Origin of the sequence: Methylacidiphilum kamchatkense Kam1 (assembly GCF_007475525.1) — a bacterium.
Lineage (GTDB): Bacteria > Verrucomicrobiota > Verrucomicrobiia > Methylacidiphilales > Methylacidiphilaceae > Methylacidiphilum > Methylacidiphilum kamchatkense.
The window spans coordinates 57,672-519,044 of record NZ_CP037899.1 but is presented as its reverse complement, the minus strand read 5'-3'; the positions used below and the strand labels follow the sequence as shown (position 1 = coordinate 519,044).

Annotated in this window: 427 protein-coding genes, 9 tRNA genes, 16 pseudogenes and 3 riboswitches (2 of these 455 running past the window's edge); of the genes and pseudogenes, 161 read left to right on the top strand and 291 right to left on the bottom strand. The window is 41.9% G+C overall.

The genetic code is table 11. The features are described 5' to 3' along the window. On the bottom strand, nt 1-959 hold the 5' portion of the coding sequence (locus tag kam1_RS02435) for a mannose-1-phosphate guanylyltransferase (RefSeq protein ID WP_039721261.1). 94 nt of this gene lie to the left of the window's left edge; 959 of the gene's 1,053 nt are visible here — the first part of the coding sequence; the start codon lies at nt 957-959; the stop codon falls past the left edge of the window. Nucleotides 960-1,256: 297 nt separating this feature from the next. Then, nucleotides 1,257-3,638: a glycosyl hydrolase family 28-related protein gene (locus kam1_RS02430; protein WP_244946133.1), complete on the bottom strand. Its 2,382-nt coding sequence runs from the start codon at nt 3,636-3,638 to the stop codon at nt 1,257-1,259. Nucleotides 3,639-3,787: 149 nt separating this feature from the next. Here kam1_RS02430 and kam1_RS10985 point away from each other — a divergent pair, with 149 nt between their 5' ends. Beyond that, nucleotides 3,788-4,174, top strand: coding sequence for an FAD-dependent oxidoreductase (locus kam1_RS10985; protein WP_276507645.1), 387 nt, complete (start codon nt 3,788-3,790; stop codon nt 4,172-4,174). Next, entirely contained in the window at nt 4,084-4,932 is an 849-nt protein-coding gene (locus kam1_RS02425) for an NAD(P)/FAD-dependent oxidoreductase (protein ID WP_276507644.1), read from the top strand. The genes kam1_RS10985 and kam1_RS02425 overlap by 91 nt, the downstream gene beginning before the upstream one ends. 3 nt (nt 4,933-4,935) lie before the next feature. Here kam1_RS02425 and kam1_RS02420 read toward each other — a convergent pair whose 3' ends face one another. From kam1_RS02420 to kam1_RS02390, 7 genes are all read right to left on the bottom strand, one after another. Continuing rightward, nucleotides 4,936-5,496 (bottom strand): DJ-1/PfpI family protein, encoded by a 561-nt coding sequence (locus kam1_RS02420; protein WP_143958216.1) that lies wholly within the window; start codon nt 5,494-5,496, stop codon nt 4,936-4,938. A gap of 26 nt (nt 5,497-5,522) precedes the next feature. Beyond that, nucleotides 5,523-6,083, bottom strand: coding sequence for a ribosome recycling factor (gene frr / locus kam1_RS02415; RefSeq protein WP_039721383.1), 561 nt, complete (start codon nt 6,081-6,083; stop codon nt 5,523-5,525). 73 nt (nt 6,084-6,156) lie between these two features. Then, complete coding sequence (pyrH, locus tag kam1_RS02410) at nt 6,157-6,906, bottom strand: UMP kinase (protein ID WP_039721265.1); 750 nt, start codon at nt 6,904-6,906, stop codon at nt 6,157-6,159. Nucleotides 6,907-6,990: 84 nt separating this feature from the next. Next, on the bottom strand, nt 6,991-9,066 hold the full coding sequence (uvrB, locus tag kam1_RS02405) for an excinuclease ABC subunit UvrB (RefSeq protein ID WP_039721266.1): 2,076 nt from the start codon (nt 9,064-9,066) through the stop codon (nt 6,991-6,993). 25 nt (nt 9,067-9,091) lie between these two features. Next, nucleotides 9,092-9,775 carry a phosphoribosyltransferase gene (locus tag kam1_RS02400; RefSeq protein ID WP_039721267.1) on the bottom strand — a complete coding sequence of 228 codons (684 nt, stop codon included), beginning with the start codon at nt 9,773-9,775 and terminating at the stop codon, nt 9,092-9,094. 122 nt (nt 9,776-9,897) lie between these two features. Further along, nucleotides 9,898-10,632 (bottom strand): DUF72 domain-containing protein, encoded by a 735-nt coding sequence (locus kam1_RS02395; protein ID WP_052250462.1) that lies wholly within the window; start codon nt 10,630-10,632, stop codon nt 9,898-9,900. 131 nt (nt 10,633-10,763) lie between these two features. After that, nucleotides 10,764-11,732 carry a type I phosphomannose isomerase catalytic subunit gene (locus kam1_RS02390; RefSeq protein ID WP_143958215.1) on the bottom strand — a complete coding sequence of 323 codons (969 nt, stop codon included), beginning with the start codon at nt 11,730-11,732 and terminating at the stop codon, nt 10,764-10,766. Nucleotides 11,733-11,800: 68 nt separating this feature from the next. On the opposite strand from kam1_RS02390, the gene kam1_RS02385 reads away from it, so the two are divergent. Next, on the top strand, nt 11,801-12,973 hold the full coding sequence (locus tag kam1_RS02385; RefSeq protein ID WP_039721268.1) for a diflavin oxidoreductase: 1,173 nt from the start codon (nt 11,801-11,803) through the stop codon (nt 12,971-12,973). A gap of 32 nt (nt 12,974-13,005) precedes the next feature. Here the strand turns inward: kam1_RS02385 and kam1_RS10435 are convergent, their stop codons facing one another. Together kam1_RS10435 and kam1_RS10430 are read right to left on the bottom strand one after the other, a co-directional pair. Next, a complete protein-coding gene (locus kam1_RS10435; RefSeq protein WP_244946184.1) occupies nt 13,006-13,905 on the bottom strand; it encodes an NAD(P)H-hydrate dehydratase in 900 nt (299 codons plus the stop codon). A gap of 159 nt (nt 13,906-14,064) precedes the next feature. Then, nucleotides 14,065-14,471: pseudogene (locus tag kam1_RS10430) on the bottom strand (NAD(P)H-hydrate epimerase); the annotation flags it as partial. A 305-nt stretch (nt 14,472-14,776) separates the two neighbouring features. Between kam1_RS10430 and kam1_RS02375 the strand changes: the two are divergent. After that, nucleotides 14,777-14,849 (top strand) — tRNA-His (locus kam1_RS02375). A gap of 18 nt (nt 14,850-14,867) precedes the next feature. Here the strand turns inward: kam1_RS02375 and kam1_RS02370 are convergent. Continuing rightward, entirely contained in the window at nt 14,868-15,863 is a 996-nt protein-coding gene (locus tag kam1_RS02370; protein WP_039721270.1) for an NAD(P)H-quinone oxidoreductase, read from the bottom strand. A 44-nt stretch (nt 15,864-15,907) separates the two neighbouring features. Beyond that, entirely contained in the window at nt 15,908-16,357 is a 450-nt protein-coding gene (locus kam1_RS02365; protein WP_039721271.1) for an acyl-CoA thioesterase, read from the bottom strand. Nucleotides 16,358-16,424: 67 nt separating this feature from the next. On the opposite strand from kam1_RS02365, the gene kam1_RS02360 reads away from it, so the two are divergent. Next, complete coding sequence (locus tag kam1_RS02360; RefSeq protein WP_039721272.1) at nt 16,425-17,336, top strand: YpsA SLOG family protein; 912 nt, start codon at nt 16,425-16,427, stop codon at nt 17,334-17,336. Nucleotides 17,337-17,346: 10 nt separating this feature from the next. Here kam1_RS02360 and kam1_RS02355 read toward each other — a convergent pair whose 3' ends face one another. Together kam1_RS02355 and kam1_RS02350 are read right to left on the bottom strand one after the other, a co-directional pair. After that, a complete protein-coding gene (locus tag kam1_RS02355) occupies nt 17,347-17,877 on the bottom strand; it encodes a hypothetical protein (RefSeq protein ID WP_039721273.1) in 531 nt (176 codons plus the stop codon). An 85-nt stretch (nt 17,878-17,962) separates the two neighbouring features. Further along, a complete protein-coding gene (locus tag kam1_RS02350; protein WP_039721274.1) occupies nt 17,963-19,324 on the bottom strand; it encodes an FAD-binding oxidoreductase in 1,362 nt (453 codons plus the stop codon). 422 nt (nt 19,325-19,746) lie between these two features. Here kam1_RS02350 and kam1_RS02345 point away from each other — a divergent pair, with 422 nt between their 5' ends. From kam1_RS02345 to kam1_RS10415, 4 genes and pseudogenes are all read left to right on the top strand, one after another. Next, complete coding sequence (locus tag kam1_RS02345; protein WP_244946132.1) at nt 19,747-20,196, top strand: peroxiredoxin; 450 nt, start codon at nt 19,747-19,749, stop codon at nt 20,194-20,196. Further along, entirely contained in the window at nt 20,193-20,507 is a 315-nt protein-coding gene (locus tag kam1_RS10425) for a hypothetical protein (RefSeq protein WP_244946131.1), read from the top strand. Before kam1_RS02345 ends, kam1_RS10425 begins: the two co-directional genes overlap by 4 nt. Nucleotides 20,508-20,560: 53 nt before the next feature. Beyond that, nucleotides 20,561-21,000, top strand: a pseudogene (locus kam1_RS11210) (lipase maturation factor family protein); the annotation flags it as partial. 93 nt (nt 21,001-21,093) lie between these two features. After that, a complete protein-coding gene (locus kam1_RS10415) occupies nt 21,094-21,660 on the top strand; it encodes a lipase maturation factor family protein (protein WP_391524875.1) in 567 nt (188 codons plus the stop codon). A gap of 89 nt (nt 21,661-21,749) precedes the next feature. On the opposite strand, the gene kam1_RS10980 is transcribed toward kam1_RS10415, so the two are convergent. The 5 genes from kam1_RS10980 to kam1_RS02315 all read right to left on the bottom strand — a co-directional run bounded on the left by kam1_RS10980 (nt 21,750) and on the right by kam1_RS02315 (nt 24,402). After that, nucleotides 21,750-21,884, bottom strand: coding sequence for a hypothetical protein (locus tag kam1_RS10980; protein ID WP_143958213.1), 135 nt, complete (start codon nt 21,882-21,884; stop codon nt 21,750-21,752). After that, nucleotides 21,881-22,372: an FMN-dependent NADH-azoreductase gene (locus kam1_RS02330; protein ID WP_143958212.1), complete on the bottom strand. Its 492-nt coding sequence runs from the start codon at nt 22,370-22,372 to the stop codon at nt 21,881-21,883. The genes kam1_RS10980 and kam1_RS02330 overlap by 4 nt, the downstream gene beginning before the upstream one ends. A gap of 26 nt (nt 22,373-22,398) precedes the next feature. Beyond that, entirely contained in the window at nt 22,399-22,719 is a 321-nt protein-coding gene (locus tag kam1_RS02325; protein ID WP_039721277.1) for a hypothetical protein, read from the bottom strand. 6 nt (nt 22,720-22,725) lie between these two features. Beyond that, the gene (locus kam1_RS02320; protein ID WP_235277110.1) at nt 22,726-23,709 is read right to left on the bottom strand and encodes an outer membrane protein; all 984 of its coding nucleotides are present in this window, start codon (nt 23,707-23,709) and stop codon (nt 22,726-22,728) included. A gap of 204 nt (nt 23,710-23,913) precedes the next feature. Continuing rightward, the gene (locus kam1_RS02315; protein ID WP_039721279.1) at nt 23,914-24,402 is read right to left on the bottom strand and encodes an Hsp20/alpha crystallin family protein; all 489 of its coding nucleotides are present in this window, start codon (nt 24,400-24,402) and stop codon (nt 23,914-23,916) included. 140 nt (nt 24,403-24,542) lie between these two features. Here kam1_RS02315 and kam1_RS02310 point away from each other — a divergent pair, with 140 nt between their 5' ends. From kam1_RS02310 to kam1_RS02295, 4 genes are all read left to right on the top strand, one after another. Next, nucleotides 24,543-25,265, top strand: coding sequence for a VTT domain-containing protein (locus tag kam1_RS02310; RefSeq protein ID WP_235277117.1), 723 nt, complete (start codon nt 24,543-24,545; stop codon nt 25,263-25,265). Nucleotides 25,266-25,314: 49 nt separating this feature from the next. Then, a complete protein-coding gene (locus kam1_RS02305) occupies nt 25,315-26,379 on the top strand; it encodes a M20/M25/M40 family metallo-hydrolase (protein ID WP_039721281.1) in 1,065 nt (354 codons plus the stop codon). 295 nt (nt 26,380-26,674) lie between these two features. Beyond that, complete coding sequence (locus kam1_RS02300; RefSeq protein ID WP_039721282.1) at nt 26,675-27,058, top strand: VOC family protein; 384 nt, start codon at nt 26,675-26,677, stop codon at nt 27,056-27,058. A 21-nt stretch (nt 27,059-27,079) separates the two neighbouring features. Further along, on the top strand, nt 27,080-27,757 hold the full coding sequence (locus kam1_RS02295; RefSeq protein WP_039721283.1) for a ribulose-phosphate 3-epimerase: 678 nt from the start codon (nt 27,080-27,082) through the stop codon (nt 27,755-27,757). A gap of 87 nt (nt 27,758-27,844) precedes the next feature. Here kam1_RS02295 and kam1_RS02290 read toward each other — a convergent pair whose 3' ends face one another. Continuing rightward, complete coding sequence (locus tag kam1_RS02290; protein ID WP_039721385.1) at nt 27,845-29,365, bottom strand: aldehyde dehydrogenase family protein; 1,521 nt, start codon at nt 29,363-29,365, stop codon at nt 27,845-27,847. Between the two features lie 99 nt (nt 29,366-29,464). Here kam1_RS02290 and kam1_RS02285 point away from each other — a divergent pair, with 99 nt between their 5' ends. Together kam1_RS02285 and kam1_RS02280 are read left to right on the top strand one after the other, a co-directional pair. Continuing rightward, nucleotides 29,465-30,514, top strand: coding sequence for an alpha/beta hydrolase (locus kam1_RS02285; RefSeq protein ID WP_244946128.1), 1,050 nt, complete (start codon nt 29,465-29,467; stop codon nt 30,512-30,514). Between the two features lie 42 nt (nt 30,515-30,556). After that, nucleotides 30,557-31,735, top strand: coding sequence for an FIST signal transduction protein (locus kam1_RS02280; RefSeq protein WP_039721285.1), 1,179 nt, complete (start codon nt 30,557-30,559; stop codon nt 31,733-31,735). A 180-nt stretch (nt 31,736-31,915) separates the two neighbouring features. Here kam1_RS02280 and kam1_RS02275 read toward each other — a convergent pair whose 3' ends face one another. From kam1_RS02275 to kam1_RS02265, 3 genes are all read right to left on the bottom strand, one after another. Continuing rightward, nucleotides 31,916-33,478: an AAA family ATPase gene (locus tag kam1_RS02275; protein WP_039721286.1), complete on the bottom strand. Its 1,563-nt coding sequence runs from the start codon at nt 33,476-33,478 to the stop codon at nt 31,916-31,918. 69 nt (nt 33,479-33,547) lie between these two features. Beyond that, nucleotides 33,548-34,477, bottom strand: a complete 930-nt coding sequence (gene rfaD, locus kam1_RS02270) for an ADP-glyceromanno-heptose 6-epimerase (protein WP_039721287.1) — start codon at nt 34,475-34,477, stop codon at nt 33,548-33,550. A gap of 51 nt (nt 34,478-34,528) precedes the next feature. Beyond that, complete coding sequence (locus kam1_RS02265; protein ID WP_039721288.1) at nt 34,529-35,257, bottom strand: RsmE family RNA methyltransferase; 729 nt, start codon at nt 35,255-35,257, stop codon at nt 34,529-34,531. Nucleotides 35,258-35,371: 114 nt separating this feature from the next. Between kam1_RS02265 and kam1_RS02260 the strand changes: the two genes are divergently transcribed. Both kam1_RS02260 and deoC read left to right on the top strand, forming a co-directional pair. Continuing rightward, nucleotides 35,372-36,412: a hypothetical protein gene (locus tag kam1_RS02260; protein ID WP_039721289.1), complete on the top strand. Its 1,041-nt coding sequence runs from the start codon at nt 35,372-35,374 to the stop codon at nt 36,410-36,412. 9 nt (nt 36,413-36,421) lie between these two features. Further along, nucleotides 36,422-37,066, top strand: coding sequence for a deoxyribose-phosphate aldolase (gene deoC, locus kam1_RS02255; protein ID WP_039721290.1), 645 nt, complete (start codon nt 36,422-36,424; stop codon nt 37,064-37,066). Between the two features lie 229 nt (nt 37,067-37,295). Here the strand turns inward: deoC and kam1_RS02250 are convergent, their stop codons facing one another. The 9 genes from kam1_RS02250 to ruvC all read right to left on the bottom strand — a co-directional run bounded on the left by kam1_RS02250 (nt 37,296) and on the right by ruvC (nt 42,637). Beyond that, entirely contained in the window at nt 37,296-37,748 is a 453-nt protein-coding gene (locus kam1_RS02250) for a host attachment protein (protein WP_039721292.1), read from the bottom strand. Between the two features lie 186 nt (nt 37,749-37,934). Then, nucleotides 37,935-39,185, bottom strand: coding sequence for a class I SAM-dependent methyltransferase (locus kam1_RS02245; protein ID WP_039721293.1), 1,251 nt, complete (start codon nt 39,183-39,185; stop codon nt 37,935-37,937). Between the two features lie 82 nt (nt 39,186-39,267). After that, nucleotides 39,268-39,341: transfer RNA gene (locus kam1_RS02240), tRNA-Lys, on the bottom strand. Nucleotides 39,342-39,410: 69 nt separating this feature from the next. Further along, nucleotides 39,411-39,806 (bottom strand): rhodanese-like domain-containing protein, encoded by a 396-nt coding sequence (locus tag kam1_RS02235; RefSeq protein WP_244946127.1) that lies wholly within the window; start codon nt 39,804-39,806, stop codon nt 39,411-39,413. Further along, nucleotides 39,737-39,973, bottom strand: a complete 237-nt coding sequence (locus kam1_RS10410; protein WP_244946126.1) for a hypothetical protein — start codon at nt 39,971-39,973, stop codon at nt 39,737-39,739. Before kam1_RS10410 ends, kam1_RS02235 begins: the two co-directional genes overlap by 70 nt. Nucleotides 39,974-39,982: 9 nt before the next feature. Next, nucleotides 39,983-40,399: a secondary thiamine-phosphate synthase enzyme YjbQ gene (locus tag kam1_RS02230; RefSeq protein WP_039721294.1), complete on the bottom strand. Its 417-nt coding sequence runs from the start codon at nt 40,397-40,399 to the stop codon at nt 39,983-39,985. Between the two features lie 97 nt (nt 40,400-40,496). After that, a complete protein-coding gene (ruvB, locus tag kam1_RS02225; protein ID WP_052250464.1) occupies nt 40,497-41,513 on the bottom strand; it encodes a Holliday junction branch migration DNA helicase RuvB in 1,017 nt (338 codons plus the stop codon). 31 nt (nt 41,514-41,544) lie between these two features. Continuing rightward, on the bottom strand, nt 41,545-42,147 hold the full coding sequence (gene ruvA, locus kam1_RS02220) for a Holliday junction branch migration protein RuvA (protein ID WP_039721295.1): 603 nt from the start codon (nt 42,145-42,147) through the stop codon (nt 41,545-41,547). Further along, entirely contained in the window at nt 42,131-42,637 is a 507-nt protein-coding gene (gene ruvC / locus kam1_RS02215) for a crossover junction endodeoxyribonuclease RuvC (RefSeq protein WP_039721296.1), read from the bottom strand. The genes ruvA and ruvC overlap by 17 nt, the downstream gene beginning before the upstream one ends. 156 nt (nt 42,638-42,793) lie before the next feature. Here ruvC and kam1_RS02210 point away from each other — a divergent pair, with 156 nt between their 5' ends. Then, nucleotides 42,794-43,426: a hypothetical protein gene (locus tag kam1_RS02210; RefSeq protein WP_039721297.1), complete on the top strand. Its 633-nt coding sequence runs from the start codon at nt 42,794-42,796 to the stop codon at nt 43,424-43,426. A 34-nt stretch (nt 43,427-43,460) separates the two neighbouring features. On the opposite strand, the gene kam1_RS02205 is transcribed toward kam1_RS02210, so the two are convergent. The 3 genes from kam1_RS02205 to kam1_RS02195 form a co-directional block, all read right to left on the bottom strand. Next, the gene (locus kam1_RS02205; protein WP_052250465.1) at nt 43,461-44,714 is read right to left on the bottom strand and encodes an MFS transporter; all 1,254 of its coding nucleotides are present in this window, start codon (nt 44,712-44,714) and stop codon (nt 43,461-43,463) included. Nucleotides 44,715-44,759: 45 nt separating this feature from the next. After that, nucleotides 44,760-45,122, bottom strand: a complete 363-nt coding sequence (locus tag kam1_RS02200) for a HesB/IscA family protein (RefSeq protein ID WP_039721298.1) — start codon at nt 45,120-45,122, stop codon at nt 44,760-44,762. A gap of 73 nt (nt 45,123-45,195) precedes the next feature. Continuing rightward, a complete protein-coding gene (locus kam1_RS02195) occupies nt 45,196-46,098 on the bottom strand; it encodes a 5'-3' exonuclease (RefSeq protein ID WP_039721299.1) in 903 nt (300 codons plus the stop codon). A gap of 182 nt (nt 46,099-46,280) precedes the next feature. On the opposite strand from kam1_RS02195, the gene kam1_RS02190 reads away from it, so the two are divergent. Then, the gene (locus kam1_RS02190) at nt 46,281-48,389 is read left to right on the top strand and encodes a quinol:electron acceptor oxidoreductase subunit ActD (RefSeq protein ID WP_039721300.1); all 2,109 of its coding nucleotides are present in this window, start codon (nt 46,281-46,283) and stop codon (nt 48,387-48,389) included. A 52-nt stretch (nt 48,390-48,441) separates the two neighbouring features. Here the strand turns inward: kam1_RS02190 and kam1_RS02185 are convergent, their stop codons facing one another. The 6 genes and pseudogenes from kam1_RS02185 to kam1_RS02160 all read right to left on the bottom strand — a co-directional run bounded on the left by kam1_RS02185 (nt 48,442) and on the right by kam1_RS02160 (nt 52,787). Then, entirely contained in the window at nt 48,442-48,912 is a 471-nt protein-coding gene (locus kam1_RS02185) for a DUF6941 family protein (protein ID WP_235277119.1), read from the bottom strand. 70 nt (nt 48,913-48,982) lie between these two features. Continuing rightward, complete coding sequence (locus kam1_RS02180) at nt 48,983-49,501, bottom strand: hypothetical protein (protein WP_039721302.1); 519 nt, start codon at nt 49,499-49,501, stop codon at nt 48,983-48,985. Continuing rightward, complete coding sequence (locus kam1_RS02175; RefSeq protein ID WP_039721303.1) at nt 49,474-49,836, bottom strand: hypothetical protein; 363 nt, start codon at nt 49,834-49,836, stop codon at nt 49,474-49,476. Before kam1_RS02175 ends, kam1_RS02180 begins: the two co-directional genes overlap by 28 nt. Before the next feature lie 129 nt (nt 49,837-49,965). Then, nucleotides 49,966-50,205 (bottom strand): hypothetical protein, encoded by a 240-nt coding sequence (locus kam1_RS02170; RefSeq protein WP_143958211.1) that lies wholly within the window; start codon nt 50,203-50,205, stop codon nt 49,966-49,968. Nucleotides 50,206-50,290: 85 nt separating this feature from the next. Further along, nucleotides 50,291-51,303 (bottom strand): annotated as a pseudogene (locus kam1_RS02165) (NAD-dependent epimerase/dehydratase family protein). Beyond that, nucleotides 51,300-52,787: a menaquinone biosynthesis decarboxylase gene (locus tag kam1_RS02160; protein ID WP_039721305.1), complete on the bottom strand. Its 1,488-nt coding sequence runs from the start codon at nt 52,785-52,787 to the stop codon at nt 51,300-51,302. Before kam1_RS02160 ends, kam1_RS02165 begins: the two are co-directional and overlap by 4 nt. A gap of 194 nt (nt 52,788-52,981) precedes the next feature. Between kam1_RS02160 and kam1_RS02155 the strand changes: the two genes are divergently transcribed. Then, the gene (locus kam1_RS02155) at nt 52,982-53,677 is read left to right on the top strand and encodes a lipid-binding SYLF domain-containing protein (protein ID WP_039721306.1); all 696 of its coding nucleotides are present in this window, start codon (nt 52,982-52,984) and stop codon (nt 53,675-53,677) included. A gap of 336 nt (nt 53,678-54,013) precedes the next feature. On the opposite strand, the gene kam1_RS02150 is transcribed toward kam1_RS02155, so the two are convergent. From kam1_RS02150 to erpA, 11 genes and pseudogenes are all read right to left on the bottom strand, one after another. Further along, nucleotides 54,014-54,298, bottom strand: a complete 285-nt coding sequence (locus kam1_RS02150) for a ferredoxin family protein (RefSeq protein WP_039721307.1) — start codon at nt 54,296-54,298, stop codon at nt 54,014-54,016. Continuing rightward, a pseudogene (locus tag kam1_RS11205) lies at nt 54,295-55,592 on the bottom strand (FAD-dependent oxidoreductase). Before kam1_RS11205 ends, kam1_RS02150 begins: the two are co-directional and overlap by 4 nt. 14 nt (nt 55,593-55,606) lie before the next feature. Beyond that, nucleotides 55,607-56,713: an electron transfer flavoprotein subunit alpha/FixB family protein gene (locus kam1_RS02140; protein ID WP_039721309.1), complete on the bottom strand. Its 1,107-nt coding sequence runs from the start codon at nt 56,711-56,713 to the stop codon at nt 55,607-55,609. Nucleotides 56,714-56,810: 97 nt separating this feature from the next. Next, complete coding sequence (locus kam1_RS02135; protein ID WP_039721310.1) at nt 56,811-57,650, bottom strand: electron transfer flavoprotein subunit beta/FixA family protein; 840 nt, start codon at nt 57,648-57,650, stop codon at nt 56,811-56,813. A 12-nt stretch (nt 57,651-57,662) separates the two neighbouring features. After that, nucleotides 57,663-58,028: a nitrogenase-stabilizing/protective protein NifW gene (gene nifW, locus kam1_RS02130; RefSeq protein ID WP_039721311.1), complete on the bottom strand. Its 366-nt coding sequence runs from the start codon at nt 58,026-58,028 to the stop codon at nt 57,663-57,665. Nucleotides 58,029-58,180: 152 nt separating this feature from the next. Continuing rightward, nucleotides 58,181-59,053 (bottom strand): SIR2 family NAD-dependent protein deacylase, encoded by an 873-nt coding sequence (locus kam1_RS02125; protein WP_039721312.1) that lies wholly within the window; start codon nt 59,051-59,053, stop codon nt 58,181-58,183. Continuing rightward, on the bottom strand, nt 59,043-59,267 hold the full coding sequence (locus tag kam1_RS02120) for a hypothetical protein (RefSeq protein WP_039721313.1): 225 nt from the start codon (nt 59,265-59,267) through the stop codon (nt 59,043-59,045). The genes kam1_RS02125 and kam1_RS02120 overlap by 11 nt, the downstream gene beginning before the upstream one ends. A gap of 13 nt (nt 59,268-59,280) precedes the next feature. Next, nucleotides 59,281-60,429 (bottom strand): DegT/DnrJ/EryC1/StrS family aminotransferase, encoded by a 1,149-nt coding sequence (locus tag kam1_RS02115; RefSeq protein ID WP_039721314.1) that lies wholly within the window; start codon nt 60,427-60,429, stop codon nt 59,281-59,283. A gap of 33 nt (nt 60,430-60,462) precedes the next feature. Next, on the bottom strand, nt 60,463-60,672 hold the full coding sequence (gene nifT, locus kam1_RS02110; RefSeq protein WP_039721315.1) for a putative nitrogen fixation protein NifT: 210 nt from the start codon (nt 60,670-60,672) through the stop codon (nt 60,463-60,465). Between the two features lie 188 nt (nt 60,673-60,860). Then, complete coding sequence (locus tag kam1_RS02105; protein ID WP_039721316.1) at nt 60,861-61,190, bottom strand: HesB/IscA family protein; 330 nt, start codon at nt 61,188-61,190, stop codon at nt 60,861-60,863. 29 nt (nt 61,191-61,219) lie between these two features. Next, the gene (erpA, locus tag kam1_RS02100) at nt 61,220-61,621 is read right to left on the bottom strand and encodes an iron-sulfur cluster insertion protein ErpA (protein ID WP_052250466.1); all 402 of its coding nucleotides are present in this window, start codon (nt 61,619-61,621) and stop codon (nt 61,220-61,222) included. Between the two features lie 165 nt (nt 61,622-61,786). Between erpA and nifA the strand changes: the two genes are divergently transcribed. Continuing rightward, nucleotides 61,787-63,376, top strand: a complete 1,590-nt coding sequence (nifA, locus tag kam1_RS02095) for a nif-specific transcriptional activator NifA (protein WP_039721317.1) — start codon at nt 61,787-61,789, stop codon at nt 63,374-63,376. 175 nt (nt 63,377-63,551) lie between these two features. On the opposite strand, the gene kam1_RS02090 is transcribed toward nifA, so the two are convergent. From kam1_RS02090 to nifB, 9 genes are all read right to left on the bottom strand, one after another. Next, nucleotides 63,552-64,409, bottom strand: a complete 858-nt coding sequence (locus kam1_RS02090) for a sulfurtransferase (protein WP_039721318.1) — start codon at nt 64,407-64,409, stop codon at nt 63,552-63,554. Further along, entirely contained in the window at nt 64,406-65,011 is a 606-nt protein-coding gene (locus kam1_RS11330; RefSeq protein WP_455429710.1) for a nitrogen fixation protein NifQ, read from the bottom strand. Before kam1_RS11330 ends, kam1_RS02090 begins: the two co-directional genes overlap by 4 nt. Nucleotides 65,012-65,076: 65 nt before the next feature. Further along, nucleotides 65,077-66,243, bottom strand: a complete 1,167-nt coding sequence (locus kam1_RS02080) for a cysteine desulfurase family protein (protein ID WP_039721319.1) — start codon at nt 66,241-66,243, stop codon at nt 65,077-65,079. After that, complete coding sequence (locus tag kam1_RS02075; protein ID WP_009060119.1) at nt 66,218-66,499, bottom strand: nitrogen fixation protein NifZ; 282 nt, start codon at nt 66,497-66,499, stop codon at nt 66,218-66,220. Before kam1_RS02075 ends, kam1_RS02080 begins: the two co-directional genes overlap by 26 nt. Then, the gene (locus kam1_RS02070) at nt 66,477-67,298 is read right to left on the bottom strand and encodes a 4Fe4S-binding leucine-rich repeat protein (RefSeq protein WP_039721320.1); all 822 of its coding nucleotides are present in this window, start codon (nt 67,296-67,298) and stop codon (nt 66,477-66,479) included. Before kam1_RS02070 ends, kam1_RS02075 begins: the two co-directional genes overlap by 23 nt. Next, complete coding sequence (locus kam1_RS02065) at nt 67,295-67,810, bottom strand: hypothetical protein (RefSeq protein ID WP_039721321.1); 516 nt, start codon at nt 67,808-67,810, stop codon at nt 67,295-67,297. The genes kam1_RS02070 and kam1_RS02065 overlap by 4 nt, the downstream gene beginning before the upstream one ends. Nucleotides 67,811-67,898: 88 nt before the next feature. Then, nucleotides 67,899-68,228: a HesB/IscA family protein gene (locus kam1_RS02060; RefSeq protein WP_039721322.1), complete on the bottom strand. Its 330-nt coding sequence runs from the start codon at nt 68,226-68,228 to the stop codon at nt 67,899-67,901. Between the two features lie 2 nt (nt 68,229-68,230). Continuing rightward, entirely contained in the window at nt 68,231-68,455 is a 225-nt protein-coding gene (locus kam1_RS02055; RefSeq protein ID WP_009060123.1) for a YfhL family 4Fe-4S dicluster ferredoxin, read from the bottom strand. A 27-nt stretch (nt 68,456-68,482) separates the two neighbouring features. Beyond that, nucleotides 68,483-70,051: a nitrogenase cofactor biosynthesis protein NifB gene (nifB, locus tag kam1_RS02050; RefSeq protein WP_039721323.1), complete on the bottom strand. Its 1,569-nt coding sequence runs from the start codon at nt 70,049-70,051 to the stop codon at nt 68,483-68,485. Nucleotides 70,052-70,434: 383 nt separating this feature from the next. On the opposite strand from nifB, the gene merA reads away from it, so the two are divergent. Next, nucleotides 70,435-72,054, top strand: a complete 1,620-nt coding sequence (merA, locus tag kam1_RS02045) for a mercury(II) reductase (RefSeq protein ID WP_235277125.1) — start codon at nt 70,435-70,437, stop codon at nt 72,052-72,054. A gap of 380 nt (nt 72,055-72,434) precedes the next feature. Here merA and kam1_RS02040 read toward each other — a convergent pair whose 3' ends face one another. The 9 genes from kam1_RS02040 to nifH form a co-directional block, all read right to left on the bottom strand. Beyond that, the gene (locus tag kam1_RS02040; protein WP_244946122.1) at nt 72,435-72,740 is read right to left on the bottom strand and encodes a MerR family transcriptional regulator; all 306 of its coding nucleotides are present in this window, start codon (nt 72,738-72,740) and stop codon (nt 72,435-72,437) included. 191 nt (nt 72,741-72,931) lie between these two features. After that, nucleotides 72,932-73,510 carry an inorganic diphosphatase gene (locus kam1_RS02035; RefSeq protein ID WP_039721326.1) on the bottom strand — a complete coding sequence of 193 codons (579 nt, stop codon included), beginning with the start codon at nt 73,508-73,510 and terminating at the stop codon, nt 72,932-72,934. A gap of 457 nt (nt 73,511-73,967) precedes the next feature. Continuing rightward, a complete protein-coding gene (locus kam1_RS02030) occupies nt 73,968-74,438 on the bottom strand; it encodes a NifX-associated nitrogen fixation protein (protein WP_039721328.1) in 471 nt (156 codons plus the stop codon). A gap of 2 nt (nt 74,439-74,440) precedes the next feature. Next, complete coding sequence (nifX, locus tag kam1_RS02025; RefSeq protein ID WP_039721329.1) at nt 74,441-74,839, bottom strand: nitrogen fixation protein NifX; 399 nt, start codon at nt 74,837-74,839, stop codon at nt 74,441-74,443. A gap of 3 nt (nt 74,840-74,842) precedes the next feature. Further along, entirely contained in the window at nt 74,843-76,186 is a 1,344-nt protein-coding gene (gene nifN / locus kam1_RS02020; protein WP_039721330.1) for a nitrogenase iron-molybdenum cofactor biosynthesis protein NifN, read from the bottom strand. 15 nt (nt 76,187-76,201) lie between these two features. Continuing rightward, nucleotides 76,202-77,581 (bottom strand): nitrogenase iron-molybdenum cofactor biosynthesis protein NifE, encoded by a 1,380-nt coding sequence (nifE, locus tag kam1_RS02015; RefSeq protein WP_039721331.1) that lies wholly within the window; start codon nt 77,579-77,581, stop codon nt 76,202-76,204. Nucleotides 77,582-77,623: 42 nt separating this feature from the next. Continuing rightward, complete coding sequence (nifK, locus tag kam1_RS02010; RefSeq protein ID WP_143958210.1) at nt 77,624-79,204, bottom strand: nitrogenase molybdenum-iron protein subunit beta; 1,581 nt, start codon at nt 79,202-79,204, stop codon at nt 77,624-77,626. Nucleotides 79,205-79,247: 43 nt separating this feature from the next. Then, on the bottom strand, nt 79,248-80,723 hold the full coding sequence (gene nifD / locus kam1_RS02005; RefSeq protein ID WP_039721332.1) for a nitrogenase molybdenum-iron protein alpha chain: 1,476 nt from the start codon (nt 80,721-80,723) through the stop codon (nt 79,248-79,250). A 112-nt stretch (nt 80,724-80,835) separates the two neighbouring features. Further along, on the bottom strand, nt 80,836-81,729 hold the full coding sequence (nifH, locus tag kam1_RS02000; protein WP_039721391.1) for a nitrogenase iron protein: 894 nt from the start codon (nt 81,727-81,729) through the stop codon (nt 80,836-80,838). Between the two features lie 162 nt (nt 81,730-81,891). On the opposite strand from nifH, the gene kam1_RS01995 reads away from it, so the two are divergent. Beyond that, on the top strand, nt 81,892-82,089 hold the full coding sequence (locus kam1_RS01995) for a hypothetical protein (protein ID WP_039721333.1): 198 nt from the start codon (nt 81,892-81,894) through the stop codon (nt 82,087-82,089). Further along, nucleotides 82,083-83,222, top strand: coding sequence for a homocitrate synthase (nifV, locus tag kam1_RS01990; RefSeq protein WP_235277153.1), 1,140 nt, complete (start codon nt 82,083-82,085; stop codon nt 83,220-83,222). The genes kam1_RS01995 and nifV overlap by 7 nt, the downstream gene beginning before the upstream one ends. 16 nt (nt 83,223-83,238) lie before the next feature. Here the strand turns inward: nifV and kam1_RS01985 are convergent, their stop codons facing one another. Beyond that, nucleotides 83,239-83,967 (bottom strand): phosphoadenylyl-sulfate reductase, encoded by a 729-nt coding sequence (locus tag kam1_RS01985; RefSeq protein ID WP_039721335.1) that lies wholly within the window; start codon nt 83,965-83,967, stop codon nt 83,239-83,241. A gap of 69 nt (nt 83,968-84,036) precedes the next feature. Between kam1_RS01985 and cysD the strand changes: the two genes are divergently transcribed. Further along, nucleotides 84,037-84,840, top strand: coding sequence for a sulfate adenylyltransferase subunit CysD (gene cysD, locus kam1_RS01980; RefSeq protein WP_039721336.1), 804 nt, complete (start codon nt 84,037-84,039; stop codon nt 84,838-84,840). 45 nt (nt 84,841-84,885) lie between these two features. Next, on the top strand, nt 84,886-86,802 hold the full coding sequence (gene cysC / locus kam1_RS01975; RefSeq protein ID WP_052250467.1) for an adenylyl-sulfate kinase: 1,917 nt from the start codon (nt 84,886-84,888) through the stop codon (nt 86,800-86,802). A 134-nt stretch (nt 86,803-86,936) separates the two neighbouring features. Here the strand turns inward: cysC and kam1_RS01970 are convergent, their stop codons facing one another. From kam1_RS01970 to kam1_RS01945, 6 genes are read right to left on the bottom strand one after another with little or no spacing between them, the layout of a single operon-like run. Next, nucleotides 86,937-87,344 carry a molybdenum cofactor biosynthesis protein MoaE gene (locus kam1_RS01970; RefSeq protein ID WP_039721393.1) on the bottom strand — a complete coding sequence of 136 codons (408 nt, stop codon included), beginning with the start codon at nt 87,342-87,344 and terminating at the stop codon, nt 86,937-86,939. Nucleotides 87,345-87,348: 4 nt separating this feature from the next. Then, the gene (locus kam1_RS01965) at nt 87,349-87,627 is read right to left on the bottom strand and encodes a MoaD/ThiS family protein (RefSeq protein ID WP_052250473.1); all 279 of its coding nucleotides are present in this window, start codon (nt 87,625-87,627) and stop codon (nt 87,349-87,351) included. An 11-nt stretch (nt 87,628-87,638) separates the two neighbouring features. Then, on the bottom strand, nt 87,639-88,634 hold the full coding sequence (gene moaA / locus kam1_RS01960) for a GTP 3',8-cyclase MoaA (RefSeq protein WP_235277155.1): 996 nt from the start codon (nt 88,632-88,634) through the stop codon (nt 87,639-87,641). A 30-nt stretch (nt 88,635-88,664) separates the two neighbouring features. Continuing rightward, the gene (locus kam1_RS01955) at nt 88,665-89,045 is read right to left on the bottom strand and encodes a DUF1844 domain-containing protein (protein ID WP_039721338.1); all 381 of its coding nucleotides are present in this window, start codon (nt 89,043-89,045) and stop codon (nt 88,665-88,667) included. 37 nt (nt 89,046-89,082) lie between these two features. After that, entirely contained in the window at nt 89,083-91,620 is a 2,538-nt protein-coding gene (locus tag kam1_RS01950) for a M16 family metallopeptidase (RefSeq protein ID WP_039721339.1), read from the bottom strand. A gap of 38 nt (nt 91,621-91,658) precedes the next feature. Continuing rightward, complete coding sequence (locus kam1_RS01945; protein WP_039721340.1) at nt 91,659-92,150, bottom strand: Minf_1886 family protein; 492 nt, start codon at nt 92,148-92,150, stop codon at nt 91,659-91,661. A 405-nt stretch (nt 92,151-92,555) separates the two neighbouring features. Here kam1_RS01945 and kam1_RS01940 point away from each other — a divergent pair, with 405 nt between their 5' ends. The 6 genes from kam1_RS01940 (at nt 92,556) to kam1_RS01915 (ending at nt 98,946) form a co-directional block, all read left to right on the top strand. Continuing rightward, entirely contained in the window at nt 92,556-93,437 is an 882-nt protein-coding gene (locus kam1_RS01940; protein ID WP_143958209.1) for a type 2 periplasmic-binding domain-containing protein, read from the top strand. Between the two features lie 109 nt (nt 93,438-93,546). Further along, entirely contained in the window at nt 93,547-94,809 is a 1,263-nt protein-coding gene (lpxK, locus tag kam1_RS01935; protein ID WP_039721341.1) for a tetraacyldisaccharide 4'-kinase, read from the top strand. Continuing rightward, on the top strand, nt 94,784-95,809 hold the full coding sequence (waaF, locus tag kam1_RS01930) for a lipopolysaccharide heptosyltransferase II (RefSeq protein WP_143958208.1): 1,026 nt from the start codon (nt 94,784-94,786) through the stop codon (nt 95,807-95,809). The genes lpxK and waaF overlap by 26 nt, the downstream gene beginning before the upstream one ends. 19 nt (nt 95,810-95,828) lie before the next feature. Continuing rightward, nucleotides 95,829-97,448: a murein biosynthesis integral membrane protein MurJ gene (murJ, locus tag kam1_RS01925; RefSeq protein ID WP_039721396.1), complete on the top strand. Its 1,620-nt coding sequence runs from the start codon at nt 95,829-95,831 to the stop codon at nt 97,446-97,448. A gap of 3 nt (nt 97,449-97,451) precedes the next feature. Continuing rightward, nucleotides 97,452-98,444 (top strand): hypothetical protein, encoded by a 993-nt coding sequence (locus kam1_RS01920; protein ID WP_143958207.1) that lies wholly within the window; start codon nt 97,452-97,454, stop codon nt 98,442-98,444. Further along, complete coding sequence (locus kam1_RS01915; RefSeq protein ID WP_235277159.1) at nt 98,428-98,946, top strand: hypothetical protein; 519 nt, start codon at nt 98,428-98,430, stop codon at nt 98,944-98,946. Before kam1_RS01920 ends, kam1_RS01915 begins: the two co-directional genes overlap by 17 nt. An 82-nt stretch (nt 98,947-99,028) precedes the next feature. Here the strand turns inward: kam1_RS01915 and kam1_RS11200 are convergent, their stop codons facing one another. Beyond that, on the bottom strand, nt 99,029-99,343 hold the full coding sequence (locus kam1_RS11200; RefSeq protein WP_161792030.1) for a zinc ribbon domain-containing protein: 315 nt from the start codon (nt 99,341-99,343) through the stop codon (nt 99,029-99,031). Nucleotides 99,344-99,759: 416 nt separating this feature from the next. Here kam1_RS11200 and pyrE point away from each other — a divergent pair, with 416 nt between their 5' ends. Then, nucleotides 99,760-100,338 carry an orotate phosphoribosyltransferase gene (gene pyrE / locus kam1_RS01905; protein WP_039721887.1) on the top strand — a complete coding sequence of 193 codons (579 nt, stop codon included), beginning with the start codon at nt 99,760-99,762 and terminating at the stop codon, nt 100,336-100,338. A 79-nt stretch (nt 100,339-100,417) separates the two neighbouring features. Here the strand turns inward: pyrE and kam1_RS01900 are convergent, their stop codons facing one another. From kam1_RS01900 to kam1_RS10380, 6 genes are all read right to left on the bottom strand, one after another. Next, nucleotides 100,418-101,074, bottom strand: coding sequence for an outer membrane lipoprotein-sorting protein (locus tag kam1_RS01900; protein WP_235277535.1), 657 nt, complete (start codon nt 101,072-101,074; stop codon nt 100,418-100,420). A gap of 252 nt (nt 101,075-101,326) precedes the next feature. Continuing rightward, the gene (glmM, locus tag kam1_RS01895) at nt 101,327-102,700 is read right to left on the bottom strand and encodes a phosphoglucosamine mutase (protein WP_039721889.1); all 1,374 of its coding nucleotides are present in this window, start codon (nt 102,698-102,700) and stop codon (nt 101,327-101,329) included. 384 nt (nt 102,701-103,084) lie between these two features. Then, nucleotides 103,085-103,828, bottom strand: coding sequence for a diadenylate cyclase CdaA (gene cdaA, locus kam1_RS01890; protein WP_039721890.1), 744 nt, complete (start codon nt 103,826-103,828; stop codon nt 103,085-103,087). Then, a complete protein-coding gene (gene folP / locus kam1_RS01885; RefSeq protein WP_235277537.1) occupies nt 103,825-104,673 on the bottom strand; it encodes a dihydropteroate synthase in 849 nt (282 codons plus the stop codon). The genes cdaA and folP overlap by 4 nt, the downstream gene beginning before the upstream one ends. Nucleotides 104,674-105,257: 584 nt before the next feature. Then, nucleotides 105,258-106,427 (bottom strand): DNA polymerase/3'-5' exonuclease PolX, encoded by a 1,170-nt coding sequence (locus kam1_RS10385; protein WP_244946120.1) that lies wholly within the window; start codon nt 106,425-106,427, stop codon nt 105,258-105,260. A 77-nt stretch (nt 106,428-106,504) separates the two neighbouring features. Then, nucleotides 106,505-107,053, bottom strand: a complete 549-nt coding sequence (locus kam1_RS10380) for a helix-hairpin-helix domain-containing protein (protein ID WP_244946119.1) — start codon at nt 107,051-107,053, stop codon at nt 106,505-106,507. A gap of 254 nt (nt 107,054-107,307) precedes the next feature. On the opposite strand from kam1_RS10380, the gene hemL reads away from it, so the two are divergent. From hemL to kam1_RS01860, 4 genes are all read left to right on the top strand, one after another. After that, the gene (hemL, locus tag kam1_RS01875) at nt 107,308-108,594 is read left to right on the top strand and encodes a glutamate-1-semialdehyde 2,1-aminomutase (protein WP_039721892.1); all 1,287 of its coding nucleotides are present in this window, start codon (nt 107,308-107,310) and stop codon (nt 108,592-108,594) included. Further along, entirely contained in the window at nt 108,591-110,393 is a 1,803-nt protein-coding gene (locus kam1_RS01870; RefSeq protein WP_039721893.1) for a SpoIVB peptidase S55 domain-containing protein, read from the top strand. The genes hemL and kam1_RS01870 overlap by 4 nt, the downstream gene beginning before the upstream one ends. 151 nt (nt 110,394-110,544) lie before the next feature. Continuing rightward, a complete protein-coding gene (locus kam1_RS01865; RefSeq protein WP_039721894.1) occupies nt 110,545-111,576 on the top strand; it encodes a cytochrome-c peroxidase in 1,032 nt (343 codons plus the stop codon). Nucleotides 111,577-111,729: 153 nt separating this feature from the next. Beyond that, a complete protein-coding gene (locus tag kam1_RS01860) occupies nt 111,730-113,883 on the top strand; it encodes a ligand-binding sensor domain-containing protein (protein WP_039721895.1) in 2,154 nt (717 codons plus the stop codon). A 287-nt stretch (nt 113,884-114,170) separates the two neighbouring features. Here the strand turns inward: kam1_RS01860 and ftsH are convergent. The 4 genes and pseudogenes from ftsH to kam1_RS01840 form a co-directional block, all read right to left on the bottom strand. Beyond that, a pseudogene (gene ftsH, locus kam1_RS01855) lies at nt 114,171-116,233 on the bottom strand (ATP-dependent zinc metalloprotease FtsH). 64 nt (nt 116,234-116,297) lie between these two features. Beyond that, nucleotides 116,298-117,509: an aminofutalosine synthase MqnE gene (gene mqnE, locus kam1_RS01850; RefSeq protein WP_039721897.1), complete on the bottom strand. Its 1,212-nt coding sequence runs from the start codon at nt 117,507-117,509 to the stop codon at nt 116,298-116,300. Continuing rightward, nucleotides 117,496-118,368, bottom strand: coding sequence for a UbiA-like polyprenyltransferase (locus kam1_RS01845; protein WP_039721898.1), 873 nt, complete (start codon nt 118,366-118,368; stop codon nt 117,496-117,498). The genes mqnE and kam1_RS01845 overlap by 14 nt, the downstream gene beginning before the upstream one ends. 18 nt (nt 118,369-118,386) lie before the next feature. Further along, a complete protein-coding gene (locus kam1_RS01840) occupies nt 118,387-118,941 on the bottom strand; it encodes a UbiX family flavin prenyltransferase (protein ID WP_039721899.1) in 555 nt (184 codons plus the stop codon). 390 nt (nt 118,942-119,331) lie between these two features. Between kam1_RS01840 and kam1_RS01835 the strand changes: the two genes are divergently transcribed. Both kam1_RS01835 and kam1_RS01830 read left to right on the top strand, forming a co-directional pair. Beyond that, nucleotides 119,332-120,018, top strand: a complete 687-nt coding sequence (locus tag kam1_RS01835; protein WP_039721900.1) for a response regulator — start codon at nt 119,332-119,334, stop codon at nt 120,016-120,018. Nucleotides 120,019-120,044: 26 nt separating this feature from the next. Continuing rightward, the gene (locus kam1_RS01830) at nt 120,045-120,752 is read left to right on the top strand and encodes a class I SAM-dependent methyltransferase (RefSeq protein WP_039721901.1); all 708 of its coding nucleotides are present in this window, start codon (nt 120,045-120,047) and stop codon (nt 120,750-120,752) included. Nucleotides 120,753-120,767: 15 nt separating this feature from the next. On the opposite strand, the gene dapB is transcribed toward kam1_RS01830, so the two are convergent. Genes dapB through dapF form a run of 3 tightly spaced genes read right to left on the bottom strand, consistent with a single transcriptional unit; the run spans nt 120,768 to nt 123,270 of the window. Beyond that, nucleotides 120,768-121,523, bottom strand: a complete 756-nt coding sequence (gene dapB, locus kam1_RS01825) for a 4-hydroxy-tetrahydrodipicolinate reductase (RefSeq protein WP_052250525.1) — start codon at nt 121,521-121,523, stop codon at nt 120,768-120,770. Nucleotides 121,524-121,530: 7 nt separating this feature from the next. Then, nucleotides 121,531-122,436: a 4-hydroxy-tetrahydrodipicolinate synthase gene (dapA, locus tag kam1_RS01820; protein ID WP_039721902.1), complete on the bottom strand. Its 906-nt coding sequence runs from the start codon at nt 122,434-122,436 to the stop codon at nt 121,531-121,533. Between the two features lie 12 nt (nt 122,437-122,448). Next, nucleotides 122,449-123,270, bottom strand: coding sequence for a diaminopimelate epimerase (gene dapF / locus kam1_RS01815; protein ID WP_143958206.1), 822 nt, complete (start codon nt 123,268-123,270; stop codon nt 122,449-122,451). A 58-nt stretch (nt 123,271-123,328) separates the two neighbouring features. Here dapF and hisH point away from each other — a divergent pair, with 58 nt between their 5' ends. The 3 genes from hisH to kam1_RS01800 all read left to right on the top strand — a co-directional run bounded on the left by hisH (nt 123,329) and on the right by kam1_RS01800 (nt 127,367). Next, nucleotides 123,329-124,000: an imidazole glycerol phosphate synthase subunit HisH gene (gene hisH / locus kam1_RS01810; RefSeq protein WP_052250526.1), complete on the top strand. Its 672-nt coding sequence runs from the start codon at nt 123,329-123,331 to the stop codon at nt 123,998-124,000. A gap of 7 nt (nt 124,001-124,007) precedes the next feature. Then, the gene (gene hisA, locus kam1_RS01805) at nt 124,008-124,742 is read left to right on the top strand and encodes a 1-(5-phosphoribosyl)-5-[(5-phosphoribosylamino)methylideneamino]imidazole-4-carboxamide isomerase (protein WP_143958205.1); all 735 of its coding nucleotides are present in this window, start codon (nt 124,008-124,010) and stop codon (nt 124,740-124,742) included. 123 nt (nt 124,743-124,865) lie between these two features. Beyond that, the gene (locus kam1_RS01800) at nt 124,866-127,367 is read left to right on the top strand and encodes a TonB-dependent receptor (RefSeq protein WP_244946117.1); all 2,502 of its coding nucleotides are present in this window, start codon (nt 124,866-124,868) and stop codon (nt 127,365-127,367) included. Nucleotides 127,368-127,385: 18 nt separating this feature from the next. Here kam1_RS01800 and kam1_RS01795 read toward each other — a convergent pair whose 3' ends face one another. From kam1_RS01795 to tgt, 9 genes and pseudogenes are all read right to left on the bottom strand, one after another. Beyond that, nucleotides 127,386-128,438 carry a metallophosphoesterase gene (locus kam1_RS01795; protein WP_235277549.1) on the bottom strand — a complete coding sequence of 351 codons (1,053 nt, stop codon included), beginning with the start codon at nt 128,436-128,438 and terminating at the stop codon, nt 127,386-127,388. A 96-nt stretch (nt 128,439-128,534) separates the two neighbouring features. Continuing rightward, nucleotides 128,535-129,004 (bottom strand): annotated as a pseudogene (locus kam1_RS01790) (DoxX family protein). Between the two features lie 9 nt (nt 129,005-129,013). Beyond that, nucleotides 129,014-132,246 (bottom strand): annotated as a pseudogene (carB, locus tag kam1_RS01785) (carbamoyl-phosphate synthase large subunit). A gap of 107 nt (nt 132,247-132,353) precedes the next feature. Further along, complete coding sequence (gene mqnC / locus kam1_RS01780) at nt 132,354-133,463, bottom strand: cyclic dehypoxanthinyl futalosine synthase (protein ID WP_039721909.1); 1,110 nt, start codon at nt 133,461-133,463, stop codon at nt 132,354-132,356. Continuing rightward, the gene (locus tag kam1_RS01775; protein WP_039721910.1) at nt 133,460-134,191 is read right to left on the bottom strand and encodes a menaquinone biosynthesis protein; all 732 of its coding nucleotides are present in this window, start codon (nt 134,189-134,191) and stop codon (nt 133,460-133,462) included. Before kam1_RS01775 ends, mqnC begins: the two co-directional genes overlap by 4 nt. 104 nt (nt 134,192-134,295) lie before the next feature. Further along, entirely contained in the window at nt 134,296-135,978 is a 1,683-nt protein-coding gene (gene secD, locus kam1_RS01770; protein ID WP_244946116.1) for a protein translocase subunit SecD, read from the bottom strand. Next, nucleotides 135,903-136,310 (bottom strand): preprotein translocase subunit SecD family protein, encoded by a 408-nt coding sequence (locus kam1_RS10375; protein ID WP_244946115.1) that lies wholly within the window; start codon nt 136,308-136,310, stop codon nt 135,903-135,905. The genes secD and kam1_RS10375 overlap by 76 nt, the downstream gene beginning before the upstream one ends. A gap of 327 nt (nt 136,311-136,637) precedes the next feature. Beyond that, a complete protein-coding gene (gene yajC / locus kam1_RS01765; RefSeq protein WP_143958204.1) occupies nt 136,638-137,051 on the bottom strand; it encodes a preprotein translocase subunit YajC in 414 nt (137 codons plus the stop codon). Nucleotides 137,052-137,091: 40 nt separating this feature from the next. Further along, a complete protein-coding gene (gene tgt, locus kam1_RS01760; protein ID WP_052250527.1) occupies nt 137,092-138,228 on the bottom strand; it encodes a tRNA guanosine(34) transglycosylase Tgt in 1,137 nt (378 codons plus the stop codon). 229 nt (nt 138,229-138,457) lie between these two features. On the opposite strand from tgt, the gene kam1_RS01755 reads away from it, so the two are divergent. From kam1_RS01755 to kam1_RS01730, 6 genes are all read left to right on the top strand, one after another. Further along, nucleotides 138,458-139,486, top strand: coding sequence for a galactose-1-phosphate uridylyltransferase (locus tag kam1_RS01755; protein ID WP_039721913.1), 1,029 nt, complete (start codon nt 138,458-138,460; stop codon nt 139,484-139,486). A 43-nt stretch (nt 139,487-139,529) separates the two neighbouring features. Further along, nucleotides 139,530-141,686 carry a glycoside hydrolase family 57 protein gene (locus tag kam1_RS01750; RefSeq protein ID WP_039721914.1) on the top strand — a complete coding sequence of 719 codons (2,157 nt, stop codon included), beginning with the start codon at nt 139,530-139,532 and terminating at the stop codon, nt 141,684-141,686. Next, complete coding sequence (locus kam1_RS01745) at nt 141,674-143,716, top strand: alpha-amylase/4-alpha-glucanotransferase domain-containing protein (RefSeq protein WP_039721915.1); 2,043 nt, start codon at nt 141,674-141,676, stop codon at nt 143,714-143,716. Before kam1_RS01750 ends, kam1_RS01745 begins: the two co-directional genes overlap by 13 nt. 40 nt (nt 143,717-143,756) lie before the next feature. Beyond that, nucleotides 143,757-144,176, top strand: coding sequence for a hypothetical protein (locus kam1_RS01740; protein WP_039721993.1), 420 nt, complete (start codon nt 143,757-143,759; stop codon nt 144,174-144,176). A 745-nt stretch (nt 144,177-144,921) separates the two neighbouring features. Continuing rightward, the gene (locus tag kam1_RS01735) at nt 144,922-146,046 is read left to right on the top strand and encodes an AAA family ATPase (RefSeq protein WP_039721916.1); all 1,125 of its coding nucleotides are present in this window, start codon (nt 144,922-144,924) and stop codon (nt 146,044-146,046) included. After that, a complete protein-coding gene (locus kam1_RS01730; RefSeq protein ID WP_143958203.1) occupies nt 146,043-146,774 on the top strand; it encodes a DUF3226 domain-containing protein in 732 nt (243 codons plus the stop codon). The genes kam1_RS01735 and kam1_RS01730 overlap by 4 nt, the downstream gene beginning before the upstream one ends. Nucleotides 146,775-146,868: 94 nt before the next feature. Here the strand turns inward: kam1_RS01730 and kam1_RS01725 are convergent, their stop codons facing one another. The 20 genes from kam1_RS01725 to kam1_RS11190 form a co-directional block, all read right to left on the bottom strand. After that, nucleotides 146,869-147,318: a DUF5069 domain-containing protein gene (locus tag kam1_RS01725; protein ID WP_039721919.1), complete on the bottom strand. Its 450-nt coding sequence runs from the start codon at nt 147,316-147,318 to the stop codon at nt 146,869-146,871. Nucleotides 147,319-147,398: 80 nt separating this feature from the next. Further along, entirely contained in the window at nt 147,399-148,193 is a 795-nt protein-coding gene (locus kam1_RS01720; protein ID WP_039721920.1) for a cytochrome c oxidase subunit II, read from the bottom strand. 9 nt (nt 148,194-148,202) lie between these two features. Continuing rightward, on the bottom strand, nt 148,203-148,487 hold the full coding sequence (locus kam1_RS01715) for a hypothetical protein (RefSeq protein ID WP_039721921.1): 285 nt from the start codon (nt 148,485-148,487) through the stop codon (nt 148,203-148,205). Nucleotides 148,488-148,553: 66 nt separating this feature from the next. Beyond that, nucleotides 148,554-148,751 carry a hypothetical protein gene (locus kam1_RS01710; RefSeq protein ID WP_143958202.1) on the bottom strand — a complete coding sequence of 66 codons (198 nt, stop codon included), beginning with the start codon at nt 148,749-148,751 and terminating at the stop codon, nt 148,554-148,556. 352 nt (nt 148,752-149,103) lie between these two features. Next, nucleotides 149,104-149,400, bottom strand: a complete 297-nt coding sequence (locus kam1_RS01700; protein WP_039721923.1) for a cytochrome C oxidase subunit IV family protein — start codon at nt 149,398-149,400, stop codon at nt 149,104-149,106. A gap of 36 nt (nt 149,401-149,436) precedes the next feature. Continuing rightward, entirely contained in the window at nt 149,437-150,228 is a 792-nt protein-coding gene (locus kam1_RS01695) for a cytochrome c oxidase subunit 3 (protein ID WP_039721924.1), read from the bottom strand. Nucleotides 150,229-150,277: 49 nt separating this feature from the next. Continuing rightward, nucleotides 150,278-152,125, bottom strand: a complete 1,848-nt coding sequence (locus tag kam1_RS01690; protein WP_039721925.1) for a cytochrome c oxidase subunit I — start codon at nt 152,123-152,125, stop codon at nt 150,278-150,280. Nucleotides 152,126-152,259: 134 nt separating this feature from the next. Next, nucleotides 152,260-152,898, bottom strand: coding sequence for a c-type cytochrome (locus kam1_RS01685; RefSeq protein ID WP_039721926.1), 639 nt, complete (start codon nt 152,896-152,898; stop codon nt 152,260-152,262). Next, entirely contained in the window at nt 152,895-153,353 is a 459-nt protein-coding gene (locus tag kam1_RS01680; protein WP_244946114.1) for a cbb3-type cytochrome c oxidase subunit II, read from the bottom strand. The genes kam1_RS01685 and kam1_RS01680 overlap by 4 nt, the downstream gene beginning before the upstream one ends. Before the next feature lie 163 nt (nt 153,354-153,516). Continuing rightward, nucleotides 153,517-154,962: a cbb3-type cytochrome c oxidase subunit I gene (locus kam1_RS01675; RefSeq protein WP_039721928.1), complete on the bottom strand. Its 1,446-nt coding sequence runs from the start codon at nt 154,960-154,962 to the stop codon at nt 153,517-153,519. A 14-nt stretch (nt 154,963-154,976) separates the two neighbouring features. Further along, entirely contained in the window at nt 154,977-155,348 is a 372-nt protein-coding gene (locus kam1_RS01670) for a hypothetical protein (protein ID WP_039721929.1), read from the bottom strand. A 21-nt stretch (nt 155,349-155,369) separates the two neighbouring features. Beyond that, nucleotides 155,370-156,572, bottom strand: coding sequence for a hypothetical protein (locus tag kam1_RS01665; RefSeq protein WP_039721930.1), 1,203 nt, complete (start codon nt 156,570-156,572; stop codon nt 155,370-155,372). Then, a complete protein-coding gene (locus kam1_RS01660; RefSeq protein ID WP_039721931.1) occupies nt 156,565-157,185 on the bottom strand; it encodes a c-type cytochrome in 621 nt (206 codons plus the stop codon). Before kam1_RS01660 ends, kam1_RS01665 begins: the two co-directional genes overlap by 8 nt. A gap of 4 nt (nt 157,186-157,189) precedes the next feature. Next, nucleotides 157,190-157,786 carry a DUF3341 domain-containing protein gene (locus kam1_RS10200; RefSeq protein ID WP_039721932.1) on the bottom strand — a complete coding sequence of 199 codons (597 nt, stop codon included), beginning with the start codon at nt 157,784-157,786 and terminating at the stop codon, nt 157,190-157,192. Further along, complete coding sequence (locus kam1_RS10370; RefSeq protein ID WP_244946113.1) at nt 157,776-158,090, bottom strand: hypothetical protein; 315 nt, start codon at nt 158,088-158,090, stop codon at nt 157,776-157,778. Before kam1_RS10370 ends, kam1_RS10200 begins: the two co-directional genes overlap by 11 nt. Beyond that, a complete protein-coding gene (locus kam1_RS01655) occupies nt 158,078-159,217 on the bottom strand; it encodes a polysulfide reductase NrfD family protein (RefSeq protein ID WP_244946112.1) in 1,140 nt (379 codons plus the stop codon). Before kam1_RS01655 ends, kam1_RS10370 begins: the two co-directional genes overlap by 13 nt. Before the next feature lie 6 nt (nt 159,218-159,223). Then, nucleotides 159,224-162,361, bottom strand: a complete 3,138-nt coding sequence (locus kam1_RS01650; RefSeq protein WP_039721934.1) for a 4Fe-4S dicluster domain-containing protein — start codon at nt 162,359-162,361, stop codon at nt 159,224-159,226. A 76-nt stretch (nt 162,362-162,437) separates the two neighbouring features. Further along, nucleotides 162,438-163,094 (bottom strand): cytochrome c3 family protein, encoded by a 657-nt coding sequence (locus kam1_RS01645; protein ID WP_039721935.1) that lies wholly within the window; start codon nt 163,092-163,094, stop codon nt 162,438-162,440. 137 nt (nt 163,095-163,231) lie between these two features. Then, a tRNA-Met gene (locus kam1_RS01640) sits at nt 163,232-163,303 on the bottom strand. 800 nt (nt 163,304-164,103) lie between these two features. After that, nucleotides 164,104-164,304 carry a helix-turn-helix domain-containing protein gene (locus kam1_RS11190; RefSeq protein ID WP_200885787.1) on the bottom strand — a complete coding sequence of 67 codons (201 nt, stop codon included), beginning with the start codon at nt 164,302-164,304 and terminating at the stop codon, nt 164,104-164,106. 72 nt (nt 164,305-164,376) lie between these two features. Here kam1_RS11190 and kam1_RS01630 point away from each other — a divergent pair. Both kam1_RS01630 and kam1_RS01625 read left to right on the top strand, forming a co-directional pair. Further along, a tRNA-Pro gene (locus kam1_RS01630) sits at nt 164,377-164,450 on the top strand. 21 nt (nt 164,451-164,471) lie between these two features. Then, entirely contained in the window at nt 164,472-165,113 is a 642-nt protein-coding gene (locus kam1_RS01625) for a polyphenol oxidase family protein (RefSeq protein ID WP_039721936.1), read from the top strand. 56 nt (nt 165,114-165,169) lie between these two features. On the opposite strand, the gene kam1_RS01620 is transcribed toward kam1_RS01625, so the two are convergent. From kam1_RS01620 to lgt, 11 genes and pseudogenes are all read right to left on the bottom strand, one after another. Next, on the bottom strand, nt 165,170-165,544 hold the full coding sequence (locus kam1_RS01620) for a hypothetical protein (protein ID WP_039721937.1): 375 nt from the start codon (nt 165,542-165,544) through the stop codon (nt 165,170-165,172). A gap of 16 nt (nt 165,545-165,560) precedes the next feature. Next, nucleotides 165,561-166,568, bottom strand: a complete 1,008-nt coding sequence (hpnH, locus tag kam1_RS01615; RefSeq protein WP_039721938.1) for an adenosyl-hopene transferase HpnH — start codon at nt 166,566-166,568, stop codon at nt 165,561-165,563. A 198-nt stretch (nt 166,569-166,766) separates the two neighbouring features. Next, entirely contained in the window at nt 166,767-167,042 is a 276-nt protein-coding gene (locus tag kam1_RS10965; RefSeq protein WP_079254285.1) for a Sec-independent protein translocase subunit TatA/TatB, read from the bottom strand. A gap of 57 nt (nt 167,043-167,099) precedes the next feature. Continuing rightward, nucleotides 167,100-168,853, bottom strand: a pseudogene (ispG, locus tag kam1_RS01605) ((E)-4-hydroxy-3-methylbut-2-enyl-diphosphate synthase). 19 nt (nt 168,854-168,872) lie between these two features. Beyond that, a complete protein-coding gene (rseP, locus tag kam1_RS01600) occupies nt 168,873-170,309 on the bottom strand; it encodes an RIP metalloprotease RseP (protein WP_039721941.1) in 1,437 nt (478 codons plus the stop codon). Nucleotides 170,310-170,344: 35 nt separating this feature from the next. Continuing rightward, a complete protein-coding gene (locus kam1_RS01595; protein WP_039721942.1) occupies nt 170,345-171,505 on the bottom strand; it encodes a 1-deoxy-D-xylulose-5-phosphate reductoisomerase in 1,161 nt (386 codons plus the stop codon). A gap of 35 nt (nt 171,506-171,540) precedes the next feature. Then, nucleotides 171,541-171,903: a 50S ribosomal protein L20 gene (gene rplT, locus kam1_RS01590; RefSeq protein WP_039721943.1), complete on the bottom strand. Its 363-nt coding sequence runs from the start codon at nt 171,901-171,903 to the stop codon at nt 171,541-171,543. Between the two features lie 35 nt (nt 171,904-171,938). Then, nucleotides 171,939-172,154: a 50S ribosomal protein L35 gene (gene rpmI / locus kam1_RS01585; RefSeq protein WP_039721944.1), complete on the bottom strand. Its 216-nt coding sequence runs from the start codon at nt 172,152-172,154 to the stop codon at nt 171,939-171,941. Nucleotides 172,155-172,182: 28 nt separating this feature from the next. Continuing rightward, on the bottom strand, nt 172,183-172,809 hold the full coding sequence (gene infC, locus kam1_RS01580; RefSeq protein WP_039721945.1) for a translation initiation factor IF-3: 627 nt from the start codon (nt 172,807-172,809) through the stop codon (nt 172,183-172,185). 17 nt (nt 172,810-172,826) lie between these two features. Next, entirely contained in the window at nt 172,827-174,662 is a 1,836-nt protein-coding gene (gene thrS / locus kam1_RS01575) for a threonine--tRNA ligase (RefSeq protein ID WP_039721946.1), read from the bottom strand. 108 nt (nt 174,663-174,770) lie between these two features. Continuing rightward, on the bottom strand, nt 174,771-175,610 hold the full coding sequence (lgt, locus tag kam1_RS01570; protein ID WP_039721947.1) for a prolipoprotein diacylglyceryl transferase: 840 nt from the start codon (nt 175,608-175,610) through the stop codon (nt 174,771-174,773). 201 nt (nt 175,611-175,811) lie between these two features. Here lgt and kam1_RS10110 point away from each other — a divergent pair, with 201 nt between their 5' ends. Continuing rightward, the gene (locus kam1_RS10110; protein ID WP_009060413.1) at nt 175,812-175,988 is read left to right on the top strand and encodes a hypothetical protein; all 177 of its coding nucleotides are present in this window, start codon (nt 175,812-175,814) and stop codon (nt 175,986-175,988) included. Nucleotides 175,989-176,148: 160 nt separating this feature from the next. Here kam1_RS10110 and cimA read toward each other — a convergent pair whose 3' ends face one another. Further along, on the bottom strand, nt 176,149-177,738 hold the full coding sequence (gene cimA, locus kam1_RS01565; RefSeq protein ID WP_039721948.1) for a citramalate synthase: 1,590 nt from the start codon (nt 177,736-177,738) through the stop codon (nt 176,149-176,151). A gap of 98 nt (nt 177,739-177,836) precedes the next feature. Here cimA and hpf point away from each other — a divergent pair, with 98 nt between their 5' ends. Continuing rightward, the gene (gene hpf, locus kam1_RS01560; RefSeq protein WP_079254286.1) at nt 177,837-178,175 is read left to right on the top strand and encodes a ribosome hibernation-promoting factor, HPF/YfiA family; all 339 of its coding nucleotides are present in this window, start codon (nt 177,837-177,839) and stop codon (nt 178,173-178,175) included. A 138-nt stretch (nt 178,176-178,313) separates the two neighbouring features. Here the strand turns inward: hpf and kam1_RS01555 are convergent, their stop codons facing one another. The 6 genes from kam1_RS01555 to kam1_RS01535 all read right to left on the bottom strand — a co-directional run bounded on the left by kam1_RS01555 (nt 178,314) and on the right by kam1_RS01535 (nt 185,172). After that, the gene (locus tag kam1_RS01555; RefSeq protein WP_143958201.1) at nt 178,314-180,044 is read right to left on the bottom strand and encodes a M3 family oligoendopeptidase; all 1,731 of its coding nucleotides are present in this window, start codon (nt 180,042-180,044) and stop codon (nt 178,314-178,316) included. A 12-nt stretch (nt 180,045-180,056) separates the two neighbouring features. Next, the gene (locus tag kam1_RS10355; protein ID WP_244946109.1) at nt 180,057-181,460 is read right to left on the bottom strand and encodes a glycosyltransferase family 4 protein; all 1,404 of its coding nucleotides are present in this window, start codon (nt 181,458-181,460) and stop codon (nt 180,057-180,059) included. A 269-nt stretch (nt 181,461-181,729) separates the two neighbouring features. Next, nucleotides 181,730-182,470: a PHP domain-containing protein gene (locus tag kam1_RS10350; RefSeq protein WP_244946108.1), complete on the bottom strand. Its 741-nt coding sequence runs from the start codon at nt 182,468-182,470 to the stop codon at nt 181,730-181,732. After that, nucleotides 182,448-183,197, bottom strand: coding sequence for a DUF2334 domain-containing protein (locus tag kam1_RS01545; RefSeq protein WP_143958200.1), 750 nt, complete (start codon nt 183,195-183,197; stop codon nt 182,448-182,450). Before kam1_RS01545 ends, kam1_RS10350 begins: the two co-directional genes overlap by 23 nt. 33 nt (nt 183,198-183,230) lie before the next feature. Beyond that, complete coding sequence (locus kam1_RS01540) at nt 183,231-183,956, bottom strand: hypothetical protein (RefSeq protein ID WP_039721951.1); 726 nt, start codon at nt 183,954-183,956, stop codon at nt 183,231-183,233. Then, nucleotides 183,940-185,172, bottom strand: a complete 1,233-nt coding sequence (locus kam1_RS01535; RefSeq protein ID WP_039721952.1) for a glycosyltransferase — start codon at nt 185,170-185,172, stop codon at nt 183,940-183,942. The genes kam1_RS01540 and kam1_RS01535 overlap by 17 nt, the downstream gene beginning before the upstream one ends. A gap of 553 nt (nt 185,173-185,725) precedes the next feature. Between kam1_RS01535 and kam1_RS01530 the strand changes: the two genes are divergently transcribed. Together kam1_RS01530 and kam1_RS01525 are read left to right on the top strand one after the other, a co-directional pair. Then, the gene (locus kam1_RS01530) at nt 185,726-187,081 is read left to right on the top strand and encodes an outer membrane beta-barrel protein (RefSeq protein WP_235277566.1); all 1,356 of its coding nucleotides are present in this window, start codon (nt 185,726-185,728) and stop codon (nt 187,079-187,081) included. Nucleotides 187,082-187,135: 54 nt separating this feature from the next. Beyond that, on the top strand, nt 187,136-188,128 hold the full coding sequence (locus kam1_RS01525) for an NADP-dependent oxidoreductase (RefSeq protein WP_052250530.1): 993 nt from the start codon (nt 187,136-187,138) through the stop codon (nt 188,126-188,128). A 76-nt stretch (nt 188,129-188,204) separates the two neighbouring features. Here the strand turns inward: kam1_RS01525 and kam1_RS01520 are convergent, their stop codons facing one another. The 3 genes from kam1_RS01520 to kam1_RS01510 all read right to left on the bottom strand — a co-directional run bounded on the left by kam1_RS01520 (nt 188,205) and on the right by kam1_RS01510 (nt 192,388). Continuing rightward, nucleotides 188,205-189,737, bottom strand: coding sequence for a maltokinase N-terminal cap-like domain-containing protein (locus kam1_RS01520; protein ID WP_039721954.1), 1,533 nt, complete (start codon nt 189,735-189,737; stop codon nt 188,205-188,207). A gap of 40 nt (nt 189,738-189,777) precedes the next feature. Next, nucleotides 189,778-191,772, bottom strand: coding sequence for an alpha-1,4-glucan--maltose-1-phosphate maltosyltransferase (locus tag kam1_RS01515; RefSeq protein ID WP_039721955.1), 1,995 nt, complete (start codon nt 191,770-191,772; stop codon nt 189,778-189,780). Nucleotides 191,773-191,953: 181 nt separating this feature from the next. Further along, nucleotides 191,954-192,388, bottom strand: coding sequence for a hypothetical protein (locus kam1_RS01510; RefSeq protein WP_039721995.1), 435 nt, complete (start codon nt 192,386-192,388; stop codon nt 191,954-191,956). Between the two features lie 136 nt (nt 192,389-192,524). On the opposite strand from kam1_RS01510, the gene kam1_RS01505 reads away from it, so the two are divergent. Next, nucleotides 192,525-192,908: an enzyme of heme biosynthesis gene (locus kam1_RS01505; protein ID WP_079254284.1), complete on the top strand. Its 384-nt coding sequence runs from the start codon at nt 192,525-192,527 to the stop codon at nt 192,906-192,908. Between the two features lie 48 nt (nt 192,909-192,956). On the opposite strand, the gene kam1_RS01500 is transcribed toward kam1_RS01505, so the two are convergent. Beyond that, nucleotides 192,957-193,346 (bottom strand): hypothetical protein, encoded by a 390-nt coding sequence (locus kam1_RS01500; RefSeq protein WP_143958199.1) that lies wholly within the window; start codon nt 193,344-193,346, stop codon nt 192,957-192,959. Between the two features lie 501 nt (nt 193,347-193,847). Here kam1_RS01500 and kam1_RS01490 point away from each other — a divergent pair. The 9 genes and pseudogenes from kam1_RS01490 (at nt 193,848) to kam1_RS10345 (ending at nt 198,299) form a co-directional block, all read left to right on the top strand. Then, entirely contained in the window at nt 193,848-194,945 is a 1,098-nt protein-coding gene (locus tag kam1_RS01490; RefSeq protein WP_235277569.1) for an amine dehydrogenase large subunit, read from the top strand. Nucleotides 194,946-194,950: 5 nt separating this feature from the next. Continuing rightward, nucleotides 194,951-195,493, top strand: a complete 543-nt coding sequence (locus kam1_RS01485; protein ID WP_052250531.1) for a MauE/DoxX family redox-associated membrane protein — start codon at nt 194,951-194,953, stop codon at nt 195,491-195,493. After that, nucleotides 195,486-196,142: a thioredoxin-like domain-containing protein gene (locus kam1_RS01480; protein WP_039721957.1), complete on the top strand. Its 657-nt coding sequence runs from the start codon at nt 195,486-195,488 to the stop codon at nt 196,140-196,142. Before kam1_RS01485 ends, kam1_RS01480 begins: the two co-directional genes overlap by 8 nt. Then, nucleotides 196,139-196,681 carry a methylamine dehydrogenase light chain gene (locus tag kam1_RS01475; RefSeq protein ID WP_039721958.1) on the top strand — a complete coding sequence of 181 codons (543 nt, stop codon included), beginning with the start codon at nt 196,139-196,141 and terminating at the stop codon, nt 196,679-196,681. Before kam1_RS01480 ends, kam1_RS01475 begins: the two co-directional genes overlap by 4 nt. A 71-nt stretch (nt 196,682-196,752) precedes the next feature. Further along, a complete protein-coding gene (locus kam1_RS01470) occupies nt 196,753-197,232 on the top strand; it encodes a c-type cytochrome (protein ID WP_172616750.1) in 480 nt (159 codons plus the stop codon). A gap of 128 nt (nt 197,233-197,360) precedes the next feature. After that, nucleotides 197,361-197,446, top strand: a tRNA-Leu gene (locus tag kam1_RS01465). A gap of 138 nt (nt 197,447-197,584) precedes the next feature. After that, on the top strand, nt 197,585-197,941 hold the full coding sequence (locus kam1_RS01460) for a class I SAM-dependent methyltransferase (protein ID WP_039721959.1): 357 nt from the start codon (nt 197,585-197,587) through the stop codon (nt 197,939-197,941). Further along, nucleotides 197,883-198,023 (top strand): annotated as a pseudogene (locus kam1_RS11185) (methyltransferase domain-containing protein); the annotation flags it as partial. The gene kam1_RS01460 and the pseudogene kam1_RS11185, both read left to right, overlap by 59 nt. 96 nt (nt 198,024-198,119) lie before the next feature. Further along, a complete protein-coding gene (locus tag kam1_RS10345; protein ID WP_235277571.1) occupies nt 198,120-198,299 on the top strand; it encodes a hypothetical protein in 180 nt (59 codons plus the stop codon). Between the two features lie 255 nt (nt 198,300-198,554). On the opposite strand, the gene glk is transcribed toward kam1_RS10345, so the two are convergent. The 4 genes from glk to kam1_RS01435 all read right to left on the bottom strand — a co-directional run bounded on the left by glk (nt 198,555) and on the right by kam1_RS01435 (nt 201,783). After that, the gene (glk, locus tag kam1_RS01450) at nt 198,555-199,547 is read right to left on the bottom strand and encodes a glucokinase (protein ID WP_052250533.1); all 993 of its coding nucleotides are present in this window, start codon (nt 199,545-199,547) and stop codon (nt 198,555-198,557) included. Between the two features lie 3 nt (nt 199,548-199,550). Further along, nucleotides 199,551-200,564: a class I SAM-dependent methyltransferase gene (locus kam1_RS01445; RefSeq protein WP_039721961.1), complete on the bottom strand. Its 1,014-nt coding sequence runs from the start codon at nt 200,562-200,564 to the stop codon at nt 199,551-199,553. A 53-nt stretch (nt 200,565-200,617) separates the two neighbouring features. Beyond that, complete coding sequence (locus tag kam1_RS01440; protein WP_039721962.1) at nt 200,618-201,310, bottom strand: energy transducer TonB; 693 nt, start codon at nt 201,308-201,310, stop codon at nt 200,618-200,620. A gap of 86 nt (nt 201,311-201,396) precedes the next feature. Continuing rightward, nucleotides 201,397-201,783, bottom strand: a complete 387-nt coding sequence (locus kam1_RS01435; RefSeq protein WP_039721963.1) for a hypothetical protein — start codon at nt 201,781-201,783, stop codon at nt 201,397-201,399. Nucleotides 201,784-202,001: 218 nt separating this feature from the next. Between kam1_RS01435 and kam1_RS01430 the strand changes: the two genes are divergently transcribed. After that, nucleotides 202,002-202,556: a Slp family lipoprotein gene (locus tag kam1_RS01430; protein ID WP_039721964.1), complete on the top strand. Its 555-nt coding sequence runs from the start codon at nt 202,002-202,004 to the stop codon at nt 202,554-202,556. 20 nt (nt 202,557-202,576) lie between these two features. Here kam1_RS01430 and kam1_RS01425 read toward each other — a convergent pair whose 3' ends face one another. From kam1_RS01425 to kam1_RS01415, 3 genes are all read right to left on the bottom strand, one after another. Next, a complete protein-coding gene (locus tag kam1_RS01425; protein ID WP_039721965.1) occupies nt 202,577-203,641 on the bottom strand; it encodes a PA0069 family radical SAM protein in 1,065 nt (354 codons plus the stop codon). A gap of 17 nt (nt 203,642-203,658) precedes the next feature. Next, nucleotides 203,659-204,675, bottom strand: coding sequence for a LysR family transcriptional regulator (locus tag kam1_RS01420; RefSeq protein WP_039721966.1), 1,017 nt, complete (start codon nt 204,673-204,675; stop codon nt 203,659-203,661). 574 nt (nt 204,676-205,249) lie between these two features. Beyond that, complete coding sequence (locus tag kam1_RS01415; RefSeq protein WP_039722001.1) at nt 205,250-205,660, bottom strand: hypothetical protein; 411 nt, start codon at nt 205,658-205,660, stop codon at nt 205,250-205,252. 101 nt (nt 205,661-205,761) lie between these two features. Between kam1_RS01415 and kam1_RS01410 the strand changes: the two genes are divergently transcribed. The 5 genes from kam1_RS01410 (at nt 205,762) to thiS (ending at nt 213,300) form a co-directional block, all read left to right on the top strand. After that, complete coding sequence (locus kam1_RS01410) at nt 205,762-208,209, top strand: Lon protease family protein (protein ID WP_039721967.1); 2,448 nt, start codon at nt 205,762-205,764, stop codon at nt 208,207-208,209. Continuing rightward, nucleotides 208,199-209,002 carry a universal stress protein gene (locus kam1_RS01405; RefSeq protein WP_039721968.1) on the top strand — a complete coding sequence of 268 codons (804 nt, stop codon included), beginning with the start codon at nt 208,199-208,201 and terminating at the stop codon, nt 209,000-209,002. Before kam1_RS01410 ends, kam1_RS01405 begins: the two co-directional genes overlap by 11 nt. Before the next feature lie 108 nt (nt 209,003-209,110). Continuing rightward, nucleotides 209,111-211,576 (top strand): class I SAM-dependent methyltransferase, encoded by a 2,466-nt coding sequence (locus kam1_RS01400; RefSeq protein ID WP_039721969.1) that lies wholly within the window; start codon nt 209,111-209,113, stop codon nt 211,574-211,576. A 399-nt stretch (nt 211,577-211,975) separates the two neighbouring features. Beyond that, entirely contained in the window at nt 211,976-213,115 is a 1,140-nt protein-coding gene (thiH, locus tag kam1_RS01395) for a 2-iminoacetate synthase ThiH (protein WP_039721970.1), read from the top strand. Next, nucleotides 213,088-213,300: a sulfur carrier protein ThiS gene (gene thiS, locus kam1_RS01390; RefSeq protein ID WP_235277585.1), complete on the top strand. Its 213-nt coding sequence runs from the start codon at nt 213,088-213,090 to the stop codon at nt 213,298-213,300. Before thiH ends, thiS begins: the two co-directional genes overlap by 28 nt. 31 nt (nt 213,301-213,331) lie before the next feature. Here the strand turns inward: thiS and kam1_RS01385 are convergent, their stop codons facing one another. The 7 genes from kam1_RS01385 to trpC all read right to left on the bottom strand — a co-directional run bounded on the left by kam1_RS01385 (nt 213,332) and on the right by trpC (nt 219,443). Next, entirely contained in the window at nt 213,332-214,480 is a 1,149-nt protein-coding gene (locus kam1_RS01385; protein ID WP_039721971.1) for a 5-(carboxyamino)imidazole ribonucleotide synthase, read from the bottom strand. 6 nt (nt 214,481-214,486) lie between these two features. After that, nucleotides 214,487-214,990: a 5-(carboxyamino)imidazole ribonucleotide mutase gene (gene purE / locus kam1_RS01380; protein ID WP_039721972.1), complete on the bottom strand. Its 504-nt coding sequence runs from the start codon at nt 214,988-214,990 to the stop codon at nt 214,487-214,489. A gap of 127 nt (nt 214,991-215,117) precedes the next feature. After that, nucleotides 215,118-215,561: a flavoprotein gene (locus tag kam1_RS01375; RefSeq protein ID WP_244946107.1), complete on the bottom strand. Its 444-nt coding sequence runs from the start codon at nt 215,559-215,561 to the stop codon at nt 215,118-215,120. A 243-nt stretch (nt 215,562-215,804) separates the two neighbouring features. Then, entirely contained in the window at nt 215,805-216,428 is a 624-nt protein-coding gene (gmk, locus tag kam1_RS01370; protein WP_039721974.1) for a guanylate kinase, read from the bottom strand. 322 nt (nt 216,429-216,750) lie between these two features. Further along, nucleotides 216,751-217,971 carry a tryptophan synthase subunit beta gene (trpB, locus tag kam1_RS01365; protein WP_039721975.1) on the bottom strand — a complete coding sequence of 407 codons (1,221 nt, stop codon included), beginning with the start codon at nt 217,969-217,971 and terminating at the stop codon, nt 216,751-216,753. Next, a complete protein-coding gene (locus kam1_RS01360) occupies nt 217,944-218,597 on the bottom strand; it encodes a phosphoribosylanthranilate isomerase (protein WP_039721976.1) in 654 nt (217 codons plus the stop codon). The genes trpB and kam1_RS01360 overlap by 28 nt, the downstream gene beginning before the upstream one ends. An 18-nt stretch (nt 218,598-218,615) precedes the next feature. Further along, nucleotides 218,616-219,443 carry an indole-3-glycerol phosphate synthase TrpC gene (gene trpC, locus kam1_RS01355; RefSeq protein WP_052250534.1) on the bottom strand — a complete coding sequence of 276 codons (828 nt, stop codon included), beginning with the start codon at nt 219,441-219,443 and terminating at the stop codon, nt 218,616-218,618. A gap of 192 nt (nt 219,444-219,635) precedes the next feature. Between trpC and kam1_RS01350 the strand changes: the two genes are divergently transcribed. The 4 genes from kam1_RS01350 (at nt 219,636) to kam1_RS01335 (ending at nt 224,865) form a co-directional block, all read left to right on the top strand. Next, nucleotides 219,636-221,552, top strand: coding sequence for a tetratricopeptide repeat protein (locus tag kam1_RS01350; protein ID WP_235277594.1), 1,917 nt, complete (start codon nt 219,636-219,638; stop codon nt 221,550-221,552). Between the two features lie 129 nt (nt 221,553-221,681). Further along, on the top strand, nt 221,682-221,903 hold the full coding sequence (locus kam1_RS01345) for a hypothetical protein (RefSeq protein WP_143958197.1): 222 nt from the start codon (nt 221,682-221,684) through the stop codon (nt 221,901-221,903). Between the two features lie 233 nt (nt 221,904-222,136). Continuing rightward, on the top strand, nt 222,137-223,450 hold the full coding sequence (locus tag kam1_RS01340) for an MFS transporter (RefSeq protein WP_039721978.1): 1,314 nt from the start codon (nt 222,137-222,139) through the stop codon (nt 223,448-223,450). 113 nt (nt 223,451-223,563) lie between these two features. Continuing rightward, the gene (locus tag kam1_RS01335) at nt 223,564-224,865 is read left to right on the top strand and encodes an MFS transporter (protein ID WP_039721979.1); all 1,302 of its coding nucleotides are present in this window, start codon (nt 223,564-223,566) and stop codon (nt 224,863-224,865) included. A gap of 179 nt (nt 224,866-225,044) precedes the next feature. Here the strand turns inward: kam1_RS01335 and kam1_RS01330 are convergent, their stop codons facing one another. Continuing rightward, entirely contained in the window at nt 225,045-228,233 is a 3,189-nt protein-coding gene (locus kam1_RS01330; protein WP_052250535.1) for an efflux RND transporter permease subunit, read from the bottom strand. A 301-nt stretch (nt 228,234-228,534) separates the two neighbouring features. Here kam1_RS01330 and kam1_RS01325 point away from each other — a divergent pair, with 301 nt between their 5' ends. Both kam1_RS01325 and kam1_RS01320 read left to right on the top strand, forming a co-directional pair. Then, the gene (locus kam1_RS01325) at nt 228,535-229,956 is read left to right on the top strand and encodes a hypothetical protein (protein WP_039721980.1); all 1,422 of its coding nucleotides are present in this window, start codon (nt 228,535-228,537) and stop codon (nt 229,954-229,956) included. Nucleotides 229,957-229,974: 18 nt separating this feature from the next. Further along, on the top strand, nt 229,975-230,556 hold the full coding sequence (locus tag kam1_RS01320; protein WP_039721981.1) for a hypothetical protein: 582 nt from the start codon (nt 229,975-229,977) through the stop codon (nt 230,554-230,556). 163 nt (nt 230,557-230,719) lie between these two features. Here the strand turns inward: kam1_RS01320 and kam1_RS01315 are convergent. From kam1_RS01315 to kam1_RS01305, 3 genes are all read right to left on the bottom strand, one after another. Next, nucleotides 230,720-230,808: transfer RNA gene (locus tag kam1_RS01315), tRNA-Ser, on the bottom strand. Nucleotides 230,809-231,068: 260 nt separating this feature from the next. Beyond that, nucleotides 231,069-231,524: a PTS sugar transporter subunit IIA gene (locus tag kam1_RS01310; protein ID WP_039721982.1), complete on the bottom strand. Its 456-nt coding sequence runs from the start codon at nt 231,522-231,524 to the stop codon at nt 231,069-231,071. A 49-nt stretch (nt 231,525-231,573) separates the two neighbouring features. Next, nucleotides 231,574-232,449, bottom strand: a complete 876-nt coding sequence (locus tag kam1_RS01305; RefSeq protein ID WP_039721983.1) for an NAD(+)/NADH kinase — start codon at nt 232,447-232,449, stop codon at nt 231,574-231,576. Between the two features lie 177 nt (nt 232,450-232,626). Here kam1_RS01305 and kam1_RS01300 point away from each other — a divergent pair, with 177 nt between their 5' ends. The 3 genes from kam1_RS01300 (at nt 232,627) to kam1_RS01290 (ending at nt 235,300) form a co-directional block, all read left to right on the top strand. Continuing rightward, complete coding sequence (locus tag kam1_RS01300) at nt 232,627-233,547, top strand: carbohydrate kinase family protein (protein WP_039721984.1); 921 nt, start codon at nt 232,627-232,629, stop codon at nt 233,545-233,547. Between the two features lie 52 nt (nt 233,548-233,599). After that, nucleotides 233,600-234,640 carry a hypothetical protein gene (locus kam1_RS01295; RefSeq protein ID WP_039721985.1) on the top strand — a complete coding sequence of 347 codons (1,041 nt, stop codon included), beginning with the start codon at nt 233,600-233,602 and terminating at the stop codon, nt 234,638-234,640. 246 nt (nt 234,641-234,886) lie between these two features. Further along, the gene (locus kam1_RS01290; protein ID WP_052250536.1) at nt 234,887-235,300 is read left to right on the top strand and encodes a septal ring lytic transglycosylase RlpA family protein; all 414 of its coding nucleotides are present in this window, start codon (nt 234,887-234,889) and stop codon (nt 235,298-235,300) included. A gap of 137 nt (nt 235,301-235,437) precedes the next feature. Here the strand turns inward: kam1_RS01290 and kam1_RS01285 are convergent, their stop codons facing one another. Further along, nucleotides 235,438-237,927 carry a TonB-dependent receptor gene (locus kam1_RS01285; RefSeq protein WP_039721986.1) on the bottom strand — a complete coding sequence of 830 codons (2,490 nt, stop codon included), beginning with the start codon at nt 237,925-237,927 and terminating at the stop codon, nt 235,438-235,440. A gap of 243 nt (nt 237,928-238,170) precedes the next feature. Here kam1_RS01285 and kam1_RS01280 point away from each other — a divergent pair, with 243 nt between their 5' ends. Further along, nucleotides 238,171-239,127, top strand: a complete 957-nt coding sequence (locus kam1_RS01280; protein ID WP_039721987.1) for a class I SAM-dependent methyltransferase — start codon at nt 238,171-238,173, stop codon at nt 239,125-239,127. Nucleotides 239,128-239,167: 40 nt separating this feature from the next. Here the strand turns inward: kam1_RS01280 and kam1_RS01275 are convergent, their stop codons facing one another. The 21 genes from kam1_RS01275 to kam1_RS01175 form a co-directional block, all read right to left on the bottom strand. After that, nucleotides 239,168-241,270 (bottom strand): glycosyltransferase family 2 protein, encoded by a 2,103-nt coding sequence (locus tag kam1_RS01275; RefSeq protein WP_052250537.1) that lies wholly within the window; start codon nt 241,268-241,270, stop codon nt 239,168-239,170. A 23-nt stretch (nt 241,271-241,293) separates the two neighbouring features. Continuing rightward, a complete protein-coding gene (locus kam1_RS01270; protein ID WP_143958196.1) occupies nt 241,294-242,496 on the bottom strand; it encodes a glycosyltransferase family 2 protein in 1,203 nt (400 codons plus the stop codon). A gap of 5 nt (nt 242,497-242,501) precedes the next feature. Next, complete coding sequence (locus tag kam1_RS01265) at nt 242,502-243,752, bottom strand: glycosyltransferase family protein (RefSeq protein ID WP_143958195.1); 1,251 nt, start codon at nt 243,750-243,752, stop codon at nt 242,502-242,504. A gap of 315 nt (nt 243,753-244,067) precedes the next feature. After that, nucleotides 244,068-244,652 carry a glycosyltransferase family 2 protein gene (locus tag kam1_RS01260; protein ID WP_172616749.1) on the bottom strand — a complete coding sequence of 195 codons (585 nt, stop codon included), beginning with the start codon at nt 244,650-244,652 and terminating at the stop codon, nt 244,068-244,070. A gap of 25 nt (nt 244,653-244,677) precedes the next feature. Then, nucleotides 244,678-246,522 carry a glycosyltransferase family protein gene (locus kam1_RS01255; RefSeq protein ID WP_143958193.1) on the bottom strand — a complete coding sequence of 615 codons (1,845 nt, stop codon included), beginning with the start codon at nt 246,520-246,522 and terminating at the stop codon, nt 244,678-244,680. Between the two features lie 169 nt (nt 246,523-246,691). Then, nucleotides 246,692-247,888, bottom strand: coding sequence for a class I SAM-dependent methyltransferase (locus tag kam1_RS01250; RefSeq protein ID WP_143958192.1), 1,197 nt, complete (start codon nt 247,886-247,888; stop codon nt 246,692-246,694). Nucleotides 247,889-247,957: 69 nt separating this feature from the next. Continuing rightward, complete coding sequence (locus kam1_RS01245; protein ID WP_143958191.1) at nt 247,958-249,430, bottom strand: class I SAM-dependent methyltransferase; 1,473 nt, start codon at nt 249,428-249,430, stop codon at nt 247,958-247,960. A 64-nt stretch (nt 249,431-249,494) separates the two neighbouring features. Continuing rightward, the gene (locus kam1_RS01240; RefSeq protein WP_143958190.1) at nt 249,495-251,120 is read right to left on the bottom strand and encodes a glycosyltransferase family 2 protein; all 1,626 of its coding nucleotides are present in this window, start codon (nt 251,118-251,120) and stop codon (nt 249,495-249,497) included. Nucleotides 251,121-251,138: 18 nt separating this feature from the next. After that, complete coding sequence (locus kam1_RS01235) at nt 251,139-252,014, bottom strand: hypothetical protein (RefSeq protein ID WP_143958189.1); 876 nt, start codon at nt 252,012-252,014, stop codon at nt 251,139-251,141. A 99-nt stretch (nt 252,015-252,113) separates the two neighbouring features. Beyond that, nucleotides 252,114-255,497 (bottom strand): glycosyltransferase, encoded by a 3,384-nt coding sequence (locus tag kam1_RS01230; protein WP_143958188.1) that lies wholly within the window; start codon nt 255,495-255,497, stop codon nt 252,114-252,116. A gap of 8 nt (nt 255,498-255,505) precedes the next feature. After that, complete coding sequence (locus kam1_RS01225) at nt 255,506-257,722, bottom strand: methyltransferase (RefSeq protein ID WP_143958187.1); 2,217 nt, start codon at nt 257,720-257,722, stop codon at nt 255,506-255,508. A 311-nt stretch (nt 257,723-258,033) separates the two neighbouring features. Then, on the bottom strand, nt 258,034-259,086 hold the full coding sequence (locus tag kam1_RS01220) for an autotransporter outer membrane beta-barrel domain-containing protein (protein WP_143958186.1): 1,053 nt from the start codon (nt 259,084-259,086) through the stop codon (nt 258,034-258,036). A 29-nt stretch (nt 259,087-259,115) separates the two neighbouring features. Beyond that, complete coding sequence (locus kam1_RS01215; protein ID WP_143958185.1) at nt 259,116-260,168, bottom strand: hypothetical protein; 1,053 nt, start codon at nt 260,166-260,168, stop codon at nt 259,116-259,118. Between the two features lie 253 nt (nt 260,169-260,421). Further along, the gene (locus kam1_RS01210) at nt 260,422-262,764 is read right to left on the bottom strand and encodes a hypothetical protein (RefSeq protein ID WP_039722325.1); all 2,343 of its coding nucleotides are present in this window, start codon (nt 262,762-262,764) and stop codon (nt 260,422-260,424) included. Nucleotides 262,765-262,895: 131 nt separating this feature from the next. After that, entirely contained in the window at nt 262,896-263,114 is a 219-nt protein-coding gene (locus kam1_RS01205) for a hypothetical protein (RefSeq protein WP_039722326.1), read from the bottom strand. Nucleotides 263,115-263,526: 412 nt separating this feature from the next. Beyond that, nucleotides 263,527-264,255 (bottom strand): hypothetical protein, encoded by a 729-nt coding sequence (locus kam1_RS01200; RefSeq protein ID WP_143958184.1) that lies wholly within the window; start codon nt 264,253-264,255, stop codon nt 263,527-263,529. 17 nt (nt 264,256-264,272) lie between these two features. Then, complete coding sequence (locus tag kam1_RS01195) at nt 264,273-265,682, bottom strand: beta strand repeat-containing protein (protein ID WP_143958183.1); 1,410 nt, start codon at nt 265,680-265,682, stop codon at nt 264,273-264,275. A 494-nt stretch (nt 265,683-266,176) separates the two neighbouring features. Beyond that, nucleotides 266,177-267,181, bottom strand: coding sequence for a hypothetical protein (locus kam1_RS01190; protein ID WP_143958182.1), 1,005 nt, complete (start codon nt 267,179-267,181; stop codon nt 266,177-266,179). Continuing rightward, the gene (locus kam1_RS01185; RefSeq protein ID WP_143958181.1) at nt 267,130-268,320 is read right to left on the bottom strand and encodes a filamentous hemagglutinin N-terminal domain-containing protein; all 1,191 of its coding nucleotides are present in this window, start codon (nt 268,318-268,320) and stop codon (nt 267,130-267,132) included. Before kam1_RS01185 ends, kam1_RS01190 begins: the two co-directional genes overlap by 52 nt. Nucleotides 268,321-268,495: 175 nt before the next feature. Further along, a complete protein-coding gene (locus kam1_RS01180) occupies nt 268,496-268,705 on the bottom strand; it encodes a hypothetical protein (protein WP_143958180.1) in 210 nt (69 codons plus the stop codon). A gap of 20 nt (nt 268,706-268,725) precedes the next feature. Then, nucleotides 268,726-270,327, bottom strand: coding sequence for a ShlB/FhaC/HecB family protein (locus kam1_RS01175; protein WP_143958179.1), 1,602 nt, complete (start codon nt 270,325-270,327; stop codon nt 268,726-268,728). A 125-nt stretch (nt 270,328-270,452) separates the two neighbouring features. Between kam1_RS01175 and kam1_RS01170 the strand changes: the two genes are divergently transcribed. From kam1_RS01170 to kam1_RS01160, 3 genes are all read left to right on the top strand, one after another. Further along, nucleotides 270,453-271,184 carry a tetratricopeptide repeat protein gene (locus kam1_RS01170; RefSeq protein ID WP_039722320.1) on the top strand — a complete coding sequence of 244 codons (732 nt, stop codon included), beginning with the start codon at nt 270,453-270,455 and terminating at the stop codon, nt 271,182-271,184. A 61-nt stretch (nt 271,185-271,245) separates the two neighbouring features. After that, entirely contained in the window at nt 271,246-272,079 is an 834-nt protein-coding gene (locus kam1_RS01165; RefSeq protein WP_039722321.1) for a peptidylprolyl isomerase, read from the top strand. A gap of 15 nt (nt 272,080-272,094) precedes the next feature. Next, nucleotides 272,095-272,490 (top strand): hypothetical protein, encoded by a 396-nt coding sequence (locus tag kam1_RS01160; RefSeq protein WP_039722322.1) that lies wholly within the window; start codon nt 272,095-272,097, stop codon nt 272,488-272,490. 36 nt (nt 272,491-272,526) lie between these two features. Here the strand turns inward: kam1_RS01160 and kam1_RS01155 are convergent, their stop codons facing one another. Then, complete coding sequence (locus kam1_RS01155; protein WP_143958178.1) at nt 272,527-273,558, bottom strand: sulfotransferase family protein; 1,032 nt, start codon at nt 273,556-273,558, stop codon at nt 272,527-272,529. Between the two features lie 847 nt (nt 273,559-274,405). Then, on the bottom strand, nt 274,406-275,080 hold the full coding sequence (locus kam1_RS01150; protein WP_143958177.1) for an SOS response-associated peptidase: 675 nt from the start codon (nt 275,078-275,080) through the stop codon (nt 274,406-274,408). A 472-nt stretch (nt 275,081-275,552) separates the two neighbouring features. Between kam1_RS01150 and kam1_RS10105 the strand changes: the two genes are divergently transcribed. From kam1_RS10105 to kam1_RS01140, 3 genes are all read left to right on the top strand, one after another. Further along, nucleotides 275,553-275,729 (top strand): hypothetical protein, encoded by a 177-nt coding sequence (locus tag kam1_RS10105; RefSeq protein ID WP_161792045.1) that lies wholly within the window; start codon nt 275,553-275,555, stop codon nt 275,727-275,729. Nucleotides 275,730-276,546: 817 nt separating this feature from the next. Beyond that, the gene (locus kam1_RS01145) at nt 276,547-276,861 is read left to right on the top strand and encodes a hypothetical protein (protein ID WP_039722242.1); all 315 of its coding nucleotides are present in this window, start codon (nt 276,547-276,549) and stop codon (nt 276,859-276,861) included. A 92-nt stretch (nt 276,862-276,953) separates the two neighbouring features. Then, nucleotides 276,954-277,214, top strand: coding sequence for a hypothetical protein (locus kam1_RS01140; protein ID WP_161792046.1), 261 nt, complete (start codon nt 276,954-276,956; stop codon nt 277,212-277,214). A gap of 52 nt (nt 277,215-277,266) precedes the next feature. Here the strand turns inward: kam1_RS01140 and kam1_RS01135 are convergent, their stop codons facing one another. Continuing rightward, nucleotides 277,267-277,872: an alpha/beta hydrolase gene (locus tag kam1_RS01135; protein WP_143958175.1), complete on the bottom strand. Its 606-nt coding sequence runs from the start codon at nt 277,870-277,872 to the stop codon at nt 277,267-277,269. A 402-nt stretch (nt 277,873-278,274) separates the two neighbouring features. After that, nucleotides 278,275-278,625 (bottom strand): hypothetical protein, encoded by a 351-nt coding sequence (locus kam1_RS01130; protein WP_143958174.1) that lies wholly within the window; start codon nt 278,623-278,625, stop codon nt 278,275-278,277. 52 nt (nt 278,626-278,677) lie between these two features. Between kam1_RS01130 and kam1_RS01125 the strand changes: the two genes are divergently transcribed. The 3 genes and pseudogenes from kam1_RS01125 (at nt 278,678) to kam1_RS01120 (ending at nt 280,081) form a co-directional block, all read left to right on the top strand. Further along, nucleotides 278,678-278,863: a hypothetical protein gene (locus kam1_RS01125; protein ID WP_161792047.1), complete on the top strand. Its 186-nt coding sequence runs from the start codon at nt 278,678-278,680 to the stop codon at nt 278,861-278,863. A 159-nt stretch (nt 278,864-279,022) separates the two neighbouring features. Further along, nucleotides 279,023-279,295, top strand: a pseudogene (locus tag kam1_RS11180) (SIR2 family protein); the annotation flags it as partial. A 45-nt stretch (nt 279,296-279,340) separates the two neighbouring features. Further along, nucleotides 279,341-280,081 carry a hypothetical protein gene (locus kam1_RS01120; RefSeq protein ID WP_235277773.1) on the top strand — a complete coding sequence of 247 codons (741 nt, stop codon included), beginning with the start codon at nt 279,341-279,343 and terminating at the stop codon, nt 280,079-280,081. 68 nt (nt 280,082-280,149) lie between these two features. Here the strand turns inward: kam1_RS01120 and kam1_RS10100 are convergent, their stop codons facing one another. Further along, the gene (locus kam1_RS10100; RefSeq protein WP_161792048.1) at nt 280,150-280,326 is read right to left on the bottom strand and encodes a hypothetical protein; all 177 of its coding nucleotides are present in this window, start codon (nt 280,324-280,326) and stop codon (nt 280,150-280,152) included. A 114-nt stretch (nt 280,327-280,440) separates the two neighbouring features. On the opposite strand from kam1_RS10100, the gene kam1_RS01115 reads away from it, so the two are divergent. Together kam1_RS01115 and kam1_RS01110 are read left to right on the top strand one after the other, a co-directional pair. Next, nucleotides 280,441-280,731 (top strand): hypothetical protein, encoded by a 291-nt coding sequence (locus tag kam1_RS01115; RefSeq protein WP_143958173.1) that lies wholly within the window; start codon nt 280,441-280,443, stop codon nt 280,729-280,731. A gap of 160 nt (nt 280,732-280,891) precedes the next feature. Then, a complete protein-coding gene (locus kam1_RS01110; protein WP_039722245.1) occupies nt 280,892-282,019 on the top strand; it encodes a hypothetical protein in 1,128 nt (375 codons plus the stop codon). A gap of 1,975 nt (nt 282,020-283,994) precedes the next feature. On the opposite strand, the gene kam1_RS01100 is transcribed toward kam1_RS01110, so the two are convergent. Both kam1_RS01100 and kam1_RS01095 read right to left on the bottom strand, forming a co-directional pair. Continuing rightward, on the bottom strand, nt 283,995-284,453 hold the full coding sequence (locus tag kam1_RS01100; RefSeq protein WP_143958171.1) for a hypothetical protein: 459 nt from the start codon (nt 284,451-284,453) through the stop codon (nt 283,995-283,997). Between the two features lie 56 nt (nt 284,454-284,509). Further along, nucleotides 284,510-284,866 carry an AlbA family DNA-binding domain-containing protein gene (locus tag kam1_RS01095; protein WP_143958170.1) on the bottom strand — a complete coding sequence of 119 codons (357 nt, stop codon included), beginning with the start codon at nt 284,864-284,866 and terminating at the stop codon, nt 284,510-284,512. A 943-nt stretch (nt 284,867-285,809) separates the two neighbouring features. On the opposite strand from kam1_RS01095, the gene kam1_RS01090 reads away from it, so the two are divergent. Further along, nucleotides 285,810-286,748, top strand: coding sequence for a hypothetical protein (locus tag kam1_RS01090; protein ID WP_143958169.1), 939 nt, complete (start codon nt 285,810-285,812; stop codon nt 286,746-286,748). Nucleotides 286,749-286,762: 14 nt separating this feature from the next. Here the strand turns inward: kam1_RS01090 and kam1_RS01085 are convergent, their stop codons facing one another. The 9 genes and pseudogenes from kam1_RS01085 to kam1_RS01040 all read right to left on the bottom strand — a co-directional run bounded on the left by kam1_RS01085 (nt 286,763) and on the right by kam1_RS01040 (nt 295,518). Then, nucleotides 286,763-287,035, bottom strand: a complete 273-nt coding sequence (locus kam1_RS01085; RefSeq protein WP_039722250.1) for a hypothetical protein — start codon at nt 287,033-287,035, stop codon at nt 286,763-286,765. Next, nucleotides 287,019-287,216 (bottom strand): hypothetical protein, encoded by a 198-nt coding sequence (locus kam1_RS01080; RefSeq protein WP_143958168.1) that lies wholly within the window; start codon nt 287,214-287,216, stop codon nt 287,019-287,021. Before kam1_RS01080 ends, kam1_RS01085 begins: the two co-directional genes overlap by 17 nt. Then, nucleotides 287,171-287,752, bottom strand: coding sequence for a hypothetical protein (locus kam1_RS01075; RefSeq protein ID WP_039722251.1), 582 nt, complete (start codon nt 287,750-287,752; stop codon nt 287,171-287,173). The genes kam1_RS01080 and kam1_RS01075 overlap by 46 nt, the downstream gene beginning before the upstream one ends. A gap of 5 nt (nt 287,753-287,757) precedes the next feature. Then, nucleotides 287,758-288,213: a hypothetical protein gene (locus kam1_RS01070; RefSeq protein WP_143958167.1), complete on the bottom strand. Its 456-nt coding sequence runs from the start codon at nt 288,211-288,213 to the stop codon at nt 287,758-287,760. A 175-nt stretch (nt 288,214-288,388) separates the two neighbouring features. Further along, nucleotides 288,389-291,205, bottom strand: a pseudogene (locus kam1_RS11175) (BPTD_3080 family restriction endonuclease). A gap of 5 nt (nt 291,206-291,210) precedes the next feature. Further along, nucleotides 291,211-291,915: an Ntn hydrolase family protein gene (locus tag kam1_RS01060; protein ID WP_039722253.1), complete on the bottom strand. Its 705-nt coding sequence runs from the start codon at nt 291,913-291,915 to the stop codon at nt 291,211-291,213. Next, on the bottom strand, nt 291,912-292,346 hold the full coding sequence (locus tag kam1_RS01055) for a hypothetical protein (RefSeq protein ID WP_039722254.1): 435 nt from the start codon (nt 292,344-292,346) through the stop codon (nt 291,912-291,914). Before kam1_RS01055 ends, kam1_RS01060 begins: the two co-directional genes overlap by 4 nt. 15 nt (nt 292,347-292,361) lie before the next feature. Continuing rightward, nucleotides 292,362-295,199: a site-specific DNA-methyltransferase gene (locus kam1_RS01050; protein ID WP_172616748.1), complete on the bottom strand. Its 2,838-nt coding sequence runs from the start codon at nt 295,197-295,199 to the stop codon at nt 292,362-292,364. A 247-nt stretch (nt 295,200-295,446) separates the two neighbouring features. Further along, nucleotides 295,447-295,518 (bottom strand) — tRNA-Thr (locus kam1_RS01040). 112 nt (nt 295,519-295,630) lie between these two features. Here kam1_RS01040 and kam1_RS01035 point away from each other — a divergent pair. Beyond that, nucleotides 295,631-296,224: a tetratricopeptide repeat protein gene (locus kam1_RS01035; RefSeq protein WP_143958164.1), complete on the top strand. Its 594-nt coding sequence runs from the start codon at nt 295,631-295,633 to the stop codon at nt 296,222-296,224. A 9-nt stretch (nt 296,225-296,233) separates the two neighbouring features. Here the strand turns inward: kam1_RS01035 and kam1_RS01030 are convergent, their stop codons facing one another. From kam1_RS01030 to panC, 8 genes are all read right to left on the bottom strand, one after another. Then, a complete protein-coding gene (locus kam1_RS01030; RefSeq protein ID WP_039722257.1) occupies nt 296,234-297,454 on the bottom strand; it encodes an aspartate kinase in 1,221 nt (406 codons plus the stop codon). Nucleotides 297,455-297,910: 456 nt separating this feature from the next. Continuing rightward, nucleotides 297,911-299,551 (bottom strand): outer membrane beta-barrel protein, encoded by a 1,641-nt coding sequence (locus tag kam1_RS01025; protein ID WP_039722260.1) that lies wholly within the window; start codon nt 299,549-299,551, stop codon nt 297,911-297,913. 43 nt (nt 299,552-299,594) lie between these two features. After that, entirely contained in the window at nt 299,595-301,181 is a 1,587-nt protein-coding gene (locus kam1_RS01020; protein WP_143958163.1) for an outer membrane beta-barrel protein, read from the bottom strand. A 227-nt stretch (nt 301,182-301,408) separates the two neighbouring features. Continuing rightward, the gene (locus kam1_RS01015) at nt 301,409-302,785 is read right to left on the bottom strand and encodes an outer membrane beta-barrel protein (protein WP_244946105.1); all 1,377 of its coding nucleotides are present in this window, start codon (nt 302,783-302,785) and stop codon (nt 301,409-301,411) included. Nucleotides 302,786-303,237: 452 nt separating this feature from the next. Then, nucleotides 303,238-304,623: a sigma-54-dependent transcriptional regulator gene (locus kam1_RS01010; protein WP_039722228.1), complete on the bottom strand. Its 1,386-nt coding sequence runs from the start codon at nt 304,621-304,623 to the stop codon at nt 303,238-303,240. 14 nt (nt 304,624-304,637) lie between these two features. Next, the gene (locus kam1_RS01005; RefSeq protein WP_235277768.1) at nt 304,638-305,825 is read right to left on the bottom strand and encodes a two-component system sensor histidine kinase NtrB; all 1,188 of its coding nucleotides are present in this window, start codon (nt 305,823-305,825) and stop codon (nt 304,638-304,640) included. A gap of 83 nt (nt 305,826-305,908) precedes the next feature. Beyond that, nucleotides 305,909-306,940 carry an N-acetylmuramoyl-L-alanine amidase family protein gene (locus kam1_RS01000; protein WP_039722226.1) on the bottom strand — a complete coding sequence of 344 codons (1,032 nt, stop codon included), beginning with the start codon at nt 306,938-306,940 and terminating at the stop codon, nt 305,909-305,911. Next, a complete protein-coding gene (panC, locus tag kam1_RS00995; protein ID WP_039722225.1) occupies nt 306,928-307,704 on the bottom strand; it encodes a pantoate--beta-alanine ligase in 777 nt (258 codons plus the stop codon). The genes kam1_RS01000 and panC overlap by 13 nt, the downstream gene beginning before the upstream one ends. Before the next feature lie 390 nt (nt 307,705-308,094). Between panC and kam1_RS00990 the strand changes: the two genes are divergently transcribed. Beyond that, a complete protein-coding gene (locus kam1_RS00990; protein WP_039722238.1) occupies nt 308,095-309,000 on the top strand; it encodes a TerC family protein in 906 nt (301 codons plus the stop codon). 139 nt (nt 309,001-309,139) lie between these two features. On the opposite strand, the gene kam1_RS00985 is transcribed toward kam1_RS00990, so the two are convergent. Further along, entirely contained in the window at nt 309,140-309,640 is a 501-nt protein-coding gene (locus kam1_RS00985) for a bifunctional nuclease family protein (protein WP_039722224.1), read from the bottom strand. A gap of 116 nt (nt 309,641-309,756) precedes the next feature. Here kam1_RS00985 and speA point away from each other — a divergent pair, with 116 nt between their 5' ends. Continuing rightward, a complete protein-coding gene (speA, locus tag kam1_RS00980; RefSeq protein ID WP_039722223.1) occupies nt 309,757-311,721 on the top strand; it encodes a biosynthetic arginine decarboxylase in 1,965 nt (654 codons plus the stop codon). Nucleotides 311,722-311,857: 136 nt separating this feature from the next. Here the strand turns inward: speA and kam1_RS00975 are convergent, their stop codons facing one another. Beyond that, entirely contained in the window at nt 311,858-312,790 is a 933-nt protein-coding gene (locus kam1_RS00975; protein WP_039722222.1) for a LysR family transcriptional regulator, read from the bottom strand. A gap of 40 nt (nt 312,791-312,830) precedes the next feature. Here kam1_RS00975 and kam1_RS00970 point away from each other — a divergent pair, with 40 nt between their 5' ends. The 3 genes from kam1_RS00970 (at nt 312,831) to kam1_RS00960 (ending at nt 314,951) form a co-directional block, all read left to right on the top strand. Next, a complete protein-coding gene (locus tag kam1_RS00970; RefSeq protein ID WP_039722221.1) occupies nt 312,831-313,571 on the top strand; it encodes a YggS family pyridoxal phosphate-dependent enzyme in 741 nt (246 codons plus the stop codon). 18 nt (nt 313,572-313,589) lie between these two features. Then, a complete protein-coding gene (locus tag kam1_RS00965) occupies nt 313,590-314,423 on the top strand; it encodes a hypothetical protein (protein ID WP_039722220.1) in 834 nt (277 codons plus the stop codon). A 63-nt stretch (nt 314,424-314,486) separates the two neighbouring features. Further along, on the top strand, nt 314,487-314,951 hold the full coding sequence (locus kam1_RS00960; protein WP_039722219.1) for an RrF2 family transcriptional regulator: 465 nt from the start codon (nt 314,487-314,489) through the stop codon (nt 314,949-314,951). A gap of 106 nt (nt 314,952-315,057) precedes the next feature. Here the strand turns inward: kam1_RS00960 and kam1_RS00955 are convergent, their stop codons facing one another. From kam1_RS00955 to kam1_RS00905, 11 genes are all read right to left on the bottom strand, one after another. Further along, nucleotides 315,058-315,774, bottom strand: coding sequence for a hypothetical protein (locus tag kam1_RS00955; protein ID WP_039722218.1), 717 nt, complete (start codon nt 315,772-315,774; stop codon nt 315,058-315,060). Next, nucleotides 315,771-316,595, bottom strand: coding sequence for a P-loop NTPase family protein (locus kam1_RS00950; protein WP_039722217.1), 825 nt, complete (start codon nt 316,593-316,595; stop codon nt 315,771-315,773). Before kam1_RS00950 ends, kam1_RS00955 begins: the two co-directional genes overlap by 4 nt. Nucleotides 316,596-316,821: 226 nt before the next feature. Continuing rightward, on the bottom strand, nt 316,822-318,180 hold the full coding sequence (locus tag kam1_RS00945) for a hypothetical protein (RefSeq protein WP_039722216.1): 1,359 nt from the start codon (nt 318,178-318,180) through the stop codon (nt 316,822-316,824). A gap of 12 nt (nt 318,181-318,192) precedes the next feature. Beyond that, a complete protein-coding gene (locus kam1_RS00940) occupies nt 318,193-319,632 on the bottom strand; it encodes a leucyl aminopeptidase (RefSeq protein ID WP_039722215.1) in 1,440 nt (479 codons plus the stop codon). 42 nt (nt 319,633-319,674) lie between these two features. Further along, nucleotides 319,675-320,910, bottom strand: a complete 1,236-nt coding sequence (locus kam1_RS00935; RefSeq protein ID WP_039722237.1) for a 4-hydroxy-3-methylbut-2-enyl diphosphate reductase — start codon at nt 320,908-320,910, stop codon at nt 319,675-319,677. A gap of 61 nt (nt 320,911-320,971) precedes the next feature. Next, nucleotides 320,972-321,520: a hypothetical protein gene (locus tag kam1_RS00930; RefSeq protein ID WP_039722214.1), complete on the bottom strand. Its 549-nt coding sequence runs from the start codon at nt 321,518-321,520 to the stop codon at nt 320,972-320,974. 355 nt (nt 321,521-321,875) lie between these two features. Further along, entirely contained in the window at nt 321,876-322,967 is a 1,092-nt protein-coding gene (locus kam1_RS00925) for a 6-phosphofructokinase (RefSeq protein WP_143958162.1), read from the bottom strand. 85 nt (nt 322,968-323,052) lie between these two features. Next, nucleotides 323,053-323,538, bottom strand: a complete 486-nt coding sequence (locus kam1_RS00920) for a redoxin domain-containing protein (RefSeq protein ID WP_039722213.1) — start codon at nt 323,536-323,538, stop codon at nt 323,053-323,055. 44 nt (nt 323,539-323,582) lie between these two features. After that, the gene (locus kam1_RS00915) at nt 323,583-325,712 is read right to left on the bottom strand and encodes a polyribonucleotide nucleotidyltransferase (protein ID WP_039722212.1); all 2,130 of its coding nucleotides are present in this window, start codon (nt 325,710-325,712) and stop codon (nt 323,583-323,585) included. Between the two features lie 53 nt (nt 325,713-325,765). After that, nucleotides 325,766-326,032, bottom strand: a complete 267-nt coding sequence (rpsO, locus tag kam1_RS00910) for a 30S ribosomal protein S15 (protein ID WP_052250568.1) — start codon at nt 326,030-326,032, stop codon at nt 325,766-325,768. 357 nt (nt 326,033-326,389) lie between these two features. Further along, nucleotides 326,390-327,754: a translocation/assembly module TamB domain-containing protein gene (locus kam1_RS00905; RefSeq protein ID WP_039722210.1), complete on the bottom strand. Its 1,365-nt coding sequence runs from the start codon at nt 327,752-327,754 to the stop codon at nt 326,390-326,392. Between the two features lie 131 nt (nt 327,755-327,885). Between kam1_RS00905 and kam1_RS00900 the strand changes: the two genes are divergently transcribed. The 5 genes from kam1_RS00900 to kam1_RS00880 all read left to right on the top strand — a co-directional run bounded on the left by kam1_RS00900 (nt 327,886) and on the right by kam1_RS00880 (nt 332,545). Then, nucleotides 327,886-328,854, top strand: coding sequence for an ABC transporter permease (locus kam1_RS00900; protein ID WP_039722209.1), 969 nt, complete (start codon nt 327,886-327,888; stop codon nt 328,852-328,854). Further along, the gene (locus kam1_RS00895) at nt 328,847-329,914 is read left to right on the top strand and encodes an ABC transporter permease (protein ID WP_039722208.1); all 1,068 of its coding nucleotides are present in this window, start codon (nt 328,847-328,849) and stop codon (nt 329,912-329,914) included. The genes kam1_RS00900 and kam1_RS00895 overlap by 8 nt, the downstream gene beginning before the upstream one ends. A 61-nt stretch (nt 329,915-329,975) precedes the next feature. Continuing rightward, the gene (locus kam1_RS00890; protein WP_052250567.1) at nt 329,976-330,818 is read left to right on the top strand and encodes an ABC transporter ATP-binding protein; all 843 of its coding nucleotides are present in this window, start codon (nt 329,976-329,978) and stop codon (nt 330,816-330,818) included. Then, nucleotides 330,815-331,621 carry an ABC transporter ATP-binding protein gene (locus tag kam1_RS00885; protein ID WP_052250566.1) on the top strand — a complete coding sequence of 269 codons (807 nt, stop codon included), beginning with the start codon at nt 330,815-330,817 and terminating at the stop codon, nt 331,619-331,621. Before kam1_RS00890 ends, kam1_RS00885 begins: the two co-directional genes overlap by 4 nt. 9 nt (nt 331,622-331,630) lie before the next feature. Further along, nucleotides 331,631-332,545, top strand: coding sequence for a class I SAM-dependent methyltransferase (locus kam1_RS00880; protein ID WP_039722207.1), 915 nt, complete (start codon nt 331,631-331,633; stop codon nt 332,543-332,545). Between the two features lie 27 nt (nt 332,546-332,572). Here kam1_RS00880 and kam1_RS00875 read toward each other — a convergent pair whose 3' ends face one another. Together kam1_RS00875 and kam1_RS00870 are read right to left on the bottom strand one after the other, a co-directional pair. Continuing rightward, on the bottom strand, nt 332,573-333,121 hold the full coding sequence (locus kam1_RS00875) for a methylated-DNA--[protein]-cysteine S-methyltransferase (RefSeq protein WP_235277752.1): 549 nt from the start codon (nt 333,119-333,121) through the stop codon (nt 332,573-332,575). Further along, nucleotides 333,109-334,761 carry an ABC transporter substrate-binding protein gene (locus kam1_RS00870; protein WP_079254300.1) on the bottom strand — a complete coding sequence of 551 codons (1,653 nt, stop codon included), beginning with the start codon at nt 334,759-334,761 and terminating at the stop codon, nt 333,109-333,111. Before kam1_RS00870 ends, kam1_RS00875 begins: the two co-directional genes overlap by 13 nt. A 338-nt stretch (nt 334,762-335,099) precedes the next feature. On the opposite strand from kam1_RS00870, the gene lpxC reads away from it, so the two are divergent. The 4 genes from lpxC to kam1_RS00855 all read left to right on the top strand — a co-directional run bounded on the left by lpxC (nt 335,100) and on the right by kam1_RS00855 (nt 338,242). Beyond that, nucleotides 335,100-335,966 carry a UDP-3-O-acyl-N-acetylglucosamine deacetylase gene (lpxC, locus tag kam1_RS00865; RefSeq protein ID WP_244946104.1) on the top strand — a complete coding sequence of 289 codons (867 nt, stop codon included), beginning with the start codon at nt 335,100-335,102 and terminating at the stop codon, nt 335,964-335,966. A 29-nt stretch (nt 335,967-335,995) separates the two neighbouring features. Beyond that, the gene (gene fabZ / locus kam1_RS10325; RefSeq protein ID WP_244946103.1) at nt 335,996-336,403 is read left to right on the top strand and encodes a 3-hydroxyacyl-ACP dehydratase FabZ; all 408 of its coding nucleotides are present in this window, start codon (nt 335,996-335,998) and stop codon (nt 336,401-336,403) included. Between the two features lie 53 nt (nt 336,404-336,456). After that, nucleotides 336,457-337,233, top strand: coding sequence for an acyl-ACP--UDP-N-acetylglucosamine O-acyltransferase (gene lpxA, locus kam1_RS00860; protein WP_039722203.1), 777 nt, complete (start codon nt 336,457-336,459; stop codon nt 337,231-337,233). Nucleotides 337,234-337,324: 91 nt separating this feature from the next. Next, a complete protein-coding gene (locus kam1_RS00855; protein WP_039722234.1) occupies nt 337,325-338,242 on the top strand; it encodes a beta/alpha barrel domain-containing protein in 918 nt (305 codons plus the stop codon). 491 nt (nt 338,243-338,733) lie between these two features. Here the strand turns inward: kam1_RS00855 and kam1_RS10320 are convergent, their stop codons facing one another. From kam1_RS10320 to kam1_RS00845, 4 genes are all read right to left on the bottom strand, one after another. Beyond that, entirely contained in the window at nt 338,734-339,786 is a 1,053-nt protein-coding gene (locus kam1_RS10320; RefSeq protein WP_244946183.1) for a sodium:solute symporter family transporter, read from the bottom strand. A gap of 14 nt (nt 339,787-339,800) precedes the next feature. Next, entirely contained in the window at nt 339,801-340,001 is a 201-nt protein-coding gene (locus tag kam1_RS10315) for a hypothetical protein (protein ID WP_244946102.1), read from the bottom strand. A gap of 77 nt (nt 340,002-340,078) precedes the next feature. Next, nucleotides 340,079-340,390: a hypothetical protein gene (locus kam1_RS10310; RefSeq protein ID WP_244946101.1), complete on the bottom strand. Its 312-nt coding sequence runs from the start codon at nt 340,388-340,390 to the stop codon at nt 340,079-340,081. Nucleotides 340,391-340,484: 94 nt separating this feature from the next. After that, complete coding sequence (locus tag kam1_RS00845; RefSeq protein WP_039722202.1) at nt 340,485-342,413, bottom strand: phospho-sugar mutase; 1,929 nt, start codon at nt 342,411-342,413, stop codon at nt 340,485-340,487. Nucleotides 342,414-342,797: 384 nt separating this feature from the next. Between kam1_RS00845 and kam1_RS00840 the strand changes: the two genes are divergently transcribed. Continuing rightward, the gene (locus tag kam1_RS00840; RefSeq protein ID WP_039722201.1) at nt 342,798-343,007 is read left to right on the top strand and encodes a hypothetical protein; all 210 of its coding nucleotides are present in this window, start codon (nt 342,798-342,800) and stop codon (nt 343,005-343,007) included. 40 nt (nt 343,008-343,047) lie between these two features. On the opposite strand, the gene kam1_RS10095 is transcribed toward kam1_RS00840, so the two are convergent. Beyond that, nucleotides 343,048-343,206, bottom strand: a complete 159-nt coding sequence (locus kam1_RS10095) for a hypothetical protein (protein WP_172616747.1) — start codon at nt 343,204-343,206, stop codon at nt 343,048-343,050. Between the two features lie 251 nt (nt 343,207-343,457). Between kam1_RS10095 and kam1_RS00835 the strand changes: the two genes are divergently transcribed. The 11 genes from kam1_RS00835 to kam1_RS00780 all read left to right on the top strand — a co-directional run bounded on the left by kam1_RS00835 (nt 343,458) and on the right by kam1_RS00780 (nt 354,637). Further along, nucleotides 343,458-344,441 (top strand): DHH family phosphoesterase, encoded by a 984-nt coding sequence (locus kam1_RS00835; RefSeq protein WP_039722200.1) that lies wholly within the window; start codon nt 343,458-343,460, stop codon nt 344,439-344,441. A 35-nt stretch (nt 344,442-344,476) separates the two neighbouring features. Beyond that, nucleotides 344,477-345,190 (top strand): tRNA pseudouridine(55) synthase TruB, encoded by a 714-nt coding sequence (truB, locus tag kam1_RS00830; RefSeq protein WP_143958160.1) that lies wholly within the window; start codon nt 344,477-344,479, stop codon nt 345,188-345,190. Between the two features lie 93 nt (nt 345,191-345,283). Next, nucleotides 345,284-346,144, top strand: coding sequence for a bifunctional riboflavin kinase/FAD synthetase (locus kam1_RS00825; RefSeq protein WP_244946100.1), 861 nt, complete (start codon nt 345,284-345,286; stop codon nt 346,142-346,144). A 111-nt stretch (nt 346,145-346,255) separates the two neighbouring features. Next, a complete protein-coding gene (locus tag kam1_RS00820) occupies nt 346,256-346,786 on the top strand; it encodes a DUF2165 family protein (protein WP_052250564.1) in 531 nt (176 codons plus the stop codon). Between the two features lie 140 nt (nt 346,787-346,926). Then, nucleotides 346,927-347,023: riboswitch (Fluoride riboswitch) on the top strand. 136 nt (nt 347,024-347,159) lie between these two features. After that, nucleotides 347,160-348,818 (top strand): efflux transporter outer membrane subunit, encoded by a 1,659-nt coding sequence (locus tag kam1_RS00815; RefSeq protein WP_235277748.1) that lies wholly within the window; start codon nt 347,160-347,162, stop codon nt 348,816-348,818. Between the two features lie 40 nt (nt 348,819-348,858). Then, nucleotides 348,859-348,932, top strand: a riboswitch (Fluoride riboswitch). 148 nt (nt 348,933-349,080) lie between these two features. After that, nucleotides 349,081-350,595 (top strand): MFS transporter, encoded by a 1,515-nt coding sequence (locus tag kam1_RS00810; RefSeq protein WP_143958158.1) that lies wholly within the window; start codon nt 349,081-349,083, stop codon nt 350,593-350,595. Between the two features lie 26 nt (nt 350,596-350,621). Further along, complete coding sequence (locus kam1_RS00805; protein ID WP_039722195.1) at nt 350,622-351,956, top strand: efflux RND transporter periplasmic adaptor subunit; 1,335 nt, start codon at nt 350,622-350,624, stop codon at nt 351,954-351,956. A 340-nt stretch (nt 351,957-352,296) separates the two neighbouring features. Further along, nucleotides 352,297-352,704 carry a universal stress protein gene (locus kam1_RS00795; RefSeq protein WP_039722194.1) on the top strand — a complete coding sequence of 136 codons (408 nt, stop codon included), beginning with the start codon at nt 352,297-352,299 and terminating at the stop codon, nt 352,702-352,704. Between the two features lie 87 nt (nt 352,705-352,791). Continuing rightward, nucleotides 352,792-353,205 carry a DsrE/DsrF/DrsH-like family protein gene (locus kam1_RS00790; protein WP_039722193.1) on the top strand — a complete coding sequence of 138 codons (414 nt, stop codon included), beginning with the start codon at nt 352,792-352,794 and terminating at the stop codon, nt 353,203-353,205. Nucleotides 353,206-353,225: 20 nt separating this feature from the next. Beyond that, a complete protein-coding gene (locus kam1_RS00785) occupies nt 353,226-353,468 on the top strand; it encodes a sulfurtransferase TusA family protein (RefSeq protein ID WP_039722192.1) in 243 nt (80 codons plus the stop codon). A 23-nt stretch (nt 353,469-353,491) separates the two neighbouring features. Beyond that, the gene (locus tag kam1_RS00780; protein WP_039722232.1) at nt 353,492-354,637 is read left to right on the top strand and encodes an NAD(P)/FAD-dependent oxidoreductase; all 1,146 of its coding nucleotides are present in this window, start codon (nt 353,492-353,494) and stop codon (nt 354,635-354,637) included. A 444-nt stretch (nt 354,638-355,081) separates the two neighbouring features. On the opposite strand, the gene kam1_RS00775 is transcribed toward kam1_RS00780, so the two are convergent. The 3 genes from kam1_RS00775 to kam1_RS00765 all read right to left on the bottom strand — a co-directional run bounded on the left by kam1_RS00775 (nt 355,082) and on the right by kam1_RS00765 (nt 356,789). Next, entirely contained in the window at nt 355,082-355,696 is a 615-nt protein-coding gene (locus tag kam1_RS00775) for a class I SAM-dependent methyltransferase (RefSeq protein ID WP_200885789.1), read from the bottom strand. Then, a complete protein-coding gene (locus tag kam1_RS00770; protein ID WP_039722190.1) occupies nt 355,683-356,081 on the bottom strand; it encodes a hypothetical protein in 399 nt (132 codons plus the stop codon). Before kam1_RS00770 ends, kam1_RS00775 begins: the two co-directional genes overlap by 14 nt. 156 nt (nt 356,082-356,237) lie before the next feature. Then, entirely contained in the window at nt 356,238-356,789 is a 552-nt protein-coding gene (locus tag kam1_RS00765; RefSeq protein WP_039722189.1) for a GNAT family N-acetyltransferase, read from the bottom strand. 167 nt (nt 356,790-356,956) lie between these two features. Between kam1_RS00765 and phoU the strand changes: the two genes are divergently transcribed. Continuing rightward, entirely contained in the window at nt 356,957-357,634 is a 678-nt protein-coding gene (gene phoU / locus kam1_RS00760) for a phosphate signaling complex protein PhoU (protein ID WP_039722188.1), read from the top strand. 347 nt (nt 357,635-357,981) lie between these two features. Here phoU and kam1_RS00755 read toward each other — a convergent pair whose 3' ends face one another. Beyond that, on the bottom strand, nt 357,982-358,548 hold the full coding sequence (locus kam1_RS00755; RefSeq protein WP_235277741.1) for a hypothetical protein: 567 nt from the start codon (nt 358,546-358,548) through the stop codon (nt 357,982-357,984). Between the two features lie 266 nt (nt 358,549-358,814). On the opposite strand from kam1_RS00755, the gene gcvT reads away from it, so the two are divergent. The 10 genes from gcvT (at nt 358,815) to kam1_RS00700 (ending at nt 369,755) form a co-directional block, all read left to right on the top strand. Beyond that, nucleotides 358,815-359,936 (top strand): glycine cleavage system aminomethyltransferase GcvT, encoded by a 1,122-nt coding sequence (gene gcvT, locus kam1_RS00750; protein WP_039722187.1) that lies wholly within the window; start codon nt 358,815-358,817, stop codon nt 359,934-359,936. A gap of 23 nt (nt 359,937-359,959) precedes the next feature. Further along, nucleotides 359,960-360,349: a glycine cleavage system protein GcvH gene (gene gcvH / locus kam1_RS00745; protein WP_039722186.1), complete on the top strand. Its 390-nt coding sequence runs from the start codon at nt 359,960-359,962 to the stop codon at nt 360,347-360,349. Between the two features lie 63 nt (nt 360,350-360,412). Beyond that, complete coding sequence (gene gcvP / locus kam1_RS00740) at nt 360,413-363,238, top strand: aminomethyl-transferring glycine dehydrogenase (RefSeq protein ID WP_235277737.1); 2,826 nt, start codon at nt 360,413-360,415, stop codon at nt 363,236-363,238. 92 nt (nt 363,239-363,330) lie between these two features. After that, a complete protein-coding gene (locus tag kam1_RS00735) occupies nt 363,331-364,338 on the top strand; it encodes a lysylphosphatidylglycerol synthase transmembrane domain-containing protein (protein WP_039722184.1) in 1,008 nt (335 codons plus the stop codon). Continuing rightward, nucleotides 364,335-365,669 (top strand): CCA tRNA nucleotidyltransferase, encoded by a 1,335-nt coding sequence (locus tag kam1_RS00730; protein WP_143958156.1) that lies wholly within the window; start codon nt 364,335-364,337, stop codon nt 365,667-365,669. Before kam1_RS00735 ends, kam1_RS00730 begins: the two co-directional genes overlap by 4 nt. An 89-nt stretch (nt 365,670-365,758) precedes the next feature. Next, nucleotides 365,759-366,064: an HU family DNA-binding protein gene (locus kam1_RS00725; RefSeq protein WP_039722165.1), complete on the top strand. Its 306-nt coding sequence runs from the start codon at nt 365,759-365,761 to the stop codon at nt 366,062-366,064. Nucleotides 366,065-367,200: 1,136 nt separating this feature from the next. Beyond that, nucleotides 367,201-368,052, top strand: coding sequence for a class I SAM-dependent methyltransferase (locus kam1_RS00715; RefSeq protein WP_235277728.1), 852 nt, complete (start codon nt 367,201-367,203; stop codon nt 368,050-368,052). A gap of 378 nt (nt 368,053-368,430) precedes the next feature. Continuing rightward, nucleotides 368,431-368,667: a hypothetical protein gene (locus kam1_RS00710; protein ID WP_039722164.1), complete on the top strand. Its 237-nt coding sequence runs from the start codon at nt 368,431-368,433 to the stop codon at nt 368,665-368,667. A gap of 52 nt (nt 368,668-368,719) precedes the next feature. Continuing rightward, nucleotides 368,720-369,295, top strand: coding sequence for an O-acetyl-ADP-ribose deacetylase (locus kam1_RS00705; RefSeq protein ID WP_039722163.1), 576 nt, complete (start codon nt 368,720-368,722; stop codon nt 369,293-369,295). A gap of 49 nt (nt 369,296-369,344) precedes the next feature. Continuing rightward, nucleotides 369,345-369,755 carry a hypothetical protein gene (locus kam1_RS00700; protein WP_039722162.1) on the top strand — a complete coding sequence of 137 codons (411 nt, stop codon included), beginning with the start codon at nt 369,345-369,347 and terminating at the stop codon, nt 369,753-369,755. Nucleotides 369,756-370,089: 334 nt separating this feature from the next. Here kam1_RS00700 and kam1_RS00695 read toward each other — a convergent pair whose 3' ends face one another. The 3 genes from kam1_RS00695 to kam1_RS00685 form a co-directional block, all read right to left on the bottom strand. Beyond that, nucleotides 370,090-370,701, bottom strand: coding sequence for a mercuric transporter MerT family protein (locus kam1_RS00695; RefSeq protein ID WP_039722161.1), 612 nt, complete (start codon nt 370,699-370,701; stop codon nt 370,090-370,092). Nucleotides 370,702-371,051: 350 nt separating this feature from the next. Then, nucleotides 371,052-372,146, bottom strand: a complete 1,095-nt coding sequence (locus kam1_RS00690) for a class I SAM-dependent RNA methyltransferase (protein ID WP_039722160.1) — start codon at nt 372,144-372,146, stop codon at nt 371,052-371,054. Nucleotides 372,147-372,189: 43 nt separating this feature from the next. Further along, the gene (locus kam1_RS00685; RefSeq protein ID WP_039722159.1) at nt 372,190-374,637 is read right to left on the bottom strand and encodes a TonB-dependent receptor; all 2,448 of its coding nucleotides are present in this window, start codon (nt 374,635-374,637) and stop codon (nt 372,190-372,192) included. Between the two features lie 301 nt (nt 374,638-374,938). Here kam1_RS00685 and kam1_RS00680 point away from each other — a divergent pair, with 301 nt between their 5' ends. After that, nucleotides 374,939-375,619 (top strand): metal-dependent hydrolase, encoded by a 681-nt coding sequence (locus kam1_RS00680; protein ID WP_039722158.1) that lies wholly within the window; start codon nt 374,939-374,941, stop codon nt 375,617-375,619. A gap of 35 nt (nt 375,620-375,654) precedes the next feature. Here kam1_RS00680 and kam1_RS10960 read toward each other — a convergent pair whose 3' ends face one another. From kam1_RS10960 to mnmE, 3 genes are read right to left on the bottom strand one after another with little or no spacing between them, the layout of a single operon-like run. Then, nucleotides 375,655-375,774, bottom strand: coding sequence for a hypothetical protein (locus tag kam1_RS10960; protein WP_276507667.1), 120 nt, complete (start codon nt 375,772-375,774; stop codon nt 375,655-375,657). 35 nt (nt 375,775-375,809) lie between these two features. Further along, entirely contained in the window at nt 375,810-376,682 is an 873-nt protein-coding gene (locus tag kam1_RS00675) for a quinone-dependent dihydroorotate dehydrogenase (RefSeq protein ID WP_276507630.1), read from the bottom strand. A 3-nt stretch (nt 376,683-376,685) separates the two neighbouring features. Then, entirely contained in the window at nt 376,686-378,011 is a 1,326-nt protein-coding gene (mnmE, locus tag kam1_RS00670; protein ID WP_143958154.1) for a tRNA uridine-5-carboxymethylaminomethyl(34) synthesis GTPase MnmE, read from the bottom strand. A gap of 513 nt (nt 378,012-378,524) precedes the next feature. On the opposite strand from mnmE, the gene kam1_RS00665 reads away from it, so the two are divergent. Further along, complete coding sequence (locus kam1_RS00665; RefSeq protein WP_039722157.1) at nt 378,525-378,944, top strand: hypothetical protein; 420 nt, start codon at nt 378,525-378,527, stop codon at nt 378,942-378,944. Between the two features lie 226 nt (nt 378,945-379,170). Here the strand turns inward: kam1_RS00665 and kam1_RS00660 are convergent, their stop codons facing one another. The 4 genes from kam1_RS00660 to kam1_RS10950 form a co-directional block, all read right to left on the bottom strand. Then, nucleotides 379,171-381,648 carry a TonB-dependent receptor gene (locus tag kam1_RS00660; protein WP_244946099.1) on the bottom strand — a complete coding sequence of 826 codons (2,478 nt, stop codon included), beginning with the start codon at nt 381,646-381,648 and terminating at the stop codon, nt 379,171-379,173. Between the two features lie 328 nt (nt 381,649-381,976). Continuing rightward, nucleotides 381,977-382,396 carry a hypothetical protein gene (locus kam1_RS00655; RefSeq protein ID WP_039722181.1) on the bottom strand — a complete coding sequence of 140 codons (420 nt, stop codon included), beginning with the start codon at nt 382,394-382,396 and terminating at the stop codon, nt 381,977-381,979. A 313-nt stretch (nt 382,397-382,709) separates the two neighbouring features. Further along, on the bottom strand, nt 382,710-383,135 hold the full coding sequence (locus tag kam1_RS10955) for a YihY/virulence factor BrkB family protein (RefSeq protein WP_276507629.1): 426 nt from the start codon (nt 383,133-383,135) through the stop codon (nt 382,710-382,712). Beyond that, nucleotides 383,117-383,599 carry a YhjD/YihY/BrkB family envelope integrity protein gene (locus kam1_RS10950; RefSeq protein WP_276507628.1) on the bottom strand — a complete coding sequence of 161 codons (483 nt, stop codon included), beginning with the start codon at nt 383,597-383,599 and terminating at the stop codon, nt 383,117-383,119. Before kam1_RS10950 ends, kam1_RS10955 begins: the two co-directional genes overlap by 19 nt. 151 nt (nt 383,600-383,750) lie before the next feature. On the opposite strand from kam1_RS10950, the gene kam1_RS00645 reads away from it, so the two are divergent. The 6 genes from kam1_RS00645 to kam1_RS10945 all read left to right on the top strand — a co-directional run bounded on the left by kam1_RS00645 (nt 383,751) and on the right by kam1_RS10945 (nt 385,821). After that, nucleotides 383,751-384,428 (top strand): lytic transglycosylase domain-containing protein, encoded by a 678-nt coding sequence (locus kam1_RS00645; protein WP_079254297.1) that lies wholly within the window; start codon nt 383,751-383,753, stop codon nt 384,426-384,428. Next, nucleotides 384,419-384,492 (top strand) — tRNA-Arg (locus kam1_RS00640). Before kam1_RS00645 ends, kam1_RS00640 begins: the two co-directional genes overlap by 10 nt. Nucleotides 384,493-384,745: 253 nt before the next feature. Continuing rightward, nucleotides 384,746-384,819 (top strand) — tRNA-Gly (locus tag kam1_RS00635). A gap of 110 nt (nt 384,820-384,929) precedes the next feature. Next, nucleotides 384,930-385,214 carry a hypothetical protein gene (locus tag kam1_RS10305; RefSeq protein ID WP_244946098.1) on the top strand — a complete coding sequence of 95 codons (285 nt, stop codon included), beginning with the start codon at nt 384,930-384,932 and terminating at the stop codon, nt 385,212-385,214. 149 nt (nt 385,215-385,363) lie between these two features. After that, nucleotides 385,364-385,681: a L,D-transpeptidase family protein gene (locus kam1_RS10300; protein ID WP_276507627.1), complete on the top strand. Its 318-nt coding sequence runs from the start codon at nt 385,364-385,366 to the stop codon at nt 385,679-385,681. Beyond that, nucleotides 385,660-385,821, top strand: coding sequence for a L,D-transpeptidase family protein (locus tag kam1_RS10945; RefSeq protein ID WP_276507626.1), 162 nt, complete (start codon nt 385,660-385,662; stop codon nt 385,819-385,821). The genes kam1_RS10300 and kam1_RS10945 overlap by 22 nt, the downstream gene beginning before the upstream one ends. Before the next feature lie 32 nt (nt 385,822-385,853). On the opposite strand, the gene kam1_RS00625 is transcribed toward kam1_RS10945, so the two are convergent. From kam1_RS00625 to mutS, 7 genes and pseudogenes are all read right to left on the bottom strand, one after another. Further along, on the bottom strand, nt 385,854-387,530 hold the full coding sequence (locus tag kam1_RS00625) for a nitroreductase family protein (RefSeq protein ID WP_039722179.1): 1,677 nt from the start codon (nt 387,528-387,530) through the stop codon (nt 385,854-385,856). Nucleotides 387,531-387,577: 47 nt separating this feature from the next. Further along, nucleotides 387,578-388,966: a glutamate decarboxylase gene (locus kam1_RS00620; RefSeq protein WP_039722154.1), complete on the bottom strand. Its 1,389-nt coding sequence runs from the start codon at nt 388,964-388,966 to the stop codon at nt 387,578-387,580. A 98-nt stretch (nt 388,967-389,064) separates the two neighbouring features. Continuing rightward, nucleotides 389,065-390,078, bottom strand: a complete 1,014-nt coding sequence (locus kam1_RS00615; protein ID WP_143958152.1) for a Ppx/GppA phosphatase family protein — start codon at nt 390,076-390,078, stop codon at nt 389,065-389,067. 9 nt (nt 390,079-390,087) lie between these two features. Continuing rightward, on the bottom strand, nt 390,088-390,465 hold the full coding sequence (locus tag kam1_RS00610; protein WP_039722153.1) for a hypothetical protein: 378 nt from the start codon (nt 390,463-390,465) through the stop codon (nt 390,088-390,090). Then, nucleotides 390,462-393,069, bottom strand: a pseudogene (gene clpB / locus kam1_RS11170) (ATP-dependent chaperone ClpB). Before clpB ends, kam1_RS00610 begins: the two are co-directional and overlap by 4 nt. 161 nt (nt 393,070-393,230) lie before the next feature. Beyond that, nucleotides 393,231-393,371 (bottom strand): DUF423 domain-containing protein, encoded by a 141-nt coding sequence (locus tag kam1_RS10280; RefSeq protein WP_244946096.1) that lies wholly within the window; start codon nt 393,369-393,371, stop codon nt 393,231-393,233. 291 nt (nt 393,372-393,662) lie between these two features. Beyond that, complete coding sequence (gene mutS, locus kam1_RS00595) at nt 393,663-396,167, bottom strand: DNA mismatch repair protein MutS (protein ID WP_143958151.1); 2,505 nt, start codon at nt 396,165-396,167, stop codon at nt 393,663-393,665. Between the two features lie 40 nt (nt 396,168-396,207). On the opposite strand from mutS, the gene kam1_RS00590 reads away from it, so the two are divergent. After that, on the top strand, nt 396,208-397,002 hold the full coding sequence (locus tag kam1_RS00590) for a thymidylate synthase (protein WP_039722176.1): 795 nt from the start codon (nt 396,208-396,210) through the stop codon (nt 397,000-397,002). A gap of 360 nt (nt 397,003-397,362) precedes the next feature. On the opposite strand, the gene kam1_RS00585 is transcribed toward kam1_RS00590, so the two are convergent. Continuing rightward, entirely contained in the window at nt 397,363-398,403 is a 1,041-nt protein-coding gene (locus tag kam1_RS00585) for a fatty acid desaturase family protein (RefSeq protein WP_039722151.1), read from the bottom strand. A 321-nt stretch (nt 398,404-398,724) separates the two neighbouring features. Then, nucleotides 398,725-399,345 (bottom strand): hypothetical protein, encoded by a 621-nt coding sequence (locus tag kam1_RS00580; RefSeq protein ID WP_039722150.1) that lies wholly within the window; start codon nt 399,343-399,345, stop codon nt 398,725-398,727. A gap of 178 nt (nt 399,346-399,523) precedes the next feature. Here kam1_RS00580 and kam1_RS00575 point away from each other — a divergent pair, with 178 nt between their 5' ends. Further along, nucleotides 399,524-401,188, top strand: coding sequence for a glycogen synthase (locus kam1_RS00575; RefSeq protein WP_143958150.1), 1,665 nt, complete (start codon nt 399,524-399,526; stop codon nt 401,186-401,188). Here the strand turns inward: kam1_RS00575 and kam1_RS00570 are convergent. Continuing rightward, a complete protein-coding gene (locus kam1_RS00570; protein WP_039722175.1) occupies nt 401,136-401,612 on the bottom strand; it encodes a c-type cytochrome in 477 nt (158 codons plus the stop codon). The genes kam1_RS00575 and kam1_RS00570 overlap by 53 nt on opposite strands. A gap of 168 nt (nt 401,613-401,780) precedes the next feature. On the opposite strand from kam1_RS00570, the gene kam1_RS00565 reads away from it, so the two are divergent. Further along, nucleotides 401,781-402,497 (top strand): cyclase family protein, encoded by a 717-nt coding sequence (locus kam1_RS00565; protein ID WP_039722148.1) that lies wholly within the window; start codon nt 401,781-401,783, stop codon nt 402,495-402,497. A gap of 11 nt (nt 402,498-402,508) precedes the next feature. Here the strand turns inward: kam1_RS00565 and kam1_RS00560 are convergent, their stop codons facing one another. Next, the gene (locus tag kam1_RS00560) at nt 402,509-403,774 is read right to left on the bottom strand and encodes an NAD(P)/FAD-dependent oxidoreductase (RefSeq protein ID WP_039722147.1); all 1,266 of its coding nucleotides are present in this window, start codon (nt 403,772-403,774) and stop codon (nt 402,509-402,511) included. 829 nt (nt 403,775-404,603) lie between these two features. Continuing rightward, nucleotides 404,604-404,732, bottom strand: a complete 129-nt coding sequence (locus kam1_RS10940) for a hypothetical protein (RefSeq protein WP_268747092.1) — start codon at nt 404,730-404,732, stop codon at nt 404,604-404,606. Between the two features lie 188 nt (nt 404,733-404,920). Here kam1_RS10940 and kam1_RS00555 point away from each other — a divergent pair, with 188 nt between their 5' ends. After that, a complete protein-coding gene (locus tag kam1_RS00555; protein WP_143958149.1) occupies nt 404,921-405,337 on the top strand; it encodes a hypothetical protein in 417 nt (138 codons plus the stop codon). A 36-nt stretch (nt 405,338-405,373) separates the two neighbouring features. Here kam1_RS00555 and kam1_RS00550 read toward each other — a convergent pair whose 3' ends face one another. From kam1_RS00550 to kam1_RS00510, 11 genes are all read right to left on the bottom strand, one after another. Then, a complete protein-coding gene (locus kam1_RS00550) occupies nt 405,374-405,709 on the bottom strand; it encodes a hypothetical protein (protein WP_039722146.1) in 336 nt (111 codons plus the stop codon). A gap of 77 nt (nt 405,710-405,786) precedes the next feature. Then, nucleotides 405,787-406,704, bottom strand: coding sequence for an ornithine carbamoyltransferase (argF, locus tag kam1_RS00545; protein WP_143958148.1), 918 nt, complete (start codon nt 406,702-406,704; stop codon nt 405,787-405,789). Between the two features lie 80 nt (nt 406,705-406,784). Next, nucleotides 406,785-407,366, bottom strand: coding sequence for an aminotransferase class III-fold pyridoxal phosphate-dependent enzyme (locus kam1_RS10935; protein ID WP_276507623.1), 582 nt, complete (start codon nt 407,364-407,366; stop codon nt 406,785-406,787). Then, nucleotides 407,267-408,007 carry an aspartate aminotransferase family protein gene (locus kam1_RS10930; RefSeq protein WP_276507622.1) on the bottom strand — a complete coding sequence of 247 codons (741 nt, stop codon included), beginning with the start codon at nt 408,005-408,007 and terminating at the stop codon, nt 407,267-407,269. The genes kam1_RS10935 and kam1_RS10930 overlap by 100 nt, the downstream gene beginning before the upstream one ends. A 112-nt stretch (nt 408,008-408,119) precedes the next feature. Then, a complete protein-coding gene (locus tag kam1_RS10275) occupies nt 408,120-408,260 on the bottom strand; it encodes a hypothetical protein (protein WP_235277708.1) in 141 nt (46 codons plus the stop codon). Then, nucleotides 408,257-409,009, bottom strand: coding sequence for an acetylglutamate kinase (argB, locus tag kam1_RS00535; protein ID WP_244946095.1), 753 nt, complete (start codon nt 409,007-409,009; stop codon nt 408,257-408,259). Before argB ends, kam1_RS10275 begins: the two co-directional genes overlap by 4 nt. An 11-nt stretch (nt 409,010-409,020) precedes the next feature. Continuing rightward, nucleotides 409,021-410,235 (bottom strand): bifunctional glutamate N-acetyltransferase/amino-acid acetyltransferase ArgJ, encoded by a 1,215-nt coding sequence (gene argJ / locus kam1_RS00530; protein ID WP_039722144.1) that lies wholly within the window; start codon nt 410,233-410,235, stop codon nt 409,021-409,023. Next, the gene (gene argC / locus kam1_RS00525; protein ID WP_039722143.1) at nt 410,232-411,269 is read right to left on the bottom strand and encodes an N-acetyl-gamma-glutamyl-phosphate reductase; all 1,038 of its coding nucleotides are present in this window, start codon (nt 411,267-411,269) and stop codon (nt 410,232-410,234) included. Before argC ends, argJ begins: the two co-directional genes overlap by 4 nt. 75 nt (nt 411,270-411,344) lie before the next feature. Next, nucleotides 411,345-411,749, bottom strand: coding sequence for a 30S ribosomal protein S9 (rpsI, locus tag kam1_RS00520; RefSeq protein ID WP_052250555.1), 405 nt, complete (start codon nt 411,747-411,749; stop codon nt 411,345-411,347). A gap of 7 nt (nt 411,750-411,756) precedes the next feature. Continuing rightward, on the bottom strand, nt 411,757-412,188 hold the full coding sequence (rplM, locus tag kam1_RS00515; RefSeq protein WP_039722171.1) for a 50S ribosomal protein L13: 432 nt from the start codon (nt 412,186-412,188) through the stop codon (nt 411,757-411,759). Nucleotides 412,189-412,279: 91 nt separating this feature from the next. After that, a complete protein-coding gene (locus kam1_RS00510) occupies nt 412,280-412,627 on the bottom strand; it encodes a phenylpyruvate tautomerase MIF-related protein (RefSeq protein WP_143958147.1) in 348 nt (115 codons plus the stop codon). A gap of 149 nt (nt 412,628-412,776) precedes the next feature. Here kam1_RS00510 and ilvB point away from each other — a divergent pair, with 149 nt between their 5' ends. Beyond that, complete coding sequence (ilvB, locus tag kam1_RS00505; protein ID WP_039722141.1) at nt 412,777-414,546, top strand: biosynthetic-type acetolactate synthase large subunit; 1,770 nt, start codon at nt 412,777-412,779, stop codon at nt 414,544-414,546. A gap of 577 nt (nt 414,547-415,123) precedes the next feature. On the opposite strand, the gene kam1_RS00500 is transcribed toward ilvB, so the two are convergent. Continuing rightward, the gene (locus tag kam1_RS00500) at nt 415,124-415,537 is read right to left on the bottom strand and encodes an NADH-quinone oxidoreductase subunit A (protein ID WP_052250561.1); all 414 of its coding nucleotides are present in this window, start codon (nt 415,535-415,537) and stop codon (nt 415,124-415,126) included. A gap of 597 nt (nt 415,538-416,134) precedes the next feature. Here kam1_RS00500 and thpR point away from each other — a divergent pair. The 8 genes from thpR to kam1_RS00460 all read left to right on the top strand — a co-directional run bounded on the left by thpR (nt 416,135) and on the right by kam1_RS00460 (nt 423,038). After that, on the top strand, nt 416,135-416,737 hold the full coding sequence (gene thpR / locus kam1_RS00495) for an RNA 2',3'-cyclic phosphodiesterase (protein ID WP_143958146.1): 603 nt from the start codon (nt 416,135-416,137) through the stop codon (nt 416,735-416,737). Between the two features lie 308 nt (nt 416,738-417,045). Continuing rightward, nucleotides 417,046-418,377 carry an adenylosuccinate lyase gene (gene purB / locus kam1_RS00490; RefSeq protein ID WP_039722169.1) on the top strand — a complete coding sequence of 444 codons (1,332 nt, stop codon included), beginning with the start codon at nt 417,046-417,048 and terminating at the stop codon, nt 418,375-418,377. Continuing rightward, complete coding sequence (purS, locus tag kam1_RS00485) at nt 418,370-418,624, top strand: phosphoribosylformylglycinamidine synthase subunit PurS (protein WP_039722139.1); 255 nt, start codon at nt 418,370-418,372, stop codon at nt 418,622-418,624. The genes purB and purS overlap by 8 nt, the downstream gene beginning before the upstream one ends. Beyond that, nucleotides 418,603-419,340: a phosphoribosylformylglycinamidine synthase subunit PurQ gene (gene purQ / locus kam1_RS00480; RefSeq protein WP_244946094.1), complete on the top strand. Its 738-nt coding sequence runs from the start codon at nt 418,603-418,605 to the stop codon at nt 419,338-419,340. The genes purS and purQ overlap by 22 nt, the downstream gene beginning before the upstream one ends. Nucleotides 419,341-419,372: 32 nt before the next feature. Then, on the top strand, nt 419,373-419,987 hold the full coding sequence (locus kam1_RS00475) for a methyltransferase domain-containing protein (protein ID WP_039722168.1): 615 nt from the start codon (nt 419,373-419,375) through the stop codon (nt 419,985-419,987). Between the two features lie 26 nt (nt 419,988-420,013). Further along, on the top strand, nt 420,014-421,534 hold the full coding sequence (locus tag kam1_RS00470) for an ArnT family glycosyltransferase (protein WP_143958145.1): 1,521 nt from the start codon (nt 420,014-420,016) through the stop codon (nt 421,532-421,534). A 113-nt stretch (nt 421,535-421,647) separates the two neighbouring features. After that, nucleotides 421,648-422,406, top strand: a complete 759-nt coding sequence (locus tag kam1_RS00465) for an inositol monophosphatase family protein (RefSeq protein ID WP_039722137.1) — start codon at nt 421,648-421,650, stop codon at nt 422,404-422,406. 11 nt (nt 422,407-422,417) lie between these two features. Continuing rightward, a complete protein-coding gene (locus tag kam1_RS00460; protein WP_039722136.1) occupies nt 422,418-423,038 on the top strand; it encodes a hypothetical protein in 621 nt (206 codons plus the stop codon). 143 nt (nt 423,039-423,181) lie between these two features. Here the strand turns inward: kam1_RS00460 and mscL are convergent, their stop codons facing one another. The 3 genes from mscL to kam1_RS00445 all read right to left on the bottom strand — a co-directional run bounded on the left by mscL (nt 423,182) and on the right by kam1_RS00445 (nt 424,738). Continuing rightward, a complete protein-coding gene (gene mscL / locus kam1_RS00455) occupies nt 423,182-423,538 on the bottom strand; it encodes a large conductance mechanosensitive channel protein MscL (protein WP_052250554.1) in 357 nt (118 codons plus the stop codon). Between the two features lie 37 nt (nt 423,539-423,575). Further along, entirely contained in the window at nt 423,576-424,154 is a 579-nt protein-coding gene (locus kam1_RS00450) for an NUDIX domain-containing protein (protein ID WP_079254296.1), read from the bottom strand. Between the two features lie 218 nt (nt 424,155-424,372). After that, nucleotides 424,373-424,738: a DNA polymerase ligase N-terminal domain-containing protein gene (locus tag kam1_RS00445; RefSeq protein WP_039722135.1), complete on the bottom strand. Its 366-nt coding sequence runs from the start codon at nt 424,736-424,738 to the stop codon at nt 424,373-424,375. A gap of 99 nt (nt 424,739-424,837) precedes the next feature. Here kam1_RS00445 and kam1_RS00440 point away from each other — a divergent pair, with 99 nt between their 5' ends. Continuing rightward, nucleotides 424,838-425,023, top strand: coding sequence for a hypothetical protein (locus kam1_RS00440; protein ID WP_143958144.1), 186 nt, complete (start codon nt 424,838-424,840; stop codon nt 425,021-425,023). Nucleotides 425,024-425,398: 375 nt separating this feature from the next. On the opposite strand, the gene kam1_RS00435 is transcribed toward kam1_RS00440, so the two are convergent. The 10 genes and pseudogenes from kam1_RS00435 to kam1_RS00390 form a co-directional block, all read right to left on the bottom strand. Then, nucleotides 425,399-425,818: an ExbD/TolR family protein gene (locus kam1_RS00435; protein WP_143958143.1), complete on the bottom strand. Its 420-nt coding sequence runs from the start codon at nt 425,816-425,818 to the stop codon at nt 425,399-425,401. Nucleotides 425,819-425,854: 36 nt separating this feature from the next. Next, nucleotides 425,855-426,523, bottom strand: a complete 669-nt coding sequence (locus tag kam1_RS00430) for a MotA/TolQ/ExbB proton channel family protein (RefSeq protein ID WP_235277683.1) — start codon at nt 426,521-426,523, stop codon at nt 425,855-425,857. A 274-nt stretch (nt 426,524-426,797) separates the two neighbouring features. Further along, nucleotides 426,798-427,106, bottom strand: coding sequence for a DUF883 family protein (locus kam1_RS00425; RefSeq protein WP_039722131.1), 309 nt, complete (start codon nt 427,104-427,106; stop codon nt 426,798-426,800). A 340-nt stretch (nt 427,107-427,446) separates the two neighbouring features. Then, nucleotides 427,447-430,655 (bottom strand): annotated as a pseudogene (locus kam1_RS00420) (efflux RND transporter permease subunit). 6 nt (nt 430,656-430,661) lie between these two features. Further along, nucleotides 430,662-432,035 (bottom strand): efflux RND transporter periplasmic adaptor subunit, encoded by a 1,374-nt coding sequence (locus kam1_RS00415; protein WP_143958142.1) that lies wholly within the window; start codon nt 432,033-432,035, stop codon nt 430,662-430,664. A gap of 72 nt (nt 432,036-432,107) precedes the next feature. Then, entirely contained in the window at nt 432,108-432,596 is a 489-nt protein-coding gene (locus kam1_RS00410; RefSeq protein ID WP_039722129.1) for a hypothetical protein, read from the bottom strand. A gap of 20 nt (nt 432,597-432,616) precedes the next feature. Next, nucleotides 432,617-433,624, bottom strand: coding sequence for a flotillin-like protein FloA (gene floA, locus kam1_RS00405; protein ID WP_039722128.1), 1,008 nt, complete (start codon nt 433,622-433,624; stop codon nt 432,617-432,619). A 76-nt stretch (nt 433,625-433,700) separates the two neighbouring features. Beyond that, entirely contained in the window at nt 433,701-434,171 is a 471-nt protein-coding gene (locus kam1_RS00400) for an NfeD family protein (protein ID WP_039722127.1), read from the bottom strand. Between the two features lie 18 nt (nt 434,172-434,189). Continuing rightward, nucleotides 434,190-434,810: an NfeD family protein gene (locus tag kam1_RS00395; RefSeq protein ID WP_172616746.1), complete on the bottom strand. Its 621-nt coding sequence runs from the start codon at nt 434,808-434,810 to the stop codon at nt 434,190-434,192. Continuing rightward, entirely contained in the window at nt 434,807-435,484 is a 678-nt protein-coding gene (locus kam1_RS00390; protein ID WP_143958140.1) for an ATP-dependent Clp protease proteolytic subunit, read from the bottom strand. Before kam1_RS00390 ends, kam1_RS00395 begins: the two co-directional genes overlap by 4 nt. A gap of 288 nt (nt 435,485-435,772) precedes the next feature. On the opposite strand from kam1_RS00390, the gene kam1_RS00385 reads away from it, so the two are divergent. Both kam1_RS00385 and kam1_RS00380 read left to right on the top strand, forming a co-directional pair. Next, complete coding sequence (locus kam1_RS00385; RefSeq protein ID WP_244946093.1) at nt 435,773-437,413, top strand: outer membrane beta-barrel protein; 1,641 nt, start codon at nt 435,773-435,775, stop codon at nt 437,411-437,413. A 36-nt stretch (nt 437,414-437,449) separates the two neighbouring features. Next, nucleotides 437,450-437,794, top strand: a complete 345-nt coding sequence (locus kam1_RS00380) for a DUF3088 family protein (protein ID WP_039721566.1) — start codon at nt 437,450-437,452, stop codon at nt 437,792-437,794. Between the two features lie 32 nt (nt 437,795-437,826). Here the strand turns inward: kam1_RS00380 and rlmN are convergent, their stop codons facing one another. The 8 genes and pseudogenes from rlmN to kam1_RS00340 form a co-directional block, all read right to left on the bottom strand. After that, entirely contained in the window at nt 437,827-438,915 is a 1,089-nt protein-coding gene (gene rlmN / locus kam1_RS00375) for a 23S rRNA (adenine(2503)-C(2))-methyltransferase RlmN (protein WP_039721565.1), read from the bottom strand. Nucleotides 438,916-438,950: 35 nt separating this feature from the next. After that, a complete protein-coding gene (dcd, locus tag kam1_RS00370) occupies nt 438,951-439,520 on the bottom strand; it encodes a dCTP deaminase (RefSeq protein ID WP_039721603.1) in 570 nt (189 codons plus the stop codon). A 173-nt stretch (nt 439,521-439,693) separates the two neighbouring features. Beyond that, nucleotides 439,694-440,437: an alpha/beta hydrolase gene (locus kam1_RS00365; protein ID WP_039721564.1), complete on the bottom strand. Its 744-nt coding sequence runs from the start codon at nt 440,435-440,437 to the stop codon at nt 439,694-439,696. Nucleotides 440,438-440,537: 100 nt separating this feature from the next. Further along, on the bottom strand, nt 440,538-441,389 hold the full coding sequence (locus kam1_RS00360) for an SDR family NAD(P)-dependent oxidoreductase (protein WP_039721563.1): 852 nt from the start codon (nt 441,387-441,389) through the stop codon (nt 440,538-440,540). Between the two features lie 17 nt (nt 441,390-441,406). After that, nucleotides 441,407-442,837, bottom strand: a complete 1,431-nt coding sequence (gene pyk / locus kam1_RS00355; protein WP_039721562.1) for a pyruvate kinase — start codon at nt 442,835-442,837, stop codon at nt 441,407-441,409. Nucleotides 442,838-442,880: 43 nt separating this feature from the next. Next, nucleotides 442,881-444,703: pseudogene (gene aspS / locus kam1_RS00350) on the bottom strand (aspartate--tRNA ligase). A gap of 175 nt (nt 444,704-444,878) precedes the next feature. After that, on the bottom strand, nt 444,879-446,096 hold the full coding sequence (gene hisS, locus kam1_RS00345; RefSeq protein WP_039721560.1) for a histidine--tRNA ligase: 1,218 nt from the start codon (nt 446,094-446,096) through the stop codon (nt 444,879-444,881). A gap of 74 nt (nt 446,097-446,170) precedes the next feature. Continuing rightward, nucleotides 446,171-446,488, bottom strand: a complete 318-nt coding sequence (locus kam1_RS00340; RefSeq protein ID WP_244946092.1) for an HU family DNA-binding protein — start codon at nt 446,486-446,488, stop codon at nt 446,171-446,173. A gap of 190 nt (nt 446,489-446,678) precedes the next feature. Between kam1_RS00340 and kam1_RS00335 the strand changes: the two are divergent. The 7 genes and pseudogenes from kam1_RS00335 to alr all read left to right on the top strand — a co-directional run bounded on the left by kam1_RS00335 (nt 446,679) and on the right by alr (nt 453,421). Next, a pseudogene (locus tag kam1_RS00335) lies at nt 446,679-448,192 on the top strand (class I tRNA ligase family protein). Between the two features lie 85 nt (nt 448,193-448,277). Next, the gene (sppA, locus tag kam1_RS00330) at nt 448,278-449,270 is read left to right on the top strand and encodes a signal peptide peptidase SppA (RefSeq protein WP_039721558.1); all 993 of its coding nucleotides are present in this window, start codon (nt 448,278-448,280) and stop codon (nt 449,268-449,270) included. A 164-nt stretch (nt 449,271-449,434) separates the two neighbouring features. Further along, nucleotides 449,435-450,214, top strand: a complete 780-nt coding sequence (locus tag kam1_RS00325) for a CPBP family intramembrane glutamic endopeptidase (RefSeq protein WP_039721557.1) — start codon at nt 449,435-449,437, stop codon at nt 450,212-450,214. 84 nt (nt 450,215-450,298) lie between these two features. Further along, a complete protein-coding gene (locus tag kam1_RS00320) occupies nt 450,299-451,246 on the top strand; it encodes a thiamine-phosphate kinase (RefSeq protein ID WP_039721556.1) in 948 nt (315 codons plus the stop codon). Next, entirely contained in the window at nt 451,197-451,622 is a 426-nt protein-coding gene (tsaE, locus tag kam1_RS00315) for a tRNA (adenosine(37)-N6)-threonylcarbamoyltransferase complex ATPase subunit type 1 TsaE (protein WP_039721555.1), read from the top strand. Before kam1_RS00320 ends, tsaE begins: the two co-directional genes overlap by 50 nt. Before the next feature lie 46 nt (nt 451,623-451,668). Further along, nucleotides 451,669-452,244, top strand: a complete 576-nt coding sequence (gene tsaB / locus kam1_RS00310) for a tRNA (adenosine(37)-N6)-threonylcarbamoyltransferase complex dimerization subunit type 1 TsaB (protein WP_039721554.1) — start codon at nt 451,669-451,671, stop codon at nt 452,242-452,244. Nucleotides 452,245-452,251: 7 nt separating this feature from the next. Further along, on the top strand, nt 452,252-453,421 hold the full coding sequence (gene alr, locus kam1_RS00305) for an alanine racemase (protein WP_039721553.1): 1,170 nt from the start codon (nt 452,252-452,254) through the stop codon (nt 453,419-453,421). On the opposite strand, the gene lpdA is transcribed toward alr, so the two are convergent. From lpdA to folE2, 5 genes and pseudogenes are all read right to left on the bottom strand, one after another. Next, nucleotides 453,412-454,812, bottom strand: a complete 1,401-nt coding sequence (gene lpdA, locus kam1_RS00300) for a dihydrolipoyl dehydrogenase (protein ID WP_039721552.1) — start codon at nt 454,810-454,812, stop codon at nt 453,412-453,414. The genes alr and lpdA overlap by 10 nt on opposite strands. Before the next feature lie 32 nt (nt 454,813-454,844). Then, nucleotides 454,845-456,035 carry a 2-oxoglutarate dehydrogenase complex dihydrolipoyllysine-residue succinyltransferase gene (gene odhB, locus kam1_RS00295; RefSeq protein WP_039721551.1) on the bottom strand — a complete coding sequence of 397 codons (1,191 nt, stop codon included), beginning with the start codon at nt 456,033-456,035 and terminating at the stop codon, nt 454,845-454,847. 40 nt (nt 456,036-456,075) lie between these two features. Continuing rightward, nucleotides 456,076-458,844, bottom strand: a complete 2,769-nt coding sequence (locus tag kam1_RS00290) for a 2-oxoglutarate dehydrogenase E1 component (RefSeq protein ID WP_172616745.1) — start codon at nt 458,842-458,844, stop codon at nt 456,076-456,078. 92 nt (nt 458,845-458,936) lie between these two features. Further along, nucleotides 458,937-460,857 (bottom strand): annotated as a pseudogene (thiC, locus tag kam1_RS11165) (phosphomethylpyrimidine synthase ThiC). A 48-nt stretch (nt 460,858-460,905) separates the two neighbouring features. Continuing rightward, a riboswitch (TPP riboswitch) is annotated at nt 460,906-461,020 on the bottom strand. Between the two features lie 89 nt (nt 461,021-461,109). Continuing rightward, nucleotides 461,110-461,373, bottom strand: the 3' end of a protein-coding gene (gene folE2, locus kam1_RS00280; protein WP_039721549.1) for a GTP cyclohydrolase FolE2. Its footprint extends 537 nt past the window's final position; 264 of the gene's 801 nt are visible here — the last part of the coding sequence; its start codon lies beyond the right edge, outside the window; it ends in the stop codon at nt 461,110-461,112.

Here is a 461,373-nt window from a genome sequence, read left to right as displayed (position 1 = left end):
ACAATAAGGTCATTGACACCACACAAAGCAACGAGTTTCGAATCTGATACAACAATATTTTCTTTCGCGTCATAGGCACACATTTTCCCTTTGACCCTGTTCCCTTTCTCATCTTTATCTAAATATTCCGCGACCGAAATCCAATTTCCAAGATCATTCCAATCAAATCTTGCCTCTAGTGCAAATATCTTGTCAGTTTTTTCCATCAACGCATAATCGATAGATATCTTAGGCAAACTGATAAAAGCACTTTCCCATTCTAAAGGCTTTTCAAGATACTCCAAAATAAAGTGATAAAAAGGAAAGGCCCACCGTTGGGTCTCTTCTATAAATACTTTCACCGTCCATAGAAACATCCCCGAATTCCAGCCGCAATCTCCTTCTTCGATATAACGTCGAGCTGCATCAACTGACGGTTTTTCCACAAAACGAATAACAGGAAAAAACTTTTCGCCGTTTTTTACAAAACAATTGGTTTTACCTAATTTCAAATACCCAAATCCTGTCGCTGGATAAGTGGGAGGAATAGAAAAAGCGACAATGCTTTTCGTTTCTTGAGCAAACAAGACAGCAGAGAGCAATTGGTCACGGAATATCTCTCTGTCATTGATTTTACAGTCGGCAGGCAATAAAACGACAGTTGCCTCTTCAGAATGCCTTGCCGCTATGGCTGTAGCCAGTGCAGAAGCAGCGGCGGTATCTCTTTTTTCTGGTTCAAAAAGAATTTTTTCTAATGGAAACGATGGCAATTTTTTCGCAATAGAGGAAAGTTGGTCTTTATTTGACAAAATATAGAGATTTTCTTCTGGAACTAAACCTTTGATCCTATGAATTGTCTCTTCCAGAAGCGTTTTATTAGAAAAAAAGGAAATTAAGTGTTTTGGTGTACTTCTCCTGCTTACTGGCCAAAAGCGTTCTCCACTTCCTCCAGCCAGTATGAAAACAAAAACATTGTCCACAACAATTTAAAGAAGCCTATTATAAGATATGGATTAAGAATGTCTTATTATCGAAAAGGAGAAGAAGTCAATCTTTTACTATGATTTCCTTTTTTTCTTTTATTTTTAATGGTTCTGTTACATCGAAAAAAATATTACGCATTAGAAGAGCTTGCCGTATTCCTTTATCCAGCTCAACACCTAAAGGACCGTGTTCAAACCAATTATGATCGATAAGCAGGTCTTTAGCTAAAAGAGCCTGGGCAGGAAATTCTCCTTCCTCACTACCTAATCCTACAATAATGTGGTGTCCAAAGGCTAAACGGTTCGATCGCAGAACCCCCCTCGAATCATTTCGAAAGGAACATTCGAAAGATTTGTCATATTTGGATCAATTAGAAAGCCTAAAACTCCAAAATTTAAGCTACGAATTTCTTGGTCTAAAGGATCCTTATTCTCAACCACTGGATAGGAAACAGCAACATCTAGGACATTATTAAGCCATTGTATAAAAAAACCACTGGAAGCAATCATACCTTGCGTTCTTTTTACCTGATTTCCATCAAAAATGACATCATAAGCTAAACCGCTTAAAGGAAAAAGGAATCTACAATCCTGGCTTTGATTTTCAAAAAAAATGGCTTTACCTTCCCACTGATAGAAAAGCAAAAGGCTTGAAAAATCTGGAACTATATCCCATGGCTTATCAAGGCTCACAGTGTTTGCATTTAATGCCGTTACTTTCCTAAGCTGGCCAGCTCCTTTCCCTGAAATAATAAGAGCGTCCATGCCAACAAGCCCAGGAAAAATGTTTTTCTCATTGATAGTTGTCTTTATTCCTTCAGAAGAGCCAACCGTAGAAATCAACGGTCTATCCCATGGCAGAAAATAAATAGTGACTTCTTGATTTACTGGTAAAGAAGTTCCTCTATCGATTGTTATTTTTTGTTCGCTATTCGCAATGACTTTCCTTACGAAAAATTCCCGTTTGCTCGAATGCCCCATTACTACAATTTCTTGGCCCACCAAAGAATCTTTCGTCAAAATATTTTCTTTGAAAGTCACTTCGTTACCAGAGAGGCTGGCAGTCAAAGAGGAAGATTTCAGAGCAGCTTCCCTCTTTTTTCCCATCGGAAAATTAAGATTAAAAGACAAAGCCTCCTTGTTGCCTCTACCAAATTCAGAAAATTGATTATGGGCAACATACAAATACCTCAATGGGAGAAGGCGTCTATAAAAAGAAGACTCATCGGCAAACCAGTTATCTTCAACAAAAAGTCTTTCGCCTCCTATTTCTGTGATGCAAAAGGCACCCATTGGGTTATAGAAACTATTTTGGGTAATTCGACCATTTTTTAAATGCACAGCTCTCTGTCTTGAGCCAATGATCTCACAGCCTGAAATTTCGACATTGCTAAGACTTCCTAGAGCAATAGAATAGCCCAACCCATCCACTCGATCTAATCCCCATTTTAGGATTTTCCACAAGAGACTACTTTCAATATTTTCCTTTGGATATCCATAAAAAGGAAAAAACTGTATTCGAACATTGCGAATAAAAACATCAGAAGAAGATTCTTTCAGTGGAGCTACTTTCCCTTTAAAAAGTGCTGATAGATCTTCCCAATCTCTAGAATTTCCAATAAACTCCTCATCTTTGAGGGCGGAACTATCCACAAGAACCCGTTTTGCATTTCTGATACTTATCGATAACTCTTCTAAGGAGAATTGCCCAGAGGTAAGGAAAGCGGCGCTAATAAAGTCCGCTTCTTCAAGAGGTGCATTATCCGGCCACTTGAGCCAAGAAAAATCCATTCCATCCCCTTCCAGCAAAGTTTTTGGCGGAATAAAAAAACTGCCTCTCACTTTGTAGGTTCCGGCCGGAATATATACTATGCCTCCTCCATTGGCCTCGGCTGCCTGTAAGGCTTTCCGTAAAGCTTGAGAATCATCAGCGAGCCCATTTCCTTTAGCTCCATAATCCCTGACATTAAAAATTTTATTGGGCCAAGGAGTCGCAGGAACAACCTTTAGAAAATAAGCATCACTCCATCCAGCAGGACCTCCATGACCGTTATGAACAAGTAGATCAAATTCACCAGGAGTTAGATTATCTGGAATTTTAACTCGACAACAATATTTTTCAGCTTCAATCACTTCTAGGATTATGGGCTGTCCATCTTTTTGTCCATCTTTTTTCGGGACCAAAATAACCTTCAACCGTTGTGCATCTTCTGGAGCCAATAGGATATTTTTCCCAATAATACACAATTCGGAACCTGGATAAGTTTCATCTTGCTTTAACCCTGGAAGAAGCCGAGCAGGTTGGCACCATTCTATGTGAGGTCTATTGATCAAAAATCTATTTTCAGAGATTTCTACTCCAAATATTCCTGGAGGGAAAACTGCTGGAATCTGAAATTTTATAGATTGATCAGATACCTGGATTGGAGAAACCGAAACTCGCTTTTCTTTAGCAAAAGAAAAGGGGATATAATTGGTTTTAGGATCGTCGTCAGGTACAGCCCAAAGAAATATTTCCTCTTTGGGATCAAACCCACCTCCATAGAGAACTACACCGTCAGCAGGATCAACAGGCTCTGAACTCCAAAAAACAGTCGACCGACCCAAGAGGCTCTCAACAAAAAGAAAAAGACAAATGGAAAAGATAAAGGAAATGTAAATTTTTTTTCTAACCAACTTTTCTATCCTTTTTCTTTGTCTATCAGTATTTATGATAATTTATTTATAAACAAGCTCATACTTTTTACAAGGTAACGGTGCTGCGTACATTTTCTATCTATCTTATCCTTTCCAATTAAGCTATTTTTCCTATAGCATTCAATGTTATGGAAAGAGCAGATTGCCTTGTTATCGGTGCTGGTATCGCAGGAGCTTCTGTAGGATTTCATCTGGCGATCAAAGGACTTTCTGTGATTATATTGGAAAAAGAATCTTCTCCTGGATATCATTCGACTGGAAGGTCCGCTGTGTTTTTTAGAGGAAGTCATGGCCTTCCTGCCGTAAGACTTCTCACTCAAGCCAGCAAACAGTTTTTTGAATCCCCCCTGCACCTTTTTTTTCTATTCCACTCGCTACTCCCAGAAATGCATTATTCATTGCAAGAAAGGAAAAAAAGGATTTTTTGGAAAGGTGGTTTAAGGAAAATCAATCTGCCAATCTTTCCTTACGGAAGATCACCCCTGAAGAAGCTCTTCAAATGGTCCCAATATTAAAAAAAGAATCAGTAGAAGGCGGTTGTATCCTTGAGAGCACCGGAAAAGACATTAATCAACCAAAACTCTTGCAAGGATATCTTGAAGGAGTCATCCAAAGCGGTGGGAAAATCCATTATAAGGCTTTTGTCCAAAGGATTGAAAAGCAGCGGACGGAATGGGTAGTAGAGGCTAGTGAAAAACTTTTTCAAGCTCCACTTCTCATTAACGCAGCTGGAGCTTGGGCTGATGAAGTAGCTTGCCTTGCCTCAATCAAACCCTTAGGGATCGTTCCAAAACGAAGAACGGTTATTACTTTTGATCCACAGCCAAATTATTCCGTTCAGAATTGGCCAATGGTTCTTGAAATCAGTGAAGAATTTTATTTCAAGCCTTATTTTCAAGAAATCTTAGCTTCTCCAGCAGATCGAACCCCATCGATTCCTTGCGATGCAAAACCAGAGGAATCAGATTGTATCCTCGCCATCAAACGGCTAGAACAAGCCACTACCATTAAGATCGATAAAATTAACAGAAAATGGGCAGGTCTTCGTTCGTTTGTAGATGATGAGCTCCCTGTCATCGGTTTTGATCCTGGAGAAAGAGGCTTTTTCTGGGTTGCTGCTCTTGGTGGCTCTGGAATTGAAACTTCCCCAGCCGTTGGTGAAATGGCCGCCTGTTTAGCGACAAACTATAAACTGCCAGAGTATTTCTCTTCTTATAACATAGATCCGGAAAGGTATTCCCCCGCCCGGATAAAATCTAAAAGAGGCATTTAAAATTTAGCAACTAACTTTTGTGCCTAAAAGTGACAGAAACAGGGATAGCCACTTTGGATGAGCTGGCCAACCGGGAGCAGTGACCAGATTCCTATCCACAATGGCTTCTTCAAATCCGGTTGGGACAAAGCTTGCTCCACTGAGCTCGACTTCTGGCCCAACAGCGGGATAAGCTGTCAAGCGATAGCCTGAAAGAACTTTTGCTGCCGTTAAAAGTTGTATGCCATGACAAATGGCTGCCACCGGTTTTTGCTCGTCAAAAAAATGACGCACACATTCGATCACTTTTGGATAAAGTCTGAGATACTCTGGAGCACGACCTCCTGGAAGCACTAGAGCGTCATAGTCCATTGGTACAACTTTTTCAAAATCAGCATTCAGCTCAAAAAAATGCCCCTTTTTTTCAGAATACGTTTGCTCGCCTTCAAAATCATGAATCGCTGTTTGTACCTTTTGTCCTTTGCTCTTTCCTGGACACACAGCAAAGACTTGGTGGCCTATTCCCAAAAGAAACTGAAAGGGAACCATGACTTCATAATCTTCAGCATAATCTCCAACAATCATCAGAATTTTTTTTGAGCCATATGCTTTTATACCTTCAGAAGATCCTTTTCTTTTACTTCAAGCAGCTTATCAACCTTTTCTATATAGAGATCGGTTAATTTTTGGATTTCCTTTTCTGCTCGTTCTACTTCATCCTCACTGATATGTGCTTCTTTGCCTAATTTCTTTAATTCCTCCAGACTATGCCGGCGAATGGCCCTAATTCCAACTCTGCCTTCCTCAGATATTTTTCTAGCCACTTTGATAAGTTCCATTCTTCTTTCCTCTGAAAGCGGTGGAATAGGGATTCTAATTATTTTAGCATCCACCACTGGATTAAAGCCAAGCTTCGATTCCTCGATTGCTTTACGTATAGCTTCTACCAGGGTCAAATCCCAAGGCTGAACGACTAGCAAATTAACATCTGGAGCCGTAATGGCTGCCAGATCTTTCAGTTTCATATGCGTCTCATAGGCTTCAACCGAGATATTCGATATCATTTCAGGATTAGCCTTCCCAGAACGTAACGAAGCAAGCTCCATCCGTGTTTTCTCTACAGATTTTTCCATTTTATCTTCCGCTTCCAACAGCACATCGTCGATACTCATAAAGACCCTCAATAATCGCGTATCCAAAATAATAACAAAAAATAAAGAAAAAAACCAAGCTCTATCATCATATTTAGCTTTTCCCCTTATCTGAGACCAATGTTCCAACAGGAGCGCCACAAACTACCGCTTTAAGATTTCCAGGTTTAAACATATCGAAAACTATAATTGGAATACGATTATCCATGCATAAAGAAAAGGCTGTGGAATCCATAATGGTCAGTCGATTCTGTATGGCATCCAGATAAGTTAATTGTTCGTACCTTTTAGCCTGTGGATTGATTTTTGGATCACTATCATAAACTCCTTCAACCTTCGTCGCTTTGAGAATAACTTGCGCTTCTATTTCACTTGCACGCAGAGCAGCGGCCGTGTCCGTGGAAAAAAAGGGATTCCCTGTGCCCGCTACAAATATAACGATCCTTTTCTTTTCCAAATGTCTAATCGCTCTTCTTCGAATAAAAGGTTCAGCAACGTTTTTCACTTCGATAGCCGTTTGCACCCGTGTGGGAATCCCTAAATGTTCTAGGGCTCCCTGCAATGCCAGCCCATTAATAATGGTCGCAAGCATTCCCATGTAGTCAGCAGTGGATCTATCGAGGAACTCCGAATGAGAGGCCATCGAGCCCCTCCAAATATTGCCTCCGCCAATAACAATTGCGATATCAACACCTAAACTATAAATCTCAGCAATTTGATACGCAATTTTACGGGCAACCTCAAGATCTAAATGTTCAGTCTCTCCAGATAATACTTCTCCACTCAATTTTAAAAGAATCCGTTTATAAACCGGCGATTGTCTCACTCCGTCAAAAAATTCCATATATTTTTCTACCTTTCTCAAATTATGTCATATTTCTAAAGATGAAAAGAACGTGGTTGAAAATGTGGTCAATACCCTTTGCATTTAGGTTTTCTTAAGGGATCCTTTTGCAGTCTTCTTTTTTTGTTTCTTTAAAGAAGGAACAACAGGAAAGTTAGCCGTATCTTCTTTACCGTTTTGCAACCTCCTTTTCAGTTCTTCAATTTGATCCCGATAAAGAGCAGCTTTTTCAAATTCAAGCCTTGCAGAAGCTTCCACCATTGCTGCACTCAATTCTTTTATCATTTCCATATAATCCGCACTCTGCTCGATCTCTTTCAAATGGGGTTCTTTGGCTTCTGACCGAATCAGTCCATGCAGACTGACAAGCTCTTTAGCCTTTACACTTCTTGGGGTAATTCCATGTTCCTGGTTGTATAAAAGCTGCTTGTTTCTACGGTATTGGGTTACAGAAATGAGTTTTTGAATCGATTGGGTCATGACATCAGCATAAAGAATAACTTTACCATTTTCGTGTCGGGCGGCTCTTCCAGCAATCTGAATTAAGGATTTCTCTGACCTTAAATACCCTTCCTTATCCGCATCTAGAATGCACACAAGAGAGACTTCCGGCAAATCGAGCCCTTCTCTTAAGAGATTTATTCCAACCAACACATCGAAATCTCCAGCTCTTAGACCACGTAATATTTCAACTCGTTCTATGGCATCAAGTTCAGAATGAAGGTAACGAACTTTAAAGCCAAGATCCCTTAGATAGTCGGCTAAATCCTCCGCTGTTTGCTTAGTTAATGTTAATACAAGAACCCTTTGTCCATCCTTTATTCGATTATAACTTTCTTTGATAACGTCATCTATTTGCCCCTCAAGGGGACGAACTTCCACTTCGGGATCTAACAATCCAGTAGGTCTGATGATCTGTTCAACGACTTTGCCTTTGGTTTTTCTTAATTCATACTCCCCAGGAGTAGCTGAAACATAAATCACTTGACCTATTTTTTGCTCAAATTCTGTGAAAGATAGCGGTCTGTTGTCTAAAGCAGAAGGCAATCTAAAGCCGTGTTCAACAAGCGTTCTCTTCCTTGACATATCCCCTTCATACATCCCCTGAATTTGAGGGATTGTGGCATGACTTTCGTCTATGACAGTCAAAAAGTCCTTAGGGAAAAAATCGAGTAAAGTGTATGGAGCAGAACCTGGAGCTCGCCCGCTTAAATGTCTACTGTAATTTTCTATGCCGCTACAAAAACCAAGTTCTTCAAGCATTTCTAGATCGTTTTCCGTTCTTAGTCTCAGTCGCTGCGCTTCAAGCAATTTCCCTCTAGACTCCAACTCCGCGATGCGCTCATCGAGTTCCTGTCGGATCGATTGGATCGCTTTTCTTAATTTCTCAGAGGTCGTCACAAAGTGACTTGCTGGAAAGATTAACTCCTTTTGGAGCCGGCATACACTTCGACCTGTAAGCAATTCGAATTCGGTAATACGATCGATTCGATCTGCAAAAAATTCGATTCTCAGTCCCTTATCTGGAGAGACATGGCAGATTTCGACAACATCACCTCTGACACGAAACTTCCCTCGGGTTAACTCTACATCGTTTCTTTCGTAGAGCATCTCGACAAGCATCGCTAGAAACTGGTTTCTTGAGAGATTCTGGCCAACTTCAACCTGGCAACATAAGCTTTCGTAGTCTTCTGGAGAACCCAAACCATAAATGCAGGAAACACTGGCAACAACAATGACGTCACGACGAGTCAGCAGAGAATTGGTCGCAGAAAGCCGAAGTCTTTCGATTTCTACATTCACACTCGAGTCTTTTTCTATGTAGGTATCAGTGCTCGGAATATATGCTTCTGGTTGATAATAATCAAAGTAGGAAACAAAATATTCAACCGCAGCCTCAGGAAAAAACTGTTTGTATTCGCTGTACAACTGCGCAGCTAATGTTTTATTATGACAGATGATTAGGGTAGGTCTTTGGACTTTTTCAATACACTTAGCTATTGTAAAAGTTTTGCCTGAGCCCGTTACACCTAAGAGCACCTGATGTTTTTTCCCGGCCTCAATTCCAGCCGCCAACTCTTCAATAGCTCTTCCTTGATCGCCACAGGGTTCAAATGGTGAGACCACGCGGAACTTTTTGTTTAGAGCTTCTGCCAACATAACTAAAATGGGGGAAAAAAAATCATCAATTAGTCAAAACTTCATGCCCCTTTCCAGGAGTTTCCTTGCGCGACTCCCTAAGCATTGCGCAAACTTCCCAATCAGATAATTGATTAAAATTTTCATACCATTGGCCCACCCCATAAAATTCTTCTGGAGTCATTAACACAACGACCCTATCGGCTATTTTCTTCATTTCTTCATATACATAAGGAGGAGCCACTGGTACGGCTACTATCAATTCTTTAGGCGCTAACTTTCTTATTGCTGCAACAGCGGCTCTCATCGTCGAACCGGTGGCAATACCATCATCCACTAAAATGATAGTCTTATTAGTCAAAGAAAGTGCAGGGAGATCCTTCCGATAAAGATTTTCTCGTCTATGCAATTCTAGCAGTTCCCGAGCGGTGACTTCTCTAATCGTTTCTTCATCTATGTTCAAAGAATTTATTACGGATTGATTTAAAACCTGTATCCCACCAGAAGCAATTGCTCCCATTGCCAGTTCCTCTTGCCATGGAACTCCTATTTTTCTGACAACAAAGATATCCAATGGAAGCTTCAAGATGTTTGACATAGCAAACCCTACTTCTACTCCTCCTCGCGGTAAAGCTAGAATAACCACATCCGATTTGCCACCATACTCGAGAAGTTCTTCGGCCAAAAGCCTACCAGCTTCTTTTCTATCTTGAAAAATTCTATAAGGCATTTTTTTTAATGTAGAACAAAGAATTTTTCTTTGCTACTCTTTTGGTTGGTTTTTTCTTTATTGCTTACTCCCTCCATACAACGCATAATGGAGTGAGATATAGAAAATTATTAATGAGCCATTTAAAGTTCTCCTAGGGCTTTTTTAACAGCAAGAGCATTGTCTGCCGCCCAACCCATGGTCGAATTGTTAAAAAAGATATAGACTTCTTTGGCTCCTTTGTTGACGAGCTTTTTAGCTATCCTCACTATTTCTTGGATTTCTTCATGGTTATAGAGATAGGAAAACCATTGTTTGCGCCCATGTAATCGCAAGTAGCCGATCGATGAAGTTAGTTCGGGCTGCATTTTCAAAAGAGGAGAATCGGCAACACAATAGACCGCTTGTTTTGCCTTCAAAATTGCTACAAGAGATGCAATGTCTGCTTTGGTTCTAAATTCTACAGCCACTTTCTTTGGATCAGGAAATGCCTCTATGGCAATCCGAAGCCGTTCTGGTTCAATAGGAAACTTAGGAGAAAGTTGAAGCAAATACAAACCGATTTTTTCCTCTAATACTCCAGAATCATTGCAAAACCGCAAAATCAGATCATTGACATTATTAAGAAGCCGGACATGACTAATAAGCCTAGGAACCTTCAAAACAAAACGGAAATTGGTTGGAGCCCTTTTTGCCCAATTTTCATAGGTAGATTTTGGAAAAAATCTATAGAAAGTGGCATTGACTTCAACGGCATCAAACCGAGAACAATAATATTCAAACCATTTTGATTGTGGCAAATCCTCAGGATAAAAAGATCCTTTCCAATCCAAATAGTTCCATCCGGAAGTCCCCACCCAATATTTTATTTTTTCCATCGATTTTAGCTCATATCCATTGAAAAAAAATACTCACCCATGTTACCGCATGTTTATTTCCTTAGGGGGTTCTCATAAAAAAAAATACGACATCACAGAGTTAAAACCAACCAGATTAAAAATTAAAAGGATCAAACAAAAGGATTTTGTCTTTCCTCCGGTGGAAAGGAAACGGAAATAAATTCATTTTTTGTATCTACCCCAACCACCTGCAGTTTCCCATGGTTGGCGGAAACGAAGATACCTTGACCTTTCTCATAAAGGATATCACCGACAATAACTCTACCACCACAAAAAAAAAGATATAAAAAAGAGGCTCCATCCATGTGGTAAGCGTAGAACTGGCCAGCCTCAAGTTCAATTCTTTTGATAGCAAAGTAATTTTGCTCAACAGAAATTTCTTCTGGGCTAAGAAGTTTTGGGTTATTGGGTTCAAGTGAGACAGAAAGGACAGATTCCCAATAATGGAGTTGCCTCAAAGAGCCATTCTCATTTGGTCTTTCCCAGTCGTAAATCCGAAAAGTTGTATCTGAATTATCCTGGATTTCTAAAATAAGGTTTCCTTCTCCAACCGCATGGATCTGACCAGAGAGTACTAATATTCCATGAGAATTAAAGGTGGGAATACGATTTAAGTACTGAATAATAGCTTTTTTCCCGATAAGTTCTTTTAGTAGATTTGGTGAGATGGCCTGTTTGAACCCAAGATATATGGAAGAGCCAGGAAGCGTAGTTAGGAAAAACCAAAATTCAGTTTTTTTCTCCCACCCATATTTAGTGGCTATTTTTTCCCCAGGATGTACTTGAATGCTTGTTGGCAATCGACAATCCAATATCTTAACGATCAAAGGAAAACGTGTCGTGGGTGGAGCATTCCTTCCAAAAATCTCTTCTTTTTGGTTCACCCACAAATCATGAAGATTACGCATTGAGTAATAAGGGCTTTTGAGAACACTAATTTCTTCATCCCTATCAACTAACTGCCAACTTTCGCCAATAAGTTGGAAGGACTCCAAGTCCCTTCCAGCTACAAATTTGTTGAGCAATCCTCCTCCCCATATTTTTTTTTTGTATATAGGGTGAAATTGAAAAATACCCATGAGAATAAACAATGGTTGAATTAGATTAAAAAAATAAATAGATTGATCTTCTTAATTCCCTTTTATTTATGACGGACACAAAAACAGAACAAGGAAAAAGTAATATTATTAGTAGAAATAACCCTTATTTAGCTTCGATTAGAGAAAATATTTTACTGACGAAAGAAGGCTCTGAAAAAGAGACCAGACATATCGTCATCGATATTAAAGGTAGTGGGATAACTTATCAAGTGGGAGATTCTCTTGGAATTTTCCCATCCAATCCTCCTTATATTGTCGAGAAGATTCTCCAGCTTCAGTCTCTTGATCCTGAAGAACCAGTGAACTACCAAAATACCAAGATTACGCTTAGAGAGTTTCTTTCCAAGCAGGTTGTGCTGACTCGGGTTACAAAAAAATTCCTCCAGCTACTGAGCCAAAAGATATCTTCTGCTTCCCAAAGAAAAAGATTAGAAGAAATTTTGGAGCAGGAAAAGGAACTAGAAGCCTATCTCTGGGGAAAAGATTACCTAGACTTCTTTGAAGAATATCCAGAAGTTTCTTTTAGCTCTAATGAACTAGTTGCTTCTTTGGGCCGAATGGTCCCTCGACTCTATTCGATAGCTTCCTCTCCTCTAATGTTTCCAGATGAAGTGCACCTGACTGTTGCTGTTATCCGCTTCAAACTTGCAGGAAGGATGAGATATGGAAATGCTACCGGATTTTTGAGTAGATTTGCAAAAATAGGGATAAAAGAAATTCCTGTGTATAATCAACCGGCAAAGCATTTTCATCTTCCCGAAGATCCTTCAGCTGACATCATTATGATTGGGCCAGGTACAGGTATTGCTCCCTTTCGAGCGTTTCTCCAACACCGAATGATGGCAGGACATCGGGGAAAAAATTGGCTATTCTTTGGAGAGCAACATCAAAGCACTGATTTTCTCTATAAAGAGGAACTTCTCGACTGGTTGAAAAAAGGAGTATTAACAAAGTTAGATACGGCTTTTTCTAGAGATCAATCTTATAAAATTTACGTCCAGCATAGAATGAAGGAATCCGCCGCTGAACTTTGGAACTGGATACAGAATGGAGCCTACCTATATGTTTGCGGTGATGCAAAGCATATGGCAAAAGATGTGCATCAAAGTCTCATTGATATAGCTAGAGATACAGGAGGGATGTCACAGGAAGCCGCACAACATTATGTCAATGTAGTTCTTTCAAAGGAACAAAAAAGGTATCGCAAGGATGTTTATTGAGAGAGTTTTTTCCCACTGACTTTTAGTCAAAATTAACGGGGATACAGAGAATAGGCAGTTTGAATTTCTTGCCACTGGCTTTTTTGGTCTAGAACTAACCGTAAATGCATCCGCATTTGTTCTAAAGCCGCCCCTATATTCTCTACCACATCTAAAGGAAGTAATCCCTCTTTTGTTCTTCTTTTTTCCGCTGCTATGTCAGCAGCCTTTCCATGAATCCATACTCCACTACAAGCAGCATCAAAGGGTTCCAAGCCTTGAGCAATCAGTCCAGCAATAATCCCTAGTAAGCTATCTCCAGATCCGCCCGTAGAAAGTCCAGGATTTCCAGTTGTATTGAAAAATACATCTTTTCCTTCTTGAGCTACTACGGTTCTGACTCCTTTCAAAACTAAAGTTATCTTTTTATCTTTCACAAAATTGCTTGCTACTTGAATTCTTTCTTCAGGAGAAAATTCCATTCTTAGAAGTCGTTTCATTTCTCCTGGATGAGGGGTGAGCACAGCCCATTTTCTAATGAGCTGAAAGAAGTCTGGATTGCGTGCAAGCAAAGTCAAACAATCTGCATCAATGACTAAGGGCAGATCCAATGACATAAGCGTTTTGAAAAATATTTCTGATTTTCTTTCCAAACCAAATCCAGGGCCCATGGCAACAACCGTTGCTTTAGAAACTACCGTCTCAAATAACTTAGGATCATCGTAAGGAAATACCATGGATTCAGAAGGGGCCTTTGCAGCCACAAGCGGATAAACTTCCTGAGGAACTCCCACATTGACCAGTCCTGAGCCTATACGATGCGCCGCCTGCGCTGCCATCACTGGAGCCCCCGTAAAGCCAACAGAACCACCAAGAATAAGCACTCGTCCATAACGGCCTTTATGCGTATTAGAATTTCTAAATGGGAATAATAAGGCTAGCTCCCATCCCACTAAAGATTCCAATCCTGAACTGGGAGGTAGGGTATCAAAAATGGGGACAATTTCCACTCGTCCTGTAAAATCTGAAAGCTCTTCTCTAAAAAGGAAATCTTTACCGTAGCCAATACTTAGTGTTAAATCGGCAATAACGGCTAAAGAACTAGCTGTCGAATGCTCCCACAATCCTGAAGGACAATCAACGGCTATTGTTTGGAAAAAACAACGATTACGCTGTTCATTCAGTTCTTTGACAAGCTGAGCTACTTCACCCTGCAATTCTCCTTTCACACCGATTCCAAGTAGACAATCCAGCACATAATCCGCTTTCGTCCAGGGCACAGGATCTGGATAGGTGTACAAGGATAACTGAGGAAATGCCTGCAATAATTCCTCCAGCTTTTTTTTACATAAGCTTCCTAGTTTTCCTCTCTCTGCAGAGAGATAAACCGATACAGGCCATCCCCTTTTCAATAACTCTCTGGCAATCACAAGCCCATCCCCCCATTATTGCCTTTACCAACCAATACAAGAATCGAACCCATGCGAGGATAATGCTGGAGAAAAAAACACGCAGCCATCCTGCCGGCTCTTTCCATTAGAACTTCAGCGGAAATGCCATTGGCTATCGCTTCCTCTTCAAGTCTCCTAATATTTGGAACATCTGTAATGATCATTTCTAATAGCCGAATGTTAAAAACTCAAATTTTGTGGTTGTTTAAAATCTCACACTTGCTTTATTTTCAGTGCTTCCTCTCCACCAAAGAGTGGATAAGCTTTAGGACAATTACAACTTCAATTTTTTTTCATGGTATACAATTATTCGTGAAAAGTGTTTAAAAAAGGTAAAAATATTATATAAGCTAAGTATACTCAAAGAGACATGGCGGCCGTAGCTCAATTGGCAGAGCACCAGATTGTGGCTCTGGGTGTTGCGGGTTCAAGTCCCGTCGGTCGCCCAAAATAAGCCTGTTCTTTTATTTCTCTTCTTTAACCTTAAGTAAGATTTTTCCAAAATGTCTATTTTCTTCCAAATACTGCAAAGCTTCCTTCAATTGATCCCACAGAAAAATGCGATCGATAATAGGCTTAAGCCGACCTTCTATAAAAAAAGGAAGTATCTTTTTTCGAAACTCTTGGGTTAAAAACATTTTTTCTTCCATTGGCCTTGCTCGAAGGGTCGAGCCAACAAGCGTTAATCTTTTTCGAAGGAGATGAATTAGAGAAATCTCTGTTTTTGATCCTGCCAACAGACCAAGACTAAGAATTCTTCCTTTTTCTGCTGCAATTTGAAGATATTGACTAAAACGTTCACCACCTACTAAATCGAAAATAATATCCATTCCCTTTCCCCCTGTTCTAGTCAAAGACCAATCAATTAGATCTGTTTGCCCTTCCGTAAACACATCAACGGCTCCAACTTTGAGAAGCTTTTCTTTCTTAGCTGGCGATCTAACCATCCCAAAGACTTTAAGGTTTTTTAGATTAGCCAGAGCTAATGCAGAAAGACCAACGCCACTCCCAGCAGCAGAAATCAAAAGAGTTTCGTTCTCCTTAGCCTGTGCCCGATATTCTAACCCATCCCAAGCTGTAAAAAAAGTTTCGGGTATAGCTGCCGCTTCCACAAAAGAAAGTCTTCCATAAATCGGTAATAAGAACCTTTCATGAACAACAACCTCTGTTGAAAAAGCACCGCCAATAAGCAAACCAAACACTGGATCTCCTTCTTTCCAACCTTCTACTCCTTCCCCAATCTGACAAATCCTTCCAGAAAATTCTAATCCTGGAATCTCAAAAGACGTAGGGGGTCCAGGTTGAGGATAGAGCCCATAAAGTTGAAGAAGATCGGCCCTATTGATGCCTGCATAATAAACATCCACTTTTAATTCGGCTCTTCCAGGTTTAAGTGAAGGCAGTTCACGCATCTGCAACGTTCTTTTCCCATTTTCTTTTTCAATAACCCAAGCAATCATTTTATCTGTAGCCCTCCAGTTTGAAATTCAAAGTAGCCACTAAATTAGCTGTTTTCCGTCTTTTTCCCAACTAACCAAGGATAAGATTGGGCCCAGTTTAATGGAATTGGCGAGGGTTTTCTTTCTGGAAGTTTGATACAAGCAAGGATTTGTCGGCATTCAGCAAGTAAACTACCCGTAGGACTTTCCTTTCTTAATTCGAAGTCAATCTGAAATCTCACTCTTTCTATTCGACTAAGCCTTGAAATGATACTGATGATATCCCCAAGTCTGGCAGGGGATTTATAAACAATTTCGGTTTTGACGACTACAGGAACCAAGCCTGTCTTTTCCATCTCTTTCAATGGCCAACCAAGCCGTTCAGCTAGTTCGGAACGGGCGATCTCCACAAAACGCAAATAAGCAATGTTGTGGACAAGTCCGCAGGAGTCAGTGTCAAAAAAAAAGGTCTTGATTTTCGATTCGCATTCAGGCAGCTCAGGTAGTACAGGCATTGGTGGATAGAAATTACAATGTTTTTTACTTCATTTTAGTGCATTTTTCACTCAAAAACTAAAAACAATGATCAGAAAAATTGTCTCAGGCGGGCAAACAGGAGCGGATAGGGCTGCCTTGGATTGGGCGATTGCCAATGGGATACCGCATGGAGGATGGTGTCCCAAAGGGAGATTATCGGAAGCGGGTGTCATTCCTGATAAATACCAGCTTTCGGAAACTCCCACTCCAAGCTATACAGTAAGAACAGCATGGAATGTTTGGGATTCAGATGGTACCTTGATTGTCACATTAAAACCGTCTCTTACTGAAGGATCTTTAGCGACTCAACAATTTGCAGTAAATTTTGGAAAACCTTGGCTCCACATTCACGAAACGACTCCAGAGATAGAAGCCACCCTCAAAAAATTTTTGTCCTACCATTCCATCGAAATACTTAATGTGGCAGGCTCCAGAGAAAGCAAAGAAAAGGGGATCTATGATTTTTGCTACAGAGTGCTTGATCGGGGTATTGATATTGAAAGAAAACCTGAATCTTTTTTTCAGCCTCCCTATTATGGATTGTGTCCACAATCAACTTTTCAACACACAAGCAAAATCGACCTTTTCTCCATTTCTCAAGATATCATTAGGTTAGAGAAAATCCAAGTTGATGCATGGATCGGGGTACCAGAAGAAGAAAGAAGGAATAAACAAAAACTCCTTATTTCTGTTGATCTCTATATAGATCCAGGGGTTACTCGTAAAGCTCATGATACAGATGAATTATCCACCACGCTCGATTACGCTACTGTCAAAGAAATCATAGAAAATATAGCTAGTAGCAAACCTAGAAAACTCATCGAATCCCTTGCCGAAGAGATCGCTACACAATTACTCCTCCATCCTTTGGTTTCAGGGCTGAGAGTAAAAGTCTCAAAGTTTCCCTTTCCTAACGTAGCCGAAGTTTCTTTTATCTTAAAAAGAAAGAAAAATTAACTGAAAATGCTTAAATAAAGCCTTCTTGTCGAAAATCGTGAATGTTTTTTGTAACAGACACACGCACCCAATCAATTAGAAATTTAAGTAAAGACACTTCCCAAAGTTCCTCTTCCCCTTTCAGAAGGAGAGAGAGAGGATCCCCTTCTTTAATCATCTTTTCTTTGAGCTTAGCACACACTTCTTCTGAAGAGCCTTTTACCTCGCTAAAACACACATCATCCTTTTTAAAGAAGAATCCATAACGCAAAAAAGCAATACTACTTTGCGGAGCATTTTGCAATAGCCATTCTGCGTATTCTTGAGCCTCTTTTCCAAAACCTTCCAATGTCAATTTAGCAAACTGTGGAGAAGTAATTATTTTTGGCCTTTCGGCTTCCAATTTTCCTTCCCTAACAAAACAGACATCAACCCTATCCAAATCTTCTGTGACGAGTTGATAATTTATAAGAGTTGTTCCAAAAGTAGAAACAACTCGCCTTGGTGGCAAAATAATCTTCGTATTTTCTAGAGCGTATAGAAAAGCATCTTGAAAATTCATAATTCAACCAATTTTATCTACCAAAACACCACAACCTATAAAGAACATAAGATATTGCTTTGCAAAAGGAAACTCTAGCCATAATTTAAACAAATTTTCCAGGGTTTAAAATACCTTTAGGATCCAACGCCTTTTTAATCTTTTCATGAAGCAATCGGGTCTGTTGACTGACCGCCTTATTCCACCACGGCAATTTAGCAATTCCAATACCATGTTCTCCTGTAATAGAACCATTCCACAATATTACCGAATCAAACAGAACATTCAAGGCCTCTTGAGCCTTCTCACGATTCTCTTTTTTTGACCAATCAACCATCAGATTGACATGGATATTTCCATCTCCTGCATGACCAAAACAAGCGACAATCAATCCATAGTGGCTTTGAAGATATTCCCCTAGGCTTATTAAATCAGCGAGCCGACTCCGCGGAACAGTAACATCTTCGTTGAGTTTAGTGAGTCCACTGGCTTTAAGGGACATTGAGAAGAGACGGCGCGACTGCCATAATTTTTCACACGCATCTTCTCCCACGGCTCTTGTCAGTTCCTTTGGTTGAAATTCCCTTATTATTTTCTCAAAAAACTCGATATCAGAATGGACTGCCCCAATGCTTCCATCGGTTTCCAATAAAATATGGGCATCGAAAGGCGGAATTTCTCCTTTAGTAAATTCTCTTGCGCATTGAAGGGTAAACCTATCAGCAATTTCCAGAGCAGCGGGAAGAACACCAGAAGATAAAATTTTATTCACACACAAAATAGCCTGATCCATCCGTTCAAAATAAGCGGATAGACAGGCTTTCAGTGGAGGAAAAGAAAGCAGCTTAAGAGTAATTTCAGTGACTAGCCCCAGCATCCCTTCGGAACCAACAAAGAGGCTTGTTAAATCAAAGCCGGTTTTATTCTTAATCGTCCTCCCCCCCACTTTGGCTACCGATCCATCGGAAAGCACAACCTCAAGGCCTAAGATGTAATTTCGGGTCACTCCATATTTAAGACAGCGAGGCCCACCTGCGTTCGTCGCGACATTTCCGCCAATAGTACATTCCATCACACTGGCAGGATCAGGGGGATAAAAAAGACCCATCGCTTTTACTTTTTCCTGTAGTACTCCCGTGATAACCCCAGGCTCAACCACAGCTACTCCATCTATTGGATGTATTTCTTTGATCCGGTTCATTTTTTCAAAAGAAACAACCACTCCCCCTTTTACTGGAACAGCTCCTCCTACATAGCCTCTCCCTCCACCTCTAGCAGTCACATAAATACCTCGAGAGAAAGCAAATTGCATCAAGGCCACAACATCTTCTTTTGATTCAGGGAAAAAAACGCCATCTGGTGCTCTCGATACAAGCCAAGCATCTGTAGCATACTTGCTTAGTTGTTCCTCACTGGTTGAAAACTTCTCTGGGAAAAGCCGATGTAGTTCCTCAGTCCATAATTCCATTAAAAACTCCTCTTTTCTTTAATTTTCTAAACTAACTACCACCTACTCTCCTCATTCGGTCTGTTGCATTGGCCACTCTCCTTTAAAAAAGATAGGAGGTCATAAGAAGCTAACCGTTGTTTTTTTCCTTTGATTGCGTTGAGGGGGTTTTTTCCTTCTGCTTCCTATTTCTGCTTCCTATATATCATCTCCTTTTATAACAATATATATACTAACAATAACAGAGGAGGGCTAAAGTTTTCTCCTCTCTGCATATGCTGTGAGTGCGCCATAATGTTCTTTGAGTGGTATAGCATCTATTTTTCAATTCCTCTAGGTTTAAAAATCGTGGCTTTCTTGAAATTTTTCTGTAAATAAAAAAACTATGTCGCTATGACCATGTTTTCCTTAATAATGAAAAAAACAATAGCATAGGACTTGAAGTGGGCTCGCCCATTCCCGATGTTTGGGCATTGGATCCCGTAGGCAATCCAGTCTCCGTAAGAGAGCTTTGTTCGAAAGGATTGGTTTTGCTATATTTTTTCCCAAAAGCTAACACTCCTGGTTGCACTGTCCAAGCCTGTAATCTCCGGGATCATTTAGCTGAGCTACAGAAAGCTAATGTTCAGGTTATTGGAATAAGCAGAGACAAGCCCACTGTACAAAAAAAATTCATTCAAAACAATCGGCTCAATTTTATGCTGCTTTGTGACCCAAGCGGAGAGGTTTGTAAGGAATTTGCTATCCCCCTTTTCTTTGGAATGCCCAAACGCCTTTCATTTTTGATTAAAGATGGCAAAGTGTTATGGCGTGATTGTCACCCCAATATTTGGAATACAGCTGCAGAAGTTCTAGAAGCCCTTGAAGCAAGCAATTTCTGGCCAAAAGATTGAAAATCTTGTCTTTTAACTTCAAAAAACTACTATCCACTCCAAATCCCTTAGCCCTATGGCTATTCTTTCGTGCTCTTTCCTTTATCTATTTCATTGCCTTTTTTTCCCTTTCTTTTCAAATTCTTGGATTAATAGGAGAAGGAGGGATTCTCCCTGCTTCTCCATTCCTGCATTATGTTCAAGATCAAATAGGCTGGCGAAGATTTTTTTTAGTTCCTACCCTGTTCTGGATCATACCTCCAACCGATCCCATGCTTTATGCTGGAACTTTTCTTGGAATGTTCTTAGCTATTCTTCTTTTTTCAATATAGCTCCAGCTCTTGTATCTTTATTTCTTTGGTCTCTTTATCTCTCTTATGTATCAGTGGGACAGACCTTTTTTAATTTCCAATGGGATGGTCTCCTTTTAGAATGTGGGCTACTTTCCATTTTATCATCGCCATGGAAACTTCATCCTGGCTTTATGGAATTAACTTTTCCACCCGCTTGGGCAACTTTTATCTTCCGTTGGCTGCTCTTCCGACTGATGCTTCTTTCTGGGATCGTTAAATTGGAAAGCCATGATCCAACATGGCGAGCTTTGACTGCTTTAAAATATCATTATGAAACAGAACCATTGCCTACCCCCTAGCTTGGTACTTTTATCACTTTCCCATGTGGTTTCATGAAACTACAACCTTTATTGTCCTATTCATCGAACTGGTGGTTCCCTTCGCTATTTTTTTGGGCCGACTAGGCAGAACAGTGAGTTTCATTCTTTTTTCTCTCTTGCAATTACTTATTATTCTCACTGGTAATCATGCTTTTTTTAACTGGATTACTTTAGCCTTAGGACTTGTCTTGTTAGATGATAGTTTTTTAAAAAAGATTCTCCCTTTCTTCCCCAAATCCCCTCCAATGCCTTGTCCAAAACTTCAGAAGAAATTCTCATTTTTTCTTATTCTTCCTGTTTTTTTGATCAGTGTTCTGCTTTTTTTAGAATCCTTTTCTTTTGCCTATCCACAATGGACTGTAAAACTTCTCAACTCCCTTTCAGCTATACGATCGATAAACAATTATGGAGCCTTTGCCATCATGACAACAAGAAGGCCGGAAATAATTATAGAAGGGAGCTCCGACGGCATCGAATGGAAAGAATTCCCATTTTGTTGGAAACCTGACGACCCTCATAAAGCTCCTGCATTTATCTCTCCATTCCATCCAAGATTAGACTGGCAAATGTGGTTTGCCGCTTTAAGTACACCAAAAGAAAATCCTTGGTTTGCCTCACTTCTCTCTTGCTTGCTTCACGGCAAGAAAGAGGTCATCAAACTTTTCAAAGCCAATCCCTTCCCTACTTCTCCTCCGAAATATGTCCGAGCCCTTATCTATGTCTATGAATATAGCTCTTGGTCAGAAAAAAAGAGAAAGGACTCTGGTGGAACAGAACTCTTTATGGGTTGTATTTTCCTCCTGCTTCTTTAATGGTTAACCCGCAAAACCAAGAAGCCAGGGATACCCCTCCTGCTGCGAAATGGCAAGTAAGCATTTTTGAGCATCAATAAAAAATGCTCCTAAAAAGTTGCAGCAGCATTCCTTGCCTCAATCATTGCCTTGTCCAAAAGCACTTCTCTCTTTTCAAAAAGAGTTCCATCAATAATTATTTGATGAACATCTGTAATTCCAATAAATCCCAGGATTAATTTCATATAAGGAAGCTGAAAATCATATTTTTGAAATTCAGTTCCTTCTGGATAACTCCCCCTCTAGAACATATCAAGCATGCCTTTTTCCCAACTACCAATCCTTTGTAGCCCTCTTGTGGAGTATAAGAAAAAGTATAAGTGGGCTGCACAAGAATATCTATATAATGCTTAAGTCTGTAGGGAATAGCAAAATTCCACATAGGAAAAGAAAACACATATTTGTCGAAGCTAATAAAGTGGGCAATAATTGCTTCGACTTCACTCCATGCCTTTTTTTGTTCAGGGGTATGCTCTAAGCCATGAAAAATGGCATACTTGCTTTGAAGAATATAGCCATCAAAAGAAGGAAGGGATTTGGACCAAAGATCCAACGTTGTTATGGAGTCTGTTGAGTGATTTGCCTTGTAAGCCTCAAGAAATACTTTTGCCGTCGCTATAGAAAAAGATCTATCTTTTCGAGGTGAAGCCTCAATATAAAGGATCTTAGCCATTTTGCATCTTTCCTTTCTACTTTTTGTTATCGAGTGGTATTAGGTATTGTTTTATTTCTATTTGGTGAAGGCCGAGAAAGGTTTTTGGAAGATCGTTTTAGGTTCTTTACTGAAGTGTTTTTTTCAGGGGTAGGCAAAAATACGCGAACATAAGGCTTGTGAGGAGTGTAATATAGATTGGTTGCCACCACACAATAGGAATACCCATAAGGATCTGTAGGACCATAGGGGAAAGTGGGATATTTCGCATCGAAATGCTTACCCATCAAAGGCAAGGCAATAAGTTTATCGACTAAACAGAGTGGAAGGAGTAGTCCAGCGACGAAGAGAAGAAAGAGTTTTTTCATAAAAACTTAAAATTTATATCTTAAGCCTCCAAGCACCAAATTGGCTTCGAATTGATCAAAATGTGTATTGATCGAAGTACCAGAACCGAACACAGTAGGATTCCCAGCGTAGGAAAAGTTTGACCCTCCTATCCAAACGAACCGATATTCCACAATAAAACTCAACCTATCAGTAATCCATCTTTCAACCCCAGCAATACCCTGGACTGCCGCGGCCCCTGATGAAGTGTCTATGCCTCTTCCAAAAAGATTTTTCCCTGCAAAACTCCCTCTGGATCCTATCCCTGCAATAGAGGACTCCCACATATAAGCTCCCCCAATGCCTACTCCAAAATTGATAATGAGAATCGGCGTATAGACTTTGAGAATGCCATCGATAAAAAATAGTCCAGAGTTAAAATTGTCTTTGAAGGCAATATTGCCAGCCACTGTGTTCAACTGGGAAGCCGCAGCAGTCACACCCATATAATAGCCGTCAAACTGAACAGATGGGCTCCAATAGAAACTACCACTCGTTCCCATAGCTTCCTTAGGAAATTCATAACCGACCTCAATCCCTCCAACCCCATTGACTATTCCTCCACGTGGATTAAAGGTAGCCAGGCCAACAGGAGAGGGATACAATGAATATCCATAATTTCCTGGCGCAGAAAAAGCTCCACCTCCAAAAACTCCAGCATATAAGCCAGTCTTCAAAGAAAAAGGGGCTTGTTGTTGAATGGCCTTTTGATCTTTCAGATTTTTTTCCAAATTATTTTTCTCTTTCGGGAGGGTATTTTCGCTGATTGGATCAGTTGCAGCAATGGAACTATCCCCCTCGATAGATTGATTATTAGGATAGTTTGTAGGGCCAGCGGTCAAATCTGGTTTTTCTTCCGTATATTCATCTCCGCTTTCCGCTTTCAGAGGCGAAGCCCAAATTACTAATCCCACTAGCAGAATCCACAAGTTAGTTTGAAGGCATAAAGCCTTCCAGCGTAAGTGTGTCATTGGCATCCAACGTTAAACAATTAATGGCTCTGAATTTTTTGCTAGCATCATTGAATAGAAGCTGTCAATGGTTTTCTAAAATTATTTGTCCTTTTCTCTATACTCCTCCTAAACTAGAAAGAATCGAAAAACCACCAAAAGAAATACATAAAAAAAAACCGGCAAACATTATTTTGCCGGTTTCTAGAATACCAAACAAACTTTTTAACTCACCTTCACTTCAACAGTCTTGGGCTGTGCTTTCTCACCTTTGGGCATATGGAGATAAAGCACCCCATCTTTGAACTCCGCAGATATTTTGTCTTCTTCAACACCCTCAGGCAACTCGAAACTCCTACTAAAAGCTCCATAAGCCCTTTCTACTCTAATGTATCTTTTCTTTTTATCCTTTTCTTCTCTTTCTATCTTTCTTTCTCCCGATACAGTTAAAATATTGTTTTGAATCGATACCTTAACTTCTTCTTTTTTGACCCCTGGCAGGTCCATTTTTACCAAGAACTCCTTATCATCTTCCGTAATATCTGTATAAGGACGCCATTCGCTCAATTCAAACGGTTCGATTTCTTCTGAAGATAGTAATTCAAGAGGTCGTTCAAAAAGAGAGGCCATCTTCCGTCTCATTTCTTCTAATTCTTTAAACGGATCCCAAATCGAAGGTTGAAACAAACTTCTTTTGGTGAGTAGATCAGCCATAGCACCTCCTTTTTTAAATTTATTTTTAATTTGGAGAACGATCCTATATAATCATTATTGATTTTTAATTTTTTGTCAAGCCATTCACAATGAAGGATTAATTAAAATATTTTATAGATTATGCTTGATAAAATTCTTAAGTGGAGGAAAACTTATTCCCATTCTTTTTAATGACTGTGCTATTGGATTTTCTTTTCCATTGGGATCATTATTTACAAGTAATAGTTTTAACCCATAAAGACTGGATCTATCCCTTGCTCTTTCTCCTTATTTTTTGTGAAACGGGCTTAGTGTTAACTCCCTTTTTACCAGGAGACTCCTTAGTTTTTACTCTTGGAATTTTTGCTGCCAAAGGCTGGCTCAATCTCTACACTTTGTTTTTTTTGTTGACACTAGCAGCTATTGGGGGAGACAGTCTTAATTATCTTTTTGGAAACAAATTTGGAAAATTTTTTTATGCTTCCTCAGCATCCTTTTTTATAAAAAAGGAACACATTCAAAAAACCGAAGATTTTTTCAATCAATATGGATCCAAAGCGATTTTTTTGTCTCGGTTCATCCCTATCGTTCGAACTTTTACTCCATTTATTGCTGGAATAGGATCTATGGCTTACAGCCGCTTTCTTTTTTTTAATGTTTTTGGTGGTCTCTGCTGGATTGGGCTTTTCCTTGGAACCGGTTATTTCCTAGGCAATCAACCTCTCATAAAAAATCATTTTAAAACCTTTATCTACCTCATTATCTTTTTTTCCCTTTTCCCCTTAGTCATCGAGTGGATAAAATCGAAGCTTTATACCAAAACCAATCTGGCAGTTGAAAATTTCAGTAAGAAAAGAAAAGCTGATCATATGAAAACGGAATGACAAAGAAAAGAGCAAGCAGTCTTTCAACTTTATAACCAAAGAAAAGCTTATGAAAAAAGAATCCTTTGATTTTCTCTGTGCCCTTTTAAAAAGTCCCAGTCCATCCGGTTGGGAAAGCCCGGCTCAACAAATATGGATTGACTATGTAAAGGGTTTTGCCCATCGACTAGATAAAGATGCCTATGGGAATGCTGTGGCCTATTTAAATCCAGAAGGCAACCCCAAGATTTTAGTGAATGGACACATTGATGAAATTGCCTTTCAGATCCAATATATCGATGACTCTGGGTTTCTCTACTTTTCTCCAGTTGGAGGGCCAGATCCAAAACTCGCCAAAGGTAGGAAAGTCAACATCTACCATGAGGGCAACCTTATTCCTGGGGTAATTGGAACGCTTGCCATTCATTTGCAAGAAAAAGAAACGCAAGAAAAACCTCCCAAATGGAGTGAACTTTTTATTGATATTGGAGCATCCAGCAAAGAAGAAGCGCTGCAGCATGTACAGATTGGAGATTGGGCCCTTTACGATAGCAGTTTTTTCCCTATCCTCAACGATATTTGGATAGCTAGAGGATGTGACGACAAAGTCGGGGCTTTTGCTGCCGCAGAAGTCTTGAGGATCTGTTCCGAAGAAAGCGTCTCTGGCCCTTGTATTATAGCAGCTTCGACAATTCAAGAAGAAAATGGACTCTATGGGGCAAGTATGATCGGTTATTCAGTCCATCCCGATATTGCCATTGTCTTCGATGTCGGACATGCCACTGATATTCCGATTGTCGACAAAAAGAAATTCGGAGATATTCGACTCGGAAAAGGTCCCATATTAAGCCATGGAAGCATCAATCATCCAGGAGTAGTTAAGACTTTAGATAAACTGGCCCATCAATTAGGGATAGCTCATCAGCATAGCATTGATCCAAGACGCTCAGGAACGGATGCGGACGCTTTATTTATTCAAAAAGGAGGCATTCCTAGCTGTGTTATCGGAATTCCAAATAGATATATGCATAGCCCAATAGAAGCTTTTCATTTAAAGGATTTGGAAATGGCTGCTTTTTGGGTTTCTTGTTTCTGCAAAGAAATTAAAAGCAAGGATGATATCCTATATACTTAAATTTAAATCTATAGGAAAACTTCTTTTAATGGATTGTTTTAAAAAATTTAAGACAAAAAAAATCTTTTTCCCAAAATTTTTTGTCTTTATCTCTTAGAAAAATAGAGAATATTTATTAAAAAAAAGGCTGTATTGTTTCAATTATAAAATCCAGCTAGCAAAGGAAACAATCACAGCTGAATTTGGATTGATTAGAGAGAGACTTTAAGTTGTCTCTTCAAACTATTGAGTGGGTAAATATTGTACCTCTCTTTAACTACAATTGAAAACATTGTAGTTCTTTGGCCCAATAGTTATGAAAGCATCTAAACTTCTCCATACTCGCTTGAGAGTGAACAATATCGAAGAGTCTATTAAGTTTTTTACTAATGTACTGGGAATGGAAGTAGTCAGAAAGACGCAATCTCCTAGAGGATCTATTTTAGCCTTTTTAAAACTTCCTGGAAGTGAAGAAGAGATCGAACTTTGCTATTATCCTGAAAGTGGGAAAGTCCATGTCCCCCCAGATTTGATGCATCTAGCATTTGAGGTTGAAAATCTAGAACAATTTAGGGAACATTGTTCCAAATTAGGATACCAGTTTTCCGATGGTCCAACGGTTACCTCCAATGGTACAAAATTTGCGTTTATTGACCATCCAGATGGTTATGAAATAGAGCTGATTGAACGAAACCAATAACAAAACCCAAGTAAAAAAATTATGCTGCAACCAATTCGTCTCTCAATCAATATCGGAATAAATCCTTTCCAACTACCCAAAGAGATACAAAAAGCCGAAATCATGAGATGTGATTCGATTCATGTGGATGTAATGGATGGTCATTTTGTCCCTAATCTTTCCATTGGTCCAGATTTTATTGCTGCTTTGCGGTCAATGACAGATTTACCAATAGAAGTTCATCTCCTTATTCAACAACCGGATCGTTTTGCAAGAGATTTTATTGAAGCTGGTGCTGATCTCCTTATTGTCCACCTAGAGTCTCATCATGATATACAAAAAACGATTAATTTAATTCGAGGTCTTGGTTGTCGTTGTGGTCTAGCACTCAATCCACTGACTCTTTTTGAAAAGAGCATCAAGTATCTCCCTCAGCTCCAAACCATTCTCTTTCTTATAAGTAATTTTCCTCCTAAAATACACCCCTTTCAGCCAGAGAAGCTTTCTAAAATAAGAAAAGCCAAGGAATTTCGTGAAAAGAACAATCTCAATTTTGAAATACAAGTTGAAGGCGGATTATCCGCTCAAACTATTCCTTCAACCGTGATTGCAGGAGCCAATACACTTATCTTAGAAAGCTCTTTTTTTACCGAAGAGCTTTCAGTCCAAACCCTCTCTGAGATTCTCAAAGGCATTGACGAAGCTTCCGCCGGCGGATGATATTAAAAAAACTACTGTATCTTTTTAAAAAGTTTTTCTCATGCGGAATGGGCAAATATTCCCATTCCGCATGTGCAATGGGTAGATTCAAATCTGAATACAAACTGACTTCGTCTCTAAATAATTTTCAAGCACCGCATGACCCATCTCTCTTCCCCATCCAGATTGTTTATACCCACCAAAAGGCAATGCGGCATCAAACACATTATAACAGTTGATCCACACCGTACCTGCCTTCAGTTTGGAGGCAAGCCGATGGGCTTTTGAAATATCTTTTGTCCATATGCCAGCAGCCAAGCCATAAATTGTCTGATTAGCGACTGGCGCTATTTCATCGACACCTTCAAAGGGCATAGCACAGACCACAGGTCCGAATATCTCCTCGTTAACAATTTTCATATTAGAATGAACGCCACTAAATATCGTCGGTTGAATAAAATATCCCCGCTCCCCATATCGATTACCTCCAGTGACCACTTTCCCTCCTTCACTAATCCCGGATCTAATATAAGAGGAAACTCTATCAAATTGCTCTTGCGAGACAAGCGGCCCCATCTGAGTTGTTGGGTCCAATCCAGGACCTAGTCGGATTTTCTTAGCCTCCTCGCTCACTCCTTCAACTACCTTGTCAAACACTTTTTTCTCTATATAAAGTCTACTTCCCGCGCAACAGCACTGACCATGGTTGAAAAAGATAGAGAATGCTGCTCCAGGGATAGCGGTAGATAAATCCGCATCAGAAAAAACAATATTGGGGGATTTCCCACCTAGCTCCAAGCTCACCTTTTTTAAATTTGAAGCGGCTGCCTTCACAATGATTTTACCTACTTCTGTTGAACCAGTAAAAGCAACTTTGTCGATATCCATATGACTAGCTATAGCCGCTCCAGCCGTTTCTCCATACCCAGGCAAAATATTGACGACACCATCAGGGAAACCTGCCTGTTGAATCAGTTCTCCTAACCACAAAGCAGATAAAGGAGTCTGTTCAGCTGGTTTAAGGACGATTGTACATCCAGTTGCAAGTGCTGGTCCCAATTTCCAGGCAGCCATTAATAAGGGAAAGTTCCATGGAATAATCTGGCCAACTACCCCAATAGGCTCTCTTACTGTATAAGAAACAAATGTTTCGGGCTTTGCCAACGAAAAGGGTATGGTGTTACCTTCTATCTTTGTAGCCCATCCAGCCATATATCGGAATAGATCTATAGATAATGGGAGATCTGCAGCTTTGGCAACAGCCATCGGTTTTCCGTTGTCAAGTGACTCAATTTGGGCTAATTCTTCAAGATTTTCCTCGATCAAATCTGCTAGCTTCCATATCAATTTGCCTCGGTCCGAAGGAGTCATCTTAGCCCACGGTCCCTTTTCAAAAGCCTCTCTAGCAGCCTTCACTGCCTTGTCCACATCTTCCTTATCAGCTTCGGCCACTTGTGCCAAGATTTCTCCGGTTGCCGGATCGTATGTCGGAAAGGTTTTGCCCGAAACCGCATCCACCCATTTACCCCCAATAAAAAGCTTTTTGGGCATCTTCAAAAAATTCTGAACCTTTGGTAAAAGGGTATATAAAGTCGATTGTGATTTTTCAGAAAAAGTCTCAGTTAACATGAATACCTCCTTAGGGTAGATTTGAGCATTATTTTTTTCATTCGTAAAATAAAAAAATTTTATCGTTAAAATCATTGAGCTAATCAAAATTTTCTGGTATTGGCTACAAGTTTTATTTCCACATTAACAATAACCCAAGAATTGAAAAGTTTTCTTTCACATTTTGTTGATGGAATTTCCATCTTCTTTTTTAATTTACTGCAGAAACCCTGTAGTCTTCCTCCTGATTTTCCATCTCAACTTAGCTCTTACATTGATAGTTGGAGAAAAGCTTCTTTTAAAGAATACTACTATCCTGACTCTCGATACGAAAATAAAATCACTACTTATATCGCTAGCGCCATTTATCGACAGGATCAATTGACTTTTCCAAGCTTTGTCCGAAGCCCTCACTCTTGCTCCAATTATGCTACTTTCGAACTTTTCCCTTCCAAAAAAGGATGGCATCAGGCCCCTACAATGATCTTGCTCCATGGCCTCTTGTCTTTTTCTTTAAAGGGCTATATAAAATGGGTCCGCTGGCTCAATAACAAAGGATGGAATGGGGTCATCATGCATCTGCCCTATCACTTTCAGAGAAAACCCGCCTCCTTCAGTTTGTTTAGTCCTTCCTGCGTTCAGCCAAATATTGTTCATACCATGGAGACCTTAAGACAATCAGTTATAGATCTCTACATCTTTACAAAAAGCCTTCGCTTGATAGGATCTCCCCTGATTGGGGCTTGGGGAATCAGTTATGGGGGATGGACAATTACCCAAGTCGCTTGTCTTGAAAAAACATTTCATAAACTGATATTGGTTGAACCCCTGCTTAATATTCAGCATGTCATATGGGGCTCGCCAATTGGGAAAGAGATCCGAAAAAAATTAAAACGTCTTGGAATTTCGCAATCAGAAACCGAACCACATCTCCGGCTTGCTTGTCCAAGTTTTTCTATGCCTAAAGTCAGAGGAGATAATATCCTCCTTGTAGGCGGTCAATTTGATCCAATCAGTCCTCCTTGGATACTTAAAAAGATTCAGGAAAAATGGGAAGCAAAACATCTTTATATTTTACCTGTAGGCCATCTCAACTATACCTTAACTCCAGAAAGTTTTAAGCTTGCATCAAAATGTTGGAAAGATGATTTTTCCATTGACGATCATTGACAAGAGACTAGAAAAGCTAATGATACATTAGAGAGAGTGCCAATGCATGCAGTAAGTAGTCTATATAATGGGCCCCTTGAAGAAAAGAGAATCATTCAACTGGTCTCTCATCTTCGATCAGAATTAGCAGTAGAACCATCTCTTGGGATCTCTTTCGCCTGGGCAGGCTATACAAATTCTGATCAGAATTGCTTTGAAGAACTTTCAGATATATTGACTATTTATGGTCATCTAAAAGAACTCATTCTTATTGCCAGCTCTGGCATTGTGGGCCAAGGAATAGAAAACGAAGGGCAGGCTTCTTTTTCACTGATGCTTCTTCATCACGAAGCTTTAAAAGTTCAAGGAATTCCAATCGATACCCAATTGATTGATTCTCTCGAGATTGTTGACAACTGGAAAGCTATCGTTTCTTTTGACCCCTCTGAAATCAAAGGCTTTGCTGTCTTCAGCGAACCCAACTTCCCAATTGAAAGATTTCTTAAATATTTAAATCAAGCTTACCCCAATATTCCAGCTTGGGGTGGAATTCCCACCGGAAAGGAAAACGAGCCTTGTATCTACTACAACCGAAAGCCTATTTCTGGTTGTCTCCTTGTTCCGTTTGCTGGTGATATCCAACTTGATGTAATCGTTTCTCAAGCCTGTCGGCCTATTGGCGAGCCTTATATGATCACCAACGCCGAACAAAATATTCTCTACACTCTTGGTCGAAAAACTGCTTATCAGGCTTTGGCGAAGGCTTTTGATTCATTATCAGAAAAGGAAAGGCTTGCTGTTCAAGGGCATTTGTTTATCGGGCTGGCTGTTTCAGAATACCTTGAGGAATTCAAGCAAGGTGATTTCATCATTCGTAACATTTTGGGCGCGGATCCTTCTACTGGGGCCATAGCCATTGGGGCACTAGCTAGAATTGGCCAGACTGTTCAATATCAATTGAGGGACCCTGCCTCCGCTACCCTTTCCCTGCAAAAAATGCTCGAAGAAGAAAAACTAAAAGCAGCTTCTAGGAAAGTTGCTCCTTATGCTGTTTTACAAGCGATTTGTACTGGGAGGGGTAAAAACCTCTTTGGCCCATCTGCAAATGTGGACGCTAAAAGTGTACAAGACTATTTTCCAGGTATTCCTCAAGCAGGATTTTTTGCCAATGGCGAGATAGGGCCTTCCTGGGGAATGAATTTTCTTCACGGCTATTCAACTTCAATCGCTTTTCTAACTTAAGAAAGGCTTCTAAAAGAAAGCCTTTTCCTATATTCAGAGTGCCAGTTAAGAACATTGGACTAAAGAATCTACTCTAGCAAACCTGTGTAAAATTTAAAAAAAATTCAGACCTTCACCCAGTAATCTGTTTCTAATTATGGACTGATCCCCTATAATATTGCTACTCAAACAAAAAAAATGTCAGTTATTGGATTGGGAAGAGGAATTACTTTCAGTGGATTGGAGAAGATCAGATTTGTAGGAGGCCGCTATCCAATTATTCAAAGTCTCGTCTGGATGGAGAAGATCTTCCTTAGAGATAGTAAACACACTCAGTCCATTATTTTTTTTAACCAATTTTAGACCAAGGGCATAATTTTTAAATTTTTCTTTGCACAGATCCAAAACAGATATTCCTCTTTCCTGTGCTTCTTGTTTCAAAGCTTCGACAGCCTCATTTTGAAAAATAATACGGATCTCATTTGTCTTATAAAATTCATGTAGGAATTGTTCAATTTCCTCCTTCTCCTTGTTTTTCTTAGTTTCCTCTAATTCTTTTAAAATCTTTAAAACCTTGCCTTCAGGATCCATAACCGTTGGAGGATCTATTTCAACCTCCTTGATTCCAGTTCCTGGAAGCTCAAATCGGAAAGGCCGCAAAATTTTTTCACAGATAGTCATAAGGCCTCTGGCTCCTGTCCCCTCTTCAATCGCTTTCTCGGCAATCAACCGTAAGGCTTCTTCTGTAAATTTCAACTCTATGCCATAAGCTGCAAACGAGCTCTTATACTGCTTAAGGATAGATCCTTCAGAATCTCGCAAAACATGGAAGAGATCTTCAGCATCCAAGGATTGACAGAAGACTCGTACGGGCAGTCTCCCTATGAACTCAGGTTCAAGACCATATTCGACAAAATCAGCAGTTGTGGCTTCACTAATAAGATCGGCAACCACCTTTTCTGGTCCATGAGGCTGAAATCCTAGATGCGATCTTCGAATTCTTCTTTGAACTATTTCAGAGAGCTTTTCAAAAGCTCCACTTAAAATAAAAAGGATATAGCGGGTATTAATCGTCTTCCGTAAGGACCGAAGCCCTCTTTGAAAATCGAAAATGGACTGCATTTGCCCCAAAACATCATAGGCAGCTTTCACTGGTACATCCGTTTCTTCTAGCAACTTCAACAAGTTAGATTGCACCCCTCTACCGCTGACATCCCTGCCAATCATATTGGAAGAAGCCAGTTTGTCTACTTCATCAAGGTAAACGATCCCATATTGAGCAATTTCGGTATCACCTTCGGCTTGCTGAATAAGCTCTCTAACAAGATCTTCCACATCTGCTCCAACATAACCAGTCTCAGAAAACTTTGTCGCATCTGCCTTCACCATAGGAACACCAATACAATCTGCAAGGCAACGTACCAGATAGGTTTTACCAACTCCACTAGGGCCAACAAGAAGAATGTTTTGCTTAACATAATGGACCGGCCCTCTCCCCATTAACGCTTCTTTTACTTGATTATAATGATCGCATACAGCAACCGATAAAACCTTTTTAGCTTCCTCCTGTTTAATCACAAAACGATCAAGATAAGATTTGATCTCCTTGGGAGTAAACTGAAACTGCAATATCTTCTCTTTGAACTTTTCTTTTCGATCCTCTTTATCCGTTTCGGAAGGCATTGGATTAGGATTCCCAAAAGATTTAACGAAATCTTGAAGCCGCTTTTGCATTTCTTGAGGATCTGGAAAAACGAATGACATACTACTTCAAATTGTAAAAGAACGGACCTAAAATCAAGAGAGATCCCTAAAAAATCATCAACAAGGGATTCAAAAGAGCCATCCTGACTTGAAATATGCTTCTATTCCCCGCTCAAGTGAATATTCGGGAATATATCCGAGGTGGTATTGGGTCAATTCTAGATCTGCTTCCGTATGTACTTGATAGAAAGGATAAGGACATGGGAAATATTCAGCTTTGGCTTCCGTTTTCAAGATTTGATTTAAGATTTGAATGACATCATTAAATGATTTGGCACATCCACTCCCTACATTCAATACAGCTACAGGACAATCTTTTATAGCAGTTAGAATAGTTGCTTTGACAACATCAGCCACATAAACAAAATCTCTTTTCTGCTCGCCAAAGGAGAAAAGTCTTGGAGCTTTCCCTTCCTTAATCTGCTTTGCAATTTGTAATATCATGCTTGAGGATTTCCCCTTGTGTGCCTCCCTTGGACCATACACATTAAAATATCGAAGACCGGTGATTCGGGCTTGGGGATTCTCCTTGGAATAAGCTGCCGCTAAGTGTTCCATCTGCAACTTTGAAAAGCCATAAGGATTTGCAGGATGAGGTTGATCCTGAATCCTATTTCTGCCTGAAGCTTTTCCATAGACGGCTGCTGAAGAAGCATAAATGATTCGGGTGGGGGTCCCAGAAAAAAAGCGCAGAAGCTTGCGAAAGGCTTCTACATTATTTTGCATCTGCCTGCGTTCGTCTACCACTGTTGTATCAGTAAGAGAGGCTAAATGAAATACAAGTGGAATTTCATTTTTAGAAAAATAATATTCCCACTGAAAGCTATAAAGATCTTCAGCTATAACATCGCAATGGCTAGCGAGCATGTTTTTGAAAGAACCACTTGAAAAGTCATCAATAACGATAAGATCGCATTCTGGAAACATCCGCTGTATTTCATGAACAAGATTTGAGCCAATAAATCCGGCTCCTCCAGTAACGAGAATTTTCTTCCACATGATCCAATATTGTTAGAACGATTTTACAAACCAAAACAATCTTTTTCTCTCTTAGAATCTAAGCTCATAATTTAGAATAGATAATAGAAAGAGGGCAGCTGTTTCAGAACGGAGAATCTGATTTCCAAGATTAATGGGAACAAACCCATGGCTTAAAGCAGCTGCTTTTTCTTTTTCTGTAAAATCTCCTTCCGGCCCAACAAGAATAATCACAGAAGATAATTTTTTTTGTGCATGACTATTCAGTATTTCTTTTAATGGTTTGGCCTCGGGACCGAGGTAAGCCATTAGCTTTAATGAGAAAGGAAACTCCCTTTTCAAAATGTCAGTAAAAGTAGCCATTTCAGATAGTTCAGGGAACTTCTTCTGATGGCTTTGTTTAACAGCTGCCAGGAGGATCTCTTTCCATTTTCTTTCCTTGGCTTGCTTTTTTTCTTCTTTAGAAAACTGGGTTCGCTCCGATACAATCGGAATAATTTGATCAACCCCCACTTCCGTTACCTTCTGAAGGAGAAACTGCATGGCTTTATTTTTAAGAATCGATTGGATCAAAATCAATCGTGGTCCTTTGGCAACAAAAAGTGGAGGATGTTCCCTTAACAAAGTTAAAAAAACTTTCTTGTTTTCAATTTTTTTAATTTGTGCCTCCCAGCTGCCACCAGTGCCGTCAAAGACTTCGATTATATCTCCAATTTTATGACGCTTTACATGAATACAATGATGCGATTCGGCTACATCCAGATATCCTTGGGCATAGTCCTGACAGAAATAAAGGTCCATTGTTCAAAACCCTCGGAAGACTTTTCAAAGCAAAATATTTTGATATCTTTTCTTTCTAAATAAGCTTAGGTGCATAGGTTATTGGCTTTATAAATTAGCAAGGATGGTGGCAAGTTGAAAGTATTAGTAAGCGGAATGATTGCTGGCATGAATGATCGTGCCTTTATTCAAAAAGTCGTTAAGCTTGCTAAGCTTAATGGAAAAGAAATCCAGGTTTATAACGCCATTCACGAATTTACCAAAGGAGGGAAAAAACCACTGGAACGGCTCTTAGGTACTACCGATTATGTCTTTGAACTGACTCGAGAAAGAGAGTATGAAAAAATCGGATTCGACATTCAGAAAAATAACTATAAAGATGTCATTATCCGATTGCCTGCCACCATTGAATGGAATAGGATCAATCGAAAGTTCAAAGATCAAAGAATTTTAAGAGATTTTATTGCTCCAGATGTCATTGTAACATTGATCGAAGCTGAATGGGTGATCAAAAAGGAGCTTGAATCTATCGATTCTCCAGATCCATTTCTCAAAGCGCTCAAAGCAAGACAGCACACTATTTATGAAATTCTATCTTGGATGAATGAAGAGGTTTCTCTTTCTGAAGATTGGGCAAGATACATGAATATTCCTCATTATGTGATCTCTGTGAATGAATCTCCAGATAGCCTTTATAAACTGGTCGTCTACCCTAAGCCCTGGGTGGTATATGCTAGCTATTCTATGACGCATGCCACGGAAGAAATGAGAAAAATTGTAAATGAAATTATTCGTAAACTTCGGTCCTATGCTGTTGTCATTGATCCACAAACAGTGGAAATATCACAAGAATTTGATTCTCCTCTCGATAGAGAGGTAATTTATGCCTATACCGTCCACCGAGATCTACATTGGTACGTCGGTAAAGTCGATGCGGTTATTGCCATTCATCCTTATCCGGAAAGGCCTCCGCTTTCTGCTGGAATGATGGATGAACTAGGACATGCTAGAGATTATATGAAAACCCGTTACATGATTTTTCCCAAAGGCTTTTCCCCTTTTACTACTGATTCGTATATCGAAAAGGGCCACCTATTTGAAACTCCAGAAGAATTCTTCGATTATTTAGAAAATGTGGAAAAGAGACAAAAATACACAGACATTCTTGAACTCTAAACTTCTTTTATGAAGGAGATTTCCAATTTTATCGATTCCACATTACTTCGCCCTGATGCTTTAGATCAGGAAATCATCAAGTTATGTACAGACGCCAAAAAATATGGATTCCAAGCAGTTTGTGTTCAACCTTGCTGGGTTTCATTGGCAGCAGAACAGTTACAAGGAAGTTCCATAAAGACGGCAACCGTTATAGGCTTTCCATTTGGAGCAAATAAGCTAGCTGTTAAATGCATTGAAGCCTCTGAAGCTCTAAGGGATGGTGCCAATGAACTAGATCTCGTTATTCCCCTTTGGGCTGTCCATCTCAAACGATGGCATATCATCGAAAATGAAGTAAAAGCCGTATGCAACATAGCTGGAGAAAAACTCGTAAAAGCTATCATTGAAGTAGGCTGCTTTCATAGATCCGAAATTGAGCAGGCTGCTCTTGCCGCTATTGAAGGAGGCGCCAAATTTATTAAAACTTCTACAGGATATGGACCTAGGGGGGTAGAAATTGAAGACATTCGCTTTCTAAAGTCCTTTTTACCAAGTTCAATCGGAATAAAAGCTTCTGGAGGAATCCGTTCAAAACGCTTTGCCATCGAATTAATAGAAGCAGGAGCTACAAGGATTGGTAGCTCGTATGCCATTTCTTTCTTTCAAGAATAATTTTCTTGGTTTGCTAGAAAAAGCATCCTGTGTCTATGGTCTAAATTTCTATGACTCTCCAATCGAAAGCTCAAATCAAGTCTTAGCTAATAACCCTTTCAAATACTGGTTCCTTCTCTGTTATTTTAGCTCCATATGCAAAGTTAAAATCAAAAAACCTTAGGAAAGCAAATAGAAGCGCCGTTTTCCCATCCCATAGTCTATTTTCCATCCCCCTTCTAAAAATCAATTATTTTACGCCAAATCGTTCTAATATTTCTGTTTTATCGATTTTAGTAAGATCAGCAGGAATCGTCTTAACAAGATTTTTTTTGGCAGTTTGATCGATCCTTTCCAGGATTCTTGGAAGAATATCTGAACTTGCTGATAAAGCCCAAACCGTAGGATTGTATTTTTTTATGAGTTGATTGATAATCTTTGCTATCTCACAAATCAATTTCCTCCGAATTTCCAGTTTTTCGTTATGCCGTTCTCCAACGGATCGCTCGTGTGTTAATGGATAACTAACAACAGCAAATTCACCCTGTTTGTCGGTATCTATATCTTTCAGCCGTTTCCTGCCCATCTCCAAAATCTGATCATCAATCACCTGAGCATGGCAGTTGCCTGTTAATTCATCCCTAATAACTTTATAAGCCTTGATTATACCAAGGTCTGCCGTAATTAACATATCCAGTCGCATAATTGCCTTTTGTGATTTGTTCCTTCGTTTTTAGAATTTCAAAAAAGTAATTTTTTGATAAAATCTTGTAAAGAGCAATATCAATTTGCTTTTTGATCTATTGTCTGATTTCTTGTCTAGTGAATTAATAATCCACATTACCGTACATGGATTTTACAGCCTTCCAAGGAGATAAAAGAAAATTCCTTAAAGAGGAGGCAAAAAATTCAGAAGTGAGCTAAAATAAAACCGAGCGAGGGCTGGGAAAAGTTCTCCAGGTTTTACTTCCACTCCAATATCTGCAACAATTTGAGACACCGAGCGACTGCCATCGGATCGCCTTAAAAATTCGATCAAATAGGAAGAAAGTTTTAAAGGAAGCTGTCTATATAATCCAGGAATATCAAAAGTTACTTCTAAGATTTGATTATAAGGGGGATGAACGGCTTGAATTTTTGTTCTATCCCATAAATCTACTAAAGGGCGCCAATGTAAAAATTCATTTCTGTCGGCAGGCGCAAAAGGGGGCATTTTCCTTGGCTTCGAAGCAACAATCATATGGAAAAAAGAAGGATTACAATGATCGATCAATGAATGAAGGGTAGGCAGGTCAAGTTCAGTAAGGATATCAAAAAAGCGGTTATCCTGGAGCTGAAGAAAGCTCATGGATGTATACAAAGAATTGATATATTGAAGACCGGAATTATGAATGATTTCAATCCATGTATGTAATGGGAAACAGTCATGGTGCACTCCAAAGACATGTGTTTTTAAGTAACTTTCGGGCTGTGCACCTATTCCCTTGTCCATAGGAATACCCATCAGGTTATCGCAAGCAGAAAGGACCTCTCTTGTTCTTTTGAGCTGTTCGGAGTTATTTAGATTAAGGGAAAAAAGAGAAATAGCCGGAGCTAGTCTAACAGTTGGATGAAAAGTGCCTTTGACGCCAATATAAATGCATCCATCGGGAGAAAGACAGCTAGCAAGATGATGAAGGGCTGCTTGGGGATCGTAAACAAATGAAAGCACCTCATGACAACTAATCCAATCGAAATCAGACCCAAGGGAATGGGCCAAATTGGGGTTCATTAAGTCTTCCTGAAAAAAATGGACATTTTGAATTCCCGAAGCCTTTTGCCATTTGATAGCCGTTTCGATAGCCCGCTGGCTAATATCAAAAGCCACGACTGTCAAGTTTGGGAATGCTCTAGCAATATTGAAAGCTTCGTTACCAGTTCCACATCCAGCAACCAAAAATTTTCCTCTGTCATAAAATGGCTTTCCGGGTCTACCAATAGCATTGAGCCAGTTAGGAGGGATAATTTTCCAAGTCTGGTCGGAAAGCACTTTTTCGTCTTCAAAAGGGAAGGGCGTCGACTCAAACTGATTTAGAACGGCCCTTGAAAAGGAAGCAAAATCAAAATGACTTTCAGTATCCGAGTTGCTGATAGTATTCATAAAGAAGGCTGTCTATTATCTCTTCTTTTTCATAGAAAAGAAAGAGAAAAACTTAAAATCTTCAGTTTTTATTTTTAGATAGTGCCCCGGGAGGGATTCGAACCCCCGACCCAGTGATTAAGAGTCACCTGCTCTGACCAGCTGAGCTACCGAGGCCTATTTACTATTACAAATGAACTATGAATAATCTTAAGAAATAATCAATGTTTGAATTATTTTGAATTGTTAATAAACAGGCTCGCCGAGGTCCACCAAAGAAAGGGCTCTATGTTCAGGATTCAACAGCTTTCCCCAGTAGGAATCACAGGGATGCACCATCGTAACTCTTTTCTCTCCTTTATAAAGAGCTCTTCCTTCGTTAGCCCATTTGAAAATAGAGCCTTCTAGATAACAGACCTGCCAGAACCCAGCTTGCTGGAGTCTTCTGGCAAAAGAAGCCGCTCTAAACCCAACCGAATCATAGACTACAATAGGCTGTTCTCTTTTCAATCCCCTATAACCTAATCGTATTTTTTCATTGGGAGACACTCTCCAGGCATGATAGAGATGACTCACTTCATATTCATCGACCGTTCGCACATCCAAAAGCACGGGTGCGTAATCCCCCCTACGGTGATCCATCGTTCTAGTTTTTCTGTTGAAACAGAGGCTACATCGGGGAACTTTTCTCTAATAGCATAGAGCACCTTTTCCCATGTTAACTCTGGAGGAAGAGAATTGGCGCAACCAGTAATGAGTAAAAGAGCAAAGACAGAGAGAGATCTCACTAGAAAAGGTTTTTCACTCATAGCCTACAATCATTCTCCAATAATTTTTACCAAAACCCGTTTTCTTCTCTTCCCGTCAAATTCTCCATAGAAAACCTGCTCCCATGGACCCAGATCTAGTTTTCCTCCTGTAATTGCAATGACAACTTCTCTGCCCATAATTGTCCTTTTGAGATGCGCATCGGCATTGTCTTCCCCAACGTTATGCTTGTATTGAGAGTAAGGCTTTTCTGGAGCTAGTTTTTCGAGCCACCTCTCGAAATCCTCGTGCAACCCAGGCTCATTATCGTTTATAAATACGCTAGCAGTAATATGCATCGCATTACAAAGCAACAGGCCTTCCTGTATACCACTCTTTTTCACGCATTCTTCGAGTTTTGGAGTCAGCAGAACAAATGCTCGACGCGAGGGAATATTGAACCATATTTCTTCTCTAAAGCTTTTCATTATTGTTGAAAAAAGATTATCAAAGCTCGTCGAAGATATTAAACAGATTTGAAGTTTAATGGAACACAAGTTATCACAATAAGTCAAAAAGAAAAGATTAAAATAACTCGACTTGAGCGGAAGGTGGGGCTACTTTTAGCTTTTCGTATGCCCGAGTCGTCACCACTCTCCCCTGGGGAGTCCTTTTTATATAGCCTTCCATGATCAGATAGGGTTCATGAACTTCTTCTAAGGTTCCAGGGTCTTCACCAACAGCGACGGCTAAGGATTGTAGTCCCACAGGACCCCCTTCGAATTTATAAACAATGGTTTCCAATATCTTCTTGTCCATTTCATCCAATCCATCTTCATCGATTTCTATCATTGCTAAGGCATCATTAACGACATTCAGAGATATTTTTTGATGCCCTTTGGCATAGGCATAATCACGAATCCACTTCAAAAGGTGATTGACCGTTCTGGGCGTTCCTCTACAGCGTTTGGCTACCTCCCTTGCGGCCACTTCGTTTATTTCCATTTCCAATATCCGTGAGGAACGTTGAACAATTTTAACAAGCTCTTCAAGCTTGTAATATTCCAAACGATTGATCAAACCAAACCGACTTCTCAAAGGTTCGGTCAGAAGACCTACACGGGTGGTCGCACCAACTAAGGTAAATTTTGGGAGATTGAGCCGAATGCTTCTGGCATTAGGCCCTTGATCGATCAAAATATCCATTCGGAAATCTTCCATCGCTGGGTAAAGATACTCTTCTACAGGACGACTAAGTCGATGGATTTCATCGATAAAAAGAAAATCAAAAGATTCCAATGTGGTTAATATGCCTGCTAAATTGGCCGCCTTATCCAGTGCAGGACCAGAAGTTATTTTAAGGGAAGCATTCATTTCTTTAGAAAGAATATGTGCCAAGGTTGTCTTTCCCAGTCCCGGAGGGCCGCTAAAAAGAAGATGCGGGAGCGGTTCCTTTTTGATCTTTGCTGCCTGAACAAGAATATAAAGCCGTTCTTTGATTTTTTCTTGTCCTAAAAAATCGTCGAGCTTTTGAGGCCTCAAATTTTCTTCAAATAAACTATCGGTCGGCTGAGCCAATACATCCTTTATTTTTGGATTCATTTTTCCTCATTCCTTAGATCAATGAGTTAGGTTACCTTTCCATACAGGTCAGCTTCAAACATTCCCTTATAACCCCTTCAAGATCTTTCTCCGGCTCTTTTTCTCTTACTTTTCGAACTAACTTCACTGCTTCTGTCTCTTTGAATCCTAATGCAACCAAGGCTTTTAGAGAATCTTCAAAAATTTGATCTTTGGTCTCCTTTGAAAAAGGACCAATACCAGAACGGCCCACATCCAGCTTATCTTTTAGTTCTACCACCAGCCTATGCGCAGTCTTTTCTCCAATCCCCTTGATTTTTGAAAGAACCCTATAGTCTTCCCTATATATAGCTTCTTTAAATTCTTTTGGAGGAAGAACATTAAGAATTGTAATCGCTGTTTTTGGCCCCACTCCATGCACTTTTTCAACAAGAATTCTGAAGGTAAGCTGTTCTTCAAGGTCATGAAATCCGAAAAGCTCAAAGCGGTTTTCAGAGACATTCAAATGGGTATATAGAGAAACCTCCGAATGGAGAGGAGGAAGGCTTTGATAAAGGGAAAGAGAAGAGAAGATTTCAAAGCCTATCCCATGGGATTCAACGATAATCGTTGGAAAAGAGCAATAAATGAGAATTCCTTTAAGATATGAAATCATAACCTTTTCGAACATTCCATAAATTGTGGACATGCGTGAGAGCCACCGCCAGAGCATCAGCAGCATCCGCTGGGGGAGAAGAATTCAGTGATAACACTGCTCGGACCATAAAAGATACCTGCTCTTTTCGAGCCGAACCACGGCCAGTTGCAGCAATTTTAACCGTTCTAGGACTATATTCAAAAACCGGCAGATCCTTCAAAGAAAACAACAGTAAGGCAACCCCACGAGCCGCACCCATATCGATGGCTGTTTTCCTATTTTGTACAAAAATGACTGATTCCATAGCCACCTGTTCGGGAGCGAATTTTTGCACAATTTCAAACAGTCCATCATAAAGTTGTCTAAGTCTTCGAGCTTGATCATTTCCGTTTCCATCGATTACCCCACAGCTTATCAATTGGACACTGTCCCCATTGGATTCAACGATCCCATAGCCCATTTTCCGAATAGCTGGGTCAATCCCTAGAATTCTTATCGGTTTATTCATTAAAGACTTTTAAAAAGAATCGCTTCCTTTGCATCGTCAGGATTTATTAAAAGATAGATTTTTAGCCATTGGCAAGACTAAAATGCCCTTCTCTATTTAAGGCAAGTTGTATTTTTAGTAGGAATTGATTATAATTAAAGAAAGCTTGTAAAAATTATGAAAATTCTCTGTCCTGTTGATCAGATCTCCTGTTTAAAAGCAGGTATCGATTGTAAAGAAGATCGGATCGTGCTGGATATCGATCCCCAAGCCCTATCAGCTGAAGAACGACAATGGCTCGCTTCAGTCCTTCAAAAACAAGACTCTGAAGGCCATTCTATTCTCTATTTTCCTTATGCTTTAAACAATCCTTCCTTTGAGGGATTCAAAGAAAAGATCCGAGAAGAAATGGCATCTAACAAAGAAAAAACTTCCGAAGAAATGCTTCATTGGGAAAGTCCTTCTTCTAATCCCAAAGAAAGGTCTACAAATCAAAAACCTGAGCAACGTCCACAAAATACTTCTGAGTTGAAAGATGCTGCCAAAGCGGCGGGATTTATGGGTTTAGGAGCCCTCGGATTAGCAGCCCTTGAAAATCTCTTTGGATTTGGGCGTCCCAGAGAAAATATAAACATTATCCTTCCTCCAGAAACAGCCCTCCCCAAAGAAGCACCCTCAACAGATCTGGCCGATGAACAAGAAATAACTGATAACCAAACTGACAATAGCGAAGATCTGTCTGTGGACACTACCATCCCAGGGGATGATTTTGAAGACGATGGGTTTTCAGATGACTCCTGGACGGTTTAAACACCTCAGCTGCTTGCTACCCTAGAATCTTCTTTTATACAGACTTTTTCTGTTCTTTAATTTTCTTCTGGCTCCTTTCTAATAATGGAAGAGAAAGAATTTGTAAAATAAAAGAGCTAAGCGCTACATAGGCTAGAGACTTATCGTAAAGAAAACCCATGGCACAGCTTCCTAAGAACCAAGACAAACCGAAGACAAGATAAAAAATACCAAAAGCCGTTCCTCTTATGTCTATAGGAACAAGAGAGGCAATAGCTGCTCTGACCGCAGATTCTTGGACACCTAAGCCGATCCCCCAAAAAATTGTTCCAATGATGGCCACCGTTCGAATTGGAAAGAGGAATATTAAAGGAGAAGACAGAGAACCAAGGATGATTGGCCAGCTCATTGAGCCGATACCACTTTTATCAAACAGTCTGCCTGCTACCAATGCCACGATGGCGTCTACACCCATTGCTAGCATGTAAAGCAAAGGAATCTCATATTCTTTAAAAATACTTTTTTGTCCAAAATGATAAGCAATCAAGGGAAAATCAACATATCCAGCAGCCAAAAACTCAAGAGCGGTGATATACCACCAGAAACTTTCAGTTAATCCTTGTCGCTTGCTGCCAGCTTTGTCATTTTGTTCTTTTGGCTGACAGTCATCCAGAAAAGCACTGAGCTTTTGATATCTTTTATGAGTCACAAAAAGAATCAACAAAGCCAAAAAAGCTGGAATGATTAACAAGCCTAAAGCAGTCCGATAACTTTTCCAATGCATTATGGCTAAAGCAATCAAAAAAGGGCCTGTCATCGCTCCAACTTGATCTAAGGCTTCATGAATGCCAAAACCAAATCCTCTCCCGACCCCTTCTGTGGCATGGGACAATAATACATCGCGAGAGGGAGTTCGTATGCCTTTGCCAAATCTTTCCAGAACGATCAGAAGGCCGACTTGAGGCCAATTTTTGGCGATAGCTAATAAAGGCACCGCAATTTGATTTATAAAATACCCTGCGAATACAAAAACCCAGTGACTTTTTGTTTTATCTCCCAAGCTTCCCGCTACAAGTCGAACCACATAACCAGTCAGTTCCCCTATGCCAGCTATGAAACCAATCGCACTACCTGTTGCTCCGACAACACCCAGAAAAGGGCCTAAAATAGATCTTGCTCCTTCATAAGTGACATCCGCAGCCAGACTTACACAGCCAAAAAGAATTACCAGCTGTAAAGAAGCCGAATAGGACGCCGAATTTTTAAGTTTCGAAAAAAACCCTCCTTTATTCGAATGTTCGGGGTCCAAGAATCCTCCTTATCATCGATCGTTTTAACTCTCCTTTGAGATAATTCAGATAGCGAAACTTTTTCCACAAGAACAATGAGAAACCGCATTGGGATTCTTCACAACAAAGCCTTGATTTAGCAAATCTTCCGAATAATCCAGAATAGAACCACTTAAAAAAAGCGCACTTTTCGGATCTACTATGAGTTTGACCCCTTTGGAATCGATCAAAATATCCTTTGCTTCTGGGCCATCCACAATGTCCATCTCATACTGCAGCCCCGCACATCCTCCTCCAACAACAGAAATACGAAGCGCTCCACTCTGCCTGCCACTCTGTTCTAGAATTTCCTTTAATCTTAAAGCCGCCTTCTCAGTAATCTGGCATAGTTTTTCAGACCCCCTGGTAAAAGAGACCTCTTTGTTCATATAGTAAGATTATATTGTTTAAACCGTATCTGGAAAAAGAAAAAACTATCCTTCTCAACCAGTACTCAGTTATTTATCCAAATAATATGTCTGTATTTTCTGAAGATTTTTCTGAAGATTTTTTTTCTGGATGTTCTTTTAGGGCTTCGGCTAACTTTTTAAATTCAAACCGTTTGAAAAGCCTCTCCTGTTCAGCATAGTTAGGCTTTATCCGAAGCTCTTCAATCGGTATAGGCAAGGGAATATCATTTTTTAACTCAAGCATCTTATAATTGGTCATAATTAGTTCTTTATTTTCTTCAATAAGTTGGGCAAACCGTTTGTCTGGAATATCACTGGCATTAAGTAAAGCAGAGAGAGAACCGTATCGACTAATCCATTTTGCTGCCGTTTTTTTACCAATGCCAGGAACACCAGGGATATTATCGACGCTGTCTCCAGTTAAGGCAAGCAGATCAGGTAGCTGCCATGGATGGACTAACCATTTTTCTTCAATGTCTTTTTCTGTAATCAGCCTAAACTTTTTCTTTTCTACAGTATATGCACTTACATGCGGTCCGATCAGACTCAAAAGATCCTTATCATTGGTTGCCAAAACCACATCAATATTTTTTTCAATCGCCTTTTTCGTGTAGGTAGCAATGACATCATCTGCCTCTTGTCCTTCAACCTCTATCGGAGTAAGGCCAAGGGCTTTTAACAGTTCTTTAAGCCAGGGAATTTGGACTTTTAAAGCGTTAGGAATTTCAGGCCTATTCGCCTTATAATCTGACCTTAAGGCTATCCGATCAGCAGGTAATCCACCATCAAATACCACAGCTCCAAAGTCGGGTTGTAGATCCGCAAGCATCCTTCGAATAACAATAGTCAGTCCGTAAATCGCATTAGTTGGCTCTCCCGATCTTGTAGAAAGAGAAGGCATAGCATAAAAGGAGCGAAACGCATAGTAATACCCATCAACCAAAAGAAAACGCATTTCTAAAAAATCACTAGAAAAGAGTCTTTTGTCCAGCTTCTTTTACAAAAGACACAAGAAGCCTCTAAGGTAAACCTTGAAGAAAGATCCAATAGATTCACGAATTGAGGGATTAGAAATATATCTTGTTTTTCTTTTCGTATTTTTCTTTAATTATTAATAATTGTAATGGACAAATAAAAATGAATGGAAATCCTCCGCGTGAGTTTCCATTGGTTGGCTTGCAGGAGAGAACAATCGGAGGAATGAGTTTAGAAAGGCCTCCTTTACTTCCCTCACATGCAACTCTTGCCTCTATTAGCGAGGTTGTCTATTCGATCCTATCCACTCCCATGGGCAATTGGTGGAGATGGACAATTAGCCTCAGTACCTCCATAGCGATTCTTGCTTTTTTATCGATTGTCTATGTCATTTCAACAGGGATAGGAGTATGGGGTAATCAATCTCCAGTCGTATGGGGTTGGCCTATTGTTGATTTTGTTTTCTGGATAGGTATTGGCCATGCTGGCACACTCATTTCAGCCATTTTGCTTTTATCCCGTCAAAAATGGAGAAACTCGGTGAACAGAGCAGCAGAAGCTTCGGCCATATTTGCCGTTGCTAGTGGTGCCATTTTCCCAGCCATTCACATTGGAAGGCAATGGATGGGATGGTATCTCTTTCCGGTGCCTTGGTCGGCTGGCATTTGGCAAAACTTGAGAGCCGCACTCATGTGGGATGTATTTGCTGTTCTTACCTATTTAACGGTCTCGTTGCTTTATTGGTATCTTGGAATGATTCCTGATTTTGCGACTCTACGAGAAAAAGAAACAAAACCGTTCAAAAAGAAACTTTGGGCTATTCTTTCCTTAGGCTGGCTTGGGTCTGCTAGCCAATGGACCCATTATGAATTGGGATATCTTTGCCTGGCCGGTATTCTCACTCCTCTGGTCCTATCGGTCCACTCGTTTGTTTCTTGTGATTTTGCTTCCACGATATTGCCTGGATGGCATGCAACTATATTCCCTCCCTATTTTGGTGTCGGCGCCATATTTGGCGGATTTGCCATGATTCTGGTTCTAATCATTCCCAGTCGGGCCCTTATTCCAAAACTCAAGGAATTAATTCTGCCGGAACATATCAATCAGATGGGGAAATGGCTTTTGGCTACCGGTTCGATGGTTGGATACGTCTATCTTATAGAACTTTTCACCGCATGGTATAGCGCCAATCCATACGAACGCTATGCTTTTTTAAATCGAATTAAAGGGCCTTATTTTTGGGCGTTTTGGTCTATGCTTTTTTGTAACAGTATTGCCCCTCAATTTTTGTGGATAAAAAAGATCCGTTTTAACCCCCTTTCTCTCTTCGTCATAGCGCTTTTAGCTAACGTCGGCATGTGGCTTGAACGTTTTGTGATCATTATTATCTCTCTCCACAGGGACTTTTTACCTTCTTCTTGGAGGATTTTTGTTCCTACAGCCATCGACGTGCTCCTTTATGTTGGCTCTATCGGCCTCTTTGTGACTTTGTTTCTTCTTTTTCTACGCTTTCTTCCTTCTGTTGCCATGTTCGAAGTCAAAACACTGGTACATCCTTTTATTCACAAAAAAGACAGCCACTTTTTTTCAATGGAAGAAAGTTTCAAGTCTTCTTTCCAAGGTGACGCTGAAAAGCAAAAAGATCTTGTCCTTTCAGCTTCTAGTGGAGAGAAAGAAAAGGATTTAAAAGAAAACAAAAATTTGTATGCCTTAGGGGCAGAATTCTCTTCTCCAGAGCTTCTCTGTAAAGCAGCAAAAAAATTAAAACTTTTAGGCTTTAGCCACTTTGAACTTTATAGTCCTTATCCTTTTCATGAACTATCCGAAGCTGGCCCCATTCAAAAATCCTGGGTCTCTAGAATCGTCTTAATAGGGGGTACTGTTGGCTTTCTTTTAGCCTTGCTCCTTGTCAGTGCCATCTCATTACCTAAGCCTGACTTTTTGAAGCATCTGCTGAGCAGCTCCTTACTGAATCTTTTTTATCCTCTAGTCGTTCAAGGAAAACCATATTTTAGCCTACCCACTTTTGTTCCCATTTTCTTTGAACTAACAGCTCTCTTCGCTTCCTTTGGAGCTTTTTTTGGGATATTATTCTGTGGTCAACTCTTTAAGTTCTATCATCCTTTGTTCTCATGGAAAAGGTACAACGAAAGAGGCATGGATAATGGCTTTTTTCTTGTTATTAAAAAAACAGACCCTCTTTTTTCTTCAAATCTCCCCACCATTCTCTCTCGACTAGGAGCCATTGGAGTAGATGCAATTCTAGAATAAGGGATTTTCCCACCATAAACTAAAGAGTCCGAAGCTTCTTTTTCTGATCTACTTATTGTAGAGGGGCAGGCGGAGGTTTGAGCACAGAATGAACACCAAAGCTTGGGGGCAAGAGTAAGACAGGTAAAATCCTTTCTCCAATTTTTTCATTGTTAACAAGAATGACCACACTGTAAATGCCTTGCTGCGAAACCAAAAATGGAGTCACAGGCAGAGTCAGATCAAGAATCGTTGTTTCTTCAATAGAAGGACCGTCAACTGGAAATCCAATCTTTCCAGAGCAGCTAGCCAACACATGGCCTGAGTGCGGATCTTCAACCCTTGCAGTAATATCAAGTGAAACGATTTTACCTCGGAGATGCGTCAAGAAAATCGAAAGGAAAAAAGGAGGAGTTAAACATGGAAAATGAGGGAAATAAAGTTTGTTAAAAGAATTAATAATCGAAAGCCTATCAGTTCCTTTTTCCCTAATAACATAGTCAGAAAACAATATAGCCTGACAAAGAGCGGGTTCTTGTTCCACAGACAATTTTTAGATAAACTTCTTAGCGAAGGCAACAGAAGAGTTTATAAAAAAGACTTAATCCTCTAGATCAATGACTTTTGTTATGGGCTTCCAGTTCCATTACGGATTTTGTCGATAGGTTAGAAAATTCCTTCTGAAGGGCATCTTCCAATTCTTTAGCCAGCTCTTTTCTTCTATTTTCAGTTTCTTCGATAAACTTTTTTTCTATTTCCAATCTCTTGTGCCAATAACTTTTTTCGAATGCATTAAGCTGCTCTTCGTTGAGACTTAATCCAAGTTGCCTTGCCTTCGATCTGGCTAATTGCCTAACCTTTTGACGCATAATCGCAATACGCTGAAGGAACCACCCTTTTTCTTCCAGATCCATTTGATTGAACTTGGGCCATTTGAAAAGCTCTTTTATTAACTCTTCATCGGGTAGATAAAGCACCTCGAAAATTTTTTCTCGAATCTCCACATCTTGAGACAATAAAGGCACTAAAGGTTCTTTGCGGCTTAGTACTTGAGCTATTGCAGAACTCATAGTGCCTTCTAGTATTCCGAAAACCACTACCACTGTTAAAAGGAAAATATATCTTCTGTCCATAGCTCTTCAGATGCATTACTAACTATCATATCTGGTTTTTCCAAGGAAAGCAGATTCAAATCTCCTACCATGGATTCGACCGTTACTTCCAAAGAATTGAAAACTTGGTTTCTTATCCAGGATTGCATGCAAATTTTTCCAACCGCTAATAGGCTTGCAGAAAGAATAAGAACGAAGCAGAAACTGGCAAGGAACGTAATTAATTGCCTTCTTTTCTCGTTTTGTATTTTTTCTGAACGCAGCCTTGCTTTAAACCTTTCTAAAAAATAAGGATCAGGTTTGTCAAATGGACTCTCCTTCCTTATCCTTTCCCAAATATCTTCTGAATTATCCATACAGTTGCCCCTTCAAAGATAAAGCAATTTGAAAAGAAAAGTATCGAATAACTTTCTAAAATCCATCAATCGTTCTTTTTTGTTTATCTGCTATCATGCCTTAACTATTTGTAACATATAAAACCTTATTTACAAATAATTATGCTTAAGAATAAAAAAATTATCTTCTTTTTCTATTGCTAAAGCGTCACTAAGCGAACAAAAGGTCTGTAGAGGTCGATCAAGACAAGCTGTCAGTTCAGAGAGAGAGTGGTAATGGTCTTGATCACTATGAAAAACTCCAAGGCGTAGGTTTGACGGATCAACCGTTCTGATATCTGGACTACTCCAGTGTTCTTCAGCTGAGAGGCTTCTACCCTGTCTTGCCAAAACTTTTATTTAAGTCGATCTAATCTATGCTCTTGAACCTCCCCAGCGATTTTTCCATCGATGCCTGTTTCATGCTGGAACTGTTTTAAAAAAGATAGCCTTCTTTCAAAAACCATTCAACAAAACGACAAATGCCTTCCTCAAGAGAAGTTGTAGGAGCATATCCGATCTCCTTTTCAAGAGTGCTTGTATCCGCGTATGTCAACTCAACGTCTCCTGGAGGAATTGGCAAGTAGTGGATAGTTGCCTTCTTCCCCATGTATTTCTCAATAAGCTTAACAAGATCTATCACTTCAGCTGGATGTCGATTGCCAATATTATGAATTCGAAACGGAGCAGTGCTTACTGAAGGATCCATTCCACCTATCTGAGATTCCCTTTGCCCTTGGGGCACTCGATCCATCAATCGAATGATAGCCTCTACTACATCATCGACATAGGTATAATCCCTTTTGAGTTTGCCTTCTCCATAAACATCGATTGATTGATTGAGAAAAATGGATTGAGCAAACTTATAATAAGCCATATCTGGCCTTCCCCATGGGCCATAAACAGTGAAAAAGCGCATACAACTAATGGGAATAGAAAAAAGATGGCTGTAGGCATGGGCAATCAGCTCAGCTGCCTTTTTCGTGGCTGCATAAATACTTACAGGATGATCGGCAGGATCACTTACTTTAAAGGGAATTTGCCGATTCATTCCATAAACGGAACTAGAGCTTGCTAAAAGAAAATGATTAACTCCATACTTCCGACAAGATTCTAGAATAGGAACCATTCCTGAAACATTCGATTCAACATAAGAATAAGGATTCGTCAGACTATATCTTACGCCCGCTTGCGCAGCAAAATGAATGACATATTCTGGTTTGAACCAACCAAAGATTTCCTCAATTTTTTTTTCTCCATTAAATCCACTCTTTCAAATTGGCAAGCACTGTATTGCTTGAGGATAGCGAGTCGAGCTTCCTTAAGTTTGACCGAATAGTATGGATTGAGATTATCAATGGCAACAACCTGATGACCAGATTCAAGCAAGCGTTTGGCTGTAGAAAAACCCAAAAAGCCTGCCGCTCCTGTGATAAATATTTTCTTCATGGAGATCTTCTTTCAAATATTCTTGGAAATTTTTCCTCGACCTTTTTAATAAACTCTTGAGGCATTGTTATTTTTTCTGGCCAGGCTCTTTTATAGCCTTCAGCGGGAAGCTTTTTTGTCGCATCTATTCCGACATGCGATCCAATATTGGCTACAGACTGAGCATGATCTAGACTGTCGCATGGACCACGGGTAAACAAAAAATCCCTTTCTGGATCAACATTCGCACACAGATGGAAAAGCACTTCAGAAGTATTGTCAACGTCAACATCTTCATCCACAACAATAATGATTTTGGAAAACATCATCTGTCCCATGCCCCATAATCCATGCATCACTTTATAAGCCTGATAAGGATATTGTTTTTTGATAGATACAAACAACAAATTGTGAAACACCCCTTCCGGTGGCAGAGCAATATTGACAATTTCAGGAAAATTCATCTTTAATAGTGGCAAAAACATCTTCAGACTAGTGGTCCCCAGATAATAATCTTCCATTGGCGGCTTTCCAACTATCGTTGCAGGAAAGACCGCTTTTTTTCGAAACGTTATGGCTCTGGCATGAAAAACAGGATATAAGTCTACTGGGGTATAAAAGCCTGTATGATCTCCAAAAGGTCCTTCAGGCCTTAAGTCCAGAGGATCAACTATCCCTTCAATAACGATATCCGATTCTGCAGGCACCTCCAGTTCGATCGTTTTACATTTGACCATTGGGATGCCTTCCTTTCTTAAAAATCCTGCAAATATCACCTCATCCAAACCATCGGGGAGTGGTGCTGTGGCAGCAAAAGTCATGAGCGGATCCCCTCCTAAACAAATGGCAACGGGCATTTGTATTCCTTCTTTGGCATATTCCTGGCCATGGCGTGCCCCAACTTTATGGATTTGCCAATGCATGGCGGCTGTCTTTTGATCAAATATTTGAATCCTATACATGCCGACATTTCTTTTTCCGGTATAGGGATCTACAGAAAAGACTTGTGGAAGGGTTATATAGGCTCCTCCATCTTTAGGCCAACATTTTAAAGCTGGGAGATCCAATAACCCCATGGGAGGATTCTCATCTTCTAGCAGTACCACTTCTTCTTGACACGGAGCTAATCCGACCAGTCTCGGCTGGGATTTAAAAAAATCGATCCCTTTACGGATCATTTTCCAGCCCTCAAAGATGCTTTTAGGTCCTTCAGGTTTCAGAAGACTTTCGATCTCCTCCACCAACTCAGTGAGCTTTCGTCCTAAGACAATTTCCATTCTTCTCCAGGATCCAAAAGCATTGATTAAAAGAGGAAATCGGGAAATTTTACCTTTTAACAAAATAGGTTTTTCGATAAGAAGAGCATAACCTCCCCCAGGACTTTTCATCTCTCGATCAGCAAGCACAGTTATTTCCAGTTCAGTGTGCACCGGCTCGCTTATCCGAATAAGTTCTCCAGCTTCTTCAAGTTTTTGAACGAATTGATCAAAATTATGAATAGGCATAAGGAAGTTAAAAAATTCGAATGGTTTTTTCAGTCATTCTATTTTATCAACAAGAAAAATATCCTTGAACGATAGGCCTTTTTTAAAGTTTTTCCTTGATCTCAAAGACCTTATTATTTAAAAAAAACCAAGTTAATCTAATCATTATACTATTAAAAAAATTAAAAAAAAGGAATTATCGAGGAGGAATTTATATGAAACTTTTTTCAATAGGCAATAGAGGAGTTATCCATGCTAGCCTGTTTTTGTTACTAAGCTTATTTTTTTCGACAGTACCAGCTTGGGCATCATGGGATTTTCAACGGACCATCGACCATTCTACTGCTGTCATTAAAGAATTCAAAAGAGACCCCAAAAATGGGATTCCTCAATCTGTTTTCAACAATGCAAAGGGTATTGCAATACTAAGGGTTTCGGAAGCCGGTTTTATTTTTAGCGGAGAAAGTGGCCATGGGTTAGTTGTCGCGAAGAAAGGAAATAGCTGGAGCGCTCCTTCGGCCATTTCAGCCTCTGGTATGGGCTTTGGACTGCAAGCTGGAGGCGAAACAACCCATTACGTTATTATTATGAACACCAAAAAGGCTGTGGACACCTTTGCTAAGGGTGGAAAATTTAAACTAAAAGGAGAAATGGAAGGAGTTGCTGGACCAACCACCGAATCGGAGCACAAACCCAAATCTCACATATATGTTTATAAAAGGAGTAAAGGATTCTTTGGAGGACTTGCCTTAAGTGGTCTTGATATTGCAGAATCCAAAGACACTAACAAAAGATATTATCACAGAGATATCAGTGCCTCAGAAATTTTGAGTGGAAAGGTTGCAGTACCACAAGGAGCCAAAAAACTTATCGAAGCTCTCAATGCCCCTTACTCTCATAAAAAAGGATAAGTTATTACTTTGAGGAGTTCTCCTATAATAAGGAAAATCTTATCAAGAAAATTAAATAATTGTTAATTTGATACGATTTTCTACAATTTAGAACCAACGACTCAGTGCGCAACCACACCATGGAACGGGCGCGCAGCTATAACTTTAAGGGGAAGTAGGACGGCGACTTTGGGCGGGGATTCTACCAAGCAGTGGAAGCGACCGTCCTCGCCGTCTTTCTCGATCAGTTACGCTTCTAAGTTGGTGCAGACTTTGGCAAGATTGCATGCAGCCGTGGGAGAGCACCACCATCGAACCTGCTAGGACGATACTTTGTCACAAAGTCTCTGGCAGAGTTCATCCAAACTTATAGAGGATCCCAAAGCCACCTCTAGGATATTCCCATAGGATATTTTTATGCTCCACGCAGATGATCTGACAAGTTCCACACTCCAGACAGCCGTCAGTAATCAATGTCACTTCCTCGGTCTCATTCTTCCTATAGCAGCCGGCTGGACAAAGCACAGTACAACTTTTGTCATAACAGAGTGTGCAGGTTTCTCGATTCTTTATCTTAATATGAGGCCTGCCTTCATCCACTCGATAGCGATTCTGGTAGAGTTTTTCCTCAATCTGAATCATCTTGTCGCCCTCCATAGCTGAATTGCGTCTTGAAGAATACCTGAAACCGATCTTCTCTTTAGGATATTCTTGATCGTCTCTTTTTCCTTCGTTCTCTTATCTACTCCATCCACTTTAAGAAGAGAGAACAGAGAAACATTCATAATTTCTGGATAAGTGGTCAAAAAATGTCGATTTTTCCCAATCACAGCATGAAAATTCTTGTATTTCCTGAGGTCCTTCAGAACAAAACTCTTTTCGAGTTTTTCTTTATAGAGAGCCAAATTCTCCTTATTAAATCTTTCTTTTTTCTTTTTAATTTCAATAACCGTTTCGGCAGCCAACCTCCCTGATTCCATAGCCAGATTCGACCCTTCTCTATGAATAGAATTAACAAACATGGCTGCATCACCAACGATCATCCAGCCTTCCCCATAAATTTGTGGCATTGCATGATATCCTCCCTCTGGAATCAAATGAGCCGAATATTCTTTCACCTCTCCGCCAACGATCAATGGTTTGACTGCCGGATGGTTTTTCAAAGACTCTAGCAGTTCAAACGGTGGATTTTCTCTTTCTTTAAATCGGCCAATAAACAACCAATCCCAATGGATATAGATTCTTTATTAGTATAAAGAAAAGCTGTACCAAGCATTCCTCGAGTAATGGCTCCAAGCATTTCAATAGCAACCCCTTGATTATCTACCAGGCCAAACCGGTTTTCTAAAATTTCTTGGGGAATAAAAATGGTTTCCTTTACCCCAAGAGCAACTTCTTTAGCCACTATCTCTTTTCTGAATCCCGCTTTCCTTGCGAGCATCGAATTAACCCCATCCGCCAGTATAACCACTTCCCCATATAGCTCTCCATCTTCTCTGTCTGTTCTTACTCCGACCACCCGCTCCTTTTCTTTAATTAGATCAATCACTGTCGTCTCACAAATCAAAAGCACTCCTGCTTCTTGTGCCTTTTTCGAAAATCATCTGTCAAATGGCGCACGCAAAATGGTATACCTATCTGCATTGTCCCAATTCAATGCAGCTGTCCGGTGAGTAGTCCCAACATAGGCATCTTTGTCAATAATCCACACCCGTTGTTCGGCAAGAAAACGCTCCAGTGGAGCATCCATTCGAAAATCTGGAATAATTTTTTCCAGAGAATTGGCATATAACACTGCTCCTTGCACATTCTTTGAACCGGGATATTCCCCACGCTCCAACTGGATCACATTGAGTCCATTGCTAGCTAATGTATAGGCGGCAGCCGTTCCCCCTGGTCCCGCACCAACAACGATACAATCGTATTTTTCTTTCATAGCTCTTCAGCCTTTCAAACCCCTTGTTTCTTTAGGCAGTCGTACTTTGAGGAAATTTTATTTTTCAGAACCCGAATCATAGCAGGAATGATTTCAAGGAAATCTCCAACAATGCCAATATCTGCATAGTCAAAAATTGGAGCGTTCGGATCATTATTAATAGCAACAATCGTTCCTGCTTTTTCTATTCCTACTCGGTGCTGTACGGCACCAGAAATTCCTACGGCTATATAGACTTTGGGCCTTATGGTCCTACCCGTTTGCCCTATTTGCCTTTCGGCTTCCAACCAACCAGCTTGAACCACTGGTCTTGTGCCTCCCACTTCCCCACCTAATAGCATAGCAAGTTCTCTTAAAAGAGAAAAATGGCTCGCCTGTTTTAATCCCCTTCCTCCTCCAATTACAACATCAGCTCGTGACAGCTTCTCAGAAGCCTTGTAGGGATCAGGAATAAAGCCTAAGACTTTCGTAACAAAGTTGGCTTCGTTAAACTGTATCTGCTCCCTTATAATCATTCCCTTCCTGTCGGTGTTAGGCAAAGGGATAGGGAAGACTCCAGGTCTTACCGTTGCCATTTGCGGTCTGTAATTAAGGGTTAAAATTGTGCAAAGGAGGCTACCTCCAAAAGTCGGTCTTGTTGCTTCTAAACTTCGATTTTCTAGGTCTATAGTCAGCTCTGTGCAGTCCGCAGTCAGCCCCGTTTCAAGGAACGTAGCCACACTGCTAGCTAAATCTCTGCTCAGAGCGGTAGCCCCAAGCAGAAGAATTTCGGGTTTATATTTTTTGACCAATTGCACCAAGCACTCTGTAAACGGATCGCTGCGGTAATCAGAAAGAGAAGGATCAACAACTTGATAGACGATATCCGCACCATAAGCAATAGCATCATTACTAATTGTATCGACCACTGCCTGGTTACCACCAAAGACAACAGCGCCTACTTCGACCCCTAAAGATTTAGCTAAAACGCGAGCTTTCCCTAATAGTTCCCAACCCACAGGATGCACCTTTGCCTCTTCCTGTTCGATAAAGACCCAGATGCCTCTGTATTCAGAAAGTCTTGGATCTAGACTAACCTTCTTTCTTTTCTGATTTTTTGGTTTCTCCTCAATCTCACTCATAACCTCATCTTCCTTGCACTGTTTACTTCTTTTAAAGCCCTAGTATGCCTTCCCACCCTCTTCTTTCGTCTCTTCCCTCCTCTTTCATTTTCTTTGGCTAGTGGATTTGTTGTAGGACTTCTTTTCCCAGTTCTGGATATTTTTCAATAAGCTTTTCTAATAGAATAGAACACAGCGCCTCTGGCTCATCCCCTTCAATCCTTTCCGCTGGACCTCTCGCACTTTGAGGAGCAAATACTTTGCCTACCACTGTCGGGGATCCCTTAAGACCTATCTTTGAGATATCTTCAATCCCTGCATCCATCCTATTCCATATTTTTATAGGTGCTTTAGCAGCACGAATCATATTGGGTAAGGAGGCATAACGGATAGAGCTTTTGCCATCAAGAATCGTCATCAAACAGGGTAATTGTGATGAGACAACCTGAATGCCCTTTTCACTTTTTCGGTGTACCAAAACCTTCCTTTTTTCATAATCGATATGCTTGATTTCTTGGACATAGGTCAACAGTTGCAATCCAAGTCGTCTAGCCACTCCTGGTCCAACCTGGCCTGTATCCCCATCAATTGTTTGCTTGCCAGCAAAAACGATGTCGATTTTCCGGTAGGAATCGATTTTTTTTAACGCCGCTGCCAACGCATAAGAAGTGGCTAGTGTATCGGATCCCGCAAAGGCTCTATCCGACAAAAGGATCGCCTCATCGGCTCCATAAGAAAGGGCTTTTCTCAACGCTGCCTCTGCCTGTAAAGGCCCCATGGAAAGAACCGTCAAAAAGCTGCCATAGGCATCCTTCAATTCCAAAGCTTTCTCTAGAGCAAACAGATCATATGGATTTAGGATTGCCGGTACGCCTTGGCGCATAATCGTTCCTGTTTGAGGATGGACTCTAATCTGGCTTGAATCTGGAACTTGTTTTACAAGAATGACTACATGCATAAAAACATTTCTTTATTGTGTTTTCCTTTTGAGTTTCTCCTTCCCAACCAATGTATCAATGGATACGAATTGAATGGCTTTCTGTGGCAGATGCTTCCCCTGCTCTTTAAATACTTTAAAAACCTTTTCATTCTGAGCATTAGAATGGACAAAATCTTCGTAGGCCCTAGCAAGGAGTTCAGCATAAGACTGCTTAATCTCCTCATCCGTTTTCGAAGAGATATCTAAAGAGGCCGCAGCGATATAATCATGAAATCTTTGAAGGATATGGAGCCTATAGACCCTAAGCACTCTTAGATCATAGGGGACTTCAAACAATTTAAAGAAATCTTCGGCTGCCTCGAGTTTTTCCATCTGTTTCAAAATAGCTTCAGCCATTGCACTTCCTGTTCTTTCTGAGTTTTCTAGCAGTTATCATGCCAAGAGTTTCTTTCTGAATGTCTCTCTGGGAGAAAATTGGCATGCGAAACAAGACCTTTCATTTCTGTTAATTTTCTTACATTTTAGCCTAGGCCTGGATCTATACCCCATTACGACAAAGGCAAAGCTAAAGAGGGGTAAGCAAAAAGTTTACGAGCAAAAACATCCAATGGCAGATCTAGCTGTTTTATGTTTTGTTCGATAAGAAACCGCGTTTCGTTTTTTGTTAGGGGACTAGTAAGAACCGCCCAGTGGACAGCAGAAGATCTTTTAATGATCTGCCTGGCCCATGTCCTTTCGATTTGGCTTTGGAAGCGGCAACCTAAAAAAAGAAAATGCCTGTCTTTTCTTAATTCCTTTATCAGATCGGGAATAGGAGTCTGGATGTCTATTTCTGTCAAGACTTCAACATAGTCTGAATCAGATATTATGAAATTTTTTTGAGGTTTTACTGAGCCTAGTGGTTTATAGAGGACGGTTTGCCATGCTAAGGCTGCATCCATTCCAACCTCCCTATCTTTCCAATCGTAGGCTTTTACCCAGTTCCCAGGGTATTCTGCCTGACTTACTCCTTGAATCTGTCCCCAAGATTGTTTTTCTTCTTTCAAAGCAACGCTAAAAGAAGCATCATACCAAACATCCACCACCAGGGGAAGTTGGGGGATTCGAGCCAACCACCGTTGCAGATCGTTTGGTTCCAAATCAACATCAAATATCTGGCTTAAAAGAGCTTTTAATGTTTTTCTATGCCTATAATTTTCAATGTACTGGCTGGCACTCCAAAGGTTTTTTCTTATTCTGGAAGGGACCGCAACCAATCCAGCTAGTCTGTCAGCTAGCATTTCAGGACTCTGAGGGACAGATTCTGCGTTTTTGCTAAATCCTAAAATACCCGGGCCAAGGAAGGGAATGACTTTTCCCAATGCAATAAACGCTACAATCTCTTCCAGATCCCTTTCAATTTTGTTCGTTTCATTTTCCATCGGTTTCTTTTTCTTTTTTCAGCTCTTCTAAATATTCCTTCGAAAGCCTAAAAATACCTCTCCCACCGGACAAAGCTTGGAATTTATCCCCAGCTTTTCCCCAAAGAAAGTAAAACCAGTCTTGTGCAGATACATTGAATGGTCTTTCAGAAATCTCCCTTACTCCACCATCAGGCCCAAATCGCACATGAACTATAATAGGTCGTTCATCCATAGTAGCTCTCTTTTCAATAAATAGCCGCTCCTGCCCCTACATTCAGGGACGCATCCTTAAGGGTCTTGACGATACAAGCAACTTGTTCAAAATCTAGCAGTCCATGGAAAGGCAAAGCGATGGTTCTATCGGCTACTCGTTCGGTCATCGGCAACATCCCCTTATGTACTCCACTTTCCATTGCCCAACTAGAGATATGTAAAGGATAACAATAGGGAAAAGCCTCTATATTCTCCCGTTTTAGATCCTCAATAATAGCATCTCTGCTTGATCGGGAAAACCTTGTACCCAAATGCACAACATAAGAAAACCAATGGACCTCCGTAGCTTCTGGTGAAACATAGGGATCTTTTATTCCCTCAAAGCCACAGAGGAGCTGTGTGTAAAATGCTTCTACATCCTTTCTTTTTTGTAAAATACTATCGATTCTTTTCAATTGAGCTAATCCCAAAGCTGCCTCTAGATTACTCATCGAACAACCTAAAGAAGGTAGTCTTGATTTGACAACTGATTTTCTTTCCTCCGCCGTTCTCTCTCTCATCATTCTAAGGTGAAAAGCTAGCTCCTCTGAATCTGTCACCACCATGGCTCCCCTGCCTGTCACAAGAGCTGAAGGTTGTGAAAAATCGAAAATCGATAGTATCCCAAAGGAACCAACAACTTTCCCTTGATAAGCCGATCCAATCGATTCAGTCGCATCCTCTATCAGATAGAGAGAATTTTCTTTTGCTATTTTTTCTAGTTCAGGCCAATTGGCAGGATGGCCGTTAGGGTTCAACCCAACGAGTGCTTTGGTCTTTGGGCTCAGAGCTTTTACTATTTTTGCTGGATCAATTGCCATTGACCAATAATCGATGTCCACATACTTCGGGGTAAGCTCTGCCCAAAGCAGGACCTGACCAAGGTCCCGCCATGAAGCAGCTGAAAGAATAACTTCACTCCCTTTCTTTAAGCCAAGAGCCTTCAAACAAAGGAAAAAAGCAACTTTAGAACTGCAAAAACTGACCCCGAATTTTCTTCTAACATACTGGGCAAAACTTCTTTCAAATGATTCTATTTCGGATCCTTCGCTAAGCTCATTTGAGCTAAGGATTCGATACAACACCTCCAGCTCTTGATTGGTCATATCAGGATCGGAAAACTTTATCGATTTTGCCCTCATTATTTTTTTCTCAAGAAATAGAAAGCCCAATTTTTAGCCTTCAATTTTGCGCGCTTCCAGTGTTATAGGCAATTTTGTATCTGGAGGCATTTCAGGCAGCAGAAATTTCATCCCATTGGCAAGAGTAACAATGCCTCCAAACAATTCTTTTTTGTCAGAGCTGATGATCGGTTCCTCCAAATCTTTTTTTGCGATATAAATTGTTATTTCCCCAGCTTCCTTCTTTCTAAGCATTATTTTCATCGATAGTAGATTTCTCTTAGTTATTTGATAGCAAGGAAGATGCCAACTTAAGCTAAAGAGAAAAACTTTTCCCTTTCTCCATTAAGAAACAACCCCCTATACTCAAACCACATCCTTAAGCTTGACTCAGTCTCTTTTAGTTATGAAAGTGCGATTGTCGAAAAACAAACAATTTTGTTTTCCCCATCTCACTTCGCCACACTAAAACTTTCTCCACAGCCACAACTTCCTGTCGCCTTCGGATTATTAAAAACGAACCTTTCTTTAAAAGGATCCTTAATATAATCAAGCACAAGACCATCGAGCAGTTGGAAAGATTCCTTATCCACCACTAGTTTTCCCCCAGGAAAATCCCACACGGTATCGTCAGATTCAACCTGTCGAACATAATCCATTTGATAGGAAAAACCAGCACAGCCCGAACGCACCACTGCCAGTCTTAAGGCGACAATATCTTTTTTCCCTAACAACGCCTTCGCAAGCTTCTCCTGGGCTCTTTGGGTTATGGAAATAGCCATGTCAATCACCTCCCTTTTTTTGTTTGAACTTATGGAGTACAATTTGCTGAAAATGAAGATCCGCAGCTGCAGGTAGATCCCGCATTTGGATTATGTATGACAAAACGGGCTCCCTCGAGATTTTCCTCATAATCAATTTGTGCCCCTCTCAAGTAAAGGTGACTCTGTGGATCGATGACAAGAGAAACCCCTCCCATTTCATAAAGGATGTCTCCTTCTTCGATCTCTCGATCAAAGGCAAAATTATATTGATAGCCTGAGCAGCCACCTCCAGTAATAAAAATTCTTAGCTTGAGTTCTTTGTCCTGCTCTTCCTCAATTAAGGATTTTATTTTTTGTACGGCTGCTTCTGTCAGTTCAATTTTCTGACTTTGGTTTTCAGATGCATTGTCCAAAAGGTCCTGGGCACTTTTTTCCGAAGTTCCTTTCATATGTTCTCCTTTTTCTTTTTTTGAGCATGAACCATGCCAAAGGTGCCCATTCGAATGAACTTGCGTTTCTAAAAATTGAGTATCCTTGGTTGAGTAATTATGACAATTTATATGGCACAGCCTTTGCTTTAAAAAAAGAAAGCTCCCTAATCGAATTCAAGAATCATGAAAAAAAATGGTGAATTGGTTGCCATCTATGAAGTCAGCAAAATACTAGCTTCTTCACATTTTCAATTAATAAAGTTATTAAGAGAATCTTTAAAAATTTTAAGTTTACATCTAAAATTGCTAAGAACGGTCATATTTATCAAAGAAGGTCAAAATCCTAAGCTTTTAGCCTCTTACGGAATATTCGATCCCCAGGAGCATATTTCTTTTTACCAATCCTTTATTGAACAGATCTTTAAAAATGGGTTTCCTGTCGTCATTCCTGATCTCTATGCAGAGCTTTACTCCAACGAGGAAATCAAGCCCAATGAGTGCTCAGAAAACCCTCTTTCTCTTTTTTGCATCCCAATCCGATCCGAAAGAGAATGTTTAGGCGTTTTGGTTTGTGAAAGAAAAAGGGAATCAGCGCTTGACTCCCTATCAGAAACTACTCAAGTTCTTAGTTTAGCTGCTAATCTTTTTGGTCAAAAAATAAAACTCTGCATGGGCGGCTCTTTGTCTCAAGAGACTCAAGAGAAGTCAGAAGCTAGTTTTTATCGTTATAAACCCGACTCATTGAAGACAAGAAATGCCAATGGAGTGATAGGACAGAGCAAGCAGATGCAAGCCGTGCTAGATCTTGTCTATCATGTAGCTCCCTCTCGTTCTACTGTTTTACTTCGTGGAGAAAGCGGCACAGGAAAAGAGGTGATTGCCCGAACAATTCATTATCTCAGTCCTAGAAAAGAGGGGCCTTTCATTAAAGTAAACTGTTCTGCTCTGCCAGAAACCCTGCTTGAATCAGAACTTTTCGGTCATGAAAAAGGAGCTTTTACCGGCGCCCTTTTCGAAAGAAAAGGTCGGTTCGAACTGGCCCATGGTGGCACCTTATTCCTGGACGAAATAGGGGATATATCACCGGCAGTTCAAGTGAAGCTGCTACGGGTTCTCCAAGAAAGAGAATTTGAAAGAGTAGGAGGAAACAAAACGATTCGAGTGGATGTTAGGGTCATCACGGCCACGAACAAAAATCTTGAAGATGCTGTGCTTAAAGGAGAATTTCGAGCCGATCTTTATTTTCGGATAAATGTCGTTTCTATCTTTCTGCCGCCTTTACGAGAACGAAAAGAAGACATCCCCCTGTTGGCCGAGCACATTTTGAACAAAATTGGGAGGGAGTTGAATAGAAAATTAAAAATTACTCCTGAAGCCCTTAATCTTTTAATCAATTGTCATTGGCCAGGGAATGTAAGGGAATTAGAAAATTGTCTAGAAAGAGCCGCAACCAATTCAAAGAATAACTGGATTGAAGAAGTGGACGTTGCCTGCCGTAGAAACCAATGTTCTTCGCCCATTTTATGGAAAAAAGATTTACATGTGATCTCCACCCCCATCGTCTCTTCTACCGAAGAGACTTTTCACAAAGAAGAAACCCATAGACCTTCTTTTTACAGTCCATTGGTATCTGATGATCCTAAGGAAAAAATCATCCAAGCAATGGAAAAATGTGGTTGGGTACAAGCTAAAGCAGCACGCCTGCTAAACATTACCCCCAGGCAACTTGGTTATGCTCTGAAAAAATACGGGATAGCAATCAAAAAATTCTAAATAGAGAAAGGTCCGGTGGCTTGCAGAGAAGGTGCCTGCTAAAAATGACATGACAATTCTACTGCCTGCAAAAAGATGTCTGCCTTCCTCACCAACTGGCAAATCATCGCCTTGAGGTAGTTCAAGCATCAAAACTCACGGTATGGAAAAAGAGAAATGTGAACTAATTCTTTACTCAGCGCTCTATTGGAGCACCCACTTTGTTCCCCCATTCCGTCCAAGAACCGTCATAATTTTTTACATTTTTATGACCCAATAAATACTTCAATACAAACCAGGTATGGCTAGAACGTTCGCCAATGCGACAATACACGACTGTTTCTTTTTCAGGATCTAATCCAGCTTGTTTTTCATAAATCTCACGCAGCTCAGCAACGGATTTAAATGTGCCGTCTTCTTTCACAGCCGTTTTCCAAGGAACACTTTTGGCTCCTGGAATGTGACCTCCCCGTAGCACCCCTTCTTGTGGATATTCAGGCATGTGAAGAAGCTCTCCAGAGTATTCTCCTGGGCTGCGTACATCAATCAGCGGACCCTTCGCCTTTAAAAAATCGAGCACACCATTATAAAAGATCCGAATGTCTTCATCCATTCTTTTAGAGGGGACTGGATAATGAGTCTTTTCAAAAAAAGGTTTTTCTTTTGTTAGTGGAAGACCAAGCTTAATCCATTTGTCCCGGCCCCCATTAAGGATTTTCGATTTTTTATGTCCAAACAATTCAAAGGCCCACAGCGCATAACAAGCCCACCAGTTAGATTTGTCCCCATAAAATATACAGATCGTATTCGGAGTTATGCCATTACGGGAACAAAGTTCAGCAAACTTTTCCGCAGAAATATAATCGCGAATAATTGGGTCTTGCAAATCCTTGCGCCAATCAATATGTACGGCACCAGGAATATGTCCCGTATCATAAAGCAACACGTCTTCGTTGCTTTCAATAATCCGAATATCCGGAGCAAGAGAATTTAAATTTTGTGCAAGCCATTCTACTTCTACTATCTTATCCTCAAACACATAACCAGTACTCATAAGCTATTCCTTTCTATATGATTGCATTGTTTTTCATTCTGGACCATAACAAAGCGGTCTATCTGAACAGTCTTTACAATTTGGAGCCTTACATACGAAGATTCCCTCTTCTTCGCATAATTTTCTATAAAAAATTTCTTCCAGCGCATATCTTCCCTATTGGAGCTGAAAAGAGGAAGAAAAAAAGCTTCTAAGATTGCCCCAAGCTCCTTTCTACTCTCTAAGCCAAGATCCTGCCAAAGATGATTGTCTCCTAGTGAGGCTGTTGCAAGAAGGTGGGCTATCCACAGGGATACCTCCCCAAAATAATTGCGATAACGAAGAAACAATTGAACAAGCATTTTGTGTTCTTCGTACAGCTCTAGATAGGTCCCTAAGTTGCCATCCTTGGAACCAATCAGACTCATTTCAAAAAAAACTGCCATTTTTGACAGTTCTTCTTTTGGCAAACCAAGACCAGGAATGAATGGATCACTATTTGCAGAACCAAATTTCGATAGAACATAACCAACGCTCTTCTTCAAGAGTTGTAGAAGATTGTAAGGAATATTACAGTCTTTCTTTTTTAAAAGTTGATTTTGTAGACATATATCCATCATCATAAACTTCTTTCAAATACTGAGCATCTATTATGCCATTTATAGGGGCATTGAAGGCTGCTCTTTTTTCACTTCGCTGCGTTACTGAAAGCTTCTACACTAAAAAAAGAGAAAAGGGCTTGAAGAAAAATTTCAATTTCTTCTTGAGTCGTTTCAAAACCCAGAGAAATTCTTAAAGCCGAAGAGGCTTCTTTTCGATCAAATCCCATAGCTAAAAGCACATGCGAAGGTTCTTGGCTGCCGCTCATACAAGCTGAGCCTGTAGAAACAGCAATCCCCTTCTGGTCAAGATAATTCAATAGCTCTTCAGAGTCGGTTCCTGAAAAAATGATGTTAGATGTATTCCAAATTCGATTATTATTTTTTGCCACTATCACAATCCCAGGTAATTCCTGTTCAATTTTTTGTTCCATCCAGTCACGTAATTTTTGAATCCGACCACTCTCCCGCATTATCTTTGATTCTGCAAGTTCACAGGCTTTCGCCATTCCCACAATACCAGCAACATTTTCCGTTCCGCCTCTTCTATTTCTTTCCTGATGTCCAGGAATCAAAGGGGTAAGAGAAACTCCCTTTCTTACATAAAGCACTCCAACGCCCTTCGGCCCATAGCATTTATGGGCAGAAAATGAAAACAAATCTATACCAAGCTCTGCTAGACGGATCTTTATTTTACCCACGACCTGAGCACCATCCACATGAAAAAGTATCCCTTTGGCTTTGGCCATTCGGCTGATCTGTTCAATAGGAAAAAGAACCCCTGTTTCATTATTAGCCCATAGAAGGCTAAGAATCCCAACAGAGCCATCCAGAGATTTTTCCAGTTGTTCAAGATTAAGCGAACCATCTCTTTCAACAGGCAGGATAGAAAACTGGACACTTTCTTTTTCTAAGAGCTTCACAAGACTGAAAACGGCCGGATGTTCAACAGCGGAAATGACAATTTTATTTTTGTGCGCTGAACCCAACAAAACACCCCTTAAAGCCAATCCAATGCTTTCTGTACAACCGCTTGTGAAAATGATTTCTTCCGTCCTTGTTCCAAGAAACTCTGCAATTTTCTTTCGGCAATGAAACAGGGTCTCTTTGGCTTCCTTGCCTTCTCGATGACTGCTTGAAGGATTACCAAATTTGTCTTTTAGCCAGGGAAGCATCGCCTCATATACTTCCTCTAAAAGCGGGGTAGTGGCATTGTAATCTAAATAGACCCTATCCCTCTTTGTTACCGTCTTCATCGACTCTTTCTAATTCTTCAGCCTTCATTCCGACCAGATAGCCTCTTTCGATAAAATCAACCCCATAAATATAGTATTTTTGAAGAAAGGTCCCAATACTGCTGACATAACCAATTTCCCCTTTTTTAACCAGAATTTCTCCTATCTCTTTTCCAGGAAATGTTCCATCATTGCGAATATTTTTTCTACTCCTAACCTTTTGGCCAAACTCAAATACAGGCGGGCCATCAAGCTCATTGATGTCCTTCTCTTTCATCGTCTTTCTTCTTTCCCCATCCTTTTTTCAACTGATTGTTTTGTGTTTGGCCATAGAGCTCTTCCATTCGAAGCTTAGCAAATTCTCTCACAAAGGAATCCTGGTCTTGACAAAAAATCTGTAAAGAAGCAGGATGAATTCTCCGCACTACTTCAAATCTTACTTTCCAGCTAGGATCATTGATAAATCGGCTCAATTCATTCGAGTCTAGTCTAGAGACAACCGTCAGCCTGACTTCTTCGTTCAAATCATTGGCAAGGATGTTCAATCCTTCTTCCCCTATTCTCTTGGCAACCTCAATCCGTACGGCAGCTTCAGGATCTGAAACCATAAAAATCAACCATTCGACCGGAATTTTTCTAGCAACTATCTGTCTAACATAATAATCGGGATCAATCAGCATCGGGACAAGATCCAACCCCTCCAATAATCCAGCAGCCCTAATACGCACATCCCGGCTCTTATCAAAACGCAATCGGAGGAGAAACTTTTTGGGTACATAGTAAGCAGCACTCATTCTCACCGTATCGTCGGGATCCATCGACATCCGAATTTGATGATGCCCATCGACATGCCTCAGAGCAATTGCCCGAATTTCAAAATAGGGATGCATCAAATAACTAGTAGCCAAGGTTGGATTTCTTTCGAAAAAGCGTTCAATTCTTTTCGCATACCTATCCTGAATACATGCTTCCCCTTTCCTACATTTGCCCCTAGATTTTAATTCCTTATGAGGGCATTGGGTGCAGTCAACTGGCTTCCCTTCCCAATCTAAACATTCTTTCGAAAGATCTTTCACTGATTGTCCTCTCCTTTAAGAATATTCGCTAGCCTACTAGCACCTATTTGACTCGTTACATCAATTTTGGTTAATAATTGGAGCATTTTTAAGGCTTCCTCTTTATTGCCCGCTCGCCCAAGCAGATAGGCCACAGCATGAAAAGCTCTTAAGTAGAGATCAACCAGAGGATTGTCAGCGCATTTTAACATTTCTATCTGATCTTCAGTCAAATCCATCCAGTTTTCATTTATCCTCAATTTTTTTGCTGTTTCCTCCATACACAATCTTCCCCAATATATAGACTGCAACAGATCACTCTGATAAAAGTAAAACCGGTAGAAGCCAATCAGAACGGTAATATGCTTACCAGCCTTTTCAAAGGCCTTATATAAATGAAAGAGTACTTTTTCTTTGTTGGGATATGCTTTGGCAGCCTCTTTCAGCTCCCTAGCAGCTTCCTCCACCAGCTCTCCCCAATAATCTTCTGGAATACCATAAGCATCCACATCATTTGAGCAGCAGCTTCGCATACGATTTCCTTGCTTTTGGCCTGTGCCTCTTTCCTTTGATGTCCTTCACTCAGATAAAACTCATCCATATGGGGTTTTATCCATTGGACTAATCTGGAGGGAGAGAGGAACAGCTACAGCTATTATTATTTTTCCTTCCTGATAGCACAATCAGTCTAGTCTCAGTGGGAGTCTCAACAAAATGGACGATGGCTTCTTCAAAGTAAGGAAGGCATTCTTTTGGAATAAAGAGCCTAACACCATCCTCCCATGTGGTATCGGATTGCTGTGGCTCCTCGACAACGCTAAAGTCCGTAGTAAACCCTGAGCAGCCTCCTTCTCCAACAATCAATCGCATGCCCGCACTTTTTGTCCCTCCACACATCCGGATCATCCGACTAATAAATTGTTTTGCCTTGGGTGTAATCGATATTTTCATAGCTATTTTTTGGCTTTGTATCGTGGGCGGCTTTTATCAATCACACAAGTATTGTCTACCGGACAGACAGATACGCATTGCGGTTCATCAAAAAACCCTATACATTCTGTGCATTTTTCAGGATCTATGGCGAAAATGCCTTCTTTTTCATAAATAGCACCATTTGGGCACTCCGGTTCACAAGCAGAACATCCTGTACATTGGGATGCAACGATCTTATATGCCATACTTTTTCTCCTTTTTGTTCATCAGTTTTAATTCAAAGTCACTAATGCCCCCTGTCGAATAAGAGCATCTTCTTTTTTGGTTGGATGAATCAATCCAGCATTGACCTTTCTAAGATACTCTTTGAAATAACTCAGAGCGGCCTTTTCGATATATTCATAAGCAAAACCGTCAACGGTCTCTATGCCAGCCTTCTCTAAAGCTTCTTTCGGGCAAGATCCTATTTTTGCTACAAACACAGCAACACAATCCCTTATAGCCCGAATAACGGTTTCAAGCGCATCTTCTTCTCCATAACCACCCTGGCAATAGAGATCGACTCTACGATGACCGATGAATTTCGAGCCTTTCGTACTAAGCTCATAAATTTGGAATTCCTTAGCATGCCCAAAATGCTCGTTGATTTTTCCCCCACCTTTCGTGGCGACCGCAACCAAAATCTTCAGTTCACTATTTTCTTTAGCTATTTCTTTTAATTCCTTCTCTCTTTCCGCCACTCTCATTTGCCTTTCCTGCTCGACTTGCATTTTGTAAGCTTTTCTCGTTTCCATATCGTAATTCACCTCAATGGAGGCGATCTTCTCTTTGGTAAATTCACTACTCCTATCTTCCCCAAGCAATCCTACCGCATCAGCACGGCATTGCCTGCAATGCCTCATCATGTTCATCTGTCCTTCACATTTGTCCTGCAGAGCTTTCAATTCCTGTGCTGTCGGCCCTCTCTGTCCTGTCAATCCAAAGTATGTTCCATGCTCAGGTGCCGAAATAAGGGGCATGATATTATGAAGAAACGCTCCACGTGATTTCACAGCTTTGTTAACCTCTATTAGGTGTTCGTCGTTAATCCCAGGGATCATCACGGAGTTGATCTTGCAAAGGATCTTTTCAGCCGTAAGCATCTCTAATCCTTCTAACTGCCTTTCCGAAAGAATCTTCGCTGCCTCTTTGCCTTTATACCTTTTATGTTTATAAAACACCCAGGGATAAATTTTCTCCCCCACCTCTGGATCTATCATATTGATCGTAATGGTTACATGATCCACATTGAAATCCTTGATTCGTTTTACATACTCTGGTAATGCTAGTCCGTTGGTTGAGAGACAAAGCTTTATGTCTGGAGCTTTCTTTGCTACAAGTTCAAAAGTTTTAAATGTCTTATCCGGATTGGCTAAAGGATCTCCTGGACCTGCTATCCCAAGAACAGTCATCTGAGGAATGAGTGAGGCAACAGCCAAAACCTTCTTAGCTGCTTCTTCTGGGGTAAGCCTTTCGCTTACCACCCCTGGTCGGCTTTCATTCGCACAGTCATACTTTCTGTTGCAATAATTGCATTGAATATTACATGCTGGCGCCACAGCCACATGCATTCGCGCATAATAATGGTGTGCTTCTTCGCTATAACAGGGATGATTTTTTACTTTTTCCCAAATTTCCTCTGGAAGATCTCCTGCTCCCGCTCCAGAGCCACAACTCGATTTTCCGCTGCCTCCCTTCGAACCGCATCCTTGATGCTGAATAGTGGAAGTAACGGAAAGTCCCAAGGCTTTCAAACGCTGAAAATTCTTTGCTTTTGGAGTTTGAGTCAAAGCAGCAGTCATCGAGTACCTCCTTTATTTTTTTAAGCATTCTAGCAAAAGCTGTGCCAATTCTTCTCCCTTGAATGACGCAACTTTTCTTTGTCTTCTCTTTTATTGGTGTTGCTTGCCAACCCATTACATCGATTCTGGAGATTCGTTGATTTCGCTCTTATAAAAGAAGCTTCGTGTAAGAATTGGTACAAAAGCTGGTAGCAATGTTGTGATAAAACACACACTCTGTCGGCTTAATTGTAGGGTTTGGCATGATAAATTTATTTTTATTGCCTCCTTACAAATTCCGTTGACTCTGGACTATAGTCCAACCTTTAAATTCTCTAAAAAGAGCAATATGCTGAAGGAGGCTAACTACAGTGAAATCTAATGTTCTTCTCCAGATTGAAGGGATGAAATGCGAAGATTGTGCAACGCATCTTATAAGAGCTCTTCAAAAACTCCAGGGGATTGAAAAAGTTCTGATAACGGATTGGCGCTCCAAAAGAGCAAGCCTTGTTACTACCCAGCAATGGAACGAGCAGGAAGTTCTACAAACAATCAAAGCATTAGGTTACCAGGGCACTATCATCAAACGGATGCCAATAGGAATGGAGAGCGAAGAGAAGGGCAAAGATTATGATCTTTTGATTGTGGGGGGAGGTTCTGCTGCCTTCGCTGCTGCGATAAAAGCAAGTGAACTAGGAGCAAAAGTTGGGATTGTTGAATCTGGAGTCATTGGAGGCACCTGTGTCAATGTAGGCTGCGTTCCATCCAAATTCCTTATTCGAGCCGCTGAAGTTTACACAATGGCAAGAAACCCTCGGTTCGCCGGTTTAGGATCTTGTAATATGCCTTTAGACTGGGCACAATTGATCGATCAAAAAGAAAAACTGGTCAGCATGTTGCGGATGCAAAAATACATCCATCTTCTGGATGTCTACCCAAATATTTCTCTTATCGAGGGAAAGGCTAGGTTGATGGCTGGCAATCAACTAATCGTTAATAATAAAACCTATACTTCAAGAAAAATTCTGTTAGCTACTGGCTCCTCTCCATCTATTCCTCCAATTCCTGGGTTAAAAGAAACAGGCTTTCTCGATAGCACCACTGCTTTAAGTTTAAAAACTCTACCCTCTTCTCTTGCCATAATTGGTGGAGGAGCTATAGGACTCGAACTTGGACAGATGTTCGCCAGATTTGGTGTGAAGGTGAATATCATTGAAGCCCTCCCCTCAATTGCCATGAGCGAAGAACCTGAAATAAGAGAGCAACTTAGCCTATATTTAAAAGAAGAAAGGATTGAACTCTTTACAAACACCCAAGTTCGCTATGTTGAAAAAACGGGAGAAAATGGCTGTTTTATTTCTATTCAAAACGGGGAAAAAGAAACTGGATTAAGGGTGGAGAAAATTCTAGTCACAACAGGTCGTAGCCCTAACACGGCAGAGTTAGGACTCGAAGAGGTAGGAGTCAAAAAGGGGAATCGAGGAGAAATTCTTGTTGATCCATTTCTACGTACTACCAATCCTGACATTTATGCTGCTGGAGATTGTGCAGGGTTTCCACAGTTTGTTTATGTATCCGCTTTTACAGGAGGAGTCGCTGCAGAAAATGCTATTACTGGAGCTAAACGATCGATTGATTTTTCATCCCTACCACGAGTGACTTTCACCGATCCACAGATCGCAAGTGTAGGCTTAACTGAGGCTCAAGCAAAAAAAGAAGGATTGAATGTCATTACTACGATTTTTCCAGTCAAAGAGGTTCCAAAGGCAATTATTTCCTCGGATACTAGAGGATTAATTAAGCTTGTAAGCGAAGCCAACACAGGAAAACTTCTGGGGGCTCACTTGCTTGCTGCAGCAGCTGGAGATTTTATTCAGGAGGCCGTTCTTGCTATCCGACATGGATTAACCATACAAGACATAGTGGATGCCTTCCATCCCTATCTAACAATGAGTGAAGCCATCAAACTGGCTGCACTCTCATTTAAAAAAGATGTCGGGCATCTGTCCTGTTGTGCCAGTTAACACGGAGCTGATCCTTTTGCTAGCCTATGTTTTGTTGCTCCTTGATGAGCTCTCTATCCACTTCTCTGGCCGTAGCTGATGAGTCAGGCATAGGAGAATCGTCCAGCGTTTTGCAAGATTGACGCATGAAACAAGATTGGAGGCAATTTCATCAAATAGTAGCGTCGATGTCCGCGAGCATTGGTTCGGCTCTCTCTTCTTTCCAACAGTTTAGTAATTACCAAGAGAGATTGTTTCACAATTAAGGAAGAGCTCGTTTCGTGGTGTTCATGTTTCACGATCTTCCAAAGCCGAAAGAATTGGACAAGGCTCTTTGTTTCGATTTTTTTGACAACTATTTGCTAAGTTCTCAAGGCCCTCTTTTATTCTTCGTAGATCTTTTATTTTTTTTCAAGATCTTCTATTTTCATCATCACCTTCTGCAAAACTCTTTGACAGCTCCCTTCTTTAGGTAAAAAAAGAAGTTCTTTGATTTCATTTAAAGATAAACCTAGTTCCTTAGCTCGTTTAATAAAGCTTATCGTTTTTAAAGCATTTTGATCGAACAGACGGTACCCCGAAAGAGAACGTGCCGGCTTCGGTAGTAAGCCTTTCCGTTCATAAAATCGGATCGTTTCCACGCCAACCCCAGCCAAATTTGCCACCTTACCGATGGTCAAAGGCCTATTGATTATTTTCTGACTCATACGACAATATAAAGCTAAAAGTATACTTTAGGGTCAAAAGAAAACGTATGAAACAATCTTTTGAACAAACTTTTGGATCAGAAAAAAAATTTTACTAGAGATTGCTTAGCTAGCATTCATTTCATCTAAACAGATTCATCTCTAGCCTAGGCACCCCCCGTTCGGAACAAAAGAGGCAATTTGTAGTAGAATTAACTCCTTTTGTTCATTTTCCAATTTCTATACCGTTCCAAAGACTCTTCAATAATTGGGAAGGCTTCCTTAGATGGGAGAAAGTCTTCTACTACTACCTTTTTATGTTCCAATGCCTTGTAATCCTCAAAGAATCGTCGAATAACTCGTAACTTATGGATGGGAAGCTCATGAATATCGTTCAAATGACTGTATTCTGGATCGCTTGTAAGCACACAAACTACTTTATGATCCAGTTGTCCCTGGTCTTCCATCACCATTAGCCCTATTGTCCGCGCATGAACTAAAGTCATAGGTAAGACAGGCTCATCCCCAAGAACTAAAACATCCAACGGGTCCTTATCTTCTGCCAGTGTTTGAGGAATAAATCCATAGTTAGCCGGATAATAAACGGCTGAATAAAGTACCCTGTCTAAGCGTAAAAGCCCAGTTTCTTTATCCAACTCATATTTATTGGAACTACCTTTTGAGACTTCAATCACTGCATTGAATTGAGAAGGCAACCCATTTATTCCAGGAGAAATGTCATGCCATGGATGAGAAACACCCTGTCTGTGATATGTAAAAGGTGATGTCATAAAAAAAGGATTTAAAAAGACTTTGACAGCACATCTGAAGAATTCAAGAAAAAGGCTACAAGAATTTTGTTATTGTTACTCTTTTGTGATCATAGGATGATCTAGTGTGCTTAATCAAGGATAGCTTGAATTGAGATAAAAATTTTTTTCAACTTTATCTATATAGAGAATGGTCAAAACGATCAAAGCCTTTTCTATGCGCTAAAACGACTACTAGGCTAGAAATGCCAGCTATTCTTTTTATCCTCTTTAAGAAAGGTAAGTAGAGGAAAAACAAATTCTACTAGATAAAACCTTTTGGCACTTCGTCCGGATGCCGCTGCGGGTCGATTACTAGTTTTTCTGATGATCCAGCTAGAAGATGATTTGCTGATACCAAAGATCTGTTTTCTTTCAATTTTCCCTCCTCCAGCCACCAGGAAAACACTCCAAAGCTTTATACTAAAACAAGGCAATATTATCCTTCGAATCTTGCAGCCTCGGGGAAACGTGAAATCATTTCAATACCAAGGGTGGCGTATTTTGCCCCTGCTTCTCCCAGTTTTTCTAAAGAGGGATAACCGAATCGATGTACATCCCGCAATGTTTTATTGATAACAACCAGTCTTCCTCCAAAAAGAACCACTCTTCCAAAGCCTTCATGATGCATACTCATCATCGGCACCACAAGAACACCCGTCTTTTTTTCTATTGTTAAGGCGACGGCATTAAAAAATAGTTCTATTCGCCATAGAATGTCAGGATCAGGATCTCCAATAATGGGAATTTCCTTTCTTTTCTGAGCGTCAATAATATAATCTTTTAGTAGTTCCTCATTTTTTTTCCCCTCCCAATTTCCATACGTATCCTGAGCACGTAATTGGTTGACAAGTTCAGTGATAAATTCTTTGATAAGCTCCGAGTCTATTTTTTCTTCCTTAAGTTTCATCATTATTCCTCCTCGAAATTCATAATTTTCTCTCTTCCCTTGTTCATCGCTTTTCTAAGCCAAGGAGGTGGTGTCCCATTAAGAATCTGCTGGAGTTTGACAAGAATATCTTTAATTGGTTCGCAGTTGTTAGACTTTATAGGATGGATTCCTTTGGCTACTACTCTAGCAGCTCCTGATCCACCAATGGCTGCAACATAGAGGATGGAACAATCTTTTATGACTTCCAACTTGGGTTCTAATTTGTCCTCATTCCCATCCTCTTTAAGTTCTCCATCAAAGCTAACCGTTTGTAAATGTTGATATCCATCTTGGGAGACTTCATAGATAACAATATTTTTTGCCCACCCAAAATGGGCATCCACTCGATTCAAATCCTGTGTAGCAAATGCAACTTTCATAATTCATCCAGAAAGGGAGGTATAAAAATGGGTTCGTTCTTTCTCTTCTTCTTTTTTTTCTTCCTGTTCAATAAGCAAGTTGGTGATTTCAAAAAGGATGTTGCGGCTACCTCGGTACCCAACGCTCAAGCGGTGGGCTGCTCCCACTCTATCGAACATGGGAAGTCCTATTCGGTAGAGAGGAATTCCCAGTCTTCGGGAGGCACCTCGCCCGTGGGAATGGGTAAGCATGAGATCTGCATCTTTCGCCATGGTTTCTAAGTCTTCTAGATCACCTATGGTGACAGTTTCACAGGGCATATTGGGAAGAAGGACCGATTCTGTGGTGGTTATCGCTACGGTAATTTTTGCTCCCATTTCGACAAGGAAATTCCCAATGGCCCACAACAGGTCAGGCTCAGCACCGAGGGCAATGGTAAGACCCCCAAAATAAAATTGGCAATCGAGCATGGCATCGACAAGCTGGGACCTTTGGCGACGGTATTTGTTGGGAACAGGTTTTTGAGCAATGATGGAAAGCCTTTCTATAAAAAGATCGACTGAAGCTAGTCCAGTCAGTCTTTCGAAAATATAAAAAGGAACTCCTGTTTTGATTTCAAGTGCCATCGCAGCAGCGCGCATCTGTTCACCTATGGCAATAGTAACCTCCGATTTACCCATTTCTTTAAGCTTTTCTAACGGTGTCCCTCCAATCGTTGTAGGGGTAAAATCCTCGGGAACATGCCCATCAAGCGATCCTGAAATATCGGGCAAAATGATAGCTCTAAGCCCAAAGTCTTCTACCATTTCCTTAATTTCTTCGATATCTGCAGCTGACAAATGACTGCCGGCTAATATATTAATTTGGCCTTTAACAGTTTCAGAAGATTCTTCAACTAATACTTCGATCATTTTCGAAACGGCTTTGCCCCAACCATCTTGAAATGCTCCAACGAAGTCCGGAGTGGAGACATAAACTAGCGGACAGTCCTCAACCTCCGGATGCCTTTGGCGAACTATTTTCAGATAACTTTCCACATCATCCCCTTTGGTTTCAGTCAGTCCAGTCGAGCAGATTCCTATCAGAGCAGGATGGGCTCGCTTGTAAATATTCACGATTGCTTGTTCTATATTCTCCAATCCTCCCATGATTGTCGTGACTTCATTCATTGCCGTAGTTTGCAAAGGAATCATCTCACGAAAGTGTCGAACAAAAAGCACGAGACCAAAGGCAGTACAACCTTGGGATCCATGGAGCACAGGCATCGATCTATTAATTCCCATAAAGGCAAGCGCACCCCCAATAGGCTGACTCATCTTCAATGGGCTCACCGAACAAGCTTTTTTGCTATGAATAATCGTTGCCATCTTAATTTTTATCGGTTAGTCCCATGGAGCAGGAGTTCTTACCTCATTCCACATAGGATTATTTAAAGTCCTATCAATCTGATCTACCAAATTGACCATTCCTTCATACCCAGCATAGGCATGATGTCTTTCCTGATTAATATCTAGCCAAGGAACCTTCGCCTTTAATGCAACAAACTGAGAGCGGCCTCCGGATAACAAAATGTCAGCCTGAGCATCCTTAAGCATCTTATACATCTCCTTAGGCGTCATCTCTTCGATCATGTGAGCTTCTTCTCCCATGATTTTTTTAATCCTTTGTTTATCTTCTTCCGTTGACTTTTTAACACTAGTCCCTACCACCACCATCCCTACTTCTTGCAAAGCCGAAACAACAGACCAAGATTTCACTCCTCCAGTGATCAATAAAACCCTTTTGCCAGATAACCTTTTTTTGTATGTTTCCAACTTTTTCCAAGCTTTCTGTTCCTCGTGTCTGATCAGAATTTCTGTTTTCGCCAATAGTTCTTCCTCTGCTCCCCTTTGGACAAGAAGCATAGCAATGTTTCTTAAAGCCTCACTCATATCGGAGATTCCATAAAAAGATCCTTCAAAAAAAGGTATCCCATAGCGCTCTTCCATTTTTCTGGCGATATTGATCATCGCCTTCGAGCAGACAAGCATCGCTGCTCTGGCCCTATGACAACTGGCTATTTCTTTGTATCGACTATCTCCTGATATACAGGCAGCAATCCGTATACCAAGCCGGTCGAAAAGCGGTTTTACCTGCCACAATTCCCCCGCTAAATTATATTCGCCAATGATGTTGATATCATACGGCGTAGTCACTTCTGGTTCTTCTGTGCCAATAACGTAGTCCAACAACGCTTCGCCGGCTAACTTGTTACCAAGGTTTTTACTACCAGCAAATCCAGGAGATTGAATCGGAACAACAGGGATCCCAAATTTCTCTTTGGCTGCCTTGCATACGGCTTCTAAATCATCGCCAATCAAGGCAGGAATACAGGTGTTATAAACGAAAACGGCTGGAGGTCTGTACTTTTCCACCACTTCCTTTATGGCTTTGAAAAGCCTCTTTTCTCCGCCATAAATAACATCCATTTCGTTTATATCTGTCGTAAAACCCAAACGGTAAAGCTTGGAGCCGGAGGACTTGGACCCTCGGTTATCCCAAGAGTTTCCTTCGCAGGCTATTGGTCCATGCACAAGATGAACGACATCGGTTATAGGCTGCAAGGCGATTTTGGCTCCATCAAAGGCACAGCCTCCTGCTGCAGCACCAGGCTGTAAGATCTTGGTACAGCCTTTTTTCCGTTCCTTATCTGATTTGGAACGGTTTTTCTGGCAGGCTGGCTCTTGAAACACCTCCTGGATTTTTGCCGATAGCGTCGTCATTGTACTAGCCTCCTTGGCAGCCTTTCCTTTTATTCGAAATCCTTATCGTATTATGTCATAGCTATAATCTGATTTTGCAGGAACGATTGTGTTTTTATCCATCTCATCAAAGATCTTATCCAAGATCCACACCAGAACATTCAATCCACCCTGATAGCCCCATATCGGATAGCGATGATGATGATGCCTATCAAAAATAGGAAATCCAATACGAATCAAGGGGGTGCCCGTATCCCTTTCGAGATATTTAGCATACGTGTTACCGATTAAAAAATCCACAGGCTCTGTAAAGAGCAGTGAACGCATATGCCACAGGTCTTTGCCAGCATAAACATTGCAGTTTTTGCCAAAAGGAGAAGCCTCTAGAAGAGCTTTAGCTTTTTCTTCCCATTCTTTCCCCCCATTGGTACATAAGACATGAATTGGTTCGGCTCCTAGTTCCAAAAGAAAACCAGTAAGACCAAGGGTCATATCCGGATCTCCAAACAGAGCAAAGCGCTTCCCATGAATATGGGCATTGGAATCTGCGATGGCATCGACAAGCCTTCCCCGTTCTTTTTCAAGTTCTTCAGGGATAGGCTTTCCGGTCAACTTACTGATTTCCATAAGGAATGCATCGGTCGCCCGCACTCCTATTGGGCAATGGAAGACAACAGTTTGTTGGCCCTTCTCGTTTATGTAAGAGATGGTTTTTTCTGTGCAAAATCCTTGGATGGAAACCGTAGCTTTTGAATGAATCGCATCAGAAATCTCAGCGAGTTTCGTTCCACCATCATACATTCGGAATGTCCCATCGGTTGGGGTATCCCAAACATCGCTATTATCAGAAAGAATCAAATAGTTAACCCCCATCAAACTAAGTAGTCTTTTTAATTCCCTCATATTGCCTACCGTATAAGGGTCAAAACCTCCAATAATATTGATTCGATCCACAGGCTTTCTTTCTAGTGGTGGCACCGTTCCCGCTTTACCATCCCAAAAATAGCTCAGTATCCCTTTCATCATATTGTCGTAGCCTGTAATATGGCTTCCAACAAAGGATGGAGTATGGGCGAAAGGAACGTCAAAGTCTTGAGGAATGCTGCCTTTATCCCTTGCATTTTTTATAAAGGCATTGAGATCATCGCCAATCACTTCAGCCATGCAAGTAGTGGAGACAGCGATCATTTTTGGTTTGTATAAAGAAAAAGAATTCGCTAGCCCATCAATCATGTTGTTAAGTCCACCAAAGACTGCCGCATCTTCAGTCATAGAAGAGGAAACACAGCTGGAGGGTTCTTTAAAATGCCGGCTAAAATGGCTTCGAAAATAAGCCACACAGCCCTGGGAGCCATGAACAAAGGGCAGGGTTCCTTCAAATCCTACTGCCGCAAAGATAGCTCCCAGGGGTTGGCAGGCTTTGGAAGGATTTATGGATATGGCTTCTCGAGCGAAATTTTTTTCTCTGTACTCCCAGCTTTTTGTCCATTCCCTGATTTTTTCAACCTCTTCAGCAGGTACGGGATTTTCAAACTCACACTTTTTCTTTTCGAACATCTGTAAGTACTGGGGTTGTCTAAACAGATTAAAATGATCGAGCACATTGTCGGCATTTTGGCTTTTTGTCTTTTCTGTCGTTTCCATAATCCTCTCCTTTATTGTTAAGCTTTAGACTGAATCGGAAGCTTCATTTCGTTGTTTTCCAAGGCGCAGCAGTCATTTTCCACACCGGACTATTGATTGCCATGTCCATGTCCCTAGCAAATATCGCAAAGCCATCATACCCATGATACGGCCCAGAATAATCCCACGAATGCATCTGGCGAAAAGGAAAGCCCATCTTTTGGAAAACATATTTTTCTTTGATTCCCGAACCCACTAGATCAGGCTGTAGGGCTTCAACAAACTTTTCAAATTCGAAGCCTGTCACATCATCATAAATAAGGGTGCCATCCTTCACATAATGTGTCGTCCGCTGATAATCATCGTTATGGCCAAACTCATAGCCAGTTCCAATGACTTCCATTCCCAAATCTTCGTAAGCTCCAATGACATGCCTGGGCCTTAAGCCTCCCACAAAGAGCATTACTTTTTTACCTTCTAACCTAGGTCTGTATTTAGCAATGACCGCATCGACCATTGGTTGATACTTAGCAATGACCTTTTCGGCCCCTTCTTTAATTTTATCGTCAAAAAAGCTCGCAATCTTCCGCAGCGATTCGGCTATCTTTGTTGGTCCAAAGAAGTTGTATTCTACCCATGGAATCCCAAATTTCTCTTCCATGTACCGACTGATGTAATTCATTGAGCGATAACAGTGTAAGATATTGAGTTTGACTTTAGGGGTTCTCTCAAGCTCTTTTAAGCTACCATCTCCTGACCATTGAGCCACAACGCGTAAGCCCATTTCTTCAAGAAGGATGCGTGAGGTCCAAGCATCCCCACCAATGTTATAATCACCGATAATAGCAACATCATAAGGAGTAGAAACAAACTCTTCTTTTTTGCCGGCCATTTTTTCTAGCACCCAATCCCTGATGCTATCATTGGCTATATGGTGACCCAAAGATTGCGAAACCCCTCTAAAACCTTCACACCGTACTGGTACAATTGTCTTGCCACCGAAATCTTTACTTTTAGCTTTGGCCACAGCCTCAATATCATCTCCAATCAGTCCAATAGGACATTCCGACTGAATGGTAATACCTTTGTTTAAAGGAAAGAGTTCCTGCAGTTCTTCCAGAGCCTTTGCTAACTTCTTATCTCCTCCAAAGACAATGTCCCTTTCTTGGAAATCTGTCGTAAACTGCATGGTCACAAAGGTATCTATGCCTGTTGTGCCGATATAATAATTCCGACGTGAAGCCCATGAATATTGCCCACAACCCACCGGTCCATGGCTAATATGGATCATATCTTTTATTGGTCCCCAGACCACCCCTTTGGATCCAGCATAAGCACATCCTCTGATGGTCATTACCCCAGGTAGCGATTTAATATTGGATTTTACGCCACAATCGGTCTTCCCAGCTTCATAAAGATTTAAGTGCTTTTCTCTTTTTTTTGCCGCCTTCTCTGGGTAGACTTGCAACACCTCTTTGATAAGCGCTTTGTTCCTTTCCTTAACATTCACTGGTTGTGCGTTTTCTATTGTCAAACTCATAGATCTACTCCTTTTGGTCTGTTTTTAGCTCTCTCTAATGAGCTGTTCTATATAAGGTCCATCGAACCCCTCACATTCTAGAAAGGAGGGGTTCGACTTTCCATAGTCGCAATCAAACACAAACGGCAGCTTCCTCTTCCACTTTGGCTTTTCCAATCAAGCTTTCGTCCTCTTTTTTCATAATCCCAAACTCCATTAGCAGATCCTCCAGTTCATCCATCGTCACCGGCTTGGGGATTACTCCTTTCCCTGCGTTTTCATGGATTTTTTTAGCTAAAGCCCGATATTCGTCTGCTTGCTTACAATCAGGAGCATATTCGATTACGGTCATCCTTCGTAACTCCGCATGCTGGACGACATTATCTCTAGGAACAAAGTGGATCAGCTTTGAGCCAAGTCTTTTTGCTAATGCATCAGCCAAGTCATATTCCCTATCGGTCTTCCTTTCGTTACAAATCAATCCACCCAGTCTTACCCCACCTGAATTGGCGTATTTTAATATTCCTTTGCAGATATTGTTTGCCGCATACATCGCCATCATTTCTCCAGACATAACAATATAAATTTCCTGAGCTTTGTTTTCTCTAATAGGCATGGCAAATCCCCCACAGACGACATCCCCAAGAACATCATACGACACATAATCGATATCCTCATAAGCCCCATTTTCTTCTAGGAAATTAATCGAGGTGATGACACCTCGACCCGCACATCCCACTCCGGGCTCAGGACCGCCAGATTCGACGCATCGTATGTTCCGGTAACCAATTTTCATTACATCTTCTATTTCCAAGTCTTCCACACTTCCAGCTTGAGCCGCCAAATGGAGAATGGTATCCTGAGCTTTGGAATGTAGAATCAATCTCGTAGAGTCTGCTTTTGGATCGCATCCGACAATCAGGATCCGCTGCCCCATCTCGGCTAACGCCGCTAGTGTATTCTGAGAAGTCGTTGATTTTCCGATACCTCCCTTACCATAAAAAGCAATCTGCCTTAATCCACTCACTTGTACCTCCTTTTTTTTTTGTTTTTTTGGCAGGCAACCGCCGTTTTCCTACTACGAGCAGCATCTATGCCAACATGTAGAACCGATATAAAAGCATCCTTTGCCCATCTCTATGGTTCTCTAGTCAACAAGCAAAAATTTTAGGCTCTATTCTTCTCATTCATGGGAAAAGATAAGGAAGTAGTCCCTCCTACCGAGCGTTCGACACACATCGGATTGGCTGTTGAAAAAAAGACAAAAGAAAAATATTTTGTCGAATTCTTTACATTATTGGATGTCTTAATAATCAAACTGGAGAAATCCAATGGCATACTTTCTGCTTCTAGCTATCCGTGGGGACAAGCAAAAAGATTTTGTTAGCTGACACAACCTTACGAGACGGAGAGCAAACTCCAGGAGTTGCCTTCAGTCCCAATCAAAAGGCTCTGATTGCTAAACGGTTAGCGCAATGTGGCCTCAGAGAAATTGAAGCAGGCACCCCATCGATCGGAAAAGTAGAAATGGAAGCCTTCGATAAAATTCTTTCCCTTGGACTTTCTGCTCGGATCCTTGCATGGGGAAGAATGACGGAGGAAGATTTAAAAGCAGTCAAGCACTCTGGAACAACTACTGTCAACCTCTCCATACCCCTTTCTGACATTCAGATTGCAACAAAACTCAAGACGACCCGATCCTCTGTGCTAGAAAAAATAAAAAAATATGTATCGAAAGCCAAGGATATGGGCCTTGAAGTGGCCGTGGGAGGAGAAGATGCTTCCCGAGCTGATGAACATTTTTTAATGGAGGCCATTGAAGTTGCTCAACAAAGCGGGGCCTTTCGATTTCGCTATGCTGATACTGTTGGTATTCTCGATCCTATTCTAACATACAAAATCATTTCCAAGTTAAAAAAAATCACTCCCATGCTTTTGGAATTCCATGGACATGATGATTTTGGCATGGCTACAGCCAATTCGATAGCTGCCTGGCATGCTGGTGTCGATTCTCTTAGCCTTACCGTTTGCGGTCTTGGAGAAAGAGCAGGGAATGGATCGCTTGAAGAAGTCGCCTTTTTCCTTTCTATTCGTGAAAATGTAGATAGCGGCATAGATCTAAAGGCACTTTTTTCCTTGTGTTTCTTAGTTGCTCGGTTCAGTGGAAGGAAAATTCCTCGTTGGAAGAGTATCCTAGGGAAAGACATTTTTCTGCATGAATCAGGCATTCATGTCGATGGAATTCTCAAAAACCCAAGGAATTATGAACCCTTCAATCCGACTATTGTAGGCCGCAAGCATCGGTTTATTCTTGGGAAACATTCAGGAAGAAAATCCGTTCTTTGGACCTACGAAAAACTGGGAATTCTTTTATCAGAAGAACAGGCCCGGAGAATATTGGATCAGATTAGGGATTTTGCAATCAACAACAAAAGAACTCCTTCAAAAGAAGAACTAATAGGATTTGTCGATACTCCAACGGCCTTACCTGCATCTGGCACCATTAAAAAAAGCTGTTAACCTCCTCACCAATTATCTAGCGCCCTTGGAAAGTTTCCTTTGCCTCATGGAGGCCGCATTCTCTTTTGATGCCAAAAAATCGGGTTTGCTCTGGAATCATCCCTTCTTCAAGTTTGCTTGTCGTATGAATATCCCCTATGGAAACATACCCCTCGAAAGCCAGCGGATGCATCGGCAGTTTATTCTTATAGATAAACTCGTTGACTTTCTCCGTTGTCCAATCGGCAATGGGATGCAGCTTTGCCCGATCCCAATGCCAGGTTAAAATAGGGATGTTTTTTCTGGTCGAAGATTGTTCCCTGCGCAAACCAGAAATCCAACAATCGGCATCAAGTTCTTCCAAAGAACGGATCATAGGCTCAACTTTCATTATCTGATTATACTTTTCTATGCCCTCTTTGCCTTGCTCCCAGAGTTTTCCGTAGCGTGCTTCAAACCAAGCAGGAGAAAGAGCGGGCCTATATACTTTTAGATTGATTTTCAATTCTTCCACTAGCCTATCAATGTAGCGGTAAGTTTCTGGGAAAAGATAGCCCGTATCGATCACTACAACAGGAATTTCTGGCCAGACAGAAAGAACCAGCTTGAGTGTCACAACCGATTGAGCTCCAAAACTCGAGCTTAAGATCACTTTTCTTTTGAAAAAATCGAGCGCCCAACTAATCCGCTCCAAGGCATCTTTTTTTTCCAAAAGCCGGTTATAGTCCTGTAAGGAATCGAACAATTCTTTTTTCATTGCTTTCATTTCGGTTGTTGAAAAAAAATAGTTGTAAAAACAAAAGATTCAAATAAAACTATATTCACTCTATAGAATATGCAGAATTTAGACAACTTAGAATCTCAAAGTATTTTTATTTTTCGAGAAGCTCGATATGCTTTTAAAAATCTAGCTATGCTCTGGTCAATGGGGAAGGATTCAAACGTGCTCCTTTGGCTAGCCAAGAAAGCCTTTTGCGGGCATATTCCTTTCCCGGTTATTCATATTGATACGACTTACGAATTTCCTCAAATGCTCGAATTTCGTTCTTGGGCAAAAGAATATTATGGCTTTGAATTGATTGTTAAAATTAACCAAGAAGCCATTGAGCGAGGCATTAGCTATAAGACGCATGATCCTGTTACAGTCACCCACGAGCTGAAAACGGTGGCTCTCAAGCAGGCTTTGGAAGAATACAAGTGGGATGGTTTAATTACGGGCATACGAAGAGACGAAGACGGCGTTCGGGCTAAAGAAAGATACTTTTCCCCTAGAAACCAATCTATGGAATGGGAATACAAAAACCAACCGCCCGAATTTTGGAATCTGTTTTTGGCTACTCTTCCTAATAATGGCCACGTCAGAATACAGCCCCTCCTTGATTGGACAGAACTCGATATCTGGCTTTATATTAAACGGGAAAACATCCCTATTCCCTCCCTCTATTTTTCAAAAAATGGGAAACGGTATCGTTCCTTAGGTTGTTGGCCCATCACGCATCCAGTACCAAGCAATGCCTCAACCATTGATGAAATCATAGAAGAACTTTATCATACAAAGACTTCGGAAAGAGCAGGCAGGGCCCAAGATCATGCTGAGCCCAATGCGATGCAAAAACTCCGAGCCAAAGGATTTCTTTAATTCTTAAAAGCGATTCGATTCTCAACTGAGCTACGAGACAAAACAATGAATAACCATTTACCTTTAGGGACTAAAACCTTTAACATTGTTTTTGCTGGTCATGTCGATCATGGCAAATCGACATTGATCGGTAGAATTCTGTGGGATACTGATAGCGTTCCTAAAGAAAAAAAAGAAGCAGCCATTGCATATTGCCAAAAGAACAGAATCGAGTTCGAATATGCCTTTCTTTTGGATTCTCTATTAGAAGAAAGAACCCAAAACATTACCATCGATGTCACCGAAGTAAACTTCTTTTATGGGCAGCGAAGATTTAGAATTATTGATGCTCCTGGGCATTTGGAATTTCTAAAAAATATGATTAGTGGAGCAACAAAAGCTGATGCTGCCGTTCTCGTCATCGATTCTTCTGTTGGCATTGGAGAACAGACAAAAAGGCACGCCATGCTCCTTGCGCTTCTCGGAATAAAACAGATAGTGGTGGCACTCAATAAATTCGATCTTGTTCATTACAGCCCTCAAGCATACAAAATTCTCCACAACGAATGTACTCAACTTCTTGAGAAGTTAGAATTACCTTGCAACTTTGTCATTCCACTTTCGGCAAAATCTGGAGAAAACATAATCGAACGTTCGATGCACTTATCTTGGTATGAAGGCAAACCCCTACTCGAAACCTTACTAGGATTAGATATTTCGGCTTCTCCAGAGAATTCGCCTCTTCGCTTTCCTATCCAGGATGTTTTCAGATTTGATGAACGCAGGCTTTTAGCTGGCAGAATCGAATCAGGAAAGTTGCAGTGCGGAGAGTTAATTACATTTTATCCTTCTGGGAAAAAGAGCAAAGTCAAGGCAATACACCATTGGCCTCCCGAGAGTTCCCCTCAGGTAGTCTTAGCTGGCAAATCCACAGCTATTCAACTGGAGGAAGAAATTTTCGTAGAAAGAGGTGAAATCATCGCTCATGAAAACACCCCTCCCATAGTCGCTACTGATTTTTTTGCAAGAATATTCTGGCTAGGAGATCAGCCTCTTGTCCTTGGTGCACCGTATACTTTCCGACTTGCCACTCAACAAGGTATAGCCAGAGTATTGCAAATCCAGCGGGTTATTGATGCTATGACCTTAGAGGACCTACAACCCGTACCCATGGAAGTTAAGAAAAATGAGACCGCCGAGGTGATTTTTCGCACCTCAGCCCCCATCGCCTGTGATTTGTTTGAAAATGTCCAGACGACTGGTCGGTTTGTATTCGCTGACCAAAATAGAATTGCTGGTGGTGGCATCATCCTCAAGGCTTTGCCAAGCAAACCTGTGCATGAAATCAAAGGAAGATCACGAATTAGTGCCGCACAAAGGGCTAAATTTTTGGGACATCGTAGCGGGGTTTTTTGGATGACCGGTCTTTCGGGTTCAGGCAAAACGACCCTTTCCAACCGGCTTGAACAGATACTGTTCCACAGAGGTATTCTTGCTTATGTTATCGATGGAGACGAGCTTCGAGGGGGTCTTAGCAAGGATTTAGGTTTCGATGCACAAGATCGCAAAGAAAATATTCGTCGAGCTGCTGAGACAGCAAAAACCCTTGCTAAATCTGGCCTTGTTGTCATTGTCGCACTAATTTCTCCTTTTGAGGAAGACAGGAAAAACGCCCGATCGATCTGTGAAAAAGATGGCATCCTTTTCAAAGAGATCTATGTCGATGCACCAATTGAAATTTGTAAATCACGGGATCCTAAATTTCTTTATCTCAAAGCAAGCAAAGGAGAAATTCCCAAGATGACGGGGCTTGATTCTCCTTATGAACCTCCTAGCAACTGTGATCTGCATCTTTTGACCGCACAGGAATCGATTGAAACCTGTCTTGAGAAATTGCTGGATTTTATCGTGCCTCTCGTTCGTATATCTCCAGATAAAGAAAGGGAACTGGGCCTGTTGGAGGACCCTGCTGCAGAAATTTAAATGCTTTATAACAAAAGCAGAAGACAGCGCTCTCCTCTTCGAATTTGGCAAGATGAAAGAGCTAAAGAAGGCTACAAGGCTCCATTCTATATTCGTGGAAAAGTAAGAAAAACACAGAGCAGCCAAGCCTTATCCTATTTAGAAGGCTTTTCTTTTTCAGCTAACAGGGGGCGTTTCCAAATGGGTACATCCGATTTTAATCTGTTCATGAATTCTTGCGCTAGTTGAAAGGCCTCCGAGCGATGCATGCTATAGATCCTTAAAAAAACTGAAGGCTCTCCAACAGCAACAGGTCCGATCCTATGACAAACTTCAAGTCGTTGGCAGGGGTATTTTTTCAAAAGTTCTTGAGCGATTTCATAAAGAAGGCGTTTTGCCATTGTTATGTAAGCTTCATAATGAAGAGCAGCTATCTTTTGGCCTCCTTCCATACTTCTGACCAATCCCCAAAACTCTACAACAGCTCCGCTTTCTCCACTCAAAGGCAAGCGCAGTGGAGCTATATTAAGTGGTTCATCGGTCATTTCAATCTCAATTTTCATATGGTTACCCACCGCTTACAGGAGGAATAATAGCCATTTCTTCTGCCTCTTCTATCGGCTGATCCCATGATGCATAACGTTGATCAATGGCTACGCGAGCCCCATGGATTTTTTCAAAAAAAGTCGGTTCTATCCCTATGATAATTTCCCTGGGGGTTTTCGACCTATCCACAAAAAGCATTTTTTCTGTAAATCCAAGCAGCTCTTTAGCCTGAGCAAAAGCCAATATTCTTATGGCTTCCGTTCCAATAGGTTCTTTGGCTACTCTAGTCTCTTTTTCCATAGACCGAACTTTCAACCTCCAATCGACGTCATAACTCTTCCAGGATTATAGTTATCTCTAAAGGAATGTTCGGGAGGCTTCCTCTGCAAAGCCAATTCGAAAGCTTTATATATTTTGAAAGGATCAATAGAGGGCCTTAAAAAAGGCTTTATGTCTATCTCAAGGTGATTTCCCAGACAAGGCCTTATAAAGCCATCGCTTGTCAGACGCATCTTATTACAGTTATCACAAAAATGAAAATCAGAGATCGCTCCAATAAAACCTACAATGGCATTACGGTTTTTCATCCGGAAGTATTTTGCCGGCCCTTGTCCTAGTTTATATTCTAATGGCTCTAAGTCGTCTAGTTTCTCTAAACGTTTTTTTAATTCCGCTACGGAGAGAAAATTTTCTTTAGAAATCTTACCCGTATAACTTATAGGCATTAATTCAATAAACCGAATAACTAGTTTTTTTTCCGAAGCCCATTCGATCAAAGGCAAAATCTCTCCTTCGTTGATACCTCGAAGAAGGACCGTATTGATCTTGACTGATTCAATACCCACCTTTTGGCATTCATCGATGCCTTCCAATACAGGGGTAATATCTCCACCAGTGATCTTTTTGTACAGAGAAGGATTAAGACAGTCCAAACTAACGTTCACACCTGCTATATTTGCTTCTTTCAGCTTTCGGGCATAGAGACCAAGCAAGGTTCCATTCGTAGAAAGCCGAACAGAACGAACTTTAGAGATTTTGGTCAATTGCTCAATAAAAGATACCGTTCCTTTTCTAACCAGTGGCTCTCCTCCAGTAATTCTGAAATCTTTAAACCCATGCCTTAAAGCGCCATAAAAAATCGTCCAATAAATTTCCTCAAAGGAAAGAATATTTTCTTTTTTGGATAAAAACCCTAGATCTTGTGGGAAACAGTAAACACACCGCTCGTTACACCGATCAGTAACAGAAATTCGCAAGTAATGAACCTTTGCCGATCCCTGAAGATCTTGAAAAAAATTTGACTCCACATTTTCCCTAAGCATAATTAAGAAATTTCCTTATCCGTAGCTTTTAAAAAACCTCCTCTTTTCTGGATCTGTTTCAAGTGGTTTTTCTATTTTCTTTTCAGTTTCAGGCTCTTCTTTTTTCTTTTCCCAGTCTTTAGCTATTTTTAGATAAGAGAGTCTTAGTTCAGTCAGTAGTCCATCTAAAGTCTGGCGCTCTTCCAAAGAGAGGTTCCCTTGAGTCTTTATTTTTAAGGCTTCGAGTTGATCGATCACTTCAGCCGCTTCTTCTAATTTTGGTGATTGGAGCTCATGGCCGGGAGCTTTTATAAGCCCAAGCAAAAAAAGAGCTTCATGATATTTCATCATAACAAGAGCTAAAAAATGCCGCGTTATCTCTTCAGGAGTATATCCAGAATATCCGCTATTAGCCATTGTCATCCTCCATGTTCAGCTAACAAATAAGCAAAAATTAAGGATACACAATACCGATTACATAACCGGTTAGAGAAAATATCCTCCGAGCAGTCTCATTTATCTCTTCTAGAGAGATTTGTTCAATTTTTTTGATCTTCTTCTCTTCGTAGTCCCAACCAAGTCCAAGAAGAGCATCAATGGTAGAACGGGCAATATAAGAGGAAGGATATTGAGAAGCGATTTTTTCTTCACTTAAAAGTTTTGCCTTGGCTCTCTGAAGTTCTTCCTCTAAAAACCCATGCTGACAAATGTCTTCAAGCACATTAAAAATAATTTTTTCAACTTCCTCCTTAAACTTAGGATCGGTGCCGGCGATGATAGAAAAGGCCCCTCCCTTCCATCCAAGAAAACGCGTTGGAAATACAAAATACGCAAGTCCTTTTTCTTCCCTTACCTTTATAAAGAGCCTTGATCCCAAATCTGAGAGGATTTCCGATATAACTTCCAGAGGAATTTGGTCAGGATCCGCTATAGGCTTGGTTCTAAAAGAAATCCCTACAACCGCCTGTTCTTTTCCAGGAATTCTTTGTTCAACCCTTAGGGGCTTTTCTAATGGAAAGACAGGAAATTCCAAGCTCGAGGGGAGGCTTTTAGCAGGGAAAGAAACAAAGGAAGATTCGATTCGATTTAGCCATTGTTCAGGGGCAACAGGCCCTCCAATACCCAAAACCATTCTTCCTGTTTGAAAAACAGACAGAATAAAATTTCGGAGGTCGTCTACTGTTATCTCCCTAATCGAAGCTTCCGTTCCTAACGGGTCACGTTCATAAGGATGGCCTTGCCAAAGTGTCTTTCGGAGAAGAGATTGAAGAATATGAACAGGATCATCCATCTGAAGGCGAATTTGATGAATCTGTTTTCTCTTTTCAATTTCTAATTCTGCTTCAAGACATGCCGGCTCATGTATTATTTCAGAAAAAAGATCGAAAGAACTTTCCCATGCCTCACTCATGCTTTCAAGATACACTCCAGCAGTGTTGTTTCCCGAATCAGCTCCATAAGTTCCTCCAAGAAACTCGATCCCTTTGGCTAGGTCTTCAGCTGATCTTTTGCGTGTTCCTTTAAGAAGGATAGCTGCCGCAAGCTTTGAAATGCCTGATTTTTCCGGAGGTTCCCACAAGGGTCCCCCATCAAAAGTGGCGCGAAAATATTGGAGGGGCAGTTCATTGGAACGATAAATAAGCTGGATACCATTTGAGAGCTCAAAATGGTTTACAGTTGGTTTGTTAGAAATAGGGGAAAAAACATGCGGTTTTTCCTTTTTAGGTATGAGTTGGACATGGCTCAGGTTTTCCTCACGAAAATAGCGAGGAATTAACTCTAGAATTTTCTCTTTTTCAAGGGCTTGAAGCCTTCGTAAAAAATTCTCTTTAAAGAAAGGATCTCTGAACAGTAACCATCCGCTTCCCACGGTTTCAGCTCTGGCATTTGCAGAACGCAGCTCCCGAATCGAATGAGAAAATTGCTGCCTTAAAGACAAAGTAAATTCCTCTTCTGAAATGCCTCTTTTAGGAAAAGAACGAAGTTCTTCTAAAATCCTTTCACTGAGTTTTTCAACATTTTCAGGGATGCATTTTGCCTCAATCCCAAAGACTCCCATAGTAGATCCTGTAAGAAAAAAGGCATCAATTTCTTGTGCAATTCCTTCCTTTTCCACCAGTTTTTGATGTAAAAGCGAACTGCGAGTTTGCGCTAAGAAGGTTGAAAAGAGCTGTAAGGCTGGGGCATCATCATGATGCAATCCAGGGACATGAAACAGCAAACAGATTCTGCCTATTTCTGTTGCGATCTCTTTGGATGCAAACCTCTTAGAAAGCTGAGGGGGTTCATCTGCTACCTCGATGAACGGGCAAAATTTCATCGGTTCTTTCGAAAGAATTTCTGTTGCTTTACTATAAACCTCTTCTGGATTCACCGCACCAGAGACCACAAGGAACACATTCTGAGGAACGTACCTGCTCTGATAGTAATCGAGCACAGCTTGCCTATCGACCAGATCAAATAATCCCGGCAAACCAATAATCGGATACTTCAGAGGATGGTAACTAAAAGCTGTTTCAAAAGCCAGTTGGAAAAGGCAGCTATCAGGGTCATCTTCAACCATAGCAATCTCACGGCGTATCACCTCTTTTTCTTCCTCAAAACTATCAGGAGGAATGGCTGCATGAAAAACGAGATCGGAAAGGATCTCCAAAGCCTCTTTCCAACAAGAAGATGGAAGATCCACATGATAAACCGTTCTGTCGTAGGAGGTATAGGCGTTAAGATGCCCACCGAGCGCCTGCATATCCCAAACAATTCTTTTCCCATCCCTTTGGGCTGTTCCTTTGAAAAGAAGGTGCTCCAGGAAATGAGATATCCCTGAACCAATATATTTTCCTTCATGAATACTGCCTGTAGCACACCAAAACTGTAAGGAAACCACCTCCGCTTGATAATTCGAATCCACAAGAACTGTCAGCCCATTGGGCAGATTTTCTTTGAAAATCTTTGGGAAAAGTGAAAAAGAAGATAGCAATCCTTTAGAATGCATAAGTTAGGCTAACGCTAAAAAGAAAAAGATAACCCGTCCTATTCTTTCGAATGATTATGAGTTTTACCAGAGTCGTCTACTTTCTTTTTACGTTTAGAAGAAGACTGGTTATCTTTTCTTCCTTTTCCTTTTTTGGCTACCGTCGATCTGGTCGGGAGAAACGGTTTTACAAAAGCTGTAGTAAAGCTGTAGCCCTTTTGAAAATCTTTCAGGTCTGCCATTTCTGTTTTCCCCAACAATCCATATAGATCCATGTTTTTGATCATCTGCCCAAAATCCTTACAACTTTTCACTCCCCACTCATTGAGAACCAATTTGCTCATCGGACCAAATTCTTTTAAAGCATAATCTTTCAAGCCCTCAAGGATCTGCTTACCGCTTAGCTGCTCAATCTTTTGGTGCTTCTGCTTTCCAATTGTCTTCAATGTATGCTCCAGCCCTTCTCGGACAAAATAATAGCTTTCTTTTAAGTACCTGGAGTCTTTTTCAACAATTTCCTCAACTATGGATGTAAAATCACGTTTGCGCATAGACTTCACCTCTTATGGTTACTGGTTAAATCGATTGCACGTACTGAAGAAGCCACAACATAAAAACGGTACAGTCTTCTTCCAATGTCCGATAGGATTATAAGAATCATCACACAGAGAACCAACGCTTGTTCTTTTCTGGTAAGCCATGAATTAAACCAGTTCAATTTATAATGTGTATTTTAAACCGTATTTTATAACGGATATTTTTTTTAAAAAAATAATTTTATTCAAAATAGAAAAAAAAACATTGCTTCTATTTTTTAAAATAACAGAGAAAAAAAGATTTTAAATAGGTTCTCTTTTTTTTATTCTTCTATTCTTCATTGCCACCAAAACAAAATAATAAGTTGGTTTGTAATAATCCTATAAATCCCAGCATGTAATTTTTTTAGCCTTTAACCGATGAACTTACAACTTCTTGTTCCAGAAGGGCATCTTCTTGAGTCCTCACTTTTGGATTATCAAAAAGCCTTTGGAAGTCAATTGACTCCAAGTTTTTATACAGATGAGAAAAGTGCTTTTGAAGAAATCCAAAAAGAAAATTTTGATCTTGTAGCTATCACGGATCGCTTGGTCTATGCCCTCCAAAGACAAAAGCTACTAGCCCCTTTACCCATCGATAAAAAGCTTTTGCCACGAGTCGATCACAAGTTTTTATACCATTATTACGACCCGTCAAATCATTTTTGTTGGCCATACGGATGGACTCTTCTTGGCATAGGCTTCTCAAAAGAAACTGGCTCTAAAATGTATCCAACTCATTGGTCAGAATTACGCAGTCCTCTCTATACAATAAATTATCCTCAAGATAGCTTACTAAAAGGGCTAATTATCCAATCCATTGATAAAACATCCTTAGGGAAAACTTCCAGTAGTCTAAGTGAGAAGCAGGTGACTCAGAATAAGCCAGCTCCTCCCCTTCATCTTCGTATCGACACTATTTCAGAGCTCCTTAAAACTAATGAAAAAGAAAAAATATTGACCATCTACCTACCCAAGGAATATTCATGGATCACTATTTTTCACTGGGCGATTCCTCGTAGTACGGCTAACCTTGAAAGGATCAAAGAAAGCCTTCTTTTTTTGTGCTCTCCCCAAGAGCAAGCAGCCATTGTTGCTACCAATTGGCTGGGAGCTGTTTCACCGGATACTTATACAATGACTCCTGAATATCAACGGCAATCCCCTCTCCTCTATCCTCCTGAGGCTTATCTCAACCAGTGTCGATTCTTTAGGATGGACGATGCATACACAGACAAAAAGATAAGACAACCAACCGGTTGATTCCAAACAAGATACCTAAAGAAAGCATTTCATGAAAAGAATCGTCTTGCATTCTTTTGCACCGCCCGTTGTAATGGATGGAATTCCAAGGGGCTAAAGGTCTTTTCTTATGGCACGTTGGTTGGATAATTTAGAACAATTTGCAGTTGACGTCATCCTGGAACGCCGTTATGGGAAAAGAGCCACCGTGTTTCGGTGGTTTCTTTCTTTTCTATCCTGGCTTTACAACCCTATTGTTAGGCTTCGAGTTTGGCTTTATAAGAAAAGACTTTTTCAATCCCATGAATTGGGCTGTCTGGTAATCAGTGTGGGAAATCTAACAGTGGGAGGTACGGGAAAAACTCCTGTCGTTGAAAAACTGGCTAAGGATCTAGCATCAGCTGGTAGAAAAGTTGCCATCTTAAGCAGAGGCTACAAAAGCATTCCTCCGCCGTTATGGCAAAGGATCATTTCAGCATTCAAAGGAGACAAAGAGTTTGTTCCAAGAATAGTTTCAGATGGACAAAAAATTTATCTCGATCCGAAGCATTCAGGGGATGAGCCATATATGCTAGCCAAAAATCTAAAAGGGGTTGCTGTTATTACAGGAAAAAATCGTGTAAAAAGTGGTTTATGGGCCATCAGAAATATGCAGGTGGATATTCTTATTCTGGATGATGGATTCCAATATCTCCCCTTGAAGGAAAGACTCGATATCGTTTTAATCGATAGAGAGGCCCCTTTTGGAAATCGGCATCTTCTGCCCCGAGGCATGCTGAGAGAACCAAAAGATCACTTGAAAAGAGCTGACCTCATCTTCATTACCAAATGTGACGGGTCGGACCTTTCATCCCTCAAAACGGAAGTCCGAAAATTCAATGGGCATGCGCCCATCATTGAATGCGTCCATCAACCCAAGTATCTTTTCCAAATTATAACCCGAAAAAAAGAGCCGCTTGAGTTCCTCAAAGGCTTAAAAGTTTCTGCCATTTCGGGGATAGCTCAGCCTGAAAGTTTTGAAAAAGGACTTAAAAAATTGGGAGCTGAAATCGTTTATTCAAAGTACTTTGCAGACCATCATTGGTTTACTGAACAAGAAATTATCCGTTTTATGGAAAGGAGCAAAGCACGGAATGCCAAAGCAGTTATCACAACAGAAAAAGATGCCGTTCGGATTCCCACCTGCCATCCCTTTATTCTTCCTTTCTTTTTCCTAAGAGTAGAAATTGAAATGCTTAATGGCAAGGAAGCTTTTCAATCGACCCTATTCGATTTCATTTCTCCTGGACGCAAATTTCGAATATCTTATTCTAAAAAGCAGCTTGCCGAAAATTTTCAACTCAGCAGTCCTTCTCTTGCTGGAAGATGTGAAAAAACTTCTCAAGGATTTTGATACCTTGGACGGTTCTCTGTTAATTCGCTCTCCAAACTGGCTTGGAGATGCAGTGATGAGTCTGCCGGCAATCAAGGGCTTCAAAGATCTCATTGGATCCGCTTCCTTGCTTATTGCAACTCCTCAGAAGCTTTCCTTCTTATGGACACTTTGTCCTTTCGTCGATGAGATCTTAGAAATGACCAATTCTAAAAACATTTTTGAAAACATAAGAAAGTTGAGAAACAAGAAAGATATCCAGATGGCTGTGCTTTTTACCCGTTCCATCAGAACGGCCCTAGAATGCAAGCTGGCTGGGATCCCATTGGTTATAGGATATGGAAGAACCGACCAGTCTATTTTTTTAGATAAAAGGATCGTCATTCCAAAAAGCAAAGAGCCCTGGCACCAGGCACAAACCTATCTGTTTTTTTCTCAAGCCCTAGGGGCAAAAGCCGAACTCTCCCTGCCTCCTCTGCAGTTACCTAATCACTGGCGGAAAACTTCCAGTCCCCTTATCGTCAGTGTATGTCCTGGAGCTGAGTATGGCCCAGCAAAAAGATGGTTTTCTTCGCATTTTGCTTGGGTATGCCGTCAACTGAAGGATAAGTACGGCTGTCATATTCAAATTCTTGGGGGAGAAAAGGACAGGCCCCCTTGCGAACAACTTAAAAAAGAGCTCCCAGAAGCCGAAAATCTTTCAGGAAAAACAACCTTAGCAGAATTTTTTGAGAGAATTTTCAGCTCTCATCTGTTACTGTGCAACGACAGTGGAGCAATGCACGTAGGCTCTCTCCTTCAAACACCGACTGTCGCCATATTTGGTTCGACCGATCCACAAAAAACCGCGCCCATCGGTGGGCCTTGTCGTATTATCTACGAAAAAGTCGATTGTAGCCCCTGTTTTCTTAGAAAGTGTCCAATAGACTTTAAGTGCATGCAGGCTGTTGAGCCCAGAAAAGTTTTTGAAGCCTGCGATCAGCTTTTGTCTAGTCAAAGAAAGTCTTTTACTTCTGAATAATCGCATGGATGTCCAACCAATGACAGAACCGAAAAGGTCAAGCAAAGCCTTTGGACTGGTCAGTGTTGCTGTGGCTATTTCAAGGATTTTGGGACTTGCCAGAGAACTTATTTTCGCTTCCCTTTTTGGTGCAGGCGCCCTTTTAGATGCCTTTTTAGCAGCTTTTCAGATTCCCAATCTTTTACGCGACCTCTTTGCCGAGGGCGCTCTATCCACAGCCTTTACAACAGTATTTTCTAAAACCGTAGAACTCGAAGGCAATAAAAGGGCATTTTTGTTGGCTAATAGACTTTTTAGCCTTTTTTTTATTTTCCTTCTTTTTCTTAGCTTTCTAGGTATTCTGCTAGCTCCTATACTTGTAGAAATCACCAACTTTGGTTTTCATAAGATCCCTGGCAAATTCGAACTCACCGTGCAACTTACTCGAATCATGTTTCCTTTTATTCTTTTTGTATCCCTTGCAGCCCTTGTGATGGGACTTCTCAACGCTTATCATATTTTTGGTCTACCAGCTTCAGCTTCAAGCGCCTTTAATCTGGCATCGATTTTCTTTGGTATCCTTTTCGCCTTCCTATTTGATCCTCAAAAAGATCCCCTTCATCCCCATTTTGGTCCTCCCTCACTGTATGGCATATCCTTGGGGGTGCTCATGGGAGGTCTAGTACAGCTTTGTATCCAATTTCTTGCTTTCCCCAAAATAGGGTTTAAATATTCTTGGGAACTCAATGCAAAGGACCCAAAGCTTTTAGAAATCTGGAATCTCCTATGGCCTACAATGATTGCAGGAGCAGCGATTCAGGTTAACGTCCTGATCAATGGTATGTTCGCTTCGGAAATTAATGGAGCTAGATCCTGGCTCAACTGCGCCTTTAGATTGATGCAACTGCCTATTGGTATCTTTGGAGTAGCCATAGCCACGGTTACCCTTCCTTCTGTCTCAAGGCAGGATGCTCGCAACGATCGGAAAGCCTTTGGACAAACTCTTGAATCTTCCCTGAGGCTTGCCTTTTTTTTAACTCTTCCTGCGGCCATAGGACTTATTTTTCTTTCTGATCAAATCATTGCTCTCATCTATCAGCATGGCCGATTTCTTCACTCCGACACGATTCAGACAGCTTACGCCTTAAAGGCTTATGCCATAGGCCTTACTGGTTATGCTGGGATAAAGGTTATCAACCCATGTTTTTCTGCTTTAAATAAACCCCAGATCCCCCTTCGCGTTACCCTTATCGGCATTGGCATCAACCTTGTATCAAACTTTATCCTTGTAAAGCTCTTTTCTTTTGGACATGTGGGTCTAGCCCTAACAACCTCACTGGTTAGTCTACTTAATTTTCTACAGCTCTTCTATTTAATTGGAAAATATATAGAATTTGGGCGACTCAAAAAGTGGTTACTTTTTCTTTTTAAGATTGGTCTTTGCGCTCTATGTTGTGGTGGCTCTGCTCTTTTTGTAGCCCTCCAATTGCAACATAAATTAGGGCAGTCCTTTCTTTCTCTTTTAATTTCTACCCTTGTATCCATTGGATTTGCCATCCTCATCTACTTCTTCTCGACTGTGGGCATGGGAATAGAGGAAGGAAAAACTTTCCTCCGATTTTTATTTCAAAAAATATCCCGATCGTATAAAAAGGCATAAAGGATGGGGGGGATCATCTCCCTTGCTTTAAAAAATCATCTTTCTATGGCTGAGCCTGAAGAAAAACCAAATCTTTCCCGGAAAAGAGCTAGACCTAAAAAACAAGTTTCTAAAAGAACGAAACAAAAGGATCAGTCCCAATCATTTCTCTTGGAAAGTACTTCTCCGCTAACAGATCTTAACTTCTTGGAAAGCAAGCTCGAAAACCTAAAGGAACCAACATCACCATTGGAAAGCCAAGCGCCCCAAACGTCAGATTTAGAAAAAGAAAAGAAAACCGTACAACGACCTTCAGGTTCCAATGGAATCGAGGAAAATCCATCAAAACAAAAAGAAGCTCCCCTTTCCACATCCCCTGCTTCCTCTTCTTCTGAGAATAAAGAGGAGAGAAAAAACACAACTGATTCTACTTCTCCCAAACAAAAGACGCCTATGAATAATCCTGTGTCCTCTTCCCCAGTAAATCACTTAAAAAAAACAATCGAAAAACAAAGCAAGGAACAAAAATCTATACAAAAAATACTCACTGTTTTCCTTGTAGGATTTATTTTCTTCTTTTCCATCGTCGTTCTTCTTGCTGTCTATGGAGGCATGGTCATTTTTAAAAAAATACACGATCAGGATAGCTTGATCACAGATGTGGATAGGAAAATAACCAACCGAATAGAACGAATGGCTAGTGAAGTAAGCAAGCAAGAAAAAGATATTGAGGAACTGGAAACAAGTCTTAATCAGATTCATTCCTACATTACCGATACTGAAAAAGAACTTTCTAAAACAAAGAATCAAATAGAAACCCTAGAATCAAAGCTCACCAACCAGACACAAAGTCTGCAACAAATAGCTTCTGACTTAAAACAAGAAAAACAGAATCGGATCAACAAAGAAGAAGCTCTTTTAAAAAGAGTTTCTCTGCTTGAAGAAACACAGAAACAAAACAGTAATTATTCTAAAAAAACTAAATCTTCGCTCCATAGCAATGAGTCTGTTCACTGAACTGCGTCGGATTTCCCAAGATTGGTCCATGCGCATTTATAGGGCAAAAAACATACTTTTTCCTCAAAGCTGGGGAGAAGAAAAATGGCTTGAATTTTGCAAAGCCCTCTGTCTTTTCATTCAAGAAAAAGGCACTAACTGGAGCCAAGATGATAAACTGTATTGGGATTTACGGTGCCAATTACATGACGGGGGAACTCTTGTCTGCCAAGTGGAGCAAGATGGCCATGAGAAAATCTCTCTAGCTGTTGTCCAAACGGGAGGTTTTGTTGAATCAGGCCAAAACTATATTTGGCTTCTTGCAGAATTAGGCAAGGATGGGAAATTTCTCAAAGACCCTTACTTTGTTGATGGCATTTGGAAGGAAGCTTTTCTGATTTTTCTTTTGCCTCGACACAAGCAGGCTGCCTTTTTTCTATCTGCTTTTAAAGATACAACTTCTCCACTCTCCGTTGAATCTCGTTCAGAGGCGAATAACCATAGCAGTTATCTTATTGATTGATCTCCGAGTCTGATTGCAAGTTCTTCGTAACACTCCCAATCCTCTAAATAAAGGGGATGGGCTTCTAGCCACGTCTCACAAGCTATAGGCAGTTCCCGGAGGGAACCCGCACCGTTTCCGGCGTGGTGCTTGACGCTTGCGATTCGGCTAAACAACTTCGGCCCGTGTCTAGGCTACTACTACGCCGGATAGCTCCCAGACATAGATACGTGATGCGTTTTGGAAACAACACCACCTGACCATAGGCAATTGCATGCATATTCACTGCGCCCACGATATCCCTGTGGCCTTTTAATCCACACGCTTTCCATCGCCAGTTGCGTCCTTTCGGTTTATGGCGATGGCCGCATACAGGACATCGGCTGGACGTACCACGCTCCTCCCCGATGAAGCACACGATGCGGTCTTTCTTGCACCGTACTCCCACTGGCTCATGCGCTGGTTATGATGACGACCAGCTCGGTTTTTTCTCACCCCATCTGGGTTGCCTACGAAAAGCGACTGTATTTCGTGCTCTTTGCAGAAGTCGATGGCTTGACGTGTCCCCTTGTGACGGAGATCACACGCACAGGGCGTTTGCAACGCAACGTGAGCTTCGCGCCTCTCCGCCCAAGCTTGCGCCAACGCCGCGAACCCTTTGCACAGCGCAAACGCTTTTTCTGGATTTCGCCAAGCTGTTTGCTGTGCAATCGCTTCAGAGAACGAATCCCGCGTCGCGCCACTATAAAATCAGCCTTAGGAGGGAAGAAAATTTTTAAAAAGCTGGCGTACATTTTGTGTGACTTAGTTGTCCTAAATTAATAAGTTTTTATCATGATTGTCATCGACAATACTGATCCACAAGCCCAGAATCTTTTAGAAGATCTCATCAAAAGTGGTGCTTTGCTTGAAGGACATTTTTTACTTAGAAGTGGTTTGCACTCTAGACAATTTCTGCAATGCGCTTTACTGCTTCAAAATCCTTCTTTGTGCGCCAGATATGCATCCTGTCTTGCAAAACGGATACACACCTTCAATCCACAAACTATTGTATCAGCAGCAATAGGTGGCATATTGATTGGCCATGAAATTGCCAAAGAACTAGGGCTCAGACATATTTATGCTGAGAAATCTACTAATGGAATGACTTTACGCAGATTCAAGCTCAAACCATTGGAACGGGTGGTGGTTGTGGAAGATGTGATAACCACGGGTGGCACTGTCAAAGACATCCTTACTCTCGTTAGGGAACAGCAAGGGGTGGTATGCGCCGTAAGCTCCTTGGTAGACCGCAGCACAGAAAGTCTCGATTTTGGTGTTCCTTATTATGCATTGCTTAAACTGCATATTGATACCTTTCCTCCCGAAAAGCTACCGGAAGATTTAAAAAATACACAAGCTATCCGTCCTTGAGACCCAGAGTATTTTTTAGGAGTATTCTATTAGGGGTTAAATCGTTCAGGTTCCAACAGGTTCAAAAGAGAGCCTATGGCTACTTTTTTTCGATTGATTCCATCCCCGTAGCGACCCCCGCTTGGGAATATTTTTCGTAGTTATCAGAATCAAGATTTTCAGTGTCTTTAGGTGAGACCGGCTTGCCTTCTTCGATTTGGATATAAGTTTTTGAAGAGGAAAGGGTTTTTCCAGGGGCAATCGTGGCAATTTGCATTTCTTTAATTACGTAGGCATCTCCAATTCGTTGTACGCTGTTGATATCTAATCTTTTGATGAGTTGATTTGCACTGTTAAAAGCTTCAGCCCGTATCAAAGCATAATACTCTTCGGCGATCCAGTATCTTACTTTGGAATAGGCTGTAGGGGCATTTCCTGGGTATGCATCAAAAGCCCAACAACTGAGAGTCTTTATCGAATCAGTACCAAGCGGCTTTATCTTATCCCATCGAATAAAATCCAAACACAGATCTTCGTAACTTATGTCTGTATTGAGTATATGTTTGGTTCGGTTCATACCTGTAATAGGCTGCCATGGCTCATTAGATCGGTTTCTATAAGCTACAACACTAGCTTCAGGATTTATCTCCACATAAATCATCAAAGGCAAACCTTTAAAACGATATTCCATGGAACGGTCGTGGAGAATGAGGGTAATTGGATAGGTATCCTTGGCGGCTTGTATTGAACCTTTCAAAATATAGTCTTTAAGTCTGAAATTTCTCCAAAATCGACCTTGAATGAATTCGAGAGGAGGTAAAGGCTTCTCCGGATTAGGCTTGGCCCACAGAGATAGAGAAGAAAAGCTAATAGAAAATAAGAAAAAAAATAGCAGCAACCGCCTGCCTATTATAGGTTTATTTCGAAAAAAAAACATAGCTTTTAGAGCCAATTCCATCATCTATAAGAACAAAAATTGGAATATCACTTCAGAAATTTCCTGATAGTATCAACTAAGTGATTCTCGAAGGAAAGTCAAAAGTTTTTGCCCAATCTTGTTCACCTGATCTTCATCTTTGGCTTCAACCAAAAGTCTAATTTTCGATTCCGTTCCGGAATACCTAAGAAGAATCCGCCCTTTACCATTGAAGGAAGCCTGAGCCTCATCCATAAGTTTTTTCAGTCCAGGAATTTCATCAAGAGGCTTTTTCTGGTTAACCTCAAGATTCCATAATCTTTGTGGATAACGTTTTAGCTTCTTTTTCAACCTGCCAAGACTGGTTCCAGTCGAAGACATTATTTCGAGGATGATTAAGGCCGTAAGTAGTCCATCAGCTGTTTTCGAATAAACAAAAGGAATGATATGACCCGATTGTTCTCCTCCAAGAGAAAGCCCTTCTTTTTTTAGCACTTCAGCCACATTTCGATCGCCGACGGCAGTCCGTATCACTCTGATACCTTCTTCATGCAGGGTTTCATCCAGACCTAAATTACTCATCACGGTCACAACTACGGTGTTTTTCGATAAGGTCTTTTTCTTTAGAAAATCCAAAGCCAGAATTGCCAAAATGTCATCCCCATCACATAGCTCGCCCTTTTCATCACATAGGACTAACCGATCCCCATCCCCATCAAGGGCTATTCCCAAATCAGCACCGGTCATCAGAACAGCCTGTTGGATGTTCTGAGGAAACATGCTCCCACAATTAAAATTTATATTAATCCCATTGGGTTCTTTGCTGAAAGGAAACACAGAAGCCCCATAAGATTCCAATAAAGAGGGAGCTGCCTCAAAGGAGGCCCCATTGGCCGTATCAATAGCAATCCTCATCCCTTTCAAACTCATCTCTGAAGGGAAAAAGCTCTTCAGAAGGTTTTGATAATTTCTCGTTGCATCCTCTAACAAAAGGATATTTCCCAATTGAGATCCTGTTGGCCCCTCAGTCCCTAGCCAATCAAATTGCTTTATCTCCTTTTCGATTTCTTTTTCGAGCTCACTGTCAAGTTTACTTCCATCAAAGCTAAAGAATTTAAGTCCGTTATCATAAAAGGGATTGTGAGAGGCACTGACCATAACCCCGCCAATGGCCTCATACACTTTTGTAAAACTACCTAGAGCTGGAGAAGGCAATACACCCAGTTCATACACATCGACACCTTGAGATACTACTCCAGAAATAAAAGCATATTCGAGCATCCTACTGGAAAGACGAGTATCCCTGCCAACAACAATCCTATGCCTATTTTTCGATTGACCATGACTGGTCAGGACTTTGGCGGCAGCAACCCCTGCTGCCAAAGCAATCTGTGGAGTCATGGGATAAAGATTAGCTTTTCCACGTATCCCATCGGTTCCAAAAAGAGAATCCACTGACGGATGCATGAGAATCGTTTTACTTTAAAAACTTAAGAGTAGTTAAAAGCTGATCTAAGGAGCCTGGCTCTATCGATTCTTTTAGAATAATCCATATAGCAACTGCAAGAACCAATGAAAAGAGTTTTTGTTTCCAATGAGAAAAGATATTCATTTGCTCTTTGCCAACTTTCTGAGGTCTTTTCTCAATATTCCCCGATCAAGTTTTATTCCTCCGCATTCACGGATTGAAAATTTTTCAATTTACAAATCAATAACATGCAACAAAAAGAAAATTCAAGTGGAATGTACAAGGAAACGGTCAGCTGGTTCTTTGAATAGCATCACAGAGTGATCGGCTGGGGTAAAAGGCTTCGCTTTCATCTGAATTGGTGCCTATGGTTCGAGAAAGGGTTATATCAGTATTTGAGTCAGTTTCGCTCGCAAACCATCAGGGTCAAAATGCCTTTCCATTTTGCCTTTATAGGCTATTGAAATAACGCTGGTAACTTCAGAAATGACTACAACAACTGCGTCTGTTTGCTCACTCAATCCAAGAGCAGCCCTGTGTCTTAATCCTAGAAGCCGTTCCATCTGTTCAACTTGACTCAATGGGAAAATAGCCGCAGCAACCACAATCTGATCTCCTCGAATAATTACCCCTCCGTCATGTAGAGGCGTCCTAGGATAGAAAATAGTCACAAGAAGATCCGCACTGACTTGAGCATTAAGAATAGTCCCCGTATCCCTTGCAGGAAGATACACATCGTCCTGTTCGATAGCTATTAAGGCTCCGATATGTTCTCTCTGCAGGATCTCAGCTGCATTGACAATATGTTCAATAACCTCAGATTTTTGTTGTCTTCCAATATGGACGACACTTCTACGTCCCACTTCTGCAAAAACCTGACGTAGCTCCGGCTGGAAGAGGACAACCAGGGCTACAAAAAAAGAGGGAGAAAAAAGTCTCAATAGCTCTGTCAATACCCTCAAATGGAAAACAGAAGAAAACAGAGTCAATCCTACCAGCACAACAATAAGGCCGGTCAATACCTGAAAACCTCTAGTACCTTGTAACAATTTCCAAATCTGATAAATAGCTGTCGCTATAATCAAAATCTCTAACAAACCGGAAAGTGGAAATCCAAAGAGTTTCATAGGCTGCAATCTGCCTTCCAAATTTTTTCAAGCAAATCCCTTGCTGCCACGGCCGTTGCTACATCGTGCACTCTCCAGATTTCGACACCCTGCCAGAATGCAACTGTTTGGGCAATAATATTCATCATTTCGACATCCACCCCATGCCGCTTTGCAAAAGCTTGCAAAAAACTCTTCCTCGATACCCCAATCATAAGCGGTCTGCCTAAATCATGGAAACGACTCAGTCGTCTCAACAGGATGAGATTCTGAGTCTTATCTTTGGCAAATCCAAAGCCCACATCGCAAATTATTCTTTCTTTGTCTATTCCTGCTTGCAAGCATCGATCGAGTTTTACCGAAAGTTCATTGAATACTTCCTCAACAATGTCATGATACTGTGCCTCCTTTTGCATAGTCTTTGGCATACCGCGGGAATGAACGAGGATATAACCCACAGAACTCCTTGCAACAACTGGCAAAATTTCGGGATCCCATCCTCCCCCAGATACATCATTAATAATATCCGCTCCATGATCTATTGCCATTTGGCAAACCTTTGACTTATATGTGTCAATGGAAAGGGGAATCGTTAGCTTGGCCCTGCATCTTTGTAGGACTGGGAGAAGTCTTGTCATTTCTTCTTTTTCGCTGACTGGCTCTGCACCAGGGCGGGTGGATTCGGCTCCTAAATCTATAAGGTCAACCCCACTGTCCTGCATCCAGAATGCTCTGTCGGCTGCCACCTGCGGATTTAAATACCGACCACCATCAGAAAAAGAATCCGGAGTAATATTAATTATGCCCATAATTAAAGGACGCCCCATAGGAAAAACGATCTTTTTTTTACCTATATTCCATTGCATTTCTTTTTTTAACATGTCTGAAAATAAGGCGAAAAAAATATTTTTCTTAAGTTATAACCTGCCAAAACACATTCTAATTATTTGTTTTTCTTAGCCTTTTAAATTTTTACTTCTCCATCCTATTCGTAACCCAGATATTTTATCCAAACACCAGTCAAAACCGCTACCCTTGTAAAAATGTAGTTGTTATACCTCCCACTTCAGTCTGTATAAGGACTCATTCCGTTCACAAAACTATCGGAGCTGCTTTCTTTTTCAAATATTATTAACAAGAGCTGCTTTGAAAATTCAATGAAGGCCAGGCATCCAAGGCCTTGCCTTTCCCTTTTTCCTATCAAATGTGGCCAAAGCATAGAAAAATATTGCGCGTGTTCTACAAATCAACGTCTTAATACAGTTAGCCGAAAAATGTACACAGGCAGTAAAAGCAGCATAAGGAGGATAGTGTATAGGGCTTTTATCTATTACTAATTTTTACCGAACCTAACTTTGCAACTTAAAGGCTGCATCGCCTTTCGCCATTGTGGTCCTGCTTAAAGCTAGTTTACAAAGCGGAATAACTAAAAGAGACTCTGCCAAAAATTTCAATTCCCTTTTTTTCTTCCCTTTGTCTGCAAAGCAGCTGTAATTTCCGCTAATGGCAGGCAATTGACAACATCTTCTTTCCGCAACCAACCTTTACGGGCAATATTAATCCCTATTTTAACGTAGCCAATCTCTTTTTGGTGATGAGCATCAGGGTTTATGACGCACTTTACTCCTTTTTCTTTAGCAACCTTCCAAAGCCTCCAATCCATGTCAAGCCTCATCGGCTGGGCATTTAGTTCAATCCAAGTGCCTGTCTGAGCTGCACAATCGATCACCTTTTCCATATTGACGGGGTAAGGTTTTCTCACCAAAAGAAGTCTCCCTGTCGGATGGCCCAACATCGTAACATAGGGATTTTCCATTGCTTTGATCAATCTTTGGGTATTATCCACTTCATCATTTGAAAATCCAGCATGCAAAGAAGCTACGACATAATCGAGTTCTTTAAGTAAATCATCATGAAAATCAAGTTTCCCTTCTTTCAAGATATCGCACTCAATGCCACTAAAAATATATAAACCTTTTGTTTGTGCGTTTAACTTTTTTATTCTTTCTAGCTGTGCAATCACTCTTTCCTCACTAAGGCCATTAGCCTGAAAAGAAGACTTAGAATGATCAGCAATGCCAAGGTATTCAAACCCAAATTCCATTGCCGCTTTCACCATTTCTTCTAAACTGCTTCTCCCATCGCTCTCTGTTGTATGGCAATGAAAAGTCCCACGGAGGTCTTTCAGTTCAATTAGTTTGGGAATCTCATTTTTTTCGGCGGCCTCAATCTCTCCCATATTCTCTCTAAGTTCTGGGGGTATGTAACAAAGGCCTAAGGATTCATAAATATCTTTTTCAGTCCGACAAATAATCTTTGATTCCAGCGGTTGGGTAACTTTTGGCATATCCTCAGATTCATCTTCTAGTCCCTTTTCTGTCTGAGTATGTACTCGAAAAAGCCCCCATTCCGATAGTTTTTTGCCTTGCGCAATCGCTCTTTGTCTTAAGGCTACATTATGCTCTTTGCTGCCAGTAAAATGAAGGAGCGCATAGGCATAATCCTCATCTGGAACGACACGTAAATCGCAAGGGATCCCCTTTTCCAGGATTACAGACGATTTGGTTTCACCATGATTGACAATTCGACTGACCTTTGGATAGTGGACAAAATAATCCATCACTGCGATTGGATCATTGGAAGTACAAAGAAAATCTAAATCTTTGACGATTTCTTTACCTCTACGGAAACTACCAGCTATATTGAGATGAACAATGGAAGGATTTTTTTCAAATAATCAAGCAATGCTTCTACTGTTTCGATTACATCTCCATATCTATGGTATGCAGAAAAAGAGCGGTATTGATTGATGCCTAAAAGGATATTTTCCTCAGATTTTGGTCCAAACCCAGGTAAGCCTGCAATACGATGTTCTTTGCAAGCTTTTTCAAGAGCCTCGATATCCGTTATTCCTAGTTCTTCGTAAAGAAATTTTGCCCTTTTAGGTCCTAAGCCTGGAACATTGAGCAATTCCAATAGGGTGGGAGGAAACTCCTTTTTTAATTCTTCGTAATACGGTAAATGGCCAGTAGTTATTAGGGTGACGATTTTTTCCTTTATACTCTCACCTATGCCTTTTATCTCGCTTAACCTTCCTTGAGCAATGAGATCGCTTAGTTCCTCAGTCAAAGAATCCACTGCTCTGGCAGCTGTCCTGTAAGCTCTAGATTTAAAGGGATTTTCGCCTTTTAGCTCAAGCAACGTAGCAATGCTTTCTAGAACGGCAACAACAGTCGATTTATCCACCTTTTTTTCTGGTAAAGAACTTCCTTGCTGGACTGAACCAGAAGGAGGTGTTAGAGGCCCAGCGCTTTCTTCTTTTTTTTCTTTGGCATAGCTCTTTTAATTTTATTGGTTTTTTTCCCATAAGAAAGCAGAGAAAGTACTGTTTTACAAAATGCCTATCAGAGAAAAAAGCCATTCAATATTTTACTAGTCCTCTCCCATTAGATTTATTTTTTGCCCTAGTAAAGAGGGTCGACTATCTTATAGAACAAAATATGGTCTTTTCTCTTTCTGAAAAACTATGGAATCAGGCTCAAGAGTTATTTCCCGGAGGGGTAAACTCTCCAGTCCGTTCCTTTCAATCAGTAGGCAGACATCCTTTTTATGTAAGCAGGGCCAAAGGTTCCAAACTGTTTGACATCGATGCCAACTGTTATACAGATTACGTTTGCTCATGGGGCGCATTAATTCATGGGCATTGTTATTCTCCAGTAGTTCGAGCTATCAATGAAGCATTACAAAATGGAACAAGCTTTGGAGCAAATTGCCCTCTAGAAATTAGACTCGCACAGCTCATTCGCTCCGCCATGCCTTCGATCGAAAAAATTCGATTTTTGAACAGCGGCACAGAAGCCTGTATGACCGCTATTAGATTAGCACGAGGATTCAGTCGAAGGGAAAAGATTATGAAATTTGAGGGATGCTATCATGGGCATGTCGACAGTTTGTTAGTAAAGGCTGGATCTGGAGCTCTTACCACAGGAATTCCTGATAGCGAGGGCATCCCTGCTTCTCTTTCTGCTCTGACCATTATTCTTCCTTGGAATGATGAAGAAAAGCTGATTGCGGCATTTAAAAAATATGGTCGCGAAACCGCTGCGATTATTCTAGAACCGGTACCAGCCAACTGTGGATTAATTCCTCCCAAGGAAGGGTTTTTGGAATCTATTGAAACTCAGGCTAGAGCCTATGGTACCCTTATTATTTTTGATGAGGTAATCACAGGCTTTAGGTTATCTTATGGGGGAGCCCAGGCACTTTTTGGAATCAAACCTGATCTTACCGTACTAGGAAAAATTATTGGGGGAGGATTACCCGTGGGTGCTATTGGTGGCAAAAAAGAAATCATGGATAGCTTGTCCCCTTTGGGGAAGGTTTATCAAGCTGGGACATTGAGTGGCAATCCTCTAGCTATGGCTTCTGGCATAGCACAACTCGAAGAACTGCAAAAAGGCCATGCTTATCAGTATTTGGAAAACCTAGGACAACAACTTGAAGCTGGAATGCTCGAGATTCAAAAAAAGCTTTCTTATCCTTTACAATTCCATCGTTTTGGCTCCCTTTTCAGCTTTTTCTTTACTTCAAAAAAAGTGACCTCGGCGGCTGATGCCTACCAAGTAGACAAAAAGAAATTTTCTTCTTTCTTTACTGCTCTGCTTTCCTCACGAATATTTATTCCCCCCTCTCCCTTTGAAACTGCATTTTTGAGTACAGCCCATACGGAAAGCGACATTGATGAGCTGCTCAAGATAGTTTATGATACTTTAAAACAGATGCTATGACTGTACTGCTACGTTTGGCTTTGCTCTTTTTGATTCCTTTAGTTCCATTTACTGCAGCGACTTCCAATTGCCCTGCTTCTGCTGCTAATCTCAGTCCTACTGAATATTATCCTAAAGACAAACTCAAACCTGGGATGAGAGGGATTACTTATACCGTTCTTCAGGGAGAGAAGATTGAGCCTTTGGAGACAGAAATTCTTGGGATTGCAAAAAATTACATTGGTCCGGGACTAGATTTAATCATTGCGAAACTGGTGGATCCCAAAACCGCAGTGATTGGAGCTGTCCATGGAATGAGTGGTAGCCCTCTTTATGTTGATGGGAAGCTTGTGGGCGCTTTATCGCGAAGGATTGCCTCTTTCGAAAAAGATGGCCACTGCGGCTTTACTCCTATAGAAGATATGTTTCAGGTAGAACAATTAGAACACCAAAATCAGCTCTCTCCTTCCCAATACCTCTCTGTGGATCAACGATCGAACTGGAATCTCTTAGGGCTTCAACGATTTGGTGGAAGGCTAAAAGAGAAAACCGATTGGTTGGCTGTGCCTCTGACAGTTAGTGGAATAAGTCAAAATCTTTTCGAACAATATCTCAAGCGGTTTGGTTGGGGACAATTTCCTTTTTTGATTGTTTCGGGAGGTGCTAGTAGTAGTGCTTCTTCGGTGCAACCTGAATCTTTACAGCCTGGCGCTCCGGTCTCAGCCGTCATGATGACAGGGGATATTTCCATCGGTGGGACAGGAACCTTAACTTGGAGAAATGGGACGAATGTATTGGCTTTTGGTCATCCAATGTTCGGTTTTGGGAAAAGTAACCTGCCCATGGCGATGGCTGAAGTCATTACAACCATACCCAGCTATGAAACCCCTTATAAGTTGGCTAATATTGGGAATGTTATTGGGACAATCTTGGAAGACAGGCTTTCAGCCATTGGAGGGAAAATAGGCCCAATTCCCACAATGGCTTCTTACAGTGTCAACAGAATCCATAACGACAAAGCGATGAAGCCACTAGAAGGCCGATTTATATCCCATCCGTCACTTTCACCGATGCTCGTTAATCTGGCCCTTGCTGAGGCTTTATCTTCTACGGATAATTCCTCTCGTACTTTTGCAGTGAAAGTCGAAGGAAAAGTCCAATTCGAAAATCTTCCCCCTCTTGCCTTAGGAGGGTTTTACTCTGGGCATGATACCGACCTTATCGATGCGACCGTGGAGATCACCAAGCCCCTTAGCCTCCTTTTTGAGCAACCTTGGATCGAGCCTAAAATTAAGTCTTTAGACCTGTCGGTCGTCTCTTCCGAAAAGGAAAAAGTGTGGATGGTCGAAAAGATCTATTCCGACTACCAGAAATATCAACCTGCTGCACAAATTCATCTACAATTGGAACTCAAAGAAAAATATGGAGAAAGACTCTTTCGAAGCATCACCTTGCCTATCCCACCCACGGTCGGTGCTTCTACTCCTTTAAATATCCGTGTTATTTCTGGAAATATTTTGGATAAGTTGCTACTGGATAAAAAGATGCAGGCTGTAACTGACGTACACCAACTCATCGATGCTTTAAACCAAAGGCACAAGACCAACTGCCTCTATATTCAATTGTTTATTGAAAGTCCAGGAGAAATTCGTGGGGCCCATGAATTACCTTCCTTACCTCCTTCTTTGTTACTCCTCTCCAATACCGCTAATATTTCACGAAAAACCATTCAGGACAATGAGCTCCTTTTGACTGAAACTGAAATAGAACTCCCAGGAATGGCTTTAGCCGATCAGACCATTAAGGTCGAAGTCCAATGAAGAATATTTCTCTTTAAAATCTTTTCATTTTGATTGCTTGACAGTTCGCTCAAAAGATAATAAAGCCTTGAATAGTTTGCATTTAAGCAGTTTCCTTTGGGTTTTTGGTTGAAGCGTTTTTTTCGAAAATGGATTAAAAAAGAGGTCAGCGATGCAAAAGTATAAAATAGTTTTCTCCTCAATAGCGTGTTTTTCTTTGCTAACCACCTTCTCAGGTTTTTCTCAGGATATCTCTCCAGACAAAGTGAAACCTATTTTTGGGATTCTGCCAAAAGTAGCTGATAACCCTGCCAATCCAGTAACTCCTGAAAAAGTCAATTTAGGCCGCTATCTCTTTTTCGATCCACGCCTTTCGAAAAGCGGTAAAATCAGTTGCAACTCTTGTCACAGTTTGGCCAATAGTGGAGTGGACGGTCTTCCGACATCCATTGGTCATAAATGGCAGATCGGTCCTCGCAATGCTCCAACCGTTTTAAATGCAGCCCTAGAATTTACTCAATTTTGGGATGGAAGAGCTAAAGATGTAGAAGAGCAAGCTATGGGACCAATGCTTAACCCCAAAGAGATGGCTTCAACCAAAGAACTAGTCGTACAAAGACTCAAGAGCATTCCACAGTATGAAGAGATGTTTCATAAGGCTTTTCCTGAAGACACTGATCCAATCTCTTTTGAAAATGTTGCAAAAGCAATCGCTGCTTTTGAAAGAACCCTTTTAACTCCCTCGCGCTTCGATCGGTATATGGATGGCGATCTTTCTGCATTGAGTCCTGAGGAAAAAGAAGGACTGAAGACATTCATCCAAACTGGGTGCATTACTTGTCATAATGGAACAGATATTGGCGGAGGAATGTTTCAAAAATTTGGACTGGTCCACAAGGTGGAATGGCTACAGGATTTAGGGAGGTTTGAAGTCACCAAAAACCCTGCTGATAAATATGTTTTTAAAGTTCCCTCTTTACGGAACATTACGAAAACAGCTCCGTATTTCAATAATGGGCGTGTCTGGTCTTTAGAAGAGGCTGTAAAGACCATGGGGTATGTGCAGCTTGGAAAAAATCTAAGTGAGGATGAAGTGAAGAAAATTGTTAGTTTTTTAGGGAGCCTTGCTGCAGAACCTCCATTGCAAATCACCTTACCTAATTTGCCGCCCTCCACTGCGAAGACTCCTAAGCCAATGCCTTAACAAAAAAACTCGACTGAAATATAATAAAACTTTGGTCGCTTGCCGTTCTATTTTTTGTGTGTAGCTGAAAAAGCGACTCGTTCTTCTTGCAGTTTGCCCGAATAAAGAGCAAAGGATTGGGAAGGAAAAAGATGTAAAAAAGTGTCTTTTTAAATGAATTTTTTCTCTAAGCACTCACCAACACTTGTCATTTTGGTTTTTTTTACCATTATAAGCACATTACGAGCAATTCATCCTCAAAGGATTGTTTTAGATAGCTATAATGATTTTGCTCAAGGCATTTCAGAAAGTGTGGAGATAAAAGCTGAAGGCTCTCTTGTTCCTTCACCTTATATCGAAAAGATTGCCAGCCTTCCTGCTGAACAAGCCTGGTCAATTTTAGCTGATGGTATGGATGCCTGTCTAGTCGGGACATCTCCTGAAGGAAAACTATTCCGAATACAAAAAAATAGCTCCTATCAATTGGTTGCCAAATTCCCTGAAGGCAACATTTCGGCTTTAGCCATGAACAACAAAGGAGAAATTTTTGTTGGGACTTCCCCTGACGGTAAAATCTATAAAATCAAGCAGAACGGTCAGTTCGAAGTTTTTTTCGATCCAAAAGAAAAATACATCTGGAGTATTATTTTCGATGACAAATCTAACATGTATGTCGGGACAGGGACTGGAGGAAGAATTTATAAATTGACTCCAGATGGAAAAGGAGAAGTGTATGCAACTCTAAATGAGACGCATGCTCGCTGTTTGCTTTTTTATTCGGAAGGAACGCTACTTGCAGGGACAGCAAACAGAGGGGCTATTTATAAGATCTTTCCAGGAGGCAAATCGGTTCTGTTTGTGGATCCTGAAAAGGAGGAAATTAACAGTCTTGTAGCAGCAGATAACGGCACAGTTTATTTTTCTGCAGTTGGGAAGAAAAAACCATCTAGGATACAAAATCCATTGCCTCAGGAGAACCCTCAGTTTTTTCCAGAAGGCAGTTGGATGGAAGGTGGCGGAGAAATGGAGGAGGCTAAAGAATATCCCAGCTCAAAGACATTGCCCCTTGTCTCCATCAAACCAACAATTCCCCCGAGACTTTCAGAAATCTGGAAAATAGAAAAGACTGGCGTTCCCTATCCAATTTGGAGTAGTAAGGATTTCGTCTTCAACATTCTTTGGTTTCAAAATAGGCTTCTTATCGGTTCGGATTCCGGTGGTTATATCTACTCCATTGATTCCAACGGGAAAATGGATAAACTGCTAAAAACAGGTTCTAATCAAAATAATGCCTTTGCTTTATCTGGTAGGCAGCTATTTATTGCTTCGAGCAATCCTGTTCATATTTATTTGATGGAAGAAACGCAACGGGAAAGGGAAGCAGTCTATCGTTCATGGCCAATTGACGCTGGTTCAATGGCTAAATGGGGTTCTATCAAAGTGGAAAAAGAAGGGAATGTAGAGGTGCTTACCAGAACCGGTAATACACATAGAACGGAAGCTGGTTGGTATGACTGGCAACCGCTTGTTGCTGATCATTGTGTAAGTCCCAGTGGGAGATTTTTGCAGTTTGAATTAAGACTTGGGAAAAATGCGAAAGTCAGCCGCGTGGAGATTGCTTGCCTTCCTGACAATATTCCCCCTAAAATTGAACTGCTAAAAATCCTTCCCTCGGGCATTTCTTACACCGGTTTGACCATGCCTCCCCCACCGCCTCCAACTAAAACTCTTGATCAGCTCCTCTCTCACGATGAGAAGCTTTCTGATTTTGAAAGCCAAGGCATGCCAGCTCGTTTTCAACTTAAGGAAAGTCGAGGGTTGCGTACAGTCGTTTGGAAAGCTATTGACCCTGATGGTGATAACCTGAAATACAGCATTTATTTTAGACCTCAGTCCTCTAGCCAATGGACATTGCTAGTTAAAGATTTGGAAGAAAGCCTTTTCAGTTGGGATACGACTGGATGGCCTGATGGATTCTACGTCTTAAAAATTGAAGCTTCTGACGAAAAGGATAATCCTTTAGGCATGGGTTTGACATCAACTCTAGAAAGTAGACCATTTTTTGTCGATAACACACCGCCAAAGATTCGGATCCTAAATAAATCGACAAGTGGAGTGAACATTGCTGTATCAGATGAAGGAAGCGGATTAAAAACAGTGGAAATCTCCGAAGATGGGAAAAATTTTACCTCCCTCTATCCTAAAGAAGGCATTCTAGATTTTCAAAAGGAAGAGTTTTTCATTCCCTTGTCTGCTGAAAAGAAAATCCTCTTCATCCGTGCCGAAGATGAAAGTGGCAACATTTCTAATGCTTTGATTAGCAATTAATAGTTCACAAATCCAGGGTTGAGAATGACCGTCTTTTTTCTCGATAGAAGGCATGAAGCGCTTTAAGACTGAAGCTCCATGAAGATACAACCAAGGGCTTAGTAGGCAGCCTCATCCGTACAAGGCATAAAACTCTCCGTTTTTTGAAAATCCTTTCTCAAAGAAAGGATTTATCAGACGATGAATAAAGAAAAGAGATTGTTCCCTCCCCTATAAGGAGTGGCCAGGACGCTCCTATAGTGCGCTGTCCTGATATCAGTTCAGCTACCATCCTTCCCTAACAACAATCAAGCGGGAGCTCCTTCAAGACCGGGTAAAAGCCCATCATTTTTTCTTGCTTCTTCTTGTCGCGTAGGATTCTGCGTCGACTCAGCCACATTGTTAGAGGGCAAAGAGGGTGTATTCTTTGGTGGCGGATTGGTCATCTTCCCGGTTTTAACAATCTCAATCACCTGCTCGGCATTGAGTGTCTCATATTCGAGAAGGGCTTGAGCTAATGCTTCTACTTTGTCTTTATGCTCAAGAATGATCCTTTTAGCCTTTTCGTAAGCTGTCTGAATAAAATGTTGGACTTCATGGTCAATAGCACGTGCAGTCGCTTCACTATACCCCTAGCAGTTCCCAGCTCTCTCCCAAGAAAAACCATTGAAGAATCATCGGAATAATGAACCATCCCCAGTTTTTCACTCATTCCCCATTCACAAACCATCTTGCGAGCATACCATGTGGCTTGGCGAATGTCCCCACTGGCCCCACTGGAAATATCTCCAAGAAACACCTCTTCAGCCACTCTTCCTCCCATTGCCACACAAAGATCATCAAGGACCTCTTTCTTTCGGGCATTGTATTTATCAGAAGCCGGAAGCATCATTGTCACACCAAGAGCCGGGCCTCTGGGAATGATGGTAACTTTATGGATAGGATCGGTATTTTCCAACAGGACATTAAGTACGGCATGACCGGCCTCATGATAAGCGGTCGTCTTACGCTCTTCTTCACTCATCGCAAGACTCCTCCGCTCCTTTCCCCATCTAACTTTATCTCTGGCTTCTTCTAAATCAGGCTGGTCCACGCTCTCTTTGCCTTTCTTAGCTGCAATAAGAGCCGCCTCATTGATTAAGTTAGCCAGTTCGGCTCCTGAAAATCCTGGAGTTCCTCTTGCCAGAGCGGTCAGATCTGCACTCTTAGAAAGCTTAATTTTCTGTGCATGCACTCTAAGAATCTGTTCCCGTCCACGAATGTCAGGAAGATTGACGCGCACTTCCCTATCGAATCTTCCAGGCCGCAACAACGCAGGATCTAGAACATCCTTTCTATTCGTTGCCGCAATGACAATGACTCCTTCTTGCGATTCGATACCATCCATCTCCACAAGAAGGGCATTTAATGTTTGTTCCCTTTCATCATGCCCACCTCCAAGTCCAGTGCCACGGGCTCGACCTACGGCATCAATTTCATCAATGAACACAATACAAGGTGCATGACGCCTGGCTTGCTCGAACATATCACGAACTCGCGAAGCTCCAACCCCCACAAACATTTCAACGAAGTCAGAACCACTGATACTGAAAAAAGGAACATCCGCTTCCCCTGCAATAGCTTTTGCTAAGAGGGTCTTGCCTGTTCCTGGAGGGCCTACCATTAGAACCCCTTTAGGAATTCTTCCCCCAAGTTTTTGAAACTTCTTGGGGTCCTTAAGAAATTCTACTAATTCCTGGACCTCCTCTTTTGCCTCTTCGACTCCAGCCACATCTTTAAAAGTGACCTTTGTTTTACCACCACTTAAAAGTCTGGCTCGACTCTTTCCAAAACTAAAAGCACCTCTTCCAGCCATCCGGATCTGTTGGCGAAAAAGAAAATAGAGAGCCAATATAAAGAGCAAAAAAGGCAGCACACTTAAAAAAGCCTGTCCCCAAAAATTATGAACGACTTTGACATCAATCTCAGGAAAGCCCTTAGAGGCAAGAAATTGTTTTAAGTCTCTGTTAAACTCTAAATCAACAACAGTTCTAAAAGGGACAATGATTTCAGCGTTTTCTGTTGGCCCTGCAGGTCGTGTATACCTTCCCTCCAGAAAAGTCTGACCGGTAGAGGTATCTCGTACAAACACTAAGGACTTTACCCTTCCTTGGTCCAAAAGTCGTGTTAATTGAGGAAGGGATTTCTGTTCTATCCCTGGCCCCTGATTGACACTAACATAATACGCAAGGACCACAAAGAGAATGGATACTAGAAAAAAAAGAAACCCTTTCCAATTGGATTCTCCACCGGGTTCGTTTTTCGATGGATCATTCCTTCTTGAGGACGTATTTTTTTTCATTTTTGGAAATGGCATCGATGATTTTGGCATAAGAAGATATACAATTTTTTTTTATTACAAAATACCATTACAAGCAAATTCTTGCAAACAAAAGCTAAGGGATTTTCCGGAGTATTTCCTGATTATTCTTGACTTTGTCTTTAGATGGATTGAATGAACCGTTTTCAGAGTTTCGCAAAGAAATCGGTTCGATGATACGGTAATAGGTATCCCGACGCACGGGGATTTTGCCTGCGTTTTCAATGGCCTTTTTTAGGGCGTCAACCGTTTGTCCTGGCGGTGTATTGGCTCCGGCCATGTGGAATATTTTTTCTTTTTCGATTGTGCCATGCAAATCATCCGCTCCAAAATTTAAAGCGAGTTCTCCTATCGCCATGCCAGAACTAATCCAGTAGGCAGTAATATGGTCAAAGTTATCCAAACAAAGCCTACTGAGCGCAATCGTCTTCAAAAAATCTACACCGGACGTCTTTCGAATATGACTCAGTTTCGTATTGGCTGGTTCGAAGGCAAAAGGAATGAAGGCACAGAATCCGCCCGTTTCTTCTTGTAGATCCCTAAGCCTAAACAAATGATCGATACGTTGGGGGAATGTTTCCACATGACCAAAAAGCATCGTCGCCGTACTTTTTTTCCCTAGATTATGCCAAAGGCGATGAACTTCCATCCATTCCTCAGCCGATTCCTTCCCTAAACAGATTTGACGGCGTACCTCTGCATCAAATATCTCAGCCCCGCCTCCTGTCAAAGCATCCAGGCCTGCTGATGCTAGATCATGAAGGACTTCCACAATAGGCTTTTTGGCAATTCTTTTTGCTAAATGCCGTATTTCGACAGCCGTGAAAGCTTTCATCATCATTTGAGGAACTCTTTGTTTAATGGCACGGACCAACTCAAGGTAATAGGAATAGGGAAGTTTTGGATGCAGCCCACCGACACAATGCACTTCTGTTGCACCCTTGACTGCTGCTTCTTCTGCTTCATTAACAAGTTGCTCTATTGATTCAGTAAAGGATCCAGGTTGGTTTTCCCGCCTATAAAAGGCACAGAATTGGCAGCTTAAAATGCAGATGTTTGAATAGTTCAAGTAACGGTTCAGAATATAACTGACCCGCTCTCCATTCTTTTTTCTTGCAACACGATCAGCAACTGCTCCTAAAAAATTGAGATCTTCGCATTGGTAAAGACGGAGGGCATCTTTAAAATTTAGTCTCTGTCCCTCATTAACCTTCTCTAGGAGATCTGTTAACCCAAGGCGAATCGACCGATCAAACAATCTTCTATAGTCTCTCTCATTGTTTTCCATATCCTTGTATTCCAATACTAAGAAGGATTCCTATAAAAATAAACACGCTAACCCAGGCATTGAGTTCAAAAAATATTTTTTCTATTTTAGCTTGCTCTCTTTTTCTACTCATCACATGTTCAGACCCAAGAATACAAGCAACCACCCCAAGGGCTATCCAATAAGGCCATCGCAGTCCTCCGATGAATCCAAAAAAAGCCCATCCTATCCATGCCAGAAAATGTAAAAGAGCCGCTATTTTCAATGATAAATCTTCTCCAAATTGAGCCGGCAACGAATATAAACCAAAGCGCCTATCAAATTCCACATCCTGCAAAGCATAAATGATATCAAAACCAAAAGTCCAGAAAAAGACAGCTAAAGAAAGCAAAAACGGAAGCATGCTGGCAAAGGAGCCTTTGACGGCAGCCCATGCTCCAAGAGGGGCAAGACTAAGGCAGACTCCAAGTACGGCATGAGAATAAGGACTAAACCGCTTTGTAAAAGAATAGAATACAATCAAAAAAGCAGCCACAGGCGATAAGGCAAAACAAAGGAAATTCAGCGAGGCTGCACTGATTTCAAAAATTACTAGCGAAATGATTCCTAAGATAAGGATTTGTCTTTTGGTCGCCAATTTTGATCTATTCTGGGTTCTGGGATTTTGTTTATCATACTCCCAATCGAGATAACGATTGAAGGCCATAGCCATTGTCCTAGCGGCTATCATACAGAAGAGAATACCAATTAAAATCCTTAAGGAAGGCAACCCCCAGGCTGCGACTATCATGGAACTCAAGGCAAAAGGCAGGGCAAAAAGGGTGTGAGAAAACTTTACAAGCTCAAGAAGATTTTTCAGCTTGACCCAGTAGCTTTTCAAAGGCCCCTCTCCTTATTTCTAGAAATGCTCTCTCCAGCGGACTGACAAAGAATTTTCTATACCAAGATGATCTAAAACCCTGGCGTTGACCGAATCAACAAGCTCCTCGATGCTGGATGGAAGACCATAAAAAGAGGGACAGGCTGGTAAGATTAAGGCGCCGGCCTCAGTTAAAGCAGCAAGATTGCGAAGATGGATCAAATGGAGTGGGGTTTCTCGAATAACCAAGATGAGCTTTCTTCTTTCTTTTAAGAACACGTCTGCACTGCGTGTAATCGTTGAATTAGAAATTCCATGAGCAATACGACCAACCGTACCCATTGAGCAGGGAATAATAACCATCGCATCGAATCTGGATGAACCACTGACAAAGGGAGCATCCATTGTGTTATCACTGTATAAGCCAAATTTTTTAGGAATTTCAAGATTTCTGCCTAATTCTAGACCGATCACCTGTTTGCCACGATTGCTTATGATAACATGGACTTCATGTTCGGTTGATGCTAGGAAATGGAGTAATCTTTGAGCATAGATAGCCCCACTAGCCCCTGTGATTCCAATAACAATTCTCATCTAAATCCTTAAGTTTATCACAATCCGAATCAAAAATGGCTGTTATTTTTTATTCAGCGTTCCCTTTTTCTTATACTCCAATATAAAAAACCGCAGAAAAAAGTCGTTAGGCAGAAACTCCCGTATAAGAGAATTAGTGTATGGGTTTTTAAGATCAAAGAAAAGAACTTTGCATCACATTTTCCTGTAATAACATAGTTGCATTTATACTACTTTAAATACTTAATAGTATGTCTAGTTTCATGAAAACAAAAACAAACAACGTTGCAACCTTCTTTGGTTAAAAAGGATAGAAGAATTTTTTGATCAATCTTTCATGGTCAAAGAAGGGAGAGCATCAAAAAAAAAAATAGCTGAATTTGAAAATAACTTCTATTGTCTGAGGAGATAATGGAAATCAAGAATAAGACACGAACAGAGAAAATTAAAGTATTCATTGTTGATGATCATCCAATAGTTCGGGAAGGAATTGCTCAATTGCTAAGTAAAGAGAAGAACATCATAGTTTGCGGAGAAGCTAGCAATGCTTACGATGGATTTGAAAAGATAGGCAAGACACTACCCGATGTAGCCATCATAAACCTCTCGATGCCTGGTAAAAATGGTTTAGAATTGATCCGAGATATTCGATTTGCTTATCCCAATGTTTCCAATCTTGTTTTTTCGATGCATGATGAAATGATTTATGCAGAAAGGGCTTTGAAAGCAGGGGCAAGAGGATATGTAATGAAAACTGAAGGAGTTGAAAAACTGATCGAGGCCATTTACAAAGTGTCCCGGGGAGAAATAGCGGTCAGTCCAAGGGTTTCTAACGAAATTATTTCTAATATCTCTTCTAAGAACCAAAAAACAATAAATAACCCCACTCAGCTTCTAAGCAACAGGGAATTTGAAATTTTCCAACTGATAGGCAAAGGTCTTGGCATCAGACAGATTGCCGAACAGCTTCATATTAGTATTAAAACTGTCGAATCCTACAGGAGTTCAATCAAGGAAAAATTGAAAATTAAATCGACCGAAGAGCTTGTCCATTATGCAGTCAGTTGGTGTCAAGCCGAGTTTTTTGGGATCAAATAAGAGGATATATAATCCATAGACTTTCTATGAACTCTCTTTTTTTACGATCTTCTTGTGTGCTACTTTGCTTTTTATTTTTTGGTTTCCTCAAATCTGGCTACGCCACCACTTCGAATAGGGAACAAGAAGAATATAGGTTCAAAGAGCCTGCCTTATGGGCAGAACAATTTGATGCCCCTTCTAGGGACAAATGGCAAAAACCACAAACTGTTATCCAGGCACTCCAATTAAAACCTGGACAAACTGTTGTGGATATTGGAGCTGGCACTGGATATTTTGCTGTAAAATTTGCCCGCGTTGTTGGTCCTCAAGGCAAAGTCATAGCTTTGGATAGAGAATTATCGATGGTGAGATTTTTAAAGAAACGGGCAAAAAAGGAAGGATTAAACAATCTTATAGTCCGAAAATCGCCCACAAACAATCCTGGGCTTGAAAAGCAGCGTGCGGATTTGATTTTTTTCTGTAATAGCTATCATCATATTCACAATCCCAGCTATCTCAAAGCCTTAGCTACGGCACTCAAAAAAAATGGAAAGATAGTAGTCATAGACATCAAGCCTAATGCTCCACGTCTTTTCCCAGCCACTGCAAGATTCAAAAGACATATAAAACTATCAGCTCAAGCGGTCATTAAAGACTTCCAGGATGCAGGCTTTCGTCTTGACAAAGAGTTCCGTTTTTTACCCTATCAATATTTTCTTGAATTCAAGCCCATATCGGTCCCTTCTCGCTAGTAATCTAAGATTTGACTACTGTAATGGACCCAATCCCAGCACATCTCTCATAGAATAAATGGCAGGAGGTTTACCGACTATCCACTTAGCCGCCTTGAGTGAACCGTGCGCAAAAGGGAAACGGTTTTCTGCTCTATGGGTTAATTCCACGACCTCTCCAGGACCACAATACAAAACGGTATGGACTCCCACCACCGTCCCAGCCCGTATGGAATGGATTTGAGGTAGTTTTGGTGGTAACTTTTCTTTCGAGGCTAAATTTTTAGAAGGTTCTTCGTTCATTTTTTCTGCGGCCATCAAGACATCAAAAAGCCTTTTTGCTGTTCCGCTGGGAGCATCGAGCTTGGTATTGTGATGAATATCAATAATGGCTTTATCATAGCTTTTACCCAACACAACAGTAGCGGTGTGCACCATCAATTCCAGAAGATTCACTCCCAACGAAAAATTAGGAGACATAACAATAGGGATTTTTTGAGCAGCTTCTTTTATTCTTTCGAGCTCCTCAGGAGTATGGCCAGTCGTACCAATAACCAAGGGAAGAGAATGGCTAAGAGCGGCTCCCACTAGTTCCCGGCTAAAATGATGTACCGAAAAATCAATGATACAATCAGCAGCTGTCATCAAAGCTTCTTCTAGCCGGTCTTCCTTATCGATCAATCCTACTATTTTTACTTCTGGATCTAACGCGGCAGCTTGAACTACGGTCTGTCCCATTTTCCCATGTGCCCCTGTCAAAAGAATCTTTGTTATCCTTCCTTGTTGGTTCATCTTCTCCTCAGGCCCATAAATGTTCTACTTTTGCTAGTTTTTCTTTTGTGCGCAATAAAGTTGTTTTTAATTTCTCAAGATTTTGAGGTTGAAGGGGAGCCAGTGGAAGCCTGAATTCCAGATCCGTTAGGCCTTCCATTGCCAGGGCTGTTTTTACAGGCACAGGATTGGTTTCAATCATCAAATCCCTAAATAACGGATAGAGAGTCTGATGGAGTTGACGGGCTTCAAATGGTTTTCCTTCTAAAAACAATCGAACGAGTGCAGCCACCGGCTTAGGAAAAAGATTAGAAGCCACGCTAATTACTCCAACTGCCCCAACACTCAGGAACGGTAAAGTCAGAGCATCATCTCCACTAAGAATAGAAAAATCCCCAGCAAGTTCTTGTACCAACTGACTTACCCTATCTACATTCCCTCCAGCTTCTTTTATGCCCACAATATTCTTATTTTTTTCTACCAACCGCTTGACTGTATCTACCGCAATATCCACACCGCATCTTGAAGGAATATTGTAAAGGAGAATTGGCAAGGAAGTTGAAGTAGCAATTGCCGAAAAATGGCGGAAGAGACCTTCCTGAGAAGGACGGTTATAATAGGGAGAAACTAAGAGAACGCCATCAACCCCTATTTTTTCAGCTTCTTTGGTAAGATGAATGGCTTCAGCGGTACTATTTGAGCCAGTACCAGCGAAAATCTTTAGACGTTTCTCCACAATTTCCGCAGACAATCGAATCATCTCGATATGCTCTTCATAGGAAAGCGTTGGTGATTCTCCCGTTGTTCCGACAGGAACGATCCCATCGATACGATTCTCGATTTGATATTCTAGCAGTCGCTCTAAAGCTTTTCTATCAATCTGACCATTCTGAAATGGCGTAATAATAGCCGTATAGGTTCCTTGTATTTTCATAGTTCTCTTTTTTTAAGGCAATTCTATTTGCCCAACAAAGACTTTTTTAGCAGGGCCTTCAAGAAAGACCTCCTCAAAGCCCTTTTCGGTTCTTCTAAAATGCACCTGCAACCTCTCTCCGCTACGAACGAAAACTTCGATTGGCGAATCCATACCCAGGATCACACTAGAAATAAGCGCTGAAGCTGTAACTCCAGATCCGCAAGCGAGTGTTTCTCCTTCCACTCCCCGTTCATAAGTCCTTACTTTTATCGTTCTCTCTCCTGCCTTCCAGACAAAATTCACATTCGTTCCTTCCGGCTGAAAGACATTATGCCATCTAATTTCAGAGCCCAAATCCTGAAGAGCAGCTTCTGGCCATTTTTCATAATCTCCAAAAAGTACAACATGGGGGACACCAGTATCGATTATATGGCCGTTCAGTGTGCGGTCGTTAAGGCTGATTGGCAAATCTATCTTGAGGTTTTTCGCAGAAGGCATTGTTATTTTAACTCTTTCTCCGTCAACCCAAGCCTCGACTTTTCCACAATCCGTCAAAAAAGAAAGTCTTCCGCAAGCTACATTTTGCTGTTCAGTTTCCAATGCAAACCTAGCAAAACATCTAGCTCCATTTCCACAGAAGCTTGCGCGACTGCCATCTGCATTAAAATAAACCATTCGGAGCCCTTCTTGGTCTGCCCATTCAACGAGCAAAATGCCATCAGCTCCAATCCCTCTATGACGATCACAGAGATAAGCTATAGAAGAAGCATCCAAACTCAGGAATCCTTGGCGGTTGTCAAGCAGAATAAAATCATTACCCGCCCCATTCATTTTGGTAAAAAAAAGGGTCATAAAAAAATTTGTTTTTCATTTACTATTATACAGAATTGATAGAAAAAAACGTAAAGAATTGCAAAATAGATTCGAACAGAAAAGTCAACCGGAGCTTCCCATTGGAATAATCGATTATGGCATGGGCAACCTTCAAAGTGTCGAAAAAGCCTTTGAAGCTTTATCTTGCAAAGTAGAAAGGCTCTGTTATCCTCCAAACCACTATAATTTTCTTGCTATCGTCCTACCTGGAGTGGGGGCTTTTGGAGACGGAATTAGAGGACTAGAAGCTAGAGGGTTCCTTCCCTTCCTGAAGAGTTGGATATCCAAGGATTTGCCCTTTTTGGGTATTTGTCTTGGGTATCAACTTCTCTTTGAAGAAAGTTTGGAATCGAAGGGTGCTAAAGGAATCGGTATTTTTAAAGGAAAAGTTGTCCGATTCCCTGAAAGCAAAGAAAAAGTCCCTCATATCGGTTGGAATTCGGTAGAAGTGTTGAAAAAATCAGAGTATTTAGAAGGGATCTCATCTGGTGATTACTTTTATTTTGTGCATAGTTATTATCCTGAAGTCGTTCAAAAAGAGATCATTCTTTTGCAAACAACCTACATGGTACCATTTACCAGTGCCATCGCTCGAGGAAATCTTCTAGCTACTCAATTCCATCCTGAAAAAAGTCACAAGAAAGGGATCCAACTTCTAAAAAATTTTTTGATCCACTCAACAATCCACAGACCTTTACAATCTATCTAAGCGTCCAATGAAAATCTATGCTGCCATTGACCTCTATAAAGGACAAGTCGTCCGGTTAAGACAAGGAAAATTGGAGGCTCTGACAGTCTATTCGTCGGATCCTCTCCAAACTGCACAGTTATGGCAAGCACAAGGAGCCGACGGACTACATATTGTTGATTTAGAAGGGGCATTTGAAGGTAAACCAAAACAACTTTTGATCTTAGAAAAAATAGCAAAATGCACTCACTTACCAATCCAATACGGGGGTGGATTGAGAACAGAAAAGGATGTCTTTAAAGCAATAGAGAGTGGCGCTCAAAGAGTGGTCATCGGTAGCCGGCTTCTTTCTGATCCAAGTTTTCTAGAAAAAATCTCTGGAGCAGTAGGCAGCGAAAGAATTGTTGCAGCTATCGATGCAAAAGATGGTCAAATCTTAGTGGAAGGTTGGACGAAAGAAAGCGGCTACCGGATTGAAACTTTTGTAAAAATATTGGAAAAATCTGGTGCGGGTTTCGTATTGTATACGAACGTGATGACGGATGGAACACTAGAAGGACCCGATATCGAGGGCACTCAAAAACTAGTACAAAATAGTTCTTTGCCTGTTTTTGCTTCCGGTGGAATAGGTTGCCTTAGGGATGTGGAGGAACTTCAAAAGATAAAAGGCCTCTATGGAGCCGTTCTTGGAAAGAGTTTATACGAAAAAAAAATTTCCATCCAAACAATCAAAAACATGTCTGGATTGGGATCTTCTTTTTAGCTATTACTGTTGTTTCTGCATAAGATAACAATTTGTATTTTGAATTTTGATCCTTAAAAAAATATATTTGTCTTTTCTTCTATATAAGATTGAGTCCTTGCTGACTTTTGGTGAAAAAAAAGCGTGGGGGCAAATAAGTTATCAAAAAAAAGAGGCTTTTTAAAAATATCTACTTGCTCTTATTTTTATCTTTCTTTCTACTTTTTTGCCATTTTCAGTTCTTTCAGCTGCTTGCTGCAAGCTCAATCCAGTGAAAATAATGACAAGTTAAGTCCCTTGGCTTCTACCATTCCCGAAGAAATAGCACCTGAATATCCCTTGCAGCCATCAAGAGGCCGATCGAAAAAACCCAAAGAAAACCAATCTATCGACGCCACCAGTGATCAAACAGAGATCGAAGAAACAACACGAACTGCTCAGATCGTTTCCAGAAGGAGTTTACAAACCATTAATTTCCAGAATGTCAATGAACTTTCCGCCTACCAAGTAGGCATCAATCAAACTCAGATGACCGGTAGTCCGCAAGCTGAACCTATTTTAAGGGGACTGCCAGCAACGAGGTATAGAAATGGCATGCTTGTTGGATTCAGTAGAGATGCTCAATTTGGGCCTCTAATGAATCCGAATATGGATGAAAATCTGGATATGGTAACAGGTCCTTCCAATATCATCTTTGGACCTCAAGAATTAGCTGGAGGATATCTTAATGAGATAACCAAATCTCCACACTTTGATCGGTTTCAAGGAGAGGCTTCCTATACGGCAGGAATGTATGGGACGAATTTCTGGAATTTAGACTTTGGAGGACCAATTAAGAATAATCTGGCTTATCGGCTTGACTATTTTGGTCAGGATGGCTCTTCCTATTACAACTACTACTACGGCTCCTATCTAAGAAGAGAGTCTGGATACATCGCACTGAGTTATAAACCTTATGAAAAATTGACAATCGATTTTAATGGAGAAATCGATTCCAACAGCTTAAACCCTCCGGCAGGTCTCAATCGGCCTACCCAGGAACTAATTAATAATAGGCTCTATCTAACTGGACCTTTTGCGGGTTGGTTTGACCAAAACGGTGTATTTCACAAAGGGATAGGCACTTCTCCTCCTGGGCAAGGCTACGCGGTCAACTGGGGAGCCGCTGTCCCCATCGATCCAAGAACCAACATTCTGAATAATCCTATAGATAGCACTGAACAGTTTTATGCCGTTTCTCAGCTCATAGAAACTCTGGAAGTTTCAGACAACTTTAAAATCATCAACAATTCCCTCTTTGAGTACTATAGTACATTCATCGATCAAATGATTCCTGTCGATTTTTGGGCTGTTCTTCCTGCAGGTTATAATTTTGATGATAGAATAGAAAATCAATGGAATTTCTCCACTCCAATCGGCAATCTGTTAACACACAATAGTATCGATTGCGGCCTTGAATTTCGTTATTTTAGCGACAACGAATATTCTGGAGTATGGCATTCTCCTGTCAATACCTGGGATCTAACAAAACCTCTGTTGGACAATTTTTTTTCTCCAATAGTTTCCTACAATCAAGCCTTGCTCTTTGGCAATCCTTACCTAACTGACATTCCTGTTCCTAGCTATCCAGGTTTTTATTTTAATTCTCATAATTTTGTATCAACCGCTTCGACTTTCTATAAACTTTCTCCATTTTATCAACATAAGATTGATCTGAGCGAAAAATGCAGCCTTATTTTTGGAGGACGAGCCGATTTTTATTCCGTACACGCCTCTAGTCCTCCAGGCACTCCTCTGCCATTGTTTTTACAAAATAACATGACCGCTATTCTGCCTCAACTTTCCATGAGCCTCACTTACGATCCGTTCTCTTGGATGAATTCCCATTTTACCTATTTTTTCGGCCAAAATCCTTTTCCTAGTGCCTTTGGAAGCTTCGCTCCAGACTTTTCTTCCACCTATTACCATCTAACCAATCAATACTTCGAAATTGGCACGAAATTTAACATCTATAAAGACAAAGTGTCGATCGATCTTTCAGGATTTTATCAAGACGGATTTATTCCCGCCTATGTGCTGCCACAAGGATCGGTAGCCACCACGCAAGCCTATCTCAAAGGCAGCCAACTACAAGCTATCTGGACACCCCTGCACAATCTTTCTATCAATGTTGGCTATGCATTCATTGATGCTCATGAAGATTGGATTGGCTCTCCTATTGGTCCTTTGACTACTCAGCCTTATCCTTCCAACATAGCTGATCAATTCGGTTTACGCGTTGATCCATACGTTTTTCTCGCTCCTCTCAATTATCCGTTTATTGGATTCCCAAGAAACTACGCCAACACGGTCATTACTTATCAATCTGAAAAAGGCCTAGGATTTTCACTCTGGACTATTGTTCAAAGTGGGCAATTCTTAAACTATGACTATACCGTTAGAATCCCCTCATGGTATACGCTCAATGCAAGGATCTTCTATACCACGTCAAAATGGGAAATAAGCCTTTATTTTTACAATTTTACAGACGAAAAATACTGGGCTCCAGGAGCTCCCGGCTTTATCAGCGCAAGATCTTTCAATTATGATTTTATAACCCCACAACTTCCTTTCTGGGTGCAAGGAACCCTTCGGATATTCTTCTGATCGTACCAAAAGACTGGTTCATTTTTCTATAAAATGAATCTCCAGCAGTACCACTTCCGATCGCTGTCCCACCCTTACAGGAGGTCCCCAAGTTCCCGCCCCTCTGGTGACAATCACATGTGTCGACCCTATTTTTTGGTATCCGTAGCTAAAAGAAAAAATTCTCTTCACAATAAGATTGATTGGCCAAAATTGTCCTTGATGCGTATGTCCACAAACAAGCAGATCGACTTGGCTCTCAACGGCTTCATCTATAGCCGTCGGCCTATGATCCATCACAAAAATAGCTTTGGATCTATCTATTCCTTGAAGAATGACCTTCAGTGGTTTTCTTTTTTCTTTACCTTCAAGGACTTCCACCGCTCTGTCATTTCTACCCACAATGTATAAAAACTGATCGACTCTTTTTATTTCATCCTTGAGAACAGTAATACCGCATTTTTCAAGGAAAGAGGCAAGGCTATCGGAACCATAAAAACACTCATGATTTCCAATACAGCCATAGACTCCATACGGAGCAGAAAGGCTCATAAAAATCTTATCTAGCCCTTCCTTTTCGAGAACTGTTCTACTGCCATCAAGCAAATCTCCTGGAAGAAGAATTAGATCAGGCTGAAGGGACTGAATTTTTTTAAATATGCCTGAAAGCCTTCTTTTACCAATTGTTCCTCCTGCATGTATGTCCGAAGCCACCACTACTCTTAAAAAGGGATGTGAACATTGTTTCTTAATAACAAGCTCCAATTTTTTCAGCTCAATATTTAAAGTATTCACATAGCCCTTGATCAAAATCAGACTGACGGCTCCCACAATCCCAAGCCCAATCATCCATTCTCTACCAACAAAATAAGCGCGGACTGGTGCAGGGAACCATGGTCGACTAATGTCCACCAGGCATATTCCTATAAATAAATAGATGACTGCAGGCATCCAAAGACTGGATATGGACATGATCCAGTTCACACCTGGAAGATAGTAGTGGGATTTCAAATAAGAACCTATAGAATAACCGAAGACAACAAGGGCTCCAATGGTCAGATAAATGAGCTGAATAATGAAATGGGGGGGCAATAGAAGAAAACCACGGAAAATGACATATCCACTAGTTCCATAGAAAAGGACAAAAAAAAACTGCGTCTCATGCTTCGTTTTGTTTAGAACTTTTAACTATTCAGCCCCACCAATCCTGCGCGAGATTTTTTGATCCAGGGAAAAAAAGCCACCACCTCCAACTACTAAAGACAAAGACCCCGCCCAAAGACTCAATGCATATTCCATACCTCCATCATGCACAAAAAAAGCATGCCTATGCACGACAAGAATAGCAACGCTCATAATTACGACCAAATTGAAAGCGGCAAGACGCGTAGCCAGCCCCAGGAATAGAAGGATTGCTCCAAGAAATTCTCCTCCACCAGCCAATGATGCCCAAAGGATACCTGGAATCAAATGAAATTTTTCAGCAAAACTCAACGCCGTTGCCTCTAGACCTTTGCCACCAAACCATCCAAAGAGCTTTTGAGATCCATGAACAAAAAAATAAGGCCAAGGGCCATTCTCAAAGGCAAAAAGGCAAAAGAAGGGGTGGTTTTAAAAATATGATACACGATAAAAGCTACCTTACGATTTCCCTTCATAGGCAAAATTCATCTAGTGGTGGACAAGCCATAATGATACTCTTGCAGAGCTTTCACATGGATTTCTCTGGACTGGAGCGATCGGATTGCTTCGACTGTTGCACGAGCGGCGGCTATAGTTGTCATAACGGGAATCTTACTATAAAGAGAGGTAGTTCTTATTCGAATTTCGTCTTTTCTTGCCGTTGGACCAGAAGGGGTATTGATAACAAGTGCTATCTCCCCGTTTTTGATCATATCCAATACGTTCGGTCTGCCTTCGGATAACTTATAGAGTTTCATGCATGCCACACCGGCTTCGTTAAGCGCACGGGCTGTCCCTTCTGTAGCTACAATTTCAAAACCAAGCTTGTTAAGTGCACGGGCAATCTCAATCCCATCTTTTTTATCTTGATCGCGGACACTTATAAAAACTTTTCCTCGCAGCGGCAAGGGCGCATTCAAAGCAATCTGGGTTTTAGCATAAGCAATCCCAAAATCATCATCTATTCCCATGACTTCCCCAGTGGATTTCATTTCTGGCCCTAGCAGGATATCCACCCCAGCAAACCGATCAAATGGGAAAACCGCTTCTTTGACACAGAAATAAGAAGGGGTAATCTCAGAGCCAACATATCCAAGCTCTTTTAGCTTTTTCCCCATAATCACTTGAGTCGCCAACTTAGCCAGAGGGATTCCGATTGCCTTGCTTATGAATGGAACGGTCCGAGAGGCCCTAGGATTAACCTCTAGCACGTAAAGATTGTTTTTTTGCACAGCAAACTGTACGTTCATCAGCCCTAAGACCTTTAATTCTCGAGCTAACAAATAAACTGTCTGTCGAATTTCTTCTTTAATGGATTCTGAAAGACTGAAAGGTGGAATCACACAGGCACTGTCTCCTGAATGGACACCAGCCAATTCCACATGCTCCAAAATTGCCCCAATAAAGACATCTTCGCCGTCACTGACACAATCGATGTCCACTTCTATGGCGTCTTCTAAAAAATGATCAAGTAAGACTGGCTTGTCTGGAGCAGCATCGATAGCCTCTTCCACAAATCTCACAAGATCATTCTCCGTATAAACGATATGCATCGCCCTTCCACCTAATACATAAGAAGGACGCAAAAGCACTGGATAGCCTATTTCTTTTGCAGCTTCAATGGATTCTTGCACATTTGAAATAATCCGGCTTTGGGGTTGGCGCAGTCCAAGTTTTGCAATGAGCCTAGAAAAAAGCCTCCTATCTTCAGCCGTCTCAATGGATTCAACCGATGTACCAAGAATCTTTACGCCAGCTTTTTTTAATGACAAGGAAAGGTTCAATGGGGTTTGTCCCCCAAACTGTATGATCACCCCAGCTGCATTCGTTCGTTCGTAAACTTGAAGAACGTCTTCGGTTGTGAGTGGTTCAAAAAACAGTTCATCCGAGCTATCATAATCGGTAGAAACCGTTTCAGGATTTGAATTGATCATGATGGTCCTATAGCCAAGCTCTCGCAAAGCCATCAAAGCATGAACACAGCAGTAATCAAATTCGATTCCCTGCCCAATCCTATTCGGTCCAGCTCCTAATATGATGATTTTCTCTTTACCTTCGGTCTTTATTAGTTCACTCTGCCCCGGCTCGTAACTGGAATAATAGTAAGGGGTATAAGCTTCAAATTCAGCCGCACAACTGTCAACTAATCGATACGAAGGCAGACAATTACGACTTTTTCTTAAAGCTCTGACCTCTTCTTCGGAAAGGTTCCAGAGATGCGCAAGTTGTTTGTCAGAAAAACCATCCATCTTTGCTTCAAGCAACAAAGAGGGGTCATAATTAGCCCTCAATTTTTGTTCTTCTCTGACAAGTTCTTCCACTTGACTAAGAAACCATGGATCAATCCCACTCAAAGAAGCTACGGTTTTTATATCCATTCCGCTGCGAAAAGCATGACGAATATAAAAAATCCGTTCCGCTCGAGGAGTGAGCAGAAAATATCGAATTTGTTCTTCAGAAAGCAACTGATCATGTCCATGGATGCCTCCAGTTATCCCAAAGGCACCAATTTCTAAGGATCTTAAAGCTTTCTGCAGCGACTCCTTGAAGGTCCTTCCAATAGCCATCACCTCTCCAACACTTTTCATGGAGGAGCTAAGAGTCGGATCGGCTTCTGGAAACTTTTCAAAAGTAAACCTAGGGATTTTGACGACTACATAATCGATGGCGGGTTCAAAGCAGGCCAAGGTTTTTTTTGTAATATCATTGGGCAATTCATCGAGGGTATAGCCAATGGCAAGTTTAGCCGCAATTTTGGCTATCGGAAAACCCGTTGCTTTAGAGGCCAACGCAGAAGAACGGGATACCCTAGGGTTCATCTCGATGACAACCATTCTTCCGGTTTTCGGATCAACGGCAAACTGGATGTTAGATCCTCCAGTCTCCACCCCAATTTGTCTAATGACGGCAAAAGACCAATCCCGCATCTTTTGAAACTCTTCATCGCTCAGAGTCTGAGCAGGTGCCACTGTAATACTATCCCCGGTATGAACTCCCATTGGATCAAGATTTTCTATCGAACATATCAGTACACAGCTATCCTTTCTGTCTCTCATCACCTCCATTTCAAATTCCTTCCATCCAACCAGGCCTTCTTCAATCAGAATTTCACCGATAGGTGAAACACTCAACCCCGAGCAGCTATTGCTTCGAATTCTTCCCGGTTATATGCGATCCCTCCGCCCTGACCACCTAGAGTAAAAGCTGGCCTAATAATCAAAGGATACCGGTTGATTTGTGCAGCCACAGCTTTTGCTTCTTCTAGGTTTCTGGCAATACCCGATTGGGGGACGTCCAGACCGATCCGAAGCATTTCCTCCTTAAAAAGCTGCCTGTCTTCGGCCTTCTTTATGGCTTGAACATTCGCTCCAAGCATTTCTATGCCAAGCTCTTCTAAGATTCCTCTTTGAGCAAGCTCCACGCCTACATTCAAAGCGGTTTGTCCTCCTAAAGTCGGCAAAATGGCATCTGGTTTTTCCAGCCTGATGATCTTCTCAAGAAAATCGGCAGTGATAGGTTCAATATAAGTTTTGTCAGAAAACTCAGGGTCGGTCATGATGGTCGCTGGATTGCTGTTGATAAGGATTACCCTGAAGCCTTCCTCTTTCAACGCCTTACAAGCTTGAACCCCAGAATAATCAAATTCGGCAGCCTGCCCAATAACGATAGGCCCACTGCCGATCACCAAAATCGACTCTATGTCCGTTCTTTTACCCATTGTATTTTTTGATAAAGATTCTGATAAAGAAGCAGCCCAAAGGCCTCCCCTTGAATATTTTTATCCTCCATTGCAAGGTAAATCGCAAGCAGAGACCTTTCCAAAGATTAATTCAAAAGCTGATACCAATTGTTTCTTCTTTTAGGTTTAAATCCACTGCTAGTAATGGCTTCTTCGATTTCTTTTACCGTTGTCCTATAGGTGGTTCCCGCCGAAGAAACGACATTTTCTTCCATCATCACACTGCCAAAATCATTGGCCCCATAATAAAGGGCAATTTGTCCGACTTCTACTCCTTGGGTTACCCAAGAAGATTGGATGTTTTCAATATTATCCAGAAAAATTCTAGCCAGTGCCTGCATTCGCAAATATTCGGATGGGCCTTTTTTTGTCGCTTTGAGTTTTGTGTTTTCTGGCTGAAATGTCCAACAAATAAAAGCTGTAAACCCTCTTGTTTCATCTTGTAGCTTTCTGATTTTCTCAAGATGCTCCAACCGATCCTCCAGTTGTTCTACATGCCCAAACATCATCGTCGCACTAGATTTTAACCCGAGTCGGTGCGCCGTTCTCATGACTCCCAACCATTCTTCTGAAGAGCATTTTAAAGGAGCAATTCTTTTTCTGACAGAATCAACAAGAATTTCTCCACCACCACCAGGTATGGAGCCAAGCCCGGCTTCCATAAACCGCTTTATGACCTCCTCGACAGGAAGACGAAAAATGTTAGAAAAATGAAGAAACTCAGGAGGCGAAAACCCATGAATATTAATGTGGGGAAACTTGTTGCGGATAGAAAAAAGCAAATCCAGATAATAATCGATGCCTAGCCCTGGATGATGGCCTCCCTGTAAAAGGATCTGAACCCCTCCAATAGCCTCCAATTCCTTTATTTTCTCTTCAATTTGCTCTATAGAAAGCACATAATGATCAGGATCTTTGAGCGTTCGATAAAAGGCACAAAATTTGCAATAGGTCGTGCATACATTGGTATAATTAATGTTCCTATCGATAATATAGGTTACAATTTCGGCTCCCTTGCCTCCATATGCTGAAGATTTGATCTGCCTTCTCCTTAAATCAGCCAACATCCCAAGCTCAGCTAGGGGAAGGGAATAAAGCGCTCTAGCCTCTTCAAGGTTTATTCTTTCAAAATTCTCTATTTTTCTTCTAGCCTTGTCTATCAACTGTTCAGCTGTACCATATTCCATCGTATTCATACCCAATGAAAGGGGTTAACCTGTTTTATTAACCTTAATTGTATCAATTTTTTAGAAAACTCTTCAATGCCCATTTTTTCTTTTCCCTTAACTTCATAACGAATGAAATGGGTCAAGTAGGTAATCTCTTGTGGGGATTGAGCGATTTTGTCAATGGAAGCTAAGCCTCTTTCTTTGGCTTGGGTTAAAAGTTCTTTTATCTTTTGTTTCTCCTCATAGTCCGCTCTGATCGTCCACAGAGCAAAAACAAAAGGCAGACCTGTCAATTTTTTCCAAAGGCCACCCAGATCAATCACAGTTCTTTCTGGATGTTCTTTACGATACTTTAAAGCCTTGTCTCCAATCAAAAGAAAACCATCGGCTTTTTCATGTACAGAAACTATTCGGAGTTGTCTACCGAAGAAACATTCAAAAATAACACGTAGCAGCAGCATCGAACTCCGGCTTTCAAAATCGCCTCTAACCGTTTGCAAGGCATCTAAAGGTTTATCGTTGACTAGGATGACACTATAGACATCTCCATCGGCTACAATGCCCATGCCATCGACAAAATAGCTCCATCCCTCAATTAGCGATGCTCCAACCGGACAGAGAGCCACATCAAGTTTCCCCTCTTTGAGCATCAGGGAAAGTTCAGCAGGAGTTGCAAAAACAACGTGGTCATTAAGTCCGTAGATTAAAGGCTTGGCATTGAGATAGGGAACAGAACCTATTGTTGGGCAGAGCATTTTTCTCTTAAAACTGAAGGGTTGTTAAACGGCTTGCGACTGAATAGGAATCTTTTTTCCTCTCTTCTCAGTTAGTCGATGGAACCAGTACAACAAAGCTGGACTTATAAAATGAGAAGAAAACATTCCCCAAGGACCCCAATCAAAATGGCTAAGGAAAAAACAGAAATCACTGGGCCTCCAAGGATGAGCATCGATACGGTCGCTAACACTACCGTGCCTCCAGTCATAATCGTCCGAGCAAGGGTTTTGTTAATACCTTCATTAATAATTTCTTTGAACGTTAAACTGCTTTTATACTTCAATGTTTCCCGAATTCTATCAGAAATAACGATCTTCTCGTTAATCGAATAGCCAAGAATCGTTAAAAAAGCACCAATTAAGTACATGTCAAATTCTTTCCCCAATATGGCCATAAGACCTATAGCTAGTAGCACATCGTGGAGCTGTCCAATGCCGGCAGCCAAAGCAAAAGACCATTCATAACGCAAAGATACATAAAGGAGAATGGCTAAGAGACCTAGGGAAAGGGCTAAAGCCGCTCGATTTTTAAGTTCCTCGCCCACCACTGGACCCACGCTATCCATTCTTGATAAACTAAAGCCAGCTTGTGGAAATTTTTCTTTAAGGACACTGACACTTTTTTCCCCTTCCCCATAACGAACTTGATAGATAAGCTGCTTGGACTCTTTAGCATACTGCAGTAAGCTTGGATGGATTTTTGCTTCTTCTAAAACCTGTCTGACTCTAGCTACTGGAATCATTTCCTTATAGGCAACCGTTAGAGAATCGCCACCGGCAAAATCAACTCCAAGAAGCTCCCCACTTCTCAAAAAGAACGTAGACATTCCTACTATCAGTAGAACAGCAGCTGCTGGAACCGTGAGCCAACTGAACTTTATAAAATCAAAATTTGGTTTATGTAGGAATTTCATCATGGAAAGTTTCTTTATCATCCCCCAAGCCAAAAGCCATTCAAACACATTACGACTAAAGACAAGAGCAGCAAAAAGATTGGCCACGATACCGAGAACTAGAGTTACAGCAAATCCCTGTAATGGGCCACTTCCAAGTTCCATGAGAATGACCGATGGGATAATCAAGCTAACGTTAGAATCAAAAATGGCACTAAAAGCCTTATTGAATCCAATAAAAATGGCTTGCCTGACAGGAACCCCCACCTCAAGCTCATCTCTTATCCGTTCATAAATAAGCACGTTCGCATCGACCGCCATACCTATTGTCAAAATAATGCCTGCAATCCCCGGCAGAGTAAGAGTAAAATGAAACTGGGCCAGTAAGCCCAGAAGCAAGAGGAGATTGACTAATAAGGCAATGATGGAAACCAGCCCTGCAAGCCTATAATAAAAGACCATAAAAAGGACAACAGAGGCAAAGGCAGCTAGGGCGGCGTTGATGCCGCTGACTATGGAATCTCTCCCAAGAGAGGGATCCACTCCCCTTTCTTCTAAAATCTTCACGGGAGTCTCAAGCGGATTTTCAAGAACACTAGCAAGATCTTCAGCTTCTTTGGGACTCATATTCCCACCAGAAATGACGGCGCTTTTAAAAATAGCCGTTTGGATGACAGGAGCACTTTTCACTTCTCCATCTAGAACAATGGCTAACCTTTTCCCTATATTATTTGAGGTGATCTCACCAAATCTCTTTGCCCCAGCCTCATTGAATTCAATCACCACAGTAGGCCGTCCTACTTCGTCGAATCCTCTAAAAGCCCGTTTGACATACTTCCCCCCATCTCTTCCCTTTTCTTTACAAGGATCCATGCTTCCGTTTTATTCCCTTTTGATACGTCCGGAGAAAAGGGAAGGATTTCATAGCCAGGAGGAACTTTTTCTTGCCCAGATTGGATTGCAGCTAACATCTTATCCGAGTCAGGATGCACGAGTCTAAATTCCAGTTTAGCGACTTTGGAAAGCTGTTCTTTAGCTGCAGCCTTCTCCGATTCCGATAGGCCAGGAATTTGCACACTGATTCGCCGTTTGCCTACCGGTTGAATAATTGGCTCAGAAAGGCCAAACTTGTCAACCCGCTTGCGAATGACCCCGATGGCCTGATCGAGCGCCCCGGGGGTAGGTTCACCTTGTAATTCTAGCAAAAAAGCTGTTCCTCCTTTTAGATCCAGCCCAAGCCTTATCTTTTTTCTAGCGGGAAAAGGGAAAATATTGCGTTAAAGAGAATCGAGAGAGTAGAAGCCAATCCTACCCATCTTTTGATTCTGTCCTCGACGGCAGTAAAGTACCAGATGAGGGTAATAAGGAAAAAAAGGGCCGTAGCAAATGAAAAAAACAGCATTTTACCAATACCCCTTATCAAATTTCAAAATAAGCTCCCCTCGATCAATTATATATAAACAGTCCTAATGTTTGGGAGCTTTTGCAAATCTCTTTTTTTAATAAGCAAACTTTAATAAGCAAACAATCACTCATCCAGTTTTACCTTTGGCATCCTTCGATTCTTTTGTTTCTTTGGGTTCTTCTTTTACAGTTTTCGTTACGGTCGTCAGAGCACTTTTCAATACTTCAATTTTGACATTTTCAGCGACCCTAATGACAACGGTTTTTTCCTTGACATTAGTCACTACTCCTAAAATGCCTCCAGAAGTAATCACTCTGTCCCCAGTTTCAAGACTGGCAATGAGCTTTTCTTGCTCTTTTTTTTGTTTCTGCTGAGGCCGAATAAGCAGAAAATAGAAGATTCCAAATATGAGAATCGTCGTTACAAAAAAGGTCATTGGGGGAGGGCCTTCCGGAACTTGCTGGCTGGCCCCTGGGCGACCATGGGGTTGAGGGGGAGGAGGTGGCGCCATACTAAACCAGAATTCAACATTACTTTTCATAGAATTTCTCTTCGTTTTAAATTTACTTTGTTATCTAACTTTACTTTGTTATCTTTTTATTTCTCCATCTAGTCAAAAAATCAATCCATTGTCCATTGCCAATGGATAGTCTCATTTCCTTCATCAATCTGTTGTAAAATGAGAGATTATGCATAGACAAGAGCATTATACCAAGAATTTCTTGAGATTTTAACAGATGATGGATATAGGCTCTACTAAATTTTCGACAAGCATAACAGGAACATTTTTCATCTATAGGCAATCCATCTGTTTTAAACCTAGCATTTTTTAAATGGAGGATTCCTTCCTCAACGTAGGCTGATCCATGTCTGGCTAGCCTAGTAGGTAATACGCAGTCAAAAAGATCTATCCCTAAATCCACCATCTGGATGATTTGCCACGGATGGCCCATCCCCATGACATACTTTGGATAGGAACTGTCCATAAAAGGAGTAAGGGCTTCGATCGTCTTCAGGCTTTCCTCTAGCGGCTCTCCAACGCTTAAGCCTCCAATCGCAAATCCATCAAAACCTATTTTCAAAAGCTGTTCAAAGCAAAACTGACGCAATTCTTTCTTTGTGCCTCCTTGAACAATGCCAAAGAGCAAAGGGTTTGTAGCACCTTCCACCATCTCAGTCCCCCAATGCTTTTCCCAGCGCTCTTTCCCCATTTTAGCCCAACATATTGTTCTTCGAGTTGCCTCAACTAAATCCTTTTCCTTAGAAGGCCAAGGCGGGCAATGATCCAGACTCATTACAATATCGGCTCCCAGCTCAATTTGAGCATCGATTACCGATTCAGGAGTCAGCAACAAGGAAGAACCATCAATCGGGGATTTGAATCGTACTCCTTCGGGTAAAATTTTACAGAAAGAAGAGAGGCTAAAGACCTGAAATCCTCCACTATCAGTAAGAATCGCTCCTGTCCATCCCATGAATTTATGAAGTCCTCCTGCCTCCTTAATGATCTGGATTCCAGGACGAAGGATCAGGTGATAGACATTGGCCAAAACCATCTGGACGCCGTCTTTTTCTAGATCTTTTGGGAAGACCGCTCTGACAGTCGCTGCGGTTCCCACAGGCATAAAACAGGGAGTATCCACTTCCCCATGCGGAGTAAATAGCCTTCCTAACCTAGCCTTCGAACCCTCCACCTCTTTAATGACTTTAAATTTCATCACAATTCTTTCTGTTTTAAAAAAAGACAGTTGGATCTTTACGCCAATTGTAGACTATACAACTGCAATCCATTTTGTTCTTGCCCCTATGCCAACCATTGGTACAAAAAAAAGAAGTGCATTTATGCCAGAATAAAATCAAAAAAAACATAACGAGACAGTTTGCAGTTAACATAATGGGTATCTTTTTTTCGGAAATTACCGAAGCAAAGATGAAATAATTAACTTTATGCCAGAACTTCGTAAAGATCCTTTTGTGCCAAATCGATGGGTCGTTTTTTCTCCTGAAAGAAAACAAAGGCCTGTAGAATACACTGTAGTGACTCAAAACAATCACAGAGAAATTTTCGATGCCTTCTCTTGGGGAAAAGAAAAACTCACTCCTCATGAAGTTTTTGCTTTTAGACCTAAGGATAGTCCATCCGATTCCCCTGGTTGGCTTGTACGCGTTGTTCCTAATAAATATCCCGCTTTACGTATTGAAGGAGATCTCCAAGCCGAGGGTATTGGAATGTTCGATCGCATGAATGGGATTGGTGCCCATGAAGTCATCATCGAAAATCCTGATCCAACAGTCGAGCTTGCCGATCAAACAGTGGAAGGAATTTCATTAGTACTGAAAGCCTATAGGGAGAGGATTCTTGATTTACAACAAGACATTCGCTTTCGTTATATTCTCATCTTTAAGAACAAAGGCAGGATGGCCGGGGCTACAATCATTCATCCGCATTCTCAATTGATAGCCTTGCCCATAGTCCCTCGCGAAGTTAAGGAAAAAATTGAGCAAGCTAAAAGGCATTTTGAAATGAAAGAACGAAGCCTTTTTGCCGATGTATTACATGAGGAACTGAGCGCTGGAAAAAGGATTGTTTTAGAAAACTCTTTTTTTGCAGCTTTTTGCCCATGGGCGAGCCGATTCCCATTTGAATCCTGGATAATGCCAAAATTTTCTTCCTTGGATTTTTCTTCTCTTGACGATAATCAGATCATGCTTTTAAGCGATATTCTTCAAAATCTTTTGAAGCGATTGAAAAAAGGCTTAGAAAATCCAGACTACAATCTTGTTCTGCAGACAGCTCCACTTCGTAGTTCTCGACGTGAATATATGACTGCAGTAGAAGTCGATTACCGGTGGCACATTGAAATTCTACCAAGGATTTCTTTCCTAGCAGGCTTTGAATTAGGTAGTGAATTTTTCATCAATCCAGTCTATCCGGAAGAAGCAGCCGATTTTCTTCGACAAATTCGTAAGATATAGTTTGTATAGTTTTTATGATAGCCAATAAATAATTTTAATTGTTATGAACATTCTTCTTCTCTGGCACATGCACCAACCTGACTACATTGATCATTCTACCAATGTGGCGCTTATGCCATGGGTCAGGCTCCATTCGGTTCATAGCTATCTGGACATGTTGGAAATGATGGAAAGATTTCCTGGACTCAAAACGATATTTAATTTTACACCGGTGTTGCTCGAGCAGATTGAAAAACTAGTACAAAAAGAAGCAAAAGATTTCGTTGAAATTTTAACCAGAATCCCCGCAACCGAACTTAATCCGATTCAAAAACAAAAGATTTTGGAAAATTTTTTCAAAGCCAATTATGAAACTTTGATTCGGCCAATCCCTCGTTACTATGAACTCTTGCAAAGAAGAGGCAAGGTAGTTAATTACGCAAGATTAGAAGAATTAACTTCGCTCTTTAATCCTCAGGACTACTTAGACATACAAGTATTTTATAATCTGGTCTGGTGCGGATATGCTGCCCGAAAGCAGTATCCTTTTCTAAACGAATTAAGAAAGCAGGGAGGAAATTATACCGAAGAGCAAAAAGAAGAGCTTTTGAAAATTCATCATGCCATCCTCTCTTCCATCATCCCAAAGTATAAAATGGCACAGGAAAGAGGCCAGATCGAAATCACCACCTCTCCCTACTATCATCCTATTCTTCCTCTTATTTATGACACCAACTTTGCGCGCCGCTGCATGCCCTATGTCAATCTCCCCTCTCAATTCAAAGCCCCCGAAGACGCATTGAACCAACTGAAGCTGGGTCAGGAAAAAATAAAGAGTGTTTTTGGTAGACCTGCCCGTGGGGTTTGGCCATCAGAAGGCTCCGTCTGTCCAGAACTTCTTCCACTTTTCAAAGAAGCAGGATTTGATTACTTTTTTACAGATGAATCCATTCTCTTCCGTAGCCTTGAACTTGATCCTCACTGGCGTGGAAAACATGAAGATCATCTTCTTCTCTTCCAGGGTTGGCGAGTAGAGTTGCCAGAGGCTTCTCTGTGTGCCCTCTTCAGGGAAAGGCCTCTGTCGGATTTTATTGGATTCAAAGCTTCTCAAAACGATCCATTACAAGCGGCCAATTTTCTTCTCCATAGCCTTGAGAATACCTGCAAACATATTGATCCTAAAAAAGGGGCAATTCTTATAGCTTTGGATGGAGAAAATGCATGGGAGTCTTTTAACGATGGAGGAGAGGCTTTTCTTAGTTCCTTTTATCGGGGACTTGTTGAACATCGTAATTTAAGAACAACCCTTGCTTCTGAGTATTTTGATACCTATCCCCCAACTACTACTGTTTACAAGCTTTATACCGGTTCATGGATCAACGCTGATTTCGATATATGGATTGGAGATAGCGAGGAGAATAAAGCTTGGGAATGGCTGGGGAAAACCAGAGAATTTCTTACTAAAAATTCTAATAAGGAAGGGAATTCTTCTGAGCTTAAAAGTTGGAAATGTCTTTATGCTGCCGAAGGCAGTGATTGGTTCTGGTGGTATGGTCCTGATTTTTCAACTGATTCCGATCAACTCTTTGATGAGCTCTTCCGTTCTCATCTTAAAAATGTGTATGGGTTTTTAGGCTTCACTCCACCCCCTTATCTAGATCTACCTATCAATGTTCCTTCCCTCCCTGTCCCTTATATTTTTCCCAGATTGTACATAAGCCCAAAATTAACAGGAAGACTCGAAAATTATTTTGATTGGGTTGGTGCCGGATTCCTTGACATTTCGGTTCAACAAACCGCTATGTACCAATCGAATCGGATTGGCAAAAAACTGTTCTTTGGTTTCGATAAAAATAATTTTTATCTCCGGTTAGATTTAGCAGCAAAACCAGAAATTGTGGTCGTTGACTTTATCTCTCCGGCCATAAATAGAATCGAATGCATTGCCAAAGATGGCAACCAATGGGATAAGAAACTTGAAGCCATGGACAGTGCAGGTATTTTTCAGCCTGTGGGAGGAACAATAGAGGTCTTTTGGGATGATTTCTTTGTCCTAGCTGTTCCTGTAGCGACCATAGGTTGGAAAGAAAATAGTCAAGTTAGTTTCTTTGTAAGAATCCTTAACCATGAACATCTAAGCCTGGAAAGATATCCTGAAAGAGGGACTATTGATTTCGTATTTCCTTCTGAGGATTTTGAGTTACAACAATGGTTCATTTAAAAAAGATCGATATTCTTTGGGTTGTCCATTTTCATCAACCGACAGGTGTTTTTGCTGAAACCAAGAAAAAATTTACTCATAAGGCCACCCTCCCTTTCCTTCAATCGATTAGGAACCACCCTCAAGTCCGACTTTCTCTCCATTTTAGCGGCAACTATCTAGTCTATCTCCAAGAAAATGAAAAAGAGGTTATAGAACTGATTCAAAAATTGATCACTGAGAAGCGGATTGAGCTTCTTGGAGGAGGATTTTATGAACCCATCTTTTGTTATATTTCCAATGAGGATAGTTTGCTGCAGCTTGAAAAATTGAATCAGTTTTTAAAAAACACCTTCGGTCAAGCTCCTAAGGGTGCTTGGCTAGCTGAATCAATATGGGAACCTTATTTTGTTGAGCTACTCTGCCGATCTGGGTATCAATATACCATTTTAGAGGACAGTCTTTTTGAAAATGCGGGGATAACACCGGCAGAAATCAGACAACCATTTCTTACTCAATTCCACCAGCACGCCATTCATGTGTTTGCTTATCATTCATCCTTCTCAAAAGAAATTCCTTTTAAAGATATCAAAGATATCCATTCCTCATTCGTCCAAATTAGCCACAGGGAAGGCATGCAACTTCTTTGCATTGCTCAAAATGGTGAGCTGTACGGTTTTTGGCCTGATACCAGAGAGCAAATTTATCATAAAGGTCGACTGGAAGATTGGTTACAATACCTCGAGAATAACTCTTCTTGGATTCAAACCAGACTACCATCGGAATTCATCGATGGATGCTGGCCAATAATTACCCTGCCTTCAGGTGGGAGAAAAGAACTACAACCTTTTTGCTTGCCGCATAAAGCCACATTAGATTACGTTTCCGCACTCAATGAGTTAAAGGTCAGATTCGATGCAGATAGATTCCTCAAGTTTTTTCGTGGAGGCCACTGGTTAACTTTCCTCTCTAAGTATCCTGAAGCTAATCACATCCATAAAAGAATGCTTCAAGTCAGTGCCAAAATCCGATTATTGCCCAAGGAATTCCAGGAAGAAATCTTTGACTGTCTGTTGGCAAGTCAAGGACACACAGTGTATTGGCATGCCTTCAAAGACGGTCTTTTTGGTAATTATATTCGAGATTCAGCCTTTTATCATATTCTTAACGCTGAGAAAATGATTAAAGAAAAAGCAGAGCATCTTTTACCGCCTATTGAGCAAAATGATTTTGATGCAGATAAGTTTCCAGAAATTTTCCTCCGCTCTTCCCACTGTTCTTTATGTATTGAACCATTGTATGGTGGCTCCATTACCGAGTTTAATTTCCTGCCCACCTCTTATAACTTAGCCAATACCTTACAACGACATCCCTGTTATTTCCCTGAACCCATTCCTCCAGACATGTATATCGAAGATTGGCATCAAAGGACTCTCTTTCTAGATCATTTCGTTCCTTTATCCACTTCTGCCTATGATTTTGCTAACAGTTCATTTTTGGAATATGGGGATTTCGTCAATCAGCCTTACACCATTCTGGAGCTCGCCCAGAATGCAAAGGGACTATCCGTTCTATTGGAAAGAAATGGAGGATTGTATTTCATAAACAAAAAGTTCCACTTCACAATTAGAAAGGAATACATTCTTACTCCTGATGAAGAACTTCATGTGAATTACACCATCACTAATAACGATACCCTCCCAATAGAACTTCTTTATTGTTGTGAAATCAATTATTCGATCCTTTCTGTTGATTCCCTGGACCGTTATATCCTCATTAAGGATAAAAAACTTAACCCCGGCATGATTTTCGAAGAAGAGCAGGTGAGTGAATGGACCATTTATGATAAGACCAGAAATCTTGCTTGGCAATGGATTATGCCAGAAGAACCAGTCCAAATTTATCATTTTCCGATCTATACGGTCAGTTATGAAAGAGGATTATTCGCTAAAGACTATCAAGGATCTGCTTTTGAGATCCTTAAATCTTTCCATCTGCAGCCTAGGGAAAAGATGACTTTGAAAATAATTACAAAATTTCTAAATTCCTAGATTGAATTTTTTTGAAAAGTTTCGTAGCCTTCCTGTCAAGGTGAAAAAAGTATTGCTATTACTCATTTCTTGTTCATTGGCTTTTTTAGCTTGCTCTAATAAATCAAAAAAAATTGAATCAGAAGGAACTAGAGGCGCTAAAGCTGGGAAATTGCCTGAAAAAGCAAACGAACCCCAGCCCGGTAGCAGTTCTTCTGGAACAACAGGAGAAAGCACAGCCGGTAGTCCTTCTACATCCAATCCTCCTGTTTCTGGAGAATATAAACCATGGGGATCTTCTGGAAGCTCGCAGGCACAACAAACCACAAGTAAATATCCCAAAGGGATATCAGTCCCTGGAAAGCCTGGATATGTAAAAAGCCCTTATGCTCCAGACGCGGGGTTGGTGGATGTTAGGGGATTCCCTCCAGGAACGGAAGTTCGTTGTCCTTACACAGGCAAGATTTTCGTTGTCCCCTAATGCTGCAAGCTATTGACCCTTCCAGATTGGAATTGGGTGTTTTGGTATGTAGCTAGCCAGCCTATTCTTTGGCCTTTTCCTTAAGAATAGGCTGGCTACAAGCTCATTGGTAAAAGAGTATCGGCTCATCTGCTAGGCAAATTTGAGGGATAGTAAAGAAGAGCTGCTGGTTGGCTTCTGCAAAGAGCCGGTCCAAAAATCTAATTCGTGATTTTTTTTGGGGAAATTATATCCAAGGAGGGCTTGTAGGGACATCTGCCCAAGCGAGGAGGGGGAAATGCTGGAGTATTCAACAAAAATTACTAGTGGCTTAATTTTAGGTAGCTAGCTAGGTGTAAGAGAAAATAAATGGATTACTTAGCCCGTTGGTATTGAGTGGCATTTCGTCATAAAGCTTTCCAACATAAAGCCGACCTTCCTTAAGCTTATCCTTTCCTCTCTATGGCTTGAAAAAGAAAGGCCCTCTGTCCTGTTGACACTGCTCTAATTTCCTGCGCGCCCATAAGTGGTCCATAAGCCTAACTCGAGGATCTGACTCCCATACAACAACTCCAAAGGATCAGGTGGAGTATCTCAACCAAATGAGTAATGAATATTCCAAAAGAGGCCAACCCCCTAGGCAAAGCCTTTCGAAGGAAGGATGAACAAGGCTACTGTTCATAAAAAAGAGAAGATTTTGCCTTTATAAAGTTAATTTCTTTCTTTTTTAAAAAACAGATCAGGTATAACTTATCGAAGAAAGAGCATGAGGATTCATTCGCTGGAAATAACGAATTTTCGCTGTTTTAAAGATCTTGCTTTAGACGATCTCTCTAGAATAAATATTATCACGGGAGATAATGCTGCCGGTAAAACGACGATTCTTGAAGCTATTTATATTGCTTGTAAGCCTAACCCAAGAGCAATAGAGTGGTTAACACCGCAACGCATTCCTCCATCATTCTTACAAAAAGATTATTTTGCCAGTTCTGTAAAACGCTATTTTAATGACCCGAGTTCTAATATTGTTTTTCTGGTTAATAAAAAAAATTCGGCTTACTGGAGGGTAGAGCTGAAATTTTACCCTTCACCTGATTCCAGCATTCTTCCCTATGCAGCTGCTTTTCAAGAACATGCTATTTCTACCCCAAATACTCCTGAAAATCTTAAGGTGAGGAAAGTGTACAATCCGGATCATGTATTTCCTCGGTTAGAATTGCATATCCAAGAAGATAATAAAACTGAAGAAATAAACTGGATGGGATTTACTGATACTGATATGATTCAAGAAGGGGTCAAAGAAATTGTGCCCTATACATTCTTTTTTGGCTCCTCAGTCACTTATGATCCATCCGAGTCTGCCAAAATTTTGTCGTCTCTTAAAGAAAAAAAAGAAGAGAGCGTTTTTTTAGATGCTTTTAAAAAAGAATATCCTGAAATCAAAGATATTTTTCCATTGATACCCCCAGACTTTCCAAGAGGAGCTGTTTTCTTTGAGATAGAGGGTCAAGATTTAATAATTCCCTCGACCCTTTATTCTTCTGGTACTCACAAATCACTTACTATTTTTCTCATAGCTTCCGATTCTAGATTCTCACAAGGGATCATTCTGGTTGATGAAATAGAAAATGGTATTCACTGGAGCAGAATGAAGAGTTTCTGGCGATTGTTAAACAAGTTTACCACTCAAAGACAAATACAGGTTTTTGCAACAACTCACAGCTACGAATGCCTTGAAAGTTTTGTCGATGTCATGAAGGAATCCGCAAAAGAAACTGAATTTACAATTATTCATGCAAAAAAGGACGCTAAAACTAATAGGTTTTCGGCATCCGTAATACCTGGAGAATTTGCTGAATCAGCCATCAGATCTCGGCTAGAAATACGATGAGTAAAGCAAAAGATAATCCCCTATTTACTAGTAAAGTGAATAATTCGGAGAATCGAAAAAATATCCCTCTCACAGAAAAAGATGTTCTTATTATTTGCGAAGGAAAGGCAGACAAAGTGTTTCTGGAAAAATTAGGACAGTATAACCAGATCAATGAATATGAAGTATGGAGTGCAGGTGGTATAAATAATTTTCCTACAAAATTTGATGCCGGCGTTGCGAATTTTCTTATCAATAAAAAGCCCCATCTTATATTGCTTATTGCAGATGCAGGACCAGATCCGAATAAGACTTTAAAAAATATTGTAGGCCAACTGAGTGTCGGAATTAAAAAAAAAAGTTTAAATTTTCCGCAGAGTTGCTGTGAAATTGCTTCTAATGAAGGATATCCAGCTGTAAAAATTCACCTCCTGCCGAACTGCAATGAAAAAGGCGCACTGGAAACTCTTTGTTATAGCGTATTGAAAGAAAAGAATCCAGAAATTGATGAGTGTATAAGAAAATATGCCAAATGTACTAATACTTTTGAAACTTGGTCAATAGAACAAAAAGATAAGGCCTATGTACAATGTTTTATAGCTTCTACATATCCAAAAGATCCTAATAAATCGTTACGTTATTATCTGGAAGAATCCGATAAAAATTTCAATTTTAATCATGCTAAATTAGAACCCTTAGTCAATGTTATAAGAAATTCTTTAGAGGAAGCAAGGCAACAAGCCGATTGATAGGGAATCTTATAAACTACTTTGGCAAAGGCTCTAGTCGAATTTATTTTGCGTATCCTTAATGAAACCGGTGGAACGCTTTTCTTGTTCAGAATTAAGGCTTTCCTCCAAAGCTGACATAATCGTCTAGATCCAAAAGATCAAACCAACTGACTATATCCTCTCGCTCAGGAGCAATTTGCTCAAGAGAGGATACAAAAAATTTTTTTGATTCAAGATCTGAAGGGCCGCTTTGCTGCAGAAAACTAGACCAGTTTTCAATTTGCCAAGAAGCTAGTGAAGGAGGAGATATTTTTAAAATTTCTCTCAAAACTTCTTTATCAGATGAAGTTTTAGAGAGAATCTCCAAAAACTGTTTTTCATTAATCTGAAGGAAAGAAAAGAGCTTTTGATCCATTGGACAATTGAACTTATACTCTCCAATCTTTCCTTTGAGCAATGCTCTCCCTTTATCAATCACTCTAGGGAGCAGTACGAACCCGCCTAATCGAACTCTTGGACTTCTTGGGGGATGTTGTGTTAAATCGAAAGGATCATAATCCATCTTCTCTAGAAATTCGTTTCGAGTCGGCTTTAGAATTAACTATATGAGAGGAGCCGTAGGCCAACATGAATTCGAATTGATCAGTTTTTAGCCGCTACAGAAGGTTGAGCATGATTGTTAGACTCTGCATTCATTTCTGCCATCTGTTTGAGCCAGTTATTATACTCCTCCTGAGACTCAACTACAAGATAGCCTTTCATGGCAAAATGGCCGACTCCACAAAGTTGACCACAGGCGATCTCAAATCTTCCCGTTTTGATGGGAGTAAACCACAGTGGTATAGTCAATCCAGGGATCGCATCTCTCTGAATTCGCATTTGAATAATATAGAAATTATGGACCACATCCTTCGAACCAATCTGAACCAGTAAAGGTTTTCCCACAGGTACATGCATTTCGTTCATTGTAACAATATCATCTTTAGCTGCCGGATCATTTTTATCGAGGCCTATGGGATTCATTGGATCAATAAGAAAATTATCCCGCTTCCCCAGCTTACCATCAGCTCCAGGATAATGGAAAAGCCATCCAAATTGTTGAGCAATCGCCTCCACTACAATCGCCTCAGCAACCGATGGTGGATTCAAAACCCGTTTTCCCCATAGTGGAATGGAAAAGCCAAAGAGTAAAACCATCTCAACAAAAATGACACCCCATTCCAAATGCTTCGGCCAATCGGCTTTCAACCCTTCATAACTGGCTTTGGGATGCTTTTTGCTGCTAAACTTCACCAAAGAATAAACAAAAAACGAAGACCAAATAACAAAAAGAATAAGCATAAACCATAAGATCAACTCCATGAATTGATCTACTTGGTGTCCATGTTCAGCAGCATTTGGTGAAATACCTGTAAGTTCCAACAAAAGTGCGATCATAATTCCTTTCTATATTCCGCGTTCAACACTAAACTGAGGGCTTGTTTCTTGAGGTTTAGTGGCATCTTCAGCTTGTCTTTCTCGCTCCAAAGCCGCTTCTTTTCTATTCATTTTTATAAAAAACGAAATGAAAAGTCCAAAGACTAACCCCAATAACCCTAGGAGAAAAAGGACTGCTGGTAACATCCCTTTCGTCGCTGGAGAGTTGGGAACTGAGCAAATGCCACAAGAAAAAGCTTTGTCTATAGTAAGAGCTAACAGTAACCCTACAGATCCAAAAATCCCGCATTTCATTCGACAACTCCTCGTTAAGTTTGCTTATTTTTTCCTGTTACACCCAAAAATGGCTTTTTATATTTTTTAATTTTTCCACATTCTTTCTTCTTCATTGTCTTCTTGTAGATCCAAGAATTCAGCGTAATCGGGAGGAGGCGCTTTTGATTTTCTAAAAAGATAGTAAATAAAAACCCCAAGAGCTGCCCACACAACAAAAACAATAGTTACCAGAAAGAATCCAGCCCAATCCTCTTTTTCAAAACCCCTCGTTACCCCTGTCATGGAAAATATTTTTTGATCATTACCCAGTGATTGAAAATAAAGCAAAAAAGGACAACAGCAGTAGAGGCTAAGAGATAGTTTTTCTTATTTTTCTTATTTTTCCTATTCTGGTAGTGTATTTTCATCAGGTTTAATAAATTTTCATTTTCTTCATCTTTAAGAGGAACCATATCCCATAGATAACAGCCAAAATGCCAAACAGAAAAGACCCTACTCCCAACCATACATACAAGAGCTCATGACTTTGTATATAGCTGTATATAGACCAAGCTCCAAACATGAGGAACAAAAGTGTGGCTAGCGTTATAAACACCAAGTGGAATTGTCGAAGGGACATATCTTTTTCCTTTTTTTATTTTCCTATAGAATCAAAATAAGAAGCTACTAATAATAATAATAAAGCCAAAACGAAGAGGATCGCAAGGCCGATAAGATGATGGATAGTCTTTTTCTCCCAGAAAATATGCATTAAGATCCCTAAAGCCAACAATGCCTGTACGCCAGCAATGACTAATCCTGCAGCAATATTCATTCCCCCTAAATGAAGATATGAAACGGCGACATTGACCAAAGCTAGAATTACCAAAAATCCAAACACGACAAAATAAGACTTAATTCTCTTTTTTTCCGTATGAATTTCTTCACTCATTGTATCCTTCTCCTTTATATAAACCGGTAATCCTCATTAAAACAGGTAGAGTGTTGGGAAAAGAAAGATCCACACTAGATCGACAAAATGCCAGAAAAGCCCTGCTACTTCGACCCTATTGGCTAAATGTTCTGGATTTGTTCTATATAAGGCTGCTCCTGGTCCCCAAAAATAACCCAAGACTAGTAAACCGCCTAAAATATGAAGCGCATGAATCCCAGTCATCGTAAAATAGGTGGCCAGATAAGTGTTATACTTTGGAACGAAATTAGACCACCAGCGAATTTCCTTTTTAGGGATCTCTAGGACTTTTTCTTCTCCCTCAGGTTTAGAAAAAATGGATTTTAATTGAAAAAGAAAATCTCCGGCATTTTCAGGATCAGGCTTAATTTTTAATACATCGGAATGGATGGCTTCCTCTTCTGTCATTGCCAAATGGCCTGTAATTTCCTGTCCACTATTCAAGATGATTCCGTAATGATGGAACTTATCTTTATATTCAACAGATTTAACGCTGAGAAACAACACCCCACAAAAAAGAGTGATCCCGAGCCATTTTCTATAACTAGAAAATTGCCGCATCTTTAAGGAACTCCATGCCATAACCATGGTGATACTCGAACTAATAAGCACCATGGTATTAAAGAGCCCCATTGGAACATTAAGGATGTGATGCGGCCAATGGGTAGCACCTAGCCGAAGAAAAATATAGGCTGAAAAAAGGCCTCCAAAAAGCATAACCTCAGAAGCTAAAAACAACCAAATACCGACCTTTGCATTATAAAGACCGGTATCCGGTCTTGCAGTCACTGTATAAGGGATCTCCATGTTAAAAACCTCTCCTCTTTCTTTTCTTTCTTATATATGTTTTTTGCTTTCAAAAAGGAACCTGGGACAATTTTCCTTCTTTACTTAGTCTTTCGTCCGGTTCCCATTGCGGTAAATAATCCTGTTTGTATCCCGGGACACTATACTCGTAAGGATCCCTATAAACCGCTACAGGATGTAGAAAATTTCCATGTCCTGGAGGCGTGGGAGTTGCCCATTCAAGGGTTGTTGCTTGCCAGGGATTATCATCGGTTACCTTTTTGCCTGCAAACAAACTCCAGAAAAAGTTAATAATAAAGGGAATTTGAGCAATCGCTAGAGCCCAGGCAGAAAAACTCATCACCTGATTCAACCACAAGACATTTTGAGCCATCTGCCAGCCCGCACCTCCGTCATACCATCTTCTATGAACGCCCGCAAACCCCTGCACAAGCATTGGGAAAAAGATGCCATTGAAAAATATAAACGTGGGCCAAAAATGAATTTTACCAAGAAATTCATTCATATATCTGCCCGTAGCCTTTGGGAACCAGTAGTAAATACCCGCAAAGAGAGCAAGCAGGGATGCTGGTGCCATCATGTAATGGAAATGTCCGATCACATAATAAGTATCATGCAGGACCACATCGGAAGCTGTCCATCCTAGGGGCAAACCCGTTAATCCTCCTATGCCAAACATTGGTAGCCAGGCAAGGGCAAAAAGCATCGGGACATTAAAGCGGATAGAAGCTCCCCAGAGTGAAAGAAGCAAGACCGTTCCTAAAAGAACCGAAGGAATGGAGATGATGGTTGTAAAGATCTGGAAGAACGATGTTACTGCCTGTCCCATGCCCGTCATATACATATGATGGGCCCAAACAATCATCGATAAAAAGCCAATAGCCAAAAGCGAATAAACGAATACCTTATAACTCCAAAGCGGTTTTCTGGTATTGTTCGCAAAGATCTCACCCACAATTCCCATGGTAGGAAGAATCTGAACATAGACTTCAGGATGCCCCAAAAACCAGAAAAGATGCTGCCACAGAATCGAGGAACCTCCCCCACTAATATCCGCATGCTTGCCATTTATAATTAATCCTTCAGGAGAAAAGAAGCTTGTTCCAAAAAGCCTATCCATTAGCTGCATGATCGCTGCCGATTCTAATGGTGGGAAAGCAAGGAGCAACAAAAAGGCTGTGACTAATTCACTCCACACAAAAACAGGCAGACGCATCCAGCTGAGCCCTTTTGTTCTTAACTGAATGATGGTGGTAATGATATTCACTGAGCCCAGCAGACTTCCCGTGATATTAAAGGCCATACCGATAAGCCAAAGGGTTTGGCCATTAAAAATGGGGTGAAAACCCGGCCCCATGTCAGCAAAATCAGCCAGTGGCGTATATGAAGTCCATCCCGATTTCGCTGCTCCTCCAGGAACAAAAAAACTGACCATCATAATGAGCACCCCCACAAAAAACAGCCAGAAACTGGCCATATTCAGCCGGGGAAAGGCCATATCGGGTGCTCCAATCTGTAAGGGAACCACAAAATTGCCAAATCCAGCAAAAAGCGCTGGCACCAACGCCATAAATATCATCATGGTACCGTGCATCGCCCCAAACGAGTTATACAACTGAGGTGTCATCACCCCACCTGGAGCCATTGATGAGCCTAACAATTTTTCAAGAATAGGCCCAAAAATAGGAATCGGTTTTCCAGGAAAAGAAAGTTGCCAGCGCATCAACACCATCAAGAAAAAGGCAAAAAGGGCGACAAACAGAGAGGTCACCATGTATTGGTAACCGATCATTTTATGATCGGTAGAAAAAACATACTTCCTTATCCAAGAGATTTCTTCATGGCCTTCATGATGACCATGTGCTGCCTGAGAAGTCATAGACATTTCAGAATCCATACGCGTTCTCCCATTAATTGTTATAACATGTATACACTATTCATTTTCTCTTTTTAAGCAATCCACAAAATGCGTGCTTTTTCTTATTAATAAAATTGATTTGATTTAAAATTCAATGCGATTTTTTCTGCTTTCTATTCTCCAAGGGTGGATAACTCACTTGTCTTCCACGCTCCCTCTTTTTTCCCATATTTTTCTCTGAACTGTTTGACTTCACTGGCCTCCACCTTATCTCCATGATTGCCCCAAGAATTGCGAATATACGTCATAATGGCGGCAAGCTTTTCATCGTTTAAGGCAGTTTTCCATCCTGGCATTACCCCATTATAATTCTGTCCATTGATCTTAAGCTCTCCAGAAAGACCGTTTAACAATATGGCCGCCAATCTTGCCTTACTCCCAATGACATACTCCGAATTTGCCAGCGGAGGATATTGCCCAGCCATACCCATACCACTTGGCTGATGACAGGCTGCACACATGGCTTGGTACTGCTCCTGCCCAATGGCCATAGGATCAGCAGTAACAGGTTGAGTCTTTTGCAAAACCTTCTCTTTTGGTTTTTCTTTTGGTACATATCCCCAAAATAGGCTAGAGGCATCGAAGACAGTCGAACGCCATCCCCCTGTTTCAAATACCAAGATATACAATACCACTAATAAAATAATAATGGATAGGAGCCAAAACCAACTAGGTATTTTTCTATTCGATTCTTCCCCTAGAGCAGGTTGCGGTGTCACGGTCTCTTGTGGATTCTTTTCGTTTTCTGTCATTGCTTTTTGGGTTGGGTAGGATACGATCTATCTAGAGAAAGCAGATATGCTACCAGAGCTACAGCTTCCGGTGAGGGCATGATTTGCATGCCTTTGGGAAGGGTTCTATCAAGTTCTGGGGGTAGAGCTTCCGGATTCCTTTTTCCTTCCGCTCTGACTTTACGAAAAAGATATTTGTAAGGCGGCATAATCGTTCCAGGAAATATTTGATTGGGCTCATATAAAAGGATATAAAACCAGCTTGTATCTTTTTTCCTCTTACCAATATTAGAAAGATCTGGTCCTATTCTCACAATCCCTAGAAAAGGATTGGTCTCATGATAATAATCCACTGGGAAGGTTCTTCGGCTTCCCCATCCTCTGGCAATATCCGATCCCATATTGGCTGGTCTGACTACCTGCGTATGACAGCCTGAACAGCCATTAGCTCCGTATACTTGCTGTCCAACTTCCACAAGCCCAAAATTAGGCGGGGGGTTTCCTCTCCTTCAGGCGAAGGATCTAACACCTGCGAGGGGATAATGACATAGACAAACCATCCAAGCAGAAAACAGAGAAAGATGCCTAAAACCCAAACAATTCGTGCTATCATTGACTACCTTTACAATGGATTATGAGTTAGATAGATCTCGATAAATTTTTTTCATTCTTTTCGATTCCCTCCTTCTCTACTGGCATTAGGGACATGAGTAGCAAAAGAAAACAATAGGTAAGCTGGGAGAAGAGTATCAGAGTAGCAGACATGCCAGCTCCTCTCAGATAGGGCAAAACAGATTCTATTACTTGAGAGAAAGGAAGCTCAGCATTTTCCAATTCCACGCTCTGGATGATCCCTCCCAGACACAAAAATACAAAAAGAAAGCTTATCCCATACATATTTGTCCAAAATGTGATCTTTAAAAAGGTCTCCGATAGCCACGGTTTTCTAAAATAATTTGAATAGAGATAATGCGCCATCCCTATGAGAACAAAAGAATAAAAGCCATAGATAAAAAGGACAAGAAAAGCAATTTCTACAAAACTAAAATGAACAAGCCGGCTAATGGGTGGCAAAGCAATCAATCCATCCCCAATAATTGCAATCAAAAAACAATAGAAGGCAATCAAAAAATATCTTGAGAAGATGTTCTGCTTACTGGTTTGTATTCTTTTTTTAAGCCTTTGCAATAGATCGATTCCAATGGCAACGGCTCCCAGGATGAGTAAGAGGCGAGCTGCAATACCAAGACCTACGATCCAAAGAGGGAAAGGAGCCCCAACCAGGTGAGAAGCACTTGCAAAATTAGAACATATAAAAAATAGGATTAAGCCCAACCAGCCAAGAAAACTCGAAGATCGTTGATCGTTCCTCCCTTCCACATAATCATAGAGCATGGACAAACCAACAGGGGCCAGCCAAAGATGCAAAAACCCTTCATTAAACCACCATTCCATACTTGCAAAAGAAACACCTCGAATAACTAACCAGTGGAAAAAGACAAAAAGACTGCCAACTGCCCATGGGAACCACAATAAAGCTATTAGAAGATAGCTATGGGAAAGGTTTCTCAAAAAATTCCCACTAACAATCAATTTCTTTACAATCCAATAATTCATTAAGGAATAGTTCAAAAGAAGCAGAAATAAGACAAAATCAGGCCAGCCCGCCCAGGATAGAGAAGGAATATCCCCAATGAGAACAGCCATCATACCAATAAAAATGGCTAGATTCCAAAAAAGAGCAGAGCAAAGAAAATAGCCGCTGCCCTTAAAGGGCTCCTGAGCATTCTTTCCTATGAGATAAAGCGCATAGGCTAGCCCACCGTTCATTCCCCAACCGTAAGAAAATACAAGAAAAGAAGCCAATCCGATCCTACCGAAAGTTAACCATCCCCACGATCCAAGCAGGCTTGGAATTACTATTTTGCCGGCACCCAGAAGAGCAAATCCCATAGATACCAAAAGCCAAAAAAAGGCGGCAAAAAGCGTAAATATCACAGGAATGAAAAAGGATCTGTCGAGAGAGACTGGTCTAGAGACTCCACTCTCCATCCACTCCTGAGATTCTACCATTGGATTGCTCATCGGTTTGCTTTCTCCTATTTTTCAGGCCTTTGTATCCCAGGCAAATATACTCCTGAAGCCTTTGGTTTTTTCGATGCCTCCTCCTTGAGTACATTTTCCATTGCCTCCTCGATTGGGATATGAACAATCCGCTTTTCTTTGTCAATCCATCCATAAGATGAAAGCTTTTTCTTTGCTTCTAACTGATCGGTAAGCCGCATTTTTCTTATTTCTTCAGCTTTCTTTTTTTCTGCCAAAGCTTGCTTATTCTGCATAGAAGAAGCATAGAGGAAGGAGAATAAAAGCCCCAAAAGGAAAAGAATGCTGATTCCAAAGAGTCCAAGCAGATCCTCAAAAATGAGAGGCTTTTTTGTCTGTTGTTCCTGATCCATCTCCTGGGTTTTCATTTTTTCTTTTACCTCCTTCCTTCAGTTATAGACTTCTATCGATTCCTGCAGCCTTGGATCATGGATTGGATATAAACACACTGTGCTAGCATTTCGCAGATAACCAGACAAAAACACCAATCCCATACCCACCACGATCGATATTTCCATCCAGCCAACAACCAGATTTTTCTCAAACTCCATAGGCATCACAATCCAATACAACTCCACAGCCTGCATAAACAACACCCAACTAGCAACCATTGCCAAAAACCGTTCGTTTTTCTTTGTAGCTTGAGGAAGAAGAAATAGAAAAGGCAAAGCAAATCGACCAACTACTAGTAACAAAGAAACGTAAAACCATCCATCGTAGTTTCTTTTTATGAAAAAATACGTTTCTTCAGGAATATTCCCATACCAAATTAACATGTACTGACTGAATGCGAGATAGGCCCACAGAGCTGTAAAAGCAAAGAGCAATTTACCAAGCAGATGATAATGCTCAGCATTCATTTGGAGGAGATAACCAAACTTTCGAAGACCAAGAAGAATAAGAATCCAAAGACTTAAACTGGCGCCCGCTGCGCCTGTAAAAAGATAAAAGGCCCAAACGGTGGAACTCCACCTAAACTCAAGAGACATTGCCCAATCGATAGCAAAAAAAGTGAACAGAAAGCCAAAGAGGACAGCAACGGGATAAGCGGTGCGTTTTAATTTGAGTGAATGCAATGGGTTGCCATCTCCGTCTTGAATACAGGACTGCTTGCGAAAAAACCAGCTCACGATACTAAAAAAACAAAAATAAAGAACCGCTCGGAGGCTAAAAAATGGGACATTAAGATAGGAAGCTTTTTCCAAATATTCTTTGAGTTTTTGGACTTCTGGTCTTGTCCACTCGTAAAGATAATGGGTGGAAAAAATATCGAACAAGATCGGTAGAGCGAATAAAACAACTAATGGGAATAGCGCAGCTACATTTTCCACCTGTCTTCGTAAAAGGGTATCCCAGCCTGCATTCGTGACATAATGAAGGATAACCCAAAACAGTGACCCGGTACATAGACCAAAATAAAACAAAAAAGAAAAAAGCCAGGCATGGAAAAATTCAGATTTGTTGACCAAGAGACCCAACAACGAAATCAACAGCACTATGCTACCAGCTATTCCTAAGACTCGAATAACACCTTTGAGTTTTTCCTTAGGAAGCATAGTCCGTTGATGAATAAAGTAGCTGGCATCATTCATGCTGGATCTCCTTCAGAATTTGTTTTTTTTCCTCAGGCAATAAATCAAAAGGAACGTTTTGGCTTTTTTGCAAGGCCCTAATGTAGGCAACAATAGCCCATCTTTCTTCCACAGACAGATTGGCTCCATAGCCCAGCATCATTCCCTGGCCATGAGAAATAATATAAAAAATCTGGCCATCGGGTAACTCTCTTGTATGATCCTGATGATAGTTTGGAACCCCAAAAAGATTAAACCGCGTTGCTATTCCATTACCATAGCCAGCCAATCCATGGCAAGCCGAGCAATAAATTTCGAAGTTCTCTTTTCCTTTTTTAAGCGTATCGATCGACAAGGCAATGGGGAATCCTTCTCCCCACTGTTCTCCAATAATTCCTGTAGAAAGATAGGGGTTTTCCACCGGCTCCTCCCAACATACCGTTCCACTGACTGGCATTCGGGCTGCCATACCATCTGGGAAAAAGATGCTATAGGCCTGTTCTTTGACTTTCAACTGCCTGACCATGTCAGGAAAAATTTCCAATGGAGGCTTTGGACTTTTCCATCCTCGTAGCCCCGCTGTGGCTATCACCGTAATCACTAAAAGAAAACAAATATAAAAGAAATACCGCATTGGTTTATCTCCAAATGCTTACAACGGCTTGGGCTCCTAATTCTTTTAAAATAAGTTTTGTTTTATCTTCTGAAAAATGTGGATCAGAATTTTCCACTACCAAAAAAAAGCGATCATCCATCGCTTTTTGCGATAATCGTTCCCAATTCCAGACCGATTTATAAGGAGAAGGCATACGGTTAAAAAAGAACACACCGATAACCGTGCTGAAAGAAGCAAAAAGAATCGTCATTTCAATCAGAACGGGAACAAAAGCTTGAAATCCTAGATATGGCTTACCTTGGACCACCAAAGGATAAAAAAGGCCTTGGAGATGACTACTTAACACCTCCTTAAAGAATGAGGGTCTAGGAGCAGAGATAGCAGTTACCATTACTAGGGCAATAGTCAAGCCAATCAAGCCTCCCACCAAACTAAAGAGAGAAACTTTCGATTTGCCAAGTCTCCTTACATGCGCTATTCCATGGATTGGGAATGGAGAATAAACTTCCCATTGGGTATAACCCAATTTAGAAAGCTCCATGGCCGCAGCCATTAGTTTATGGATGGAATCAAATTCTGCTCCTAATCCATAAATATCCTTGCTTCTCTCATGCTCCATAAGAGGTTCCTTTCTTCAAATCATATTCTTTGCGCTCCATTTCATAGACTAAAGTTTTTACTTCAGCGATCGATATCACAGGAAAAAACCGCGTAAAAAGAAGGAATAGCATAAAGAAAAATCCCACAGTTCCTACGAACAATCCAATATCCACCCAAGTTGGATAATACATCCTCCAGGATCCAGGCAGAAAGTCCCTCGAGAGGGCAGTAACAACGATGACAAAGCGTTCCGACCACATCCCCACATTAATAAGAATCGAAATGCAAAAGACCGCCCACGGACTAGACCTTATTTTTTCCACCAAAAGAGTTGAGGCAAGAAAACATTAAAACCGAACATTAAAAAATAGGCGACAGCATAGGGACCAAAAATACGATTCAAAAACAAATACTTTTCGTAAACATTAGCACTATACCAGGCTACAAATAGCTCAATGATATAGGAATAGCCTACCATGGAACCCGTGGCCAGCATGATTCTAGCCATATTATCGATATGTTTTGGAGTGATCACATCTTTGAGCTGCGGGTATAAGGCTCGTAAAGGAATCAATAAAGTGGCGATCATTGCAAAACCACTAAAAATCGCACCCGTAATAAAATCAGGAGGAAAAATCGTTTCATGCCATCCTGGTAAAATCGTTGTCGCAAAATCAGTAGAGACGACGGAAGCTACCGAAACGACTAAAATCGTGGCAATGCCACCTAAACAAAGATAACCAAGTTCATAGTTGTGCCATTCAGCAGCCGAACCGCTCCATCCCCAACAAAGAATATGATAAAGCCGTTTTTTCCAACCTTTCTCGGCTCTATCTCTTAAAACAGCAATATCCGGGATCAATCCGAAATACCAGAACAAACAGGAAACCGTAAAATAGGTGCCCACAGCAAATTCATCCCAGAGTAATGCCGCTCTAAAATTTTGCCATACCGCATATGACTCTGGAACAGGAACCAAATACCAAAACATCCACTGCCTACCAATATGAAACAGAGGGAAGACCGCTGCACAGAGAACAGAAAAAATCGTCATGGCTTCAGCCGCTCTGTTCACAGAGTTTCTCCACTTTTGTCTAGTAAGAAGAAGGATGGCTGAAATCAGAGTGCCCGCATGACCAATTTCAATCCAAAAAACAAAATTCAGAATCGCTAGCCCCCAGAATACAGGACTATTCAGTCCCCATACTCCAAGTCCTGTACTGATAAAATAAACAATTGTTAGTGGAAGCAACAGCGAAAGAAGAAAAGAAAGTATAAAAGCAATCCACCATTCTAATTTCGCTGGCTTTTCGACAATAGAACAGATCGCTTCGGTTAACCAGCCGTAGTTCCTCTTGTTCAGTACAAGAGGAGGCCTCTCTAATTGCTCGAGCAACAACGCTTTTTTTTCTTCAGAAAGGTTCTTCTCTGGCCCAAATTTGCTTATCATAGATCTCTAGTTCTCTTTTTTACCTTCGAATTGGGTTTGAGGAGCAATCGAAGGATTTGGATTGTTGATCCTTGCCAAATAAGTGATCCTAGGTCTAGTATTCAGCTCTTGCAAAATACGATACGCTCGCTCATTCTTTTTCCATTTAGAGACCGTGCTCTGTTGATCCATCAGATTCCCAAATATGATAGCTCCAGCTGGGCAAGCCTGCTGACAAGCCGTTTTCACAGAATCGGTAGGGATCGTTTTAGGCTCTGTGCCTTTGGACTTTGCCAGCGCCGTTATTTTTGCCTCTTCAATCCGTTGGACACAAAAAGTGCACTTCTCCATGACTCCCCGCATCCTTACGGTGACATTAGGATTTCTCTGTAGCTGAATGGTCAAAGGAGAACCCAGATCACCAAAAGGACCCAAATACAAATTTTCTATTTCAAAGGGCCCAATCTTCTTTTTCTTCAACACATCTCTTTTATTGTAATCAAAAAAATTAAATCGCCTGACCTTATAAGGGCAGTTAGCTGCACAGGCTCGTGTGCCAATACAACGGTTATAAACCATCACATTCAACCCATCTTTACTATGGACTGTTGCATAGACTGGGCAGACCGCCTCGCAGGGAGCATTTTCACATTGCTGGCAAAGCATAGGTTCGAAAAACATCTGCAGATTTTCATCGCTCCCCTGATAATAATTATCTATCCTAATCCACTGCATAATCCGACCGCGCATCACTTGCCCTTTACCTACAATCGGAATATTGTTTTCGCTCTGACAGGCCACAACGCAAGCATTACATCCCACACAGCTTCCCAAATCAATGACCATGCCCCATTGATAGGGCCCTCCCCAAACCCCTCCCTTATAGGCGGGGCCTTTTTCTTTCTGACCAGAATAAGGATTTTCATAAATGGAGACTTCTGGGATCTCTTCAGTCCCCTGCTCTGAAATAAAATCGGGATGCTTTCGGAAATACTCAAGGGAAGCTATCTTGACTAGCGGTCTTCCATGCATCAATTGATGTTCTTGAGATTTAGCCAAATCATAAAAACGATTTGTTTTTTGGATTGAACAGTCATCAACCCACCAAAAGTGTTCCGTTTTGGTAAGTGGATAAGCATTAAAACCCACCCCTGCGGCCACTCTTAATTCTTTTTTACGACCATATCCAAGGGCTAAAGATAAGGAATTGTCAGCATGACCAGGAACGACTAAGGTAGCCACCTCAATCCATTTTCCCCCAGAGACAATGCGTACGATTTCTGCCTTTCTCGAATCCGCTTTTCGAGCAAAAATGCCATACCGCTTAGCCGTATTAGGACTCATTAACAGAGCGTTGTCCCAGCAGAGCTTGGTCACGGTATCAGGCAATTCTTGCAGCCAGCCATTATTAGCCAAACTGCCTTCATCGACTTTAGGACAAGGATAGAAAACAAGTTCCAATTGCTCTTTGTTGATTCTCTGAACCTTAAGATGTTCGACACTCTTGCTCCATTCTTCCCACTTTGGAACAGCATTGACAAATGGAGGCGAAGACTCTTTGTAAAATCCATCGTGCAATAGTTTTCTCCAAACAAGATCCTTATCAGAGTCTGCGGCAGGGAAAAGTTTGAAAAAAGTATCTCGGACTAAACGCAATCCAAGAGGCAGAGGAATAAAGGGAGGGGCTCCTGCCACTGGCGGCTGAGCCAACATAGAGGGAGGAGTTGGTTCAGACTCTTCCAAAGCCTCCCACGTCCCGTTCATAAAAGCAAAAAGTTCCAACAACCCAATAGATCCAAAAAGTGGTTCGATCAGAGGCTGTTGACTAACATAGAGTCCGCTGGAGGTTTTCGAATCTCCCCAGCATTCTAGGTAATGACTTAGAGGAATATGCCAATTCGCATAGGCAGCTGTCTCATCGTTTAATAGCCCAAAATGAATAACAGAAGGAAGGCTGCGCTGTAATTCAGGCCAATGGCTATCTCCCGGAGCATTATACACTGGGTTAGCCCCAATGATAAGAAGATCTTTGATTTCTTCTTTTTTAATCATTTCACAGAGTTCTAGAAAGCTAGCGCCTTCGGATTCTAGCTGGGGGATCAACCGCACTGCCTTTCTTACTCCAAAGGCTTCGTTGATGGCAAGAACCAATAGCTGCTGCGATACTGGAGCCATCCGGCTAATCACTACCAGTGGCGCGTTTGCAGTGGCCAAATCATTAGCCAATACTTTTATCCAACTGATCAGCTCCGCACTCCAGTCTGCTGGAATGCTAAAGGAAGCAATGGCAGGCTTTAAATTTTCAAAGCCTTTTTCTTGGGCCAAGAAGTAACATAAGGTCAACAAAAATAGCTCATAATCAGAGACTTTTAGAGCCTGCCGATGATCGGCCATCGCCCCAGTCACCGTCATCCGATTTTCGACTACATAAAGTCGATTCATCGAACTGGAGCTTTCTTTTAGTTTTCTTGACTTCACAAAACCACGGATGGCTTCTACCCCCTCTTCAGCTGAACAGAAATCGCATCCTACAGAAAGAATGACATCGGCCTTGTCCCATTGGAAAACAGGGCTTAAGGAAACTCCATAAAATCGCTTGATAGCCTCTTTTCTGTTCTCATTACCCACTGGATCATAAAAGGCAAAAGTCGCATGAGGACATTTTTCCAAAAACTCCGTTTTTAGCCGATCAAACGTAGGAGAAATCACAGGAAAAGAAAGTATCGCTACCCCTGCCCCTTTCCTATCAATCCATTGTTGCACTTGAGATTTAAAAAATTCGATAAAGTCTTTTTTGGATACCACCTCTCCATTTCGGGTAATACGCCCGTCCCTATCCGGATCGTAGAGATCTAGGATAGAAGCTTGCGTTTGCGTAGAGACTCCGTAATCAGAAAAATAAGGGTTAGGATGGATATGGGTAGGCCTTCCCTCGTGAGATTCTACAAGGATGGGCTCGGCACCGTTTCGAGTCGGTCTTGAAGTAGCATAAAACAAAGCTTTTCCTGGTATAATCCATTCAGGGCTATTAGTATAGGGCACTAGAAATGCCTCTGGACGTCGGCATCCAGTCGCTGCTATTGATCCAGTCGCCATAGCCGCCGCCGACACAGTCTTCAAAAAAGTCCTGCGGTTCATCTTCCCTTCTTCTTTCATCGCATCCATAATTATAAAACCTCTCGCCCTCTTTTCCTCTTAAGAGCTGTTTTTATTGAAGACCTTAATGCTATAATACATGTAATTACCTATGACAGGCATCACAATTTTCTGGTGGATGTATTCCCATTTCTTTTACTAGTTTTTTGCCAAGGAGCAGTTGGGTTTCCCCTTCATTCTCTGGCTTCCAATCCAAATCAAATACTTTATCCGGTGGCCTCACAAAGTATTCAGGGTTTCTATGGCAATCCAAACACCAGCTCATGCTTAAAGGTTGGTCGTGATAGACCTTCTGCATGTGATTTACTTTCCCATGACAGCTCACACAACTTATTCCTCGGTTGACATGGGCGGAGTGATCAAAATAAACATAATCAGGCAATTGGTGTATCCTTACCCACTTTATAGGCTTTCCTGTTTCCCAACTTTCTCGGAGTGGAGCCAATTTAGGACTGTCCATTTTAATTTGCCTATGACAGTTCATACAAGTTTGTGTAGTCGGAATATTAGAAAAGCCACTTTTTTCTACATAACTGTGACAAAAACGGCAATCCAAACCAAGTTGATTGGCATGGAGAGAATGATCGAATGGTATCGGCTGTGTTGGCATGTAGCCGACCCTCGAGTATTTAGGCGTAAAATAATAGCTTATACCCATCACAAATAAAAAACCCAGGACTACAATCCCTAAAAGGATTTTAGGAGGCAAATCGTTGGACTGCCGGTTAAATATATTACCCATTGATAATAAGAATTGATCAGATTAGATAAACTTCTATTTCTTTATTGCCAATCATCTTTAAATAAAAAAGGAAAAATGAAAATTGGTTCTACATTTTTTCTATATCTTATCTAACAATTGAGGCAATTTAGAAGAATTAGCAGGGGAGAGGATCGAACTCTCGACCTAGGGCTTATGAAACCCCCGCTCTACCACTGAGCTACCCTGCCATTAAAGTAATTAATTATATTTTTTTCTATAAGCATTATTACCAATTCTTTTAGGCATGATGTATAAAAATAGTTCATTTTTCAATAACTATTTGATTGATTCCCTGCTATCAAAAACATGCACAATCGTACGCACAGTTTTCTTCCTACCCCGACGCGTCTTACTGACCGTATCTGTATCTGAAAGGCGTGACTTTCCCGACTATGGCAGAGCCCCTCTCTGCCGCGGCGCCACCGTTACCGGATGGACTCGACACGGGTAGGGCAGTTATGGTTGCCAGCCGTTTAAGTTCGAGTGCTGTGTTCAGGTTGCGGTCGTGGACTGCACCGCACATTTCGGGCAGTTCCATTCCCAATCTTTCAGCGTCAACGCTTCGTTCTTCCAGCCACAGGCCGAACACAGTCTGCTGCTCGGATACCCCGATCAGCGATGACAAGCCGAGTACCGTAGCTCCTGGCCTTGTACTTTATCTGCGAGCGAAACATGCCAAAGCCCACCTACTGATGGCGCGGGCGCGTTTGTCGTGCGCCAGCATTCCTTTGACGTGGAGGTCCTCGATCCACACCGCTTGGTTTTCTCAGCAGAGCAGAATGGTGAGCTTATGCACGCAATCCGCTCGGACATTGGCAATGCGGGCATGTAGCTTTGCCAACGTCGCAGAGGATAAACTGCGGCGCATGCGCCTGATTGCCATCCTTGAGGCTGGCAAAGCAGCAGCGCCACGCCTTGGCTAAATTCGTAAACGGCCAAGCGTGCGCATCCCGGTGGACGCCGCTCAGCCACGGCCTGCCCATTCTCCTCAAGCCACTTTAGGTCGGTGTATTAGATGGCATTGAACTGCTTTTTTAAGCACCATTGCATTCGACTTGCGTCCTGCTGCATCCTGTCTGTTCCACTCCTCCAGTGCCCAATTCCAGACGCGCCGAGCCGTGCCGCAGACGCGCTTAAAGGAATCGGCCTGCTTGCTCTGGTGTCGGACAAAGGGCGATTTCCGTTGCACTCTTTTTGTTGCACAATGTTCTGGGAGAAAAAACTTTCCCAATTAATTATAAACTGCCATATTAATTTTCTCCGGGCTGTAGCGCAGACTGGTAGCGCGCTTGGTTCGGGACCAAGAGGTCCAGGGTTCAAATCCCTGCAGCCCGAAAAACTAACAGGATAGCCTCAATGCCTATATTGCAATGGGAGTTTTTCCCAGCCTTGACTGTTTTGCCGCTGAAGCATGGCTTTTCTCTTCGATACCCAAGAGACCCAAACCAATCGGCAAAAGAAGAGTATCTTTTAAGACCTTCTCTGAAGGCTCTTGGCCTTGACGAATCCATTCCTATAGTCACAGCTGGACAGCCACATGGAGATGGTATTGCTGTCGTAAAAAGCAGGGACCAACTGTTCTTTCCGCAAGCCGATGGATTACTAACTGACCAATCCAACCTTCTTCTATGCATCCGTGTGGCGGATTGTGCGGCTCTGTATATCTACGATCCTCATTCTACAGCAATAGGGCTTGTGCATGCCGGCAAAAAAGGCACGCACTTAGAAATCGTAAGAAAAGCCCTCCGACAAATGACAAACATTTTCGGTTCGAAGCCAAGCGATCTAATTGTCCAGATAAGTCCGTGCATTCGGTTTCCTCATTATGAAATTGATTTTCTCTCCGATATAATCCATCAACTTCAATCAGAAGGAGTGGAGCAGATTTTCGATGCAGGCAGCTGCACAGCCTGTAATCTCGATCGATATTTTTCTTATAGAGCCGAAAAAGGGAATACAGGGAGAATGTGGGCAGTCCTCCTCAAACAGCCACTATAGATAATATTGTCAGGATTAATCTCAGGACCGTGTCCGCATGCAAAAGCTAGAAGTCATCAATCCAGCAGGCCTGCCTGCTTCATTTCTGACTCAATTTTTTTGGCTTCTTCACGTCTTTCTTTTTCTTTTTTAGCCTTCCATGCTTCATAGGATTTTCCATCTGCTGGATCTTTTCCGCTGAACGTCACGGCACAGATCTGCTCGATAGGAATACGACGAGCCGACTCCTCTCCAGGAACAAGCATTTCGACAAAAAATGGAGCTTCGGTCAATTGCCTATTAAAAAGATAGCCTTCGATCGTCTGCCCCTGAACAAGTTCAAGAGTCACATCCCCCCGATAATCAAAGGCTGCTTCAAGAATTTCGATCTTTTGACTATCGTTTGAAAACACGAATTTTTCTCCGCTTAACACCTTTTTTTCTTTCCCCATACTCTGCTCTACTACTTTACAAAGATAGTGTAGCTTTAACTGTCTTAGCAAAGCCTCTCCAAGATCCAAAGGTATCGTTCACTGCTGTTGCCTCATAGCCAGAATGCACCATACAGTTAGCGCACTTTGGATTGCCACTCCGAAAACCATATTTTTCCCAAGGAGTGGACTCTATAAGCTCCTTAAAGGTTTTGGCATATCCATCTTGGAGAAGATAGCAAGGCTTCTGCCAACCAAAAACATTATAAGTAGGATTTCCCCAAGGTGTGCAATCATACTCAATATTTCCTTGAAGAAATTCCAGAAAAAGAGGCGAAAGATTGAATTTCCAACTTTTTTTTCTGTCTTTTAAAATTTGTTTAAAAAGCTCTCTAGTTTTATTCCTTTGTAGAAAATGTTCTTGATCGGGTGCTTTTTGATAGCTGTACCCTGGCGAAACCATTATTCCTTCTATTCCCAACCGCATGGCTTCATCGAAAAAAGCTCTCACTCTTTCTGGATTGGCCCCATCAAAAAGGGTGGAATTGATTGTAACTCGAAAGCCCCTTTTCACCGCTTCCTTTATTCCTTCGACTGCTGTTTCATAGACTCCCTCCCGACAAACCGATTCGTCATGCTCTTCTTTGAGCCCATCCAGATGTATGCTAAAAGTCAAATACTTGCTTGGTTTGAATAGATCCAGCCTTTTCTTCAACAGAAGGGCATTGGAACAAAGATAAACATATCTTTTCATTCTAATTAACCCTTCGACGATCCGATCGATTTCCTTATGGACGAGTGGCTCTCCTCCAGCAATACTGACAATGGGAGCGCCACATTCTTCAGCCGCCGCCCAGCACTGCTCCGGCGTCAGCCTTCGATTAAGAATATGATCCGGATATTGAATTTTCCCGCAACCTGCACAAGCCAGATTACATCGGAAAAGCGGCTCTAGCATTAACACAAGGGGATATCTTTTGACCCCTTTGAGTTTTTTCCCAATAACGTAACTGGCGACAGTCCAAACTTGAGATAAAGGCACCATAGTGAACAGGGAGCATAAAAAAGAACAAAAAGAAAGTCAATGCCATAGTGTTTTTTTCTATAGAAATATTCAGAAAAAACCTTAAAAGGTTTTGAGAAACCTTTTCCTTAGAAAAATCAGCTCCTGGCCGCTTATCCACTCTAGAAAAAAGTAGACTATCCTTCCTGTGCCTAAAAAGGAAAGTGCGTTATTTCTGGATTAAGAACCTTTATTGACTTCTTTGTCAGTGATCCTAGAGACAGTGCCTTCTGGAGAAGCAATCTTTGGAATATTCTGAGAAGGCTCTTCTGTTTCCACTTTCGCTGCCTGTCTTACTTCTTTTTCAAATTCTTCTTTTGCTTTATGGAATTCTCCTAAAGCTTTTCCTAACCCACGCGCCAGCTCAGGCAATTTCTTGGCCCCAAAAAGAAGAAAGACCACGACAAATATCCAGAACCACTCCGACCCTGATGGCAAACCAAATGCAAATATCATAGAAAAAACCATATCAAAAAAAAATTTTTTATCAATCGAACAAAATTATCGAATGACTTAAGAGGGGGCATCCATCCATTTTCCCTCTTTTTTTATCAAATCAATCAATGCCTCTACCGCCTCAGCTTCTGGAATATTAAATCGCACCGCTTTTTTGCCCACATACAAATTAACCTTTCCCGGGGCTCCCCCTACATAGCCAAAATCTGCATCTGCCATTTCTCCAGGTCCATTCACTATACAACCCATAACTGCTATCTTAAGACCCTTAAGATGGCCTGTTGCTTTTTTGATTCGGGCCGTTGTCGATTGAAGATCAAACAAAGTTCTTCCACAAGAAGGACAAGCCACATACTCAGTCTTTACAATCCGGTTGCCAGACCCCTGTAAAATAGAATAGGCCAAGACGAGGGCATAGGAAGGATCTGGATCCCGTCGTATTAGAATGGCATCTCCGATACCATCACAAAGCAAAGAGCCAATATGAAGACTGGAAGCTAGGAGGTTTTTTTCCTTATCGGAGGTATTCTGATCTCTCTCCGGGAAAAATGTATCTTTCAAAAGGATAGGATGCCGATCCCCTAAGATCGACGCCAAAGCTCTAAAAGCGAAAATTGGTGGGTAAGGCGAGCCATCTTTGATAGTCACTAATTTTGTTGGGGCCTCTTTTAAAGCTAAAATCGATTGGATATCATCCAGATCAAGCTCAATCACAGCAGAAGGATCATAGGGAAATTCTGCAAGGAATTCTTTACCAGGCGGATTGTTTCTAAGATAATCATAATGGGATAAAGGGACGGCTACTCGCACTGGTGCTTCTCCCCCTACAGCGATGCCATAATCAAGCTGTATCGTAGGCCGCCTGTTATATTCGAAGGAAGGTTTAAAAGAAAATCCATTGACTTTTGGAGCAGGAGCGGCTGCCAACTCCTCAACCACGGCAATCAGTTTTTTGGCCACAGGAATTTCGTGCACACTACTTTCTGTTAAAGATACCCGTATAGTATCTCCTATGCCATCGGCTAGCAGAGAGCCTATACCAATGGCGCTTTTGATCCGACCATCTTCTCCATCCCCAGCTTCAGTAACTCCAACATGGATAGGATAATTCCAATCTTCGCCAAGCTTTTCAAGACGCTCAACAAGCTGGCGATAAGCGGCAATCATAATTCGAGGATTCGAAGCTTTCATCGAAAAGACAATGTCATGAAAGCCGTATTTTCTACAAATCGTTGCATATTCCAAAGCACTTTCGACCATACCATGAGGGCTGTCCCATACCGGTTCATTATCCTATCGGAAAGAGAGCCATGATTTGTCCCAATACGCAGCGCAATCTTTCTTTTGGAGCAAAACTCAAGAAGTGGCAGAAAGGTTTGTTCTATCCTTCGAAGTTCTTCATTATACTCTTGGTCGGTATACGATCGAATGATAAATTTTTTTCGGTCGGAGAAATTCCCTGGATTAATTCTAATTTTTTCCACCCATTTTGCAGCTTCCATGGCTGCTTCCGGTTTAAAATGGATATCAGCGACAATAGGCACGTTACATCCCAATTGATCTAAGCCCTTACGAATAAACTCAAGATTAGCTGCATCCTTTACCGTAGGAGCCGTAATCCGGACAATTTGGCATCCGCAGTCTACAAGCTCCATAGCTTCTTTCAAACAGCTATCCGTATCCATTGTATCAGAGGTGAGCATTGATTGAACGACTATGGGGTGATGCCCACCTAGCCCCACCGAACCCACCCGAACTTCTCGAACAGGTCTTCGTGTATATTCAAAAAAATTCCGTTTATAAGAGAACATGGTTGCTCCTCCATTTTCGTTAGGGAGAATGAGGCTGGGGAGCCGGTTCTCCCTCCTTAGCATGGAATTTTAATTCTGGAATATTTCCTTTAGATTTCCAAGGAATTTCTTGAACATCGAAAAAGGTAACATAAAGCATATAGCCAATGAGGAGAGTAGCAAAGACGGTTTGCAAAGCTTCTAGCAACTTAAGGCTCAGAGGCCGACCCCGGATCCATTCGACCAATCCCAAAAGAATATGCCCTCCATCTAGCACTGGAATAGGGAATAAATTGATCAGAGCAGCATTAACATTGAAAAGAACACTGAACCAAAGGGCAAGCCTCCATCCATGAGGGCTTTCAAAGAGCATGTAATAAAATCTCATAATTCCTATTGGTCCACTCAAATGCTGAGGTTTGATGTCAGACTTGGGAGATAAAAGGGCTTGCAAAACATTGAACATCGCAGAAACACTCGCTTTGAGTTGCTCTAAAGGAGTCGGATGCGATAGAGTCATCTGGCCATTTAAATCCCACAGGATACCGATCCTTGGAACATTTTCTCCTTCGGGAGGCATGGGTTTGATTCGAACTGAAAAAGTCTTATCTCCCCGTTTAATCAACAATGTCATTTCTTTTTGGGGATGAGAACTTACATAGTCATTGAGAAGAAAGGGCGAGTAAAGCTTTTGACCATCTACTTCCAGAATCTGATCGTTTGGTTGAATAGAAGCGGCATCGGCAGGACTCCCAGGAAATACCTTAGCAACCGTTGGAGTTTGAGCCGGCATGATAAAGATTTGTCGCAACCCTTTCCTCTGGAAGGCTGATTTTTCTTCCTTAACAGGAACAACATTAAACCGCAACCTCTTCCCGTTTCTATCAACCTCTACGGCAATCGTCGATCCTTCGCTTCGAATGATATTCCAGGTGACTGAGTCGTTATCCATACCCTGGAATCTAGAAACAGGATGACCGTCGATTGATATGATTTTATCCCCTGGTCTCAATCCTGCTCGATACGCGGGAGAATCTTTCATGACATAGCCAATAACCGTTGTCATTTCGCTTTCACTGACCGGACGACCCACGACATAGACGACCAGAGCAAAGACGATTGCTAAAAGAAAACTAAAAAGAGGCCCAGCCAGAGCTACGATAATTTTATCCTTTGGAGAGACAGGAGGCAGAGAGATTTTCTCTTGGCCATTTTCTTCCTCTTTATTGTCGTTAGGAATCATCTGAGGCAAGGCTACAAATCCCCCAGCAGGAATCCATCCCAAACTATAGGTTACCCCTCCAATCTCTTTTTTCCAAATGGGATGACCAAACCAAACCCCAAATCTTTCCACCACAAGCCCTCTCCATTTTGCTGCCAAAAAATGGCCAAGCTCATGGACAACAATCATAATGTTAAAAAGCAGGATTACTTCGAACAGGATGACAAGAAAATGAAGGAGAGGTTTGAAGCCCATAGAAATACTTAAAAAGAAATTTATTCCACAACCGCTTAATGTCTAACTTCTTTTTTTATCCATTCTCTTGCCGCCATTCTTGAAAGCTCATCAGCCTGGATAATTTCATCTAGCCCTGGATTCTGTATTTGCCGGTGGGTATCAAGAACATGGCTAACGCACTCCCATATTTGAGAGAAAGAAATTTTGCCTTCCAAAAAGGCTTCCACCGCCACTTCATTAGCAGCATTCAATGCACACGGATAAGTACCAGCAGCTTCTCCAGCAAATCTTGCAAGTCTAAGAGCCGGAAAACATTTGTGATCGGGAGATTCGAATGTCAAGGTTCCGACTTCATATAAGTTTAATTGTCTTACGGGGCTAGGCAGCCTTTCTGGGAACGTAAAAGAAAACTGGATAGGAAGGCACATATCGGAATGGCTAAGCTGGGCTATTTGAGAGCCGTCACAGAACTCAACCAAAGAATGGACAATGCTTTGTGGATGAATAACGACATCGATCTGAGAATAAGGAAGAGAGAAAAGATGATGGGCTTCGATCATCTCAAGCCCTTTATTGAAAAGTGAAGCCGAATCAATAGTGATTTTTTTGCCCATTTTCCATGTGGGATGATTCAAGGCTTCTGCCACAGTCACTTTTTTAAGTTGTTCGAGAGTATAGCCTCGAAACGGTCCTCCAGAAGCGGTGAGAATAATCCTTTTGAGGGCCCGGCAATCTTCCCCTCGAATGCACTGGAAAATCGCACTATGCTCACTGTCCACGGGAATGATCTGGACATCTTTCTCCCTTATTCTTCGCATCACGACTGATCCAGCCATTACAAGAATTTCCTTGCTGGCAAGAGCCAGGAGAGCTTTCTTATCTATCGCCCTTAAGGTTGGCTCTAGTCCCCCTGTCCCCACAATAGCAACAAGCACAATATCGGCCTCTACCTCCTCTATAAGGTCGTTGAGACTGTTTGGACCCCATAATCCCTTTGATGTTGCCAACTCATCGAACCATTCTGGTTTGGAAGAAGCTTTCCACAAAGCAAAGGCTTTGGGTTTAAACTCATGACACTGCTTTCGGAGTAATTCTGATTGGGACCCTGCCGCAAGGCCAACTATTTCAATACGTTCAGAAAGCTTTCTGGCTACTTCCAGAGCACTTCGTCCAATCGAGCCAGTTGAACCTAGAATGACGACTTTTTTCCTCATGAAAGGAAGGAAAGAGCAATTCCCATAATATTTTTTTAACTAGCAGATTTCCCTTCCTTAGCTACCTCTAAAAACCTGTTGAAATCTTCACTAGATCGAACAGCCAGTTCTGCCAGCATTTTTCTATTCATTATAATTCCAGCTTTCTTTAAAGCCTCCATAAACCGACTATAAGTTAATCCATTGTTTCTGCAGGCAGCATTAATGCGTTGAATCCACAGCGCACGAAACTCTCTTTTTCTGCTTTTCCTATCCCTATAAGCCCAATACCTGGCTTTATAGAGAGCATCCTTGGCATATCTAAAAAGTTTACTCCTTCTCCCACGAAACCCACGCGCACTTCGTAACAGCCTTTTGCGTCGTTTACGGGATGCTACTGAATTTGTTGCTCTTGCCATATGCTTTCCTCCCTTCGTCTCTTAGCACAATCCTTTTAGCGATGCGAAAAAGGGAGACTTTCTTCAATCCTTTTTTGATCCGAACTGTCTACTAGTCTCACTGAGCCAATTCTTCTCATTCTTTTCCTATTTTTCGAGGATGCTAGATGCCGCCTCCCTGCACCATAATAAAGAATTTTACCGTTTGCCGATACCTTAAATCTTTTTGCGACTGATTTTTTTGTTTTTCTTCTAGCTATAGGTTTGGGCATTTTTATTTACCTCCACACTTTGTCTTCTTCAGGATTTTTCGGTTTTATCCTTTTCTTCTTGTGGTTTTTGCTTATTCGCTTCCACCTCAGAGAGGTTATACTTTAGCAGTCTTTTGTTCGCTGGTAAAGGAATAAAAGTAAGGGAAATATTTCTTCCCGTCAATTTCGGTTCCTGATCCGTCTGGCCGATGTGTGCTAAGTCTTGAATCAATCTTTTCATCAAATTCAATGCTAGATCCTGATGGGTAATTTCTCTGCCTCTTAAAAAAAGATTAAACTTTACTTTCATTCCCTTCGCCATGAAAGATTCAGCCTGCTTTAATTTTATAAGAAAATCATGCTCATTGATATTCACATGGAGCTGAATTTCTTTGAGCTTTGTCGCTCCCTTTTTTGAATCTTTCTCTTTTTTGGAAAGCGAATATTTATATTTCCCATAATCGAGAATCTTACAGACAGGAGGATTGGCATGAGGAGAAACCTCGACAAGGTCCAATCCTTGCTGTTGAGCCCTTTGCTGCGCTTCATGAATGGGAAGGACACCTAAAGATTTGCCCGTCGAATCAATTACGAGTACTTCCCTTGCCCGAATAGCATTGTTTATTCTAACGAATGGTTTTTTGTTGTTATGTTGAAAACGAGATGAAGGATGCACAGTTATATGTAGTCTTCTTAGATTCTTCGCTCTTTATACTCAGTTAAGAGGAGAGAAAGAAATGCCTCTAGTTCCATCTCTCCAAGATTCCCTTTCCTTGCGGTTCTTACCGAAACTCTCTTCATTTGTTCTTCTTTTTTCCCAACGATTAGCATATAAGGCACTTTTTCAAGTTGTGCAATACGAATTTTTGCTCCAAGTGTTTCATTTTTTCTATCTAAAGTAACTCGAAATTTATGCTGCTGCAAAAGCTCCGTTACCCTTTGGCCATAGGGGACAAAAGCATCGGAAAGAGGAATAACCCGCACCTGTTCGGGAGCCAGCCAAAGCGGAAAATGCCCTTCGAAATGTTCGATCAAAATGGCAAGAAATCTTTCCATCGATCCAAAGGGAGCCCTGTGAATAATTACAGGCCGCTTTTTATCGCCATCTTCGCCGACATAAGAAAGAGAAAAACGCAAGGGCAAGTTGTAATCTAATTGCACCGTTCCTAGTTGCCATAATCTTCCAATAGCATCTTTGACAAGAAAATCGACTTTCGGCCCATAGAACGCCGCTTCTCCTGGTTCCTCCACAAAGTTGATACCCGAGTCTTCAGCGGCTTTGCGCAGATCCCTTTCAGCTTTCTGCCAACTTTCCGCACTTCCCACATATTTTTCTTTATCTTCTCCTCTTAATCCCAATCTTGCCTTGGCATCAGTCAGCCCCAGTTTTTCCACCACGACTTTTACAAGCTCCAAACAGCTTAAAAGTTCTGCTTCCACCTGACTTTCCATACAAAAAATATGTGCATCATCCTGAGTAAAACCCCGAACCCGAGTCAGCCCTGAAAGCTCTCCAGACTTTTCAAATCTATAGACAGTGCCAAATTCAGCGAGCCGTATGGGCAAATCTCTATAGGATCGTGGCTTAGAAGCAAAAATGCGGATATGCATGGGGCAATTCATTGGTTTTAAAAGATAGCCATCGACCTCACCTTTTTCTAGCCGATTCGCCAATTCTGCACAACTCATCTGTTTTTGTTCAAATTCCTTAAGTTCAGCAGGCTCTAGTATCGGAGGAAACTGAGAGTCCCGGTAATAAGGATAGTGGCCAGAAATCCTAAAGAGATCTAATGAACCAATGTGAGGGGTATGAACCAGCTGATACCCTCGCCTTTGCAACTCTTCGGTAAGAAAGGCTTGAAGTTCAGCCCTGATGATGGCTCCTTTAGGCAGCCACAGAGGAAGCCCTGGCCCCACCTCCTCATCTATCAGGAAAAGTTCCAGTTCTTTGCCAAGCTTACGATGATCCCTTTGTTTAGCTGCTTCGAGTTGCTTAAGATAAGCTTCTAATTCTTTTTCTGAATAAAAGGCCGTTCCATAGATACGTTGGAGTTGAGGGTTTTTTTCATCCCCTTTGTAATAAGCACTAGAAACATGGGTTAGTTTGAATCCCTTTATCAACCCTGTATCTTCAACATGCGGACCTGCGCATAGATCGATAAAATGATCATTTTGATAGAGAGTAATTGGCTCATCTTCCGGAATCGATTCAAGGATATCCAGTTTATAACGGCTTGGGGTTGCTCTTTCAGATAAGGCTCCCAACCTACCTTTTAAAGCTAATTCTCTAGCCTCTTCTCTTGAAACTTCAATTCTTTTGAAGGGCTGTCTTTCGGCAATAATACGCCGCATCTTTTCTTCTATAAGTGGAAAATCCTCTGGGCTGATCCGGTGGTCTAATTCCACATCATAATAAAATCCTCCTTCCACAGGAGGGCCCGCTGCCAATTGCGCCTCTGGCCAAATTTCTAAAATGGCCGTTGCTAATACGTGGGCAGCAGAATGACGCAACTTTTCCAATGGATTCATCTTTTATACTTTCTTACTTCTTTTTTGATACACTCCAATGCACCAATAATCCTGGTTTCAGGACTATCATTTGCCAACAGCATTCGTTAGCATCATTAATTAACATACTTAATGTTTGCTGACGATCGATTCTTTCTGTGTCTCTACTAACCACTTTTTTCTCATATAGAAAAGAATAAAAGAAAGCAGTAGCGTCAGCAAAGAGAGAAGTTGCCCCTGTGTGAGAAAACCAAAATAGTAGCCAATGTGCGCATCGGGTTCTCTGAAACATTCGCCAATGATCCGTAGCAAACTATAAAAGAAAAGAAAACCGATCGAAACCGAGCCCGTTGTTTTTATTTGAAAGCGGATATAAGTTAACAGTCCAAAGAGCACAATCCCTTCCAGGAAGGCTTCATAGAGCTGTGAAGGATGTCGAGGAACCGCCTGTCCATCGACTAAAGGTGCCTCTGGAAATATCACTGCCCATGGTACGTCAGTCGGCCTTCCCCATAGTTCTCCATTTATAAAATTAGCCAGTCTTCCTAAAAAGATACCTATCGGCGCACACCATGTGGCGGCATCGGCTATTTGGAAAAAAGGAATTTTCCATTTATAGGAAGCTATGCTAAAGACGATCAGCACCCCTACAATGCCACCATGACTTGACATCCCCCCTTTCCATATTTCAAAAATCGACCAGGGCTCACGGATGCTGTGAGCAAAATCGTAAAGCAGGCAGTACCCAAGCCGGCCACCGATTAATACGCCTCCAAGGGCAATCCAAAAGACCAAATCATCCACTTGACGGCTAGAAAGCTCTAGCCACCCCCTTTTCCTCTGCCATCTTAACCCTATCCACAGAAATAAAAAACCAAGGGCATAAGCTAGTCCATAATATCGGATGCCGATCCCCCCAGAGAATTGAACAAGAAAAGGGCTTAAATGATGAATATAATAAGCAATCATTCGTTTTTATATAAAAAGCGAACTAAAAGAGGAATAACATTTTATTGAAAACACTTTGACTTCCATTGTATTTATTACTAAGATCACTGCAAATTAGCAATCTATAAAGCGTTTGCAAATATATATATGCTTAAATTTAGCGAAGGGTAGGGAATCTAAACGGTGGAAAATGATTGAAATGTTAACAAGGAGGTTATTGAAATGAAAAATATCACTAAAATATTGTTTGTTGTCATGTCTTTGAGTCTTGCCTTTGGACCTATTTGCGGAATTGCAAAGCCCAAAGCCGAACAAGTTCAGGACGAATCGAAACCTGAGAAGAAAACAAAGAAACATAAAAAAGAAAAGAAAGAAGAGAAAAAAGAAGAGAAAAAGTGATATAACTCTTTTTAAACCCACCCCGTTGTGGAGTTGCAGCTTAGCTCATCCCCCACTGTATAGATTTTACCCTTCGCCATTTAAGCATCAGATCCTATAGGCTCTATCACAACCTGCTGCAATCGTGCCTTGCTTTCTTTTGAAGCACGCAAAAAGGGTATTATCCATTTTCAGTTTTTTTCAATAACCAGTATTCTATACTATCGAAGAGAGCCAGCCAGGAAGCCTCAACAATATCATGAGAAACGCCTACGGTTGACCAAATCTCTTTGCCATCAGTGGATTCTACCCAAACGCGAATCGAAGAAGCCGTTCCTTCTGTTGAATCAATAATCCGTACTTTATAGTCTTCCAGACGCAGCTGACCAATTTCAGGATAAAATTTTACCAATGCCTCACGCAAGGCTCTATCGAGGGCATGCACAGGCCCATCTCCTTCAGCAACGGTGTAGACCCTTTCTCCATGGATTGATATTTTTATGGTCGCCTCGCAGACTTTGTAATTCTTTGAAGGCAGTTGTCGGATCGACACATGATATTCCATTAAATGGAAAAAGGATGGATAAGGAGCAAGGATTTTCCGCAGAAGCAAGGCAAAAGAGGCTTCAGCTGATTCAAATTCATATCCTTTGGCTTCCAACTCCTTAATTTTATTAAGCACCCGTTGGATATTAGGATTATTCTCTTCTAAAGCAATTCCAAGCTCCTTTGCCTTGAGGACAATATTGGATTTACCAGAAAGTTCCCCAACCAGAATCCTCCGATGATTTCCAACAAGAGCCGGATCAATATGTTCATAGCTCCTTAGTAGTTTCTGCAAGGCATTGACATGTGTACCACCTTTATGGGCAAAAGCAGATCTCCCAACAAAAGGAGCCTTTGGATTGGGTCGCACATTAGCAATTTCATCTACAAATAAAGACAGTTCTCTGAGTTCTTTGAGTTTTCCATCTGGAAGAACTTTTTGGCCCATTTTCAGTTCAAGATTCGCTATCACAGAAATCAGATTACAGTTACCAGTTCTTTCTCCATAACCATTGATTGTCCCTTGGACTTGACGCGCTCCAGCTTTTATTGCCCAAAGGGCGTTCGCAACAGCCAGTTCTCCGTCGTTATGCGTATGGATCCCAATAGGTACCTTACAACTTGAACAGACCTCAGAGGTAATTTGTCCAATTTCCCATGGCAAGCTTCCCCCATTGGTATCACAAAGCACAATGAAATCCGCCCCTGCCTCCTCGGCTTCTTTAATGCATTGCAGGGCATAATCCTTATTCGATTTGTAACCGTCAAAAAAATGTTCGGCATCAAAGATAACCTCTCGCCCGTGGGATTTTAAAAATTGGACAGAGTCTCGGATCATAGCAAGATTTTCTTCCTCAGAAGTTTTCAAAACTTCAAAAACATGCAGAAGCCAACTTTTCCCAACGATCGTCACCACAGGGCTTTGTGCTTCCAACAAAAGCCTAATCTGTTGGTCTTCTTCTACAGAAAGCTTGGCCTTTCTGGTACTACCAAAAGCAGCAATCTTTGCTTGTTTTAAGTTCAAACTTTTTACCTGACTAAAAAAAGAAAAATCCTTAGGATTACTGCCTGGCCATCCTCCTTCTATGTAGGCTATGCCAAACTCATCCAACCTTTTGGCAATTCGAAGCTTATCAGAAAGAGAAAAGTGAATATCTTCTCCTTGTGCTCCATCTCTTAAGGTCGTGTCATAAAGCACCAATTGATTTGTTGCAGCCGTATGCATAGTAGAAAAATAATCTTCTCATAAATTGGAGAGAAAGCAAATAGGATTTGATCTGGACAATATGTCAAAAAAAAAGATAAATTATCAGAATGCAAATTATGATTTCATCACCAACCTTAAAGTTGACCGATGCACTCCACAATCATATCGAATCGAAATTTGAAAAATTGACCCGAATCAACGATCGGATTCTGTCTGCCCAATTGAATATCCATCATGAACCTTCTAAGGCCGACATTAGCCACCAAGCTTTTTGTATAAAAGCTAGATTATACATTCCTGGTAAGGATATTGTCGCAGAAGATCGGGGGCATGATCTGTATCAAGCGGTCGATCTTATAGTCGATAGGCTAGCTAGGCAGCTTCGTAAAAGGAAAACTGATTTAACGGACAAATCCAGGAGCACAACCAGAGAGTTTAAAGAAAAAGAAAAATAATTCTTTTGAGCAAATGAGCTAAGCTACCAAGGCACAGAAAGCAGTGAGTAGCAGTGGGCTACTCACTGTACTACTCATTGCAAAGACCCAAGCCTCAAAACCAAGCAAAGAAGGAGTCGTTCGGAAAGGATTGGCAATTCATGGCCTCAACCGCAACCATTCCTCTCTAGCTGCTTCAACTAAAGGTTTCAATGTTTGAGCGCTAAAATCAAAAGGCAGTCCAGCGGCTTGGAAAAGTTCCTTCAGAGGTCTTGAGCCTCCTAGAGACAACGCATAAAGGTAGCGATCAAGAGTGGTTTTTAAATCCTTTTTGGCTGCCATCCAAAACGCCAAAGCCCCTATTTGGGCAATTCCATACTCGATATAATAGAAAGGCACCTCGAAAATATGTAGTTGCCTCTGCCACAAATAACGACGGACTTCCTCATATCCTCTCCAATCCACCGTGCCACCGAACCTATCCATCAGCTGCTCCCAGATTCTTCCTCGCCTTTCCCTACTCTTGTCTAAACTTACATAAAGCTCCTGTTGGAACCCATCCACGGTGGCCATCCATGGGAAAAAAAGAATAATGCCTTCAAAAAGTTTTCGATTCGCTCTTTTTAGCTCTGAACTGGAATAGAATTCATCCAGATAAGATGCAGCAAAGAGTTCCATGGACATGGAAGCTACTTCACAAAACTCTAAGGGAGCTGACCGGTAATCATAGAGAAACTGATCCCTGCAGGCTAGGGAATGAAACGCATGTCCAGATTCATGGAGAAGGGTTTCTAAATCCCTATGAGTACCCACCGCATTCATAAAAATAAAGGGGAGCCGCGCCAAAGGCAGCGTGCTTTGGTAGCCACCTGGGGCTTTCCCTTTTCTGTTTTCTAAATCAATCAGGTGTTTTTCTCCCAAGGTTTTGTAAAAATTCCAGAGCCGCCTATCCATCCTCTTGAAAATATTTCCTACCTTTTCAAACAGTTCCTTCCCATTATGAAACGGCCTTAAAGGAGGAGCTCCTTCTGGATCGACCGACAAATCCCAAGGTCTTAATTGGTCCAAATTTAGGGCTTTTTTTCTCCACTCTTCGATCTCTTTTTGCAGAGGTAATACCACCTCTTCTATCGCTCTACCTAATTTTAAACAGTCTTCTGGGGTATAATCAAAGCGTTGATACTTTTGAAAAATATAATCTCTGAAGTTCTCAAAGCCCGCCGATGCAGCAATCTGTGAACGGATAGATAATAACTTATCAAAAATATCATCAAAAAGCTCTTTTTTCTCTAACCTCTTCTGAGCTATGGTTTCCCATACCCTTTTTCTTTTTTCCCTATCCTGTTCTTCAAGATACCGGCTTAATTGAACTAGCGTATATTCTTTCCCTTCATACAAAGCCGTCAGGCTTGCAGAAATCTTCTGATATTGCTGGCAGAGCTTTTCCTCTTCGATTTCTCTGGCTACGTTCTCTTCCCTATAGATGGAAAGCTGGCTTAACACCGATCTTTTAAAAACGGCGTAAGACTCGTCCAGTTCTTTAAAAAAGGGGTTTTCAACTAATTTCTTCAAAATCGCAATCTGGCGAGGTTTTCTTAATGGCTCGACTACCGTGATGATATAGAGATATTTTTTTTCTCTTTCTTCGTCATCCGTCTGACAAGTCATAGAGATATACCGAATGGCCCTTTGCTCATCGAGTGCTTCCCTCAGTTCATCATAATAACCAATCCACCGCTTCAGTTCTTCCAAGCTCTTTACGTTTTTAAGTTCGTTCTCAAGCCTATCGAATAGTCGGTGGAGAGTGTTCGCTTCGAGTATGTCTTGGCCCGGTTCAAGAAAACCTAAGGGTTTGTAGGGAGAAAGATTCAATGCCGTTGTACCGTTCATAGTATGCTTCTATTAATCTTCGATTTTAAATATTTTCCAAAAATTTTGGAAAGCTGTGTTCCAATTTCTTTCTTGTTTTATCTTCTCTGCCATCTCTAGTTTCGTCTTCCATGAGAGTGGATTGTCCAAGTAAAATTCAATGGCTTCAGTCCACGCCTTAAGATCCTTTCCTTTACAGACTTTTCCAATATTCAGCGATCTGACTAGCTCTGAAGGCCCCCCAATATCTGAAACTATGGCGGGCACACCTGAAGCCATCGCCTCAAGAACGACATTTCCAAAGGTATCCGTGGTACTCGGGAAAACAAACAGAAAAGAAGAGGCATAAGCTTTACTCAGCTCTATTCCTGTCAAGACCCCAGTAAACACAGCGTCTGGCAGCAACTTCTGGAGCTCCTCTCTAAATGGACCTTCGCCAACAAAAGCTAGCGTAAATTGTTTTCCTTTATTCCACAAATGATGGGCTACGTCGGCTAAAAAGGCAAGTTCCTTTTCTTTTGAAATCCTTCCCACATAAAGAATCACCGGCTCTTTAGCCTTATATTTTTTCCAGAACGATGGATCATAAAAGGAAGGACTAAACCTATCCACATCAATGCCTCGAGGGAACAGGGAAAGTTTTTCGGCTGGAACACCCCTTTGAATCCAGCAGTTTTTATAAAATTCAGTGTTAACCAGAATTTTATTCAACTGACCGTAGAACCATTCCATGTATTTCCAAGTCAATGTCTCCATCCATGAATCATCACTAAGAAAACGGGCATACTGAGGGAAATCGGTATGATAGATACCTATCATTGGAATCTTAAGCAGTTTTCCAGCAAAGAGGGCGCATAAGCCGACGGGACCTGGAGTACTGATGAGCAGATGCGAAAAATCCTCTTTTTTTATATAATCGATTATTTCAAGAATAGGGGGAAAACTTAATTTTTGAAGCTTATATTCTGGAATTTCGAATTCTCCTATTGGCTCAAAATTTTGTACAGGAATATCCAGTTCTTTGAGTTTGCTTCTTGAAATAACCAACTTCAGTTGAGCCTTCGCTTGGAACGCTGTTTTTGCCATAGCTTGTATGGTTCGAGCCACCCCGTTGACATCATCGATCGTATCAGTAAACCATCCCACTTTGACCTCCGAAAGCTCCGTTGGTAGATGATTCAAATAGTCCTTTGCCAATTTTCTTAAGAAAGCTTTGTCAGTGGACTGTTCGTTAAAAGCCCAGAAATAAGGAAGTGCGGCTAAACCCAAAGGGAAAAAGCCAGCTAAGGACTGGAAAGCATCCAAAAAATCCCCTTTTTCTAGTCTTGTGACGAATTGAAGGAAGAATCTATAAGAAAGCTCATTCACTATTTTTGAAGCTATGCGAAACGAACGACTAATGGGGCTTTCCTTAGAATGAACAATAGCATCGAGCATTTCTTTGGTTTTCGAATCCGTCAAGAAATCAATGAACTGTTTGGTTAATGACGCCCCATCCGCTATCCTTACGTAATTAAAGGCCTGGCCAGTGCGAATTGCCTCAGCAATGTGTCCAACTTTTTCTGCAAAAGAAAAGGCGGTTGGATTTTGTCCTTTGACGAATCTTTCGGCAATCTTTCCAATTAGCTCAGCAGTTAAGGGAGCTGTCTGCTTCAGACGGCTCTGAGCGAATTTAAAGAACGTATTGTAAAAGCCGGTGGATACCTTTAATGGATCCCCTGGCTCCCCCGGACCCTTCCCTTTCCAGAAAAAAGGGAGTTAAAGAAAGTGTCCACACTTTCAGCTCCTGGCACTTCCGTCCAAGCTGACCCAACCGAAAGCCCTCCATGGTCATTGGAGCCCCCAATAAAAATCTTTTCATGGGCATTAGGAACTAAGGGAATAAGACAATGCCGCTTGGAGAGTTGTTCGATGCGTTCAGGAGTCAATGCGTTTAAACAAAGGGTGAGGACTTTCTGAGAAAGAGGTTCTAATGATCCGTTACAGACTTCAAATCCTTTAAAAAGAAGAACCATTTTTTCGAAATGCTCCACGGTAAGTTTGCCATTCACACTTTTTAAAGGATGCGCTACCGCATGGGGAATATTCCTTTTAAGAAGATAGCTGGAAAGCTCGTAGACGTTCGAGGCTAGTTCTTTAATACTCTTGAAATCACTCGTAGGAAAGTGCCAAATCAATAGATGGATCTCACAACCGTCAGGGAAAAAGGTAGATAATTCTACCCCCATAAATACATCCAAATGCCTTTCCATCAGCTCAAGACATCCCTCAATTCGGTTATGATCGGTAATAGTTTTCCAACGCATGCCTTCCTTTTGAAGCTTTCCATGAAGTTCTTGGGGAGACGTACAGCTTTGAGGAAAACCTATCCTTCTTAAAATCCATTCTGAAGGCCTATCTGAATAACTTGAATGTAGATGCAGATCAACTTTTGACCAGGCTTCCATAGGTCTCCGGATGCATTCCAAGTTCAAGAAAATCCTTAATGCTTTTTTCAACCTGCTTCCAGATTGCTGGATAATCACTATCTTCTGGATGCAGCCCTACACGCACATAGCGTTTTTTACTCAAAATGTTTCCCCGTTTTAGCCAGCTGTTCCACACAATGGAAGCAGCCCGACGCCAGGCCGATCTGTTGGACCAGCAATGAGAAAATGAAAAAATAGAAGAAGTTGAAGGATTTTCAAATAAAATAATGCGATCAATCGCTACCGTATACGCATACCCTACTTCCGGAAGCCACTCTAGCAAGGAAGCATCAAAAAGCCACCCTGGGGCAATGAATCCCCTAGTAGACCATCTAAGGCTCATAAACATTTTTTTCGCTTCCACTAGCCGCCTGAAAGCCACTTTTTTTTCAATACCTAAAAACTCAGCTTCTTGCTGAGTATAAATTCGTGTCCAGAATAACTCAGAGAGTTTATCTGTTCTATCCATCCTGTCGTGATAAAAACCATGGACGATTGTTTCGTCTCCTAAGCTAGCACAGGAACTTATCCATGAACAAAAACTGGGATCTTCGACAATCGATTTTTTATGATGATAAAAGGGAATGATGAGTAACCCCACCTTTTCGACTCCCCATGCAGCAAGAGTCTCTCTTTGTTTCTCAATTTTTTTTCTGTTCATGGGATGCACATCATGAAGAGTGACGAAAAGCAGATTTTCAGCCATATCCCTAAATCAATAATAGAGGATTTTCTTTTTTTACTTCGAATAGAGCAAAGGCCTTTTCTCTAAATCTTTTACGACCGTAAAAAGAAAAATTTTCGAAGGATAGTGCTCTTTATATTTTGTGACTTCCATGCAATTGATCACTTCAAATCCGAACCGACGGAAAAGAGCTGGCTTTCGTCTATCTCCAAAGACAACAATCTGGCCATAGACTTTTCGATGCCCTTTAGAAACTAAATAAGCCAAAAAACTATCTATCAGTCTTCGTGTCGTGGTGGGGCTTTTGACTGACTCTAACAGGTTAATATGAAAATGAGGGCAATCTTTTGGAGCCGGCGGGGTCTCTCTCCATCCTCTAGTGAGCACCCACTGGATATATTTTTTGGTTGCAGCATTATAGGGCTTAAAGAAATAACGGTAGCAAGCCTTAAAGAACAGTAAAGGATCATACAACAGATGATACCAGAACTTCCATCTAGGTTTGCAACAGCCAATAAGATAACCAACAACTTTTCCATTCATTTCACACACAAAGGCCGATTCCGGTTCAATGTCTGTATAGTAACGGGTAAGAAAATCGGCAAACAATTCTCTATCCTCAAATACTGGGTCAATAGGCTTTCCTAGGAAGCCAGTATCCGCACAGATAGTTCTAAGTGCTTCCCTATCTTTGCGACAATATTTGCGAATGATCACTTTGTTTGTTGGATCAGATGGCTCGATATTGTCGGTAGCTACTTTTTTAGCGGTGAGATTCATCGACGACTTGGCTTTGCAAACATTCTATAATACTTGGCTTTTCGGGCTCAGGAATTTCTCCATCAATCGCTTGCTGATAATACCCCCACAACTTGTCAAAGACCTGAGACCATCCATACTTTTCTCTAGTTTTCCTGGATAATTCCAACCCCAGCTTTCTTAAGTCTATTGCCTGAAAGGCTTTTATTGCAGCAGCAAAAGCTTTTGGACAATTTTTTTTCGGCCAGAATTCTAGCCCTCCTTCAATCTGCTCCTCCATATTCGTCCCTTGAATCCCGATAACAGGACACCCACAGGATTGACTTTCGATGGTAACCAGACCAAATGTTTCGACGATGCCTGGATGAACGAATAGATCTGCACAGCGATAACTACGACAAAGATCATATTTTGAATCAATATAAGGAATCCAGGTTATTCTTTGGTTTCTCCGCTGAACCTCTAATACAAGGCTTCTAAGAGGGCCATCTCCAATGATTAATAGCCAGTAATCGCTCCCAGCTTTCTCTTCAAGAAGACAACGAAAAGTTTCAAGAAGTAAAACAAGATTTTTTTCTTTGGAAAGTCTCCCAACATAAAGGAGCAGGAAAGCATCAGAAGGAATGCCCAAGTGCGCTCTCCAGCTTTCATCCTTCGGACCAGGACAGAAAATATCCGTATCCACTCCTAAGGGCAGAGGAACAGAATTAGCTAATCCCCAACTTCTAAGAAGCCCACATAGTTTATAAGAAGGGACAATGGTCAATTTAAATTTTGAAAAAAGTTCGAGGATGTAGCTTTTTGAAAAACTTCTAAACATTTGCTCCAACAGTCTGCCCCCATAGCGAGAAAAAGTTCTAAGATAGGCTTCTGGGAAATGGCTATGATAAAAGCCAATTACAGGAATTTTAAGCTTTTTTGCTTTTCTTAAGACAAACCATGCTAATTGGTAGGGATCACCGACTTCGATAATATCAGGTTTTATCTGTTCAAGAAGAAACGATATGGCCTGCAAATTGAGCATCGCTCTGTATCTGGAGTTCTTATCGAGCCTAGGAGATTTAATGGTAATGATGTGGACCAAATGCTCTGAATAATGGGAGTCATTTTCACCAGGAACAATTAAAAAATGCTCGTCTTTCCCAAGGCGTCGAATATGATCCTGTTTTTCAGAAAGATATCGTTTTACTCCTCCACTGCGAGGGGAATAAAACTGCGTTATATCGCATATTTTCATCTATTTATTTTTTTCTTCATATCCGATACCCACTACCATTTCTCCCAATATTGCTTTACCATCGCTCTAAATAAGAGTTATATAATGGCCGTATTAGGAAGAAAGTCCATTACAAATCCATAAAATAATAGTCTGATAAAAAAAATTTTCCATCCTATATATATTGTTTTTTTTGAATAGTTTTTACGACTTTACCCTACGTTCTCCTAAGCTAAAGCTCTCTATAAAAACGTTTATCAGAAGAAGATGGGAATAGCCTCATGCTTTTCAAGCCTCCTTGGAGAAGCTGGGAGGGCTACTGAAAAGTTACTGATAAAAGATAAGAAACTTCATCATTTATTTTTCTACAGATGATACAAATGAGAGAAAAAAAATATCCTATTCAAGGCATGTCTTTTGCTTATAATCCATAAGCTGAAGACAATATTTAAATTTTGCTCTTATAGATTTTTTTAATGGAAAAAAATTGCCTTTGGTTATACCTTGCACAAATATCCAACAAAGTTTCTTGTGTGCCTTTTCTTTCTTTAGGACTTATAGAACAATTATCCTTTTGATTTCTTTTTTTGTTGGATCAAATCCCTTCGCCTTTTCTGAGGATCTACAGCCAGGAAGTGTGGCTGAATTACAAAAGGCTCTTGAAGAAGGAGGCATTGCTGTAGAAACCAAGCCTCCAGTCCTTTCCCTTACTGGCTACTTAGACACAAGCTATACGTATAATTTTATTTCGGCTCATTCCGGAGCCAACAGAGCCATGACGGCTCAAATTCCCACACGCATGGAAAGCGATAGTATTGCGGGCGGCGGATGGAATTTGAATCAGGTTTATCTGGTAGCCGAAAAACCAATGTCTGAATTGAATGAGTGGCAGGCAGGTTTCAGGACGGATCTTATGATTGGACAGGATGCTGCATCTATGGGAATGCCAGACAATATTACTGGTTTAGGCACTGCGAATAATTCTGGTCTTGTCTTTAATACAGGTTCTTTTCTTTTAGCTCAGGCCTTTGCCCAGTTCAGAGTTCCAGTAGGCAATGGGTTAGATATAAAAATGGGGAAATTTATGTCGCCTTTTGCTTTTGAGCTGATGGAAAGACCCGCAAACCTCAACTTTTCTTATGGATTAATATTTTCAAATTTGATCCCCGAAATTTTAGTTGGGATCGAGGCTATCTATCCTTTGTCTAGTGCTTTTGAACTAACCTTAGGGATAACCGATGGGGGATTCAACACATCTAGAGGCGGCTATCCTTTTTTCGGTTTTGTGAACAATGAACCTTTTTCTTCGCTCTTTATTGCTTCTTTAAAATATGAAACTCCAAAAAAGAATGCCTTAGTGACTTCCTCTTTGCTATTTGGTCCGGATGGAGCAAATCCTCCCGGCTTTGGTTTCTATCCAGATTTTCCTGGAACTGGCGTATTCAGAGAAAGCCCATTTAATCGCTCAGCACCTTTTTTCCTCGGTGACATTTATGGGGCATGGATCCCTCAGATAACCAAAGATAGACTCCTTCTGGCAATGGAATATACTGGAGGCTTCTATAATGGGGGGGTAAGTCTGCCTAATGATCCCTTCATTCAACCTGCTTCTTCGGATTGGTTCGGAGCAAGCTTTTGGATGAAATACCAATTAACAGCATTTTTAAGCATTGCCTTTAGACAGGATTGGATACAAGGAAGCAATAATGAAATACTCTACCAGCATATTGGCAGAACAGATATCTGGAGTTCGACCCTTACCTTCCGATTTGATCTATGGGAGAACTTAATGATACGAGCAGAAGGAAGAATGGACTGGGGAAAAGACGTTGCTGGAGTGATCCTGGAACCTTTGGGGCTTCCTGGTGTACCTGTTTCCAATGGCCCCGCTTTCTTTGCCGCCATTGAAGTTGCTTACATGTTTTGGTAAAAAGTTGAAATTTCTGCTTCTTGTCCTTCTCCTCGCATGCAGTAGGTTTACATTATGAAAAACAAACAGGTAGTCCTTGTAAAAAAACCCGAAGGCCTCATCGATGAGTCCCATTTTTCAATTGTCTCTACCGACATCCCCTCTCCCAAAGACGGCGAGGTCTTGGTTAAAAATCGTTATGTTTCGATTGACCCTTATTTGAGGCTTCTCACCGAAGAACCAACCACATTTAGCAAAGGAGTAAAACCAGGAAACCGCATGGAAAGTTGGTCTGTAGGAGAAGTGGTGGAATCCAAGAGTCCAGTTTTTCATCCTGGTCAATACGTCTTGGGATATCTAGGATGGCAGGAATATGGTCTATCGAATGAAAGGGATCTGAGGCCAATCGATCCATCGATTGCCTCTTTGCCAGCTTTTTTAGGAGTGCTAGGGATGCCTGGAATAACGGCTTACCTTGGCATGTTTGATTATGGACAGCCGCAAGCGGGACACACGGTGTTGATATCTGCCGCCGCTGGAACGGTTGGGATGACTGCAGGACAATTCGCAAAGATGCATAGCTGTAAAGTTGTTGGAATAACTGATTCAGAAGAAAAGTGTCGGTTCCTCCTTGAGGAATTGAATTTTGATTATGCGATTAATGGAAAAAGAGAAAATTTGGAGGAAAAACTTAAGCAATGCGTTCCTGAAGGTATCGACCTCTATTATGATAATGTTGGGGGAGAAACGTTGGATACTGCTCTTCTTTTTCTCAGAAAAAATAGTCGAGTAGTCATCTGTGGGATGATTTCCCAGTATAATGTAAAAACTCCATATGCTATAAAAAATTTTGAACGGTTACATTCTGCACGGGCCACTCTCAAAGGATTCATTGTGGGAGATCGGACAGATAGATGGCCTGAAGCCATTAGAAAATTGGAAGCTTGGGTCAAGGAAAAGAAACTAAAGCATAAAGAAAATGTCTTTCATGGGCTAGAAAATGCTCCAAAGGCCCTTCACTCCATTTTTACCAATGCTCCTATAGGAAAGACTGTGGTCGAAGTCTGATTTCTATTTTTTTATCCTCTTTGCTTGAGCCAGAGGAAGAGGGATACTCGATCAGGATACAGGAAGAAAAAGCAACTCATTCAATAAGCTCCAAAAGAGCAAGTAAAGGAATTGGCACCCATGCCGGTCGACTCCCTAACTCATAACCTACCTCATAAACAGCTTTTTCAATTAAGAAGAAATCAAGTAAAGCAACGAAACTTTTCTCCGTTGAAGGTAATATTGGGCCAGATTGAACCCTCTTTCTATAAGAGTCTAAATATTTTTCGACTATTTTCGAATACCAGAAGGCTGCCAAGATCCTCTTAGAAGGGGTATCTATTGGACTAAAAAAAGAGTAAGCAGCATAATGGAAAGATCTAAGCATTCCTGCCACATCTTTTAAGGCAGGCCAGAGCATTTTTCTTTTGTCAATCGACCGGTTGGGTTCACCTTCAAAATCGATGATAAAATAATCTGATCCAGTCCACAAGACTTGCCCAAGATGATAATCTCCATGGATCCTTATTTTAAAAGGGGTTTCCTCTTCAAGCTCAGTTATTTTTTCTTTCAGTTTCTGGCAAATTCTCTCCGTTAAGGATTGGAATGAAAGGTTACGTTGAGATAGGATTTTCTGAAACCAAGGATTTGCCGACGCATTGATCCATTTTTTGTCGATCTGTTGCATGGCTTCTTCAAAAAGCATTTTTAGATCCGTTTTTTGTAGTGGTACCGGCTCGAATCCCTCGATGCCTTGAGCACTGCTTAAAGCAAGGTGTAGCTCGGCCGTTCTTTCTCCAAGATAAATAGCATCCAAACCAAAACAATCCTGATGGAATATTTCTATAGGAAAATGAGACAAGTCGCTGCTGCTAAGGATTTCTTGGGCAAATTTATGATATCTTTCTAAACAACTAAGAGCTCTTTTCCAACCATTGCCTTCATTAGGCACATATTTTGTCAACAAGCCAATGACATATTTACTACCATTGAGGAAGAATTCTATTTTTCCCAGATAGCTTGGAATATTGCCAAAAGTGGTCTTTTCGGTTAAAAAAGAAAGGATTTCAGATTCTGGATTCTCTCCTGCTTCAAGCTTCCTGTAGAGTTTGAAGAAAAACTTCTGATCGAAAATGTAGGAGCTATTAGATTGTTCAGTACCTAAAAATTGTCCTTTCTCCTTAAAGGAAATATCCTTTTGGTTAAAGAAAAGCTGCGAGCTACTCCCTCGTATACTGCCACGACGTCCTTTGCTTTCTTTTTCATGCACAATCAATTCCAAAAAGAGTTGGCTAATATGGTTATTGGCGGTCGCTTCAACCCAACAAAGGGCAAGATCCTCACAATAAAACAATATTTCCCTGCCACTGTGCTGAGCTTCGGGAAGACTTTTTCTTTGGAGAGGCAAAAGAAAAAGATCTTGAGCTTCAGGTCCTTTGTCATAGGTTATCCTAACAAAAAGCAGGCTAAATTCTTTCCTAAAAGGATCTAAAAAAATCTCCTCTTCGAATTCCAACTGGGTGATTGACTGGGATTTTGAAGAAAACCAGCGACAATGCGGTAAGTAGTCCTTTAGAGCTTTGATTGCAGCCTCTTTCCGTTGGGGAGTCTGACAAAAAAGCAAATCCATTTTTTTTACTTATGGGTTTTTGATTTTGTCGCTACAGCCCCTACCCATATTGCGAAAGCCGAAAAATATGAGCAGGACATATTTCAGGATCAAGTTTGACAAAATTCCAGTCCCCATGCCATGTATAGGTCACATCAACAAGAAGGTCCGTCAATTCATAAGGTTTTGAATCCTCTAATCCAACCAAAGAAGGAGCAAAATTAACCCAGCCCATCTCCACGTTCTTGCTCATGTTAACAACGATGAGAAGAGGGTCAGCATGCGCTGGGGCATCTTTCACATAAGCAAGAAGTCTAGGATTATCCGTTTGCACAAAACGAATATTATCAGTTCGCTGGAGAGCCACATTGTTTTTTCGAATATGATTTACCTTGCTAATAAAATCTTTGATGTTCCCAGGAGCGTCCCAATCCCATTTTTTAATCTCGTATTTCTCAGAATCTAGATATTCTTCCTTCCCTGGTTCAAGAGGAGTATTGACACAGAGCTCAAAGGCAGGACCATAGATGCCATAATTAGAACTCAACGTGGCCGCTAAAACATGGCGCATTTTAAAAACTGAAGGAGGCGCATATTGAAGGTAACAGGGTAAAATATCTGGGGTATTAGGCCAAAAATTAGGCCTAAAAAATTCGACAATTGGATAGGAAATCAACTCTTCCATATAAGCCTTTAATTCAGCTGGCGTAGATCTCCAGGTAAAATACGTATAACTTTGAGAGAAGCCTCTTTTTGCCAGTCCATAAAGCAACTTCGGTCTGGTGAAGGCTTCAGAAAGAAAAATTGTTTCAGGATACTCTTTTTTGAGCTCCCAAATGACCCATCGCCAGAATTCCAAAGGCTTAGTATGCGGATTGTCCACTCGGAAGATCTTGACTCCTTGATGAATCCAGAAAACGAATATACTCTTTAGTTCTTCCCACAAAGCTTCCCAATCATTTGTTTCGAAATCAAATGGAATAATGTCCTGGTATTTTTTTGGCGGGTTCTCCGCATATTGCACCGTTCCATCCGGCCTCCATTTGAACCAAGAAGGATGTTCGGTAACATAAGGATGGTCTGGAGAACATTGAAATGCAATATCCAATGCAACCTCTATGCCATACTGCGCTGCTTTTTCTACAAAATGCCTGAAGTCTTCTAGAGTCCCTAAAGCAGGATGAACCGCTTTATGTCCGCCCTCCTCTGATCCAATCGCCCAGGGACTACCGACATCCTCAGGGGTAGGTTCAAGAGAATTGTTTTTGCCTTTTCTTGCTTTTTTCCCAATAGGATGAATGGGAGGCAAATAGACAACATCAAAACCCATGGAAGCAATTTCTGGAAGTAGCCTTTCGCATTCTTTAAATGTCCCATGTCTTCCCGGTACAACGCTCCAAGATCTAGGGAAAAATTCATACCAACTGCTGAATTGGGCTTTTGGTCGTTCCACAAAAATCAAAAAAGGTTCCGTTGATTCCGAAGCTAAACTTCTATCTGGATATTTCTGAACCAGTTGTTGTAGAGCAGGATTTTTGGCTAAATGTACTCGTTGCAAAATAGACAGCCGTTCATTCTTAAGCTCTTCGATCCACCATTTCAACTCCTCATTGTGCGATAGAGCTAGAAAATTCTTTTCCAAAAGCTGCACCCCAATCAATAATTCTACCTCAAAATCCTTATCGTCTTCAGGAAGTTTATAGAGTTTTTCCAGCCAGTTTTGAAAATGATCAATCCATCCAATGACCTTCCCTTCATAAATTCCAAGCTTATTCAGAGGAAATGACACCTCCCACTCGTCGTTTCCACATTCCACCATAGGAATTTCATTCCATTGTTCCTCATTGATATGTTTGAAAGCAAAATGAACGGAAATCTTTTCATGCCCATCAGCAAAAACATGGGCTCTGATCGTCATCCTTTCTCCAATAATTCTTTTGAGAGGAAAACTGCCACAATCCACCCTTGGGAAAATGTGATCGATGACTATCCTTCTTCTGCCATCAGTAGGAATGAGAGCTCTGTCCAGCAAATAGCTAGAGAGATTCTTCTTCATGATCAACGTCTCTTCATTTTTTCCAGGTGCTATAAATTGAAGCGCTTCTTACTTCGTAGGATGTTAGCTGAAAGCAATATCGCAAGCCAAAAATCTATCCTTTAAAAAATGTTACCAACAGAGAACGACTCATTGAATAGACTTTTTATCCAATCGTTTGCTTTCCTAAAAAAAGAGTTTTTTAAGAAAGACCAAAGGGGAAAAGTCCATCCTCGCCACGAAATCGATACTTTTTTGTGTCCTTTTCGAAATCTTCGCTAGTCGTATTAGAATTTTCTTCAAAAAAATCTTCTTCTGCTTGAATCAATTGAATAGTAGACAGCTTCCTATCGATCTGTTCTAATTTCTGCTCGATTCTATCAAACCGCTCATTAAGGTGTTGATCAAGCTGGTCAATACGCTCAAGCACTAATTTCATAAGATACTGAATCTCATCTTGAGAACTGTCTGATTTGAGATTTTCAGTCCATGTTCGATTCAAAAAATCGATTTGTTTTTTAAAAGACTCAAGCCTATGCTCCAAATACCACCTAAACCCTAAAAAGAGAACAGCACAGCTAACAATGCCTATACAAATCAATTCGATGCTATATGAATCCACTAAAAACGATTTCATAATTTGTTCCTTACTTTCATGATATGAAATAAATTTATAATTAAAAGCGTCTTTTATTTTTTTTTCTAAAATCGTTATTCTTCCCCTTGTTCTTTCTTCATTGATATAGTAAACCCAAAAAAAACATATAAGTTCGATGCCTTTCTTTTGGAAAATATTTCTGTTCGTAGTATTGACATTCCTTTCTTTAGGCGGATGCACTGGAGAGCAACAAGCTTCTTTTGCAAAAAATAAAATTGAAGAATACAAGCAAAATCCGACAAAAGAAAACAAAGAAGAAGCACAAGCCGCTCTTGCCGAACTCGATGCTGCAATCTACAAGCTGGAAGCTCAAATTTCAAAAGAAGAGGGAGAAACAAAAAAAGAAGATCAGAGGCGCTTAAACGATTTGAAAAAGAAAAGAGCAGAATTAAGTTCAGATTTTACAAAAGCCAAAGCTGATGCATTGCTAAAAGATATAAAAGACTTTTTTCAAAATCCTCCCTTTTTCAATAAAACAAAAGATAATAAAAATCCATAGTTTATTGTAGTTCTAGGAGATCAAAGGAAGAAAGCCTGAATCCACAAATTAGTACACAGGAGATTGTGCGAGGCGAGTCGAAGGCTTGCTCCTTTTTTGAATGGTAGAGTTCTGTGGTGGGATAACCACTCTCTCATAGGCAAGCCGATAAAGTTTCACCTTCGAATATTCCTTTGGCCAAAGTTGCCAAAGGGAAGCTTTCTGATAAAAATCTGAATACCATTTTCCTTTGTAATAGATCTCCATGTGTCCGTAATGACTTTTTTTCCTAGGATAAAGAATATGGACATCGAAATCCCTTGGCTGTGCTTGTGGAGACTGCTCCCTATATAATCCTGTTTTAACCAATGCTTCTCCATATTCCTTGGCATAATCCTTTCGATCTAATGGTCTGCCAATAAGTTTTTCAATGCATGTGCGGACTACCCGAGCACACATCCCCCTGATGTTTTTCTTCTTTTTGGTAAAGACGATTCAAATTCTTTTTTATTAACAATGACGACATTGTTGGCACATGGAGGAGTAAAGGATTTAATTTTTTTGCAAGGCTCTTTTGAAGCTTTTGCAAAAAGCTGCTCTGTTCTACCTAAAAAAAGAAAAGCGATAATGCCAACCAAAAGATAAACAGAGAATCTAGAACCCATACTGGGTTTGATTATTTGCCAAATATTTTAATGGAAAGCAATCTTTTTCTATTCACTCAGCCAAAGTGAAACTAACCTTAGGGTAGGATGGGCACCTGGATTTAAACTAGCTCAGTGAGTAGAAAGCAGTGATTACTTTTCCAACAAGATATTTTTGACAGAACGAAAAATTGTTTTAAGAATATGGAGGGTGGCTTCCATTGGAACCATCCAAAATAGAGGGAGGCAGCTAGGAGTTGTAGAATAAAGTATTAAAGAACGAAACCTGCCCCACCGATTCCTAGGTGTCAAGACAGTGGGCCAATACATATATCCTAGGAGTATAGTTGGGACCTTAGACAGAAGAAAGGATTTTGCTATAGAAACTTTCACCACTGTTTCTCTTCCTCAACCTTCAGTAGATCAGCTCTTTACTGTAGCCAATCGTAAGGCTTTTTTAATCGATGTCCCAATGAAAAAAGTTCTTGGAATGATCGATCTTGGCTATATGGGCAATATTGTTCTTAGTTCTGACCGTAAGTTTCTCTATGCTGTAGAAACATTTTATAGTAGAGGAACAAGAGGCATTAGAACCGATGTAATCACTGTCTATGATACGAAAACTCTATCGGTCCTCCACGAAATAGAAATCCCTCCAAAACGCTTCCTTTGTGTGATTAAAAAAAACACTCAAGCATTGAGTGGTGATAACCGTTTCCTTCTTGTATGCAATATTAGCCCAGCTAGTTCGGTCAGTGTGGTCGATCTGCACCAACAAAAACTCGTTATGGAGATTCCCACTCCAGGTTATGTTCTGCTTTATCCGTATGAAACTAGACGTTTTGCAATGATTGGACAGGATGGAGGCCTATTGCTTCTTTCATTAAACAAAGAAGGTCAGGTAGAAGAAAAAAAGCGTATTTTCCCTGGTTTTTCCTTGGCTGATCCTATATTCGAGCATGGGATCTATCTGAAAAGCACAAACCAATACTATTTCGTTTCCTACGAAGGGATGCTTTTGTCTTTGAGTCTTTCTGGATTAAGTGCAACATGGGAACAAAAATGGAATATAGCTTCTGGTAGTGGCTGGAGACCCTGTGGTTGGCAGCTTTTGAGTTGCGATCCAGAGGAAAGATATTTTTACATTCTTATGCACAAAGCAGCCAAGGGAAAGCATAAGGACAGTGGAACCGAAGTTTGGGAAATTGGAAGAGCCGATGGGGTGGTCAAAAGAAAAATAGCTTTAGACCGACCGGTAGATTCCATTCGCATCGTAGCCAAAGAAGAAACTTTACTCTGCGGTCTTTGTCGTAAAGCCTATTTGGATATTTACGATCTTCGCAATGGAACCAAAACCGCAGCGATAGAAGAATTAGGAGAAGAAGCCCTCCTACTTATAGGTTATGATGGCTAAAGAAAATGAATAATCCCATCCTACAAAATACTATTGAGTATTTTTTCTTTGACCTTTTTCTGTATTCTGCCATCCAAAAGATGCTCCATTTTTCTCCTTTTACTCGATCCGTAGAAGGCTACCAACTTTTGCCAAGGTACCTTGTCGTTCCTTTATCGATCCTCATTCTCCTCTTTGAAATGGGAGCAGCCGGCTCTTTTCTTTTTATCCCTAAGCAAGCTGGTGTTTCTTTAGCACTCGGCCTTTTAATAAGCTTTTCATTAGCTGTTTTAGTTAATCTGCTTCGGGGACATAAAACGATCGATTGCGGCTGTTTTGGCCCTTCAACAGAGGCCTACTCATGGATGATTCTTGCTAGAAATTTTATTTTATGCAGTATCTTGGTCCTTCTCTATCTTCTTCCTTTAGCTCCTCGGTTTCCCACATTCTGGGAACGAATATTTTCTTTTTGGATGGGTACTGTTTTTTTCATCATTTTTTCAGGTTGGAACCAAATCATTACCAATGCTGCTCAACCTTTATTGAAAAAAAAGATGCTTTATGACTGAACTGCTTATTGGTTCTCTTATTCTTTCGTGGGTGGCAATCGGCTTTTTAGCCCTCGTTGTTCTTGCCCTTGCTCGACAGATTGGCATCCTTCACGAAAGGATCGCCCCACTAGGGGCCTTGTCATTTCAGGGAGGAATCAAGGTTGGGGAAAAGTCTCCATTGTTCGAATTAAAAGACGTGGATCAGAATCGACCTCAAGTACGAATCGGAGGGGAACATCCTCTAAAAAAAAATAGCCTCCTATTATTTGTTTCTCCTTCCTGTCCAATTTGTAAGAAGCTTCTACCAGGTGTAGCTTCTTTGAGTCGATCCTTCCACAATTTAGATATCATCTTTGCCAGTGATGGAGACAGTCTTGCTGCCCATCAACAGTACAGAGCCTCCACATTCCTATCCCCATTCCCTTATGTCCTTTCAAGAGAACTTGGGGTTGCCTTCGGAGTGAGTGCCCTGCCCTACGCGATTTATCTTGACGCAGAAGGGAAAGTTATGGCAAAAGGACTTGTGAACAATTTAGAGCAGCTAGAAGGATTGCTCCATCATGCTCAAAATCAGAGAGAAGAATCAAAGGAAGGCCTAGAGCTGTCCCTTTCCAAAAAAGGCTTTTCGAGATCCCCAGACTATAAAAACACCAATCAACCAGCATGAATTGGATCGATCGGCTTGTCGAGTTCTGGTCACGCCGTCTTGCCCTACGTGGTTCAAGGCGGGGCTTTCTGACTTCTTTGGCTTTATTTTTGGGAGCAGCCTGCAAACTCCTACCAGCTCCCATAGAACGCACTCAAAAACAAAGCACCGATCCAGAAACGAAGGAACTGACAGAGAGTACAAACAATGAGTCTTCCTGCTCCTACTGGAGATATTGTAGTATCGACGGATTTCTTTGCAGCTGTTGTGGCGGAGGAGTCACGGCCTGCCCACCGGGAACCTTCCCTTCTCCAACCCACTGGGTCGGAAGCTGCAGAAATCCACAGGATGGCAAACAGTATCTGATTTCGTATAGGGATTGCTGTGGAAAGGGATTCTGCGGGAGGTGCTACTGTCGACAGACCAATGAAGCAGAAATGCCTGTTTATCAAATCAACCGGAATAACGATACGATCTGGTGTTTTGGAGCACCGAACATGATGTATCATTGTACTGGAGCTTCCATCTTAGGAATAGCTCAAGATTCTCCTAATGAATGAATAGGAAAAATGCCTTCTTTTTGCCTTTTCGATGGTATCCCTCTAAATGGTATGGAATCTTCCATGAGGACATGGCGAGGAGTTTATTGCCTATTGTATTTTTTTCTGCTTTAGCTTTTTTTTCCATTTCCTCACAAATGTTGTTAGCCATACCAAGAGAACAGGCACTATATTTCCTTCACTGTGCAGGCTGTCATGGATTAAAAGGAGAAGGAATCGCTGGGGTCTCTCCTCAAATTGCCCAAACGATCGACTTTTTCCTCCTAAGTCCTGAGGGCAGAAAATATGTCATCCAAGTTCCTGGGGTTGCTTTTTCTTCAATACCCGATGATGCCCTTGCAGAGCTGTTAAACTGGCTTATTTTGAATTTTGGTCAGACTAAAAGAAAATTTCAAAAATACACAACTCAAGAAGTGGCAGTTGCAAGAAAAGAACCCTTGCTTGACGTTGATGAGACAAGAAAAAGGATTTTGCAAACCCTGCCAGATAAAATCACCCTAATCAAATCCTGGCAACGCTACGCCACATTCAATACAAAGAGTACCAAATAGGAAGAGGGGGATTTTGAAAAAACCAATTTTGATACATGAAAAAGGAAAGAGCCTTTTCTAGAAATTTTGGTTGTAATCGATTGGGTATAAAAGCAAAATAAATAACTTCTGAGAAGAACATTTTCATAGCCCTCGTGGCGGAATGGCAGACGCACAGGACTTAAAATCCTGTGAACCGAATAGGTTCGTGCGGGTTCGAGTCCCGCCGAGGGCAGTTTTTTCTTCCAAAGTCTACCTCGAAATCCACCTCCATTGAAGAGCAGAATGTAAAGTGGCCCCAGTGCTTGCTAATGAGTTTCAATTTTTTCATAACTATGGCATCATAGCTATGGTATAAAAGAGGGGTGGGACAATGAGCAATGAACTTTTAAGAAAAGCTGCTGCTGTTTGGGATGATCCAAATGAGTCTATGGAAAGTGTCGAAGCACGCATTCACGATGGAGTTCCAAAAGAGAAACTTACTGAGCGGGCGGATAGCTATGTAAATATTGCTTTCAATCTTTTTCCTTATATCCAGTTTCCTACAAATGGCGTCATCCTCGAGATTGGATCTGGCCTTGGGTATATTATGGAAGCACTGCATCGGGCATTGCTAGCCCACTCCACTCCTGCCCAATCTATTATAGGGCTAGATATTGCTCAAAACATGATTGCTAAGGCAGAAAAAAGGCTACAGAAAAAAACCACCCTTTTGCTTCCTTCACTATGATGGAGTCCATATCCCTCTTCCTGATCAAAGCATCGATCTTATCTTTAGTGTTGCAGCACTACAACATATTCCTAAACCGTTTGTTTATAATTTATTTTTTGAAATCAAACGCCTTCTTAAGCCTTCGGGCTTTGCCATTTTTCAGATCTTTTCCTTTCAAAGTTTTGTGCTTCAAGAAATGAATCAAGAAAAATGGTTCGAGGAAATAAAACGCCAAATTACTGGGAAAAAAACTCATTGGCATTATTTCTATGCCAAAGAAGAACTAGAAATAGTATTAAGATATGGGACAGGTTTTTCTGCTGTCGACATACGGGATGGAGGGGGCAGTTATTGGACATGCGCACATTGTCACTAATGAATAGAATCAACAAACTGTCTGTCCAAGTTGGTATTTTCATAGCTGCAGAAAAAATGGTTTTCTAGCAGAGAAGCAAACTATAAGTGGCAACTGGCTATACATCATGGGTTACTTTTAGCTCCAGGCTACAGGCTACAACAGTTTGAGGATCCTAGCCAATCATTCCTTCTCATCAAGCACCAGTTTTCGGATCTGAGTAAATCTATTCTTCAAGCAAAGGGAAACGAGCGCTAAAAGGACTTTCACAAAGTGTTAGATCGGTCTTAAGAGAGCAGTTTCTTGCACATAACGTAAGGCCCCATAGATTCCTAAAAAGGGCGTAACTACCACAATGATTGGTATAGTCTTCAGAAAATAAGAAAGTCGTCCTTTATCACAGAATGATTCGATAAAAAGAGGTTCTTTTAATTTTTCTACCATATGGGGGACTATGCCCCCAGCAATGTAAACTCCCCCAGAGGCTAAGAATTTCAGAGCTAAATTTCCAGCCTCAGCCCCAAGTAAGGATACGAAAAGATCGAGAGTTTGAACGCACAAAGAAGAATCCTTGGCCAGACCATGAGAAGTGATAGATTGGGGAGGATCTTCACTCTTTTCTATCTCTTCATCTATTTTTTGCAAATATTCCCTTTCAGTTGATTGCAAATAGCGATAAATATTTAAAAGACCAGGTCCTGAAAGCACCCTTTCATAACTCACATGTCCAAAGAGACGATGCAAATACCTAAACAAGCCAATTTCTAATTCATTCCTTGGAGCAAAATCAACATGCGCGCCTTCAGAAGGGAAAGGGACATACCGTCCATTTTCCCATCTTAAGCCTGCTTCTCCAAGGCCTGTGCCAGGTGCAATCAATGCTTTACAACCTTTGCTGGAGGCTTTTCCATCCTGAATAATAACGCTATCTTTAGCCCCTAAAACAGTGATTCCATAAGCAGCAGCTTCTAGGTCATTTATTAGAAAAGTATGCTTTGTCCCACAGACTTCGCTGAGCTTTTCGATTTCAATCGACCAGGGTAAATTCGTCAGCTGGACTTTCCCATCGATGACAGGACCAGGAAAACCAAAACAGGCCGCTTGCGGCACAACCTTCGTCTTTTTTAAATACTCTCCCACGAGCTGTTGAAAATCGGACACCTCTTTACTCTTGAAATACTCAACATGCCAAAGAGATTCTTTAGAATCGACAGACTCAAAAAGCGCAAGTCGGATATGCGTTCCTCCTATATCTCCAACAAGTATCATGATTCAATCCTTAGTCCCAATGAAGATTGCATCTAGGCCATTTTCCAGCAGGAATTTTTTAACAGACAACCCGCATGCTTCCAGAAATCCTTCTATTTCGTTCGCTCCAAGTAATCGATTCCCTTCCACATTTTCATGCAAATTTTGAAAAGCAATGGGTTTTATTTTTTCTTGCTTAAGGTAATCCAGTTTTTCTGGCCAAAGAGGTTCCCAAACCAAAACCTTCGAATCTGAATCTAGATGGGCAGCTAATTTTTCAACGAGCCGACTTTTTTCTGACCACAAGTGGTGCAGGGTACGGCTAAAAGTAAACAAAGAAACTTTTGGAGGCAAAGAACATGCAAAAAAGTCTGCAAAAATAAATTGGAGTCTTTCTTTTTGCCCTGCAGAAAGTGCCTGTGCTTGCTCCACTCCTTCTCTGCTTACATCGATACCAATCCCTTTGAGTTTTGAAAATCTTTTTGCAAGGCTTCTTAAAAGCCACCCATTGCCACAGCCAATATCCACAACCACCCCTCCCTGCCGGTCAATCTCTTCAATAAAAGGAATCTTCGGCAGCACTTCATTCAGGAAGAGAGAAGAAAACTTATGCTCCATCATGGCCCACATCCATGGAAAAACCCCAGGATCTTCAAATGGCGGAAAGGTGTGGAGATGTCCTCCTGTTTTGGCGAACTTCAAGATTTGAGAAGTCATCAAAGGATAGAAAACGGATTGAAACACAGCAGGAAGCACCTTCTGCTTGGTATTTTCATCGACAAAGAGCTGCCCCAACGAAGAAAGAGAATAGAGAGCTTCCGTTTTATCGAGAAATCCAAAAGCATATGCGGCCATACAAAATCTCTTTAAATATTCAGATTCGATTCCGGTTTTTTCTTCTAGACTTTCTATGGAGAGCTTTCTGTGGGTATGTAAAGCGTCAAAAACGCCAGTGGTTACTCCAAGATAGGCAAGGTTTAAAGTTTGAAGCGTGGGGACAAGATCATTCCATTGAGTCAAGAGCTGTTCGAAATTCATACTTTACAATACGGAAGAAAAAAAATGGAGAAAGCGTTTTTGATGTACTTTAATTAATCATTTACAAGTTTGAATCTTATTGGAACGATTACATAAGAAGTAACGGGTATGCCTCCCATCTTTGCAGGATTAAACTTCCACCGTTGAACGGTTTCTAACGCTGATCTATCCATGGGAAGGAAACCTGAGCTTTTGGTCAATTGGACACTTACTGGTCTACCTTCTGGAGACACACAAACTTTTAACACAACCACTCCTTCTTGTCCTCGACAGCGACATTCTTCAGGATAAGGCGGAATAGGATTATGCAGGAAATCAGGAGAAGCAGAACAACTAGTCCCTCCTCCCCCACTCGTATTCCCACGAACCAGGTTTCTTGCGTTTTTTCCTTTTCCTACAGTACCTTTCCCATAATTTGAAGCGGCTTTAGCAAGTGGAGTAGCAGCTTTTGTCTCTTCTTTTTTGTTTTCTAGCAACGAAAAATCTTCTCTCTTCTGCACTTCTTCCATTTTAGGCTGCACCGGATCTTGAGGATGTTCTGGTTTTTCTTCAGGCTTTCCTGAGGCCCCTTCTACTAGCTCTACCTGAGAAAAACCAACAGCCCCGCCCATAGCATACTGTGCTTTTTGATAGAAGAATGATCCAAAACCAAACAAAACGAATGCATGCAACAGAATCGAGAAAATAAATCCAATAATCCCCTTTTTCCTTATTTCCATACTTTCTTTGCCCCCCAATGCGATCATAATGCTAATTCATTTATTTTTTTTGTTAAGAAATAAAAAAAATACAGCTGCAAGGTTTCATTGCAGCGATTGACGCTCAACAATATTTATACAAACAGGTATTTTGGGGGAGGAGTTGGTGGAGATTCCCTATAGGAAGAAAAATAGGAAAACTCGAGATAAGGTAGATAAGAATCCAACGAGTGATGCTTTCCAAAAACTAGAAATAGAGAAGAAACAAAAAGAACTTCTTTTTCTAAAGAAGAGGTTTGATTGGACTGAAAAGGCCCATTATCAAAAGATCTAGGAATTTTTTCACAAATCTGGCAATTTCCTTTACCCGCTAAGGTCTTTTGTATGGCTTTAGGCCAAGAAACTTTTTGGGAATAATAACAAAACATTTTACTCCAGGCTATGGACTGAAGAATCAATAAATGACCTCCACCAATCCAAACCAATGCAAAAAAGATCAGAACATACCCCACTTTTTTCATTCTTTTCTTTATCATAATGGCTATTTAGCCCAAGAACAAATCTCATCGCTAAAAATTTATAGAGTAAGTGCTAGGAGCAGAGGTCTGGAGATGAGATGGTCCTGGGAATAGGAAGCCCATGGCCTTTTAGATTTTTCTGCTTATAGATCTTTTTCCTTGCGCATTAGCTTTAAAGATGTGTAGAACAATTTTGTTCAAAAAAGGTTCATCCTTTAAAAATGAAGTATCTTAAATTCCTCATTTTTTTTCCCATAGTCTTCTTAATCTCGTGCAGTCCCTTTTCAAGTACCGTCAAAAAAGAAACTCGCGGTCAGCCCTCTTTCTCTCAGCTTTTAAGGAACCCTCAGGCCTACAAAGGCCGAGTCGTTATGTTTGGTGGCACAATCGCTCAAACAAAAAACATGAAAAACTTAACGCTCATTGAAGTCATTCAAAAGCCCTTAGATAGTTCCTCTGATAGGCCTCTGGACACAGATCGCAGTGGGGGAAGATTCCTTGTAGCTACATCCAAATTTCTTGATCCTTCCATCTACAGCAAGGATAGAGCCATTACCGTGGTAGGAAAGGTGCGTGGCCTACAGCCCGGAGTGATCGGGAAAAGATCGTATAACTATCCAGTCATTGAAGCCACTCAGATTCATCTTTGGTCAGAATCCTATTATTATCCAGGATATTATTATCCTCCAGGCTATTTTTGGGGTCCAGGCTGGGGTTGGGGTTGGGGCCCTGGCTGGGGCTGGGGATGGGGATGGGGTCCAGGTTGGTGGTGGTAACATGACGGGAACAGACTAAATTATAAGGATGCAAACAAATCCATTCCTGCATCAGGCTTTTGCTGTTGAATGGCTTTGTATTTTTCGGTCAATCCATATTTGCGTAAAAAACAACCAAACCATTGGCTAAATTCAGCGGCTATTTTACCGCTGCCAGAAAATCTTGACCCAAAATTACTATCCGTTAGCTTTCCTTCTCTAAAGTCTTTGATTCGACACAGGACTTTTTCCTTTTTTTCAGGATAATGGTAAGCAAGCCACTCCAAAAAGAGATCACGCACTCCCCATGGCAACCTCAATAGGGAGTAGCCGGCATATGAAGCTCCAGCTTCAGCAGCCGACTTTAAAATCATAGGCATTTCAAAGTCATTTAATCCGGGAATTATAGGTGCTACCATGACCCCCACTGGGATGCCCGCGCGAGCCAGAGAAGAGATTGTTTCAAGTCTCAGAGCAGGAGAGCTTGCTCGCGGCTCTAGTATGGCTGCCAATTTTGGATCAAGAGTTGTGACGGAGAGAAAAACACTTAGCAGATTTTCTTTTGCTAAGGCTTTGAGGATGTCCAGATCTCTGCACACAAGCCTACTTTTAGAGATGATAGTGAGTGGATTATGATATTTAAGAAATACCTCTAGACAGCTTCGGGTCAACTTAAAATGGGCCTCGCAAGGTTGATAACAATCGGTGACCCCACTGACCATAACCACTCTAGGCCTCCATTTAGGAGAGCGTAGAGTTTTTTCCAATAGCAATGGGGCTTTTGTTTTAACAAGGATCCTGCTTTCAAAATCTACCCCTAAAGAAAAACCCAAATACTCATGAGTCGGTCGTGCATAGCAATAAATGCAGCCATGTTCACAACCTCTATAAGGATTAAGGCTAATTTCAAATCCTAAGTCTGGACTTTGGTTATACGATAGAATTTCAGAAGTTGGATCTTCATAAAAGAGGGTCTTTTGTACCTTTCGACCTACTGTATATTCCTCTTCCCAGACTAACTTGAGCGAATCAAATCGGTTAGAGGGATTCGAAAGTGCTGCTCTGCCATGCCACCCACGCTCAATTTTTAGAGGAGTATCTTCCACAACCTATTATTGACCATTTAAGCAGTCTTTCCAACAGCATTTTTTAGTGATTGATTTTTAGTTTTCTGCTCGGAAGTTTCAGAAATCCTATTGGACATCTTCATGCAAAGATCCACAAGCGCTTGAGTGGCACGACTTTTCATTTTGTCGTTAGGCTCAATGATGTTTATCCACCATTCTACTCCGTGTGGAGGATTGATCTCACTAAAGAGAAGATCTGAATTGCTATGTTCAAGCACACGCCGAGCTACAAACCCAATGCCCATCTTTGCTCTGACAGCTTCCTTTACGGCATCTGCTCCACTAACTTCAAAACATAACTTAAATCGCAATCCCTTTTTTTCTATTTCTCTTTCAATCGTTTTCCTTACTCCAGATTCAGGCTCCCTCCATATAATTGGATAATCAACCACTTCTTCTAGCATTACCCCATTTTTCCACCGATCCGCCTTTGGATGATCCTTCCAGTAAATCAACACAATCTGATCCTTCCACCATCTTCTAACTTGAAAAGTCTCAGGGACTTCCTCCTCGATAGGATCTTCTACAAAACCCAAATCCAAATCACTCATTCTACGGAACAGCTCATGCGTTGGAGCGGTTTCAACAGAAATACGAATGCCTGGGAACTTTTTTTGAAATTCCACCAAAGAAAGTGGAATATAATAATTAGATGCAGTCACCGTAGCCCCAATACGCAATGTGCCAGCGGACAATCCTCTCAACCTTCGGATATATCCTTCGGCTTTTTTCATGTTCTCTTCAAGGGCAACAGCAAATACCATTAGCCCTTCGCCCGCAGGAGTAAGAACCACTTCATGCCCTTTTCTACGGTATAAAGGCTCGCCGACAGCCATATTCAGTTGTCGAAGCCTCGCAGAAATGGCTGGCTGGCCAAGATTTAAGAGCTCTGCAGCCCGCGTAACACTTTTTTCTCGTATGACTTTTAAGAGCGTTAATAAGTGATTGGGATTAAGCTCTACTGTATCTGCTCCCTGGATTTTCTGAAAAATAAAGTCATTATCATTTTCCATAATAATATAATTTTTTTTTTAAACTAAAAGTCAATAAATTTTATCAATAGATTATGTAAAAAAGTTTATTTAAAAACAAAATTATTAATTTTTTTCTAATATCCTTCAAACAATAAGAAACTCTTTATCCTTTAAATCTATTACTAACATTGGTTTTCAAGGCCTATAGTCTGCAGACTCAAGTAGTGCAAAGGCGGTAGAGCAGAAGCTGATCGAGCAGTTGCAAAAGAACAGAGTTTTCTAAAAAGAACAATGCTTTGAATGCTTATTTCCAATGTGAATGGAGGCGCCTGTCTTCTTTCTTAAAGAGAATAGGAAGCTTGCCTCTATGAAGGGAATGAGCTTAGAAGAACTTGAGAATAATCTAAAAGAAAGGAAAGCAAATACCTTTAGGGCAATCCACAGAGCTCTGCTGCTTTCGTTTAAAGGATTGCAACAGGTTCACTAACTGGAGAACTTGACTACCTACCGTTAAGAATGAAGCTTTAAAGAAGAATTATAGGAGCACATTGCTTGCTGGCTGTTCTGTTGCCTTTTTTAGGCTACAGTGTTATTGAGGATCCAAAATGGTTTTTTATTTCTTTATAGCCCACCAATAGCGAAATTCACTGAACCTCAGTGTTCCCCGATGTCTACCAACCCATCTAGGAACATAAGGGAGCTCTTGGCGTTTTATCAAGATGATCCCATCAGCTCCATGTTCAACGGCCACCCTGGCTGCATGCTTCCGTTGCCTATTGGTTTCAATCAATCCCAAAACCCTGTAAGGATAATTGGGCTGAGAGTCAACCCAGACCTCAACGGGAACTGTTTTCCCATCTACCACGATGGAGAGGATTTGAGGTTTTGATCGAACAGTCCCCGGGCCATGACGTTCAGGCTTCGGAGCCGGGAAAAAACTTGTTTTGGCTAGAACCGGCGAGCTCAAAAGAAGAAGACTAAAAAAGATAAAACTAAGCTTTTGTATTTCTCTTGATTTTAGCATGATACTTTGTAATGAAAAAAACCAATCTAGAAAAGATAAAAGTAAAAAAATTTTTATGATTTTTCTCTTTCTTTTATACTCCATGCATCTATTGAATAGCTATGTCCTCACCAGCCCCCCTTACTAGAGACCAAATAGACACACAGTTAGATTTTCAACACATTCCCTATGAGTCAACAGCTGAGATGCCTGTTGAGATCCATTTCATTGGACAACAAAGGGCCTACGATGCCTTTGACTTTGGGTTATCCGTTTCTAAACCGGGTTATAACATTTTTGTCATGGGACCTCCCGGAATAGGTAAAAAAGCCTTTTTAGAAAAGATTTTGCAAGAACGCGCTGCAACAGGGCCTCTGCCTTCCGATTGGTGTTATGTGTTTAATTTTGAAGAGGAAAACAAGCCCAAAGCCATAGCTTTTGCAGCTGGGAAAGCTTCAGAATTTGCTGAAGATATGGCTAGACTTGTCGACGATCTAAAAATAGGGATTCCCTCTATCTTTGAAAGCGACGAATATAGAACGAGAGCCCAAGAAATCGAACAAGAATTTCTTGATCGACGGGAAGAAGCCCTCAATCAACTGAGAGAAAAAGCTCAAAAAGAAGGGATCGCCCTTCTGCAGACCCCAGCTGGTATTGCTTTTGCTCCTTTTAAGGGGGGAGAAGTGCTTGATCCAGAGAAATACAATGCGTTGCCTGAAGAAGAAAAAAGAAGGATAGAAGCAGCCATTCGAAAGCTGCAAGAAGAACTCACGGCTATTCTCAGACAGATTCCAAAGTGGAGGAAAGAAGCTCAAAACAAACTGCGAGAACTCAACCGGAGTTATATTCAGGGGTTGGTTTCCAGTTTGTTTGAGGAGCTGAAAGCGAAGTACAAAAAAATGGAGGCAGTGTTACTTCATCTAGAGGAAATCCAAAAAGATGTTTTAAAAAACGCTGAAAATTTCCGTCTGCCCCGGGAATCTGAAATCCCTCCCATTCCCGGTATGTCTGGACCAAGCCAATCGATGGAATTTTTTCTTAAGCGCTATAAGGTGAACGTTATCGTTGATCATTCTAAATCCAAGGGCATCCCCATCGTCTTCGAAGATAATCCTACCTTTGTAAACATCATCGGCCGAATTGAACACATTGCTCAAATGGGCGCCCTCCTCACGGATTTCACACTGATCCGTCCTGGAGCCTTACACCGTTCCAATGGAGGCTATCTTATTGTGGATGCTTTACGGGTTCTTTCCCATCCTTATTCTTGGGAAGGACTAAAAAGGGCCTTACGCAGCCAACAGATTAAAATAGAGCCTTTAGGAGAAGCTTTAGGATTATTGAGCACGGTATCCCTGGAACCACAGCCTATTCCTTTAAATCTAAAGGTTATTCTGATCGGGGATCGGTTGATCTATTACCTGCTCTATCAATTTGATCCTGAGTTCAAAGACCTTTTCAAAATCACCGCTGATTTTAGCGAAGAATTCGATGCCTCTCCTCAAAATCTTCTTCCCTACTGTCAACTAATTGCTTCCCTCTGCCATAGCCATGGCATAGCTCCCCTCGAAAAGTCAGCCCTTCGGCTTATTGTTAAGCAGAGCTTAAGATTTTCTCAAGATGCAAAGAAATTTTCCCTAAATATACGAAAAATTCTGGATCTTTTAGAAGAAAGTGAGTACTGGAGAAAAAAAGAAAACGCTCAGTTAATTTCTGCAGGACATGTGCGATCAGCTATTGTATCTTCTTATAGAAGGATCAACCGGATAGAGGAACAATTAAAGGAATCGATCCAGCGCCAAATCCTACTCGTTGAGACCAAAGGAAGCAAGGTAGGACAAATCAATGGTCTAGCCGTTATAGATATGGGCAATTTTATGTTTGGCTATCCAACGAAAATCACAGCCAGAGTGAGATTTGGCAACGGGCATGTCATTGATATAGAAAGAGAAGTCAAATTGAGTGGTCCTATCCACTCCAAAGGAGTTCTTATTCTATCTGGCTTTCTGGCAGGCAGGTATTTGCCTGAGGAACCTCTATCGTTGAGTGCGACACTTGCTTTCGAACAATCCTACTCCCTTGTAGAAGGGGACAGTGCCTCAGCAGCAGAACTTTGTGCTCTTCTTTCTGCTCTTTCCGAGTATCCCATTTACCAATCCATTGCTATTACCGGGTCAATCAATCAACTTGGAGAAATCCAAGCTATTGGAGGGGTGAATGAAAAAATCGAAGGATTCTTTGATACCTGCGCTGCTAGGGGACTCGATGGGAACAATGGAGTCATTATTCCATGGTCGAACCTTCAACACCTTGTGTTGAAAGAGGAGGTACTGGAGGCTGTGGAAAAAGGACTCTTTAAGATATATGCGGTGAAAACAATTGATGAGGCGATGGAAATTCTTACTGGAATACCGGCCGGAGAACGAGACGCACAAGGAAAATATCCACCAGAAAGTATCAATGGTAAAGTCGAAGCAAAGTTATCTCAATTTGCAAAACGGGCTCAAAAATTTACTTCTCCAGACCAAAAAGCTGAGAGCATAGCTGCAGAAGAAAAAAATGATAAGTAAAATCCTTCTTTTCGAAAACGTACCGTTTTCACTTAGAATGGCAGCATTGCTGGCCTCTAAGCTTAGAGCAGAACTGTTAGGTTTATTCATTGAGGATGTCAATCTTCTAAGGCTTAGCTCTCTGCCTTTTGCCTTTGAAACAGAGATCCATTCGGCTCTAACAAGATCCCTAGAACCAGAATCCCTTCTTAGAAGATTTCGAACAATGGCAAGCCAAATGGAACAACAAATAGCGGCCATTGCCAAAGAACTCAACATCCCCTGGTCCTTTCAGACCGCCCGGGGTTTTCTTTGGATGGAACTCATCGAAGCAGCAAAAAACTGTGATCTTATCATCGTCTCTCAAAAAGGACCCTTTTCTAATTTTCTATCTTTTTATGAAGACCCCCTTTTTCAATTGCTAGAAGAAGCCAAAAAACCCGTGCTTTTCCTTCCATCTGACAAACCCCTGGGACCGCCTTTTGGAGTGTTGATCAATCCTTCCAAAGATTTCCTTCCCATTCTTACTTTTGCCGCAAACCTCGCAAAAAAGTTCAACGGCGGCCTAACCCTCTTTGTCTTCAATGGGACTCTGTCCTCAGCCCAAAAAAATTATGTCGAAGCGCTGGCTAGCGACATGGCTCAACTCTCCGTTATTGAAGGCTTAGGGAAAGATCCAATGGCTCTTGCCTCTACTATTGCTGAAGAAAAAATAGGCTTGCTGATTTTTTCTATGAGTGGCATCGACTTAAAAAAAGCCACTTTGAAGGACTTACTGCGGAAGCTTAACTGTCTGGTCTTGTTATCTCCTTAAGCTTTTATTAAGGTTTGATGTAGGCATCTTATAGGATTAAAAAACTTAGCATATAGACTTGCCTTATCTGTCTATTATGGATTAAAAAAAAATGGTCACGTAGCTTTCATGACAGCAAATACTTTAATCCCATTTTGTCATCCTATCCTTTCTCTTTATCCTGAAAGACTCACACCTGATTCGGCCTGGCATAGCCACATTCCTTTTGCATTTTGGGTGACAGCCGCTGCCGCACCTCAGCTCTTCGTTGAACTTGGCATCTATAAACTAGACTCCTACTGTGCTTTTTGTCAGGCCGTCAAATATTTACACTATCCCACCGCCTGCTATGGCATTGATCACTGGAATGGGGATGAAAATACCCCTCCGGTAGAAAAAGAAGAGCAAGAACTACTCGAATCTTATCATTACCCTCGCTACGGTTCTTTTTCAAAACTCCTGTCCACTAGCTTCGATGAAGCACTTAGCTTTTTCAAAGATGGCTCCATAGACCTCCTGCATATCGATGGATCTTCCACCTATCCTTCCGTCCGCCATAATTTCGAACAATGGTTACCAAAGATGAGTGACCGAGGCATTGTTCTTCTTCATGGAACCAATGCCCGGGGAAAAGCCTATGGAAGCTGGTTGTATTGGGAAGAAATAAAAGAATCCTATCCTTACTTCCATTTTCTCCATGGCTATGGCCTCGGCGTCCTGGCCGTAGGAAAAGAAATAGCTGAGCCTTTAAAACCTTTGTTCGATCTTAAAAAAGAAGACATTGACGTGGTTCGCTCTTTTTTTGTCCGACTTGGAGAAGGAATCGAAGCCATAATAAGAAATGAAAAATTAAGAAAAGAAAAAGAAAATCTTTCTAGAAAAATTAAGGAGCTAGAGACCAATATTCAGGAAAGTGCAATTCTAAGAATTCAATTTAAAGAAAAAGAAAAAGAAGCTACTGAGCTAGCTGAAAAAATAAAAGACTTAGAAGAAAAAGAAAAAGAGTTCTGTCGCAATCTTTCTCTTCTCACAAAGCTCCCCTTAGAAGAACCATTCGATCTATCCCTTACTTTCAACACATTAAAGGAATTCATTTCTGAGCAGGATCATCAGCTCAAGACTCTGAACGAGCAACTGCAGCTCCTGCAGAAAGAAAAAGAAGCCTTACGACAAAAAGAAGAAGAGCTCAACAAAATAAAACAGCAGAGCGCCCAAGAAAAAACAGTCAGCAGTATACAAAGCCCAATCAAGACTCCAAAGACAAGTGCTACGATTGAACAACTCAAAGTCGTTATTGAAAAAGAGCCGACTCCATTTGAGTCTGCAGAAAGCTTAAAAAAGACACAACTACACTTATCCAACCTAGAAAAAGAATTTCATACTTATCAGAATCGATTGATTGAAGAAATTCGAAGAATAAACTGCTTGGATGCTAAAAGATTAGAGCAACAATGTAAGATTTATCGAAAAACAGCCAAGAAGAACTCTTTTTTTGCCTGTCTTTTTAATCCAAAAGCAAGAGAAGAAAACAAGCTGTTTGAAAAGGTGCTTCAACTCAATCTTTTTGACCCTGATTTTTATATTCTCCAGGCCCCTGATGTCCCTAAAGAAGAGGCTTTACGGCATTATTTCAGAGAAGGCTATGTTGCGGATCTAAACCCCAACCCTTATTTCGATACAGCTTTTTACATCAAACAAAATCCAGAGGTGACAGAACAAAATATCAATCCACTCATTCATTATATAGAAGAAGGAGCAATCAAAAGGAAAAATCCTAGCCCCTACTTTGATACCCAATATTACTTAGAACAGTATCCAGAAGTAGCCGAACAGCAATTAAATCCCCTTTCCCATTTTCTAATTCAAGGGAGAAAAGAGGGTAGACTCTCTCGACCTATTCTCAAAATTGGGTCTCGGATGCGTCCGAATCTGATGCTTAGAGAAGCTTCAAACAATCCCCCCTGTCCAGTCTGCGGTAAAGAGTTGCCAATCAAAACCTCTTCCACTCCCAGCTATGATCAGATCCTTTGTCCCTATTGCTATTCAAAAGAATTAGATTTCGAATTAAGCAAAAAATTGATTGAAGAACTGAATCTTCCGGCCAAATCTTTAAAAGAAGCAACCGAAAGCCTACAACAAACAAAACTTCTCCTCCTTGGCTTATCTAAACCAATGCAAGAGATTTTATCAGGTTGTAAAGAAGCCTTTTCTAGCCCAACTCTAGAACTGCAAAGTCCTGAGTCTATCCCTAGTGGATCTTTTGACATTGGAATTGGAGCCCTTCCTGAAACTTTTAGCTATGATAACTACCCAATCTTCGATGAAATCTATGTGGCTTTGAAACCCGGTGGCAAATTTATTTTTTCTTTGCCTCTTTACGCTAGCATACCTTTAACAGAGAAAGAAAAAGAGGGAGCCGAGCAAACCAAAATTACTTTGTCTCAGGCTCTCACTAACGAAAACAAACCTACCCCAATTGCCTTACAAATCTTAGAAAAACTAAAAGAAAGTGGCTTTCAGTTGATCAAACCTAGCGAAGTTGATCCTGATCTCCCTCTTCCGAAAGTCATCGTCATGGTAAAGAAGAGTTTTTAGTAACACGACAAGCTTCTTCTCTATGCCCAGAACTAGTTTTAGCTAAGTCAGCTAGCTAAGAATCCTAGGATGCTAGAAAGCAAGGGATGGTGCCTTACTTCAGATAACCCGTCGAAGGAAACATACCCGGCGGTTACCTGCGTCACCGGCCCATCCATTATGGAATGATCTAGTATAGCCTGGCTATTAGCCAATGCCACTGGGATGCTTGTAAGCTAATTAGTCAGAAGATTAAGCAGTGCCTCTAGTTTCAAAAAGTAATTATCCGAAATGGACGGCAGCGAATGTCGCACATGGAGTGGCTGCCCAACCCTCAACCCAACTACTGTAGTGATGGCGCTAGCAGTGTGTTATAGACCTTGCTTTTGTTTCAATTTTTATTTTATTAGATTTATATCCATGACTTTTCCTAGCTTTCGTAATCTTCCCTTTTCTTCACAAGTCGATAGCCGGCTTTTATCGAAATTCTGGAAGCTTCTTTTACCAAAAACCGATGAGGAACTGCAGACGCTTGCTCTGGAAGCCAAAAGAATTACTCAACATTATTTTGGGAAGACTTTGCGACTTTATGCTCCTCTTTATCTTTCAAACGAATGCATTAACAGCTGTTCCTATTGTGGTTTTTCAAGGGACAACTCGATTTTGAGGCTCACTCTTACTCCAACAGAAGTCCTTCAAGAGGCTACTTACCTTTGGAACGAAGGCTTTCGTTCGGTTCTTCTTGTAGCTGGAGAACATCCAAAATATGTCTCTTTAAGTTATCTAGAAGAGTGTATCCACACAATTCGTCCTCTTTTCCCGTCAATCGCTATAGAAGTTGCGCCTTTAGAAACTGCTGAGTACGAAAGAATGGTAGCAGCAGGAGTGGAAGGGGTAGTTGTTTATCAAGAAACTTATAATCCTGAACTCTATAGCCTATACCATCGTTTTGGCCCCAAAAAAGATTTTTTCTGGAGACTCGAATCCGTGGAAAGAGCATATGCTGCTGGTGCGCGCAGATTAGGCATAGGAGCCCTGTTTGGGCTTGCTCCTTGGAAAGAAGAAGCGCTTTGCCTGGCTGCACACTGCTCTTATCTTTTGAAAAAATGCTGGCGTGCCTATCTTACCATTTCTCTGCCTCGGCTTCGTCCCGCAGCTGGCGGGTTCACTCCCCCCTATCCTTTGGGGGATCGGGATATTTTCCATTTTATGTGCGCCTTCCGTGTCTGCTTCCCTCAAGTTGGCATCGTTCTTTCTACTAGAGAAGAGCCAGCATTTAGAGAAAGATTAATCCCATTTGGAATCACGGCGATAAGTGCTGGTTCCAGAACAGAACCCGGAGGCTATACTTTGGCCGGAATCCATGCCCTACACAGAGGTTCCAAAGGAAAAGCAATAGCTCTTTGTGAAGAAGAAAAAAAAGGCGCTAAAGCCACCGAACAGTTCGAAATATGTGATAGGAGAGATGCTAAAGAAATTGCCACCGTTCTCAAAAAAATGGGCTATGAACCTGTATGGAAGGATTGGGAATCATGCCTGAACAAATTCAAATCACAGTAAATGGCCAGCTTATTTCTGTGCCAAAAAACACATCCGTTCTACGGCTACTCAAACAACTGGATCTCGATCAGAACGTTGTTTTTGTTGAGTTAAATAAAAACGCTCTATTAAAAAAAGAATACGAGCAGACCATTCTCCAACCAAATGACAAGCTTGAGCTTGTCCGAGTAACAGCCGGAGGATAGTTTACTGTAAAGCCCTAAGAATCCACTATCATCAAGACAAATTGTTTTCCAGAATTTGTAAAGCTTGTGTATCTAAAGCTAAAATATCATCCATATTCTCTCCCACTATACAGTAATGACCCATCTTTCTGCCAACCCGAGGCTGTTTTTTCCCATAAAGGTGCAGTTTTAAGCCAGGCAGTTTTAACAATCCTGCCCAATTGGGCTGATTGTCTGCCCGCCATAAATCTCCCAATAAATTACGCATAAGCCCATTACTCCTGGCGGAGGTTGCACCCAAAGGAAGATTACAGATTATTCTTAAAAGCTGTTCAAATTGGCTTGTTAAGCAGATATCCAGGCTAAAGTGCCCTGAATTATGAGGTCTAGGTGCCAATTCATTGACTACAATATCTTCGTTCTCAGTCAAAAAGAATTCCACAGCCAAAAGCCCGATTAAGTCCAAAGCGGCAGCAATTTCGAAAGCAATCTCCTTAGCTTCCTTTTCCAACCTTTTCCCCAAGCCCGAAGGAACAATTGTAAAATCTAAAATTCCTTTCTTATGAAAATTCCTTGGAATAGGGAAAAAAGAAACATTCTTTTTATGATCCCGGCCAATAATAACAGAAAATTCAGCAAGAAGCTCAAGTCTTTTTTCAAGCAAGGCTATAGCTGGCTTTCCTATATTTTCCCATGCTGAAAAACAATCTTCAATGGATGACAAAGAAACCTGTCCTTTTCCGTCATAGCCAAGTTGGGCGGTCTTTAAAATCGATGGAAAACCAAGATCAGCGGCTTTAGAACTCAATTCCTCGGGTCTATTCACCACCTTGTAAGAAACCGTAGGGAATCCGCGGCTGGATAAAAATTCTTTTTCACGAACCCTATGTTGGCATATTTCAAGCACAGCTGCGGATGGGAAAAGAAGCGATTCTTCTTCGAGTTTTCTTAGAGCTAAAGAAGAAATATTTTCAAATTCGTAGGTAAGGACATCGGCAGCAGCAGCGAAATCCAATAATTTATCGATATCGTCGTATCCCCCAATCCAATGCTTATCAGCAATAGCTGCAGCTGGACAGGAAGGATCAGGATCATAGATCACAACTCCATAGCCAAGCCTTCTAGCCTCCATCGCGGCCATTCTTCCTAACTGGCCTCCACCAAGAATCCCAATCGTTGCCCCTGGCAAAATTTCTTTCATAAACCATCACAAAGATTCCTCAAGGACTTTTCTAGTTTGTTCAGCTCGGAATGCATCTAGCTTATCAGCTAACTGCTTATCTTCTAAGGCCAAGATAGCAACGGCAAGTAAAGCCGCATTTTTTGCCCCACTTTCTCCAATCGCTAGACAGCCTACCGGTATCCCAAATGGCATTTGAACAATTGATAGGAGCGAATCAACTCCACGAAGCACTTTACTCTCAATGGGTACCCCAAGGACAGGCAACCTCGTATAAGAAGCAATCATACCAGGCAGGTGCGCAGCCCCACCGGCTCCAGCAATTATTACCCGAATCCCCCTCTCGGCCGCACTCAGGCCATAGGCCCTAAGAAGCTCAGGGGTTCTATGGGCAGATACAATTTTTTTTTCACACCTAACAGAAAACGCTTCCAGGAGATCGACAGCCGCCTTCATCGTTTGCCAGTCGGATCGACTGCCCATAACGACGCCTACCAGCGGACAAGAATCATTGCTTTGTACTGAATTCATCTATTCAAAGCCTTTCTATCCATGCTTTTCAAAGGAAACTTTTTCATAATTTTCAGGCAAATCTCCTCCACAGGCCACAGCCTACCTTTCCCATAATCCCCACAAGCAAGCGCTCCTTCCTCTGGACCTATAAATTCAACCCCCTTTGCTTCAGCGTCTGCACATTTTGCTGTACAGCAGGATGCTGCCACATATGAACGTTCATAGCTGGAGCAATCCATACGGGGGCAACGGTTGCAAGCAACAGAGAGGTCAACAGATTTGGCGCCAGACCTAAGGCATACTCAGCGATAATATTGGCAGTAGCTGGAGCAAGAAGAATGAGTCCTGCCTTCTGAGCTAGTTCGATATGCAGTGGTCTGCCATTGAGTAAGTTTTCCTGCATCTCATCGGTATACGCTTTCCGATGAGTCAGGCACTCGAAAGAAAGCGGTTTAATGAATTGAGTAGCTGCTGGAGTAAGAACGGCATCCACGGTATAGCCTTCCTTAGAGAGGATACTGGCAAGCTCCACAGCCCTAAAAGCCGCAATCGATCCACTGACACCAAGAACTATTGAAAAAGAATCCATGGTTTTCTCTTGGCTCATAGAAAGAACTATCTCATGCGGTGGACTTTTTCTGTATAGTAGGACATACCCACTAAAATCAAAGCATAATAAAAGAGAGCAATAAAAATTTTTATGAATTTTTGATGTTTTTTATTAGCTACGCTTTTTATAGCAACTCATGATTGGTCCAGCTCCTGAGTAAACATTTCGTAGAGCATAGTGAGTTTCGAATGAATAAACTCCTACGTTTCTCAAACATAAATCTCAAAAAGGCTCTTCAATCAATGTCAGTCTACGGCTCAGATAACGCTCGGCACGCATGATCGCTCTAAATTTTGTTAAATCTTCTTCCATCGAACCACTAAGAATGGTGTATTTAAACTCAGGCCAAAGTTTCATTTCTTCCTTGGCGGCTCTCAACCGAATTGCCAGCTCCTCTTCGGTTTCTGTTCCTCTCTTCCTTAACCTTCTTTCCAGCTCCTCAATCGTCGGAGGCATGATAAAGACATCGACTAAAGCATTTCTTAATAGGGGATCATTACTTTGCCGGATCTGTCTGGCACCCTGAACATCAATGTCCAGGAGGACATCTGTACCGTTTCTCAATGCATTGATTACGGTGCTCTTCAACGTTCCATAGTAATGACCGTGAACCTTAGCATGCTCAAGGAATTCCTGAGCCGCTAACTTTTGTAAAAACTCTTCCTCAGTTAAAAAAAAATAATCTTCTCCATTCACTTCCCCTACTCGAGGGGGCCGAGTCGTACAGGAAATGGAAAAGATGAAGTCTGGACTTTTCCTTAAATTAGTACAAAGAGTGCTTTTCCCTGCTCCAGAAGGAGCCGATATTACAAATAAAATTCCTTCTCTTCGAAAAAACTTTTGCATTGAAAAAAATATTCAAAATACAATCGTAAAATAAAGAAAATCTTTAGCTTACACTATTTTTTTTCTTACAACCCAAAGAAAGGAAAGAATTAAAATTTTTTATTAACCATTTGCTATTTCCTATCCGTCAGATCCCCTGCCATTTATTCTGATAGTAACGGCAGCTAAGTGTCTCATGAAGACTAGTTTCTTTACTCTCATCCAAGAACCGTAGCCAAAAGCTTTTTCTCCATGGACTTTACCCGTAGAACCTCTTGCCTGCTATGCTTGTTATAAACACACAGGGGTCTAAAGGATGTGATATTTCTCCAAATGCATAGTTTCAGACTCTTTGGCCTTTATTTTGGAGGGCTACGATTTGATTAACGTCTTTGTCTCCTCTTCCCGAAAGATTAACGGCCACAATGGCTCCTTTGGGAAGCTCACGGCAGATTTTCAAGCAGTAGGCTAGAGCATGCGCACTTTCCAGTGCTGGCAAGATTCCTTCGGTCTGAGCCAACAAGAAAAAACCCTCCAAAGCTTCTGCATCTGAAACCTTGGTGTATTCAACTCTGGAATGGTCTCTTAAAAAAGCATGTTCTGGACCGACTGCTGGATAATCCAGCCCGGCGGATACTGAATGCGTGGATGCGATCTGCCCATGTTCATCTTGTAGCACAAAAGTTTTTGTTCCATGGAATATGCCTAGTTTTCCAGAAGCAAAACGAGCCGCATGCTCTCCTAGGGCTTCTCCATTACCACCCGCTTCTACCCCAATAAGCCGCACCTGAGGATCAGACAAAAAACCATAAAAAAAGCCTATGGCATTACTCCCTCCCCCCACACAGGCAATGGCTACATCTGGAAGCCTTCCCTCTTGCTTAAAAAACTGTGCCCGACACTCTTCGCCAATCACTTTTTGGAAATCCCTTACAATCATTGGAAAAGGATGCGGCCCCAAAGCTGATCCAAGGACATAATGGGTAGTGCGCAAATTGATCACCCAATCCCTCATCCCTTCATTAATAGCTTCTTTCAAAGTCTTTTGCCCAACTCTAACAGGATAGACTTCTGCTCCAAGCATTTGCATGCGAGTGACATTCAGAGCCTGCCTTTCCATATCTAGCTCTCCCATGTAAATGCGACATTCCAGCCCAAAGAGTGCACAGGCAGTGGCTGTGGCTACGCCATGTTGACCCGCACCCGTCTCTGCCACAATCCGTTTCTTCCCCATCCGTTTAGCTAGAAGGACCTGCCCAAGGGTATTGTTGATCTTATGAGCTCCTGTATGCAAAAGATCTTCTCTTTTGAGGTAAACTTTTTTATCTCCAAAGAGGGAAGAAAGCCTTTTGGCATAATATAAGGGAGTGGGCCTACCGGCATAATTTTTTAAAAGCTCATCTAGTTCTTCTTTGAAATGAGGATCTTTTTGGGCCTCTTTATAAGCGTCTTCAAGCTCTAATAGAGCTTCCATCAAGGATTCCGGTGCAAAGCGTCCGCCATAAGGACCAAAATAGCCTAAAGAATCTGGAAGCGTTAACGAAAGCGTCTCTCTTTTTTGCATTTTTCTATAAATTCTGACAATTTCTTTTTGTCTTTTTTCCCTGGATAGCTTTCCACTCCACTGGAAACATCCACTCCAAACGGGTCGACTTCTAAGAGTGCTTTTTGAATATTCTCCGGATTCAGGCCTCCGGCAAGTATAAAAGGTTTTTGAGAATGTCGTCGTAGTCCTGCCGCCTCTTTCCAGTCAAAAGGGATACCGGACCCACCCCATTGTTCAGATTTAGAATCCAAAAGAAAAGCATGAACGATTTCCTTCCATGGCTCCAGTTTCCTTTCGAAGGGAGGTCTTAGAGCCTTAATGATGTTTCTAGATTGCCAACAATCCGCCTTACTGTCTTCTTCTCCATGCAGCTGCCAAAGATCGATAGGCAGTTCTTTTTCAAGGGTTTCTATTTGTTCCCGGCTTGGATTAACAACGACAGCCACTTTCACAATCCTAGGGGGAAGCCGAAGCATCACTTTGGCAGCCGATGCAACTGTTAGATATCTAGGGCTTTTGGGATAAAAGACAAAACCTAGAGCATCTGCGCCAAGCTCCACTGCCATAAGCGCGTCTTCTAGAGAAGTAATTCCGCATATTTTAATCCAGACTTTCGAAGAATCCGCAAAGGAACTCACGCTCATAGATGCCACTTGCCGGACCTAAAGAATCGGGCTTTTCCTTGTGCCTCTTGGGAAAGAAGAAGGAGCAAAAAATTCTGGAATGACAGTCTCAGGATTTTCTTGTCGCATGAGAAATTCTCCAATCAGAACAGCATCAACTCCCCTCATCCTTAAGTCACAAAGATCGTCACTGGCTTCTATCCCACTTTCGCTCACTACAATTTTATTTTCTGGAATCCTGGGAAGCAATCTTCTGGTAGTCCTCAAATCCACGGAGAATGTTCTTAAATCTCTATTATTAATTCCAATAATATCTGCTCCGGCTTCAAGGGCTTTGTCAATCTCCTCTTCGTCATGGACTTCTACCAATACTTCCATTCCAAGCTGTCGGCAAAAGCTATAGAGTCTTAAAAAATGCTTCCATGGTAAGGCAGCAACGATCAATAGCAGCGCATCGGCCCCGATAAGAAGGCTTTCTAGAACCTGAACTTCATGAATGATGAAATCTTTGCGTAGCAATGGGAGTGTCACCTTTTGCCTAATCTTCTTAAAATCTTCCAAAGAACCATTGAAAAATTTCGAATCCGTAAGCACGCTTAGACAGTCTGCCCCCCCTTTACGATACTTTATTGCTTGTGTCACAGGATCTTTGGATGGAGCGATTGGTCCTGCGGATGGAGAAGCCCTTTTAAATTCAGCAATCAATCCTAACCTTTTCCTATGGAGTAAAGCAGGGGAAAAAGTAGGCCTGGGGAAAGGCCGATTGGCTAGCTCTTTTTCCATCTTTGCCTGCAAAGGCAATAGTTTTTTTATTTCTTCTTTTTTAGAAGCAATAATGGTTTCTAATGTATTCCTAGGATAATCCATAAAAAACTCATTTCGCGCGTTTTAACAACTGTCCATGTTTTGAGGCCTTATTATGTAAAAAAAATGTATTAATCCAAATAAAAACGATATTTTTTTCAACACTTTTACTTTTTAAAGAGTAAAACCTTATGACCTGAATTCCAATCAAAACTTATTGACTTTTAAACGAAAAGCGAAAATAAATTGGCAACGATGCGGCTTGAAAGACTGGTTCTTTGGCTATTTTTACTGCTGTCATCCTATATCTTTAGCCCAAGAAGCTTAGCGGTTGTTTCTCCTCAAGATGAGTTTTTGAACATCTATCTTGCCTTACAAGAAGCGGAGCAGATGGAAAAAAAAGGAGAGATAGCCGGAGCCTTCCAAAGGTATACTGAATGTTGTAAGCGGCTCGAATTGTTGAAAAAAAATTTTCCAGAATGGGAACCGGGGATTCTGAATTTCCGTATCAATTTTGTCAAAGACAAACTGAGTCTTCTTGGCCAGAAACTAGGAAAAACGCCTGATGAAGTCCAAAAAAACGTTTTAACTGCTCTCAATGCTTCCAGAACCGAACCACCCTCTTTAGAATCAAATAACGATGTCATTAAGAGCCTTCTTTCCAAACACGACAAAAGTTCAAAGTCCGATGAAGAGGTTACCAAACTCAAATACCGCATTAGCCAATTAGAAGCTGAGTTATCCCAGACAAAAATGAAGCTTGAAGAAGCGGTTTCCGAAGCTAATATGCTAAGGAACAGGCTTGCAGCGACACAAAAAGAGCTGGCGATGTTTAAATCAACCAACATCGAAAGCAAAATCACTGCCGTTCTCCAGGAAAACAATTCTTTGAAAGCGAAACTAGCTCAAGCTGAAGCCAAAATACGAACGCTACAGGCAGGCAATAGCGAGGCAGGGATCGCCGCCCTTCGAGATCAGCTCAAAGGAGTACAAGAGCAACTTTCTATTTTGGAAAGAGAAAACGAAGTTTTCAGAAATACAGCGAGCACTCTGAAGACACAGTTAGAGATTGCCCAACAGAAACTTGCTGAATCAGCCCGAGACTTAGCTAACGCTCCCAATACCGAGTCTTTAAGAAAAGAAAACGAAATTTTAAGAGGGATTATCAACAGGCAGCTTCAAGAACAAGCTCGAAGAGATTCGGCTAAGAGACTTGTTTTGGAAGAACTACAGAATCTCAAAATCGATTCAAAATTTCTGCAAAAACAGCTTGAATTTTTGTCTTCTCCAGTGGTTACCCTTTCTCCCGAAGAACAAGCTTTACTTAAAGGGCCTATCAATCCTAATCTAAGTGAAATCCAACAATCTACCTTTGAAGCCCAACTAACCAAACCTCCAGAAGAATCCACTCCCCCCACCCAGTCAACTGCTGTGGCTAAGACTGAAGCTCCAGACGGTTCCTCAACTGATCATATTCAGAATACCGCTGCCATTGTTCCTCCAGGAACTCAACAGGTCGCCTATCAGGCTTCCCATGAAGGGAGTGCGATTCCGTCTGATCCAAAGCCACAGACCGATCCTCATTCAGTTGGAAGCAATGAGCTGCAAGCTTCTCTGCCTGCAGACCTTCAGAAGCTTGTTGACGAAGCTTCCACTCTTTTTTCTGAGCAACACTATCAAGAGGCAGCAGAAAAGTATCATCAAATCCTGGAGAAATTCCCTAACAGTGTCACTGCTTGGGCTAATTTAGGAGTAATTTATTATCAGCAAGGACAACTCAAAGAAGCTGAAAACGCCTTAGCTCAGGCTCTAAAACTTAACCCTAACGACGCCTTTTCTCACTCAGTCTTAGGAATTGTATATTACCAGGAAGGGCTTTTTGATAATGCTGTCACCGAACTGACTCGAGCAATAGTTATCAACCCAAATGATCCTAAGACCAGGAATTATCTTGGAATAGCCTGTTCAAAGAAAGGTTGGCAGGAGGCAGCAGAAAAAGAGCTAAGGAAAGCGCTAGAATTGGATCCTAACTATGGGGATGCTCATTTCAATCTTGCTGTCATCTATGCGACCCAACGACCTCCAGCTAAGGAGCTTGCCAAAAGGCATTATCAGGATGCCCTTAGTCTTGGTATCCCCAAAGATCCTGGCTTGGAAAAATTCCTTGAATAAATTTCCCAAGCTTTTATAGGAGGGGGGGTACAGGCATACCCATCTCTTTCTATAGGATGAGAGTACCACAACCAGCTCCGTCTAGTTTTTTGAATTGAATGTAGTAGGCATAAAGCTAGAATTTCTGAAATGAAAGGCGTACGCATCCTCTCTCTTCATGGGATTGCCGGTGTTCCATCCTCCCAAAGAGGATGTTGGGAAAGGCTATTAGCAACTGGATCCAGTGCTGGCACATACACTTTAGAGCCAGAGGGGAAAACCAAGCTTAGCCTAGGAAGCACAAGTTTTATAAAACTGCTAGCGATGAAAAATTCGACTGCACACTCAAAGTGCTTATATAGGTTTATATAGTATTGATGGTATTGGAGGCTGCGGCGATACCGTCAGTCCGCAAGAACCCGAGAATTGCTGGATCGTGATAGCTTGGAAACAGGCCTAAGTTATCTGGCCAGATTGCCGGTTTTAGGCACCACTCTAGAAGTACTGCGGATGCCTTCAAGGGGAAAAAAACCTAAGAGAGGAGGAGAGGTGGCTTGAAAAACCCATTGCTTTCTTGAAATAAGAGAATGCCATTATAGCAAAAGATGATTGCATTTAAAAAAAAGGGGAACAGTCAACAGATTCCAAAAGAAGCGGGACTTTTGGAAAGAATTTCCTGGTGTGCTTTTGATTTTTCTAACTCCGCTTTTAGCACCGTTGTGGTGGATCTGGTTTTCAGCCTTTATTTCATAAGGATCATTTGCGCCCACCGAACGGATGCGACCTTTCTGATCACTTTTACCACTTTCCTTAATCAACTCCTTGTTGGTTTGCTTTTGCCCCTTGTTGGTACCTTTTCAGATGTGACAGGGAAAAGAAAGGAGATTGTTCTTGTTTTCTTTATCCTATGCACACTGACTACGGCTTATTTAGGAACAACTGGTGAAGGGGATGTCTGGAAAGGATTAATCACTTATGCGATTGCGCATATCAGTTTTTCTTTTTCTGAAAGTCTGGTTGCTAGTTTTCTCCCAGAAATTGCTCCGGAGTCCATGCTCGGGAGAATATCCGGTTGGAGTAGAGCCGCAGGTAATCTAGGAGCCTTCATTAGTCTTATGACTATCTATCCGTTACTCTCTGCTGGGTTTATTCAATCCAATGTGGATCATATTCGATTGTGTTTTCCTTTAGTTGCACTCATCTATGCGCTTGCAGGCCTCCCTTTTTTTCTGAACACGCACCAAAGAACACCAGGCTCCCAAGCAAACTTTTCAATCGCTTTAAAAAACTTTTATAGCCGTACGGCTCAAATGATCCCTTCTCTACTCAAACAGAAATACGTGCTCCTTTTCTTCCTAGCTTTTTTTCTCTACAGCAGCGGCGCCACAGTCATCATGGTAGTCATTGCTGTCTATTCTCAAATGCAGCTTGGAGTCAGTGGTGCTGAACAAATTTGGCTTTTCTTAACTCTACAAATAGGGAGTGCTATAGGTGCCTTTATTTTTGGATTTTTAGAAGATACATTTGGTCCCAAAAGAACGCTTCAGCTTAATGTTGGCCTTTGGTTTGTATGTGTGGCCTTAACTCTCTTTTTGGATCAAAAATGGCTTTTCTTTTTGGTCACTTTTCTTATTGGAACGGCAAACGGCTCCCTTTATTCAGTCAGCAGGGCGCTGATGGGCTTGATATCACCTCCCGAACAGGTAGGTGAATACTTCGGTCTTTGGGGGCTTGTTGGCCGATTGGCTTCAGGCATTGGTCCTTTGGTTTTCGGGTTACTTTTTGAAATTAACAAATCGTTCCAGACCCCGCTTTTTGCTCCTCTCGTCTTTTTCGGGTTGGGGCTCTTTGGCTTGATCTTTCTCCCTAACCAAAAACCCACGAAAATTGAAAGCAAAATGCCTGCTCATGGGTCTTAAGAATAAGAATGTTTTTTTATTTAAAGCTTGAAGTCCAAATGGCAATCGGAGGGCTTTGCCTTTAAGTGGATGTCTATGTTGTTGTCACTAATCTACTCTAGCAAAAAGATCCCATGAATGAGGCCCATACCAAAGAGATCCTCTTAAAACCAAGTACAACTGTTGGGCTTAGAGAAAAGTTGTCTTGGGGAATATTTGATCTTGGGAATGTCTCTTTTAGCATCGTTCTTGTGGATCTGGTTTTCAGTCTTTATTTTGTCCAAATCGTCTGTGCCCGGAGAACCGATGGGACGTTTTTGTTGGGAATGGCTGCATTTTTCACTCAAATTTTTGTAGCGATTTTTCTTCCTTTTATCGGCGCCTTATCCGATTGCCTAGCTAAAAGAAAATTTCTTCTTGGGTTCTTCTTTGTGATCTGTATCCTTGCAACAGCGCTTTTAGGCACGACTCACGAAGGGGATGTCTGGAAAAGCCTTTTGTGTTATTCAGTAGCGAATATTTCTTTTTCTTTTACCGAAAATATTTTTTCAAGTTTTCTACCTGAACTGATTCCTCCATCTTCTGTTGGCAGATTTTCAGGCTGGACGAGGGCTTTTGGGAATGTAGGCGGCATTTTTAGCTTATTGCTCGTTTATCCACTCTTGTCTCCTGGCTTTACGGTGTCGAATACCGAGCTTCTTCGACTCTGTTTTCCTATCGTTGCTGCTATCTATATGATGTGCGGTTTTCCACTATTCTTTAATCTGGAACTCCAAAAAAAATCCACTCCTACCAAAAGTTTTGCTCAAGCGCTTCTAAAAATCCTCACTGACCTTAAAGAAACAGCTCTTCTCATTGCCCATAATAAACCCCTGCTCCTTTATTTTGCTGCTTCTTTTCTTTTCTTTTCTGCAGCCACTATTCTCATGATTATACTAGCGGTCTATGCGCAGATGGAATACGGCATTACAGGAGCTCAACAGGTAGGCATCTTCCTTTTGATTCAAGCAGGTGGCACGCTTGGTTCTTTTATTTTTGGGTTTTTCCAAGATAAGTTGGGATCCCGAAGATCCCTTCAACTAGATCTTTTGCTTTGGATCGGTTGTGTTAGCAGCCTTGTTTTTGCTGAAACAAAAACCTCCTTTTATGTGGCATCCTTTCTCATTGGTATTGGAAATGGTTCTCTTCTTTCCCTTGCCCGAGCCGTTATGAGCTTGTTATCAGATGAAGACAAAATCGGCAAGCATTTTGGGCTTTGGGGTCTGATTTGCCGGATCGCAACTGGCATTGGCCCCTTGTCTTTTAGCTATCTTTTTATTGCCACAAACTCCTTTAAAACTCCCATGCTCTTACCCCTATGCTACTTCATAGGCAGTTTGATCCTTGTTTCTTTTCTTCCTAAAGACAAGCTTAAAAAGCCTACAAGCTCGTTGTAAAAGAGTCTGATTCAATAGATAGGAGGCAGTTTTTTTATTCACTCTTGGATAAAAAAAGTGGTTTTTTTGTCTTTCTTTCGTTGATTTTTCTTCGGCGGCAGGCTTCGTGTTGAAGATTGCCTCCTTTCCTGCTCAAAATCTTCTTTCTATTGCTCTCATTCTAAGGGCTGCTGCTTATTTTACTTTACAGAACTACCTTTGGTTCCATCCCATTTAGTAGATGATTTTTGTTGCCACCGATCCCATAGACTTTCCACCCACAGGTAAAATACAGGAAGGACTACAAGATCTAAAAGCGTGGAAGAAACAATCCCTCCAATAACAACAATCGCTAAAGGCCTTTGTACTTCAGCTCCGGGACCTTGAGCAAAGGCCATGGGGAAGAACCCTAAACTTGCTACCAACGCAGTAGCTAATACAGGCCGCAGCCGAATAAGCGCTCCTTCTTCGATCGCTTCTTCTAGTGGATATCCAGAAAGACGGATGCGGTTAATAGCTCCTAACAATACAAGTCCTTCTAGAATAGCCACTCCGGATACAGCAATAAACCCTATCCATGCTGAAATACTGAAAGGAAGAGTTGCCAACACAAGAGAAAATATGCCTCCTGTAATCGCCAGCGGAATAGAAAAAAAGACAATAAAGCAATGCCTGAAGTTTTTGAAGAGAAAATAAAGGAGCATCATGATCGCCAAAGAGGCCATTGGAACAACCACTTTCAATGTTTCTTTGGCTTCGATAAAATTCCTGTAGAGTCCACCAACTTCATAAAAATAGCCTGGAGGAAAATGTACCAATCGATTGATCTTCTCTGTGGCTTCCTTAACAAAGCTTTCTAAATCCCTTCTTTCTAGGTCTACAAGCAAGGCGATCCGACGGATACCATTTTCCCTAGAAATGGATCGGAGTCGATTTTCGTAGCTTGCAGAAGCAACCTGTGATAAGGAGACAATGCCTCCAGTACCTGAGCGTATTGGCAGAGAAAGCAAAGCATTCATATTGTTTCTTTCTGTATCCGAAAATCTGACTACAATATCATAGCGTCTGACTCCATCGATGAGTTGTCCAACGGTCTTTCCTCCTAAGGCTCCAGAGACAGCTTCATTAATCTCACTGGATTGGACGACATATTTTTCCATAGCTAGGCGATCAGGGATGATTTCCAGAGATGGAGCAACCCCGGAGGTTTCAAAGGCTAGGCCCACCACGCCACGGACATTTTCTAGTAGCTTTTTAATTTGTTCCGTCAGCGAATAGATGGTCAAATAATCGGAACCAAAAACTTTAAAAGCCACATCCGCTTTAACGCCTTGGAGCATGTCATTGAACCGGTTTTCAATAGGTTGAGAGAAAATCATGGCTTGGCCTGGAACTTTAAGCTTTATTTCTTCTTCCATCAGGTCTTCCAGATCCTCTTTAGAAATCGGTTTGCCATTGATCTTTCTCCATCCCGATTTGGGTTTTAAGATAACGTAAAGCTCCGGTTCGTTTGGACTTGCTGGATCCGTGGCTATATCCGCCATTCCAATACGCGAATAGACATAGCGGATTTCAGGGAAAGATTGGAGCAGCACCTCTTCGGTTTTCTTTTCCATTCCCACACAAGCATCTATCCCTATAGTATTTTCTCTAAAAATATTGATGTCATAGGAACCCTCATCAAGCTTAGGTACAAAATCCGCTCCCAAAGAACCAAACTTCAAAATCGCAATGAGAAAGAACAAAAGAGCTACCCCTACAAAAAACCAACCGTGGTTCAGGGTAAACCTAAGGAAAGGCCGATAGATTTTTTTTAATAGGTTGAACTCTCTACCATGATTCTGAAAATCTTTGGTCCTTCCCAAGACAGCCGCTGAAATGACAGGGATGAAAGTAAAACTAAATAAAATGGAACCAATCAACGCAAAGATAACAGTTATGGCCATGGGCCTAAAAGTCTTACCTGCCACCCCGCTTAAACTAAGAATGGGGACATACACAAAAGTAATGATTAAAACTCCTATAAGCACCGATTGGCCTACTTCAGAAATAGTTTCTTTGACTATTAACTCTTTGTCTTTTCTAGGAAGACAGCTCCCTAGCTTCGATTGGCTTTCAGCAAGTTTCCTAAGAATGTTTTCTACCATTATGACCGCTCCATCGACAATGAGACCAAAATCGATGGCTCCCAGACTCATCAAATTACCAGACAAATGAAAAAGCCTCATTCCGTAGATAGCAAAAAGAAAGGAAAGAGGGATGGTGAAAGAAACAATTAAAGAAGCCTTCCAATCAGCCAAAATAATAAAGAGGATTATGGCCACAAGAGTGGCCCCTTCCAGAAGATTAGAAAAAGCGGTGTGAATCACCTGATCAATAAATTCTGAGCGGTTGTAGAGTACTTCTATTTTGACCCCTTCTGGTAGTTGCCGCTCGATTTGCTGGATTTTTTGCAACACCTTCTGAGAAACCGTTCTTCCATTAGCTCCGACCCGCATGAGCACAGTCCCAAGAACCACTTCCCTCCCGTTGACCAAAGCGGCCCCTACCCTAATTTTGGCTCCTACGGCCACTGTCGCTATATCTTTAACTAAGAGCGGCTTTGTCCAACCCGGATATTTTATTGGCAAGATTTCTATCTGAGGCAGATCTTCTACTCTGCCTACAGCTCTAACTGTCATTTGCTCTCCAGCCCTTTTTATATAGGCTCCACCCACATTCTCCACATTCTTCCCAACGATCTCACTAAGTTCTTTGACTGTCAGCCCTAGATTCATCAATTTTTCAGGATCTGGCATTACCAGAATTTCCTTATCATACCCCCCCAGCGTATTCACATCTGCCACTCCAGGGACCATCCTAAGCTGCGGCTTAATCTGGTATTCTTGAATGAGCTTCAATTCCATCAGCTCTTCTAAACGGCTTTTGGGCTTATTGGGATGGTCCTTTTCCCAATCAAGAGCATACACAAAAACTTCTCCTAGACCCGTACTAATCGGGCCAAGTCTTGGTACAAGCCCTTGTGGAATTTTATCGAGCGCTGTAATGAGTCTTTCGCCCGTAAGCTGCCTAGCTCTGTAAATATCCGTACCATCTTTGAACACTAAGGTGATCTGTGAAATGCCAAACTTGCTTACGGAACGCATTTCTTCAAGGCCAGGGATCCCTGAACATTCCCTTTCCAAAGGAAAAGTAACAAGCTTTTCGATTTCTTCTGGAGCAAAATCCCGTACGGGAGTAATAATCTGCACCTGTACATTGGAAATATCTGGAACGGCATCGATAGACAGATGGGTTGCCGTATACAGACCAGCAGAGAGATATAAAAACAACAGGAGGTAGACAAAAGGCTTATGAGCAAGCAAAGTAGTAGCGAATTTTTCCAACATGACTCCTAGCTACAAAATAGCTTTTTCTAGCTTAAAAAAAGAGGACCATTAAAAACTCGCTACCAAATTGACATAGCTGATTTTCCTAAAAAAGAAGAATTTGTAAAAATACCTTCTTTTCTATAGGCATGTCCTAGCTCACACCCTCAAAAAGGAATGCTTGATTTTTTCTATTAAAAAATCTATGCTTGTATATTCTGGTCAGAGGAGGAGAGCGAAAAGGCTGAAGGTAAAATTCTTTAAAAAACTGGTAGCAATGTTTGGTAATAACATGCCATTTGTTTTTTAGTTTTATCTTCCTATGAAACAAACAGAAAAAAATAAGCCTCTTGCTTTCCGAGTCGTTCTACTGAAAAAACTGTTTTTTCTTTATATCTCTTGGTTTTTGCCCTGTGAGCTGTTGACCGTCCACAGACTAGGGAAAAACTATGCCCATCCAAAACGATTCTTAACTTCCCTGGGTATCCTTTTGGTGTTATCCTGGCTAAATAAGCACAGCACCCATTCTGAAATCACAGTCGTTCTTCTCTTTTCTGGGTTCTTAACTCTTATCTACTTTTACGAAACGTTTCTTGCTTACTTTGAAGAAGAAAAGAAAAAGATCCAACGCAATCCGTTATTTTGGGGAGTGCCTCGTTTTGGACTACCACAAAACCAATGGTTCTGGTTTCTTATCCAACCGGCTCTTATTTTAGTCTTTGCTTTTATTGCCTCGTTTGTTTCTAAGACTCTTTTCTACTATTTTCTCCTCTCAACTCCATTACTTTGGATTTTCCGAAGCCTCTCATTCTGGTTTTATAAGGACAAAGCCACCCAGCCCCCATGGACGGACATTTCTTGTGGGCAGGAAGAACCCACTGTCAGCCAGGATCGATCAGAGATTATCCGGTGGGCAGAGAACTTAGAATTAAAACTCAACGCGAGATCTCTTTCCCTAGTTGTCCTTTGCTTTTTGGCGCTGAGCCTGCTGATGTTCTATAAAAGAGATACCTTCCTTTCTCTATTCCAACCGAAAGTAGAGATATCCAAAATACTAGAAAAAGAAGAAACGAAACTTTCCAAATCCATGCCTTATGGCTGGACACTAAAGACAGCTTTAAGCAAAGAAGAACTTTTCTTTGACTTCCCTCAACTCCTACAAAAATACAAAGATCATCCCTCTTCCTTCATTCCTCAACTGTGGAATTATTGGAAAGATGAGACCGCAGAGGTCATTTGCGGACAGTTTACAGCAAAACGCATAGAACCAGTATGGTCTCCGTTCACTGGGATAATGATTGTATGGGTTCCTACAGAAGATTCGAAAAAAGAAGGACAAACAGCTGAACTTTGGACTTACTTAGAAACTCCTGCATCTCTCTATCAAAAGCTGTCTCAAGCTTTTGCTAAGAACCTTGCACCAACCGTTTCGTTTGGCAAAGAACTTAAAGCCTATCTCTTCGATGTTACCGCTACAAATAATACAATGATTTTCCACTGCGTCATTCCATTTTCTTTTAGCTTAGAAATCGCCGGTTGCACTGTCTCCCAATCTCCTCAGCCCTATTACAGCCTGAACGAATATCAAATGCAGGGACAAAAAATAAAAGAGTATATTATCAAAAGACAGAGGGAGCTTTTGGCAGAACTAAAGAATGGCCCACTGACCAAAGAAAAGCTTGAAGAAATTAAGAAAGAAGCTGCGCTTCTAAAAACAAAACTTGTTGAACTCAATAATAAATGATAAGGCCATTTTTTTGTTATGAAACAATTCCCTTTGCTCCTTTTCTGTACTCTACTGTTCATCTTGCCATTCAAAGCTATCGGTTCAGAAACCGAAGAGCTTGATAAGGCCATTGAACAAGCCCAAAAGCAATTGGAAACACACCAGAATAAAAAAACAGATGGCCTTCAGTCAACAGAAAGAGCATCGAGTCCTACTGTACCCATTTATTCACCTAAAAAAAGTCATCTTGTCTCCACTCAAAACTTTTCTACCTACATCAAAAAACATAAAGTTAAAAATCTCTGGGTCTATGGGCATTTTAAAGTTGTTGGGTTTAATAAAAAAAATAAGGCACTGATAGCAAAACCTGATATCAAAGGATTTTTACCTTTAATTCAAACAATCGTAACCCCTAAAACCCGGTTTATATTTATAAATCCACAGGAGCAACGGACCTTAGCAAGACTTGAACCTGGAGATAGTTTTTATATTTCACCAAGACACCCAGCCTATGTTTTGAGAATCATCCCCAAAAATGGTGAAAATGAAAACATTGTTAAAGCTGTGTTTTCAAGTCAACCCAAAAACCGTCTCTTTTCTTCTGAAAACAGTCGATAATTCTTTCTTAAAGAACCATTTCTTTCCTATTCTTGTCTAAATTCCTCCGGAATAGCGTCCTCACTCTAGGAATGCAGAACGGATAGGATCTTTCCAGTGAATACGCATGAGCCATTGATCAACCACGACGATTCTTTATTCCGACTTTTAGCCTAAAGGGAAACGGACAGGGCGGGATTCGAACCCGCGATGGGGTTTTGTCCCCATTCTCGATTTCGAGTCGAGCGCCTTCATCCGCTCAGCCACCTGTCCTAGCGGGTTAACTGATATAAAATCACTTTAACCTAAAATAAGCTAAACAAAAAGAAATTTCCTCCGGGCTAAAGACCCCTTTCTAATCTTTTCATCCCTGTGCTACTTTTTCTTTCTACCAATCTTTTTATTCCTACTTTTGTGGCTAGCTTCCTATAGCAGCATTGGCTTTTTTGTAGTTATCTCTATTAGAATCAAGCTTTCTTTCTTATAGACATTGAATCTACTGAAGAAATAGCTGGAAACTTTTATAAAATTGGTTATTGGAGTTGTTTTTCAAGACTAGCAATGAGACTAACAAATTCTTCAGCACTTTTTGCTTTTAACAGTTGCTGTCTATTGGTCGCAACAATCCTTGCCAATGCCCCGACTACGATAATGTCATTGGTGTTCAGTTTTTTAGGAGCACCGATTACAAAAATCAATCGCACTAATGGAGCAGCCTCTCTAAACAACACGCCCGAAGGGAAAAATCCAGCGGCTATGACTAACTCTTTGACTACTTGACTGCGGATATGCGGAAAAGCGACTTCTTGTTCAAACCAGGTCAACCCCGATTTTTCAGCTTCTAAGACTGCCTCTAAGAAAGCATCAAAAGATTGAAGCAGTGGACTATGTTCGAGAATTTTTGCTACCTTAGTGATTGCTTCAAACTTATCTTTGGCTGATAAATTTACGAGGACTCGATCCTGGGTTAATACATCAGAGAGGTTCATCGCTCACCCATTCTTAATAACCGTTGGACCAATCGAAAGCCGAGCTCCTTCATGCATTATCCTCCACGGTTGCTCCACTCCAACGCAGCTTTCTTCTTAAAATTTCAAAAAAGTTCCTCTCCTCAAGAAACCCTAGAATAACTTTTTTAGGGCTCGCCTCGATTTCAAGCCAATCCCCAGGATGGAGATCTCCGTAAGCAATCCCATCATATTCGAGTCGTACTGGCCCTCCACCCAGTGGTATAGAAAACCGCAAAGTGACCTCTTCAGGAAATACTAATGATCGATTAGTCAAAGTATGAGGGCAAATAGGATTAAGAGTAAAAACTTCAGATTCAGGCATAACAATCGGACCTCCGGTTGACAATGCATAGGCTGTAGAACCGGTAGGAGTGGAAACAACAAGACCGTCGGATTGAAATTCGGTCACGAGGTTTCCCTGGGCAAAAACATCAATTGTCGCCATATGGGAATAAGCGCCTCTAAAAAGGACAATATCGTTCAAAGAACAAGGAATTTCAAAATTATTTCCGTAAGCAGAGCCGACGGCCTTAAGAACCATTCTGGGGCTTTTTCTGAAACGACCTTGCAATATTTTGGGGAGCTGTGGCAGAATTTCTTCCCTGGAAACTGCCGTAAGGAATCCTAAACTCCCAGTATTAACTCCTAGAATAGGAACAGGAGATGGAAAGATTTCATGGGCTATTCTGATAATGGTTCCATCACCCCCTGCAACCAAAATCAAATCTACCTCCTCAGAAAATCGGCTTATAGAAATGCCTCTTTGCCCAATAAGCCTAGCGGTGGAATCCTCCAATATAAAAGCTATCTTTTCTTTATTAAAATATTCCACAAGCTCCAAAAGAAGTTCAAAAGCCCCCCTTTTTTCTTTGTTAACGAAAAGACCAACACGTAATAGAGACATAGATAATAGAAGATTTTCCCTCCATTATTAGCACAATAAGTTGTTCTCTTTTAACCGCAATTTTTTTATCCGAATGTTTCACCTTAAAAAGATCGATGCATAGTCAGTTTTATCGATTGTTTTTTTTCTAAATTGAGCTTTCCCTTTAGAAAATCTTTTATAAAAGATTTTCTTTCGATGAACCCAATTGAGGTACTAACAGTTGGCCACAGTTGTTACGACCTTTCTTTTTATGTAGAAAAAGACCCCAAGAGCGATGAGAAAATCTTTGCAACTGACCTCATTATTTGCGGAGGAGGGCCAGGGGCGAATGCCGCCGTGGCTGTTAGAAGACTAGGCGGCACCTCGGCATTCTGTGGGTATGTTGGTAAGGATGATTTCGGCGAAAAAATCCTTGATGAATTCAAACGGGAAGGAGTGGACACAAGCTTAGTCCAACGCGGCAACGCACCTACTCCGGTTGCCTGTTGTTTAGTTAAACCAGATGGCCGAAGAGCGGTCATTAACTACAAAAAATCGACTCCTCAGCTCTCTGGAGAAGGTATCAATACAACATTGATTAAGCCTAAAGTCATTCTTTTCGATGGACATGAGCTAGCCGCTTCTCAAGAATTTCTAAAATTAGCCAAGAAAGAAAACATCCCGACCGTGCTGGATGCTGGCTCATTTCACGAAGGCACAAGAGTCCTTGCTCCAGAAGTAGATTATGTCGTTGCCTCAGAAAAGTTTGTATTACAAAAAACATCTTCCAACAATTCTCTCATTGCATTCGAACAGGTTTCAAAAGAATACAAAAATTTTGTGCTGACGCTTGGTGAAAAAGGGGTATTGTGGAAATGCCAAGGCCAAGAAGGTAAGATGAAAAGCTTGCCAATCATAGCTGTGGACACCAATGGGGCAGGGGATGCCTTTCATGGAGCTTTTAGTTTGGGGCTTGCTCGTGGATTCAACTGGAAAGAACTTCTCCTTTTTTCGACCGTAACAGCTGCTTTAAGCTGTACACGAAAAGGGGCAAGAACCTCTTTCCCAACCAAAGAAGAAGTAGAGAGCGAGCTAAAAAAGATCAGAGCTAGTACTCTTTTTTATGAAAACTATTAAAAAAACCAAGCAGAGAACGCTTGCTGTTCTGCCTTGAAGGGATATGCACTAGATGCTGAAATTTATTCGATATCCATTTTTTTTGATATCGTTCTATTTTCCCTTTTTAGGGGTTCTCATTCTTTCTGCTCATCTTTTGACGACGAATGAACCTTGTTCCTATCCAACCTGTTCGTCACGGTGGATTCATGGGAAAATAACGGATTCTTCCTTCCTGCTAAGTCAGTTGGGACTTTGTCCCATTGAGACAGACCGGTTCATTGGATGGATTGAAGGAATACATAAAGGAATCGGTCATTCTGTCGATTTTGCAGACGATACTTTGGTAATACGAGAAAAAAAAGAGGCAAATCCTAAAACCCTAAAAATCCACAGTACCTATCCTTTCATTGAAGCATGGGTTCTGTGCCAAATAGAAGATATTGGGAATATGGTTGCTGCCGTTCGGTCTCGCAATGCGAATGGAGATGATATTAGAGTAGAAGTCTTTGACCTAGAAAATGGAAAACTCATAAAAACAGAAAGTAGTCAAGAATTGGCCTTTGGAACCAAAGCATGGGAACAGCTTTTAAGAGAAGACGTTGATTTCCTTCCTTTTTGCATCCGTCATGAGAAGAGCACCGAAAAGGATGATCCAGTAAGAGTGGAAACGAAATATAATACTAAAACAACAAGAATTACTATTATTATGCAAAGCGGACAGAAAACTATCCTGGAATACCCAGGAAAATGCTTAGAAGCTAAAGTTGCAAGAAATGGGACGGTTGGTTGGATACGGACACTCAAAGAAACGGATAGATCTTTTGTAGAAATCTATAGAGAAGGCAATATAATCTCTAGAATCTTTGGGAAATATCAGAAACTGAAAAACTGGTATTTTGAAAAGGAAGGTCGTGGGATCGTGCTCTGTTCGTTTGCTGAAGAAATTCCCCCTTATTACGAGCGTTATGACTTGAACAGTTTAAGAAAAACAGATAGCGATGAAGAATCTCTAGATCAATGGACAGAATTAAAGCCATGGGCTAAACCGTTGGATGCTATAGGTAAAAATATCTTTTTGCCTTCTTTTTCCTATTCAGAAGCCTTTGAATAAAGAAAATGCGCCATAAGCCAGAGCACCTGGCAACGGAGGAATCCGCAAGCAAAGGGTAAGCAGAAAAAGCCTTCTTTTTCTTGCATGCAAAAAGAAAAAAGGGAACTGCAAAACTCACATCGATAATATTGCAAAACCTCTGCTTTAATCTTTTAAAATAGATTGATGAGAGTTTTTTTACCTCTGTATGTTTTTAAAACAAAAAAGAACAGAAACATTTTTCTTCTCTAGTAAAATGCATTTTTCATGCGCTTGCTCTCATTGATTCTTTTGCTTTTGATATTTGCCTTCGGTTTTCTTCTATACTATGTAACAGAGCCCTTTTTCTTTCCTGGACTTCCCATTTTCCACTGCAAAGCCTCATGGTATGTAGATAGTCTTACTGCTTCGGGAGAGCATTATGATTTTTTGGCGCTCTCCGCAGCACACAAATCCCTTCCTCTTGGGAGCTATGTCGTTGTGAAAAACATCCGGAACCATAAAACGGTTCTTGTCAGAATTAATGACCGAGGGCCTTATGTGGCAGGTCGTTGCCTGGATTTATCCAAGAGAGCCGCATGGCGGCTGGGCATGTTGAAGGAGGGAGTAGTTGAGGTGCATATGCAAGTGATCTGGCCTCCTCCCTTCATCAATAAGAACCTGAAAAATGTCGATCGATAAAACCTAAAAAGGATGCAGTCAAAAAGAGTTCCTATGCTTTTAACCCAAGACCTCATCTGGATAACAAGCCGCACTAAGAAGACTTAGAGAATTCAATAGTCTTTGTAGCAATCCATAATGCTGGCTCGATCAGTAATTCAAAACGAATACCGAATCATAGCCTGAACCCAAAAAGGCATTTGAAAAGCCGCATATTCGAGGTTTGCCGTCCGTGCTGGAGTAAATCCAGGAGCCCCAGCAATCCAGTAATGATGATCCGTAAAATTGTAGAACCATATTCTTGCTTCCCAGTTAGAGAAAGTATAAAAGATACTGGCATTGAGCGTATACCAAGCAGGCGCCCGGACCGAATAATCGTAAGAAAGGAATTGTCCTCCTTGAGTAATAGCCCAGAGGGAAATTCCAAGGCCCCAATCAAATTTGTAGCTGACCATGAGATTGCCGTATTCTTTGGGAAAACCAATAAAAGGATAGATTCCTGGAGCAAGAGAAACGATCGTGCTTACCGGCAGTCCATAAAGAGCCGCAACAGTTGCAGAATAAGGGGTGAAAGTTGTCGGACCAACGCCATTAGTGTTCGTCCAGTTTTCGTAACCCTGCATATAATTAAATCCAAAACTAACCCAAAACCGACGAGTCGGCTGATAATTTCCTTGAAGCTGAATGCCTTCAACGGTAGCGGAAACCGTAGGAGTCGTTCCTCCCGGCAATACAAACGCAGGGATAAACCCGGTTTGCGCGTAAGCCGATAAACCTAAAAAGAAAGTGTCGTGAAGCAGATTAAACTTTGTCCCTACTTCATAAAGGGATTGGGTCTGATGATAATAGGTGGAAGTAAATTCTGGAGCAAAGCTGCCAAAGATCGATTGGGCTGTCGTTTGACCAAAATAATACGTAGCATAACAGTTCATCCAAGGAAACGGCCTATAGGTAGGGCTGATGGTTAGCTGAGGAAGCAAAGCACTCATGGAAGTAGCTTCATAGGCCGTGAAGGGATAAAGAAGTTCGGGAGGCGTACCAGAGGGCGGTTGCGCATTAACGAAATAAGCGTCTAACCTGCCACCTAAAAAGAGATTAAACTTTTCCCCTACATGAATGATGTCCTGTAAAAATGGAGAAATCTCATAAAAATTACACTGAGTGGAAGCAAAATTGTCTACGTTAAAAAATTCTCCCGGATAGCCAGGAATGGGAATATCGGTAAGAAATGGATTGTTATAAGCTGGGCTTATTGCAAGAGCATAGGGAACGATCGCTGGAGCCTGCGCTTGGGTTAGTGGCTGGATCAAGTTTGCCTGATTACTTACCGGATGCCAGCTTCCACTATATTCCAAGTCCGTTAAAAACCGAAAAGCCAATCCCACGTCCACATTGTGCCAACACTCCTTAGCCGAGTGTTCTTCCATAAAAAGCAGTTCTAATCGATCTTCCACATTATATCCATAGGGCATAACGACCCAAGTTGGATCTGGAACAGGTTGAGAAGCGTTGGCCTGATAGAACTCAAAAAGGCTGTTATTTATCAAGGAAAAATCTTCAGTCAACTGCACCGTCGTTATGGCTTGACTTACGGCATACAGCTGTTTGGAAAAATCCAATGGGGTATCAAAAAGATTGGTCCGACTACTTATTGGAACCAATGGTCCCCAGTCGATAGCGTAACCAAAGCCTGGAGGCGGAGTCCCTCTGCCCGGATGAAATTGACCGAATGGAGCCGAAGGGGTAACCGGAGGTGTATAATAGCCGATCCAGGACCCGCTTTGATACAAACCAGAATCTATAAGGGATTGAGTTGGCCGGTTGATTCCTGCATAAGGCAAAAAGCTGTTCCAGTCTATTTCCCCATTCCAATCGATACGAACGGATTCCATGGGTTTCCAGCTTAAAGCCAAATACCCACATTGGCGATTCAAGTAAGAGCCGTTATAATAGTTAAACGGTCCATAGCCTTCCTGCCCAAAATAATCTAACCGGTAAGCCAGTTTATCTTTTTTGATTGGCCCTCCTACATCCAAATTCCAGAAATTACTCCCATACATGCCAATGGTATAATAAGCATCTGCATGCAAACGATCAAAAAAGGGCTGTTTGGTCACTTCATTGAGATAGCCTCCAGCAAACTCTTGCGGCCCATAAACCAGGCTGACGGGCCCAGTGACCAAATCCATTGAATCATCAGCGTTCACATTCAAAAGAGGTCCCCAATTCCCTCCGCTTGAAAAGCCAACAAGCATGCCATTTCGAAACGCAGTCGCAGGCAGGCCTCTGACCACCGGTTCGCTCACAACGTTGCCTGTAGCCTGAGTAGGATTAACCGAAGGGCTAAAGGCGACCAGATCATTGACCGATTGTAGCATTACTGTTTTAAGCTGTTCTTTAGATACAACTAACACATCTCTAGGAATGTCGATCAGGGAAAGGTCCGGTCCGTAGACCGATGTGGTAGTCGAAGCGTTGGGAAGGGATGAGGAAGATGGTTGTTCAGGAGAAGCCACGACAGTCACTTCAGGAAGGGTTGCTACAGTTTCGGAAAGAGCAGAGGCTTGTTGGGCTTGGATGAGCGAAATGGAAAAAGAAAAATAACTAATGCAAAGAAAAATAAAAGGAGGGGTTAAAAAAAATCGCATTGTAAAGGAAGTTTTGGACAAAATACATAAAGGTTGCCTTGAAGAGCTAACAGTGGATTGCTTAATTTTTAACTCTATTTTGCTATGTAAATTCGACAAGCATTGTCCTAAAATGAAGCCTATTAATGAGCAGGTTTATAAGAGGAAGAAAAAAAACAAAAATTCTTTATAATCCTTCTAGCAACATTCTAAAGTAAAAATGCATTTTAGAATTTATAGGGCCTTGAGAGGAAACCTTATAGAATGAATCTAATTGAAGAAAAAATTATCCGTTTTGGCTATTTCGACAAAGACTATTACTTAAAAAACTATCCAGAAGTCAGTTTTTCTGGGCAAACTCCCTTCGAGCACTATATGGAAATAGGATGGAAAGAGGGGAAAAACCCGAGTCGGTTATTTCATACAAGATGGTATTTACAAAATAATCCAGATGTGGCAAATAGCGGCGTCAATCCTCTAGTCCATTATCTTGAATGGGGTATTTTCGAAGGAAGAAAACCTGTTCCCAATTTTATTTGGAATACTAGAATGGATTATCCAAAATACATAGCCAATTTACTAAAATGCTATGACCGGCAAACAGCAATGGCTTTAGCCGTAGGAAATGAGTTTGACTATATCAAAATGGGAAATACCCTCTTAGATCTGACCATCCAGTGGGGCAAATTGAGAAAAGGCAAAATGATCCTCGATGTAGGATGTGGTTCGGGAAGGTTAGCTTACGCATTAGCTCAATCCGAAATGGCTGAGCAAGTGCATTATATAGGAATGGATATTGTTCCCGAACTCTTAGAATACGCTAGGGATAGATGTAATCGACCAGGCTGGGAATTTTTGTTTCACAACCAGTATAAATTTCCTCTTGAAGATAACTCAGTTGATCTAGTTGTTTTCTTTTCAGTCCTCACCCATCTATTGGAAGAAGAAGGTTTCATTTTCTTAAAAGAAGCTAAAAGAGTGCTTAAAAAAAATGGCAGAATTCTATGCAGCTATTTGAGCATTTTAGATGACATCCATAGAAAGATGTTTATCCAACGAGTCAACTCCATGGAACAGGGAAAAGATGAACTCTTATTGGATATTTACCTAACGCCAGAAGTATTTAAAGAATATGCCCAAATGCTAGAGATGCAACTGATCTACAACGATCCGTCTCAATGTGGTCAATATCTCTGTGTTATGGAAAAAAGTCAGGATTAAGACAACTAGTCTATTCTTTCTATTCTTGTGGAACTTGTTCCTATTGATTCCAAGGATTCTTCCTTCTAGGAGGAAAGGCCAAAGTATAAGGACATTCTAGAGAAAGACAGGGATTATAAAAAGGATCCTCACTAAGAACTTTCCCCCATTTTTCACGCCAGTATACCCATTCTTTTTTGGAATATTCGCTCGCTTGACGGCCTCTAGACACTGATTCATGATGAATTAATTCGGCATAAGGTGTCCAGCTTATCCAATAGCCTTTACTGATCAGTTTGCAGCATAAATCCACATCCCCAAAATCGATTGTTAAATTTTCATCAAACTTTCCTACTTCTTCAAAGACTTCTTTTTTGATCAACATACAGGCAGCAGTCACACAGCCAATATTTTGTTGGAGCAAGGCATTGGAAAAATAACCACTATATTCTCTGCTAAAGCCAGAAAACCTGTGAGCAGCCACTCCGCCTACGCGCAACACTACTCCTGCATGCTGGATCGTGCCTTGAGGATAAAAGAGTTTAGCCCCCACAGCCGCTATCTCTGGACGGCAGATATGCCTCATTAATTCGGTTAGCCAATCGGGATTGATAACTTCTAAGTCGTCGTTAATAAATCCGATAATATTCGAATCCACCTGTTCAGCAGCCCAATTGTTCAGCTTCGAATAGTTAAAAGGGCTCTGATCGTCATACAATACCCTAAGCTGAGCTCTCTTTTGCAGCTGATCAAGATAGGTGGTTATCTCTGGGCTCGTACCATTAGGACCATTGGCAACAATTAAAAGTTCAAAGTTTTTGTAATCGGTCTTAAAAAGAATACTTTCTATGCAATCTTTCACCAAGGAATGTTTGAAGGCAGAAAGCATGATCAAACTGACTTTGGGATACGGTTTTGGTATATCGTAGAGGATACGATGATATTCGAAATATGGCCCCGCCGGAAGGACTACTGCCTTGATCTGTTTTCTTGCTAGATGATCCACTATGGCACTTCTTGCCGATTTTGCAGCATAAGGTTTTGTGTGGATGTCCAAAGCTGTTGAACCCGATACTGCACGCCAATGATACAAAACATAAGGAATGTGTCTTATAGCTTTATCTCCGACCTGTTCCCATACCCGCAAGGCTAAATCCCAGTCTTGCGCCCCTTCATAACCGATTCGAAACCCTCCAACCTTCTTTACCACCTCCCTTCGGTAGGCTCCAAGATGACTAATAAGGTTTTGAGATCGGAAAAGATCTGGATTCCAATCAGGTTTAAAAAAAGGATCATACCGCTTGCCCATTTCATCAATTTTATCTTCATCACTATACAGGATACAGACTTCGGGGAATCTATTAATTTCTTCAACGAGCATATAAAGGGCATGCGGAGCAAGCAGATCGTCCGAGTCTAGAAGTACAATGAATTCTCCTTCCGCTAGTTCCAGGGCACTGTTTGAATTGGCACTCATATGACCGTTGATCTGCCGGAATGTTACCTTGATTCTTGGATCTTTCCTGCGATAGTCTTCCAAAATTCGTCGTACTGCTGGATCTGATGAAGCATCGTCAGAAATGCACAGCTCCCAATTCGAATAGATCTGATTTCTGACCGATTCAATCGATTCAATAAGATATTTTTCTGGTGTATTGTACACGGGCATTAGAACCGATAAGAGTGGTTGAATCGATAATTTTGTAATCCTCGCTTTTATTTTTTCTTGGTCTTTGGGTGAAATAGAATCAAAAAGCTCTAGCCAATGTTGATAATAGGAATTAATGGTTTTTTTTCTTTTCGTTTTCTGAACAATAACAATAAAACTTCCAAGCTTAATCCATTTCCCCGAATCTTTTTGAGCTTTAATGACGACATATTTGACACCTCGACTCAAATCACAGAAAATCTCAAAACCGCAATCCCTCTGGATCGACAGTTCCCGCGAGAAATACTGCTGCTCTACATCCGGTCTTTCAACTATTTCAGCTTCAAAGACGCTATTTTTGCTCTGGGCAATTATTCTCTTTGCCCTTTTGCCTTCGGGTCCAAAAAACCAGCCTGAAACATACAATAGCCTATCCTTTAGAAACAACACCTTGCTTTTGGGATTTTCTATCAAGTAATGAACTTTTTTTGCTTCGCTTAACGAACCCGTCCTCATACTTGTTCCTATCGTCCTTCCAATTACAACCTCTCAGATCTCCACTCCTCAGGAAGAAGAGTAACCCTGGGTGGGAAAGAGAGTTTATAGTAGGGAGGCTTGAAAGACAAATTGGGGTTGTAATAAGGATCTAGCGGGAAAACAGGCCGCCATTTTTTTATAAACTTCGAGTTTTCTTCCGACCACAGGGCATACTGCTCAGCTATGTCCGCCATCTTCGATACCGACTCGTAATGATAAAACTCAGCAAAGGGCGTCCACACTATCAAATAGCCCCTCTGCCTCAATCGTAAACATAAGTCTATGTCGTTTAAATCTATCGCATAACTCTCGTCAAAGCCCCCCACCTCCTCAAAACACTCCTTCCGCATCACAACACAAGCCGCCGTCACCGCACTCAAATTCTGCTCAAACCAAAGATAGCCCCCCTCCGCTGCCTCCTCCTTCCTCACATTCCTAAGCCTATGATCCGGAATCCCCCGCTCCGCCAATATCACCCCAGCATGCTGTATCGTCCCATCCGGATAGTACAGCATCGCCCCTACCGCCCCCACCTCAGCTCGCATCGCATGCCCTACCATCTCCTCAAGCCAATCCCCTGTAATCACTTCTAAATCATCATTCAACAACGCCAATACCTCCCCCCGCGCCTCCCTCACCGCCGCATTGTTAATCTTCGCATAGTTAAATGGCTCATCCGGATACACCACCAGTCGCACCTTCCCCCCCACCCCACTCAACCCCTCCAAATACCGCTCCACCTCCGCATTCCTCAGTCGCTTCTCATTCACCACCAACAATAACTCGTAGCGATCATAACTCGTCTTGCTCATTACACTCTCTACACAAGGCCGAAGATAAGCAAGCTGACACTTCGAAGGCATCACTATGCTCACCAATGGCTTCGCCTCACCTACCCCATACCGTATCCGCCACCCTCCCCTCATCCTCTCTATCCCTTCCACTCCTACCCCTCGTCGCTTACAATCCCTCCACACCACCTCCTTCTCCACCCCCTCACTCCCTACCCCCCCTCCAGCTTCCGCTTCCCCTCCTCGATGACACAGCACATAAGGCAGATGACAAACCCCACGCCCATCCACCTTCCCCACCGTCATCCTTAAATAAAGATCCCACTCCTCTGCCCCCTCCAACCCCTCGTCAAACCCTCCCACCTCCATCGCCTTCTGCTTCCTAAAAACCACAGGCCGCCCTAAATAGTTCACCGACCTCAATAAATCATAATTAAACCCAGGCTTGAATACCGGACTGTACACCTGCCCCCATCACTCCGCCTATCCTCATCCCCAAACAGTAAATCCAACGCCTTATCCCCCTGAAGCGCCTCCACAAATACGTACAACGCATGCGCTACTAGCTCCTCCCCACTGTCTAATACCATGCAGTACTCCCCACAAGCTTCCCTTAACCCAGCCTCCTTTGCCTTCACCTTCTCTGGATAGCTCAACTCTATGATCCTTAGCTTATCCTCCCCACCTACACCCCTAAGCTCCTCTATGGCCAGTTTCCTGCCCCCATACAATACCAAAAGCACTTCCCACCGCTCATACCACTGCCCTACTACCGACCGGAGACTCGCTAAGACCCCCTCTAGCCTGTCCCCTAACCCCACCCCCATTATTATCGAAAAGAATGGCTTGTAGACAAACCCGCTAAGACGCCCCCTCAATAGCTCCTCCTCCCTCCCCATTAACTGACCGTAGCAGCTGAACCATTTTTGGTAGAGCTCTTTTTCTCTTCTGTCCTCCTGAACTTTTAGGCTTGCAAAGAACGTTGCTAATTCAGCCACTTGTCCAGACAGAAACTCTACTTCTATACTGTATTGCTTTGGTATATCTTCTAAAAAAGCATAGCCTGCAAACCCACAACGAGTGTCTTTGACAAAGGGGTAATCTTTCTGAATCCCCTGTCGGCAAATCTGCTGGCAGGGATATTTTCTAGTAGGTGTTTTGATCTGGACTACTCGAGGTGGATAGCCATCCTTGTCTACGACATAGCCACTTATCTCGATATAGTGCTGGGTCGAAACGACTTCTTTTTCAAGAGGCTTCTCAATATTATAATATCCAACTAATTGGTGCTTATTATTATAGAGCGGGTCTAAGCAATACTTCTTCGACCAAACGTAGAGAATAAATTTCTTTAGCTTTATTTTCTCTCCATTCGAGAGTTCAGCAATCACTTCAACTTCTTTTAAGCCACGGCTCAATTCAATGCAGCTTTCAAAACCCACCGCCTGTTCTACAACCATCCCTTTCTGAGCATAGAGTCTTTGGACATCCCCCCTGTCTACTCTATTTGCAATAACTTGTTTATCATTCCACTTAATAAGGATCTGATTAGCTTTTCTACCATAACCATCAAAAAAATAGCCGCTAAAGCAGATTTTTCTTTCTCTTACGACATGAAATCGATGCTTTGGGGATTCGATCGAAAAGAAAAAGCTTCGGTTTTGATTCATCGATTCTGGATCTTTTGGAAGAAATTATAAATCCACTAATGAATGATTAGAACAAAGTTGATCGTAAGAATAAATACTATCGGTTCTAAATCAAAAATAAAAAACGAAAAAAAATCTTTTGTATAATTTTTTGATCCAGCAAGCTATGGGCTATTCCTGCATGCAATCCTTCTATTAAGTTATCACCTTCGGGCAGTTGATTTTTCCCAATCCTCTTCAAATGCAGTATATTGTTGAGCCTATTCTAAGCGATGGATTAATAGCAAAAGATTGGTATAAATCATTCAATCCTAAGAAGAACTTAAACACCAATAATCAACTAATAAGAGATTTAACCCTGGGTGGGAAAGAGAGTTTATAGTAGGGAGGCTTGAAAGACAAATTGGGGTTGTAATAAGGATCTAGCGGGAAAACAGGCCGCCATTTTTTTATAAACTTCGAGTTTTCTTCCGACCACAGGGCATACTGCTCAGCTATGTCCGCCATCTTCGATACCGACTCGTAATGATAAAACTCAGCAAAGGGCGTCCACACTATCAAATAGCCCCTCTGCCTCAATCGTAAACATAAGTCTATGTCGTTTAAATCTATCGCATAACTCTCGTCAAAGCCCCCCACCTCCTCAAAACACTCCTTCCGCATCACAACACAAGCCGCCGTCACCGCACTCAAATTCTGCTCAAACCAAAGATAGCCCCCCTCCGCTGCCTCCTCCTTCCTCACATTCCTAAGCCTATGATCCGGAATCCCCCGCTCCGCCAATATCACCCCAGCATGCTGTATCGTCCCATCCGGATAGTACAGCATCGCCCCTACCGCCCCCACCTCAGCTCGCATCGCATGCCCTACCATCTCCTCAAGCCAATCCCCTGTAATCACTTCTAAATCATCATTCAACAACGCCAATACCTCCCCCGCGCCTCCCTCACCGCCGCATTGTTAATCTTCGCATAGTTAAATGGCTCATCCGGATACACCACCAGTCGCACCTTCCCCCCACCCCACTCAACCCCTCCAAATACCGCTCCACCTCCGCATTCCTCAGTCGCTTCTCATTCACCACCAACAATAACTCGTAGCGATCATAACTCGTCTTGCTCATTACACTCTCTACACAAGGCCGAAGATAAGCAAGCTGACACTTCGAAGGCATCACTATGCTCACCAATGGCTTCGCCTCACCTACCCCATACCGTATCCGCCACCCTCCCCTCATCCTCTCTATCCCTTCCACTCCTACCCCTCGTCGCTTACAATCCCTCCACACCACCTCCTTCTCCACCCCCTCACTCCCTCCACCCCCTCCAGCTTCCGCTTCCCCTCCTCGATGACACAGCACATAAGGCAGATGACAAACCCCACGCCCATCCACCTTCCCCACCGTCATCCTTAAATAAAGATCCCACTCCTCTGCCCCCTCCAACCCCTCGTCAAACCCTCCCACCTCCATCGCCTTCTGCTTCCTAAAAACCACAGGCCGCCCTAAATAGTTCACCGACCTCAATAAATCATAATTAAACCCAGGCTTGAATACCGGACTGTACACCTGCCCCCCACCACTCCGCCTATCCTCATCCCCAAACAGTAAATCCAACGCCTTATCCCCCTGAAGCGCCTCCACAAATACGTACAACGCATGCGCTACTAGCTCCTCCCCACTGTCTAATACCATGCAGTACTCCCCACAAGCTTCCCTTAACCCAGCCTCCTTTGCCTTCACCTTCTCTGGATAGCTCAACTCTATGATCCTTAGCTTATCCTCCCCACCTACACCCCTAAGCTCCTCTATGGCCAGTTTCCTGCCCCCATACAATACCAAAAGCACTTCCCACCGCTCATACCACTGCCCTACTACCGACCGGAGACTCGCTAAGACCCCCTCTAGCCTGTCCCCTAACCCCACCCCCATTATTATCGAAAAGAATGGCTTGTAGGCAAACCCGCTAAGACGCCCCCTCAATAGCTCCTCCTCCCTCCCCATTAACTGACCATACAAGGCAAACCATTCCCTGTAGCGATCCCTATCCCATTTCACTCTTTCTTCTCTATTAAAAGAACGGGCAAAAAACTTGCCTAGCTCAAGCTTCTTTCCACTGGGAAACTCTGCTTCCACAATGTATTCAAAGAGATTTTCTTCCAAGGGTATCCTGGCCAAAAAGCCGCACCAGATATCTTTTAGAATAGGATGATCTGCTTTCACATCGCTGCGAGCGATTGCTTTGCAGGGGAATACCCGAGTAGAGTTTTTTACTATTATAGAACTTGGAGGATTGCCTTCTTTATCAAAAACCCAACCCCTAACTTCAAGAAAAATATCTTCTGTTATTATCGGCTCTTCTGCTTGTGGTGCATCAAGACAAAAGTAAGCGGGCGGTAGGCAAACTGGATTTGCTTGCTGCTTTATCTTTGAGTGGGGTTTTGATGCGCCATAAACGACGATATAATAGCGAGCTAACCGGAGTCTTTGACCACCAGAGAGTTCAGCTAAGATGTCAATTTCTTTTAATCCGCGGCTTAATTCGATCCAGCCTTCAAACCCAACTTCTTTTTCAATCTGGATATTTGATCTCGCATACCTACTTTGGATATCTTCCCTATGCTGCGAATCGGCTAATATCCTTTCATTTTTGTATTGGAGAATAACCTGCTTGGCTTTCCTTCCAAAAGAGTCGAAAAAATAGCCTCGAAAACAAATTTTTCTTTCTTTCGAAAAAAATAACCGCCTTTTAGGCTCTTCAAGAGAAAAACAAATTTTACCGATTGGGGACATCCAAATTGAACTGATTGATTAAAATGACTTTATCTAAAAACTCTGCAAAGCATCCCGTCAATAAAATTCTCTTTTCTATAATAAGCTACTCTATCGTTTTTCTTGCTATATAAACCATTCCGCGAACAACTTACCAACAGTGATAGCTAACAAGCTAATTAATGTTTCATTAGATCTTTTTCATAAACCAAAAAGATCCACCATGCGGTTTTAATCCATCCGACTCATACTTCTGCCAAAGTTCATTAAAAATAGTAGTAAGTTCGGGCTTGGCCGCTACGAAAGCCGATGGGAAAAGAATCTCAAACTTCTCGGCAGCAAAAGCAAAGAGCACAGCTAAGACGTATGCTTCAGAATAAAACCTTTTTGCCCATTGAGGGGGATAGTCAAGGGGAAGGAATATATCATGGAGATGGATTAGAACCCCAGGTTTTATAATGGGCAAGACTTCAAGAAAAAAGACAGTTACGTCAGAAGCTTGCAACAACCTATGAGACCCATCAAAAAAAAGGATGTCGCCTGGCTCCAACCGCTCAAAAACCAACAGTCCCATTTGCTGTAAGGGAAGACGATAGACTTCATCACACAATCGATCAATTTCAGACCTGGGAGCCGGATCTATTGAAAATATTTTTGTTGACGGCGAACGTCTTTTCTTAGCCAGATAAGCAAACCGGGTTGAATTCCCAGAACCGATCTCCAAAAAAACGTTCGGTTTTTTTAGAGCCACCATCCCATACAACGCCAAGGCATCCAGGCTATCGAACCATCCATTCATCCAGAAAGGATCCGTTTCGGTCCTTGGAGTTGTCTCGATTAAAAGCAAGTCAGGCAGATAAGCCTTGCAATCAAGCAAGAACTTTTGATAAGTTTTATAACTCGATTCCAGGATATTCAATAGGATCGAATGGGGCTCTTTGCTGTATCCCCACCTGGGTTCAAGTGTTGCCCCATAAGGATACCAATCTTCGATTGACTCTAGAGGATTATCCATTTTTTTTGATTCACTCTCTTGTGCTTTTCTGCTTACAAAGACTACAAACCTGGCCATTTCGATCCTTTTGCCTGAGCCTATATCTGCGTAAAGAACGAGGTGTTTGATCCCTCTGCTCAACTCGATCTCCACCTCAAACCCACAATTCGAATCGACTGTCTTTCCCGACTGCAAAAACTTTTCTTTTACATCCTCCCGTCTGATGGAATTGGCTATATAAAGATGGTTTTTGAGCTGCACCCAAATCCCTTCAGCCTTCTGTCCATTCTGCCCTACAAACCAGCCTTTGATTTTTATGCTTCTTCCTTTCAAAAAAAGAAAAGGAAAAGCCGGTTTTTCCACCGCAAAACAATAGTCAGTCCTGTTCTTCATCACTCATCCAAAAAAGCTGTACCGAGTACTAACAATTTTCTTTTTTGCAAATCCCATGCACTCTGCTTTTTAATGCTTAACAAACCAGAAAGAGCCCCCCTTTGGCTTTAAACTATGCAGCTTAGGATTTATCCACAGCGGGTCCAAAATCTTTAAAAGCTCCTGATGCTGACTCACATAAAAGCTTGGAAAAAGAATTCTGTATTTTTCGGATGCAACCAAAAGGATCGATCCAAGCACGTACTGCTCGGAATAAAATCTGTTCTGCCAGTGTGGTGGATAATCAAAAGGCAGAAAAATATCGTGAAGATGAATGATCACTCCAGCCTTTAATATAGGCAAGATCTCCAGAAAGAAAATAGTTGCGTCGGATCCCTGCAGAATCCGATGAGTCCCATCAACAAAAAGGATATCCCCCGCTTCCAACTGCTCAAAAATGTCTAAAGGCACTTCATGAAGAGGCTTTCGGAAAAGCTGCTGGCATAATGTATCCACTTTAACCCTAGGGTTAGGATCGATTGAAACCAGTTTCGTCAGCGGTGAATACCGCGCTTTAGCCGCATAAGCCCATCGGGTAGTAAAACCCGAACCTATTTCTAAAAACAGAGCGGGTTTTGTGGTGGCGATTATGCCAAAAAGAGCTATCGCATCCAAAGGTGGGAAAGAACTGTTTTCCCAGCATGGATCTAATTCAGAACCATTGTCATGAAGGGGAAAGGAAAGCATATCGTCGGCATACTGAACCCAGTCCGTTAAAAGAGAGCGGTAATGATCTTCAGATCTTTTAATTATTGAATAAAGGATCGGATGTACAGGCTTGTCGTACCCCCACCTTGGATTTGGTGAAAATCCATAAGGATACCAATCTTCAATTTCTATAAGAGAACCGCTAATAAGAATTCTTTGCTGAGAATCAATCGGCCGCTCTTCCTCCGGAGAGCCAATTCTTCCTTCCAACTGGCCAAACAACAGATAATGCGACAGAGGATTAATGGCCGCCTCAGCAACATCCTTATACTTGTCAAGATAAAACGCTGGATCAAACCGAGGATGTGGTTTGCGACCTTCTTTCCACCCATAGCAGATAAAATGATAGAGCGGATTGATTTTGGACTCCGCCACATCCGGATTTTGCTGAAGATAATATTCAACGTCAAAAAAAGGGTTCGGATTGCGTTTTTCAGTTGCACCGTACAAAACAAAATGAGTCAGTGGATCCACTCCAGAGAGGCGAACATCCGGGTATTGTTGGAGATAATAAGCGGGATCGAATAGAGCGGATTTTGCAATTTCTTTGCCAACAACTATCCAAGAAGCTGTAGAAAGCTGTGAGCTGTCTTTCTTTGAAAAAATCGATCGGAATCCAAAAGATTGCTTGCCCAATTCAAAAGACTGATGTGCTTGAACCCACAGCCTACCATAAGCCAAAGAAGCAAAGGCAGCAGCTTGCTGTTGAAACTTCATCCACTCAGTCTGCTCGTGGACTTTACTAATCAAAGACTGAATCCATTTTTCGGCATCCATTTGCTGTGGCTCAGCCATATTCTCAATCCAATTTTTTGGCCTATAAAGGATAGAAACGTTTTTTTTTTCGTTTAATCAAAACTTATTCTTTGTTTTCCTTTCCCCAAGCCTTTATATCCCAAGGAGTAGTCCCAAGCCGATAAAAAGGAGCTGAATCACTCAGGTTGGGGTTATAAAACAGATCGGATGGAAATTTTTCTTTCCATTTTTTTTCGAACAGTTCTCTTTCCTCCTCCCATTCCCGCTGTTTGTCGACCGATTCTCGTCCAACGGAAACTGAACAATAATGAATTAGCTCAGCAAAAGGCGTCCACACCGTCCAGTATCCTCTTTCTTTTAACCGCAAACAAAGATCCAAGTCGTTCCAATTGTAGGCAAATTCTTCATCAAACCCTTTGATCCATTCGAATAATTCTCTGCGCATCAACGCACAGGCTGTAATCACACCAGTTAGGTTTTGGCAGAGTTTTGCCAAACCTAGATAACCAGACAATTCTCGGCTCATGCCATGGAACCTTCGGTAATCTTTCCAAAGGATCATTCCATCGCTCTGTATAGTCAGATTTGGATAATAAAGTTTTGCTCCAACAATTCCCACTTCTTTCCTAAAAGCATGTCCAGCCATCTCTTCTATCCAATCTGGACTAATAACTTCCACGTCATCGTTCAGGAACGCTAAAAGCTCGCCACTTGCTTCTTTGGCAGCCCAATTGTTGATCGCTGCATAATTAAAAGACTGATCATACCACAACAACCGGAGTTGCTTTAGGTTACAATACTTGGATAAAAAAGCATTTTGTTCTTGATCCAAAGAACCGTATCCGTTTATCACAAGTAAGATTTCAAAGTTCCGATAAGTGGACTTCGAAAGGATGCTCTCGATGCACCTGTGCACATAAGGCAAAGGAAGCCGTGTCGGGATGATAATGCTAACCAAAGGAGATAATGGACCGATGGAATACCGAAGATGCCAGCCTTCTTCTGTTTTTTTGATTGTTACTTCATCCTTTCCCCTGCGACGACAATCGGCTTCTAACACCAATCGCTGCGTATCTTCTCTGTCATTCTGACCAGCCGCTTGCTTTGAGTCACGGCGATGGAAAAGAATGCGAGGAACATGAACTACTCTGTCTTTGTCGCAGTCAAAACTTCCAATTCTTAGAGCTAGATCCCACTCTTCTTGACCATCCAGTAAAGGCGCTATGCTCAGCCGGTCTAAAACTGTTTGCTTATTGTAAATCGCTGCCTGTCCAATGTAATTATTAGAACGAAGAAGCTCTGGATTCCAGCCAGGCTTAAAAATAGGATCCGATCGGTTGCCAGACTCATCCATCGAATCTTCATCAGAAAAAGCCATTAATAGATCAGGATACCGATTAATTGTTACAACAAACACAAACAAAGCTTCTTTACTAAGCTGGACCGAAGGGTCTATCAACACTACATACTCTCCCTGAGCAAAGGTTAAAACCCAATTCAAGGCTTCGAGTTTTGTAGAGGTTTTTTTAAGAAAATGAAGCTTTTGTTTGGCTCCAGGCCAACGGTTTTCAAAAGATTGAACAGAAAAGACTGATCCAGCGCCATAGGGACAAAGCCAGAGTTCCCAATGCGAATAAAACTGAGAAAAACAGGTCGAAAGCAGGCGGCAAACATCTTCCTCATTCCATCGTTGATCATAAAAAACAAGGATCGAAAAAAAAGGATGCACAGCAAACTGGGTATCCTGTCAAATCTTTGCTAAATAATCCTCCTCTTTAAATTTTGCTTCTTCTAAAAGCCACCGGGCATACTGCTCTTCTTTTTCTTTTCGATTGAACCCTCTTGCAGAAAATGTCTTCAAAGAATAAATTGTTCCATCCAAAAACTCCGCCTCAAGGCTGTATCTTTGTTCCTCTTCGGTTAATGGCAAAAAAAGGAAAAACCCACAGCCAAGATCCTCAAGCTTGGGGTAATCTTTTTTAACATCCGGTCGGATTCTACTTTCGGCTCGAATCTGCTGCTGAGACGACTTTAACCATACCGCCTGGGCAGCTTTTCCACGCTGGTCAAAACACCACCCACTAATCTCAATCCAATATCCATCCGTAACGATCCGATCGGCTATCGGCTGGTCAATACCAAAACGAGCTTGGCTGTCTGCCTCTTGTATAAGTCCACTCCACTTCGCCTGAAAAGAAAAGAGCACTTCTTTGCTACCACTACGATGCAAGGCCAGTAGTTCTATTTTTTCAAATTCAAGGGATAATGGAATCCTTGCTCTAAACCCACACCATAAATCCACAAGAAAAGAGTAAGTCTTCTTGACGTCTTCCCTCCTCACTGGTTCCACTGGGTAACATACCCCTTCTTTTTCTATCCAAATCGATTGGGCCGTCTGTCCGGAAGAATCAAAAAACCATCCGTCAATTTCAAGAACAGGGCTGTTTATAATCAACCGGTCCATTGGCTTAGGAAAATCCAAGCAAAAATGGCTCTTCTGTGGCTCATCCGAATGAGGCATGGCATTGGGTTTTTCCGTAGCCTTTGCTTTTTCAAAAAAAGTAGGTTTGATGGATCGATCAATCCTTAGTCCTTTTAAAAAGGAAAACCATGCTTTAAACACAAGAGCTCCCCTTTATAGATTTTTCATAGATACAGCTCTAATCTACTGTTTTCCCCATAAACGGCTTCTCTAACAAACTCTTTCCTATTCCTGCTTAGATTATTTTAGCTCCGCTAACCGCAAAGCAAACTCACAAATTTCCTTACAGGCAATCCGAGGATCAATGTGAGAAATGACATGACCCCATTTATACCGCCTGACTTTTTCCGCCTGCGCTCCTAGATCGAATACAGCTAAAGGAACTCCCATTGCCATCAACTCTTCAGTAACATACGAAAAGGTTTCTGGCCAAATCGAGGGCAAGAAACAAAGATTTACCATGGAAGATTCAATCAAAGATACTAATTCTTCTTTCCTATAGGGACCATACACATGCAGTTTTTTTTCTAGCTCCGGATCACCCACCGTTCCTATAACCACTAGCTTTATCGGCCACTTTTCAAGCTGAATCGTTTGAATCATCTCTCCAATCAGTTCTTTACCTTTAGCCTTCGTATCGATGTGTCCTACAATGCCCACAATCACTTCCTCATTTGGCTGTGGAGCCCTTAGCTTTGCTTTGCGAAATGACCCAATCGAATGGGGTTTGAGAATAATCTGGTTTTTCTCTAAAGTTGGATAGGCTTTGAAGAGCAGGGAAAGCGAGGATTCAGAAAAACAGAGAATTTCATCAGCATGTTCCAAAAAATCTTGCCATTTTTCCCTCCATAAATCGATATTCAGATTTTTAGGATAAGTTTCATCTTTATCAATAGCCACAAGACAACGCCTGCATTCTTCAATTGTCGGGATGCCACAGAACTGGTCTTTATCGTTCAAAAGATTGTAAGAAGGACAAATACAGAAGTAATCATGAATAGGAACGATAATCTTGATTGCCTTCTGTTTTTTTAGCTGCAAACACCACTCAAGGATCGATAAAGGCTCAGGGAATGAAACCAATGCATTAGGAATAATTTCTAGACCATCAAAATCCTCACACAGGGCCCCTATATGAGAAAAAAAAGAATCTGGGCAGCTACAGCTTAATAAGAGCTGATTTTCCCAACCTGAAATCCGTACATAATAGCCTTTTTTAAAAAAATTATAATAGAAAAGAAAAATTAACTGATTTTCTTTTTCTAACTGATGGATCCATTGTTGACGATAAAAATTTGCTCCACCTCCCAAAACATGATCGATGAACAGGAAAAGCGAACCTTTTTTCTTATCTTTCCAACTTAGAGCTAACGCAGCAATCCTCTTTTCAAACTCCTCCGTCACCCAATACCCCTGCCAGTCCTCTGGCTTATGAACCAGATAATGAAGAAAAGCATTTGTCCTTACTGTTTCTGGATGTGTTTCTTCATACAACTGAACATCAAACAGCGGATGCGGATTGCGCCTTTCCTTCCACCCATACTTCACAAAATGAACCAAAGGATTTAGCCCCTCCGCTTCTAGCTGTGGACACTGCCCTAAATAATAACCTAGATCAAACAGCGGATGCGGGTTCCTCTTCTCTCGCCATCCCCGCTCTAAAAAATGCACCAACGGATTGATCCCTTCCTGCGCTACTTCGGGATTCTGCTCCAAATAATAACTCGAATCAAAAAGTATGTGCGGACTCTTTCCTCCTTCCCATCCTCCTTTCAGATAATAAACCAAAGGATTTAGCCCCTCCGCTTCTAGCTGTGGACACTGCCCTAAATAATAATTCAGATCAAACAGCGGATGCGGATTCCTCTTCTCTCGCCATCCCCATTCTAAAAAATGCACCAACGGATTAATCCCTTCCTTTTCCAACTGCTCGTTCTCTCTCAAATAATAATCCGTATCAAACAGCGGATGCGGATTGCGCCTTTCCTTCCACCCATACTTCACAAAATGAACCAAAGGATTTAGCCCCTCCGCTTCTAGCTGTGGACACTGCCCTAAATAATAACCTAGATCAAACAGCGGATGCGGGTTCCTCTTCTCTCGCCATCCCCGCTCTAAAAAATGCACTAACGGATTGATCCCTTCCTGCGCTACTTCGGGATTCTGCTCCAAATAATAACTCGAATCAAAAAGTATGTGCGGACTCTTTCCTCCTTCCCATCCTCCTTTCAGATAATAAACTAAAGGATTTAGCCCCTCCGCTTCTAGCTGTGGACACTGCCCTAAATAATAATTCAGATCAAACAGCGGATGCGGATTCCTCTTCTCTCGCCATCCCCATTCTAAAAAATGCACCAACGGATTAATCCCTTCCTTTTCCAATTGCTCGTTCTCTCTCAAATAATAATCCGTATCAAACAGCGGATGCGGATTGCGCCTTTCCTTCCACCCATACTGGAGAAAATGAAGAAGGGGATCTTTCCTATCTTTACGCACATCAAGATAAATGCTCCAGTAATAACCAAAATCAAACATCCCTTGTTCAAGAACAAATCGTGCCTGATCCACAATCGGATCTTGTGGTTGCGGTTTCTTTTTTGATCCAAAAAAAATCAGCTGTTTTTGTTCTTCCAACTGCTTGGGATATAGTTTTGTCGCCTGTTTTGCGATATATTCTGACAGTCCATCAACTACTTGTTGTATGTGTGTTTGTTGGGTATAGAGCTTGCTAAGTTTTGTTTCTAAAACTTTTTTCTCCCTGGTTATCCCTTCTACGAGCTTTTCGTATTGGTCCACAAAACCAAAGAGCTCATTCAAGGAAAAACTCCCTCTAGAAAGCTTCTCAATCTTTGCCTTGGCTTCTTCTTCCTGCCCTCCATACGCCAAATCCTCAAATGCTTCCCATACCGTATACAAAAAATTAAACCCACTCAGCTGATCCCTTAGCCGCTCCTCCGAATAACACGCATGCCTCAGAGCCGGATCCAAAAACTCTTCCTTTATCCTCTCCACAACCCCAGGCTCTACCCTTAAACCCAGCCTTCTAGCCACCCGCTCTAACTCCACCCCCGGTTGACTCATCAACTGGTCATAACTCACCACAACTTTCAAAAACGGTGCATACCATCCCCATGGCAAAAGATAATGAGAGAGCCATAAACAAAACGATTTTGCCTGCGAAAACCCATTCCGCCTAAACAACGATTCCGCTACCGATAACGGATCCCGCAGAGACAGTACGTAACTAGGACTGACTCCAAGCTCCTGAAAAACACTATGCCAAAATTCCAACAGCCGAATCATCCTCGAGTCTTTCATCCCAAAACTATCCCCACAGCTCAACTTCCCTCTGAAACTCTCTATCGCCCTCTCCCAAAGCCGCCTCACCTCCGGCCTGAATACATCCACCCTAGGATGCTGACAACTGTCCCAACGCAGCCCACTGGCCTGAAGCAATAACTCGTTGATCGCTAGGAGTTCCTTGTCTTCCCAAAAACCCCTCGGATTATCCGGCCTGGCCTCAAGCAGCTCTTCGCCTAATTCCACCCCTAAATAACTCAAAGCCCGCATCAATGCACTGCTGCCTGAACGATGCATCCCAATGACTATTACTAAATTTGGCATTTCTATAATTACTCAGGTTGAAACACAAAAATATCTTGGAAAAAAATTCCAGGGATTTCCTTCCAATTTCCAGGATAATAAGCCAACTGCCTCAGTCCCGCTTCTTCCATAAGCTCTTTTAAGCCCTGCTCGTCAACCCCAATCGCTTCTTCTGGAATTTTGACCCATTGAGGACATCTCCAATGTTCAGAACCATAGGCAGGGTCTCCAAAAACCCATTTACCCTGCTCAGTCCTATGAAACCTTCCCTGTTCTCCAAAAGAACGACGAAGAAGAGACTCTTTATAAATCTGATCTAAAAAAAAGAATGTAATGATTGCTCGGCCTTGGGATTTAAGCACCCTCCGAATCTCTTTAAAATAAAACCTGGCTTCTTCTTCCCTGAGATGAGTCCATACAGACAAAGCAGTTACTAAATCAAATTGATGCGATTCGATAGGCCATGGCCTAAGGTTTGAATTCTGATCAGGTGCATATAAAGAATTGGATAAATCAAAATGAATAAACTTAAACTGCCCGTGAGGATAATGACTTAGACAAAACTGGATGTCAGCCTTGGAAACGTCAAGTCCTACGTAATAGCCGCCATCTTGGATATAAGGTTCAGAAGCCATTGCCAAAAGTCCTGTTCCGCAACCCACATCCAGTATTTTGTTAGCCATCTTCTTTTCCAGATTAAAATAAATCAAGGTTTGGAATATGCCAATGACATGAGCCCATTCCCCATAAGAATATTTCCCGCCCCTCCGGTTCTTTTCTGAAGGAATAAGACAAATATTTTTTGTTCTTCGGACATGGTTTTTATCCAACTGAATGTAAAAGGGATCAATCTGAGCATAGGAAAAAGAATTTAAAAGCTCATTTTTTTCTTGATCCTGTAGGTTCTGAAGCATTGGGATAATTGTTTTGCTTCTCTTCCAACCTTCCTCAAACTCTGGTTCATACAAAACAATTCCACTAAGCAGTTCTAGAACCTTGGGATCAGGTAATCTTCGTTCATCTTTGGCCAAAAGAAACCAGCTCTGTCTAGGATGATACCATTTCAGCCGACGAATGAACAGCCCAGCAGACTGAGCAATAGAATGGATCGTTTCAGGCTTATAACGCACTATTTCTGGATAAATCCAACCCGATCCTTTAAAATCTTCCTCTCCTTCCATAAAGGTGCATACAATCAGTCCATCATCCTTTAAAGAACGCTTAAAGTTGTTCAGCGCTAGAATAATCAGATCGCTTCCCGTATGAGAAAAGATCGATTGGGCAAGAATAAAATCAAAGTCAATACCAAACACCTCAGCACAAAACCGCTCATTATGATCAAACACAGGTTTTTTTAGCCTGATTGTATCCAGTCCCAACTGATGTTTTATGGCTTCTTCGATTAACCACCGGTTTGGTTCGATCCCAAAATACCTTCCTTTCTGCAAGTATTGGATGAAAAACCTGCCCGCCCTCAAAGCCCCGCAGCCAAAATCAAGAAGGAAATGATAGGAACGCAGTCCCAAAGACCATAGCAAAGAAAATTGGGTTGCGCCCATAAAGTCGAATTGACTGGAAGGACCTACAAAAGCATGGGAAAAAGCTTCAACCGATTCTAAGTTGCCGATCGGAAAATCTGGATGAGGACTTCTTTTTTCTTTCCATCCATGTTCAATAAAATGGATCAGTGGATTGACTCCTGCTTGTTTAACATCCGGGTTTTGCTGAAGATAATAGTTTAAGTCAAAAGCAGGATGAGGATTGCGGCCTTCCTTCCATCCCTGCTCTAAAAAGTGGATAAGAGGATTAACTTCCAACTGGGCAACTTCAGGATTTTTTTCCAAGTAAAAACGAACATCGAATAACGGGTGGGGATTGTGATAGGCTCGACAACCTTCTTTTATAAAATGGACTAGAGGATTCAACTCTTCTTTCTCTACTTCTGGGCATTCTTCTAAATAGTACCGGCTATCAAATAGCGGATGGGGGTTCCGTTTTTCTTTTGCGCCATAAAGAAGAAAATGGAGCAAGGGATTTATCTGTTCATTGGCAATATCTGCATTATTCCTAAGATAATAGTCCGTGTCAAAAAGCGGATGCGGGTTTCTTCTTTCCTTCCATCCCCATTCCACAAAGTGCACTAAAGGATGTTGCCCATTAAGTCTAACATCTGGATAAGATCGAAGGTAATAATCAGGATCAAAAAGAGAAGAATCCACAATAAGCTCCATTTCCCTACGATCCACGGTTATCCCTCTTGGTTTTTTTGTTTAAGATAACAAAAAGATCCCTGCTTTGCTGAGTACAGCCCTTCGTTTGTCTTTCCCACACATAGAATAATTGCTCTAATTTTTTCGCTCAAGATAAAAGAGATAGCTACTTCTTGTTTTTACTTAAACAAGAAGATTTCCAGAACTAGTCCACTAAATCCTTAGAAGAATTATCCTTACTTCTAATAAATTCTTACCAAAAGTTCTGCTTAAAACCAATGGATTATTAGGAAACCGTCAAGGATACTTCAACCAAAATTCCTCGCCTTAAAAACTAAAACTCTTTACTATTGCTGCCATGGAAAGGCGCTAACCACCGGCCCGTTTGTCGAACTTAACACCGCCGTGTAAACACTTGGGAAAAATGGCGAAACCGGTGATGCCACATACACCGCTGCACTGATTGGCCCACTAGCATGCACAATCGTATTGCCATCCGTCACAAATGGCCCATTTACGAATATCGATGGTGCTGATAAAAACACCCCCTGGAAGTTTGGCCCAGCAACCGCCGTATACCCATTGTCAATCGAAGCATTCACCGTCATGACTCCTCCAGCCTTTAACGCTACCCCTCCCGGAAACACAAACGCAGACAACCCTAAAATATCACGGCTCAAGTCATGATGGGCAGCAATTCCAGGATTTACCGTCAGATTGCCAGTAGCATTGACGAGCAGATTCCCCCCAGCATTGGGCACCGCATTCGTTAAACCTTTGGCAGGAAGAGATACTGAATTAACAAACGTACTGGTATCTCCTGAATTAATCACCGCATTCCCATTCACATGCAGATTAATAATCTGCGGAGCATTCCCATCGGCATTGATCGTAATCGCAGTGGAACCAAATGGCCCATTAGCAATGGTAAAGCCGTTAAGAAGCGGATTGGTTGAACTGACCACGTTCCGTACGTTTCCTGTTATATCTAAAAGAACTCTACTAGCCGTCAATACCCCAGAACCCGTCAGATTGCCCACATCATAAGAGGCATTGACTGCCGTTACGTTAGCATTCATAACGAAATTTCCACCACTCAGCCTTGTAGCAAACTCAGCGGATGCCACCCCCTTAGGATCAGCTATATTTACAACCCCATTTAAATATACGGAACCAGTCCTACTTGCGATATCCAAAAGTGATCCTGCACTCACTCCATGAGCATCGGTAATATTAATCGTTCCAGTATTCGAAATACTCCCCAAAGGATATGGCCCTAAATTATTCACATTAGAAGCAAGCAGTATAACATTGTTAAACCCACTAATCGTCCCCATGTTGTTAATCCCCCCTCCTATCCCATTGCCCGGAAGTCCAAGCACTCCTGCGTTTAAGGTCACATTAAAGTTACCAGTACTAGTTATACCTGTTATAGTCGCCCCTGGATTATTGGTAATGCTCCACCAACTGAAATATACAAATTACCTCCAGGGGCCAAAATAGTCCCATTATTCACCAGCGACCCTGTATCCGCTCCACCAGTTAGAGAAGAAGCTGTAAACCCAAGAGTCCCATTATTGGTTAACACTCCCGATGCGAGATTAGAACTATTCCCTGTCCCCCATTGTGTATTTGTTCCACCAGGAAGTATGAGATTCCCACTTGTCGTGATACTCCCGGAAGACTCAACGAAATCCCCAATTACAAAACTAAAAGTACCACTGCTCGGTCCACTAATCGTAATCGACCCACTGCTTTCAGCAATCGGACTTTGCCCTAATAATGCAGTTCCATCAAAAGAAGTAAAGGAATATCCTGAAAGCACAAAAAAATTGTTAACATAACTTATAGACCCAGGATGCGCAATCCCAACATTCACCTGAGGCGCTGCTACAAGAATGGAAGCCCCCGAACTAATAGATGCCCCAGACTGAATATTAACAAAAGAACCCGTCGTTGTTGACCCCACACTCACCGTCCCAGCAAAAGTTGAAGCTGTACTAGAAAAATCATACCCCAAAAGCCCAATACCTCCTGGTGCAATTATGCTTGCATGCGGACCAACAATAATCCCACTGCCATTAGCCACAAAGACCGGGGTGAGAACAGCAGCATTTAATGTCCCCAGGATTTGGGAAGGATTCCCAGTAACATCCACATTTAAAACCGGAGAAGGTGTAAGTGTCGTAGTAATTATATTTAAAGTGGCACTAGAACCAATATTAAAACCAGGCACACTTCCACCTTGTGGTAGATTATTTAAAGTACCATTTCCCCATAAGATAGCCGTATTCCCACTAACTGTTAAAGTACCACCTGTATAACTTGTCACTGAGCCAGCCACAACATTCCCATTTCCCGGCAATGCAGTTGATGGAATCGTTGGAATTATCGCCCAACCCTTCTGCCCCAGGCTTAACCATAGGCCTGCAGCTAAAATTAAAACCACCTTATAGAGTTTTTTTAAGAACTTTCTATTCACTGTAGTTTTCCTCTTACTTGTCTAAGGACTCTTATAGGGTTGTCTATTCTTCTTTTTTATCTGTCAATAAAAATGTTCCTCCTTATTTTTCTCGTTGGAGCTCCTATTATATGTGATAAAAATTAGCTCATCAATCAGATTTTTTTCGCAACCTTGCTTTTTTAACTCCCCTTTATAACAAAAAAAAGGGAAGCTCATTAACAAGCTTCCCTTTTTCTCTTTTTAAGAACCTACGTTCCTATCCCTTACCTTATTATTGCCATGGGAATGCGCTTACCACCGGTCCGTTTGTCGTACTTAATACCGCCGTGTAGATATTTGGCGTAATGGTCGTAAAAGGTTTTGCCACATACACTAAAGCACTGATTGGCTCACTAGCATGCACAATCGTGTTGCCATCTGTCACAAACGGGGCGTTTACAAATATCTGTGGAGCCGATAAAAATACCCCCTGGAAGTTTGGCCCAGCAACCGCTGTATACCCATTGTCAATCGTAGTATTCACCGTGATGATTCCCCCTGCCTTCAACGCTACCCCTCCCGGAAACACAAATGCAGGCAACCCTAAAACATCCCTGCTCAAGGCAAAATTAGTAGGTGTACCAGGATTTACCGTCAGATTGCCAGTAGCATTGACGAGTAGATTCCCATCCTTATTAGGCACCATATTAGTTAAGAATTTTAAACTGAATGGAAGAGTAATTTCATTAAGAAACGTACTGGTACCTGCTGAATCAATCACTGCATTCCCATTCACGTGCAGGTTAATAATCTGCGGAGCTATCCCATCGGCATTGATCGTAATCGCAGTGGAACCAAATGGCCCATTAGCAATGGTAAAGCCGTTAAGAAGCGGATTAGTTGGACTAACCACGTTCCGAACGTCTCCCGTAGCACTCAGATGAAATTGGTTCGTAGTGATTATTCCAGAACCAGTTAATCCTCCTCCTTTAAAACTAATAAGCTGCGAAGTAAATGGCAGGTCTAAAAGAAACACTCCACCAGATTTCGAAGCAGATAAGGCTGCCGCATGAATCCCATTGGGATCGCTTATTTGAATCGATCCACTAGGCAAATACACATTGCCCGTCGCACTGCTTATCCAAAGATTAATGTTCGGAGTGGTTGTGAGCTGATGCGGATATAAGGGAGCAAAAAGAGTAATTGCTCCATTACCCGGATTAACAAAAGTATCTGTGAAAGCCGTTGGACTTGAAATCGTCAAGGTCCCATTACTAAACACGCTGCCCAGTGGAAACTGAGAGTTCAACTGATTGGGGTTCTGAGCAAAAAGATTGATAAAATCATAACCCTGCATCAACCCATAATTGACAAGCGCTCCTTGCTGTGCCCACAAATCAATACTACCTTTTGTCGAACTTCCACTTATCGTCGAAGTCGCGTTCATCACTGCCCCAGCTTGGTTAATGATTGACCCATTGACCCAAAGAACCAAGGTTGGAGTGGTTCCCAGCTTAAGTAGCAACTGACCTTGTCCATTATAAAATGGGGCGGTAGGATAGGAAAAAATGGATCCATAGTTCAATAAAGACCCACGAGTAGAAAGCGTTTGAGGATCCAAAGTCTGTGCAAACGCAAGGTTCCCATAGTTATATAGCCAACCTTGCCATACCTCCTTGCTTCCCGTTCCCCATTGAAGAAAAGGACCACCCGGCAAAACCAGATTGCCGCTTGTGGTGATGTTTCCAGACGAAAGCAAGTAGGAATAGGTCGGGAACGAAAAAGGGCTGCCAGAAGAAGGGCCGTTCATAGTGATTGACCCGCTACTGCCGGAAATAGGTGTGGGTGCTATCCGAAACCCATTATTGTCTCCAAGGGCGCGAAACGAAAAGAGAAACTGGTATCCAGAAAGAAGATCAAGGAAATGATTGGCAGATCCACCGTTAAACGAGGTGGAAGTAGCAATGCCCACAGTAATCTGCGGAGCTGTCACTAAAAGGGCGCTTCCGACTGGGCTTCCTGAAGTAATAGGAGGAATTTTTGTGGGTCCATAAGTAATCGAGGCTCCTGTCTGAATCGTTACATAACTGCCCGTCAATCCAGGGACTATCCCAACCCCATACCCAGTAAAATTTTGAGCCACTGAAAGAGGTACATTATAGCCAATAAGTCCTACCCCCGCAGGAGAAATAATAATTCCAGAAGAACCAACTACAATCCCACTGCCATTTGCTAAAATAAAAGGTGCAGTAGGGGTTGATTGGACCATTCCAAAGATTATCGAAGGGTTACCAGTAGTGTCTACGTTCAGCACTGGATTGTAATTGGTATTTGTTGTAGAAATAATAAACTTGGCACCGGATCCCACGTTAAATCCCGGACCAGAACCAGTCACATTTAAAGTACCTCCTGAACTTTGCCAGAGAATCGCCGTTGGACTTGATACCGTTAAAGTCGCCTGGTTAGGAGCTGTTAAGTTATAACTTACTCCACTTACACCATTGGCTACGACCCCATGACCAGGAAGCTGACCAAATCCAGGCAGGGCAAAAGAAGAACGAAGGCTTGTAAAAATTAATCCAAACGCAATCAAAAAGAGAACGGAACTTTCTAACGGCCGGTTCGTATTTTTCATCGTTGTCCCCTTTCATAAAGTCGTTTCTTTTCTGTTTCATTCTATAAAAGAATGAAAACGGTATAACTTTTCTTTTTATTAAAAAGGGGTCAAACCAGAAAAAAGTTTCGTTTCAATAAGTCTTAAAAAGTCTATTTACTGTTATTTACTGTTAAAGTCGCCGTATTTGTCCCTGTAATAGCATATGATGAAACTGTTCCAGTCACAACTTGTCCATTTCCCGGCAATGCACTAGGCATAGGAATCGCCCAGCCTTTCTGTCCCAGACTTAACCATAGCCCAGCAGCTAAAAGTAAAACCGTCCTATAGAGTTTTTTTGAGAACTTTCGATTTCCTGTATAGTATTCCATCTTGAATTTATTTTAGTCTTCTATACGATTTTTTTCTAATGTTCCTTTCCATTTGTCAACCAAAAAATCAAGAATATATATTTTTTTTACTAAGAAGTGATCAAACTAGAAAAGGATTTTGCTTCAATTAGCCTTAAAGGAAAGGGGCTATCGACTAATCCATTAGATTTTAAGACCGCCGTATAGATATTCGGAAAACTAGAAGTAATACAGAACTTACTCAACAAACTTTTACACTTACAGGAATTAGTTTATGAACCACCCTATTCCCATTGGTTACTAATGGACTCATAATCGAAAAGAAAAGAACCAGCCAAATAAATCCCTTCATCTCCAAAACAAAAAAGGGAAGCTCATTAATAAGCTTCCCTTTTTCTCTTTTTAAGCTCCTACGTTCCTATCCCTTACCCTATTATTTCCAAGGAAACGCGCTTACCACCGGCCCGTTTTTCGTACTTAACACCGCCGTGTAAACACTTGGGAAAAATGGCGAAACCGGTGATGCCACATACACCGCTGCACTGATTGGCCCACTAGCATGCACAATCGTATTGCCATCCGTCACAAATGGCCCATTTACGAATATCGATGGTGCTGATAAAAACACCCCCTGGAAGTTTGGCCCAGCAACCGCCGTATACCCATTGTCAATCGAAGCATTCACCGTCATGACTCCTCCAGCCTTTAACGCTACCCCTCCCGGAAACACAAACGCAGACAACCCTAAAATATCACGGCTCAAGTCATGATGGGCAGCAATTCCAGGATTTACCGTCAGATTGCCAGTAGCATTGACGAGCAGATTCCCCCCAGCATTGGGCACCGCATTCGTTAAACCTTTGGCAGGAAGAGATACTGAATTAACAAACGTACTGGTATCTCCTGAATTAATCACCGCATTCCCATTCACATGCAGATTAATAATCTGCGGAGCATTCCCATCGGCATTGATCGTAATCGCAGTGGAACCAAATGGCCCATTAGCAATGGTAAAGCCGTTAAGAAGCGGATTGGTTGAACTGACCACGTTCCGTACGTTTCCTGTTATATCTAAAAGAACTCTACTAGCCGTCAATACCCCAGAACCCGTCAGATTGCCCACATCATAAGAGGCATTGACTGCCGTTACGTTAGCATTCATAACGAAATTTCCACCACTCAGCCTTGTAGCAAACTCAGCGGATGCCACCCCTTAGGATCAGCTATATTTACAACCCCATTTAAATATACGGAACCAGTCCTACTTGCGATATCCAAAAGTGATCCTGCACTCACTCCATGAGCATCGGTAATATTAATCGTTCCAGTATTCGAAATACTCCCCAAAGGATATGGCCCTAAATTATTCACATTAGAAGCAAGCAGTATAACATTGTTAAACCCACTAATCGTCCCCATGTTGTTAATCCCCCCTCCTATCCCATTGCCCGGAAGTCCAAGCACTCCTGCGTTTAAGGTCACATTAAAGTTACCAGTACTAGTTATATCTGTTATAGTCGCCCCTGGATTATTGGTAATGCTCCCACCAACTGAAATATACAAATTACCTCCAGGGGCCAAAATAGTCCCATTATTCACCAGCGACCCTGTATCCGCTCCACCAGTTAGAGAAGAAGCTGTAAACTCAAGAGTCCCATTATTGGTTAACACTCCCGATGCGAGATTAATACCATTCCCTGTCCCCCATTGTGTATTTGTTCCACCAGGAAGTATGAGATTGCCGTTTGTTGTAATACTACCAGAGGAAAAAACAAAATCCCCACTTGTAAAGCCAAACGCAGCACCACTACTGGGCCCACTAATCGTAATCGACCCAGCGCTGCCAGCAATCGGTGAGGGACCCGTAGCAAAAAGCCCTGTAAATGGGGTATATCCAGTAAATTGATAGCCTGAAAGCACATCGAAAACTCCAAATACATTTGGAGTTATAGATCCACTAGTAGCAATCCCAATATTCACCTGAGGCGCTGCTACCAGAATAGAAGCCCCAGACAAAGCCGAAGTATTTATAGTTGCCCCAGACTGGATAGTGACAAAAGAACCCGTCGTTGTTGACCCCACACTCACCGTTCCAGTAAAACTTGAAGCTTGACCAGAAAGACCATACCCCAAAAGCCCTATACCTGCTGGGGCAGTTATCGATGCATGTGAACCGACAATAATCCCACTGCCATTAGCCACAAAGACCAGGGTGTTTAAAGAAGCATTTAATGTCCCCAGGATTTGGGAAGGATTCCCAGTAACATCCACATTTAAAACCGGAGAAATTGAGCTAGCAGTTATAGTTAAAGTGGCACCAGAACCAATATTAAAACCAGGCACACTTCCACCTTGTGGTAGATTATTTAAAGTACCATTTCCCCATAAGATAGCCGTATTCCCACTAACTGTTAAAGTACCACCTGTATAACTTGTCACTGAGCCAGCCACAACATTCCCATTTCCCGGCAATGCAGTTGATGGAATCGTTGGAATTATCGCCCAACCCTTTTGCCCCAGGCTTAACCATAGGCCTGCAGCTAAAATCAAAATCGCCTTGTAGAGTTTCCTTAAGAACTTTCTATTCACTGTAGTTTTCCTCCTTTGATTATTTCACTTTTATAAGGACTCTAGTAGAGTTATCTATTCTTCTTTTCTATCCATCAAAAAAATAAATATATATCTTTGATACTCTTACTCATACCTCTATCCCGGTCATTGTCATAGTTCTTAGATCATGTCCTATTTCTTAGATCATGTCCTATTCTTCTAGTTATCATAAAATCTGTTAAATTGTCTTATAACCTAATAATGAATTAAACATATACTGAAAAGGCAAAACTATAACAAGTGTTGTCGACTCAATACGCTGCAATTTCCTAAAAGAACGTAATCTCATTGTTGGTTCTCGTCTTTCTCGTTCGCACTTCTAGTATATTAGCGAATACTTAACCCGTTATTCATATTTTTTTCGCAACCTTCCTTTATTTCAGTCCCCTTTATATTCAAACAAAAAAGGGAAGCTTATTCATAAGCTTCCCTTTTTCTCTTTTTAAGCTCCTACGTTCCTATCCCTTATCTTATTATTGCCATGGAAACGCGCTTACCACCGGTCCGTTTGTCGAACTTAACACCGCCGTGTAAACACTTGGGAAAAATGGCGAAACCGGTGATGCCACATACACTGCTGCGCTGATTGGCCCACTAGCATGCACAATCGTATTGCCACTTGTCACAAATGGCCCATTTACGAATATCGATGGTGCTGATAAAAATACCCCCTGGAAGTTTGTCCCAGCAACCGCCGTATACCCATTGTCAATCGAAGCATTCACCGTCATGACTCCTCCAGCCTTTAACGCTACCCCTCCGGGAAAGACAAACGCTTTAGACAACCCCAAAATATCCGTACTTAAGGCATAATCGCCGATAAGAATACTAGCACTCCCATTTACCGTCAGATTGCCAGTAGCATTGACAAGCAGATTCCCCCTAGCATTAGGCACCGGATTCATTAAACCTGTAGTAGGACTAGTTACTGAATTAACAAACGTACCGGTATCTCCTGAATTAATCACCGCATTCCCATTCACATGCAGATTAATAATCTGCGGAGCATTCCCATCGGCATTGATCGTAATCGCAGTAGAACCAAACGGCCCATTAGCAATGGTAAAGCCGTTAAGAAGCGGATTAGTTGGACTAACCACATTCCGCACATTACCTGTGGCTGTCAAATCAACTGTACTGGCCGTCAATACCCCAGAACCCGACAGATTATGCACATCAAAATCAACAGTAGCTGCCGTCACGTTAGCATTCATATTCATGCCGAAATTACCAAGGGTGTTTGTAGTAAAGGATGCGTTTGTCACTCCGTTAGGATCGGCCATGCTAACAACCCCATTTAAAAACACCGAACCAGTACTACTCGTGATATCCAATGCAGATGTCGCTACAGTCGATGAAGAAGGATCTGTAATGCTAATCGTTCCAGTATTCGAAATACTCCCCAAAGGATATGGCCCTAAATTATTCACATTGGAAGCACTGAGTGCAACACTATCAAACCCGCTGATTGTTCCCATGTTGTTAATCCCCCTCCTATCCCATTGCCCGGAGATCCATGCACTCCTGCGTTTAAGGTCACATTAAAGTTACCAGTACTAGTTATACCTGTTATAGTCGCCCCTGAATTATTGGTAATGCTCCCACCAACAGAAATATACAAATCAGCTCCATTGGCCAAAATAGTCCCATTATTCACCAGCGACCCTGTAACCACTCCACCAGTTAGAGAAGAACCTGTAAACTCAAGAGTCCCATTATTGGTTAACACTCCCGATGCGAGATTAATACCATTCCCTGTCCCCCATTGTGTATTTTTTCCACCAGGAAGTATGAGATTCCCACTTGTCGTGATACTCCCGGAAGACTCAACGAAATCCCCAATTACAAAACTAAAAGTACCACTGCTCGGTCCACTAATCGTAATCGACCCACTGCTTTCAGCAATCGGACTTTGCCCTAATAATGCAGTTCCATCAAAAGAAGTAAAGGAATATCCTGAAAGCACAAAAAAATTGTTAACATAACTTATAGACCCAGGATGCGCAATCCCAACATTCACCTGAGGCGCTGCTACAAGAATGGAAGCCCCCGAACTAATAGATGCCCCAGACTGAATATTAACAAAAGAACCCGTCGTTGTTGACCCCACACTCACCGTCCCAGCAAAAGTTGAAGCTGTACTAGAAAGATCATACCCCAAAAGCCCAATACCTCCTACTGCATTTATGGTTGCACTCGAACCAACAATAATCCCACTGCCATTAGCCACAAAGACCGGGGTGTTAGCAGAAGCAGTTAATGTCCCCAGGATTTGGGAAGGATTCCCAGTAACATCCACATTTAAAACCGGAGAAAATGAGCTAGCAGTTATAGTTAAAGTGGCACTAGAACCAATATTAAAACCAGGCACACTTCCACCTTGTGGTAGATTATTTAAAGTACCATTTCCCCATAAGATAGCCGTATTCCCACTAACTGTTAAAGTACCACCTGTATAACTTGTCACTGAGCCAGCCACAACACTCCCATTTCCCGGCAATGCAGTTGATGGAATCGTTGGAATGATCGCCCAACCCTTCTGCCCCAGGCTTAACCATAGGCCTGCAGCTAAAATCAAAATCGCCTTGTAGAGTTTCCTTAAGAACTTTCTATTCACTGTAGTTTTCCTCCTTTAACTTATTTTGTTTTTCTAGACTCGTTGTCATGTTTTCTAACTTTCTTTTCTCTCTGTCAACCAAAAAAATAAAAAAATATTTACTTTTTCTTCCCCTCCCCTTTGTTTTTTTTTGCCCATGTTCTCTTTTCCTTTTCAAACCGTCAACAAAAAAAAATCAAAAATTTTGCCTTAACACAAAAAGAATCGCAGCTCTTCCTCCGGTAGCATAATTGCGTTGATCCACCGGCACATTAATAGACATTATTGGAAAAGCCGCATACGCACTAATCGTCGTCCCATACCGATGCACGACGTCCAGTCCTACCCCCACATCCCCCAAATACTGCCATGCCGGCATGGTCGCTCCCTCCGGTCCCGGCGCCACATAACTAAACCGGCTCCCCCCTATCTCCGAATAGCCCGAAGCATTAATCGTAAAGCCCCAGACTTTCCAGGTCGGTGAATAAAGCACGGTCCGACCGATAAATCCCGTATCTCCAAAAAGTACTGCAGGATACCAAGCCGAAAGATTGCCCATCCCCCCAAGATCCACATGTCCATAATCGGTAGGGTATTCTCGGAAAGCTGCCCATAGCCCGAAACCATAAAACTCATCCCCTTGGGCAAAGTTTGAACGTAATCCAAGTTCGCCTTAAAATAGGTAAAATAGGGGAAAGGCGCCCCTGGAGTAGTAACCGTTTGATTCAACACCTGAAACCCTCCATGCGAAAAGGCATGAACGTAATGGATACCCGCATCCCACCGAGCAGGCCTACCAAAGGCGTTAAAATTCTGGCTGAACGAACTGCCGATCTGAAATTCATTGTAGTCTTGAGCATAAAGGTGTTGGAAAATAAAATAATCCTGGAAATTAGTCAAAGAAAGATACTCATCAAACGTCCAACGGATCGATTCACTAGCATAAGCGATCTGCTGCCCATAAACCTGCCAATAACGCAGATCCCCAGTACTCCCTGAAGCAAGGAGTGTTGCCAGTTCTGGAGTCATTCCTGGGATATTGAATAGTCCAAGCGAATTGGGCCCTTCCTGAAAATGCATCTGCCGATAAGTCACTCCATAAAGCCCCAACGGAGAAGCCCAGGAAAGACCAAAGGTGCCCGCATAATAAAGTCCTCCATTACTGTAGGCATCAAACCCAGTCAATCCATAGGATAGATCCCCAGTAATCTGAAGCCCATAGCCCGGCCGATACCCAACGTAAAGATCAGTCAGGTATCTAGAAACAAACCTCGTCCCATAATTTCCGAACATCACGGAGGTATCCCACGGCTTTGCTTCGTCAAGAACGTTAGGGCTAAAAGTTTGCACCGGCTGCTCTTCAACAAACATTTCGCTGGTAGCAAAATCCTTACCCGGTTCAAAATTCACTTTAGGCTGTTCCTGTTGGCGGTTCGCATACTTCTCCGCATTGATGTTATCCCGAATCACATCGCTAGTCTGGACACTTCGCCGGTTTTTAAGGCCATAATAAAACAGGTCCAACGGCTTAGGAGCATGGATGGTTGTGATCATTCCTTCAATGACTTCCAGTTCAATTTCTTTATCAATAGCCACGCTGCGCACAGTCACTAGAAAATAGCCTTTTTGTTGGTAGAGCAGTTTCAACTTGTTCACCGCATCCTCTGGGCCAGTAGCTAATCGAAGCGCTTTTTGAATCGAATGTTTAGAAAGCACCGTATTGCCTGTTACAATGTAGGTGTAGCCATTAGAAAGGACGACGATCGGCCGGCTTTTCTGCTGTTGGGATTTTAAAGGCTTGACGCTTACATTCTCTTTTGGAAGGCTAAAAGGAGCAGCTTCTGCTGACTGAACCTCTTGAGAATAAGTCCTAGAGGAAGGTTCTTGTTCTTGGTTAGAAGGCAACGGGGGGAATTCCGTAGTGGAGGAAGTGGTGTTTTCTGAAGAAGACTCTTTCTGGGCAATCGCGCTAAGGCAGAGCCAATGCAAGCATAAGACAAAAAGAAAAAAAACCGCTTTACCTTTCATAAAAAAATGGGAAAGAAAGAATAAAACAAAGCTACTAGTTTATACAACAATAAAAGCGCTCCTCAACGCCAGGTTGTTTTAAAATTTTTGGTTATAGAAAAAAAATACTATACTCCTATTAGTCTATGAAACCAATCACCGTTCTTCCTTTGTCTTTTTTTCTCCCTTTATTTCTCTTTTCTTCTTTAGCTCTAAGCCAAAACCCAAAGACCTCTCAAGTAACCAAGGCTTCCCAAAGCAAAGCGGCCGCTCTTTCTTCTCCTTCTTCCTCCAAAGAGGATCTTTCGAAACTTCTGATTAACAGATCTAAGCTTTTAATAGAAGAAAAAAAATACAAAGACGTTTTCCCTCTATTACGAAAAGCTCAAAGCCTCGATTCTAAAAACGGGCAAATCTACCGGCTCTTCGGCCAATGCTACACCCTCCAGAGAAACCGTAGAAAAGCCTTATTAGCTTACAAAAAAGCGGTAGCCGTCGATCCTACGGATCCAGAAAACTGGATGGCTCTGGGTCTAGAAGAAGAACACCTTTCTAAGCATAAGGAAGCTCTAGAAGCTTTTAAAGAAGCGCTTCTGCTTAAGCCCACAGCACAGGGTTGGCTGCATCTGGGCGTTGCTTATATGAATCTAGGAAGGTTTAACGAAGCTTTGTATCCCTTGCAGAAAGCCGCATCCTTAGATCATGGTCTTATCGAAGCCTGGCATAATCTTGGACTTTGCTATGAAAAACTGGGCAAAAAAGAGGCCGCTCATACGGCCTTTAGCAAAGCCTATCTTTTAAACCCTACGAATACAATCCTCCAACAAAACCTTTCAAGGATTACAGCAAAAGCTTCAGTTAACCAAAAAAAACCATAAAAGAAAATTATCCTTTTCTCTTGAAAATATCCTGTTTGTATCCTTATAATGGTTTACTCTAATGAAAAGCATAAAATTCTGGACTTGTATTTCTTTTCTTTTCCTTAGCCTGGGGGTATGTCGCAGCTTTAATCAAGCCCTCTCTTCTGCCACAGACGACCAACTTTTGGCGATAGTCAATGGAGTGGAAATCAGAAAATCTTATGTTCTTAATGAACTCAAAAAGGTAGGGATCCTAAATCCGGACAGCCAGGCAATCCAGAATGCCCTGGCAACGATTGTCCAGCAGGAATTGCTTTATCAAGAAGCCCGCAGGCTTGAACTTGAAAAAACCTACGAAGTCCAAAAAGCCCAAGATGAGCTAAACCGCAAAGTACTGACCGAACTGGTAGTCCAAAAAAAGGTCCATTCAAGGACTCCCACCGAAAGTGAACTCAAAGAGCGTTACCTCCAACTCCTAAAAACGCTGCCCAAAGTCGAATATAAAATCAGGCATATTGTGTTGCCGACTCGCAGGAAAGCTTTTGAAATAATGGAACGGTTGCGGAAAGGAGAAAACTTTTCTTTGGTCGCTTGCGAATCTCTTGAAAAACAAACGGCCGACAGGGGCGGGGAACTGGGTTGGCAGAATAGCTTAACGCTTGTGCTTTCGGCTTTGTCTTTAGTCGAAAAGCTGAAGCCTGGAGAAGTCGGTGGACCGATTCTTTCTTCTTTAGGCTGGGAAGTCATCCAGCTCTTAGCCATTCGACCTTTCCGAGTGCCCTCTTTCGAGGAGGTCAAGCCTCAGCTCATCCAACAGATCCAACAGGAAGACCTCAAGCGGTATGTCCAGGAACTTGTTGCTGCAGGCAACGTTCAGATTTTCCCCATTTCTGTTTCCACCACTTCACAATAGGCTAAAAGAAAACGTGTGAAAACTCCTTTTTACTTACTGATTTGGTTCTTCTGTTTTTTCTTCGTCTTAAGCTGTGCGCATCAAGAAGCCATCCGAGTCAAGAAATTGACTCAAGCCACCTATTCCCCCACCCGGTATGTGGAAGTAATGTATCATCCACCAAAGCGGAAATACGTTAAGATAGCCGAGCTTGATACCCGCAGTGCAGAAGGCACGCCAAAGACCCAACTGATTAGTGCTTTAGTCATGAAGGCTAGGGAATTAGGCGCCGAAGCGCTAATAGTGGAAGACAATTCCACAACTATTGGCTATCCTTTTGTGATGAACAATACCGGAGGGATGTACGACACGGTGCCCACAAGAATCGTTCCCGCTTTTCATGCCATAGCGATCCGGTATCTTGAAGAATGAAGCCATAGAAAAAAAGGAAGCTGTCAGCTACGCTATTTAGTCTCTTTTTGTGTTTCTAGATTTTAACTTAGATACCTTATTTTTTAGAATCAATAGGCTTAGCTTTGGGTAAAACTTAGTAAGTTGCTTAAAAACACACTTCGGCAATTCATCATCCATCGTGCTTTGACTGTGCTTTTCACTGGGAACAGAGTAAAGGACATTGTAAAGATGCTCTACGAGCTTTTCGTATTGGTCCACAAAACCAAAGAGCTCATTCAAGGAAAAACTCCCTCTAGAAAGCTTCTCAATCTTTGCCTTGGCTTCTTCTTCCTGCCCTCCATACGCCAAATCCTCAAATGCTTCCCATACCGTATACAAAAAATTAAACCCACTCAGCTGATCCCTTAGCCGCTCCTCCGAATAACACGCATGCCTCAGAGCCGGATCCAAAAACTCTTCCTTTATCCTCTCCACAACCCCAGGCTCTACCCTTAAACCCAGCCTTCCAGCCACCCGTTCTAATTCCACCCCTGGTTGACTCATCAACTGGTCATAACTCACCACAACTTTCAAAAACGGTGCATACCATCCCCATGGCAAAAGATAATGGGAGAGCCACAAACAAAACGATTTTGCCTGCGAAAACCCATTCCGCCTAAACAACGATTCCGCTACCGATAACGGATCCCGCAGAGACAGTACGTAACTAGGACTGACTCCAAGCTCCTGAAAAACACTATGCCAAAATTCCAACAGCCGAATCATCCTCGGGTCTTTCATCCCAAAACTATCCCCACAGCTCAACTTCCCTCTGAAACTCTCTATCGCCCTCTCCCAAAGCCGCCTCACCTCCGGCCTGAATACATCCACCTTGGGATGCTGACAGCTGTCCCAACGCAGCCCACTGGCCTGAAGCAATAACTCGTTGATCGCTAGGAGTTCCTTGTCTTCCCAAAAACCCCTCGGATTATCCGGCCTGGCCTCCAGCAGCTCTTCGCCTAATTCCACCCCTAAATAACTCAAAGCCCGCATCAATGCACTGCTGCCTGAACGATGCATCCCAATGACTATTACTAAATTTGGCATTTCTAGGATATATGATTATTGAGGAGAATGTTTTATTTCTTAGGATCTTTGGTTATTGAGGATAGTGTTTATAGGAGAGGCTGACGCTATAACAGAAGGCTTGAGTAAAACCAATCTATCTTGGTTTTTACTTATGAAGAGAAGGCTATAGAAAAAAGATGGTTTAGTCTTAGCCCAGGATTGCCAAACTTTTTCCATGGATAGCGGAGCTTATAACCCTTCCTCCATAGATCATCGTAAGATAGATTGTAAAGCATTTTTTAATTCTTCTATACCTTGCTAGATAGATCAAGAAAAAAAAGGCAACTCCAAAAGGACTTCATCAACATATTAGAAAAAAGCTACGATCATTCACCTCTAAGCTAAAAACCACAAAAAAGATTATCGGTGAACGCTCTATTTTACCATACAATTCTTTGACCCCCTGAAAACGACATGACTCAGGCCTGCATGGCTAAGGAAGCTTGCTCTATTTCCTGATGCCTGTACTAGACCAAGTAAGTAATCCGGCGATGAGCGAGGCTGAAAGCTTGAGTCGGCATCCAATCAACCTCTGCTACAGAAAGAGGAAGGAAGATTTAGTAACTTAGCGATGCCAATGTTAGTCTTGGCGCTTCTGCCCATGCATTAATGTAGTTTCATTTTTCTCCAGGCTATCTGGAGTAATGGACTGCGGTCCGACTAATGGAACCTTCCCCTCCGTTAGCCTGTTTGGGGACCTAAGCCCATTAGGCTAGGTGTTTTTGATTGTTGAGGAACAGACAATAAAGCATTCCATCAGGTCCTTTGTAGGATTGATTAATGGTCAATTTTTTTACTCCCTTGTATGAGAGGGGCACCGCTTTGTTTATGGAGGTGTAGGGATTTCTTTGATCAATTCTTCTCCTTCTGCATCAGCTCGATTGACTGCTACGCTTACTCTCCAGAAAGCGATTTTGCCATTCCACGGCTTGAGTAGATCAAGATACTCTTGCAGTTTGCTACCCTCTTCAATTCCAAGCCACCGGTCATAATGGAGAGAATCAATAATCACGGGCATCCGCTCATGTATTTTCTTCAATTCTGGACAAGCTTCGGTAACGATAATCGTAGTAGATTCGATTAGCTTACCATCCTTTTCCCACCGGTCCCACAGCCCGGCAAACCCAAAGACTTCAACAGAAGGCAGGGTAATGTACCACGGAATTTTTCTATTCTTCTCATCTTTTTGCCATTCATAAAACCCATCTGCAGGGATCAAGCATCTTCTTCTGCGGAAACTGTCTCTGAAAGTTGGTTTGGACTGCACCGTTTCAGCTCTTGCATTAATGGTACGCCAATCGGTCTTTGCTTCTTTAGCCCAATGAGGGATGAGTCCCCAGCGCATAAAAAGGGCTTCTCTTTTCTCTACTCCCTGTCTTATTACTAGAATAGGGCCAGGAGGAGCGATATTGTAGCGAGGAAGAAAATCGGGAACCTCTTCTACCTTAAAAATAGACTGGATTACTCTTGGAGAAGCTTTGAGGGAAAAGCGGCCGCACATTCTAGACAACCTATTTTATTGATTTGTTTTCTATTTTTTTTCTTACTGGTACCAAAAAAATATAGAGCCATTCGTTTCCCAATTCAGTTTTTTTCTGAGCGAATTTTTGCCTTTTGATTTGTTTGATGATCAAATAAAAAAGCTAAAAAAACCATAAAAAAAGAAAGGCATGGAATGCACTCAATTTGAAGGAGAGCCGCTTGTGGGATTCAAACCCACGACCCACGCCGCAACCATACGAATCCCTCCGTATTTTCTGGGCTAAAACAAACAGCACCTTTGAGGCCTTCGGGCGTTGTCGGGATGGTAAGAAGCATCAAAAATCCTTGGCGATTTCCTCCTCCAGCTCCAGCAGGCGGTTGATGAGGACCTCGGGCTTTTCGTGCTCAACTGCCTCTGCCTGGTGCGGATAGTAGCGGTCGGCGGTGAGTTGTAAGAAGATTTTCCTGAATGCGTCATCGTAGAGGGAAGGATGGCACGAGCCGACGGCGAACCGATAACAGTAGAACCGTACCTTGCGCTTCCCGAAGACTTTCCAGCCCTGCTTAATGAATACGGAGAATTAAAAAAGGCACCACTCTCTGATGAATTTCAAAATTATAAACGGAGTCAACTTTTTAGGATATTATCCCACCATGGTGCAAACTGAGTAAGGTGAATGGGGTATGCGAGGAAAGAGAAATATTTGTTCCTGGATACAGATCCTCTAGACCAGCTGTGAGCTACATCAGCAAGGTGTGAGGCTTGCACGCATCATAAAACCGATCGGTAGAAAAAAACCACTATGATGCTGTTAAAGCTTTCGATCTAGAGGTGGATATCCTATCGAATGCCAATCTAAGAAAAGAAGCAAGAGGAGAGGAGAAAAAACTGTGGAAGAACAAGGACGGGATGAAATGGGCGCTGATATACAGTGAGCTGGTTTAGGATAAGAATATAAGAAAAATAGACATTAACCTGAAGGGGTACGAGACGACGGGAGTCAAGGAAGTATGGATTATTGGTGAGAAAGAGAACATCCAATCGTTGGAGGTAATGATGCACAGGCTTGTTTCCAGAAAGCTGCAGAAAACCGGGGAATTTATGCCCGGAGAATTGTTTGCTTCTCCACTTTTTTCGAATCTTGCCGTAGACCCTTGGGAGATTGACCAGGGAGGTACCCAGAGCTTTCTTTAAGATCGAAGAATTCGTTCCTTCCATCAAGCTTAACGTTGATAGGACCCAGTATCCAGAACTGCCAGAACAAGCAGAAGAGCTCATCGAGTGCATGAAGGCTTTTTTTCAAATTGATCTATTTCAGTAGCGAGAACCTGCAGAGCAGGCAGAAGAGCTTCTTAAACACAGGAAGTTTTTCGCTTCGACTTAGGATTGGAAAGATTCTATATTATTAAATCTAAAGGAACGGTTAAGAGCATGGAGGTGGAAGATCTGCCAAAACTTTTAAGACTTCTCTGGTAGCATCCCCAATGGAAGGAAGAGATCCGCAAGGAACTTCTTGCAGAGGAGCTTTTAGGTTTTCTGGTATCCTATGCAATGCTTTTTACGACGAAATTTTGGGATATGGAAGAGCAGCTAAAAAACTGTTTATCGCCCAGGGGAAGGACCGAAAAGACACTCCACGATTTCATGGAAGCAACAGAAAAGCGGTTCCAGAAAGTAGAAACAGATATATCGAAATTCTTAAGGCTGATGTTAAAGTACTTAAAGATGACGTGGAGGTACTGAAAAGAAACACATTCGAGGAGAAAGTGAAGCACCACTTAACCATGTATTTAGGATAGGATCCTTTTTTAAAGGGGCAAGTTTAATACTGGAACCAACGGACGATCCCAGGCTTTCTGGTTCAGAACGGGAAAAGCTTGAACTGACGGATGTGCTCGTGGAAGGAATCATAAAAGATACTAACGAGAAAATCACCGCAGCAGTAGAAATTTCTTACAGGGCCCACAATGATGACGTAGAACGGGCTGTGGAAAGGGCAAGGATTCTGAACCGGATTATGTCGACGCTGCCTGTAGGGGTGAGTCGAAAATATCCTAGCAACAACCCAAGATTAAAAGACAGAGGGTCCAAGGCTTGTCCTCGTTACATTCGGTCAGCATTTGTGTATACGGTCGCAGCACTGTCAAGGTAATGGTTTATGAGACGGATATATCAATGGCCAGAAGATCTTGCGATTCCCTCTCTTAGCAAGATTCGGCAGCGGAGAGTAGCACCGCGGCAATCGCCTCATTTGTAACATCTCCGTGGTTCTGAATCGCTTCCTTTCCGTTTAGGTTGTAGACGCTCCCTTTGGCAAAGGTGTAGACCTTAGGGCTAGTGTCTAAAGCGATTTCCTCTGCCTCCGGGGTCTTTTGGGCGCCGTTGGCCCCGATGGCTCCGTAGGGGTCATCCCTATCGCCGATAAAAAAAGGTCGAACGATGTCTCTGGCCAGTCGCTGTGCGATCGCGTAGAGGACGTGGAGGGCTTCATCATATTTGCTAAAGGTTACAGCAATCGAACCGGCAACTGCATCCGTTTCCACGACCACTCGGTACGGGCCGTCGGTGATCCCTTTTACATTGACATCTTTTCCAAAGCCGTAGTGGGTAAAAGCGCCCTGGAGAAGGGTAAGGCTTGCGGGCTTAAAGTCGGAGCCTGCCTCGGCGAGCTTCTTACAGGCTAAAGTGTAGACAATGGCCCCCATGCTGTGTCCTACCAGATGCAGGCGCAGTTGGCCGGAATCTTCTCCCAGTTCTTTTATCACCTTAAAAAGCCCGGTTCTTCCTATGACCCCGGCCCTCCTTTTCATTTTGTAGTAAAGTAAAATAGTTAAGAACGTGCCAGAGGCCTTCTAAAAGCGAGCCCCTTTGGTCAATAAAGCCGCTGACCTCGGGGAGCCTCCTTGTCGAAAAGCGAAAAAACGGGTCAAGAGAGCCAGGGCTTTGTTGTTGCATACGCGAAAGGAAGCTTGGCGGAGGTAGATCCCGGCTGAGGTTTTCCAAAAGATCTTCGGGGGGCTTCTTAAGGAACTCTTCGGAGGAGTCCAGAGGGTCGGTGTCCTCTACTCCAGCGGATTCCTTTGCATGGCCTTGGAGAAGGCCGATAAACCTTTTGGCCGCTTCTTTCTACTCCTGGGGCGTGCTTGGCCACTGGGCAACAATTCGCCGGAGCTGGCTAAGGGTGCTTTGTGGAAGCAAATCGGCAAGGCCGTCTAGCTGGGCCGCAAGAAGGGTTTTTTCTCTTTCTGTGTCCGGAGGAAGTTGGGGTGAATTTTTGCCCGATCTCCTCCTGGGGGGAACTCCTTGGAGGGCCAATAGGAAAAGAGAAAGCCAACTTTGCCGAATTTCCCTTGGAACAACCGGTTTTTAACGTTTTCCATTGAAGCAGTGAGAGGCTGGTAGAGCACCTGGTAAGCGGATTTCGGATCGTTAAGCCAGCTGTGGCAAAAAAGAAAGACGTCCCGACAGCCTGAAAGCTTTCCTTTGTCAAACGGGCTCTCAAGGGCACCGGATTCGGTGAAGCGAACTTCGGCAACCTCAACGTTGGAACTTTGTGGGACCATGCCGAGGAAAAATTTTTGGCGCCAGCCGGAGAGTGAGTCAATGTTTTGTTTTATGACCGATCCCTTGGTTTTTTTATCGATTTCTCTAGAGGCAAATAAGGGCGCCTATGCGGTGCTAGTGGGTTCCGGCGTGTCCCGCGGCGCCAGGATACCCACCGGATGGGAAATCACTTGTGATCTTATCCGAAAGGTAGCGGTTACCCAAAACCAGGAGTTCAGAGAAGATCCTGTAGGCTAGTACAGGTGCCGGTTCGGTAAGGAGCCCGACTACTCAGAGCTTCTCGAAGCGCTTGCGAGCACAGAGTCAGAGCGGCAGTGGCTTTTAAATCGTTATTTTGAGCCGACTCCGGAGGATAGAGAAAGAGATCTTAAGGTTCCTTCTTCTTCCCACCGGGCCTTGGCCAAGCTCGTTAGTAGCGGTTACGTCCGAGTTGTCCTTACCACAAACTTCGATCGGCTTCTTGAACAGGCACTGCAGGACGTGGAAATCGAGCCTACCCTTCTCAGTACGGAGGATGACGCAAAGGGGCTGCGGCCCCTTGCTAGCGCTCTCCCAAAGGCGCTGGTATGTAAGCTTCACGGGGACTATCGAGACTCAAGGATCCGAAACACGGCTGCTGAGCTTGCGGTCTACCCAGAGGCGGTCAGTCAGCTCCTTGACCGGATCCTGGACGGGTTCGGCCTTATCGTATGCAGCTGGTCCGCCAAGTGGGATGTGGTCCTGCGCAGGGCCATCGAATGGAGAAGCACCCGCCGCTTTGCGACTTTTTGTGCCTGCAGGGGTGAGCCGGAGGAGGAAGCAAGAAGGCTTATCGAACATTGTCAAGCGGTTCGGATCGAGATCAGGGAAGTGAACCATTTCTTTGAGGACGTGCTGCACAAGGTTCGAGCATTGGAACGGCTAGGAAGTAATCATCCAGTGATCGCGAAGGAAGAGGTAAAACTTTACCTTTCTGAATACCGGTACCGCATCCGCCTCCATGACCTTGTGACCCGAGAGGTGGGACAAACCAAGAACCGCATCCATTCCGTCGGACTTTCCCTGACAAATGCCCTTGATCCGGAGGAATACCAAAGACGACTCAGTCTTTACGAGAGTATGTGCGAGTCTCTGGTATCTATGCTTGCTGCCCTTGCCTACCATGATACGGGAGCGCACACGAAGCTTTTGGTTAAGGCCGTGGAGCGCATGTCCACGATATCCTTTCCAGAAGAGCCGTTTTGTGCTGCCTACCAACAGCTTGCGTTTTTGCCGGCGCTTTTTTGCTTCTACGCAGCCGGGATTGCTGCCCAAGACAATGATCGGTGGAAGCATCTGGCCGGCCTTCTCCTCCGTGCAAGCCACCTGGATCCTGCTACAGGAAAGAAAAAAACCTCTCATTTTCGCAATCACCCCTCGGGCAGTTTTCGCCGGAATGGAAACGAATCTGTGCAACCTGCTGCAAGGGGCTCGTAGGCAGCCCTACTCCGGGAAGGCGGATCTTCTGGCTGTGCCCAGAAAGTATCTTTTTGAGCGTCTCCAGCCTAAACTGGCCGAGTACTTACCGGAGCCGTCTGAGTCCGAGGAAGTTTTTGACCTGTTTGAGCATTTAGTTTCCTTTGTTTGGCTTGATAATAATAGCCAGCCTCATCAGGTAGGACAGAAAGGACCCCAAGAGGTGCCTTTTGGGAGGTATATTCGTCGCATAGCTTCTTCTCCATCTGTTGAAGCCTTCCCCTTGTTCGAAGCCACTAAGGTGCTTGCGCTGCGAGCCCTCCGTTTTGGATTTTTCCTGGGAAACTCAAGGCGTTTGCACGAAATTTGGTTGACCCACCGTGACCTTGCTTGGCAAGCGGCAAGGGGCTCCCAGGGGTCCTTTTACGGCGGCTAGCATTGATCGAGTAACACGCAGAGTTAAAGTGAGCTTTCAGAGAAACTTTTCAGGGATGAAGAAAGATCCTTTGCCCTCAAGGATCCACTTACCGGCTGCCGGGTGGCAAAGTACTACCAAAGCCTCGAGAAAGGCCCAGGCAACCGTGACAGCGATGGAGGGTGTTTCACGAGAAACGCTTCCCATAGGCTCGTCTTTGGCAGTCCGCGATAGCCTGACTTATGGTCTTGCTTGACTGGAGGTCTTTTAAGGCGGCTCTTCGCGTCCCTGTCGGTTTCTTCCATAGAATCAGCTCCAATAGCCCCGGAACGTGAGCCACGGATTGCAGCCCGCACCGCCTTTCGTAGGCACCATGGTCTTCTTGCTTTTATCAGCGGCTGGTTTTATATTTTGTCATGTTGATTAGGCCAAAGTATGTCCTTCTGGACTCGGCGGCCTGGATAGACCTAGCTTACCAAACCCATTCTAAAGAAAGCCAACGCATCCTGGACCTTTTTAGAGATAAGAGATTCATCCCGTGGCTTTGCTCCGATCAGCTTTACGAGCTTGCGAAATACAGCGAAAAAAGTAAACGAGAAGAGCTTCGCATTTTCGAAAGCTTGGATCGCGTTGCCTTTCCTCCGGAATTACCTCATCGGCCCATCGTTCCTGGGTTGGTTTGCTTTGTGCATTTAGAAGAAGCTCTGGCGTTGATGAAGAATCCAGAGTTTGGCCTTTGGGACGTCGTTGAATCCGTTAAGCCTTATGCTGTCGGCTGCATGGACACAGGTGGTGAGCTTTTGAAAACCGCTGAGCGCCTGCTCAAATCTCCAGAATTTTTGTCTTTTGTAGAAAGTGCCAACTTAGTTCTGGAATGCCTCTCTCGGAAGGCGAGGAAAAAACTTCGTGCACTGAAAGAATCCAGGATGGGCGGTCTTCAGTTCGAATTAGGTGATTTGAATGTATACTTTAGGAATAAGATGGCCGCCATCTTTCATGAATGCTGTACCTCAAAACTACACGCGGAACAACTGGCCAAACTAACGTGGTTGCGATACTTACCAAAAGAATTTAGGGACGCGTTGGAAGGGATTAAATTGGGCTCTTCGGATAGTTGGAACAAGTTCGAGAAAAAGCTTTTTGGTGTGAACGGGCAATCCGACGAGGAGATACTTCGGCGGGCGATGTACTCTGGATTTTTGGACGACCTTGACAAGGTGGCTGATAAGGAACCAGGCAGCTTGCGAGAGAGCCTTTCAGAAAGGGGCGACGATTTCCCTGGATGGTTGATCATCTGGGAATTGACCCAAAGAGCCACGGCAGGTGGGCAAGGAGCAAAAGGAAGCGATGTGGTGGATAAGAGGCTTGCCTCGATGGCGTTTTATTTGGACGCCGTGCAGGTGGATAAAAGGACCTATGAGTACCTGAGACAGGCAAGTAAGGCAGATGGGCATATTGGGAGAGTCTTTCAAAAGGTTTTTGAAAAGGTCTTTGTTTACAAGAACTTGGCGGAGCTGTATGATGCCTTGGTTGAGCGCCTTTAAAAGATGTGGTTGCGGATGCCAGCATTGCCAAGGGCGAATCGGAAAAGATTGAGGACGCGGAGGTAAGGAGAACTTCGCGACGATCGCCTAGCGGCACTGGTGCTCGATGGGCAAAGACGAAGCGCAGAAAGTAAGGCCTTTCTAGGTGAGCTGTCTTTAAGGATGCCCTCTGATCAACGTGGCCAAATTTTTTTCAAGGAAAGTAGGTACAAATTAGCGACTTTTCACTTTTTGAGCATGTCCGTGCCCAAGCTAGGAAGAGCTCCCTCTATAACCACGGCCCGTACGGCCTTTGCGCTCCGGAGGCTTAGCGTAGCAACATCTCTAGCAGATAGAAGACCGCAAAAAGAGGAACAGAACTTTGTCGGGAAAGCCTTCGAGAGCGATTTTGAGCTTGACCCAAACGGGCTCAGGCCTTGGTCTCGGGCAGGGTCTACGCTTTGGGTATGTGGGAGACGGGGGAAACCGAAGGAAAGCGGAAGGCAAAAAAACGCTGCAAGGGAACGCAAACGATATATCGCCAGCTTGGATCTTTAAGCAAGCCCAAGCTTAGGGGCTCCCGAGACAACCTGCCACGCTTGAAGCACTTGTTCCCTATTTGCATTAGAAGTTTTCTTTTATCGTCTTCTGCGCATCCGGCCCGTCCAAGACAACCCGAGTTGGCCGTATTTTGGAGCAAATGCATCACTGTGGGCACCGTTGGTGGGGAAGGAGAGGAAAAGGGGGTCAAAGAGGGTGCTTCCGTTTAGGACAGCCTTTTGGGTTGCCAGTGCTCCGCAGCACTTTTCTATTTGGCCAGGGTTCCTGCGGACGGGCCGTTCAACCCAGCTTCTTTAGGAAGCTCTTTCGGCCTCCTTTCACTCCTTCGGAAATAGGGTGGTTTGCACCTGCTGCTCCATCCTCCCAATATGGGCGCGAAAGGGGTTTTTCGCATCGCGCGCTACCGAGTTTGATTCCAAGTGGAACTTCACCAACCGGTAGACCCTTCTTGGTCATAAGAAAGGTCTTCTCCGCGTGGCAGCCTTCCGGGCACTAGCTGCCTTAGGCTCTTGCGGGCAAAAGGTTCAGTTCGCGCGAAGGCCGTGATCCTACTGACGGGCAGGCTGCGATGCTTTTCAAACGGCGTTTTGTGCCCGAACTATGCAGCCACGGGCGCACCTGGAAAAGCCTCCGGTTGCCTTTTCATCGATGGGTAAGAAGAAGGGGCCCGCGTCCTTGATGGGCGAGCGCAATTTTGAGGATCGGCTAACACAGGCACTTAAGCGCCGCGGGGAACCAAGGCCAGGCGTATAGAGTCGGCAGGGTGCGCTTTTCTAGACCAAAATTCTCCAGAGTGAAAAGAGCCCGGTGAACGGAAAAAATTTTTTGGTGGGACCGTATTTGTCCTACCGGGTGGGATATGGTGAGGGCCGGATTTTTAACAAAGGAGCTGTATGGCTTGGCCGCGGAGAAACAGGTTGCTGGTAGGAAGGGCCCACCGGATCCGGTCGGCCGTGGCAGTTACAGAGAAGGGACCCGACGGTTTGCCGGCGACGGTCATAGGGGCCTCTCCCATGAGATGGGAAGAAGGGCCAAGGCCTTGGCGCCTTTTGGAGAGCCGTGGCCTCTTTATCTAGCAGCTGCGGGGCATTGCCTTGCGATTTCCTGACAGGGCTCCAGGGGTGTTTCAGCGCGCGCAAGCGTCCGCAGCAGGCTTCCGCGGCCGCATTTTTCTCCTTCACGGCTTTGACCATTGGTGTTGGACGCAAAAAGCCTTGGCTAGCGAGCGCATGCCTTTGGAGAATCATACGGCGGTGGTGCGGCCGGCTTTGGTGGCATATCTTGGTTTTTCTTCCGCACAACGACCGTACTTGCCGGCACGCAAAAACGTCGCTGGGCCTAAAAGCCGGCGCTTAAGTTTCGATGAGAGGGTTACTTTTAACGCTCACTCTAAAAAGCGCCTTTCGCAATCAGGCTTTTACTATCCTTCTTACCTTCACTTTACCAGCCGAAGCACCAGCACCTCTCCACTTCGGATGTACGCAGGGTAAACGCCCACGGAGGATTGGGTGGTGGAGCTAAACATTCCCCAATTGTAGGTTTGGGCGGAGCCAAACCCTGAGTAGCCGGCAATTTCCCTTTGTTCGGTTAGGATCCATACGGCGTTTCCCCCAAGTTTCCGCACCTCCTCCATCCATTTGTGCGTGAATATTGAATGGGCCAAGGGACGGGGCCCTCGCTTGGCCACGTGAAGAACCCCAAGGATCCGATAGGGACGGTCCGGTTCCGAGTAATAGACAGGGATTCCTTTCACCTGCTCGACAAAAGCTCCCCTTCGATTCCCCGGATGCCCAGCCGCCGAGCCAGAGTACGGGGTAAACCGTGTTGCAACCCCTGCACAACCGCCAAAAGAAAGCGCTGCCAGACAAAGAAAGAGCCCTGGGAGAAGCGCCAACGCCCGGCCGAAACGGCTCCTCCTTAAGTCCGCGCCGTTTTGAGAGAGAAATTCCCTCAGGCCCCCCAAAGCTTGCCAAAGCAGAGGCTAACCTTGCTCGTTCTTAAATTGCAACGAAGCTTCCGGAAGAAGCGGGGGTCAGCGTATTTCGAAACGAGCTCTTGGAGATTGTCTGGGTGGTACACCTCTTGAACGTTTCCGTTATATGGGAAACGAAGAGGAGTTGCATCGTTGTCAAAACCGATGATTAAAAGCCCTCCGCCGGCATTGCGAAGGGCAATGAGTGTTTTTAGGATCTTAGCCTTTCCTTCAATTTCTTCGAGGCACATCCAGCTTCTATACTCAAGATTGAAGCTTTCGTGGGGCGGGTTTTGTAAAAGCTCAACTAAATTCTCAGGTTTCCTGATGGCCATTTTACTATGAGTTTGATCCTGTGAAATAGTTCGGTCAAGCTAAAAATCAGTCTTCAGGCAGAATCGCCTGACTTTGAGGCTGCTCCAAAAAAAGGAGAAAGCTGTTTATGGCAAAAGCAATAGGCTTAACACAATCGCTTGGGCCCAAGGCCGGGGAGTCTTTGCTTGGAACCGGCCGATGATCCGTAAAGGCGATCTCAGCTGCCTCTGGATGCAGGCTGACAGATATCTATTAAGCCTGCAGGCGTGTGCAGCCGAAAAGCCCGTGCGTCCTGGAGTACTTTCGCTAGACGCAATCGCTTACCCACCGATCGGTTCTCGGTGGGGCAGACGGCGAAGCTCTTCTTTTGCATCGAGGCGGCCCTGGCTCACTTGGGTACCGTCCGAGTCGTGTTTCTTTATAGCCCTGCGTGGAACCCAATTAAAATGCGTGGAGTGGTGTAGCACCGACTCCCGCTGTGTCCCGATACCGGTTTCCCGACGAAGAACAGACCCGCTGCTTCAGTTCCTTTCTTAGTAGAAAATGAGTCAGCACTCTTCCGGTCGCCTTTCAGGGTTTCGTGCCTTGCAAGCGGACCGGGTGTGCTTACTTCGTCAGAGGCTTATGCCACCAAGGTTGAAATGGCTGCCAAGCCGAGTTATTGTGTAAAAGTATGGACGATCCAATGACTGGCCACCCATTTGTTAATCTATTAAAAAAGCCTGTAACACAGACGATAAGACTCATGAGGATATATTAGAGTACTTCCACTGTGAACTTCCATATTGGAGGCGTCTGAAGGAGTCAATTGTTAGTGACTTTGCGGATGGTCCTCCATGGGGGATAAAGTGGTGGAATCCTGATAATTCTCCGGTTGCTACAGTTCAGAGAATATCGGTAGCTGATACGATTTATCAAAGGTCGAGAACCGTCATTCAGTACGTAATTGAGGCCCATCTCCACTTGTCAGAATTGTCTCATTGGCTGGAGTGGCACAGGTATTGGTTTAACGAGAATGCTCAAAAGGTTTATGCGACTCATAGACTATGTAGTTTAGTGGGTCAACCAAAGAACTTGCTCCAAGCCATCCGCTCAAATCTAGTTCAGTTGCATGCGGTGGGTGTGGCTCGGGCACTGGTTAGCGCCCTGGATTGCGTTGCGGCCGTCGTGGTAGGAGTTCTTCCTTTGAAAGAAACGATGGAAGACATTAGTTTTAGTCGCCTTAGGAATAACATGCGCAATCTAATAGAAGGTTTGAATAACGTCATCCAGCAGGAATCCGCCACTCGGGTGTGCAACCTGGTGTCTAGCGGCCAGGGAGAAGAGTGGATCGACTGGCTCCGTAGACTGCGAAATACTTGGATCCACCGCGGGGAACAACCTGTCTTTATGGTAGACCCGAATTCGCTCTATGGGCCAAGCAGAGCGCTCCGAGCCGAGGTGACTTGGAGGCTACCTGAAGACCCTTACGTCCCCGAGGTCTGGAGGATGGCTCTGGAAAGACTGCAAAGAAAAGAAGAGGGTTCGACTGGGTTTCTCTACCCTTTAAGAGAGGACGCCGTCTCTACCTTTCATGAGCTTCTTAAACGATCCGTAAATCTGATCGATGCTATAGGCAAGGAGCTTTCGGAAGTGTGGGACTGGAGGAGGGATAACTGCCGAAACCAACCGGTCGAAGATCAGTGGCCAATTAAGAACAGATACAAGGAGGCGATAAGAAAGGCACGGTTCAAAGGGTTTGCTCCAAACGCCATGCCGAGCAAGCCTTTGTATATTGTTTTATGCCATCCATCCGATTTCAAGCGATGGAAGACGGCTGCCTTGGTAGACGCGCGGGACGTTGCCCAGGTGTGGGGGAAGTTTTTTAGCCAGATGGCGTGCGATAGCAGCGATGTGAGCTAGAGGATGGTCAGGATTTATTCGGCTTTTAGCTTTTGAAAGCACCCGGTAAGAAGTAGCAATTTCTTTCCCTTGCAAAGGAGGCTTTTCTTCTTGTGGCCCATCGGCTGATTTGTCCCAAGAAGCGAACATGCCCTCTTCGCAATGGTTAGAGACCGACTGTGTCTCCGATCAGCGGGAGGGACGCATTCAGCTGGTCTGGAAGGAAAACGGTCGGGTGCGGGTGGACCACCACTTTCTTTGGCTCTGGGATCGGACACTTGATGAGCTGATTTAACAGGAAGGACCATATCCAAAAGCAGCTCTTTGGCCAGCTACCATGTCCTTGAGATAATCCACAGGATTGTGGGACAGGGCAGATGGTGGTCCGTAAACGCTTCTTTCTAGAAGATCGGTTACTTCGACCGGTTTCCTTGCTGAGCGAGTTACCCCGTACTCGGGTTCGGGCCTTTCCTCACAACTTCCTTCCACAAGCTGCCCTTTTTCCAACAAAAGAGCTTCTTCTGCATGATGATGTAAAAATAGACAAGATCATAAACCGATTCCTCCAGGAGGCCGGCAGTAATGTTGCACAGATCCTCCGGCGTGACGTCGAACCAGGGCACAGAGGTTGAGACAACTGCGCCGGAGGCGGGTACCGCTGCGGCGACGACGAGCCACAGTTGATCGATAGAAGACCGATTAAACCGGGTGGCGCGCTCGACTTTTTGCCGGACCCTTCTTTTGAAGGATGGTGCCCAATCGAGGCATCCCCACATCCCGTATGGTTGTTCTGGGCCAATACGGCGCACTATCTCTTCCTCTTGGCGCCGGAGGGGACTGCCGCCGGCCTCTTTCTCTCCCGGGTGTAGAATCGTGACTTCAATCCCGATCCGTTTTTTTGCAATTTCTACAACGCAATCCGGAGATTCGCCCATACTCATTTGGTTAGGGCGACAGCTCAGGTAGCCAAAAAGGTAGCGGAGAATGCCTTCCTCTTGCTGCTTCTTTTGTCGCTGCGGGTCCATTGGGGTTATTGGAGCTTTCTCCGCTGGCACTTGTGTTTGACCCAGCTTTGCAGCTGACGTCCAACCTGACCGGTTTGAGCCGCCTTTATGAGGCACGCGCGAGCCTGCGGATCGTCCCAAAGGAGTTCGAGTAGGGAGACCAGCGGAAACATATGCGGGTTTATGCCTAGCTGAAAAAAATTCGGGTGGCTTGTACACGCTTTAATCGCAGCCTGGCAAACCCGTAATGGTTCTTTTTGTGCAAGGGGTTTGGCAATTGCTGCCCAATAGAATGCTCTTTGGGAATAACCCTCGAGATTTTCGACATGCAGTTCCAGGACCCGCAAAAGCTGATTCTTGAATTCGCACACAAATTCGGGGGAAGCTGTAATAAGATAGGCCAGCCCAGCGAATAAAATGGGACAGTAATAACCTGATAAGAGCGTTTCTAGCGCTATTATGACTTTCTTCTTCTTAGACACGCACACCTCCAAAATGCGATAGAACAGGAACCGTCATGTTTCACAAACGATAAAGCGGGATTCATCGGATGTCAATGTCAAATGATCCAGCGCTTATTTTGGAGCGGCACACGGTCATCAGCTCGCGTTTTGCAGTAACAAGCTAAGCTTGATGACCAATCTTAAAAACAATCGATTACAAGCCGGCTGCAGAGATCGCTTCCGTGATATCGCTTTGCACCCGGCGCGGCTCCTTACATACAACGTAAAACCACCGGCCGAACTCCCCGTGGTGGTTTATCGCCCGCACCCAGCGCCGGGCCGCAACTTCCTTCTGCCTGTCCTGCTCCGTCTCGAAACCTTTTACCTCCAGGATGAGCTTTACTTCCTGCCCGTCCGCGCCGCGCAGGCGGATGAGATAGTCCGGTCGGTACTCGTGCCGAATGCCTTCCCATTCATAGGGGATCGTGAAGTCCAGATGATCATTGCGGGCGTAGGCGATAACTTCGGGGATGTGCTCCAACTGATCCGCCACCGAGCGCTCCCAGGTGGAGTCCAGCACCACGTGGCTGATGTGGCTTTTGGTGGTGTCTTTGCAAAGACGTACGGTGCGGAAGAGGACTTCGGAAGTAGAGCCAATGGGACGGAAGCGCTCTATCACGGGCAAAAGAGGTGGCTCCCCCGCCTCTGTGTCCGGCTCCATAGCCGCCGTCAGGCGCTCAACGATCTCCTGTTTGTACTTGAGTAGAGCAATCTCCTCTAGCGGCGTGTCTCTCTCGACCACTACTACCCGCTCCTCCAGATACTGCCAGACGGCGTCCAGAACCTGCGGGAAGATGATGTGCCGCGCCCCCCAGTCTTCCCGCCTCTCCTTAAGCCGCCGGGTGAGCTCGGCGGCGATCTCGTAGACCGTGGCCTGTAGGCGCTTCTCCCGGTGGAAGGGGTTGCGGTCGTGTACCGCCTCGGGACCCGGCCCCAGGCGGTCGGGCCGGCCGATCCGGTATCCCACCGCAGGTTTGACCATGACCTCGGTGGGCGCCTTCGTGGGGTCAATCTGTAGATAGCGCACCTCATCCAGGTGGAGCCGGACCCGTTGCCGCACGTCGAAGACGTAGCCCTCTACTCGGGGGAAGGTGATTTCCAGATGCTTGCGCTCGGGAATTGCACGGACGAGGGTGAATACCCTCTGGATCTCCGTGGAGTTCCTGGGCTTCTTCTTGACCGGGATCACCTGGAACGGCACTCCGTAGACGTCCACATACTCTGGCTCGGAGAAGTCGTCGTAGTTATGCCTTCTTAAACCCCGTCCCACCACCTGCTCGCACAGAAGCTGGGAAGTGAACGCCCTCAAACCGAGGATCTATGTGACGTTCTGCGCATCCCAGCCTTCGTTGAGCATCCCCACCGAGACCACGCAGCGGACGTTTTTACCCGGCGGGTCGCCTTCCCCTTGCCACTCGAGCTTACCGATGGTGTCTACCACCTTGCGAAGCCGCTCGGCGGCCTCGGCCTTGGTTTCTCCCTCATAGGCCCCCTCCGCCTCGGCCAGAAGCTTTGTGTCGATGCGAAAGGTTACCTCCCCGTTGCCCTGGTTGTTCTCCAGCTCCAAGAGGACTTTCCCTGCGGCAATGTGTTCGTGGACAAGTTTCGCCAGGTCGGTGTTGTCGCACACGACGATCATGCAGGGCGGCACTGGGGAGCTGGCACTCTGAAACTCCTCGAAGGTCCGCTTCCACTGCGAGGCGAGGGTAGCCAGGGCGTCCTCCGCCTCTCGGAGCACCGATTCCGGTTTGGCCCGGCGCCGGGCCGTCTGGCGTTCGGAGGCGGGCAACCGCTGGTTGACAGATTCCCATAGTCGGAAGTACTTGGGGATTAGAGCGCTGGTGTTGTCGTCCACCGGAACCTGCGGGATCTTCACGATGCCGGACTCAACCGCGTCTGCTAGCCCGAAGTCCGACACGATCCATGGGAAAGGCTCTCCCTCAAAATAGCCGCTTCCCCTGATATAGAAAGGCGTGGCAGAGAAGTCCGCGCAGAAATTAATACCGCGAACGGCGTTGATTCGGTCCAGGCCACCGACCCACACCGTAGCTTGCTCCTGTTCGGCGGCCTCCTCCGGGGTGAGCTGCACCCGCTCCTCTTCCGATAGGGGCGCCGGACGATAGCCATGATGCGCTTCATCATTGATGACCAGGAGGTTCCCCTTGTTGCCCAGCTCCTTCAACACCCGGCGGCAGAAAGCGGTATCGCTTTCGCGTCCTAGCCGGACGACACTCCTGGAGTTGTTGTCGTCTTTTACCCGAAAAACGTGCCAGTTCGTGATCTGGAAGCGCCCCTGCTGAAGACGCTCCAGCATCCCGGGCACGATCAAGTCAAACTTCTGATAGTAGTTGTCCGGCCTGCATGGAAGTAGCACCTGGAGGCGCTCCTTGATGGTCAGGTTAGGGCAGACTAGGAGCACGGCGTCTGAGAAGCGGCGGTCTTTAGGATTGGCCAGTTTGTTAAGGACTTGCCAGGCGATAACCATCCCCATGACCACTGTCTTCCCGGTGCCGGTGGCCATCTTGCAGGCATAGCGCGCAAGGGCCTTGTAGCCTTTCCCTCTACTCTCGGGATCTGTGGGCTCATCCTTGGGGATTAAGATGCCCTACTTATCTGCGGGCGAGGCCTCCACCAGCCAGATAAGAGTCTCGACGGCTTCCCTCTGGCAGAAAAAAAGCCTGCGCTCCCGCTCCGGGTTGTTCCATTGGTTGAGAAGCTGCCGGGTGATGAGAGTAACTCCGGGATAGCTCTGCTCCCGCCAGGCTTTGACCCGCTCCCGGATAGTGTTCACCAGCCCTAAGCGGACAAACTCCTCTTCTAGGATGGCGGGCTGGGGGCCATGGGTGCCGGCCTTAAGGTAATAGCCCGCCGGGCGCCGCCCTTCTTTAAGAACCGGCTGCCCATCTTCGTAGACCCAGTAACGGGTGGGCTCCTCAAAGGGGGAATTGACGATGGGGTTATCAACAAGCATTGCTTTTAATTGTCCTCCAAGCTTCCCGATCTCAGTAGATTAATCTCTTCTTCTCGCAACACTCGGGCGGCGTCCTCCAGTGCCGCCCTTTCACTCTCGCCCAGTTGCTTTATGCCGCCACTAGTGACCTGCCACAGATCAATCGGCGGGCCAAGGCCGTATGCGCCAACCGCAATCGCTTCTTCCAGCACCTTGTACGCGAGGAGAGACGCCCTCCGCACGTCCAAGGCAAGCCCCTGGTACTTTTGCAGTAAGGCGTATGCAAACATGTCGCCGCTACCTGAAGCAAATGGCCTGTCGGTAATCCACTCAGCCGTCCCATTCAGTAACACATGCAGTACGCCAGGTGACGGCGTAACCTCCGCAAAAACGAAGTCACCGGGATGCAACTGGAGCAACTGGAGCAAAAGATTGGGGTCTTTAGGGAGAAACCCCGTACGGAAATCGAGCTGCAATAGTTCTGTCACGCACTGCCTTGTAATTTGGCAAATCGAATTCCTCAACTGGGGGATCGGGGCGTCTAGTGGTAACGTTCTGAGGCGCTCTTCTACAAGCTGGATAAGCGCAAGCTCGCCAGATGCTGCCCATATGCAACGGTTATTCAACCGCTGTATCTTCTGGCCAGGCCAGCGGACCATCCCCAAGGTTATCTGCCCGTCGGATGCCATGACAATTCCGTCTTGGGCCGGCAAGACCAGTATCAGTGTCATTGCTTAACGACCTCCCTTAGCACGGAATTCGTAGCAAACTCAGGCGCCTCAGTATAGACGCGCTTGAGAAGCTCGTAGAAGCTAAAGCGACTAACCTCCGTAGTGATCGCCTCCAGACGCTCCCTCAGCTCGGGGGTAATCTCGCGAATAGCGCGTTCTGCTTCTTCTCTGCCCCGCTGCGTGAGATAGTACTTTGCCCACTGTGCTACGGAGTGGCTCGGCTGGACGATAAGGCCTTCCCTCTCCATAGCAGCCAATATATCGTAAACCTCAAAGCTGCAAGGTCCGTACAGATACGGTTCGAAACGGAAGTAATCTGAGATATTCCCCTCTCTCTTCCACATAAGAAACAGGGTTTTCATGATCCGAATCCTATCCAACGGCGTTACCTTGAGAGTTGCCAATATCCACTTGGCCTTAGGATGAGCCATAGCTTACCTCCCTTGCTATACTAACAACATCACCCGCACCACCTCATTCCCCCGAAAGTCAATCACCTTCACCGCAATGCGCCTATGCTCGCCGGGCCGGAAGGGGAAGGAGATGGTGCCCTGCATCCGTTCAAAAGCCTCGGGGTCAATCTGGGCCTTAAGCGCCCGCTGGAGCTTCTCCCAAGCATCGGGATCGCCGGGGAAAAAGGCTTGACAAATGTGGAATGTCTTACCGTCGTAATCTGTGTCCAGGAACCAGGCGGCTACATCCTCGCCACGGGTGCTGTGCACCTCGCCCGTGAGCGGATCGTAGATGTCCATGCCGCGCAGCTCCACCACGCAGGTGTCGTTCTTCTGCTCCTGCAGCCGCACATCGGGCTGGCCGAACACGGTGAAGATCTGGCTGGCCCGGGTGGTCTTGAGGAGATCGCCAACCAGCACGTCCGGGGAGACGTTGGCAAAGTGCACCCGCAGCCCCGCCACCGGTGCTTTCTGGATGAGCGATTGGACCTCTGGGTCAAAGGCGAAGCCGGCAAAGATAAGGATCTGATAGCCGTTCATCCTGGCCGTCGGGATAGCCTCCTGAACCTGGCTGGCGATGATCGGCCCATCCTTGGGTCCAAAGCTAATCACAACCCGCAGGGTACTGCCGTTCTGTTTTGCTTCTGCCTCGGCATGCAGGCAGCCAAGGTTCATCGGACGAATGTTCTCCAGCACCAGACGCTTCCCTCCGGGGAAAAGGACGCCGCCATGCTGCTTGAGCAAATTGACCATGTTGGTGAGGTAGTCGCCTCCCCGGTCGGAGACATGGGCCTGGGCTTCTTCCGTCTCGAACTGCGGGATGGGCGCCTGCGCGGGGTACTCCACCGCTGGGACGGGGATGGCCTCCACCGTGAAGGGACCGGAGACTCGAACCACGCTGTGCACTACTTTTGGTCGGTCGTAGAGAGGCTCCTGCTGGGCGTTGCGCTGGATGCTTTCATCAATCTCCTTGCGCTTGGCCCGTTTGAGTTCCCAGAAGCGGCGCAGCGCTTTCTTTGCCTCCTCGGACCAGTCCTCCGGCGGCATCGGCTCGGGTACCTCGCCCAGGCTCTTCCATCGGTGACCGGTAAGGCGGTAGACCTTCTTTAGGAGTGGCTCTGCTTGAGTTTCGGCATCTAATCTATCGGAGTGCTTGACCTTTAAGAGCTGCTGGTAGGCCTCTCGCGCGGCCTCGGGCCAAACCGGGTGGGGAAGCTCCCGCGGTACTTTCCATTCTTTCCAGTCTCTGGCAAGCAGCCTGTTGAGTTCTGCCAACGCTCGATCGATCTCCGGTTGGTACTTGGCAGCGATGGCATCGATCTCGGTATTCTTTGCAATGGATTCCAGGGTAACGTGTGGCACGGTCTCGTAGATAAAACCGCCAGCCGGACCGCGCTCGGCGTCCCGAAGTTTGTAGTAGTCAAACTTCGCCGTCATCAGCCGTTGCCTAGCAATGACCAGCGCTACCCGAGAGGTATCGCAAGTAATCCAACGCCGGCCCCATTTCTCCGCGCAGTAGGCCGTGGTGCCAGAACCGCACGTGGGGTCAAAGACGAGGTCACCTGGGTCGGTGGTCATAAGGATGCAACGCTCAACGACCTTGGTGTTGGTTTGGACGGCATACACCTTTGGGTCACCGTAAACGGCAATGCCCGTGTCCACCCAAATATTGGTCAGCTGACGTATGGGAATCTCATCTAGGAAACGAACGTAACTGAGCGTCTTCCCTACAACAAACAATCGCTCCGACTGCCGCAGCCGCTCCATCCCTTCCCAGCCGGTTTTCCAGTTGTTGTTTTTGCCACAGTGGAAGCTCACTCCCTCAAAAAGATACTCGAACGTGGTAGCCACAGCCCCTTGCGATGTCATATCGCCTGCCTTAAAAACCCGGAGGCCCTGCGGCGTGTCTTTAGGTTCAGCAAGATCGCTTGCGATGAGCCGGCGGCGCGCACCGTCTGGAAGCTCTACGTGCTGGTACCCCTTGGTCCCTTCTTCACCGAGTTCCTTCTCTAGATAGAGCTGGCGGTACTTAAGTTGGGACCGATTCTTCGCGTACCAGAGCAGAAAATCGTTTACCGTGTCCAGGGTCGCACTGCCCTTCCCGCTGGTTTTCACAAAGGCGATCACCGCCACGAAATTCTCCCTGTCGAACACCTCGTCCAGCAGGCAACGCACCAGATGCAGGTTCTCGTCGTTGATCTGCACGAAGATGGAGCCGGACTCGTGGAGGAGCTCCCGGCAGAGGAGCAGGCGGTCCCGCAAGTAGGTAAGGTAGGAGTGGATGCCCAGCTTCCAAGTATCCCGATAAGCCTTGATCTGTTCGGGCTCGTGGGTCAGGTCCTCATCCTTGTCCTTCACATTCCGCAGGTCGATGCGCGGCTGGAAATTGGAGGCGTACTTGATGCCATAGGGCGGGTCCACGTAGATCATCTGGACCTTGCCGGCTATCCCCTCCTTGACCAGGAGGGAGTTCATTACCAGAAGCGAGTCGCCAAGGATGAAGCGGTTGGCCCAGCCGACCTCATGCCGGTAAAACTCAATCTCCCGATCGGCTGGCAGTAGTGTTTCCCCAAAGATTTCCAGTTGCAGCGGATCCGGCCTACGAACCGCTCGAAGGATGGCTTTGGTGGAAATCCGTTCATGGACATGCAGAGGGACTACGTCAACCTCAAAGGACGTATGCTCGGCCTTACCCGCCCATTGAAGCTGGGGGTCTAGATGTGGATCGTAAGTGTACCGGCGGGTCTTGTGTTCCGGCTTTTCATAGGTCGGTGCAATTCCTGCCGGTGGGTTATTCGTGCGTCGGGCTTGGGTGTGCCGGAAATCGCGCACGTGGTTCGGATCGGAGGGTTTTGCTCCCTTCTTTTCGGCATAGGTAATTGTTATAGCATACTTTAAGACTTAAGCAAGTTTTAACGGCACATTCTGCTACCTTCCGCTACATTCACGCACATGGGTTCCAGAGGGAAATTGCCGCCGATCCAGTAATAAAACAGAAGAACGGCTTGCTACCAGAGGGAAATAGCTTAGGAAACAATAAAACAAGCAAAAAGACAGCCGCTTCCAGAAGAAAATTGGGAGCCGCTTGTGGGATTCGAACCCACGACCCACGCTTTACGAAAGCGTTGCTCTCCCACTGAGCTAAAGCGGCATTTCTATGTTACCGATTCTCAACAAGCTTATTTTTTTCTAAGGAAAAATAAAAATTATTTTTTTGGTTTTTTTCTACGCTTCTATTAAACATATCTTAGTGGATGTGAACCATGAACCCTTCCCCAAACCGAAAACCTCCCTCCGGCACCTTGTTCTTTATTGGAACGGTTTCCTTATTCCTTCTTCTTTCCTTAGGCCTTCTTGGCTACAAGCTTGCTATGGAACATTCCAAAGCCCAATGGGAGAAGGTCATTCTTAGCTATCAATCAGCCAAAACCAACGAAGAAAAACTCAAGATTGCCAAAGCCCATCTTTCTAATAAGCAAGCAGCGGTATGGATTTTACAAATTGCAGGTAGCCTCTATGAAAAAGGAGCGATTTCTGAGGCCTTATCTACCTTTCAATTCTTTTTGGAGCATTTTCCAGGGCATCCTCTGGAAGCCGGTGCTATGCTCGGAGCAGGAGAGTGCTTGGAAAGCCAAGGGAAAACCCAGGAAGCACTGCTTCTTTACCAAAGGATTTTAGAAAAAAAAGACACCGAGGCCTATAGATCCCTTGCCACCTTGAGGTTAGCGCAGATACGGATCCAGAAAAAAGAGTATGGTCCGGCAAAAGAACTACTCGAGAAATTCCTTTCTCATAATGCTAGAAGCCCCTTTGCAAATCAGGCACAAATGCTGCTTGAAATGATTCCGTCTTCCTAAGGCCTAGTTTTAGAGGGGATTATTCAGTTGGAAGGCATCATGTACAATTTGAGCTGCCCTTTTCCCTTCTTTTTCATCGATAATGACTGAAATTTTGATTTCGCTTGTTGAAATCATCTGTACATTGATCCCCGCTTCAGCAAGAGAAGAAAAAAGCTTAGCGGCCACTCCGCTATGCGAACGCATCCCAATACCAACGACGGAAAGTTTCGCTATGCCTTCGGTTGCCCGAACCTCCCTTGCGGAGATTTCTGAAACGACTGACTCCAATGCTACTAATGCTTTCTTCAGAAAATTTTTGTGAACGGTAAAAGTAATATCTGTCAGCCCATGATCAGAAATGTTTTGAACGATCATATCAACATTAATCTCCGCCTCAGCAAGCCGGCAAAAGACCTTAGCAGCAATACCCGGTTTATCAGGAACCCCTAGAATGGTTACTTTTGCTTGACTAGGCTCCAAACTCACAGCCCGAACGACAACTTTTTCCATGGCACTAACCTCTTCTTTCACTATAGTTCCTGCTACGTTAGTAAAACTTGAGCGGACCTCAAAAGGCACTTTGAATTTTTTGGCAAACTCTACCGATCTGGCTTGCATCACTTTCGAACCCGATGCTGCCATCTCAAGAAGCTCATCGTAACTGATTTCATCAATTTTCCTAGCCGTTGGCACAATCCTTGGATCAGCTGTATACACCCCTTCTACATCCGTATAAATCTGACAGCATTCCGCATGAAAGACAGCCGAAAGGGCTATGGCGGTGAGATCAGATCCCCCTCTCCCCAGCGTAGTAATATGCCCCTCAACGTTCTGTCCTTGAAAACCCGCTACGACGACGACATTTCTCTGTTGGAGCAGTTCTTTGATTCGCTTAGGGCTGATGTTTAGGATCTTTGCTCTGGTGTGCTTCCCATCTGTAACAATTCCTGCCTGCGCTCCCGTCAATGAAACAGCGGGTATTTTCAAAGCATGAAGAGCAATTGAAAGCAGGGCTATGGTTGTTTGTTCTCCTGTTGAGAGCAAAACATCAATTTCCCTCTCCGAAGGTTCTGGATGCAGCTGCGAAGCTAACTGTAATAACTGATCGGTTACTCCCGACATCGCAGAGACAACGACAATCAAATCATGCCCTTGCCTATAAAACTCAGCAATCCGCTCCGCTACGTTCTTTATCCGCTCCACGCTGCCAACAGACGTCCCGCCATATTTTTGAACTAAAAGCGCCATTGCTTCTTTCCCAAATTTCTCCTTTTTCGTTAAAAGCTTGTATTATAACAAGCGAAGAAAAAAAAGCAACTCCATTACAAAAAACCTGTTGCTTTAGCAAAAGAAAATGTTGTAAGAAGAAAAACGAAGAGCGGCGCTAGTGTTTAGCGCCGCTCGGCCGGGAATCGTCAGAGGAGGAAAACGATCGTTCAGAGGTTATTTATATATTGATACCCCGATATTTTGAGATTTGTTCAAAAAAATTTTTTTTTCTCTTCGTTTCTTTCGATTTAAAAAATAAAGAAGGGTAGCATACCAGGCTACCCTTCTTTTTTAAGTTCAATATCTAGAGGAGGAGGAAACAAAAAATTCTTTTCTTTGTTAGGTTAAACGCCTACTGTTTTTGTTTCGTTCAACTTTTTTAAAAAAAACTTTTTTTTCTATCCAACCAAGGGATACAGCCGCATGAGATCGGTTTTAGTAACTATATACGACATCCACAGCAACGAACCAAAAAGGGCCACTGGAAGGCTGAGCAAGTCCGTTTCCGTTTAATCCAACGGCAGCGGGAGCTATTCCTACTGCTGGATAATACCAATTCATAAATCCTTTTCCGTAATCAGCCCGGTTTTCTATTCGAATCATAAAATTATCCGCTAGGTCAAACCTCCAGTCCACCGTAACACTGTAGATATCCATGGGGAAAAGCATGTCTGAAAAAATCTGGTTTCTGTTGGCATGGTCATATTGTTCTCTCCAGGCCATGCTGAAGACCTTATTGAACTTATAAATCTGATAAATAGCTATGCCAAAGAAACTCGTGGAACCTTCGTAACCGTAGAGGGGGTAACTTACTGGAAAGATGGAAAGGGCGGTTTGGGTAGGGGCACCTAGCTGCGCAATACCGGAAGGACCAATCCGGTTTGAAAAGCCACCGACTAACTCATAAGCAAACTCAAGCTTTTGGTCTTTAACGAACTTCGGGATCCAAGTTCCAAAATCATTAAATTCCATAAACAGTCCGTTGTTATTATAAGCGCTTGGAACGATGTCTCCTCCAATATCATACGCTCCCACATAATTACCATTAGGACTGGATCCAAAGCCTGGTGGATTAACCCCATTTGGTGCAAACGCATAGCCAAATGTATTTAAAAAGAGTTTGTCTTTGGAGGTATAGTCCCACATATTAAAGAGCACAACGCCTTCTCCGCTATTAATCATGTTGTTTGTATAGCCAAAATAAGGATAGCCCGATCTGGACACGTTCCAGCCCCCATTGGTGAGTCCCCAGCGAGTTGTCCAATTATCATTAAACTTATAGAACACTTCTCCGCCAACCATCGTGAATGGTTCGAAGTTATTGAAGAGAATACCATAGGAAAAATTAAAGTTCGCTGGTCTTTCCATAACCTCTAGTCCTATAGGGGAAGCAAACTGACCAATATGGATTTCTAGGCTTTTATCACCAATAGGTGCTTTAAATTGCACATAGGCCTGCTCTAAGAAAATCCCACTGGAATTAAATCCTGAGCCGGTATTGAACGTATTTCCAATACCCATGACGGCATCCGGTTCACCCAACGCTGCGTCTTGCCCAAAGATCATATCCACTCTAAACCCAGCTTGCCACTTATTTTCATCCGTAAGAGGTTTTTCCAAGGCCACCTTAAGTTGGTTAAAATTAAAGGCTCCACCAGGAATCCCGTCCGTTGTAAATCTTAGAGGCAAAGCCGGATAGGCAGGAACATAAGGATTTGCAGCAGCCGGTCCATGGAGACCTGAAATCGCTGGATTAGCAAACACTGCCGGGATTCTGTTGAACGATGGAGCAGCGATAAAATTATACGTATAGCTTGCCTCCACATATCCACTTAATTTAATGCCTGGATTATTCGCCTGGACAGCAGCCATGCCTTCTTCTTCAAGGATTTTCTTTAGAGTTTCAACCTCTTTAGAAGAGCTAATAGCCTTCGAATCATTAAGTTCCAAACTCTGCGAAGTTGCAGGCTCTCCACTTTCTCCTTCTCCTTCAACTTCCCCAGCATAACAAACCGGAAAACTCCCTAAAAAGAGGCAGAATAGCCATAGTCCAACCGCTTTTTTGTTGATCTTCATTGTTTTTTTTCCTTCGCCTAGCTTTTTGTTCTTTAACGCCTGCTTAGAAGCTATAGACAAATTCCAAGCCTACGAAGTAGACAGGTCCATTAGAGGTTCCTAGGAGGGCTGTCGGACTGCCCGTTGGGTTTTGGAAAGGAAAGCCGTAGTAGCCAAGCACCCCTTTGCCCCAATCCATCCTGTACTCAAGCCGGATCATAAAATTATCCGCTAGATCAAACGCAAGCGTTGCCGTGTAGGCCCAAATGTCGGTGGGAGCATTGTGCCCAGCCAGAATAGAATTCCATCCTGATTCCACCCAGTCCGCTCGCTGGGCAATGCTAATAATATCCGTAATTTGGTATTTCATGTGAATGGCAGCTCCATACCAGTTCGAAGGCCCACTCGATAAATCGACAGGTAGCCCACTAATGGCTCCAGGAACCACCGTCACGTTGTTGTTGTAAAATCCCCCTGTAAATTCAAAGCCCAACAGAAGCCTGTCCCGAGCAAACTTCGGAGCCCACGATCCCCATACATCCCCCAGTAAAAACGCATTGTTCTGGTTGAATGGGCCTTCTGCCCTTATCCCCTGCGCTATCCCATAAGGCTGCGCTACCCCATTGATCGGAGAGGCTCCAAAGCCCGGCGGATTGACCCCATTAAACCCATACATTAGAGTGCCGCTGATCGTCGCATTCTTCCCTTTGGCCTCCCATTGGCTATTCAAAAACAATAAATAGGCATCGCTGTTGTCGATCATGTTGTTGATGTAGCCAAAATATTCCATCCCCCCTCTCGACACGTTAAAGCCCCCATCGGCTATCCCAAAACGGCTCGTCCATTGGTCATCCCACCGGTAGATCGCTTGTAGCCCTGTAAGAGTGGTCGGCAAAAGATTCGCAAACAAAAGCCCATAAGTAAAATCCAGGTTCACTGGCCGCTCCACTACCTCGTAGCCAGCCGGATCCACAAACTTCCCTATCTTGATGTCCAACCCATTGCCGATAGGTGCCCGAAAAATCACGTAAGCTTGCTCTAACCAAAAACTCGACGTGTTGAACGAATACCAGGAACTAGAAGGAATCCCTAAGCCAGTGATCGCATCCGGTGCCCCTACGACCGCATCCTGCCCCACTATAAGATCTGCCCGAAAGCCTGCCTGCCACCGGTTCTCTTCGGTCAATGGCTTCTCCAAGGCTAGCTTAAAGGCGTTCATGTTAAAGCCTCCCCCAGGAATCGCATCCACAGGCTCTCGACCTGGAATCGCCGGATAGCCCTGAGCAAAACCAGCCGCGTTGGTCGGCCCTACGTAACCCGGCGGAGGAACAAATCCAGGCACTCTATTGAAAGCCGGAGCGTTGATAAAATTATAGGTATAGCTAGCATCCACATACCCACTCAGCACTATCCCCTTGGTGTTCGCTTGAACCGGTATCCCTTGATCCTCTAGCTTCTTGGTTAGCTCCTCTATCTGCTTGTTCTTCTCTTCCACAACACTCGACTCATCGCCCTCAACTGCTTTTTTAGAATGTTTCTTTTTAGGATGCGCTGGAGGGGACCCTTCATCCTGGCTAAAAGCTGGATAAAGACTTACTACAAGAAAGACTAAAAATGCATAACCCAGCTGACTAATCGTTCTTCTAAACACCTGTTGCCTCCTATTTCCGTGTTATTGACCAACAAAGATCTTCTCTCAGTCTCCCCCCCTCCTTTCCCCTAATCATTCTTGAGAGAAAACTTTTTTTGGCTCTTGTGCATAAAGCAACTTTTATGCCATTCTTTATAAAAGAAATAGAGATTGAGGAGGACTCAAAAACCCAACTCCAGGAGTCAAAAAGAAGGCAATACAAGGGATAGGTTGGAATAAAAAAATGATTAATAAGTAAAAACGACTTCAATGGCTCCAAAAACAATGGGACCAGAAGAAGAACCTACTAATCCATTTCCTTTCAAACCGATTTGCTGGGGGTTAACAAGCAAATTCGGTTGGTAATAATCAAGCACATGGTTCCCAAAATCCGTTCTGCCTTCCATCCGAATCATCAGATTATCCGCGATATCGAACCGGAGAGTCAGCGTAGTTTCCCAAATGTTCGCTGGGAATATGAACCCTTCCAAATAGGAATTCCAACTTGCCTGTAGGTACTGTTCTCTCAAATTCAGGCTAAAATAATTATTGAACTTATAAACCTGGTATAACCCGACCCCAAACCAATTAGTCGGTCCATCGTAACCTAAAGAAAAAGGGAAGGGAGGGAATATCCCAAGGAGTTGTTGTTGTGACAAGCCTAGGGCAGTGATCCCACTAGGCGCCACGGCATGGTTATAAAACCCGCCTACCAACTCGAAGCTGAACATCAGCTTATCTCCAGGGACAAAGGAGGGAATCCAGGATCCAAAATCGTTAAGTTCCATATAGGTCCCATTATTGTTATAAGGACCAGGAATAATATCCCCGTTGGCATAAGCCCCTGGATAAGCTAAAGCGGCCGAAGGGGATGTACCAAACCCAGGAGGATTGGTTCCATTAAATCCGTAAAGAAGAGCGAACGTATTCAATAGCTTTTTATTAGCTGACTCATAATCAAGGTTGAAAGTGACTAAATAGGTCGGCAGTTGGTTTACCATATTGTCTAAAAATCCAAAATAGGGATACCCGCCACGTGAAGTATTAAAGCCACCATCCACCAGGCCTCCTCTCACTCTCCAGGAAGAATTAATTACATAATAGATTTGGCTACCGACAAGAACGAAGGGCTCGACATTGTTAAAAAAAAGGCCGTAGGAAAAATTCAGGTTACCGGGCCTTTCCAGGACTTCAAATCCTATAGGGGCTTCAAATTTGCCTAAATGGATTTCCACCCGATGATTCTCTCCGGCTGGAATCTGGAAGGCCACATACGCTTGCTCGACAAATATCGTGCTTGTGTTAAGACCAAAAGTCGTGGAATTAGCTGTCCCTAAACCTTCAACGGCATCAGGCACACCAAGCCCCGCATCCTGTCCAAGCATCAAATCAAACCTAAAGGCACCATCGAGTTTATTTTCTTTCGACAGCTCTCTTTCTAATACCACTTTAAGCTGATTAAGATTAAATCCGCCTCCTGGAATCCCATCGTCAGCATACCGCAGAGGAGCTACAGGAACGGCTGGTCCGAAGGTAGGTTTCCCATTAATAGTTTGAGAAGCAAAACGGGGCAGAGAACCAAAAGCTGGAGCATTGAAAAAATTGTAATCGTAACTTGCATCCACATAGCCACTAAGCTTGATGGCTGGTTTTGGAGGAGGCAGGGCTATACCTTCTTGTTCAAGAATTTTTTCTAGCTGATGGACTGTTGGCGCTTCTGTTTGCTGCGTCGTTTCTTTTTTTCACCTATAGAAGAAGCATTTTCATTTTCTATAGCTTTTCCAATAGTAGGATAGGCAAATAGAATGAAGGAAAAAAAAGAGACAAAGAGCACATAGACTTTTTCCATGGCAACAGAGTTTAAAAAATCGGCAAGAACTTATAGAAGCAATAGCGTCAGATTTTACCAATAGATTCAATGAAAAGCAGTAAGAAACCTACAGGCATTCCTCCTCTTCGAAATAGCTTACTTCGGTAATAACTTAGAGAGCCACTTCTTCTGGAGTTTTTGCTAGCCTTCTTTTCCTTTTCCCATCTGCTTTTAGATCTTTCCTGAAACCTCCCCCCCTAAGAGACTTTAGGCATTATGACTATCAAAATCAAGAAGCTGGAACTGTTTCATTTTTCTTTGAAGGGTTTTTCGACTGATCCCAAGTTTTTTTGCGGCATGCGTCTTTTTCCCATGACAGAATTTGAGCGCATCAAGAATGAGCCGTTTTTCAGCTTCTTTCAAATTAAAACAGTCGGCATTTTCTGTACTGAAGCTACCAGTCGTTGAGGCTTTGACCGCCCTGACTCTTTCGGGCAGATCTTTAGGATAAATCTTTTTTCCCTGACAGAGTACTACGCCATGTTCTATAGCCATTCTCAACTCACGAACGTTCCCTGGCCAATCATATTCCAAAAGGATCTTTTGAGCCTCTGGACTCAAGCCATCGATTTTCTTCCCATTTTCTGCAGCAAATTCCTCAAGAAAGGCTTGAATCAGCAAAGGAATATCCTCTTTTCTTTCTCTTAATGGGGGCATAGTAATCCGCACCACATTGAGCCGAAAGAAAAGGTCTTCTCGGAATTTCCCTTCTTCTACCATCTTTTCTAAGTTCCGATTAGTTGCTGCAATCACTCTAACGTCTACCGGAATTATTTTATTGCTTCCGACCCTCTGGATCGATTTTTCTCCTAAGGCTCGAAGCAACTTGACTTGCGTGGGCAGATCAATTTCCCCAATTTCATCTAGAAAAATAGTCCCTCGACATGCCTCTTCGAATCTACCAATCCTTCTTTCAATGGCTCCTGTAAAAGCGCCCTTTTCATGGCCAAAAAGCTCACTTTCCAAAAGCTGTGGGGAAAGCGCTGCACAATGCACGACCACAAAGGGGAAATTTCTCCTTGGACTAAGTTGATGGATCGCGTGAGCAGCCAGTTCCTTGCCTGTTCCACTTTCCCCTTCGATCAATACGGTTGCCTTACTTAAAGCCACTTGTTTGATTTTTTCGAAAACCTCCTTCATTACCTGAGAGGAGCCTATCATTTTCTCCAGGCCATATTTCAAGTTGAGCTGGCGTTTTAACTGTAGGTTCTCCACTTCCACTTTTCTTGACCGGTAGGCTCTTTTTAGTACTATTTCTAGTTTTTCTAAATCCACAGGCTTAGTAATGTAATCGTAGGCTCCTTTTTTAATCGCTTCCACGGCGTTTTCCACCGATCCATAAGCGGTCATAAAGATACAAAGGGGCGGGACTGAAAGTGCCTTCATCTTTGAGAGAATATCAAACCCCGATTCTTTCCCAAGCCGTATATCTGCCAAAACAATATCAATAGGCTCGTTATCCAAAATATTGATGGCGGTAAGGACATCCGAAGCCTCATACACTTCATAGTCCTCAGCCAAGGCCATGACTAGGCCCGAACGCGTTCTTTTTTCATCCTCAACAATCAATAGTTTTGGATAATCAATGTCCATGCTACAGCGTTTGGTTAACTTTTTTCTTGGGCCATTGGTAACAACCTGATTAGCCGCTCTGCCCGAGGCAAGAGAATTTTTACAGTTGTTCCTTTTCCATTTTCGCTTTCTATTTGAACTTCACCGCCATGATCCCGAATAATCCTTCGAACAATGAGTAGTCCTAAACCTGTTCCGGAAGCTTTCGTTGTAAAATAAGGCTTAAACACCTGACTCATTGCTTCCTGAGGAATTCCTCCGCCATTATCCTGGAAGGAGATCGTAAGAAAGGAGTCGTCATAGTGAGTGCTGATTTTAATGATGCCGTTTTTACCAACCGCTTCTATACTATTTTTAAGGATATTATAAAAAGCCTGTTTAAGCTGGTTTTTATCCGCCCGTAGCAGAGGGAGGCCACGGTCAAGGTTCATTTCCAGTATAATATCCAAGTTTTGAAATTCAGGAGAAAGAAATTCCACGGTCTGTTTAAGCACCTGATTAACAGAAAGAAGCCGCAATTTGGGAGGAGAAGGCCGGATCGCCTTCAAAAACTGGTTGATAATCCCATCCAACCTGCGTAGTTCTGAACGAATAGCTGAAAAAGAACTTTCTATTTCCTTATCACCTTTCTCCTCGTTTTTCTGAAGAAGCTTTTTGAACCTTTTTTCGAGCAACTGAAAATGAATGCTTAAGGCATTGATGGGATTACCCAATTCGTGAGCAACACCGGCAGCAAGCATAGTTAAAAGATTAAGTTTTTCAGTTTCTATAACCTCCAGGGTCTTCTCCCGAGTTGCCGTAATGTCATAAAAAATGGCTATAAAAGCCGCATTCTTATTCCCCATTTCTTCAAGAGGGATTAACGAGAGGTTCAGATACCGCGGTTCTGGATAAAAAACCTGAAAATCTCGACTGACCATCTTTTCCAAAGCAATCAGCTCAGGCCAATCGATTAGCGGCACACACTGTTTTATTTCTTTGCCAACCACTTCTTCAGGATTAACGCCAAATAGCCGCTGAAGAGCCATATTGGCATACTGGATTTTTCCCCGATTATCCAAAACAACTATCCCTTCTTGTAGAGAATTAAAGATAGCTTCCAGAAAACCCTTTTCCTTAACCAACCGCAGGAAGACATTCTGAATCTCATGCGGTCCCACTCTTTCAAATTTTCCCAGTAGCTTGCTTAAGAAGGAATGACGCATGGGTGTTTCCAAAATCAATAAAATATAAGTTTTTCTTATTTATTTTTCCAATAGGAACTTGTCATCGGTTTATCAGAAAAGCTCTCAGCAATACATGCTCATTAAGGGCCCGAACCATCCGACGCCAAGGTGTTAGGTCGTCCCTTCTTTCCTTGCGAATGGATCTGATCGAAAAACAATAGCACGCCCCGAGCGATCGCTTCAGCTAATTTTTGTCGGTAAATAGCATGATCAACTAATGAGGACTCAATAGCATTAGAGAGAAACCCGCCTTCGACCAACACGCTGGGCAGCACATTTTCTCTAAGCACCTTAAACCTTGCTCTCTTGAGTCCTCTGTCCATATCTGGATCTGCAGGGTGCAGTCGGATGATCTGACTGTGAATATCATGCGCTAAGAGGATATTGAGTGGGTCAGTTTGATTACCAGGACTTGCGATATAATCGGTCAGATAGAGCCTGCCGCTATTCGTAGAGGGTGAGCCACGAGGAGAAAGCGCGTAGGTTTCCAGACCGTGGCCCCCACCGTAAGCCTGATTATAATGAATGCTTATGAAAATATAATCAGGATAATAGGCAGCCATCCGCACCCTCTGATCGAGAGGAACAAAAACATCCTCATTGCGCGTCATGACCACTGGAATTCCTCTAGCTTTCAAAATTGCCGCAAGCCTCCGGGCCGTATCTAGCGCATAATTTTTTTCTGTCCCCCTTCTGGAAGTCGCCCCCTTATCCGATCCTCCATGCCCTGGATCAATGACAACCCCACGATAGAGTCGATTCTGAGGAATCCTTTCTGGCCGCAAAATTGGATCAAACAAGCAAGATAGGTCCGTTCTAGAAATCCATATTTCGGCTCCCCTGGCAATAATAGGGAAAGAAAGCCAATGCTTAACGCCATCAATAAAAACAACCGAAGAGTTTGGTTTAAAATCCAAGGTCACCGACCCATTCGAAAGATGGACTTCTGTCGCTGGGCTATAAGGCAACTCAGGGAAATGATAAAAGCGACAGAAATCTTCTAAGGGCACATACTGGCTTTTACCAAAAGTCGATAGATGCCACTGTTGGGCTTTGGTAAAGGGAAGACCTAAAAAGAGAAAGAAAAAGAATAGTTTGCTTAGCGTGCGCATGGGAAATTATCTATCAATCTTATTTTATCTATCCAAATGGCTCCGCACAATCGCCCGTTTACTTTTTCCACATAATCGACTTTAAAACAAGAAATTTTCTCCAGTTCCCTCCGTGCCCAAGCCTCTGGCTCAGCCATCATGGATGCTTCTTTTAATATCCTTGAGAAAAGGGAAGCGATCTTTTTCTGCTCTTCAGTCAGATAGGCATTCCTTGAACTACAGGCTAACCCACTTTCTTCTCTCACTGTTTCAACACCAATAATTTCTATTGGGATATAAAAATCCCTTACTATTCGGCGCACCAGTTCGAGTTGTTGGGCATCCTTCCATCCGAAAATAGCTTTAGTGGGTTGGATCAGCCAAAAAAGCTTCATGAGTACTGTGGCAACCCCCCTAAAATGGCCTGGCCTTGTTTTGCTGCAACGGCCTTTGGAAATATCTTCTTCGACTACCCAGCTGGAATGATCCTCGTAATAGAGTTCTTTTGGGGCAAAGAGAACATCTACCCCATTCTCGGCACAAATTTGCCTATCCATGGGATAATTTCTTGGGTAGATGCCGAAGTCTTCGGTAGGAGCAAATTGCGTGGGATTGACATAAATACTTACAATAGTTAGCCCTGCTTGTTTCTTAGCTTCTTGAATCAAAGCAATATGCCCATTATGCAAAGCCCCCATAGTCGGGACAAGACAAAGAGGCTGGCCCTCTTTTCTCCACTTTGAAGCTAAGCTTTGCATTATGGAAGGATCAAAAACTTCAATCATATCCTCACCCTCTTATCTAAAAAGCCGATCTTTGGACCTACAGGATGGGTTCTTGTACAGAAGGAAAAGGCTTTCCACAAGCAAAATCAAAAAAACAGCCACGTTCTTTTTCATGTTGATAGAGTCGATCCGTAGAGGGAGAAAATTACTAGGTCCCTGCCTATTGTTTTTATTTCTGCTTGAGCTAGCATTTTGACTGCGCCTTATAATTTTTCGCTTTGTCTTTTCCCTGTCAACTGTTAGAAGAATGCGTTAGTAATTTTCTTTACTGTGTATGAAAGGAAAAAAAGCATGGGGCATTGAAAAGACTACTTTGCTTAGCTTCCTGGGCAAAAATACCAGAATTCCTTTTTTAATCAACAAACGGTGATGTAGGTTAAATGTTTGCTTGTGGATCTCTTTTATATTCTTTTTTTCTCTTTACTGCTCTTAGGAATTATTTCTCAAATTTTTGGTTCCTTTCTTTCGACTGGGTCCCTACGGGAAAGTACGCTATACTCACTGCTGTGGGTTCTTTTCAGTCTCTTTCTTGGATTATGGCTTGGCATCATCAAGGGGGTTGACAAGGCTTTTGGTTTTTTTGCGGTATTTTGGATTGAATATCTCCTTAGCATCGATAATTTAATCCTTTTTCATGTCATTTTCGAATTTTCGCAAACCGCTGAATCCTTTCGCCACAAACTGCTTAGCCTCGGTATCTTTTCAGCGATCTTTCTTCGTATCCTGCTCATTGTCTTTGGTCTTTTTGTTGCCAGTAGATGGTCTGTGATCTTTCCTCTTTTTGGGCTTTTTCTTTTTTTTGCAGCCTACCGACTAGCTCGACCTCAAAAAGATAAGCCGCCTCGGCTCCTTGGTTACGATAAAAAAATTTTCTTTGGGCCTTTTGTCTATGAGCCAGCTGAAAAAACCAAATTTCTTTTCAAAGAGGGAGCAAGGATAGGTTTTGGTTCTCTTGCACTCACCTTCCTTGCGATTGAAACCACCGATATCCTCTTTGCTTTAGACTCCGTTCCTGCTTCCTTTGCTATTACCACTGATCCTCTCCTCCTTATCAGTGGTAATATTTGTGGGGTTTTTGGTTTGCGATCCCTCTACTTTTTAGTAGAGCGAACCGCCAAAACCTTTGTTTCTTTTAATACCCTCTCTGCCCTGTTGTTGGTCCTAATGGGAATAGAACTCCTTATAAAACCCTGGTTAGAAATTTCCCCATTCTATAGTTTCTGTAGCATCCTTAGCTTGTGCTTAGCCTATGGCTTGATGAAAGGGATAGGGAAAGCAAAAAATAAGCCAAAATAAAAAACCATTCTGAAAAGGTTGGGAGCTCAAGGCCAAAGGCAAGAGCCACCCCTTTTCCTTTGCGCCGCTGTTAGCTGAAGCAATGGATCACTTCGGTAGATTGCATCGCAAGGAATTCTCTAAAGAACAACCCGTTTTCTTATTTAGATTCTTCACCGAAGAGGGGAGGTTCTTCAGGAGGTTCCTGTTGCTGTTTTCTTTGGACTTCTCTCATCTTTTCAAGAAGTTCTGACATATCCTCGACTTCTTCCCAAACATCTTCGGCAACATAAATTGGACATTTATACTGCAATGCTAAGGTCAAGCAATCACTGGGTCTGGCATCGATTTCAATGATTTTTTTATGGACCTCATTTTCGGCACGCAAAAGGAGTCGAGCAAAATAGGTATTACTCCTTAATTCGTTAATAACGACCCTTTCGACATTTATGGAAAGGGAGTCAAAAATCATGGCCATGAGTTCATGCGTTAGAGGCCTTTCGTTTCTTTCTCCTCTAATCGCCATGGCAATTGCCCGGCCAACATAGCTATCAACGTTTATAACAAATACCTTCTCTTCGTTTCCTAAAAATATAGCAAAACCATTAGGGCTACTTGGTAAAATCCCTTTAACCTCGATAGGAATAACATCATTTCTCACATTCTTTTCTTAATTCGGTTTTGAACACTTTGCAAGGGCTTGAAAGAAAAAAATAAAAAATATTAGACAATCTTTGCGAATTATTTTTCTAATTTTATATTGTGAGTTCCACGGTAATGCAAGCGAAGAACGCATGGGAAATAAGCCAAGCTCTTAATACCTATCAGATCCCAAGATGGGGAGCTGGCTACTTTTCTATCAACAAAGAAGGGAACATCTGTGTGAGACCCGTGCAGGATGCCGGCCCGGAATTAGACTTGTATAAGGTGGTCCAGCAAGCCTTTGCCAGAAAATTAAATTTTCCCCTTCTACTCCGCTTCCAAGATCTGTTACGACACCGAGTCCTGAACCTCAACCAAGCATTTAATGAAGCGATCGAAGAGGCTGGATACAGAGGCAAATATCGGGCGGTATTCCCAATAAAAGTCAACCAGCTCCGAGAAGTCATCGAAGAGATTATCGATGCTGGCTTACCGTTTCATCATGGGCTGGAAGCTGGAAGCAAAGCTGAACTATTCGCTGCCTTGGCCATGCTTAAGGATCCGGAAGCTTTGCTTATTTGTAATGGATTCAAAGACAAGCTTTTTGTGGATGCCATTTTCATGGGACGGAAACTCGGGAAAAAAGTGATCCAGGTGCTTGAAAAAATGGAAGAACTGGATCTGGTCATTGATGCCATGAGCCGTTTTAAGGTTGATCCTATCATTGGAGTCCGTCTGCAGTTAGCCTCTAAAGGAAGAGGCCACTGGGCGTACTCAAGCGGAGAAGAAGCCAAATTTGGGATCACAACAGCCGAACTGCTACAGGTTATCCAGCGGCTGAAAGAAAATGGTCTCTCGAACTGCCTGCAGCTCATCCATTTCCATATCGGTTCACAAATCCCCGATATACTAACAATTAAAAGAGCCGTTAGAGAAGCAGCCAGGTATTATGCTAGACTCTATCAGCTAGGCTTTCCGATTCAGTACATCGATGTAGGAGGAGGACTCGGTGTGGATTATGACGGTAGTCGTTCTACGGAGTCTAGCATCAACTATTCGCTTCAGGAATATGCACGGGACGTAATTTATAATATCGCAGAAATCTGTAATGAAGAAAGAGTGCCCCATCCAACCGTAGTTTCTGAAAGTGGCAGAGCGGTCGTTGCTCATCATTCGGTGTTGATTGTCGACGTCCTCGGATCGATTCAAAAAGTCAAACCGCCTTCCCAGCAGCCCATTAGCATCAAATCCAAGCACAAGCTTGTGCAGGATCTTCTGGAGATCAAAGCCTTACTAAACAAAAAAAATCGGCTAGAGAACTATCACGATTCTCTTCAGATCAAAGAGGATGCTCAGTCGATGTTCGATCTTGGACTGCTTGATTTGCAAACGAAAGCGGAAATTGAGACTTTGTATTGGGAAATATGCAAAGAAGTGGTCAATCTTTATAATGGAGCTAAGCAGGTGCCCGAAGAAATTCGCAAACTAAGGGAATCGCTAAGCGATCAATACTTATGCAATTTTTCAGTTTTCCAATCCTTGATAGATCACTGGGGCTTAGGTCAAATTTTTCCAGTCGTTCCTATTACGATGCTCAATGAAAAACCAGATAGCCGCGGCTTTCTAGTTGACATTACCTGCGATTCCGATGGAAAAATTTGCTCTTTTCTGACTGGAGAAGAAAAACACCAGTCTTCTATCCCGCTGCATAGTTTAGACTCCAAACCCTATTTGCTAGGCATCTTTCTTGTAGGCGCCTATCAGGATATTATGGGGGATTTGCACAATCTTTTCGGTAGAGTCAATGAAGCCCATGTGTTTATTGATCCTGATGAACCGGACGGCTTCTACATAGAAGAAACAATACCAGCCCTTACGATTGGAGAGGCACTTAGTTCGGTGCAATACGATCCGAAAATCCTTGAAAACGCTATGAAGAGCCAGGTCGATTATGCGATCAAGCAAAATCTCCTCAAACCCAATGAGGGAATGAGGCTTTTAGAATTTTACGAACAGGGGCTTAGAAGATCCACCTACCTAGAGATTGAATACAACCGACTCTTCCTAAACACTAGTTCCAACCTGCTTCTACAGGAATGAGCCCATTTTTTCTGTCCCTGCTATAGACAGGGCTGAGAGTTTCGATTCCTTCCCAAAAGGAAAACTGTTGCTATTTTATAGCAAACAAACTCTTCCAAGACCCTGTGCTTGTTTTCTTCAACTAAAACACTGCTAATTAAGATGGTGCCCCGTTTTTGATTTTCAAAACGTCCACCGGCTCTATAGGAATTTCTTCTTTTTGAAGGAGTTCTATGAATTTCCTCATGGCAGGGGTCAACATTCTCCCAGATTTATAAAGGATGCCTATCGGCCGGTAACAAGGAGGTCCAGAAAGTTCTAACATTTTCAAAGTTCCGTTTTTGAGTTCCTGGGTAATGGTAGCCATGGGGACGATAGCAACTCCAGCGTCTATTTCCACAGCTCTTTTAACTGTTTCCACATTATCAAATTCCATTACAGGACGAAACTCAAGGCCACGATCCCTGAAAAGCTTGTCAAGTTCCCTGCGTGTAGGCATGTCTGAACTAAAAGCAATGAAACCTTCCTTGGAAATTTCCTCCAACCCTACTTCTTTAAGATTCGAAAACCGGTGGCTCGGACTACAGATAACCACCAATCGATCCTTGCGGAATGGTTCTATTTTAATCAACTTCCTAGGCGATGGATAGGCCACAATGCCAATATCGCTGTTTCCTTCGGCGATATCCTGATAGACCTGTCGGGAATGCCGATATTCCACGCGCACATTGACTTCCGGATAGAGTTTAAGAAATTTTTTCAAATAATAAGGCAATTCATGCAGCCCTACACTATAAATAGCTGAAACGCGAATAAGCCCTGAAATAGAAGCCTTGATTTCAGAGATCTTAGCCTCTATTTTTAAATAAATGTCAACAATCTCCTTCGAGGCATGATAAAGGATCTCCCCTTCTTTGGTCAGCTGAACTTTCCGGCTCCCCCTTTCAATCAAGGGTACCCCAAAGCGTTCCTCCAAAGAACGGATTTGCTGACTGACAGCAGACTGACTGATCTTGTTGAGTTGGGCAGCTTTGCTAAAGCTGCGGCTTTCTACAAGATCTCTAAAAGCTTTCAATGTTTCAATTTGCATCAGAAAAAATTTTTAAGTAAAACTAATAATTTGTCAAATTATGAATTTTTCTTTTTATACTTCTGCAATAAAAGAACGGTTAGAAAAACTTCAAGAAAAAATAGAAAAGGCTACCCAAAAGAGTGGCAGAAGAGCTGATGCGGTTACGGTTGTAGCCGTTACGAAAGGATTTGGTCCTGAAATTATTGAAACGCTCTTGCAGCAGAGGATTCTTCATATTGGGGAAAATCGGGTTCAAGAAGCTCGTATTAAAAAAGAGATAATCGGCGAAAAAGGCATCTGGCATTTTATAGGACATCTTCAGAAAAACAAAATCAAACTGACAGCCCATCTTTTTGACTGGGTGGACTCGCTCGACTCCTTGGAAGAGGCTACTTTGCTATCTCAAGTCGCAAAGGCTATTGGAAAAACATTGAAGGTGTTAGTGCAAGTGAATACTTCTGGAGAATCTACCAAGCATGGCACGACTCCTGAACAGGCTAAAGCTTTGTGTTTGGCCATCAATGAACTGCCTGGGCTCGAACTGCTAGGGCTCATGACCATTGCCCCCTTACTCAAGGAGCCTGAAAAAGCTAGACCCTTTTTTAGTCTTCTAAGAAAGCTACGAGACCAGATAGAATCCAACACCACACTTCGTTTGCCAGTTCTTTCTATGGGAATGAGTCAGGACTTTGAAGTGGCAATAGAAGAAGGAGCCACAATGATTCGAATCGGAACCTTTCTTCTTGGTCCACGCCCAAGCCCTTTTCTTAAAAGAGAAGACCCTAAGACTTTTCTATAACTATAAGGAACTGGAGTCTTGCCATTGAAAACGCCTCTTTTACTTTTTTCCCTCTCTGCCGCCCTTTTATTATGGCCTTATACTCTCTTTTCCCAAAGTAGTTCCAACACTTTTTCTTATACCTTTCTTTTCATGGATGGGAAAACAAAAGAGGAGCTTTCCTTAAAGATTCACCCCCCCTATTTTCGGATCGATCGGCCCAAGGATCTTTTTTCTATTATTTATAATGAACGGGAAGATTCCTTTGTTGGCTTAGAGCACAGAGATGGAAGATACTGGAAATTTTCCTGGCCACAAATTCAAAAGGCTGTTCAGAAAACAAAAGAAAGTAGCTATAAAATCAAAACTGATCCTTTTACCGATCCTATCGAACAGAGTATAGAAGATATTCTAAATCCCCCCCTATCTACGCATTATGGCAGATTTGAACCTTTTAATCCTCCTCCTCAAATTCCATGGGAAAAACGCTCCGAAACCCGAAGCTCCCCCTATGGAGAACTTTCCCAATGGATTGCGAACAATACTCAGACGCAATCTGTTTGTTGGCTAGGCTCTTTTTCAGCCTCTGAAATGCAAGATTGGGATCAAAGTATCAGCACATTAAGGAAAGTCTGCCAGATCCTTTCTTTTCTCTTGGGGGAGTATGCTTGGCCTCCTAAGGCATTAGATTTATGGAGTTCCCTGCCTAAAAACTTAGGAATCCCGGTGGAAACCTATTGGACCCAAGATAACAAATCTATGCAACTGTTTCTTATCCGCAAAGAAGTGCTTTCTAATACTATATGGATAGAACCACCCAAAAATTACATGGTTGAGGAGTTGCCTTTGCTCGAAGAATACAAAAACGAATAGAAATTTTTATATCCCTATTTATTTTCTAGAGAATATAGTATAAGATAATTTTATTATTCGCTTATGTTTTTAACAAAACGTAGTAAATATGCTCTTCGAGCCCTGCTTTTTCTAGCAAGAGAACAGGCCAGAGGAACGATCTTGATCCAAGAAATAGCAGAAAAAGAGAAGATACCAAAAAAATTTCTAGAATCTATTCTACTAGAACTCAAGAATAACGGGCTTTTAAGCAGTCGTAGAGGCAAAGGTGGAGGCTATGCTCTGGAGTATTCCCCAGAGAAGATTTCGATAGGCTCAGTTATTCGGCTCATCGATGGCCCCATTGCCCCTGTTCGTTGCGTTAGCCAGTCGGCATATGCGCCTTGTGAGGATTGTTTGGATGAAAAAACCTGTGTCATCCGATATTTGATGAAAGAAACTCGTGATGTCATAGCCACTGTTTTAGACAAAACGACCTTGCAGGAACTCTTGCAAAGAGAAGATAAACTCAAAGCTGAAGCTACCGAAGGCTTTGTGTTTGAAATTTAGAAAAAAGTCTTCAGCACTTTTTTCTGCCCTTGGCTTCTTTCTGGTTTTCGGCCGCTCCTTAAAGTTAAAAGCGAATCTTTGGAAAACTTAGCTAATCCTAGCTGCTTCAAAAAATTTTCGGGAAAACAATCTTAAGAATGAAAAAAAGCGAGGCTCCTCCTAAAAAACCTATACCCAATAGGAACCAGACTGCCCAGATCCTCAAAAGATGTTTCTTTTTCTCCAACGTCTCAACGATCCCTAATAACCTTTTGAGTAGCTCATCCTGATTGGAAGGACTTTTACTTTTCTTACTTTCTTCAACAACAATTTTCGTGATTTCTTGATGACTATCCGCAAGCGTATGAATAATTTCTTCAATCTGTTTTTGATAATTTTCTAGATAGCCAATAAAGTTTTTCATTGCCTCTCTGTTTTCTTCATCCCTTGTCGATATTTGAGTAGGCAAGGATTGAAGTAAGCGGCTAACTTCCTTAGGGATCGTATCTAAATAGGCCGCATTGGCTTCTAGCAAAAGCAAAAGACCAGGGAGGGTATCCAAAGGCTTTTCTCCCTGGCAATGTTCCATGTACCATTCCCATGCAAGCTCCCTTTTTTCAGGAGGTAGTCTAGAAATTGCTGCTTTCCAATACCTATGAGGATCCGATAAGTTCTCAGATTGGCCATTTACTGGAAGAGTAGTAGAATTAGGTTTTTGTTCATTAGCAACCGGCTCTTGCGCTGGTGTTTTAAGCTCTTTTCCATCGGAGATCGATCCTTTCTGTGTAGGAAAAGCAAAGGAAGGTTTGGGAGGAATAGACCAAGTTGTTTTGAAAGGTTTCATTGAAGATTCGATAAATTAACCTTTGACCCCCTGGATTTTTGTGTAGATTCTTTGTTTTCCACAGGTTTCTTCCAGTTTTCCATCACTCGCCTTGCCTCTTCATCAGGCAGCAAATAGGAAGCCAGCCTATCGTACTGTTCGAAGATCTTTTTTATCCAATCTTCCAGTATCACCCGATGGAAAAGATCCATCTTGATTTTTTTATCCGATATAATCTCTAAAAGATTCAAGGGTCTTTGTAATTCGATTTCAAGCAGCGACAGATAATTGCGGGTATCAGAAAGCAGGGCAGGTAATTCCAAGGTAGCTGCCCCCAATGCCGACAATTCTTTTTCTAGCTGACTGCCATCAAACATCCGCGTTTTGGGTGCTTTAGCCCTATTTTTTATCACCAGGTAATCGACATTATCACCAAACTTTTCGACAATCTCTGCCAGTTCGTCCATGACACTCAAGTCATCAATGGGAAAGAGTAAGACCGTCGTCCGAATCCCCGATTCCTTACTCCAATCGAAAAAATGAGCAAAATCGAACGAATGCAACAACACTCTATAAAAATGAGCTTGGGGATCTAGTACCGTCACGGATTTTTCAGGGATCGTTCGAAATATTTTTAAAAAGTCCGCTTCAGGCTCCTCGGATAACATTACTAATCTTGCTTCAGGTATGGCTCGCGATAGGGTTTGATTATCATTATCTAGATCATAAGCCTGCCAGGCCACATTCCTTGCATTCATCCAGAAAATCTGTAAAGATGCCTGCGTTGATTTTCCCACATTACCTTTGCTCTGCAAAGGTAGAGTCAAACGATGCTTAATCATAACTAATGAATGCTCCTCTCTTTCTTTTTTTTATTCCTTCCAAGGATTCTTTCCAATCTGCATACGCAAAAATAGTTCTTTTGCTTCCTTTTTCTAATCTACTCAAAGCTCATCTAAACCCATTTTCAATATTTTTCAATGACAAAGTTCAAGCTTTCTTCAACTTTTTAGCCCCTTTTCTAGAGAAAAAAAGATCCATCTTAGAATCCGGTTGCCGATACATATCTTACGAACCAGGCATCAATCGTAGCACCCACACATCCTCTTGTGGACTTTGGAAATTATCAAACCTAGCCGTTTTCAGACCAAAAGCAACTGCTCCAGAACCATCCTCCACTCTAAGGCATGGGAAAGGCATGCTGACCGCAGTACCAAATGTTTTTATCCATAAAAAATCTCCTCTTGAACTTAAAGAAGCAAGAAAAACCCTTTTGGGCTTTTGCTTAGAAGAAGATTGTTGGGGATATACCTCTTTGATTTCTCCCAACACATAGCAATTCCCTTGACTATCAGACGCTACAGCAACAGGACTGAGAGAGACACCAGAACCAAACTGTTTACACCAAAGTCGCTCTCCCCTAGAAGAGTAGCGAAAAACAAAGGTCTGAAGACTATAAAGATCCCTAGGGGATCGTCCTTCTTCTTCTGGACAGGAAAAACTACCAGAAACCCCACAGACCGTAAGCTCCCCCTTGTTTCCAGCAAAAGCCGAAACCACTAGATTGTTCCAATTTCCAGGAATCAATACATTCCACAAGGTTCTGCCTCTAGTGTCACATTTCCTGAGAAAAATATGGACATGAGTCACTATAAGGGGAGCACTTAACCATCCATAGTCCATTGTGTGCCCGACGTTGCCAGCATATGGTCCAAATCCAGCAGAATAGCCATAAAGCAAAAGTTCCTGAGGGGATGCAGAGCAGATTCCCTCTAATGTATCAAGCGTCTCAGGACCAGAAGGCAACCAGCTATTTTCAGGGCTTTTTCCAAAAGTAAGCGGGAAACTGTCTATGACCTTTCCATTTGCTGCATAATGGATGATATCCAAAGGACTAACCCTCTTTTTATCCAAAGAGAGGAGTAGAGGAGTTGGAACAACGACATAGGCCCCACCTGCTCCATCACCGATCGCTATCCTTTCTGGTAGTGAAAAGACCGCTTGACTCTCTACTTTCCATAGCTCTTCTCCTTGCGCTCCAAATTTCCATAGGATAAACCTGTTTTCGATCACACCCCTAATAAATATTTCTTTAGAATCCCCTGAAAAGAGCGAAAACCGGTTGTCCATGCCATAACAATCAGCCACCGGTTTTTCCCAAAGCTCTTTACCGTTCTTATCCCATTTGGCTAAAACGATTTTCCATAGATAGGAAGCGCCTGCAAAAGGCTTTTTAGCTTCTCGGGCAAAAATAAGGTATATCTCCCCACTTGATGCTATGTAGAGATCGTAGGCTTTCTTAATCTGACCTTGCGCTAAGGGAACAGTCATTAGTTGTCGTGGCGCGCAAAATAGGGAAGAAAAGGCAAGACAAATAGAGCAAAAGATAAGGAGGCTATCCCACCAATGGCGCAGGGAAATAGACATGCCTTTATTCCTTTATGAAGCTTTTCCTTTTAACTGTTCGAGCAGGTAGCGACATATCAATCTGACTCCAAAGCCCGTAGCCCCTTTTTCTAAATAGGGCAATTCTTTGGTAATCCACGCCGGTCCAGCTATATCCAAATGAACCCATGGAATATCTCCAATCCACTTTTGTAAAAAGGCAGCGGCCGTACAGGCTCCCCCTTCTCTTCCTCCCACGTTCTTAACCAAAGCTACATCACTGCTAATGGCCTCATCAAACTCTTCTCCCAGCGGAAGAGGCCATAAAGGATCCCCATAGTCCTCACTGTTTTTCCACAAAAAATCAGCTAACTCCTTTCTATTGCTGAAAAGACCTGCTTTCTGTTTACCAAGCGCCACAATGCAGGCTCCTGTTAAGGTTGCCAAGTCAAATACAAGCCTAGGGTGGAACCGATCGATACCGTAAGCTAAAGCGTCTGCTAACACGATTCTGCCCTCGGCATCAGTGTTCAGAACTTCCACAGTCTTTCCCCCATAGATCCGGATGATATCTCCAGGTCTATAAGCTTTGCCGCTTGGCATATTTTCAGCAGCCGCCAATATGCCAACCACTCTGATCGGCAGATTTAGCTTACTAACCGCTTCCATAATGCCTAAAACGGCACAGCCTCCCATTTTGTCATACTTCATCTCGTCCATACGTTCCCCTGGCTTTATTGATATGCCCCCACTGTCAAAAGTGATCGCCTTCCCCACTACAAGCACTGGCTGCAAGGCACTAGCAGGTTGATAGTCTAAAACAATCAGCCGCGGTTCATTAGAAGAGCCTTGCCCGACACTTATGAGCCCTCCAAAACCCTCTTTTTCTAGCCGATCTGCATCAAAAACTTCTACCCTTAGCCCCTGCCTTGTCTGCGCCAATTCCATTGCCTTTAAAGCAAGTGCTTCGGGATTGACATGATTTGCTGGCATGTTACCTATGCTTCTAACGTAATTAACCGCTTCGGCTAGCGTCGCCCCTTGCTGTACTTCCTTTTCTAGCTGTACATAGTTCGATTCTATAATGTCTCCACTTATGATATTCAAAATTTCGAGTTTATTCTTCCTTTTTGCCTTCTCTTCTTTGAACTCTTCGAAGCGGTAGGAACCCAGAATCGCTCCTTCTACCACTGCCGCAGCAAAAGGCAGAAAGTCGGGTTGCTTTGAAAAATCGATCGAGATCTCTGTTGCTCCAATCTTCAAAAGCGATTTGACGCCAAAGCCAGCGGCCTTTCGAAACGTCTCCGCACTGTAGGGCTGACTGCCGATCCCCACATAAAAAACTCTGCCCCAAGGCTCCCTCCATAAAAGCCCAGTGAGTTTTTTGCCATCGAATTCCTGCCGACTGACTCCCTCCTTTTGAAACTTATCCTGTTCTACAAATACAATCCTATCCCCCCTGTTTTGCACTTCTTTCTTTAGACTTAAATTCATAGCCGCTTCCTTTGTTCTCCATTAGTTTCTATAAGAGAGAGTCTACTTAGAGTTAGCCAGTAGGGATTCGACTCCGATCCCACGGAGTTCAAAGAGTCTTTGAATCGTTTCTTCGATTAAATTATTGGGACACGAAGCTCCCGCCGTAATCCCGACATTGATTTCCCCTTCACCTAACCATCCTTCCGTAATCACTTCTCTGCCTTCATGCAAGTTCCAATGTCGAATCTGCCGGGATGAGATTAATTTTTCAGCATTTTTAATGAAATAAGTTGGCAGCCTACTTTCCCCAATTTCAGCTAAATGAGACGTATTACTACTGTTATAGCCACCAACCACTATCAACAGATCGAGTTTCTCCCGATCAAGCATATCCAACAAAGCATCTTGTCTTTCCTGAGTCGCACCACAAATGGTATCAAAGAACCGAAAATGCTTATGAAGATTTTCTTTTCCATACCTATCCTCAATGGCTTTACAGATCCGACGTTGCACCTCTTCTGTTTCTCCACGCATCATGGTCGTCTGATTGGCAACCCCTACGTAACGCAGGTGGATGTCGGGATCAAAACCTGGAGAAACTGCGCCTTTGAATTTTTGCAGAAACTCTTGCTTATCCCCTCCATAACGGATGTAGTTACAGACATAATCGGTTTCTTCTAGGTTATAAACGACAAGGTATTGACCGTTCCCATCTTCTCCTATGGCTCGAGAAGCAGTCGCTTTTGTTTCTTCATGCCAAGCCTTGCCATGGATAATCGAAGTCGCCCCTTCGTTGCGATACTGTCTTACTCGTTTCCAGACAGTCATAACATCCCCACAAGTAGTATCAACAATCTGACAGCCTATCTGCTGAATTCTTTTCATCGTTTCTACTTCCGCACCAAAGGCAGGGATGATCACTACGTCATCGGCTGTGAGCCCATCTAAAGAATACCGACCTTGCACCGCCTGCAGCCTTTTTATCCCCATAGCCGTCAGCTGATCATTGACTTCGGGATTATGGATAATTTCACCAAGCAAATAGATCCGTTTGGTAGGAAATACCTTGGTGGTGGCATAGGCCAGATCAATCGCTCTTTCTACCCCATAACAAAATCCAAAGGCCTTGGCCAGTTTGACTGTAATACCCCCACCGGAAAGATATCGGCCTGTAGTACGTAAATATTCCACAAGAGGACTACGATAATGGCTTTCGACTTCAGCCTTTACGAGGTTCATTACCTCAGGAGTTCTTAAATTGACTTTTGATGTTTTCTGCTGAATCTTTTCGGTCATTGCTCCCCCCTTTTCTTTTTCTATACCACTCTCCACCATGCAAGCCAACTTCTTTCAGTTATTAATCTAATTTAGGAAGAGGGGCATCTGTTTTAGGCTCCTGCGGTTTTACTTTTTCATATCCAGGAGGAGGCCCTTCATAGAATTCTTTGTGTCTAATCTTACCTCCAGCATGTCCCGTCCAAATGGTCATAAATAGCGCTGCAAAGCCAATGATAATCGTTGCCGTACCTAAAAAATTCATGGCTTTAGGAAATATCCCCAAAGCTATCAGAGAAAGAACTGCAAAAAGTGCTTCCGCATAAAGCACCCAGACTGCCCGCTCTCCCCTTTCTTTGTGAGCATCAAGCCAGGCTTTCTCCTTGTCTGAAATCATAGCTTCGACCCGATCATACCCCTCTTCTCCGTATCGCTCCACAAGCCATCCCGATGCACAAGTCAAAATGATCAAAACTAACCCTACAGACTGCACTCCCCTAGATTTCATTACTGAGCCAATGATAAAAGTTAAAAGAGCTAACCCTAATCCATATATCGGTATAGGATTCAGGAGCACATGAACATACTCAGGTTGTTTGAGAGTCTCCAAAAAGTCTTTGAATTCGTTCACAGTGTTTCTACATTAAAGGCACTGACCCACTCCATGCTCCCGTTATAGTCAAAAGCCTGCTCTATTCTTTATTTACCATCCTATACATTACCTCTCCCCCCTATAGCCTCAATGGTTCTGGCAACCGTTTCGCACACCGCGGTTAGCCTCTTCCTCCACCGCTCCATTTCTTGAGGCAATTGATGTTCGGATCACTACTAGTTGATTTGACTGTTTTAAAACAATTTTTCATTTTGTCAAAACCATAGTAAAAAAAGTCAATATTTAGAAGAAAGTAGCCCTTTTTATCTTTGGAAGCGATTCTAGCCTGGCACTAGATGGGAGAGAAAATCACCAGATTTTATTAAAAAGAAGGCTATTCGCAACCAAAAGAGATACCAAGAGCTCTGGCCGTCTGAATTTCTGAGCAGTTCAAATCCACCTTTTTCAATTCTTTAATAGCTTCATAAATAGGCACAGAACCAATCTTCCCATTCCTGTAACTGACCATGTAGCCAAACCTTTTTTCTCTGATTAAATCAACAGCAGCCGCTCCAAACATCATCCCTAAGTTTCTATCAAAGGCTGTTGGCTCCCCCCCCCGTTGAAGATGCCCAAGGACAACAGCTCGAGTTTCTTGGCCGGTCATTTTCATGATGACTTTTTCTAGATGCCTGCCTATGCCTCCAAACCGAGCTTCTTTCTTTAAATGGACTTCTTCCTCCAGAATATAATACTGCTCATCTTTGGGATGCGCCCCTTCGGCCACGACAATCATTGTCTGATGACTGCCTTCAGCAATTCGCCTGCGGATATGATAGGCTATTTTCTCATATTCAAAAGGCATTTCAGGAATCAATATCACATTGGCCCCCCCTGCAAGCCCCCCATAGAGCGCAATCCATCCGGTGTACCGGCCCATAACCTCAACAACCATCACCCGCCTATGACTAGCAGCAGTGGTCCTTAGCCTATCCATGGCTCGACACACAAATTCCACAGCCGAATAAAATCCAAAAGAATAATCCGTTGCCGACAAGTCATTATCAATAGTTTTGGGGACTCCCACAATGGGTACTCTTTCCTCGTATAGTTGCTGCGCAGCCGTCAGAGACCCATCCCCGCCCACACAAATTAGTGCTCCTATTTCCAGTCCCTCAAGCGTCTCTTTCACCTCGTCAATGAGATGTTTGGGTAACCTTAAGACCTCTCCAATCCCCGTCTTCGTCGTGAATCTGCCTCGATTCGTAGTTCCAAGAATGGTCCCCCCCAAGGCTACTATGCCCTGTGTATCTTCTTCATGTAAAATTTGATACCGAACCGGTGAAATAAGCCCTTCAAATCCGTCAATAAACCCATAAACTTCCCATCCAAGGAGCTCCGCAGAACACACCACTGCTCTGATAGCCGCATTCAGTCCTGGACAATCTCCTCCACTGGTCAGCACTCCTATTCGAAAACGTTTCATTTAACACCGTTTATATTATTGATTTACAGGCGGATCATAATCCCCACACAGCTCCCTATTTCTAAAGAATGGATGGCTTTCTTATTTACTGGGAAGCCACAGTCTTCAGGGCTTCTTTTAACCGTTCAAAGCTAGGCAACTCAAGAGGCGTTGGAGTCACTTCCACATAGCGGATCTTCTGATTCCTATCGATAAGATAGACAGCACGTGCCGCCACATCCCCAATACCCATTAAGGAGGGCAACAAAACATCATAAGCTTTGCAAACTACTTTGTTCAAATCCGAAAGCAAAGGGATTTTGATCCCCTCCTGCTTTGCCCAAGCTTCTTGAGCAAAAGGGTTATCAACACTGATTCCAAAAACCTTCGCATCGAGCTGTGTATACTCATTGATAGAAGCGGTCATGGTGCACATCTCCTGGGTGCAAACGGGAGTAAAGGCCATAGGGAAAAAAAGCAACACTACATTCTTTTGAGATAGCTCTTCCTTTAAATGAACTTGTTTTATTCCTTCTGGGTATTTAGAACAAAGGGTAAAATCTGGAGCCAGACTGCCAACTGCCAGTGCCATAACTTTTCCTCCTTTTTTAGTGATAAAATAAACACGAACAGAAATTATCCAATTCCTTTGGATTGCAGCTCTTTCATTGCCGCTTTCCTACTAAATTTATAGCGACCTTTCTCATCGACCCCTATACATTTTACCCAAATTTCTTCTCCCACTCTCACCACTTGATCCACTCTGCGAACCGGTGTATCCGATAGCTCAGAGATATGGACCAATCCTTCTCCTTTTCCCTTTATTTCAATGAAACATCCAAAATCCTTAACCGAAACAACCTTGCTTCTATACAATCCCCCTACCGTCACTTCTCCAACCATATCCTCGATCATAGCTCTTGCGCTTTCTAAACTTTCTGCTGAAGAGCTGTAAATCAACACCGTCCCATCATCTTCAATAGTAATTTCGGCCCCAGATTCTGCAGAAATCCTCTTGATAGTCTTTCCTCCAGGTCCAATCAAAAGACCAATTTTATCCGGATGAATCTTAATCTTTTCTATCCGTGGGGCATGTTTAGAAATTTCTGGTCGAGCCACATTAATGACTTTATCCATGTGTTCGAGTATGATCAGCCGAGCCCTCTTGGACTGAAATACAGCTTTTTCCATCACCTCCAAAGGAATACCTTTGAGCTTCAAGTCCAACTGAAAACCGGTGATCCCTTTTTTAGTACCCGCTATTTTAAAATCCATGTCCCCATAATGATCTTCAAGACCAATGATATCCGTCAAAAGACAGTAATGAGACCAGTCAAAATCATCCTCTCCACCTTTGACCAATCCTACAGAAATCCCAGCGACATTAGCCTTGAGAGGCACGCCCGCATCCATTAGTGCCAAACTTCCCCCACAGACCGTTGCCATCGACGTGGAGCCATTCGACTCCAATATTTCAGAACTTACTCTAATCGCATAAGGGAAATCCGTTTCTGAAGGAATGACAGGCAGCAAAGACCTTTCAGCCAAAGCTCCATGTCCAATTTCTCGACGACTCTGACCAAATACTTTTCCTACCTCCCCCACACTAAAAGGGGGGAAAAAATAATGGAGTAAAAATCGCTTGCTCTGTTCCCCTCCTCCATAAGCGTCAAGTTCCTGCGCTTCATTCAATGAAGCAAGGGTTGCCATGCAAAGAGCCTGGGTTTCTCCTCGAGAAAATAAGGCTGAACCATGGGAACGGGGAAAAATAGAAGTCTCAATTGTAATCGGTCTAAGATCCTCAAGCCCTCGACCATCACACCGTTTTTGCGTCGTTAAGACATTCCTCCGGAAAATCTCTCTTTGAAGAAGATCAAAAGACCAACTAATTTCCATTGGAGTAGCATGAGGGAAGCTCTGAATAATTTTTTCAGAAATTTCTTGCTTGATCTTTGCTAAGCTATTGTGTCTCAAAGTCTTAGAAGGAACATACAAAGCCGCTTCAATTTGATGGGAAAATAGATCGGCAATCCACTTCGTTATTTCCACATTCTCCTTAAACAAGAGACATTGCCTTTTAGGTTTCCCCGCCTTTTCCGCAAGCTCTTTCTGTGCAGAAATTAACTCTTGAATGCTCTGATGCGCGAATGCCAATGCTTTGATAAATTCTTCTTCTGGGAACTCCCTAGCACTCCCTTCGATCATCAACGGATAATGTTCACTACCAACATAAACGAGATCAACATCGCTTATCTCTCTTTCTCGGTGCGTGGGATTGATAATCCAGCGACCATCAATTTGACCGATACGCACAGCCCCAACCGGACCGTTAAAAGGAACATCCGAAAGCATCAAAGCAGCCGAAGCGCCATTGATAGCTAAAATATCAGGGTCATTTTGCCCGTCAGCGGAAAGCAGTGTACCTAAGATCTGCGTTTCGTAAAAATAGCCTGTTGGGAAAAGAGGGCGCAGGGGTCTGTCTATCATTCGAGAAGTCAAAATTTCCTTATCGGTAGGCCTCCCTTCTTTTCTAAAGTAGCCGCCTGGGAATCTCCCCGCTGCTGCTGCTTTTTCTCTATACTCAACCTGTAAGGGTAAAAAATCCTGATCTTCTTTTAATTCCGTTACGGATACCACCGTTACCAAAACGGCTGTTTCCCCATAGGACACCGTCACAGATCCATCAGCCATTTTTGCGAGTTTGCCCGTTTCAAAGATGATCGACTGATCTCCAATATTTCTCTTTACATTTACATATTCTGGCATAAGTATCTACTGAGTCTACACTCGACGGCTGAAGCTAGAAAAAGCGAGCTTTGTTATTTTCTCAGTGAAAGCCGGTTTAGCATTTCACGATACTTTTCCGGCTCTGTTCGATTCAGATAATTCAGGAGCTTCCGTCTCCTATTTACCATCCGAAGAAGTCCTCTTCTTGAACTATGGTCTTTGCTGTTATTTTTGAGATGCGTTGTCAACCGCTGAATCTTATTTGTAAGCAAAGCAATCTGAACAACGGCAGAGCCCGTGTCTTTTTCATGCAGTCTGAACTGCTCAATGAGCTTGTGTTTTTCAATTTCTTCTTCCATACGCAATGTCATTATTGATATTATTCAGAAGCCGCAAAGTGGCAATAACCTTTTCACATTTTTTATTTAAAGTTTAGACATTCGTAGATTCACTCGTTGTCGTCAATGAAAAAAAGCTTCCATGTATTTTTTACAGAAACCACCTTAAATTCCCAGGATTGGCCATGGATATCAAGGTTATTTGATTATGATAGTAGTGCCATTGTATTACACTTATTCCAAATCTTGACTACGACATAGACACCAAAAAAGTTCTGAACTAGCAGCACAAGCCAAGCAGTTGATTAGGCGCAGAGACAGCAGACATGGACTCTTTCCTCCCATTCAACCTACTCTCCAGGGATATTCCCAGAGCGATTAATTGGAAGGACTTTTCTTTTGGATTTTTTTTATAAAATCCAAAGCGGATTGAATGATTTGGCCTGCACTTTCTTTAATTGTTTGTGTAGCAGCTGCGGTAAGTCTTGGAGACAAATCTTCTTTAGGATTTTGTAGGGATCCACTAATATTCACCGTGGTCCATTGGTAGCCGTTCTTTTCTTGGGAAAAAACCTTTTCTTTAGCTCCAGGCATGAATGCAAGCTGTTCTGGATTAATCCCTGTGAAGAGCTTCCCATAAATTTGATCTCCTATCACTTCGATTTGACCTTCGATTCTGATTTTTCCTTTACATTCCATTTCAATATTGGAAAGTTCCGTTTTGCTTTTTGAAACAAAAAGGTTTGCTTTGCCTATATCAATAGGTAGTCTATTTGTTGTCCCTAGAAGAGCTAAAGATGCTAACAAGGGAAGTGCTTCGATCACTCCATTTTTCAAATAAATCGTCCCCTCAAGAGAAGTCTCCATTGTTGGCGATTGGCTCAAGAAAGTTTTCCCATTGATATCCCCGTCTATTTTTCCTTTCCACGATGCAGGCAGAAAGAGGGGCAGCGGCAGGGAGTCTAAAGTTAGTTCCATATTTTTTTCTTTGCTTGCCCATTTCCATTCGCCATTGGCTTCTATCCGGCCGTGAGGTTGACTAACCACAACAAACTTGGAGATATAGAGCCCATCAGAAAAAATTTTTAGGAATAGTTCTTTGATTGTGAGCGGATCCAAAGAACCAAAAGTAAGATGTCCTCCTTTCCCTTGAGCTGTCCACATATCCGTTCCAGAAGATTTCAAGAGCTCTACTGACATACTGTCCAGTTTGCCTCCTCCGACGATTTGTTTAGGCCATTTTAAAGTGCAGTTGTTGATAACAACCCTCTTCAATTCCACTTTTGTTGGGATCAAATTTTTATAAAAAGCTTCTTTATGCGGAGAGTCTGTTTCATTATAAGAGGCTAAGGATAGATTTGGAGAGCCAGTGGAAAGTTCTTTAGGCAATTGTTCTTTAAAAACGACTTCTAGATTGTTCACATTGAGCAGTTCTATGTACCAAAAACCAGAAAAAATTTTTCGCAGCAAAAGCTGGCATTCGATGTTTGATCCGACTATGCTTTCGATGGGACTGGATGGTTTTCCTCTACCGGTATACTTATCGGTTAAGAGGAGATTTCCCTGTAGATGCAGTGGCTCAAAACTACCTTCTACCTGAATGGCTTCGGTGATTTTTTGAGAAAGAAATGTTCTAAACCCTTGACTAGCAATATATCCGTCTATGATAGAAAAAAAGCTCACGATGAGGCCTACGAAAAGCAATGAGAGTATTACAACCAAATAAGCTAAATTCTTGTACATTGTGTTTTTTCTTTTATCTTATGCAAGAGCTTTTTTATCATAACCCTTACTAATGAATCTGCAAGCTGTCGACTTTAGTTGATGATTAAAGTCAGAAAGTTTATTGTTAGGTTTTTCCATCTTCAATCCTTATGATTTTATTTATCCTCCGCAGGCTATTAGCTCTTATTCCTCTTTTGCTTGGGGTTACTTTTATGGTTTTTTTCTTAATGTCTTTGACCCAAACTAACTATTTAACCCCCTTGAAGGCTGAAAGAGATATCAGTCCTCAAATGATTGAGGCATTGGAAAAGAAATTTGGTTTGGATAAACCATGGTACGAACGGTATTTCCTTTGGCTAAACAACGTGCTTCATGGTGATTTTGGTTACTCTTGGATTTATAAGATGTCTGTGATCGAGTTGCTGATGCAAAGAGTACAAGCCACCCTTTTGTTGAATCTCAGTTCTCTATTACTAGCCTGGTGCATTGCTATACCAATTGGCGTATTGTCTGCGATTTACAAAGATTCTTTACTCGATCGACTCAGTTCTTTTTTAGCGTACCTTTCCATTTCTTTTCCGGAATTTTTTTTAGCCCTCCTCGCCGTTTACTTTGCCGCTCGAACTGGGTGGTTCCCCATTGGCGGATTAACCTCCATAGAGTATCCCTTTCTTTCTCCTCTAGACAAATTCCTGGACATAGCCTATCATCTTGTGCTTCCTACCCTTGTCCTCGGTATCGGAGGGATTGCCAACATGATGCGGATAATGAGAGGTAGTTTTTTAGATGCGATCCGTGCTGATTACGTGTTAACGGCCAGAGCCAAAGGACTTCCTGAAAATGCTGTTATGTTCAGGCACGTGCTACGCAATGCAATCAACCCGTTAATCAGTACCTTTGGTTATGTTATTGCTGGGCTATTGAGCGGTTCTCTTTTAGTGGAAAACATAATGAACTATCCAGGAATTGGACAGCTGATTTATTCCGCTTTGATGAAACAGGACCAATTTGTGGTGCTAGGCTCCGTAGTCTTTAGTTGTCTGTTATTAGTTTTAGGGAATTTAATTGCAGATATTCTTTTGGCTTGGGTCGATCCCCGAATCGTCCATCATGAATGAGAAAAGATCTTATATTAAAGAACTATTGAGAAATCCGTTTGGGGGTTCTGCTTGCCTCATCCTTTTGTTTTTGTATCTTATTGCCATTTTGGCTCCTTTTCTAGCACCCTACGAACCTTCCGACCAAGATCTAAAGAAAACCTATCATCCACCGACAAAAATTTATTGGCACTCAGCTAGATTCGTTGTGGCACGTTACAAAAATGTAGATCCATCATCGGCGACTTATAAAGTGATCGAGGGAGAATTTTGTCCTCTCAAATGGTTCGTTCATGGATATGCCTACCGATTGCTTGGAATTTTTCCTTCTGATATCCATCTTTTTGGGGTAGATAAGCCAGATCGAGTTTATTTGTTAGGAAGCGATAATACGGGAAGAGATGTTTTTTCAAGATTGGTCTATGGCTCTCAAGTTTCCTTGAGCATCGGACTAATTGGGGTGTCTATTACCATGATCCTAGGCCTATTGATCGGTGGGCTCTCAGGGTATTATGGAGGATGGTTCGACAATGTAGTGATGCGGCTAACTGAGTTCTTAATGGCCGTACCGGCTCTTTATCTCTTACTGGCTTTGAGAGGCATCTTTGGGGTGAAATTTAGTTCTGCCCAGGTCTACTTCCTTATCGTTATCATATTAAGTTTCATTGGTTGGGCAGGATTTGCCAGAGTGATTAGGGGATTGGTCCTTTCCCTACGGTCCCAAACCTTTGTCGATGCAGCCGTTGTTCTAGGACAATCCTCAATTAAGATCCTACTCAAACACCTCCTACCTAACCTGGCGAGTTATTTGCTTGTGTCGGCCGCTTTATCGATTCCTGGATATATTTTAGGAGAAGCAGCTTTGAGCTTTCTTGGCCTTGGTATTCAGGAACCTTCTGCTTCCTGGGGGCTTATGCTAGCACAAGCTCAGGATATGAAGGTTTTTATGCTTAATTTCTGGTGGCTGTTGACTCCTGGAATTGCTATTTTGATAACCGTGGTAGCTTTTAATATGCTAGGCGATGTGCTTCGGGACCTTGTGGATCCAAAATTTCGTATTTATCAAACCAAAAGAGGCTAATCTGTATACATTGATATTAATAGCAAGGAAAAAAGTTTAAACCTAATAGGATATAGTACGCATGCTTCTTCAAGTAGAAGACCTTCATGTCCATTTCTTAACCCAGTCCGGTGAAATCCCTGCCCTGCGTGGTGTAAGTTTTTCGATAGATAAGGCAGAGTCGGTTGCTATAGTCGGGGAAAGTGGAAGTGGTAAATCGGTGACCGCACTGTCTTTGACAAAACTTTTGGAGAGTCCCCCTGCTATATACAAAAAAGGGAAAATTCTTTATGAGGGAGTAGACCTATTGGCATTGTCGCAAAAAGAATTGCGAAAGTATCGTGGCGGAGAAATCGCTTATGTTTTTCAAGAACCCTCAACCTCTTTGAATCCAGTCTATTCAATTGGTTTTCAACTTTTGGAGGCTATTGAACTACACCAACCTCATCTCAAAGACAAGAAGTCCGTTGGCTTAGAGGTACTGGAAAAGGTAGGGATCGTTGATAGTCAAAGGGTCTGGAAAAGCTATCCACATGAACTGAGTGGGGGCATGCAGCAAAGAGTGATGATCGCCATGGCCCTGTTATGTAAACCAAAGCTTCTTGTTGCTGATGAGCCCACTACAGCCCTAGATGTCACCATCCAAGCGCAGATACTAGAACTTTTCGCTAAAATTCAGAAGGATCTGGCCATGTCTGTGTTGTTGATTACCCATAATTTTGGTATCGTCAAAGGCTTTTCGGATCGAGTGGTGGTGATGTTCAGAGGACAAGTCGTAGAAGAAGGACCAACTGAAAAAGTAATTTATTCCCCCTCCCATCCCTATACCAAGGCTTTGATTGATTGTGTCCCAAGACTTGGAGAAAAAGGGAAAAGATTGCGTGCGATCGATTATTCGTTAATAGAATCTTCCCTGAATTTATGACTGGACCTACTGCTTCCTCTCCGCTGTTGAGCGTTAATGCACTTAAAGTCTATTTCCCAATTCGAAAAAGCCTATTCGGCCGTTCGAAAGAATGGGTTAAGGCTGTGGACGATGTTACCTTTACAATTCAAGAAGGACAAACCGTTGGACTCGTCGGTGAAAGCGGCAGCGGAAAAACGACTATAGGCAGAACGATCGTCAGGCTGCAAGACCCAACGGCAGGTTCCATTCTTTATGAAGGTAAGCCAATTCACAATTTAAGCCAGAAGCAATTCCGCCCATATAGAAAAAAAATACAGATGATTTTCCAGGATCCCCATAACTCTTTGAACCCTCGGCTCACTATTGAATCAATTTTAAGAGAACCACTAGATATTCACTTTCCAGGCATGGAGAAAAAACAGAAAAAAGAAAAAATTGTTGAGCTTCTTGAAAAAGTCGGACTCAGCGCTGAGCATCTGTATCGATATCCTCATGAATTTAGCGGCGGACAACGGCAGCGGATCGGCATAGCCCGAGCCTTAGCCGTTGGACCAAAACTAATAGTATGTGATGAACCTGTAAGTGCACTGGATGTGTCGGTGCAGGCACAGATCATTAATCTGTTAATGGATCTACAGCAGGAATTTAACCTTTCCTATCTTTTCATTTCACATGATTTGGCTGTGGTTGAATACCTCAGCGATTATGTGCTAGTGCTGAATAAAGGGAGGATTGTGGAAGAGGGAACGCCAGAAGAAATTTATAAAAATCCAAAAGATGAGTATACAAAAAAACTCATTGCCTCCATTCCTTCCATCTAGCGACATTCTATGTGGATCGATTCGACTATTTTAGCTTCTTTTCAACGATCTTTAACAGACATTCATCGCGTTTATACATCAGAATGGGGATGGATCGAAAGGTATGGGGAAGACTATGTAGTGGTTTTAAACGAAGAACAAAGACAAGAAGAGCTGGTTGAATCGCTCTTTTGTTGGAGCCGATCCAATGGATTATCCTGTAAAAGGGTATTTCTAAAAAAGCGTTTTAAAAAAGAAGGCCCTGGCTCTGAGGGGCTTATACAACTCTATGGAGAACAGACTCTTCCTTTACAAACTATTTGTCAAGAAAATGGGCTTGCTTACTCGATCCGATTTCATGGAGGTAGTTCTCCTGGCTTATTCATAGATCAAAGACAAAATCGGGTATTTTTAAGAAAGAGGAAAATCGGCAGGCTTTTAAATCTATTTGCTTTCAGCTGTTCCTTTGGACTGTGTGCAGCTATTGCTGGAGGGCAAAGTTGGAATGTGGATCTTTCAGCTAAATTTTTAGAATGGGGCAAAGAAAATTACAGGCTCAATGGAGTGGATCCCACTAAGCACACATTTTTGGCTATGGATGCCAGAGAATCTTTGAAGCTCCTCCACAAAAAACATATTGGATTTGATCATATCATTATTGATCCCCCCACTTTTTCCTGTGGTAGGCATGGCAAGCATTTTTCTTTTCCTAGAGATTTTGAAGAAATGCTTGATCAGGTATTAGATCTCTGTTCAGAGGAAGTAACAACCCTTTTTCTTTCTACCAACTACAGAAAGTGGGAAACAAAGGTGCTTTTTTTAAAAGCTCAAAAAGTAGCAGCTAAAAAAAACCTAAAGCTTTCGTTGCTTCACGGTCCGTTCCCTTTACCAGATATCCCTTTGAGTGAGCTGCCAGCCTGTTGCTGGATAGAAGTAAGGCGCTAGGCAAAGACTTTAGGAAGTTGCTTCGCTTTAAGAAGAAACCACAAAAGAAAATTTTACTTTTTTATCTTTATCAATCCGCACCCCTTCCATTTTAAGGAGTTTTTCTTTCATTGACTTTCCGCCCAAGCTATAATGGCCAATCAGGCCATTTTTTCTAATTACGCGATGACAGGGAATCAGCAGAGGCATAGGATTTCTGGCTAGGGCTGATCCAACAGCCCTAACAGCAAGAGGATGCCCTATTTCTTCTGCAAGTTGACTGTAGGTTTTTACTGAGCCTTTGGGAATTGTTTTTACCCGTTCCAATACCATTTTGTAAAAGGGAGAAAGCCCTTGAAGCAAAAGTTCTCCTTCAAAAATATCCCCGTTTAGTAGACTCTTGGACAGAAGTCTAAAAAGCATGGGCGATTGCCTTTGGCTTTCTAGAATCCATTTAGATAAGTGAGGAGTGCTTGGGTTGACAGGTTGGAGTCTTGCAGGTAGACCTTCGATTAGAATTATCCTCACAGGCCCAATAACACTTTCAAGAAAGATATGCTTTTCGAGTCGATTTTGTGTCGAAGTCATGGGGTCCATATCTCTTCTATATTCCAGACTAATGGCCCGATGCGGGGAATTTTTACATTCCGCCACCGGTTTTTCAATCCGACATAAGTATTGGGAGTTACCAGATAGATATACGGCTGCTCCTCACTCATAATTTCTTGGACTTTAAACCAGCATTGAATCCGCTTAGCCTCATCCAATGTAGTTAATTGTTCGACCATAAGCCTGTCTATTTCTGCTTCCCATGGAGTGGCAGGCTGTGGTTGATTAGGATACCACTGATGCAGTCTCCCTTTACTCATGAACACGGACATGCCATCGGCAGGGTCTCCTCCTCCCGTTAGTCCAAGCAAACAGGCTTCATAGTCGTAACTGTCACTAATTTTGGTTACGAGCGTGCCAAAGTCGATGAATTGCAGGAGCACTTCAATGCCTATCTGTTTTAAATTTTCTTTAAAGACGGTAGCCATGGCAGTGCGGATTGGATTTTCTTGATTGGTAAGAAGCGTAAAAGAAACTGGATGGTTTTCCTGATCAACAAGTCTGCCAGTGGCATCCCGGCGGAATCCTGCCTGTTCCAGAAGCTGCAAAGCAAGACTAGGGTTATAGGGGTACTTTTTAACATTCGGGTTATACCATTTTACATTAGCAGGGGTTTCAGGGCCCCAAAGCGGGGTCCCCCTGCCAAAAAGCACGCCATTAATAATCCCCTCCCTATCAATGGCATAAGAAATTGCTTGTCGGAAGAGTTTATTTTGAAACCACTTAAGCTTGTAAGGAATGACATAAGGAACATTGTTTTTGTTTTTACCAGGGTTCTGATTAAACCAAAGAAAGGAAGAAGCGGTAGAGGGACCTCTATCGTAAATGGTATAGTGATAAATCTTTTCTCCTTTTTGAACCCATGCCACGTTGTCTGGGCTGATGCCTTCGATGTCTGTTTGACCTGACGCAAAAGCAATCAAGCTGGCGTTAGCATCCTTGACGAATTTGACGATTAAATAATCGATATAAGGTAGCCGGATATCCCCATCGGCTTTTTTCCAGTATCTGGGATTAGCTTCTAGAACGATTCGTTCTCCAGGATTGTACGAAAGAATCAAAAAAGGGCCGCTGGTAACAATTGACTTAGGATCTTTTTTGGCTGTGCTGATGTTCCATTGGTTTTGTAAAGATCCATCCTTGAAATAGGGTTCGAGGATGTGTTTGGGCATCAAGGGAAAGCCTGACATGTAGCGTAAGAAAGGAGCGAAGATTTCAGGGGTTTGGATCTGAATGGTTTGATCATCGATCTTTTCTACTTTAAAAGGTTTTCCGTTGACAGAAAGATCATAGGCATTCCGGTTAGGGAATCGGGGATCGTAAATACAGGCAAAGCTAAAGAGCACATCATCAGCAGTCAGCGGCACCCCATCACTCCAAGTAAGTCCTTTTCGGAGTCGAAAGCGAAAAGTTTTATTGTCTGGAGCTATCTCCCACTGCTTTGCCAGCCCTGCAATCACATGATCTTCTATTGGATCATAGGAGAGCAGACTATCAAACATCAGATTAAGGAACGAAGCAGAAGTGGCATCTTCTGAGACCAGCCAATTAAAAGTAGAAGGCTCTGCGGCACTCGTTTCTATGAATATGCCTCCTGGTTTTCCTTTAGGCATGGAAGACGTTTCCATTTCCTCAAAGAAAGGATATGCTGGTCGCTGCGCCTTTTGGATATTTTTTTGCCGGTTACATCCTCCGGCTAGTAAAGAGAAAAACAAAAGAAAGAAAAGAAGCCACAACAGGGCTAGAGCATCCCTTTTCTCCCCTTTTTTTATTGTGTTAGACCGATGAAAGAAAAAAAAAGTTTTATAGGAACAAAAGCATTGGTGGCATCGCACGGAGTTAAAAGGTATCATCTTATTGAAAAAAACAAAATTGAACAAAAACGCAACAGAACAATCTTGCAAAAAGGACACTTTAGATCTTTTTATAAGAGAGGTGGAATCAAAAGGAGTTGATCGTTGTGATAATGCAAAGGACTATACGCGAACCGGTGAGCGTGGAAGGACTATCTCTACATACAGGGAATCCAGTCAGAATTGTCATTAAGCCAGCGGACGCTGACAGTGGCTATGTATTTAAAAGGGTTGATCTTCCCGATGAGCCTACCGTGCAGGTATCAGTTGATAATGTCAAGCAAACGGAACGAGCGACGACAATAGGAGAAGGAAACGTTAAGGTTCATACTGTTGAACATGTTTTAGCTGCTTTAAGAGGCTGTGGGGTGGATAATGCTCTCATTGAACTGAATGCCAATGAGCCACCGATTGGAGATGGCAGTGGCATGTTCCTGGTCAATGAAATCTTAAAAGTTGGAACGGTCGAACAGGACAAACCGGTTTCTTTTTTTGAGCTAAGGGAACCAGTGTGGGTGGAAGGAGAGGATGGAGCTTACATTGCCGCCTGGCCTGATCAGAATTTCTCGATTAGTTGTACCCACGTCAGTCACACAGGACTTTTTACACAGTATTTTAGCTGGAAGTACGATATCAAAAGTTTTGTGACGGATATTGCCCCCGCCCGAACTTTCGTCTTTTATGAGGAATTGGTTCCCCTTATCGAAAAAGGGTTGATTAAAGGAGGTAGTCTTGATAATGCGATTGTCATTAGGGGGGGAACAATTTACAGTCAACAGCCTTTGCGGTTTGAAAACGAGTTTGTCAGACACAAAATTTTTGACATGATTGGCGACTTTGCTCTCTTTCCCAAGAGATTGAAAGCCAGAATTGTGGCCGCTCGGCCTAGTCATTTTCTGAATGTCAAATTCATCAGAGAAATACAGAAAGCCTATAAGAATTATCTTTCCCATTTGATGCCCTTGAAAATATACCCGTAGGGGAAGGAGCATTAGATATCAATGAGGTAATGAAGATTCTCCCGCATCGCTATCCATTTTTAATGTTGGATCGCGTGCTCGGTTTTCAGGATGATGTCAAAGCCATAGGTCAGAAAGCGGTGACGATGAACGAAGCCTACTTTCAAGGCCATTTCCCTGGTCATCCTATTATGCCAGGGGTGCTCCAGATTGAAGCAATGGCTCAGCTGGCCAGTATCCTTCTGTTGAGAAAAGCAGGGAATGCGGGCAAACTCGGTTACTTTATGAGCGCGGACAAGGTGAAGTTTCGAAAGCCGGTGATGCCAGGCGATACGCTGATCATCGAGGTGGAAATGACTAAGGCAAGAGGAAAGATTGGAAAAGCTTTTGGAAAATGCTACGTCAACAAGGAGACGGTTTGCGAAGGAGAGCTTCTCTTTGCTCTGGTTGATGGTTAAGCCTACTGGTCGGAAGCGGTGGATCGTATGATAGAAAACACAATGAACTGGTAATGCAGACCTCTATTCATCCCACGGCGGTTGTAAGTTCAAAGGCGCAGATTGGCGCTGGAGTCGAAATAGGTCCCTATGCCTATATTGGGGAAGGTGTCCAGATTGGAGACTATTGCATCATTCATCCGCATGCCGTTCTTAAAGGACAGATTGAAATTGGCCCGGAAAACGAATTTTATTCTTTTTGTGTGATTGGTGAAAAATCCCAGGATTTAAAATATCAAGGAGAGCCTACCTATCTTAAAATCGGCACAAATAACGTTTTTAGGGAATTTTCTACCGTGCATCGTTCTACCTTTAAGGGACAAACGACTGAAATTGGTTCTTATAACCATTTTTTGGCTTATACTCATATTGCTCACGATTGTCGAATAGGAGACTGGTGTGTGTTTTCTAACAATGCCACACTGGCTGGACATGTTGTGGTCGAAGACCATGTCACGATAGGCGGTCTTTCGGCCGTACATCAGTTTTGTCGGATTGGGAAATTCTCGATGATTGGCGGCTGCACGAAGGTTGTTCAAGATGTGATCCCATTTTCTCTAGTTGATGGCAATCCTGCTAAGCTCCGTTCCCTCAACCTCGTCGGTTTGAAAAGAAATCATTTTTCAGAAGAACAGATTAAAAGCCTCAAGTTTGCCTTAAAACTGCTTCTGGATGGGGGATTAAACATTTCCCAGGCTTTAGAAGAATTAGAGAAAGTCACTGAAAAAACTCAAGAGCTTATGGCCATCATCCGTTTTATCAAGGATTCTGAACGAGGCGTTATTCGCTAGCGGCTTGATTCCATACAATCGTCTTGAGGCAAATACGAACTTGAAACTTTTTGGTTTCACTCCTTGTTTATTTCTAAAAGGAGGTTTTTTAATGATCAGTTTAGATGAAATCAAAGTGCCCCTGGACGTCCCTCAATCCAAAAGAGATAATTACAAGCGGATTTTTTTTGAGATCACCCAAGGATCCGGACGCCTGATGCTTATGGCTGGGGATCAGAAGGTGGAGCATTTGAACGACGATTTTTACGGACCTGGCATTTCTCCTGAAGATGCTGATCCTGAGCATTTGTTTAAAATTGCAAGCAAAGCACGGATTGGAGCCTTTGCTACACAGCTTGGGCTTATTGCGCGCTATGGAATGGATTATCCGCATATACGATATGTCGTCAAACTCAACAGTAAGACGCACCTAGTCAAAACAGCACAGAGAGACCCTCTAAGCCTTCTTTGGCTTTCCTTTGAACAGCTCGATTATTTTTTGGAAACCAAGTCAGTACCTATTGTCGGCGTGGGCTATACGATCTATCCAGGCAGCGAATTCGAAGCACAGATGCTTAGGGAAGCTGCGCAGCTTGTATTTGAAGCCCATCAGCGTGGACTAATAGCTATTATATGGGCATATCCTCGAGGGAAAGCAGTAAGCAACGAAACTGACCCACATCTTGTAGCGGGAGCTGCTGGACTGGGCGCATGCCTTGGAGCGGATTTCGTGAAGGTAAATCCGCCTTCAGTAAAAGAAGGGGATCCCAACCTAGCACTCAAAGAAGCGGTAGCAGCCGCTGGTAGAACAAGGGTTATCTGCGCCGGCGGGAAAGAAACGGCCGTCAAGGATTTCCTAAGCAGACTACATGGCCAGATCCATATCGGTGGTACTTATGGGAATGCCACTGGAAGGAATATTCATCAAAAACCCCTGAGCGAAGCGGTCGCTTTTTGTAATGCCATTGCTGCTATTACTTTTGATGGAGTCTCCGTGGAGGAAGCTTTCGCTATATACAAAGAATCGTAAGGGAAAAAGATGCCTCTTTTAGCTTCATCTAGTTTTTTCCCGGTTTGCAAGCAATCGCCCATGGGACTAAATTAACCACCTGAAAGGAATTTCTAGCTATTTAGAAGCTATCTTCCATGATGGGCGGTGGAGTCTGCTCGCCTCTGGACTCTGTTTCAGTACAGGCATTTTGCAGTCAGGTGAAAAACCAACTTTGGCCTAGCTAAACGAGTTTCTCAAAGTCATTCTGTAAGCTAAATTCACCGGCTCCCCCAAACCGCTCAGTAGGTGTTCTGAGCATTGGACGCAGCGGTACAGTCAGCCCGTAAACATCACAAGACAGGGAACTAAAAAAAAGTCCGCAATGGTCTTCTCAACAACTAGCCTCTCAGATGCCTTGTGCCATATAGGGATGGCACAGAGAGGAGTGGCCAGAGGCCAACGTTGTCTAGCTTCAACTGCAAGCTAACGCATCACATTGGAAAACGAGGAAGGCTCCTTTCGACAAGAGCCTACAGCTTGCGAGATGTGGAAAGAAGCCCATCTCCATTAGGGGATAAAGGAGAGTCACTCTGGGGGGAAATCTTTTCTTTTTCTCCAAATACTAGCCCAATGCAGAAGGTTGTTAGGGCTCCAATACATATTCTCCAAGGGAAAGCAATATGAGGTATAGGAAAGGGCATAAAAGAACCATGCGCATTAGTTTTTGAATCACCTCCAAACAGAGGGCCACTTAGAACCAATACGGCAAGAAAACCTGCAGCCATGGCGTAGGCATTTTTTTTGTCGCTGCCTCTTGTTCTAGTCAGTATCCCCAAAAGAAAAACACCAAGTAGTGGTCCATAAGTAAAGCCAATGATCCCAAGAATAATCGGTAATATCCTTGCTTCAGGTGAGTAGACGACATACATCGCTGTACCAATCCCAATAAGGGAAGTGAGAAAAGCAAAAAAAATGGTGGCAGCCCGCAGGATCGAAACCTTTTTTTTCTCATCGGTGATGACATTCATAGGGGGATGCATCCAATCCTGACAAAAAGAGGTGGCCAACGCATTTAAAGCCGCACTTAATGAACCTGTAGCCGTGGCGAAAATCGCAGCTATGACAATGCCCCGAATGCCAGAAGGGAGCTGAGTGATGATGAAATAGGGGAATATTTCGTTTGGATTTGCTGGCAGACCAGAATCGGCATGCGTCGAGTAGAAAAAAGATAACAAAAGGCCAATGGAAAGGAAAAGAAAACCGATCGGTATATCAGCAAATCCTGAAAGGATCAAGGAAAGCCTACTTTTCTGGTAATCTTTTGCCGTGAGCAATCGCTGGACGATGTCTTGATCGGTCCCATGCGTGGCCATGGTAGTAAAAGTCGAGCCGATCAAAGCCGACCATATGGTATAATCAATTGCCAGAATCACAAGCAAGTTTTCCAGGAGCCCTTTTGATGGGATAATGCCCATAGTAATCCAGGGTCGATCGATGAGTTTATGGAAAAGTGTGGGCAAGGGATAAACAAAAGAGAGTTTTTCTATCAGAATCCAGAAAGCAACAATACCGCCTAGAAGCATCACGGAAGCCTGGATCAGATCCGTCCAGATGACCGCTTTGATTCCCCAAGGGTGGTATAAATAGCCGTAAAAGTACTGATCAGAACAATGGAAAAGAAGTAGAGGGTCACTTCCTGCAATGGACTAAGAGATTTCTGGAAGAGTATTTGCGTGCCAACTACTAGAATGATTGCCGCTACATAGAGTCGGGTCCCCATGGCAAGAACCCGAGTCAAAAGAAAAATTGCAGAGGCAATCTTTTGGGTAAGTGGCCCAAAGCGAAGTTCTAAAAATTGGTAGATAGAATGAACCTTCAGTTGAAAGAAAGGCTTGATAAAAAAAAAGCGATTATCAGTCTGGCTAGGATGGTTCCTAGAGCAAGTTGTAAATAAGTGTAGTTTTGAAGGACGTAGCCTTCAGCAGGTGTTCCTAAGAAAGCCCCAGCGCTTGTTTCTGCAGCAATAATCGATCCTAGGATCGACCACCAGGGCATTTTTCTACCTCCAAGAGTGAGATCATCGTATTTTTTCTCTTGTCCATCCTTGCTGCTGAAAAGACCGATCCAAAAAATAAGGGAAAGGAAAAAAACGATGACTAGCCCATCAAGCCATAAGGATGTAGACATTAGCTCGTTTTCCGTTTTTCTTTGAAGTTCAAAGTGTCGAAAATAGACAGTGACATGAAACAGAATCAACGAACAAAAATCAGATTTGCAACAATTACTTACTTATTCTTCTTTTAACATCCCCTTGAATGGCTTCCCACCATTTATCCAAAAAGTTCTGAGCCTGTTCTTTGGCTTGCTGTAATCTGTTAGTAACTGGAAAGTGGGTAAACAAATAAAACTTTATTTTCGGTTCTGTTCCTGATGCTCGAACCACCAGCTTGTTGTTATTTTCAAAGAGAAAATGCAACATGATTTCCTTTGGAATGAGATCTCCTTCGCTATCATAATGGTCTTCCAGACCAAAATCGTCAAAGGATAGAAGTTTTTGACCAAGAAATTCCCTTGGAGGTTCATTTCTATAAGATTGCAGGATGGTGCCTATGTAGCCCGACTCCTCAGCCCCTTCAAAAGTTAAAGTCCCTAGTTTTTCAGCAAAATAGCCAAAACTATTGTAAATAGAGTCTAGATATTCTAAGAGATTCATCGATTGAAGGGCCGCCCATCCAGCTACTTCGACAAGTTCCAATGCCGCGCTGTTAGCATCCTTGTCCCTTACATAATCCCCACAGGAAGTCCCATAACTTTCTTCTCCTCCGCAGATAAAATATGTTCCTCTTTGGAGTTGCACAGCTCTTCTTTCTTCAAAAGGATGCGAGTCGTAATCCACAAGACCAGATTGCATCTCATATTTTAACAGCTTTGCACCAATATATTTAAAACCGGTGAGCGTTTCTACACACCGAACATGAAAATGCTCGGCAATTTTTTTAATAAGATCAGTCGTTACAAATGATTTAATGATCACAGCTCTGTGCGCATTTTCCGGAGTCAGAATGCCAAGTTCGAAAAGCTTGGAAGTTCTATAATAAGCAAAAATGGCAAAAATCTGGTTCCCAGTTAAATGAACGAATTCTCCATTTCGATTTTTTATTGCTGCTCCCATTCTATCTCCATCGGGATCGGTTCCGATGACAATATCGCTGTTTTCTACTTTTGCTTGTTGGACAGCTAGTGAAAGGGCAGCAGGATCTTCAGGATTAGGAGTCTTTACGGTAGGGAAACTTCCGTCTGGAACCGATTGACTTTGGACAAGGCTATAGTGGATTCCGTGCCTGTCGAAAAGCTTTGGAATGATTTCAATGCCAGTCCCATGCAGAGGAGTATAAACTACTTTTAATTTTTCTTTCGCGCTAGCAAATGCTTTGGGATCAAGGCAAATGGTTTCAACGGCTTTAATATAAGCTCTATCAGCATCTGGTCCTAGAAGAGTCAAACGGCCTTCGGCAGAGGACGTACATAAATCTGGAGAAGATTCAATCTTCTCCACTTCTTTTATGACTGCCGATGCGTGAGGTTCAATGAGTTGGCAGCCATCACGAAAGTAGGCTTTAAAGCCATTGTCATAAGGCGGATTATGGCTTGCCGTAATCATAATCCCACCATGCGCCTTCAACCATCTGACAGTAAAGGAAAGCTGGGGAGTGGATCGTTGAGACTCAAAAAGAAAAGCCTCTACCCCTACCTTTTGTAATTCTCTTGCACAAAGTTCGGAAAAATACCTAGAAAAATGACGAGAATCATGGGAAATGACAATTTTTAATGGTTCACCAGGAAAATTCCTCTTTAGGTAATTAGCTAAACCTAATGCAGCGCTGCGAACATTGCGATCGTTCATGCAGTTAACGCCAACGGCTGGAAATTGAGGAGGGCCATGGACGTCAGCGTTCCCTCGTTCGGCCTGAGTGATAACCCTTCCTATTGTCCTGCCACGAATACCACCGGTCCCAAAAGAAAGCTTTTTATAGAACCGTTCATTGAGCTCTTCCCAGTTGTTGGTCTGTACCAGTTCCTGAATAGATTCCTTTTCAATCGTTGTTAAATTGGTAGTGCTTAGGAAGGCATGAAGATTTTTGAAAGCTTCTTCGAGAAGTTTGTGATCCTTGAAGGCCGCTTCGATGGCATTGAGTAAAGAAAAGTTCATATATAGTGTTATCGTAAGAAACTATAAAATTGTTTTGCAAAATATTACGGATGCAATCCCTAAACCTCCTTATGCTCAAAAGCTAAGGACTTAAGGGAAACGGTTCTTAGCTCGAAGTCCAAGGCTAGTCAGCAAGGCAAATGTTCTTCCCCTTTCAACAACAACAACAACAACAACCCTCTAGGAGAAAAACTATCGAAAAGCATATACAAAATTGTAGTTGAAAGTCAACTGCTTTCACATCCCGCATTCGATGACCCTTCTCCTGTCGCCGATTCATTGTAAAACAAAAAAAAATCAGTTGAATCGCTGAGACTTAGAAAAAGACTCAAATCCATGAAAAAATGAAGATATCCCTCCTTAGCATTTGATCTTCTAAACAGGGTGAAAGATTCCTTTCCACAAAATCAAGAACATGGAATACTAGGTCCTGTTTCTCAGATTCTTGGCGTATTGCGATTGTGGTCCTGTGAATTGTCTCATGGACTGGTGAGATTCACTCGTGCAAAACTAGCAGTAGCTCTTCGAGTTAAAGCCTTAGGGAGAGTAGCTCTTTCTGCTGAGCTCCATCGACCCATAAGGACAAGATTTTAAAGGAGTAATTTTTTGGAAGGTTAGAGAACAAATTTATTTTTTATTTTTTTTCACCTATAATTTCAGACAAAAGACTGTGTTTTTCTTCAATAACTATTTTTTCTTTTTTTGTGAGTTTTCCCCAAGTAAAAACAGCGACAACTACCATAAATATAAGCAATACAAGAAAATCGAAGAGACGAAGTATAAATCTACTCATGAATTTCCTTTTTTCTTTGGTCCAAAAGCCTACCTAGGAAAAATTTTTTCAAACCGACTGTTTTATAGCAAGTAGAAACTTCCAACCGAACATTTTTCTATTGAGATACTGAATCGGTTTTTTTTCCTTTGATCTTTTTCTTCCCCGCCTTTACATTAGATACTTTTTAGAAGAAAGCAATCCAATCCGGCAAGTAAAAAAGAAAGCCTTGGATAGATAGAGAGTATCGATCTCCTTGAGACTCTTTTGCAATGAATATAAACCTGGACAACAACTCTGATTTATCTTCCCTCAGAACTTTTTTTAATGAAAATAATTCTTTTGTCATTGTATCACATTGTCGGCCAGATGGAGATGCTTATGGTTCAGCCATCGGGCTTGGGCTGGTACTGAAAAATCTTGGGAAAAAAGTTGATGTGTATATAGAAGAAGGTCTTTTAGAGCATTTTGCCTTTTTGCCTGGAGCCTCAATCCTTAAGACTCCAACAGAAGTTGCTCCCGAACCACAAACTAAAATTATCACTGTGGATTGTTCGAATATCAAAAGACCCGGTCCCTTTTTTGAATCCTGGAATCGGCAAGTCGATCTGAACTTTGACCACCATATCGACAATACTCGATTTGCCACCATCAATGTCGTCGAGCCACAGGCTTCTTCAAGCTGCGAAGTCATCTTTCGGTGTATCGAGAAACTCTCACTCCCCTGTCCAAAAGAAGCCGCCTCTAATTTTTATGTTGGGCTTCTAACCGATACCAATGCCTTTTGTTTCCGCTCTATCCCTCCAGAAACTTTCGAATTAGCTGCAAAACTTATCCGATTGGGTGCTGACCCAGAATTTTTATCAGTCTGCTCTTTTAGAAATTACCCATTGTCTCGCTTTCTTCTATTAAGAGAAGTTCTTAATCAGACTCATTTTGTCGAAGACGCCAAAATAGCCTATTACATTCTTACCGCTGACATGTATCTCAAAACTGGTTCCAATCAAGGAGAAGCAGAAAACTTCCTTTACTATCTGTTAATGGTCAAATCGGTTGTGGTCGCCTTCATGCTTGAAGAGCTATCCCCTAATCTTATCCGTTTAAGCCTGCGTTCCTCAAAAGACTTTGACGTTCGTCGAATCGCTTCAAAGTTTGGAGGGGGTGGACACATACGGGCTGCTGGCGCTCGCATTAAACTGGATCTGGAGCAAGCTAAAAAAACCGTTTTATCAGAGATCAAAGCTTTGCTTGACTAAACAGCTAAAACTACAAGTGTTTAAGGATAGATCACATGGATATTGACGGCGTACTACTGGTGGATAAGCCCAAAGGCTATACCTCCCATGACATGGTTGATTTTGTAAGGAAAAAATTCAACATCAAAAAAGTTGGTCATTGCGGTACTTTAGACCCAATGGCCACAGGGTTGCTTGTGCTTGTTCTTGGAAAGGCGACAAAGATTCAGGATCTGCTGATGTCGGAAGACAAACGGTATGAAGGAGTCCTCCGCCTTGGCCAATCAACAACCACTCAGGATTCCGATGGAAAGATCGTAGAAGAAAAGCCTGTCCCTCCTCTCTCTCTAGAAGAAATCAAGCAGGTCTTTGACCGGTTTGTTGGCGATTTCTATCAAATTCCACCCATGATCTCAGCCATAAAAAGTCACGGAGTCCCACTCTATAAACTAGCTAGAGAGGGAAAAGAGGTGGAAAGAAAACCAAGACTTGTCCATGTTTACTCCTACCAAATAAAAAAATGGGAATCGCCTTTTATCGACTTCGAAGTTTTCTGCGGGAAAGGCTTCTATGTCCGAACCTACTGTCATGACATAGGACAGGCTCTTGGCTGTGGCGGGCATCTCTTTTCCTTGGTTCGGCTTCAATCCGGCAATTTCAAACTGGCTCAAGCCCTTCGCTTTGATGCTCTTCAATCCATGCAGAGTCCCAAAGATTTATTAAACCATGTACTTTCTCTACCAGAAGTTTCCAGAATCCGCAGACAATGAGGGGGATCCATCTTTTCCTCTGGAAAAGAAGAGGAAATTTTCTCCCTGTTTACTCTTAATGAAAATAAGCAAATTGAAAATATTGCTATTGGCGTGTTTGACGGGATTCATCTTGGTCATCAGAAAATATTAAGAAGCTTACTTGCTCTAGGATCGCAAGAGAACAGTCTGGTCATTACTTTTGAACCACATCCTTTGGCAATTATCTCTCCTGAAAGGGTTCCGCCAAAACTCGTTTCTCTACAACAGAAGAAAACCCTTTTTGAGATCTACGGACTCAAACTCATTCTTTTTATCCGCTTTGATCAGCGATTAAGAGAACTGACAGCAGAAGCCTTTTTAATAGAACTAAAAAAAATATTCCCAAGATTAAAAAGAGTCGTGGTGGGAGAGGATTTTCGATTCGGATGGAATGCGGAAGGCAATGTTCGTCTTTTAAGAGAAAGGGGCCACCAATTAGGATTTGAAACCATTGTCGTAGCTCCTCTAGTGTTTCAAGGACAAACCATTTCCAGTACTAAAATAAGGAAAGCCATTGAAAGAAGAGATTTTAGCTTAGCTTCTCAGCTCTTAGGGCGCAGCTATCGGATCGAAGGCATTGTGGGAACCGGTCAGGGAGTAGGCAAAACAATCGGCTTTCCCACAGCCAATTTGCAGCATGTCGTCCAACTGCTCCCGCCTCCTGGGGTTTATGGCTGTCAGGTAGCCTATAATAAAGAGATTTTTATAGGTGTCGTCAACTATGGATGGCGTCCTACTATCCAGGAAGAAGGAAGGCTGAATCTAGAGGTTCATCTGATAGATTTTGAAGGCAACCTTTATGGACAAACGCTTTCCTTATTCAATTTTCATTTTATCAGAGAAGAAAAAAAATTCCTTTCGGTCGAAGAACTCAAGCAGCAGATAGCCACAGATATCGAAAAAACAAAAAGTTTTTTCTATGATCCTATCTGAAGAACCCATAGCATACCTAGGGAATAGCTGACTAAGCTATATCCAAGCGCTTTTGGAATTTGGTTGATGAACGATAAAGAAGAGGAAAAAGCCAACTGTCTTATCTAGCTCATGTCCAATCAGTCATCTTACAATTATTCGTTTTTTCAGGCCGCTATCAGGCTTTCCAAGATCCTCATCCTTTTGTTCTTTTCCCTCTATTTTCTTTTAATAGCCCTGAACAATCTCTTGGATTATGAAACGAACTATACCTACCTTCGGCATGTCTTGCTTATGGATACCATTCCAAAAGCTTCTCATCTCCATTCCCGGGCTTGGAACTCACCCTTTCTCTTTTCTTTAGTCTACAATAGTCTCATTCTATGGGAAAGCCTTTGTGGGACGGTGCTTCTCATAGGAACTTTTTTTCTTTTTAAGAACCTGTTCCAATCACCGATCGCTTTTCAAAAAGCCAAAAGCGTAGGCATTGTCGGGCTTAGTCTTGGGTTGATCCAATGGCTCTATTTTTTCATCCTTGGAGCCGGAGAATGGTTTCAAATGTGGCAAAGTAGCAATTATAATGGCTTACCTCAAGCTTTTAGAATGTCTATTTTAATCCTCGTTTTTCTTCTCTATTACGTACAGGGAGAGCCTGATGCCTAAGAGTCTTTAATTGATAGAGAACCCTCCTATTTTCCTTAGAACAAGAAGGAACAGGAAGACTGTTTGTGTTTTTTTTTTAAAATTTTAAAAAAATTTTTGACAACTGATTCATAAAAGAATATTCGCTAGCCAAAAGTAATTAATTATCTGGCAATGGAGTTTGCCAGCCCGTGTTTTCGAAGTGTTTTGGGCAAACCCCTTTTCTTTTTAGGAAAAGGCGATAACTCCTACTTCAACGAACAGGGCTGCAAACACAATGAGATCGGGAAAAAATGGTAAAAAGATAAAGCAATCCATTCATAAATGTCTTTTCTTTTTGAATAAGCACCAGAAGGCATCAGCTTTTGCCTTATCCATCCAGAAGATCCTTTTCTTGAGCTCTGTTCTCGTTTTTCATAGCTGCTCGGTGGGTCCGGATTATAAACCACCAAAAGTCGATGTCCCCTCTTCCTGGAAGTGGGGAGAAGAAAAAAAGACAGCCAATAAACCGAAAGAGCCCCTTGCTTCGAAAACTGCTAGTCAGTCAAAAAACACCATTGATCCCCAAAGTGTGGACTCCCTAAAAAAAGCGATAGAAGAAGCCAAGAAAAATCCTGGAAAGTGGAAATTAGCAGCACCTAAAGATTTCGTCAAAAAAGGCGAATGGTGGAAGATTTTCAACGATCCAGTACTCAATCAACTGGAGGCTGAAGCGGAAGCGGCTAATCAACAGATTAAAATGGCAATGGCTAATGTCATTGAAGCGCGAGCAGGAGTAGGAGCAGCCTTGAGCGCTTTTTTTCCGCACACCAATTTCACTCCAAGTTATCAGCGCTGGAAACTGAAAACGCATCTGCCTTGGCTTCCCTTTATTCTACCTGAACCTATTTTTTCAACTGTTCCAATAAACGGCCTTCCTGCTGGATCCATCATTGGAACCACTCACTATTATGGATTTCAGCCTACGCTGAATATGTGGCAGGTCTATCTTAATTCAAATTGGGAACTTGATATTTGGGGCAAATTAAGAAGACAACTAGAGGCAGCTAAAGCAGAAGCTCAAGCTTCGCAGGCAGAATTAGAAGGAGCCAGACTAACAATCCATGCCGATGTGGCTCAAGCCTATTACCTATTGAGATATCTAGACAGCCAACTTGAAGTCATGGAAAGAATGATCCGAGTCTATGAAGATAATTTAAAAAGAGTAGAAATCAGATATAAAAGTGGGTTATCCAATGAACTAGATCTAGCAAGAGCAAAAACAGATCTTTCACGGATTAAATCCCAATACATCGCTTTAGAAAGCCATAGAGCAAAAGTGGAAAATTCGATTGCTCGGCTTCTTGGTCAACCCGCCTCCACTTTTCATTTTCCTCGAAAACCACTGAAAGAAGAACCTCCAGAGATTCCCACAAGTCTACCATCGGAAATCCTCGAGCAAAGGCCAGATATTGCTCAAGCTGAAAGGGAAATGGCAGCAACCAATGCTATGATTGGCGTTGCCTACGCCGCCTATTTCCCTTCGGTCAATCTGAATGCGTATTTTGGATTTTTCAATACGGATTTTGGTCAACTCTTTACTTGGCCATCGAACTCCTGGATTTATGGCCCATTAATCGATTTACCTATTTTTGAAGGAGGAAGGCTTTTAGCTAATCTCATGCAGGCTCGAGCCGCTTATGAAAAAGCCGTAGCTTCCTACAGGGAAACTATTCTGTCTGCATTCGAAGAAGTTGAAAATGCACTCATTGGTGTCCGGCTCCTAGAAGAAGAACAAAAGGTTGAAGATGAGCTGGTAGAATCGGCAAGAAAACAATACGACCTTGCAATGGATAGGTTCCAAAGGGGGCTTTCGCATTATATCGAAGTGGATACAACAGAAAGCCTCTGGCTTAATGCTATCCTGACCGATATCGCATTGCGCGGAGAAAGGTTTATTGTGCGCATCGCCCTTATTCGAGCTTTTGGAGGAGGATGGAACGAGTCTTCCATGCGGCCTCCCCAGATCAAAAATTCAGAATCCAACCCTTCAGCAAAGCGTCAAACAAAATAACACATTTTTGTTGAAAAATGTATCATTCTAGGTATAGAAACAACTATTGGGCGATGGGGCTCGCCGTCCGTTAACCGCCATTTCTTTGAGAAGGCTGATAGCTCCTACGATTACCTATTATAGAAGGAGACCACATGGCAAAGAGGCGGCTAACGGCAGACTTCAAGCAAAAAGCTCAACAGAAACTCACTGCTTTCTGTTCTCATTCTAAAGGAACTCCAAACAATCCCTCTTCTTTCCTTTCATCGTCTTGCGAGGGGGTATGAACAAAACTATCAAAACTTTCCTACTCTTTACTCTTTATTTTCTTCTTCAATGCCTCTGTTTTTTTCAATCTGGCTCCTATACAGACATCATTCCATATGCAACGGCGGAACTTGGCCAAAGTCAAAGTCATGGTTCATGGACCAACGGATTTTTTTTCCTAGGACAAAGTTTAGGTCTTCTGATCGCTACGCAAATTAGTCTTCAATACGGTAGGAAAAAAACAGTTTTTTTCTTTTCTTTTCTTCTAGCAGCCAGTTCTTTGTTCTGTGCTTTGTCTCTAAACTTTTACCTTTTTTTGGTTGGACGTACCATCCAAGGGATGTGTTGTGGCATACTCATTCTTGGATCTCAAAGTTTAGTATTCGAACAAAACCCTGATCCATGGCGACTGATTCCTTTGATGCTTGGAGCCGTAGCAAGTGTCTTGCCTTTTACCATTGGTCCAATGATTGGAGGATATGGGAAGGAACTAATAGGCAGAGAAGCAATGAGCTGGAAATATTGGTTTGTACTGAGTGCTGCTTCCCTTTTAATCTTGAGCTTTCTTTTGCATCTCTGCTTAGAGGATACCGAAGAAAGGATAGAAAAAAGACCATGGGACTGGAGGGGACTCATTCTTTTGTCCATCATGCTAGGATCCCTACAAATGATCTTCAATATGGGGGATGACTACGAATGGTTTATTTCACCAATAATCGATTTTCTTTTCTTTTTGGTTGTGGTCAGCTTTGTTTGTTTTATCTATGTGGAAACAGCCACCAAAGAGCCACTGGTAAGGATCGATCTTTTTTTAAGAAAAAACTTTTTGATCGGCTCTTTTTCTCTTGCAGTTGGCTTTCTCCTTTTCTACGGTCTCTGGACAACCCTCCTTGTTCGACTTCAAAATCAAAGTTCGTTTCCTCCCCATTTAGCAGCAATCCTCTTTGTCAGCATGGCTGTCTTTTCTACTCCTATCGTTATATGGTTCCCACGATTCCTTGGGAAAATTTCCTTACGCCTCAGCTCCTTTGTTGTATTTTTCCTGTTGGGCGTCGTCTATTGCTGGATGGGCTATTTTGATTTCTACCAAAAGCGTTGGTTTTGGATGCAGCCCTCTTTTTCATTTCTTCTCCAAGGAATCTCTTTAGGCCTTTTTTTCTTATCTCTAACCAATCTTATTATTTCTGGTCTGTCTCCTAAAAACCAACTGCGGGCTGTGGAACTTTCCAGTAGCCTACGGATACTAGCTCAAGGATGGGCTTCTCCCCTCATCGGCACCCTTATCTATCACCGAATAGTTTATCACAAGATGAGACTGGATGAGTGGTTAGATGGAGGCAATCTCTTCTTGACGGATTTTTTTTTAAGATTTAAAGAGCAAGGTCTGAGCAAAGAAATAGCCATAAGACTGCTCGATCAATCGGCAATCGCTCATGCCTTTGTTTTAAGCCTCAACGATGCATTCCGACTCTGTGGAGTGGGGTTCTTTATTCTCTCTGGAATCATTTTGCTGGCCAAAGAAAAACGGTGAAGGAGGCATAAAAGAAAAAAGAAAGTATGAAAAAAGACTCAGAGCAGAATAATGGGAAAAGGGCCTTTCCTTTTAGAGAAAAAGAACGGCAGAAAGAAAGCAGAAGTCGCTTTGAGCGTCTTTTCCATGTTATGATTCTTTCTTGGCAACGTGATTGGAGGACATGGCAGCTTACTAGAAATACATATGTTCTTCTTTTAGTTTTTCTTTTCTTGCTGGGCGGATGGTGGTTTTTCTTTTCAAGCAACTGGGTGACGACAAACGATGCCTACGTGACAGGCAATGTCATTCCAGTCAAAGCACAAACTTCGGGCAGAGTGGTTGAGGTGCTCGTCGAATCCACACAGTATGTTAATAAAAATCAGGTGCTGGTCCGATTAGACTCCTTAAACCAAAGAGTCGCCTTCGAAGGTGCCAAACAGAATCTAGCAATGGCAGTGCGGAAGGTTGAGGATCTGTTCAATAAGGCCAAATCCCTGAGAAACAAAATAGCCGCTCAAAAAGCCATTTTAGGACGACAGCGGTATGATCTAGGGCTTTATGCGTCAGGAAGCAAAGCTGGAGTAGTTTCTATGCAGGACGCCATTGATGCCCAATGGAAAGTGCAGGAAATAGAATCAACGATTCGTCAGCTCGAAGACGAATTACATTCCACAGAATCCTGGATTCAAAAAACGACCGTCTGGAACAATCCGATTGTGCTCAAAGCAGCCGTAGATTTGAAGAATGCTTATCTAGCCCTTTACAGGTGTCAAATTGTAGCTCCTGTTGCAGGTTATGTCGCTAGAAGATCGGTGCAGGTTGGAGATGAAGTCACACCCGATCGACTGCTGATGAGTATTGTCCCCTTGGACTATTATTGGGTCGTAGCAAATTATAGGGAAACCGAACTAAGAAAAATGAGACCTGGACAACCGGTTAAAATCAGAGCAGACATATACGGGAGGCGCTATCTATATCATGGGGTGGTAGAAGGTTTAGAGCCTGGTTCTGGAACCGTATTTGCACTGCTTCCTCCAGATAATGCCACAGGTAATTATATTCATGTGGTCGAAAGGATTCCTGTCCGAATAAGACTGGATCCCAAAGAATTGATCCATCATCCATTAAGACTGGGCCTATCAGTGGTCACCAAAGTAAATGTCTCCCACAAGGGAAACTCCGTGCTTAAGCCGATCACTGAAATTCCAGCCAATGCCAAAACAAGCGATTATACTTCGACTTATTTTAGCGAAGAACTTTCCGGTGTCGAAGAACTCATCAAAACAATCATTGAAGAAAACCGCTATCCTCAATCCGAACAAAAGGAAAACATCAGTCAGAAACCAGATGCCCCCCTTTCCATAAATCCCTCTAACTGATCGCACTTATTCAAGAGTAACGCAACGCAGATTTCTCCTGCTAATCACCTTCAACATAATGGAGTAGTGGCAAATTCTTTTTTTAAAACGGTAGCAAAAGACCAGTCTTAGTGGTCAATGAAGTTGCCAATGGCGCATGACTATGGTAGATTGAGCTGAAATTCCTAATCCCTCAAAAAGAAAGCTGCTAGATGCATGCCAGGATGCTACTCCTCCACTTGTAGTAGAGTCCTTTAATGCATTGAGAAGCCATCTTTCCAAAGAAGGGGAAGAGAGCAAGACCGCATGGAAGACTAGGAAGGTTTGTTGGTATATTTTTAATAAAAAAAAAAGAAAAAACATGTTTTTAGGCAAAATACTAGTAGGATACGATGGGTCCGAATCATCAAAGAAAGCCTTGTCCTTTGCTTTGCAAATCGCCAAATCCTTCGGTTCAAAAGTAACCATCCTATCGGTTATGCACGCCCCTGAATTTAATCAAGATATGGAGTTTGCTCTAGAAAGAGAGAAAATTGTTTCGGATCTAAAATGGGCGATGGAAAAAGCGGCAGAAGAAAAAGTAGAGCTGGAGGTTAAAACGGAGATGGGAGATCCTGCCGATCGCATCCTAAAGCTGGCTAAGGAAGGGAACTTTGATCTTGTCGTTTTGGGACGAAGAGGGCTTTCTAGAGTTGGCTATTGGCTTACGGGCTCTGTCTCTGAGCGTGTCCTTCGTCATAGCCCCTGCTCCATTCTAATCGTAGAATAAAAAAACCGAGACCTTGACCAAAATAAACCATTTATTTTCTTGAGTTCCCCAAATTCTATTTTATAGTTGTTATCACAAGGATTAGTTATGGAAGATAAAATTTCAATCATTCTTTTTTCTGGTACTGTCGATAAGCTCTTGGCAATGGCAACCCTCGCTTCTGGGGCTGCAGCGATGCAAAAAAAAGTTCAAATTTTTGTGACTTTTTATGGTCTTCTTGCCTTTAGAAAAGACGCGTGGAAAACGAACCGAAGGCTTAGTAAGGATTTTGAGGATTTTGCGACGGAAGCCATGAAAGCCATGGAAGAAAAGAAAGTTCCCAGTTGGCTTGACACCCTCAAGGCAGCGATGGAAATAGGGGATGTGCAGGTGCATGCCTGTGGGCTGACCATGGATCTGCTGGCTATTAAACTTGAAGATTTGGAGTCCGTTGTTAGCGATGTTGTGGGTGTGGGGACGTTTGTTGAAAATGCGTCTGGAGGCCAAGTTCTATTTATCTAGAAGCCAAAAAGGAGAGTGTTATGGAAGGCATTAAAATTACAAAAGAAGTAGACGCGCGTGGGAGTTTTTGTCCGGGACCTCTCATGGAAATGATCCGACTGATTCGCTCAGCACAAGTTGGAGATGTTGTGGCAGTGATTTCTGCAGACGAAGGGACGAAAAAAGATTTACCTGCCTGGATCAAAAAGGCAAAACATGAACTGATAGCGGAAGAGCCAGTTGAAGGCGGTGGCACCCGCTTCATTTGTAGAAAGCTCCATTGAATCCAGCAAATGGAGGATTCATTATGGCTAAGAATATTTTAATATTGGGTGGAGGAACAGGGGGATCTATCGTTGCTAATATTCTTGCAAGATCGTTAAGCCCTCAAGAAGCAAGTATTACCGTCCTTACAGCTTCTCCCCAGCATGTTTATCAACCCTATCAACTCTATATCCCTTTTGGCTATCAAGATCCTCGAAAAATTGCACGCTCGGAAAGATCGCTTCTCCATCGGAGAGTTTCCTTGGTTGTAGATCCAGTTGAAGAGTTGGATGTTAAAAATCAGAAGGTAGTTTGCCGCTCCCGCAAATCTTACCCCTATGACTATCTAGTCATTGCTACTGGCTCTACCGTTGATGAAGAACAAATCCCCGGTTTTAAAGAGGGAGCGGATCATTTTTATACGCCTGAAGCTGCTTTTGTCCTCTATGAAAAACTACAAAATTTCAATGGAGGTACCATTGTTGTGGGTATTGGCGGACTGCCTTATAAATGCCCCGTGGCGCCGGTAGAATTTACGTTTATGCTAGAAGAATTTTTGACGAAAAGGGGAATTCGTCAGCAATCTGAAATTATTTATACTTTCCCTCTTAACGACGTTTTTAATATCAAAACGGCAGCCGATTATATCAAAGCTGACTTCGATAAAAGAAACATCAAAACTGAGCTTTTCTTCAACCTCGCAGAAATTCATCCTGAAAAAAAGATTGCCGAAAGCATCGAAGGCACTGAACTTTCTTACGATCTTCTTGTCATGACTCCTCCTCATAAAGGAGCTCCTTTTCTTAGAGGACATGAAATTGCGGACGCTGATGGATGGGTACAAACTGATAGGCATTCGCTTAAAGTTGCACAATTGGAGAATGTTTGGAGTTTGGGAGATACAACGAATTTACCGGTTAGTAAAGCGGGAAGCACAGCTCATTTTCAAGCTCCCGTTATTGCTAAACAAATCTGTGCGGCAATAAGACAAGAAACGGTAGACTCTGAAAAAGTGAAATATAATGGACATGTCGCTTGTTTTATCGAATCTGGATATGGAAAAGCAACGATGCTTGACTTCGATTACGAGCATCCTCCCCAACCTCCTCCACCAACAGAATTTATCCATTTTCAAAAACTGGCTTTGAACAAGTTCTACTGGTATCTTATTCCCAAGGCGCTTATTTAAAAATTCGTTAGTTGCATCTAACGGGAACCTAAATATTACGGTGATTAGCTTAAGAATAATGGGTCTTTTACTTGCTAAGATTGGCTCTACAGAAGCATTTGGTTGATTTTGTTTTTGCAACACGATCTTCTGAAACCCCTATTCAGTTCGCTTCAAACAGGTACCGTTGATTGCCTATATCTTCTTTCTCTTGCTAAGAGTGATATGCTCTGAGAAAGACTCCTACTTGCTTAAACTAAAGAAGGAAAGCATAAGTTTTAGTTTTCCAAGCTACCTCTGCCTACAGTATCCAATACACTGAAAAACACACACCACTTCGTTCCCTAATTGCCCTTTCAGCATTCCAAGAAAGGAAAAAAAAGCTAAATAAAAAAAAAGGGCCTGTTCCCTACATCTGCCATTGTTTGCCCAGTCTTAAAAAGACCCTTTCCTTTTATCTTACATTTATTTTTTTGCCTCGATCCATTTGACGATGTCTAAGTAAATATTTTCTTCCCGAACAATTTTAAATCCAGCGTTTCTTACATTAGCCACCGTGTCTCTATTCAGCTCTGGACCAAAGCGACGGGAAAGAGGCGTCAGCAGATCAAAAAGAATGCCTATTGGCCCAATGCGGCTGCGTACGTGTTCAAAAAGATAGAAATAGCCCTCTAAACGCAACACTCGGTAAATTTCTCGTAAACCCCGAAGGGGGTCAGGTACGGAGCAAAAAGTACAAACGCTCAGCACAGTATCAAAGTAATTCTCAGGAAAGTCTAAAGCGCAGACATCGGCTTCCTTAAGTTCCAGAGAACCAGGAAAAGCATTGGCTTTTAAGGCCGCTTTGGCAAGCATCCGAGGACTAATATCAATAGCAATTATCTGAGCATCTACGGGCAAAAACCGAAAGTCATTGCCTGTCCCCGCACCAACAAGTAATGTTCTGCCTCTTATTTTTTTAAAAAGCCTCTTTTTAAATGGAGAAAAGCGTTTGTCATCAGCCCAGGTAATCCAATCAAAGAATTGGCTGGCTAAATCCCATTTTTTGCGCGTCTTGTTTGCTTCACTATCCATTGTCATTGCTTATTTTTTCTTTTTCCCCATGCAAAATTCTGTCATAAATATGAAAGGAAGCGACAACGACTATTCCAAACAATGCTCCTACCCAAAGAGCTTCGGAGAGAGATTTTGATCCTGCTCCCATTGAATCTCGCATCGCAAAAAGCATACCACCGTACATGCCTATAATCGATCCTGGCACCATTGTCTGAAACATGCCTAACAAAGGAGCAAGAAAAAATCCAAGGGCTAAATGGATAAACATTCCGACCGCCATCCCAATAATCATAGCCAAGACCATATCTACCCCAGGCAATATAAGGAGGCGAATCATCCAGGCTACTAACACCCCAGTAACCATTCCACTGAGATAATCACCAACTAAAAACCAAGGTGAAATTTCCATCGAGTTATTATTAGAAGATTTGACGAAGATTTTCATTTTTAAATGTAACCGACACCCGAAAAAAGCTGCCAGAGTAATTTTTAAATTATTTTACAATACTCATCATCCTGAACGAAATAGGAAGAAAGCACGAAAATAAAGAGAGAAGAAACTTACTTACTCCTTCCTCTCTTCGGCTAGAAGCCCATAGATCAGGAGATCTTCAAAAATTCCTCTAATTTTCAAATGCTTCCTTAAGCATCCTTCAAACTTCATCCCCAACTTCTCAATCAGCCTTAAGGAAGCTATATTTTTAGCTAAACAGTAGGCAGAAATTTTATTGAGTTTTAAGACATTAAAAGCGTAATGTAATACCGCCCGACAGGCTTCTGTGCCATAGCCCTTAGACCAATACGCTTTTGCAATCCAACAACCAATTTCTGCACGCTCATGACGTAGTTCATAAAAAAGGATCACAGCACCTATCATTGAAAGGTTTTCCTTTAAAATGATTGCTAGACTCAAACTTTCTCCCTTTTTCATCATCTCCATATGCTCTCTTAGCCAGGAGGCCGCTCGATCGACACTGTCGGGATAAGTTATCGACCTGGTCCCCCAAGAAGCATCAGGATCACCAGCTAGCTGGACAACCCTCTCTTCGTCACTTGCTTCTAATGGCCTTAAGATGAGTCGATCAAGCAGAATCGGAAAAGGATTATTCTCGGTCACTGTGACTTTTTTATTGGAAATAGATTGGTTAAAAAAATTACAAAATATTCAAAAAATATTTACATCCATTTTTTTTAACACTTCTCTATTTTTAATGATAATTTCTATCTGTAAAGAAAATAGCAACCAAGCCTTGAAAAAGCAATTACTCTATCCAAAAGCCAAGCATGATAACTATTGAGCAGATCCGCGAAACCCTTCTTTTGATGGCTAGCATTGCTGCCCGCAATCTTCAACTAGCACTCAAAGCCTTAATCGAGCGTAATGATGAATTAGCAAAAAATGTCATTAAAGGGGATGAAGATCTCGATTCGTTGGAAGTCAAAATTGACGATCAAATTATAACCTTTATCGCTACCCATAGCCCTGTAGCCATCGATTGTCGACTAGCCCTTGTAGCCTCTAAAATTTCTAGCGATCTTGAGCGAATTGGAGATCAAGCCGTTACCATTTCTCGAATCGCTCTTCAATTGAACGAGAAGCCCCCCTTAAAATCTTATTTTAACATTGAGAAAATGGCTGAAATCACAAGAAAAATGTATCAGGAAGCTATCGATAGCTTCATTTCAGGCAACCCAAGGGAGACATTAAGTGTGGTCAGGGAAGACAAAATTGTTGATAGGATGAACAAGGAACTTTTTGGTTGCCTAGTAAAAATTATGAGGGAAGATCCAGATGCTATTCCTCAAGGACTCAATCTTATGCTAGTTTCCAGGGCAATAGAACGAGCGGCTGATCACGCTAAAAATATCGCCGAAGAAGTCTATTACCTTTACCGAGCAAAAGACATTCGACACAAGACCAGTCTAATTAATATTAAAAAAGTTATTGATGAAACCCCTTGATGACGAAGCTCTTAGGACACAAAGGATATCTTTTGCTCTTCAGGGGGCTTATTGGAGGATTGCTTCCCTTCGTTTCTGTCTGTTGATAAACAATTAAAAAGAGGGTTTTTAATGCTATGCTTTTGGCACTTAACTTAATGGAATAGTCTTTTCTAAAGATAGATCCAACGGCGCCAAAGGAAAAAAAGGATCAAACACAAAAAAACGAACAGGAAAAAAAAATTACGTCTATCTTTCTTTTTTTTAGCTCTATGGTAAAAAGCTGCGGAGCGGACTTCAGATCTTAATAGATATTCTCTGAACTCTTCTTCGTCTTTTCCCAGATGCATTTTTTAAAACTCCCTTCGCTATTTCTTAAGGATCCAGATCACCATGCCAGCCGATAAGACTAAAATAAGGGGTAAAGAATAGGCAAAACCGCTCATCACCTTATTCCAGAAGCGAAAAGGAACTTCTTCTTCCTCTTCCACTTCTTCTTCGATCGCCAGTCTTTCGTTTACACTACCGACTTTGTCTCGATACTGCGCATAAATGGTTTTTGCTTGTTCAACGGTTACAAGAGCCTTATTCAATTCATCTTCCAAGTTCATGGGATCCCAACTCGCAGGCTGAATGGATTCTATGGCTTTTAGCTGGTCGCTAAATTGGGAATGGATAGACTCAATTTCTTCAAGCTGTCTTTTCAGTTCTCCAGCTTGTCTTTCAAGCAGCACAAGCCCTCTGGTCAGCAAATCAACAGCTGTCCTATGATCTTCTTCAAAAGTTCTTTGCTTTTGCCGTAATTCTTCTAGCTGTTTTTTTTGTCGCTCAATTTCCTCTTTTCTTCTCTCAAGATCGAGAAGAATTTCTTGAGCCTGTTGAACTTTAATATTCAGATCATCTATGGAAAAACGATTTTCACTATCATCGTTCACGGTTCCCTCCATAGGATGTGAGCAAAAGAAGACTACTCCTTTTTTTTGATTGACCAAAAGAACCTACAAAGCACCCGATAGCTTTTCTTTTCAAATATTCCTAGTATTATCCACTAAAAAAAGATCTGTCAAAAAGAATCAGAAAGAATTCTTTTTTGGATTTTAAAAATCCCGTAATTAAAAAGTCTAGAGACATAGAGTAACGGTAGTCAGTCTCACTTTCCTTTTTGATTGAAATCCAGGAATTTTAAAGTTAGAATGACAGTGTGATTGCTCCAAGTGGCTCAGTTCCCTTCACCACCTTTCTATACAATCGCCACATTGAGCTTGGGGCCTACATGGGAACGTATAGTGGATGGTGGATGCCGATCTATTATACTTCAGCCATAAAAGAACACCAAGCCGTCAGAGAAAATTCAGGCATATTCGATCTCTGTCATATGGGTCAATTCTTTGTTGAAGGGCCTAAGGCGACGGAATGGCTTAATGGAATTTTAACCAACGACTTATCCCTTTTAAAAGACTCAGAAAGCCAGTATCATCTAATCCTTTCGGACAGCGGTGGCATTATTGACGATCTGATCCTTTACCGGATTGGCTCCTCTTCTTATCTTCTCGTAGTCAATGCGTGTGCATCAGAAAAAGATTACTTGCTATTGCATGGTTATCTTCCTTTTGGGGATGTTAGCTTGATTGACAACCGTAGAAAATGGGGTTGCATTGCTATCCAGGGACCCACATCCTGGAATATACTTAAAGAGGTGTTTTCTCTGGATCCCATTCCCAAGCACACGATAAAAAAAATCATTTTTGAGAAAGAATTTTTATATCTTGCGGCCACAGGTTATACAGGGGAAGACGGAGCCGAACTATTTTTCCCTGGTAAGATCGCCCAGCTACTATGGGATCGTCTACTGGAAGCAGGTAAACCTTATGGATTACTACCCTGCGGCCTAGCCAGCAGGGATATTCTTAGGCTTGAAGCTTCCTTACCATTGAATGGAGTTGATCTTAGAGAAGATAAAACTCCCTGGGAAGCTGACTTAAGTAAAGCTGTTAGTCTTTCAAAACCTTATTCTTTCCCAGGGAAAGCTGCTCTTGTCCTATTGAAGGACTCTTTTCAAACCCTCCTTGTTGCTTTTGTAGCCTGCGAAGAGACGTCGCCCCAGCCCAAAACAGGTTCTCCAATTTTTTTTAACGGGCAAAAGTGTGGCGAGGTAACAAGTGGCATATGGTCTCCTTCCCTAGGAAGGACAATTGGTATGGGATATGTTCAAAAATTATATGCTAACATAGGCAACAAAATTGAAATAGAAATTAGGAACAAACTCTATCCATTTGAAATCCGGAAAAAACCCCTTTACAAAAGACCTACTATGCATCGATAGTAGAGTTTATTTTTTTTATTTCCATGAACATTCCAAGTGATCGATTCTACACAGACACCCATGAATGGGTTATGGTCAGTGGGGATATCGCTACTGTAGGCATTACCGAACACGCCCAAAGAGAACTATCCGATATCGTTTATGTAGAACTACCCAAAGTGGGAGAACGAGTCAGTCAAAAATCAGTAGTCGGTGTCATTGAATCAGTCAAAGCAGCCAGTGATCTTTATGCACCAGTCAGTGGAGAAGTTCTGGAAGTTAATTCGCAGTTGGCTGAGCATCCCTCATTGATCAACAGCAATCCTTATGGAGAAGGATGGTTATACAAGATCCGAATCCTAAATCCTCAAGAACTCAATGACCTCAAGGATGCCGATGCGTATAGAGAGCTGTTAAAAAATAAGAAACTATAAAGTTTCTTAAGGTAGCAGTTCCAAATAATGGTCAGAGAGAAACGTTTTAACAATATGCAAAGGATGGATTCTTTTATAGACAGACATATTGGCCCCTCGAAAGAAGAAATTAGAGAAATGTTAGACTTTCTAAATTTGAAAAGTCTTGAGGAGCTGATTACTAAAGTCATTCCTGAGTCCCTTAGAACGGCTAGCTCTCTGAACCTGCCCGAGGGAACTTCTGAAGAAGAGGCTTTAAAAGAGCTTAAAGCTATAGGTAATCAAAACCGACCCTTCCGCTATTTTATAGGCATGGGGTATACCGAATCGATATGCCCAAAGGTTATTCGTCGGATGATATTGGAAAACCCGGATTGGTATACGCCGTATACTCCCTATCAATCAGAAATTTCTCAAGGTCGACTAGAAGCGTTGTTTAATTTTCAAACCCTCGTTTGTGAACTGACTGCTCTACCCATTGCTAATGCTTCCCTTTTAGATGAAGCCTCAGCCTGCGTCGAAGCCATGTTGATGTGCAAAAGGCTTACGACAGACAAAAACAGGTCTCGGTTTTTTTTGTCCAAAGATTGTCATCCTCAGATTCTTTCGGTTATGCTGACAAGATCCCGCCCATTAGGGATTGATCTTGTCATTGACGATTGGCAGACAGTAGGGATCGATTCGAGCTTTTTTGGGGCTTTAATCTCCTATCCCGATACAAGTGGCCACCTCTATGATTTTAGCTCTTTTGTAGAGTCTCTGCATCAAAAAGGGATTTTTGTCGTTGTTCATACGGATCTTTTGGCTTTGTGCCTTTTTAAGCCTCCTGGAGAGTTTGGAGCGGACATTGTCGTTGGCTCAGCCCAGCGGTTTGGATTGCCTCTATTCTTTGGAGGGCCTCATCCAGCCTTTATCTCCGCAAGAAAAGGAATGGAAAGAAAAATGCCCGGTAGAATCGTCGGTCTTTCGAAGGATGTTTATGGCACACCTGCTTTTAGGTTGGCTCTCCAAACACGCGAACAACACATAAGGAGAGAAAAAGCTACAAGCAACATCTGCACAGCCCAAGTACTTCCAGCGATCGTCGCTTCCATGTATGCCGTTTATCATGGAGCCGAAGGACTTCTGGCAATTAGTCAAAAAATCCTTTCTTATGCTTACTTTCTTTACAACCAACTTTCCGCTTTGGGATTTAAGCCTTATCCTTTTCCTTTTTTTGATACGCTCAAAATCCCAATGGAGAAAGAAAAGCTTGAGGAAATAAAAAACCGAGGGATCGAACAAGGCTATCTTTTTAGGGAGTTTGAAGAAGCATCCGCTCTTGGTATTACTCTTGGAGAAAAAACAACTCCTGAAGATCTTCTTTCTCTCTTAAGGATTTTTGCTCCCAACTTGAAAAATGAACCTTTGAATCTGGATCAGCTTGAAATTCCTTCTATTCCTATTTCCCTTCAAAGACAAACTAAGTTTTTGACGCAAAAAGTATTTAACGAATACCGCTCCGAAACAAAACTTAACCGATACATCAAGAGACTTGCTTCAAAAGACATTAGTCTGACGATCTCAATGATTCCCTTGGGATCCTGTACTATGAAACTCAATGCGGCAGCGGAAATGATTCCAATACTCTGGGATTGTTTTACCGAGCCCCATCCGTTTGCTGGCAGAGAGCAGACGAAAGGATACAGTCAGCTTGCAGCTGATCTTGAGGAATGGATTGCCGAAATAACTGGAATGGATTTTGTTTCGCTACAGCCCAATGCTGGTTCTCAAGGAGAAATAGCTGGCTTGCTTGCCATTAAAAATTATCTGTGCTCTATAGGGCAAAGCCAAAGAAACGTCTGTTTAATCCCCGTCTCTGCCCATGGAACGAATTGCGCGAGTGCTGCCCTTTGCGGATTTGATATTGAAGAGCTAGCCTGTGATGCTCATGGAAAATTGGATCTTCTAGATCTAGAAAATAAAGCAAGAAAATATGCGCAGAGGCTTGCTGCCGTGATGGTTACTTTTCCCTCCACCTATGGGATATTCGAAGAAACGCTGCCTGAAGTTGCCCGTATTGTCCATCACTTTGGTGGACAGCTCTATATGGATGGCGCCAATGCGAATGCCTTCCTTGGCTTATGTAAACCGGGAGAGCTGGGGGTGGATGTATGTCATCTTAACCTCCACAAGACATTTTGTATTCCTCATGGAGGTGGTGGCCCTGGAGTAGGACCCATCGCAGTAAAAAAGCATTTGGGCCCATTTCTTCCTTCTCATGAGCTACAGTTGGTTGAAAAATGGAAAACAGGTCTTCTTTGTGCCGCTCCTTTAGGGAACGCTGGGGTATTGCCCGTCAGCTGGATGTTCATCAGAATGGCTGGGAAAGACGGTCTTAAAAGATGCTCTCAAATAGCTATTTTAAATGCCAATTACATGGCAAAAAAGCTTGAATCTGCCTTTAATGTCCTTTTCAAAGGACCTCATGGATATGTTGCCCATGAATTCATTATCGATTTAAGGCCATGGAAGGAATACGGGATAGAAGTTGAAGACATCGCCAAAAGACTCATGGACTATGGCTTTCATGCGCCGACCATCTCTTGGCCTGTGCATGGGACGATGATGATTGAACCAACCGAATCGGAATCAAAAGAAGAACTCGATCGATTCTGTGAAGCCTTATTTCTCATCAAAGCGGAGTTAGAGGCCATTGAAAAAGGGATCTATCCCCAAAACAATAATCCTCTGAAAAATGCTCCTCATCCTCCCACTGCCCTCTGTTTGGATAGCTGGGAGTTTCCTTACAGTCGAAAGCTGGCCGCTTATCCTGCTCCATGGCAAAAAGATTTTAAGTACTGGCCACCCATCGGCCGAGTAGATAATGTATACGGGGATAGAAATTTTATTTGTTGTATAGAAAATTAATCTCGCTCTTTGATCTGCAAATTCTTTATTCTTTTTGTTGCTTTTGTTCTATCTCTATAAAATCCGGAGCAAAATAATCCATTCCTACCGTTATGAATTCAAAACAATCGGCAGCCGAAAGAAAAAAATATTGGCTTTCGATTGCATTACGTTCCCTCGTTTCGACAGGCATCCTATCTTTTTTGTTTTTCAAAGTAGATTGGGCAAAAATTGCCACAGTGGCTCAAAGAGCCAATCCAGTGGACATCGTCCTCGGGATTTTTTTTGGTGGTGGACAAGTTTTTTTTTCCGCGATCCGATGGAAAATTTTACTTCAAACCCAAGGGATATTTGTTTCCGGAGCCAAAGCCTTTGAACTAACCCTTATCGGCCAGTTTTTTAATGCTTTTCTTCTTGGGTCTACAGGAGGTGACATTGTACGTATTTATTACATTATCCAACTCTATCCAGAGAAAAAAACGGCCGGCTCTCTTTCTGTCATCTATGATCGAGTAGTAGGTCTTTTAGGCTTAGTTCTCATAGGCATGCTGCTGGCGGTGCACTTTTTTCACTTATTCCAAGCCAATCCTATTACGAGCCATGCCGTTTGGATCTTTCTAGTTGTCACCATCATCATCCTATTGCTTTTTGGGCTCATCCTTTTTTTCCCAAGCCTGTTTTCAGTGGTCAGACTACAAAAGAATAAAAGTTCCTCCTTTTCAAACCCATCCTTCAACAACTTATTCGATGCTATCAGGCGCTATCGACACGGGAAAAAAGAGAATTTGCTAGCTCTTTTCTATTCTTTTGCAAGCCATGGCTCCACTTTAATTATGGCTTATTTTGCCACCCGTTCGCTTAATCTAGAAATCCCCTTTTTGTATTTGGCTGCAACGCTTGCCATTGTGAGTGTTCTCATATCCATCCCCATCACTATATCTGGATTAGGGATTAGAGAAGGACTCATTGTTGTCTTTTTTCACTTATTAGGTATTAAGACAGAACCAGCCTTAAGTTTTTCCCTTTTGGTTTTTGCAATGAGTCTTTTCTGGAGCCTGGTCGGTGGTATTGTGTATTTGCGCTACAAAAAGTCTCGATTTAATGATACAGTACTCCGATGAGAGAAGAGGCAATAGGGATAGTTCACAGACTTCAAAAAGCAGGGTATACAGCCTTTTTTGCAGGAGGTTGTGTCAGAGATATTCTATTGAAGAAAGAACCTCATGATATAGACATCGCCACTTCGGCTACTCCCGAGGAAGTACAGCAGCTATTTAAGGATAAGGCAACAGGATTAATTGGAAAAGCCTTTGGAGTGGTGCGAGTAAGATCAGGTCAGCATTTTTTTGAAGTTGCCACTTTTCGAACCGACATAGGATCGGAAGGAGGCAGATGGCCAGCAGCGGTGAGATTCTCTACCCCAAAAGAAGATGCGTTTAGAAGAGATTTTACGATCAACGGTATTTTTTATGACCCTATTGCTGATCAGATTATTGATTATGTTCAAGGAACTGAAGATATAGAAAAAAAAATTATTCGAGCGATTGGAGACCCTAAAAAACGGTTCGAAGAAGATCATCTCCGGATGCTCCGGGCCATCCGTTTTGCTGTCCAACTATCCTTCAGAATCGAAGAAAACACTTGGAATGCGATCCGGCAATCTGCTCAAGCAATCTCCAATATAAGTGCCGAGCGGATACGAGAAGAGCTAGATAAAATTTTTTGCAGTCCAGATCCTGCAAGAGGACTGGATCTTCTCGATCAAAGCAACCTGCTGGCTGTGATTTTGCCTGAAATTTATCGTTGCCATGGGGTAGAACAGCCAAAAGATTTTCATCCTGAAGGGGATGTATTCAATCATATTCGACTTGTTTTAAGCCACCTGTCTAATCCCAGCCTTGAGTTAGTGCTCTCAGCTCTTTTCCATGACGTCGGCAAGCCTCAAACTTTTAGTCGGGACAAAGAAGGAAATATTCATTTTTACGGCCATGAAATAGTAGGAGCCAAAATTGCAGAAAATATAATGACCAGGTTAAGATACAGCCGAGACACGATTAAAAAAGTGGTCGAATGCGTTAAAAATCATATGACATTTAAAGATGTTCCAAAGATGAAAAAAGCTACAGTTAAAAAACTGATATTAAAACCGACTTTCCCCATCGAACTTGAACTTCATCGAATAGACTGTTTGTCATCCCATGGGAACCTCTCAATCTATAATTTTCTCAATCAAGTTAAAGAAGCATATTCGACCGAAGCTTCACTATCACCCCCAAAATTGATCACTGGATATGATTTGATTGCCATGGGATTGCAGCCAGGTAAAAAAATTGGCGAGATTCTAGAACTTGTTCGAGAAGCTCAACTAGAAGAGAAAATTTCAACACGGAAAGAAGCTCTATTAATGGTCGAAGAAATTATTCAAAATGAATCGATTAAAAAAAATATTTAAATTTAAATATTTTTTTTATTTTGTTTTAATATATGTATTGACTAATTATTTAATTGCTGTAAACCCTTATTAAAAAAGGAGAGAAAATTATGGCGAATGAAGAAAAAAAACAAGCGAGATTTAACAAAGCGAGTTTGGTTGAAGCCGTCCAAAAAAATATGGGAAAGGATACAACCAAAGCTTTGGCGGAACGATCGGTTGATGCTGTTATCAACGGGTTGAAATCGGGGATATTAAAAAATGGCATTGTACAATTAATCGGTTTTGGCACTTTCCGCGTAATAACAAGAAAGGCTAGGATGGGAGTAAACCCTAAAACCGGGGAAAAAATTAAAATTAAAGCATCGAAAACCGTTCGTTTCTCACCTGGAAAAGAACTTAAAGAAAAATTATAATTAGCTATTAGTTCAGAGGAGTTCCAAAATTTGCCGAAAGAGGGGAGGATACACTTTTACACTTTTAAGTAAGTAAATACTGAATTGGTTTGCTTTACAATATTCTATACATCATTTTATATAAAGTATTAGGATTATTGATAATCTCTTATCAAAAAAGTATAGCATTTATTTTTGTTTCATTGCTTTCTTTGAAGCAATGTTCATCCTCCCCTTATATTCTTTTTTAGTAGTCTTTTCAGTTTTCAACGCTTTCTTATTTTGACATGCTCCAATTCCCAAATGGGAATATCTTTCTATATCTATCTACATCTTACAAGTTTTGACTATTCCATAGAGGGGAAGAAGAGCCGTTTGATGCCATTTTCTTTCTAGCACAGCTAAATGAGGAAAGCTCATTCCCTTCCTCTCACTGGCTTTGATGTTGATTGGAGAGTTCTACAGCTTGGAGGTCCTGTAGCCTCATCGAAGTTGCCGATGAAAGAGACTGTTGATTGCAGCTTTATTTAGAAAATCCAATTGTTTAGAATCTAACCTAGTGGTACCAGTCATACAGGCGATGAGAAAGCAGAAGTCTAGGTTGCGCCTTTTGTTTTTTATCAAAAACCACCAGCGTTCCGTGTTGGTATTCGGAACGACAACAAGAACTCAAGGATCACTGTAAGCTCTCTTGTTTGTAAGCACAGAGGTTTTTAGCAGCTTCCCTCATCTTCCATATGCCACCATGCTTTTTGACGTTATGCCCGAGGATTCTGCAGCCCTTGTAACTGTTTTGCTATTCCTAACCTGTCCCTTTGGAGACGAGATCCGTTTTTCGTCCAGACACATAGACTGTGCTACCGCCTTAGTGGTCAACCCTTATACTTACACCTTGCTATTTTCACAGTTTGACAATATACCGAAGCTGGCTCAATACATATTTTGACACAGCGGACAAGTCCGCAGAGACTCCCTCCCCCTCTCCTTTTCCCATTCTAAATGATGGTCTACAAAAATATCTAGGAATGCCATTAGAGACCAGTACTGAAAGGACAGGCATTGAGAAAATTTGTCTAAAGAATATCTGAGAGGCAAAAAAGAAAGGTGGATGGAAGTCGCTCTGGATGCTGTTCTGCAACGTAAGATCAGAGGTTTATGTGTCAATATTTACACACAAAGCATGCGCCTACCAAATCGGTGCTTTTATCCTATCCCCTAAAGGAAAACCGTACTTCTTTTCTTCTCGGTCTATAAAAAGTAAAAGAAATATAAAAATTGGTGAAAAAACTCTTCTTTTCGCTCAATATCTTCATATGATGATCCGACAGATTTTTTTAATAATTGGTTTTTTTCTTTGGTTTTGCTCATTCTCAACATATGGTCAGCATTCCGACCAAACAACCGTCGAACAGAAAGCCAAGCATGGCTACCATCATAGTTTTCATAATGTTCATTACTATGCTCAGTTATTTGAGTCCAAAGAAAGGGATAAATGGCAAAAGCCTGATCGTGTTATTGAATCGCTCAACATCAAGCCAGGTTCTGTAGTTGCAGATTTGGGAGCTGGCACGGGTTATTTTACCAGAAGATTTTCTAAGGCGGTAGGAAATGAAGGGAAAGTCTATGCTTTAGATTCCGAGCCAGCCATGGTTGACTATTTACAAAAAGAGGTGAAGAACAAAAACCTCTCAAATGTAATTGTTAAACTAGTTAAGTCTAATAATCCTGATCTAGACAAAGCCTCCATTGATCTTATTTTTATATGTGAGGTTCTGCATCACATTGATAATCGGATCGATTATCTAAAAAAACTGTCCCTTTCCTTGAAGAAAGGTGGGAAAATCGCTCTGATTGATTTTTATCCTAACGCACCTTATGGTCCACCTCAAAGCCATCGTATATCCGAAAAAGAGGCGATAGAAGAATTTCAACTTGCTGGGTATAAGCTCTTAAAAAAGCACAATTTTTTACCTTACCAATACTTCCTAGAATTTGTACCTAAAACATAAACTTTTTTTTGAAATATTTATCTGGTTTTCTCGCGCTTAAGGCTGTAAAGCGGACAGCTCTCAAGCCGAAAAGCCGCGTAGCTTTACTGCTAAGTGGTTCTGCTATTGGCTTGTGCCTAATATTTCAAGTCTCTCCTTGGTAATGGGAAGGCAGGTACGCAAGGTTTTTGGGAGCAACAAGCCTCAGAACGAACACTAAGGGAGAGGCAATCTTCCCTTCCCATGAATTATCTTGTTGAAACAGCACACTCCTCAGAGATAAGCAAGAGCAGTTGACAATAAAGAACAATAACAATTAAATTTAATAAGCTACTCTATTTATCGCCCCTTGAGAGCCAATCTAGTTCTCAAAAACCTGAAAACAATTGGAAGGAGCAAATGAAAGGTTCCTTTAGAAGGGAACAAAAAATTTGGCAATTACTCAATATTGTCATTTCTCTTCTTCCTATTTTTGGAAAATCCTTTAAGAGGTATTTTTCTCCTTCGACAACCTTTTTGGTATCAGCGGATTGGAGCAGTAACAGAAAAAATATTATTCCTAGAGCTGCTAAAAAAGCTATACGTGTCTCCATTTTGGGTTTCTCTGGAGTATGGGTATTAGGAAAGTCTGGATAAACAGAACGAAGCTAAAAGTCTCAGTTATTAGCATCATAGTTAAATAAGTCCTATGAAGTTAGATGAAACACTCCATCGGATAGAACTAATTCAGGGTGATATCACTCGGTTAAAGGTTGATGCCATTGTTAATGCTGCCAATGCAAGGCTTATTAAAGGTGGGGGTGTCGATGGAGCTATTCATAGGGCTGCCGGGCCACAATTAGCTGAAGCCTGTGCCAAACTAAATGGTTGTCCAACCGGACATGCTAAAGTTACCCCTGGTTTTAATCTCAAAGCTAAATGGATCATTCATGCTGTTGGTCCAGTTTGGAAAGGTGGAGTAGCCAATGAAAAATCGCTTCTAGCTTCTTGCTATCATCAAGCCTTACTCCGCACCAAAGAACTAGAGGCCAAAACCGTAGCTTTCCCTGCAATTAGCACTGGTGCTTATGGGTTTCCCTCTGATCTAGCAGCTAAAATAGCCTGGAAAACTGTCCTTTCCTTTCTTAGCTCTAACGTGATCCCAAATAAAGTTATATTTTGTCTCTTTGATTCCAAATCCTATGACATTTACGCTTCAATACAGAAAGAACTGCTCAAAGGAAACACGGATTTTTTAAAGGATGAAGAAAATCAAGAAAAATAAAAAGGATATGACAACAATCTAACTAAATTTGATTATATTAATTTAAGCTATGAAAAATCGAATTAAAGATTTTTATCCTAATGGCACATTGGAGAGAGGAGCGCTCAAAGAAAAACAAGAAAACATAAATATAGAGTTTCTAGATGAATTGGAATTACCTTCTAAAAATGAAAAGGAGGAGAATGTAGAAGAAGATCCTTCTCCGTTAATTATCGATTTAGGTTTAGGCAAACCTATCGTGATACCTTCTAACAAAAAGAAAATAAATGGCGCGATTTTATTTCTTTTCTTGCTTTTCCCACTACTTTTTCTTTCGTTACCTTTGCTAGGAGTTTATATATTTTCCTCTTTTTCTGGAGGCCATCTCTGCTGGCATCAAAAGACAGGCTTTTTAAGCGGCTTACTACTTAGTCTGCTTATTTTCGGGGTTTTTCTAGCATCATTAATAAAGAAAAATTAAGAACATTTTTTTTCTATTCATCAATTGGCTAAAAGTCTTTTCTGTAATCTCTCCTAACAACGAATATCCCTTACAAGACCCTATAAGGCTATTGAGAAAACTTTGAAGATTCAAGGTTAGTGCTATACGCCTAAGATGTAAAGTGGCTACTTTTAGTTTTTAATTCTATTGGGAAGCAAGAAAAAGCAGGTTCAGTTTTTTGTTTTCTTATTTTTTCTTTAGTGATTTTGCTAAAAAAAATACGCCAATAGCCAATAAACCAATACAGCACGGATCAAAAAATAAAAAACCCGTCATAAAATCCACTCGTGGGCCTCAAGTCAAACATCTAACCCTATTTGATTGAGCTAATCAGTTGGGGATCACCTGGTTCATAACCGGAGTCTTTTATAGCTGATAGCAGCTCCTCAACCTTAGTTTTATTTCTATCATAAACAACAATAGCCTCATTTGCCGCAGCACTCACTTTAACCCATTGTACTCCAGAGACTTTTTTAAGATGATCCTTAATAACTATTTCACACGTCACACAACTCATACCTTTTATAGGGATTCTCATTTCAACCTCTCCAGGTTTTAAGACGACATTTTGAAGAGATGCTGAAGCAAGGCTCTGACCACCAAAAGACTGGAACAAACTCATTCCTAAAAAGAGCAAAAATATAGCCGTTGCCCCTATCAGAAAAAGCAAAGTTCTTTTTTGTGTGGGACTAGTTAAAGCTGTCTGTGAATCCTTATAAGATTCACATTCACAATACGATTTTTCATTCATAAAACGCCACCATGCATAGACGAGGACAATTCCTCCAGCAGCTAGAAAAAACCAATGAAATCGCCCAAAAAAGACCGATCCGGCTGAGATACCTAAAACGGCTAATAACAATGGCCCAACACAGCAACTTGCGGCAAGGATTGCCGAAAGGATACCAAACTTACTTGCTTTCATATTTAATCCTTCAAAGATTCAAGTAGGAGACACTTTTTTATTAAACGGAGCTGACAGCATGAAAGTAATCCTTCTAGATATAGCCAAAAATCCAGAAAGAAATTGAGAGGGCTTTTCCATAGGATCATTTGGTTCATAAAATTAAACCATCTCCTCCCCTCTATTCGTGTCCAGTTAGCTAGGCTCCCAAGGGTTAGAAGATTTATCTTTCTTCCTTTGTTCACAGTTGTAATATAAACCCTCTACTTAGGTATAGAGTCAATTTTCTCAATCCCAGAAAAAAAAGATTTTCATAGGTTGGCTTCATTTAAACGAGAAAGCCATGGAGGCTGAAGCTTAAGACACATAAACTATATCCCGTTCTTTCTTGTCAAAAGTGCTATACATTCAATTTCTGAGGTTTTTGGGAAAAGATCTACCGGTCTTAATGTCCTAAGCAAGTAGTTCTTTTCCAGTCTTTGAATATCCCTTTTTAAGGTTAAAGGATTACAGGACACATAAATAAGTTTTGGAAGAGGATGGGAATTAACCAAAGAGATAACTTCTTTGGAGATTCCTTCTTTTGGTGGATCAAAGAGGTAAGCTGCTTTTGCTGTTTCGATTTGGGATTGACAATCAGCCAGTTTGTCCTCCACTTTGCCTTCAATAAAAAAAACGTTCTTAAGCCCTAAGGTTTTTGCATGCTCAACACTCAAATGGTTTTCTTCAATCGCATAAATTTTTTCCATTCTGAGCCTTAAGTATTCCGTAAAAAACCCTGCTCCACTATACCCTTCAATAATTTGGGAGATTTCTCTACCGATAGTTTCATCGACTAGCTCGCGCATTTTTTGTAGAAGATAGCGATTTACCTGATAAAACCCATAGGATGGGATTTCAGGCTCTCTTAGGGAAAAATGCATCGTTTTTGGCCCGACATACTGCCTTTTTTGATCAAGCCATTTTTTCAAAAGCACATTAATTTTTTCCGATGCAATAAGACAAGATCTTATGGGTACAATCCGATTGGAGGATTTTGCATAAAATCCAACCTTCCCATTGCTTACATGAAGACTGATCCGATTCCGATACCCATAGGGAAACGGACTATGGATGATGTTTTGTATTGATAAAGGATGATTTTTTTTAAAACAAGAAAAGATCTCCTCGATTTGCGCCTGCTTAATTTCTAATTCCGTTTCATAATCTAAATGTTGATAGGCACACCCTCCACACGAGCCATAAGCAGGACAAGCGGGGAGGACTCTTCCCTTACCCTTTTCAAAAATCTCTTTTATGGTTCCTTTGACGTAGTTTTTTTTGATTTCACGAATGATAACACGAAGCTTTTCTTTAGGAGCAGAGAATGGAACAAAGATGACTAACCCTTCTTCCAGTTTCCCTATGCCTTCTCCCCCATAAACAATCTTCTCTATCGTGACAACACTTTGCTGACCAATTTTCATGATATAGGCAATCTTTTTGAAACGGCAGAAAAGAGAATAGAGGTTAAAAATAAACGGTTACTGTCCCCATAACCCAAAATGGGAGCCCAATGAGTACTTTATCATAGTTATAGACTCTATCTCCTTGGAAGCCAGTTCCGGTTGGAAACCAATAATGATTATCAGTAATATTATAGCATTGGAGCTGAACTTTCCATCTGTTCGTTCCATAAAAGAAGCTTGCATTTAAAGTATAATCAATGGGGATGCGAGTAGCATAATCATAGGAAAGAAACATTCCACTTTGGATCCACAGCCAGAAAGAAGCTCCAAAGCCATGATCTGATTTGTATGTTACCATAGTGGTTCCATGTTCATGAGGAAATCCGATGAAAGGATAAATGCCTGTTGGTAAGGTAACATAGGGATCGACTGGCAAGTTATAAAGAGCGGCAACTGCTGCTGAGTAGTTCTGGATAACTGTTGGTCCAGTCTGGGCAGCACTCTGTGTCCAAAATTCCTCGCCAACCAGGTAATCAAAGCCAAAGTTAAAAGACCAATTTGCATTTGGTTGATAGGTTCCAGCAAGTTCAGCACCTATTACATCAGCCGGAGTGATAGGAGTAAATCCTCCAGGAAGAACAGTAACAGGAAAAAAAGTGGAATAATAAAAGCCTTCTGTAGAAAGAAAAAGCTTGTCATGATACAAATTAAATTTAACTCCTGCTTCATACATTGTTGTTGTTAAGTGGTAATATTTGCTTGTAAATTCAGGACAAAAAGCGCCTAAGACGTCCATTGCAGCTACTTGAGCATAAGCATAAGTAAAATAGGCATTCATCCAAGGGTAGGGTTTATAACTGAGACTGGCATTTACCTGTGGCTCCAAAATCGAGTAATAGCTTTGAAGCATCAAGGGAGGAGGGGTCCCAGGCGGATCACTGTTAGCAACTATATACCACTGCAATCTGCTGCCGAAAATGAAAGACCATTTTTCTCCAAGAGAAACAACATCTTGGATAAAAGGAGAAAATTGAAAAAACTGTGACCTGGCAGTCGCAAAATTGTCGGTATTATAAGTAATGTAAGGGATCCCTGGAATAGGAATATCAGTTAAATAAATATCCTGTGCCCTTAGCGCTTCTGACATCGTTACTGGAGGAAGAAGATTAGAACGACTTAATGGCTTTGCCATATTCCAGAAATTATCAGCTATTCGGCTTGTTTCGGTATAATCTGTATTGTTCTGGAACCAAAAAAACATTCCACCATCGAGCAGATGCTTCGTGGATAAGCCAGCAAGATTGGTATGAAGCTCAGCTTGAGCTTCTAGCCGGTGTTCAATTAACCAATCTCCAGGTGTATACGCCCAATTAGAGTTGGCAAGGGGATTTTGCAACATGGATAGATATTCAAACATTGTATTATTAACTATCCGTAGATCGTCAGAAACTTTAAGAGTCTGAATCACTTGGGCCACTCCATAATTTAGGAAATTCCCTGACCCTGCCAAATTAGCAAGGTTATTCCTCAGACTGATAGGTAGCTGAGGCCCCCATTGAATAACATAACCTTGGCCGGGAACCGAAGTGCCAATTCCCGGATGAAAATTCCCATTGGGGCCTAACCACCCAATCATATTGCCACTCTGATACAACCCTGAATCGATCAGCGCTTGGTCAGGACGATTAATCCCTAGAGGAAGATTAAAACCAAGAGTATCCCATTCAACATTAGAGTCTATCCAGTAGTTTTCGGTCGGCTTGGCTGACACAGCTAAGTAAAAATCCTGACTATGCATATAGGCTCCTTCATAATAACTGCCAGAATATTGTCCAGCGTAGTCAAACCGGTAGGCCGCCTTTCCATTGGCAAAAGGACCACCAATGTCTATATTCCACCTATTCTGATCATACATCCCAATGGAATACTGGGCAGCGCCTCTAAACTTATCAAAATAAGGTTGTTTAGTAATTTGATTGGCATAACCCGATGCCATTTCTCTAGCACCATACACTGCCGTCACTGGCCCTTGGACTATATCAATATTTTCATAGGCATAAAAATTAGGAAGGATTCCAGAAGTCCCATAACTTTCAAGTCCTACCATCATACCATTTCGAAAGACGGTAGCTGGGAGTCCACGAATAAAAGGTTCTACTGAATAATCACCCGCAGGAGCCATTGTGGTGAGAGAAGGGACTAAGGGAGCAAGATCATCATACCCCATCAGATTTCCTGGAGCTACGGTATTTAATGCCTCACGAGAAACCTGGGTAATCTGCCTAGGGGTTTCAAATAGACTCATTTCAGGCCCATAGGCTGAAGTTAAAGAGGAAGCTGGACCTTCTATAGCCTCTGCACTGACTTCCACTGTTGGGAGGATTATTGATTCATTTTGATTTGCCTGCGGTTTTAAACCGTCTGAACCAAAGTCACCTTGAGATGATGGAGCGGAAGCGATGCAATACAAATTAAAGAAGAACAAAATAAAGAATAGAAGTAAGCACATTAAAATAGATGATAATAGATGATAATTTATTATCAATAATTAATTCAACTTATAATCTCCATATTATAAGAGCAACTAGAAGGTTTTTATGATTTAGCCTTGTCTAAAATTATTAGGCTTGCCTAATTTTTAAGTCAACTTTTATTTTTAATCATTCTGCTGATCTATGTGGCTTTCCCCTCCCAACAAAGATTGAGGGAGTCCTATATAACCAACCATTCCTTCTCCTACTTTTCCTTTTATTTTCGACAAAACCTTGTACACTTGGATTGTCATAAACGTTGAAAAACAAAGCGCGCGTATGAAAATCCATTATTTTGGCCATTCTTGTTTTGGTTTAGAAGTAGGGAGTTCTTATCTGCTCTTCGATCCATTTCTTACCCAGAACCCGTTGGCTCATTCGATTAAAGTGGAGAATCTTCATCCGCAGTACATTTTGGTCTCTCACGGCCACTTCGATCACATTTCAGATGCAGCTCAAATTTCAAAAGACAATCATGCTCCCATTCTTTCTAACTTTGAAATTACTCTTTGGCTGGAAAAGCAAGGGGCAACTCAGATTCTTCCCATGAACCTTGGGGGATCAAGGAGTTTCAATTTTGGAAAAATCTATTTTGTCCAAGCCGCTCATTCCAGCAGCCTCCCTGATGGTTCCTATGGAGGTACAGCCGGCGGATTTATCGTAGAAAGTCCAGAAGGAATCATTTACTACGCGGGCGATTCTGCCATTATCTCAGAAATGAAACTTTTTGGAGAACTTTTTAAAATAGATATTGCTCTGCTGCCTATTGGAGGAGTATTTACCATGGGCATAGACGAAGCCATCTATGCCGCAAAGCTACTCAATTGCAAGCAGGTCATGGGAGTCCATTTTGATACTTTTGATGCGATCAAAATCGACCATGAAGAAGCCAAAGCAAAATTCCAGGACGAAGAGATTCCATTCCACCTTCTCAAAGCTGGCCAATCTCTTGAAATTTAACCAAATACAAAGGACCCAACTAAGTTTTTTTTGCTTCAGCCTAATCTTTTGGCCCTATAATATTCAACCAGCCCTTGACAAAGCCTTTTGGGAAAGGAAGGGCCATTATACACAAAACCAGTAAATACTTCGAGCAAATCTGCTCCCGCTTCTATTTTTTCAACCGCATCGGCAGTATTAAAAATTCCTCCTACTCCAATGACTGGAAGACGCCCAAGACTTTCTTTTTGACAAAACGGATCAACTCTGTGGAAATTTTGCTCAGCGGTCTTCCACTTATCCCTCCCATATGTCCCCAGGGTCCTTTAGCAAGCATGGTGTTCGCTACAACCACTCCCCCAGCCTCTTTTTCGATAAGGACACTCAAGATATCAGCAATAGTTCTCAGTTCGATGTCAGGTGCAATTTTGACAAGAATAGGGCTTTTCGGGACCATATTGATAGAGTTTAACGCTTCTAAAATGAGCTCCAATCTCTTTTTTTCCTGTAACGATCTTAGCCCAACAGTATTGGGAGAGCTGACATTGACGACAAAAAAATCAGCTAGATCCTTAAAATAAGAAAAACATTTTTTATAGTCCTCTGCTGCTTCCTCTAAAGGAGTCAACCTGTTTTTCCCAATGTTTATCCCAATAGCTATTCTGGGTTTTCCCTTCGTCATAAGAAATTTCCTCAACCTTTGCGAAACCTTCTCTGCTCCCTCACTTGGAAAGCCTAGGGAGTTCCAAAGAGCCTCACTTTGTGGTAATCTAGTGAGCCTAGGCTTTGGATTGCCAGTTTGAGGCAACGGAGTCACCGTTCCTATTTCCACAAAACCAAAACCAAGAGATTCCCAGGCTTGTAACCCAATTCCATTTTTATCGAATCCAGCAGCAAGCCCTATGGGATTAGAAAAATGAATCCCCCAAAGTTCTTTTTCCAACCCTTTGACTTCCATTAGAGGAGAGAAAAGAGCCCTAGACAAATAACCAAAAAAAGGCTGACTTAATACCTTCAAGCTGCAAAGATGCACCAATTCAGGATCCAAAGAAAAAAGTAACGGCCGTAAGAGATTATAGATCATCAGTCATTTTCCAATGCAAAATTTCTGAAAAATTTTATCCAAAATATCTTCCGAACTTATAAAGCCGATCACTTCCCCTATTGCTTCTAAACCATATCTTAACTCGCTACTAATAAGCTCAGGAAGCCACTTTTCTCTAATCCCCATTATCCCTCTTTTAACCGCTGTTAATACCTTCTCTATTGCCACCGCTTGTCTGGAATTGATTCCATAGGAAAAATCGCGAGGAAAGAATCCAGTTAAAATATCTTTTATCTTTTCTTCAAGCGTATCAATTCCTTTCCCCGTCACTACAGAAACAGCCAGTCTTTCTTGATTTAATGGATGAATGCCTAAGTCTGCTTTCGATGCAACCAGAATCACTCTCTGTTCAGGCAAAAGCTCATCCAAAACAAAAGGATCAGACGAAGGAGGATCAGGGGCCGAAACAAGATGGATAATCAAATCCCCCTTTTTTACTGCCTCTTTGGCTCTTCTTATCCCTTCAGCTTCTATCTCGTCGACTGATTGTCTCTGCCCGGCTGTATCAACAATCTTAACCAGAAAGGATGAAATGCGACACTCCGCTTCGATTGTGTCTCTTGTCGTTCCTGGATGTGGAGAAACAATAGCCCGGTTTTCTTTGAGCAATGCATTGAATAAACTTGACTTGCCCACATTGGGGGATCCTGCCAAAACAATTGTAAACCCCTCTTTCAAAACTCTGCTTAAAGAAGCAGAAGAGAGTAAGTTTTGAAGTTTTTTTTCAATTTCTGACAGCTTGGCAATAATTTGTTCCCCTACCTTTGGTTGAATATCTTCTTCAGGAAAATCTATATAGGCTTCCAGCTCAGAAATAATATCGATCAACTCTTCGCGTATCACCAGCAAAGCTCTAGATAAACCACCTGATTGCAACGCTTGAGCCGATTTTAAAGCCAATGATCCGCCTGCATGGATAAGATCAATGACAGATTCCGCTTGCGTTAAATCGATTTTCCCATTTAAAAAAGCCCGTTTAGTAAATTCACCAGGGGCAGCTAGCCTTGCTCCAAGCTTTTGACAAGCCTCAAGGATCTTTTCAACTATAAAGGGATTACCGTGGCATGATATCTCCACCATATCTTCGCCAGTATACGACTTTGGAGACTTCCAATAGGACACTACGACGTCGTCTATGAGTTCCTCTTCAAAAAAAAGCTTTTTGTAATAAAGCTTTTGAGGTTCCCAATAGGGAGGTTTTTTTAACAATGAATTGATAATCCATAGGCTTTCTGGCCCACTCATCCGCACAATAGCTATGGCAGAAACAGCCGGCGGGGTTGCCGGAGCAACTATTGTATTTTGCACTTTGTCAACTTCCTTTTTGTTTTAGTACTTATCAACTATACTCTAACATTATTTAATAATTTATCTTTTTTCCATCCCTTCCCAATGCAAGAGGAAGGCTTAACAAAAGCGTCGAGGAAAAGCTCTTTTAGCTTAAGCAGACCGTAGATTAACAAAACATTGTATGGGTAATAATTTAATCTGGCAGAGGATCATCTATTTGTCTGATTTATCCCAATTCCAGCTTAAAGACAAATGTATGGATTTCAGATTCCAATTCATGAAATTGAATAGTTTGTGTTGAATCCATGGACGATAAGTCCCATTTAACGAATAGAAAACAGACTTTTGAATTGCTTCACCTGTCCAATCAGATTTCAAGATCCTCAAGAAAAGATGCTTTTTAAAAGTGAACTTTGTCCAGAGAAGCTCTTTTTATTTTTTACTTCTAAGAAAGAAAAAAAAAGAAATGTATTTCTATTTTAAGAAAATAGAAACTCAAGATAGTTAAACGAATTAGTAGTTATAGAGAACATGGAAAAAGGAATAAATAGAAGGAATATTGCGTTGCGGTTTTCTATTCGTACGACCTTTGCAATGTTTCTCATTGTTTTTTTTTCTATAGCGACTGCCAATGCATCAATTGTTAGGGAGGTTCATCAGTTTTTGATTACTCATTACGAATATTTAGATGTCTGGATCTCTCAAGAGAATCATGATGGGGAAGATGCTGAATTACTCATTAAAGATAACCATAATTCTTTTTATTTATTCAGCTCTCAGGACAGTAAATTTTCCTTTCGCCCCATCCAAAAAGATTATGCTTTTTTAGCTGCTCATAGAGCTTTGAAAAAATACACCGATCTACATTCGAGGGACGAATACGTTAAAAAAGCTTCAAAGTTTCTTGGAGTCGATGAAAACATTTTTGTTCTTCAAGATAGCGTTGAATAAAACATAAACATTCTTTTCATGCCCTCCAATCTCCAATCACAACAGCTAATAGAGAACTTCACATTCTATTGGGAAAAAAGATTTTCTCATCAAAAAAAACTTCCTGTTGAATTTCAACTATCATCAGCAGTATGCGCAAAACATAGTAAATAAAATCTGAGAGATGCAAAAAAAAGACCTAATGAATAAGAGGCAATTGAAGAAAAAGATCAACTAAGCTGATTACTTAAAAAGTTAGCCTTGCTCCTCCCCATATTCCAAAAGGAGAGCCGGGAGTAATAAAAGGCACGATTGTTCCCCCATTAGGAGCTCCAGTAAACACATTCTGGGAGATCATCCCTGCCCCAGCGTAAAATTCATTGAAAACATTGGTAGCAAAAACAAAGAGCTGGCAATATTTAGTAACAGTAACATAGCTTTGAATATTTAGTACAGAAAAGCCTCTCATCATTGGATACACATTCGCCCAATCACCATAAAGAAAGCGGCTGGAATAGTATTGGAAATCAGCTGAAACAAGCCATCTTGGTAATATCTGATAACTGATCCCGGCTTTAAACATCTGTTCCGGTAGGTTTGGGAGCCTGTTCCCTGGAGAGACAGGCACTGAAGTGCTTATTGCATTTTCCAAGAAAAGTGAGGACTGAAAGGTGGCTTCCAAAAATGACCAATTAGCAAACCAACCCAGTTTTTTGTAATTTCCCTGTAAGGTGATTTCTACTCCTTGATTTCTTTCTGCAGCCACATTTTGGAAAAATCCAGCGCTGGAATGTCCTGTATTCTGAAAAACGATGTTGTTGGCTATATCTGTTCGATAAAAGGAAAGAGCCCACGATATCTCACTTGGTTTAATCGATCCCCGAAGACCACTTTCGAAAGTCTGAGCAAGAACGGGAGCAAGCATAGGGTCGCCCAACTGTGCAATTGGTAAAATGACAGGGATGACTGGATTTGCTCCTGTAATCTCTCCAGGCATGGGAGCTCTAAAACTTTCACTATAGTTGAAAAAAAAGGTTAAATCTTTTATTTGTGGATCAAGGATTCCAAAAGCCAAAAGCGGCTGAAATGTAAAGCCGGCTGCTGGGGTTAGTTGCTGAAACCTCTCTGCGGCATTCAATGAAACGGTTTCCCCATTGTTATCTACACCAAAACCACCAATCGTGATTTGCGCATAATTGTCTCTTAAAGCTCCCGTAAGATGAAACCAGGGTGTTGGAGAAAAAGTGTCGGTCAGATATAATCCAACAAAGTCCGAATATCCTGGCACCACAAACTGTTGTTGAAAAGGAAAACCAGGAATCAATATATTATTGTAATTGGCTCCCATGGCCGCGGGATAAAAGCCAGAATTAAATATACTCTGAGACCAATCAAAACTTGCTCCTGCAACCATATAATTTTCCATGGAACCCAATTTTTTATCCCATTGTCCTTGAATCCTCGCCCCTGCTCCTGTTTGATTGATATTCCCAAAATCCCATTCTCCAGCTGGACCAAAAATGGGTGTCCCCTCTGGCTGATAGCCAACGATCGCTTGAGCATCCAACGGATAGTTAAACCCTAGAAACTGATCCACATTATTTGCGATATTTCCGTTGTTAAAAGAAAAGTCAGATTCTCTAAAATAAGCATTCCCTCCTATAGTCCATTCTTCCGTTAGGGCTTGAGTAGCAAATAGATTGACAAGGTTCAGATTGTCATGCTGAGGGTTAGGCCCTGTATAGATCATGGAATTCCCTGCCGTCTGTAACATATCCACAGGAGTAGGGCCCAAAATATTTAACAGATTATCAGCACCCGTATATTCTAAATGGACGTCGGTTCCTGTCCCCTCGTCATGATAGCCTATTTTTCCAAAAAGCTGTTTGACATAGCTTGAACTTTGCTGCCTCCAACCTTCTTGACTAAACCAGTTGCCAGACAAAAACCAATCCCATTTGCCCTTATAACCTCCATGTTGAAATTCGAGATCATTGGTTCCCCATGCTCCAGCATAATCCTGGATCATAGAGCCTGGATTGCGCCTTCCATCCTTTGTTTGAATTACCAACGCACCGCCAAGGGTATTCTGTCCATAAATAGGATTTGAACCTGGAACTACTTCCATAGTGGAAACAGCCAGCTGAGGCACATAATCCCAAAGAACATTGTTTGTAAAGGGCTCATTAATCCTTACCCCATCATAAAAAACGGAAATCCCCACAGGAGTACCAGGAATAGGCGAAGCTGCAAATCCACGATAATTGATATTAGGCAAAAAAGGATTACCGTTGAGATTGACTTCATTAACGCTAGCCATGTTCCTTTCCATAAATTGCGGTAGGCTAAACTCTTCTTGCTTTAGCCATGTTTCTCCTTTAGCTAGTTGATAATTCCCAGGTAAATTTTCCAGCGGCTGACCCATCCCCGGCAAAGGTGTTACGGCTATTACTTGCACTTCAGGAAGTTGGCTGACGGTTTCTTCTAGAGTCCTTTGCGTATAAATAACTTCTGGATTTTCTGGCTTATAATCTTGTCTATTCCTATCAGAATCAGCAGACTTTTTAGCTGTTTTGGTTTTGGATTGAGTTTCCATCCCAGGATTATCTGGATCCAACCCTACGGCTACAGTCGATTCTTTTTGGCTTGTTGGCTGATCTTCAGACCCAAATCCAGCGTTTGCTAAGAACAACAAAAAAAGAGCCATGCCCAGAAACGCAATCATTGAGACCCTTTTCATAGCGATGCGATCTCTTAGCAAAAGGCATGCCAAAAGATTTGTAGGTATCAAAGAGCCTGATTTTTTAAAGGGAAGGAAAAAATGTTGAAAAAAAAATTATAATTTTAAAGAAATAAAAATAAATCTTGGGCGAAATTCCACCCAAAAGTTTATGCTTCAATTTTCTTTATAAAAAAAGACATAATAAATTCCATACTCACAACTTCTTATTCCCCATCAGAGGACTCCCTCTTAAAGGGAAAAGAGAGCAAGGAATAACAAAAAAAAGGAAAGAGCGGGCTCCTTTCAACGAGCCCACTCCTCACTTGTCGTTTTATTTGACAGAATGCATTTGGGCGACAAGATCTATGTATTCTTTGGCTTTGTCAGCAAGCTTGTGTGTATAAGTCATTTCAGAGCTTTCTCCTAGTCCTTGACTATGAAGCTCCTTCATTGTTTTGCTTTCTAAGACGCTATTTATAAGGCTTCTGGCTTCCCTTATGTGATGTCTGCCATGATCGATCGATAGTTCATCGATTCCAGGAGACATTCCCATTTCACCTAGCATGATAAGATTAGAACCTTCGGCTGCCATTTCAACAGCGTGATTAATCATTTCATGCATATGATGAAATTTCATCGTCGTTCCTTGTTCATGATGATGTCGATGCTGAGTCTGGCCATAAAGCGGAACGATGCCAGAGCCAAATCCTAAAAAAGCAAGGCTGGACAATAAAAGTGCAATTTTTTTCATAATTTTTCTCTCTCCTTTTTGTTTAATCCTCAAGCCAATCCCTAACATTTTCATAGAGAAAGACTTTAATGTATTTTATCTCATTTGCTTAAAAAGAAAAAGTTGAAAAACAAGCATCTAAAGAAAACTTTTCAGAACAAAAGAGACATTAAGGGCGAGATGGGATTAAAAAACAACTGGCATACAAAATGCTTTGTAAAGAGGGCTGCGGAGGCTCATGAAAACCATTGATACCTCCTCATGAAGGCCATAACGATCTATTCAATGCCGTTTTATAATAGCCTCCACAGCTTTCTAAGAAAAAACATACTCCCTAGCTACGATTTAAATAGGGGAAACGGTTTTGATTTATCTTGCTTGCTTTTCTTTCTTTTGAAGTGGACAGCGCATATTCTCGACAAAGTTCGGCACCAAAAAAGAAAATTTGAGAACAGTAAAATATCCAAAGTAGAAGCATTATGGCTGATCCTCCAGCGCCATAAATCGTTGCCACAGCACTCTTTTTTAATGAGATCCATAATAGGGATTTCCCAATAAAAATTAAAGTGGCGGCAAAAACCGCTCCAAACCAAACATCTTTGAAACAAACTTTAGTATCGGGTAAGATTTTGTACAGTAAAGCAAATACAAATCCTTCTGCAATAAAACTGGCCAGTTGAATACCTTCGGGGATATATTTTTTTAATTCTGGAGAAAATTCTCTTAAAAAAGAAGCGGTTTCTAAAAATGTTGTGGACAATAAAAGAAAAAGGAGCAGTAACAATCCAGAAAAAAAACGATAACAAAAGAAAAAAATTGTCTTTGGACAAAATGCCATATCCCGGCTTCCTTGCCGGGGACTATTTCCCATATTTCATTAAGAGATTTTTGTAATTCCATAAATGCTCCAGAAGCACCAAAGAGCAACGAAAAAATCACGGTAAAGAGCTCTCGAGGGTTTTTCCAAAACTCAAAAGAAATATGAAATGGATAATTCTTAAAAAGATTGATAGATTCATCCCCTAAAATTTGTAAAAGAATGAATAGAATTTCTTGATTGACTTTTATTGGATCAAGGAAAAGGCTGGCGAGAGAAACGAGTACTAATATGAGCGGAATAATAGAAAATAGGATATAACAGGAAAGGGCTGCTCCCATTTTCGAAGCATTATGTTTTATCCATCCCCAAGCAGCCCCTTTAAAAAGATTAAAAAGAAATTTCATATAGCAGATGTGTTGATGATTATGCTATTTTGGAGCTTATTATTTTTTGACCTTCTTTATCTTATATCTTTTTTAAGTAAATAGAAAAGAGAGGTTCTGTAGAGCGATGAACGGCTTTCTATCTTGAATATTCTTCCTAAGAAAATAAAACATGACAAAAACGATTAACCTGATTCTTATCCTATTTTTAACGGTCGTCATCATCCTTTTTCTATGGCAGGATATTGCTTCAAAAATCGAAATGAAATACGATGATCTCATTGCCGAATATGCTCATGAATATGGAGTTGATCCTCTGCTCATCAAAGCGGTCATTTGGAAAGAAAGTCGTTTTCGACCTCAAAAAATAGGGAAAAATGGGGAAAGAGGCTTAATGCAAATTAGAGAACCTGCACTCAAGGATTGGATACAGAAAGAAAAAGCCCAACCTATTTCTATCGATGCCCTTTTAGATCCTAAGTTAAACATTCAAATAGGTAGCTGGTATTTAGGCCAGGCTTTGCAACGATGGCAGAAAACGGATAATCCTGCTGTTTTCGCTCTTGCTGAATATAATGCAGGAAGACGCAATGCGCTGCATTGGGTGGATCCTCAAAATCCAACAAGTTCTGCAGCTTTTTTACAAAAAATCGATTTTCCTTCGACCAAAAGCTATATCTTAAAAATTCTCGAACGCTATAAAGAATATAAAAACGGGTTTTTTTGGCTTTCTTGGAATGAGGTGCTTACCTTCCTTGGAGGAGAAGATGGAAAGGAAAATCTTTCCAACAAAAAAACTCAGCAGCAAGATTTTAAAAAAGATCTTCCCATTGAAAAGCAGGGCCCTTAGCTCAGCGGATTAGAGCGGCTGACTACGGATCAGCAGGTCACAGGTTCAAATCCTGTAGGGCCCAAAAAAAGAAACTGTGTTTTCTATTGTAAAAAACCTTTTTTCCATTCCGTTAGCCCTCCCATAAACTACTACCACAAGGCTATTTATGGGATGATTTACGGCTTATGAGGATCTGGTTAGAAGCCTGACCCTAAAGGGATAGAAGAGTATCACAAAAATGGTTGATTTGATTCTTCCATTGAATATATAAAAAAAATACACGATCCTATTATGTTTGATAGGTCGTGTTTGCTCTTAAAGGATTTTCTTCAGAAGCGGGTGTAGTTCAATGGTAGAACGGCAGCCTTCCAAGCTGCACACGAGGGTTCGATTCCCTTCACCCGCTCCATTTTTTTAAGATTTCTTTGCTATTTTTTTCTATCTATAGCTTCGTCTAAATAAGATATTTCTCGACTTCTTTATAGAGAAAACTATTTATATATGTTTTACTTAGCACAAATGATCTCTAACATTTTGGTTAAAAGATTTATTTTCGTTTTGTTTTGTTCTTTTGCGCTCTTTGTTATAAGTCAACAACTTAGCCATGCAATAGAGAGCTCCAACGATCCATTGATCGAAAACAATGACAATGATAGCAGTCCACAAGCAGGAAATACTCAAGGAAGCTTTGAAAACGAACCCTTTACTGAAAACACTCCGGATGCATCTCCAGTATTGACTGAAGAAGAAAAAAAGGCATTAAAACAAAAGGAAAAAGAAGAGAAAAAAGACTTAAAAAACTAGAAAAAGAAGAAAAGAAACGAAAAGAAGAAGAAGAAAAAAAGAAAAAAGAACAAGAAAAACTAGAAAAAAAACAGAATCATTCCTCTTCGGTTAATAATTCAGCAGATAAAAAGCCTGGATCCGAACGAGTTTACATCATCCATAGAATTTTGCCTGCTATCTGGTGGAACGTTAATCCTTCTGAAAAAGTAACCAAGCTTGAGATCAACCTCAGCGAACAAAAGCTCTACGTTTATCAAGGGGGCAGACTGGCTGCGATCTCTCCCATTTGTTCTGGAACCAAAGATCATCCCACTCCCCTTGGAAGATTTACCGTCATCAATAAAGAAATTCTTCATCGGTCAAACAAGTATGGCTGCTTCGTCGATTCAAAAGGAAAAATAATCTACGCTAATGCCACAGTGGGGATGACTCCCCTGCTGGGCTTCATTATGAGCCAGCTGACATGCCCTTTTTCCTTAGGCTAACTGATGACGGCGTTGGTCTTCATGGGGGCTATTTGCCTGGTTATGCTGCTTCGCATGGCTGCGTAAGGCTTCCGAAAAGTTTTGCTCAAGATCTTTACCCCCTCGTTCCCTTAGGTACTCCTGTTGTCGTGAGAGATTAAAAGAAAGAACACAACTCAATTAAAAAAACATTTTAGCTTCTAATATTAACAAGCTCTTTCCTTATTTTTTCTAGGAAAAAGTAAGGATCGATTTTTTGAATCCTCTCATCAATGATTTCTTTTCCGATGGTAAAATGATAAAGAGATTGCCATTGTTTATCGTTTATTCCGAGCAGTCTATGGCATTCATCATCGAAAAAACAGCCTATGCCAGTTCCTCTAAATCCACTGGCTTCTGCTTCAAGATAAAGAAATTGGCCTAAGAGACCGCATTGCCAAAAAAGCTCCGGATAAACAGTTGGGCCAACAAGTTGGAGAGATTTCTCAAATTCAACAATGATGCCAAGCGAGAAAAACCCATTAGAAGCTATCGATTGGTGACAATGAATGGTTTGAACAATCCTTTCTGTGCGAAACGGCTTAAGAAAGAAAAAAGGAAGAGGTGCAAAGATGATTTCCCATAAAAAGTCTTGATCTAGCATTTGGGTAATTCTTGCTAGATCCGAAGAAATATTCAAAAGATATAATCCTCGAGGCAGTCCTTCGATCCGATTGACAAAGAAAAGTAAAGCCACGATAAAATTTTCTCTAAAAAGATCAAATGGAAACTTTCGATTGCTCAGAGTACTTTTTATTTTTTGAAGCAGAAGACGAAAATGGTCCTTATCAAGCCAGGCTTTACTGTCCATAGCCTGAGCACTCCTCCTTCTTCTAATAATTTCTCTTGCAGCAATCTCTCGATCAAAGGAGGGAATACTTTGTGAATCATTCGGAAACAGTTCTTTATCTAATTGTATTGCAATAGGGAAAGAAGAGGCTTGCTGGCAGGCTTCGCTGATTTTTTCTATTATAGGCCAAGGAAAATGTTCCTTACTGAGTCTATTGGGAATGCCAAAAAGCGTCTTAGGAATAAGTTTTTTAAATTTTTCTTCTGTTATGAAAAGCTGTGGCTTTTTCTTTTGTGGAGGACTGATTAATAAAAGTGTTTCTGGATGTTCTTTTTCCATTCCTCTTTGAGAAGCAATTCCTAAGATAGAGCCAAGCAGCTCCGTGCCTACTCCTTCGATCATATAGGTATTCCAGCCAAGCATGGCAGCCGCGTAACTGATCGTTCCTAAAACATGTCCGATGTCCAACTGGCAATATCTATAGGCTCTTTCTCCATATTTCCAGGATTCTCTCCAAAAAATAGAACTTATTCCAACAAGAAAAAATTGATTAGTCAGTCCCCATTCCCTAAGGAGATTTTTTCCTAGGATAGCCCTTTTTTCTAAACAATGATAAAGAGCACAGTAATGGTATAAAGCCGTTTCGGTTTCTTCATTCCCTATCGCATCGAGTACTAAATATACTTCGGTAGGATGGAGATTGCCGCTAGAAGGGTTTATTCGCAAACTCCAAGGCATAAGCCCTGGAGCTGATTTCCAAGCAGAGATAGCTAAACTATCCAATAAAAAAAGACTGATCGACTCCATAGAAATAGGTTGCGGATCGATAGACTTAAAGCCAAGGGAATCAAAAGACGGAGAAGGAATGTCTTTTAGTATTGGCAGAAAAACTTTAAATGCCCCTTCATAAACACGGAACAGGAAAGGTTCGTTTTCCCAATCAAGGAACATCGGGGAGGGAGCATATGCTTGAAGCCGATGCTTTGTTCTCTCATGGTAGTCAAACACAGCAAAATACCGTTCTTCTAAACTCTTTCCCATCTTTTTAAAATAGCAGAAAAAAAAAGGCCAACGACCAAAAGAAAAAATCAATGAATAAATCGGAGAGATTTTTTTGGTGGATGCCTGTGGGTCTTTGATCGGAGTTCATCAACCGAGGTTTTGATATCCTTAAAAAGCAGATCTGCCATGTCTCTAGAAAAGCCTTCTCGGATAACGATCCGCATGACCGCGGTATTTTGTGCATTTGGAGGCATAAAATAAGCAGGGATCTGCCATCCTTTTTCTCTAAGCCGGTATGAAAGATCAAATACAGTAAATGGCTCTTCGGTCTTTATCTCAAAACAGATAACTGGGATGTCTTTGCCTCGACTGATCATATGGAATATTCCAAGGGAATCAATTTGATCAGCCAAATGGAGACTGATAGCCTGCATAGCTTTGAAAATATTTGTATACCCTTCTTTCCCTAATCTAAGAAAGTTATAATACTGGGCAATGACCTGGCTTCCAGGCCTTGAAAAATTCAAGGTAAATGTGGGAAGTTCCCCACCAAGATAATTGACTTTGAAGATGAGTTCTTCCGGTAAGGACGATTCACTTCTCCAAATGACCCATCCTATTCCAGGATAAACCAGCCCATATTTATGACCAGAAACATTTATGGATTCGACCAGAGGAAGTCGAAAATCCCATTGAAGCTCTGGGTGAATGAATGGAGCTACGAATCCACCACTGGCTGCATCGATATGTAGGGGAATTTTAACGCCATTGGTTATGGAGAAATCCTTTATCACCTCATGAATTTGTTCAATTGGTTCAAACTCTCCTGTATAAGTCGTTCCTAGAATGGCAACAACCCCTATCGTATTTTCATCTAAGTACGAAGCTACATTATCTGGATTTGTTGAGTAACTGCCTGGAACAACAGGGATCATGCGGGGCTCCACCTCGAAGTATCTACAAAATTTTTCCCAAACCACCTGAACATTGGTTCCCATAACCAGATTAGGCACGTTGGAGGAATTCCCTGTTTTCTTTTGTCTTTTTTTCCAATTCCATTTCATGGCCAACCCAGCAAGCATAATGGCTTCCGAAGAACCTATTGTTGAGGTCCCAATGGGCTTTTCATGAGCGGCACCATGAAAAAGTTTGGCAATCATCCGCACACATCTTTTCTCTATTTCAGCCGTTTGGGGATATTCATCTTTGTCTATTAAGTTTTTATCCAATGTTTCGGTTATAAGTTCTTTTGCCTCTTTTTCCATCCATGTCGTCACAAAGGTAGCTAAATTAAGTCGTGGATTACCTTCTAGCATTAATTCATCTCTTATAATTTGAGCAGCTACCTCTGGTGGCATGCCTTTTGTGGGCAGTTGATACTTCGGAACGGGCTCGACCATATCCCGCCTTGCATAAGCTGGATAAATAATTTCTTCTAGTTTGTCGTGGTTATGATTGTCGAATAGTGTATGCATGCCTTCTACCTTTTTAATTTCATCTTTTTGTTCTAAAGAGCCTTAGTAACAAAAAGAAACAAGACATTCTTTTGAATATATTAACACAGAAAAAAAAATTAAAGCTTGCTGGATTCATTCATAAGTAAATCAAGAAGGCCATAGCGTAACCCGCGGATACTGGAGGTAATGGAGTTGGCTCCTAAAACAGATAATGTTGAAAAAACAACAGCCATTCCAGGGATAATGATTTCAATCCGATTTTGAGGTAATCCGGGAACCGTGGCAAGTTTTGTTAAATCATAGCGAGAAAGCTCTTCTATTTTTTTTTGAATGGCATCTGTCTCCAGTACATAAAGATGCGTTTTCAAAAAATCTTCTTTTGGAGATTCTTGAAACATATTTGCCATGGCTGCAACAGTCCCGCCTGTTCCAATGATTTTCTGAGAGTAGTTTTTAAAATCCTTTAACTGTTCTTTTAACTGTTTTTCCAGACAAAGCAGCATTTGAGCCACAGTTTTTGTACCAATAGGATACTCTGTAATAAACCGGTCTTTGATTCGAATGGCCCCCAAAGGAAGGCTTAAAAACCGTTCTGGTTTTTTACCTTTGCCACAAATCCATTCCGAACTTCCCCCGCCCACATCAAGGACAGTTAGAAGGTTATCTTTTCCCTGAAGGGAAGGATCAGAACTGACGCCTCTATAGATGGTTTTTGCTTCGTCTTCCCCACTTAACAAAAGAATTTTATGACCAAGTACCTCTTCGGCTTCTTTTAAAAATTTTTTCCTATTTTTACTATCTCGTACGGCACTGGTGGCTGCGGCTATGCGACTGCCTACTTTTAAATTATCAGCCCGCATCCGAAGCTGTCGCAGGATTTCTAAGGTCCTATGAATGGCATCCTGAGAAAGTTCTCCTGTAAAAAAGAGCTTATCAGCAAGCCTTGTCGTATAACTCAGATGCAAAAGAAAATCGATAGTTTTTTCGTCTTTCTTCCTTGCTGTTAGAAATTTTATTGTATTGCTTCCAATATCATAAACGGCAAAATAGTTCCGGTTTTCTGAAGACTCACAAAAAGCATTTGTTCCTGAATTGTTTTCAATAGAAGGATTTTGCTGAGAAAAGATCATGCAAGTCAGTCATTGTTTGATTTGTCTTTCTAATGAAAGAACAAAGGAAGATACTTTTAATTCCTTGCTCTCTTTTTCAAGCTGCTCAGAAAGATAGCCGATTAAGGAATCTATCTTCTTTAAATCTTTTCTCCTGCCTTTTTCAGGTCTGATTTGAATCCTTTCAAGGGTTTTCAGTAACTGGCTTAATAGCTTTATTTTCTTTCGGGTATCCGCCGCATGCTTATTAATAAGAGAGATTTCTAAGGATAAATTCTCTATTTCTCTATGAAGCCTGGAAAGATAAGCAGCAACCAGCTGGTCAAGCTGGACAGAGAGCTCCGAAAGTCTTGCCCGTATTTTTTCCTCTAAAGCAGAAGAAAGCAAAGCCGGCGATAGCTCTTTCATTTAGGTTTCCTTATTTCAAAATGTAGCTTTCCATCTTTGAAGTCAACGAAAACATGGTCATGTTCGACAATCTCTCCTGCAATAATTTTTCTTGAAAGGGGAGTTTCGATCTCTTTTTGAAGGATTCTTCGAAGAGGCCTTGCTCCATAAATGGGACTGTAGCCTTCATGTGCTAGATGTTCCTTCGCGCTCTCACTGAGTTCCAATTCAATATATTTTTCACGAAGCCTGTTTTTAATGAGTACCAGCTGCAAATCGACAATCTGTTTGATTTCGTTTAAGCTCAAAGGCTTAAAAATAACAACTTCATCAATCCGGTTCAAAAATTCAGGTCGGAAAACAGCTCGTAATTCATCCATGATTTTTGTTCTAACATCCTCCCTTATGGTTCCACCCATTAAGGCCGCTTCTGTCAAATACACACTACCGATGTTAGAGGTCATTATAATAATAGTATTTTTAAAATCGACTGTTCTGCCATGGCCATCGGTCAGCCGTCCATCCTCCAAAATCTGTAAGAAAGATTGAAAACCTCCGGATGCGCCTTTTCTATTTCATCAAGCAAAACCACCGAATAGGGTTTTCTACGAACTGCTTCAGTGAGTTGTCCGCCTTCCTCAAATCCGACATAACCAGGGGGAGCTCCAATGAGGCGCGCTACGGTATGCTTTTCCATATACTCACTCATATCCAGTCGGATCATGTTTTCTTCACTATCGAAAAGCGCCTCTGCTAAAGAACGGGCCAATTCTGTCTTTCCTACTCCAGTTGGCCCCAAAAAAATAAAAGAACCAATGGGCCGTTTCGGATCTTTCAGACCTGAACGGGCTCTAAGAATAGCATCCACTACTGCATTGACTGCTTCATCTTGTCCAACAACCCTCTTGTGAAGGATCTGATCTAGTTTGAGCAGCTTTTCTTTTTCTCCTTCCAGAAGACGAGACACCGGAATACCTGTCCAACGAGAAACAATTTCAGCAATCAAATCAGGGGTCACCTCTTCTTGGATCATCCGATGTTTGGATCCGTTCCCTTCCGATATTTTTGATTCAAGCTCTTGGATCTGTTTGGTCAGGATCGGTATTTTCCCATAACGCAATTCGGCCACTTTATTCAAATCATATTCTCTCTGGGCTTTTTCAATTTCCTGTTCAGCCTTTTGTAACTCTTCCCTAAGACGCTGAAGCTCCATAATCGACCCTTTTTCTGCTTCCCAGTTGGCTCTCATTCGATCTCTTTCAGACTTTAATTCTGCGAGCTCCTTTTCTAGTTCTTCCAACCTTTTTTGAGAAGCTTCGTCTTTTTCTTTTCTTAAGGCCTCCCTTTCAATTTCTAATTGCAGCACTTTCCTTTCCAAAGATTCTAGTTCTTCGGGCATGCTTTCAATTTCAGTCTTTAGTTTGGCAGCTGCTTCATCAACAAGATCAATAGCTTTATCAGGCAGAAAACGATCCGAAATATAACGATGAGACAACACAGCCGCAGCAACAAGGGCAGCATCCTGGATTCTCACTCCATGATGGACTTCGTAGCGGTTTTTTAGACCCCGAAGAATGGAGATTGTATCCTCCACAGTGGGTTCTTCTACCAATACGGGCTGAAATCTTCTTTCTAGAGCCGCATCTTTCTCTATGTATTTTCGATACTCGTCCAGAGTGGTTGCTCCAATACAATGAAGCTCTCCTCTTGCCAGCATCGGTTTGAGCATATTGCCTGCATCTATAGCTCCTTCCGCTTTGCCCGCCCCAACAACAGTATGAATTTCATCAATGAAAAGAATAATTTGACCTTGCGAAGAACTAATCTCTTTGAGGACAGCTTTTAGCCTTTCTTCAAACTCTCCACGATATTTCGCTCCTGCAATCAATGCTCCCATATCAAGAGCAACGATCCGTCGATTCTTGAGGCTTTCTGGCACATCCCCTTGACGATTCTTTGAGCTATCCCTTCCACTATGGCTGTTTTCCCTACTCCAGGTTCACCAATCAAGACGGGATTGTTTTTCGTTCGACGGCACAAAACCTGAATGGTTCTCCGAATTTCAGCATCCCTTCCAATCACCGGATCGAGTTTTCCCAGTTCGGCAAGTTTGGTCAAATCCCTGCCATATTTTTCCAAAGCTTCATAGGTAACCTCAGGATTAGGAGAAGTCACTCTTTGGGAGCCACGAACTTCCGTAAGCACCCGCAAGAGAGTCTCTCTATCTAAGCCGTGGGATTTAAAGAGCCTAGCCACGACTGTTTTAGAAGATTCTTCGAGCATGGCCAACAGGAGATGCTCGACGCTAACGTATTCATCTTTAAGCCTTTTAGCCTCTTCTCTGGCTTTGACCAAAAGCTCGCTGAAACGTTGACTGATATAACTACCTGTGGTCGCAGCTGTCCCAGTAATACGAGGGAATTTTTCTAGTTCGTTTTCAAGCTCTTCTCGAAGCAACTTTAAAGGAACGCCGCATCTTTCGAGAATCCTCGGAACAAGGCCACCTTCTTGGGTGATTAGGGCTTCTAGTAAATGTTCAACATCTACAACTTGATGACCATACTTTGTCGCAATTGCCTGGGATTCTGCAATCGCTTCCTGTGCTTTTTCTGTAAATCGGTTCATTATTTTTCTTTTAGTCCATTATATTTTTTTTCGGAAATAAACTATTCATGCAGAAATATTTCTTTTGAAGAGGGCTTCAAATCCTAACCATACCCATCCAAAGATAAAACATCCCCCTCCAATCGGGGTAAACTTCGCCCAATAGAATGACTTCGACAAAACTAAAATATAAAGTGAGCCACTAAAAAAACAATCCCAAGAAAAAATAAAAAGAAAGGAATCCAAAAGCCTTTCCTTTGATTTCCAATAAACAAGAGAGCTAAGACATGGATAAAATGATATTGGACAGCTGTTTTCCACATTTCTATGAAATGAGATTCCTGGGCAGCAGGCTTGAGTCCGTGTGCGCCATAAGCCCCATAATAACAGCTAAACCACCTAGAAAAGCAGGAAGTGCCATTTTAATATTATTCATCGCTCAATTCAGACTGCTTGATTCTAACTAAGAAAGAAAAGAAAAGAAAAGAGATTTTTTTGCCTCATACAAGACCAAGAAGCTCACTGACGAGTAGATTGATTATGGACACTATTATTTTAACTAGAAAGATAGAGCTGGTCTGTTACCGTGGATGGTCTTTTGATTTGGAGGAGATTTATTCCTTTTGATTGAATAGATGGGGAAACAACGATGGGCTTTCAGCTTCCTCTTTTAATTTTTTGGGAACTGTTTTCTTTTTTTTATCTGATTCCATCAAGGCGAGGATTTTTTTTGCTTTCTCTATCACTCTTTCTGGGATTCCAGCAAGTTTTGCAACTTGAATCCCATAGCTTTTGTTCATGCTCCCTTGGACAACTTTTCTTAAGAAAACCACATTCCCATTTGTTTCCACCACAGCCATTGAATAGTTTTTAATTTCTGGATAGAAATCAGCTAACTTGGCTAACTCGTGATAATGAGTAGCAAAAAGCGTCAGTGATTTATTGGTCTTATACAAATCTTCCACTATAGCCCATGCAAGAGATAATCCATCGAAGGTACTTGTTCCCCTTCCTACTTCATCAAGGATTACCAAACTTCTCTCTGTGGCATTATGAAGAATGTTGGCCGTTTCGTTCATTTCTACTAGGAAGGTGCTTTGACCCATGGCTAAATCATCGCTAGAGCCTATACGGGTAAAAATTCTGTCTAAAAGTCCAATTTTGGCTCGTTTGGCAGGAACAAAAGAACCAGTATGGGCTAAAAGACAAATAAGAGCTACTTGTCTAATATAGGTACTTTTTCCAGCCATGTTGGGTCCAGTGAGTATCAAAATTCTACTATCCGGTCCAAGAAAGGTGGAATTGGGAACGAAATCTTCTGAAGGAAGACATTGTTCGACAATGGGATGTCTACCCTCCTCAATCTCTATTATAGGTTCGTCTACTATCGATGGCCTACAGTATCTTTTTTCTTGAGCTAAGGAAGCCAGGGAAGAAAAAACATCGAGCTTGTTGATCACATCGACTGTTTTTTGGAGAACAGGGATTCTAAGGCTAATTTTTTCTCTTAATTTAGAAAACAGTTCTTGTTCTAATTCATTAGCCCGATTTTTTGATCCCAGAATCTTCTGTTCAATTTCCTTCAGTTCTCTAGTAATAAAGCGTTCCACATTGGCTAGGGTTTGCCGCCTTTCATAATAAGAGGGAACGGATTTTGCCTGCGCATGGCTTATCTCTATTAAATACCCAAAGACTTGATTGTATTTGATTTTTAGAGTCTTAATACCAGTTTTTTCTCTTTCTTGCTGCTCAAAATCGATTAGCAACTTCTGTCCCTGTTCGGACAAATCTCGGAGCTCATCAAGTTGCTCACAATATCCTTTTTTGATTATCCCTCCTTCTTTTATGGAAAAAGGAGGATTTTCTTCTAGCGCCTTATCAAGCTCAGTAACAATATCATTTTCAATGGAAATGTCATGGGCCATGGCCCTTAACTTTTCATCTTGGATACCAGAAAGTAGTTCAGTAATGAGGGGTAGTCTTTGCAACGACTCTTTAAGACTTAACAGTTCCCTTGGATTCACATAGCCTTGAGAAACTTTGGAAAGAAGTCTTTCCAGATCCCCAAATTTTTTAAGGATCTCACGCAGCTGTTCTCTTTTTTGTTGATGGTTGACCCAAAGGGCTATGGCTTGTTGTCTTTCTTGAATGACATGGAGGCATCTTGAAGGCTCAGAAAGCCACCTTCGAAGAAGCCTGCCTCCTCCAGGAGTCAATGTCTTGTCTATGGCATTGAAAAGGCTTTTTCCGGATTTGGAATTGGCTTGAATGACCTCCAAAGTCTTTTGAGCAATGGAGTCAAGCCAAAGAACCTCATTATTTGAGAGCTGAAGGATTGTAACAATATGGGAAATGCTTTGATGAAGTACCTCACTGAAATAGCGAAGTAAAGCTCCTGCAGCACAAATCGCAGCAGCCATATCTCTGAGCCCAAAGCCATCTAAAGAGGAAACCTTAAAATGGGCCATTAAAAAATTTTTCGCCTCTTCTAAATCAAAAGCCCAGGGAAAATATCGGTGCACATAACATTCTTGGCTAATCCCTTCAATGATCTCTTTGCCATGCTCATTCTGTCGTATAAATAAAAATTCGGCTCCCTCCGCTAGGATAATTTCTACGGGACCATAGCGGTTTATTAGCTCCATAATCTCTTTTTCGTCATCCAGCTGTCCAGAAAGGAAAAGCCCTGTAGTAATATCCATTAAAGCAACGCCAAATTTCTTTTTCCAACGGTACAAACTCATGCAAAATTGGTGTTCTTTAGGATCAAGGTTAGCACTATAACCGTTACTGCCAGGGGATAGGATTCTGACGATTTCTCTTTTGACAAGTTGTCCAGGCTTGGGTTGTTCCATCTGATCACACAAAGCCACTCTTTTGCCAGCCTTGACCAGTTTAGAAACATACCCTTCGATATTCTCTACAGGCACCCCACACATCGGCACCCCCTGCCGCTGTGTCAATACGAGATTCAGGATCCTGGCTCCTTCCTTAGCATCATCTAAGAACAGTTCAAAAAAATCTCCTAAACGAAAGAGAAGAAGTACATCGGGAGGCAGTTTTTGTTTGATCTCCCAATACTGCCGCATCATGGGAGTCAAATTTTCTTTTTCTTTCATTTACTATTTTGGCGAAAGTTTTTTAGAATATGTTGTCACGATGCAGATTTATCTTCAACTTTTAGAAAAAGTATTAAAATTTGGTGTCCTTAAAAAAGATAGGACGGGGGTAGGTACCTATTCTATTTTTGGAGATCAGATCCGTTTTGATCTTACCAAGGGATTCCCTCTTCTTACAACCAAAAAACTTCATTGGAAATCGATCGTCTACGAGCTCCTTTGGTTTTTGAGGGGAGACACTAACCTTTCCTTCCTTCATCAAAATGGGGTCACTATTTGGGATGAATGGGCAGATAAAAACGGCAATCTTGGAAGAATCTACGGCGCCCAATGGAGAAGTTGGCGTGGGGCCAATGGAAAAACTGTTGATCAGATAGGATGGCTTATTGAACAAATCAAGAAAGATCCTAATAGCCGGCGATTAATTGTTAGTGCGTGGAACCCTTCCGAATTAGATGAAATGGCACTTCCTCCTTGTCATGTGCTCTTTCAGTTTTATGTCAACGGCCCCTATCTGTCCTGTCACCTTTACCAAAGAAGCGCAGATGTTTTTCTAGGGGTACCCTTTAACATTGCTTCCTATTCTCTCCTTACACACCTCATAGCTCATGTCTGCGGTTTGATCCCTAAAGAGTTTATTCAGAGCTTTGGAGATCTTCATCTATACACAACCCATGTGTCTCAAGCAAAATTACAGCTTCAAAGATCCCCTAGGCCATTACCAACTCTACGAATTAACCCACATCTCAAGTCCATCGATGCTGTTTGCTTTGAGGATATCGAGCTTTTGAATTATGATCCATATCCTCCAATAAAAGCGGCCGTCGCCGTCTAGTATCCTTTCCTCACCCTCTGAAGCAAAAAGGTTTCTAACCATCGCTCATGTTGTCAGAAAAAAAACTTTTTTGATGCGGTACTTGACGCCTTAGGATTTCTCTCTTGAGAACTTTTTCCTCTTGCAGCTCCTATGAGCTTACACTTCTGCCTCTCCAATAACTAGAATCCCTGCTAAAGACCTTGCGATTGCAAAACGGATTTATCCATTCATGTGAGGCTTTATAAGTAATACTTTGAAACCAGGGAATAAAACAAGAGGAAGGAAAGCTATAGCCACCTTCTTCTCATGCCTTCATCAAGCCTGGGCATAAGTTGTTCCAGACTGCTTGAGAATTAATTGAGGCAAAACTTGTCTGCGTTAATTTTTTGAAGAAGAAAAAGTTCTAAGAAATTTGAAACTTACCATTTTTCTTTGGTCCTCATCCCAAAGATGAAGGTTGAGAGTTTTCAAACTAGATAGTAGCGTCAGAGTCTTTGCTTTTTCAAAAATGGGTACGTTTTTGTGGCATTGTTCTAACAAGTAATTGGGTATTTGGGGACTTAAATGATGGACATGGTGGTATCCAATACTGGCGGTAATCCATTCTAAAATCTTTGGAAGTTTATAAAAAGAACTCCCTTCTAGAGCAACAGACTGAAAATCCCATTTTTTCCCTCTTTCCCAATAAACCTCTTCAAATTGATGTTGGACATAAAAGAGCCAAATGCCTGCAGAACCTGCAAGAAAAACAACCATTAGTTGGATAGGAATATATTTTTGCCAACCAAATAAGAATCCAAGAGCTACGCATAGGGCTAAAATACCAATATTAGTAATCAAAACTGATTGCCGCGCTTTTTTCCCAGCGTTTTTCGAAGCAAACCTGTTTTTAATAAGAAAAAGACCAAGTGGAGAAATTCCAAACAAAAATATGGGATTACGAAGTATTCTATAGATTAACTTCCGCCACCATGGAGAGGCCAAATATTCTTTGACCGTCCATGTCCACATATCTCCAACGCCTCTTTTGTCAAGGTTGCCCGCATTGCCATGATGAATGGAATGTTCCCATTTCCAATGATGATAAGGAGTAAACACTAGAATGCCAAGGAAGGTACCAATGATTTCATTGGCTTTCTTCGACTTAAAAAAGGAGCCATGGCAACAATCATGGAACAGAGAAAATATACGGATTTGGAAAGCCGCACAGAGCACAATAAGAGGCAAGACAAGAAAGACAGATACAGGCAGACTTAAATAAATGAGATACCAGAATGCTGCATATGGAATGAGTGTGTTTGCAAGTTGCCAGAGACTTTTCCATAGGGAAGGCTTTTGGTAGGCAAGAACTTTGGCTTTCCAGGAATGGATAGTCGTTTCAGGATTAGCGCTGCGAATAGGAATCTGTTGGGGAGTCATGAGTAGATAGAAAGGGGAGAAGGTTATTCAAATTGTTCGAAAATAAAAGCTTAATAAAACGATAAGTTTTTTATACTGTGATTTTATAATATAATAGCTTTTAAGCGAAAACAAAGATTTTTTCTTTTTTTCTAAAAAGAGTAAACGGTCCTGGATTATCCCGTCTCTAGCTATAGGATAGCGATCAAAAGGCCATTTTAAAGTTGTCTAATCCCATTGCCTTGGAGCTTAAAGGTAGTACAACCGCTAAGAAGAAAGTAGGGCGATATTAAACTACGTCCTGCACAGCTGTTTTAAGAAGGCACTTGTTGACAAAACGAATCAAATTTCCCGATCAAAAAAGTTAAAGGAAGATCTTTTGATGTGCTTATCAAAAAATGAATGCTTGGAATAACTTTCTTTCATTTTTTCATGAGCCCTTTGTGCCTCAACCCATCGATGCCACCGATTGGCTCGTTCGTATACAGGAAGCCCCTTTTCTATTAAGAGCTTTTCTAGTTGCATTGGGTCAGTCCCTTTCTTTAAGACCTCTAACTTCGCTAGTTCTGGAAGACTGTAAGCTTCCTTTTTGTTTCCCCAAGGCATGTAGACATCTATTGTCAATTTTGCTCCTTTCCCATGTTTTCTTATTAGCTTGCAAATGCTTGAAGCTGGAATCCTATCATCGAATTGTCCAACCATTTTCTTCCCATTGGAAAAGTGCAAAAGAAGAGTGTCCCCTTTTTTTAACGCAAGTTTTTTTTCTAAAGAATGGCTTAAAGCAAAGCTAAAAGGACCTAATCTATTATTAAAAGCTCCAATACCCAAAGCTGTATTGGTATCAATCCGATCTCCCTTATAGCCATAGGCAACGACTCTTATAGGAATTTGTTCATGCCCCAGATCATGGGAAGAAATCCTGCCTATTTTTAAGCTTTCCCTAAACTTTCTTTTATCGCTCATCTTCCATATATGATGTAGTTCGATCCTTTAACTGTCCCATCCCCTCCCTCATGATATTTCCCTCGGAATCCTCTGTCAAACTTAAATAAAGACTAAAAAGATTGCTTATAAATAAATTGTAAGAATAGCATCTTATTATTACTTGGCTTACAGATAGCTTTCCAGTAGCAATAAAGTTATGGCTTTAGCTTCACCCAAAAGAAAAACAACGACTGCCACCAAAAAAACAGCAAAAGGCACTTCTTCCAAAAAAGCAACAGCCCTCCAAAAGGATCAACAACCGGTCAAAGAGTTGGAGAAGGAGGAGAGAAAAGAGACAAAAATTAGGCTTAAAATCTTGCTTATTGCTTCTGAATGTAGCCCCTTTGCCAAAGTAGGAGGGCTAGCCGATATGATTTTTTCCTTAAGCCGCTCCTTAGCAAAGCTGGGACATGACGTAAAAGTCATTATTCCTTTTTATTCGGTTATTGATAAATCTCTTTATAATATCCGATTCCTCGGCTCTGCTTGTGTGCACATGGGCTGCAACTGTGAACATTGGATTGGATTGCATGAGACCTCTTTAGATGGGAACATACCACTTTGGCTTGTTGAATATGCAGACTATTTCAATAGAAGAGGAATTTATGATGAACCCGGTGGGGAATACAAAGACAATGCTTACAGGTTTGGTATGTTCTCCAAAGCCGTTCTTGAAATATGTAAAGAAATGGGGTGGATTCCGGATGTTTTTCATGTTAACGATTGGCAGACTTCTCTTGTCTCCGTCTTTTTAAAGATATGGCCTAATCTTCTTTCCCCATTTAAAAAATCCGCCTCTCTTCTAACCATTCACAACATTTGTTATCAAGGCAAGTACGATGCCATGGTCCTTCCTTATCTAGGAATCGATTGGAAACTATTTACTGCTGATACTTTTGAAGATTATGGCCAAATCAACCTTTTAAAAGCTGGCATCGTATACAGCGATTTTATAACGACGGTATCGCCCACTTATGCAAAGGAAATTCTCGAGCCTATTGGTGGAGCAGGACTCTCTGAAATACTTAGAAAAAGAGCCGATACGCTTATGGGTATCCTTAATGGGGTGGATATGGAGGTATGGAACCCCAAAATAGATCCTTTGATCCCAGCTAATTATGATAAAACGGATCTTAAAGGCAAGCGGCTATGCAAGGAAGCACTACAGGAAAAATTCGGGCTTCAAAAATCCACTAATGTTCCAATTGTTGGGATGGTCACACGGCTTCATGTCCAGAAAGGAATTTCGCTTCTCAAATCCATTCTCAGGGAAGCGTTAGCAACAGAAGATTTCCAGTTTGTTTTATTGGGCGAAGGAGAAAAAGAGTTTGAAGATTTTTTTAGAAGGCTCTCTATGGAATTTTCAGGGAAAGCAGCTTCCTTTATCGGTTTTTCTGAAGAATTAGCTCATCTTATCTTTGCTGGAAGCGACTTTTTCCTTATGCCCTCCCTTTATGAACCCTGTGGGCTAGGACAACTCTATGCCCAGATTTATGGCACAGTTCCCATAGCTAGAGCAACAGGAGGAATAGTTGACAGCGTCCTAGATATTCGTCAAGACCCCAGCGGAACGGGCCTTTTGTTTCATCAACCAGAAGCCTCTGCCCTTTTAGAGGTTTTAAAAACAGCTCTAGACCTTTGGAAAAACGATCCTCCATTGATCCAAACAGCTCGAATCAATGGCATGAGGAAAAATTTTAGCTGGGAGGAGTCCGCAAAAAAGTATGAAGAGCTTTACATCAGAATAGTTCAAAAAAAATATTCCTCCATTACTGCCCACAACCCCCACAACCCATACCTCCCCGCATCCCTCTTCCCATAGATCTGGAATGCATCGCTCCCATCCTATTTCCTCTACATCCAGAGATTGCGCCCGTGGTAGGCTCGTTTTTAGTTTTTCCTCTGACAGTAGCAACCTCTTGTGGGGTGATTGGTCCTCCACCCCAATTGGACCTCAGATAAGATAAAATAGAAGCGATCTCTTTGTCGTTTAATACTGTCCTCCAAGCTGGCATATTTCCTCTATATATCTCTCCATCAACTTCGATTCTTCCAGAATAACCATTTAAGACAAGCCGAATCAATCTTTGAGGGTCTCCGGTTACCCAAGAAGAATTTTTCAACGGTGGATTAGATCCTAATCCTTCCCCATTGAGACCATGACAGCTTGAGCAATGCTCCCGATAAAGCGCTTTCCCATTTTCTGAATGGGCAGAGAGATCGGCTAATGTACACAATAAAATCACAAGGAGAAAGCTTAAAGAGTTTTTGCTCCAATAGACTATTCTTAAAAGCATAGTATAAAGAACCCTATTTCTTTCAACATTCAAAACGGGTATTTTTTATAGGCTTTTCCTTCTTTTTTATTCTTTTTTTTTCTAATCTGGTTATAAAAAAAAACATTATAGAGAGCTATGCGCTATCTTCTTCCTACTGCTTGCCACTTTCATACAATCGTTGATCTTACCCATCCCCTTCATTCGAATTTTCCCATTTTCCCAGGTCAGGGCTCACCAGGTCATATATGCTTCCAAACAACCAAAGAAGACGGTTATGCTTCTAACAGATGGGAAATACCAGAACACTGGGGAACGCATTTCGATGCTCCCTTACACTATTCTAAAAGCGGCAAATCGGTTGGGGATATAGAACTTCCTGATCTTTTCTCTCCTTTAGTTCTTATCAACATTTCGGAAAATACAACCCATAATCCAGATACGCTCTTAACTTTAGAGGATATTCGACTGTGGGAAGAAAGGTATGGGGGTATCCCAGAAAATAGCGTTGTTTTGATGTATAGCGGATGGGAAAAATGGATACAAACTCCCTTTTTTTGCAATAAAAAAGAAGATGGGCTGTTGCATTTTCCCGGATTTTCTCTAGAAGCCGTTCAGTTTTTAATTCATGAAAGAAAGATTGCTGGCATTGGTGTTGATACTCTTTCTATTGATTGTGGGAAAAGCCAGGATTATCCGGTACACAAAACGCTATTAGCAGCAGGAAAGTGGGGCTTGGAATGTTTGTGTAATCTTAAGGAGTTGCCTCCAGCTGGGGCGTGGATTCTTGTGGCCACGATTCCCTTAAAAGGTGCTACTGGGTTTCCTGTACGAGTCCTTGGTTTTATCCCCTAACTGACAATCATTCATTTAGAAAGCAGTCTTGCTCCTGGCTTGAATCGGAAATAAGCCCAAGCCCACTGAATCAAAACAGCCAGTCGGTTTCTAAAGGAGATAAGAGTAATTATATGAACAAGCAGCCAAACAATCCAAGCTAGATACCCATTAAATCCAAAATTACGGAATTGAACTATTGCCTTTCCCCTGCCCAGCGTCGTCATCATACCCTTATCGAAATAATGAAACGCTCCCGGTTTTAAACAATCTCGACCAGTGCTTTTTCCCACTAGACAAGCCACTCTCCTAGATATCTCATAGGCGGCATATCTGCCCATCTGGATAGCCGCAGGAGCTACTGCGGGAACTCCAGGGACCATTGCCATATCGCCTATAACAAAGACCTCAGGATGCCCAGGTATTGTAAGATCTGCTAAGACTTTTATACGCCCATCTTTTGCTTTTGGCACGTCTAACCCAGGCAGATCCACCGCACGTACTCCCGCTGCCCATAAAATTGTCGAAGCTTCAATCATACCCCCTTTATAAAAAATCTTTCCTTTTTCGATCTTCTCTACTGGTTTTGAAACCATTATCTCTACACCCATTGTTTCTAAACGGCTGCGTGCTAATGCAGACAGTCTTTCATTATAGGAAAGAAGAATTCTAGGGGCGGCTTCCAGTAAAATGATTCGAGTGTTTGCTGGATCAATATTTCGAAAATCTTTTTTCAGCGCCTTTTTAGAAAGTTCAGCTAGAGCTCCTGCTAATTCAACCCCTGTAGGCCCTCCTCCTACGATAACAAATGTCATGTATTTTTCTCGCTCTTTAGGATTAGTTTCAATCTCAGCCTGTTCAAATGCATTGAGAATCACATTTCGAATCGAACGACCATCTCCAAGAGTCTTTAAACCCAAACAAAAAGAGCTCCATTCCTCATGACCAAAATAATTAACCCGCATTCCTAAAGAAAGAATCAAAAAATCATACGGAAGGATTCCCTTTGAACAAAAGAGCATTTTTTTCTCCAAATCTACTCTTTCAATAGTATCCATCCGCACCTCCACTTCTGGAATCCTACTCAAAATAGAGCGAATCGGCACTGCAATATCTGTAGCAGCTAATCCTGCCGTCGCTACTTGATATAGCAAAGGTTGGAAAAGATGGTGGTTTTCTTTATCGATTAAGGTGAGCTTACAGGAAAGTTTCCTTTTTTGGATCTCTTTGCCTAAAGTTTTTGCTGCCGTCAATCCGCCAAATCCCCCACCCCCAATGACAACATGAAAGGTACTCATTTTTAAATATAACAGAGAATCATTGGACCTTTCTATCAGACTTACTCATTCCTTATTCACACTGGTTTAAAGCTGATTTTCTGCTTTCTTAAGGCTAGTTTTCCTTGAAGGTCGTCTCCTTACCTTAACTTAGCATGAGCACTTCAATGGTCTTGGCTTCTTTGATGACAAAGACCCGTCCCGCTTCAAAGCGCAGCAGCCAAAGAAAAGTTCGAACATCTGCCCGTTATGCCTCCTCCCCTATTTTTTGTCGCAAGGGCAAAATAGCAAAATCGATCTTCCTAGTATTTGTTTAGGGATTGGCGAAGGAAAAATATTCAACAAAATGTGGTAAGGAGCGTGAGCTAGAGTGCAAAGCTGTGATTTTTTTTTATTTATATATGGATTTGTCGAAGCAGTCATGTTCAAACTCTACATATTCGGCCAAGAATCCACAACTCAAGCGTCAGCAGTTCAAACTCTCGTATGGAAAGCCAAGCAGCGGCTTAGATCGTCTATGGGCTGTGATGTTCTAATTCAGCAGAAGTTGCCATCGTTCGTTTTGAGACTTCTTTGGATCTACCTCTCATGTTTGTTTCTTCAGAAGCTCAGACCTCCGGAGCTGTCACCTCGATCCTTCGACCAAAGCGCTACCCTGATACTTGTTCCGGGGGATTCCGGCGGGAGGTATCATTGCCGACCAGCACATCCAATTCTTGGTCTGCCGATACGCTCTCTCTGGCGACACATAATTTATCATTATTTGCAACTTCGCTGGAGAGCTTTCATCCGGATTCGATCCATCGCTGCATTCTCACTTTTACTGTTTTTTTAATTAGCACACTCCTCTCTACTCCCCAAACTCTTTTGTGCCAGGAGCAGGAAGAAGACGGAGTCGCTGTCCAACAACAAGTAATCGATCATGCGCTTCTTCCTTCTTTATTCTCGAAAAATCCGTCCAAGCCTCCGCAAGAGCCACCTGGTAATTGGTTCCTCACCTTCGGGGCCGGGTCGGCCTTTCCAGAATTTGACAGGGGAGAGATCGTCAATAACCTCACCGGTGCGGTAACGCCAATGAAGTTCAATGCCGACTTTGCCTTCACCTCGCTCTTCTCTGCCGGCTTCCGCTGGTTCGACCTGCGACGCTGGGGTCATTGGTCCTTCGATGTGGGATTTCTTGGCGCCTATCTTGGGACGGGGACCTCTGCTTTGTTACAGAGGGATCAAACCAATTTAGGCTTCCTGGGTCTTGGAGGCTCCGTTGGCTACCGAATCGGACAGGATCGATTCGAACCGTTTGTCGGCTTCGCCGGAGGTGGGGCGATCGTGAACGTGGAATCGACAAGCGTCAATCTAGGAGAGGTTTGGGGCTATTGGTTCGCTCCGCGGGGCGGAATCCGCTATTATCTCCCAGGGACGCGTTGGTCGATAGGGATCGAAGGGATCTTCCGGTTTGTTGGAGCCCTCAATGGGTTTAAAGGCCCCTCTGCTGAATCTACTTTCAACGAGACACCGCATGCCGGCTTAGAAGGTCATTGGCTCTACGTGCCCCTCGTTCTTTTCGAGATCGGCTACCGCTTTTGAACCTTATCTTTCCCCTAGCCTTTTAGCTTGGATATTTCAGAGTTGCTTCCGAAGTAAAGCGTTTTGCCGATGCAACTCGGCGACCGGATAGCCTATGGAACGGGCAGACTCAAGCCAGTTAAAAGGAAATAGGGTTTCTTGGAGGAAACAGAGGCTTTCTTCTTTCTTCCCCAGCCCAAAGATGTAGAGAGGGCGCAGCCCCACTCTGGCGACGGTTCGTTTTGCTCGATACGCAATAGGCTTCCCGCACGAAGGTTGGACACTCGAGCTTTTGGCAAGCTTATCATAGTCGGGAAAATTTGAAAGAGAAAAGATTGAGCCAAAAGCTTTTAAAATAGAAATTGGAACTAAGGGATCGGCTGAGGGCAGCAAAGCACTTTGGAGATCTCTTTGGTTAGGCTCTCCTTAAGCCTCAGGGCTTTTATCCGCACCTTAAAACAATACTTTATTTATTCGCTTGGAAGCGAATCGTCAAGTTTTCCAACAAGCCATGCCAATAGGGCTTTTTGCACATGCAGCCTGTTCTCTGCCTGGGTATATATGTCTTCTGCTCTTTCCTTGAATAATTCAGTAGAGATCTCTTTATTGCGATACGCTGGCAGACAATGGAAAACCAACACGTCTTTAGAAGCAACTTTCACAGCATGTTCGTTGAGCTGATAGCCAGAAAAGTCGACCTGTCGTTTCTGCATCTCTTCTTCTTTACCCATAGAAGTCCAAACATCTGTATAAAGAAGCGAAGCATCCTGGCAGGCTTCCTCGATCGAAGTGGTATTTGTGACAAAAGGATTATCGATGGGTGAAAAATAGAGTGGGGGAGCAGCAATCGAAAGATTAAACCTAAAGATTTCGGCAGCCAATGCCCAGGATCTAGCAACATTACAACAGCCATCCCCTACAAATGCAATTTTTTTTCCTTCTATCGATCCTCTTTTTTCTTCATAAGAAAAGATATCTGAAAGGACCTGACAGGGATGCTCTTCGTCTGTTAGAGCGTTGACGACGGGAATGTTCCCATAGAGGGCAAAAAGTTCTAGTTCTTTCTGCGAAAAAGTTCTCATGATGATACCGTGTACCATTCTTCCAAAAACTTGCGCGGTATCTTCTATCGACTCTCCACGAGATAATTGCAGATCTTGACTGTTGAGAAAAAGGGCTTCTCCTCCAAGCTCCCGGACCGCCACTTCAAATGATAAACGGGTTCGAGTAGAAGGCTTTCTAAAAATCAAAGCCCAAGTCTGGGAGCTCAAAAAAAAGAGAGCATTTTTGCCTCTGTTTGTTTTGAATTCCGAAGCTTTTTTAAAAATCAATCGTGCTTCTTTTTCGCTGATATCTTTGATAGAAAGAAAATGGCGTAGCGGCTTCATAGAATTAACCCTTTCCGACGCTTATCGAAGTGGCTGAAGGTTCCATTAATCTTATCCTTTTCAATTACAAAAGCTTGTCTTTATAACACAGAAAACAAAAATTGCTTTAGAATGCTTTCTGCCTCTTGAATCTGCTCAAAAGAAACATTCAGTGGAGGCAACAACCTTATTGTATTGCCGCTTGAGGGGGCTACAAGAAGACCTCTTTCCAGTAAAGCTATGGCTGCTTGAAAAGAAGGAACCGATAGTTCCAGTCCAAGCATTCCGCCCATCCCTCTAACTTCTTGCAATAGGCTTTGAGGCTTTTTTTCTAGTTTCTTAAGAGAAGAAAGAAGATAGTTCCCCATTGCTAGGATATTTTTGTTAAAGCCTTTTCTTTCAATCTCTTCCAGCACAGTGAGAGCCACATGACAAGCCAAAGGAGAACCACCAAAGGTTGTCCCATGTGATCCTTCATCCAATACATCGCAATATTCACTGTTAATCCAACTAGCTCCTATTGGGAAGCCTCCTCCTAATCCTTTAGCGAGGGATACCCCATCAGGAAGAAGGTTTTGATAAGTCATTCTGTCAGCGACCAGGCTCTGCCATGCAAGAAACTGACCTGTGCGCCATATCCCAGATTGGATTTCATCGATAAAAAAAGAATTTTTTTCTTCCAACAGATCTGCCTTATCTCAATTAAATCCTGGGATGGAAAAACATGCACCCCACTTTCCCCCTGAATAGGCTCAACAATAAGGGCTATCGTCTGTTCTGAAAGAAATTCTACAAACTCTTTAGCCCCTGCCTTTGGTATCGTTCGAAATCCAGGTATTGGAGGACCAAAGCCTTTTTTGATTCTTTGCTGTCCTGTTGCAGCTATTCCAGCCAAGGTTCTACCATGAAAGGAGCCTTCAAAAGAAAGAATTTCAAATCTATTCGAAGACTCTCCATATCTTCTAGCTACTTTAAAAAGACATTCATTGGCTTCGGCTCCGCTATTTGAAAAAAATACTTTACCTTGGCCAATAAGAGAAACAATTTTTCGAGAAAGCCTCCAGGCAGGCTCATGAAAGTAGAGATTAGAGCAATGGATGAGTTTTCCCGATTGGTGCTGCAAAGCTTCCCGAATAACCGGATGGCTATGGCCTAAAACATTAACAGCAATGCCACCAGTAAAATCCAAATATTTCTTGCCTTTGATATCCCAGAGATAACTTCCTTCCCCATGATCTACCACCAGTGGCAGTCTGCGATAGCTAGGAACTATATGTTGTTGATATCCATCAAAAATTAATTGTTCTTCGCTAATTTCCTGCATTTATTCTTAACCAGCTAATTTCTATCTCTTCGATAGCCTACCTTTTTTCTCCAGCTACATAGAAGCTTTCTATTAATCCGACAGCTCCACTCCCATTACATTGTGTTTTTTATTATAGAATGATTTCAGTTCCTATTCCTTTATCTGTAAATATCTCTAATAGCAAGGCATGAGGCATTCTGCCATCAAGAAAATGCACCTTTTCTACCCCTGATTCTAAAGCTTCAAGAGCTGATTCTACTTTGGGGATCATGCCTCCATGAATAGTTCCTTCTTTTTTAATGCATCGATCCTCCGCTTATCGACAACAGAAATAGTAGAGTTTGGATTTTTTTCATCCGCAAGGATGCCGCTGGTGTTGGTTAGATATATTAATTTTTTTGCTTTTATAAATTTTGCCATTTTACTTGCAGCAATATCAGCATTGACATTGTAAATTTCACCGTTTTCCCCTTTCGCTAAGGGAGAAACAACAACGATAAACTGATTATGAAGCAGTTTTAACAGTGGATGGATATCCGCTGCAACAATCGAGCCAACATAACCATAATCAATTGGATAACCTTGGGAAGAAAAAGCCTGCCACTTGACAGCGCTAAAGACTTCATAGCCTGGAATAAACACCGCTTTTGCTCCATACTCAATAATTTTCTGGGCTATAAAGGGGCCTATTTCTTTACAAAGCACCTTTTCTATTAAGGCGATAAGGTCTTTGTCTGTTACCCTAATTCCATTGACAAACTTTGGGCGCATTCCCTGGGACTTCATCGCTTTGTTGATCGCTTCCCCTCCTCCATGAATAATCAAAGGATGAATCCCAACAGCTTCAAGCAAAACGATATCACGCAAGGTCCTTTCCACAAGAAAAGGAGCTTCCATGGCCGCTCCCCCATATTTGATTACAAAAATAGAATCTCTAAACTTTTGTACATAGGGCAGGGCTTCTAAAAAAATGCGGACTTTTTGCTCAGGAGTTACTTCTTCGGCATTTATAGTATGCATTGAATTGCTCTTTATTCTCCTTTGTTAATTCTCACATAACGCTCAGAAATATCCGTTGTAAAAAACCTATATTGTCCTGACCCAATATGAAGATCTACTAGAAGAGAAAACATTGGCATTTTTACAGTTTTTTTAATCAGGCTTTCCTTGGTTTCGGTTCTTACCCCAGAAGCAACAACCTGAAAACCATTATAAAAAAGATCAATTTTATTCTGATCCACATTCGCCCCAGAATACCCAATGGCACACAGGATCCTTCCCCAGTTGGGATCTTCACCATTCCATGAACATTTCACCAGCAGAGAATTCCCTATGGACCTGGCCACAAGCTCCGCTTCTTTTTCTGAAGCAGCACCTTGAACCAAAATTTCAACGACTTTAGTTACCCCTTCACCATCTTCTAACACCTCCCTGGCAAGCCGATCCAGAACCAGTCGCAAAGCATTTTTGAAAATTCCTTTATGAGGGCTATCCATGCCGATCGTTGTATTTTTTGCTAGCCCATTTGAGAACACTAAAATGGTATCGTTGGTGGAGGTTTCTCCATCAATAGAGATCCTATTGAAGGTTTCCTGTACACAACTGTGTAAGACACTGTTAAGGTATTCGGGAGAAAGAGAGGCATCTGTGGTTATTATTCCAAGGGTTGTTGCTAAGTTGGGAGCAATCATTCCAGCCCCTTTGGCCATTCCTCCAATAATAATTTCCTTGTCTTCTATTTTTACTTTTAAAGCTGCCTGTTTGGGGACAGTATCGGTAGTCATTATCGCTTCAGCGGCATCTTTCCCTCCTTCCACATTGAGCTGCTTACAGGCCTTTTCTATCCCTCGGATAATTTTTTTCATGGGAAGATACACTCCAATCCTGCCTGTCGAACAGACACAAACTTCATCTGGAGAACAACCAAGAAAGGAGGCTGTCACAGTAGTCATCTGCTCAGCATCTTCAATGCCCCTAGATCCCGTACACGCATTGGCATTACCGGAGTTAATAACGACAGCCCTCGCTTTGCCTTTTTTCACCCTTTGCATGGATACAATAACGGGAGCTGCTTTCACTTTGTTTTGTGTAAACACCCCTGCAATATCTGCAAGTTGTTGAGAAACCACCAAAGCCAAATCGCTTTTTTTACCAGGTTTTATGCCGCAACTTATCCCAGAAGCAAGATAGCCTCGAGGAGCCGTTACACCTCCAGATTTAATGAATTCGATAGATTCCTCTTTCATGGGCCTAATCCAGTGGTTTGAGCTAATCCAAACCTTATGTTCATTGCCTGTATAGCCTGTCCCGCTGCTCCTTTCCCTAGATTATCAATCGCTGCTATTACTAGACACTTATTCTTTTCAGTGAACAAGTGAATGGAAAAATATAAATAATTGGTACGAAGCACAAATTTCAGCTCCGGCATCATCCCATGGCTCAAGACTTTTATGAAGGGAGCTTTTTTATAAAATTCCAATACCGCATCTTCTGCTTCTTGTTGCGAAATGTTAGCGGTTAGAGTCGCAGTGATGCTCAGTAGAATGCCCCTACAAAGAGGAGCCAAAACCGGCACAAAAAGCACTCCTGCAGGCTTCCCCATTGCCACTTTCTTTATTTCTTGTAGAATTTCAGGGACATGGCGATGATTAGGAAAACCGTACGGTCTCAAATTTTCGGAGATTTCACTAAATAATAATTTGGAATCCAAAGTCTTTCCCGCACCCGTAGTCCCGCTGATCGCAAAAACTTCGATCAATTGAGGATCAATCCACCCTTTCTTTAGTAAAGGGATAATAGATAGCAGTACACCGGTTGGATAACAACCCGGCATGGCTAATAGGTTTGAGGAGCCGATCTGTTCTTCGTAAATTTCCGGTAAGGCATAAACAGCCTTCTTCAAGAGCTCTGTGTAGGGATGAGAAAATTTATAATAAAGTTCATAATCCAAAGGATTTTGAAGACGAAAATCTGCACTTAAATCAATGACAACCTTGCCTTGTTCATACAGATAATGAGCATAAGGCAAACCTTTGCCATGCGGTAAAGCAAGAAAGACGACATCGGTTTCTTTACTTATGGTTTCTAACTCGTCTGGATTACTAAAGAGCAGGTTCCCATACTGACCAATGTTTGGGAACACTGAACCAAGGGACATATTCTCATATTGTCTGGAAGTAATTATCCGGAGAGTAATTCCAGGATGATTGGCCAACAGCCTTACTAATTCTTCTCCTGAATACCCTGAGGCCCCAATGACACCGACTCGGATGGGAGACATGACAAAAACCTGAATGGGTCTTATTTATAAGCTTTTTAAAAGAAGGCTACTAAAAAGGTGCTTTGAAAGCAAAAACTAACGCTTGGAGAATTGAAATCTTTTTCTTGCTCCAGGCTGTCCTGTTTTTTTCCGCTCTTTCATTCGCGGATCACGTGTCAAGAGCCCTTCTTTTTTCAACAAACTCCGATAAGAACTATCATACTTTATTAACGCTCTAGCCACCGCCAATTTCATAGCCTGGGCCTGGCCCATCAATCCCCCTCCAGTAGCCTTTCCAATGATATCAAATTTTTTCGTCCCTTCGACCACTTCCAAAGGTTTTACGACTTCCCATCTGTGAACAAAAGTTGGGAAATAAAATTCTATATCTTTCCCATTGATTTTTACATCTCCCTTTCCGGGTTTAAGAATAACTGTCGCTGTTGCCGTTTTCCTTCTTCCAGTGGCTTGAATCTGCATATTATGAGGAATCGCTGTCATCGTAGTCTCAATCTATTGAAATTGGAATAGGTTTCTGCGCTGTATGAGGATGCTCAGCCCCCTCATAGACATGAAGTTTGGTATATATTTTCCTACCAAGCCTGTTATGTGGAATCATCCCCCTGACCGCATGCTCAATTAAAAATGTGGGCCGTTTTAAACGGATTTTTTGTGGAGTATAATTCTTTTGTCCTCCGATATAACCAGAATAGGTAGAATATCTTTTTTGAAATTCTTTTTTCCCACTGAAAATAGCTTTGGAGGCATTGATAATAATAACGTTGTCTCCAGTATCTACGTTAGGGGTAAAGATGACCTTCCCCTTCCCTCTAAGGAGGGTAGCTGCCTTGACAGCAACTTTACCCACTACCTGATCCTTGGCATCAATAAGATACCAGTTGCGACTAACTTCTGTTGGCTTTTGAAAATATGTTTTCACTGAGGAAAAAACAATTGTTCCTTTTCGTTCGCCTGTCAAGGAATTAACTTCATGAATTTTTAAGAAAAAGTCTGCATGGAGCCATTCGCATTTATCCAAATGTCGTTTTATTGTAACCCCATAAATTTGCAGGAACGTCAAAAAAATTAATAAAAATTCGATCAGGTTTTATCTTACAATGTTTTTCTATCAATGCACAAATTTCGCTTGAAAACTCTCCGCAATTGTTAACAGGAAGATTGATAGCACGCAATTCCACAAAGGCTGCTGGTTCTTCATTTCCAGAGAAAAGGAATCGCTTTGCTCCCGAATAACTAATCATCGTATAACTTTGCGGTTTTTTTAGTTTTTCAACAATAAAATGACTGGCTGACTCAACTAGAGCCTTTTGTTGAGCCTCAGTTAAAGCTACGTTCGTTTCGATTGATAAATATGGCATACTTGGATACTAATCAGTTGAAAAAATCATTGCAATAATCCATTTTAACTAATCCTTATATTAAAAGAGGAAGAAAGATAAAATAACTGTATTTTTTTATCATGATGTATTTAAAAATAAACTAAAATTTTAACCATTATTCAGTTATTATGGCCATTGGTTCGATTTCCATTCAATTGCCTTCTTCAAAAGAAGGTACAGTTGGCCCAGAGATGTCTGGAGCAGATTGTGTAGTCGCTTCACTTGAGAAAGAAGGCGTAACTACCATTTTTGCTTATCCTGGCGGTGCAAGTATGCCGATGCACCAATCTCTTACGAGAGCTAAATCCCTTAGAACCGTACTTCCTCGACATGAGCAGGGTGGAGTTTTTATGGCTGAAGGCTATGCTCGAGCCACGGGAAAAGTTGGAGTATGCATGTCAACTTCTGGGCCAGGAGCCACCAATCTTGTCACCGGTATCGCTGATGCTTATATGGATTCGGTTCCGTTAGTTGCAATCACGGGACAAGTCAAAAAAGATATGATTGGGAAAGGAGCCTTTCAAGAAACGGATGTTTTTGGGATTACCTTACCCATTGTTAAACATAGCTATTTGGTCATAGATCCAAGAGAAATTCCACAGATCATAAAAGAGGCTCTTTTGATCGCAAGGTCCGGCAGACCAGGGCCAGTCGTTATTGATATTCCTAAGGATGTCCAACAAGCTGTATTTAAACCTTTTTTCCCCACTTCTACAGGCTTGGAATCAAAACTCGCTCCCCCTCCTTTGGATCGTTCCATACTTAAGACGATTCTCGATTGGATAGGAAAAGCTAAAAGACCTGTGCTGTACGTCGGCGGAGGCATTATTTCCAGTGGCGCTCATCTTGAACTTTTAAAATTCGCTGAAAAAACAAACATTCCAGTCACAACCACACTGATGGGTATTGGCTCCTTTCCCGAGAATCATAAACTATCCCTCAAGTGGCTTGGCATGCATGGATCAGTTTATGCGAATTTTGCGGTCGATCAGTGTGATCTGCTCCTAGCCTTTGGGGTAAGATTCGACGATCGGGTTACAGGGAAAGTAGAAGCCTTTGCTCCAAAAGCACTCATCGTACATATCGACATCGACAACTCTGAGTTAAATAAGAACAAAAGAGTCGACTTAGCGGTCTTGGCTGATATAAAAGAGGCCCTTTCTACGTTGAACCAGCTTATCAATGAAACAAAATGGCATCCTCCAGACCTTTCCACTTGGCATGAAGAAATCCAAGCTTGGAAAATGAAATTTCCTTTTCGTTACAGAAAAACAGAAGATCATATTCTTCCTCAAATGGTTGTTGAAGAGATCTACAAGCTGACTCGCGGGGAAGCGATCTTAACCACTGGAGTGGGCCAACATCAGATGTGGGCTGGACAATTCTATAACTTTCATCATCCTCGGACCTTTTTGACATCCGGTGGACTGGGAGCGATGGGATTCGGTTTTCCGGCTGCGCTAGGTGCAAAAATAGCGATTCCTGATGCAACTGTCATAGATATCGATGGGGATGGCAGCTTTCTAATGAATATTCAGGAACTTGCCACTGCAGTTACCGAAGAAATACCTGTTAAGGCTGTTATTTTGAATAATCAACACCTTGGAATGGTAGTACAATGGGAAGATCGGTTCTATGATAGTAACAGAGCCCATACTTTTCTTGGATGCCCGAATAACAAAAAGATGATTTATCCTGATTTCCCTCAGATCTGCAAAGGCTTTGGAGTCAAAGCAGAAAGAGTAACAAAACCTGAGGAATTGGTTCCAGCTCTAAAAAGAATGCTTGAGGCTCAAGAACCATATGTCCTTGACGTAGTCGTTCCCTATACCGAGCATGTTTTGCCTATGATTCCTGCAGGAATGACTGTTAAGGACATTATTATTGATAACGATTGATAATCAAAAAAGAACTTCTAACAATAGGATATTACGTTTGTATAAATGGGATAGGTGTTTTTTAGATTCGCATCTCTAAGAAATTTCTCCTCCCCCTATCTCAAGGGGAGTAAACTGAGTAAGCAATTTAGTGTTCCAAGTCAAACAAACCTCTTATAAGCTTTCCTTAATAGAGTATTAAAGGGAGCAAAAAGTAATCACAAAGAGGTCCTGCAATTCCTGGGTCCTTTCGGCATCTTCTCTAACTATGCTTCTCTCTCGAGTATTTTACAAAGCCAAAAAGGGCTCAGTAAAAAGTAAACTCAAAACGCCCCTATTAGCCAAAGCCCAGGTTAATGGGCTATCCGCATAGGAAAGATTGAATGACTTAATATCAAGAGAATTGGATATTACGACTGATAGGCAACTCAGAAGTTCGACTACATCTAGAGATTGTTACTACAAAGAGGTTTCACAGAGTAAAAAGAGGAACGAAGGAACATCCCACAATACACCTCTAGATGGGAGGAAATTCCATAAGTGGGGAATATATGTCAATAGAGCATTTGTACCAAAAAAAACACGTCTTTGGAGAACCTTATCCTCTTTGAGTCCAATCCAAAGATTTTTTCTGAACTTCATAGACAAAACCCACCCCAAGCAAAAACAGAAAAAATAGAATAACAAACAACGCTCCTATTCCCTGAGACAAAAGGTCTTGATAGGATATAGCCCAAGCAAAGAAAAAAATTGTCTCGATGTCAAAAAGAATGAAAAGCATTGCCACCATATAAAACTTTACAGAAAATCGTGGATTCTGAGGACCTATTGGATCCTTTCCACATTCATAGGGAATATCTTTTTCTTTTGTTTTCCTCCCTTTTTGCCCAATTAGAGCAGCAACGCCAAGCATTCCAGCAGCAACAAGAAGGGCAGCCAGAAATTGAAACACAAAGGCAAGCGTGTTGATTTGTTCTGATAAAGGCTGTGATTGTGCTAAAAATAAACTCATAACAATAAAAAACCCCTTTTTTATCTTTTACTATTGCCATTACTCATTAGAAAAAAAAAGTTTTTTATTATATTTCAATGATCTACTCTAGTATGCTGAAAGTCTTTCTCTATAGCAAAGCCTTTTTTCAGGCAAATCCGAATCTCAAGCAGTATATTCGTCGGTTGAACAGGAAATGCCTGAAAAATACTTCGGCTCATATATCTATTGAAGAGCTTCTCTTTGTGTTTTCCTAATTCCCTCTATACCATATCGATGGTTTCTGAGCGGGATGAGAGCTTTTAGAAGTCCATTGCCACTCCCCTATACTAGATTCTGCTGGTTAAAATTTGAACTAGGGAAAGGACCACAGAAACCTGTTGCTTCCTAACAAGCTTTATGGCATTCATCCAGGAGTAGCTTCTATAGCTATCAATAGATTCATCGCGGCTGTTGTCGCACCGTAGTCAGAGCTTGGGGGAGGATCTAAGCAAAAGATGAGTTTTGCACTAGAACAATTTTGTATTATAATTTCCCAAAAAACTTTTTGGCCATTTCACTCCTATCCTACAATACTGTGCCAGTTAGAGGAGGCGCACTTTGGTGCAGACTTGTCGAATGAATCTTTCAACTGATTTCAAAGAAGAAGAAAAAAAAGAAAGATTTTTTTTTGCTTTTTGGCCGGATGAAAATCTACAATCCCTTTTAAGTAAGCTCGCAAAGGATTTATTTCCAAAAATTGAAGGGAGAGCCATTCCTCAAGATTCTCTTCATGTAACTGTTCTTTTCTTAGGTTGGCATTTACCAAGCCTTATGGATGAAATTACAAAACAGATCCCTTCTTTTTTAAAACCTGAGGGGTTTCCGCTCTCTCTCTATTTCGATAAAGCTGTTTTTAAAAAGAAAGGGAAAGAAGGTATTATATGGTTTGAAGCCACTCTGGTGCCTTTAGCCCTAGAAAAATTGATCAAAAAACTTATCCAGCTTATGATCGATAATAAAGTTTCCTTTCAGGCTTACGATAAATTTATTCCACATATCACTGTCTTTCGCCATGTTTCTAATAAGAGCGTACCAAGTAATATGAAAAAAAACCAAACCATCGCTCTGCCTACACCTTTCGAACTAACAATAGAGGCTTTGCATTTAGTACGGTCTGAACTGAAACCTTCAGGAAGTCATTATACAAAAATTTGGAGTTACTCATTGAAGCCAGAATGAATGCGATGTAGCCCCAACCATTAAGACCATAGATCTGCGTCTGGCCCTATGCATTCTTTGAGTGGGAAATAACACTAAAAATTCCTATTTTTCACCACTAGGCCAGAGTCTACGGAAGCGCTTGCCAACTTTGTTAAGCCAAACATAGGATAAATTCCTCCCCCTAAGAGAGGACATAGCCCTCATGCGCTTGGTAGGTGGCTAGAAGCAAAAAGTTTAACGAATGCATTATTTTTCTTGCCTCCAATTTTCTTTGCCAAAAAGATTTTTTTATTTTCAATTCTTCCTCATTCTTTGTAAGCTTTTCTATGATCGATCGGTACTCTCGCGAACCCATGCTCCAAATTTGGAGCGAACAAAAAAGAGTTGACAGTTGGATTAAAATTGAATTTCTCGTTTTAGAAACTCTGGTTGAGTTGGGCTATTTACCAAGAGAAGAAACAAAAGACATTCAGAAAAATATATCAATTGGCCTCGAGGAAATTAAGAAACGCGAAGCGATCACTCAGCATGAAATTCTTGCTTTCCTTGAACCACTTGCTGAACAGATTGGTCCGGCTGGAAGGTATCTCCACTTTGGTTTAACTTCTTCAGATATCCTTGATACCACCTTTGCTCTCCAATTGAAAGAAGCCGCAGAGCTTCTCCTTTCTGATATCGACATTCTGCTTAAAGTGATCGAAGAGAAAGCCATCCAGTATGCCTTTGTCCCCATGATTGGAAGAACCCATGGGGTATTTGCCGAACCTACGACTTATGGATTAAAGCTGCTGCAGATGCTTGAAGAATTTAAAAGAGCACGTAGCCGACTGCTGCAGGCTAAAGAAGAAATTTCTTATGGCATGATTTCTGGTGCGGTTGGGACGTATGCCCACTTGGATCCGGAGGTCGAAGCAATTGTGCTAAAAAAACTTGGATTAAAAGTTGAGCCTATTTCCTCTCAAGTGATCCCTCGGGATCGACACGCTTTTTTTCTAAATTGCATCGCTCTTATTGGGAGCTCTGTGGAGCGATGGGCTACAGAGTTTCGTCATTTACAAAGATCTGAAGTCCTCGAAGTCGAAGAGCCATTCAAGCCAAAGCAGAAAGGTAGCAGTGCCATGCCACACAAAAAAAATCCCATTCTTTGCGAAAGACTCTGCGGCCTAGCCCGGCTTCTGAGAGGCTACGCTCTTTCTGCTATGGAGAATATAAGCCTCTGGCATGAAAGAGACATCAGCCATTCCTCTGTAGAAAGAGTGGCTTTCCCTGATGCCACCATCCTGCTTGATTACATGCTTGCATTGCTTTCGGATGTCCTCAAAGGTCAAACTGTTTATCCAGAAAGAATGAAAGAAAATATCCTAGCCAGTCGTGAGCTCTTTGCATCAGAAGGGCTGATGTTGGCTCTCGTTCAAAAGGGTATAAGTAGAAAAGAAGCATATGAAGCGGTACAGCAAGTAGCAATGAGTTGTTGGCAAGGCGACCTCCCATTGAGTGTTTATGCTAAATCTCATCCCTTCATTTCGACTCTTCTTGAGCCTAAAGAGATCAATTCTCTTTGCTCCCTTGACTTTTATCTGAAAAATGTCCCTACTCTTTTCCATCGATGCGGAGTAAAAATTGAAGACCAACCCGTTACATCCCACGAACATGACTAGGACTAAAATACTGATTCTTCCTAAAGAGGGAGTTTTTGATCCTCAAGGAGAAGCGGTCCGAAATGCACTGATTCATTTAGGGCTTGAAGAAACCCTATCGGTCCGAGTAGGCAAGGAAATTGTGATCGAATTTAAAGAGGCCGACCAAGAAAAATTGAAACGAAAAGTAGAAGAGATCACCAAAAATTTTTTATCCAATCCCATAATAGAAGAGTATAAAATAGAATGGGAAAAGGAAGGACAATGAATTGGGCGATTATCGAGTTTCCTGGTTCAAATTGCGGCCCTGATTGTGTTTATGTCGTTGAAAAAGTGCTTAAGCACAAAGCAACGCTACTCTGGCATACAGAAAAAAAAATACCCTCTGTAGATGCTATCATCCTTCCAGGAGGATTTTCTTATGGAGATTATCTCAGAAGTGGAGCGATAGCCTCCTTATCGAATATTATGGGTGCGGTTAAAGAAGCAGCTAGCATTGGGGTTCCCATTGTTGGAATTTGTAACGGTTTTCAAATTCTTTGCGAATCAAAGCTTCTCCCTGGAGCTTTGATCACTAACCGTTGCCTTCGTTTCATCTGCTCTCCTGTTTATTTACGAGTAGAGACAAATGAGTCAATCTTTACTTCCCTTTTTTATTCTGGGGAAGTCATTCAAATCCCTATCGCTCATGGGCAAGGCTGTTTTTATGCGGACCCACAAACCCTCCAAAAAATGGAATCGGAAGGGCAGATCCTGCTCCGCTATTGCGATGCTAAAGGGAATATTAGCCATCAATCCAATCCCAATGGGTCTCTGAGGAACATTGCTGGCATTCGTAATCTCAAAGGAAATATCCTTGGCTTGATGCCACACCCTGAAAGGGCATCAGAAAACGAATTGGGTTCTGTTGACGGGAAAAAGATTTTTGAATCAGTTTGCAGGTACATTGAAGTCAAAGAGAAAAACTATTGTCTTGTTGATTGACAAACCGGCTGATCATTCAATTTATTAGACCAATGGATCCAAACTTTCCTACCCCTCCTCTGGATGATTATTTATATTGGGAATCGAAATATCAATCTGGAGAAACAGGCTGGGATAGAGGGGCACCTTCTCCTGCACTTATAGAAGTCATACGTCTACTCCCTCCACCCAAAAGGGTGCTTGTTCCAGGATGTGGAACTGGCAATGATGTCCGTTATTTAGCAAGCCTAAAGATTGAAGCCGTAGGTATCGATTTTGCTCCCTCAGCTATTGAGACGGCCAAAAAAAAGGCGCATTCTCCTTTTGAAAAGTATATTCTGGGTGATATTTTTTCTCTTCCGCAGCAGTTCCACGGATCTTTTGATCTAATTTGGGAGCACACTTGTTTTTGTGCTATTCCACCAAGTAAAAGACCCAATTATGTCCAATCAATGTATAATATGTTGAGGTCCGATGGGCTTTTTCTTGGAATTTTTTTTCTTGATACCGAAAGCTCCGACGAACCTCCTCCATATTGCTTTACTTTAAGTGAAATAGATCGTCATTTTGATCCCTATTTCCAGTTAGAGGCTGAATGGTTGCCTTCTTTCTGTTATCCTGGAAGAGAAGGAGAAGAAATTGTAAGACTTTATAAAAAACTTTCTTAAAACCAAAGCTCATAACCGCCGTTCAAATGCTCAAAGAGATAACAAAAGGGACCAAATCAAACTCCCTTTCTTTGGATCATCGTCCTTTTTACCGAATCATTGCTTTCGGAGTCATTGCTGCAGGTTTTTTTTTTCATTTGTGGTTTTCCACAACATTTTGGCTCGTCCCAGATGAAGCCTACTATTGGCTATGGTCGAAACATCCATCCCTTTCCTATGCCACTAAGGGACCTGTCGTTGCCTGGTGTATAGCCATTAGTTCCCTTTTTTTTGGAGACAGCATTTTGGCTATTAGATTCATGGCACTATTGTTCAGCATTGGAAGTGGAGTGTTAATCTATTTCTTAGCTGAAAAACTTTTTGATTCTCGAACAGCTTTGCTTTCTGTTTTGTTTGCAGCCAGTTGTCCTATTTTTTCGATTGGCTCTGTGCTTATGACAATCGATTCGCCATCCTTATTTTTCTGGCTGCTTTCTGCTTTTCTATTCCTACAGGCGCTTGTGCAAGACAAAAGAAAATACTGGATCTTTACTGGGATGAGCTTGGGAATAGGTTTTCTGGCTAAATATGTGAATGCATTTGAGCTCCTTTGCTTTAGCCTTTATTTATTGTTCTATCCAGACAAAAGAAAGCTCTTACTATCACAAAATTATGCCTATTTCCTTCTTTTTTCTTTTTTATTTTCTTTACCTGTATGGCTCTGGAACGCCACTCATGGATGGGTTACAGTCCATCATCTCCTCCATCGCGGCGGCTTAACCTCTTCTTTCGTTATAGAACCAACCGAACTTATTAAATTTCTCCAAGAACAGCTTTTGAGCTATTCCCCATTCCTATTCATAGGCATTATTAGTTCTGTCATTCTGGTCCTTTGGTCACCCTCTTTTCGTTCTTCACAAACCCTTTTTCTTCTTACATTATTTCTTCCTGTCTTTCTCTTCTATACTTTTCTAAGTCTACATCAAGCAGCAAAAGGCAATTGGACAGTCACAGCCGTTTCTGGAGGGATGATTCTTTTAGCTTATATAATGGTAAGGCTTTTTCATCTTCCACACATCAAAGTGCTTTTGCTCAGTGGATTGGCTATTAGTTTTTTACAAACCGCCCTGCTGCATAGGGAAGATCTTTCTTTTGTTGGGATAAAGCCAGAAAAAGATCCTCTTTTGAGACCCAGAGGATGGCAAAGCGTTGCGGTCAAGCTAAACGAAATCCAGAAGAAGTTCCATCCTGAATATTTCATTGCCAACGACTATGCTTTGGCAAGCGAGTTGCAATTTTTAATTCAAAGCTCCAAAGTCTTTATTCCTACTTGCCTTCAAGCACAAACACAATTTGCCTTTTGGGAGAGTTATCCAATTCAGCATAATGCCAAAGCAATCTATATTTCAAACGATCAAAATGGCCTTCTTCCAGAATGTCTCAAAAAAGAATTCTCAAAGATAGAACATTCCGGTGGTTTCTGGAGAGAATATAAAGGGAAAAAAATAGAATATTACACCATTTGGCTGCTTTCTTCCCTCCCTTCTGCTTCTCGATCAGAAAATTGAATGTTCCATCAGTCTCATTAAGCACTTGATAAACCGATCTTTTTGTTTTGAAATAACACGTAACGGATAGATCTTTAAAAAGAAAACAACAAGAGCAAACCTTTCTCACAACCATGCCCAACGATTTTCTTTCTACCGCTATTGAAACGGCACTGGAAGCTGGAGATTTTCTTCGGCGTCATTTCGGAACTGATATAAAAATAGCTGAAAAATTCTCTCATGATATTAAGATTGAACTTGATAATCTTGCCCAAGAAAAAATCATTGCATCCATTCTAAAAGATTATCCTGATCATCAAATTATTGGCGAAGAAGGATCCATAGGTTCTAAAGACTCTGAAATATGTTGGATTGTCGATCCCCTTGATGGAACGGTTAACTTTACTTATGGGATCCCTCACTTTTGTATTTCCATAGCGGTTCAAAAAAGAGGGGAAACGATTGCTGGCGTCATATACGATCCAATTAGAGAAGAACTTTTCACGGCGAGTGAGCCTGGTTATCCAAAACTTAACGGAAAAGTAATTAAATCTAGTCAAAGATCTTTTCTTTCAGAATCAGTTGGAGTGATCGGTTTTTCTCGGACAAAAGAAACCATTGCTAAAGCCACAGACCTGTTTTTTAATCTCGTTCCAAAAGTCAGAAAAATCCGATTTACAGGATCGGCTGCGCTAGATCTTGCATATGTAGCTTGTGGCAGATTGGATTTTTACATAGAGCAACAAATTCAAATTTGGGATATTGCTGCAGGCATTCTGCTTGTAGAAAAGTCAGGAGGCAAAATTATGACAAAACCTATTATTGAAGGAAAAACTTTTTCCCTCAAAGCAACTAATGGATCATTGAATCTCGATTTTGTAACTTTTGATTAATTTGGTTTTCTATGTCTTTACAGATTGCATGCACGCTGAGTATCCAGCTTCTTTTTTTGCTTCTATGCTTTAAGACATATGGAGGCATTCCTTTCAAAGAAGACACACAATTTAGTGTTCTGCAAATCATCCATGGTGCAGGCTTTCCACCCAGAAAACAAAGAGTATTTGTTGATGACAAGAAAATGAGGCTAGAGCTGCTGGAAGAAGAAAAGGAAAATGTCATGATTTACAGATCCGATCTAGGCGTCATTTATAGCCTCATGCCCAATCGGAAACTTTGTTTTGTCATCCCATATTCGCAAGAACTGAAAGAGAAAGACCCTATAGCCTCTAATACCCTTAGCAATATTACTCCAGAAGGAACAGAAACCCTGAATGAGGTCGTTTGCGATAAATTTGAAGTGGTCGGGTCTTTTGGGAAAGCTTTCCTTTGGATTAGTAAAGAAAATCGTTCACCCCTCCGTCTTAGCAGCGAAGATGGGAAAAATGTTGTAGAGTGGATTAATTACCAAAAAGGGCCACAACCGCCAGAATTATTCGATCCACCCAAAGACTATCAAATCATTGATATGAGCAAAAACATTCCTAAAAAATCGAATCAATCTCCTCCTCCTCCCCTGCCTCGTTAGATTCCTACCCACATATCTTTCCTCTCAATACTTGAAAAGAGAAAAGCTAAGAGCCCTTAGAACGAAATTGCTCATTCAGAACAAAACTCTACACAAACAAGAATGAAGGAGTCTTTTGCGCAAAAGCAAAGAAGATTCCCCTTTTATTGGTCTTTTTGAGGGAGGCGCATAGAGAGCATCTTATTGACAAATTTGATTGCTATAAAAACACTCAAGCAAATAATAAAGAATTGCACGATGGCATTAATGAAAAGCCCATAATGAATAGCTACTTCAGGAATGGTTTTGCCCAAAGCGTCCTTGCGTATGGGGACTAAGACCAACTGGAGATTTTTAAAATCGACTCCCCCTATAAGCACTCCAAGTGGAGGCATGATAATATCGTTTACAAAAGAACTAACGATTTGATTAAAAGCCGTCCCGACAACAACCCCCACTGCCATATCTATTGCATTGCCTTTGAAAGCAAATTCTTTAAATTCTTTCAGAAAGCTTTGCATAAGTCCTTTTTATTCTTTAGCTTAGTCTAGCCTAATCCTAATTCTTTTTAGACATTTTATCCAATGCTTCTTTTAATATTTTTTGAAAAACTTTCTTATCGACTTTTTCCAAAGCAAAAGGGTTATCTTCTTTTTCTCCGTTTAAGAGAAACAGCAACTTTTGACAACCTTGCGCAATAATAGATTGATGATCAAAGGCAAGGAGGGGTAATTGATTTAATGGGAAAAAACACGCTTTTTTGGCATCATCCCCAGCAGTTGGTTTGAGATTCTCAAAAGGCATCACTAATAAAAAGGCTATACTTATGACTCTACCTCGAGGATCTCTGCCAGGTTTCCCAAACGCACCAATTTGAACTATTCGTGAGGGGCTTATGTTTGTTTCTTCCTTAAGTTCTCGTAAGGCTGCTTCTTCCAAATCCTCATTTTCCTCAACAAAACCTCCTGGCAGAGCCCACATGCCTTGAAAAGGTGGATTTCGCCTTTGAATAAGTAGTAGATGCAAGCTATCAGGCATAAATCCGATGACAACACAGTCTGTTGTCAGTGCAAATCGAGGTATTTCTGGACGTAGCCCTAAGTGTTGCATCCCAGAAGACGAATCGATTGGGGTCATTTCACAATGTGTCCTTCTCCTCTAGCTTCATCAAGGGGATTTTGCTTTGGTCAAAAGGTTTTGCATGGATATTTAAAGAGAACCCAGCCCCCCGCTCCATAGCCATTAGTTCGGAGCTACCTACACCCTACGTTTTTAGAATCTACATAGACATTATGTTTGTAGGACTAAGCTTTCTAGCAAGTTTTCTCCGTAAATCATTTCTAGTGTATTATGCATCAATCTAGTTTCATAAGTAGCCAATGGCCAGGGGTTGTTTTTTTTAAATGGATCAGAGCATATTTTCCTTTTAATCTTTTTCCGTGAAGAACAAAAAGAATTTTATCCTCTCCCCATTCTACTGGCTCATATTCTCCCTGATCCCATATAATTACTGTTCCGGCTCCATATTCGCCTTGAGGAATCTTTCCTTCAAATCCAATATAATCCAGTGGATGGTCTTCTACCTGAATCGCTAGCCTTTTTTCACCAGACAATGGTAAACTTTTAGGAACTGCCCAGCTTTTAAGCACTCCATCTTTTTCAAGTCTCAAATCATAATGATGGCGGCGCGCATAATGCTCCTGGATTACAAATCTATTCATGTATCTATTTTATCGAAATAAAACTATAAGATCTTGGATCTTTGCTTTTTATTCCTAAAAACCTTGACTTTTTTTGCGCTTTTCCTATCAATTTGCAGAATGAAAAACCTATTTAAATTAAGTTCTATTCTTTTTGTTTCCCTCTCTTTAATTTCTGTTTCTTCTTTGTATGCTTCACAAGCCATCGAAATTGCAAAAAAGAAAGTCAAATGTGGCTGTGCAGATAAGTGTGCAAAGAAAGAAGATTGTGCGGTACACAAGGGAAAAGATTGTGATTGCTCATAGCCTTCTTCCATTCTTGCCTTCAATCCCGCAATAAAGAAGCCTCTCGAGAGGAACAAGCGACATATTTATTGCAATTACAACATCTAAGGAGGATCGGAAAAAATTATATCCGATCCTTAATAAGCTTTTGTTATTTTTACTTGCAATGGCTGGATAAAGAATGCAATCTTGCTTCCTTTTCTTTTCGAAGATGATTCTGAAACTAAAGGACAGATTCTTCTACAACTTCTATCTACCATTAGACAGCTAGTGGTTTCTTTATATCACCATTTATCCGCCGCTACTAATCTGGATTGACTCTGGGTACTCTCCAGAGGTTCCTCTCTGCTTCGGATTGCAAAGGATTATACACAAATCTTCCAAAAAATCTTCTTCCTATTTCCCCTTGGCTTCTTTAGTCGTTTGAATGGCTATCTTAGTTATTCCCTGTTTTCTGATCAAATCTAATACAGCCGTTACTTTTTCAAACGTTGCCTTGCAATCCCCGTTGAGAAAAACTCTTGGATCTGCCTCTTGATTTTTTAATTCCATAATTTTTGCTGGTAAAGATTCTATGGTAACTTGCTCTTTATTAAAATAAATGTCTCCTTTATCAGTAATGGTAATGGTAGTTTCTTTTTCTTTCCTTTCGATAGAAGATGAGCTCTTTGCAAACGGCAAATTAACGGTTTGACCTTCGTTTTTAATCATTGCTAAGGAAACCATCATAAACGTAGCTAGCAAAAAAAACATTACATCAATAAAAGGAATGATTTCTAGTCTAGGTCTTTTTCTTCTAGGAGATACTATTTGCATAGTTCAATGTGCAAAAAAGATAGCAACTTGTTGCCTTTATGGCAACACCGAAGAACTGGATTGAATTTTGGAATTGGAAATTCCTTCCAAAGAAGAAGGATTCCCAATGGTAGGTCTGCTAGCTGTCCCCTCTGCCTCCTCTTGCCCTCTTAAAAGCAAGACAAGACGCGTAGAAGCTTCTTCTATTCTTCTTCTTGCTCTATCCATTCGAGCATTGAAAAAATTTAAAGGAATGATAGCTACAATGGCTACGGCAAGACCAAAGCTAACAGCAATCAAAGACTCGGCAACACCTCCCGTAATAGCAGCTTGTTTTCCGGCAATCTCTCCAGAGCCCACAATACTAAATGCATGCATCATCCCAGTAACCGTTCCTAAAAGCCCCAATAACGGTCCTAGAGTTACTGCTGTATCAAGGACAACGAGCCCCTTATTAAACCTTTCCAACTGCTCGCTGGCAGCTTCAAGCAGAGCATCTTCTAAGGCTCCATCTTTATGCTTCAACCCTTCTTGTAAGACTTTGAGAACGTAATCTTTGTTTTTTTCAGCTATAGCTAATGCCTCTTCATATCTTCCATGCCCAACAAGTTCTAGGAATTTCGTCACTAGCTTGCGTTTTCTATTGCGACTTATTTCAATCAGAAAAAGCAATCTCTCGAATATGACAGCGAGAGTTATAACGGATAGGGCCAGAATTGGCCACATGATTGGTCCGCCTTTTAAAAAAAATTGAATCATAAGCAATTATATATTTCTAAAAAAAAATAGAAGAAATGTTCTCAAGAAAAATATAGTTTTCTAAAATAAATCAAGTCTTTTATATCGTCTTCCACCAAATCCTTGCCCAAAAGCCTATATTATTTAATACAGAATCAATAGACAGTCAAATATGCCCATTACGTATTTCTTTTTGATAATAGAAAAAAAACATGGTTTAGTCTTATTGGTTTTTCAAAAAAAAAAAGACCAACAAAGCTACTTATTTTCTGCCAAGGATAATGCCAATAGCAATACCCACCAATAATGAAATTCCTATCGATTGATAAGGATTTTTCCGAATAATTTCATCTGTAGTTTTGGCTCTTTCTTTTGCTTTATCGACAAGCCAATCTTCTGAATTGCTTAAGTAATCTCTTAAAGAATTTAATTTGGTGTTTAGCCTGTCAATGGCATCCTTTGTTTTTTCTCCAATATCACCAGCAGTCGTTTTGAGGAGAATATCAGCATCATGAAGTACAGCTTTGATATCATTAACTAGTTTTTCCCTGGTTACAAATTCATTCATCATTTTTCTCCTGTTCTAATTGTTGTGAAAAAACAATAGCACATACCAAGGCAAATTGACAAGATTTCGCATATAAATTGCTTGGTATTATCATTACTTTTTTTAAAACATTTTCTTATTCCCTTATTTCTGACAAAACTATATTGTAGAGTCTTAACTGCTATGACGCTCCCAAATTGCCAGAAGAAAATATGTTGGTAGCCAAATCTCACAAGCTTTTGGCTGTTACCAGCATAAAATCCACTAATTGACTCCTTGCCTACCCTCCCCCAAAGGGATAAATATTGTTTTAATTACTAGCATTTGAGATCTTATGCAGCTTTTTTACAGCCGAAAGCTTTTTTTAGATGCGAGCCTTTTCAGTAACCTTTTTGGATTGGCTAATGGAATGCTTTTCAAGGTATATATAGATAACTGGATAAATAATCAACTCCAATAAGGCGGAGGTAATAACTCCTCCAACCATAGGGGCGGCGATCCGTTTCATTACATCCGCTCCTGTTTCTTGACTCCATAAAATAGGCAGAAGGCCAAAAAGAATTGCACAAACAGTCATTATTTTGGGTCTTATTCTTCCTGCTGCTCCTTCCTTAACGGCATCTAAAAGATCGGCCATCGATCCCATTTTCCCCGTTTTCTTTGCTTCCATGAAAGCATGATCAAGATAAAGTAGCATAATAACACCGGTTTCTGCATCGATTCCCGCTAGAGCAATCAAACCAACAGCAACTGCCACACTCAAATTATAATTAAGGAGATAAATGAACCAAAACGCCCCCACTAGAGAAAAAGGAAAAGCAAGAAGCACTATAAGAGTTTTCTTTAAAGAATGGGTATTAAAATAGATCAGGACAAAAATGATAAACAAAGTCAAAGGAATAAGTAGTGAAAATTTAGCTTTCGCTCGAAGAAAATATTCATAAGAACCGGCCCATTCAATGTAATAACCAGGTGGAAATGAGATTGTTGTCCCAATTTTTTGTCCCGCCTTTTTAATATATCCCACTAAATCCTTCGCAGGCGTATCAACAAAAACAAAATTCACCAGTTGCGCATTTTCACTTCTAACAAGTGGGGGCCTTGACTATAACGAATGTCTGTTACTTCACCTAATGGAATTTGTGAGGAAGCAATAACCATTGTTGGATTACCAGCCATTTGCCTCTGTAATGAGGCTTGAGGCGGCAGTGGGACAAGAATCCTTGAAAGAGAAGCCACGTCTTTTCTAAAATCTCTATGGTATCTGACATTTACAGGGTAGCGCTCTCTACCTTCGATGGTGGTCGTCACCGTATTCCCTCCAATGGCTCCCTCAATCGTTTGGTTGACATCTTCGACAGTCAGTCCGTAACGGGCAAGTTTATCTCGGCGCACAATGATATCGATGTAATTTCCACCCTCAATTCTTTCTGCATAAGCACTCCTTGTTTCAGGCATCTCTAGTAAGACTTTTTCGATTTGTTCCCCAAGCCTATTCAACTCCTCAAGATCCTTGCCAAAAATTTTAATCCCCAAAACGGAGCGAAACCCTGTGGTCAGCATTTGAATTCGTGTTTGAATGGGCATCCAGAACACATTCGCCACCCCAGGGAAATGGAGTTTCTGATTCATTTCAGCAATCAACTTATCCCAATTCATTCCTTTTCTCCATTTATCTTTAGGTTTTAAGTTGACGATCGTTTCAGTCATTGAAAGAGGAGCCGGATCGGTGGCTGTATCTGCCTGTCCTGATTTACCAAAAACCGATTCCACTTCTGGAAATGTCATTAGATAACGATCCTGAAGATTGAGAAATCTCTCCGCTTCAGAAATACTTATTCCAGGAACAGCTGTCGGCATATAAAGGATTGTTCCTTCGTTTAAAGGAGGCATGAACTCTGCGCCCAATCTGGATAATGGATAATAAGTAGAGAGAAGAATCAGTAGAGCCAGAATCAAAACAATAGCTCTATGTTTAAGAGCTTGTTCAAGAACGGGCTTATAGAGAAAAAAAAGGAACCGGTTGATAGGATTTTTTTGTTCAGGAATGATTTTGCCTCGGATAAAGCTGTTCATAAGAGCTGGAACAAGAGTGATAGAGAGGAGAGAGGCAAAAAACATGGAAAAGGTTTTTGTAAAAGCAAGTGGCTTAAATAATCTGCCTTCTTGAGCCTCCAAAGCAAAGATTGGCAAAAAGGAAACAGTAATTACAAGAAGAGAGAAAAAAAGGGGTCTGCCTACATTTTGAGACGCTTTCAGTAGCAACTCCTTTCGGATTATCCCCTGGGGATCGTTGCCGGTCAATATCCTATATTCTTCAAGAGAACGATGCGCATTCTCCACCATGATGATGGCTGCATCAATCATGGCTCCTATGGCAATGGCTATGCCACCCAAAGACATAATATTGGCTGTCAAATGGAAATTAGAAAAAGGGATAAATGATAAGATAACAGCGGCTGGCAACATAAAAATAGGAATCAATGAGCTACGCAGATGCCATAAAAAAACAACGCAGACGGCACTAACGATAAGGCATTCTTCAAAAAGCTTTTTTTTCAATGTTTCAATAGATTTGTAAATTAGTTCGGATCGATCATACACGGGCACCAATTTGACTCCTTGAGGGAAAGAAGGTTCTAGACTCTTGATTTTTTTCTTTATTCCATTAATCACCTGGAGAGCATTCTCACCATATCGCATGATGACTATACCCCCGACAGCTTCTCCAATGCCGTTATAATCAGTGACACCAAAACGAATATCTCCTCCAATCGTCAAGTCTCCCAACTGACTTACCACAACAGGAATACCCTGCCTGTCTCTTTTTACGACCACCTGACTGATATCTTCTAAATTCCTGAAATACCCCTTGCCTCGTATATAAAATTCGACTGTAGAAACCTCTAGGCTTTTCCCTCCCACATCTTGATTGCTCTTCTGTATTGCCTGAACAACCTCATCAAAACGGATCCCATAGGCCAAAAGCTTATTAGGATCGATATTTACTTGATATTGTCTAACATACCCACCAAAACTGGCGATTTCCGAAACTCCATGAACGGTAGAGAGAGCATACCGTAACGTCCAATCCTGAAAAGAACGAAGTTCAGAGAGGGTATGCTTGCCCGATGTATCTAGGAGAACATACTCATAAATCCAGCCTACTCCCGTCGCATCGGGGCCTAATGTCGGATTGACATTGGCGGGAAGAGAGGATCGAACCGAGTTCAAATATTCAAGAACCCGCGATCTTGCCCAGTAAAGATCTGTTCCATCTTCGAAGATCACATAGACAAAAGACTTACCAAACATCGACTCTCCCCTTACGAATTTGACTTTCGGAGCGGAAATAAAACGAGTTGAAATCGGATAGGTTATTTGATCCTCAACAAGAGTAGGACTTCTCCCAGGCCATTCAGTATAAACAATCACTTGAACGTCAGAAAGATCAGGAATGGCATCCAGAGGCACGTGCGCTACCGAATAAAGCCCAAGACAAAGGCTAAAGAAAACAAATAGGAGAACCACAAATGGATTTTCTCCACTCCAAAGAATAATCCGGCTGATCATTGGTATTTACATTCCTGGCATCCCATGCATATGATGCATATGGGAAGGAGGCATCGGTTGGTATTCTTTTTTCTCTCCTGATTCTCTTTTATGATAATGGTCGCTGCTCCATATTTTTAAGGCTCCCTGAACCCTGGCTTCTGCATCGATTAAAAAATTAGCACTACTGACCACTCGATCCCCCTCTTTTAGTCCCCCTCGGACAATATAATAGCCTTCTATTTTATCCCCAATTTCCACAAATTTTGGCTCCAAGTGGCCTCCTCCATGATCGAGAAAAACTACGTAGCGTTCTCCTGTGGGTATCACCGCATCTTCAGCTACAGCAAGTCTAGTTCCAAAATCTATTGTCGTTTTAAAATCAGCGTACATTCCTGGATGCAGAATATGATGGGGGTTAGGCAGAACAACCCTCACTTGCAATCGGCGAGTCTCTTCAACAAAATGAGGTTGGATAAAATCAATTTTGGCTTCGAATGTTTTTTCAGGCAGAGCAGGGAAACTTATCAGACAAGGAAGACCAATCGAAATATATCGAGCCTGATCTTCTGGTAGTTCAGCCAAAATCCACACATTTTGCAGATCAACGATCTTGAGTAGGGACTGACCGGCTGTAAAATACATCCCTTCGTAAACATTTTTTTCATGGATATGCCCATCTATAGGAGAACGGAGTTCAAAGGTTCCACGAATACCCTTTGCTGTTCGCACATCGTTGACAGACATTGACCAAGCATACTTTTCAAGCTCCCTAATTTGATCCTCATTAAGATCCCAAACTCGCAGCCTAGCACGAATGTGATAAAATTGTTGGTCGAGCAGTATCGGATTATCTTTTTTTACTAAAAGGCTCCTCCGCCATGCTCTGTAAGCCTTTATATAATCCATCTGCGCCTGAACCCAATCCTGGCTTAATATAGTGGCCAGTGTTTCTCCCTTGGAAAAATGCTTGCCCACATAGTTGGCATTCAATTTGATAATATACCCATTGCCCGCCTTAACGTTAATATCGTAGATTTTTGACTCGTTGATTGAAACAATGGCGGGGGCATTAATTTCAAGTTTCAACTTTCGGACTTGTACCTCCTCGGTCCTTACTCCAATAGCCTGAAGCCTTTCTGGAGGAATAAAAAAGGGAGAGGCTTCCGGGGTTTCTTTTGGAATCTTTTGCTCAGCTTTTGTTTCAAAACTGGAAGCATAGACGGGCACCAGGTCCATTGAACAAATAGGGCATTTTCCTGGGGTTTTTGATTTGACGCTGGGGTGCATCGTGCAGGTATAATAGAGAACTTCTCCCTTTTTTTCTTCTGCTTGAATGGTGCAGAGAAAAAACCAAAAAAGAAAGAAAGGCTGCCAAAGAAAAATAAGAAATTCTGCCAACCTTTTCTTTTGACCATGACCAAGAATGTCTTACTGTAGAACAACTATTCTCACAAACAAAGAAATTATTCTTTACAACTCATTTTCCCCAAACATACCCTTTTGCCTGCTTGAAATGGAAAGAGGAGGCCCAAGAATTTCAGCTAAGATCACTACTTTTCTTAAATTACTAGCTTCTTTGAGAAGTGCTACCAGCTCTTTTTTAGAAATCCCTTTTTTCACTAGTTTCTTTTCCTCATAAGAAAAAATATCCCAGTTCTCTTTTGTCCCCATTATTTCCCTTGGAAGGGATGCTTCTTTCTGCGATGTTCTTACTTTCTCTGACTCTGAAAAAATGACAGGCAACTCTGTTTCTACCGACAGGGGTATGGATACCTTGGTACTTTCTTCGTTTGTTGCCATAGAAGCGTGTTGTTTTTCCTCTGATGGCTGCTTCTCTTTTTCCCAAGGAAAAGGAACACGGCTAGAGGAAGTCTTGTTTTTCCTCCCTCTTCTCAATCCATAGAAGACCTGTAAAGCAACAAGAAGGAGAAAAAAGAGGAAAGGGACGAAGTCTTTCATAAGCCGTTTGAGAAGTAATCTTAAGGGGAAGTTGTAGAAGATGTTTCTCCAGAAATGCTCTCTCGCATTTGAGTATCCGCTTGAAGGTTACGTAACCTATAATAATCCATCACTCCAAGATAGCCTTTTCTAAGAGCTTCAGAAATGGCCATGGGGATCTGAGACTCAGCTTCCACCACTTTGGCTCTCATCTCTTCGACTTTAGCTTTCATTTCCTGTTCAAGAGCTACAGCGGCCGCTCTTCTGACTTCTGCTTTTGCCTGCGCTACCCTTTTATCTGCTTCTGCCTGCTCGGCTTGAAGTTTTGCTCCTACATTATCGCCTATAATTACTTCGGCAATATCTATTGATAAGATCTCAAAAGCTGTCCCAGAATCCAATCCTTTCTGAAGCACGATTTTTGATATCCGATCAGGATGTTCTAATACTTCCTTGTAGGTATTAGCCATTCCTATGGTCGTCACTATGCCTTCTCCTACTCGAGCAATAATGGTTTCTTCCGTTGCCCCTCCTACAAACCTTTCCAAATTTGTTCTAACGGTCACCCGAGCTTTGGCTTTTACGGTTATTCCATCCTTAGCTACTCCTGCAATGTAGGTTGGCCCTCCAACTTGGAAAGGACAATCGATTACTTTAGGATTAACGCTTGTGCGAACAGCCTCAAACACACTTTTCCCGGTCCCTATGGTTGCTAGATCAATGGCACAGGCCCTGTTGAATGTTAAGGGTATCCCCGCCCTATCCGCTGCTACCAACGCTCTTACGACATGCTCCACATTACCGCCTGCCAAATAATGGGATTCTAATTGAGCTGTGGAAATAGATAGACCTGAACGGACCGCGGTGATTCTTGTGTTAACAATCAACGAGGGAGGAATTCCTCTAAGCCTCATAGCAACGAGATTCAGTAAGCTGACAGCAGCTCCTGTAATCATTGCCTTTATCCACAACCCAATAAAATTGAATAGGATCGCTGCAACAATCAGCAGAACAATGAGCAAAAAAACAATCAAAATCCAGCTTATCACACAATCCCCTTGTTTATTGTTTAAACAGGCTTAGTATCAATAAGGAAAAAAGCTATTCAGTATTTAAGAAAAAAAACTATTCAGTATTTATAGCTCTTACAATTGCTTTCCCTTCCTTGATTCCTACAACTTTTATCTTCACTCCTTCTTCAATATATCCTGTTTCAGATACTGCCTCTACTCTTTTTGAATCTATGCGAACAAAACCATGCGGCTTGCATGGAGACTCGCATCTGCCTTCTTTTCCTAGATACAAATTGGCCTCATTGCCTTCTTCTTCCTTATTGGTCACCAAAAGCTCCATCTTCTTTTTTAGGCCAGTCTTGGGGAAAATTACGATCCACAACCAAAAGATTAAGAGCAAGACAATAAGTTCAACCCCAAATACTGTTAATCCTCCCATTAGACCATAAAAGACAAAACCTAAGACGATAGCTGATAACAACAAAGAAGAACCTAACAATGCCAGAACATAGCCTGGGAAAAAAGATTCAATGAATAGCCCAAGACCGCCCGTAATGATCAATATCAAAAGCAAGAGTTTCACCGCATGACTTCGGTTAATTTAACTCTTCCCATCCACTGCTTCGACAACTATCCGGATCCCCTCGACTCGAACAATCCGAATTGGAGTGCCTTCAGAAATAAACTCCCCAAGACTTACGACATCTACTACCTTCCCATTGAATCTTCCTAAACCACTTGGTCTAAGGACGGTGACCGCTTGCCCTTCCATACCAACAAACAGCTCGTTGGTCTGCTCATTCTTTTGTTGCGGCTCTTTATTCCACGCAATCGAAACTCTTTTTGGAATAAAACGGGAAAAAGCAAATATAAGTAGAAAGGCTGAAACTAGGGCAATTGTCAAAGATATCAAACCCTCTTTCATCCTAGTAAACCAACTTCCCACATTTTCTGTCGGTAATTTTTCTGCCGATGCCGATAGGATTGCAATGACTACCATGAACAGTCCAATGAGAGTTGGGATGACTAATCCAGGAAAGAAAAAAACCTCAGCCAATACCAAAGAAACACCAAAGAGGAAAAGGAAAAACGGCTCAAAACCACTTAATCCTGCTAGATAATGACCCAAAAAATAAAGGCAAAAACAGAAAAGACTAAGTATTCCTAGAGCAATGCCCCCTGTCTGAAGTTCTAAATAGGCTAGCAGCAGACCAAGAGTCAAAAAAGAGGACCTAGCATAGTCATAATCCTGCCTATTCTTTCGAAGCCGGTAGGTTTCAATTGGATAATTATTGCCTTTGTCCCTATAACTTTTTCGACCAATTGCTCTAAACTAGGAACAATGCCTTCGGCTAAAAGTGGCTTAGGAGGATTTCCATACTGCCTAATGGCTTCTGTATCGGTAAGGGTTAAGACTTTTCCCTTAGGAAGGATTTCTTTGCCATCTATGACAAGTCCACTATCTTTGTCCACCATGGCATTAAAAACAGCAGGATTATGGCCGTGTCGTTCAGCAATGGCTCGAATCAGTCCTTGATAGGCAGAAAGAATTTTTTTCTCATAGCTTTCCGGTAAATTCTGAATGCCACCTTGAGGAGAAAACATCACAGGGGTTGCCGCACCAATAACCGAACCCGGAGCCATATAAATATGCCTGCAGGCAGCTGCCACAAAAGCACCTGCAGAATAGGCCTTATGATTGACAAAGGCAAAAGTATTTTCCTGTAATGGGAAACGTTCAATCTGCTGAATGATTTTTTCCATCGACTCCGCTTCTCCCCCTGGGGTATTTAATTCAATAATCAAGTCTTTGGCACCGCTTTTAATCGCTTCGTTTACTCCACGCCTCACCACATAAACCATAGATTGTTCAATCTCATCCTTAATAGGAATCACATAAACAAGCTCTTTCCCATCCTTGACTATCTGGGCCTGAAGAAATGAACAAAAAGAAAAAATAATAAACTAATAGCTCCTAACTTCCCGTATACCATTCCAACTCGGACATTGCCATTTGTTTGCAATTTCAAAACTTAATTGCGCTATGTTTTGGAAATTAATTTGCCACATTTAACTTGCTCAAATGCTAAGTCTTAAGCTAAATGCTTCTTAATCCCATACATTCTATTTTACTTATTGACAATATGGTGGTCTTTTTTGATTATTTAAAGCATCGATTTCACCGTGAAATTTAGTTTTATCAACCGCTTTTCTGTTGCCTCTTTTCCATATTTTTGTTTTGGCTTACTTATTTTTTTATTTTTTTCATTTTTTTCGATTAGAGCCATCGCCGATACCACTTCTTCGCAAAATTCTCACTCGACTAAAAAAAAGGCGCTTAAAAAAGAAAAATCCAAACCCAATCATGAACCTCTTTCTGATGCCTCCGCACAGCTTGAAGAGAAGAACAAGCAGATAGAGGAGCTAACCAAGAAGCTAGAGGATCAAGGGATACCGGTCCAAGCGAACACCAAGGGGATAGTGCTGAGTGGGTATGTGGATGCTAGCTATACCTATAATTTTATCAACGCTCCGGCTTTCAATAGGGTGCCTGGATTTGTTCCTCCGCCGGGTTACGTAGGGCCGACCAACGCGGCTGGTTTTGCTCAGGGCTATCCGGCGATTCCAGGTCGAGAGCCTGTGGATGCGATTCCTGGGGGAGGCTTTAACATGAACGCCTTTAAGCTAGCCTTGGAGAAGCCATTGACCGAAGAGAACCGGTGGCAGGCAGGCTTTCGGGCAGATCTTATAGTGGGGCAGGATGCGGTCGTAGGGGCACCGGATGCGATCACTGGCTTAGGGGTTCCTTCTAGTTCCTGGTATTCGTTCAACACGTCGAGTTTTTGGTTAGAGCAAGCTTACGTGATTTTTCGGGCACCTATCGGCAATGGGTTGGACATCAAGATAGGGAAGTTTGTGGATCCGGCTGGCTACGAAGTAGTGGAGCGGCCAGTGAACCTGGATTTTACTTATGGGCTTTTGTTTGCGAATCTTTTGCCGACCACTCTTACAGGGCTACAAGCGATCTACCGGTGGGATGACCAATGGACGAGCCGTTTTGGGATAGCCGATGGGGGCTTTAACGTGTCGAGAGGGGGGATGGAATATTTTGGCTACATCAACAACATGATCGACAACAGCGATGCCTATTTATTGTTTTTGAATAGCCAATGGGAGGCCAAAGGGAAGAATGCGACGATCAGCGGCACTCTAATGTATGGGTTTAATGGGGTCAATCCGCCGGGCTTTGGAGCCTCTCCGATCAATGGGGTAGCGCAGCCTTATGGGATAGCGCAGGGGATAAGGGCAGAAGGCCCATTCAACCAGAACAATGCGTTTTTACTGGGGGATGTATGGGGATCGTGGGCTCCGAAGTTTGCTCGGGACAGGCTTCTGTTGGGCTTTGAATTTACAGGGGGATTTTACAACAACAACGTGACGGTGGTTCCTGGAGCCATTAGTGGGCTACCTGTCGATTTATCGAGTGGGCCTTCGAACTGGTATGGGGCTGCCATTCACATGAAATACCAAATTACGGATATTATTAGCATTGCCCAGCGAGCGGACTGGGTGGAATCAGGATGGAATTCTATTCTGGCTGGGCACAATGCTCCCACCGACATTTGGGCCTACACGGCAACGCTTGCGTTTGATCTAGCGGATAATTTTATGATCCGGCTTGAGTACAGGATGGATTGGGGCAAAGGGGTGCTTGGCTACTACGGCTTTCCTTTCCAAAACCCAACGGGCAGTCCGACAGCCCTCCTAGGAACCTCTAATGGACCTGTCTACTTCGTAGGCTTGGAATTTGTCTATAGCTTCTAAGTGAGTAGATTATTTTTTGAAAGGAAAGGGTATTCTATGCAACCACTATTGTACTTGCTAAAGCCTGGATTTTATGATGGGCCAGGCGATCCTTATTATTGTCCTTATTGTATGATCTTTGAAGGGGTTTTAAAAACTTATCCGCAATTAAAAGACAGTTTAAAAGTTTGCTATGTTTCCTTTGAAAAACCTAGAAAAGAAATCATCGATCTAATCGGAGAGGAAAACCAATCCTGTCCAGTTATTATTTTTGACCATCCCATGGATCCATCCATTCCTTTTAAAGCGAAAAAACATGGGAATAAGTTTTTCCTAAATGAACCTGAAGAAATAGGCATTTATCTATCCAAGGAGTTCAAAATCCCAAGACCACATTTCTAATAATAAAACAGAAAGAGGATATCGTTTCTAGTTTAATCGGCGATGAGCAAGTCCTGAGAAAAAGGCTTTTCATCTTTTTTTAATAGCTGGTTTTCGATCTGTCTTAGTCTTAGCTGTCCACAAGCTCCATCAATGTCTCTTCCTCTCTCTTGTCTGAGAGAGACTTGTACGCCTTTTATTTGTAGTTTACGAAGAAAGGTCATGATCTCCTTTTGCTTTGGCGTCTTCCATGGCATCTGCAATATAGGGTTGTAGGCGATAAGATTAACTTTGGCCTTCAGTGATTGGGCAATTTTTGCAAGTCGTTCAACATCTTCCATCCGATCATTCACTCCAGCAATTAAGATATATTCTAGGGTGATTTTCTGTTTTCTTTTAGAACAAAATTCTTCACAGCTCTTTAAAAGGTCTCGCAATGGGTATTTCCTATTAATTGGCATCAGCTTATTTCGTAATTCGTCGGTGGTAGCATGCAAAGAAATAGCCAACCGAAATGGTAAGGATTCGTTTGCCAATCTAAGGATATTAGGGACGATGCCACTTGTGGAAATAGTTATTCTTCTTGGACTAATGCTCAATCCCCAAGAAGAGGTAATCAATCGAATGGCTTGGATAAGTTGCTCGTAATTGAGAAGGGGTTCCCCCATGCCCATAAAGACTATATGGCTTATTCTTTCTTTAGCAATTGCTTCTGAAAGGAGCACTTGCTCAACAATTTCGCCACAGCTAAGATTTCTTTTAAACCCAAAAAGCCCACTGGCACAAAATCCGCATTTTAAAGGACAACCAACCTGAGTCGAAACACAAAGAGTCAAACGTCTCAAACTTCCTGTACCATCAGAAGCGGGGATAAGGACTGACTCAATGTATTGGCTATCAGAAAGTTTCCATAAAAACTTTTTCGTTCCGTCTTGAGAATTGTTTTCTTTTTCTAACTCCAATGTTTTGATCACATAGTTTTCAGTAAGCCTCTCTCGGAGTGTTAAGGGGAGGTTGGTCATAGAAAAAAAAGAAAAAACTTTCTTTTTGAAGATCCAATCCAAAACCTGGGTTTTCCGATACTCAGGCAGGGAATCAAAAAGTTCCCATTCAGAGGGTAACTGATCAAGAATATGTTTCACACTTAGAATATTAGGGAAATAAAAGAAAGATCAAATTATAATCTTGGAACCGTTACGCCTTGCTGATGCATATACTTCCCATTTCTATCCGCATAAGAGGTCGAACAGAGTTCGCAGGCTTGGATAAAAATGACCTGAGCAAGTCCTTCTTCAGCATAGACTTTTGCTGGTAGTGGGGTAGTATTTGAAATTTCTAGGGTTGCATACCCTTCCCATTCAGGTTCGAAAGGGGTCACATTGACGATGATTCCACAACGAGCGTAAGTGGATTTTCCAAGACAGATAGTTATAACATCCCTAGGAATTCTAAAATATTCAACACTTCTAGCCAAAGCAAAAGAATTAGGAGGAATAATACAACAGTCTGATTCGATCTCAACAAAAGAACGAGAATCAAAAGCCTTAGGATCGACAACTGTATTAAAAACATTTGTAAAAATCTTAAACTCCCTAGAGACCCTTAAGTCATACCCGTAACTTGAAAGACCAAAACTTATAGCCAGAGAGCCATCCGCTTTCTTTCGAACCTGCGATTCTTCAAAAGGCTCAATCATTCGATTTTTTTTTACCATCTGCCGGATCCAATCATCAGAATGCACGCCCATTTTCTGTTTTTCCTTTGCACCTATTTTAAATAAATAGAAAGCCAATGATTCAATTGAATATCATACCTACTCATAATGTTTTCAATTCACAAACACGACGATCAATAAACTGATTTGTAGGAAGAAAGGGCTTGGACCTTCCATCCTCCCCTTATTTTATAGCAATAGGGGACTTAGGATATCAATCGGAGTTCTTTTAACCAATTGACAACCGCTTCAGCCATAAACGCGTCATGAGGCGGAGGGAAAAGATGATCACACCCAGGAATTTCAATCAATTTTTTTGGTTCCGATGCAATAGCAAACAAATCTCGGGAATCTTGAGGAGGTACAACATCATCTGCCAGACCATGAATAAAAAGCCAAGGTACTCGAATCTTTTTTGCTGCCTCTATTACATTATCAATCCTATTCATATCCTCTATCAATGCTTTAGAAAGAGGAAATTCTGGCATATCCCACATGCATCCTTCCCCGGGGGTAACGTTTCCGAATTCTCGTTGAGCAAAGGCAGCTGTATAAGCCATTCCCGCCAAGGAGACCAAAAAAGAGATCCTTGGATCTTTACTAGCAAATAAAACGCCTACTGCAGCACCAAGACTATGCCCGACATACCCATACCGCCATCCTGGCAAGGAATCAATAACCGACTGCAGATCCCCAACTTCTTTTGTGGGGGTAAATTCTTCAAATTTGCCTTCAGATTTTCCGTGTCCAGAAAAGGAAAAGCGGAGAGAATGAATCCCATTTTTTGCTAAATGATTTGATAACTCGACAAGCATTGGCCGATCTTTATGTGCAGTAATCCCATGGGCAATAATTACCAATGTATTGTTTTCTTCTAAGCCAGGAATATACACAAAATCCAACCGTTCCCCTTGGGCGTTACGAATTTCAGTAGGAATTGAATGTTTCATATAATCCCTTTTTAATGGGTGAGACTTTGAGTGTCAAGACTCTCTAAAAAGATCCTTCGCAGGCTGCTATAATAAAAAGGAAGCACAAGATAGTTCTTTGCTAGTCCAAGCTACAGGTAAATTTTTCTTCTTTTGAAGAGTCTTTTCGACATTTTATAGGTAAGATCAGCTGATAAATATATCGCAGCAAACTAGAAGGGGTTAGATAATGCAAAAAAGAAGCGATACGGGTACAGAAACCAGGAACATAAAAAGCTTTCCCTGCTTTAGCCGCCATCAAAGACTCATGAACCACTTTTTTTAAAGGTACCCACATAAAAGGCGGGACAAAAGGTTTTGTATCCGTTCCTTTTCTGGATGCTTTTATAAAAAATTCCGTCTCCAACGGTCCTGGAGCAATGACAGTCAGAGTCACCCCACTGCCTTCTATTTCCCATCTTAAGGCTTCAGAAAAAGCATGAACATAGCTTTTGGATCCAGAATAGGCAGCACATGTCGGAAGAGGTTTTCTGCCGACGATCGAACCAATATTGATAATTACCCCCCTTTTTTTCCTAAGCATATCCGGGAGAACCAATCGAGTTAAATAAGTTAAAGAAACAATGTTAAGTTCCAAGAGCGAACGCACTCGTTCGAATTGACATTCTTCAAAAGGACCATAATCTCCACAGCCCGCATTGTTAATCAAAATGTCCACTTCTGTCTTTTCTGCAGCTAACCAATCAGCAAGAATTTCTCTCCCCTTTTGACAACTTAGATCAGCTGGAATAGAAAAAACTCGGATATGAGGCGATTGCTTTTGAAGTTCTTCCGTAAGAGCATGCAAACGTTCAGCTCTTCTAGAAGTGAGCAAAAGCTGGCTGACTTCCTGAGCTAGCTGGCGAGCAAATTCAGAACCTAATCCAGAAGAAGCCCCAGTAACCAAGGCGGTCATTCCTCTGAAAGATTTCATAAGTGGAAGGAATTCAATTATTCAATATAATGGAGTTGATGAAGTAATATAAACCGGTCTCTTTCTCCTTTTAAAGGCACTTCAGAGATCAAGACAATTTTCTGGCCACTCTCTATGCCTTTTGTTTTTAAAAATTTTTCAACCAATTCGATGCTCTCTTCCTGGCTTTTGGGGAAGACTACATAACAAGGTTCGACCCCATAATTTAAGGTGAGTTTTCGACATACTTCTTCATCGGGACAGAAAGCATAGATCACTGAGTATCGAGGTCTAAGCCCCGCAATTAAACTTGCTAAAAATCCAAAACGAGTAAACACGCATATAGCTGGAGCCCCAACATCGTCCGCAAGATGAACAGCTGTTTTAGCTAATTTTTCTTCGTCTCCCAAAAGTTCAACAAGTGAAGCATATCCTGCCCCACCGCTTTTCTCAGTTCTCACAGCCACACGATCCAAAATTTTGACGCATTCTACAGGATATCTCCCTGAAGCTGTTTCCCCAGATAGCATGAGACAATCAGCCTGTTCATAAACGGCATTGGCTATATCTGTAATTTCAGCACGGGTAGGTGCAGGATTCACAATCATGCTCTCAAGGAGGTGTGTGGCAACGATCACCGGTTTTCTCTTCTGGATGCAGGATTTAACGATCCGTCTTTGGATAATAGGTAGTTCTTCAAAAGGACATTCTATGCCTAAATCTCCACGGGCAATCATAATGGCATCTGAAGAATCGATAATTTGGAAAAGATTTTTAACGGCTAGCTGATCCTCTATTTTAGCAATAACTTTTCCGCTAGATCCTTTCGAAATGAGAATTTGACGCAGCAAATCACAATCGTTTGCTTCCCTTACAAAAGATAAGGCAAAGAAATCCATTCCACACTCGATTCCCAACTGAATATCTCTTAGATCTTTTTGAGTCAATGGTGGCAAATTAATCCGAACCCCAGGAATATTAATATGCCGTCTGCTTTTCATAACCCCTGGAGTCAACACTTCGCAGCGCAAAAAATTCTTTTCTTTCGAAATTACTTTCATTTGAATATTTCCGTTATCCACCAGAACGACATCTCCGACTTGGATATCATTGACAATGTCATCATAATTGACAGAAACGGAATGCTGATCTTCCACCTTTTCTCCTCGAACAGTAAAAGTAAAGATATCTCCCGGCTTCAATTGCATTTGATCAGGCAAATCACCCGTGCGAATGGCTGGTCCTTGTGTATCTAGGAGCATACCAACATACTTTCCAGCCCTTCTTGAAAACTCCTGAATAAGAGCCGCTTTCTCTCTAACCCAGTCAGGTTTCCCATGAGACATGTTGAAACGGAAAATATCGACTCCGCTTTCTATCAAAGAAGAAATCATTTCTCCTGATTCTGTGGCCGGTCCCAGAGTCGCTATTAATTTAGTTCGACGTTTCCAATTTTTAAATGGAATCATTCTTGTTGCTCCCTCTCTTGCTCATATAAACTCATTTTCAGCCTTAAGGTTCTATTTCAGGTTCTTGCCGTAGTCTGGAATCTAAGGAAGGGAAATTCAGCTTAATGTGAAGTTCTTTAAGCTGCTGAGAGTCCACCTCCGAAGGAGACTGAGTAAGAAGATCAACTCCATGCCGGTTTTTTGGAAAAGCTATGACATCTCTGATCGTTTCAGCTCCGCTCAGGAGCATAACAAACCTATCTAGCCCTAAGGCTATCCCACCATGAGGCGGGGCTCCATATTGAAAAGCTTTAAGGAGATGACCAAAAAGTAGCTTCTGTCGTTCTTTATCAATACCAAGAATGGAAAATATTTTCTCTTGAAGTTCTCTTTCATGAATTCGAATACTTCCTCCTCCAAGTTCCACACCGTTTAAGACGATATCATAAGCAAGCGCTCGAATCTCATCATATCTACCACTATCCAGTTTGCCTACATCTTCTTGACAGGGTCTAGTAAAAGGATGATGAACACTATTCCATTTCTGTTCTAGGGGCTGTATTCAAAAAGAGGAAAATCCGTCACCCAGACAAATTTCCATTCATTTGGTGCCACACTGCGCGTCATTTCTGCCAATTGCAACCTTACTTTTCCAAGCACTTGACAAGCCTGCTCCCATGGACCAGCGCTAAACAAAATCAAATCAGCAGGTTCTATCCCAAGAACATTCTCTAGCCTTTTCCGTTCCTCCATAGAAAAGAACTTAACTATGGGTGATTTCCACTCTCTATCTTCAATTCGAATATAAGCTAATCCTTTTGCTCCCATTGACTTAGCCAATTCTTCCAGTTCTGCTATTCCCGCTGGACCAACCATTGGACTTGCCTTTTTAGCATTTATTGCTTTAATGACCCCTCCTTTGGCAAGGACTTCACGAAAGATTTTAAACTCCGTATTCTCAAACACCTCTCCAACATCTTGTATTTGCCAAGCTATTCTCAGATCGGGCTTATCAGAACCGTAAAGATCCAATGCTTGCTTGTAAGTAATACGAGCAAAAGGAACAGAAAGTTCAATGCCAAGTACCTTTGAAAAAATCTGCTGAATCATTTCTTCAACCCACTGCAGAATGTCATCAACAACTACAAAAGAGGCTTCTATATCTATCTGGGTAAACTCGGGTTGTCTGTCAGAACGCAAATCTTCGTCTCGGAAACAGCGAGCAATTTGAAAATACTTATCAATGCCCGCCACCATAAGCAATTGTTTATATTGTTGCGGAGCCTGAGGCAACGCGTAAAACTTACCAGGAGAGAGTCGGCTTGGTACCAAAAAATCTCTGGCTCCCTCCGGAGTACTTTTAGATAAAATAGGGGTCTCAATTTCTAGAAAACCTTTGCTTGTAAGATAATCTCTGACCACATAGGTCACTTGATGACGAAGTTTTAAAGCATTCAGGAGTTTTTTCCTCCTTAAATCAAGAAAACGGAAGGATAATCTTAATTCCTCATTTTCAATTGGTTCGTCTAAGTTAAAAGGCAAGGGTAGCGAAGGGTTCAAAATTTCAAGTTTTTCAGCTTCCAGTTCGATTTCTCCAGTAGGTATAGCTGCATTTTTGGTCCCCGCTGGTCTTTCTACTACTACGCCTTCTACTTTGATTACAAACTCATCTTTAATTTGTTTTGCAGAAGCAAAAAGGACAGGATCTTTGTCCGGATGAAAAACAACCTGTGTTACGCCTTCTCTGTCTCGAAGATCAATAAATAAAAGACCACCATGATCTCTTTTCGATTGTACCCAGCCACATAGACTTACCTTTTGCCCAACATCCTTCAAACCAAGCTCATGACATAAATGAGTCCTATATTGCTGAAAATTTTTTTTCATTTAAACCTCAATTTCATTCTCAAACAGGAAGTCTTACAGCTGCCTGCAAGCTTCATCACCACCGTGTGCTCTACCGTCCTAGTTGTTTCAAAACAATCCGGTTGCGATGAAAATCCTTTTAAAAAGTCCATTCCCAAAAAAGAAAAGAAAAAGAAAAAACTACCGAGCCCTCATTTTAGTCTTTTTTCTCTAGCAATCCAACCAATTGTTCTACCGGTACCACAAACTGCTTTCTTTCGTCCATATTCTTTAGTTCTACGAATCCTTCTGCAATTTTTTCGGACACAAAAAGCGCAAATCGGGCATTAAGGGATTGGGCTTGTGCCAGTTGCTTCTTTATTTTCAAGGGATGGAATGAATACTCAACAGAAAACCCACTACTCCGTAATTCTTCGATCAAAAGGAGCCCAAGAGGATTTTTTTTCTCTTCTGGGAAAACAACATACACATCAAGCCGTGGGAAAGAAGGCTCTAAAAGTTTTTTTTCTTTAAGAATTTCGCCAAGAACGACATCCCCCATTCCAAATCCTGCCGCAGGGATATCTTCTCCTCCAAAGAGCTTAAGCAGATCATCATATCGCCCTCCTCCTGCAATAGCTCTAAATTTCCCAGCTTTATCAAAAATTTCATACACGATTCCCGTATAATAGGCCAAACCTCGGACGATTCTAAGATCTATCTGAGCATATTCTTCAAGCTTTCTATGACGAAGCCCCTCTAAGACAACTTCGAATCTCTCCCAATGGCATGGCTTTTCAATTAACTCAAATACCTCTTTTGCTAATCCTCCTAATCGGCGTTCAATCTCCTCTTTTGGATCTCTTTCGATCTTATCTATAGCCTGGAAAAACTGGTACCATTCTTCTATGGCAACTCCTTTTTTGGTTAGGAATTCAGACCAAAACTGCCGGTCACTAATCCGAACGATAAAATCTTCCTTGCCTAAGCCAAAAGAACGGAGAATGTCTATTGCAAGATTAATCAGCTCAATATCAGCTTCCAGATCAGCTTCTCCAATAATATCGCAATTAAGCTGGAAATGCTCTCTCAACCTCCCCTTTTGAGCTCGTTCGTAACGAAAAAGTTGGGGAATAGAAAACCATTTAATAGGCTTCTTATATTCTTTATAATGGGCCTCAATCATTCTGGCTAGTGTTGGCGTCATTTCAGGTCTTAATGCAACAATCCGATTACCTTTATCCAAAAAATGATAAATTTGATTGAGTATCTCTTCTCCAGACTTTTTTTGATACAGTTCTAAAGACTCTAATACCGGTCCATCATATTCGACAAAATTGAAACGCCTGCATATTTCTCTCCAGCGAGAAAATATTAATTGTCTAAAAGCAAAGTCGGGAGGATAAAAATCACGAAATCCAGGGAGAGGCTGCATAAAACAAAATAGCTTAGAGGCAATAACTCAGTTTTTTAAAAAAGAAAAGCAAAATTATGTCTTTTTCTTCTTCTTTAATTCTTCCTCTTTAAGGAGATCTTTTGTAATCGCATTGAGAATGCCTTTAACTTCTTTTCCTGGTTTAAATCGAACCACAGCTCTTGGGGTATAAGAATGTCCCGCTCGGGATTTCGTGGATTGCGTCCTATTCTAGCTTTTCTTAAAGTAACTTCAAAAACCCCAAAATTGCGCAGTTCAATCGTCTCTTTTTTTTTGAAAACTTCCATAAAAACATCAAGGATCTCCTCAAAGACCTTTGCCACTTCTTGTTGTGGCAAACCTGTTTTCATCGCAACCTTGACGACTAAATCTCTTCTTGTTAAATTCCCCATATCATATTACTTTCTTCTTTTCCAGAGGATTGTCCCTTCTTCTCCCTCTTTTAACTATGTGCCTAAAGTGATAATGATCAAAATAAAAGTTAACATATTTTCTTTTTTCTCAAGAATATTCATAGAAAAAGTTTCATGAGGAAAAAAAACATACAATGCAAACTAAACTAATTTATTATTAGAGTCAGATATGCCGAATCCTTTTTTTATTACTACTGCCATAGATTATGTCAATGGCTCCCCTCATTTAGGTCATGCCTATGAAAAAATACTGGCCGATGCTATTGCTAGGTATCATAGGAATAAGGGAGATTCAGTTTTTTTCTTACGGGTGTCGACGAACATGGTCAAAAAGTTCAGCGCTCGGCTGAAAAAGAAAAACTAAACGTTAAACATTTTTGCGATATCCAAACTGAAAAATTCGTCCAGCTTTGGAATCAATTGCATATTAGCTATGATGCTTTCGCCCGCACCACTCATCCTACCCACATTCAGTACGTCCGAGAGGCCTTACAAAAGCTAGCGAATAAAGGACTTATTTATTTTAAAGAGCATGAAGGCTACTATAGCTTAAGGCAAGAACAATTCGTTACGGAAAAAGATTTAGTCAATGGTCAATGGCCTGAAATCTATGGAGAAGTCATCAAAACCAAAGAACCAAATTATTTTTTCAAACTATCCCTTTTCGAAAATTGGCTAAAAGATTATGTACAAACTCACGAAGAATGGCTCATTCCTAAATCAAAACGTAACGAGCTCTTAGGGGCTTTAGAAAAACCCCTTTCGGACTTGTGCATATCCAGACCGATCAGCAGACTATCTTGGGGCATTCCGCTACCTTTTGATGAAAACTACGTCACCTACGTCTGGTTTGATGCCTTATTAAACTATGTTTCTTTTGCTAGGACTGATAACCATAACTGGTGGCCTGCTCAATTACACGTTATCGGAAAGGACATCCTGATTCCAGCACACACTATCTATTGGCCAGTTATGCTACAGGCTCTGGAATTAGAACAACCGCACCGCTTTTTAATCCATGGCTGGTGGATGAATCGCGGAGCAAAGATGAGCAAGTCATTAGGCAATTACATCGACCCTATCCCCTATGTACAACTATATGGAGCCGATGCTCTTAGATATTACCTATTAAGAGAAATGGGACTAGGGCAGGATGCTGATTTTACCGACGAAAAAATTGCTAGCCGATATGCAAGCGATCTCTGCAATGATTTGGGTAATCTTGTCCAAAGAATCGCAGCAATGATCCATAAATATAGATCTGGAGTCATTCCTTCCTGTTCTGAAAATCTAATGGGAGAAAGAGAAAAGGACTTGCTCAATGGCATGCTATTAGAAAACTATTGCTTGCATTTCGAAAAATACGATATTGCGTTGGCTCTCCAGGAAGTCTGGCAACATATGAAAAAACTCAACAGGTATATCGATACGACTGCTCCATGGACCCTAGCAAAAAACCCCAAGGAATCCCAGCAGCTAGATTGCATCCTTTTTGTCTGCTGCGCATGCCTTAAGAGATATGCTCTACTCATTGATCCAGTGATGCCAGAGACCAGTAATAAAATACTCTCGTTTTTAAATATTGGAAAAGAGAACTCCCCATTGTATCATGCTTTCTATTCCTTGGATTTGGCAGGGAAAACAATCAATGTCCCTTCTCCTTTGTTTCCAAGAATCCCATAGCACGGAAATGAATAGCTACTTATTTATTTTAGTATTGCAGAACGGAGGAAATGATTTACTCTGAGCACAGAAAAGGATTGTCACTATGAATAAGAAAGGTGGCTGTTTTAGCGTGTTTTTAATTTTAGTTTTATGTTTTAGCCTACTTTTGAATCTTATTTTTATATCCATTTTACAAACTAAAAAGGCACCATCCGCTCCGCTCGCTCTAGAAGAAGAATTTGTCGGCGGTGATTTCGCCATGAAAGATGTTAAAATTGCTCTTATCCATCTTCGTGGACTAATAAGTCAGGATGAAGGAGGAACGTTCACTCAAAACACTGTCGAAGACATGAAAGTGCAACTGAAGGCAGCTCGAGAAGATAAAAAAGTCAAAGGAATCATTATTGCCATTAATTCCCCTGGAGGAGAAGTTAACGCTAGTGATGTCATTTATCATGAAATCCGATTGACTCGTAATGTAAAACCCGTGGTGATCTATATGGAGTCTATGGCGGCTTCTGGGGGCTATTACTCGGCGGTTGGTGGCACCTATCTTATGGCTAATGACCTGACGATTACCGGCAGCATTGGAGTCATTATGGAATCTTTTCTCGTCAAAGATTTAATGGAAAAAGTCGGAATAAAAGCCCTCACATTTAAATCAGGAAAAATGAAAGATCTGTTAAATCCGACAAGAGAAATGACCCCAGAAGAACAAGCTTTTGTCCAAGGATTAATTGATGAAACCTATAATAAGTTTGTGTCCATAGTAGCCAAAGAAAGACATATGGATATCAATAAGCTGAAAAACAATCTTGCCGATGGAAGAATTTTCATGGGTCAAGATGCTTTAAAAAATGGGCTGATTGATGGACTTGGGTATTTCGAAGATGCTTTTAACAAATGCAAGGAGCTTTCTAAAGTTCCATCCGCTCGGCTCATTCGTTATGTACCTCCCTTTAAATTTTCTAATTTGTTTCGCCTTTTTTCCAAGGAAATGATCCCGAATATCAAACTGAGCCCCCAACCGTTCCAATGGCCAATATCATCAGGACACCTATACTATCTTTATCCTCAAGCTTTTGGTTTGAATTAATAAAGGCTGGAAGTTTGTTTTTAACGAAGACCGTGGAATTGTCACAGGAACCATTCCATTTCTATCTAGCGTTGGAATTTTCAAAAGGGTAGATCATTCAAGAAACTAGACTGCATAGCTTGCTTTAGGCATAATGCTAGCAACAAAGAGTAGGATAGCAAAACGTGGATGAACTAACACAAAGACTCATTGTTCATTATAAGCCGTTGATCCTTTGCTTCCTATTGCTTACCTTTCTGGCGGATCTGGCAATGGGGATTTTTCTTTATCGGTGGAAAAAAACCGATTTTGCTCCTTTTAGAGAATTTCTTCCAATTCCTTTTAGCTGGTTGGAACTTGTTGCCGTATGTCTCTTTCTTCTCTCAGGCATTTTGCTTGGTGTCGCTGCTGGATTGAGCATTTTTTCTATTATTCTTATTGTCCTTTTGGTCCGTTTTCACGGGTATTCTCTTTCGGACTTCTTAGGGATCTCTCAGTTTAATCCATGGGAAATTGCCATCCTCAGTTTTTGGATATGTCTCTCTGCCTACCTGCCCCTTCAAATGATTGCCGGACTCAGTGAGAATATTGGGAAAGCACTCCATCTTCCCGTTCCAAGACAGCCCGCAGTCGATCTTTTTTTACATGCCTCAAAGCCCAGTGAAATTGCTGTTCTTTTAGCTTTAATTCTTGTGGCTGCTCCTATTGGAGAAGAGCTTCTTTTCAGGGGATTTCTTTATCAATTTTTTAGAAGTCGCCTTACAAAAAGAAGTGCCATAGTACTGAGTGGCCTTATCTTTGCTTTGCTTCACATTCATTGGATCACTTTTCTCCCTCTTTTTATCTTTGGCATGATATTAGCAGCCGTTTATGAATTCAGTGGTTGTTTGATCCTCTCTATGGCCATTCATTTCTGGTTCAATGGTTTTACAGCATGCCTTCTTCTTTTAGCAAAATTCGGTTAAAGAAAAACTATTGACTCTTTAGAACCCCATTATGACATTTCTAAGAAATTAAAGCTAAAATCCTATTACTTTTGGGAATCTATAGTGCAAAGTAAGAAAACCAATATCCCATTTTCTTTAACATCGGAATCTCTCGTTTCTGATCTCAGCGAAGAGCAGCTCATCAGTCTTCTCGTTGAAGGGTGGAGAAAAAGCAAAAGAGAAGTCATCGCTTCCATAGCAGAAGACTGTGCAGTAATCCAAGCAGAAAAAAAAGAGCTCTATTATCTTTTCAAAATGGATGCAACCGTAGAAAATGTGCACTTTGATCCATCAAGTCCTCCAGAATGGATTGGACGGAAAGCGCTCGCAAGGGCTCTCTCTGATATCGCCTCTATGGGCGGAGAACCGCTCTATGCCCTCGTAGGTCTTGGAGTTAACAGAACAGAGAAAGTAGAAAGAATAAAGCAACTTTATAAGGGATTAACTGATTTGGCTCGTGCTATCGGAATGGATCTTATTGGAGGAGAAACCACTAAGTCAAACCAACTTTTTATTGTAGTAACGGTATGGGGAAAAACCGATGGCTATAAGCCAATATTGAGATCGGGAGCAGAAGATGGAGACTCTTTGTTTGTTACAGGAGTTCTTGGAGGCAGCTATGATTCTGGCCACCATCTATTATTTATCCCCAGAATACAAGAAGGCCAATGGCTTGCCAAAGGCCAATGGGCAAAGGCGATGATGGATCTAAGTGATGGCTTGGCTACCGATTTACCCAGGATGGCAAAAGCTTCCAATATTGGCTTTGAAATCGATTATGAGGCAATTCCAGTGCGAAAAAACTATGGCCTTCACAATGCCTTAACCGATGGAGAAGATTATGAATTGCTTTTTTCTGTCGCAAAAGAAAAAGAAATAGATCTTATAAAAAATTGGCCTTTCGAGGTTCCTATAAAAAAAATTGGAACTTTTAGCAAAAATGGAAAAATGGAATTTCAGGATGGATACAGAGGCTTCGATCATTTCCAAAAGTCCAGAGGAGACTATTAATTTTGCCAAAGAACTGGTAAGGCCTTGCCAGGGTGGAGAAGTGTTTGCATTGATCGGCGAGTTGGGATCGGGTAAGACCCAACTTGTCAAAGGTGCTGCTCTTGCTTTAGGTTTTAAAGGCGAGGTAACGAGTCCTACTTTTAGTTTGGTCCACTGTTATAAAGGAGAAAAGTTCGATATTTTTCATATTGACTTGTACAGAGTAGAAAACGTGCCTTCTATCTTATCTCATTATTTGGAAGAAATCTTGTATGCAGAAGCGATTTGTTTTGTAGAATGGCCCCAAAAAATAGAAAAACTATTACCTTCTTGGACCCAGTATTGGGAAATTACAATCATAGCTCAAAATGAAAGAAAAATTAAACGCATTCGTTGATCCCTCTGTTGTTATTTTAGAACATCCCCATCTGTTCATATAATTTATGATCCTTTCAATTGATACCTCTTCAGAAATAGGCAGTGTGGCTTTGGCAGAAAATCACCAAGTTGTCTGGCGCTCTTATTTTAAAGGAAAACGCCATTTTTCTTCTCTATTTGATTGTCTGGAAAAATTAAATTTGGCCTCTTTGAAGATCGAAAAGATCTTTGTTGGAACAGGACCAGGATCTTTTTCCTCTATCCGGGTAGGCATTGCAGCCGCACAAGGAATCAGCATAGCCAAAAATGCTTCAATTCTTTCCATTCCAAGCATTTGGTCTATAGGCCTTCAATTTTCTCATATTCCTTCCTTGGGAATATTTTCTGATGCCAGAAGAGGAGAACTTTTTTGTTCCCTCTTTTCTTATGGCAAACTCGTCCAAGGGCCTTATCTTATTGAGCAACAAAAACTGACAGAAATAATCAAAACGGTTGATTTAGCGGTTAGTCCAGAAGCCCTACATGACAACATGACTCAAGTTTTTCCAAGAGCCGAAGACTTTTTTCTACTTCCAGAAAATTGTCCTCCATTCGATAACACCCCTTTCCCAGAACCTATCTATTTAAGAGGCCCTGTTTAATAAGAAAATGAGCTATAAGAATTACTATCCTTTTTTTTCGGCTGCGCCTCTACCCCGTAGTTGGGTAGAAATTGATGGGCAGGCTTTGCGCTTTAATATCCGCGTGGCAAGAAACAGGATTCCCAAAAAAACAAAAATTATTGCTGTTGTTAAGTCTAATGCCTACGGCCATGGCCTTGTTCCTATATCCAGAGAACTTGTGCAATCTGGGATCGAAGTTCTTGGAATCAACAACGTCGATGAGGTTATCGAACTGAGAAATGCTGGTATCCAAAATCCTTTATTAATCTTATGTCCTATATTGCCTCCGGAAGCTCCACTTGTGATCGCCAATAATGCCTGGGTGGTTGTCTCTTCATTCAATGAGGCAAAATGGCTCAATAAAGCAGCAGAACATTTAGGCAAAAAGGCAATAATTCATCTTAAAATAGATACAGGGATGGGAAGACTTGGATTTATCCCTTCTAATTTTGTTAAAGAGATGGAAAAAATAAAAAAACTTTCTTCTGTCTGTATCGGTGCAGTGTGCACCCATTTTTCCCAAGCAGATGCAGATATAGAAGCGACTGAGAAGCAGTGGCTTGAGCTATTAAAATTAAAGGAGTATTTCAAAGGCCTTCCCATTCATGTTGCCAATAGTGCGGCTTTATGGCGGAAAAGCGTTTATGCTTGCGATTATGTACGGATCGGTCTTGCCCTATATGGACTTGCCCCCATGTCATTCCTACGAAGGCTTCTTAAACCAATTATGAGCTGGAAATGCAAAGTCGTGCTTATAAAAGAGCTTCCCAAAAACCATCCAATCAGCTATGGAGCTACTTACAGACTTAAAAAACCTTCTAAGATCGCAGTGCTTTCCATCGGTTATGGCGATGGCTATCTCCGATCGCTTTCTAATAAAGCCTTTGTACTTATCAAAGGAAAAAGATGTCCAGTCCGTGGAGCGGTTACAATGAACCAGATCATGGTGGATATCAGCGAACTGTCTTCATGTAAAATTGGCGAGGAGGCGGTATTGATCGGTACGCAAGGAAAAGAATCCATTAATGCAGACGAACTGGCCAAGCTTGCTGGAACAATTTCCTATGAAATACTCACTAATATCCATTCAAACATTCCAAGACAGTATCGGCATTTTCTTTCCTGCTCTAATGCTTCCGTGCATTATTATGAATGAATCGACCGTTTATAGGCATCAAGCGCTGCCTCACGAAGCACTTCAGAAAGCGTAGGATGCGCTAATGGCAGGTCTAGGAAATCCACCCCGCTAACCTTTCTTAAAAACAATGGGGTCGACATCGAAATGAGCTCGGAAATAACGGGTCCCACTCCATGGATTCCCAAAATCTTATCATTTTTGGTATCCACCAAAATTTTTACAAATCCTTCGCCGACATCCCCAGCCAATGCCCTTCCATTAATAGAGAACTTCGATAAACCCTTTTTATAGTCTCTTTTAGCTGCTTGCAATTCTTCTTCTGTAAAGCCAATTCCTCCTGCTTCAGGAGAGGTATAAATAATAGAGGGGATGAGCGCATAGTTGAGTTGTGGGAACCGAAGCCCAGCAATGATTTCAGCGACCGCTATTCCTTCTAGTTGAGCTCTATGAGCAAGCATCGGCCCTTCCACTAAATCGCCAATTGCATAAATATGGGCAAAATTTGTTTGCCACCATGCATTTACCTCTACACTGCCTTTCTTTGTAGTACTGATGCCTATTTGTTGCAAATTCAAGCCATGAGTATAAGGAATTCTCCCTACGGCCACGAGTACTTTTTCGACACTGAGCGAGTAGGTCTTGGATCCTGAAACTAATTCAAGTAAGACTTCGTTTGTATTGCTCGTTGCAGAGATGATTTTGGTATTAAGAAAAAATTCTATTCCTTGATTTCGAAGAAAGGTTTCTAAAGTGCTGGATACGGAATGATCCATCAATGGACAAATTCTTGGCAAAAGCTCTATAACATACACTTTAGATCCAAGTCTACTCCACACAGATCCTAGCTCTAGTCCAACAGCTCCAGCACCTATAACAGCCATACTTCTGGGAACAGAACTAAACTGAAGGGCTGATGTGCTATCCACAATCTGATCGTTAAAGGGAGGCAGAAAAGACAGAGAAGCTGGTGCACTACCTGTAGCAAGGATAATATTTTTAGCTTTAATTCTACGTTCTCCTTCATTTTCTTCGGCTATGAAGATCGTTTGAGGATCTACAAGCGATCCTTTCCCATGAAATACTTCAATCCCGTTTTTCTTCATGAGAAAATCCACTCCCTTGACCAGCTTATAGACGACTTGGTCTTTTTTCTTCATGAGTTTATCGAGATCGAAGCGAAGATTGTCAACGAGCAATCCATTTTCAGCAAACTTTGTCTTGGCAAAATGGTAATATTCAGAAAGAGACAGGAGGGCTTTACTCGGAATACATCCCACATTCAGGCAGGTACCTCCAAGAGTCTTGTCTTTCTCAATAATTGCCACTTTCAAGCCGAGCTGAGCTGCTCGAATGGCGGCTACATAGCCACCAGGACCAGATCCAATGACGCCTACATCAAATGTATCCATTCTTTTCTTTTCGCTTTCTATAAAACCAACATTTACACTTCCAAAAGAACAGAGGCGGGTTGTTCGATAAACTCTTTGACAAGGACTAAAAAGCTGACAGCTTCTTTCCCATCAATCACCCGATGATCGTAGGTAAGAGCAAGATACATAACGGGTCTGATTTCCACTTTCCCATTGATTGCTACAGGCCTTTCTTTAATAGCATGCATTCCAAGAATGCCGCTTTGAGGCGGATTCAGTATAGGCGTAGAAAGCATAGAGCCAAAGACACCGCCATTGGTTATCGTAAAGACTCCTCCTTCAATGTCTTCGAGTGTAATTTTCCCACTTCTGGCTTTTATAGCTAGTTCTTGAATCGTTTTTTCAATCTGAGCAAAACTTAGATTTTCGGCGCTACGAATCACTGGTACGATCAACCCTTTTTCTGTTGCAACAGCTATTCCTAGATCCAAAGTGGAAGGATAAACGAGTTCATCCTCTTCAATCCGCGCACCGACCTCTGGTATTTTTTTCAAAGCCTCCACTACCGCTCGAACAAAAAAGGACATCAGTCCCAGTTTGACCCCATATTTCTCTTCGAATCTCTTCCCATAATTTTTTCTTAATTCTAGCACCGTACTCATGTCGACTTCATTGAACGTAGTTAAATGAGCGGTGCCAATATGGGCTTCCAGCAAACGCTGAGCAATCTTCTTGCGGATAGGACTCAGTGGTTTTCTTTTTTCTTGAGGACCTATAGCAAAAGACTCGACTTCTTTTGCTTCTTCTTTTTTTTCTTCCTTTTCTTCTTTTTCTTCCTCCATCAATTGTAGCGCCATCTCTTTGGTTATCCTACCAGGACGCATCAGAGGAGCCTCTACAGAAGCCTTTTCTTCCTCCTCTTTCTTTTTTACTGGCTCTATTGACTCTTTCTGCGGTTCTAAAACTGTTTTTTCCTCTTGTTCTTCTTTTTCTTTGATACTTGCACTAGGCTCTTGCTCCATCTTTTCCGAAGGCAATTCTTCTAATTGAGCAATGGTTTGCCCAACCTTCACCTCTGAACCTTCTTTGACAAGAATATGCAATATTCCTTCTTTCTCAGCGTAAATTTCAGTAGTAATCTTCTCGGTTTCAATTTCACACAAGGCATCTCCAGATTGTACTCTTTCTCCTTCTTTTTTCAGCCATTTGCCAATCAATCCAGATTCAATCGATTCACCAACAGAAGGCATTTTTATATCCATTGTGTCCTAGCTCCTAGGTTAAAACAAATTGACATAAGGGTTATCTACCAAAGGCATCTGAAAGAAGCTTTTGTTGCTCAAGCCGATGGTAAGCCATTGAACCAGTAGCCGTGCTGGCCGAGGCCTCCCTACCGGCATAAAGGACAGGAAGAGAAAAAATATCGTTAAGTTTAGGAAACATATAACTCCAAGCGCCCATGTTTTTTGGCTCCTCTTGACACCAAACAAGGGATTTGGGTTGATACCTTAAAACAATCTCTTTGAGCTTCTTTTCATGCAGGGGATACAGCTGCTCGATTCGAACAATAGGAATATCCATCCTTCCAAGCCGGCTTCTGTAGTCTATTAGATCATAATAGACTTTTCCAGTGCACAAGATAACTTTTGAGCTTGGTTGATTGACCTGAGGATCCGCCAAGACTTCTTCGAAAGACCCTTGAACAAATTCTGGAATGGTAGAGGCACATTGTGGGTTGCGTAAAAGGCTTTTATGTGTGAAAAGGATTAAGGGCTTAGAAAAGCCTCGCAAAACCTGTCTTCTTAAGATATGAAAATAATTGGCTGGGGTAGTACAATTAGCAACAACGATATTATCTTCAGCACATGCTTGAAGGAATCTCTCCACTCGTGCGCTAGAATGCTCAGGACCCTGTCCTTCATATCCATGCGGCAATAGCAACACGATGTTCGATGTAACCCCCCATTTCGATTCAGAGCTAACGAGGTATAGATCTATAATAACCTGAGCTCCGTTAGCAAAATCACCGTATTGAGCTTCCCAAATAATTAAAGCCTCAGGATAATCTAGAGAATAGCCATAATCGAAACCTAAAACAGCATATTCAGAAAGAGGACTGTTGTAGATACAAAATATCGCCTGGTTGGGATGGATATTCGCTAAGGGAACATATTTCTTAGAAACTTTAGTATCATAAAGTACCGCATGTCTTTGACTGAAAGTCCCACGCCGACTGTCTTGACCAGATAGTCTCACTGGAATTCCCTCGTAGAGCAGGGTGCCAAAGGCCATGGTTTCAGCAAAAGGTAAAAGAATGGGCTGTTTGCCTTCCACCATGGCTTTTCTTTCTTCAAGGATCTTTCGGATTTTAGGATTAAGATTGAAATCAGGAGGCTCCTTCACCAATGCATTACCCACATAAAGGAATTCTTCCAAAGGAACGGCTGTTTTCACTGGATCAAAAATCCTGGGACAAGATAGCCTGGGCCTCAAAGTGGGAGGATTTTCTTGTTTAATCCATTCCTTCGACTCCTCCATTTTTTGGTTCAACTCAGCTACAAATATTTTTCGATATTCATTTGCCTCTTCTCTTGTCATCTCTCCTGATTTTATCAACTGATCCAAGAAGATATCACTGATATTAGGATGCTGTGCTATTGCCTTATAAAGAAGAGGTTGAGTAAAACTAGGTTCGTCCCCCTCGTTATGTCCATACTTTCTATAGCCCACAAGATCAACAACCACATCCTGACCAAAAACTTGCCTGTACTCTAAAGCTAGCAGCACAGCAAAAACTGCTGCCAAAGGATCATCACTGTTGACATGAAAAATAGGAATTCCTAGCATCAGTGCTACGGCCGTACAATGATGCGTGGATCGCCCATCCTGAGGAACCGTTGTAAAACCAATCTGATTATTGACAATAATATGCAGAGTACCACCAGTTGTATACCCTTCCAACCTAGAAAGATTCAAAGTTTCCTGCACAACTCCTTGCCCCATAAACGAGGCATCTCCATGAATGAGCAGAGGTAAAACTTTTTTTCTATGCTCTGTATCTTTTAGTCTTCTTTCCCAAGCTCTGGCTTTGCCTTCCACCACAGGATTAACAGCTTCCAAATGGCTTGGGTTAGGCGTTAAGCCTACTGTTACAATAGCACCAGCTTTGGTTTTCAGAGCTGCTTCAAACCCTAGATGATACCGAACATCCCCATCGCCCAACACCCCTTCTGGAATGTAATTTTCAGAAAATTCATCAAAGATGACCTTATAATCCTGCTGCAAAACATTGGCAACAAAATTAAGCCTTCCTCGATGCGCCATTCCAACAACAAGCCGCTCAATCCCATGGGCTGGACAAGCTTCTATAAGGGCATCCATCATAGGAATGAGCGTACAACTTCCCTCCAAAGAAAATCTTTTCTGTCCAACGTATCGAGTATGTAAAAATGCTTCAAACAGCTCCGCTTTTAATAGATCATAAAGAATTTGCTTCTTGTGTTCTTTCGAGAAACCAGCATGAAAGGACTTTCCTTCAATCCGCTCGGTGATCCATTTTCTTTGCACAAAAGAATCCATGTGCATAAACTCAACAGTCAACGTAGAACAATAAGATTTTTTAAGAATCTCTAATATCTCCCGTAACGTTCTTCGCCCCCCTCCAGCCAGATCTCCAGAATCAAAATAGCTTTCAAGGTCTTTTTGATTTAACCCAAATCTTTCTAGCTTCAATTCGTCATATTCATACTGATTGAATCCCAACGGATCAAGATTGGCTATATAATGCCCAAGGGTGCGATAGGCATGAATAAGTTCATAAACGGCACGTTGCTTTTTTAAAGCATCGGTTGGAGCGCGCCTTTCGACTTTCTTTTCCAGCTGACCATTTTTTAAGGATTCATATCCGAATTCAAACCCTTCAAAAAAATTGTTCCAATCAGCAGAGACAGAAGTCGGATCTTTTTTCCAGCGTTGGTAATATTCCTCAAGTAAAGCAAGATTTTCGATCCCAATGGATTTCCGGTTTGAAGGAACCATGGAAGAAACGGAAAGAGAAGGCTTTTGTCTCATACTGTAAGAAAAACAAATTTTTAGGATGACCTAAGATCAATATTTAAAAAACTTATATTAATTAGTAAACAAAAAAAGAAAAAAAATAAATATTATATATAAATATTTTTGATTTTTCTAAATTCTTCAGCTTTTTCTTTCATCCCCTCTAAAAAGGCATCGTCTGTCGTCAGCTTATTTTTTTCCGCGTATTTTAAGACTTCTTCGGTGATTTTCATTGAACAGAACTTAGGTCCACACATCGAACAAAAATGGGCATGCTTGGCCGCAGGCTGAGGTAAATTTTCATCATGGAAAAGCCGAGCTGTTGGGGATCAAGACTTAAATTAAATTGGTCTTCCCATTGGAAATGAAACCTGGCATAACTCAAAAAGTTATCCTGTAATTGGGCCCCTGGAAACCCCTTGGCTAGATCAGCCGCATGAGCCGCAATTTTATAAGCTATGACCCCAGTTTTGACATCCTCAAGATTGGGTAACCCTAGGTGTTCTTTAGGAGTGACATAGCACAACATAGCACAACCAAACCAGCCAATCATTGCTGCTCCAATGGCACTAGTAATATGGTCATAACCGGGCGCAATATCCGTAGTCAACGGTCCAAGGGTATAAAAGGGAGCCTCAAAACAATGCTTAAGCTCTAAATCCATGTTTTCTTTAATCAATTGCATAGGAATATGACCAGGCCCCTCAATCATCACTTGCACATCATGTTCCCACGCCTTTTTAGTCAGTTCGCCAAGGGTAAAAAGTTCACTAAGCTGAGCCGCATCATTCGCATCCGCAATGGCTCCTGGTCTTAACCCATCTCCTAGCGACACACTGATGTCGTAGCTCCTTAAAATTTCACATATTTCATCAAAATGCGTATAGAGAAAGTTTTCTTGATGGTGGGCTAAACACCACTTAGCCATAATGGAACCTCCCCTACTAACAATGCCGCAGAGTCGATTGGCTGTATAAGGGATATATCTCAAAAGGACTCCAGCATGTATGGTAAAATAATCTACTCCCTGTTCGGCCTGTTCGATCAGGGTATCTCTATAGATTTCCCAACTCAATTCCTCAGGAATCCCCCAACCTTCTCTAGCGCTTGATAGATGGGAACAGTCCCGATAGGCACAGGGCTAGAACGAATAATTAGCTCACGAATTTCATGAATGTTTTTTCCCGTGGAAAGATCCATGACCGTATCGGCTCCCCAAAGAATAGCCCAAACCAGTTTGGCTACCTCTTCATCCATCGATGAGCTAATGGCAGAGTTTCCAATGTTCGCATTTATTTTGACTCTAAAATTACGGCCAATAATCATCGGCTCCAGCTCTGGATGGTTAATATTAGAGGGAATAATCGCTCTGCCCGAGGCAACTTCTTTCCTTACAAATTCTGGAGTTATTTCTTCTGGCAACGATGCCCCCCAGGCCAATCCAGAGTGCTGGCTATAAAGTGGGCCTTTGCCTTGGCGAAGAGAGCAACCTTTCCTACCTAAATTCTCTCTTATGGCTACAAACTCCATCTCTGGAGTAATAATGCCTTTTTTGGCATAATGCAGTTGGGTCACTCTTCTTCCAGCTTTGGCACGTAAAGGCTGACGCTTTTTTAACAAAGGTAGCTTTTGAGCCCCATTTTTCAGCAAAATAGCAGCTTTATCTTTGACTGATACCCATCCATTGTCTTCAGGTTTAATTGGCCTGCCTTCGTAAGGTTCGCAATCCCCTCTTTGTTCTATCCACTCGGCTCGCAAAGGAAAAAGCCCACTGCCTATTTCTACTCCAGCAGAAAGATCTGTATAAGGTCCAGAAGTATCGTAAGCATAAAAAAATGAATGATCTGTTGCTTCACCAGAACCATTATGAGCAACCTTTATTTCTCTAAAGGGAACGTTTACCCCTCTATTTTCCCCTTGGACATATATCTTTTTGGAATTTGGGAAAAAAGACAAAAGGAAGGAAGAAAGTTCTTTCCCTTTTGAAACAATATCCAAATACGTCAGTCGACTACTGTTTTGAGCCATTGTTGCTTCCTCCTTTCAGAGGATAGCCGAACAGGAGATAAGAGCATAAGAACAGTGCATATCCTTTCCCTCCGCCGGCATTATCCGGATCAGGTTCATAGGGTCGTTCTCCTCGATCAATAGAGAAGAACCTCTCAGCCATTAGGCTCCCCATGGATCACTTAATACTTATAACTAAAAAAAACCTTTTATCAACTGTTATTCCTCTATGCTTATCTTTTTTGGGATAGTCTTCAGTTAATTCTTCTTTTTTTAAGTTTCTAGCTCTTTTTCCACACAAGCGTAAGCAGCATGATTATGAATGCTTTCCATATTCTCGGCTTCTACTCGGTACCAGAGGATATCTTGATTGGCATTGAGCCTAAGAGCCACATTCCTCACTAAGTCTTCTACAAACACAGGGTTATCGAAAGCCAATTCGGTAACATATTTTTCATCGGGTCTTTTAAGAAGAGAATAAATCGGACTACTAGCCGAGGCTTCAACCATTTCTATGACATCTTCAATCCAGATCGT

What these genes read in the sequence shown, in the direction of transcription:
- kam1_RS00875 (WP_235277752.1), bottom strand. Translation starts at nt 333,121, where the DNA reads ATGGACCCCATGACTTCGACACAAAATCGACTCGAAAAGCATATCTTT.
- kam1_RS00620 (WP_039722154.1), bottom strand. Translation starts at nt 388,966, where the DNA reads ATGCATACACTATTCGACAATCATAACCACGACAAACTAGAAGAAATT.
- kam1_RS01350 (WP_235277594.1), top strand. Translation starts at nt 219,636, where the DNA reads ATGCGGCTTGAAAGACTGGTTCTTTGGCTATTTTTACTGCTGTCATCC.
- kam1_RS01385 (WP_039721971.1), bottom strand. Translation starts at nt 214,480, where the DNA reads ATGAAAGAAATTTTGCCAGGGGCAACGATTGGGATTCTTGGTGGAGGC.
- argB (WP_244946095.1), bottom strand. Translation starts at nt 409,009, where the DNA reads ATGCATACTATAAATGCCGAAGAAGTAACTCCTGAGCAAAAAGTCCGC.
- kam1_RS01155 (WP_143958178.1), bottom strand. Translation starts at nt 273,558, where the DNA reads ATGCCAAATTTAGTAATAGTCATTGGGATGCATCGTTCAGGCAGCAGT.
- purS (WP_039722139.1), top strand. Translation starts at nt 418,370, where the DNA reads ATGACTAGGACTAAAATACTGATTCTTCCTAAAGAGGGAGTTTTTGAT.
- kam1_RS02040 (WP_244946122.1), bottom strand. Translation starts at nt 72,740, where the DNA reads ATGAGTCAGAAAATAATCAATAGGCCTTTGACCATCGGTAAGGTGGCA.
- kam1_RS00610 (WP_039722153.1), bottom strand. Translation starts at nt 390,465, where the DNA reads ATGAAAGAGCTATCGCCGGCTTTGCTTTCTTCTGCTTTAGAGGAAAAA.
- kam1_RS01265 (WP_143958195.1), bottom strand. Translation starts at nt 243,752, where the DNA reads ATGAATCAAAACCGAAGCTTTTTCTTTTCGATCGAATCCCCAAAGCAT.
- kam1_RS01500 (WP_143958199.1), bottom strand. Translation starts at nt 193,346, where the DNA reads ATGTGTGCTCGGGTAGTCCGCACATGCATTGAAAAACTTATTGGCAGA.
- kam1_RS01280 (WP_039721987.1), top strand. Translation starts at nt 238,171, where the DNA reads ATGAATCTAATTGAAGAAAAAATTATCCGTTTTGGCTATTTCGACAAA.
- cysC (WP_052250467.1), top strand. Translation starts at nt 84,886, where the DNA reads ATGAATAACCATTTACCTTTAGGGACTAAAACCTTTAACATTGTTTTT.
- rpsO (WP_052250568.1), bottom strand. Translation starts at nt 326,032, where the DNA reads ATGGAAGAAGAAATTGAAAAACACAAGCTCATTGAGCAGTTCAGACTG.
- kam1_RS00510 (WP_143958147.1), bottom strand. Translation starts at nt 412,627, where the DNA reads ATGCCATATTTATCAATCGAAACGAACGTAGCTTTAACTGAGGCTCAA.
- kam1_RS01555 (WP_143958201.1), bottom strand. Translation starts at nt 180,044, where the DNA reads ATGAACGGTACAACGGCATTGAATCTTTCTCCCTACAAACCCTTAGGT.
- kam1_RS10385 (WP_244946120.1), bottom strand. Translation starts at nt 106,427, where the DNA reads ATGGATTATTTTGTCCACTATCCAAAGGTCAGTCGAATTGTCAATCAT.
- kam1_RS00950 (WP_039722217.1), bottom strand. Translation starts at nt 316,595, where the DNA reads ATGATTAAGCATCGTTTGACTCTACCTTTGCAGAGCAAAGGTAATGTG.
- kam1_RS01715 (WP_039721921.1), bottom strand. Translation starts at nt 148,487, where the DNA reads ATGAAATGCGGGATTTTTGGATCTGTAGGGTTACTGTTAGCTCTTACT.
- murJ (WP_039721396.1), top strand. Translation starts at nt 95,829, where the DNA reads ATGACAGAACCGAAAAGGTCAAGCAAAGCCTTTGGACTGGTCAGTGTT.
- hpf (WP_079254286.1), top strand. Translation starts at nt 177,837, where the DNA reads ATGATTTCATCACCAACCTTAAAGTTGACCGATGCACTCCACAATCAT.
- kam1_RS01150 (WP_143958177.1), bottom strand. Translation starts at nt 275,080, where the DNA reads ATGTGCGGCCGCTTTTCCCTCAAAGCTTCTCCAAGAGTAATCCAGTCT.
- kam1_RS01345 (WP_143958197.1), top strand. Translation starts at nt 221,682, where the DNA reads ATGAAAGGCGTACGCATCCTCTCTCTTCATGGGATTGCCGGTGTTCCA.
- kam1_RS01085 (WP_039722250.1), bottom strand. Translation starts at nt 287,035, where the DNA reads ATGGTCCTTCCTGTTAAATCAGCTCATCAAGTGTCCGATCCCAGAGCC.
- kam1_RS10280 (WP_244946096.1), bottom strand. Translation starts at nt 393,371, where the DNA reads ATGTGGAAAACAGCTGTCCAATATCATTTTATCCATGTCTTAGCTCTC.
- kam1_RS01625 (WP_039721936.1), top strand. Translation starts at nt 164,472, where the DNA reads ATGCCTATATTGCAATGGGAGTTTTTCCCAGCCTTGACTGTTTTGCCG.
- kam1_RS01250 (WP_143958192.1), bottom strand. Translation starts at nt 247,888, where the DNA reads ATGAAGAACAGGACTGACTATTGTTTTGCGGTGGAAAAACCGGCTTTT.
- kam1_RS00700 (WP_039722162.1), top strand. Translation starts at nt 369,345, where the DNA reads ATGAAAAATCGAATTAAAGATTTTTATCCTAATGGCACATTGGAGAGA.
- kam1_RS01835 (WP_039721900.1), top strand. Translation starts at nt 119,332, where the DNA reads ATGGAAATCAAGAATAAGACACGAACAGAGAAAATTAAAGTATTCATT.
- kam1_RS01325 (WP_039721980.1), top strand. Translation starts at nt 228,535, where the DNA reads ATGAAACAAACAGAAAAAAATAAGCCTCTTGCTTTCCGAGTCGTTCTA.
- kam1_RS01735 (WP_039721916.1), top strand. Translation starts at nt 144,922, where the DNA reads ATGAGGATTCATTCGCTGGAAATAACGAATTTTCGCTGTTTTAAAGAT.
- kam1_RS01400 (WP_039721969.1), top strand. Translation starts at nt 209,111, where the DNA reads ATGACAGCAAATACTTTAATCCCATTTTGTCATCCTATCCTTTCTCTT.
- nifN (WP_039721330.1), bottom strand. Translation starts at nt 76,186, where the DNA reads ATGGCAACGATTATTCATAGCAAAAAAGCTTGTTCGGTGAGCCCATTG.
- kam1_RS01135 (WP_143958175.1), bottom strand. Translation starts at nt 277,872, where the DNA reads ATGAAAAGGAGGGCCGGGGTCATAGGAAGAACCGGGCTTTTTAAGGTG.
- kam1_RS01475 (WP_039721958.1), top strand. Translation starts at nt 196,139, where the DNA reads ATGAATTGGATCGATCGGCTTGTCGAGTTCTGGTCACGCCGTCTTGCC.
- kam1_RS01035 (WP_143958164.1), top strand. Translation starts at nt 295,631, where the DNA reads ATGAACCCTTCCCCAAACCGAAAACCTCCCTCCGGCACCTTGTTCTTT.
- kam1_RS00710 (WP_039722164.1), top strand. Translation starts at nt 368,431, where the DNA reads ATGAAAGGTTCCTTTAGAAGGGAACAAAAAATTTGGCAATTACTCAAT.
- kam1_RS01060 (WP_039722253.1), bottom strand. Translation starts at nt 291,915, where the DNA reads ATGACACTGATACTGGTCTTGCCGGCCCAAGACGGAATTGTCATGGCA.
- kam1_RS10305 (WP_244946098.1), top strand. Translation starts at nt 384,930, where the DNA reads ATGATCTCTAACATTTTGGTTAAAAGATTTATTTTCGTTTTGTTTTGT.
- kam1_RS01300 (WP_039721984.1), top strand. Translation starts at nt 232,627, where the DNA reads ATGAACCCAATTGAGGTACTAACAGTTGGCCACAGTTGTTACGACCTT.
- nifT (WP_039721315.1), bottom strand. Translation starts at nt 60,672, where the DNA reads ATGAAAATAATGCTTAGAAAGAAGGAAGCTGGGGAAATAACAATTTAT.
- kam1_RS01405 (WP_039721968.1), top strand. Translation starts at nt 208,199, where the DNA reads ATGATAAGTAAAATCCTTCTTTTCGAAAACGTACCGTTTTCACTTAGA.
- kam1_RS00580 (WP_039722150.1), bottom strand. Translation starts at nt 399,345, where the DNA reads ATGAGCGATAAAAGAAAGTTTAGGGAAAGCTTAAAAATAGGCAGGATT.
- kam1_RS00655 (WP_039722181.1), bottom strand. Translation starts at nt 382,396, where the DNA reads ATGAAAAAAATTGCACTTTTATTGTCCAGCCTTGCTTTTTTAGGATTT.
- kam1_RS01940 (WP_143958209.1), top strand. Translation starts at nt 92,556, where the DNA reads ATGAACTTACAACTTCTTGTTCCAGAAGGGCATCTTCTTGAGTCCTCA.
- kam1_RS01660 (WP_039721931.1), bottom strand. Translation starts at nt 157,185, where the DNA reads ATGCGGTATTTCTTTTATATTTGTTTTCTTTTAGTGATTACGGTGATA.
- kam1_RS01775 (WP_039721910.1), bottom strand. Translation starts at nt 134,191, where the DNA reads ATGCTCTGCCCAACAATAGGTTCTGTTCCCTATCTCAATGCCAAGCCT.
- dapA (WP_039721902.1), bottom strand. Translation starts at nt 122,436, where the DNA reads ATGAAAATACAAGGAACCTATACGGCTATTATTACGCCATTTCAGAAT.
- phoU (WP_039722188.1), top strand. Translation starts at nt 356,957, where the DNA reads ATGATAACTATTGAGCAGATCCGCGAAACCCTTCTTTTGATGGCTAGC.
- kam1_RS01025 (WP_039722260.1), bottom strand. Translation starts at nt 299,551, where the DNA reads ATGAAGATCAACAAAAAAGCGGTTGGACTATGGCTATTCTGCCTCTTT.
- kam1_RS00945 (WP_039722216.1), bottom strand. Translation starts at nt 318,180, where the DNA reads ATGTCTATTTCCCTGCGCCATTGGTGGGATAGCCTCCTTATCTTTTGC.
- kam1_RS00970 (WP_039722221.1), top strand. Translation starts at nt 312,831, where the DNA reads ATGAATTTTTCTTTTTATACTTCTGCAATAAAAGAACGGTTAGAAAAA.
- kam1_RS01725 (WP_039721919.1), bottom strand. Translation starts at nt 147,318, where the DNA reads ATGGATTATGATCCTTTCGATTTAACACAACATCCCCCAAGAAGTCCA.
- truB (WP_143958160.1), top strand. Translation starts at nt 344,477, where the DNA reads ATGGATATTGACGGCGTACTACTGGTGGATAAGCCCAAAGGCTATACC.
- kam1_RS10945 (WP_276507626.1), top strand. Translation starts at nt 385,660, where the DNA reads ATGCCCTTTTTCCTTAGGCTAACTGATGACGGCGTTGGTCTTCATGGG.
- kam1_RS00775 (WP_200885789.1), bottom strand. Translation starts at nt 355,696, where the DNA reads ATGACAATGGATAGTGAAGCAAACAAGACGCGCAAAAAATGGGATTTA.
- kam1_RS01545 (WP_143958200.1), bottom strand. Translation starts at nt 183,197, where the DNA reads ATGGCTGAAAATCTGCTTTTCGTCACTCTTCATGATGTGCATCCCATG.
- kam1_RS01870 (WP_039721893.1), top strand. Translation starts at nt 108,591, where the DNA reads ATGACTGTACTGCTACGTTTGGCTTTGCTCTTTTTGATTCCTTTAGTT.
- kam1_RS00780 (WP_039722232.1), top strand. Translation starts at nt 353,492, where the DNA reads ATGGCTAAGAATATTTTAATATTGGGTGGAGGAACAGGGGGATCTATC.
- kam1_RS02210 (WP_039721297.1), top strand. Translation starts at nt 42,794, where the DNA reads ATGAAAATTCTCTGTCCTGTTGATCAGATCTCCTGTTTAAAAGCAGGT.
- kam1_RS01645 (WP_039721935.1), bottom strand. Translation starts at nt 163,094, where the DNA reads ATGGGTAATATATTTAACCGGCAGTCCAACGATTTGCCTCCTAAAATC.
- kam1_RS01520 (WP_039721954.1), bottom strand. Translation starts at nt 189,737, where the DNA reads ATGGATTTGCTTTTTTGTCAGACTCCCCAACGGAAAGAGGCTGCAATC.
- hemL (WP_039721892.1), top strand. Translation starts at nt 107,308, where the DNA reads ATGGTCTTTTCTCTTTCTGAAAAACTATGGAATCAGGCTCAAGAGTTA.
- kam1_RS01505 (WP_079254284.1), top strand. Translation starts at nt 192,525, where the DNA reads ATGCCTTTCTTTTGGAAAATATTTCTGTTCGTAGTATTGACATTCCTT.
- kam1_RS02175 (WP_039721303.1), bottom strand. Translation starts at nt 49,836, where the DNA reads ATGGATAATTCAGAAGATATTTGGGAAAGGATAAGGAAGGAGAGTCCA.
- rpmI (WP_039721944.1), bottom strand. Translation starts at nt 172,154, where the DNA reads ATGCCCAAACCTATAGCTAGAAGAAAAACAAAAAAATCAGTCGCAAAA.
- kam1_RS10095 (WP_172616747.1), bottom strand. Translation starts at nt 343,206, where the DNA reads ATGAGTAGATTTATACTTCGTCTCTTCGATTTTCTTGTATTGCTTATA.
- kam1_RS02200 (WP_039721298.1), bottom strand. Translation starts at nt 45,122, where the DNA reads ATGAACAAAGAGGTCTCTTTTACCAGGGGGTCTGAAAAACTATGCCAG.
- kam1_RS01920 (WP_143958207.1), top strand. Translation starts at nt 97,452, where the DNA reads ATGGGGGGGATCATCTCCCTTGCTTTAAAAAATCATCTTTCTATGGCT.
- kam1_RS10275 (WP_235277708.1), bottom strand. Translation starts at nt 408,260, where the DNA reads ATGATCCCCAAAGTAGAATCAGCTCTTGAAGCTTTAGAATCAGGGGTA.
- kam1_RS00440 (WP_143958144.1), top strand. Translation starts at nt 424,838, where the DNA reads ATGAAAAACCTATTTAAATTAAGTTCTATTCTTTTTGTTTCCCTCTCT.
- kam1_RS01165 (WP_039722321.1), top strand. Translation starts at nt 271,246, where the DNA reads ATGAAAAGCATAAAATTCTGGACTTGTATTTCTTTTCTTTTCCTTAGC.
- kam1_RS01175 (WP_143958179.1), bottom strand. Translation starts at nt 270,327, where the DNA reads ATGAAAGGTAAAGCGGTTTTTTTTCTTTTTGTCTTATGCTTGCATTGG.
- kam1_RS00685 (WP_039722159.1), bottom strand. Translation starts at nt 374,637, where the DNA reads ATGTGCTTACTTCTATTCTTTATTTTGTTCTTCTTTAATTTGTATTGC.
- kam1_RS01170 (WP_039722320.1), top strand. Translation starts at nt 270,453, where the DNA reads ATGAAACCAATCACCGTTCTTCCTTTGTCTTTTTTTCTCCCTTTATTT.
- kam1_RS01245 (WP_143958191.1), bottom strand. Translation starts at nt 249,430, where the DNA reads ATGGCTGAGCCACAGCAAATGGATGCCGAAAAATGGATTCAGTCTTTG.
- gcvP (WP_235277737.1), top strand. Translation starts at nt 360,413, where the DNA reads ATGGATTCTTTTATAGACAGACATATTGGCCCCTCGAAAGAAGAAATT.
- kam1_RS10310 (WP_244946101.1), bottom strand. Translation starts at nt 340,390, where the DNA reads ATGTCTACATCCTTATGGCTTGATGGGCTAGTCATCGTTTTTTTCCTT.
- kam1_RS00470 (WP_143958145.1), top strand. Translation starts at nt 420,014, where the DNA reads ATGCTCAAAGAGATAACAAAAGGGACCAAATCAAACTCCCTTTCTTTG.
- kam1_RS01515 (WP_039721955.1), bottom strand. Translation starts at nt 191,772, where the DNA reads ATGAAGAAGAATCTCTCTAGCTATTTGCTGGACAGAGCTCTCATTCCT.
- kam1_RS02290 (WP_039721385.1), bottom strand. Translation starts at nt 29,365, where the DNA reads ATGTTAACTGAGACTTTTTCTGAAAAATCACAATCGACTTTATATACC.
- lpxC (WP_244946104.1), top strand. Translation starts at nt 335,100, where the DNA reads ATGCAAAGGACTATACGCGAACCGGTGAGCGTGGAAGGACTATCTCTA.
- kam1_RS01360 (WP_039721976.1), bottom strand. Translation starts at nt 218,597, where the DNA reads ATGAGCGTGAGTTCCTTTGCGGATTCTTCGAAAGTCTGGATTAAAATA.
- kam1_RS01310 (WP_039721982.1), bottom strand. Translation starts at nt 231,524, where the DNA reads ATGAACCTCTCTGATGTATTAACCCAGGATCGAGTCCTCGTAAATTTA.
- kam1_RS01730 (WP_143958203.1), top strand. Translation starts at nt 146,043, where the DNA reads ATGAGTAAAGCAAAAGATAATCCCCTATTTACTAGTAAAGTGAATAAT.
- cdaA (WP_039721890.1), bottom strand. Translation starts at nt 103,828, where the DNA reads ATGAAACTCTTTGGATTTCCACTTTCCGGTTTGTTAGAGATTTTGATT.
- ruvB (WP_052250464.1), bottom strand. Translation starts at nt 41,513, where the DNA reads ATGAATCCAAAAATAAAGGATGTATTGGCTCAGCCGACCGATAGTTTA.
- purQ (WP_244946094.1), top strand. Translation starts at nt 418,603, where the DNA reads ATGGGAAAAGGAAGGACAATGAATTGGGCGATTATCGAGTTTCCTGGT.
- kam1_RS00615 (WP_143958152.1), bottom strand. Translation starts at nt 390,078, where the DNA reads ATGATCTTTTCTCAGCAAAATCCTTCTATTGAAAACAATTCAGGAACA.
- kam1_RS01440 (WP_039721962.1), bottom strand. Translation starts at nt 201,310, where the DNA reads ATGATCGCATTGGGGGGCAAAGAAAGTATGGAAATAAGGAAAAAGGGG.
- kam1_RS00475 (WP_039722168.1), top strand. Translation starts at nt 419,373, where the DNA reads ATGGATCCAAACTTTCCTACCCCTCCTCTGGATGATTATTTATATTGG.
- kam1_RS01865 (WP_039721894.1), top strand. Translation starts at nt 110,545, where the DNA reads ATGCAAAAGTATAAAATAGTTTTCTCCTCAATAGCGTGTTTTTCTTTG.
- kam1_RS02370 (WP_039721270.1), bottom strand. Translation starts at nt 15,863, where the DNA reads ATGATTGCTTGGGTTATTGAAAAAGAAAATGGGAAAAGAACGTTGCAG.
- kam1_RS01710 (WP_143958202.1), bottom strand. Translation starts at nt 148,751, where the DNA reads ATGACAGGGGTAACGAGGGGTTTTGAAAAAGAGGATTGGGCTGGATTC.
- kam1_RS01670 (WP_039721929.1), bottom strand. Translation starts at nt 155,348, where the DNA reads ATGAAAACCCAGGAGATGGATCAGGAACAACAGACAAAAAAGCCTCTC.
- kam1_RS01320 (WP_039721981.1), top strand. Translation starts at nt 229,975, where the DNA reads ATGAAACAATTCCCTTTGCTCCTTTTCTGTACTCTACTGTTCATCTTG.
- trpC (WP_052250534.1), bottom strand. Translation starts at nt 219,443, where the DNA reads ATGGATTATCCTAGGAATACATTAGAAACCATTATTGCTTCTAAAAAA.
- kam1_RS01750 (WP_039721914.1), top strand. Translation starts at nt 139,530, where the DNA reads ATGAACATTCTTCTTCTCTGGCACATGCACCAACCTGACTACATTGAT.
- kam1_RS02055 (WP_009060123.1), bottom strand. Translation starts at nt 68,455, where the DNA reads ATGGCATATAAGATCGTTGCATCCCAATGTACAGGATGTTCTGCTTGT.
- kam1_RS00340 (WP_244946092.1), bottom strand. Translation starts at nt 446,488, where the DNA reads ATGGGGAATTTAACAAGAAGAGATTTAGTCGTCAAGGTTGCGATGAAA.
- nifK (WP_143958210.1), bottom strand. Translation starts at nt 79,204, where the DNA reads ATGGAAACGACAGAAAAGACAAAAAGCCAAAATGCCGACAATGTGCTC.
- kam1_RS02365 (WP_039721271.1), bottom strand. Translation starts at nt 16,357, where the DNA reads ATGCCTGTACTACCTGAGCTGCCTGAATGCGAATCGAAAATCAAGACC.
- mscL (WP_052250554.1), bottom strand. Translation starts at nt 423,538, where the DNA reads ATGCAAAGCTTTCTGAAAGAATTTAAAGAATTTGCTTTCAAAGGCAAT.
- kam1_RS00730 (WP_143958156.1), top strand. Translation starts at nt 364,335, where the DNA reads ATGAGAGAAGAGGCAATAGGGATAGTTCACAGACTTCAAAAAGCAGGG.
- nifE (WP_039721331.1), bottom strand. Translation starts at nt 77,581, where the DNA reads ATGACGACGCTATCGGCAAAAATCCAGGAGGTGTTTCAAGAGCCAGCC.
- kam1_RS00725 (WP_039722165.1), top strand. Translation starts at nt 365,759, where the DNA reads ATGGCGAATGAAGAAAAAAAACAAGCGAGATTTAACAAAGCGAGTTTG.
- kam1_RS01685 (WP_039721926.1), bottom strand. Translation starts at nt 152,898, where the DNA reads ATGACAGAAAACGAAAAGAATCCACAAGAGACCGTGACACCGCAACCT.
- kam1_RS01510 (WP_039721995.1), bottom strand. Translation starts at nt 192,388, where the DNA reads ATGAAATCGTTTTTAGTGGATTCATATAGCATCGAATTGATTTGTATA.
- kam1_RS00735 (WP_039722184.1), top strand. Translation starts at nt 363,331, where the DNA reads ATGAATTCAAAACAATCGGCAGCCGAAAGAAAAAAATATTGGCTTTCG.
- kam1_RS10200 (WP_039721932.1), bottom strand. Translation starts at nt 157,786, where the DNA reads ATGGAGCATGAGAGAAGCAAGGATATTTATGGATTAGGAGCAGAATTT.
- pyk (WP_039721562.1), bottom strand. Translation starts at nt 442,837, where the DNA reads ATGATTCCATTTAAAAATTGGAAACGTCGAACTAAATTAATAGCGACT.
- kam1_RS00805 (WP_039722195.1), top strand. Translation starts at nt 350,622, where the DNA reads ATGAAAAAAGACTCAGAGCAGAATAATGGGAAAAGGGCCTTTCCTTTT.
- kam1_RS01075 (WP_039722251.1), bottom strand. Translation starts at nt 287,752, where the DNA reads ATGGACCCGCAGCGACAAAAGAAGCAGCAAGAGGAAGGCATTCTCCGC.
- kam1_RS02265 (WP_039721288.1), bottom strand. Translation starts at nt 35,257, where the DNA reads ATGGACCTTTATTTCTGTCAGGACTATGCCCAAGGATATCTGGATGTA.
- kam1_RS01230 (WP_143958188.1), bottom strand. Translation starts at nt 255,497, where the DNA reads ATGCCAAATTTAGTAATAGTCATTGGGATGCATCGTTCAGGCAGCAGT.
- kam1_RS00920 (WP_039722213.1), bottom strand. Translation starts at nt 323,538, where the DNA reads ATGGCACTGGCAGTTGGCAGTCTGGCTCCAGATTTTACCCTTTGTTCT.
- kam1_RS01430 (WP_039721964.1), top strand. Translation starts at nt 202,002, where the DNA reads ATGAAGTATCTTAAATTCCTCATTTTTTTTCCCATAGTCTTCTTAATC.
- kam1_RS10320 (WP_244946183.1), bottom strand. Translation starts at nt 339,786, where the DNA reads ATGCTTCTAGGCGGTATTGTTGCTTTCTGGATTCTGATAGAAAAACTC.
- kam1_RS01860 (WP_039721895.1), top strand. Translation starts at nt 111,730, where the DNA reads ATGAATTTTTTCTCTAAGCACTCACCAACACTTGTCATTTTGGTTTTT.
- kam1_RS01285 (WP_039721986.1), bottom strand. Translation starts at nt 237,927, where the DNA reads ATGCGATTTTTTTTAACCCCTCCTTTTATTTTTCTTTGCATTAGTTAT.
- panC (WP_039722225.1), bottom strand. Translation starts at nt 307,704, where the DNA reads ATGATTGAAGTTTTTGATCCTTCCATAATGCAAAGCTTAGCTTCAAAG.
- kam1_RS00810 (WP_143958158.1), top strand. Translation starts at nt 349,081, where the DNA reads ATGAACAAAACTATCAAAACTTTCCTACTCTTTACTCTTTATTTTCTT.
- speA (WP_039722223.1), top strand. Translation starts at nt 309,757, where the DNA reads ATGCAAGCGAAGAACGCATGGGAAATAAGCCAAGCTCTTAATACCTAT.
- dapB (WP_052250525.1), bottom strand. Translation starts at nt 121,523, where the DNA reads ATGAACCAACAAGGAAGGATAACAAAGATTCTTTTGACAGGGGCACAT.
- kam1_RS01130 (WP_143958174.1), bottom strand. Translation starts at nt 278,625, where the DNA reads ATGGTCCCACAAAGTTCCAACGTTGAGGTTGCCGAAGTTCGCTTCACC.
- tsaB (WP_039721554.1), top strand. Translation starts at nt 451,669, where the DNA reads ATGATCCTTTCAATTGATACCTCTTCAGAAATAGGCAGTGTGGCTTTG.
- nifW (WP_039721311.1), bottom strand. Translation starts at nt 58,028, where the DNA reads ATGGCTGAAGCTATTTTGAAACAGATGGAAAAACTCGAGGCAGCCGAA.
- kam1_RS01200 (WP_143958184.1), bottom strand. Translation starts at nt 264,255, where the DNA reads ATGAATGCTAACGTAACGGCAGTCAATGCCTCTTATGATGTGGGCAAT.
- kam1_RS01955 (WP_039721338.1), bottom strand. Translation starts at nt 89,045, where the DNA reads ATGGCTAATAGCGGATATTCTGGATATACTCCTGAAGAGATAACGCGG.
- kam1_RS00445 (WP_039722135.1), bottom strand. Translation starts at nt 424,738, where the DNA reads ATGAATAGATTTGTAATCCAGGAGCATTATGCGCGCCGCCATCATTAT.
- kam1_RS01420 (WP_039721966.1), bottom strand. Translation starts at nt 204,675, where the DNA reads ATGGAAAATGATAATGACTTTATTTTTCAGAAAATCCAGGGAGCAGAT.
- kam1_RS10105 (WP_161792045.1), top strand. Translation starts at nt 275,553, where the DNA reads ATGGCACGAGCCGACGGCGAACCGATAACAGTAGAACCGTACCTTGCG.
- odhB (WP_039721551.1), bottom strand. Translation starts at nt 456,035, where the DNA reads ATGGATATAAAAATGCCTTCTGTTGGTGAATCGATTGAATCTGGATTG.
- kam1_RS10950 (WP_276507628.1), bottom strand. Translation starts at nt 383,599, where the DNA reads ATGAAATTTCTTTTTAATCTTTTTAAAGGGGCTGCTTGGGGATGGATA.
- kam1_RS01970 (WP_039721393.1), bottom strand. Translation starts at nt 87,344, where the DNA reads ATGAAAATTGAGATTGAAATGACCGATGAACCACTTAATATAGCTCCA.
- gcvH (WP_039722186.1), top strand. Translation starts at nt 359,960, where the DNA reads ATGAACATTCCAAGTGATCGATTCTACACAGACACCCATGAATGGGTT.
- kam1_RS02125 (WP_039721312.1), bottom strand. Translation starts at nt 59,053, where the DNA reads ATGGAAAATGAAACGAACAAAATTGAAAGGGATCTGGAAGAGATTGTA.
- kam1_RS01435 (WP_039721963.1), bottom strand. Translation starts at nt 201,783, where the DNA reads ATGAAAAAAGTGGGGTATGTTCTGATCTTTTTTGCATTGGTTTGGATT.
- kam1_RS10980 (WP_143958213.1), bottom strand. Translation starts at nt 21,884, where the DNA reads ATGAAATTAATCCTGGGATTTATTGGAATTACAGATGTTCATCAAATA.
- thpR (WP_143958146.1), top strand. Translation starts at nt 416,135, where the DNA reads ATGAATCTTTCAACTGATTTCAAAGAAGAAGAAAAAAAAGAAAGATTT.
- kam1_RS02420 (WP_143958216.1), bottom strand. Translation starts at nt 5,496, where the DNA reads ATGATTGTTGGAGATTATGCTGAAGATTATGAAGTCATGGTTCCCTTT.
- kam1_RS02395 (WP_052250462.1), bottom strand. Translation starts at nt 10,632, where the DNA reads ATGGAAAAAATAAAATATTGGGTGGGGACTTCCGGATGGAACTATTTG.
- kam1_RS00975 (WP_039722222.1), bottom strand. Translation starts at nt 312,790, where the DNA reads ATGCAAATTGAAACATTGAAAGCTTTTAGAGATCTTGTAGAAAGCCGC.
- kam1_RS01535 (WP_039721952.1), bottom strand. Translation starts at nt 185,172, where the DNA reads ATGAAAATATGCGATATAACGCAGTTTTATTCCCCTCGCAGTGGAGGA.
- kam1_RS01755 (WP_039721913.1), top strand. Translation starts at nt 138,458, where the DNA reads ATGCCAGAACTTCGTAAAGATCCTTTTGTGCCAAATCGATGGGTCGTT.
- kam1_RS10965 (WP_079254285.1), bottom strand. Translation starts at nt 167,042, where the DNA reads ATGATATTTGCATTTGGTTTGCCATCAGGGTCGGAGTGGTTCTGGATA.
- kam1_RS00435 (WP_143958143.1), bottom strand. Translation starts at nt 425,818, where the DNA reads ATGCAAATAGTATCTCCTAGAAGAAAAAGACCTAGACTAGAAATCATT.
- kam1_RS00680 (WP_039722158.1), top strand. Translation starts at nt 374,939, where the DNA reads ATGAAAATCCATTATTTTGGCCATTCTTGTTTTGGTTTAGAAGTAGGG.
- kam1_RS00675 (WP_276507630.1), bottom strand. Translation starts at nt 376,682, where the DNA reads ATGATCTATAATCTCTTACGGCCGTTACTTTTTTCTTTGGATCCTGAA.
- kam1_RS02235 (WP_244946127.1), bottom strand. Translation starts at nt 39,806, where the DNA reads ATGGATCACCGTAGGGGGGATTACGCACCCGTGCTTTTGGATGTGCGA.
- kam1_RS00940 (WP_039722215.1), bottom strand. Translation starts at nt 319,632, where the DNA reads ATGAATTTAAGTCTAAAGAAAGAAGTGCAAAACAGGGGGGATAGGATT.
- kam1_RS02075 (WP_009060119.1), bottom strand. Translation starts at nt 66,499, where the DNA reads ATGAAAGAGAAGGACATCAATGAGCTTGATGGCCCGCCTGTATTTGAG.
- kam1_RS01305 (WP_039721983.1), bottom strand. Translation starts at nt 232,449, where the DNA reads ATGTCTCTATTACGTGTTGGTCTTTTCGTTAACAAAGAAAAAAGGGGG.
- cysD (WP_039721336.1), top strand. Translation starts at nt 84,037, where the DNA reads ATGCAGAATTTAGACAACTTAGAATCTCAAAGTATTTTTATTTTTCGA.
- kam1_RS01965 (WP_052250473.1), bottom strand. Translation starts at nt 87,627, where the DNA reads ATGGAAAAAGAGACTAGAGTAGCCAAAGAACCTATTGGAACGGAAGCC.
- kam1_RS02060 (WP_039721322.1), bottom strand. Translation starts at nt 68,228, where the DNA reads ATGAAAATATCGATTACACCCAAGGCAAAACAATTTATTAGTCGGATG.
- kam1_RS10345 (WP_235277571.1), top strand. Translation starts at nt 198,120, where the DNA reads ATGAATCAAGAAAAATGGTTCGAGGAAATAAAACGCCAAATTACTGGG.
- kam1_RS01595 (WP_039721942.1), bottom strand. Translation starts at nt 171,505, where the DNA reads ATGAGGAAAAAAGTCGTCATTCTAGGTTCAACTGGCTCGATTGGACGA.
- kam1_RS00960 (WP_039722219.1), top strand. Translation starts at nt 314,487, where the DNA reads ATGTTTTTAACAAAACGTAGTAAATATGCTCTTCGAGCCCTGCTTTTT.
- nifA (WP_039721317.1), top strand. Translation starts at nt 61,787, where the DNA reads ATGAAAAAAAATGGTGAATTGGTTGCCATCTATGAAGTCAGCAAAATA.
- thiH (WP_039721970.1), top strand. Translation starts at nt 211,976, where the DNA reads ATGACTTTTCCTAGCTTTCGTAATCTTCCCTTTTCTTCACAAGTCGAT.
- kam1_RS01030 (WP_039722257.1), bottom strand. Translation starts at nt 297,454, where the DNA reads ATGGCGCTTTTAGTTCAAAAATATGGCGGGACGTCTGTTGGCAGCGTG.
- kam1_RS01540 (WP_039721951.1), bottom strand. Translation starts at nt 183,956, where the DNA reads ATGAATCTCACCGCTAAAAAAGTAGCTACCGACAATATCGAGCCATCT.
- argC (WP_039722143.1), bottom strand. Translation starts at nt 411,269, where the DNA reads ATGTCTCCCATCCGAGTCGGTGTCATTGGGGCCTCAGGGTATTCAGGA.
- kam1_RS01840 (WP_039721899.1), bottom strand. Translation starts at nt 118,941, where the DNA reads ATGAGAATTGTTATTGGAATCACAGGGGCTAGTGGGGCTATCTATGCT.
- tsaE (WP_039721555.1), top strand. Translation starts at nt 451,197, where the DNA reads ATGGATACAGAGGCTTCGATCATTTCCAAAAGTCCAGAGGAGACTATT.
- kam1_RS00795 (WP_039722194.1), top strand. Translation starts at nt 352,297, where the DNA reads ATGTTTTTAGGCAAAATACTAGTAGGATACGATGGGTCCGAATCATCA.
- kam1_RS00880 (WP_039722207.1), top strand. Translation starts at nt 331,631, where the DNA reads ATGTGGATCGATTCGACTATTTTAGCTTCTTTTCAACGATCTTTAACA.
- kam1_RS01410 (WP_039721967.1), top strand. Translation starts at nt 205,762, where the DNA reads ATGTCCTCACCAGCCCCCCTTACTAGAGACCAAATAGACACACAGTTA.
- cimA (WP_039721948.1), bottom strand. Translation starts at nt 177,738, where the DNA reads ATGCATACGGCTGCAACAAATCAATTGGTGCTTTATGACACGACCTTA.
- kam1_RS02305 (WP_039721281.1), top strand. Translation starts at nt 25,315, where the DNA reads ATGAAAAAAGAATCCTTTGATTTTCTCTGTGCCCTTTTAAAAAGTCCC.
- kam1_RS02245 (WP_039721293.1), bottom strand. Translation starts at nt 39,185, where the DNA reads ATGAATACTATCAGCAACTCGGATACTGAAAGTCATTTTGATTTTGCT.
- kam1_RS01095 (WP_143958170.1), bottom strand. Translation starts at nt 284,866, where the DNA reads ATGGCCATCAGGAAACCTGAGAATTTAGTTGAGCTTTTACAAAACCCG.
- kam1_RS02035 (WP_039721326.1), bottom strand. Translation starts at nt 73,510, where the DNA reads ATGACATCACCTTTTACATATCACAGACAGGGTGTTTCTCATCCATGG.
- tgt (WP_052250527.1), bottom strand. Translation starts at nt 138,228, where the DNA reads ATGAAATTTAAAGTCATTAAAGAGGTGGAGGGTTCGAAGGCTAGGTTA.
- kam1_RS00290 (WP_172616745.1), bottom strand. Translation starts at nt 458,844, where the DNA reads ATGAGACAAAAGCCTTCTCTTTCCGTTTCTTCCATGGTTCCTTCAAAC.
- kam1_RS00410 (WP_039722129.1), bottom strand. Translation starts at nt 432,596, where the DNA reads ATGAAAGACTTCGTCCCTTTCCTCTTTTTTCTCCTTCTTGTTGCTTTA.
- kam1_RS10355 (WP_244946109.1), bottom strand. Translation starts at nt 181,460, where the DNA reads ATGCTCGATGCTATTGTTCATTCTAAGGAAAGCCCCATTAGTCGTTCG.
- kam1_RS00785 (WP_039722192.1), top strand. Translation starts at nt 353,226, where the DNA reads ATGGAAGGCATTAAAATTACAAAAGAAGTAGACGCGCGTGGGAGTTTT.
- kam1_RS00695 (WP_039722161.1), bottom strand. Translation starts at nt 370,701, where the DNA reads ATGAAAGCAAGTAAGTTTGGTATCCTTTCGGCAATCCTTGCCGCAAGT.
- kam1_RS01295 (WP_039721985.1), top strand. Translation starts at nt 233,600, where the DNA reads ATGCTGAAATTTATTCGATATCCATTTTTTTTGATATCGTTCTATTTT.
- kam1_RS01340 (WP_039721978.1), top strand. Translation starts at nt 222,137, where the DNA reads ATGATTGCATTTAAAAAAAAGGGGAACAGTCAACAGATTCCAAAAGAA.
- kam1_RS10110 (WP_009060413.1), top strand. Translation starts at nt 175,812, where the DNA reads ATGAAAAATATCACTAAAATATTGTTTGTTGTCATGTCTTTGAGTCTT.
- hpnH (WP_039721938.1), bottom strand. Translation starts at nt 166,568, where the DNA reads ATGGTGCCTTTATCTCAAGTTTGGACTGTCGCCAGTTACGTTATTGGG.
- kam1_RS01480 (WP_039721957.1), top strand. Translation starts at nt 195,486, where the DNA reads ATGACTGAACTGCTTATTGGTTCTCTTATTCTTTCGTGGGTGGCAATC.
- kam1_RS00590 (WP_039722176.1), top strand. Translation starts at nt 396,208, where the DNA reads ATGCAGATTTATCTTCAACTTTTAGAAAAAGTATTAAAATTTGGTGTC.
- kam1_RS01745 (WP_039721915.1), top strand. Translation starts at nt 141,674, where the DNA reads ATGGTTCATTTAAAAAAGATCGATATTCTTTGGGTTGTCCATTTTCAT.
- kam1_RS01665 (WP_039721930.1), bottom strand. Translation starts at nt 156,572, where the DNA reads ATGAATGATGCCAGCTACTTTATTCATCAACGGACTATGCTTCCTAAG.
- mqnE (WP_039721897.1), bottom strand. Translation starts at nt 117,509, where the DNA reads ATGGAAAACAATGAGAGAGACTATAGAAGATTGTTTGATCGGTCGATT.
- lgt (WP_039721947.1), bottom strand. Translation starts at nt 175,610, where the DNA reads ATGATTGCTTATTATATTCATCATTTAAGCCCTTTTCTTGTTCAATTC.
- kam1_RS01335 (WP_039721979.1), top strand. Translation starts at nt 223,564, where the DNA reads ATGAATGAGGCCCATACCAAAGAGATCCTCTTAAAACCAAGTACAACT.
- kam1_RS01330 (WP_052250535.1), bottom strand. Translation starts at nt 228,233, where the DNA reads ATGTTGGAAAAATTCGCTACTACTTTGCTTGCTCATAAGCCTTTTGTC.
- kam1_RS10415 (WP_391524875.1), top strand. Translation starts at nt 21,094, where the DNA reads ATGCCTTGTCCAAAACTTCAGAAGAAATTCTCATTTTTTCTTATTCTT.
- purB (WP_039722169.1), top strand. Translation starts at nt 417,046, where the DNA reads ATGATCGATCGGTACTCTCGCGAACCCATGCTCCAAATTTGGAGCGAA.
- mutS (WP_143958151.1), bottom strand. Translation starts at nt 396,167, where the DNA reads ATGAAAGAAAAAGAAAATTTGACTCCCATGATGCGGCAGTATTGGGAG.
- kam1_RS02105 (WP_039721316.1), bottom strand. Translation starts at nt 61,190, where the DNA reads ATGGCTATTTCCATAACCCAAAGAGCCCAGGAGAAGCTTGCGAAGGCG.
- lpxK (WP_039721341.1), top strand. Translation starts at nt 93,547, where the DNA reads ATGGCACGTTGGTTGGATAATTTAGAACAATTTGCAGTTGACGTCATC.
- kam1_RS02295 (WP_039721283.1), top strand. Translation starts at nt 27,080, where the DNA reads ATGCTGCAACCAATTCGTCTCTCAATCAATATCGGAATAAATCCTTTC.
- kam1_RS02115 (WP_039721314.1), bottom strand. Translation starts at nt 60,429, where the DNA reads ATGAGGGCAAAATCGATAAAGTTTTCCGATCCTGATATGACCAATCAA.
- kam1_RS02275 (WP_039721286.1), bottom strand. Translation starts at nt 33,478, where the DNA reads ATGTCATTCGTTTTTCCAGATCCTCAAGAAATGCAAAAGCGGCTTCAA.
- pyrE (WP_039721887.1), top strand. Translation starts at nt 99,760, where the DNA reads ATGATTGTCATCGACAATACTGATCCACAAGCCCAGAATCTTTTAGAA.
- kam1_RS00625 (WP_039722179.1), bottom strand. Translation starts at nt 387,530, where the DNA reads ATGGGAAAGAGTTTAGAAGAACGGTATTTTGCTGTGTTTGACTACCAT.
- kam1_RS01460 (WP_039721959.1), top strand. Translation starts at nt 197,585, where the DNA reads ATGAGCAATGAACTTTTAAGAAAAGCTGCTGCTGTTTGGGATGATCCA.
- kam1_RS02195 (WP_039721299.1), bottom strand. Translation starts at nt 46,098, where the DNA reads ATGCGTTTTCTTTTGGTTGATGGGTATTACTATGCGTTTCGCTCCTTT.
- kam1_RS00380 (WP_039721566.1), top strand. Translation starts at nt 437,450, where the DNA reads ATGCAACCACTATTGTACTTGCTAAAGCCTGGATTTTATGATGGGCCA.
- kam1_RS01255 (WP_143958193.1), bottom strand. Translation starts at nt 246,522, where the DNA reads ATGTCCCCAATCGGTAAAATTTGTTTTTCTCTTGAAGAGCCTAAAAGG.
- lpdA (WP_039721552.1), bottom strand. Translation starts at nt 454,812, where the DNA reads ATGGATACATTTGATGTAGGCGTCATTGGATCTGGTCCTGGTGGCTAT.
- kam1_RS01290 (WP_052250536.1), top strand. Translation starts at nt 234,887, where the DNA reads ATGCGCTTGCTCTCATTGATTCTTTTGCTTTTGATATTTGCCTTCGGT.
- kam1_RS00870 (WP_079254300.1), bottom strand. Translation starts at nt 334,761, where the DNA reads ATGGAAACGTCTTCCATGCCTAAAGGAAAACCAGGAGGCATATTCATA.
- pyrH (WP_039721265.1), bottom strand. Translation starts at nt 6,906, where the DNA reads ATGGAATTTTTTGACGGAGTGAGACAATCGCCGGTTTATAAACGGATT.
- kam1_RS02090 (WP_039721318.1), bottom strand. Translation starts at nt 64,409, where the DNA reads ATGAGTACTGGTTATGTGTTTGAGGATAAGATAGTAGAAGTAGAATGG.
- kam1_RS00450 (WP_079254296.1), bottom strand. Translation starts at nt 424,154, where the DNA reads ATGACCCCAATCGATTCGTCTTCTGGGATGCAACACTTAGGGCTACGT.
- kam1_RS01210 (WP_039722325.1), bottom strand. Translation starts at nt 262,764, where the DNA reads ATGAAAAATACGAACCGGCCGTTAGAAAGTTCCGTTCTCTTTTTGATT.
- purE (WP_039721972.1), bottom strand. Translation starts at nt 214,990, where the DNA reads ATGAATTCAGTACAAAGCAATGATTCTTGTCCGCTGGTAGGCGTCGTT.
- mqnC (WP_039721909.1), bottom strand. Translation starts at nt 133,463, where the DNA reads ATGAATACGATGGAATATGGTACAGCTGAACAGTTGATAGACAAGGCT.
- sppA (WP_039721558.1), top strand. Translation starts at nt 448,278, where the DNA reads ATGAATAAGAAAGGTGGCTGTTTTAGCGTGTTTTTAATTTTAGTTTTA.
- kam1_RS01485 (WP_052250531.1), top strand. Translation starts at nt 194,951, where the DNA reads ATGAATAATCCCATCCTACAAAATACTATTGAGTATTTTTTCTTTGAC.
- kam1_RS00820 (WP_052250564.1), top strand. Translation starts at nt 346,256, where the DNA reads ATGTCCAATCAGTCATCTTACAATTATTCGTTTTTTCAGGCCGCTATC.
- kam1_RS00465 (WP_039722137.1), top strand. Translation starts at nt 421,648, where the DNA reads ATGCCCAACGATTTTCTTTCTACCGCTATTGAAACGGCACTGGAAGCT.
- kam1_RS00935 (WP_039722237.1), bottom strand. Translation starts at nt 320,910, where the DNA reads ATGACCGAAAAGATTCAGCAGAAAACATCAAAAGTCAATTTAAGAACT.
- kam1_RS00360 (WP_039721563.1), bottom strand. Translation starts at nt 441,389, where the DNA reads ATGAAATCTTTCAGAGGAATGACCGCCTTGGTTACTGGGGCTTCTTCT.
- lpxA (WP_039722203.1), top strand. Translation starts at nt 336,457, where the DNA reads ATGCAGACCTCTATTCATCCCACGGCGGTTGTAAGTTCAAAGGCGCAG.
- kam1_RS00855 (WP_039722234.1), top strand. Translation starts at nt 337,325, where the DNA reads ATGATCAGTTTAGATGAAATCAAAGTGCCCCTGGACGTCCCTCAATCC.
- kam1_RS01445 (WP_039721961.1), bottom strand. Translation starts at nt 200,564, where the DNA reads ATGAATTTCGAACAGCTCTTGACTCAATGGAATGATCTTGTCCCCACG.
- kam1_RS01690 (WP_039721925.1), bottom strand. Translation starts at nt 152,125, where the DNA reads ATGGATTCTGAAATGTCTATGACTTCTCAGGCAGCACATGGTCATCAT.
- kam1_RS01415 (WP_039722001.1), bottom strand. Translation starts at nt 205,660, where the DNA reads ATGCTAAAATCAAGAGAAATACAAAAGCTTAGTTTTATCTTTTTTAGT.
- kam1_RS10100 (WP_161792048.1), bottom strand. Translation starts at nt 280,326, where the DNA reads ATGGAGAAGAAGCTATGCGACGAATATACCTCCCAAAAGGCACCTCTT.
- kam1_RS02155 (WP_039721306.1), top strand. Translation starts at nt 52,982, where the DNA reads ATGAAACTTTTTTCAATAGGCAATAGAGGAGTTATCCATGCTAGCCTG.
- glmM (WP_039721889.1), bottom strand. Translation starts at nt 102,700, where the DNA reads ATGCATCCGTCAGTGGATTCTCTTTTTGGAACCGATGGGATACGTGGA.
- kam1_RS01650 (WP_039721934.1), bottom strand. Translation starts at nt 162,361, where the DNA reads ATGGATGCGATGAAAGAAGAAGGGAAGATGAACCGCAGGACTTTTTTG.
- kam1_RS01110 (WP_039722245.1), top strand. Translation starts at nt 280,892, where the DNA reads ATGTTGATTAGGCCAAAGTATGTCCTTCTGGACTCGGCGGCCTGGATA.
- kam1_RS02065 (WP_039721321.1), bottom strand. Translation starts at nt 67,810, where the DNA reads ATGCGAAGCTGCTGCTCAAATGATGTGGATGCTTATGGTATTCCAGAA.
- kam1_RS02300 (WP_039721282.1), top strand. Translation starts at nt 26,675, where the DNA reads ATGAAAGCATCTAAACTTCTCCATACTCGCTTGAGAGTGAACAATATC.
- alr (WP_039721553.1), top strand. Translation starts at nt 452,252, where the DNA reads ATGAGCTATAAGAATTACTATCCTTTTTTTTCGGCTGCGCCTCTACCC.
- kam1_RS01655 (WP_244946112.1), bottom strand. Translation starts at nt 159,217, where the DNA reads ATGATAAGCAAATTTGGGCCAGAGAAGAACCTTTCTGAAGAAAAAAAA.
- rplT (WP_039721943.1), bottom strand. Translation starts at nt 171,903, where the DNA reads ATGGCAAGAGCAACAAATTCAGTAGCATCCCGTAAACGACGCAAAAGG.
- kam1_RS00885 (WP_052250566.1), top strand. Translation starts at nt 330,815, where the DNA reads ATGACTGGACCTACTGCTTCCTCTCCGCTGTTGAGCGTTAATGCACTT.
- kam1_RS02080 (WP_039721319.1), bottom strand. Translation starts at nt 66,243, where the DNA reads ATGAAGACGGTAACAAAGAGGGATAGGGTCTATTTAGATTACAATGCC.
- kam1_RS01470 (WP_172616750.1), top strand. Translation starts at nt 196,753, where the DNA reads ATGGCGAGGAGTTTATTGCCTATTGTATTTTTTTCTGCTTTAGCTTTT.
- kam1_RS10985 (WP_276507645.1), top strand. Translation starts at nt 3,788, where the DNA reads ATGGAAAGAGCAGATTGCCTTGTTATCGGTGCTGGTATCGCAGGAGCT.
- kam1_RS01915 (WP_235277159.1), top strand. Translation starts at nt 98,428, where the DNA reads ATGAGTCTGTTCACTGAACTGCGTCGGATTTCCCAAGATTGGTCCATG.
- kam1_RS01055 (WP_039722254.1), bottom strand. Translation starts at nt 292,346, where the DNA reads ATGGCTCATCCTAAGGCCAAGTGGATATTGGCAACTCTCAAGGTAACG.
- kam1_RS01720 (WP_039721920.1), bottom strand. Translation starts at nt 148,193, where the DNA reads ATGATCGCACTTTTGTTGGAACTTACAGGTATTTCACCAAATGCTGCT.
- kam1_RS01700 (WP_039721923.1), bottom strand. Translation starts at nt 149,400, where the DNA reads ATGAGTGAAGAAATTCATACGGAAAAAAAGAGAATTAAGTCTTATTTT.
- kam1_RS00430 (WP_235277683.1), bottom strand. Translation starts at nt 426,523, where the DNA reads ATGTGGCCAATTCTGGCCCTATCCGTTATAACTCTCGCTGTCATATTC.
- secD (WP_244946116.1), bottom strand. Translation starts at nt 135,978, where the DNA reads ATGGATCCTTGTAAAGAAAAGGGAAGAGATGGGGGGAAGTATGTCAAA.
- kam1_RS00705 (WP_039722163.1), top strand. Translation starts at nt 368,720, where the DNA reads ATGAAGTTAGATGAAACACTCCATCGGATAGAACTAATTCAGGGTGAT.
- trpB (WP_039721975.1), bottom strand. Translation starts at nt 217,971, where the DNA reads ATGCAAAAAAGAGAGACGCTTTCGTTAACGCTTCCAGATTCTTTAGGC.
- kam1_RS00905 (WP_039722210.1), bottom strand. Translation starts at nt 327,754, where the DNA reads ATGTACAAGAATTTAGCTTATTTGGTTGTAATACTCTCATTGCTTTTC.
- kam1_RS02390 (WP_143958215.1), bottom strand. Translation starts at nt 11,732, where the DNA reads ATGGGTATTTTTCAATTTCACCCTATATACAAAAAAAAAATATGGGGA.
- hisS (WP_039721560.1), bottom strand. Translation starts at nt 446,096, where the DNA reads ATGCAGCCTCTCCCTGGATTTCGTGATTTTTATCCTCCCGACTTTGCT.
- kam1_RS01010 (WP_039722228.1), bottom strand. Translation starts at nt 304,623, where the DNA reads ATGGACATTGATTATCCAAAACTATTGATTGTTGAGGATGAAAAAAGA.
- folP (WP_235277537.1), bottom strand. Translation starts at nt 104,673, where the DNA reads ATGCAATGGAATATAGGTAAAAAAAAGATCGTTTTTCCTATGGGGCGT.
- kam1_RS00365 (WP_039721564.1), bottom strand. Translation starts at nt 440,437, where the DNA reads ATGAAACATTCAATTCCTACTGAAATTCGTAACGCCCAAGGGGAACGG.
- kam1_RS00660 (WP_244946099.1), bottom strand. Translation starts at nt 381,648, where the DNA reads ATGATTGCGTTTCTGGGCATGGCTCTTTTTTTGTTGTTCTTAGCAAAC.
- kam1_RS01985 (WP_039721335.1), bottom strand. Translation starts at nt 83,967, where the DNA reads ATGAAAGCAATGAAAAAAGAATTGTTCGATTCCTTACAGGACTATAAC.
- kam1_RS02150 (WP_039721307.1), bottom strand. Translation starts at nt 54,298, where the DNA reads ATGATTCAGATTGAGGAAAAACTCTACCAGAATCGCTATCGAGTGGAT.
- kam1_RS02360 (WP_039721272.1), top strand. Translation starts at nt 16,425, where the DNA reads ATGATCAGAAAAATTGTCTCAGGCGGGCAAACAGGAGCGGATAGGGCT.
- kam1_RS01995 (WP_039721333.1), top strand. Translation starts at nt 81,892, where the DNA reads ATGGGAAAAGATAAGGAAGTAGTCCCTCCTACCGAGCGTTCGACACAC.
- kam1_RS02135 (WP_039721310.1), bottom strand. Translation starts at nt 57,650, where the DNA reads ATGCATGTAGTCATTCTTGTAAAACAAGTTCCAGATTCAAGCCAGATT.
- kam1_RS02350 (WP_039721274.1), bottom strand. Translation starts at nt 19,324, where the DNA reads ATGGAATTATGGACTGAGGAACTACATCGGCTTTTCCCAGAGAAGTTT.
- hisA (WP_143958205.1), top strand. Translation starts at nt 124,008, where the DNA reads ATGAAAATCTATGCTGCCATTGACCTCTATAAAGGACAAGTCGTCCGG.
- kam1_RS01000 (WP_039722226.1), bottom strand. Translation starts at nt 306,940, where the DNA reads ATGCGCACGCTAAGCAAACTATTCTTTTTCTTTCTCTTTTTAGGTCTT.
- rpsI (WP_052250555.1), bottom strand. Translation starts at nt 411,749, where the DNA reads ATGACAGCGATTCCTCATAATATGCAGATTCAAGCCACTGGAAGAAGG.
- kam1_RS00665 (WP_039722157.1), top strand. Translation starts at nt 378,525, where the DNA reads ATGGAAAAAGGAATAAATAGAAGGAATATTGCGTTGCGGTTTTCTATT.
- kam1_RS01830 (WP_039721901.1), top strand. Translation starts at nt 120,045, where the DNA reads ATGAACTCTCTTTTTTTACGATCTTCTTGTGTGCTACTTTGCTTTTTA.
- kam1_RS01525 (WP_052250530.1), top strand. Translation starts at nt 187,136, where the DNA reads ATGAAAAACAAACAGGTAGTCCTTGTAAAAAAACCCGAAGGCCTCATC.
- kam1_RS10410 (WP_244946126.1), bottom strand. Translation starts at nt 39,973, where the DNA reads ATGAGTGAAAAACCTTTTCTAGTGAGATCTCTCTCTGTCTTTGCTCTT.
- kam1_RS02250 (WP_039721292.1), bottom strand. Translation starts at nt 37,748, where the DNA reads ATGCGACTGGATATGTTAATTACGGCAGACCTTGGTATAATCAAGGCT.
- kam1_RS01950 (WP_039721339.1), bottom strand. Translation starts at nt 91,620, where the DNA reads ATGCATTCTAAAGGATTGCTATCTTCTTTTTCACTTTTCCCAAAGATT.
- kam1_RS00790 (WP_039722193.1), top strand. Translation starts at nt 352,792, where the DNA reads ATGGAAGATAAAATTTCAATCATTCTTTTTTCTGGTACTGTCGATAAG.
- kam1_RS00560 (WP_039722147.1), bottom strand. Translation starts at nt 403,774, where the DNA reads ATGAGTACCTTTCATGTTGTCATTGGGGGTGGGGGATTTGGCGGATTG.
- kam1_RS11330 (WP_455429710.1), bottom strand. Translation starts at nt 65,011, where the DNA reads ATGATGATGGATATATGTCTACAAAATCAACTTTTAAAAAAGAAAGAC.
- kam1_RS02355 (WP_039721273.1), bottom strand. Translation starts at nt 17,877, where the DNA reads ATGAATTTTCAAGATGCTTTTCTATACGCTCTAGAAAATACGAAGATT.
- argJ (WP_039722144.1), bottom strand. Translation starts at nt 410,235, where the DNA reads ATGAAAGAGGAATCTATCGAATTCATTAAATCTGGAGGTGTAACGGCT.
- ruvC (WP_039721296.1), bottom strand. Translation starts at nt 42,637, where the DNA reads ATGAATAAACCGATAAGAATTCTAGGGATTGACCCAGCTATTCGGAAA.
- dapF (WP_143958206.1), bottom strand. Translation starts at nt 123,270, where the DNA reads ATGACCCTTTTTTTTACCAAAATGAATGGGGCGGGTAATGATTTTATT.
- fabZ (WP_244946103.1), top strand. Translation starts at nt 335,996, where the DNA reads ATGAAGATTCTCCCGCATCGCTATCCATTTTTAATGTTGGATCGCGTG.
- kam1_RS02385 (WP_039721268.1), top strand. Translation starts at nt 11,801, where the DNA reads ATGACGGACACAAAAACAGAACAAGGAAAAAGTAATATTATTAGTAGA.
- glk (WP_052250533.1), bottom strand. Translation starts at nt 199,547, where the DNA reads ATGATACTTGTTGGAGATATAGGAGGAACGCATATCCGACTTGCGCTT.
- kam1_RS02030 (WP_039721328.1), bottom strand. Translation starts at nt 74,438, where the DNA reads ATGAAACTTAAGGAAGAAAAAATAGACTCGGAGCTTATCAAAGAATTT.
- kam1_RS02280 (WP_039721285.1), top strand. Translation starts at nt 30,557, where the DNA reads ATGCATGCAGTAAGTAGTCTATATAATGGGCCCCTTGAAGAAAAGAGA.
- argF (WP_143958148.1), bottom strand. Translation starts at nt 406,704, where the DNA reads ATGAAGCCGCTACGCCATTTTCTTTCTATCAAAGATATCAGCGAAAAA.
- kam1_RS01145 (WP_039722242.1), top strand. Translation starts at nt 276,547, where the DNA reads ATGGAAGGAAGAGATCCGCAAGGAACTTCTTGCAGAGGAGCTTTTAGG.
- kam1_RS01945 (WP_039721340.1), bottom strand. Translation starts at nt 92,150, where the DNA reads ATGCGCAAACGTGATTTTACATCCATAGTTGAGGAAATTGTTGAAAAA.
- nifX (WP_039721329.1), bottom strand. Translation starts at nt 74,839, where the DNA reads ATGAAAGTTGCATTTGCTACACAGGATTTGAATCGAGTGGATGCCCAT.
- dcd (WP_039721603.1), bottom strand. Translation starts at nt 439,520, where the DNA reads ATGGGCGTGCATTCTGATGATTGGATCCGGCAGATGGTAAAAAAAAAT.
- kam1_RS00915 (WP_039722212.1), bottom strand. Translation starts at nt 325,712, where the DNA reads ATGCCAGAATATGTAAATGTAAAGAGAAATATTGGAGATCAGTCGATC.
- kam1_RS00585 (WP_039722151.1), bottom strand. Translation starts at nt 398,403, where the DNA reads ATGACTCCCCAACAGATTCCTATTCGCAGCGCTAATCCTGAAACGACT.
- kam1_RS01275 (WP_052250537.1), bottom strand. Translation starts at nt 241,270, where the DNA reads ATGAGGACGGGTTCGTTAAGCGAAGCAAAAAAAGTTCATTACTTGATA.
- kam1_RS01205 (WP_039722326.1), bottom strand. Translation starts at nt 263,114, where the DNA reads ATGGAATACTATACAGGAAATCGAAAGTTCTCAAAAAAACTCTATAGG.
- kam1_RS02190 (WP_039721300.1), top strand. Translation starts at nt 46,281, where the DNA reads ATGAATGGAAATCCTCCGCGTGAGTTTCCATTGGTTGGCTTGCAGGAG.
- kam1_RS00575 (WP_143958150.1), top strand. Translation starts at nt 399,524, where the DNA reads ATGGCTTTAGCTTCACCCAAAAGAAAAACAACGACTGCCACCAAAAAA.
- thiS (WP_235277585.1), top strand. Translation starts at nt 213,088, where the DNA reads ATGCCTGAACAAATTCAAATCACAGTAAATGGCCAGCTTATTTCTGTG.
- kam1_RS00925 (WP_143958162.1), bottom strand. Translation starts at nt 322,967, where the DNA reads ATGAAACGTTTTCGAATAGGAGTGCTGACCAGTGGAGGAGATTGTCCA.
- kam1_RS00460 (WP_039722136.1), top strand. Translation starts at nt 422,418, where the DNA reads ATGTCTTTACAGATTGCATGCACGCTGAGTATCCAGCTTCTTTTTTTG.
- kam1_RS01695 (WP_039721924.1), bottom strand. Translation starts at nt 150,228, where the DNA reads ATGGAGATCCCTTATACAGTGACTGCAAGACCGGATACCGGTCTTTAT.
- kam1_RS02315 (WP_039721279.1), bottom strand. Translation starts at nt 24,402, where the DNA reads ATGGCTGATCTACTCACCAAAAGAAGTTTGTTTCAACCTTCGATTTGG.
- kam1_RS02180 (WP_039721302.1), bottom strand. Translation starts at nt 49,501, where the DNA reads ATGGACAGAAGATATATTTTCCTTTTAACAGTGGTAGTGGTTTTCGGA.
- thrS (WP_039721946.1), bottom strand. Translation starts at nt 174,662, where the DNA reads ATGAATCCATTGGAAAAGTTGCGTCATTCTGCTGCCCACGTATTAGCA.
- ruvA (WP_039721295.1), bottom strand. Translation starts at nt 42,147, where the DNA reads ATGATTTCATATCTTAAAGGAATTCTCATTTATTGCTCTTTTCCAACG.
- rseP (WP_039721941.1), bottom strand. Translation starts at nt 170,309, where the DNA reads ATGGGCTTCAAACCTCTCCTTCATTTTCTTGTCATCCTGTTCGAAGTA.
- kam1_RS00770 (WP_039722190.1), bottom strand. Translation starts at nt 356,081, where the DNA reads ATGGAAATTTCACCTTGGTTTTTAGTTGGTGATTATCTCAGTGGAATG.
- kam1_RS02325 (WP_039721277.1), bottom strand. Translation starts at nt 22,719, where the DNA reads ATGAAAAAACTCTTTCTTCTCTTCGTCGCTGGACTACTCCTTCCACTC.
- kam1_RS02330 (WP_143958212.1), bottom strand. Translation starts at nt 22,372, where the DNA reads ATGGCTAAGATCCTTTATATTGAGGCTTCACCTCGAAAAGATAGATCT.
- uvrB (WP_039721266.1), bottom strand. Translation starts at nt 9,066, where the DNA reads ATGTTGGCAGAAGCTCTAAACAAAAAGTTCCGCGTGGTCTCACCATTT.
- kam1_RS00690 (WP_039722160.1), bottom strand. Translation starts at nt 372,146, where the DNA reads ATGAAAATTGGTCAGCAAAGTGTTGTCACGATAGAGAAGATTGTTTAT.
- nifD (WP_039721332.1), bottom strand. Translation starts at nt 80,723, where the DNA reads ATGAGTTTGACAATAGAAAACGCACAACCAGTGAATGTTAAGGAAAGG.
- kam1_RS00900 (WP_039722209.1), top strand. Translation starts at nt 327,886, where the DNA reads ATGATTTTATTTATCCTCCGCAGGCTATTAGCTCTTATTCCTCTTTTG.
- kam1_RS00835 (WP_039722200.1), top strand. Translation starts at nt 343,458, where the DNA reads ATGAATATAAACCTGGACAACAACTCTGATTTATCTTCCCTCAGAACT.
- kam1_RS02400 (WP_039721267.1), bottom strand. Translation starts at nt 9,775, where the DNA reads ATGCCTTATAGAATTTTTCAAGATAGAAAAGAAGCTGGTAGGCTTTTG.
- kam1_RS00425 (WP_039722131.1), bottom strand. Translation starts at nt 427,106, where the DNA reads ATGATGAATGAATTTGTAACCAGGGAAAAACTAGTTAATGATATCAAA.
- kam1_RS00890 (WP_052250567.1), top strand. Translation starts at nt 329,976, where the DNA reads ATGCTTCTTCAAGTAGAAGACCTTCATGTCCATTTCTTAACCCAGTCC.
- nifB (WP_039721323.1), bottom strand. Translation starts at nt 70,051, where the DNA reads ATGACTGCTGCTTTGACTCAAACTCCAAAAGCAAAGAATTTTCAGCGT.
- yajC (WP_143958204.1), bottom strand. Translation starts at nt 137,051, where the DNA reads ATGAAAAGTAATGTTGAATTCTGGTTTAGTATGGCGCCACCTCCTCCC.
- gmk (WP_039721974.1), bottom strand. Translation starts at nt 216,428, where the DNA reads ATGCAAAAGTTTTTTCGAAGAGAAGGAATTTTATTTGTAATATCGGCT.
- kam1_RS00565 (WP_039722148.1), top strand. Translation starts at nt 401,781, where the DNA reads ATGCGCTATCTTCTTCCTACTGCTTGCCACTTTCATACAATCGTTGAT.
- kam1_RS01190 (WP_143958182.1), bottom strand. Translation starts at nt 267,181, where the DNA reads ATGGGAACAATCAGCGGGTTTGATAGTGTTGCACTCAGTGCTTCCAAT.
- kam1_RS01125 (WP_161792047.1), top strand. Translation starts at nt 278,678, where the DNA reads ATGACCGATCCCTTGGTTTTTTTATCGATTTCTCTAGAGGCAAATAAG.
- kam1_RS02140 (WP_039721309.1), bottom strand. Translation starts at nt 56,713, where the DNA reads ATGAGTGAGATTGAGGAGAAACCAAAAAATCAGAAAAGAAAGAAGGTT.
- kam1_RS01620 (WP_039721937.1), bottom strand. Translation starts at nt 165,544, where the DNA reads ATGGGGAAAGAAAAAAAGGTGTTAAGCGGAGAAAAATTCGTGTTTTCA.
- kam1_RS01675 (WP_039721928.1), bottom strand. Translation starts at nt 154,962, where the DNA reads ATGAGCAATCCAATGGTAGAATCTCAGGAGTGGATGGAGAGTGGAGTC.
- kam1_RS00895 (WP_039722208.1), top strand. Translation starts at nt 328,847, where the DNA reads ATGAATGAGAAAAGATCTTATATTAAAGAACTATTGAGAAATCCGTTT.
- kam1_RS02320 (WP_235277110.1), bottom strand. Translation starts at nt 23,709, where the DNA reads ATGACACACTTACGCTGGAAGGCTTTATGCCTTCAAACTAACTTGTGG.
- ilvB (WP_039722141.1), top strand. Translation starts at nt 412,777, where the DNA reads ATGGCCATTGGTTCGATTTCCATTCAATTGCCTTCTTCAAAAGAAGGT.
- merA (WP_235277125.1), top strand. Translation starts at nt 70,435, where the DNA reads ATGAAATGCGAAGATTGTGCAACGCATCTTATAAGAGCTCTTCAAAAA.
- rfaD (WP_039721287.1), bottom strand. Translation starts at nt 34,477, where the DNA reads ATGTGGAAGAAAATTCTCGTTACTGGAGGAGCCGGATTTATTGGCTCA.
- kam1_RS01375 (WP_244946107.1), bottom strand. Translation starts at nt 215,561, where the DNA reads ATGGATTCTTTTTCAATAGTTCTTGGTGTCAGTGGATCGATTGCGGCT.
- kam1_RS00955 (WP_039722218.1), bottom strand. Translation starts at nt 315,774, where the DNA reads ATGAAACCTTTCAAAACAACTTGGTCTATTCCTCCCAAACCTTCCTTT.
- kam1_RS02160 (WP_039721305.1), bottom strand. Translation starts at nt 52,787, where the DNA reads ATGCCTATTCATAATTTTGATCAATTCGTTCAAAAACTTGAAGAAGCT.
- erpA (WP_052250466.1), bottom strand. Translation starts at nt 61,621, where the DNA reads ATGAAAGGAACTTCGGAAAAAAGTGCCCAGGACCTTTTGGACAATGCA.
- deoC (WP_039721290.1), top strand. Translation starts at nt 36,422, where the DNA reads ATGAAGGAGATTTCCAATTTTATCGATTCCACATTACTTCGCCCTGAT.
- kam1_RS00845 (WP_039722202.1), bottom strand. Translation starts at nt 342,413, where the DNA reads ATGAACTTTTCTTTACTCAATGCCATCGAAGCGGCCTTCAAGGATCAC.
- kam1_RS10930 (WP_276507622.1), bottom strand. Translation starts at nt 408,007, where the DNA reads ATGCAGGAAATTAGCGAAGAACAATTAATTTTTGATGGATATCAACAA.
- kam1_RS00500 (WP_052250561.1), bottom strand. Translation starts at nt 415,537, where the DNA reads ATGAGTTTATTTTTAGCACAATCACAGCCTTTATCAGAACAAATCAAC.
- kam1_RS10350 (WP_244946108.1), bottom strand. Translation starts at nt 182,470, where the DNA reads ATGGAAGCCTGGTCAAAAGTTGATCTGCATCTACATTCAAGTTATTCA.
- kam1_RS00645 (WP_079254297.1), top strand. Translation starts at nt 383,751, where the DNA reads ATGACAAAAACGATTAACCTGATTCTTATCCTATTTTTAACGGTCGTC.
- kam1_RS02230 (WP_039721294.1), bottom strand. Translation starts at nt 40,399, where the DNA reads ATGAAAAGCTTTAGAGAAGAAATATGGTTCAATATTCCCTCGCGTCGA.
- frr (WP_039721383.1), bottom strand. Translation starts at nt 6,083, where the DNA reads ATGAGTATCGACGATGTGCTGTTGGAAGCGGAAGATAAAATGGAAAAA.
- kam1_RS02120 (WP_039721313.1), bottom strand. Translation starts at nt 59,267, where the DNA reads ATGGATGAACGACCTATTATAGTTCATGTGCGATTTGGGCCTGATGGT.